The organism is Pseudomonas yamanorum, from assembly GCF_900105735.1.
In the GTDB taxonomy this organism is placed as follows: Bacteria; Pseudomonadota; Gammaproteobacteria; order Pseudomonadales; family Pseudomonadaceae; genus Aquipseudomonas; species Aquipseudomonas yamanorum.
Genome location: NZ_LT629793.1, coordinates 113,685 through 562,891, shown reverse-complemented (window position 1 = coordinate 562,891; position 449,207 = coordinate 113,685). Strand labels below are relative to the sequence as shown.

The 449,207-nt window shown below is 60.6% G+C and carries 438 protein-coding genes, 2 tRNA genes and 2 pseudogenes (1 of these 442 only partly in view); 208 read left to right on the top strand and 234 right to left on the bottom strand.

Going from position 1 to position 449,207, the window contains the following annotated elements; genetic code table 11:
* A protein-coding gene (locus BLU46_RS02715; protein ID WP_093198247.1) for a DUF262 domain-containing protein crosses the window boundary here: on the top strand, positions 1-458 show its end. It extends 622 nt beyond the left edge of the window; only the last 458 of its 1,080 coding nucleotides appear in the window; its start codon lies off the left edge, out of view; it ends in the stop codon at positions 456-458.
* A complete protein-coding gene (locus BLU46_RS02710; RefSeq protein WP_093198242.1) occupies positions 458-1,279 on the top strand; it encodes a HEPN domain-containing protein in 822 nt (273 codons plus the stop codon). Before BLU46_RS02715 ends, BLU46_RS02710 begins: the two co-directional genes overlap by 1 nt.
* A 367-nt stretch (positions 1,280-1,646) precedes the next feature.
* Here BLU46_RS02710 and BLU46_RS02705 read toward each other — a convergent pair whose 3' ends face one another.
* The 3 genes from BLU46_RS02705 to BLU46_RS02695 form a co-directional block, all read right to left on the bottom strand.
* Positions 1,647-2,807: a hypothetical protein gene (locus tag BLU46_RS02705; protein WP_197680872.1), complete on the bottom strand. Its 1,161-nt coding sequence runs from the start codon at positions 2,805-2,807 to the stop codon at positions 1,647-1,649.
* A gap of 507 nt (positions 2,808-3,314) precedes the next feature.
* Positions 3,315-3,644 (bottom strand): DUF6124 family protein, encoded by a 330-nt coding sequence (locus tag BLU46_RS02700; protein WP_093198232.1) that lies wholly within the window; start codon positions 3,642-3,644, stop codon positions 3,315-3,317.
* Between the two features lie 359 nt (positions 3,645-4,003).
* The gene (locus BLU46_RS02695; protein WP_003209751.1) at positions 4,004-5,230 is read right to left on the bottom strand and encodes an MFS transporter; all 1,227 of its coding nucleotides are present in this window, start codon (positions 5,228-5,230) and stop codon (positions 4,004-4,006) included.
* A 395-nt stretch (positions 5,231-5,625) separates the two neighbouring features.
* Here BLU46_RS02695 and BLU46_RS32750 point away from each other — a divergent pair, with 395 nt between their 5' ends.
* A complete protein-coding gene (locus BLU46_RS32750; protein WP_157721259.1) occupies positions 5,626-6,114 on the top strand; it encodes a hypothetical protein in 489 nt (162 codons plus the stop codon).
* Between the two features lie 78 nt (positions 6,115-6,192).
* Complete coding sequence (locus tag BLU46_RS02685; RefSeq protein ID WP_093198224.1) at positions 6,193-7,341, top strand: hypothetical protein; 1,149 nt, start codon at positions 6,193-6,195, stop codon at positions 7,339-7,341.
* Positions 7,342-7,440: 99 nt separating this feature from the next.
* On the opposite strand, the gene BLU46_RS02680 is transcribed toward BLU46_RS02685, so the two are convergent.
* From BLU46_RS02680 to BLU46_RS02670, 3 genes are all read right to left on the bottom strand, one after another.
* Entirely contained in the window at positions 7,441-8,250 is an 810-nt protein-coding gene (locus BLU46_RS02680) for a helix-turn-helix transcriptional regulator (protein ID WP_093198218.1), read from the bottom strand.
* 5 nt (positions 8,251-8,255) lie between these two features.
* Positions 8,256-8,795, bottom strand: a complete 540-nt coding sequence (locus BLU46_RS02675; RefSeq protein WP_093198214.1) for a kinase inhibitor — start codon at positions 8,793-8,795, stop codon at positions 8,256-8,258.
* A 101-nt stretch (positions 8,796-8,896) separates the two neighbouring features.
* Positions 8,897-9,760 (bottom strand): LysR family transcriptional regulator, encoded by an 864-nt coding sequence (locus BLU46_RS02670; protein WP_017475279.1) that lies wholly within the window; start codon positions 9,758-9,760, stop codon positions 8,897-8,899.
* 112 nt (positions 9,761-9,872) lie between these two features.
* Between BLU46_RS02670 and BLU46_RS02665 the strand changes: the two genes are divergently transcribed.
* Positions 9,873-10,481, top strand: coding sequence for a LysE family translocator (locus BLU46_RS02665; RefSeq protein ID WP_017475278.1), 609 nt, complete (start codon positions 9,873-9,875; stop codon positions 10,479-10,481).
* Positions 10,482-10,499: 18 nt separating this feature from the next.
* Here the strand turns inward: BLU46_RS02665 and BLU46_RS02660 are convergent, their stop codons facing one another.
* Positions 10,500-11,081 carry a helix-turn-helix domain-containing protein gene (locus tag BLU46_RS02660; RefSeq protein WP_093198209.1) on the bottom strand — a complete coding sequence of 194 codons (582 nt, stop codon included), beginning with the start codon at positions 11,079-11,081 and terminating at the stop codon, positions 10,500-10,502.
* A 298-nt stretch (positions 11,082-11,379) separates the two neighbouring features.
* Between BLU46_RS02660 and BLU46_RS02655 the strand changes: the two genes are divergently transcribed.
* A complete protein-coding gene (locus BLU46_RS02655) occupies positions 11,380-12,243 on the top strand; it encodes a sensor domain-containing diguanylate cyclase (protein WP_093198204.1) in 864 nt (287 codons plus the stop codon).
* A gap of 14 nt (positions 12,244-12,257) precedes the next feature.
* Here the strand turns inward: BLU46_RS02655 and BLU46_RS02650 are convergent, their stop codons facing one another.
* From BLU46_RS02650 to BLU46_RS02640, 3 genes are all read right to left on the bottom strand, one after another.
* Positions 12,258-13,754, bottom strand: a complete 1,497-nt coding sequence (locus BLU46_RS02650) for a methyl-accepting chemotaxis protein (protein WP_093198199.1) — start codon at positions 13,752-13,754, stop codon at positions 12,258-12,260.
* Positions 13,755-13,937: 183 nt separating this feature from the next.
* Entirely contained in the window at positions 13,938-14,558 is a 621-nt protein-coding gene (locus BLU46_RS02645) for an NADPH-dependent F420 reductase (RefSeq protein WP_093198194.1), read from the bottom strand.
* Complete coding sequence (locus tag BLU46_RS02640) at positions 14,555-15,505, bottom strand: SDR family oxidoreductase (RefSeq protein WP_093198190.1); 951 nt, start codon at positions 15,503-15,505, stop codon at positions 14,555-14,557. Before BLU46_RS02640 ends, BLU46_RS02645 begins: the two co-directional genes overlap by 4 nt.
* 141 nt (positions 15,506-15,646) lie before the next feature.
* Between BLU46_RS02640 and BLU46_RS02635 the strand changes: the two genes are divergently transcribed.
* The gene (locus tag BLU46_RS02635; RefSeq protein ID WP_093198185.1) at positions 15,647-16,099 is read left to right on the top strand and encodes a winged helix-turn-helix transcriptional regulator; all 453 of its coding nucleotides are present in this window, start codon (positions 15,647-15,649) and stop codon (positions 16,097-16,099) included.
* 49 nt (positions 16,100-16,148) lie between these two features.
* Here the strand turns inward: BLU46_RS02635 and BLU46_RS02630 are convergent, their stop codons facing one another.
* Positions 16,149-17,066: an AraC family transcriptional regulator gene (locus tag BLU46_RS02630; protein ID WP_093198180.1), complete on the bottom strand. Its 918-nt coding sequence runs from the start codon at positions 17,064-17,066 to the stop codon at positions 16,149-16,151.
* A gap of 240 nt (positions 17,067-17,306) precedes the next feature.
* Here BLU46_RS02630 and BLU46_RS02625 point away from each other — a divergent pair, with 240 nt between their 5' ends.
* On the top strand, positions 17,307-18,041 hold the full coding sequence (locus BLU46_RS02625; protein ID WP_093198176.1) for an SDR family oxidoreductase: 735 nt from the start codon (positions 17,307-17,309) through the stop codon (positions 18,039-18,041).
* Between the two features lie 150 nt (positions 18,042-18,191).
* Here BLU46_RS02625 and BLU46_RS02620 read toward each other — a convergent pair whose 3' ends face one another.
* From BLU46_RS02620 to BLU46_RS02610, 3 genes are all read right to left on the bottom strand, one after another.
* Positions 18,192-18,758, bottom strand: coding sequence for an ATP-binding protein (locus BLU46_RS02620; protein ID WP_093198172.1), 567 nt, complete (start codon positions 18,756-18,758; stop codon positions 18,192-18,194).
* Positions 18,759-18,773: 15 nt separating this feature from the next.
* Positions 18,774-19,400, bottom strand: a complete 627-nt coding sequence (locus BLU46_RS02615; RefSeq protein WP_093198167.1) for a LysE family translocator — start codon at positions 19,398-19,400, stop codon at positions 18,774-18,776.
* A gap of 95 nt (positions 19,401-19,495) precedes the next feature.
* Positions 19,496-20,122, bottom strand: coding sequence for a glutathione S-transferase family protein (locus tag BLU46_RS02610; protein WP_063031125.1), 627 nt, complete (start codon positions 20,120-20,122; stop codon positions 19,496-19,498).
* A 145-nt stretch (positions 20,123-20,267) separates the two neighbouring features.
* On the opposite strand from BLU46_RS02610, the gene BLU46_RS02605 reads away from it, so the two are divergent.
* Both BLU46_RS02605 and BLU46_RS02600 read left to right on the top strand, forming a co-directional pair.
* A complete protein-coding gene (locus BLU46_RS02605) occupies positions 20,268-20,429 on the top strand; it encodes a DUF2986 domain-containing protein (protein ID WP_081253170.1) in 162 nt (53 codons plus the stop codon).
* A 46-nt stretch (positions 20,430-20,475) separates the two neighbouring features.
* On the top strand, positions 20,476-21,009 hold the full coding sequence (locus tag BLU46_RS02600) for a hypothetical protein (RefSeq protein WP_063031123.1): 534 nt from the start codon (positions 20,476-20,478) through the stop codon (positions 21,007-21,009).
* On the opposite strand, the gene BLU46_RS02595 is transcribed toward BLU46_RS02600, so the two are convergent.
* On the bottom strand, positions 21,004-21,444 hold the full coding sequence (locus tag BLU46_RS02595; RefSeq protein ID WP_093198162.1) for a winged helix-turn-helix transcriptional regulator: 441 nt from the start codon (positions 21,442-21,444) through the stop codon (positions 21,004-21,006). The genes BLU46_RS02600 and BLU46_RS02595 overlap by 6 nt on opposite strands.
* A 109-nt stretch (positions 21,445-21,553) precedes the next feature.
* On the opposite strand from BLU46_RS02595, the gene BLU46_RS02590 reads away from it, so the two are divergent.
* Complete coding sequence (locus BLU46_RS02590) at positions 21,554-22,333, top strand: SDR family oxidoreductase (protein WP_093198157.1); 780 nt, start codon at positions 21,554-21,556, stop codon at positions 22,331-22,333.
* 9 nt (positions 22,334-22,342) lie between these two features.
* On the opposite strand, the gene BLU46_RS02585 is transcribed toward BLU46_RS02590, so the two are convergent.
* The 9 genes from BLU46_RS02585 to BLU46_RS02545 all read right to left on the bottom strand — a co-directional run bounded on the left by BLU46_RS02585 (position 22,343) and on the right by BLU46_RS02545 (position 31,842).
* Positions 22,343-23,908: a DHA2 family efflux MFS transporter permease subunit gene (locus BLU46_RS02585; protein ID WP_093198152.1), complete on the bottom strand. Its 1,566-nt coding sequence runs from the start codon at positions 23,906-23,908 to the stop codon at positions 22,343-22,345.
* Positions 23,905-25,014, bottom strand: coding sequence for an HlyD family secretion protein (locus BLU46_RS02580; RefSeq protein WP_093198147.1), 1,110 nt, complete (start codon positions 25,012-25,014; stop codon positions 23,905-23,907). Before BLU46_RS02580 ends, BLU46_RS02585 begins: the two co-directional genes overlap by 4 nt.
* Before the next feature lie 22 nt (positions 25,015-25,036).
* Complete coding sequence (locus BLU46_RS02575; protein ID WP_063031114.1) at positions 25,037-25,558, bottom strand: winged helix-turn-helix transcriptional regulator; 522 nt, start codon at positions 25,556-25,558, stop codon at positions 25,037-25,039.
* Positions 25,559-25,710: 152 nt separating this feature from the next.
* Entirely contained in the window at positions 25,711-27,141 is a 1,431-nt protein-coding gene (locus BLU46_RS02570; RefSeq protein WP_093198143.1) for an MFS transporter, read from the bottom strand.
* A 173-nt stretch (positions 27,142-27,314) separates the two neighbouring features.
* Positions 27,315-27,785: an Lrp/AsnC family transcriptional regulator gene (locus tag BLU46_RS02565; RefSeq protein WP_063031110.1), complete on the bottom strand. Its 471-nt coding sequence runs from the start codon at positions 27,783-27,785 to the stop codon at positions 27,315-27,317.
* A 26-nt stretch (positions 27,786-27,811) separates the two neighbouring features.
* The gene (locus BLU46_RS02560) at positions 27,812-29,119 is read right to left on the bottom strand and encodes an NAD(P)/FAD-dependent oxidoreductase (RefSeq protein ID WP_063031108.1); all 1,308 of its coding nucleotides are present in this window, start codon (positions 29,117-29,119) and stop codon (positions 27,812-27,814) included.
* 81 nt (positions 29,120-29,200) lie between these two features.
* On the bottom strand, positions 29,201-30,031 hold the full coding sequence (locus tag BLU46_RS02555; protein ID WP_093198139.1) for a transporter substrate-binding domain-containing protein: 831 nt from the start codon (positions 30,029-30,031) through the stop codon (positions 29,201-29,203).
* A gap of 65 nt (positions 30,032-30,096) precedes the next feature.
* Positions 30,097-30,861 (bottom strand): amino acid ABC transporter ATP-binding protein, encoded by a 765-nt coding sequence (locus tag BLU46_RS02550; RefSeq protein ID WP_093198136.1) that lies wholly within the window; start codon positions 30,859-30,861, stop codon positions 30,097-30,099.
* Between the two features lie 15 nt (positions 30,862-30,876).
* Entirely contained in the window at positions 30,877-31,842 is a 966-nt protein-coding gene (locus BLU46_RS02545) for an amino acid ABC transporter permease (protein WP_093198133.1), read from the bottom strand.
* Positions 31,843-32,077: 235 nt separating this feature from the next.
* Between BLU46_RS02545 and BLU46_RS32745 the strand changes: the two genes are divergently transcribed.
* The 7 genes from BLU46_RS32745 (at position 32,078) to BLU46_RS02515 (ending at position 38,576) form a co-directional block, all read left to right on the top strand.
* The gene (locus tag BLU46_RS32745; protein WP_157721258.1) at positions 32,078-32,254 is read left to right on the top strand and encodes a hypothetical protein; all 177 of its coding nucleotides are present in this window, start codon (positions 32,078-32,080) and stop codon (positions 32,252-32,254) included.
* Positions 32,255-32,513: 259 nt separating this feature from the next.
* Positions 32,514-34,571, top strand: coding sequence for a methyl-accepting chemotaxis protein (locus BLU46_RS02540; protein ID WP_093198130.1), 2,058 nt, complete (start codon positions 32,514-32,516; stop codon positions 34,569-34,571).
* Positions 34,572-34,631: 60 nt separating this feature from the next.
* Positions 34,632-35,465, top strand: coding sequence for a suppressor of fused domain protein (locus BLU46_RS02535; RefSeq protein WP_093198126.1), 834 nt, complete (start codon positions 34,632-34,634; stop codon positions 35,463-35,465).
* Between the two features lie 46 nt (positions 35,466-35,511).
* Positions 35,512-35,880: an SMI1/KNR4 family protein gene (locus BLU46_RS02530; protein ID WP_093198122.1), complete on the top strand. Its 369-nt coding sequence runs from the start codon at positions 35,512-35,514 to the stop codon at positions 35,878-35,880.
* 82 nt (positions 35,881-35,962) lie between these two features.
* Positions 35,963-36,868, top strand: a complete 906-nt coding sequence (gene gcvA / locus BLU46_RS02525; RefSeq protein WP_093198117.1) for a transcriptional regulator GcvA — start codon at positions 35,963-35,965, stop codon at positions 36,866-36,868.
* Between the two features lie 75 nt (positions 36,869-36,943).
* On the top strand, positions 36,944-37,771 hold the full coding sequence (locus BLU46_RS02520) for a DMT family transporter (protein WP_063031092.1): 828 nt from the start codon (positions 36,944-36,946) through the stop codon (positions 37,769-37,771).
* Positions 37,772-37,814: 43 nt separating this feature from the next.
* Entirely contained in the window at positions 37,815-38,576 is a 762-nt protein-coding gene (locus BLU46_RS02515; RefSeq protein ID WP_093198113.1) for an SDR family oxidoreductase, read from the top strand.
* 61 nt (positions 38,577-38,637) lie between these two features.
* On the opposite strand, the gene tkt is transcribed toward BLU46_RS02515, so the two are convergent.
* Positions 38,638-40,698: a transketolase gene (gene tkt / locus BLU46_RS02510; protein WP_093198110.1), complete on the bottom strand. Its 2,061-nt coding sequence runs from the start codon at positions 40,696-40,698 to the stop codon at positions 38,638-38,640.
* Positions 40,699-40,886: 188 nt separating this feature from the next.
* Here tkt and BLU46_RS02505 point away from each other — a divergent pair, with 188 nt between their 5' ends.
* The gene (locus BLU46_RS02505; protein WP_063031086.1) at positions 40,887-41,126 is read left to right on the top strand and encodes a DUF465 domain-containing protein; all 240 of its coding nucleotides are present in this window, start codon (positions 40,887-40,889) and stop codon (positions 41,124-41,126) included.
* 125 nt (positions 41,127-41,251) lie between these two features.
* Here the strand turns inward: BLU46_RS02505 and hglS are convergent, their stop codons facing one another.
* Positions 41,252-42,619, bottom strand: coding sequence for a 2-oxoadipate dioxygenase/decarboxylase HglS (hglS, locus tag BLU46_RS02500; protein ID WP_093198105.1), 1,368 nt, complete (start codon positions 42,617-42,619; stop codon positions 41,252-41,254).
* Between the two features lie 195 nt (positions 42,620-42,814).
* Between hglS and BLU46_RS02495 the strand changes: the two genes are divergently transcribed.
* On the top strand, positions 42,815-45,451 hold the full coding sequence (locus tag BLU46_RS02495) for an MGH1-like glycoside hydrolase domain-containing protein (protein WP_093198101.1): 2,637 nt from the start codon (positions 42,815-42,817) through the stop codon (positions 45,449-45,451).
* 130 nt (positions 45,452-45,581) lie between these two features.
* On the opposite strand, the gene BLU46_RS02490 is transcribed toward BLU46_RS02495, so the two are convergent.
* On the bottom strand, positions 45,582-45,896 hold the full coding sequence (locus tag BLU46_RS02490; protein WP_017479029.1) for an SCP2 sterol-binding domain-containing protein: 315 nt from the start codon (positions 45,894-45,896) through the stop codon (positions 45,582-45,584).
* Positions 45,897-45,952: 56 nt separating this feature from the next.
* A complete protein-coding gene (locus tag BLU46_RS02485; protein ID WP_093198097.1) occupies positions 45,953-46,663 on the bottom strand; it encodes a histidine phosphatase family protein in 711 nt (236 codons plus the stop codon).
* A gap of 193 nt (positions 46,664-46,856) precedes the next feature.
* Here BLU46_RS02485 and sohB point away from each other — a divergent pair, with 193 nt between their 5' ends.
* Positions 46,857-47,882 (top strand): protease SohB, encoded by a 1,026-nt coding sequence (sohB, locus tag BLU46_RS02480; RefSeq protein ID WP_093198093.1) that lies wholly within the window; start codon positions 46,857-46,859, stop codon positions 47,880-47,882.
* 150 nt (positions 47,883-48,032) lie between these two features.
* Here the strand turns inward: sohB and BLU46_RS02475 are convergent, their stop codons facing one another.
* On the bottom strand, positions 48,033-49,562 hold the full coding sequence (locus BLU46_RS02475; RefSeq protein ID WP_093198088.1) for an MFS transporter: 1,530 nt from the start codon (positions 49,560-49,562) through the stop codon (positions 48,033-48,035).
* Positions 49,559-50,044 carry a GlcG/HbpS family heme-binding protein gene (locus BLU46_RS02470; RefSeq protein WP_093198083.1) on the bottom strand — a complete coding sequence of 162 codons (486 nt, stop codon included), beginning with the start codon at positions 50,042-50,044 and terminating at the stop codon, positions 49,559-49,561. Before BLU46_RS02470 ends, BLU46_RS02475 begins: the two co-directional genes overlap by 4 nt.
* Positions 50,045-50,147: 103 nt before the next feature.
* Here BLU46_RS02470 and BLU46_RS02465 point away from each other — a divergent pair, with 103 nt between their 5' ends.
* Positions 50,148-51,038, top strand: coding sequence for a LysR family transcriptional regulator (locus BLU46_RS02465; RefSeq protein ID WP_093198079.1), 891 nt, complete (start codon positions 50,148-50,150; stop codon positions 51,036-51,038).
* A 111-nt stretch (positions 51,039-51,149) separates the two neighbouring features.
* Here the strand turns inward: BLU46_RS02465 and dhaL are convergent, their stop codons facing one another.
* The 7 genes from dhaL to BLU46_RS02430 all read right to left on the bottom strand — a co-directional run bounded on the left by dhaL (position 51,150) and on the right by BLU46_RS02430 (position 58,567).
* On the bottom strand, positions 51,150-51,794 hold the full coding sequence (gene dhaL / locus BLU46_RS02460) for a dihydroxyacetone kinase subunit DhaL (protein WP_093198076.1): 645 nt from the start codon (positions 51,792-51,794) through the stop codon (positions 51,150-51,152).
* Positions 51,795-51,797: 3 nt separating this feature from the next.
* Positions 51,798-52,799 carry a dihydroxyacetone kinase subunit DhaK gene (locus BLU46_RS02455; RefSeq protein WP_093198073.1) on the bottom strand — a complete coding sequence of 334 codons (1,002 nt, stop codon included), beginning with the start codon at positions 52,797-52,799 and terminating at the stop codon, positions 51,798-51,800.
* Positions 52,800-52,978: 179 nt separating this feature from the next.
* Complete coding sequence (locus BLU46_RS02450) at positions 52,979-54,094, bottom strand: MDR/zinc-dependent alcohol dehydrogenase-like family protein (protein ID WP_063031068.1); 1,116 nt, start codon at positions 54,092-54,094, stop codon at positions 52,979-52,981.
* Positions 54,095-54,122: 28 nt separating this feature from the next.
* Positions 54,123-54,878: an SDR family oxidoreductase gene (locus BLU46_RS02445; RefSeq protein ID WP_093198069.1), complete on the bottom strand. Its 756-nt coding sequence runs from the start codon at positions 54,876-54,878 to the stop codon at positions 54,123-54,125.
* A 151-nt stretch (positions 54,879-55,029) separates the two neighbouring features.
* Entirely contained in the window at positions 55,030-56,037 is a 1,008-nt protein-coding gene (locus BLU46_RS02440) for a substrate-binding domain-containing protein (RefSeq protein WP_017479039.1), read from the bottom strand.
* A gap of 56 nt (positions 56,038-56,093) precedes the next feature.
* Positions 56,094-57,083 carry an ABC transporter permease gene (locus tag BLU46_RS02435; protein ID WP_003215711.1) on the bottom strand — a complete coding sequence of 330 codons (990 nt, stop codon included), beginning with the start codon at positions 57,081-57,083 and terminating at the stop codon, positions 56,094-56,096.
* A complete protein-coding gene (locus BLU46_RS02430) occupies positions 57,080-58,567 on the bottom strand; it encodes a sugar ABC transporter ATP-binding protein (protein ID WP_093198065.1) in 1,488 nt (495 codons plus the stop codon). Before BLU46_RS02430 ends, BLU46_RS02435 begins: the two co-directional genes overlap by 4 nt.
* 284 nt (positions 58,568-58,851) lie before the next feature.
* Here BLU46_RS02430 and rpiB point away from each other — a divergent pair, with 284 nt between their 5' ends.
* Both rpiB and BLU46_RS02420 read left to right on the top strand, forming a co-directional pair.
* Positions 58,852-59,313 carry a ribose 5-phosphate isomerase B gene (gene rpiB / locus BLU46_RS02425; protein ID WP_003215716.1) on the top strand — a complete coding sequence of 154 codons (462 nt, stop codon included), beginning with the start codon at positions 58,852-58,854 and terminating at the stop codon, positions 59,311-59,313.
* A gap of 63 nt (positions 59,314-59,376) precedes the next feature.
* Complete coding sequence (locus tag BLU46_RS02420; RefSeq protein WP_003215718.1) at positions 59,377-60,357, top strand: sugar-binding transcriptional regulator; 981 nt, start codon at positions 59,377-59,379, stop codon at positions 60,355-60,357.
* A gap of 109 nt (positions 60,358-60,466) precedes the next feature.
* On the opposite strand, the gene BLU46_RS02415 is transcribed toward BLU46_RS02420, so the two are convergent.
* Positions 60,467-61,420: an aliphatic sulfonate ABC transporter substrate-binding protein gene (locus tag BLU46_RS02415; protein ID WP_093198061.1), complete on the bottom strand. Its 954-nt coding sequence runs from the start codon at positions 61,418-61,420 to the stop codon at positions 60,467-60,469.
* Positions 61,421-61,558: 138 nt separating this feature from the next.
* On the opposite strand from BLU46_RS02415, the gene BLU46_RS02410 reads away from it, so the two are divergent.
* Complete coding sequence (locus tag BLU46_RS02410) at positions 61,559-62,119, top strand: histidine phosphatase family protein (protein WP_093198058.1); 561 nt, start codon at positions 61,559-61,561, stop codon at positions 62,117-62,119.
* A 7-nt stretch (positions 62,120-62,126) separates the two neighbouring features.
* On the opposite strand, the gene BLU46_RS02405 is transcribed toward BLU46_RS02410, so the two are convergent.
* Positions 62,127-62,567, bottom strand: a complete 441-nt coding sequence (locus BLU46_RS02405; protein ID WP_093198055.1) for a GFA family protein — start codon at positions 62,565-62,567, stop codon at positions 62,127-62,129.
* A gap of 117 nt (positions 62,568-62,684) precedes the next feature.
* On the opposite strand from BLU46_RS02405, the gene BLU46_RS02400 reads away from it, so the two are divergent.
* On the top strand, positions 62,685-63,578 hold the full coding sequence (locus BLU46_RS02400) for a LysR family transcriptional regulator (protein WP_063031058.1): 894 nt from the start codon (positions 62,685-62,687) through the stop codon (positions 63,576-63,578).
* Here BLU46_RS02400 and BLU46_RS02395 read toward each other — a convergent pair.
* Positions 63,566-64,459: a LysR family transcriptional regulator gene (locus BLU46_RS02395; RefSeq protein WP_063031056.1), complete on the bottom strand. Its 894-nt coding sequence runs from the start codon at positions 64,457-64,459 to the stop codon at positions 63,566-63,568. The two genes, BLU46_RS02400 and BLU46_RS02395, sit on opposite strands and share 13 nt — an antisense overlap.
* A gap of 99 nt (positions 64,460-64,558) precedes the next feature.
* Between BLU46_RS02395 and BLU46_RS02390 the strand changes: the two genes are divergently transcribed.
* Positions 64,559-65,554: an aldo/keto reductase gene (locus BLU46_RS02390; RefSeq protein ID WP_093198052.1), complete on the top strand. Its 996-nt coding sequence runs from the start codon at positions 64,559-64,561 to the stop codon at positions 65,552-65,554.
* A gap of 38 nt (positions 65,555-65,592) precedes the next feature.
* Positions 65,593-66,027, top strand: coding sequence for a (R)-mandelonitrile lyase (locus tag BLU46_RS02385; protein ID WP_081253257.1), 435 nt, complete (start codon positions 65,593-65,595; stop codon positions 66,025-66,027).
* 6 nt (positions 66,028-66,033) lie between these two features.
* Here the strand turns inward: BLU46_RS02385 and BLU46_RS02380 are convergent, their stop codons facing one another.
* Entirely contained in the window at positions 66,034-66,897 is an 864-nt protein-coding gene (locus tag BLU46_RS02380) for a LysR family transcriptional regulator (RefSeq protein ID WP_093198049.1), read from the bottom strand.
* 102 nt (positions 66,898-66,999) lie between these two features.
* Between BLU46_RS02380 and BLU46_RS02375 the strand changes: the two genes are divergently transcribed.
* Positions 67,000-67,998, top strand: a complete 999-nt coding sequence (locus BLU46_RS02375) for a quinone oxidoreductase family protein (protein WP_093198043.1) — start codon at positions 67,000-67,002, stop codon at positions 67,996-67,998.
* A gap of 101 nt (positions 67,999-68,099) precedes the next feature.
* On the opposite strand, the gene BLU46_RS02370 is transcribed toward BLU46_RS02375, so the two are convergent.
* Both BLU46_RS02370 and BLU46_RS02365 read right to left on the bottom strand, forming a co-directional pair.
* The gene (locus BLU46_RS02370; protein ID WP_093198040.1) at positions 68,100-68,447 is read right to left on the bottom strand and encodes a hypothetical protein; all 348 of its coding nucleotides are present in this window, start codon (positions 68,445-68,447) and stop codon (positions 68,100-68,102) included.
* 136 nt (positions 68,448-68,583) lie between these two features.
* Positions 68,584-69,306 carry a pirin family protein gene (locus tag BLU46_RS02365; protein ID WP_093198035.1) on the bottom strand — a complete coding sequence of 241 codons (723 nt, stop codon included), beginning with the start codon at positions 69,304-69,306 and terminating at the stop codon, positions 68,584-68,586.
* Positions 69,307-69,487: 181 nt separating this feature from the next.
* On the opposite strand from BLU46_RS02365, the gene BLU46_RS02360 reads away from it, so the two are divergent.
* Together BLU46_RS02360 and BLU46_RS02355 are read left to right on the top strand one after the other, a co-directional pair.
* Complete coding sequence (locus BLU46_RS02360; protein WP_093198028.1) at positions 69,488-70,438, top strand: GlxA family transcriptional regulator; 951 nt, start codon at positions 69,488-69,490, stop codon at positions 70,436-70,438.
* Between the two features lie 88 nt (positions 70,439-70,526).
* Entirely contained in the window at positions 70,527-72,074 is a 1,548-nt protein-coding gene (locus BLU46_RS02355; protein WP_093198025.1) for an ATP-binding protein, read from the top strand.
* Here BLU46_RS02355 and BLU46_RS02350 read toward each other — a convergent pair.
* Entirely contained in the window at positions 72,021-74,813 is a 2,793-nt protein-coding gene (locus BLU46_RS02350; protein ID WP_093198020.1) for an ATP-binding protein, read from the bottom strand. The two genes, BLU46_RS02355 and BLU46_RS02350, sit on opposite strands and share 54 nt — an antisense overlap.
* A 65-nt stretch (positions 74,814-74,878) precedes the next feature.
* Complete coding sequence (locus BLU46_RS02345) at positions 74,879-75,277, bottom strand: helix-turn-helix domain-containing protein (RefSeq protein ID WP_063031039.1); 399 nt, start codon at positions 75,275-75,277, stop codon at positions 74,879-74,881.
* A 205-nt stretch (positions 75,278-75,482) separates the two neighbouring features.
* On the opposite strand from BLU46_RS02345, the gene BLU46_RS02340 reads away from it, so the two are divergent.
* From BLU46_RS02340 to BLU46_RS02320, 5 genes are all read left to right on the top strand, one after another.
* Positions 75,483-76,391 carry a LysR family transcriptional regulator gene (locus BLU46_RS02340; protein ID WP_017479054.1) on the top strand — a complete coding sequence of 303 codons (909 nt, stop codon included), beginning with the start codon at positions 75,483-75,485 and terminating at the stop codon, positions 76,389-76,391.
* Positions 76,392-76,471: 80 nt separating this feature from the next.
* Positions 76,472-77,065 carry an antibiotic biosynthesis monooxygenase gene (locus tag BLU46_RS02335; protein ID WP_063031035.1) on the top strand — a complete coding sequence of 198 codons (594 nt, stop codon included), beginning with the start codon at positions 76,472-76,474 and terminating at the stop codon, positions 77,063-77,065.
* Positions 77,062-78,900 carry an amidohydrolase gene (locus tag BLU46_RS02330; protein WP_093198015.1) on the top strand — a complete coding sequence of 613 codons (1,839 nt, stop codon included), beginning with the start codon at positions 77,062-77,064 and terminating at the stop codon, positions 78,898-78,900. Before BLU46_RS02335 ends, BLU46_RS02330 begins: the two co-directional genes overlap by 4 nt.
* 24 nt (positions 78,901-78,924) lie before the next feature.
* Positions 78,925-79,542 (top strand): isochorismate family cysteine hydrolase YcaC, encoded by a 618-nt coding sequence (gene ycaC / locus BLU46_RS02325; protein WP_093198011.1) that lies wholly within the window; start codon positions 78,925-78,927, stop codon positions 79,540-79,542.
* A gap of 182 nt (positions 79,543-79,724) precedes the next feature.
* Positions 79,725-80,612, top strand: coding sequence for a LysR family transcriptional regulator (locus BLU46_RS02320; RefSeq protein ID WP_093198006.1), 888 nt, complete (start codon positions 79,725-79,727; stop codon positions 80,610-80,612).
* Between the two features lies 1 nt (position 80,613).
* Here BLU46_RS02320 and BLU46_RS02315 read toward each other — a convergent pair whose 3' ends face one another.
* From BLU46_RS02315 to BLU46_RS02265, 11 genes are all read right to left on the bottom strand, one after another.
* Positions 80,614-83,073, bottom strand: coding sequence for a TonB-dependent receptor plug domain-containing protein (locus BLU46_RS02315; RefSeq protein WP_093198001.1), 2,460 nt, complete (start codon positions 83,071-83,073; stop codon positions 80,614-80,616).
* A gap of 37 nt (positions 83,074-83,110) precedes the next feature.
* On the bottom strand, positions 83,111-83,602 hold the full coding sequence (locus tag BLU46_RS02310; RefSeq protein WP_093197996.1) for a RidA family protein: 492 nt from the start codon (positions 83,600-83,602) through the stop codon (positions 83,111-83,113).
* Positions 83,603-83,626: 24 nt separating this feature from the next.
* The gene (locus BLU46_RS02305) at positions 83,627-85,201 is read right to left on the bottom strand and encodes a flavin monoamine oxidase family protein (protein WP_063031022.1); all 1,575 of its coding nucleotides are present in this window, start codon (positions 85,199-85,201) and stop codon (positions 83,627-83,629) included.
* A gap of 26 nt (positions 85,202-85,227) precedes the next feature.
* On the bottom strand, positions 85,228-87,348 hold the full coding sequence (locus BLU46_RS02300) for a TonB-dependent receptor (protein ID WP_093197993.1): 2,121 nt from the start codon (positions 87,346-87,348) through the stop codon (positions 85,228-85,230).
* 308 nt (positions 87,349-87,656) lie between these two features.
* On the bottom strand, positions 87,657-88,616 hold the full coding sequence (locus BLU46_RS02295) for a D-isomer specific 2-hydroxyacid dehydrogenase family protein (protein ID WP_063031019.1): 960 nt from the start codon (positions 88,614-88,616) through the stop codon (positions 87,657-87,659).
* Positions 88,613-89,791: an acyl-CoA dehydrogenase family protein gene (locus BLU46_RS02290; protein ID WP_093197990.1), complete on the bottom strand. Its 1,179-nt coding sequence runs from the start codon at positions 89,789-89,791 to the stop codon at positions 88,613-88,615. The genes BLU46_RS02295 and BLU46_RS02290 overlap by 4 nt, the downstream gene beginning before the upstream one ends.
* A gap of 143 nt (positions 89,792-89,934) precedes the next feature.
* A complete protein-coding gene (locus tag BLU46_RS02285; protein ID WP_093197985.1) occupies positions 89,935-90,939 on the bottom strand; it encodes an ABC transporter substrate-binding protein in 1,005 nt (334 codons plus the stop codon).
* A gap of 13 nt (positions 90,940-90,952) precedes the next feature.
* Positions 90,953-92,296, bottom strand: coding sequence for an LLM class flavin-dependent oxidoreductase (locus BLU46_RS02280; RefSeq protein WP_093197980.1), 1,344 nt, complete (start codon positions 92,294-92,296; stop codon positions 90,953-90,955).
* A gap of 13 nt (positions 92,297-92,309) precedes the next feature.
* On the bottom strand, positions 92,310-93,266 hold the full coding sequence (locus BLU46_RS02275; RefSeq protein WP_063031012.1) for an ABC transporter substrate-binding protein: 957 nt from the start codon (positions 93,264-93,266) through the stop codon (positions 92,310-92,312).
* 102 nt (positions 93,267-93,368) lie between these two features.
* Entirely contained in the window at positions 93,369-94,949 is a 1,581-nt protein-coding gene (locus BLU46_RS02270; RefSeq protein ID WP_093197975.1) for a rhodanese-related sulfurtransferase, read from the bottom strand.
* Positions 94,946-95,569 carry a cysteine dioxygenase family protein gene (locus tag BLU46_RS02265; RefSeq protein WP_063031008.1) on the bottom strand — a complete coding sequence of 208 codons (624 nt, stop codon included), beginning with the start codon at positions 95,567-95,569 and terminating at the stop codon, positions 94,946-94,948. The genes BLU46_RS02270 and BLU46_RS02265 overlap by 4 nt, the downstream gene beginning before the upstream one ends.
* A gap of 219 nt (positions 95,570-95,788) precedes the next feature.
* Between BLU46_RS02265 and BLU46_RS02260 the strand changes: the two genes are divergently transcribed.
* A complete protein-coding gene (locus BLU46_RS02260) occupies positions 95,789-96,694 on the top strand; it encodes a LysR family transcriptional regulator (RefSeq protein ID WP_063031006.1) in 906 nt (301 codons plus the stop codon).
* Positions 96,695-96,801: 107 nt separating this feature from the next.
* Complete coding sequence (locus BLU46_RS02255; RefSeq protein ID WP_093197970.1) at positions 96,802-97,596, top strand: class II aldolase/adducin family protein; 795 nt, start codon at positions 96,802-96,804, stop codon at positions 97,594-97,596.
* A 122-nt stretch (positions 97,597-97,718) separates the two neighbouring features.
* Here BLU46_RS02255 and BLU46_RS02250 read toward each other — a convergent pair whose 3' ends face one another.
* Together BLU46_RS02250 and BLU46_RS02240 are read right to left on the bottom strand one after the other, a co-directional pair.
* A complete protein-coding gene (locus tag BLU46_RS02250) occupies positions 97,719-99,026 on the bottom strand; it encodes an IS4 family transposase (protein WP_081253266.1) in 1,308 nt (435 codons plus the stop codon).
* A 907-nt stretch (positions 99,027-99,933) separates the two neighbouring features.
* The gene (locus tag BLU46_RS02240; protein WP_063031002.1) at positions 99,934-101,022 is read right to left on the bottom strand and encodes an LLM class flavin-dependent oxidoreductase; all 1,089 of its coding nucleotides are present in this window, start codon (positions 101,020-101,022) and stop codon (positions 99,934-99,936) included.
* Between the two features lie 250 nt (positions 101,023-101,272).
* On the opposite strand from BLU46_RS02240, the gene BLU46_RS02235 reads away from it, so the two are divergent.
* The 4 genes from BLU46_RS02235 to BLU46_RS02220 all read left to right on the top strand — a co-directional run bounded on the left by BLU46_RS02235 (position 101,273) and on the right by BLU46_RS02220 (position 104,580).
* Positions 101,273-102,136, top strand: a complete 864-nt coding sequence (locus tag BLU46_RS02235) for an ABC transporter permease (protein ID WP_063031000.1) — start codon at positions 101,273-101,275, stop codon at positions 102,134-102,136.
* A 1-nt stretch (position 102,137) separates the two neighbouring features.
* Entirely contained in the window at positions 102,138-102,905 is a 768-nt protein-coding gene (locus BLU46_RS02230) for an ABC transporter ATP-binding protein (RefSeq protein ID WP_093197965.1), read from the top strand.
* The gene (locus tag BLU46_RS02225; protein ID WP_093210082.1) at positions 102,898-103,887 is read left to right on the top strand and encodes an ABC transporter substrate-binding protein; all 990 of its coding nucleotides are present in this window, start codon (positions 102,898-102,900) and stop codon (positions 103,885-103,887) included. Before BLU46_RS02230 ends, BLU46_RS02225 begins: the two co-directional genes overlap by 8 nt.
* Positions 103,888-103,956: 69 nt before the next feature.
* On the top strand, positions 103,957-104,580 hold the full coding sequence (locus BLU46_RS02220; protein ID WP_017475049.1) for a hypothetical protein: 624 nt from the start codon (positions 103,957-103,959) through the stop codon (positions 104,578-104,580).
* Here BLU46_RS02220 and BLU46_RS02215 read toward each other — a convergent pair.
* The 3 genes from BLU46_RS02215 to rfaH form a co-directional block, all read right to left on the bottom strand.
* Positions 104,532-104,879: a hypothetical protein gene (locus tag BLU46_RS02215; RefSeq protein ID WP_063030996.1), complete on the bottom strand. Its 348-nt coding sequence runs from the start codon at positions 104,877-104,879 to the stop codon at positions 104,532-104,534. The genes BLU46_RS02220 and BLU46_RS02215 overlap by 49 nt on opposite strands.
* Positions 104,876-105,184, bottom strand: coding sequence for a phosphomannomutase (locus BLU46_RS02210; protein ID WP_226476182.1), 309 nt, complete (start codon positions 105,182-105,184; stop codon positions 104,876-104,878). The genes BLU46_RS02215 and BLU46_RS02210 overlap by 4 nt, the downstream gene beginning before the upstream one ends.
* 120 nt (positions 105,185-105,304) lie before the next feature.
* Positions 105,305-105,814 (bottom strand): transcription/translation regulatory transformer protein RfaH, encoded by a 510-nt coding sequence (gene rfaH, locus BLU46_RS02205; protein ID WP_063030994.1) that lies wholly within the window; start codon positions 105,812-105,814, stop codon positions 105,305-105,307.
* 232 nt (positions 105,815-106,046) lie between these two features.
* On the opposite strand from rfaH, the gene BLU46_RS02200 reads away from it, so the two are divergent.
* The 17 genes from BLU46_RS02200 to BLU46_RS02120 all read left to right on the top strand — a co-directional run bounded on the left by BLU46_RS02200 (position 106,047) and on the right by BLU46_RS02120 (position 124,160).
* Complete coding sequence (locus BLU46_RS02200; protein ID WP_172834574.1) at positions 106,047-106,487, top strand: low molecular weight protein-tyrosine-phosphatase; 441 nt, start codon at positions 106,047-106,049, stop codon at positions 106,485-106,487.
* 45 nt (positions 106,488-106,532) lie between these two features.
* On the top strand, positions 106,533-108,761 hold the full coding sequence (locus tag BLU46_RS02195) for a polysaccharide biosynthesis tyrosine autokinase (RefSeq protein ID WP_063030990.1): 2,229 nt from the start codon (positions 106,533-106,535) through the stop codon (positions 108,759-108,761).
* A gap of 105 nt (positions 108,762-108,866) precedes the next feature.
* Positions 108,867-110,138 carry a DUF6369 family protein gene (locus tag BLU46_RS02190; protein ID WP_093197956.1) on the top strand — a complete coding sequence of 424 codons (1,272 nt, stop codon included), beginning with the start codon at positions 108,867-108,869 and terminating at the stop codon, positions 110,136-110,138.
* Complete coding sequence (locus tag BLU46_RS02185; protein WP_093197952.1) at positions 110,135-111,595, top strand: oligosaccharide flippase family protein; 1,461 nt, start codon at positions 110,135-110,137, stop codon at positions 111,593-111,595. Before BLU46_RS02190 ends, BLU46_RS02185 begins: the two co-directional genes overlap by 4 nt.
* Positions 111,592-112,743, top strand: coding sequence for a polysaccharide pyruvyl transferase family protein (locus BLU46_RS02180; RefSeq protein WP_093197946.1), 1,152 nt, complete (start codon positions 111,592-111,594; stop codon positions 112,741-112,743). Before BLU46_RS02185 ends, BLU46_RS02180 begins: the two co-directional genes overlap by 4 nt.
* A gap of 18 nt (positions 112,744-112,761) precedes the next feature.
* The gene (locus tag BLU46_RS02175; RefSeq protein ID WP_231988861.1) at positions 112,762-113,607 is read left to right on the top strand and encodes a polysaccharide lyase; all 846 of its coding nucleotides are present in this window, start codon (positions 112,762-112,764) and stop codon (positions 113,605-113,607) included.
* The gene (locus BLU46_RS02170) at positions 113,608-114,150 is read left to right on the top strand and encodes an acyltransferase (protein WP_093197937.1); all 543 of its coding nucleotides are present in this window, start codon (positions 113,608-113,610) and stop codon (positions 114,148-114,150) included.
* 53 nt (positions 114,151-114,203) lie between these two features.
* The gene (locus BLU46_RS02165; protein WP_093197933.1) at positions 114,204-115,166 is read left to right on the top strand and encodes a glycosyltransferase family protein; all 963 of its coding nucleotides are present in this window, start codon (positions 114,204-114,206) and stop codon (positions 115,164-115,166) included.
* A gap of 92 nt (positions 115,167-115,258) precedes the next feature.
* The gene (locus tag BLU46_RS02160) at positions 115,259-115,657 is read left to right on the top strand and encodes a glycosyltransferase family protein (protein WP_017475061.1); all 399 of its coding nucleotides are present in this window, start codon (positions 115,259-115,261) and stop codon (positions 115,655-115,657) included.
* Positions 115,658-116,134: a glycosyltransferase gene (locus tag BLU46_RS02155; protein ID WP_093197929.1), complete on the top strand. Its 477-nt coding sequence runs from the start codon at positions 115,658-115,660 to the stop codon at positions 116,132-116,134.
* A 54-nt stretch (positions 116,135-116,188) separates the two neighbouring features.
* Positions 116,189-117,616, top strand: a complete 1,428-nt coding sequence (locus BLU46_RS02150) for a mannose-1-phosphate guanylyltransferase/mannose-6-phosphate isomerase (protein WP_093197926.1) — start codon at positions 116,189-116,191, stop codon at positions 117,614-117,616.
* Positions 117,617-117,628: 12 nt separating this feature from the next.
* A complete protein-coding gene (locus BLU46_RS02145) occupies positions 117,629-118,972 on the top strand; it encodes a UDP-glucose dehydrogenase family protein (RefSeq protein ID WP_093197923.1) in 1,344 nt (447 codons plus the stop codon).
* A gap of 179 nt (positions 118,973-119,151) precedes the next feature.
* Positions 119,152-119,436 (top strand): hypothetical protein, encoded by a 285-nt coding sequence (locus BLU46_RS02140; RefSeq protein ID WP_063030974.1) that lies wholly within the window; start codon positions 119,152-119,154, stop codon positions 119,434-119,436.
* A gap of 86 nt (positions 119,437-119,522) precedes the next feature.
* Positions 119,523-120,635 (top strand): polysaccharide export protein, encoded by a 1,113-nt coding sequence (locus BLU46_RS02135; RefSeq protein ID WP_157721257.1) that lies wholly within the window; start codon positions 119,523-119,525, stop codon positions 120,633-120,635.
* 14 nt (positions 120,636-120,649) lie between these two features.
* Entirely contained in the window at positions 120,650-121,309 is a 660-nt protein-coding gene (locus BLU46_RS02130) for a YjbF family lipoprotein (protein WP_063030969.1), read from the top strand.
* Complete coding sequence (locus BLU46_RS02125; RefSeq protein ID WP_093197915.1) at positions 121,306-122,073, top strand: capsule biosynthesis GfcC family protein; 768 nt, start codon at positions 121,306-121,308, stop codon at positions 122,071-122,073. The genes BLU46_RS02130 and BLU46_RS02125 overlap by 4 nt, the downstream gene beginning before the upstream one ends.
* Positions 122,070-124,160: a YjbH domain-containing protein gene (locus tag BLU46_RS02120; protein WP_093197912.1), complete on the top strand. Its 2,091-nt coding sequence runs from the start codon at positions 122,070-122,072 to the stop codon at positions 124,158-124,160. Before BLU46_RS02125 ends, BLU46_RS02120 begins: the two co-directional genes overlap by 4 nt.
* A gap of 282 nt (positions 124,161-124,442) precedes the next feature.
* On the opposite strand, the gene BLU46_RS02115 is transcribed toward BLU46_RS02120, so the two are convergent.
* The 5 genes from BLU46_RS02115 to BLU46_RS02095 form a co-directional block, all read right to left on the bottom strand.
* On the bottom strand, positions 124,443-125,837 hold the full coding sequence (locus BLU46_RS02115; RefSeq protein WP_063030963.1) for an undecaprenyl-phosphate glucose phosphotransferase: 1,395 nt from the start codon (positions 125,835-125,837) through the stop codon (positions 124,443-124,445).
* A gap of 220 nt (positions 125,838-126,057) precedes the next feature.
* The gene (locus BLU46_RS02110) at positions 126,058-126,747 is read right to left on the bottom strand and encodes a winged helix-turn-helix domain-containing protein (protein WP_093197908.1); all 690 of its coding nucleotides are present in this window, start codon (positions 126,745-126,747) and stop codon (positions 126,058-126,060) included.
* A 32-nt stretch (positions 126,748-126,779) separates the two neighbouring features.
* Positions 126,780-127,535 carry an EAL domain-containing protein gene (locus BLU46_RS02105; RefSeq protein ID WP_093197904.1) on the bottom strand — a complete coding sequence of 252 codons (756 nt, stop codon included), beginning with the start codon at positions 127,533-127,535 and terminating at the stop codon, positions 126,780-126,782.
* Positions 127,528-128,256 (bottom strand): winged helix-turn-helix domain-containing protein, encoded by a 729-nt coding sequence (locus tag BLU46_RS02100; RefSeq protein WP_017475074.1) that lies wholly within the window; start codon positions 128,254-128,256, stop codon positions 127,528-127,530. Before BLU46_RS02100 ends, BLU46_RS02105 begins: the two co-directional genes overlap by 8 nt.
* A gap of 291 nt (positions 128,257-128,547) precedes the next feature.
* Complete coding sequence (locus BLU46_RS02095) at positions 128,548-129,399, bottom strand: AraC family transcriptional regulator (protein ID WP_063033996.1); 852 nt, start codon at positions 129,397-129,399, stop codon at positions 128,548-128,550.
* 108 nt (positions 129,400-129,507) lie between these two features.
* Between BLU46_RS02095 and BLU46_RS02090 the strand changes: the two genes are divergently transcribed.
* The gene (locus BLU46_RS02090; RefSeq protein WP_063030957.1) at positions 129,508-129,918 is read left to right on the top strand and encodes a hypothetical protein; all 411 of its coding nucleotides are present in this window, start codon (positions 129,508-129,510) and stop codon (positions 129,916-129,918) included.
* 237 nt (positions 129,919-130,155) lie between these two features.
* Here BLU46_RS02090 and BLU46_RS02085 read toward each other — a convergent pair whose 3' ends face one another.
* On the bottom strand, positions 130,156-130,734 hold the full coding sequence (locus tag BLU46_RS02085; protein ID WP_408003260.1) for a signal peptidase II: 579 nt from the start codon (positions 130,732-130,734) through the stop codon (positions 130,156-130,158).
* A gap of 90 nt (positions 130,735-130,824) precedes the next feature.
* Here BLU46_RS02085 and glsB point away from each other — a divergent pair, with 90 nt between their 5' ends.
* Together glsB and BLU46_RS02075 are read left to right on the top strand one after the other, a co-directional pair.
* Positions 130,825-131,733: a glutaminase B gene (gene glsB / locus BLU46_RS02080; RefSeq protein WP_010171887.1), complete on the top strand. Its 909-nt coding sequence runs from the start codon at positions 130,825-130,827 to the stop codon at positions 131,731-131,733.
* Positions 131,734-131,926: 193 nt separating this feature from the next.
* Complete coding sequence (locus tag BLU46_RS02075; RefSeq protein WP_093197900.1) at positions 131,927-132,613, top strand: M24 family metallopeptidase; 687 nt, start codon at positions 131,927-131,929, stop codon at positions 132,611-132,613.
* A 62-nt stretch (positions 132,614-132,675) separates the two neighbouring features.
* Here BLU46_RS02075 and BLU46_RS02070 read toward each other — a convergent pair whose 3' ends face one another.
* The 4 genes from BLU46_RS02070 to BLU46_RS02055 are packed head-to-tail and all read right to left on the bottom strand — an operon-like array spanning position 132,676 to position 136,134.
* Positions 132,676-133,941 carry an NAD(P)/FAD-dependent oxidoreductase gene (locus BLU46_RS02070; protein ID WP_093197896.1) on the bottom strand — a complete coding sequence of 422 codons (1,266 nt, stop codon included), beginning with the start codon at positions 133,939-133,941 and terminating at the stop codon, positions 132,676-132,678.
* Entirely contained in the window at positions 133,938-134,690 is a 753-nt protein-coding gene (locus tag BLU46_RS02065) for an amino acid ABC transporter ATP-binding protein (protein WP_063030951.1), read from the bottom strand. The genes BLU46_RS02070 and BLU46_RS02065 overlap by 4 nt, the downstream gene beginning before the upstream one ends.
* Positions 134,687-135,355: an ectoine/hydroxyectoine ABC transporter permease subunit EhuD gene (gene ehuD, locus BLU46_RS02060; protein WP_017475082.1), complete on the bottom strand. Its 669-nt coding sequence runs from the start codon at positions 135,353-135,355 to the stop codon at positions 134,687-134,689. The genes BLU46_RS02065 and ehuD overlap by 4 nt, the downstream gene beginning before the upstream one ends.
* The gene (locus BLU46_RS02055; protein WP_093197892.1) at positions 135,352-136,134 is read right to left on the bottom strand and encodes an ABC transporter substrate-binding protein; all 783 of its coding nucleotides are present in this window, start codon (positions 136,132-136,134) and stop codon (positions 135,352-135,354) included. The genes ehuD and BLU46_RS02055 overlap by 4 nt, the downstream gene beginning before the upstream one ends.
* 215 nt (positions 136,135-136,349) lie before the next feature.
* On the opposite strand from BLU46_RS02055, the gene BLU46_RS02050 reads away from it, so the two are divergent.
* On the top strand, positions 136,350-137,129 hold the full coding sequence (locus BLU46_RS02050) for an IclR family transcriptional regulator (RefSeq protein WP_093197888.1): 780 nt from the start codon (positions 136,350-136,352) through the stop codon (positions 137,127-137,129).
* A gap of 208 nt (positions 137,130-137,337) precedes the next feature.
* Here the strand turns inward: BLU46_RS02050 and BLU46_RS02045 are convergent, their stop codons facing one another.
* Both BLU46_RS02045 and BLU46_RS02040 read right to left on the bottom strand, forming a co-directional pair.
* Entirely contained in the window at positions 137,338-138,582 is a 1,245-nt protein-coding gene (locus tag BLU46_RS02045) for a saccharopine dehydrogenase family protein (RefSeq protein ID WP_093197886.1), read from the bottom strand.
* Positions 138,583-138,611: 29 nt separating this feature from the next.
* Positions 138,612-139,709 carry a carboxynorspermidine decarboxylase gene (locus BLU46_RS02040; protein ID WP_003211413.1) on the bottom strand — a complete coding sequence of 366 codons (1,098 nt, stop codon included), beginning with the start codon at positions 139,707-139,709 and terminating at the stop codon, positions 138,612-138,614.
* A 184-nt stretch (positions 139,710-139,893) separates the two neighbouring features.
* Between BLU46_RS02040 and BLU46_RS02035 the strand changes: the two genes are divergently transcribed.
* From BLU46_RS02035 to BLU46_RS02000, 8 genes and pseudogenes are all read left to right on the top strand, one after another.
* On the top strand, positions 139,894-140,556 hold the full coding sequence (locus BLU46_RS02035; RefSeq protein ID WP_093197883.1) for a DUF2268 domain-containing putative Zn-dependent protease: 663 nt from the start codon (positions 139,894-139,896) through the stop codon (positions 140,554-140,556).
* A 372-nt stretch (positions 140,557-140,928) separates the two neighbouring features.
* Positions 140,929-141,949, top strand: a pseudogene (locus tag BLU46_RS02030) (LacI family DNA-binding transcriptional regulator).
* Positions 141,933-142,937, top strand: coding sequence for an ABC transporter substrate-binding protein (locus BLU46_RS02025; RefSeq protein ID WP_093197878.1), 1,005 nt, complete (start codon positions 141,933-141,935; stop codon positions 142,935-142,937). The pseudogene BLU46_RS02030 and the gene BLU46_RS02025 overlap by 17 nt, the downstream one beginning before the upstream one ends.
* Complete coding sequence (locus BLU46_RS02020) at positions 142,938-143,759, top strand: ABC transporter permease (RefSeq protein ID WP_093197874.1); 822 nt, start codon at positions 142,938-142,940, stop codon at positions 143,757-143,759.
* Positions 143,756-144,550, top strand: a complete 795-nt coding sequence (locus BLU46_RS02015) for an ABC transporter permease (protein WP_017475090.1) — start codon at positions 143,756-143,758, stop codon at positions 144,548-144,550. The genes BLU46_RS02020 and BLU46_RS02015 overlap by 4 nt, the downstream gene beginning before the upstream one ends.
* Positions 144,547-145,578 carry an ABC transporter ATP-binding protein gene (locus BLU46_RS02010; RefSeq protein WP_063030939.1) on the top strand — a complete coding sequence of 344 codons (1,032 nt, stop codon included), beginning with the start codon at positions 144,547-144,549 and terminating at the stop codon, positions 145,576-145,578. The genes BLU46_RS02015 and BLU46_RS02010 overlap by 4 nt, the downstream gene beginning before the upstream one ends.
* 16 nt (positions 145,579-145,594) lie before the next feature.
* Entirely contained in the window at positions 145,595-146,428 is an 834-nt protein-coding gene (locus BLU46_RS02005) for a phosphodiesterase (protein WP_093197871.1), read from the top strand.
* A 148-nt stretch (positions 146,429-146,576) separates the two neighbouring features.
* Positions 146,577-147,896, top strand: a complete 1,320-nt coding sequence (locus BLU46_RS02000; protein ID WP_093197866.1) for an OprD family porin — start codon at positions 146,577-146,579, stop codon at positions 147,894-147,896.
* A gap of 45 nt (positions 147,897-147,941) precedes the next feature.
* Here BLU46_RS02000 and BLU46_RS01995 read toward each other — a convergent pair whose 3' ends face one another.
* From BLU46_RS01995 to BLU46_RS01985, 3 genes are read right to left on the bottom strand one after another with little or no spacing between them, the layout of a single operon-like run.
* The gene (locus BLU46_RS01995) at positions 147,942-148,391 is read right to left on the bottom strand and encodes a GNAT family N-acetyltransferase (RefSeq protein ID WP_093197861.1); all 450 of its coding nucleotides are present in this window, start codon (positions 148,389-148,391) and stop codon (positions 147,942-147,944) included.
* Positions 148,392-148,443: 52 nt separating this feature from the next.
* On the bottom strand, positions 148,444-149,532 hold the full coding sequence (locus BLU46_RS01990; protein ID WP_093197855.1) for a polyamine ABC transporter substrate-binding protein: 1,089 nt from the start codon (positions 149,530-149,532) through the stop codon (positions 148,444-148,446).
* A gap of 29 nt (positions 149,533-149,561) precedes the next feature.
* Positions 149,562-150,863 carry an NAD(P)/FAD-dependent oxidoreductase gene (locus BLU46_RS01985; protein WP_093197850.1) on the bottom strand — a complete coding sequence of 434 codons (1,302 nt, stop codon included), beginning with the start codon at positions 150,861-150,863 and terminating at the stop codon, positions 149,562-149,564.
* A 117-nt stretch (positions 150,864-150,980) separates the two neighbouring features.
* On the opposite strand from BLU46_RS01985, the gene BLU46_RS01980 reads away from it, so the two are divergent.
* Both BLU46_RS01980 and BLU46_RS01975 read left to right on the top strand, forming a co-directional pair.
* On the top strand, positions 150,981-151,871 hold the full coding sequence (locus tag BLU46_RS01980) for a LysR substrate-binding domain-containing protein (protein WP_093197845.1): 891 nt from the start codon (positions 150,981-150,983) through the stop codon (positions 151,869-151,871).
* Between the two features lie 21 nt (positions 151,872-151,892).
* Positions 151,893-152,738 (top strand): LysR family transcriptional regulator, encoded by an 846-nt coding sequence (locus BLU46_RS01975; protein ID WP_231988859.1) that lies wholly within the window; start codon positions 151,893-151,895, stop codon positions 152,736-152,738.
* Between the two features lies 1 nt (position 152,739).
* On the opposite strand, the gene BLU46_RS33355 is transcribed toward BLU46_RS01975, so the two are convergent.
* Entirely contained in the window at positions 152,740-152,865 is a 126-nt protein-coding gene (locus BLU46_RS33355) for a hypothetical protein (RefSeq protein ID WP_017475098.1), read from the bottom strand.
* A 213-nt stretch (positions 152,866-153,078) separates the two neighbouring features.
* On the opposite strand from BLU46_RS33355, the gene metE reads away from it, so the two are divergent.
* The 4 genes from metE to BLU46_RS01955 all read left to right on the top strand — a co-directional run bounded on the left by metE (position 153,079) and on the right by BLU46_RS01955 (position 159,585).
* On the top strand, positions 153,079-155,367 hold the full coding sequence (gene metE / locus BLU46_RS01970) for a 5-methyltetrahydropteroyltriglutamate--homocysteine S-methyltransferase (RefSeq protein ID WP_093197838.1): 2,289 nt from the start codon (positions 153,079-153,081) through the stop codon (positions 155,365-155,367).
* 246 nt (positions 155,368-155,613) lie between these two features.
* The gene (locus BLU46_RS01965; protein WP_093210076.1) at positions 155,614-156,111 is read left to right on the top strand and encodes a sigma-70 family RNA polymerase sigma factor; all 498 of its coding nucleotides are present in this window, start codon (positions 155,614-155,616) and stop codon (positions 156,109-156,111) included.
* Complete coding sequence (locus BLU46_RS01960; RefSeq protein WP_093197833.1) at positions 156,108-157,055, top strand: FecR domain-containing protein; 948 nt, start codon at positions 156,108-156,110, stop codon at positions 157,053-157,055. Before BLU46_RS01965 ends, BLU46_RS01960 begins: the two co-directional genes overlap by 4 nt.
* Positions 157,056-157,143: 88 nt before the next feature.
* The gene (locus BLU46_RS01955; RefSeq protein ID WP_093197829.1) at positions 157,144-159,585 is read left to right on the top strand and encodes a TonB-dependent receptor; all 2,442 of its coding nucleotides are present in this window, start codon (positions 157,144-157,146) and stop codon (positions 159,583-159,585) included.
* Between the two features lie 84 nt (positions 159,586-159,669).
* Here BLU46_RS01955 and BLU46_RS01950 read toward each other — a convergent pair whose 3' ends face one another.
* Positions 159,670-160,728 (bottom strand): HoxN/HupN/NixA family nickel/cobalt transporter, encoded by a 1,059-nt coding sequence (locus BLU46_RS01950; RefSeq protein WP_093197825.1) that lies wholly within the window; start codon positions 160,726-160,728, stop codon positions 159,670-159,672.
* Positions 160,729-160,831: 103 nt separating this feature from the next.
* Between BLU46_RS01950 and BLU46_RS01945 the strand changes: the two genes are divergently transcribed.
* On the top strand, positions 160,832-161,380 hold the full coding sequence (locus BLU46_RS01945) for a DUF924 family protein (RefSeq protein ID WP_093197820.1): 549 nt from the start codon (positions 160,832-160,834) through the stop codon (positions 161,378-161,380).
* On the opposite strand, the gene BLU46_RS01940 is transcribed toward BLU46_RS01945, so the two are convergent.
* Complete coding sequence (locus tag BLU46_RS01940) at positions 161,377-162,807, bottom strand: alpha/beta hydrolase family protein (RefSeq protein ID WP_093197817.1); 1,431 nt, start codon at positions 162,805-162,807, stop codon at positions 161,377-161,379. The two genes, BLU46_RS01945 and BLU46_RS01940, sit on opposite strands and share 4 nt — an antisense overlap.
* 171 nt (positions 162,808-162,978) lie before the next feature.
* Here BLU46_RS01940 and yfcF point away from each other — a divergent pair, with 171 nt between their 5' ends.
* Together yfcF and BLU46_RS01930 are read left to right on the top strand one after the other, a co-directional pair.
* Positions 162,979-163,611 (top strand): glutathione transferase, encoded by a 633-nt coding sequence (gene yfcF / locus BLU46_RS01935; protein WP_093197812.1) that lies wholly within the window; start codon positions 162,979-162,981, stop codon positions 163,609-163,611.
* Positions 163,612-163,644: 33 nt separating this feature from the next.
* A complete protein-coding gene (locus BLU46_RS01930) occupies positions 163,645-164,376 on the top strand; it encodes a GntR family transcriptional regulator (protein WP_063030910.1) in 732 nt (243 codons plus the stop codon).
* A gap of 15 nt (positions 164,377-164,391) precedes the next feature.
* Here the strand turns inward: BLU46_RS01930 and BLU46_RS01925 are convergent, their stop codons facing one another.
* Positions 164,392-164,655: a hypothetical protein gene (locus tag BLU46_RS01925; RefSeq protein ID WP_063030908.1), complete on the bottom strand. Its 264-nt coding sequence runs from the start codon at positions 164,653-164,655 to the stop codon at positions 164,392-164,394.
* Between the two features lie 143 nt (positions 164,656-164,798).
* Between BLU46_RS01925 and BLU46_RS01920 the strand changes: the two genes are divergently transcribed.
* Positions 164,799-165,437, top strand: a complete 639-nt coding sequence (locus BLU46_RS01920) for a hypothetical protein (RefSeq protein ID WP_063030906.1) — start codon at positions 164,799-164,801, stop codon at positions 165,435-165,437.
* 29 nt (positions 165,438-165,466) lie between these two features.
* The gene (locus tag BLU46_RS01915) at positions 165,467-165,808 is read left to right on the top strand and encodes a hypothetical protein (RefSeq protein WP_063030904.1); all 342 of its coding nucleotides are present in this window, start codon (positions 165,467-165,469) and stop codon (positions 165,806-165,808) included.
* Positions 165,809-165,981: 173 nt separating this feature from the next.
* On the opposite strand, the gene BLU46_RS01910 is transcribed toward BLU46_RS01915, so the two are convergent.
* Both BLU46_RS01910 and BLU46_RS01905 read right to left on the bottom strand, forming a co-directional pair.
* On the bottom strand, positions 165,982-166,731 hold the full coding sequence (locus tag BLU46_RS01910; protein WP_008435386.1) for a creatininase family protein: 750 nt from the start codon (positions 166,729-166,731) through the stop codon (positions 165,982-165,984).
* 86 nt (positions 166,732-166,817) lie between these two features.
* The gene (locus tag BLU46_RS01905) at positions 166,818-167,531 is read right to left on the bottom strand and encodes a murein L,D-transpeptidase catalytic domain family protein (protein ID WP_023658766.1); all 714 of its coding nucleotides are present in this window, start codon (positions 167,529-167,531) and stop codon (positions 166,818-166,820) included.
* A 37-nt stretch (positions 167,532-167,568) separates the two neighbouring features.
* Here BLU46_RS01905 and BLU46_RS01900 point away from each other — a divergent pair, with 37 nt between their 5' ends.
* Positions 167,569-169,131, top strand: coding sequence for a L,D-transpeptidase family protein (locus BLU46_RS01900; RefSeq protein WP_093197809.1), 1,563 nt, complete (start codon positions 167,569-167,571; stop codon positions 169,129-169,131).
* On the opposite strand, the gene BLU46_RS01895 is transcribed toward BLU46_RS01900, so the two are convergent.
* Together BLU46_RS01895 and BLU46_RS01890 are read right to left on the bottom strand one after the other, a co-directional pair.
* Positions 169,128-169,628, bottom strand: a complete 501-nt coding sequence (locus BLU46_RS01895) for an AAA family ATPase (RefSeq protein WP_093197805.1) — start codon at positions 169,626-169,628, stop codon at positions 169,128-169,130. The two genes, BLU46_RS01900 and BLU46_RS01895, sit on opposite strands and share 4 nt — an antisense overlap.
* 45 nt (positions 169,629-169,673) lie before the next feature.
* A complete protein-coding gene (locus BLU46_RS01890) occupies positions 169,674-170,732 on the bottom strand; it encodes an alginate lyase family protein (RefSeq protein ID WP_093197801.1) in 1,059 nt (352 codons plus the stop codon).
* Positions 170,733-170,862: 130 nt separating this feature from the next.
* Between BLU46_RS01890 and dapF the strand changes: the two genes are divergently transcribed.
* Positions 170,863-171,696, top strand: a complete 834-nt coding sequence (dapF, locus tag BLU46_RS01885) for a diaminopimelate epimerase (RefSeq protein ID WP_093197796.1) — start codon at positions 170,863-170,865, stop codon at positions 171,694-171,696.
* Here dapF and BLU46_RS01880 read toward each other — a convergent pair.
* Positions 171,665-172,840 carry a PAS domain-containing sensor histidine kinase gene (locus BLU46_RS01880; RefSeq protein ID WP_093197793.1) on the bottom strand — a complete coding sequence of 392 codons (1,176 nt, stop codon included), beginning with the start codon at positions 172,838-172,840 and terminating at the stop codon, positions 171,665-171,667. The two genes, dapF and BLU46_RS01880, sit on opposite strands and share 32 nt — an antisense overlap.
* Complete coding sequence (locus BLU46_RS01875; protein ID WP_093197790.1) at positions 172,827-173,645, bottom strand: alpha/beta fold hydrolase; 819 nt, start codon at positions 173,643-173,645, stop codon at positions 172,827-172,829. The genes BLU46_RS01880 and BLU46_RS01875 overlap by 14 nt, the downstream gene beginning before the upstream one ends.
* Before the next feature lie 127 nt (positions 173,646-173,772).
* Here BLU46_RS01875 and BLU46_RS01870 point away from each other — a divergent pair, with 127 nt between their 5' ends.
* Positions 173,773-174,978 (top strand): TPM domain-containing protein, encoded by a 1,206-nt coding sequence (locus tag BLU46_RS01870; protein WP_093197785.1) that lies wholly within the window; start codon positions 173,773-173,775, stop codon positions 174,976-174,978.
* A 14-nt stretch (positions 174,979-174,992) separates the two neighbouring features.
* On the opposite strand, the gene BLU46_RS01865 is transcribed toward BLU46_RS01870, so the two are convergent.
* Positions 174,993-175,673, bottom strand: coding sequence for a class I SAM-dependent methyltransferase (locus tag BLU46_RS01865; protein ID WP_093197782.1), 681 nt, complete (start codon positions 175,671-175,673; stop codon positions 174,993-174,995).
* Positions 175,674-175,804: 131 nt separating this feature from the next.
* Here BLU46_RS01865 and BLU46_RS01860 point away from each other — a divergent pair, with 131 nt between their 5' ends.
* The 3 genes from BLU46_RS01860 to BLU46_RS01850 all read left to right on the top strand — a co-directional run bounded on the left by BLU46_RS01860 (position 175,805) and on the right by BLU46_RS01850 (position 177,146).
* The gene (locus tag BLU46_RS01860; RefSeq protein WP_231988858.1) at positions 175,805-176,320 is read left to right on the top strand and encodes a GNAT family N-acetyltransferase; all 516 of its coding nucleotides are present in this window, start codon (positions 175,805-175,807) and stop codon (positions 176,318-176,320) included.
* 75 nt (positions 176,321-176,395) lie between these two features.
* Positions 176,396-176,941 (top strand): hypothetical protein, encoded by a 546-nt coding sequence (locus BLU46_RS01855; protein WP_093197777.1) that lies wholly within the window; start codon positions 176,396-176,398, stop codon positions 176,939-176,941.
* Positions 176,934-177,146, top strand: a complete 213-nt coding sequence (locus tag BLU46_RS01850) for a hypothetical protein (RefSeq protein WP_063030888.1) — start codon at positions 176,934-176,936, stop codon at positions 177,144-177,146. Before BLU46_RS01855 ends, BLU46_RS01850 begins: the two co-directional genes overlap by 8 nt.
* Positions 177,147-177,156: 10 nt before the next feature.
* Here BLU46_RS01850 and BLU46_RS01845 read toward each other — a convergent pair whose 3' ends face one another.
* The 3 genes from BLU46_RS01845 to BLU46_RS01835 form a co-directional block, all read right to left on the bottom strand.
* Complete coding sequence (locus BLU46_RS01845) at positions 177,157-177,582, bottom strand: GNAT family N-acetyltransferase (protein WP_093197772.1); 426 nt, start codon at positions 177,580-177,582, stop codon at positions 177,157-177,159.
* Positions 177,579-178,070, bottom strand: coding sequence for a GNAT family N-acetyltransferase (locus tag BLU46_RS01840; protein WP_093197767.1), 492 nt, complete (start codon positions 178,068-178,070; stop codon positions 177,579-177,581). Before BLU46_RS01840 ends, BLU46_RS01845 begins: the two co-directional genes overlap by 4 nt.
* Positions 178,071-178,294: 224 nt before the next feature.
* Positions 178,295-179,710: a purine-cytosine permease family protein gene (locus tag BLU46_RS01835; RefSeq protein ID WP_003210161.1), complete on the bottom strand. Its 1,416-nt coding sequence runs from the start codon at positions 179,708-179,710 to the stop codon at positions 178,295-178,297.
* A 251-nt stretch (positions 179,711-179,961) separates the two neighbouring features.
* Here BLU46_RS01835 and BLU46_RS01830 point away from each other — a divergent pair, with 251 nt between their 5' ends.
* Complete coding sequence (locus BLU46_RS01830) at positions 179,962-180,873, top strand: LysR substrate-binding domain-containing protein (protein ID WP_063030880.1); 912 nt, start codon at positions 179,962-179,964, stop codon at positions 180,871-180,873.
* 132 nt (positions 180,874-181,005) lie between these two features.
* Here BLU46_RS01830 and argE read toward each other — a convergent pair whose 3' ends face one another.
* From argE to BLU46_RS01810, 4 genes are read right to left on the bottom strand one after another with little or no spacing between them, the layout of a single operon-like run.
* The gene (gene argE, locus BLU46_RS01825; protein ID WP_093197762.1) at positions 181,006-182,151 is read right to left on the bottom strand and encodes an acetylornithine deacetylase; all 1,146 of its coding nucleotides are present in this window, start codon (positions 182,149-182,151) and stop codon (positions 181,006-181,008) included.
* Positions 182,148-182,825: a DUF1028 domain-containing protein gene (locus BLU46_RS01820; RefSeq protein ID WP_093197759.1), complete on the bottom strand. Its 678-nt coding sequence runs from the start codon at positions 182,823-182,825 to the stop codon at positions 182,148-182,150. Before BLU46_RS01820 ends, argE begins: the two co-directional genes overlap by 4 nt.
* 16 nt (positions 182,826-182,841) lie before the next feature.
* Positions 182,842-183,252 (bottom strand): RidA family protein, encoded by a 411-nt coding sequence (locus BLU46_RS01815; RefSeq protein WP_026077677.1) that lies wholly within the window; start codon positions 183,250-183,252, stop codon positions 182,842-182,844.
* A 24-nt stretch (positions 183,253-183,276) separates the two neighbouring features.
* Positions 183,277-184,608 carry a flavin-containing monooxygenase gene (locus BLU46_RS01810; RefSeq protein WP_408003259.1) on the bottom strand — a complete coding sequence of 444 codons (1,332 nt, stop codon included), beginning with the start codon at positions 184,606-184,608 and terminating at the stop codon, positions 183,277-183,279.
* A gap of 195 nt (positions 184,609-184,803) precedes the next feature.
* Between BLU46_RS01810 and BLU46_RS01805 the strand changes: the two genes are divergently transcribed.
* The 6 genes from BLU46_RS01805 to BLU46_RS01780 all read left to right on the top strand — a co-directional run bounded on the left by BLU46_RS01805 (position 184,804) and on the right by BLU46_RS01780 (position 191,080).
* Positions 184,804-185,601 (top strand): helix-turn-helix transcriptional regulator, encoded by a 798-nt coding sequence (locus BLU46_RS01805; protein WP_093210070.1) that lies wholly within the window; start codon positions 184,804-184,806, stop codon positions 185,599-185,601.
* 46 nt (positions 185,602-185,647) lie between these two features.
* On the top strand, positions 185,648-187,030 hold the full coding sequence (locus BLU46_RS01800) for an aspartate aminotransferase family protein (protein WP_093197749.1): 1,383 nt from the start codon (positions 185,648-185,650) through the stop codon (positions 187,028-187,030).
* Between the two features lie 120 nt (positions 187,031-187,150).
* A complete protein-coding gene (locus BLU46_RS01795; protein ID WP_093197745.1) occupies positions 187,151-188,530 on the top strand; it encodes an APC family permease in 1,380 nt (459 codons plus the stop codon).
* 39 nt (positions 188,531-188,569) lie between these two features.
* The gene (locus tag BLU46_RS01790) at positions 188,570-190,060 is read left to right on the top strand and encodes an aldehyde dehydrogenase (RefSeq protein WP_093197740.1); all 1,491 of its coding nucleotides are present in this window, start codon (positions 188,570-188,572) and stop codon (positions 190,058-190,060) included.
* A 28-nt stretch (positions 190,061-190,088) separates the two neighbouring features.
* Positions 190,089-190,586, top strand: coding sequence for a GNAT family N-acetyltransferase (locus tag BLU46_RS01785; protein ID WP_157721256.1), 498 nt, complete (start codon positions 190,089-190,091; stop codon positions 190,584-190,586).
* Between the two features lie 17 nt (positions 190,587-190,603).
* On the top strand, positions 190,604-191,080 hold the full coding sequence (locus BLU46_RS01780) for a GNAT family N-acetyltransferase (protein ID WP_093197735.1): 477 nt from the start codon (positions 190,604-190,606) through the stop codon (positions 191,078-191,080).
* A gap of 82 nt (positions 191,081-191,162) precedes the next feature.
* On the opposite strand, the gene BLU46_RS01775 is transcribed toward BLU46_RS01780, so the two are convergent.
* Positions 191,163-191,651, bottom strand: coding sequence for an HIT family protein (locus tag BLU46_RS01775; protein ID WP_093197730.1), 489 nt, complete (start codon positions 191,649-191,651; stop codon positions 191,163-191,165).
* 140 nt (positions 191,652-191,791) lie between these two features.
* Here BLU46_RS01775 and BLU46_RS01770 point away from each other — a divergent pair, with 140 nt between their 5' ends.
* Entirely contained in the window at positions 191,792-192,121 is a 330-nt protein-coding gene (locus tag BLU46_RS01770; protein WP_093210067.1) for a DHCW motif cupin fold protein, read from the top strand.
* Between the two features lie 4 nt (positions 192,122-192,125).
* Here the strand turns inward: BLU46_RS01770 and BLU46_RS01765 are convergent, their stop codons facing one another.
* Positions 192,126-193,151 carry an NADP-dependent oxidoreductase gene (locus BLU46_RS01765; protein ID WP_093197725.1) on the bottom strand — a complete coding sequence of 342 codons (1,026 nt, stop codon included), beginning with the start codon at positions 193,149-193,151 and terminating at the stop codon, positions 192,126-192,128.
* Between the two features lie 93 nt (positions 193,152-193,244).
* Here BLU46_RS01765 and BLU46_RS01760 point away from each other — a divergent pair, with 93 nt between their 5' ends.
* Positions 193,245-194,120: a LysR family transcriptional regulator gene (locus BLU46_RS01760; RefSeq protein WP_063030856.1), complete on the top strand. Its 876-nt coding sequence runs from the start codon at positions 193,245-193,247 to the stop codon at positions 194,118-194,120.
* Here the strand turns inward: BLU46_RS01760 and BLU46_RS01755 are convergent.
* Positions 194,105-195,019, bottom strand: a complete 915-nt coding sequence (locus BLU46_RS01755; RefSeq protein WP_093197722.1) for a LysR family transcriptional regulator — start codon at positions 195,017-195,019, stop codon at positions 194,105-194,107. The two genes, BLU46_RS01760 and BLU46_RS01755, sit on opposite strands and share 16 nt — an antisense overlap.
* A 118-nt stretch (positions 195,020-195,137) precedes the next feature.
* On the opposite strand from BLU46_RS01755, the gene BLU46_RS01750 reads away from it, so the two are divergent.
* Positions 195,138-196,370 carry a cation:dicarboxylate symporter family transporter gene (locus tag BLU46_RS01750; RefSeq protein WP_093197717.1) on the top strand — a complete coding sequence of 411 codons (1,233 nt, stop codon included), beginning with the start codon at positions 195,138-195,140 and terminating at the stop codon, positions 196,368-196,370.
* Positions 196,371-196,508: 138 nt separating this feature from the next.
* Here the strand turns inward: BLU46_RS01750 and BLU46_RS01745 are convergent, their stop codons facing one another.
* From BLU46_RS01745 to BLU46_RS01730, 4 genes are all read right to left on the bottom strand, one after another.
* On the bottom strand, positions 196,509-198,119 hold the full coding sequence (locus BLU46_RS01745) for an argininosuccinate lyase (RefSeq protein WP_093197713.1): 1,611 nt from the start codon (positions 198,117-198,119) through the stop codon (positions 196,509-196,511).
* A 20-nt stretch (positions 198,120-198,139) separates the two neighbouring features.
* The gene (locus tag BLU46_RS01740) at positions 198,140-199,387 is read right to left on the bottom strand and encodes an OprD family porin (RefSeq protein ID WP_063030848.1); all 1,248 of its coding nucleotides are present in this window, start codon (positions 199,385-199,387) and stop codon (positions 198,140-198,142) included.
* 301 nt (positions 199,388-199,688) lie between these two features.
* A complete protein-coding gene (locus tag BLU46_RS01735) occupies positions 199,689-200,165 on the bottom strand; it encodes a copper chaperone PCu(A)C (RefSeq protein WP_063030846.1) in 477 nt (158 codons plus the stop codon).
* Complete coding sequence (locus BLU46_RS01730) at positions 200,165-200,770, bottom strand: SCO family protein (RefSeq protein ID WP_017475143.1); 606 nt, start codon at positions 200,768-200,770, stop codon at positions 200,165-200,167. The genes BLU46_RS01735 and BLU46_RS01730 overlap by 1 nt, the downstream gene beginning before the upstream one ends.
* A gap of 265 nt (positions 200,771-201,035) precedes the next feature.
* Here BLU46_RS01730 and BLU46_RS01725 point away from each other — a divergent pair, with 265 nt between their 5' ends.
* Positions 201,036-201,419, top strand: coding sequence for a DUF2946 domain-containing protein (locus BLU46_RS01725; protein ID WP_093197707.1), 384 nt, complete (start codon positions 201,036-201,038; stop codon positions 201,417-201,419).
* Positions 201,420-201,481: 62 nt separating this feature from the next.
* Positions 201,482-202,036 carry a putative natural product biosynthesis protein gene (locus BLU46_RS01720; protein ID WP_017475145.1) on the top strand — a complete coding sequence of 185 codons (555 nt, stop codon included), beginning with the start codon at positions 201,482-201,484 and terminating at the stop codon, positions 202,034-202,036.
* On the opposite strand, the gene BLU46_RS01715 is transcribed toward BLU46_RS01720, so the two are convergent.
* The gene (locus BLU46_RS01715; RefSeq protein ID WP_063030842.1) at positions 202,011-202,940 is read right to left on the bottom strand and encodes an aromatic alcohol reductase; all 930 of its coding nucleotides are present in this window, start codon (positions 202,938-202,940) and stop codon (positions 202,011-202,013) included. The two genes, BLU46_RS01720 and BLU46_RS01715, sit on opposite strands and share 26 nt — an antisense overlap.
* Positions 202,941-203,030: 90 nt before the next feature.
* Between BLU46_RS01715 and BLU46_RS01710 the strand changes: the two genes are divergently transcribed.
* Positions 203,031-203,435: a winged helix-turn-helix transcriptional regulator gene (locus BLU46_RS01710; RefSeq protein ID WP_093197702.1), complete on the top strand. Its 405-nt coding sequence runs from the start codon at positions 203,031-203,033 to the stop codon at positions 203,433-203,435.
* On the opposite strand, the gene BLU46_RS01705 is transcribed toward BLU46_RS01710, so the two are convergent.
* Positions 203,436-204,362: a LysR family transcriptional regulator gene (locus BLU46_RS01705; protein ID WP_093197696.1), complete on the bottom strand. Its 927-nt coding sequence runs from the start codon at positions 204,360-204,362 to the stop codon at positions 203,436-203,438. It lies immediately after the preceding gene.
* A gap of 149 nt (positions 204,363-204,511) precedes the next feature.
* Between BLU46_RS01705 and BLU46_RS01700 the strand changes: the two genes are divergently transcribed.
* The 3 genes from BLU46_RS01700 to BLU46_RS01690 all read left to right on the top strand — a co-directional run bounded on the left by BLU46_RS01700 (position 204,512) and on the right by BLU46_RS01690 (position 207,745).
* The gene (locus tag BLU46_RS01700; protein WP_093197691.1) at positions 204,512-205,534 is read left to right on the top strand and encodes a zinc-dependent alcohol dehydrogenase family protein; all 1,023 of its coding nucleotides are present in this window, start codon (positions 204,512-204,514) and stop codon (positions 205,532-205,534) included.
* Between the two features lie 195 nt (positions 205,535-205,729).
* Complete coding sequence (locus tag BLU46_RS01695; protein ID WP_093197686.1) at positions 205,730-206,635, top strand: LysR family transcriptional regulator; 906 nt, start codon at positions 205,730-205,732, stop codon at positions 206,633-206,635.
* A gap of 93 nt (positions 206,636-206,728) precedes the next feature.
* On the top strand, positions 206,729-207,745 hold the full coding sequence (locus tag BLU46_RS01690; protein ID WP_093197681.1) for a hypothetical protein: 1,017 nt from the start codon (positions 206,729-206,731) through the stop codon (positions 207,743-207,745).
* Positions 207,746-208,057: 312 nt separating this feature from the next.
* Here the strand turns inward: BLU46_RS01690 and BLU46_RS01685 are convergent, their stop codons facing one another.
* The gene (locus tag BLU46_RS01685; RefSeq protein WP_093197676.1) at positions 208,058-208,714 is read right to left on the bottom strand and encodes a helix-turn-helix transcriptional regulator; all 657 of its coding nucleotides are present in this window, start codon (positions 208,712-208,714) and stop codon (positions 208,058-208,060) included.
* A gap of 180 nt (positions 208,715-208,894) precedes the next feature.
* On the opposite strand from BLU46_RS01685, the gene BLU46_RS01680 reads away from it, so the two are divergent.
* Positions 208,895-209,953: a PDDEXK nuclease domain-containing protein gene (locus BLU46_RS01680; RefSeq protein WP_093197671.1), complete on the top strand. Its 1,059-nt coding sequence runs from the start codon at positions 208,895-208,897 to the stop codon at positions 209,951-209,953.
* Between the two features lie 78 nt (positions 209,954-210,031).
* Positions 210,032-211,231, top strand: a complete 1,200-nt coding sequence (locus BLU46_RS01675) for a lysozyme inhibitor LprI family protein (RefSeq protein ID WP_093197666.1) — start codon at positions 210,032-210,034, stop codon at positions 211,229-211,231.
* 4 nt (positions 211,232-211,235) lie between these two features.
* Here the strand turns inward: BLU46_RS01675 and BLU46_RS01670 are convergent, their stop codons facing one another.
* The 4 genes and pseudogenes from BLU46_RS01670 to BLU46_RS01655 form a co-directional block, all read right to left on the bottom strand.
* The gene (locus BLU46_RS01670; protein ID WP_093197662.1) at positions 211,236-211,556 is read right to left on the bottom strand and encodes a hypothetical protein; all 321 of its coding nucleotides are present in this window, start codon (positions 211,554-211,556) and stop codon (positions 211,236-211,238) included.
* Between the two features lie 66 nt (positions 211,557-211,622).
* A pseudogene (locus BLU46_RS33135) lies at positions 211,623-211,736 on the bottom strand (general stress protein); the annotation flags it as partial.
* A gap of 167 nt (positions 211,737-211,903) precedes the next feature.
* Positions 211,904-212,380 (bottom strand): hemerythrin domain-containing protein, encoded by a 477-nt coding sequence (locus BLU46_RS01660; protein WP_008435010.1) that lies wholly within the window; start codon positions 212,378-212,380, stop codon positions 211,904-211,906.
* A 190-nt stretch (positions 212,381-212,570) separates the two neighbouring features.
* Positions 212,571-213,128, bottom strand: coding sequence for an ATP-dependent Clp protease proteolytic subunit (locus BLU46_RS01655; RefSeq protein ID WP_063030826.1), 558 nt, complete (start codon positions 213,126-213,128; stop codon positions 212,571-212,573).
* A 156-nt stretch (positions 213,129-213,284) separates the two neighbouring features.
* Here BLU46_RS01655 and BLU46_RS01650 point away from each other — a divergent pair, with 156 nt between their 5' ends.
* Complete coding sequence (locus BLU46_RS01650) at positions 213,285-213,506, top strand: PLD nuclease N-terminal domain-containing protein (protein ID WP_063030824.1); 222 nt, start codon at positions 213,285-213,287, stop codon at positions 213,504-213,506.
* Positions 213,507-213,560: 54 nt separating this feature from the next.
* Here the strand turns inward: BLU46_RS01650 and BLU46_RS01645 are convergent, their stop codons facing one another.
* Both BLU46_RS01645 and BLU46_RS01640 read right to left on the bottom strand, forming a co-directional pair.
* Complete coding sequence (locus BLU46_RS01645; RefSeq protein ID WP_093197658.1) at positions 213,561-214,121, bottom strand: type 1 glutamine amidotransferase domain-containing protein; 561 nt, start codon at positions 214,119-214,121, stop codon at positions 213,561-213,563.
* Positions 214,122-214,150: 29 nt separating this feature from the next.
* Positions 214,151-214,654, bottom strand: coding sequence for a DUF4142 domain-containing protein (locus BLU46_RS01640; protein ID WP_063030822.1), 504 nt, complete (start codon positions 214,652-214,654; stop codon positions 214,151-214,153).
* Positions 214,655-214,851: 197 nt separating this feature from the next.
* Between BLU46_RS01640 and BLU46_RS01635 the strand changes: the two genes are divergently transcribed.
* From BLU46_RS01635 to BLU46_RS01625, 3 genes are read left to right on the top strand one after another with little or no spacing between them, the layout of a single operon-like run.
* Positions 214,852-215,076: a hypothetical protein gene (locus tag BLU46_RS01635; protein ID WP_063030820.1), complete on the top strand. Its 225-nt coding sequence runs from the start codon at positions 214,852-214,854 to the stop codon at positions 215,074-215,076.
* A gap of 15 nt (positions 215,077-215,091) precedes the next feature.
* A complete protein-coding gene (locus BLU46_RS01630) occupies positions 215,092-215,523 on the top strand; it encodes a hypothetical protein (protein WP_063030818.1) in 432 nt (143 codons plus the stop codon).
* Positions 215,523-216,260 (top strand): DUF72 domain-containing protein, encoded by a 738-nt coding sequence (locus tag BLU46_RS01625; protein WP_093197653.1) that lies wholly within the window; start codon positions 215,523-215,525, stop codon positions 216,258-216,260. The genes BLU46_RS01630 and BLU46_RS01625 overlap by 1 nt, the downstream gene beginning before the upstream one ends.
* Here the strand turns inward: BLU46_RS01625 and BLU46_RS01620 are convergent.
* The 4 genes from BLU46_RS01620 to BLU46_RS01605 form a co-directional block, all read right to left on the bottom strand.
* Positions 216,214-217,269, bottom strand: a complete 1,056-nt coding sequence (locus BLU46_RS01620) for an NAD(P)-dependent oxidoreductase (protein ID WP_063030814.1) — start codon at positions 217,267-217,269, stop codon at positions 216,214-216,216. The two genes, BLU46_RS01625 and BLU46_RS01620, sit on opposite strands and share 47 nt — an antisense overlap.
* Before the next feature lie 46 nt (positions 217,270-217,315).
* A complete protein-coding gene (locus BLU46_RS01615; protein ID WP_093197648.1) occupies positions 217,316-218,104 on the bottom strand; it encodes a DeoR/GlpR family DNA-binding transcription regulator in 789 nt (262 codons plus the stop codon).
* A 411-nt stretch (positions 218,105-218,515) separates the two neighbouring features.
* Positions 218,516-219,457: an alpha/beta hydrolase gene (locus BLU46_RS01610; RefSeq protein ID WP_017475159.1), complete on the bottom strand. Its 942-nt coding sequence runs from the start codon at positions 219,455-219,457 to the stop codon at positions 218,516-218,518.
* A 98-nt stretch (positions 219,458-219,555) separates the two neighbouring features.
* Positions 219,556-220,443 (bottom strand): LysR family transcriptional regulator, encoded by an 888-nt coding sequence (locus tag BLU46_RS01605; protein ID WP_093197643.1) that lies wholly within the window; start codon positions 220,441-220,443, stop codon positions 219,556-219,558.
* Positions 220,444-220,575: 132 nt separating this feature from the next.
* On the opposite strand from BLU46_RS01605, the gene BLU46_RS01600 reads away from it, so the two are divergent.
* Positions 220,576-221,421 (top strand): SDR family NAD(P)-dependent oxidoreductase, encoded by an 846-nt coding sequence (locus BLU46_RS01600; RefSeq protein ID WP_093197639.1) that lies wholly within the window; start codon positions 220,576-220,578, stop codon positions 221,419-221,421.
* A gap of 3 nt (positions 221,422-221,424) precedes the next feature.
* On the opposite strand, the gene BLU46_RS01595 is transcribed toward BLU46_RS01600, so the two are convergent.
* Complete coding sequence (locus BLU46_RS01595; RefSeq protein WP_093197635.1) at positions 221,425-222,180, bottom strand: DeoR/GlpR family DNA-binding transcription regulator; 756 nt, start codon at positions 222,178-222,180, stop codon at positions 221,425-221,427.
* An 82-nt stretch (positions 222,181-222,262) separates the two neighbouring features.
* Between BLU46_RS01595 and nudK the strand changes: the two genes are divergently transcribed.
* Entirely contained in the window at positions 222,263-222,850 is a 588-nt protein-coding gene (gene nudK / locus BLU46_RS01590; RefSeq protein WP_093197631.1) for a GDP-mannose pyrophosphatase NudK, read from the top strand.
* Positions 222,850-224,052, top strand: a complete 1,203-nt coding sequence (locus BLU46_RS01585) for an alpha/beta hydrolase (protein ID WP_172834508.1) — start codon at positions 222,850-222,852, stop codon at positions 224,050-224,052. The genes nudK and BLU46_RS01585 overlap by 1 nt, the downstream gene beginning before the upstream one ends.
* A gap of 843 nt (positions 224,053-224,895) precedes the next feature.
* Here the strand turns inward: BLU46_RS01585 and BLU46_RS01575 are convergent.
* Entirely contained in the window at positions 224,896-225,336 is a 441-nt protein-coding gene (locus BLU46_RS01575) for a hotdog fold domain-containing protein (RefSeq protein WP_063030800.1), read from the bottom strand.
* Between the two features lie 146 nt (positions 225,337-225,482).
* Between BLU46_RS01575 and BLU46_RS01570 the strand changes: the two genes are divergently transcribed.
* Positions 225,483-226,100 carry a TetR/AcrR family transcriptional regulator gene (locus tag BLU46_RS01570; protein WP_063033992.1) on the top strand — a complete coding sequence of 206 codons (618 nt, stop codon included), beginning with the start codon at positions 225,483-225,485 and terminating at the stop codon, positions 226,098-226,100.
* A 13-nt stretch (positions 226,101-226,113) separates the two neighbouring features.
* Here the strand turns inward: BLU46_RS01570 and BLU46_RS01565 are convergent, their stop codons facing one another.
* On the bottom strand, positions 226,114-226,563 hold the full coding sequence (locus BLU46_RS01565; protein WP_026077973.1) for an Rrf2 family transcriptional regulator: 450 nt from the start codon (positions 226,561-226,563) through the stop codon (positions 226,114-226,116).
* A gap of 144 nt (positions 226,564-226,707) precedes the next feature.
* On the opposite strand from BLU46_RS01565, the gene BLU46_RS01560 reads away from it, so the two are divergent.
* The gene (locus BLU46_RS01560) at positions 226,708-227,595 is read left to right on the top strand and encodes an NAD(P)/FAD-dependent oxidoreductase (RefSeq protein ID WP_093197627.1); all 888 of its coding nucleotides are present in this window, start codon (positions 226,708-226,710) and stop codon (positions 227,593-227,595) included.
* Between the two features lie 2 nt (positions 227,596-227,597).
* Here the strand turns inward: BLU46_RS01560 and gudD are convergent, their stop codons facing one another.
* Together gudD and BLU46_RS01550 are read right to left on the bottom strand one after the other, a co-directional pair.
* On the bottom strand, positions 227,598-228,947 hold the full coding sequence (gene gudD, locus BLU46_RS01555; RefSeq protein ID WP_093197623.1) for a glucarate dehydratase: 1,350 nt from the start codon (positions 228,945-228,947) through the stop codon (positions 227,598-227,600).
* Positions 228,948-228,957: 10 nt separating this feature from the next.
* A complete protein-coding gene (locus tag BLU46_RS01550; protein ID WP_093210061.1) occupies positions 228,958-230,307 on the bottom strand; it encodes an MFS transporter in 1,350 nt (449 codons plus the stop codon).
* 288 nt (positions 230,308-230,595) lie between these two features.
* On the opposite strand from BLU46_RS01550, the gene BLU46_RS01545 reads away from it, so the two are divergent.
* Together BLU46_RS01545 and BLU46_RS01540 are read left to right on the top strand one after the other, a co-directional pair.
* Entirely contained in the window at positions 230,596-231,306 is a 711-nt protein-coding gene (locus BLU46_RS01545; protein WP_017477549.1) for a FadR/GntR family transcriptional regulator, read from the top strand.
* An 85-nt stretch (positions 231,307-231,391) separates the two neighbouring features.
* Complete coding sequence (locus BLU46_RS01540) at positions 231,392-231,979, top strand: LysE family translocator (RefSeq protein WP_093197618.1); 588 nt, start codon at positions 231,392-231,394, stop codon at positions 231,977-231,979.
* A 1-nt stretch (position 231,980) separates the two neighbouring features.
* Here the strand turns inward: BLU46_RS01540 and BLU46_RS01535 are convergent, their stop codons facing one another.
* The 6 genes from BLU46_RS01535 to BLU46_RS01510 form a co-directional block, all read right to left on the bottom strand.
* A complete protein-coding gene (locus BLU46_RS01535; RefSeq protein WP_093197613.1) occupies positions 231,981-232,805 on the bottom strand; it encodes a helix-turn-helix domain-containing protein in 825 nt (274 codons plus the stop codon).
* Between the two features lie 63 nt (positions 232,806-232,868).
* Positions 232,869-236,342 carry a hypothetical protein gene (locus BLU46_RS01530; protein ID WP_231988857.1) on the bottom strand — a complete coding sequence of 1,158 codons (3,474 nt, stop codon included), beginning with the start codon at positions 236,340-236,342 and terminating at the stop codon, positions 232,869-232,871.
* Positions 236,343-236,468: 126 nt separating this feature from the next.
* Positions 236,469-238,937 carry a TonB-dependent siderophore receptor gene (locus BLU46_RS01525; RefSeq protein WP_172834507.1) on the bottom strand — a complete coding sequence of 823 codons (2,469 nt, stop codon included), beginning with the start codon at positions 238,935-238,937 and terminating at the stop codon, positions 236,469-236,471.
* A gap of 96 nt (positions 238,938-239,033) precedes the next feature.
* On the bottom strand, positions 239,034-239,993 hold the full coding sequence (locus BLU46_RS01520; protein ID WP_063030788.1) for a FecR domain-containing protein: 960 nt from the start codon (positions 239,991-239,993) through the stop codon (positions 239,034-239,036).
* Positions 239,990-240,520: a sigma-70 family RNA polymerase sigma factor gene (locus tag BLU46_RS01515; protein ID WP_063030786.1), complete on the bottom strand. Its 531-nt coding sequence runs from the start codon at positions 240,518-240,520 to the stop codon at positions 239,990-239,992. The genes BLU46_RS01520 and BLU46_RS01515 overlap by 4 nt, the downstream gene beginning before the upstream one ends.
* Positions 240,521-240,616: 96 nt before the next feature.
* Entirely contained in the window at positions 240,617-241,528 is a 912-nt protein-coding gene (locus tag BLU46_RS01510) for a LysR family transcriptional regulator (protein WP_063030784.1), read from the bottom strand.
* 110 nt (positions 241,529-241,638) lie between these two features.
* On the opposite strand from BLU46_RS01510, the gene BLU46_RS01505 reads away from it, so the two are divergent.
* A complete protein-coding gene (locus BLU46_RS01505; RefSeq protein ID WP_093197602.1) occupies positions 241,639-242,484 on the top strand; it encodes an oxidoreductase in 846 nt (281 codons plus the stop codon).
* A 136-nt stretch (positions 242,485-242,620) separates the two neighbouring features.
* On the opposite strand, the gene BLU46_RS01500 is transcribed toward BLU46_RS01505, so the two are convergent.
* The 7 genes from BLU46_RS01500 to gloB all read right to left on the bottom strand — a co-directional run bounded on the left by BLU46_RS01500 (position 242,621) and on the right by gloB (position 252,434).
* A complete protein-coding gene (locus BLU46_RS01500; protein WP_017477555.1) occupies positions 242,621-244,225 on the bottom strand; it encodes an ABC transporter ATP-binding protein in 1,605 nt (534 codons plus the stop codon).
* 1 nt (position 244,226) lies between these two features.
* A complete protein-coding gene (locus BLU46_RS01495) occupies positions 244,227-245,246 on the bottom strand; it encodes an ABC transporter permease (protein ID WP_093197598.1) in 1,020 nt (339 codons plus the stop codon).
* Between the two features lies 1 nt (position 245,247).
* The gene (locus tag BLU46_RS01490) at positions 245,248-246,321 is read right to left on the bottom strand and encodes a microcin C ABC transporter permease YejB (protein ID WP_017477557.1); all 1,074 of its coding nucleotides are present in this window, start codon (positions 246,319-246,321) and stop codon (positions 245,248-245,250) included.
* Position 246,322: 1 nt separating this feature from the next.
* The gene (locus tag BLU46_RS01485) at positions 246,323-248,161 is read right to left on the bottom strand and encodes an extracellular solute-binding protein (protein WP_093197592.1); all 1,839 of its coding nucleotides are present in this window, start codon (positions 248,159-248,161) and stop codon (positions 246,323-246,325) included.
* The gene (locus BLU46_RS01480; RefSeq protein WP_093197588.1) at positions 248,158-249,987 is read right to left on the bottom strand and encodes an extracellular solute-binding protein; all 1,830 of its coding nucleotides are present in this window, start codon (positions 249,985-249,987) and stop codon (positions 248,158-248,160) included. Before BLU46_RS01480 ends, BLU46_RS01485 begins: the two co-directional genes overlap by 4 nt.
* 168 nt (positions 249,988-250,155) lie before the next feature.
* Entirely contained in the window at positions 250,156-251,568 is a 1,413-nt protein-coding gene (locus tag BLU46_RS01475) for a lytic transglycosylase domain-containing protein (protein ID WP_063030777.1), read from the bottom strand.
* Positions 251,569-251,666: 98 nt separating this feature from the next.
* Positions 251,667-252,434 carry a hydroxyacylglutathione hydrolase gene (gloB, locus tag BLU46_RS01470; protein ID WP_063030775.1) on the bottom strand — a complete coding sequence of 256 codons (768 nt, stop codon included), beginning with the start codon at positions 252,432-252,434 and terminating at the stop codon, positions 251,667-251,669.
* Positions 252,435-252,499: 65 nt separating this feature from the next.
* Between gloB and BLU46_RS01465 the strand changes: the two genes are divergently transcribed.
* Positions 252,500-253,258: a class I SAM-dependent methyltransferase gene (locus tag BLU46_RS01465; RefSeq protein ID WP_093197584.1), complete on the top strand. Its 759-nt coding sequence runs from the start codon at positions 252,500-252,502 to the stop codon at positions 253,256-253,258.
* A gap of 101 nt (positions 253,259-253,359) precedes the next feature.
* Positions 253,360-253,812 (top strand): ribonuclease HI, encoded by a 453-nt coding sequence (gene rnhA / locus BLU46_RS01460; RefSeq protein ID WP_003207474.1) that lies wholly within the window; start codon positions 253,360-253,362, stop codon positions 253,810-253,812.
* Positions 253,813-253,815: 3 nt separating this feature from the next.
* Here the strand turns inward: rnhA and BLU46_RS01455 are convergent, their stop codons facing one another.
* Positions 253,816-254,763 (bottom strand): glycerophosphodiester phosphodiesterase family protein, encoded by a 948-nt coding sequence (locus BLU46_RS01455; protein WP_093197579.1) that lies wholly within the window; start codon positions 254,761-254,763, stop codon positions 253,816-253,818.
* Between the two features lie 39 nt (positions 254,764-254,802).
* Positions 254,803-255,117 carry a DUF2388 domain-containing protein gene (locus tag BLU46_RS01450; RefSeq protein ID WP_063030774.1) on the bottom strand — a complete coding sequence of 105 codons (315 nt, stop codon included), beginning with the start codon at positions 255,115-255,117 and terminating at the stop codon, positions 254,803-254,805.
* A 199-nt stretch (positions 255,118-255,316) separates the two neighbouring features.
* Between BLU46_RS01450 and dnaQ the strand changes: the two genes are divergently transcribed.
* Positions 255,317-256,057, top strand: a complete 741-nt coding sequence (gene dnaQ, locus BLU46_RS01445; protein WP_167410183.1) for a DNA polymerase III subunit epsilon — start codon at positions 255,317-255,319, stop codon at positions 256,055-256,057.
* 3 nt (positions 256,058-256,060) lie between these two features.
* Here dnaQ and BLU46_RS01440 read toward each other — a convergent pair whose 3' ends face one another.
* A complete protein-coding gene (locus BLU46_RS01440; protein WP_003207477.1) occupies positions 256,061-256,921 on the bottom strand; it encodes a LysR substrate-binding domain-containing protein in 861 nt (286 codons plus the stop codon).
* A 240-nt stretch (positions 256,922-257,161) separates the two neighbouring features.
* Here BLU46_RS01440 and BLU46_RS01435 point away from each other — a divergent pair, with 240 nt between their 5' ends.
* The 10 genes from BLU46_RS01435 (at position 257,162) to metC (ending at position 267,786) form a co-directional block, all read left to right on the top strand.
* Positions 257,162-257,998, top strand: coding sequence for a transporter substrate-binding domain-containing protein (locus BLU46_RS01435; protein WP_063030773.1), 837 nt, complete (start codon positions 257,162-257,164; stop codon positions 257,996-257,998).
* A 3-nt stretch (positions 257,999-258,001) separates the two neighbouring features.
* Positions 258,002-258,808: a transporter substrate-binding domain-containing protein gene (locus tag BLU46_RS01430; RefSeq protein ID WP_093197574.1), complete on the top strand. Its 807-nt coding sequence runs from the start codon at positions 258,002-258,004 to the stop codon at positions 258,806-258,808.
* Complete coding sequence (locus tag BLU46_RS01425; protein ID WP_093197570.1) at positions 258,801-260,222, top strand: FAD-binding oxidoreductase; 1,422 nt, start codon at positions 258,801-258,803, stop codon at positions 260,220-260,222. The genes BLU46_RS01430 and BLU46_RS01425 overlap by 8 nt, the downstream gene beginning before the upstream one ends.
* Entirely contained in the window at positions 260,219-261,430 is a 1,212-nt protein-coding gene (locus tag BLU46_RS01420) for an aminotransferase class I/II-fold pyridoxal phosphate-dependent enzyme (protein ID WP_063030769.1), read from the top strand. Before BLU46_RS01425 ends, BLU46_RS01420 begins: the two co-directional genes overlap by 4 nt.
* A complete protein-coding gene (locus BLU46_RS01415; RefSeq protein WP_093197565.1) occupies positions 261,427-262,161 on the top strand; it encodes an amino acid ABC transporter permease in 735 nt (244 codons plus the stop codon). The genes BLU46_RS01420 and BLU46_RS01415 overlap by 4 nt, the downstream gene beginning before the upstream one ends.
* Positions 262,151-262,843 carry an amino acid ABC transporter permease gene (locus BLU46_RS01410; protein WP_093197560.1) on the top strand — a complete coding sequence of 231 codons (693 nt, stop codon included), beginning with the start codon at positions 262,151-262,153 and terminating at the stop codon, positions 262,841-262,843. The genes BLU46_RS01415 and BLU46_RS01410 overlap by 11 nt, the downstream gene beginning before the upstream one ends.
* Positions 262,830-263,654 (top strand): amino acid ABC transporter ATP-binding protein, encoded by an 825-nt coding sequence (locus BLU46_RS01405; protein WP_093197556.1) that lies wholly within the window; start codon positions 262,830-262,832, stop codon positions 263,652-263,654. The genes BLU46_RS01410 and BLU46_RS01405 overlap by 14 nt, the downstream gene beginning before the upstream one ends.
* 16 nt (positions 263,655-263,670) lie before the next feature.
* Positions 263,671-264,267, top strand: a complete 597-nt coding sequence (locus BLU46_RS01400; RefSeq protein ID WP_093197552.1) for a cysteine dioxygenase family protein — start codon at positions 263,671-263,673, stop codon at positions 264,265-264,267.
* A 135-nt stretch (positions 264,268-264,402) separates the two neighbouring features.
* Positions 264,403-265,050, top strand: a complete 648-nt coding sequence (locus tag BLU46_RS01395) for a glutathione binding-like protein (protein ID WP_093197549.1) — start codon at positions 264,403-264,405, stop codon at positions 265,048-265,050.
* A gap of 24 nt (positions 265,051-265,074) precedes the next feature.
* Positions 265,075-267,786, top strand: a complete 2,712-nt coding sequence (gene metC, locus BLU46_RS01390) for a cystathionine beta-lyase (RefSeq protein ID WP_093197544.1) — start codon at positions 265,075-265,077, stop codon at positions 267,784-267,786.
* Between the two features lie 46 nt (positions 267,787-267,832).
* Here metC and BLU46_RS01385 read toward each other — a convergent pair whose 3' ends face one another.
* The gene (locus tag BLU46_RS01385) at positions 267,833-272,620 is read right to left on the bottom strand and encodes a hypothetical protein (RefSeq protein ID WP_157721255.1); all 4,788 of its coding nucleotides are present in this window, start codon (positions 272,618-272,620) and stop codon (positions 267,833-267,835) included.
* A 435-nt stretch (positions 272,621-273,055) separates the two neighbouring features.
* On the opposite strand from BLU46_RS01385, the gene tpx reads away from it, so the two are divergent.
* From tpx to BLU46_RS01345, 9 genes are all read left to right on the top strand, one after another.
* Positions 273,056-273,556 (top strand): thiol peroxidase, encoded by a 501-nt coding sequence (gene tpx / locus BLU46_RS01380; protein WP_003207496.1) that lies wholly within the window; start codon positions 273,056-273,058, stop codon positions 273,554-273,556.
* 230 nt (positions 273,557-273,786) lie between these two features.
* Positions 273,787-275,097: an MdtA/MuxA family multidrug efflux RND transporter periplasmic adaptor subunit gene (locus tag BLU46_RS01375; RefSeq protein WP_063030754.1), complete on the top strand. Its 1,311-nt coding sequence runs from the start codon at positions 273,787-273,789 to the stop codon at positions 275,095-275,097.
* A complete protein-coding gene (locus BLU46_RS01370; protein ID WP_093197537.1) occupies positions 275,094-278,195 on the top strand; it encodes an MdtB/MuxB family multidrug efflux RND transporter permease subunit in 3,102 nt (1,033 codons plus the stop codon). The genes BLU46_RS01375 and BLU46_RS01370 overlap by 4 nt, the downstream gene beginning before the upstream one ends.
* Positions 278,192-281,299, top strand: a complete 3,108-nt coding sequence (locus BLU46_RS01365) for an efflux RND transporter permease subunit (RefSeq protein WP_063030750.1) — start codon at positions 278,192-278,194, stop codon at positions 281,297-281,299. Before BLU46_RS01370 ends, BLU46_RS01365 begins: the two co-directional genes overlap by 4 nt.
* Positions 281,296-282,774, top strand: coding sequence for an efflux transporter outer membrane subunit (locus BLU46_RS01360; RefSeq protein ID WP_063030748.1), 1,479 nt, complete (start codon positions 281,296-281,298; stop codon positions 282,772-282,774). Before BLU46_RS01365 ends, BLU46_RS01360 begins: the two co-directional genes overlap by 4 nt.
* Before the next feature lie 273 nt (positions 282,775-283,047).
* A complete protein-coding gene (locus BLU46_RS01355; RefSeq protein ID WP_063030746.1) occupies positions 283,048-285,138 on the top strand; it encodes a putative bifunctional diguanylate cyclase/phosphodiesterase in 2,091 nt (696 codons plus the stop codon).
* A 92-nt stretch (positions 285,139-285,230) separates the two neighbouring features.
* Entirely contained in the window at positions 285,231-285,467 is a 237-nt protein-coding gene (locus BLU46_RS33005) for a hypothetical protein (protein ID WP_172834506.1), read from the top strand.
* Complete coding sequence (locus BLU46_RS01350; RefSeq protein WP_093197533.1) at positions 285,422-285,856, top strand: Kelch repeat-containing protein; 435 nt, start codon at positions 285,422-285,424, stop codon at positions 285,854-285,856. The genes BLU46_RS33005 and BLU46_RS01350 overlap by 46 nt, the downstream gene beginning before the upstream one ends.
* Before the next feature lie 237 nt (positions 285,857-286,093).
* Complete coding sequence (locus tag BLU46_RS01345; protein WP_063030742.1) at positions 286,094-286,840, top strand: SDR family oxidoreductase; 747 nt, start codon at positions 286,094-286,096, stop codon at positions 286,838-286,840.
* Positions 286,841-286,956: 116 nt separating this feature from the next.
* Here BLU46_RS01345 and mapR read toward each other — a convergent pair whose 3' ends face one another.
* The 3 genes from mapR to BLU46_RS01330 all read right to left on the bottom strand — a co-directional run bounded on the left by mapR (position 286,957) and on the right by BLU46_RS01330 (position 290,314).
* Positions 286,957-288,366: a GntR family transcriptional regulator MpaR gene (mapR, locus tag BLU46_RS01340; protein WP_093197530.1), complete on the bottom strand. Its 1,410-nt coding sequence runs from the start codon at positions 288,364-288,366 to the stop codon at positions 286,957-286,959.
* Between the two features lie 108 nt (positions 288,367-288,474).
* Positions 288,475-289,890, bottom strand: a complete 1,416-nt coding sequence (gene ccoG / locus BLU46_RS01335; RefSeq protein WP_093197526.1) for a cytochrome c oxidase accessory protein CcoG — start codon at positions 289,888-289,890, stop codon at positions 288,475-288,477.
* Positions 289,891-290,074: 184 nt separating this feature from the next.
* Complete coding sequence (locus BLU46_RS01330) at positions 290,075-290,314, bottom strand: DUF3203 family protein (RefSeq protein ID WP_063030736.1); 240 nt, start codon at positions 290,312-290,314, stop codon at positions 290,075-290,077.
* A gap of 120 nt (positions 290,315-290,434) precedes the next feature.
* On the opposite strand from BLU46_RS01330, the gene BLU46_RS01325 reads away from it, so the two are divergent.
* The 4 genes from BLU46_RS01325 to glgB all read left to right on the top strand — a co-directional run bounded on the left by BLU46_RS01325 (position 290,435) and on the right by glgB (position 299,033).
* Positions 290,435-290,929 (top strand): MgtC/SapB family protein, encoded by a 495-nt coding sequence (locus BLU46_RS01325; protein WP_063030734.1) that lies wholly within the window; start codon positions 290,435-290,437, stop codon positions 290,927-290,929.
* A gap of 360 nt (positions 290,930-291,289) precedes the next feature.
* Positions 291,290-293,287, top strand: coding sequence for an alpha-1,4-glucan--maltose-1-phosphate maltosyltransferase (locus BLU46_RS01320; protein ID WP_093197522.1), 1,998 nt, complete (start codon positions 291,290-291,292; stop codon positions 293,285-293,287).
* 167 nt (positions 293,288-293,454) lie between these two features.
* Positions 293,455-296,802 (top strand): maltose alpha-D-glucosyltransferase, encoded by a 3,348-nt coding sequence (gene treS, locus BLU46_RS01315; protein ID WP_093197519.1) that lies wholly within the window; start codon positions 293,455-293,457, stop codon positions 296,800-296,802.
* The gene (gene glgB, locus BLU46_RS01310) at positions 296,799-299,033 is read left to right on the top strand and encodes a 1,4-alpha-glucan branching protein GlgB (protein ID WP_093197516.1); all 2,235 of its coding nucleotides are present in this window, start codon (positions 296,799-296,801) and stop codon (positions 299,031-299,033) included. Before treS ends, glgB begins: the two co-directional genes overlap by 4 nt.
* A gap of 128 nt (positions 299,034-299,161) precedes the next feature.
* Here the strand turns inward: glgB and BLU46_RS01305 are convergent, their stop codons facing one another.
* From BLU46_RS01305 to BLU46_RS01215, 19 genes are all read right to left on the bottom strand, one after another.
* Complete coding sequence (locus BLU46_RS01305; RefSeq protein WP_093197512.1) at positions 299,162-301,669, bottom strand: autotransporter family protein; 2,508 nt, start codon at positions 301,667-301,669, stop codon at positions 299,162-299,164.
* Between the two features lie 110 nt (positions 301,670-301,779).
* On the bottom strand, positions 301,780-302,541 hold the full coding sequence (locus tag BLU46_RS01300) for a PIG-L deacetylase family protein (RefSeq protein WP_063033986.1): 762 nt from the start codon (positions 302,539-302,541) through the stop codon (positions 301,780-301,782).
* 186 nt (positions 302,542-302,727) lie between these two features.
* Entirely contained in the window at positions 302,728-303,387 is a 660-nt protein-coding gene (locus tag BLU46_RS01295; protein ID WP_093197509.1) for a glycosyltransferase, read from the bottom strand.
* Positions 303,384-303,983 (bottom strand): SAM-dependent methyltransferase, encoded by a 600-nt coding sequence (locus tag BLU46_RS01290; RefSeq protein WP_093197505.1) that lies wholly within the window; start codon positions 303,981-303,983, stop codon positions 303,384-303,386. Before BLU46_RS01290 ends, BLU46_RS01295 begins: the two co-directional genes overlap by 4 nt.
* Complete coding sequence (locus tag BLU46_RS01285) at positions 303,980-304,738, bottom strand: PIG-L deacetylase family protein (protein ID WP_093197500.1); 759 nt, start codon at positions 304,736-304,738, stop codon at positions 303,980-303,982. The genes BLU46_RS01290 and BLU46_RS01285 overlap by 4 nt, the downstream gene beginning before the upstream one ends.
* Complete coding sequence (locus BLU46_RS01280) at positions 304,735-305,733, bottom strand: acyl-CoA dehydrogenase family protein (protein ID WP_093197496.1); 999 nt, start codon at positions 305,731-305,733, stop codon at positions 304,735-304,737. Before BLU46_RS01280 ends, BLU46_RS01285 begins: the two co-directional genes overlap by 4 nt.
* 1 nt (position 305,734) lies before the next feature.
* On the bottom strand, positions 305,735-307,894 hold the full coding sequence (gene glgX / locus BLU46_RS01275) for a glycogen debranching protein GlgX (RefSeq protein ID WP_003207536.1): 2,160 nt from the start codon (positions 307,892-307,894) through the stop codon (positions 305,735-305,737).
* A gap of 123 nt (positions 307,895-308,017) precedes the next feature.
* Positions 308,018-308,278, bottom strand: coding sequence for a DUF2934 domain-containing protein (locus tag BLU46_RS01270; RefSeq protein ID WP_093197492.1), 261 nt, complete (start codon positions 308,276-308,278; stop codon positions 308,018-308,020).
* Between the two features lie 23 nt (positions 308,279-308,301).
* Positions 308,302-311,058, bottom strand: coding sequence for a malto-oligosyltrehalose synthase (locus BLU46_RS01265; RefSeq protein WP_093197487.1), 2,757 nt, complete (start codon positions 311,056-311,058; stop codon positions 308,302-308,304).
* On the bottom strand, positions 311,055-313,139 hold the full coding sequence (malQ, locus tag BLU46_RS01260; protein ID WP_093197482.1) for a 4-alpha-glucanotransferase: 2,085 nt from the start codon (positions 313,137-313,139) through the stop codon (positions 311,055-311,057). The genes BLU46_RS01265 and malQ overlap by 4 nt, the downstream gene beginning before the upstream one ends.
* Positions 313,136-314,887: a malto-oligosyltrehalose trehalohydrolase gene (treZ, locus tag BLU46_RS01255; protein WP_093197477.1), complete on the bottom strand. Its 1,752-nt coding sequence runs from the start codon at positions 314,885-314,887 to the stop codon at positions 313,136-313,138. Before treZ ends, malQ begins: the two co-directional genes overlap by 4 nt.
* A gap of 17 nt (positions 314,888-314,904) precedes the next feature.
* Positions 314,905-316,464 carry a glycogen synthase GlgA gene (gene glgA / locus BLU46_RS01250; RefSeq protein ID WP_063030711.1) on the bottom strand — a complete coding sequence of 520 codons (1,560 nt, stop codon included), beginning with the start codon at positions 316,462-316,464 and terminating at the stop codon, positions 314,905-314,907.
* Between the two features lie 458 nt (positions 316,465-316,922).
* Complete coding sequence (locus BLU46_RS01245; RefSeq protein ID WP_093197473.1) at positions 316,923-317,876, bottom strand: D-2-hydroxyacid dehydrogenase family protein; 954 nt, start codon at positions 317,874-317,876, stop codon at positions 316,923-316,925.
* 25 nt (positions 317,877-317,901) lie between these two features.
* On the bottom strand, positions 317,902-318,915 hold the full coding sequence (locus tag BLU46_RS01240; RefSeq protein WP_093197467.1) for an alpha/beta hydrolase: 1,014 nt from the start codon (positions 318,913-318,915) through the stop codon (positions 317,902-317,904).
* Positions 318,916-318,971: 56 nt separating this feature from the next.
* Positions 318,972-319,403 (bottom strand): YqaA family protein, encoded by a 432-nt coding sequence (locus BLU46_RS01235; protein WP_063030705.1) that lies wholly within the window; start codon positions 319,401-319,403, stop codon positions 318,972-318,974.
* Positions 319,404-319,406: 3 nt separating this feature from the next.
* Entirely contained in the window at positions 319,407-319,853 is a 447-nt protein-coding gene (locus tag BLU46_RS01230) for a DUF411 domain-containing protein (RefSeq protein ID WP_093210056.1), read from the bottom strand.
* A 154-nt stretch (positions 319,854-320,007) separates the two neighbouring features.
* On the bottom strand, positions 320,008-320,463 hold the full coding sequence (locus tag BLU46_RS01225) for an SRPBCC family protein (protein WP_063030703.1): 456 nt from the start codon (positions 320,461-320,463) through the stop codon (positions 320,008-320,010).
* Positions 320,464-320,544: 81 nt separating this feature from the next.
* Positions 320,545-322,539: a methyl-accepting chemotaxis protein gene (locus BLU46_RS01220; RefSeq protein WP_063030701.1), complete on the bottom strand. Its 1,995-nt coding sequence runs from the start codon at positions 322,537-322,539 to the stop codon at positions 320,545-320,547.
* Between the two features lie 165 nt (positions 322,540-322,704).
* Positions 322,705-323,700, bottom strand: a complete 996-nt coding sequence (locus BLU46_RS01215; RefSeq protein ID WP_093197462.1) for an aldo/keto reductase — start codon at positions 323,698-323,700, stop codon at positions 322,705-322,707.
* A gap of 118 nt (positions 323,701-323,818) precedes the next feature.
* On the opposite strand from BLU46_RS01215, the gene BLU46_RS01210 reads away from it, so the two are divergent.
* Positions 323,819-324,736 carry a LysR family transcriptional regulator gene (locus BLU46_RS01210; RefSeq protein ID WP_093197458.1) on the top strand — a complete coding sequence of 306 codons (918 nt, stop codon included), beginning with the start codon at positions 323,819-323,821 and terminating at the stop codon, positions 324,734-324,736.
* On the opposite strand, the gene BLU46_RS01205 is transcribed toward BLU46_RS01210, so the two are convergent.
* Positions 324,727-325,632: an AraC family transcriptional regulator gene (locus BLU46_RS01205; RefSeq protein ID WP_093197453.1), complete on the bottom strand. Its 906-nt coding sequence runs from the start codon at positions 325,630-325,632 to the stop codon at positions 324,727-324,729. The two genes, BLU46_RS01210 and BLU46_RS01205, sit on opposite strands and share 10 nt — an antisense overlap.
* A 102-nt stretch (positions 325,633-325,734) precedes the next feature.
* Here BLU46_RS01205 and BLU46_RS01200 point away from each other — a divergent pair, with 102 nt between their 5' ends.
* From BLU46_RS01200 to BLU46_RS01180, 5 genes are read left to right on the top strand one after another with little or no spacing between them, the layout of a single operon-like run.
* Entirely contained in the window at positions 325,735-326,295 is a 561-nt protein-coding gene (locus tag BLU46_RS01200) for a carboxymuconolactone decarboxylase family protein (protein WP_003207562.1), read from the top strand.
* Positions 326,296-326,346: 51 nt separating this feature from the next.
* Positions 326,347-327,408: an acyl-CoA dehydrogenase family protein gene (locus BLU46_RS01195; RefSeq protein WP_017477604.1), complete on the top strand. Its 1,062-nt coding sequence runs from the start codon at positions 326,347-326,349 to the stop codon at positions 327,406-327,408.
* Positions 327,405-328,208, top strand: coding sequence for an ABC transporter ATP-binding protein (locus BLU46_RS01190; protein ID WP_063030693.1), 804 nt, complete (start codon positions 327,405-327,407; stop codon positions 328,206-328,208). The genes BLU46_RS01195 and BLU46_RS01190 overlap by 4 nt, the downstream gene beginning before the upstream one ends.
* A complete protein-coding gene (locus BLU46_RS01185; RefSeq protein ID WP_093197448.1) occupies positions 328,195-329,394 on the top strand; it encodes an ABC transporter substrate-binding protein in 1,200 nt (399 codons plus the stop codon). The genes BLU46_RS01190 and BLU46_RS01185 overlap by 14 nt, the downstream gene beginning before the upstream one ends.
* A 14-nt stretch (positions 329,395-329,408) precedes the next feature.
* On the top strand, positions 329,409-330,161 hold the full coding sequence (locus BLU46_RS01180) for an ABC transporter permease (protein WP_172834573.1): 753 nt from the start codon (positions 329,409-329,411) through the stop codon (positions 330,159-330,161).
* Positions 330,162-330,208: 47 nt separating this feature from the next.
* On the opposite strand, the gene BLU46_RS01175 is transcribed toward BLU46_RS01180, so the two are convergent.
* Positions 330,209-333,733, bottom strand: coding sequence for a membrane-targeted effector domain-containing toxin (locus BLU46_RS01175; protein WP_231988856.1), 3,525 nt, complete (start codon positions 333,731-333,733; stop codon positions 330,209-330,211).
* 147 nt (positions 333,734-333,880) lie between these two features.
* Entirely contained in the window at positions 333,881-334,018 is a 138-nt protein-coding gene (locus tag BLU46_RS33000) for a hypothetical protein (RefSeq protein WP_010171564.1), read from the bottom strand.
* Positions 334,019-334,191: 173 nt separating this feature from the next.
* Between BLU46_RS33000 and BLU46_RS01170 the strand changes: the two genes are divergently transcribed.
* Entirely contained in the window at positions 334,192-334,386 is a 195-nt protein-coding gene (locus BLU46_RS01170; protein ID WP_010171562.1) for a hypothetical protein, read from the top strand.
* Position 334,387: 1 nt separating this feature from the next.
* On the opposite strand, the gene BLU46_RS01165 is transcribed toward BLU46_RS01170, so the two are convergent.
* Positions 334,388-334,765 (bottom strand): fe2+ zn2+ uptake regulation protein, encoded by a 378-nt coding sequence (locus tag BLU46_RS01165; protein WP_093197443.1) that lies wholly within the window; start codon positions 334,763-334,765, stop codon positions 334,388-334,390.
* A gap of 245 nt (positions 334,766-335,010) precedes the next feature.
* Between BLU46_RS01165 and pvdQ the strand changes: the two genes are divergently transcribed.
* Together pvdQ and BLU46_RS01155 are read left to right on the top strand one after the other, a co-directional pair.
* Positions 335,011-337,308, top strand: a complete 2,298-nt coding sequence (gene pvdQ, locus BLU46_RS01160; RefSeq protein ID WP_093197438.1) for a bifunctional acylase PvdQ — start codon at positions 335,011-335,013, stop codon at positions 337,306-337,308.
* Positions 337,309-337,522: 214 nt separating this feature from the next.
* Positions 337,523-337,596, top strand: a tRNA-Cys gene (locus tag BLU46_RS01155).
* Positions 337,597-338,583: 987 nt separating this feature from the next.
* On the opposite strand, the gene BLU46_RS32740 is transcribed toward BLU46_RS01155, so the two are convergent.
* The 5 genes from BLU46_RS32740 to BLU46_RS01130 all read right to left on the bottom strand — a co-directional run bounded on the left by BLU46_RS32740 (position 338,584) and on the right by BLU46_RS01130 (position 342,333).
* Entirely contained in the window at positions 338,584-339,060 is a 477-nt protein-coding gene (locus BLU46_RS32740) for a hypothetical protein (RefSeq protein ID WP_157721254.1), read from the bottom strand.
* 452 nt (positions 339,061-339,512) lie between these two features.
* Entirely contained in the window at positions 339,513-339,803 is a 291-nt protein-coding gene (locus BLU46_RS33420; RefSeq protein ID WP_331717200.1) for a site-specific integrase, read from the bottom strand.
* Positions 339,804-339,830: 27 nt separating this feature from the next.
* Positions 339,831-340,523, bottom strand: a complete 693-nt coding sequence (locus tag BLU46_RS01140; protein WP_093197435.1) for an SOS response-associated peptidase family protein — start codon at positions 340,521-340,523, stop codon at positions 339,831-339,833.
* A gap of 194 nt (positions 340,524-340,717) precedes the next feature.
* Complete coding sequence (locus BLU46_RS01135) at positions 340,718-341,023, bottom strand: DUF6124 family protein (RefSeq protein WP_172834505.1); 306 nt, start codon at positions 341,021-341,023, stop codon at positions 340,718-340,720.
* Positions 341,024-341,400: 377 nt separating this feature from the next.
* A complete protein-coding gene (locus BLU46_RS01130; RefSeq protein ID WP_231988855.1) occupies positions 341,401-342,333 on the bottom strand; it encodes an alpha/beta fold hydrolase in 933 nt (310 codons plus the stop codon).
* A gap of 185 nt (positions 342,334-342,518) precedes the next feature.
* On the opposite strand from BLU46_RS01130, the gene BLU46_RS01125 reads away from it, so the two are divergent.
* Positions 342,519-343,463, top strand: coding sequence for a GlxA family transcriptional regulator (locus BLU46_RS01125; protein WP_063030677.1), 945 nt, complete (start codon positions 342,519-342,521; stop codon positions 343,461-343,463).
* 54 nt (positions 343,464-343,517) lie between these two features.
* Here the strand turns inward: BLU46_RS01125 and BLU46_RS01120 are convergent, their stop codons facing one another.
* Positions 343,518-343,898: a DUF1090 family protein gene (locus BLU46_RS01120; protein WP_093197431.1), complete on the bottom strand. Its 381-nt coding sequence runs from the start codon at positions 343,896-343,898 to the stop codon at positions 343,518-343,520.
* Between BLU46_RS01120 and BLU46_RS32735 the strand changes: the two genes are divergently transcribed.
* Entirely contained in the window at positions 343,897-344,037 is a 141-nt protein-coding gene (locus BLU46_RS32735; protein ID WP_157721253.1) for a hypothetical protein, read from the top strand. The two genes, BLU46_RS01120 and BLU46_RS32735, sit on opposite strands and share 2 nt — an antisense overlap.
* A gap of 98 nt (positions 344,038-344,135) precedes the next feature.
* On the opposite strand, the gene BLU46_RS01115 is transcribed toward BLU46_RS32735, so the two are convergent.
* Together BLU46_RS01115 and BLU46_RS01110 are read right to left on the bottom strand one after the other, a co-directional pair.
* Complete coding sequence (locus BLU46_RS01115) at positions 344,136-344,363, bottom strand: hypothetical protein (RefSeq protein WP_093197426.1); 228 nt, start codon at positions 344,361-344,363, stop codon at positions 344,136-344,138.
* Between the two features lie 95 nt (positions 344,364-344,458).
* Positions 344,459-345,415, bottom strand: a complete 957-nt coding sequence (locus BLU46_RS01110) for a glycoside hydrolase family 6 protein (RefSeq protein ID WP_093197421.1) — start codon at positions 345,413-345,415, stop codon at positions 344,459-344,461.
* Positions 345,416-345,582: 167 nt separating this feature from the next.
* On the opposite strand from BLU46_RS01110, the gene BLU46_RS01105 reads away from it, so the two are divergent.
* The gene (locus tag BLU46_RS01105) at positions 345,583-345,906 is read left to right on the top strand and encodes a helix-turn-helix domain-containing protein (RefSeq protein WP_017477617.1); all 324 of its coding nucleotides are present in this window, start codon (positions 345,583-345,585) and stop codon (positions 345,904-345,906) included.
* Between the two features lie 34 nt (positions 345,907-345,940).
* On the opposite strand, the gene BLU46_RS01100 is transcribed toward BLU46_RS01105, so the two are convergent.
* The 3 genes from BLU46_RS01100 to BLU46_RS01090 are packed head-to-tail and all read right to left on the bottom strand — an operon-like array spanning position 345,941 to position 349,645.
* Positions 345,941-347,314, bottom strand: coding sequence for a coiled-coil domain-containing protein (locus tag BLU46_RS01100; RefSeq protein WP_093197416.1), 1,374 nt, complete (start codon positions 347,312-347,314; stop codon positions 345,941-345,943).
* Positions 347,315-347,318: 4 nt separating this feature from the next.
* The gene (locus tag BLU46_RS01095) at positions 347,319-348,506 is read right to left on the bottom strand and encodes a DUF6384 family protein (protein ID WP_063030672.1); all 1,188 of its coding nucleotides are present in this window, start codon (positions 348,504-348,506) and stop codon (positions 347,319-347,321) included.
* Positions 348,506-349,645, bottom strand: coding sequence for a hypothetical protein (locus BLU46_RS01090; RefSeq protein ID WP_063030671.1), 1,140 nt, complete (start codon positions 349,643-349,645; stop codon positions 348,506-348,508). Before BLU46_RS01090 ends, BLU46_RS01095 begins: the two co-directional genes overlap by 1 nt.
* Positions 349,646-349,855: 210 nt before the next feature.
* Between BLU46_RS01090 and BLU46_RS01085 the strand changes: the two genes are divergently transcribed.
* From BLU46_RS01085 to BLU46_RS01070, 4 genes are all read left to right on the top strand, one after another.
* A complete protein-coding gene (locus tag BLU46_RS01085; protein ID WP_093197411.1) occupies positions 349,856-350,464 on the top strand; it encodes a LysE family translocator in 609 nt (202 codons plus the stop codon).
* Between the two features lie 391 nt (positions 350,465-350,855).
* The gene (locus BLU46_RS01080; protein ID WP_093197406.1) at positions 350,856-351,143 is read left to right on the top strand and encodes a helix-turn-helix domain-containing protein; all 288 of its coding nucleotides are present in this window, start codon (positions 350,856-350,858) and stop codon (positions 351,141-351,143) included.
* 354 nt (positions 351,144-351,497) lie between these two features.
* Positions 351,498-351,584 (top strand) — tRNA-Leu (locus BLU46_RS01075).
* 175 nt (positions 351,585-351,759) lie between these two features.
* Complete coding sequence (locus BLU46_RS01070; protein WP_093197401.1) at positions 351,760-352,407, top strand: hypothetical protein; 648 nt, start codon at positions 351,760-351,762, stop codon at positions 352,405-352,407.
* A gap of 130 nt (positions 352,408-352,537) precedes the next feature.
* On the opposite strand, the gene BLU46_RS01065 is transcribed toward BLU46_RS01070, so the two are convergent.
* On the bottom strand, positions 352,538-352,969 hold the full coding sequence (locus tag BLU46_RS01065; protein ID WP_093197396.1) for a hypothetical protein: 432 nt from the start codon (positions 352,967-352,969) through the stop codon (positions 352,538-352,540).
* Positions 352,970-353,250: 281 nt separating this feature from the next.
* Between BLU46_RS01065 and BLU46_RS01060 the strand changes: the two genes are divergently transcribed.
* The 13 genes from BLU46_RS01060 to BLU46_RS01000 all read left to right on the top strand — a co-directional run bounded on the left by BLU46_RS01060 (position 353,251) and on the right by BLU46_RS01000 (position 361,087).
* Positions 353,251-354,273, top strand: a complete 1,023-nt coding sequence (locus BLU46_RS01060) for an alpha/beta hydrolase (RefSeq protein ID WP_093197391.1) — start codon at positions 353,251-353,253, stop codon at positions 354,271-354,273.
* Between the two features lie 139 nt (positions 354,274-354,412).
* A complete protein-coding gene (locus BLU46_RS32995) occupies positions 354,413-354,574 on the top strand; it encodes a hypothetical protein (RefSeq protein WP_167410158.1) in 162 nt (53 codons plus the stop codon).
* A 5-nt stretch (positions 354,575-354,579) separates the two neighbouring features.
* Complete coding sequence (locus BLU46_RS01050) at positions 354,580-354,897, top strand: hypothetical protein (protein WP_172834572.1); 318 nt, start codon at positions 354,580-354,582, stop codon at positions 354,895-354,897.
* A gap of 103 nt (positions 354,898-355,000) precedes the next feature.
* Positions 355,001-355,417 (top strand): NAD(+)--rifampin ADP-ribosyltransferase, encoded by a 417-nt coding sequence (gene arr / locus BLU46_RS01045; protein ID WP_093197382.1) that lies wholly within the window; start codon positions 355,001-355,003, stop codon positions 355,415-355,417.
* Positions 355,418-355,464: 47 nt separating this feature from the next.
* Entirely contained in the window at positions 355,465-355,653 is a 189-nt protein-coding gene (locus BLU46_RS01040) for a DUF1737 domain-containing protein (protein ID WP_081253153.1), read from the top strand.
* A gap of 70 nt (positions 355,654-355,723) precedes the next feature.
* On the top strand, positions 355,724-356,905 hold the full coding sequence (locus BLU46_RS01035) for an MFS transporter (protein ID WP_093210048.1): 1,182 nt from the start codon (positions 355,724-355,726) through the stop codon (positions 356,903-356,905).
* 88 nt (positions 356,906-356,993) lie between these two features.
* On the top strand, positions 356,994-357,362 hold the full coding sequence (locus tag BLU46_RS01030; protein WP_063030510.1) for a VOC family protein: 369 nt from the start codon (positions 356,994-356,996) through the stop codon (positions 357,360-357,362).
* 104 nt (positions 357,363-357,466) lie between these two features.
* Positions 357,467-357,889 carry a hypothetical protein gene (locus BLU46_RS01025; RefSeq protein ID WP_093197377.1) on the top strand — a complete coding sequence of 141 codons (423 nt, stop codon included), beginning with the start codon at positions 357,467-357,469 and terminating at the stop codon, positions 357,887-357,889.
* A gap of 32 nt (positions 357,890-357,921) precedes the next feature.
* Positions 357,922-358,620, top strand: coding sequence for an HAD family hydrolase (locus BLU46_RS01020; protein WP_017477634.1), 699 nt, complete (start codon positions 357,922-357,924; stop codon positions 358,618-358,620).
* A 61-nt stretch (positions 358,621-358,681) separates the two neighbouring features.
* A complete protein-coding gene (locus BLU46_RS01015) occupies positions 358,682-359,086 on the top strand; it encodes a TonB family protein (RefSeq protein ID WP_063030503.1) in 405 nt (134 codons plus the stop codon).
* A gap of 328 nt (positions 359,087-359,414) precedes the next feature.
* On the top strand, positions 359,415-359,900 hold the full coding sequence (locus tag BLU46_RS01010; RefSeq protein ID WP_231988854.1) for a hypothetical protein: 486 nt from the start codon (positions 359,415-359,417) through the stop codon (positions 359,898-359,900).
* Positions 359,901-360,050: 150 nt separating this feature from the next.
* Positions 360,051-360,242 (top strand): hypothetical protein, encoded by a 192-nt coding sequence (locus BLU46_RS01005; RefSeq protein WP_023658809.1) that lies wholly within the window; start codon positions 360,051-360,053, stop codon positions 360,240-360,242.
* Positions 360,243-360,451: 209 nt separating this feature from the next.
* A complete protein-coding gene (locus tag BLU46_RS01000) occupies positions 360,452-361,087 on the top strand; it encodes a LysE family translocator (RefSeq protein WP_093197372.1) in 636 nt (211 codons plus the stop codon).
* A gap of 1 nt (position 361,088) precedes the next feature.
* On the opposite strand, the gene BLU46_RS00995 is transcribed toward BLU46_RS01000, so the two are convergent.
* The gene (locus BLU46_RS00995; protein WP_093197368.1) at positions 361,089-361,373 is read right to left on the bottom strand and encodes a hypothetical protein; all 285 of its coding nucleotides are present in this window, start codon (positions 361,371-361,373) and stop codon (positions 361,089-361,091) included.
* A 210-nt stretch (positions 361,374-361,583) separates the two neighbouring features.
* Between BLU46_RS00995 and BLU46_RS00990 the strand changes: the two genes are divergently transcribed.
* The gene (locus BLU46_RS00990; protein WP_063030495.1) at positions 361,584-362,039 is read left to right on the top strand and encodes a GFA family protein; all 456 of its coding nucleotides are present in this window, start codon (positions 361,584-361,586) and stop codon (positions 362,037-362,039) included.
* A 1-nt stretch (position 362,040) separates the two neighbouring features.
* Here the strand turns inward: BLU46_RS00990 and BLU46_RS00985 are convergent, their stop codons facing one another.
* Positions 362,041-362,568 carry a DinB family protein gene (locus tag BLU46_RS00985; RefSeq protein WP_063030493.1) on the bottom strand — a complete coding sequence of 176 codons (528 nt, stop codon included), beginning with the start codon at positions 362,566-362,568 and terminating at the stop codon, positions 362,041-362,043.
* Positions 362,569-362,692: 124 nt separating this feature from the next.
* Between BLU46_RS00985 and BLU46_RS00980 the strand changes: the two genes are divergently transcribed.
* Positions 362,693-363,412 (top strand): tellurite resistance TerB family protein, encoded by a 720-nt coding sequence (locus BLU46_RS00980; RefSeq protein WP_093197364.1) that lies wholly within the window; start codon positions 362,693-362,695, stop codon positions 363,410-363,412.
* Between the two features lie 178 nt (positions 363,413-363,590).
* Here BLU46_RS00980 and BLU46_RS00975 read toward each other — a convergent pair whose 3' ends face one another.
* The 10 genes from BLU46_RS00975 to BLU46_RS00925 all read right to left on the bottom strand — a co-directional run bounded on the left by BLU46_RS00975 (position 363,591) and on the right by BLU46_RS00925 (position 373,335).
* On the bottom strand, positions 363,591-364,394 hold the full coding sequence (locus BLU46_RS00975; RefSeq protein WP_093197360.1) for a hypothetical protein: 804 nt from the start codon (positions 364,392-364,394) through the stop codon (positions 363,591-363,593).
* Positions 364,395-364,538: 144 nt separating this feature from the next.
* Positions 364,539-364,886 (bottom strand): DUF2493 domain-containing protein, encoded by a 348-nt coding sequence (locus tag BLU46_RS00970; protein WP_063030487.1) that lies wholly within the window; start codon positions 364,884-364,886, stop codon positions 364,539-364,541.
* Between the two features lie 31 nt (positions 364,887-364,917).
* A complete protein-coding gene (locus BLU46_RS00965) occupies positions 364,918-365,121 on the bottom strand; it encodes a hypothetical protein (RefSeq protein ID WP_218169152.1) in 204 nt (67 codons plus the stop codon).
* Between the two features lie 59 nt (positions 365,122-365,180).
* Positions 365,181-367,895, bottom strand: coding sequence for a magnesium-translocating P-type ATPase (gene mgtA / locus BLU46_RS00960; RefSeq protein WP_063030485.1), 2,715 nt, complete (start codon positions 367,893-367,895; stop codon positions 365,181-365,183).
* 246 nt (positions 367,896-368,141) lie between these two features.
* Positions 368,142-368,435 (bottom strand): hypothetical protein, encoded by a 294-nt coding sequence (locus BLU46_RS00955; protein WP_093197355.1) that lies wholly within the window; start codon positions 368,433-368,435, stop codon positions 368,142-368,144.
* A gap of 1,195 nt (positions 368,436-369,630) precedes the next feature.
* Entirely contained in the window at positions 369,631-370,242 is a 612-nt protein-coding gene (locus BLU46_RS00945; protein WP_093197351.1) for a LysE family transporter, read from the bottom strand.
* 78 nt (positions 370,243-370,320) lie between these two features.
* On the bottom strand, positions 370,321-371,112 hold the full coding sequence (locus BLU46_RS00940; RefSeq protein WP_172834504.1) for an AraC family transcriptional regulator: 792 nt from the start codon (positions 371,110-371,112) through the stop codon (positions 370,321-370,323).
* Between the two features lie 80 nt (positions 371,113-371,192).
* Positions 371,193-371,663, bottom strand: a complete 471-nt coding sequence (locus BLU46_RS00935) for an arsenate reductase ArsC (protein ID WP_093197343.1) — start codon at positions 371,661-371,663, stop codon at positions 371,193-371,195.
* Between the two features lie 13 nt (positions 371,664-371,676).
* Positions 371,677-372,960: an arsenic transporter gene (locus tag BLU46_RS00930; RefSeq protein ID WP_093197338.1), complete on the bottom strand. Its 1,284-nt coding sequence runs from the start codon at positions 372,958-372,960 to the stop codon at positions 371,677-371,679.
* 18 nt (positions 372,961-372,978) lie between these two features.
* Positions 372,979-373,335, bottom strand: a complete 357-nt coding sequence (locus tag BLU46_RS00925) for a metalloregulator ArsR/SmtB family transcription factor (protein WP_063030473.1) — start codon at positions 373,333-373,335, stop codon at positions 372,979-372,981.
* 177 nt (positions 373,336-373,512) lie between these two features.
* Between BLU46_RS00925 and BLU46_RS00920 the strand changes: the two genes are divergently transcribed.
* From BLU46_RS00920 to BLU46_RS00910, 3 genes are all read left to right on the top strand, one after another.
* Entirely contained in the window at positions 373,513-373,728 is a 216-nt protein-coding gene (locus BLU46_RS00920; protein WP_003212603.1) for a hypothetical protein, read from the top strand.
* A gap of 72 nt (positions 373,729-373,800) precedes the next feature.
* Positions 373,801-374,496 carry an AzlC family ABC transporter permease gene (locus BLU46_RS00915; protein ID WP_093197331.1) on the top strand — a complete coding sequence of 232 codons (696 nt, stop codon included), beginning with the start codon at positions 373,801-373,803 and terminating at the stop codon, positions 374,494-374,496.
* Positions 374,493-374,804: an AzlD domain-containing protein gene (locus tag BLU46_RS00910; protein ID WP_063030469.1), complete on the top strand. Its 312-nt coding sequence runs from the start codon at positions 374,493-374,495 to the stop codon at positions 374,802-374,804. The genes BLU46_RS00915 and BLU46_RS00910 overlap by 4 nt, the downstream gene beginning before the upstream one ends.
* A 262-nt stretch (positions 374,805-375,066) precedes the next feature.
* Here BLU46_RS00910 and BLU46_RS00905 read toward each other — a convergent pair whose 3' ends face one another.
* Positions 375,067-375,327, bottom strand: coding sequence for a hypothetical protein (locus tag BLU46_RS00905; protein WP_017480362.1), 261 nt, complete (start codon positions 375,325-375,327; stop codon positions 375,067-375,069).
* Positions 375,328-375,436: 109 nt separating this feature from the next.
* Here BLU46_RS00905 and BLU46_RS00900 point away from each other — a divergent pair, with 109 nt between their 5' ends.
* Positions 375,437-375,790 (top strand): hypothetical protein, encoded by a 354-nt coding sequence (locus BLU46_RS00900; RefSeq protein ID WP_003212599.1) that lies wholly within the window; start codon positions 375,437-375,439, stop codon positions 375,788-375,790.
* Between the two features lie 141 nt (positions 375,791-375,931).
* Here BLU46_RS00900 and BLU46_RS00895 read toward each other — a convergent pair whose 3' ends face one another.
* From BLU46_RS00895 to BLU46_RS00865, 7 genes are all read right to left on the bottom strand, one after another.
* Positions 375,932-376,636: a YoaK family protein gene (locus BLU46_RS00895; protein WP_093197326.1), complete on the bottom strand. Its 705-nt coding sequence runs from the start codon at positions 376,634-376,636 to the stop codon at positions 375,932-375,934.
* A 77-nt stretch (positions 376,637-376,713) separates the two neighbouring features.
* A complete protein-coding gene (locus tag BLU46_RS00890) occupies positions 376,714-377,742 on the bottom strand; it encodes a DNA topoisomerase IB (protein ID WP_063030463.1) in 1,029 nt (342 codons plus the stop codon).
* Between the two features lie 204 nt (positions 377,743-377,946).
* The gene (gene modC / locus BLU46_RS00885; protein ID WP_093197321.1) at positions 377,947-379,032 is read right to left on the bottom strand and encodes a molybdenum ABC transporter ATP-binding protein; all 1,086 of its coding nucleotides are present in this window, start codon (positions 379,030-379,032) and stop codon (positions 377,947-377,949) included.
* Complete coding sequence (modB, locus tag BLU46_RS00880; protein WP_063030461.1) at positions 379,032-379,712, bottom strand: molybdate ABC transporter permease subunit; 681 nt, start codon at positions 379,710-379,712, stop codon at positions 379,032-379,034. Before modB ends, modC begins: the two co-directional genes overlap by 1 nt.
* Positions 379,713-380,480, bottom strand: a complete 768-nt coding sequence (modA, locus tag BLU46_RS00875) for a molybdate ABC transporter substrate-binding protein (RefSeq protein ID WP_017480368.1) — start codon at positions 380,478-380,480, stop codon at positions 379,713-379,715.
* Between the two features lie 127 nt (positions 380,481-380,607).
* Complete coding sequence (locus BLU46_RS00870) at positions 380,608-381,672, bottom strand: NAD(P)H-dependent flavin oxidoreductase (protein WP_093197317.1); 1,065 nt, start codon at positions 381,670-381,672, stop codon at positions 380,608-380,610.
* Between the two features lie 110 nt (positions 381,673-381,782).
* On the bottom strand, positions 381,783-382,661 hold the full coding sequence (locus tag BLU46_RS00865) for an alpha/beta fold hydrolase (RefSeq protein WP_093197314.1): 879 nt from the start codon (positions 382,659-382,661) through the stop codon (positions 381,783-381,785).
* Positions 382,662-382,838: 177 nt separating this feature from the next.
* Between BLU46_RS00865 and BLU46_RS00860 the strand changes: the two genes are divergently transcribed.
* Positions 382,839-383,423 (top strand): CGNR zinc finger domain-containing protein, encoded by a 585-nt coding sequence (locus tag BLU46_RS00860; RefSeq protein WP_093197311.1) that lies wholly within the window; start codon positions 382,839-382,841, stop codon positions 383,421-383,423.
* A gap of 6 nt (positions 383,424-383,429) precedes the next feature.
* On the opposite strand, the gene ada is transcribed toward BLU46_RS00860, so the two are convergent.
* From ada to BLU46_RS00835, 5 genes are all read right to left on the bottom strand, one after another.
* Complete coding sequence (gene ada, locus BLU46_RS00855) at positions 383,430-384,494, bottom strand: bifunctional DNA-binding transcriptional regulator/O6-methylguanine-DNA methyltransferase Ada (protein WP_093197308.1); 1,065 nt, start codon at positions 384,492-384,494, stop codon at positions 383,430-383,432.
* Positions 384,495-384,570: 76 nt separating this feature from the next.
* Positions 384,571-385,251, bottom strand: coding sequence for a DNA oxidative demethylase AlkB (gene alkB, locus BLU46_RS00850; protein ID WP_093197305.1), 681 nt, complete (start codon positions 385,249-385,251; stop codon positions 384,571-384,573).
* The gene (locus tag BLU46_RS00845) at positions 385,241-385,957 is read right to left on the bottom strand and encodes a 2OG-Fe(II) oxygenase (protein ID WP_093197302.1); all 717 of its coding nucleotides are present in this window, start codon (positions 385,955-385,957) and stop codon (positions 385,241-385,243) included. The genes alkB and BLU46_RS00845 overlap by 11 nt, the downstream gene beginning before the upstream one ends.
* Positions 385,958-386,039: 82 nt before the next feature.
* Positions 386,040-386,204 (bottom strand): hypothetical protein, encoded by a 165-nt coding sequence (locus BLU46_RS32990; protein ID WP_167410147.1) that lies wholly within the window; start codon positions 386,202-386,204, stop codon positions 386,040-386,042.
* 11 nt (positions 386,205-386,215) lie between these two features.
* The gene (locus BLU46_RS00835) at positions 386,216-386,518 is read right to left on the bottom strand and encodes a DUF1883 domain-containing protein (protein WP_003212586.1); all 303 of its coding nucleotides are present in this window, start codon (positions 386,516-386,518) and stop codon (positions 386,216-386,218) included.
* 211 nt (positions 386,519-386,729) lie between these two features.
* Between BLU46_RS00835 and BLU46_RS00830 the strand changes: the two genes are divergently transcribed.
* The 4 genes from BLU46_RS00830 to BLU46_RS00815 all read left to right on the top strand — a co-directional run bounded on the left by BLU46_RS00830 (position 386,730) and on the right by BLU46_RS00815 (position 389,129).
* Complete coding sequence (locus tag BLU46_RS00830; protein WP_017480375.1) at positions 386,730-387,080, top strand: hypothetical protein; 351 nt, start codon at positions 386,730-386,732, stop codon at positions 387,078-387,080.
* Positions 387,081-387,276: 196 nt separating this feature from the next.
* Positions 387,277-387,927 (top strand): c-type cytochrome, encoded by a 651-nt coding sequence (locus tag BLU46_RS00825; protein ID WP_093197293.1) that lies wholly within the window; start codon positions 387,277-387,279, stop codon positions 387,925-387,927.
* Positions 387,924-388,835, top strand: a complete 912-nt coding sequence (locus tag BLU46_RS00820; protein ID WP_093197288.1) for a c-type cytochrome — start codon at positions 387,924-387,926, stop codon at positions 388,833-388,835. Before BLU46_RS00825 ends, BLU46_RS00820 begins: the two co-directional genes overlap by 4 nt.
* A gap of 63 nt (positions 388,836-388,898) precedes the next feature.
* A complete protein-coding gene (locus BLU46_RS00815) occupies positions 388,899-389,129 on the top strand; it encodes a hypothetical protein (RefSeq protein ID WP_003212582.1) in 231 nt (76 codons plus the stop codon).
* Here BLU46_RS00815 and BLU46_RS00810 read toward each other — a convergent pair whose 3' ends face one another.
* Positions 389,130-389,414, bottom strand: a complete 285-nt coding sequence (locus tag BLU46_RS00810) for a hypothetical protein (protein WP_003212581.1) — start codon at positions 389,412-389,414, stop codon at positions 389,130-389,132. It lies immediately after the preceding gene.
* Between the two features lie 145 nt (positions 389,415-389,559).
* Positions 389,560-389,745, bottom strand: a complete 186-nt coding sequence (locus BLU46_RS00805; protein ID WP_003212580.1) for a hypothetical protein — start codon at positions 389,743-389,745, stop codon at positions 389,560-389,562.
* Between the two features lie 307 nt (positions 389,746-390,052).
* Here BLU46_RS00805 and galU point away from each other — a divergent pair, with 307 nt between their 5' ends.
* A complete protein-coding gene (gene galU / locus BLU46_RS00800; protein ID WP_003212579.1) occupies positions 390,053-390,892 on the top strand; it encodes a UTP--glucose-1-phosphate uridylyltransferase GalU in 840 nt (279 codons plus the stop codon).
* Between the two features lie 103 nt (positions 390,893-390,995).
* Complete coding sequence (gene gorA, locus BLU46_RS00795) at positions 390,996-392,354, top strand: glutathione-disulfide reductase (protein ID WP_063030441.1); 1,359 nt, start codon at positions 390,996-390,998, stop codon at positions 392,352-392,354.
* Here the strand turns inward: gorA and BLU46_RS00790 are convergent, their stop codons facing one another.
* The gene (locus BLU46_RS00790) at positions 392,355-393,362 is read right to left on the bottom strand and encodes a DNA-binding protein (protein WP_093197284.1); all 1,008 of its coding nucleotides are present in this window, start codon (positions 393,360-393,362) and stop codon (positions 392,355-392,357) included.
* Between the two features lie 161 nt (positions 393,363-393,523).
* Here BLU46_RS00790 and BLU46_RS00785 point away from each other — a divergent pair, with 161 nt between their 5' ends.
* The 3 genes from BLU46_RS00785 (at position 393,524) to ahpF (ending at position 396,844) form a co-directional block, all read left to right on the top strand.
* Positions 393,524-394,450: a site-specific integrase gene (locus BLU46_RS00785; RefSeq protein ID WP_093197281.1), complete on the top strand. Its 927-nt coding sequence runs from the start codon at positions 393,524-393,526 to the stop codon at positions 394,448-394,450.
* A 149-nt stretch (positions 394,451-394,599) separates the two neighbouring features.
* On the top strand, positions 394,600-395,163 hold the full coding sequence (gene ahpC, locus BLU46_RS00780) for an alkyl hydroperoxide reductase subunit C (RefSeq protein WP_003173835.1): 564 nt from the start codon (positions 394,600-394,602) through the stop codon (positions 395,161-395,163).
* A 127-nt stretch (positions 395,164-395,290) separates the two neighbouring features.
* A complete protein-coding gene (gene ahpF / locus BLU46_RS00775) occupies positions 395,291-396,844 on the top strand; it encodes an alkyl hydroperoxide reductase subunit F (RefSeq protein WP_063030435.1) in 1,554 nt (517 codons plus the stop codon).
* Positions 396,845-396,895: 51 nt separating this feature from the next.
* Here ahpF and gloA read toward each other — a convergent pair whose 3' ends face one another.
* Positions 396,896-397,417 (bottom strand): lactoylglutathione lyase, encoded by a 522-nt coding sequence (gloA, locus tag BLU46_RS00770; RefSeq protein ID WP_093197278.1) that lies wholly within the window; start codon positions 397,415-397,417, stop codon positions 396,896-396,898.
* Positions 397,418-397,611: 194 nt separating this feature from the next.
* On the opposite strand from gloA, the gene BLU46_RS00765 reads away from it, so the two are divergent.
* Positions 397,612-398,148, top strand: coding sequence for a DUF4946 domain-containing protein (locus BLU46_RS00765; RefSeq protein ID WP_093197275.1), 537 nt, complete (start codon positions 397,612-397,614; stop codon positions 398,146-398,148).
* A 169-nt stretch (positions 398,149-398,317) separates the two neighbouring features.
* Here BLU46_RS00765 and BLU46_RS00760 read toward each other — a convergent pair whose 3' ends face one another.
* The 3 genes from BLU46_RS00760 to BLU46_RS00750 form a co-directional block, all read right to left on the bottom strand.
* On the bottom strand, positions 398,318-398,683 hold the full coding sequence (locus BLU46_RS00760; RefSeq protein ID WP_010171383.1) for a histone-like nucleoid-structuring protein, MvaT/MvaU family: 366 nt from the start codon (positions 398,681-398,683) through the stop codon (positions 398,318-398,320).
* A 196-nt stretch (positions 398,684-398,879) separates the two neighbouring features.
* On the bottom strand, positions 398,880-400,424 hold the full coding sequence (locus BLU46_RS00755) for an EAL domain-containing protein (protein ID WP_093197271.1): 1,545 nt from the start codon (positions 400,422-400,424) through the stop codon (positions 398,880-398,882).
* Positions 400,425-400,548: 124 nt separating this feature from the next.
* The gene (locus tag BLU46_RS00750) at positions 400,549-401,421 is read right to left on the bottom strand and encodes a LysR family transcriptional regulator (protein ID WP_093197266.1); all 873 of its coding nucleotides are present in this window, start codon (positions 401,419-401,421) and stop codon (positions 400,549-400,551) included.
* A 77-nt stretch (positions 401,422-401,498) separates the two neighbouring features.
* Here BLU46_RS00750 and BLU46_RS00745 point away from each other — a divergent pair, with 77 nt between their 5' ends.
* Together BLU46_RS00745 and hppD are read left to right on the top strand one after the other, a co-directional pair.
* Positions 401,499-402,422 (top strand): DMT family transporter, encoded by a 924-nt coding sequence (locus tag BLU46_RS00745; RefSeq protein ID WP_093197261.1) that lies wholly within the window; start codon positions 401,499-401,501, stop codon positions 402,420-402,422.
* Positions 402,423-402,667: 245 nt separating this feature from the next.
* Positions 402,668-403,744: a 4-hydroxyphenylpyruvate dioxygenase gene (gene hppD, locus BLU46_RS00740; RefSeq protein ID WP_063030425.1), complete on the top strand. Its 1,077-nt coding sequence runs from the start codon at positions 402,668-402,670 to the stop codon at positions 403,742-403,744.
* 60 nt (positions 403,745-403,804) lie between these two features.
* On the opposite strand, the gene rarD is transcribed toward hppD, so the two are convergent.
* From rarD to BLU46_RS00725, 3 genes are all read right to left on the bottom strand, one after another.
* The gene (gene rarD / locus BLU46_RS00735) at positions 403,805-404,686 is read right to left on the bottom strand and encodes an EamA family transporter RarD (protein WP_063030423.1); all 882 of its coding nucleotides are present in this window, start codon (positions 404,684-404,686) and stop codon (positions 403,805-403,807) included.
* 136 nt (positions 404,687-404,822) lie between these two features.
* Positions 404,823-405,833 (bottom strand): aldo/keto reductase, encoded by a 1,011-nt coding sequence (locus BLU46_RS00730; protein WP_093197256.1) that lies wholly within the window; start codon positions 405,831-405,833, stop codon positions 404,823-404,825.
* 75 nt (positions 405,834-405,908) lie between these two features.
* Positions 405,909-406,811, bottom strand: coding sequence for a LysR family transcriptional regulator (locus BLU46_RS00725; protein ID WP_093197250.1), 903 nt, complete (start codon positions 406,809-406,811; stop codon positions 405,909-405,911).
* A gap of 100 nt (positions 406,812-406,911) precedes the next feature.
* Here BLU46_RS00725 and BLU46_RS00720 point away from each other — a divergent pair, with 100 nt between their 5' ends.
* Positions 406,912-407,616 (top strand): SDR family oxidoreductase, encoded by a 705-nt coding sequence (locus BLU46_RS00720; protein ID WP_093197246.1) that lies wholly within the window; start codon positions 406,912-406,914, stop codon positions 407,614-407,616.
* 66 nt (positions 407,617-407,682) lie between these two features.
* On the opposite strand, the gene BLU46_RS00715 is transcribed toward BLU46_RS00720, so the two are convergent.
* Both BLU46_RS00715 and BLU46_RS00710 read right to left on the bottom strand, forming a co-directional pair.
* Positions 407,683-408,030: a hypothetical protein gene (locus BLU46_RS00715; protein ID WP_167410156.1), complete on the bottom strand. Its 348-nt coding sequence runs from the start codon at positions 408,028-408,030 to the stop codon at positions 407,683-407,685.
* A gap of 231 nt (positions 408,031-408,261) precedes the next feature.
* The gene (locus BLU46_RS00710) at positions 408,262-409,572 is read right to left on the bottom strand and encodes an MFS transporter (protein ID WP_093197243.1); all 1,311 of its coding nucleotides are present in this window, start codon (positions 409,570-409,572) and stop codon (positions 408,262-408,264) included.
* A gap of 160 nt (positions 409,573-409,732) precedes the next feature.
* Here BLU46_RS00710 and BLU46_RS00705 point away from each other — a divergent pair, with 160 nt between their 5' ends.
* From BLU46_RS00705 to BLU46_RS00695, 3 genes are all read left to right on the top strand, one after another.
* A complete protein-coding gene (locus BLU46_RS00705) occupies positions 409,733-410,839 on the top strand; it encodes a sugar diacid recognition domain-containing protein (RefSeq protein ID WP_063029937.1) in 1,107 nt (368 codons plus the stop codon).
* Between the two features lie 91 nt (positions 410,840-410,930).
* On the top strand, positions 410,931-412,076 hold the full coding sequence (locus BLU46_RS00700) for a glycerate kinase (RefSeq protein WP_063029939.1): 1,146 nt from the start codon (positions 410,931-410,933) through the stop codon (positions 412,074-412,076).
* 77 nt (positions 412,077-412,153) lie between these two features.
* A complete protein-coding gene (locus tag BLU46_RS00695; RefSeq protein ID WP_063029941.1) occupies positions 412,154-412,666 on the top strand; it encodes a GNAT family N-acetyltransferase in 513 nt (170 codons plus the stop codon).
* Here the strand turns inward: BLU46_RS00695 and BLU46_RS00690 are convergent.
* On the bottom strand, positions 412,663-413,358 hold the full coding sequence (locus BLU46_RS00690) for an aspartate/glutamate racemase family protein (protein WP_093197238.1): 696 nt from the start codon (positions 413,356-413,358) through the stop codon (positions 412,663-412,665). The two genes, BLU46_RS00695 and BLU46_RS00690, sit on opposite strands and share 4 nt — an antisense overlap.
* A 126-nt stretch (positions 413,359-413,484) precedes the next feature.
* On the opposite strand from BLU46_RS00690, the gene BLU46_RS00685 reads away from it, so the two are divergent.
* Positions 413,485-413,979, top strand: coding sequence for a hypothetical protein (locus BLU46_RS00685; RefSeq protein WP_093197233.1), 495 nt, complete (start codon positions 413,485-413,487; stop codon positions 413,977-413,979).
* Positions 413,980-414,084: 105 nt separating this feature from the next.
* Here the strand turns inward: BLU46_RS00685 and BLU46_RS00680 are convergent, their stop codons facing one another.
* Positions 414,085-414,306: a cbb3-type cytochrome c oxidase subunit 3 gene (locus tag BLU46_RS00680; RefSeq protein ID WP_093197229.1), complete on the bottom strand. Its 222-nt coding sequence runs from the start codon at positions 414,304-414,306 to the stop codon at positions 414,085-414,087.
* Entirely contained in the window at positions 414,306-415,733 is a 1,428-nt protein-coding gene (gene ccoN, locus BLU46_RS00675; protein WP_063029947.1) for a cytochrome-c oxidase, cbb3-type subunit I, read from the bottom strand. The genes BLU46_RS00680 and ccoN overlap by 1 nt, the downstream gene beginning before the upstream one ends.
* A 208-nt stretch (positions 415,734-415,941) precedes the next feature.
* Between ccoN and aldA (BLU46_RS00670) the strand changes: the two genes are divergently transcribed.
* The 4 genes from aldA (BLU46_RS00670) to BLU46_RS00655 all read left to right on the top strand — a co-directional run bounded on the left by aldA (BLU46_RS00670) (position 415,942) and on the right by BLU46_RS00655 (position 421,610).
* A complete protein-coding gene (gene aldA / locus BLU46_RS00670) occupies positions 415,942-417,366 on the top strand; it encodes an aldehyde dehydrogenase (protein WP_063029949.1) in 1,425 nt (474 codons plus the stop codon).
* Between the two features lie 76 nt (positions 417,367-417,442).
* Entirely contained in the window at positions 417,443-418,753 is a 1,311-nt protein-coding gene (locus tag BLU46_RS00665) for an MFS transporter (RefSeq protein ID WP_093197226.1), read from the top strand.
* A gap of 1 nt (position 418,754) precedes the next feature.
* Entirely contained in the window at positions 418,755-419,972 is a 1,218-nt protein-coding gene (locus tag BLU46_RS00660; protein WP_093197223.1) for a mandelate racemase/muconate lactonizing enzyme family protein, read from the top strand.
* Positions 419,973-419,999: 27 nt separating this feature from the next.
* On the top strand, positions 420,000-421,610 hold the full coding sequence (locus BLU46_RS00655; protein WP_093197219.1) for a GMC family oxidoreductase: 1,611 nt from the start codon (positions 420,000-420,002) through the stop codon (positions 421,608-421,610).
* Positions 421,611-421,724: 114 nt separating this feature from the next.
* Here BLU46_RS00655 and BLU46_RS00650 read toward each other — a convergent pair whose 3' ends face one another.
* Both BLU46_RS00650 and BLU46_RS00645 read right to left on the bottom strand, forming a co-directional pair.
* Positions 421,725-422,645, bottom strand: a complete 921-nt coding sequence (locus BLU46_RS00650) for a pyridoxal-phosphate dependent enzyme (RefSeq protein ID WP_063029956.1) — start codon at positions 422,643-422,645, stop codon at positions 421,725-421,727.
* A 37-nt stretch (positions 422,646-422,682) separates the two neighbouring features.
* Complete coding sequence (locus BLU46_RS00645) at positions 422,683-424,086, bottom strand: sodium:solute symporter family protein (RefSeq protein WP_093197216.1); 1,404 nt, start codon at positions 424,084-424,086, stop codon at positions 422,683-422,685.
* Between the two features lie 266 nt (positions 424,087-424,352).
* Here BLU46_RS00645 and BLU46_RS00640 point away from each other — a divergent pair, with 266 nt between their 5' ends.
* Together BLU46_RS00640 and BLU46_RS00635 are read left to right on the top strand one after the other, a co-directional pair.
* Positions 424,353-425,660, top strand: a complete 1,308-nt coding sequence (locus BLU46_RS00640; RefSeq protein ID WP_081253266.1) for an IS4 family transposase — start codon at positions 424,353-424,355, stop codon at positions 425,658-425,660.
* A 214-nt stretch (positions 425,661-425,874) separates the two neighbouring features.
* Positions 425,875-426,501 (top strand): helix-turn-helix transcriptional regulator, encoded by a 627-nt coding sequence (locus BLU46_RS00635; RefSeq protein WP_093197212.1) that lies wholly within the window; start codon positions 425,875-425,877, stop codon positions 426,499-426,501.
* 1 nt (position 426,502) lies between these two features.
* Here BLU46_RS00635 and BLU46_RS00630 read toward each other — a convergent pair whose 3' ends face one another.
* On the bottom strand, positions 426,503-426,880 hold the full coding sequence (locus tag BLU46_RS00630; protein WP_093197208.1) for a RidA family protein: 378 nt from the start codon (positions 426,878-426,880) through the stop codon (positions 426,503-426,505).
* The gene (locus BLU46_RS00625) at positions 426,877-427,842 is read right to left on the bottom strand and encodes a threo-3-hydroxy-L-aspartate ammonia-lyase (RefSeq protein ID WP_093197204.1); all 966 of its coding nucleotides are present in this window, start codon (positions 427,840-427,842) and stop codon (positions 426,877-426,879) included. Before BLU46_RS00625 ends, BLU46_RS00630 begins: the two co-directional genes overlap by 4 nt.
* A gap of 114 nt (positions 427,843-427,956) precedes the next feature.
* Between BLU46_RS00625 and BLU46_RS00620 the strand changes: the two genes are divergently transcribed.
* The gene (locus tag BLU46_RS00620) at positions 427,957-428,568 is read left to right on the top strand and encodes an LbetaH domain-containing protein (RefSeq protein WP_063029968.1); all 612 of its coding nucleotides are present in this window, start codon (positions 427,957-427,959) and stop codon (positions 428,566-428,568) included.
* 460 nt (positions 428,569-429,028) lie between these two features.
* Here the strand turns inward: BLU46_RS00620 and BLU46_RS00610 are convergent, their stop codons facing one another.
* The 8 genes from BLU46_RS00610 to BLU46_RS00575 form a co-directional block, all read right to left on the bottom strand.
* Entirely contained in the window at positions 429,029-429,799 is a 771-nt protein-coding gene (locus BLU46_RS00610) for an SDR family NAD(P)-dependent oxidoreductase (protein WP_063029970.1), read from the bottom strand.
* Positions 429,800-429,826: 27 nt separating this feature from the next.
* The gene (gene rhaT, locus BLU46_RS00605) at positions 429,827-430,885 is read right to left on the bottom strand and encodes an L-rhamnose/proton symporter RhaT (protein ID WP_063029971.1); all 1,059 of its coding nucleotides are present in this window, start codon (positions 430,883-430,885) and stop codon (positions 429,827-429,829) included.
* A 40-nt stretch (positions 430,886-430,925) separates the two neighbouring features.
* Positions 430,926-431,246 carry an L-rhamnose mutarotase gene (rhaM, locus tag BLU46_RS00600; RefSeq protein WP_093197200.1) on the bottom strand — a complete coding sequence of 107 codons (321 nt, stop codon included), beginning with the start codon at positions 431,244-431,246 and terminating at the stop codon, positions 430,926-430,928.
* On the bottom strand, positions 431,222-432,127 hold the full coding sequence (locus tag BLU46_RS00595; protein WP_093197197.1) for an amidohydrolase family protein: 906 nt from the start codon (positions 432,125-432,127) through the stop codon (positions 431,222-431,224). The genes rhaM and BLU46_RS00595 overlap by 25 nt, the downstream gene beginning before the upstream one ends.
* 70 nt (positions 432,128-432,197) lie before the next feature.
* A complete protein-coding gene (aldA, locus tag BLU46_RS00590; protein WP_093197192.1) occupies positions 432,198-433,631 on the bottom strand; it encodes an aldehyde dehydrogenase in 1,434 nt (477 codons plus the stop codon).
* A gap of 10 nt (positions 433,632-433,641) precedes the next feature.
* Complete coding sequence (locus BLU46_RS00585) at positions 433,642-434,442, bottom strand: aldolase/citrate lyase family protein (RefSeq protein ID WP_093197188.1); 801 nt, start codon at positions 434,440-434,442, stop codon at positions 433,642-433,644.
* Between the two features lie 11 nt (positions 434,443-434,453).
* On the bottom strand, positions 434,454-435,638 hold the full coding sequence (rhmD, locus tag BLU46_RS00580) for an L-rhamnonate dehydratase (RefSeq protein WP_063029975.1): 1,185 nt from the start codon (positions 435,636-435,638) through the stop codon (positions 434,454-434,456).
* 15 nt (positions 435,639-435,653) lie between these two features.
* Positions 435,654-436,949, bottom strand: coding sequence for an MFS transporter (locus tag BLU46_RS00575; protein ID WP_063029977.1), 1,296 nt, complete (start codon positions 436,947-436,949; stop codon positions 435,654-435,656).
* Positions 436,950-437,065: 116 nt separating this feature from the next.
* Between BLU46_RS00575 and BLU46_RS00570 the strand changes: the two genes are divergently transcribed.
* From BLU46_RS00570 to BLU46_RS00560, 3 genes are all read left to right on the top strand, one after another.
* Complete coding sequence (locus BLU46_RS00570) at positions 437,066-438,007, top strand: LysR family transcriptional regulator (RefSeq protein ID WP_093197183.1); 942 nt, start codon at positions 437,066-437,068, stop codon at positions 438,005-438,007.
* A gap of 92 nt (positions 438,008-438,099) precedes the next feature.
* Positions 438,100-438,618, top strand: coding sequence for a sigma-70 family RNA polymerase sigma factor (locus tag BLU46_RS00565; RefSeq protein ID WP_093197179.1), 519 nt, complete (start codon positions 438,100-438,102; stop codon positions 438,616-438,618).
* Entirely contained in the window at positions 438,615-439,550 is a 936-nt protein-coding gene (locus BLU46_RS00560) for a FecR domain-containing protein (protein ID WP_093197175.1), read from the top strand. Before BLU46_RS00565 ends, BLU46_RS00560 begins: the two co-directional genes overlap by 4 nt.
* A gap of 163 nt (positions 439,551-439,713) precedes the next feature.
* On the opposite strand, the gene BLU46_RS00555 is transcribed toward BLU46_RS00560, so the two are convergent.
* Genes BLU46_RS00555 through BLU46_RS00545 form a run of 3 tightly spaced genes read right to left on the bottom strand, consistent with a single transcriptional unit; the run spans position 439,714 to position 442,245 of the window.
* Positions 439,714-440,427, bottom strand: a complete 714-nt coding sequence (locus BLU46_RS00555; protein WP_093197171.1) for an ABC transporter ATP-binding protein — start codon at positions 440,425-440,427, stop codon at positions 439,714-439,716.
* Between the two features lie 2 nt (positions 440,428-440,429).
* Positions 440,430-441,263 (bottom strand): ABC transporter permease, encoded by an 834-nt coding sequence (locus tag BLU46_RS00550; protein WP_063029987.1) that lies wholly within the window; start codon positions 441,261-441,263, stop codon positions 440,430-440,432.
* Positions 441,264-441,273: 10 nt separating this feature from the next.
* Positions 441,274-442,245, bottom strand: coding sequence for an aliphatic sulfonate ABC transporter substrate-binding protein (locus BLU46_RS00545; protein ID WP_093197166.1), 972 nt, complete (start codon positions 442,243-442,245; stop codon positions 441,274-441,276).
* Positions 442,246-442,658: 413 nt separating this feature from the next.
* On the opposite strand from BLU46_RS00545, the gene BLU46_RS00540 reads away from it, so the two are divergent.
* Positions 442,659-442,874 carry a TOBE domain-containing protein gene (locus BLU46_RS00540; RefSeq protein WP_003217010.1) on the top strand — a complete coding sequence of 72 codons (216 nt, stop codon included), beginning with the start codon at positions 442,659-442,661 and terminating at the stop codon, positions 442,872-442,874.
* Positions 442,875-443,009: 135 nt separating this feature from the next.
* Here BLU46_RS00540 and BLU46_RS00535 read toward each other — a convergent pair whose 3' ends face one another.
* From BLU46_RS00535 to BLU46_RS00515, 5 genes are all read right to left on the bottom strand, one after another.
* On the bottom strand, positions 443,010-446,357 hold the full coding sequence (locus BLU46_RS00535; protein ID WP_093197161.1) for a hypothetical protein: 3,348 nt from the start codon (positions 446,355-446,357) through the stop codon (positions 443,010-443,012).
* A gap of 94 nt (positions 446,358-446,451) precedes the next feature.
* Complete coding sequence (locus tag BLU46_RS00530; RefSeq protein ID WP_093197157.1) at positions 446,452-447,600, bottom strand: MalY/PatB family protein; 1,149 nt, start codon at positions 447,598-447,600, stop codon at positions 446,452-446,454.
* A gap of 59 nt (positions 447,601-447,659) precedes the next feature.
* Positions 447,660-448,283: an FMN-dependent NADH-azoreductase gene (locus BLU46_RS00525; RefSeq protein ID WP_093197153.1), complete on the bottom strand. Its 624-nt coding sequence runs from the start codon at positions 448,281-448,283 to the stop codon at positions 447,660-447,662.
* Positions 448,280-448,720, bottom strand: coding sequence for a GNAT family N-acetyltransferase (locus tag BLU46_RS00520; protein ID WP_093197149.1), 441 nt, complete (start codon positions 448,718-448,720; stop codon positions 448,280-448,282). The genes BLU46_RS00525 and BLU46_RS00520 overlap by 4 nt, the downstream gene beginning before the upstream one ends.
* Positions 448,713-449,189: a carboxymuconolactone decarboxylase family protein gene (locus tag BLU46_RS00515; RefSeq protein WP_093197145.1), complete on the bottom strand. Its 477-nt coding sequence runs from the start codon at positions 449,187-449,189 to the stop codon at positions 448,713-448,715. The genes BLU46_RS00520 and BLU46_RS00515 overlap by 8 nt, the downstream gene beginning before the upstream one ends.
* Between the last annotated feature and the right edge of the window lie 18 nt (positions 449,190-449,207).

Genomic DNA, 449,207 nt, shown 5'->3' with positions numbered 1-449,207 from the left:
CTACTCGCATCAAAAAAATGGAAGATGAAGAACTGGTTCTCAGGTATTTTGCAGTAAGTCATAACAACGGTTATTTGGAGTACAAAGGGCAGTTTAAGAAGTTTCTAACTAATAAGATGGTGGAGTTTAATAAGCTCGACGCTATCACGCTGAAGGAGATGAAGGATAGTTTTATTAGGACGATGAAGTTGGTAAGGGAACACTTTGGTAGCAAGCCATTTGCTAAATATAAAAAGCCGGATGGACAGAATTTTTCTTTAATGTCTTCATTTAATGCGGCGGTTTTTGATGCGATAGCTTTTGCATTTTCAAAACCTGATTTGCAAAATATTCCAAGTTATGACGCTTTCATTGAGTTGTTCGCTGATCCTGTTTTTTTTGAGGCTGTTGAAGGTAGTGTTAATGATGTGTCAAAACTTAACAACAGAATACGCAAAGCTCAGGAAGTTATTTTATAATGTCTACTTTTTTACAGGAGTATATTTCTAGCTTGGAGGGGCGCTGGAGGGAAGTTGATGTTATCATAGACAAAGCAAAAGCCATTAAAGATGATGATTACACATTTTATAATGCAATTTGTCGCTCGGCAAGCATCCTCATAGTTGCCCACTTAGAAGGGTTTGTCAAAGATTTGGTGAAGTGTGTGGTGAATGACTTAAATAGGAGTGATTCATTTGTTAGTTTTCCAGTTGCTATCAAGAGGACGTATTGTAGTAAATACCTTGGGGCTGCCTCAGATAAGGACCCTAAGGCGTATTATAAGAAGTTGGATGCATTAATACTGAAACTTGATGAGTTTGATTGCAAAATAACACCTGAGCCTTTTTTGTTTCCTAAAAATAAAAACCCCTCAGCAAGTATGTTGGGCACTGTATTTGAAAATTTTGGAGTCTCAAACGTTTTTGGTTATCTACACGGCTCCAAGGTTGATGATGTTTTTGCCATGTCGATCTCAGAGATAAAAGAGAAGAATGTAGAACTAAAAACCGCTATTGCCCTAGCCGCGGAAAATTACCCCTACGTTGTAAGCTTTGAGGAATTGGCTTTTGACAAGCGTAGCCCTAAAGGGAAGACGCTCTGGGAGGAGTTTATCGAACAGATCAATCAACGGCGTCATTCGGTTGCACATGGAGCTGATTTCGATAACGCGGATGATGTGTCAGAGCTTGAGATGCGGAAAGCTAAGGTTGAACTTTTGCAGTACGCTCTTTCTATTTTGATGGCGGGTACTATTTGTAAGGCCGGGTCGCCGATTTCAGACGTTGTGGCTCATGCATAAATTTGGATTATAACTTTTATAATCTCAATGGCACTAGTTTCAACCGTGCTTGATATTTACGAGAGCGCCGCATCAACCATGGAAGCAGGCCGGCCAGGTGTTATGGAGTCTGTGGGAATGAAAGTAGTTGCAAAGATATTTTCCAGGAAGTTGCGAAATGCTCAGGATCTTGTTTTAAGAGAACGAGGGTTTCTCTGGTTAGGGTAGTCGACTAACGCCGGGTCCACATGAACGGTATGCTTTCAACTTGCTACATGGATATTTTCCTTTAACTATAAAAGGCTATGAATGGTATGAGGACGATGACTTAAGTTTGGAGATAATGTTAGATTATTTGCTCAGCGATGTAACACCTCTTTCAGTGTTGCTACAGAACTGAGCGTTTCATCATTAATTCGACTAACTCCGTCCTCTCTAACCACCGGCCATTAAGCATCACTCGCCCGAAGGTATCATCCACGATACGCTTGCGGCCGTCGTGTATATGAACATGTATCCCAAATTCTTGTGCTCTATGGGCAGTCCATAATATTGCAGGTGTTGACGCCCAAACGGTGTAGGTACAATGCGGATAACTATCCAAATTGAGCTCTCGATCAGGTACTTGATAGGCTAAAGTGTGTGCGTATTTATCATGTAATGGTTGTAAAGGAGTAGACACTATAGGGGTTTTGCTCCAAGTGCTATCGCGACCACAATTACCACAAAAATGCTTTCTATGCGGCGCCCTAGCAAAGTCTCCCAAATCTAAATGCGGATACCCGCAGGTCGAGCAGTTAACGCAATCCATCGCCATTTTGCGCTCTAAACAATAAACAAAATCAAAAGCTGCTGGCGGTGTGATATTTACATGAGTGATTTCTTGACTTGCAAACAGTCCAGAGTCCTGACTATAGAGCATGGTTACAGCATTAAAATCTCGATCTACTAGCTTCTTGCCTGTTAATGTCTGCCTGACATGTACATGAATTTTCGGCGGGCGACTTATAATGACTTCAGTCGAAATAGCCGCAGGCATGGAGCACCATACACCTACCTCTGCATTATCACTTACATTTACTGAGAAAGGATCAACAACATAATTCATATGTTGATCGTGGTTGGCACAATGCATTACTCCGGAAGCAGCATATGCTGCATGATCCGCTTTTATTCCCCAGTGAGTTTGATGAGTGCGACACCACCATCTATCGGCACCATGACGAAACTTACCCGCATTTACAATATCACAGGGTAGTTTAGCATCAGTGCCCTCTGCTGCTGGAAAGCTACCAATTAGGGACTCAGAAAATACTGCAATATTTCCAAGGGTTCGACCATATGACCAGCATATAACTTTTGATTCGCTATGATGATTAGCTTCTGGGTTTTCAAACGACTGCTCAACGCCAATTTTTTTTAGATAAACCTTGTGCGCAGGACTCGCGCCGTCGTTTTCCCACCGACACTCCCAGAGCTCAACAACGCTACTCGATGGATTAATCCGTCGTTCAATGAACATCCCTTTTCCCCGGTTGGCTGGTCTCATTCTCCCCGATCCTACTCTCTTTTTTCGAGCGAAGTCACGACCAAGTTAGCATGACTTAAGAAAACCCTCAAAGAGCCTCTGGCGACTGGTAATGACTAGCTTCTCGTCGATTACTCCTTCACGCTCCGATGATTGGTGTTATGAAGCTAATATCGAACCGGTCGAAGCGGAAGTCTTCAAACATCTTTCGAATTTTTGAATGGTCGTTGATGCTAACCCTGACCCAGCCAGTTCGTATGAGTAGGCTATCCAATCTAGTGAACAAAGGGGAAGTCGACCTCGTACCTTCGATGGCTCTAGGTAGTGAAAGTTTGAGCATCGCCTGAGTCGGCCCTGTTTTGTCGACAGCGATTAGCACCTTATGACCAAAGCCAAATGGCACTTAATGGCTGAAACCGTTAGCCGAAAGTAAAGGCTCGACAGTCAACGTCGCCGAGTCGTTGCACATTCGCGCAACTCACCGGCGACTGATCGATTCCGTGATCTGAATGGCGTAGACGACCGTCTCTAGCTACAAGGAATCTCCCGATCCATCAGTTTCCCCATCAACAGCACCCCCAACTCACTCAGTTGGTGAATCGCCAACGCCACATCACGGTCTTTCCCGCTCATATCTTCCGACAGATCAAGCAGCAACGCGCTGATCGAGGCGAACGTTTCATAGCTATTGGTAATCAGGCTCTCACTGCTGGCATCAGCTGCCACACTGAACAACGCACCCGACGGCGGGGCGGTTTTGGCGGAGGAGGGATTGAGATAGTGATCCAAGGCACGGTGCGCGGCTTGGTTGAGTTTCAAATCGGGAGTTCCCGGAGGATTCGGCGTTACCTTGAACATTGTTTGGATTCTCTATGTGGGCCGCCACCTTCTCGCTACTAAACGAATGGGGTGGCAGCTGTGCACAGGTTAGTAGACCGGGAATCCAAACAAAGACCGGCGCGCCCGAAGGCGCCCTGCGCACAGCCACCATCAAGCACAGACAGAGAAGTCTGATTGATGAAGCTCATGCACATTGCTCGGATAATCTAGGGCTACTAAACCCGATCACTGAGTTTTCAGCGACCGAGCAACCTTAGAGACGCCCACCCAGGTGCACAAGCCGGCGGATTCTGACGCAACTGTAGGCAATGGAGCAAGGCGCCGTGCTCACTGCCTCAAGCCACGGGACTGAAATCAATCAGTCCCGTTTTCCTTTCTCAGGCAGGCTGAGCCGCCAGGCTATTACTCACCTTGCGCCCCAACACCAGCACCGTCACAAACCCAGCGCCCACCAACGCAGTCGCCAAACTCAACAGCACCGACGTCCCCATCTTGTCGACGATCTGCCCGCCAAAGAACGAGCCCACGGCAATGATCACCTGGAACAACGCCACGAACAGCGGCATGCCACGTTCAACATCCTTGGGCGCCACCACGAACATCCAGATGCTTGCGCAGGCCGGGAAGGCGCCGAAGGCGAAGCCCCACAGTGCGATCAGCATCACGGCGCCGCTCATGCCGGTGGCGAAGTAGGGGAACAGGGCGGTGCTGGTGCCGATCATCAGGGCCACCAGCAACAAGGTGTGGCGCACGCTGCGGTTGGCGGCGAAGCCGGCGAAGACGTTGCCCATTACGCCGGCCACGCCGTAGAGCAGCAGCAGCGAGCCAATGGTCGGGCCGTCGAAGCCGGAGCTGTTTTTGAAGAACGGGGCGACGTAGGTGTACGCGGCAAAGTGCGCCAGGCCGATCAGCAGCACGGCGATCAAGCCGACCCGGGCTTGTGGGTTGATGAACAGGGCCGGCAGGTCGGCGATGCGGATGGCTTTTTCCGGTTCGAGGCGCGGCAGCAGGAACATCTGCGCCAGCAGTACCGGGATGCCCACCAGCGCGGTGACGAGGAAGGTCATGCGCCAGCCCATCAGGCCGCTCAGCCAGGTGCCGACGGGCACGCCGAGGACGGTGGCCAGGGTCACGCCCATCATGATGATCGAGGTGGCTTTCGCTACGCCCACGCCCTTGGGCGCCAGGCGGCCGCTGAGGGCGATGGCCGTGGCCCAGAAGCCGCCGATGCTGATGCCCAGCAATACGCGGCCGAACAGCAGCAGGCTGAAGTCGCTGGCGTAGGCCACCACCATGTTGGCGATGATCATGATCAGGGTCAGGCCGATCAGCAGGTAGCGACGGTCCATGGCGCCAATGCCCACCGACAGCAGCGGGGCGGCGAGGGCGGCCATGATGCCGGGCAGGGTGACCATCAGGCCGGCGTGGCCGGCGCTGATGCCGAGGTCGGCGGCGACGTCGTTGAGTACGCCTACTGGCAGGAATTCGCTGGTGACCAGGGCGAAGGCGCCCACGGCAACCGAGAGAATCGCCAGCCACTGCTGCAGGACGGTTTGTTGATTATGTTCGGGGAGGCCGCTAGGGGCCCGGCTTGCGCTTGGCATGGTGTCGGGTTCCGGGAGGATATTTCGCCTGAGGACAGACGGGAGGGGGAAAGTGGAGGCGATTATAGGAATGGGTTTTGGTAAGCCAATAGGCGACCGGTTCGATAGTAATCATCAGTCTCGTTGATAAGACTGCCTGCTTAGAGCGGTCGCACGCTCACACGAAATCTACGGGAAGTGAAGTGAGTGACGAGATGGTTGCCTTTTACGGGGTCGCCAGCGCTCTTCAGTAACCGGCTTGACCTCTGCTTGTTCGTGGACACGATGATGGCAAAATAGTAGCATTGTTGGGCCTGCTTTCACGGCAGCAGGGGAGCCGTCAGCTTTGTCATGCTCCTTCCTGATCGAAAACATCACGCAAGTAAGTACTGTCATCATCAAACGGAATTGGATGAGTGTTTTACTACCGCAAACAAGTCGCTCAATCCGTCCGCAATCTCTGCGATGCCCGCCTTTGTGCCTATGCTTCGCTCGCTTCGCTCATCAAGGCGCGTCAATGCTCGTCCTTTATCCCCATTTCAGGTTTCTCCAAGATGCAAAAATCCAAATTTTTACTCATGGCCCTATGCGTAACTTTGCCAGCCTGTTCGGGTATTCCATATGCCCCCAAAGGCTCGACAATGTATGAAGGCGGCTATAGTGATGTAAAGACAGGCCCTAATACTTACACCGTTACGTTCGAAGGCAATGGCTATAACAAGCAAGACCAAGTGGTAGGCTTTGTCAAAAAAAGGGCAGATGAATTGTGCCAGCCGCTTAAGGCCCAGGCAGAGGTTCGCCCTTATATCAAAGAAAAAACAAACCACATGGCCTTGAACGGGCAGCTTTATGTGACCGGGCATAAGTTCCCCAGCGCAGAGGCCTTTGTTGTGTGCGTCGAATAGATCCCGGTGATTAATCGCTGGTTGCGGATATGAATGGGTAGTCAGTAAATATTACTAACTTGCATAGGAGGCAAAGCAATGACAATGATAACTGGGTTTCGCTTAAGGCATGGGCTTTTTCTACAGTCCGATATCCTTTTGACCAGCCCGAAAGGTTCGGGGCATGATGATATTGAGCTTCCTACATATCACAACTACGAAAATGGGGGATTTCCTCTCCCCGAGGATCGAGTAAGTGGCCTGTCACAGAAGACATTAATCATTAACGATAGCTTCGCAATTGCATTCGCTGGTTGCGTAGATCGAATTCAAAGTGCCGTACACCTCATAAAAAAGCTTACGCTGGATAATCATGAGCTTACCAGCAGCCGATACTTGAGCGCACTGGAGTCAGATCCGGAACTCTCGGACGGGAATTTGTGTGCGATCCTTCTCGCTGCTGACAGTGACGGAATTAGCATCACTCATTACAATGCCGCCGAGGGCTTTTCTACTATCAATTTTGATATGGTGGCCGCTGGAAGTGGTTCGAAGCAGGCGATTGAACATTTTTCGCAATATCCCCTGGAAGCGTTTGAAGTCGCTGACGAAAATATCGCAGTGCAGGGGACTTGTATGGCGCTAGAGCAATTTGCCAATCACATAATTGATGAGATAGATAATCAGGAATTCGCCAGCACTATTGGCGAGCGCTTCGGTGGGGGCTACGAGATAGCCGCGTTTTATGATGGCAAGATAAATAAAGTTTCCGACATAGTTTATGCATTTGCGGAGGCTGAATTTGACGACGAGATGTTGTTGCAGATCGAACCGCCAAATTTCATTATGAAGTCAATGTACAAAGGTGATAATCTAATAATTCGTAGTGTCGTAAACGAGGTTGATCCTGCGGACGGTTATCACAAAAGGCAGCATGATAGGACGTTTACCATTCCGCCAATAACGCGGTTTCAAGAAGTTAATGTAGAAGCAGAGAGTCAGGAAGTTAATTTTCTAGGGGAATTTCTGTGTTTCATTATTAAAGTGAAGGTCTCGAAATATCATAATATTACTATTCCCTTTATCAGGAAATATAGCTCATTTGAAGACTTTGTTAATAAGGGGTTCTTCCCGCTTCCTATAGCGGAGCACATAGTTTTCGAATATAGTGATACTTTTAGGCGTGAAGTTCATGGGCGTGTCGTAGAGTATATGGCTATGTTAAAGGCGTTTGGAAAGTCGCAATAATAAAAAGCACGCGTTGCTGGTGCCTTTTGTCCTATATAAAGCAGACGGATTATCTTGTTAAAAGTGAGTTCGTCCTGTTTTGTCGTATACCCAATAACCTCACATCGCCGCCCGCAACGACCGCGGTGAAAGCCCATAATGTGACTTGAACCTCACCGCAAACCGCGACGCCGACGCATAGCCACACGCACTGGAAATCTCCCCAATGGAATCCTTGGAGGTTTGCAGCTGTTGCAACGCCGCCCCCAGCCGAACATTTTCCAGGATGGCCCTGAAGCTCGCGTCCTCATTGGCCAGCTGCCGACGCAACGTCGACTCCCCCAGATTCAACTGCTGCGCAACCGTGGCAACGGTCCAGTCCCTGGACAGGTTGCTGCCGATCAACCGCTGCACGCGCTCACTCAAGGGGTCGTTGCGATCCATCAGCAACGGTCCCGCCTGGCCGGCCAGGCACAGGCAGAGCAACACGGCCTCGCCATAGTGGGTGCACAACGCCGCCGGGGCGCCGGTGCTCAGTGCGGTCAGTAGTTGGTCCCAGGCTTGTCGGGTCTGTTTGTCCAGGCGTACGCACAGGTCTGCATGCATGCTGCCCTTGAACTGCGCGCCATACCGGGCAACGAAGTTACGCAACACCGGCACCGGAAACGACACCACGTCAGCGATGTAGTCACCCTGGGCACCGGGAAAATTGGTCACCCCAAGCTCGCGGCCCGCCGGCAGTAAAATCAGGTGCTGGGGGCCGGCGCGCATTTCGCGCTCATCCCACTGCATCAGTTTATGCCCCTGGCGCACGCGGCACAGGGCGGTCATGAAGATCGGCACGCGTTGCAGGGTGTGGTGTTGCCGGGCCCTGATCACGCAGCTTTCGATGATGCTTTCCCTGTGCCGCACACCTTCGTGAACATCCATCGTGACTAGCGTCCGTAAGGGGCCGTGATTGTGGCCTTGGCCAGGCTGTTGGCATTGAGCATGTAGCCGACCAGGGCGCCGCTGGATTGATTGTCGATCGGCAGCGTGTCGACTTTCAACGCCCACACCGTGAATTGATAGCGATGGGGTTTATCACCCACTGGCGGGCAGGCGCCGCCGAAGCCCGGTTGGCCGTAATCCGTGCGGCCTTGCACCGCCCCGGCTGGCAGGTGGGTGCCGACATTGCTCGGCAGGCTGGAGACGGCGGCGGGCAGGTTGACCACCGTCCAGTGCCACCAGCCGCTGCCGGTAGGGGCGTCGGGATCGTAGACGGTGATGGCAAAGCTTTTGGTGCCCGCCGGGGCGTTGGCCCAGGACAGGGCCGGGGAGGTGTTGCCGCCGTTGCAGCCGAAGCCGTTGAATTCTTGCAGGCGTGTCAGCGGGCGTTGGTCGGCAATGTCCGGGCTGCTGAGTGAGAAGCTGGCGGCGTGTCCGCTGGCGGCCATGATCAGGGTAATCGCTGGTGCAAGTGCTTTGAGTTTCATCGTGGTGGTGTCCAGGCGTGGATTTAGCGTTAAGCCTAAACATCACCGGGACGCAGGACTGCGCCGAAGCGCTCGATGATTGTGCCGAAATGCTCTCTCCACTAAGGCTGAACCCTTAGCGCCCGGATGATGAACGCATGCAGGCTGTTCACCGCTTTGGAGCTGCGAGAGGCCCGACTACGTAGAATCGATACGTCCATGGGTTCAATGGCTGCCAAGCCGTGCTCCTCACCCAAGACCTGTAGCGATGGCTGTACGGTGCATTGGGTGATCGCGGCAATCGCGAGCCCGCCCTCGACGGCGGCCACTTGGCCGGCAAGGCTGGAGCTGTTGTAGACCACCTTAAATTCGCGGCCCTGTTGGGTCAGTGAGTTCACCGCATACCGCCGCGCCAGGCTTGCGCTTTCATAGACGGCGATGGGGAGCGGGTCGCGTCGCCACAGTTCGAATTGGGGTGAGCCGACCCAGACCATGGGTTCCTTGAACAGAAAGGTGCCGCTTTGGGGCGAGTCCCTGGATACCAGCGCCAGGTCAAGGTCGCCGCTGCGCAACTGCGGGATCAGCGTGGTCGACTGTTCACAGGTCAGTTCGATTTCCACGCCTGCGTAGCGCGGCGAGTAACGCTTGAGCAGCGGTGTGAGGTACCTGGCCGCGTAGTCTTCCGCAACGCCAAGGCGGATGCGCCCGGTCAGCTCTTCACCGTGGAACGCCGCCTGGGTTTCAGCGTGCAGGGCGAGCATGCGGCGGGCGTAGCCCAGCAGTGTCTGGCCGTCGGCGGTCAGTTGCAGGTGCCGGGGGCCTCGACTCAACAATTGCCGTCCAAGGGCAGCCTCGAGTTTTTTCATCTGCATGCTGACGGCGGACTGCGAGCGGTTGACCTCATGGGCGGCGCCCGACAACGAGCCGGCATCCACCACGGCCACAAAGCATTTGAGCCAATCGAGTTGCAAGTCACTGGCCGGCATCGCGCTTACCTCTATTCGTTAATCGAATGGCTGTGACGTGAATTATGCGCTTTTCATGACTGTTTGTTCACCCGCAAGATTCTGGCCTGGCTCACACCTACTGGATCGGATCATGCCCTTTGATACCTGGCTGCTTTACCTGGCTACCTGCTTCGGCATCGCGGTGGTGCCGGGGCCCAATGCGTTGTTGGCGCTGACCCATGGCGCGCTTCACGGCAATCGGAAGACGCTGTTCACCATCACCGGTGGCGTGCTCGGTTTTGCCATCGTGCTGTCGCTTTGCGCATTGGGGTTGGGGGCGCTGATCCAGGCGTCGGCCAGTTGGTTTTTTGCGTTGAAGGTGGCCGGCGGGCTGTATCTGATCTGGCTGGGCTTCGGGCTGTGGCGGGCGGCACCGGTCAGCCTTGAGGCGACCGGTGCAACCAGCTCGCGGAGCTGGTCGCTGTTCCGTCAGGGGCTGGTATCAGCGATTTCAAACCCCAAGGCCTTGCTGCTGTTTACGGCGTTTATTCCACCTTTCCTGGATTCCCACCGCAGCATCATCGCGCAGACGATCACCATCGCGCTGACCTACGCCGTGGTGGAGTTCATCGTGGAATACCTGGTGGCGAGCGCTGCGCACCGGGTCCGGCCTTGGCTGGCTCGAACCGGGCGCCGGTTCAATAAAGTCTGTGGTGGGTTTTTTGTGCTGTTCGGGTTGGCCCTGCCTATCCATGCCTGAGGGTACATACCCATCCCGTCAAGGGTGCTCGATCACCATCACCGCCGTGGTATCCGCCTCAAGTGCCTCAAACACATGGGGCGCATTCGCCAGGTAGCTGATGTAGTCGCCGGCGTATAGCAGCACGGGCTCATTGGCCGGGCCGATATTCGCGCTGCCGCTGCACAGCACCACGTGCTCGACGGTGCCGGCCGGGTGCGGCTGTGACAGGCGCACTTCACCGGGCTGGACCTTGAGGCGGTAGATGTCGCGCCGCATGCCTGCCGGGCAATCCGCAAGCAGTGTTGCCGCGTAGTGGGCGGTTTCGGCATAGGTGGTCAGACCCTCGTTGGCACGAATCACCCGCAGGTGCTGCTGGGGTTGTTCGAAGAACCGGGTCACCTGTAACCCCATCGCCGTGGCCAGCGACCACAGGGTTTCAATGCTGGGGTTACCGATCCCGGACTCCAGTTGCGACAAGGTGGACTTCGCCACTCCGGCGCGTTTCGCCAATTCGGTCAATGAAAGCCCGGCTAACTGGCGCTCGCGTTTGATCGACAGGGCCAAGAGGTCGATTCGACTCGTGTTGTTGTTAAATGAATTGTTCGTTATGTCGGTCATTTGTTCTCTAAATCATCCTTAATCAGGTTGACGCCTAGGTATTCGTTGTTCAGCATAGCAATCATTCGTTCATTATAAAATCCGAGTCGCCGAATGATCTGGTTTGTATGCTATTGGCCGTGGCTGCTTTGGCAGGCGCTGTCCTACGACCTCAAAGGGTGGCGCAGCCTGCTGGTGGCGACGCATCTGGTTCAACAACATTGCCTGGGGCTATTTTGCGGGCCGCTATGATTCCTTTTTGCCATCCATGGTGATCGGGCTATGATCGGAGCCATATGAACCAGACGCTCCATCACCTATGGCCGTTGACCTGCAAGCCCTCTATCCCAAACTGATCCACCTCATGCTGGATACGGTGTTTGTGGTCGACAGTGACAATCTGATTGTCTTCGTAAGTGATGCCTGCGAAGCGCTGCTCGGTTACCGCGCCGACGAACTGACCGGCACGCTGATCACCGACTATATGCACCCCGAAGACCTGGCACGCACCCGCGCCTCCATTGTCCGGGTCATGAATGGCAAGCCCCACGTCGACTTCCGCAACCGTTACCTGCGCAAGGATGGCAGCGTGGTGCACATTTTGTGGGCGGCCTTCTGGTCTGAAGAAGTGGGCGCGCGGATTGGTGTCGCGCGGGACATCACGGCCCTGACACAAGCAGAGGAAGAGCTACGTTTCCTTGCCCATCATGACTCGCTGACGGCCCTCACCAATCGATCGCTGTTCAATGATCGACTGGACACAGCCCTGCAAGGGGCCCTGCGGCACAACAGCAAGCTGGCGCTGCTGTTTCTGGACGTCAATGACTTCAAGTGCATCAACGATGTGCATGGCCATGCCATCGGCGACCGCGTGCTCTGCGTGATTGCACGGCGGCTGGAAGGCTGTGTGCGTGGCAGCGACCTGGTGGCGCGAATGGGCGGCGATGAGTTTACGGTGCTGCTGACGGACATCCAGTCGGAAGACGCCGTTTCCGCAAAAGTCACGCAGATACTCGCCGTCATGGCCGAGCCGCTGAGCGCTGAGTTTGGCGCGGTGAAAATGCCGTCCTGCAGTATTGGCGTGGCGTTTTATCCCGCGGACGGGAAAGACGCCGACACGCTGCTCAGCCATGCGGACGGCGAGATGTACCGGGTAAAAAGAAATCGGTTTGCAGGTGAGTGACCTGAGTCAGGCCTCTACTGATGAAACCTGCGCCCCAGTGCATCCAGCCGCACCGCAATCGGCGGCAATCGCTCACTGCTCCTGGCCAGCGTCTCCACATCCTGCGCGGTGTTCTGGGCAATGCTCTGCACTGATTGCAGCCGTCCCACAATCTCCACATTTGCCGTGGATTGCTCACGGGTGGTCGACACAATCCGCCCATTGAGCTGATCAATCTGCGAAATATCATTGCCCACCGCCCGCAGCATCTCCACCGCGAGTTGGCTGTCTTCCACGCAGCGTTCCACCCCTTGGCGGCTATCGTGCATGGCTTCAACCGCTTGCCGGCTGCCGTGTTGCAAGCCTTCAATAATCGTCTTGATCTCCTGGGTCGACACCGCCGTGCGCTGCGCCAGGCTGCGTACCTCATCGGCGACCACGGCAAACCCGCGTCCTTGCTCACCGGCGCGGGCGGCTTCGATGGCGGCGTTGAGGGCCAGCAGGTTGGTCTGGTTGGCGATGCTGCTGATGACTTCCAGCACCGAGCCGATCTGCTCGGCTTGCACGGCCAGCCCTTCGACCGTCTGGTTAGTGTCGTGGAGGCGGGTGGCGAGCTGGGTGATTTCCTGCTGGGCGCGACCGACGCTTTCCTGGCCACGGATGATTTGCTGGCTGGCTTGACCCGCGTGGTCGACGGCCTGTTCGACGTGCACGGCGATGTGGCCCATGGCGTCTTCCATGCGCTGCATGGAATCGGTCATTTGCGCGATTTCCGCCAGTTGATGGCGCGCGCCTTTTTCCAGGGTGCCGCTGGCGTGGGCCAGTTCCTGGCCGAGTTGGCCGAGGCCATGGGAGTCGCGGGCGACGCCGTCTATCAGGCCGGTGATCTGGGTCAGAAAGTGGTCGAAGCGTGTAGCGAGTGAAACGTGGACTTTTTCCGGGCTGCCCTTGGCGGCCTCACCGCTGAACTGGGTGGTGACGGCGAGCATCTTTTCGAGCATTTCCTGGCTTTCTACCGCCTCTTTCTGGCTGTGAACCGCGAGGTAGAGCAGGGCGACCGTCTCCATCACCACGTAGAACGCGTGGACGAAAATCATGCTCCAGCCGCCGTGATGCTCCATCACAAACACCGGGAAACCCTGGTGTTGCAAGGCATGGAACACCACGTGGTGCACCGCGATGGTGGCGGCGGCCACCAGGATGGGCAGCCAGTCGCGGTAGAAGGTCAGCACCGCCAGCAGCGCGAAGATACCGAAGTGCGATTCGATGACACCCTCGGCCTGGTTGATGTGCAATGCCGCCATGATCATCAGGCCAACGCCCAGCGCGCAGCGCATCAGGCGAGTGCCGCCTATGACGCGATAGGCCAGGGTCAGCACCACGCTGGTGCCGCCCCCGATGATGAGCGCTTGCAGCAGCGTGTCGTGCCAGAACGCCAGGCCCAGGGAAAACAGGGCCATCAGCCAGATCAGGGCGAGCATGATGCGGTCGGCTTTGCGGTAGTGCTCGATGAAACGGGCTTGCGCGGGCATTCACTCGTACTCCATGTGGTCTGGCCAGGATCAGGCAAGCATGCGACGTGCCACACGCGCATGCGGGGGAGCGAATCAGCTGTAAGGGAACTCGGATTGATTGATGCCAGGAGGTTATCGGCATGGGTGGGAGGGGCTTTAGAGGGGATAACGGTCAAAAGCGGTACTTATCGGACAACAGATTCAGCCGATATCGACCTTCATGGATATGTCCCAGGTGCCGGCACCGTTTTTAGCCAGACCGATCATCATCAGGCCGAGCCACTCGAGCGACTGGGCCATCTGCAGGTCGCCGACATCCAGCGGACGCAGCCCGAGACTTTCGAGGAAGGTCGAGACGCGCGCCTTGGCGTCTGCATCGTCCGCCGCGATGAACGCATCGAGGCGTTTATCCTTGGCCAGTACGTGACCGAAAAGGGTATTGAACGCCTTGACGACCTGCGCGCTGGCCGGGGCGAGCTTGGCGATTTCCTGCGCGCCGGAACTGCCGTGGGGGGTAACGAGGCCAGTAAGATCGGAAGCGACCGGGTTGGTGATGTCGATGATTACCTTGCCGTCGAGCGCTTTCCCGAAGTCGGCCAGGACCGCCACCGCATGGGTGTAGGGAACGGCGAGAATGACGATGTCGCCCGCCGGAATGGCGCCGTAAGTCCCCGTGACCGCTTCGCAAGCGAGCTTGTCGGCAAGCGCCCGTGCCTTGGCGGGATCGCGGCTGACCACCTCGACGGTGTGTCCGGCCTTGGCGATACGGCCGGCGATCGCCGTGGCCATGCCTCCCGAACCGATGATGCTGATAGTGCTCATGTGCGGTCTCCGGCCGGGAAGTAATGGCCGCTATCCAGATCGGCGAAGAGGCCGGGTTGGGTCGGTTCCCAGCCAAGCACCTGACGCGTGATGGCGTTCGACGTCGGCGTGTCCAGCGTGACCAGATTCGCAAGGAACCCGAAGTAGCCAGGCAACATCAGCACGTCTGCGGGAATAGACACGGCCGGCAGGTTCAACCGGCTGGCAATGGCTTCGGCGATCTGACGGTACGGGATAGCCACCTCGGCGATTGCATGCCAGCTTCTGCCCGGCGCGCCTTTTTCCAGCGCCAGGCGAAACACAGTGGCGAGGTCACGTGCGTGCACGGCCCCCCAACGGTTGGCACCCTCTGCGGGGTAACCGACAACCCCCTTTTCCTTGGCCAGCCCGATCAACAACGGAAGGAAGCCCGCGTTATCGGTGGCGCTATGCATGATCTCAGGGATCCGCACGATCGAAGACCGTATGCCTTTTTCGGCCAGACCGATCACCGTGGTTTCCACGATGTTCCGAACCCGCAGGGTGTTTTTGTACGGATCGCCGCCGGGAAGGGGTGGATCCTCCTCGGTGGCCGGCCGGCCCAGGCCCGCCCACCCGGGTGAGCCGACGCTTCCAGACACGACCAACGGCTTTGCGCTTCCGGCCAGTGCTTCGCCATAGGCAAGCATGATCTCAAGCTCTGCGGCCGCAACGGCGTTGATCCCGCCGGTTGGAATCAGGTCCTGCCGATGCGCGAGGTGAATCACGCCGTCCGAGGCAGCGGCCGCCTCCTTGAGCCCGTCGAGGTCCTCGAGATTGCCGCGACGTACCTTGGCACCGAGCGCAGCAGCCTGCGCCGCGGCCTTGTCGGACCGCGCCAGGGCAGTGACCTCATGGCCGGCGGCGATAAGGTCGGAGATGACGTACGGACCGGAATGGCCGGTGCCGCCGGTAACAAAAACGTGCATATGCGTTCTCTCATGGGCAGCGCGTCGAACGATTCGGCGACTGCATCAGGTGTGGAAATCATGCTGGGCTTTTCACTTGTATAAAGCAAGTGAAAAGCTGAAATTTTACTTGTGATGTGCAAGTAATGCTAAAGTTCGGCAATGAAAACCACACGAAAAGAGACCTTTCGGTCTCACTGCGCAGTGAATTACGGCGTGGAGGTATTTGGCGATCGGTGGTCGCTGCTGATCATCCGCGACATCGTCTTTACTGGGAAAAAGACCTACGGCCAATTCCTTAAATCGGAAGAGGGAATCGCAACCAACGTCCTGGCTTCTCGCCTTGCCTTTCTTGAGGAGCAGGGCATTCTCTCGAAGGCGCCCAACCCCGATGACCGGCGCAAGGATTTTTATGGATTGACGGAGAAAGGCATAGACCTCATTCCGATCCTGCTGAACATCGTCTTGTGGAGCGCGAAGCACGATTCGCAATCGTACGTGCGCCCGGACTCAACGCTCTTTGAGCAGTTGAGCCAAAACCCCGCACAGGTGATCGAAGAGGTGAAAGCGCTATTGCGTGAGGGCGGATGCATCTTTCCAGCGGGTAACGAATGAGCCGGCTGAGAGCGGGTATCGTTGCAGCCGCAGGCAGCCCGTCAGACTTTCACGCAGGGCGGCAAACTCGGTTGGTGTCTCGGGAGGGCGGACACCCAAACTGGCGACTGTACTCGCGGCTGAATTGCGATGGGCTTTCGTAGCCCACTCGATAACAGGCACTCGCCACATCCAGTCCTTCGACGAGCATCAGACGGCGGGCTTCTTGCAGACGGAGTTGTTTCTGATACTGCAACGGACTCATGGCTGTCACCGCCTTAAAGCGATGATGCAATGTAGAGCTGCCCAAATTGGCTACCCGGGCGAGTTCTTCGATGCGTAAGGGTTGGGTGTAATGGTTATTCAACCAATCGATTGCCCGGGTTACCCGACGCGTTTGCGAATCACCGAGGGCAAGCTCATACAGGCGGCGTCCGTGCACGCCCCGCAGGAGGCGGTAATACAGCTCTCGCAGGGCGAGCGGAGCCAGCATGCCGATGTCCTTCGGCGTCTCCAGCAGCCGTACCAGGCGAAGTATTGTTTCCAGCAGCGGCACGTCGACTTTTTCGAGGAAAAGGCCAAGCTCCGGCTCGTCCGGCACGCCCGTAGGGGGAGCATCGGCGATGACCTGAGCGATTTCCGTGGCCTCGAAATCAAAACGGATACACAGGTAGGGCGCCTCCGGACTGGCCATCAGCACGCGACCGGAAACCGGAAGTGTCACCGATACCACGAGGTAATTGAGCGGGTCGTACAGATAACGGTCGTCACTCAGGCCGACTTCTTTTTGCCCCTGCACAATCAGGCAAAGTGCCGGCTTATGGACCGTATGGATAATTTCCGAGGGTGCGTCCAGGCGAATGACCTGCAGGGGCGCTATCGCGGTTTCATAGATCCCGGGCGCCGTAAACCGTTGCGTCAGCAGGCGAATCAGCTCATCACGGTAGATGGCTGTGTTTTGAAGGATGAAAGCATCGTGCTGTTCCATTTCAAGGCTCTCACACGTATTCATGAGCGTCTGCCCGGGGGTTCCAGGCACTCTTGTTTTTACCACGAGCCCGTCGTAACGCCCAGTCGCGTGCACAGACACGAATAGGCAAAAGTTGCGCAGGTTTTGGCACGCGTCGATCAGGCCCGTACCCTTAATCTTTTCGACGTACCCCGCAGCAACGCCCGCGCCATCGGCGGTCGATGCTGAACTTCAATGCATACAGCAGGAGCTACGGATATGTCGAACATTCAAAACAAAGTCGTCCTGATTACCGGTGCAAGCAGCGGTATTGGCGAAGCGGCCGCCAGGTTGATCGCCGCCAAAGGCGCTCAGGTGGTACTCGGTGCCCGCCGTACCGAGCGGCTGGACAAACTGGTGCGCGAGATCCAGGCCGAGGGCGGCTCGGCAAGTGCCAGCACACTGGACGTTACGAATCTGGAGTCCATGCAGGCGTTCGTGGCGTTCGCCAAGGCGCAGCATGGAAAGGTCGATGTGATCATCAACAACGCGGGCGTGATGCCTTTGTCTCCCTTGGCTTCGTTGAAGGTCAACGAGTGGAACCAGATGCTCGATGTGAACGTTCGCGGGGTGCTGCACGGTATTGCCGCCGTCTTGCCGGGCATGGAGGCGCAAGGGTTCGGCCAGGTCATCAATATTTCATCGATCGGCGGTCTTGCGGTCTCTCCGACAGCTGCGGTGTACTGCGCGACCAAATTCGCAGTCAGGGCAATCTCGGATGGCCTGCGACAGGAAACGGACAAGATCCGGGTCACCGTGGTGTGCCCGGGCGTCGTCGAGTCCGAACTGGCCGATATGATTTCCGATGAGGGGGCCCGCGAGGTAATGAAAGCCTACCGGCGCGTGGCTATCAACGCAGACGCCATTGCGCGAGCACTCGCCTATGCCATTGAACAGCCCGACGATGTGGATGTGAGTGAGATTGTGGTTCGTCCGACCGCCAGCCCTCACTGAGCCGTTCGGATGGATGGCATGCTTGAGTTCGCAGGCAGTCGTTCATGAACGGCTGCTCTCGTCCGATTGCGGCACGTCACGAATGGCAGCTAATGGCGAAAGTGGCATTTGGAACAGCCCAGCCCCGCGTTGGGCTATTTGCCTCGCAGCTCAGTCACCTTCCTGGTTTCGAGCTATTGCGATGCCTTGCGACAATGCATGCATGACATCCGCCGCCATTTCCTCAGTACTGTTCAACCCGTCCACTCTGACAATCGGTACTGTTTGCTGCGACATCCAGCGCTCGTGCCACGCCCTGTTGCGTCCGGCAAAGGTCGGGTCGTCGTACTGGGATGCCCATTTCCGGAAGGCCACATGTATTTCATACATGTCGCCGCCTGGCGCGATTCGATCTCCGAAGAGCGCCTTTTCACGTGCAGCCAAGCGTTCAAGACGAACCGAGGTAGGCGTTGCGACAAACACAATCAGGTCGGCGTCGTTGATCAGTGCATCTCCCCAACCCATACAAGAACCGGTGAGTATCCAACCGTCATCACCGAAGCATTGCTGAATCAGGGCCACGCGCTCATCGGGCGGGCGCTTGGTTGTAAAAGGAGGGTTGGTGGGCAGCCAATAGAAGTCATCGACATCAAGATGGCGAAGGCTGAGCAAAGAGGCGAGGGTACGGCCCAGCGTGGTCACGCCTGCACATGAGGCGCCTGTGATGTAGATCCGCATGAGTATCCGCCGGTCTTAGCGCTGCTGAAGCGCTATTTTCAGCCCCAGCCCCAAAAACAGAGTACCGATGATCTTTCCCTCCCAGCGGCGCAGCCTTGAAAGGCCCACCATCCATTTGCTCAACGGACGAATAGAGACCGAGATGAGCGTGGTGTACACCGCACTGAGCCCCGAAAAGATCAACCCCAGCACCGCGAACTGCGCCAGGGAAGAACCGGATTCCGGGTGGATGAATTGCGGCAGGAAGGCCAGGAAGAAAATCGCGGTTTTCGGGTTCAGCACTTCGGCAACCACCGCCTGGAAATACGCCTGGGTCGAAGTCACCGTGGGCAGGTCTTTGCGCGTGGTTGCGCCAGGCTTGGCCATAAACGCGCGTATGCCCAGGTAGATCAGGTAACAGGCGCCGACGATTTTGACCACGTTGAACGCCACGGCCGAGGTCATCAGGATGGCAGACAGGCCCAACGCCGCACACAGCGTATGGATAAGGTCGCCCGAGGCCACCCCCAGTCCGGTGGCAATGCCGACCTTGCGGCCACCCTGGAGGGTGCGGGTGATCACCAATAGCACGGCTGGGCCTGGGATCAGGAAAAGGCCGATGACCACGGCGACATACGTCAGGATGGGGGCGAGTTCGAACATGCTGTGTTATCTCAAAGCCGGATGCGTCCTACAGTAATCCTTATCCCGGGGATTAACGCAATACAGATGGGCACCCGCCGGAACCGCCTGGCCTTTTACTTCGCGAACGCGTATTCGCCACCCTGTTCCAGGGCCTTTTGATACGCGGGTCTTGCCTGAAAGCGTTGCACCCACGCCGCCACATTCGGGTACGCCTGCAACTTACCCTGGGCCCTGGCGATTTCGCCGATGAAGCTCATCTGTATATCCGCGCCAGTCAATTCGTCACCCACCAGGTACGGCGTCAGCCCCAATGCGTTGTCCAGATAACCCAGGTAGTTCGCGACCTCGGATTCGATACGTGGATGCAAGGGCGCACCCGCATCACCCAAGCGGCCAACGTAGAGGTTGAGCATCAGCGGCAGCATGGCCGACCCTTCGGCGAAGTGCAGCCACTGCACGTATTCGTCATAGGTGGCCGTGGCGGGATCGGGTTGCAGGCGGCCGTGGCCGTGGCGGCGAATCAGGTAGTCGATGATCGCGCCGGACTCGATCACTACGTGGGGGCCGTCTTGAATCACCGGTGATTTGCCCAGGGCATTGATGGCCTTGAGTTCCGGTGGCGCGAGGTTGGTTTTCGGGTCGCGCTGGTAGCGCTTGAGCTCGTAAGGCAGGCCGAGTTCTTCGAGCAGCCACAGGATGCGTTGCGAACGGGAGTTGTTGAGGTGGTGGACAATGATCATGGTGGCTCCGCTGGGCGAGAATAGGGGCGTATAGGGACAGACCGCTGTGGCGCTGTGGAGTGCCGTGAATTAAATGTGCTTCGATAAAGGCATGAAAGATGGATAATCACCGCGGCAAGCACTGATTACAAACCGGATAAACCACATGAATCGTCAAAAGAAACTACAGCAGCTGTTCAAGGCCAAGGCCAAAAAGGCCAGCGCCAAATTGGCACCCGCCCGCAAGGACAAGTACATCAGTAAAGCAGACCGATTGAAACTGGCTGCTGAATCCGCTGATGAGCCAGCTGTTTCTTCTGAGAGTTGATCCAGAAGGCCTAAGCATCATCCGATAGGGAATCGACGGAAAAACCATGAACACTGCTCAACTTGCGATTCAGCACTACATACTCGCCAAGGACGGCAACCGTCCGCATTTGCTCAGCCGGGCGTTTGTTCCGGAGGCGACCCTGGACATGGTAGTGCGCACCGGTTCCATCTCGTTCCCGCCCCACGTTGAAGGGGTTGCCGGCATCGGCGACGTGCTGGTACGGCGATTCGGGCAGACCTTTGAAAACGTCTATACGTTTTGCCTGGGGCAGCCGCCTGAAGAGGGGGCCGACACCTATCTGTGCAAATGGCTGGTGGGGATGTCCGATAAGAACTCCGGCGAAGTCCGTGTTGGGTGTGGGGTGTATGAATGGCAGTTCAATGCCGAAGCGGGGCTGGTCGAAAGGCTGACGATTACCATAGAGCATATGAAGACGCTGCCGGCGTCAGACCTGGGGAGCGTGATGAGCTGGGTGTCCCGCCTGAGTTACCCATGGTGCAGCCCGCAAGCCGCCGTGAGCGAGGCTCCTGATATTGACGGGATTGGAGAGGTGCTCCAGTACTTTGCGGCCTTATGACTCGGTGTTGCACCGTAGATCGAAATCCGCCCGTGCCTGTTCAATCTCCTCCAGATTGTTAGCCGCCCAGACCCACACGCCACAAAAGGCGGAACCCAGCGTAAAGCCGAGGGTTGTCAGGCTGTATTCGACCTTCGGCGGTACGACGGGGTAGACCTTGCGCACCACCAGGCCGTCCCTCTCCATTCCTCGCAAGGTCTGCGTCAGCATCTTCTGGCTGATGCCGCCGACTCGCTCACTCAAGCGCGTGAAGCGCAGAGGCGTCGTTTCGATCAAGGCTTCAAGAATCAGCATGGTCCATTTGTCCGCAACGCGACCTATCAGGTCGGTCACCAGGGGCGCGATCCGTGGGTCCAGGTCCTTCGGGGGCGTTTGCCGGGCATAAAACTGGGCGGCGGCAATCTGCTCGTCGGTAAAGCCAGGGTGTTTGTTCATTCGTTGGACACTCTCTTTCAGGTGCGTATAGATCTTTTGGGTGCCTACTTACTTAAGGCCAGTGTATCCCTCAAGCTTCTTGCGTGTGACCCACCAGTGGAGAGTTTCGATGAAGATGACCGGACGAACAGTGCTAGTGACGGGAGGTTCGAGTGGTATCGGGCTTGAGCTTGCCCGCCAGCTTGTGGCACGAGGCAATACCGTGATCGTGACGGGCCGCGATCAGCACAGGCTGGACGAGGCGCGGCAACTGCTGCCGAGTCTGCACACGTTTCAAAGCGACGTGCGCGACCCCGCCAGCATCCAAACGCTGTTTGCGGCAGTCACCGGTCAGTTCCCTGGGCTCGATACGCTGGTGAATAACGCGGGCGTGATGCGCAACATCAAGCTGGCCGGGGAGCGGGCGCTGGAGGACGTGACTGAAGAGATCGAGATCAACCTGAACGGGCCGGTCCGGATGATCCAGCAGTTTCTTCCCGCTCTACTCAAACAACCGCGCGGCTTGATTGTTAACGTCTCGTCCGGGCTGGCGTTTGTGCCGTTTCCGGCGGCGCCTGTCTACAGTGCGTCCAAGTCGGCATTGCACGCTTACACCCAATGCCTGCGGGCACAGCTTCAGCACAGCGCCGTCACCGTGGTGGAGCTTGCCCCACCCGGCACCGAAACACCGCTGCTCAGGGCCGAGTTCGCGGAAGAAATGAAGAATGAAAAAGGTATGGACCCAGTGCTGATGGTGCAGCAGTGCATTCGGCAAATTGAAGCCGGCCAACTGGAAATATGCCCGGGGCTGAGCAAGGTGCTGAAGGTGGCCAGCCGGGTTGCGCCTGGCCTGATATTCAAACAGATGACCAAGCTCAGCCGGTTGGCGCCGTTGCCGCCTTCAACATGATTGGACGATTCAATGCGCATCCGCAGACGGCTGCTTCGGCGGTTGCACCTTGCGCATCAACGGCACCAGCAACACCGCGACAACAAAGCACACCATGATCATCAGGAACGCATCCGCATAGGTCAGCGTCTGCGCCTCGCGCCAGGTCAGCGCCCACAGCTGATGCAGCGCAAACTGGCTCGCGTCCAGGCTGTTTTGCCCGAGCAACTGCGCATTTCCCGAAAGCTGGTCAAGCCACACATTCATCGACTCGTTCCGGATGTTCAGGTGCTCGGCCAGGCGCAGGAAGTGCAGGTTGGTACGGTCGTTGAGCACCGTGGCGCAGGCGGCGATGCCGATGGCGCCGCCGAGGTTGCGCATCAGGTTGAACAGCCCCGAGGCGAGTTTCAGTCGGTCGGGGGCCAGTGCGCCGAGGGTCAGGGTGACCACCGGCGGCACTGCCATTTGTTGGGCAAAACCCCGTATGGCCTGGGGCAGCAGCAGCTCCTTGGCGCCCCAGTCGTGGGTGATGGGGGAGAAGTCCCACATCGACAGGGCGAATAATGACAACCCGAACATCAAAATCCAGCGCAGGTCGAAGCGGTTGGCCAGCAACGCGTACACCGGGATCGCCAGCAGCTGGAACACCCCCGTGGAAAACACCGCCAGGCCGATATCCAGTGAGCCGTACCCGCGCACTCGCCCGAGAAACAGCGGCGTGAGGTAGATGGTGGCGAAAATGCCGATGCCAGTGATGAACGAAAACAGGCAGCCCAGGGCGAAGTTTCTATCCCGAAGCGCGCGCAGGTCGACGATCGGCTCCTTGATCTCCAGGCAGCGCCAGATAAACAGCCCGCCGCTGATGGCGGCGATCCAGGCGGTGGTGGAGATGGTGCTGTCGCTGAACCAGTTCCAGCGTGGGCCTTCTTCCAGGGTGTATTCCAGGCAGCCGAGAAACACCGCCATCAACGCCATGCCGGTATAGTCCGCGCCCTTGAGCAGCGACGGGTTGGGGCGGTCGACCTTGACCAGCATCGGCACCGCAAAGGTCACGAACAGGCCGGGCACCAGGTTGATGTAGAACAGCCAGTGCCAGGAAGAAATGTCGGTGATCCAGCCGCCCACTGCCGGGCCCAATGTGGGCGCAAGGGATGCAATGGCGCCGATGGTAGAGGCCGCGATCACCCGTTGCTTGCCGTTGAAGTACATGAACGCGGTGGTGAACACCAACGGGATCATCGAGCCCCCCAGGAACCCCTGCAAGGCGCGAAACGCGATCATGCTCTGGATGTTCCAGGCCATCGCGCACAACAGGCTGGTCAAGGTAAAACCGGCCGCTGAGGCCGCGAACAGCCAGCGTGTGCTCATCACCCGCGAGAGCCAGCCTGACATGGGGATCACGATGATTTCCGCGATCAGGTAGGCGGTCTGCACCCACGCCGTATCGTCCGCACCGGCAGATAGCCCGCCGCCGATGTCCTTGAGGGAGGCGGAGACGATCTGGATATCGATCAAGGCGATAAACATGCCCACGCACATGGTGGCGAAGGCCGCGACCTTTTGCGCGGTGCTGAGGGCGGGCAACGGGCTGTTCATAGCTGGGCCTTGAGGGCGCTGGCCTGGTCCTCGAACGCTTCATCGGTATTGACCTTCGCCATCACCGACAGGCCTGGGCGCAGGGCGCCGAAGTCGGCGTCGTTGCTGTCAAGCCGCACGCGCACCGGCACACGCTGCACGATCTTGGTGAAGTTGCCGGTGGCGTTTTCCGGCGGCAACACACTGAATTGCGCCCCGGTGGCGGGGGCCAGGCTCTCGATGTGGCCGTGGAATTCACGGCCCGGGAGGATGTCGGCGCGGATGCTCACGCTTTGCCCAATCTGCAGGCGGCCCAGTTGGTCTTCCTTGAAGTTGGCATCCACCCACAATCCCTTCGCCGGCACCACCGAGATCAGTTGGCTGCCCGCCGCGGCGTAGGCACCGACCCGGGCGCGGCGGTTGCCCACGTAGCCGTCCACCGGAGCCCGCAGTTCGGTATAGCTGATGTTCAACTGCGCCTGGTCGCGTTCGGCTTGGGCCTGTTGCAGCGCTGCGCGTGCCTGGCCGCGCTGGGTTTCAATCACGTCGATTTGCCGGTTGGCCGCCTGAAGCCCGGCCTGTGCCCGGGAATGATCGGCGCGAGCGGTTTTCCACACGGCGCTGACCCGTTGTGCGCTTTCCACCGACACGGCCTGGCTGCGCACCAGGTTCTGGTAACGGGTCTGATCGTCGCTGGCCCGTTGCGCTTCGGCATCGGTGGCGTCGATCTGCGCCTTGGCCTGGTTGATCACCGCCAGTTGCAGTTGTTCGGTGGCGTCCAGGTTGGCGAGCGTCGCCTGTTGCGCGGCCACGGCGCCGTCGGCTTTGGCCAGGGCGGTGCGGTAGTCGCGGACATCGATGCGGGCCAGTACGTCGCCGGCGCGTACGAACTGGTTGTCCTGCACGGCCACTTCGCTGATATAGCCCGGCACTTTAGCGCTGATTACCGTTACGTCTGCACCCACATAGGCGTCATCGGTGTCTTCGATAAACCGGCTGACCAGCCACCAGTGGTTGGCGTACCAGACGCCGCCCACCACGGCCAGGGTCAGCAGCCCAAGGCGCAGGGCCTGTTTGCGCCGGGAAGTTTTCGTGGGTTCGGGCACAGCGCTGACTTGAGCGTCCATGGCGAAATGACCTCGTTGAGTATTAGTGGGGGAAGGGGCTGACCAGTTGGTCTTTTTCCGCGTAGGCCCGGCCGGTTCGTGCGCGCCACAGGGTCAGCGGTTCGGCATCGGCGGTGACATGTACGCGGTGGCCCTCGCGGGTGATGGGTTTACCGGTGTTGGCGTCCATCAAGGCCAAGGTCACGGGCCGTCCGGTGGCTTCATCGGCGAGAAACACCTTGGTCGAGCCTTCCGCATGCCGCGCACCCCAGGCCATCAGGGTGAGGATGACCTGGCGTAAGTCCCGACCGGCTTCGGTAAGGTGGTACTCGTGGCGCGGCGGGTTGTCCTGATACGGTCGCCGTTCCAGCAAGCCACCGGCCACCAACGCGTTGAGGCGGCGGGTCAGGGTGTTCGAGGCAATCCCGAGGCTCTGGAGAAACTCGTCGAAACGGCGCAGCCCGTAGAACGCATCACGCAGGATCAACAGGCTCCAGCCATCGCCGATGTGCTCCAGGGCACGGGCGACCGGGCAGGGCATGGGCTGGAAGCTGGCTTTCTTCATGAGGGGCTCCGGGATCTGTTGCTAAATATTACGTTAGTAATATTGCACAGTGGATTTCATAATGAAAGTAACTCGGTGAAAAATTTTTACGCGCACAAAAAAGCCCTGACAGGCAGGGCTTTTTCAAAGGAGGCGTCAGCGGATTTTCAGTCTCAAAGCACCGTCAGTTCTTCCCCTACGCAGGCCTTCGTCCGTGTTGCCCGCAGCGCCATGACCAACGCCAACATCGGTGCCAGGGTAAACACGGCGAACAACCAGCGTGCCGCATTGGCGACGCCGGCATCACTCGCCACGTCATTGATGCCCGCCATGTTCGAGATCACCCCCGCCAATGCTGCGCCCATGGCCATGGCGAACAGTTGCAGGGTGGTGATCGACGATGCCGCCGTGTCCTTATCCTGCTCCGACGCCACTTGCAGAATGCGCGTCAGCAGATGCGGCCAGCCCAGGCCGATGCCGAAACCCACCAGGAACAGCCCGAGGCAAATAGGTGCCAACAGTGCCCAGTCCCCGTGACCGGCGATTGGTGTAGTGATTGCCAGCATCACCAGCCCGGCCACGATAAACAGCGGCCCCGCGATAATGGCGCGGTGTGGACCGCGGCCGGTCCAGCCAGAGCTGAGGATTTCCGAGACGGTCCAACCGGCCGCCATCAACGCCGCCATGTAACCGGCGACCAATGGTGACTGGCCATGCAGGTGCTGTAGAAAATACGGCATGAAAATCTCGCTGCTCATGCCGATCACCAACAAACACGTGGTCGCGTACAGCGCGCAGAGCGGGGTGCTGAATTTCAGCGCATCTCGGGGCAAAAGACGCACTGTGGCTTTGGATTCCTTGCGGATCAGCAGCCACACCAGCACCGCACAGGTCGCGATGCCCAGCAGGTTCCAACTTGGCAGCGACGAGACGCTGCCCGCACACACCGCCAACACCGCGCCGGCCAACAGCACCAACTGCGGCACCGGTAAACGAGCGGTGGCAGTCACGGTGGTGTCCCGTGGGGGCAGCGCACGGCTGGTGAGCACCATGTACGCCAGGCTCACCGGGACCATCGAGCCGAAGGCGAAACGCCAGGCGTCCATTTCCGCAAACACACCACCCACCGCTGGCCCGACGAGCGTCGCCACGCCCCACATGCCCGATACCAAGGCCATTGCCCGAGGCCACAGACGTTCTTCGAACACCAGCTGGATCATGGAGTAACACAGCGCCAACAGAACCCCGCCGCCCAAGCCCTGGATAAAGCGTCCCGCCAGCATCACCGGCATGCTCGGCGCCAATGCGCAGATCAGCACACCAGCCATGAACACCAGGGTGGCCACGGCATACGCCTGCCGTGGACCGGTACGCTGCAACAGCTTGGAGGTGAGGGCCGAACCCAGGATCGAGGCCACCACATACAAGGTGGTACTCCACGCATAGAGCTCCAGGCCACCGATTTCTGCGACCACCGACGGCAGGATGGTGGTGGCGATGTAGGTGTTGGTGGCATACAGCGCAATGCCGCCTGAAAGCGCGATGGAGCGGGTGGCGTTTTTGCCCCGGAGCAACTCGCCCCAACTGCTGTCTTGGGTTTGCATCAACGATTCCTTGAACTGCATTCGCGGTAGAGCCCGGCGGATGGCATGGGTGTCAGGCTTGGCGTTAATTAACCAAGTTTTAGCTTTGAATATTGAGGCGAGGCGAAATATTTTGCAAGAAGTGACGTGTCAGGCGTTGAAGCCGTTCGTGGAGACGAAGCGTTTCCCAAGGCTCACACCGTCAATTTCCGGCTGAACTTGGTTTCCATCACGATATGAGACGCGGTGTGCGCCACGCCTTTGATCATGTTGATCCGGGTGAGCTCGGCGTTGAGCTCGCTCAAGGTGGAGGTGGCGAGATGGATGATGAAGTCGGACTCGCCTGAGACCGCATACACGGCCTGCACGGCGTCCATCTTGCGCAGGGACGTCATGACATCGGTGTAACTCTTGTTGGTGCAGGAGGTCATGGTGAAGCAGGTAACCGTCTGCTGCAGCCGGTCCTGGTCGATGCGCACGCTGTACCCGGTGATGACACCCGCCTTTTCCAGGCGGGTAATCCGTTCCTGCACCGCAGAGCGCGAGACGCCGAGCTTGCGGGCCAATGACGCGGTGGGTTCGCGGGCGTTGGCTTGCAGGAGGCCCAGCAATTGCCGGTCCTTGTCGGTGAGGTTAAACAGTGGACCGGGATTGTGCGTATCCATGGACATGTCCTTGACCTCGCTGGGTTTTAGTTCTTATGAGTTGCCCTGTGTTGCGAACGCCTTTCCTGAAACATGTCCATCATCTTCAGGCCGGCGTAAACCGTTTGTGCGGCCGCCGGGCCCAGCGGGCCGCCGTTCCATTCCAGGCCATAAGCATCGAACAGGCGGTAGCGATCGGTTTCGCCGCAGATCGCTTCAGCGATGACGCGTCCACCAATCGGCGCGGTGTTCATACCATGGCCACCAAATGATGTACATGTCCACAATCCCTGCCCGAGCGGGCCAATGTGCGGCATTTTGTGCCGCGCATAGCCCATCAGCCCGGACCAGGCTTTGTCGATCTTGATGCCGCGCAATTGCGGATAAACGTCGAGGATGTCTTGGGTCAGCAACTGCCCCAGGCGTTTTTCATCCTGCAGGTTCCGGGTGGTGATACGCCCGCCCCAGAGCAGGCGGTCGCCCTCGACGACGCGGTAATAATCCGAGGCCCGGCGGTTATCACCCACGGCATCGGTGGTACGCACCGCCTCTACCAGGCGATCACCCAGATGCTCGGTCAGCACCGCATAGGTCGCGATCGGCAGGAAGGCGCGGCGTAACTTGCCGAACTCCGGCCCGCCATAGCCGCCGCAGCAGTACACCACATGGGCACAATCGACAGTGCCCTGGTCAGTGATGACCCGGTGTCGCCCGTTGCGGCTCTCCACGCTGATCATGGGCGACCGTTCATGAATTTTACCGCCGCTGCCTTCGATCAGCAGGGCCAGGCCAAGGCAATAGTTCAACGGGTGGAAGTGAAAGCCATGGCTGTCGCGCAGGGCCTGGAAATACCGCTCGGTCTTGAGCTTTTCACGCACCGCCTGGCGATCCAGGTACTCGAGGTGAAAGTCGAAATCCGCCGCCATTTTGTCGCGCATGCGCTGGAGGTTATCGCCGTCTTCGTAGCGAACCACGCTCAGTTTTCCAGGGGTTGGCGTACAGCCTGGGAATTGATGATGGGTGATCATGTCTCGAACAATATCGACACCTTCAAGCGACAGTTTGAACAGCGCGGCAGCGGTGGGTTTACCGCAGCGCCGCTCGATGGAGGACAACCCTTCCGACCAGCCCTGAAGCACAAAGCCCCCGTTACGTCCCGAGGCGCCCCAGGCCACACGCCCGGCATCCAGCAGCACCACGGACTGCCCGCGTGAGACCAGCTCCCACGCGGTGCTCAACCCCGCCAGCCCCGCGCCGATGATGCAGACATCGGCCTGGGCATTGCCACACAGCGCCCCACGTTCAGTCGTCTCGCGCATCGTGGCGGTGTAGTAATTGTTGTTATAGGTGTACATGAAGTCCGTCGTCCTTTTTTCGCGGCGCAGGCGTACAGCGCGCCACGTCGAGGACGGGCGCCTGGTAGGCCAATGCTTGTTTTATTGCACTTGGGTGAGGTCGGCGCCGTACCACTTTTCAGACAGCTGCTTCAGCGTGCCGTCGGCTTTCATGTCGGTGACGATCTTGGTCAGCGCACTGTTGAACGCCTCATCACCCTTGTCCACGGCGATGGCCAGGGGTTCGTAGTAGGCAGGCTTGCCTTCCACTTTGACGACGGGATAGCCATTCTTGATGGCCGCGACGATGGTGGGAAGCGCAGACAAGGTAGCGTCCAGGCGAACCCCGTTACCCATGCGCAGATCATCCAGCGGGCCCATGCTGTCGCCGTAGGTGCGAACCTCACCGGGTGTTACGTCATAGGTAAATGGCGGCACGTCGGCGGCGTCGATCTTGAGGCGACGATTGATATAGTCCTCCGACGTTGTACCGGCTTCGACGCCAATAATCTTGCCGTTCAGGTCGGCCAACTTCGTCCCCGCAGCGTCCTTGTGCACGGCGAATACATACGGCGTGTAGTAGTAGATCGCGGGAAAGTCGAGCACTCGGGTGCGCTCGGTGGTCGGCGTCATGGAGCCCACCGACAAGTCCCAGCGATTCGACCAGCGCCCGGCAGTGATGATCCCGTACTCGGGCGTCACGAAGTCGACTTTGCTGCCCAGGCGCTTGCCGATTTCGCTGGCGACATCGATATCAAAGCCTTGCAGCTGATTGTCCGGGCCCAGGAACGATTGCGGTGGCCAGTTGGCCGAGGTGGCTACCTTGAGCACCTTGGTTTCATGGATACGGTCGAGGGTTGAACCCGCCCAGGCGGTGCTTGTGAGAGCGGTGGCGACAGCGGCTGCTGCGACGAAGCGAGTGAGCGAGATCATGGGTAAGCCTCCAGATATCGTGAATGCGGATTTTTGTTGTTTTGGTCGATGTCCGACGATGCTTCTCAGTGGCTGAGAATCTGCGACAGAAACTTCCGGGCACGCTCGTGCTGCGGGTTGTCAAAAAACTCGGTGGGTTTGGCTTGCTCGATGATGCAACCCTGGTCCATGAAGATGATCCGGTCGGCAACTCGCCGGGCAAACCCCATCTCGTGGGTGACGCAGACCATGGTGATGCCGTCCTGGGCCAGTTCGCCCATCACGTCCAGCACCTCCTTGACCATCTCCGGGTCAAGGGCGGACGTGGGCTCGTCGAACAGCATGATGCGCGGGCGCATGCACAGGGCGCGGGCGATGGCGACGCGCTGCTGCTGGCCGCCCGAGAGTTGGCTGGGGTATTTGTCGGCCAGGTCCCCGATGCGCACCCGGTGCAGGTATTCATGGGCCAGTTCGCGCGCCTGGGGCTCGCTGAGCTTGCTCACCAGGCGCGGCCCCACCATCAGGTTTTCCAGCACCGTCATGTGCGGGAACAGGTTGAACTGTTGAAACACCATGCCGACCTGGCGGCGTATGCCAGCCACACAGGCGGCATCACGGGTCAGCTCGGTACCCTCAATGAACACGTGGCCTTTCTGAAAGTCTTCCAGCAGATTCAGGCAGCGAATCAACGTGGATTTGCCGGAACCCGACGGCCCGCACACCACCACGATTTCACCGCTGGCAATGTGCAGGTCGATGCCCTTTAGCACATAAAAATCGCCATACCATTTGTGCATGTCCTGGATCGATATCGCAGGGTATGGAGCAGGGACTACGGAGGGCTGATTCATCGTCATGCTCCTGATTCAGCGATGGGCGCGGTTGAAGTGCTTTTCCAGGCGGGCCTGAACGGTTTCCAGCACGATCGACAGCAGCCAATACAGCACGGCGGCGGTGATCAGCATTTCCAGGTGACGGAACTCGGCGCGTCCCTGGGTTCGCGCCAGGAACATCAGCTCCCAGACCCCGATCACCGACACCAGCGAACTGTCCTTGAGCATCGAGATGAACTGATTGCCCGTCGGCGGAATGATCAGGCGCATGGACTGCGGCAGAATCACCCGAGTCATGGTCTGGAACGGATTCAGGCCAATCGCCCGCGAAGCTTCCCACTGACCCCGCGAGATACTGCTGATCCCTGCACGGAAGATCTCCGTCATGTAGGCGCCATAACACAGCGAAAGCGCCAGGATCCCTGCCGGAACAGCCCCGACGACATAACCGAGTTGAGGGATGCCGAGGTAAATCAGGTAGATCTGGATCAGCAGCGGGACACCGCGAAAAAACGAGGTGTAGAAGCTGGCAATCGCAATCGCGAAGCCGTTGGAAGACAAGCGCGCGGTGGCGCCCAGCAAGGCCAGCACGAACGCAATCGCAATGGAAATTGCCGACACGTAGACGGTGGTGAACACCCCCTGGGTAATCATGAAGCCGATTTTGGTCGCGATGAAACTGTAGGAAAGGTTGAAGGTGTCGAAGAACAACAGGAACAGCACCAGCAACTCGCACCACACCGTAATGATCTGTGCGCGCAAGGGAAACCGGCCAAGGATGAACAGGTTGAGCACCACCGTGAGGGTAAACGTGCCGCCCACCGCAATGTCACGCGCCAGCGGGGCCGACAGGTCGAGAACGATGGGGCCCATCAAGTGGGCAAGGCGGCCTTCGCCCACGCCGCACGCCAGCGTGATGACGAAAATCACCACGGCGACCACGCCCATGAATACGGCGCTGTCCGTCATGCGGGTCTTGACGATATGGTCTTTGTACATGGCTTACGCGCCCCGGGGTGAGCCCCTTTATTGTTGTGGGTTCATTATGGGTTGGCGAAATGCCGGGCGGCACCCTGCGGATTGTTGGGATTTGCGGTTTTTATGGGCGTATGAGGGGAGGAGAGCCGTACATCTGCGAGAGTCTTCCTGCAGTTGTCGCTTGGAGGAGTTTTCACTACGAGCGCGCCATCAACCCGCAAAGCGCGCCGGGCTACGCGGTGCCGTTAGATGATCGATGAGCCGCAGTCGTGACCTGCTGGCGCAACTGGTCAGCATCGACACCACCAGCCGCGAATCGAACCTGGCGCCGGACCAAGGGCACAAGCCTGACGAGTTCATCAGCGTTGCGCAGCCTGAGCCCTGTGACCGGATGCTGGAGAGGGTGTTGGTGATTGCCAGTCGGCAATCCTGATTCAGCAAGCTCCCTCGCCACAGGTTGTCGTCTGCCCTCACGTCAGACGGTTACCGTTCTGCCACCGGCGCTGAGTGCTTTCGCCCCATTTTCGCGCACGGCACCGCGTTTTTTGAACGACGGCCCGCGTATCTGCGGGCTTACCACCAGCGGTCCGTTTCTTGCTTGAGCCAGCTTAATCAATGACATGGCATTTTGCCGTCAGTCATTTCAAAGCTTGATTCGCCGCACAGGCGAGTGGTTCTAGGAGTCGTCGGACATGCAAAGCCTTTTGTCGCCAGGAATCCGCCTGCTCGGACGTTTTGGATTCGCGCGCAAGTTCCAGATCCTGTTTTTTCTGTTCATGCTGCCCCTGGCGGGCAGCTTGTGGATGATCGCGCAGGAGTACCGCACCAAGCAGACGGTGATTTCCAATGAGCAATCCGGCGTGCGCGAACTGTTGGCCCTGGATGCCCTGGACGCCCAGCTGACCGCCCAGCGCAACCTGGCCGCACGCTGGAAAGCCGCCGACATCCTCCACGACCAGACACCCGCCGCCAAAGCCGCAATGACGGCCGTGGACACCAATTTTCCGCTGATCCTGCAAAGCGTGCAGGCCCTGGGCGAGGCCCTGAAAGCCCAGAACGCCAGCGCTGATACCCTCGCTCGCTTCGAAGCCCTAAAGGCTTCGGTCACCGGCATGGACTCCCAATCCCTGCGCACCGTGGGTTGGTGGCCGGACGGCTACGACCGCTTCACTTCCGCATTGAGCGCGATGCAAACCCTGCGCGAGCAGATCACCATGGACACCGGTTTGATCCTCGACCCGTGGCTTGAAACCTATTTGCTGATGCAGATTTCCACCCAGCAAACACCTGACCTGATCGAGCGTATCGGGCGCATGGCGAGCGTCGGGCAGTCGTCCATCGCATCGGGGCAGTTCACCCTGCAAAGCCGTTTGCAGATGCGTGACTTGCGCGGCCGCATCGGCGATGCAAGGGACCAGTTGGTCAAGGCCGCCGCATCTCTCAAGGCCAAGCAATACCCGGGGCTGCAAACCTGGATCGCGCAATACGACGACAGCTTGCAACTGCTGGACAACGAACTGAAGACCCTGGACGAAGGCGTGTTCGGCGGCACCATTAAGCTCGATACCACCGGCTTCGAACGCAGTGTGGATGGCATGCTCGGCACCCTCGGCGCGTTGCGTAAACAGTCGCTGACCTCGCTGGACGCGCGGCTGGGTTACTACCGCGACAGCTCGCTCAAGCAATTCATCCCAGTGGCGGTGACATTCAGCGTGCTGGCGCTGGCAGCGCTGTACCTGTTCGTGTGCTTGCAGGCATCGATCCGCCGCAGCGCCAGCGGCATCACCACCCTGGCCGAATCCCTGCGTGACGGCAATCTGTGCGTGGAAGTGGCGGTGGAAGGGCGTGATGAACTGGCGGCCATCAGCACCGCGCTCAACGTCGCCGTGGTGCAGTTGCGCACCAGCTTGCTGGGGGTCAATCACGAGACGCAGCAGTTGGGCTCTGCGGTGCTGACCCTCAATTCACAATCAGGCAGCACGCTGACCGAAGTGGAAGACCAGCAACAGCAGATCAGCCAGATTGCAGCGGCCGCCACACAGTTGGCCGCGACCTCCATGGGGGTCGCCAAGAGCTGCGAGCAGGCCTCCGGCAGTGCGCAGAAAACCCGGCAGATTGCCGAAGACAGCAGCCGCGACAGCCAACGCACCACCGCCAGTATCCAGCAACTCAACCAGCGCCTGACCGACACCTCCGATGCATTGGAACGCGTCAGCCAGCAGGGCCAGCAGATCCAGTCGGTGGTCGACACCATTCGCGGTATCGCCGAGCAGACCAACCTGCTGGCGCTGAACGCCGCCATCGAGGCGGCGCGGGCCGGTGAGCAGGGGCGGGGTTTTGCGGTGGTGGCCGATGAGGTGCGCAGCCTGTCCCAACGCACCCAGGCCTCCACGGCGCAGATCGCCGGGACGGTCGACAGCTTGCGCGCGACGGTGAGCCAGGCGGTCACCCTGATGGGCGCGGCCTGTGAGCAGGCGGTGACCGATGCCGAGTCCGTCACGGGCTTGGGCCATCGGTTGGGCGAGATCGCTAGCGCGGTGCAGAGCGTCACTGACACCCTGGCGCAGATCGCCACGGCGGTTGAAGAGCAGGCGGCGACGGCGGATGAAGTGAGCGGCAATATCCAGCAGGTTGACCAGGCCGCCGGGCGCTTGCTCGATGGCGCGCGGGCGGTGAATCAGGCGGCGGATATGTTGAGCAAGGGCAGTCGGGCATTGAGCGATAACACGGCGCGGTTCCAGCTGGGTTGAGGGTGTGTTGGCGGGGCAAACTGTGGTATTCAGCTCCCTACAGCCCAGCAAGGAACGCAGATGAATTTCTTCAAGAAGCTCTTCGGGGCACGGAACACGCCTGAGCCCCAGTCGCCCGAGCCCGTGGCATCACCCGAAACCGCCGCGCAAAAGCTCAATTACGACGACCTGACCGAAGCAGAGGCGGCGAACCACGCCGCTTGCATGGCCAGCGCGCAATGCCTGGATCGCCATTGGCAAACGGTAGGTACTGTTGAGCGGGACGTGCTCTCGTACATCATCAGCCCGAGTTTCAGCGGTGGGCCTGATTGGCCGTCGACCCGCCAGGCGTACCGGGTGGTTCGCCGGGACCATGCCATCGTGCTCGCCACGGACGGCCTGTCAGACCCTTTCGATGACGCCGAGGGGTTGGGCAATGGCTTCGAAATGGAGCTGTTCCTGGAGACGTCCGATATCCCCGAACATGCCCGGGGTGTGTTAGGGGAGATTGATCCTTTAAAGCAGAGCTGGGCGTTTGAGCTGATCGAGCACGTCGCAAAAACCGTGGCGAACGCCGGCGGCATTACCCATCAACTGGACCGCCACGGTGTGTTGTCCCTGGAGCTGCCCGGGTTCAGCCAGTCGCACCACATGAGCGATCAGCTGCCGCCTCTGTTCGTCACCGAGGACGATGCCACGGGCGTGCTGTTGGGCGGCCCTGATCCGGACTTCCCGACCCGCCTGGACGACATGCCGCTGTCCCCGGTCAGGCTGGTTCCCGTGGTATTGATCACCGCGTCCGAGCTGGAATACGTGCGCACCGGCGGGCGCGAAGCACGGGAAGATCTGGTCAGCCGCCTGAAGGCTGCTGGCATCGGGCACACCAGCAGCCTTCGTCGGGCCAGCGTGGTATGAGGCCGGTAGAAGCGCTCTCCCGTTCGACGAGCCAGAGACCTTTTCAATGACCTCCGATCCGTTCCGTATTCCAACCGATGCTGAAATCGAGAAGGCCGCGAGCAACCTGAACTTCCCGTTCCCTGCGGCGTATATCGAGTTCCTCAAGGGCGGCAGCGATGTGGCCAATGCGACGTTCGAGCCGGCCGTGATCCTGCCGGGCACGAGCCATCTGGACTTGTTCGAAATCGCTCAGGTTGCCTGGAACCAAATGGGGGTGCCAAAGGAGTGGCTGCCGTTCATTGAAGAAAACGGCGACTACTTCTGCGTGTCGCAGACAGGGCAGGTTCGGTATTGGTCGCACAATGGCCCGACGAATGAGCGCTGGCCGAATTTTTCGGCGTGGTTCCAGCAGGTGTGTGTGGCATGTGAATAAGCGGGCAGCTTTCGACGAGTGAATGGAATGCTCTATCATGAGTGTTAACTCATAAACGATTGCCCGCCCGGGAAGCAATGCCATGAGAGACCTGCCACCCACCTCGACATTGCGCGCCTTTGAGGTTGCGACTCGGCACACCACGTTCACCTCTGCTTCGCAAGAGCTGCACGTCACCCAAAGTGCCGTCAGCCATCAACTCAAGCACCTCGAAGAACTCTGGGGATTGCAGCTGTTCCAGCGGGGCAAGTCACTCAGCCTGACACCTGCCGGCGCAGCCCTTGCGCCCATCGTGCGCGAGTTCTTCATGAACCTTGAGGCCACACTCGCGGACCTGCGGGAGCAAAAGGGCAGGGTGCGGCTCAAGGTCAGCACCACCTATTCCTTCGCGCTGAAATGGCTGCTGCCACGTTTGCCGAGCCTGGCCCAGCGGCATCCGGAAATACTGGTCACGCTGGACTCCAGCGACAAGATCATCAACTTCTCCAGCGTGGAGGCTGATGTTGCGATCCGCTTGGGCAACGGGAATTACCCGGCGCTTTACTCGGAGTTCCTGTTCCGCGAGCAGATTTTCCCAGTGGCCAGTCCCGATCTGTTGAAGCGCTTTGGCCGGCCAAACACGCCAGCCGAATTGCTGCGCTATCCCTTGCTGATGCGCGACGGCGCCGACCTGGTGCCGAAGTGGGAAGTGTGGTTCCAGCACGTCGGGCTGGCGATTTCGCCACTCAATGAGAGTGTCAGGTTTCCGGATACCAACATGACGATCGAGGCCGCCTTGCTCGGCCAGGGCATCGCATTGGCGCGCAGTGGGCATGTGGAGTCAGAGCTGAGCGACGGCAGCCTGGTCAAGCTGTTCGATGTGCCGTTCCCATCCCCGGTCGCCTATTATTTTGTGTGCCCCAAAGGGCTCGAATCCCAGCCTCACATCGTCAGCTTTCGTGATTGGTTGATGCAGGAAGCGGTAAACGCCGGACTCGCCTACGAATAAAGCATGAGGATTTGCTCATTCTTCAATGAGGAGACTTCGTTTCAGTTAACGCGCCGGTTTGCTTAGGATTAGCGCATGCCTTATCACATCATTCTCTTGGTCCTGTTCGCCGCCTTACTGCACGCCAGTTGGAATGCGCTGCTGCGTGGCGGCGCCGACCGGCTCTGGTCGATGACGGTGATGTGCCTGGCGGTCGCTATTGCCAGTGGCGCCGCTGCCTTGTTCCTGGAAGTGCCGGCGCCAGCCAGTTGGTTCTATGTGGTGCTGTCAGCGGTACTGCATGTGGGCTACAACCTGTTCCTGGTGCGCAGCTACAAGGTGGGCGACCTGGGGCAAACCTATCCGATTTCACGGGGCTCCTCGCCGGTCCTGATCACCCTTGGCGCCGCAGTGTTTGCCGGGGAGAGCGTGTCGGCCAGCGCGCTGCTGGGCATTGCTCTGGTGTCTGGCGGGATTATTTCACTGGCGTTCAGGGGCCGTCGCCTGGCCGTGCCCAGCCTGCCATATGCCCTGGGCACCGGCTGTTTCATTGCCGCTTACAGCGTGACAGACGGCATCGGCGCACGCCTTTCCGGCGCTCCCGTGGCCTACACCGTATGGATGTGCGCCCTGTGGGGTGTGCTGATGCCGGCGGTGTACATCGGCCTGCGCGGGGCCAAGAGTTTGTTCAGCGTGCGGCCCGGATTCTTCACGGCGTTCGCCGGCGGGCTGGTGTCGCTCCTGGCCTACGGAATCATCATCTACGCCATGGCCGGTGCGCCCATGGGCGCGGTGTCGGCGTTGCGCGAGACCAGCGTGTTGTTTGCGGCGCTGATTGGCTATTTCTTTCTCGGCGAGACACTGACGGTGCGCAAGGTATTGGCGTGCGTGGTGATCGCCACCGGCACCCTCCTCATCGGCTGAGGACAGATAACGCATTTCCCACCACCACATGAAGGTTCGCTCAATGGATACCGTCCCGCAGGCACCGCTGATTCTGATCACGGGTGGAAGCCGTGGCGTTGGCGCCGCCACCGCGCGGCTGGCTGCCGCACAAGGTTATGACGTGGCGATCAGCTTCGTTTCCGACGAATCTGCTGCCCTCGCGGTAGTGGCGGATGTAGAAGCGGCGGGGCGCCGGGCCTTGGCCGTGCGTGCAGACAGCGCAAACCCGGAGCAGGTCGTTCAGTTATTTGCCGCGATAGATCGGGCGTTCGGGCGCATCGATGTACTGGTTAACAACGCCGGGATCAACGCGTTGCAATCCCGGGTCGAGGACCTGGCGTTCGAGCGCATGCAGCGGATTTTCGCGGTCAATGCGATCGGGCCGATGCTGTGCGCCCAGCAAGCGGTGAAGCGCATGTCGTTTCGTCACCAGGGGCGGGGCGGTTCTGTGATCAATATCTCGTCGGCCTCCGCCCGGCTGGGCAGCCCCAACGAATACGTCGACTACGCCGCATCGAAAGGCGCGCTTGAGACCTTCACCATCGGGTTTGCCAAGGAAGTTGCAAGGGAGGGAATACGCGTCAACTGCATCCGCCCCGGGCATATCTACACCGACATTCACGCCAGCGGCGGAGAGCCGGGGCGGGTTGATCGCGTTAAAGACTCGATCCCCATGGGCCGGGGCGGTCAGCCTGAAGAAGTGGCCAGGGCGATCCTGTGGCTGGCAGGCGCCGAGGCGTCCTTCATCACGGGTACGTTCCTGGATGTCACCGGCGGTAAATGAGCAGCAGGGCGTGGCACCGAGGCTCCCCCCGGTAGGCCACGCCAGGCATGCTTGCGCCGGGTCAGCTGTTGAGCTTGATCTGCTCTTTCGCCAGCTTCACCACATTCTCCAGGGTAAAGCCGAACTTGGCCTGCAACTTGACCAAGGGTGCCGAGGCGCCAAAGCTGTTCATCACCACCTTGGCCCCGGTCTGCCCTACGTAGCGATCCCAACCCAGCGGGCCCGCCTGTTCCACCACCAGCCGTGCCTTCACTGTTGGCGGCAGCACGCTGTCGCGGTAGGCCTGGTCCTGTTCTTCGAACAGTTCCCAGCTCGGCATCGACACCACTTGCGCCGCCACGCCTTCAGACTTCAGTTGCTCATAGGCCTCCACCGCCAGGCTGACTTCACTGCCGGTGGCCATCAGGATCACCTGGGGCTTATCGGCGGCGGCCAGCACATAAGCACCACGGGACGTGCCCGAGGCTGCGGCGTATTTCGTGCGATCCAGGGTCGGCAGATTCTGCCGCGACAGCACCACGCAGGTCGGCCGGTGGGTCTGGGCCAGGGCGATCTTCCAGGCTTCCAGGGTTTCATTTGCGTCGCCTGGGCGCAGGGTCAGCAAGCCCGGCGTGGCCCGTAGTTGGGTCAGGTGTTCGATGGGCTGGTGGGTGGGGCCGTCTTCGCCGACACCAATCGAGTCATGGGTAAACACGAACACCACCGGCAGCTCCATGATCGCCGCGAGGCGAATCGGCGGCTTCATGTAATCGCTGAACACGAGGAAGGTCGAGGTATACGGCCGCAGGTACGACAGCGCCATGCCGTTGGCAATCGCGCCCATGGCATGTTCACGAATACCGAAGTGCAGGTTGCGCCCGCCGTAGTTCTCGGCACTGAAGCGCCCGGCGTCGTCGAACGTCAGGTTGGTCTTGGTGGACGGCGACAAGTCTGCCGAGCCCCCCAGCAGCCACGGGATTTGCTTGGCAAACGCATTCAACACCTCGCCACCGGCGGCACGGCTGGCGACGCCCTTGGCATCCGCGGCAAAGCTCGGCAGTTGCTCCTGCCAATGCTCGGGCATCTCGCCCGCACGCATGCGGCGCAGCTCATCGGCCAGTTCCGGCTCGTACTGTTCGAGGTGGGACAGGGTTTCGGTCCATTGCTCATACAGCGGCTTGCTGCGCTTAAGCAGCGCATCCCGCAGGACCGTACGCGCTTCCTCCGGTACCAGGAAGCTTGAGTCTTCGGGCCAGCCGTAAGCCGCTTTGGTCAGGCGGATTTCCTCTTCACCCAAGGGCTCGCCATGGGCCGACGCGGTGTTGTGTTTGTGAGGCGAGCCATAGCCGATCACGCTGTCGACGACGATCAGCGTCGGAGCCCCGGTGTTTTTCTGGAAGGTGCTCAGGGCGTCGCTCAGGGCCAGCAGGTTGTTTGCATCGGTGACGTGCAACGTGTGCCAGCCATAGGCCTGGAAACGCTTGATCACGTCTTCGCTGAAGGCCAGTTCGGTGTGACCTTCGATGCTGATGGTGTTGTTGTCGTAGATCCAGCACAGGTTATCCAGCTTCAAGTGCCCGGCAATGGACGCAGCTTCGCTGCTGATGCCCTCCATCATGTCGCCGTCGCCACACAGGGTGTAGACGTTGTAGTCGAACAGCACCTGGCCGTCGCGGTTGAAACGCTTGGCCAGCCAACGCTCGGCCATCGCCATGCCGACGCTGTTGGCGCACCCCTGGCCGAGAGGCCCGGTGGTGGTTTCCACGCCAGTGGTCATGCGGTATTCGGGGTGGCCGGGGGTTTTCGAGCTCATCTGCCGGAACTGCTTGATGTCGTCCAGGCTGATGGCCGGCTGGCCGGAGCGCTTGCCGTGGGCGTCAATCTCCACCACGCCCGCCAGGTGCAACAGTGAATACAACAGCATCGAGGCATGGCCCACGGATAATACAAAACGGTCACGGTTGGGCCAGTCGGGATGCACGGGGTGATAGCGCAGGAAGCGGCTCCACAAGGTGTAACCGACGGGCGCCAGGCCCATGGGCGTGCCGGGGTGGCCGGAGTTGGCCTTCTGCACAGCGTCCATGGCGAGGGTACGAATAGTGTTGATGCACTGGGTGTCGACAGCGTTGGCAGCGTGATTCATGGAACCTGTTCTCCATCGGGTGACGATCTACAGTGGAGGGCAGCCTGCGCCAAAGGTTTTATGAAATCGTCTGCCCCGCGACGAACGGGGCGCAAACGCGACAGGTTCATCTCAAACATGACAAGAGCCCATCGGATGGGCTAGCTTCAAGGGGCATTCAGTCATTGATCAACTTGCGGAGGTACTCCATGCCAGTGAAACACGACCTGTATCAGGACCTGACTTTCACCAAGGAAGACATTCAACAGCGCAGGGCGGGCGACAACTACCTGGATTCGCTGCTCCACCAGTACGACAGCGCCGACAAGGAGGTTTTGGAGCTTGAGTCCTCCAGTGGCGGCGACGAGGAGCTGGAGAAGCTGAAGAAAAAACGCCTGTTGATCAAAGATAAGATCGTCGAGCAGTTGGAGAAAGCTACAGCCAAGTAAAATATTTGTTCAGAATTGCCTGAAAGACAGCGGCACCGCCGCTGCCTATCATGCCAATCGTTCGCCCGGCACTGGGGCTCTTAGACGGCGCATGGAATGCGCTGTGGCCGGGCGAACTCTCTCTTTCAAGCCAGCAGCGCGCGTTTGCATTCGTCAATCGAGCGCTGCTGGGTTTCCCCGTACAACTTCAGCTCATCAATCGTCTGACGGCCCAGGGCCTTTTCAAACTCGGCCTGGTTGGAGTTGGCCGCGTAGTGACTTTGCGCCGCATCCCCCAGGTTCGACTGGAAAATCCCCGCCGCACTCACGGGCAGAAAATCTTCGTACACCAATGGCTCCACATCCACGTGGCCGGCGGCGATCAGTTCGTCCAGGGTGGCGGCCTTGTCCTGCGCGGCCAAGCCTTTCTCGGTCACGAAGTAGCGGAAGTACGCCAGCTCCTGCTCGCGCATCTCGCGGTGATTATCGGGAAACCTCTGGAAGTGCTGCTCCATCAATTCGGTGTAGCGCCCGGCATTGGCCTCATTCGGAAACGCGCCCAATTCATCCCGTGCAGCATTCAGCAGTTGGTCATACAGCGCACGGCCCTTGGGGGTCAGCGCCACGCCGCGTTGTTCGATCTCACCGAAGCGCGCGCTGTGGCTGCCCTTGGCATCGGTAAAGGCGATTGCCTCGTCGAGGGCCTTGAAGCTGGTCTGGCGCAGCAGGATCGGGCACTGGCGGCGGGGAGGGCCTTCGATCACGGCCTTGGGGGTGATGCCTTTGCCGGGCATCGCGGCCTGTACCTGGTCGATGTCCAGGGTGCGCGGCGTCAGGTGGTTGATGTGCGGGCCCTTGAATGCCACCACGTCGGCGATCAGCCGGTGCTGGTCGCTCAGTTGCTGGTATTGCGCGGCGGTGACGGTGGCGGTGTGGTGCCAGCGGAAGGTTTCCAGGGCTTGCTGGATAAACTCTTCGGCGTGGGTGGCGTCGAGGCCGCCGTCGGCTTCCGCCTGTTGGATCAGCTCAAGGGCGCGCGGCGTGAAGATCGAGCGTTTGGCCAGGGCTGACTCGGCGAATGCGCGCAGCTCAGGATTTTCGATCAGTTCCAGGCGCAGCAGGGAAGTGAATACCCGGAACGGGCTGGTTTGCAGGGCGCTTTCATGCACGGCGCGAAAGGCCGTGGAGTGCACCGGTACCCCGGCTGGCGTGAGGTCGTAATAGCCCACCGGCTGCATGCCCATCACCGCAAACAGGCGGCTGATGGTCGCCAGTTCTTCGGCGGTGCCCAGGCGGATGGCGCCGTGGCGCTCCATGTCCAGGCGCTGGATCTCCCCGGTGCGCTGCAGTTGGTGAGCCAGCCCGGCGTCGGTGTTGAGCACGCGGGCGTTAGTCTCGGCCACCAGTTCCATCAGGGCGCCGTACAGCGGCACTTCATCGCGGTACATGTCGGACATGGCTTTGGAGAAGCCTTTGCGAATGTCGTCAGGGCTGACATGGCGGACGGTGGGCATAGAAAAATTCCTGGCGGCTGTCGAGGTGAACTACACGGTTGCCTGATTTTGTTGGGCCCGCCATGGCCTTGCAAACGAAGATTCCTCTGGACTTCATTCTGCAAATGAATGAGCTGGATGTTATTAGCTTCACGTGCATCTCACCACCGATGGGTTCTACACTGGCCGTCACCTCTGAACGCGACGGAAGACTCGATGACGGCACAGCCTGCGACGAACATTCTGAACACGATTGAAGGCCAGCGCCTGGCCAAGGATGACGCCGAGCGCTGGCGTGACTGGGGCCCTTACCTGAGCGAGCGGCAATGGGGCACGGTGCGCGAAGACTACAGTGCCGACGGCGATGCCTGGCGCTACTTCCCCCACGAACACGCCCGCAGCCGCGCCTACCGCTGGGGCGAGGATGGCCTGGCGGGCTTCAGCGACAAGGCCCAGCGCTGGTGCCTGGGCCTGGCGCTGTGGAACGAGCACGACGCGATCATCAAGGAGCGTCTGTTCGGCCTGAACAACGCCGAGGGCAACCACGGCGAAGACGTCAAGGAACTGTACTTTTTCGTCGATGGCGTGCCGAGCCATGCCTACATGCGCATGCTCTACAAGTACCCCCACGCGGCCTTTCCCTACGACGACCTGATCACCGAAAACGCCCGGCGTGGCCTGGGGGATGCCGAATACGAAATCCTCGATACCGGGGTTTTCGAAGACAACCGCTACTGCGACGTCACGGTGGAATACGCCAAGCATCAGCCCGATGACGTGTTCATGCGCATCACCGTCCACAACCGATCGGACCAGCCCACACGCTTGCAGGTGTTGCCTCACTTGTGGGCGCGCAATGACTGGAGCTGGACCCACGATGCCCCCAAGCCTGAATTGCGCCTGGAAGGCGAACAGGTGGTGGCGCGGCACCATGAATTGTTTGATCGCCACCTGAGTGCCTGGGGCCAGGACAGTGTGGAATGGTTGTTCTGCGAGAACGAAACCAACTTCCCCAAGCTCGACGGGCAACCTGGGCCGGGGCCGTTCAAGGATGGGATCAACGACTATGTGACCACGGGTTCGGAAGCAGCGATTCGCCGGGATTCGGGTACCAAGGTGGCCGCACGTTTCATCCTCGAACTGGCGGGCCAGGAAAGCAAAACCCTGTACTTGCGCTTCGCCCCGGCGGAGGCGCCGTGGATCAACGCGCGCAAGCTGTTCGAAGAGCGTCGTCAGGAGACTGATGATTTCTACGCGGCGCTGCAGCAGGGCATCGCCGATGAAGACGCACGCAACGTGCAGCGCCAGGCTCTGGCGGGGTTGTTGTGGTCCAAGCAGCTGTATTACTTCGACGTGAATCAATGGCTCGACGGCGACCCGGCCCAGCCGGCGCCGCCGCCCGAGCGTTTGCATATCCGCAATACCCATTGGCGGCACCTGTCGAATTTCGACATCCTCTCGATGCCCGACACCTGGGAGTACCCGTGGTACGCCTCGTGGGACCAGGGTTTCCAGGCGGTGGCGTTTGCGCTGGTCGACCCGGGTTACGCCAAGCAGCAACTGTTGCTGTTGGTGAAAGACCGCTTCATGCACCCCAACGGGCAGTTACCGGCGTACGAATGGCGTTTCGACGACGCCAACCCGCCGGTGCATGCCTGGGCCAGCTGGCGGGTGTACCAGCAGGACAAGGCGCTGAACGGCGTGGGCGACATGGATTTTCTCGAGCGGATCTTCCACAAGCTGCTGCTGAATTTTTCCTGGTGGGTTAACCGTAAGGACGCCGAGGGCCGCAACCTGTTCCAGGGCGGGTTTCTCGGGCTGGACAACATTGCGCTGTTCGATCGCTCGGCTGATTTGCCGCCGGGTTATCAGTTGGACCAGGCGGACGGCACGGCATGGGTGGCGGCGTATGCGCTGGACCTGATGCGTATCGGCCTGGAACTGGCCAAGCGCAACGTGGTGTATGTGGACATCGCGGTGAAGTTCTTTGAGCACTTCCTGTATATCGCCGGGGCGATCAACCGGGTAGACGACAGTGCCGAAGGCTTGTGGGATGAGCAGGATCAGTTTTTCTATGACGTGCTGCATCGTCCGGGCGGTGAAAGTGAGCCGGTGCGGTTGCGCTCCATCGTTGGCCTGATGCCGCTGTTTGCGGTGCTGGTGCTGGAGCAGCGGGAGCATGAAGGGCTGGAAGGTTTGCGCGAGCGGTTGCTGGGGTTTATGAAGCATCGGCCGGACCTGGCCAAGTTGGTGTCGCGCTGGAACGAGCCGGGGCAGGGGAATCGCCTGTTGCTGGCGCTGTTGCGGGGGGAGCGGACCAAGGATTTGCTGCGGCGCATGCTGGATGAGTCTGAGTTTCTCTCGACGTTTGGTGTGCGGTCGCTGTCGAAAGCGTTTGCCGAGGAGCCGCTGGCGCTGAAGATGAATGGCAATACGCTGTGTGCCCGTTATGAGCCGGCAGAGTCGGATTCGCGGTTGTACGGGGGTAACTCTAACTGGCGTGGGCCATTGTGGATGCCGGTCAATTACATGCTGATTGAGTCGTTGCGGGAGTTTCATCGGTACTACGCGGATAATTTTTCGGTGGAGTATCCGGCGGGGAGTGGGTATCTGGCTTCGCTGGAGGAGGTTGCGGATGGGCTCAGTCAGCGGTTGACGCGATTGTTTCTGAGGGATGAGAACGGTTCGAGGCCGTCGATGGTGGGGTATGCGCAGTTGGAGGCGGATCCGGGCAGTCGCGATTTGGTGTTGTTTCATGAGTACTTTCATGGCGAGACCGGGCGGGGGTTGGGGGCTTCGCATCAGACGGGGTGGAGTGCGTTGGTGGCGCTGTTATTGCAGCCCAAAACCTGAAAACAGCACAATCAAAATGTGGGAGCGGGCTTGCTCGCGAAAGCGGTGGGTCAGCCAACAAATCCTGCGCTGATACACCGCTTTCGCGAGCAAGCCCGCTCCCACACTGGTCTGGCCAGGGTTGCCCTGATCAGGCCGGGAACAGCTCGCTCAATTTCATGGCCAGCATCATGTCGCCTTCAGTGCGCAGTTTGCCGCCCATGAATGCCTGCATGCCGTCGGTGGAGCCGTCGACGATGCCTTTCATGGTTTCGCCGTCCATCACCAGAGTGACTTGGGCGTCTGGGTTTTCACCTTCCAGCAGTTCGCAGGTTTTGTTTTTCACGACCAGCGAGAAGTTCTGGGTGTCGTCGATACGGAAACCGAACACCAGGTCCAGGCCGTCGGCAGCGGCTGGGTTGAATTTGGCTTTCATTGCTTCTACGGCTTTAGCTACGTCAGTCATGGTTTCGATCCTTTTATGGTGAGTCCAGTGACCTTGGGGTCACGGTTGGCCGCAGCTCATCGGAAGGTGATGAGCTGCGGCGCCTTCAACAGTTGCAAGTGGGTATGGCTGTTGAAGGAAGCCAGTGCCACCTCGCGACCACGGAATTTCAGCTGGTTGAGCGAGGTGTTAACAATTTGCCAGTTCAGTTCGAAGGCCTGTGCAGCAGGCATCCGGGTAATCAGGTGGAGCAGGGCCGTGATGGTGCCGCCGGAGGTAAACACGGCGATTTTGTCACTGTTGTCGGCGGCTTCGAGGAGGCGTTGCAGGCCGCCCTGGACGCGCTCGACAAACCCCAGCCAGCTTTCCAGGCCGGGCGGGTCGTAGGTGCCGGCCAGCCAGCGTTCGACAATCAGGGAAAAGATGCGCTGGAACTCGCCGCGGTTTTGCGCGGCGTTGCGCAGGATGTGCAGGGCTTCGGGTTCGCTGTGCAGCAGGTCCGGGAGCAGGGCGCGGATGATCGCCTCGGCGTCGAACTCGTTGAACGCGCTGTCGATTTCCAGCGTGGGTACCGGCAAGCCGAGGGCGCTGTATTGTTCGAAGGCGGCGGTGGCGGTGTGCTGCTGCCGGCGCAGGTCGCCCGACACGCAACGGTCGAAGCTCAGGCCCAGTTCCGCCAGGTGGCGGCCCAGCACTTGCGCCTGTTGCACGCCGATGGGCGACAGCACGTCGTAGTCGTCTGCACCGAAGGAGGCCTGGCCATGTCGAATCAGGTAGATGCTGCCCACGTCCGTTTTCCCGGTACGTTGAAAGTCTGGCGAGGTTATGAGGATGCCGGGAAGCTGTCAATGAAAAAACATACGCTTGTTTTAAAAGGTCGTTAGAGGCCCGTTGCTGGCGGTTTGATCACTGGCCCCATGACGGTGGCGCCGGTATGCTTGGGCAATCCGCGCCTGGCGCACTGCACTTGTAAGGAGTCACATGGATTTTCTGGCCGAGTACGCTACTTTCCTGGCTAAAACCGTCACCCTGGTCGTCGCCATCCTGGTGGTGCTGATCAGTTTTGCCGCGCTGCGCAGCAAGGGCCGCCGTAAAGCCGCCGGCCAGTTGCAGGTCAGCAAGCTCAATGATTTCTACAAAGGCCTGCGTGAGCGCCTGGAGCAGACCCTGCTCGACAAGGATCAGCTCAAGGCCCTGCGCAAGTCCGAAAGCAAAACCGAAAAGAAAAAAGGCAAGAAGAAACCCGAAGCCAAGCCTCGGGTGTTCGTGCTGGATTTCGACGGCGACATCAAGGCCTCGGCCACTGAAAACCTGCGCCATGAAATCACCGCACTGCTGAGCCTGGCCACGCCCAAGGACGAAGTGGTACTGCGCCTCGAAAGCGGCGGCGGCATGGTTCACAGCTACGGCCTCGCTTCGTCGCAACTGGCGCGTATCCGCGAGGCGGGCGTGCCGTTGACCGTGTGCATCGACAAGGTCGCGGCCAGCGGCGGCTACATGATGGCGTGCATCGGCGAGAAGATCATCAGCGCACCGTTTGCCATCCTCGGTTCGATTGGCGTGGTGGCGCAGTTGCCTAACGTCAACCGCTTGCTGAAGAAGCACGATATCGACTTCGAAGTGCTGACCGCCGGTGAATACAAACGCACCCTGACGGTGTTTGGCGAAAACACCGAGAAGGGCCGCGAGAAGTTCCAGGAAGACCTGGACATCACCCATCAACTGTTCAAGAACTTCGTGTCGCGCTACCGCCCGCAGTTGGCCATTGATGACGTGGCCACCGGTGAAGTCTGGCTGGGTGTCGCGGCGCTGGACAAGCAACTGGTAGACCAGTTGCAAACCAGCGACGAATACCTGGCGACCAAGGCCAAGACTGCCGAGGTGTTCCACCTGCATTATGCCGAGCGTAAAAGCCTGCAAGAGCGGGTGGGCCTGGCGGCCAGCGGTTCGGTAGACCGGGTGCTGCTTACCTGGTGGAGCCGCCTGACCCAGCAGCGTTTCTGGTAACCCTTCACTGACGGTCGAAGATCGAAATGTGGGAGCGGCGGTGCGACGATTCGACTTGCTCGCGAAGGCGGTGGATCAGTCACAGATGTATTGATTGATCCACCGCATTCGCGAGCAAGCCCGCTCCCACATTGGGTCGTGGTGGTCGCATTATCGAGTCAGTAAAGAGACCTGCGGCACCGCCGGTATGGGGTGCCGCATCAACAACCCCACCACCAGCGCCCCCAGCAAACCCAACAACCCCGCCACCCACAACACCACGCTGAACCCGCCGACAAACGCCTGCCGCGCCAGTGGCTGCACCATCCCTCGTGCCGTTTCAGGCAGCAACGCCACGGCCGCCGGCATATCGCCTGCCACTACCCGTGAAGCAATCCCTGCCACTTGTTCCTGCCACTGGGAGCCGATGCTCGTGTGCAGCAACTGTTCGCTATGGCTGCTCAACAACGCCCCATACACCCCAATCGCCAACATGATCGCGCTGAAGCGCATGGTAGTGCTCATACCCGATGCCATTCCCGCGCGATCCCGTGGCACGCAGGCCATGATGTTTTTCTGGGTGTCCCCATTGAGCAACCCGGCGCCGGCCCCCGTGACCGCTATGGCCAGGGCGAACGGCAGATAACCGCCGACATTCACCGCCCAGGCACTCAGCAGGTTGCCGCACCCCACCAACGCCAGCCCCGTCGCCATCATCGTTGCCGGGGCAAAACGGCTGGCCAGGCGGGCGCCAATTCGCGGGCAGATCAACATGGTCAAGGCAAACGGCAACATGCCCAGCCCCGAGGCGATCGCGGAGAATCCCAGGCCGTTTTGCAGGTAGAACGGCAGCAACGTCATCATCACCTGGGCGCAGCCGGCGTAGGCGAACATCCCCAGCAGCGCACCGATAAAGCGCGGGTGCTTGAACAACTGCAGGTCCACCATGGGTCGCTGTTGCAAGCGTTCGGCGAGTACAAACACACCCAGCAACGCCGCACCGCCCAGCAGCCGCGCGTAGGTCAGCGGGTTGTCCCAGCCGATGCGGTTGGCTTCGATCAGGCCCCAGATCAAACACAGCAGGCTGGCGCTGAAGGTCAGGCTACCCCAGGGATCGAGCCTGGCGGACTGGGCGTCCCGAGACTCCGGAATCGCGCGCAACACCAAGCCCATCAACACCAGGCCAACCGGCAAATTGAGATAGAAAATCCAACGCCAGCCCAGGTACTGGGTGATCAAGCCGCCGAGGGTCGGCGCAGCGGTCATCGCCACACCCATGCACGCGCCCCAGAAGGCCCAGGCCTTGGCGCGCTCCACTTCGTCGTGAAACGTATGGCCGATGGAAGCCAGGGCCGAGGTCAGCAGCAGCGCCGCACCGACACCTTTGACGGCGCGGGCGATATCCAGGAACAACGCATTCGGCGCCGCGCCGCAGCCAATGGACGCGAGGATGAAAATACTCAGGCCCCAGATCAGGGTCTTCTTGCGCCCAAAGCGGTCGGCAATACTCCCGGCCGGCAATAACAGGGCGGCGAAGGCCAGCATGTAGGCGCTGACCACCCATTCGATATCGGCAAAATTCGCCCCGAGATCCCGGGCGATGCTCGGCAGGGTCACGGCGACGATATTGGTGTCGAGCACGATCAGTGAGCAGACCCCGGAGGCGGTCAGCAGCGTGAGGCGTGGGCTGACCTTGCTCATGGCTGCACCGAAGCCACCGCCGCCAGGGCGATCTCATCATCGTGGGCCGGGGTGTCTGCGCTGATGCCGATGGCGCCCACTACCTGGCCTTCGAGGATGATGGGCTGGGCGCCTTTCATCATCAGCAGGCCGGCGGTGACGGCTGCCTGGCGCCCGCCGTTGATGGCGTTTTCCAGATCGGCGGACGGCCGTTTGAACAGCGCCGACGTGCGAGCCTTGCCTTGGGCCAACTCAATCCCGGCGACCACCGGAGCGCCGTCCATGCGGGTGGTGAGGATCGGCCAGCCGCCATCGTCGACAATCGCCAGCGCGCAGGGCCAGCCTTTTTCAGCGGCGACTTTACGGGCCTGCGCGGCGATCTGCTGGGCAGTGGCCAGGGTCAGTATTGCCTTGTGAGCAATGGTGGCAGGTGGTTCGGCGGCCATGGCCGAGGGCAGGGCGGCCAGACCTGCGAGTGTCAGTATCAGAGATTTGACTAACATGGGAGTGCCTCTCTACTGTGAGCGTGCGCCCAGCTTAGTCCCGCCGAGTCTTGGCTTTATTAGGCGTGACAGTGAACTTCATTACCTTTGAGCTAATACTGCGATGGAAATACGTCATTTCCGCTACTTCCTGGCGGTTGCCCGGCAACGCAATTTCACTCGGGCCGCCGAGCAGCTAGGCATCGCCCCACCGACCCTGAGCCGGCAGATCCAGGACATGGAAAACACCCTCGGTACGCGCTTGTTTATCCGCCAGCAGCGCGAAGTCAGCCTCACCGAAGCGGGAGCGGCGCTGTTGATCGAGGCTGAGGTCACGGTGCGTCAGTTCGAATTCGCCCAGCGCAATGCCCAGCGCGCCGGGCGCGGTGAGATTGGTCACATAGAGTTGGGGTACGTTGCGTCGGCGGTCTATTCAGGCCTGTTGCAGCGTCAGGTGCAGTCGTTCTGTGGGGACTTCCCTGACGTGAGCATGAGCGTGCGCGAAAGCCCGATGGCGATGTTGCCGGGGCTGGTCGCGGATGGGCGCTTCGATATTGGCTATATCCGCTCTCCGATGACATTGCCCGAGGGCGTGGAGGCGGTGCGTTTGAACAGCGAAGGGTTTGTGCTGGCGTTGCCCCAGGATTCCTGGCTGCTGGGATTAAAGGCGATCAGTTGCGAGCACCTGCAAAACGAGACCTTTATCTTGCCTGAGCAAATCAGCGGCACGCTGCAGGTGGCCGCGCAGGGTGGTTATGCGCCTCGGCTGGGGCCGCAGCCGGGCGGGTTGGTGGCGGTGATTGCCCTCGTGTCACTGGGGCAGGGCGTGGCGGTGGTGCCAGAGTCGGTGTTGGGGCATGTGAGCTTGCCGAACGTGGTGTACCGCACGATTGACGGCAGTGAGGCGTCGTCGTGGTTGTCGCTGATTCACCGGCGCTTTGAAAAGTCGCCGGCGGTGGCGCGGTACATCGAGCAAGTCAAACTGAGTGCGGCTGGTTTTGGTGATAAAAGTTAAGCCGGGTCGCGGCCATCGCAGGCAAGCCAGCTCCCACAGCTGACCTTGTACGCCCGGGCAACTCGGTCAACTGTGGGAGCTGGCTTGCCTGCGATGAGGCCTGACCAGGCGCTACACCAACCGCGGTTGAACCGAATCCGCCAATCGCGTCAGTATCAAGCAGCATGACACCGCTCCAGCATCCAGCACACCCAGCGAGCGTTCGCCCAGACGGCTGGCGCGACCTATCTTTGCCACCAGATCCTTGGTGGAATCCCGCCCCCGCGACGCGGCACTTTTCATCGCGTCCAGCGCCTCACTGAACGACGCTCCCGACCCATTGGCCTGTTCAAACGCTTCCACCGCCGGAATCAAGGTGTCCATCAAACACTTGTCACCCACGCCGGCGTCGGTGATGTCCTGCAACGAGGTCAACCCGCCCCGCAGCAAATGGGCAAAGGTTGCCGCGTCAATCTCTTCGCTGCCGCGCACCTCATCCGCCATGCCGATAAACAGGCTGCCATACAGCGGCCCCATGGAGCCGCCGATGCCTTCCATCAGGCTCAGTGTCAACTCGTCCAGCGCTTCGGCCAGGGTCAACTGACGGCCTTCAATGGTGCGCCCGCAATGGGCAAACCCCTTGGCCATGTTGATGCCGTGGTCGCCATCGCCAATGGCGCCGTCGACTTCGCTCAGGTATTCGCGGTTGGCAACGATCACGCTCACCAGGTCGGCGACGATGGCGCTGCCGTCGTGGGTGGAGAAATGCTGGCTCATGGTTCAGTCCGCCTGGGTCATGCCGATGGAACGGCAGGGTTGGTCGATCAGGGTTTTCAGCTCGGCGTCCAGGCCCAGCAAGGTCAAAGTCACGCCCATCATTTCCAGGGAGGTGAAGTAGTTGCCCACGTAGCAGCGATGAATCTTCAAGCCCCTGGCCTGCAGTTGACGTTCAACCTCGGCGTAGAAAATGTAAAGTTCCATTACCGGCGTCGCGCCCAGGCCCGAGACCAGCACCACCACGCTGTCATCCTGGCTGAAGTCGCGGTCGGCGAGGATCGGCGCGAGCATGCGCGCGGCCATGGCTTCGGCGGATTCGATGGCGATCACTTCGATGCCCGGCTCGCCGTGGTGGCCGATGCCCAATTCCATCTGCCCGTCGGGAATCTGGAAGTTCGGCTTGCCCACCGCCGCGATGGTGCAGGGGGTGAGGCCGATGCCGATGGAGCGGCAGTTGTCGACGGCCTTCTGGGCGACACGAATCACCCCGTCCAGATCGTAATGCTGGGCAGCGGCCGCACCGCCGACCTTCCACATGAAGATCTCGCCTGCCACCCCGCGACGCTTGGCGATATCGGCCTTGGGCGCCGAGGCCACGTCGTCGTTGGCGACCACGGTGCGAATTTGCATGTCCTTGCTGGCGGCCATTTTCATTGCCAGCTTCACGTTCATGTTGTCGCCGGCGTAGTTGCCGTACAGGCACGCCACGCCGGCACCCTGGTCGGCGGCGCGGAAAGCATCGAAGAAGCTTTTGGCGGTGGGCGAGGAGAAGATTTCGCCGACGGCCACGGCGTCTAACAGGCCGGGGCCGACATAGCCGAGGAAGGCCGGCTCATGGCCGGAACCGCCGCCGGTCACGATGCCCACGCGGCCCTGTGGCGACGCCTTGGCCTTGCCGATCACCCGGGGATTGGTTTCGTATTGGCGCAGCTCGGGGTGCGCGACCAAAATGCCCCGCAGCATGTCCTCGACCACTTGGTCCGGATCGTTTATCACTCGATTCATAACGCGGTTTCCTGTGTTCTTATTCTTGGTGTGGGAGCCGGGCTTGTGTGGGAGCTGGCTTGCCTGCGATTGCATCGGCTCGGTGTCACTGATAGACCGAGGCGTCCGCATCGCAGGCAAGCCAGCTCCCACAAAAAGCCAAAGCCCGGCTCCCACAGGGTTCTGGGTTATTAAGCCAATCAGGGTTCCAATACGACTTTAAGCGACTTGTCCCCGCGCTCCATCACCGCAAATGCTTCCTTGAAGTCTGCCAAGGCAAATTTGTGGGTCACCACGTCGCGCATGTCGATCTTGCGGTTGCCGATAAAGTCGATGGCGCGCGGGTACATGTACGGACCCAGGTGGGAGCCCAGCACGTCCAGTTCCTTGCGGTCGCCGATGATCGACCAGTCCACCGTGGCCTCGTCGTTGAACACGCTGAACTCCACAAAACGTCCCAGTTTGCGCAGCATCGCCAGGCCCTGGTTCACCGCCTTATGGTGCCCGGTGGCCTCAATGTAAATGTCGCAACCGTAGCCGTCGGTGATCTCGCGAATCTTCGCCATGACGTCGACTTCAGCCGGGTTCCACACTTCGTCCGCACCCATGCGCAGGGCGAGGGCGGCGCGCTCGGGTTTCATGTCGAGCACGATGAGTTTTTTCGGGTTGCGCATGCGCACCGCGCCGATGATTCCCAGGCCCAACGTACCGGCGCCGGCTACCACCACGATGTCGTCGAAATCCACATTGGCCCGCTCCGCTGCGTGCAGGGAGCAGGCCAGGGGTTCAATCAGGATGGCTTCGTCCGGGGCAATCGAGTCCGGCACTTTGTGGATGATGCCTTCCTTGGTGAAGATCATGTACTGGGCCATGGCGCCCTGGACGTTGTTCTGGAAACCGTACAAGTCGTGTTTCTGGCACATCCAGTACTGGCCGTGGTTGCAGAAGCGGCAGCCCCAGCACGGCACGATCTGCTCGGAAATCACCCGGTCGCCGACCTTCACTCCACGCTTTTCTGCGCCTGGGCCGAGGGCGACCACGCGGCACACGAATTCGTGGCCGGGAATCATCGGCGGCTTCACGTAGCGCGGCTGCTCAGCATCGCCCCAGAACGATGGAGCACCGCGATAAGTCTTGATGTCGCCCATGCAGATGCCGCACAGCTCGACCTTGGTCAGGATCTCGTCGGGCCCGGGCGTCGGTACATCGACGGTCTCCAGGCGATAGTCTTCGGGGCCATGGCAGACCACGGCCTGCATGGTTTTCGGAATGACGGGTGACAGTTGCTCGGGCGTGCGTTCGGTAACGGTAGACATGACGATAAACCTCACGACAAAAGATCAATTACTGGATGCTGTAGCCGCCGTCGATCACCACGTTCTCGCCGGTGATCATCTGCGCGGCGTCGCTGAGCAGGTACAACGCCAGCCCGGCGATTTCTTCCGGCTGGGCAAAGCGGCCCGCCGGGATCTGCAATTTGGCCCGTTCCCCCAGCTCGCCGGCCCAGGCCTTTTTGCCCAGGGCGGTTTCGACGATGGTCGGGGAAATGGCGTTGACGTTGATGTGGGGCGCCCATTCCATGGCCAGCACCTTGGTCATGCCGACCACGGCGGCCTTGCTGGCGCAGTAGGCGACGTGACGGTCCAGGCCTATTAACGCCGCTTGGGAAGCGAGGTTGACGATGCGCCCGCTGCCCTGGGCAAGCATGTGTTTGGCGCAGGCCTGGGCGACGAAAAAGCTGGCCTTGAGGTTGATGTCGAGGGTGGTGTCCCAGGCGTTTTCGCTGACGTCCAGGGCCTTGTCCAGCAGGGCGACCCCGGCGCTGTTGACCAGGTAATCCAGGCGTTTGAAGTGATCGAATACGTAGTCGACGGTGCTGTGCACCTGGTCGAGTTGGCGCAGGTCCACGGCGATGCCGATATTCCCGGCGCCGAGGTTGGCGGCGACTTCGACCACGGCCGGGTCGCGGTCGAGCAGGGCCACTCGTGCGCCGCGTTCCACCAGCAGGCTGGCAGAAGCCAGACCGATCCCGGCGGCCCCGCCGGTGATCACGGCGCAGCGGCCGGTGAGGTCGAAGGCTTGATTCCAGAATCCAGACATGAACATGACTCCATTTTTCAGATCGGTGGAGATCCAATGTGGGAGCGGGCTTGCTCGCGAAAGCGGTGTATCAGGTGGCACATCTGTTGAATGATCCACCGCTTTCGCGAGCAAGCCCGCTCCCACACTTGACCGGGTTTCAAGTCAAAACTTACTTCGTGCCGCTCACCTGCTGGTACAGCGCATCCGCATTCGCATTGGTCACTGGCACCCACGGCAGGATGTAGTTCTTGGCGGTGCCGTCACCCCATTTCACATCCTTGCCATAGCGTTCCCAGATCACCGACTGCGGCTTGTAGTCCTTGCCGGCCAGCGCCCGCAGCGCCACATCCAGCGCGCCTTGAGACTGGGCCTGGGCGTCTTGCAGGAAGGTGGTCACTTCATCTTTCTTCGCCGCCTGGATCGCATCCGGCATGCCGTCGATGGACGTCACCGGCACATCCTTGGACGACAGCCCATGGGACTTCAATGCCTGCACCGCACCGAGGGCCATGTCATCGTTTTGCGCGATCACCCCGTTGATGCCTTTGGGGTGGGCGTTCAGCCAGTCTTCAGTCAGGGCCAGGGCCTGGGCGCGGTCCCAGTTGGCGGTTTTCTTCTCGATGATCTTGATGTCCGGGTGCTTGCCCAGCACTTCCATCTCACCCTTTTCCCGGTCGATCTGTGCCGATTGGCCAATCGGGCCCTGGATGATCACGACGTTGCCCTTGCCCTTGAGCTTGTCGACCATGGCCTGGGCCTGGAGCCGGCCGCCTTCCACGTCGTCGTTGCCGACATAAGGTACGTTGGCGTCCGCCACCTTGGTGTTGGAGGCGATCACCACCACGTCATTGCTCATGGCGGCCTTCACGGTGCCGACGCCGGCCTTGGTGTCGATCGGTACAAACAGGATCGCGTCGTAGTGCTGGGTCACCATGTTTTCAATCTGGTTGTTCTGGGTCAGGGCGTCGTAGTTGCCGTCGAACACGGTCAGTTGCACGGTGCCGTCCTTGACGGCCGGGTGTTCCTTCAACTCGCGCACCCAGTTCTGCATGAACTGGCCCTTGAGGCCGTACACTGCGGCGCCGATCTTGTAGGTCTTGCCATCGGCAGCCAGGGCAATGCTGCTGGCGAGCAGGGAGAGTGCCGCGACGGCGGCCAGGGAAATACCAACTTTCATGATGAGAACTCCGCTTATTGTTGTAGGTCGTTCAGTTCGGTTTCGAGGAAAAGCGACTAGCGTTTTTTCTTGCGCCACACATCAATCAATACTGCGAACACGATGATCAGGCCCTTGGCGACCTGCTGGTAATAGGAGGACACGCCGAGCAGGTTCAGGCCGTTGTTGATCACACCGATCAGCAGTGCACCAAACAGCGTGCCGACAATCGTGCCGGTACCGCCCGACAGGCTGGTGCCGCCGATCACCACCGCGGCAATCGCGTCCAGCTCATAAGAAGTGCCCGCCTGGGGCAGGGCGGAGGTGGTGCGCGCCGACAGCACCACACCGGCCAACCCGGCGAGCAACCCCGAGACCACGTACACCGAAAACATCACCTTGCGCACGCCGATCCCGGAGGTGCGCGCGCTCTTCTCGTTGCCGCCCACCGCGTACACATAGCGGCCGTAGGTGGTGTAGCGCAGCACCATCCAGAAGATCAGCGCGACCACGGCGAAGATCACGATGGGCACGCCAATCGGGCCGATCTTGCCGATGCCCAGCGCCAGGTACGCGTCGGGCAGGTCGGTGATCGGGCTGCCGTCGTTGAGGATGAAGGTCATGCCCCGGGCAATGCTCAACATGCCCAAGGTCGCGACAAAGGGTGGGATCGACAGGTTGGCGACCATAAAGCCGTTCACCACCCCGAGCATCGCCCCGGCGAACATCCCGGCGCTGACCGCCGCCAGCACGCCATACCCCTGGGTCGCCACCATGGCACTGCACAACCCGGCAAACGCCAGGATCGAGCCCACTGACAGGTCGATGCCCTTGGTCAGGATCACGTAGGTCATGCCCACGGCGAGAATTCCGTTGATCGAGGTCTGGCGCAGGATGTCCATCCAGTTGCGCCAGGTCATGAAGTATTCGCTGGCGAAGGCCATCACCAGGCACAGCAGGATAAACACCAGCGGCAGGCCGAAGCGGTCGAGGGACAAGCGCAGGCGGCTGCGGGGTGCGGTGGTGACGGGGGCGGCTGCAGGTGTAGAAAGTGATTTGGCATTCATGAGGCAAGACTCAGCAAGGCTTCCTGGGAAAGGGCGGTATCGCTGCTGATGGTCACCAGCCTTCCGCCTTTGAACACGGCAATACGGTCACTCAGGTGCAGCAATTCAGGGGCTTCGGACGACACCACAATTGCTGCACCACCGGCGCGCACGAACTGGTCCAGCAGGTGATAGATCTCCTGCTTGGCACCTTCGTCGATGCCCCGGGTCGGCTCGTCGCACAGCAGGCAGATCGGCTGGGTCGACAGGCATTTGGCGAGCACCACTTTTTGCTGGTTGCCGCCGCTCATGGATTCCACCGGCAGGTCCAGGGAGGCGGTCTTGATCTGCAGGCGCTTGACCATGTCCTGGGCCAGCTGGTTTTCCTTGCGCGCGTTGATCAGCGACCAGCTCGACAGCTGCTTGTAGGCCGACAACGCAATGTTCGAGAGGATGCTGCCGCTGAGCACCAGGCCGCTGTCTTTGCGGTCTTCGGTGACCAGTGACATGCCGGCCTGGATCGTTGCCTTGGGCAGGCCGATGGGCATCGGTTTGCCTTGCAGGGTCACGCTGCCGGAGTCCGGGGTGGTGAGGCCGTAGATGCAGTTGAGGAATTCGCTGCGGCCTGAGCCCATCAGCCCGTAGATACCCAGAATTTCACCTTGGCGCAGTTGCAGGCTGATGTCCTGGAACTCGCCGGCGCGGCTCAGGCTGTCGACGTCCAGGCAGCATTCGGCGGCGCATTCGCGGCCGACCTTGTGGTCGATGCGGGTGAGTTCCTGGCCGACGATGCCGCGCACCAGGTGGGCGCGGTCGATATCCGCCATGCGCCCGGTCTCAACGAAAGCGCCGTCACGAAAGATGCTGTAGTCGTCGGCAATCTGCGCCAGTTCACTGAGGCGGTGCGACACATAGATGATGCCGGCACCACGGGCGGTGAGGCGGCGGATCGCCTTGAACAGCGTTTCGGCCTCACGCTCGCCGATGGCCGAGGTGGGCTCGTCCATGATCATCACCTGGCAGTCGTGGCTGAATGCCTTGGCGATCTCCACCAACTGGATCTGCGCCACGCTCAGACGGTGCATGGGGCTGGTGGCGTCGACGTCGAACTCCAGGCCTTCCAGCAGCTCGCGAGTGCGCCGGTTGAGCTCCTTGCTGTCGACGATGCAGCCGGCGCGGCGCGGTTCGCGGCCCAGCCAGATGTTTTCGGCGACGGTCATGTAGGGGATGGGTTCCAGTTCCTGGGTGATCATCGCGATCCCCGCCGCCAATGCTTCGCTGGGGCGGTTGAACTGAACGGGTGAGCCATTGAGCAGGATGGTCCCGGTGTCACGTTGGGTGATGCCCATCAGGATGCTCAGGAAAGTCGACTTGCCTGCGCCATTGCCGCCGCACAGGGCGTGGACGCTGCCGGCACGCAGAGAGAGGCGCCCCTCACGCAGGGCAGGGATCCCGGCGTAAGCCTTGGCGACGTGTTCAGCCTGGAGCAGTAATGGCGTGGCCATCGGCGTGTCCTCGTGCTGTGAATTCTTATTAGGTCGCACAGTCATGTTTCGCTGTGATCATATGTGTATCAAATGAAATTCTGATCAGTCAATCTCTTTCACTGAAAAGTTGTAAATGGGCGAATTTGCGCAAAGTGTGCCGGTTTAGAGGGCTTTGACTGCAAGGTCAGCTAAATCTTGCTTGACAGGGCGCTTCGGATATCCGAGAAATGACTGAGCAAAAATTCATTGATTGATCATATGATCATTCGAAAGTACCCAAAACGGCAGCGGAGCCAAACGCCATGAACACACCTTTCCCGGTGGCTATCGGATGCGATGAAGCGGGTTATGAGCTTAAAGAACTGTTGAAGCGCCATATCGAGGCGCTGGGTTACCCGGTGACCGACTTTGGCACCCACTCCACGGCGCCGGTGCTGTACCCGGACATCGCCCTGGCGGTGGCCACGGCGATCAATGCCGGTGAACAGCGGCTGGGGGTGCTGGTGTGCGGCACCGGCATCGGCATGGCCATCTCGGCCAACAAAGTCCTGGGGATTCGTGCAGCCCAGGCCCACGACACCTATTCGGCGGAGCGGGCGCGCAAGAGCAACGATGCGCAGATCCTGTCCATCGGTGCACGGGTGATCGGCGCGGAACTGGCCAAGAGCATCGTCAAGTCGTTCCTGGAGTCGGAGTTCGAAGCTGCGCGTTCCGGGGCCAAGGTCGACCGCATCAACGCGATCGAGCGTGACGGGCATCAGTAGTGGACGGAACGGGGCAAGAGTCGGGAGAATGCGCCTTTGACACCGAAACGGAAGCCCGTGCCCATGAGTGACAGTACCCAGCGCATCGCCAGCGACATCGACCTGATGACCGAAGTGGCGATGCTCTATTACCTTGAGAACGTCACTCAGGAAGCCATCGCCAAGCGCTTCGACCTGTCCCGGGCAAAAGTCAGCCGCCTGCTCAAACGCGCACGGGATGAAGGGATTGTCGAGGTGCGGGTGTTGCAGCACCCGGCGATGAACAACGAGCTGGAACAGGCGCTGGTGGAGCGCTTCCAGCTGGACCGCGCCTTGATCGCAGTCGACCACAGCGACCCCGACACCCAGCGTTCGGCGGTTGCCAGCCTCGTGGCCAACTACCTGAACAAAACCCTGAGCGACGGCATGATCGTCGCGGTCGGCATGGGCCGTAACGTCGGTGCGGTGGCTGATAATGTGTTCCTGCCGGTGACCCGCAACTGCACGTTTGTGTGCGCCATTGGCGGTTCGCTCAAGGCGGGCGAATACATGAACCCTGACCACATCTGCCGGCGCCTGGCCCTGCGCTTTGGCGGCGAGAGTGAAAGCTTGTACGCCCCGGCCCTGGTGGCCAACCCGGAACTGCGGGGGGTGTTGATCAGCAACGATACGGTGCGTTCCACCCTTGACCGTGCCCGCCGTGCCGACATGGCGTTGATCGGCATCGGCGACATGAGTGAAAACAGCAACATGGTGCGCATGGGTTGGTTCTCACCCCAGGAAATCGCCCAGGCGCGGTTGTCCGGTACGGTGGGCGACATGATGGGCTATGACTTCATCGACATTCATGGCCAGCCGGCGGTCAATGCGATTCAAGGGCGGGTGATCGGGTTGACGGTGCAGGAGCTGTTCCGCATTCCGGACGTGGTGGCGATTGCCAGTGAAAACACCAAGGCGGCGGCGACGCTGGGGGCGTTGCGCTCGGGAGTGATCAATACCCTGGCGACCACGGTGACCAATGCTCATACCATCCTTGCGCTGGATGATGCGACGCGTAAAAGCTGACACCCCCCCGATAGTCCAGGCCCTGAACATCAACTGTGGGAGCTGTCGAGCCTTGGCGAGGCTGCGATGGCATCACCGCGGGCAAGCCCGGCTCCCACAGTTGACTGCCTCAGGGTTTCCACACCTGCACATCCTGCGCATCCACCGCCTTGGGTAACAACCCCGCCTTGAAGAACGCATCCGCAATCTTCTGCTGTTCACCCAACTGATCCAGCGTCACCGGCTGCACCTCATAACTACGATGAGCATTGGCCGCCTCGACAGTCTCCACATCCAGGTTGCCCCACAAAGGCCCCAGCACTTTCGCGGCATCCCGCGGGTGACTCTTCACCCACTCGCCAGCCTGGTGCAACTGCTCGTAAACCAGCTTCAGCACTTCGGGATGCGCCTTGGCATAGGGCGTGCCGGTCAGGTAATAGCGCTTGTAACTGGCCAGCCCGGTACCGTCCGCAAGGGTGCGGGTGGGCAGTTGGCGCTGCACGCTGGTGAGGAACGGTTCCCACGTGACCCAGGCATCAACCTTGTTGTTTTCAAACGCAGCGCGACCATCGGCGGGCGTCAGGTACGCCGGCTCGATATCGGAGAAGGCCAGCCCCGCCTTGTTCAAGGCAGCGATCAATAAATAGTGAGTGCCGGCGGCCTTGGTCACGGCGATTTTCTTGCCTTTCAAGTCCGCCAGTTGCTGGATCGGCGAGTCCTTGCGCACCACGATCGCCTGGGCTTGGGGCGAGGGCGCTTCCTGGGCGAAGTAGGTGAGCTTGGCCTGGGCGGCCTGGGCAAAGATCGGCACGGTGTCGGCCACGTCAGCGCTGATATCCACGTTACCGACGGTGAGCGCTTCCAGCAGCGGCAGGCCGCTGGGGAACTCGTGCCAGGTCACGTCGATGCCGTCGGTCTTGAGGGCTTTTTCCAGGGTGCCCTGGGTTTTCAGCAAGGTGATCAGGGTCGAGGATTTCTGGTAACCGATGCGCACGGTTTCCTGGGCGTGTGCACTCAGGGTGGTGCAGAGGCCCAGCGTGGCCAGGCCAGTGATGAAAAGGCGATGGAGCGAAAACAGGGGCATGGCGTGCTCGATTCTTAATGGATTAAGGTCAGCTTATTGTTCTAAAAATTATTCGATAAATAATTTTTCGGTCTTAGCTTAGGGCTTTATCGGATGCGCCGTTCGCGGCCTTTCAGCGTCAGGATGAAGGAGGGCGGTATGCAGTTGTATGTTGTTCGTCACGGCGAAACTCAAGCCAATGCCGAGGGGCGTTACCAGGGCTCGCTGGACATTGATCTCAACGAACGGGGCGTGCTGCAGGCGCGGGAGTTGCGGGAAAAATTGCCGGCGCAGATCGACGCTGTCATCGTCTCGCCGCTGCGTAGGGCCCAGCAAACGGCGGCCATTGTGTTTACGGATGATGGGCTGCAACTGCATACGCGGGATGCGTTTCGTGAGCGCGGCGTGGGGGTGTTTGAGGGACTGACCCAGGTGGAAGCCGCGCAGCGTTATCCCGACCTTTGGGCGCAGAATATTACCCGGCAATGGGAGCGGGCGCCCACGGACGGTGAGTCAATCTCGCAGTTCGTCGAGCGTATCCGGGGCGGATTGAATCAGTTGCTGGTGAACCATGGGCAACAGGTGGTGGTGCTGGTTGCCCATGGGGTTGTCGCCAAGGCGATTCGCGCATTGGTTCGCGATGATTTCTCAGACTTCTTCGAATGGCAGTTGCGCAATGGCGAAGTGCTGAGTCTCGACATCGCCACAGGGTTTGTGTGAGTCATGTCTACAGGGGAACGCTCAACGCCTGCGCAAACGCCTGGGGCGTAGGGCTTTCCGGCCAGGTCGGAACGCCCTCCGCCAGCGTTATCCACGGTTGCTTGTGCCGCAGCCAAATGTGCGCCACCGGCTGCACGGACGGGCTCTCATCCAGTGTCCCGACCCGCAGCACAACCAACCCCGGCGCGGCCGTCGTGGTGTTGCAGATCCGCGTATGGCACACCCCGCACAACCGATGCTCCGAACGCTGCCCATCGACGTCATAGGCATATTCCGTCAGCGAACCTTCAACCCGCAGCGCATCCGCCGGCAACAGCGCATGCAGGGCAAACGCGCTGCCGCTCCAGGTCTGGCAGTGGCGGCAATGGCAGGCATACACCGCCAGCGGCGCGTCGGTATCGAGGGTGTAGGTCACGCGGGCGCAGCGACATTGGCCGGTGAGTGTCATCAAAAACGATCCTGTGCAAAGTGAGGGCGAAAGCCCCATCGGTTATGCTCGCCAGCATGCCGCAGCCCCCGAACAAAGAACATCCACCAAAACTGCCCAGCGGCTCACAGGAAATGTATGAACGCCCCGCAACTCCAATGGGAAACCCAGCGCGCCTTCCTCGCCGTGCTGCGCACCGGCAGCCTGTCGGGCGCAGCCCGTTTGCTGGGGATCGCCCAGGCCACCGCGCGGCGACGGATCGAGGCGCTGGAGCAGAGCGTCGGGGTCAGCCTGTTTATCCGCTCACCCGCCGGGCTATTGCCCACCGACACGGCCAAGGACCTGATCAGCCATGTTGAAGCGATGGCCGTTGCGGCCAACGCCTTTAACCGCGCAGCCTCGGCCGACACGGCGCTCGCCGGCGGCACGGTGCGGCTCACCAGCGGCAAGCTGCTGGGCGTTGAAGTGCTGCCGCCAATGTTGCGCAGCCTGCGCCGTGATCATCCGCAATTGGCCATCGAGCTGAGCGTATCCAATCGACTGCAGGCGCTTGCCCGGCAAGAGGCCGACGTCGCCGTACGCATCCGTCGCCCGGTCGAATCCACCGTGGTCGCGCGCAAGGTCGGCGACCTGCAAGTCGGGTTGTACGCCGCGCCAGAATTGCTGGCAGAGCAGGGCACGCCGGACACCGTTGCGCAATTGCACTGCTACCCGCTGATCGGGCCGGACCGCAACTTGCTGGAGATCGAATTTCTGGGTGAGCGCGGTTTCGACTGTTCGGCGCCCAGTACGGTGATTCGCACCGACGATCACCTCGCGCAGTTGGCCGCGTTGCGTGCGGGGCTGGGGATCGGCGTGTGTTCAGCCCAGGTGGCACAACGTCACGGGCTGGTGCGGGTGTTGCCCGCGCAGGTGGATTTCAAGGTTGACGTGTGGATCGCCATGCACCAGGACATGCGCAAGGTCCCGCGCATCGCCGTGGTGTTCGATGGGTTGGGCTCGGCCCTGACGGATTTCCTTCAGCCGCGATAACGCAGTGCGTCCACCAACAGCGCAAACGCGGGCGAGGTCTGGCGGCGGCTGGGGTAGTACAGGTGAAAGCCGGCAAACGGCGCACACCAGTCATCCAGTACCTGCACCAGTCGCCCGTCCGCCAGATAAGGCGCCACCAAGTCGGCAGGCACGTAACTCAAGCCCAAGCCGTCGACCGCTGCCTTGAGCAATGGGTACACGCCATTGAAGGTCACCTGGCCAGACACCCGCACATTCAGGCTTTCGTCGCCTTTCTTGAATTCCCACACATACAGACCGCCATTGGTGGGTAGGCGCAAGTTGTTGCAGGCGTGATCGGTCAAGTCCCGGGGCGTGCGGGGGATCGGGCGCTGGGCGAAGTAGGCCGGTGAGCCCACCACCAGCATGCGCATGTCGGGGCTGATGCGCGTGGCAATCATGCCCTGGGCCACGTCTTCCCCAAGCCGTACACCGGCGTCGAAACCATGGGCGGCGATGTCGACAAAGCCATAGTCGCAACATACCTCCACGGCGATGTCCGGGTACTGCGCCAGGAACGGTTTCAACACCGGCCACAGGATGAATTCCAGCGCGTGGTCCATGGCGTTGATGCGAATGGTGCCGGACGGCCGGTCGCGCAAATTACTCAGGCCTTCAAGCCCCACCTGGATTTCATCGAAGTGCGGCCCGACCGTATCGATCAAGTGCTGCCCCGCTTCGGTGGGTGACACGCTGCGGGTGGTGCGGGTCAGCAGGCGCAGCCCCAGGCGCGCCTCCAGGGCGCGGATGGTATGGCTCAGCGCCGATTGGGAAACCCCGAGTTTGGCCGCCGCCTTGGTAAAGCTGCGCTCACGGGCTACCGCCAGAAAGGCGAGCAGGTCATTGGCGTTTTCCCTGAGCATTGGTGAGTCATCCTCATAAGTATTTTCAGATTCTAGCGGCTAATTATCACAATTCGTAACTGTTAGATTGGATTCAGTCCCCTTACCCGGAGAATGACCATGCGCAGACGCACACTCGGTAACAGCCAACTTGAGGTCTCGGCCCTGGGGCTCGGTTGCATGGGCATGAGCTTTGGCTACGGCCCTGCGGCCGACAAACAGCAGATGATTGCCTTGCTGCGCAATGCGGTTGAACAAGGCGTGACCTTCTTCGATACCGCCGAAGTCTATGGCCCGTTCATCAATGAAGAACTGCTGGGCGAAGCCCTGTCACCGCTGCGTGAGCAGGTGGTGATCGCCACCAAGTTCGGATTTGCCCCGGACCCGTCCGGCAATGGCAAATGGTCCGGTCTCGACAGCCGCCCCGAACATATCCGCCAGGTAGCTGAAGCCTCTCTGGAACGCCTGAAGACCGATGTTATCGACCTGTTTTATCAGCACCGGGTTGATCCGAATGTGCCGATCGAAGAGGTGGCCGGTGCCGTGAAGGATTTGATTCAGGAGGGCAAGGTCAAGCACTTCGGCTTGTCGGAAGCCGGCGCCTCGACCATCCGCCGCGCCCATGCCGTTCAGCCGGTGACCGCTCTGCAAAGTGAGTACTCCCTGTGGTGGCGCAAGCCGGAGGCCGAGGTGCTGCCGCTGCTGGAGGAGCTGGGCATTGGCCTGGTGCCCTATAGCCCGTTGGGCAAAGGCTTCCTGACCGGCAAGTTCGACAGTCAGAGCACCTTTGACAGCTCGGATTTTCGCAGCAGTTTGCCCAGGTTCACGCCTGACGCTTTGCAGGCCAACCAGGCCCTGGTGGAGTTGCTGCGCCAGGTTGCCCAGCGAAAAAACGCCACGCCCTCGCAGATTGCACTGGCCTGGTTGCTGGCCCAGAAGCCCTGGATCGTACCGATTCCAGGCACCACCAAAACCTCGCGCCTGACGGAAAACCTGGGGGCGGTCGAAGTACAGCTCAGCGCGACGGAGCTCAGTGAACTGGACGTCGCCGCTGCCAACATCGCCGTGCATGGCGATCGCTACCCCGAAGCCCTGGAAAGGATGACCGGCCTATGAACACCAGCCTCGCCGCCACCGCGCTTTCATTGTCATTAATGGCACTCGATTCACCCGCACAGGAGACGCCCATGCTGACCATCACGCCCAACGGTTCCCAGCCCTCTGCAAAAGGCCCGGCGGATTATTTCACCGGCACGGTACGCGTCGATTCACCCTTCAAGGGCACCGACGCGGCACGCGTCACCGGGGCCTTCGTCACCTTTGAACCGGGCGCGCGTACCGCGTGGCACACCCATCCGCTGGGCCAGACGTTGATCGTGACCGCAGGCCTGGGCCAGGTTCAGGAATGGGGCCAACCGGTACGGGCAATCCGCCCCGGCGACACGGTCTGGATTGCGCCCGGGGTCAAGCATTGGCATGGCGCCACGGCCAACACCGCCATGACCCATATTGCGATTAACGAAATGCTCGATGGCAAGGTGGTGGACTGGATGGAGCAGGTCAGCGACGAACAGTACGCGGCGCAGTAATCCGCTTCAGCGCCGCAACTGCGGCTCGCCTTCAATACAACTCACCAAAAACTCCATCACCACTTTCACCGAAGGCGAGCGGCGCATATCCGGGTAAACCGTCAGCCAGATATCGCGAACCGGGCCTTCGGTGTTTGTTGCCAACCGCACCAATGCCCCGTCGTGATCCCCCACCAGCGTGGGCAACACCACTGCACCCACCTGGGCGCGGGCGGCCATTTGCTGGGTGATCAGGTCGCTGGCGGCGAAGGCAATCGTGCGGTTGCCGCGCACCTGATGCATCCACGCCTGTTGGGGCAGGTGGTCGCGGGTGGCGTCATAGGCAATGAATGCCCACTGTTCAGCAGGCAGTTGTTTGAGCTCGGGCGTGGCATAGAGGCCGAAGCGCACGGCGCCGACCTTTCTGCGTACCAGCGCTTCCTCATCGGGACGCACCGTGCGCAGGGCAATGTCGGCTTCGCCTTTGTCGAGGGCGGCGAGTGTTGTCGAGGACATCAACACGATATTCAGCTTGGGATACTGCGTCCTGAATCGTGCGACATGGGGCGCGATGCAGTGGATGGCAATCGACGGCGGACAACTGACCCGCACGGTGCCGGCCACCTCGATGGAGGCCACGCGGGACAGGCGCATCACGTCGGTGGCCATCTCGCCCATGCCTGCTGCCATCTTCGCCAATGCCAGGCCTTCCTCGGTCAACGGTCGGCTGCGGGGCAGGCGATCCACCAACTTTACGCCGAGGGCTTTTTCCAGGGCATCGACGCGGCGGCCAACGGTGGCGTGTTCCACCTGCAGCTCGCGGGCGGCAGCCGACAGCGACTGGGTGCGCGCCAGTACGGTGAAGAAATACAGATCCTGCCAGTCGAACATCGGGTTATTTCCGCACGGAGGGTGGGAGTTGTTGGGGAATTCTCGTACAGAGTCGCGCCTTTTACCATGGCGCATTCCCACCGCAAACGGAGTTGTCCCGCGATGAAAGCCCTCACCCTTGAAACCTATGGCGGCCCGGAGGTCGTTCAGCTGCGCCTTGATGTGCCCAAACCCCCAGTGACACCCGGCCACGTATTGATCAAGGTGGCCTGCGCCGGGATCAATTTCATGGATGTGCACACTCGCCAGGGCAAGTACGCCACGTCGGTCACCTATCCGGTACGGCTGCCGTGCATCCTGGGTATGGAAGGGGCCGGTGTGGTGGTTGCGGTGGGCGAGGGTGTGAGCCACCTGGCGCCGGGTGATCGGGTGGCCTGGTGCATTGCCTGGGGCGCGTTCGCTGAATACGCCAGCGTACCTGCCGAGCGAGTGGCGCAGATTCCCAATGCGATCGGCTTCGATCAGGCGGCTGCAGCGATGTTCCAGGGCTGCACCGCCCACTACCTGATTGAAGAGGTCGCACGGTTGCAGGCGGGCAACCGCTGCTTGATCCACGCGGCTTCCGGCAGTATCGGCCAGTTGCTGGTGCAAATGGCCCATCGACTCGGTGCCACGGTGTTCACCACCGGCAGCAGCGTCGAAAAGTGTGCGATTGCCCTTGAGCGTGGTGCCGATCACGCCTGGCTATACGATGGGTTTGCCGAGCGGGTGTTGGAGGCCACGCAGGGGCAGGGGGTGGATGTGGTGTTCGATTCGGTGGGCAAGGCCACCTTGCGCGAGAGTTTCAAGGCGTGCCGCACGCGCGGTTTGATCGTCAATTACGGCAACGTTTCCGGTTCGATCACTGATCTGGACCCGATGGAGTTGGGGGAAGCCGGTTCACTGTTCCTGACGCGCCCACGACTCAACGACCACATGGCCGACGGCCCGACTGTGCAACGGCGTGCCAATGCGGTGTTCGCGGCGATGCTCGAAGGTTCGCTGACAGTGGATATCGAAGGGCATTACGCGCTGGAAGACGTGCAGCAGGTGCACGCGCGGATTGAGGCAAGGCAGCAGATTGGCAAGGCGGTGGTGTGGCTGGACCGTGAACTCCAGTAATGGCGAGAGAGCTTGTGTGGCGCTTGTGAGGATCAGTTAATAGCAGGCGAAAAAAAGCCGGCTGATCAGGCCGGCTGGGGGTGAACCGCGAACGACAGGGGTTACGCGCGGTTTTCCATCAGGCGGTCTGCACCACCTTCAGCGACGCGGTTTTCTTGAAGACGATCAGCACCACCTTCAGCGACGCGACGTTCCAGCAGGCGATCAGAGCCACCTTCAGCAACGCGACGTTCCAGCAGGCGATCAGAACCCCCTTCAGCAACGCGACGTTCCAGCAGGCGATCAGAACCCCCTTCAGCAACGCGACGTTCCAGCAAACGGTCAGAACCCCCCTCAGCCACACGGCTGTCCATCAGGCGATCTGCGCCGCCTTCAGCGAGGGCAGGTTGGGTAAAGGCGCTTACAGCAAGTACCGAGAAAGCGAGGCTAAACAAGAGTTGGCGTTTCATGAGAGTGTGCTCCGGGATGTCATTGGTTGGTATGGATGCGATGTTACGCGGTGGATTTTTTTAGAGAACTTCATTGGGCTGATGGTGACTATCGACGCCAGCGATGGCCCGTTTTCGCGGACCATCGCGCCGACTATCACGGCATTTCAGGCAGTTCCTGAGGGCGCAGGTCGAACACCAGCACCTCGGCATTCTCGCCATGGCTCAGGTGAATCTCCCGCTCTTCGCGCACTCGGGCACCGTCGCCTTCGTGCAAGCGTTGGCCGTTGACTTCAACGCTGCCCCGCGCCACATGGATGTAGGCATAGCGTTCCGGAGCCAGTGGCAGGCTGGCGGTTTCAAAGCCGTTGAACAGCCCGGCATACACCCGCGCATCCTGGCGCACGCCGAGGGAGCCGTCGGTGCCTTCCGGCGAGATGATCAACTGCAACCGGCCGCGTTTCTGCGCCTCGGTGAAGTGCTCCTGCTGATAGCGCGGTTCGGCGCCCGCCACCGCCGGCACGATCCAGATTTGCAGGAAGTGCACGCCCTGGGTATGGCTGTGGTTGAACTCGCTGTGGGCCACGCCGCTGCCGGCGCTCATCAGTTGCACATCGCCGGGGCGAATCACCGAACCGGTGCCCAGGGTGTCCTTGTGTTCCAGGGCGCCTTCGAGCACATAGGAAAAAATCTCCATGTCGCGGTGCGGGTGTTGGCCGAAGCCCTTGCCGGCGGCAACTCGGTCATCGTTGATCACCAGCAGGTCGGAAAAACCCTGTTCTTTGGGATTCCAGTAGTTGGCAAACGAGAAGGTGTGGAACGACTTCAACCAACCGTGATTGGCGGCGCCGCGTTCCGAGGCTTTGCGAAGGGTCAGCATGGGGTGTTCTCCTCAAGGGAAGCTTGGCTGCGAGATGCAGGGCTTCGGTGTAAGGAGAAGATTACTGGTTAGCAGCAGGTTGATTAAGAAGCTGAAATCGGAATGACTGTCCTGTATGAGTTGACAGTAAGTGACGTGCCATAATGCTCGGATTCACCTCCTGAACGGGCAATTCCTGACAATGAAAACCGTGGCCATGGCGCTGTTTCCTGATTTCCTTCTGCTCGATATGGCCGGGCCGCTGGAGGTGTTCTCCATTGCCAATCGCTACCTTGAACCGCCAGCCCATTATCAGATCCTGACCATCGGTACCGAGCCCGGGCCACTGCGAGCCTCCAATGGCGTGGTGGTACACCCCGACCTGCAGCTGGACGAGGCCCTTGAGGCGTATGACTTGCTGTTGGTCCCCGGTGGCCCTGGCGCCTACAAAGAATGCCATCCCGCCCTGTTGCCCTGGCTCAAGGCCGCTGCGCCCCGCGCCCGACGATTCGGCTCCATCTGCACCGGCGCCTTTGTGCTGGGGTATGCGGGCTTGCTGGACGGCCAGCACGTGACCACCCACTGGCATTACACCGAACGGCTGATCAGGGCCTTTCCCAAGGCCATCGTTGAGACCGACCGTATCTACCTGCAGGACGGCCGGCTAATCACCTCGGGCGGCGTGACGGCGGGCATCGACCTGGCGCTGTCCATCGTGGCCCAGGACCACGGCAAGCAGGTGGCTGTCGACGTGGCCAAAGTGTTGTTGGTGGTCATGAAACGCCAGGGTGGCCAGGCCCAGTTCAGCCCGATGACCGCAGCGGTGGCCCCTCAGGAAACCGCGATTACCCGGGTGCAGACCCAGGTGCTGGAGCGACTGGACCAGGCCTTTACCATCGAGTCCATGGCGCAATTGGCGGGTATGAGCACACGGCACTTTGCGCGGGTGTTCGCCAAGGAAGTGCAGATGACCCCGATGGCGTTCCTGCAAGGTGCGCGCATCGATCGTGCCCGGCACTTGCTGGAAAGCACCGACCTGCCGCTCAAGACCGTAGCGTTTCACGCGGGGTTTGGCAGCGTGCGGCATATGCGGTCTCTGTTCAGTGAAAAACTCGGCTTGAACCCGACCCAATACCGCCAGCAATTCAGCTGATGTCCGTCCGGCGCACCTGAATGTCCGTGTGGATCCCCGTGCCAGCATTGTCCTGTCACCGGTAGCTGGCAAGATAGCGGTCAGTCCCATGGAAAAGGATGCGCAGGCGCCCAAGAACGGGTGTTTCAGCGCTTTGACGAGCATGAACAGTCTTCATACGATTGAACCGGAATGCGCAGTGCGCTTCGGACCCTTCACGTTCTACCCCCAGCAGCGCCTGGTGTGCGCAGAGGGCCGGCCGCTGCCGCTGGGCGGGCGTGCGCTGGACATTCTCGCGGTGCTAGTGGAGCAGGCGGGGCAGTTTGTCAGCAAGGCGGTCCTGATCGCACGGGTGTGGCCCAGCAGCGTGGTGGAGGAGAACAACCTGCGGGTGCACATCGCGGCCCTGCGCCGTGCCTTGGCCGATGGCGAGGGCCGGCGGTGCTACATCATCAACGTGCCGCAGCGCGGTTATTGTTTTGTCGCGACGCCACCCATGCAGGCAGAAGCTGCACAGCCCTTACCTGAACATAACCTGCCAGCACGCCTGGTGCCGGTGCTCGGCCTGGAGCCGCTGGCGCGCGCCCTTGCCCGGCGATTGCCGGGGCAAACGCTGATGACGCTCACCGGGGGCGCCGGCATCGGCAAAACCACCCTGGCGCTGTACCTGGCCGCACAGGTTCTGCCGCGCTATCGCGACGGCGTGTGGTTGGTGCCGCTGGCCGGGATCAGCCAGTTATCCGGCGTGCTCCGTCAGTTGGGCAAGGCGCTCGGGATTGAGGTTGAAGCGGGTGCTACGTTGCAAGGCGTTTGCCGGCAACTGGCGTCGCGGCAATTATTGTTGGTGCTTGATGGGTGCGAACAGGCGGTGGCGGCGTGTCGCAACCTGGTGTCCGCCCTGCAGGAAATGGCGCCCCGGGTGACGCTGTTGTTGAGCAGCCGCGAAGCGTTGCATATGCCCGGCGAATGGGTTCAGCGCGTGCCTGCGATGGCGGTGCCGTCGCTGTCGGCATTGGCTTCTGTCGAGCAAGCGCTGGCTTATCCCGCGGTGCAGCTTTTTGTCAGCCGGGCCCAGGCCTGCCAGCAGGGCTTTGACTTGCGCAGGCAAGACCTGGCACCCCTGCGGGATATCTGCCGGCGCCTCGACGGCATCCCGCTGGCCCTGGAGCTGGCAGCGGCCCAGGTCGATGCCCTGGGCATCAAGGGCTTGCAGGTACAGTTGGCGAACGGCTTGCTGGTGCTGACTCGCGGGCGGCGAACAGCGGTAGGGCGGCATCAATCCATGAACGCGGCGCTGGACTGGACCTACGATCGCTTGAGCCTGCCGGAGCGCTGGCTGTTCCTCCAGTTAGGCTTGTTCAAGATGGCGGTGACTTTGCCGAGACTGAGCGCGCTGATTGCCGGTACTGAACTGGAACACGCCGACTTGCCCTATCTGCTGGCACGGTTGGTGGACACGTCGCTGCTAACCGTCGAACCCGGTCCCGGCCCCCGGCGTTATCGCCTGCTCAATAGCGTACGTGCCTATGCGCTGGCCCGCCTGGGTGACGGGGCACAGGTGAGGTTGTTGCAGCAAGGCTACGGGCATTATCTTGGGCCGTTTTCAGGCCGGCACTTTGTGGTGCAGTTCGTCGAGCAGGCGGCGCACGCTCACTAGGTCCGGCGTGGAAAACCCTTCGGTAAAGCGCCCGTGGACGGTTTGCAACAGGTCGCGCGCGGCGGCGTGCCGGCCCTCGCGTTGCCATAGGCGGGCCAGTGACAGCGCGCTTCGCAGTTCCCAGGCCAAGGCGCCCTGCTGATGAGCCAGCCCCAGCGCTTCCAGCAACAGGCTTTCAGCCACCTGCGTCGGGGGCGGGTCGGCCCGGTGCAGCAGGGATTCGGCGCGCACCCGCAGGATTTCTGCGGTGCACCACCCCGCATCGCCGCGCCGGGCCCGTTCGAAGCAGGCCTCATCCATGTCCCTTGTGTGCAGGGTCACAACGATGTCCTTGATCAGGCCCAGGCCTTCGACGTTCTCTTCGTGTACCACGCCGTCCAGCGCCAGGGTGTAATGCCTGGCCCAGGTGTCGAACAGCAGCACCGAGTGCTTCTGCGCCTGCTGTGACAGCAGCTCCAGCATCGATCTCGCCGCTCGGTCGTCACCGTTGTAGTGAGCGATGACGACACCCGCGAGGGCCAGGGTGTAGCAGATCGAGGTGCCGTGATTGATTTGCAGCGCCAGCTCCAGCGCCTGGCGGGCGGTGCGCCAGGCGCGCTCCGGGAAACCCTGGAGCCAGAGGATGCGCGCCAGCACCGTCAGCGACGCCACGCTCTGGTCGTATTGCACGCCAAACCCATGGGTAAACCGATTGCGGTGGCCGCTCTGCGCCATGCGCTGCATCACCTGTTCAGCGTTGTGCCGTGCCAGGGCCTGGTTGCCGGCAAAATGTTGCGCCAGTACCCGCAGGCGCTGTGCGCTCAAACCCAGCAGCGGTGGGGCGTTGGGGTCCAGGTGATCGAAGTGCAGGCTTTGACGCAGGGCCTGCTGGTAGTTGCCGCTGCACAGGTTGACCGCCAGGTGGCCGGACACGGCCCTGAGCTGGCCGGCGACATCCTGGCTGATTTCTGCCAGTTGCCTGGCGCGCTCAAAGGCATCGATGGTCTGTGGGGTTGCGCCCTGGGTGTGATAGGAAAAACTGCCCAGGGCCAACTGCAGTTGCAGGTGCAAGTGCGCGCAGGGCGAGGTTGATTGCTGGAGCAGGGCCAGGGCCTTGCCCACATACAAACCGTGCTCGGTGAGCAGCGACAGCTCCTGCCACAGCGGCATCGCGCTGACCGTCAAGCGGATGGCCAGCAGCGGCGAGCCTGCCTGGCTCAAGCCCCAGTCGAGGGCGGCACGCACGTCTTCGCGGTAGGCGGCATAACGGTCGAGCCACTGTTGGGTGGACACGTGTTCCCAGTCGGCTTGCGCTTGATTCATCAGCGTCAGGCACCGGGCGGCGTGGCGCTCACGACTGGCCTCCAGCTCACAGGCGGCGCTGAGTTTCTCCAGGGCATAGGTACGGGTGATGTCCAGCAGTCGATAGGTTACCGCTTCATCGCCTACCTCAACGTTGAGCAGGGACTTGGCTACCAACTGCGTGATCGAACCCAGCACCTCGGTGGGCGCAATGTGTTCACCGCCGATCACTGCCGCCGCCGATTCCAGGGTGAAAACACCCCGGAACACCGCCAGGCGACGCAGGCAGACCTGCTCGCTGGCGGTCAGCAGATCGAAGCTCCACTCCAGGGTGGCGCGCAGGGTCTGGTGCCGGGGCAGGGCGCTGCGCCGGCCGCGGGTCAACAGGCGAAAGTTATCCTCCATCTGCACCAGCAAGCCCGGCAGGCCAAAGCGTTTGATTTGCGCCGCCACCAGCTCGATTGCCAGGGGAATGCCGTCCAGGCGTCGGCAGATGTCGATGGCCAGGGGCAGCTCGGCGTCACTCAGTTCAAAGCCGTCCCAGCGCGACAACGCCCGTTCCACCAGCAATTGCAGCGCGGGGTACGCCATCGCTTCGGCGCGGTCGCCCGTGGCCGGTGGGCACGCCAGAGGCTCCAGGCGTTGCACGAACTCGCCTTCGGCGCGCAGCGCTTCGCGGCTGGTGGTCAGGATGTGCAGCTGGGGGGCATTGCGCAGCAGGGTTTCGCTGATCAGCGCAATATCGTCGAGCAGGTGCTCGCAGTTGTCGATCACCAACAACATCTGGCGCTCGCGCAGCAGGCTGGCGAGGCCGCACAAGGGCTCGTGGCTCGGTAGCGTGAGTTCCAACAGGGCCGCCAGGTTGGGCAGGATCATCGAGGGTTGGTTCAGGGGGGCCAAGTCCAGCAGGCGGATGCCGTCGCGGTAACGGCCGATCAGCAGTTCGGCCACCCGCAAGGCGACGGTGGTCTTGCCGATACCGCCGGCCCCCGTGAGGGTGATGAAGCGGTGTTGAGGCAACTGCTGCACCAGGCTTTCGATCAGGGCCTGGCGTCCCAGCATTCGGGTGCGTCGCAGCGGCAGGTTGTGCCCTGGATGGGGCCCTAAGCTGTCGCCTTCCAACGCCGTGGGCTCGATGCTCAGGGGCGCAACAAAACTGTAGCCACGCTGGGCCACGGTGACGATATAGCGCTGTCCGGCCTGGCCATCGCCCAAGGCCTTGCGCAGGGCCGCCATGTGCACCCGCAGGTTGCCATCCTCCACCACGGTCCTGGGCCAGACCCGGGCGATCAACTCCTGCTTGCTCACCACCTGGCCGGCGTGCTCGAGCAAAATCAGCAGGATATCCACCGCCCGGCGGCCCAGGCGCAACGGTCGGCCACCCTCCAGCACCGCGCGCTGGCGCGGGTGGATCCGGTAGGGGCCGAAATGCATGGCCTGGTCGCTGGGGTTGCTCATGCGCGGTCTCTGGAACGAGGTCTGTGGTGCATATTCCAGAGGTTTGCGCTGGGGTGCAATCACCACTAGGCGGCGATCACGCGAAGTTGGTGGTTACGCCAGGTCATCGGGTTTACGCCTTCGCTGCGGCTGAATATGTGGCAGAAGTGCGCCTGGTCGCAAAATCCGCATTCCTGGCTGATTTGGGTCAGGCTCAAGGCGGAGTGGATGATCAGCTCCTTGGCCCGCTGGATGCGTTGTTGGCGAATCCATTCCTGGGGAGAGAGGCCGGTACTGCATTTAAACGCGCGGGAAAAATGGCTGCGGGACAGGGCGCAGGCCCGTGCCAGTTCGGCGACTTCCAGACTGTCCCCGAGGTTGGCCAGGATCAACTGCTTGACCATGCGTTCGCGGCGGGGGCACAGGCCGCCGGTGGCAGGGGCTCGGGGGTGCGGTGCAGGTGCGATTTGCTCAAGTCGGGCCATGACAGATTCCGTGGTCGATGGGAGCGTTTCCTGTTGATGAAAATCCAGTGTAGACCGCCGTATTCTTGGTGCCGGACCGTCTGGCTGGCGAGTTAATCGTTGTTAATTTCGCCAGGTGCCTGCGCAAAAAAGACAGCACAGGGATGCAATTGCAGCGGCCTTGAGCGTGGTTAGCTGACGGGGTGCTCACCTCCCGGGAAACCCTATGAATCGCAACGACTTGCGCCGCGTCGACATGAACCTGCTGGTGATTTTCGAGGCCCTGATGTTCGAAAAGAACCTGACCCGGGTTGCCGAAAAACTCTTCATGGGCCAGCCAGCGGTCAGTGCGGCCCTGGGCCGGTTGCGCGACCTGTTCGATGACCCGCTGCTGTTGCGCAATGGTCGCGGTATGGAACCCACGCCACGGGCCGTGGCGATCCTCAAGGAGTTGCAACCGGCCATGGACATCATTTCCGGCGCCGTGAGCCGCGCCAAGGATTTCGACCCTTCCACCAGTTGCGCGGTGTTTCGCATCGGGCTGTCGGATGACGCCGAGTTTGGATTATTCCCGCCGTTGCTCAGCCAACTGCGGGAAGAGGCGCCCGGGATCATCGTGGTGGTGCGGCGTGCGAACTACTTGTTGATGTCGGCGTTGTTGGCCAGTGGCGAGATTTCCGTGGGGGTCAGCTACACCACCGAGCTGCCAGCGAATGCCAAGCGCAAGAAGCTGCGGGATATTCCGTGCAAGGTCCTGCGGGGGGATGACCGGCCGGAGCCGTTGACCCTCGACGACTACTGTTCACGGCCCCATGCCATGGTTTCGTTTTCCGGTGACTTGAGCGGCAACATTGACTTGGACCTGGCGCGGGTTGGCCGGGCGCGGCGGGTGGTGTTGGCGGTGCCGCAATTCAGTGGGTTGCGGGACCTGTTGGCCGGCAGCGAAATGATTGCGACGGTGCCCGATTATGCCGCCTGCGCGTTGACCCAAGGCAGCGGGTTGCGGGCCGAGGACCCACCGTTCGCCATCGATGCGGCAGAGCTGTCGATGGTGTGGAGCGGGGTGCACGACAACGATCCGGCGGAGCGCTGGTTGCGATCGCGGATTGGCGAACACATGTCCCGGACGCTTTAACAGAGCACGTACATCCAATTTTTACGCTGCGCGACGCCCCACACTGCGGCCATCGCTCACGTATTCAGGGGAGGGGCACGATGGACTCAGTCACGCAGCAAGGCGGCCCGGACGAGGTTGTCACCTTGGTGGTCAAACACCGCATCAAACCCGGCCACGAAGCCGACTACGAAGCCTGGCTGCGGCGCATCGTGCGCATTGCCGGCGAGCGCCCCGGCCACCTCGGCGTTGACGTGGTGCGCAGCAAGCAGGGCGGCCTGGCGCTGTTCACCTGCGTGCTGCGTTACCGCTCCACCGATGACCTGGAACGCTGGCTGGAGTCGCCGCAGCGCCTGGAGCTGATCAACGAAGCGGCACCGATGCTGGCCGACGGCGACCAGACTGAAGTCGGCGCGGTCAACGAGTTCTGGTTTTCGCCCCTGGCCGACGCGGCTGCCAAGCCGCCGCGCTGGAAGCAGGCGGTGGTCACGCTGCTGGTGATCCTGCCGCTGACCTTGCTGGTACCGATCATCTGGGGCCCGGTACTGAGGCTGCATCCGTTCCTGTCCAACTACATCGTCGCCACCTTCCTGGTCACCCTGACCATCGTTGTACTGGTGGTTTACCTGCTGATGCCGGCGGCCACCCGCCTGTTCGCGCCCTGGCTTGAAGCCTCTGTAAAGGAAACCCTATGAACGCCGATCTGATTCTGTTCAATGGCCAGTTCCACACCGTGGACCGTGAAAATCCCCGCGCTACGGCAGTCGCGATCCACCAGGGACGTTTTGTCGCGGTGGGCACCGACGGCGAAGCCATGGCCCTGCGCGGCAGTGGTACCCAGGTCATCGACCTCAAGGGTCGCACCGTCATCCCTGGCCTTAACGACTCGCACCTGCACCTGATCCGTGGCGGCTTGAACTACAACCTTGAACTGCGCTGGGAAGGCGTGCCGTCCCTGGCCGATGCCCTGCGCATGCTCAAAGACCAGGCCGACCGCACGCCCACGCCGCAGTGGGTGAGGGTGGTGGGGGGCTGGAACGAATTCCAGTTCGCTGAAAAGCGCATGCCCACCCTCGACGAACTCAACCAGGCCGCCCCCGACACGCCGGTGTTCGTGTTGCACCTGTATGACCGCGCCTTGCTCAACCGCGCGGCCCTCCGGGTGGCCGGCTACACCAAGGACACACCGAACCCGCCCGGCGGCGAGATCGTGCGCGACCACAACGGCAACCCCACCGGCATGCTGGTGGCACGGCCCAACGCGATGATTCTCTACGCGACCCTGGCCAAGGGCCCGAAACTGCCTCTGGAATACCAGGTGAATTCCACCCGTCAGTTCATGCGTGAACTCAACCGCCTGGGGCTGACAAGTGCCATCGACGCCGGCGGCGGTTTCCAGAACTACCCCGACGACTACGCAGTGATCGAGCAGTTGGCCAAGGACCAGCAACTGACCGTGCGCATCGCCTACAACCTGTTCACCCAGAAGCCCAAGGAAGAACTCAGCGACTTCAAGAACTGGACCGGCAGCGTGACCCTGCACCAGGGCGACGACTACCTGCGCCACAACGGCGCCGGCGAGATGCTGGTGTTCTCGGCTGCCGACTTCGAAGACTTCCTCGAACCCCGCCCGGACCTGCCGCTGACCATGGAGCAGGAGCTGGAACCGGTGGTGCGCCACCTCGTAGAACAGCGCTGGCCGTTCCGCCTGCACGCCACCTACAACGAGTCGATCTCGCGGATGCTCGACGTGTTCGAGAAGGTCAACCGCGACATCCCGTTCAACGGCCTGCCGTGGTTCTTCGACCACGCCGAAACCATCACCCCGCAGAACATCGAACGGGTGCGGGCGCTGGGCGGCGGTATCGCGATCCAGGACCGCATGGCGTTCCAGGGTGAGTACTTTGTGGAGCGCTACGGCGCCAAGGCTGCCGAGGCCACGCCGCCGATCAAGCGCATGCTCGCCGAGGGCGTGCCGGTGGGCGCTGGCACCGACGCCACCCGGGTGTCGAGCTACAACCCCTGGACCTCGCTGTACTGGATGGTCAGCGGCCGCACCGTGGGCGGGCTGGAACTGCACGCCGAGGGTTTGTCCCGGCTGACCGCCCTGGAACTGTTCACCCACGGCAGCGCCTGGTTCTCTTCCGAGCAGGGCAAGAAAGGCCAGATCAAGGTCGGCCAATTGGCGGACGTGGCGGCCCTGTCGGCGGACTTCTTCAGCGTCGACGAGGAAGCCATCAAGTGGATCGAATCGGTGCTCACCGTGGTCGGTGGCAAGGTGGTCTACGGCGCCGGCGACTTTGAAGATTTCGCGCCGCCTCGCGTGCCCGTGCTGCCGGACTGGTCGCCGGTGGTCAAGGTGCCGGGCCACTGGCGCCCGACTTCACCGCTACAGGCCCAGGTGCACCAGTGCAGCGGCCCCTGTGGTGTGCATTCCCATAGCCATGAACGGGCGCGTCTCTCGAACGTGCCGGTCAGCGACTTCCAGGGTTTCTGGGGCGCGTTTGGCTGCTCGTGTTTTGCCTTCTGAATCTAACCCCAAAGGAGTGTTTCCATGACTTACAAACGCCTGAACAAAGACGACGCCGTGGTCCTGCTGGTGGATCACCAGACCGGCCTGATCTCGCTGGTGCAGGACTTCTCGCCCAACGAGTTCAAGAACAACGTGCTGGCCCTGGCGGACCTGGCCAAGTTCTTCAAGCTGCCGACCATCCTCACCACCAGCTTCGAAAACGGCCCCAACGGCCCGATGGTGCCGGAGTTGAAAGAACTGTTCCCGGACGCGCCGTACATCCCGCGTCCTGGCCAGATCAACGCATGGGACAACGCGGACTTCGTTCAGGCGGTGAAAGCCACCGGGCGCAAGCAACTGATCATTGCCGGTGTGGTGACGGATGTCTGCGTCACCTTCCCGACGCTGTCCGCCCTGGCTGAAGGCTTTGAAGTGTTCGTGGTCACCGATGCGTCGGGCACCTTCAACGAAACCGTGCAACAGGCCGCCTGGGCGCGGATGACGGCTGCTGGTGCGCAGCTGGTGAACTGGTTCTCGGTGGCCTGCGAGCTGCAAGGGGACTGGCGCAACGACATGGAAGGCCTGGCCAACCTGCTGTCGCCGCGCATTCCCAACTATCGCAACCTGATGAACAGCTACTCGGCGCTGGCGGCCAAGTAACCCGCTCTCGGATGTGTAGGTAATCCAATGTGGGAGCGGGCTTGCTCGCGAATGCGGTGTGCCAGTCAATACATGTACCGACTGACCCACCGCATTCGCGAGCAAGCCCGCTCCCACATTTTGATTTGTGGTGTGGCGACTGACCGGCTATAAAACAGCCCAGCGTCCACCGAGAAGCGACAATGAACCCCTTCGAAGACATGCGCCTGTTTTGCCAGGTCATGGAATCCGGCAGCTTCACCGCCGCCGCCGAACACCTTGGCCTGTCCAAGCAATTTGTCAGCCGCCGCCTGATCCAGCTGGAAGAGCGCCTCGGCGTACGCCTGCTCAACCGCTCCACCCGCCGCCTGGACGTCACGCCCCTGGGCCAGAGTTACTACGAATCCGCCCTGCGCCTGCTCAGTGAAGTCGAGCAAGTGGAGCAGGGCATCACCGGGCAAAACACCGACCCCCGAGGCACCATCCGCCTGAGCGCACCGTTGTCGTTTGCCATGGCGCACCTGGGCAGCCTGTTGCCGTTGTTCCTGCAACGCCACCCCCACGTCACCGTGGAAGTCGACCTCAGCGACCGCCCGGTAGACCTGATCAGCGAAGGCTACGACCTGGTGCTGCGCATCGGCACCCTGGAAGACTCGACCCTGATCGCCCGGCGCATCGCCAGTGTGCAGCGCGTCTACTGCGCCAGCCCGGACTACCTGGCCCTCCACGGTACGCCCCAGACCCCCGATGATCTGGTCGACCACGAATGCCTGCCTTACGGCCATGGTCGCCAGGTGCAATGGCACTTCAAGGTCGATGGCAAACCCCACACCCGCAACGTCAGCGGACGCATGCGCGTCAACAACGGTGAGCTGCTGCGGGACGCGGCGATCGCCGGGTTGGGTATCACGTATCTGCCGAACTTTATCGTCGCCCAAGCCTTGCAGGACGGCCGGCTGGTGGCGCTGCTGGAAGACACTACGCCGGAGTCCCTGACCCTGTCAGCGGTGTACCCCCAGCACCGCCAGAGCTCGCGCCCGGTGCAGGCGTTGATCGAGTTTCTGCGTGAGCGCCTGGCCGGCGGTTGTTGAGTCAGAACGCGTACTGCACCCGGCTGTAGTAATACCCGCCGGTAAACCCGAACGGCGAATAGCTGCCCCAGTTATCGCCGAACGAAGAGTTCTTCACGCCGATATGATCCGGGTATTTGTCGAACAGGTTCTGCGCACCCACGGCCACTGTCAGCTGTTTGGTGATTGCATAGGCCACATCGAGGTCGGTGATCCATTTGGCCGAATACGTGCGGTCCAGGCTCGGGTCGCTGGAGCTGTTGACCTCGGTGTAGGTGCCGTAGCGGGTCAAGCGCAGGTTGACGTCGAAGTCGTGGATCGCCCAGTCGGCGGAGAAGATCATCTTGCTGCTGGGTGAGGTTTTGGTAATCAGCGCCCGGGACTGGCGGCCCATCAACTGGAAGTCGCCCAGGGCGGCGAGCTGCGCCGGGGTGTCGTTGACGCTGAGGATTTCCGTGTGGTTGTAGTTCAGCGCCGCGGTCCATTTCACCGAGCCGTAGCGGTCGAGGTTTTGCCGGTAGTTGCCCACCACGTCCACCCCGGAGGTGCGGGTGTTGGCGCCGTTGGTGAAGTACTGCGCGCCGGCGGTGGCCGGTACGCCGATGCCGTCCAGCAGCGCCGCAATGCCCGGGCCCTGGAAGCGCTCGCTGAGTACCAGGCGGTCCCGCAGGTTGATCACGTAGCCGTCCACCGTGAGGCTCAAGTCATCGCTTGGGGTAACGGCAAACCCGAGGCTGAAGTTGGTCGAGCGCTCCGGTTTCAATGACTTGGCACCCAAGGCCTGGGCGCCGGCGGAATCCACCGGCAGGATCACGTAGTTATACGATTGGTACACGCCATTGATGGTGTCGAACCCGGTGGAGCGCGCCGTGAAAATCTCGTTGGCCAGGGACGGCGCACGAAAACCGTTGCTCACGGTGCCGCGCAGGGCAAACACCGGGTTGAACGCATACCGCGTGCTGAGCTTGCCGCTGCGGGTGCCGCCGACGCCTTCGTTGTAATGCTCGTAGCGCCCGGCCACGCCGACGTACCACTGCTCGGTGGGGTAGAAGCCCAGGTCGACATAGCTGGCGACGCTGTTGCGGCTGACCTTCTGCGCGTCTTCGGGGCGGATGCCGTTGGTGACCTGGGCCCCCGGATCGGGACGCTGCCCGGCCCGTGGATGGCCAGCCGGGAACACGTAGCCGCCATCGATATAAGAGGCCTCGGAGCCGGCGCGGGTCTCGTAGCTTTCGCGCCGATGCTCCAGGCCGAACGCTACGTCCAGGGGCTTGGCCAGGCCGATCTCGTAGGTGTTTTTCAGGTCGAGGTTGGTGGTGAGCTGGTCGGCGATGTAGATCCCGGAGGTGAACCTGTTCGGCGTGCTTTCACCCAGGGACGGGTTCTGGTTGTCGTAGGTACGCTGCTTGGCATAGTTGCGCCCGTAGGTACTGCTCAAGTCCCAACCCCAACCGCCGCCGAGGTCGTTACCCTTGGCACCGAAGGCGGATTGAAAGTCGGTCTCGTTGACCAGCCAGTACGGGCTGTAGCCATTGGGGTAGCCATTGGGCCCGGTGGTGATGGTGTTGCGGCCATTGGGCAGGCGGAAGTTCTGGCCGTCGTTGTTCTCCCGGGTCGCCAGGGTGGAGAACGAGTACAGCGTCAGGTCGTCGTTCAGGGGCAAGTCGAGGTTGTAGGCGACGTCGGCCAGTTGGCTGCGGGACGAGCCGTAGCCTTTGTAGGTGTGGTGGCTGGAAGTGGCTTCACGCGGGTCGGGTGAACCATCCGCCAGCGGATAGTAATGGTTGCTGTAGCCATTGCTGCCGGCCTTGTTGTCGCGCTCCTGGTAGCGGGTATCGAGGGACACGTTGAGCACCCCGGCTTCGCCTACCTGGAAGCCATAGTTCAGGGCCTCCTGGCCGGTGCCGCGCTTGCCGTCGTAGTTCTGGCCCAGGGTGGTGTCGGAACTGCCGCCGGTGGTCTGCTTGAGGATGATATTGATCACCCCGGAAATCGCATCCGAACCGTACTGCGCCGCCGCACCGTCGCGCAGCACTTCCACATGGTCGATGGCGGCCACCGGGATCAGGTCGAGGTCGCTGGGAGCGGCGCCGCTGTTGATGCCGTTGATGTTCAGGGTGGCGCTGGTGTGGCGCCGTTTCCCGTTGACCAGCACCAGCACATGGGAGGCGGTCAAGCCGCGCAAGGTGGCCGAGCGCACCACGCCGCTGGCATCCCAGCCGGCGCGGTCGGGCAGGTTGAACGAGGGGATGAGCTTGCCCAGGGCTTCCAACAGGCTCGGCTTGCCCACGGCCCGCAGCTGTTCGCCGCTGATCACATCAATGGGCGTGGGGCTGGTGGTGACGGTACGTTGTTCGGCGCCACGGTTGCCGGTGACGACGACGGTGTCGAGGGTGGGAGAGCGGTCTTCGGCGGATTCGACGCCGAAGGACGCCAGGCCGCACGCCAGCGAGAGCGGCAGCAATAAGGGACGGCTATGCATGAGAGTGAAGCTCCTTGATCCCGGATCGATCCTTGGGTCAGCGTTTGCGCGCGGCAACCGCTTCGATTTCCACCAGCCCGCCGGGCAATGGCAGGGCGACGACTTGCACCGCGGTGCGTGCCGGTTTTTTCGGCTGCTCGGCACTGCCGAAGAACGGCGTGTAGCCTTCCTGCAAACCGGCAAAGTCGAGCTTGCCGCCCTTGGCGGGATCGCCCACCAGGAATATCCGCAACTGCACCACATCCCCCAGATCCAGGCCCTGGCTTTGCAGCACGCCCTTGAGCTTATTGAGGATCGACGTGGTCTGGATGGCCGTGTCGCCATAGGCTGCAAACGAGTCTTTCGGTGCCTTGGGGTCATGCAGGTCGGCCAGCAAGCCGCTGACAAACAGCAGTTCGGTCTGCGGTGGTACCGACACCGCCAGTGAGATCGGGAAGTTCGAGTTGGGCAGCGGCACGCGCTTGATCTCATCGGCGTGGGCGGCGAGGGTGGTGGCGGTCATCAGCAGTCCTGCAAAGAGAGTTTTCATCGATCATTCCTTGAGTGAGAAATTTCAGGCGGCGACGCCCGGTTGCTGGCGTTCGGCATGGCGGCCGATCAGCGAGACGATGCGCCGTGCCGAATCGGCGGCGCTGTTCTGCCAGATGCCGACACCGCCGTGGGCGAGGGCGTCGCTGGCCAGGTAAGTACGGCCCTGGGGCTCGTTGAGCAGGCGGTAGGCGCTTTCGCCGACTTCGTCGTTAACGATCCACGGGCCTTTGCTGTAGCTGACTTTCGACCAGTTGATCGCTACCGGCTTCTGCAGTTTTGCGCTGTGGCCGGGATGCAACAGTTCCACCGCCTGGCGCGAAGAGGCGAACTGTTCGGCCAGGGATTTCTGGCTGAAGGCCTGGGCCGATTCGCTGGTGTTGTAGGCCGCCACCAGAATCCCCTGGGCGCTGTTGAGGCGGTCGCTGGGGTACCACAAGCCTTTGACTTCATGGTCGAGGTACGACAGGCCGCCATAGATGTTGAAGTCGGTTTCCCAGAAGCGCGGCGTCTGCCAGGCCACCTTGTTGGCCTGGTCGCTTTGCGCGGTCTGGATCGCCTGCTTGAACGGCGGCGTGAAGTTGCTCGGCAGCTTCGCCAGCAGTGGCAAGGGCACGGTGACGATGGCGTAGTCGGCGCTCAGGACCTGGGTCTTGCCGCTGATACGGTCGCGGTAGCTGATGCGGCTGCCTTGTTCGGACGTCTGGATATCACTGACTTCAGCGTTAAAGCGCACCGCATCCTTGAGGTGTTCGTAGAAGGCATAGGGAATGCGGTCCATGCCGCCCACCGGCTGGAACATGGTGGATGAAAACTCCGGGATTTCATCGAACACCAGTGCGCCCCACAGCTTGGGGTTAAGCAGGGTTTGCAGCTCCAGTGGCGCGCGCGTCACCCCAGTCTGGTCGCCAGCGCCAGGCACGCGGGTGTAGCCGGAGCGTACCGAACCCTTGTATTGCAGGTCGCCGTTGAGGTCGCCGTACACTTTGAGGAAACTCAGCAACGCTTTGCGGTCATCCACGCTCAGGTCCTGGTCCAACGCCTTGCGGCTGACTGTGCGGGCCAGGAGTTCCGAGAGCTGACCACGGGTGTCATTGACCGCCTGGCGCAACTGGAACGCCGGCTGTTGCGTATCCGGCCGGGCCAAGGCGTTGCGGCTGCTGTTGACCAGTACTTGCAACTCCACGCCCAGCTCGCGGCAGTAGCCGAGAATCGTCTGGTGGTGGCTGGGAATACGCGCAGGGCCGGCGTTGAAAAACTGCCCGTCATCAAAGTCGACGGTCTGGCTGATGCCGTCGTCGAAGTCGACCCTGGTGCCTCGGCGCAGGGTCCAGTTGCGTCCACCCACCCGGTCGCGGGCTTCCAGGATCGTCACGTTGAACCCGGCCTTGCGCAGCTCATAGGCGCTGACCAGCCCGGAGATCCCGGCGCCGACCACCACCACGTTCTTGCCTTTGCCGGTGCTGCCCAATTGCAGCGGGGTAAAGCTCGATGCCACCGCCTGAGGCGTCAGCCCCAGCGCGCCCAATGCGCTGACAGCGGCGGAATAACCGCCCACGGCGGCAATACGGGAAATCAGTTCCCTGCGGGTAAAAGCCATGATTCGCTCCTTGAGATAGCGGTTTGTCAGAGGTCGTAGCGCACGGTCAGCAACAGGGTTCGCGGGTCGTTGACCGAGTAGTAGCGGGCGCCGCTGGAAGGCACGTAGCCCACCGACTGCGGGTAGGCGCGGTCCAGCAGGTTTTTCACCGCGAGGGTGGTGGTCCAGTGGCCGTCGCCGCTGATGTAGCGGGTGTTGGCGTTCCAGAAGGTCTGTTGCGGGATTTCCTGGATGTCGTCATTCAGCGCGTTGGCATAAGACTTGGTCTGGAACTGCGCATCGGTGCCTGCCAGCCAGGTGCCGGGCAGCCCGGCGGGGATGGTGTAGTTGAGGCCCAGGCTGGCGTTCCAGCGTGGCGAGAACACCAGCTGCTTGCCGTTGGCATCCACCCCCGCGCCGCTGGCGTTCTGGAAGTCGTCGTACTTGCTTTGCAGGTAGCCGACGTTGGCGGTCAGTTGCAGGTCGCGGCTCAGGGCCGTGAGGGTTTCCAGCTCCACGCCGTAGGTGTGGGCGCGGCCGACGTTGGTGCGCAGGCTGACCCCCAGCGCCGGGTCATAGGCGTTGGTTTGCAGGTCTTTGTAGTCGTTGTAGAACACCGCGACGTTGGCCCGCAGGCGTTGGTCGAAGAAGTCGCCTTTGACCCCGGTTTCCCAGGTGGTCACATCCTCCGGTGAGAACGCCTGTTCAGCGGCGGCCTGGGTCGGTGCGCGGTTGTCGTAGCCGCCGGCCTTGAAGCCTTTGGCGACATAGGCGTACTGGTTCAAGTGTGGGGTCCAGGCGTATTCGAAGCCGATTTTCGGGCTGGTGGACTGCCAGGATTTGCTCGACTCGGCGGTGAAGTTGGTGCCGGTGATCTGCCGGTCGGTGTTGATCGCGTAGTTGGTGAAGTCGAAATTCTTGTGTTCGCGGGTAAAGCGCAGGCCGGCGATCAGCGACAGTTGCGGCGTCAGCTTGTAGGTGCCCTGGCCGTACAGCGCGTAGCTTTCGGTGTTGGTGGTGCTGTATTGGCCCTGGCCGATCACCCGGTTGCGGGCGACGGAATAGGTGAGGTTGTCGCGGTCGGCGTCGAACTTCTCGCGGTACAGGTACACGCCGGTGCTGAAGCTGAAATCGTCGTAGTCACCGTTGAGTTGGAATTCCTGGGTGGCGTAGTTCTGCTTGTACAGGATCAGGTTGTTCTGGATCAGCGCGGCTTGCCCTGAGTTGTCGTAGTCCACCGGTTGGTGGAACGCCGAGTAGGCCGTCACTGATTTGAAGTTCAGGTTGTCATTGATCGCGTAAATCGCCCGCAGCACCGAGCTGCCCTGGTCCAGGCGGTTTTTCGGGTCGAGGCTGCTGTAGCTCTTGAACTTGTCGAAATGCCCGTTGGCGTCGAAGGGCGTATAGCTGGTGGTGTCGCCCCGGTCGAAGGTACCGGCCAGGGTCAATTGCACATCCCAGGGCGAATCCACCGGCTTGTAGCGCAGCTTGCCGCGATAGGACTGGATGTCGACGTTGTTCACGTCCTTGCCCCGGGTGGGATCGGACACGGTGCCGTCGCGGCTCAGGCGGATAGCGGAGAAACTGCCGAACAGCGCGTTGTCTACCAACGGGCCGCTGATCAGCAGGCGTGCGTTCTGGGCGTCGTAGTTGCCGGCGCCCAGCTCTACAAAACCGCGGGTTTCCTGGGTCGGGTCGCGGGTGATCACCCGGATCGCACCGGCGCTGCTGTTGCGCCCGTACAGCGTGCCCTGGGGGCCACGCAGCACCTCGACGCGCTCCACATCGTTGAAGTCGAGCATCGAGGAAATCGCACGGGGGATGTACAGGTCATCAGCGTAAACGGCGACGGCGGCTTCCTGAATCGGGTCGGTTTCACCGATGCCGCGGATGCCGTAGGTCTGGGCGCTGTAGGAGATCGACTGGCGGCTGAGTGTCAGGTTCGGTACCTGGCCCGCGAGGTCGCGCACGCTGTTGATCTGCTTGTCTTCCAGGGCCTTTTCATCGAACGCGGAAATCGCCAGCGGGGTTTTTTGCAGGTCTTCGCTGCGGTGCTCGGCGGTGACGTTGACCACCGGCAGGGCGGTGTCGTCGGCGTGGGCGGCGAGGCCGAACAGGGCGAGGGAAATGGCCAGTGTCAGGCGATTGGGTACGGCGGTAGGACTCATGATGGACCCCTGAGGTGGTTGACGGTTTAGGCAAAGTCGGGCCTCCACCTGGTCAGGGGTCGGTATTGGATGTAACAGTATTTGTATAAATGCTGGGCGTAAAAGTCCGATTAGTTATAAGTTAATTATAAAAAATGGGTATGTAGTGGTTTGTTTGTAATGCGTAAGGCTGATGATATTTTTCAGCTGATGAAAAACAAATGTGGGAGCGGGCTTGCCCGCGATAGCGGTAGGTCAGTCACATTGATATCGACTGATCCATTGCTATCGCAGGCAAGCCCGCTCCCACATTTTGATTTCTGTTCGGCTTAGTAACCGCGTTGGGTGTTGGCGAGGTTCTCCAGTGGCAGATCACTCAGATACCTTTCCAGGTTGCCCAGGAAACTGTCCGCAATATCATGCCGGCTATTGGTCGAAATCGCCGACGTATGCGGCGACACCCTGACCCTCGGATGCCCATACAGCGCATGCCCATCCGGCAATGGCTCCGGCTCAGTCACGTCCAGCGAAGCCAGCCCAAGACGGCCGCTGTCCAACGCCTCCAGCAGCGCCTCATGATCCACCAATCCTCCCCGGGCAATATTGATCAGGTGCAACCCTGGCTTGGCATTCTCCAGCGCCTCCCGATCCACTATATGTCGCGTGGCCTCGGTCAGTGGCGCGGCCAGCACCAGGTGGTCGGAGCGAGCAAACAGATCATGGATATCCAGCGCCGCCTCCACACCCTCCACGTCAAACGGCGTGTCACTTTGGCGTAATGCCACGATCTTGATCCCCAATCCATGAGCTTTTTGCGCCAGGCTACGGCCAATCGCACCAAACCCCAGAATCCCCAGGGTGGTGCCCTTGAGCGGGCGCAACGCAGTGAACTGCCACTGCGAATCCTGCACCCAGATGTCCGGCAAGTGCTTGGCTGCCGCGAAGATCGCTGCCAGGGCGAACTCCGCGATGTTCTCGGCGGCGCTGCCCCGCGAGGTGCTCACCGGCGGCCCGTTGAACAGCCACTTGGGGTAGAAATCGATACCCGACGACACCACCTGAATCCACTGCACACCATACGGCCAACCCGGTGGTGGTGTGTCCGGGGCGGTGTAGCCACGCACGTTGATCGGTCGGGCCAGCAGGATATTGGCCTGGGGCGGCAAGTCGCTGGGCACGCCGGCGGGTACACCGATGACCTCGGCGCCAGGGTGCGTCAGGGCCAGGCGCTGGCGGATCACTTCATTAAAATCTTCGTCCAGCTGGCTGGCGATAATCACCTGGCTCATGTGCGTTCCTTCTGACGTTGCGCGAAGACGGCTTTGCCGACGCCCTGCAGCACGACGTCGTTCTGCGGTGTATGCACGCGGCTGCACAGCACGTCGCGGTAATGCCGTTGCAGCGGGCTGTGGCGCGACAGGCCGGGATTGCCGGAAGCCTCGATGGCCAACTCGACGGCGCGTATCGCGTTGCCGGTCACCAGGTATTTGATCTGCGCGGCATTGGCCGCCGGGGTGTGCCCGTCGGCGGCGGCATCCAGCAGGCTGCGATTGGCAAACAGCAGGGTGTCGATATGCCCGACGGTCTCCTGAAAGCGCGGCAAGGTCGACAGCGCTGCGCCGAGGTTGGAGGGCTTGCGCTGTTCCAGCCAGTCCACCAGCCAGTCGCGCGCCGCCTGGGCCACGGCGTCGTACACGGATGAGAGCAGCACCGACATCCACAGGAAACCATCGCCGTCCAGTTCGGCCTGCGGCGCGCTCCAGGGGCTGACGCTGACCGCGTGGTCCAGCGGCACCAGCACGTTATCGAACACCACTTCGTGGCTGCAGGTGGCGCGCATGCCCAGGTGGTCCCACGTATCGATAATGCTGATGCCGGGGCTGTCCTTGGGCACCAGCCAGGCACCCACCAGCGGGTCTTCATCGCTGCTGCGGGCCCAGACGCTGAACCACGTCAGGCCGTGGCTGCCGGTAGAGTAGATTTTGCGCCCGCTGATGCGCCAACCGGCGGAGGTACGCCGGGCGATGGTCGCTGGCAGCCCGCCACGGGCCGGGGTGCCGAGGTCGGGTTCGACGCGCAGGGCATTGATCAGCGCCCCATTGCGCACTGCGTCTTCGGCGACCTGGGTGCGCAGCGCGGGCGGCCAGGTTTTGCTGTCTTGCAGGCGCGTGTGTTGCAGGTACTGCATCACCAGGATCAACGCGGTGGAAGGCTCGCCCTTGGCGATGGCACTGATGGCCTTGCGTGCCTGGGCGAGGTTGGCACCGCCACCGCCGAGGGCCTTGGGCACGGTCAGGGCGACGAGGCCGTGTTCGTGCAGCAGTTTGAAGTTGTCGTGGGGGAAGGTGCCGCTTTCATCAACGATGTGTGCAGTGGCGGCGAGCTGGGCGCTGAGGCGTTCCAGCAAGGCTTCGAAATTGGCCACTTCCACGGAGCGCAGTGACGGTTGAGAAGAAAAGCTCATGGTCGGTTCACTCTGGATGGGTGTACACCGATCAATGTGGGAGCTGGCTTGCCTGCGATAGCGGAGTGTCAGCCGCTGAAAATGCAATCTGATACACCGCTATCGCAGGCAAGCCAGCTCCCACACTGGATCGTGTTCGTCTTCTAAATGGGCAGCAACTTGAACTGCCGGTCCCACAACGGGCTGACATCCAGCCGCTCGCTCAACACCCCGGCATTGAAGAACAGGTCGGCGACTTCCTGCTGCGAAGCGATGGCCTGGTCGTTCACCTCGATCACGCTGTAAGGCTGACTGCGGTTGTTGTACACATCGAGGAACACCGCCTTGTCCACCCCCAGCAACTTCGCCGATTTCTCGGCCCACGGCTCGGGGTTGTTGTTCATCCATTCCAGGGTGCGGGCCTGACGCTGCAGGTAATCCTGGATCGCCTGTTTGCGCAGCGGGTCTTCCAGGGCTGCGGGGCGGGCGCCGATCAGGTAGTTGCCGGAGAGGTAGCCAAGGGCGGTTTTCAAGACCCGGGCACCGCTGCGGAATTTCGCCAGTTGGATAAACACCCCGTAGATCACCCAGGCGTCCAGCTGGCCGCTCTGGAACGCGCTGAAACCATCCTGCGGCGTCAGCGCCACGGGGGTGATGTCGTTGAAGGTCAGCCCTTGCTCCTTCAAGGCCTTGATCAGAAAGTAGTGGGAGGTGGTGGAGCGTACGTAGCCCACACGCTTGCCTTTAAGCTGAGCGATGGATTCAATTTTCGACTCCTTGGGAATCAGGATCACCTGGTTATTCACGTCGCCTTGCAGCACCGCGATCAACTTCGGCTCGCGGTGGCTCTGGATTGAAAAGATCGGCGGGATCTCACTCATGCCGCCAATGTCCAGGCTGCCCGAGGCCAGCGCTTCGACGATCAGATTGCCGCCGGCAAACTCGGCGTAGTCGACCTTGTAGGGTGTGTTGGAGGTGCCGGCGTCGTCGGTGAAGTACGAGTCCTGACCACGGTAGGTGGCGACAGCCAGGGTCAGGTCCGAGAGCTTCGCAGGTGCAGCGAAAGCCCGTGGCACCAGCGAGGCGAGGCCCAGCGCGCCAAGGGCAATCGAACTGGCGCCCAGGAAGCCGCGACGATTGAACTGTCCGTGTTTGATCGTGTTCGTCATGGTCGTGCCCTGGTCAGATGGCGATCTGTGTGGGTTGGATTTCAAGGGCGGCGCTGTAGCGGTTGGCCGGCACGTCCAGGCCAAGGTTTTCCCGCAGGGTGACACCGCTGTATTCACGGCGGAACAGACCGCGTTGTTGCAGCACCGGCACCACCTGTTCGGTGAAGTACTGCAGGCCGTCGGGCAGCAGTGAATTAATGATGAAACCATCGGCGGCACCCGCTTCGAACCAGGTCTGGATCGCGTCTGCGACCTGCTCCGGGGTGCCGACGAAATCGCGCTTGGGCCGGGAGAAACGCAGGGCCACTTCCCGCAGGGTCAGGCCTTCATCCCGAGCCAATTGCTTGATGCGGTCGGAGCCGCCTTTCTGGCTGTTGGAGCCCAGGTCGCCGAGTTCCGGGAAGAGTTCGTCCAGCGGGTACTTGCTGAAATCGTGGTCGTTGAACGGGCGGCCCAGGGCGACGATTGCGTCCTCGACGGTCACCAGCTCCACGGCTTGCTGATAGCGGCGTTCCACCTCAGCTTCGTCGCGGCCAACAATTGGCCGGATGCCCGGCAGGATCGACAGTTGATCGGCATCGCGACCGAAACTGCGGGCGCGCTTCTTCAAGTCCTGGGCGTAGGCTTTGGCTTCGTCGAAGGTCTCGGCGTGGACAAAAATTGCGTCGCTGTACTCGGCGGCAAAATTGCGCCCGTCCTCGGAAGTGCCCGCCTGGAAAATCACCGGCTGGCCCTGGCGTGACCGGGCGATATTCAGCGGGCCCTTGACCGAGAAAAACTCGCCCTTGTGCCCCAATGCATGCAGCTTGCCGGGGGTGAAGAACTCGCCGCTTTGCTTGTTGTAGGCGAAGGCATCGTCTTCCCAGGAATCCCATAGGCCCTTGACCACATTCACGTGTTCCTTGGCGATGCGGTAGCGCACGGCGTGGGGCGGGTGTTCGGCCTTGCCGAAGTTGTCGGCGGTGCCGCTGAGCCACGAGGTCACCACGTTCCAGCCGGCGCGGCCGCCGCTGATGTGGTCCAGGGAGGCGAACTGGCGTGCTACCTGGAACGGTTCGGTGTAGCTCACGGTGACGGTCGCCACCAGGCCGATATTCGAGGTCAAGGCGGCGAGGGCCGAAAGGATGGTCAGGGGCTCAAAACGGTTGAGGTAATGGGGGCTGGATTTCTCATGGATATGCAGGCTGTCAGCGATGAACACGAAGTCGAATTTCGCACCTTCGGCCAGTTGCGTTTGATGCTTGTAGAACCCGAAGTTGACGCTGGCATTGGGTTGCGCCTGCGGGTGGCGCCATTCGCCCCAGCCGTGACCGACGCCGTGCACCATGGCACCGAGTTTCAGTTGGCGTTTGCTCATGTTCTTTCTCCTTTTAGCGGGAAGCCTGGGTAAGCGGGGCACGCTTGGCGTTGAAGCTTTTGTCGAAGCCTTGGGAGACGTCGATGTGTTTGGTCAGCAGGCCTTCGTCCTGATAGATGTCGGCGGTGGTTTGCAGGCCGCTGATCACCGAGTCGTCAATCGCCACCGGTTGCATATGGGTGGCGTTGGCCACGGCTACATGCACCTCCAGCGGCAAGCCGGTGATTTTGGCCATGGCGGCGGCGAACGCCTGCGGGTGATCGTTGCTCCAGCGGTAGGCGCGGTCGACCCGCGCCACGAAGTCGTCCAGCTGCACGCGCTTGTCGGCAATCGCCTTACTGGTGGCGGCGAGGTACAGGTGGTTGCTCAGCAGGTTGTTGCCGCTGGCAAGGACCCTGGCCTGGCTCTGGCTGGTGACCACGGTGGTGTAGGGGTCCCAGGTCGACCAGGCATCGGCGGTGCCGTTATCCAGCACCAGGCGTGACTCGCTGGGCAGCAGGAAGATGAACTGCACGTCGTGGGTGGAAAGGCCGGCGCTACGCAGTGCCTTGATCGCCAGGAAATGCCCGATGGAGCCGCGTGTGGTGACGATGCGCTTGCCCTTGAGGTCGGCAAGATCGTGGATGGGCGAATCCTTGGGCACAATGAGCGCGGTGGTGTTGCGGCCTTCGGCGTGGATGATGCTCACCACTTTCAGGGGCGCGCCGGCACCAAGGGCGAACACGTAGGGCGCGTCCCCCAGGGCGCCGATGTCCACGGCGCCAGCGTTGAGGGCTTCGCCCAACGGCGCGGCGGCGGGGAACTCGGACCACTGGATTTCGTAGGGCACATCCCGGGTTTCGCCGGCGACTTCCAGCAGCGCCTTGATGGTGGATTTCTGGTTGGCCACCCGCAGGGGTTGCAGGTCGGCGGCCTGGCAGGTCGCGCCCAAGGTGAGGGCGGCCAGTAAAAGGGCAAGGGTCAAGCGCATCGGGCGGGCTCCAGGCTAGGTCTTGCGTTCAGTCGCCTCCGCCTGGAGAAGGGGTCGGCCTGTAGTGGAAAGAGGAGCGAGCGGGCTCGCTCCCGATGGTATTCAGATCACATAAAACCCATGGGTGCCGTCGCGGGCCAATTGGTCCACCAGGCCGAATTCCCAGTCCAGGTAGGCCTGCATGGCTTCCCTCGGGTTATCGGTGCCTTCGTACGGGCGGCGGTAGCGGTCGATGCGCGGTGAAGCGAGGCGGGTTTCGCCTTCTTCCAGGGGCAGTTGCGCGGCGATCCAGCTGGCGGTGCCTTCCTGCAGCAGGAACACGGGCTTGCCGGTCAGCGCTTCGACTTCGGCGACTGCAAGGCGCGCCAGTTGGCTGCTGCCGCAGGTCAACACGTAGCGTTCGGCCGCAGGCACTTTGCGCAAGGCCTCTGGCAGTTGCCCGCGTAACGCCCACCACGCACCGGGGATATGGCGCTTGACGTAGTTGGCGCTGGCGGTGAAATCCAGTACCGCGGTGTCGCCATGGGCCTGCCATTCGGCGAGGGTGTGCGGGCTGATCAGTTCGGCCTGTTGCGGTGGCGGGACGGGGGCGACCCAGGCGCCCGGTTCGCTGAAGTGCGCAGGTTGCAGGTCATCCAGCACATGCACTTCCCAACCCAGTTGCGCGAGCCAGGACGCAGACATATTGGCCCGCACGCCGTCGTCATCCACCAGTACCAGCCGGGCGCCGCGTACGCTGGCAACGTGATCGGTTTCCTGCACCAGTTGGCCGCCCGGTGTGGAGCGCGAGCCGGGCAGATGGCCGGTGGCGAATTCTTCCGGGGTGCGTACGTCGAACAGGTAAGTGGTGCGTGCCGCTTCCTGCTGCCAGCGTTGCAGGTCGGCGAGGGTGGCGCGGCCTACGTGGGCCCTGTCGGCGACTTGGCGGGCGTCCTTGGCGGCGATCTGGCGGTGTTCTTCCGAGGTGGGCGCAAAGCGTCGAGCCTGACCGTGTTGCAACTTCTGCCCGGCGAGGGTCCAGCCGATGGTGCCGTTGCGCAAGGCAGACACCGGGTTGGCGATGCCCGCATTGATCAGCGACTGGGTGCCGATGATGCTGCGGGTACGCCCGGCGCAATTGACGATGATGCGGGTGGCCGGGTCGGGCGCCAGCTCACGGGCGCGCAGCACCAGTTCGGCGCCGGGCACGCTGATGCCGGTGGGAATGCTCATGGTCTGGTATTCATCAAAGCGCCTGGCGTCGAGCACCACCACGTCGGCGTTGCTGTCGAGCAAGGCCTGCACTTCTTCAGCGGCCAGCGACGGCGTGTGGCGCTGGCTTTCCACCAGTTCGCCAAAGGCTTTACTCGGTACGTTGACGTCGATGAACAGCTCGCCACCGGCGTTGCGCCAACCGTCCAGGCCGCCTTCCAGCAGGCTGACCTGGGTATAGCCGAGGGCTTGCAAGCGCTGGGCGGCGATCTGTGCCAGACCTTCACCGTTGTCGTACACCGTCACCTGGGTATCCCGGCGTGGGATGCGTGAATACACCTCCAGTTCCAGCTTCGACAGCGGGATATTCGCGGCGAACAGCGGGTGGGATTCGGCGAAAGGCGCTTCCTCACGCACATCCACAAGGGCGACTTCTTCACGGTCCAGCAGGGCCTGGCGAATCTGGGCGAAGCTGCGGTTCGATGCAGTCATAGGGCAGGGCTCTCTTTGGACAGGGCGTCTTTGGACAAATCCCAGATGTTCGGGAGAAAGGCGTTGGAATAACCGGAGATAAACAGTTTCTCGCTGCCGTCCGGCTGGTACACGGCGCGGCGCACGGCACCGATATTGGCGCCGTAGACATGAATGCTGATGGACACCTGGTCGCTGAAGGCATTGCTGACCTGATGGATATCACCGATCTTCGGCGACACGGCTTCCACCTGGCCGGGTTCGAGCTGGATGCGCTTGCCGTCGGCGACCAGTACGCCCTCGGCGTTTCGCTCAAAGCCCTGGGAATACTCGGAGCCGCGCAGCATGCCGATCAGCCCCCACACGCGATGGTCATGGATTGGCGTGGTTTGCCCCGGCCCCCACACAAAGCTGACGATGCTGAAGCGCTGGCGCGAATCAGCGTGCAGCAAGAACTGTTGATAGCGCTCGGGGTTGGGTTGGGCAAATTCGTCCGGCAGCCAGTCATCGTGGCTCACCAGTTGCGCCAGCAGCTTGCCGCCGCGATGCAGCAGGTCGCCTTCGCGAGGGTTGCCGTCGATCAATTCCGCCAGGGCGCCAATGAATGCTCTGAGTCTCTCCGGGTGTCGGGCCTGGGTCATGACAATTCCATCGTGGGTGGTTCGTGGTGATGGGTTTATCTAAGCATAATGTTTATAGTTAATATGCTATTTTTTAATGATTAGGTTATAGCGGAAAGTAATTTAGAACCGGTTTGAATAGCGTTAGACGTTATCGATCGAGCGGCAGGCTATCCAGCCACCGTTTATGGAACTATGCTTTTCACACATCTTAATGACTGTTCTCTATGTGCGGCCCAAATGAAAATTGACGATATCGATGCCTTTGTCGAAGTGATTCGTTGCCAGTCCATCAGCCATGCCGCCGAGTCGTTGCAACTGACCCAGCCGGCCATCACCCGTCGCGTGCAGAACTTCGAGCAGGCGCTGGGGGTGGAGTTGTTTGACCGCAACACCAAGCCGCTCAAGCCTACTTTGATCGGTACGCGGGTGTATGAACAGTGCCGTTCGATCCTCCGGGAAATGGACGCCCTGCGCGAACTGGTGGCCACCGACGCACCGCCCACTGGCCTGCTGCGCCTGGGCGTGCCGCAAACCATCGGCGACGTGGTGCTGCTGGATGCCCTCAAGCACCTGCGCAGTGAATTCCCCGACCTGCGCGCCCAGGTAGCTACCGGCTGGGGCAGCCAACTGGTGGGCAAGATCGAGCGCGGCGAACTGGACGCGGCAGCGGCGCTGTTTCCGGCGGGCAAGATCTTCCCGGATAACATCGTCGGCGAGTCCATCGGCAAGATGGAACTGGTGGTGGTCTGCGCCAAGGCCCAACTGCCCAAGAAGCCCTGCAAGCTGGCGGACGTGTACCAGAACGGCTGGATCCTCAACCCGGATGGCTGTGGCTTCCGCGCCGGGCTGCAACGCACCTTGTCGGACCAGGGCCTGGCGCTACGGGTCAACCTGGAGACCTTTGGCACGGAGCTGCAACTGGGCCTGGTGGCTGACGGCCTGGGCCTTGGCCTGGTGCCACGCCCGCTGCTGGAACGCAGTGCCCATCGCGATCAACTGGCGGCCATGCCGCTGAAGGACTTCAAGCCGGTGATGGACCTGTGGCTGATCTACCCGCATTTCCTTGGCAATCTGCAAGGGCCGGTGGATGCGTTTGGCAAGCTGGTGGCGGCGTCGCTGCACAAGGTTCGCAATGCAGCGTGATATGAAAAAAAATAATAATTAGCTTAGATTAAAATGTGCTTTTTATTATTTTTGGTCATCCCCTAGGCTTGCCTGGAAGTCCTTAAGGCCATCCAGGAAGTTTTGCCATGAGCAGCGTCACCTCGATCTCCAGTGTCTCGAACAACGTCCGCCAGCGGGTCACCCCGGAAGAGTGGGAGGTGCGCGTCAAGCTGGCGGCGGCCTATCGGTTGGCCGCCTTGTACAAGTGGACCGACCACATCTACACCCACTTCTCCGCCCGTGTGCCGGGGCCTGAGGAGCATTTTCTGATCAATGCCTATGGGCTGTTGTTCGATGAGATCAGCGCTTCGAATCTGGTCAAGGTGGATATTGACGGTACGATCGTCGATGACCCTACCGGTCTGGGTATCAACTATGCGGGCTATGTGATTCACAGTGCTATCCATGGGGCTCGCCACGATTTGCAGGCGGTGCTGCACACGCATACACGCGATGGTATTGCGGTGTCGGCGCAGAAGGATGGGTTGTTGCCGATCTCCCAGCATTCCATCGGGTTTTCCGGGCGCGTGGCGTACCACGGGTATGAAGGTGTGGCCCTTGACCTGGATGAGCGTGAGCGGTTGGTGGCGGACCTGGGGGACAAGAGTGTGATGATCCTGCGTAATCATGGGTTGCTGACGGCGGGGGTGAGTGTGGAGCATGCGTTCCAGCAGCTGCAGGGGCTGGAGCGGGCGTGCAATATCCAGATTGCGGCGCAGGCGGGGGGGAATGCCGAGTTGATCTTTCCGCCGGCGGAGGTGGTGGCCAAGGTTGAGAAGCAGGCGGAGGTGTTCAAGAGCGGGGATGGGCCGGGGGTGGTGCGACATTGGAATGCGTTGATTCGGCAGTTGGAGCGTACGGATACTGATTACAAACTTTGAAGTTGGTCTGCAATCAGGGCAGGGGAGTACATATCCATTCCTTCGGTTACGGCTTCTATTGGTTCCGCTCTTACAGCCATCCCTTTCAAGGTCTGCGTTTAAAAGTCCGTTTAAGGCCATGTTTAAGTACGTTTATCCGACTTGGCCGCCTTAAGCACCCTAGCTGTTGAGACATGCGCCCGTGCTGCCTTACCTTCCAGCCACTCCTTGGGCTTGGCTACTTTGGGGCCACGAGGGCTTTTTGCTACGGACTTAGGTTTGATCATCCTTGCCAGGGCCAGCAATCGCTCTGCCAGCCCTTGCGGAGTCTTTTCAAGAGGGAAATTTTCCGCAGGCAATGCGATCTGCAAGCCTTGATAATCACTGCGAACATGCACCGCCAAATGGAAAATCGAAACCTGCCAACCCTCTGGCTGCGTTTCTCGGTGCGCCTGCTCAACGCTACGCTTGAGAACCGACAAAACGTTGTAAGCCAGGACCGCCGAGGCAAAGCCCAATAGCGCGGCTTTCGGGCTGCCAAGGCCTGTAATTTCACTGTCCAGTACCGACTCAAGGCGCTGAAACATTCCTTCGATACTCCAGCGATGACGGTATAAATCGGCTATCTGCCGGGCACCGATGGTGTCGGGCAAATTGCTCCAGAACCACATCACCAAATCACCTGAGTCATTCGCCGTTTGCAGGCTCAACTCAACACGTCGCCAGCGGCGGCCACCCTTCACTTCGATGATTTGTTCGCGAACGGTTCCGCTATCGACCGTCCCTGAGTCTTGCCACTCACTTTCCTGGACCAGGCGTGGATGCTTGCTGGGTTGGCGAACGATGAACGAAGCCCCCGTGTCCTCGCAGGCTTGCAGGATGGGCAGCGTGCAATAGAGCCGGTCAGCCATCCACAACTGGCCCGCGCATGCGCGGGCCAGCAGCGGTAAAACACTGACTCGCTCACTGGCGTAGGCATCTTCCCACGGCTGAAGATCAACGACTAAATCCAGATCCGGATCGTAGGCAACTACTGAAAATCCTGGGCGCGCTGCGCCGCGCTCATTGCGCAGAGCGCCTAGACGTTTTTCAGTGGCCGGCAAGTGGTTGCCATCCACAATACGCAACTGCCAGCCGGGCAGGATCGATGAATGGCCGAGCGTTTCGACGGTTGGTATCAAACGTTCGGCACTGCCCGAAATGAGGGCGCGAAGCAGCTCGGGTTCGGTTCGCTTGATCTTGTCATAGAGTGCCGAAACACTGACCGAAAGGCCCTCCATCTTGCGCGCCGCCGCGTGCAACGACGGCCTCAAGCCCAATGAAACAAGGGACATCAGCTCAACAACGGTTGAAAACAAAAGCTCACGTGAGTACTGCCGTTGGCGGTGATCATCGAACACCTTGTCAACCCAAGCGGCATCTACTGCCTGCTCTAATATCAACTTGGTCATGACGCTGGCCGGAGCCTGTTTTTCAAACCGTTCTAAAACCTTTTCCCACATAGTTTCGTCGTCCTGACTGGATTGGTTAGGGGATTTTAAACCAAGACCTTGAAAGGGATGGCTCTTACAGCGGCTCACTTTTGAAAAGCGCAAAAGTAAGCAAAACGCTCTTGCCCCACCACTCGGCACCTCGCTTAGGCTCGGTGTGCCCTCACTCCGGCTTTGGACCGTGGGCCGCCGCGATGGGCCATCCTTGGCCCAGCGCGGCTAACCCGGCGTCCTGCCGGGTTACCCACGCTCCAAAGCCTGCGTTCGGCCAGCGTGGTTTAATGGGGCGCCTAAGATCAAGATCAAAAGCAGATCAAGAGCACAGCGGCCTCCCGGCCGGCTTGAGTGTTGAAGAGCAAAATCAAAAGCCAAAGCGGGCACGGTTCAAATGTGGGAGCTGGCTTGCCTGCGATGGCATCACCTCGGTGTATCTGAAGAACCGAGTTGTCTGCATCGCAGGCAAGCCAGCTCCCACAGAAAAGCAGAGCTGCATCAGCTTCAGATTTGGCTTTCGCTCTGGCTTTTGATCTGGCTTTTAACACTCAAGCCGGCCGGTAGGCCGCTGTGCTCTTGCTTTTGATCTTGATCTGACTGCCCCAATAAGCCCGAGGCCGAACGCAGGTATTGCGGAGCGGGTAAACCGGCAGGACGCCGGTTTAGCCGCGCCGGGCCATGGATGGCCCGTCGCGGCGGCCCGCGGAGCAATGCCGGAGTGAGGGAACACCGAGCCTAAGCGAGGTGCCGACAGGCGGGGCAGAGCCCTTTGCTTACTTTGGGGCTTTTCCAAAGTGAGCCGCTGTAAGAGCGGAACCATAGGTGGCCGTTACCGAAGAAACGGATATGTCCCCGGTCCACCTCAAACCTACTGTCAGGCCACTTTTCCAGCCACCTGGCGCTCCCGCTCAGCCACCAACTGCCGAGTCAGCGGTATCAGCCGCTTCCCATAATCGATCGCATCATTCAGAGGATCAAACCCACGAATCAAAAAGGTCGTAATACCCAGGTCGTAATAGTCGAGCAACGCCTCGGCCACCTGATCAGCCGTACCCACCAGCGACGTAGAGTTACCCTGAGCCCCCAGCAGCCCGGCAATCCCGGTCCACAATCGCTTATCCAACCGCGAACCCTGAGCCGCCGCCGCCAACAACCGACGCGAGCCCTCATTCGGCGGTTCACGCCTCACAAACCCACTCTTCTCAGCCAACGCCGTCGCCTGCTCCAGGATGCGATCCGCACGCTCCCACGCCAGTGCTTCAGTCTCCGCCAGAATCGGCCGCAACGACAAACTGAAGCGAACCGTACGCCCATGCTTCGCCGCTTCCGCCCGCACCTGGGTGACCACTTCCTTCACCTGCTCGTAGGTCTCACCCCACAGCGCATACACATCCGCATGTTTGCCCGCCACCGCAATGGCCGCCGCCGAAGACCCGCCAAAATACAACGGTATGTGCGGCTGCTGCGGCGACTTCACCGTCGAAAACGCACCCTCGTACCGGTAGTAAGTGCCGTGATGGTCGAAGGGCTTTTCGCTGGTCCATTCCTGCCGCACCACGCTCAAATATTCGTCGGTGCGCGCATAACGTTCGTCCTTGTCGATATGGCTGCCATCGGCCCGCAGTTCACGGTCGTCACCGCCGGTGATGATGTGCACGGCGGTGCGCCCGCCGTTGAACACATCCAGCGTCGCGAACTGGCGGGCGGCGAGGGTGGGTTGGACAAAGCCGGGCCGGTGGGCAATCAGGAACTGCAGCTTTTTCGTCACGCTGGCCGCGTGGGCGGCGATCAATGTGCTGTCCGGGCTGTTGGAGTGGAACGCTACGAGGGCGCGGTCGAAGCCGGCTTCCTCATGGGCGCGGGCCACGGTTTCCACGTAGTCGGGCTGCAAGGTCGGGCCGCTGCGAGGGTGGATCTCGGAGGCGTGGTGGCCGCCGATATAGCCGATAAATTCGATGCTCATGGTCAGTCCTTGTTGAGGGCAGGAATAAAGCTGCTATCGAAAATAGGGGCCGCACCCGGGCCTGTAAAATGCCGATTGGTTCTATCCTAATTATAAAAATACAGAATCATAGTTTTAGATGGTTATCAGTAATGTGCATTTTAATCGCATTAGGTTATTCCCAAATAGAATTTCACTGAGGTTTTTTATGCGAATAGCATGAAACCGCAGCGGCGCTCCTGGCCGTGTTCTTGATGAGGAAGGAAGCCCGATGACTGAAAAGTCCCTTAACGCCAGTTCGTTTTCCGTCGACAAGGCCGAGGATCAGGCCGGGGTCGCATCCCGCTTGATTCCACGCTGGTTGCGCAACTGGCGCACTCCCGATGTGTTGCTGCGGCTGGTGAGCCCGATTGTGTTGTTGCTGCTGTGGGAACTGGCCTCTGAGCTGGGCTTTATTCCGGTCCGGATCATCGCCGCGCCGTCGCAGATTGGCGGCACCTTGTGGGCGATGATTGTTTCCGGTGAGTTGGGCAAGCACCTGCTGGTGTCGCTGCAACGGGCGCTGCTGGGCTTGAGCATCGGCGTCAGTATCGGCGTGGTGGCTGCGCTGATCACCGGCCTGTCCAAGCGTGGTGAGGTGATCCTCGACTCACCGATGCAAATGCTGCGCACCATTCCTTCCCTGGCGCTGGTGCCGTTGTTCATCCTCTGGTTCGGCATCGGCGAGTTCACCAAGATCGCGCTGATCGTCACCGGCACCACGTTTCCGGTGTACCTCAACCTGTTCGCCGGCATCCGCAACATCGACCCCAAATTGATCGAGGCTGCCAACACCCTCGGCCTTAACCGCCGCGAGCTGATCTGGCATGTGATCCTGCCGGGCTCGCTGCCTTCGTTTTTTGTCGGCCTGCGCTATTCCCTGGGCATCTCCTGGCTGGCCCTGGTGTTCGTCGAGCAAATCAACACCACCGCCGGTATCGGCTACCTGGCCAGTGATGCGCGGGACTTCATGCGCACCGACGTGATCGTGATCTGCCTGTTGATCTACAGCGTGTTGGGTCTGCTGATCGATGGCCTGATCCGCACTCTGGAACGTTTTGCCCTGGCCTGGCGCCCATCGTTTGTGAGGAACTGACATGTCGATTCTCGAAGCTTCAGTAGCACCGGTGCAGTTGCGCAATGTGGTGCGCCAGTTCGGCCAGCAGCGGGTCATCGACGGCCTGGACCTGGATATCGCCCCTGGGGAGTTTGTCGCGTTGCTGGGGGCCAGCGGTTCCGGCAAGACCACCTTGCTGCGCAGCCTTGCGGGCCTGGACAGTATCGACAGCGGCCAGTTGCGGGTGCCCAAGGCCCGCGCCGCAGTCTTCCAGGAGCCGCGCCTGATGCCGTGGAAACGTGCCTGGAAAAACGTGATCCTCGGCCTGCGCGTTCCCGACGCCAAGGCCCGCGCTGTGCAGGCGTTGACGGAAGTCGGGTTGGCCCATCGGCTGGAGGCTTACCCGGCGACCCTGTCCGGCGGCGAGGCTCAGCGCGTGGCATTGGCCCGCGGCCTGGTGCGCGAGCCCAAACTGCTGTTGCTTGACGAACCCTTTGCCGCGCTGGATGCGCTGACCCGCATCAAGATGCATCGCCTGATCATCGAACTCTGGCGCAAACACACGCCATCCGTGTTGCTGGTGACCCACGACGTCGACGAAGCGATCCTGCTGGCCGACCGCGTGATCGTGTTGGCAAATGGCAAGATTGCCGAACAGCTGACCATCCACCTGCCCCGTGCACGGGATACCGGCCAGGACGGTTTCCAGGCGATTCGCGCCCGCTTGCTCAGCCTGCTGGGGGTGGAAGTGGACGCCCCGGCCACGCAGGCTGCAAATGCCAATGTACGGCGGTTCGCCCATGGTTGAGCTGAGGACGGTAGGGCTGTTGGTGGTGGCGCTTTTGCTGGGCGGCTGCGACAAAGCCGCTGAAGCCCCGAAGTCCGCCTCGGACCTGTCCGGCGTGACCTTGATCCTGGGTGACCAGGCCAAAGGCTTGCGCACCGTGGTGGAAGCCGCCCACACCCTGGATGGCATCGACTACAAGGTCCAGTGGGCCAACTTCCAGGGTGCCGCGCCGTTGTTCGAAGCCTTGCGCGCCGGCGCTGTGGACCTGGGCCCGGCCGGGGATACGCCAGTGCTGGCGGCCGCCACCGGAGGCACACCGTTGCGTATCGTCGCCGTACGCCGCAGCCAGGCGCGAAGCATCGCGATCCTGGTGCCGCCCGATTCACCGATCCACAGTGTGGCCGACCTGAAAGGACGCAATGTGGTGGTGTCGTCCGCCCGTGGCAGCATTTCCCAATACCTGCTGATCCGCGCCCTGGCGAATGCCGGCGTGGATGAAAAGGACGTCAACGTCGGCTTCGTCCTGCCCACTGATGCGCTGCCTGCGTTCAACGCCGGCAAGATCGAAGCCTGGGCCACCTTTGGGGTGTACCAGGCGTTCGCCGAACAGCAGGGCGCACGGGTGCTGATCAGCGGAGAGGGCATCAATACCGGCCTGACCTTTATTACCGCCTCCGATGAGGTGCTCACCGACCCACTCAAGCGCCAGGCGCTGCGTGATGTTTTGCAGCGGTTCGCCAAGGCTTTTGAGTGGGCGCAACAGAACCCCGAGGAATACGCGCGGGTGTTTGCCAAGGTCAACGATATCCCGCTGCCGGTTTCACAATTGCTGCGCGCATGGGGCGATGAGTCGCTGCTGCCGGTAGAGGAGCGGGATGTGCAGGCGTTGCAGCAGGTGGATGATCTGTTTGTGCAGAAGAAGATTTTTCCCCATCGGGTAGAGGTGCTGAAATTGATGGACCCCGAGGTGTTTTCGCCGCAAGCGTTGGCCGCTTCGCCCTGAAGTCGTTGTGTTTTGCCCGGGTCTGAGGTCTCATTGGGTCCGGGAAAACTGGCGTGTAAGGAACAGCACTTGATACGGGAAGAACTGGCGCAATATGGCGGGATCACCGTCATGATTCCGGCCGCAGTGGTAATCGCCGTCTGGCTCTGGTACTCCCGGCCCCAGGCGGTCAAGTGGTGGCTGATGACAATTGCCTGCACCTATTCCATCGTCGCGTTCAGCAAGCTGTTGTTCAAGGGTTGGGGCGTGTCGCTCCAACACCTTGATATTGCCGTGCTCAGCGGTCACGCCATGAATACGTCGTTGATGGTCCCTGTGGCGATAAGCCTGGTGGCGCGCCGCATCAACCCCGATTGGCGCTGGCCGGCGGCGGTCTGTGGGCTGTTGATCACCGCCTGGTTCAGCGCTTTTTGCGTCGCCCCCTATATTCACCCGCTCAACGAGGCGCTGGCCGGTGGCTTCTTGGGTGGGATGGCGGCGATCGCTTTTCTATGGCGACTGGAAGTGGTTGAGGTACGGGTTTCCCCATCCTTGATCGGCGGGGGAATGGTGATTCTGTTGCTGAGTGCGATGGTGCCCAAGTACAACGCCGAGAAACTGCTCAACCATGTCGCCGTGGCGGTTTCAGGGGCCGATCAGGCCCATCAGGAGCCTTCCTGGCGGGCCTCTTCCATGCCGATGAACGCCGAGTAAGTGGCCAGGTCCAGGGCCAGGTTACTCTCCACCAGCAGCTCCAGCAGTACCGTCTGGCAATTGAAGCGCCGGGCATCGCCACGGCGCTGAGCGCGCTTCATTTGCTTGAACAGCGTATCGGTGATGTCCTGCGGCGAGTTGTCCCGCAAGCGATCCAGCCAGTGGGACAGCACCTGGGTGTTGCGCGCGTATTGCTCCGCCGGCAGCTGTTCGTTGGGCGCCAGGCCCACGAATCCTTCAAACGCGTTCGTCAGCCTTTTCAAGGCGTAGGCCCGTTTCAGATCCTCATAAATGCTCATGGCCGCTCCTCGGTGCAGGAGATATTGGCCAGTAACTCGGCGGTCTTTATTTGCATCAGGTGGCTGTCGCCGCGACTTTCCACGCACAGGCAAATGGACAGGGGATTGCTCACCTGCAACTTGAAGCGCCAGTCGGCAAAGACCATTGAAAGCCCGCTACAGGATTCATCGCTGTCCAGTGAGTTGCTGGCGTATAACACCTGCATGCGTTCTACAACAGTGGTTGAACTATTAACCTTGACGTGGATGTTCCCCGAAGAAGGAAACAGGCCGATACGCTCTACCAATAGCTTTGAACTTTTCATGGCCGTCCCTCGCTGTTTATTCACGTATTACTTTATTCTGAAGATGCGAAAAAGTAAGGGGATGTTATTTTTAGTCTGCTAATAAGCGGGATGTTATTTTTGGTCGGCTTAAGGCAATTATCAGCAAGTTGTCCGGACTCGGCTGATTTCTGCCAAAGGCACGTTGATGCGCTGTTCCCGTTGCAGGAAGTTCATCAGCAATATCACACGTTCTTCTCCGTCCATGGCCAGGAAGACGGCCTCAAGTTCGGCAAACGGCCCCTCATTGATGCGCACGCTTTCGCCCGGCTGCAACAGGGTTGCCACAACGCCCTGGTGGTCTCGCTCCTGTAGCTCATCCACCAGCGCGTCGCTGATGGGCAGCGGATGTGCGCCGAATGCCACGACCCGCGACACCCCGCGAGTCGAGCGCAGGGAGCTCCAGCTGTCCTGCAGGCTCATTTGAATAAACAGATAACCGGGAAACAGCGATTCCCGCGTGGTCCTGCGCTGGCCCTTCAACAGCCGTTCGCGTTTATAGGTAGACCGAAAACAGGTATAGCCCTGGCGCTGAAGATGTTCCTCGGCGCGCTCGTCCTGCCGGGATTTGCACTGGACCAGGTACCAGGCTTTATTGGCATTTGCGCTCATGAAACTTCCTCTGTCTATATATAGCGAAACTCGGTAGTTAGGTAATTTAAAGCCGGTGGAGGCTGCAAAGGCATGAATGTTATAAATCGTCGGGTTGGTGCGGGTGTTGTTATTTTTCGTCCGGAGATAGTTTTGGGTGAAGTGGGGGTTCCATGGTAATAAATACTGCCGTGAAGTTATGAAGTTGATGTTAGCGCTTCATGGGGTAATGGATGGCCCGGGGAATAGTGCTTTGTTTAAAAGAGTGTTGATTGTCTGTATTGGCAATATTTGCCGTAGTCCCACCGCAGAAAGCCTTTTGCGTGGCGCACTCAGTCGCTGCGATATCAAGGTCAGCTCTGCCGGTATTGCCGCACTGGTCGGCAAACCGATTGAAAGCACCGCGCGTGCGTTACTTGAGGCCCATGGTCATCCGGCCGTTGAGCGCCAGGCCATCCAGCTGGAGCCACAGGCGATCAGTGAAGCCGACCTGATCCTGGTGATGGAGCGACAGCACATCAGCGCCGTACTCAGCATGGCGCCCGAGGCACGGGGCAAGGTCTTGCTGCTGGGTAAATGGCAAAACGAGCGAGAGATCAGCGACCCCTACCGGCAAGGGAAAGCTGCTTTTGTGCACGCTTATGCGTTGATCGAAGAAGCCGTAAACGCATGGGCGCAACGTCTCGCACGCTGATCGCCATGACTTTTTGAATCGAAATAAAGGCTAAGAATCCGACTTATGCAGCAAGCGCCAGCAGTCACCGTACGGGAAGACGATAACGAGGAGATTGATCTCCTCGGTCTGTTTGGAACATTGATCGACCACAAATGGTTGATCGCCGCGGTTACCGGCGCCTTTATGCTCACAGGCGCCGCGTATGCGGTGTTGGCGACCCCGGTCTATCAGGCGAATGCCCTGTTGCAGGTCGAAGCGAAAAAGAACGACTTGCTGGGCTTTTCGGACATCGGCGGCATGCTCGGCAAAGAGTCGCCTTCGGCCACCGAGATCGAGTTGATCCAGTCGCGGTATGTGATTGGCAAAACCGTCGACAACCTGAAACTCGATATCGTCGTACAGCCGATGTACTTCCCGGTGGTCGGTGAGTTCCTCGCGCGCCGCTTCCAGAAGACTAACCCCGGTGCAATCGCCGAGCCCTTGCTGGGGCTGGACAGCTTCGCCTGGGGCGGCGAGTCGCTGAAGATCTTCAAGCTGGACCTGCCCGACGGGCAGCTGGGCAAGAAGCTGACCCTGACCGTGGGTGAAAACGCGCATTTCACCTTGGTGGATGAAGATGACCAAGTGCTGGCGGCCGGCGAAGCTGGGCAACTGATCGAGCAAAATGGCGTTGCCTTCCAGATTGAGGAACTGCGCGCCAAACCCGGCACGCGTTTCCGGGTGATCCGCAATGCGCGCCTGACCAGCATCCTCGACTACCAGGAAAACCTGGACGTGGTCGAGCGTGGGAAAGAGTCGGGCATGATCGGCCTGGCGCTGGAAAGCACCGACCCGGACCAGGCGATCAAAATCCTTAATCAGATCGCGGCCATTTACGTGCGGCAAAACGTGGAGCGCACCTCGGCTGAGGCGGCGCAAAGCCTGGCGTTCCTCAAGGAGCAACTGCCAGAGGTCAAGAAGGACCTGGAAAAAGCCGGGAAGGCCTTGAATGAATACCAGACCCGCAGCAAGTCGGTGGACATCACCCTGGAAACCAAGGCGATTCTCGACCAGATCGTGGGGCTCGACACCAGCATCTCCGAGCTCAAGTTGCAGCAGGCCGAGATGGACCGCAAGTTCACCCGCCAACATCCCGCGTATCGCGCATTGCTGACCCAGATCGGCGAGTTGACCAGCAAGCAGCAAAGCCTGGCGAGCCGGGTAGAAGGCCTGCCCTCGACCCAGCAGGAGCTGTTGAGCCTGACCCGGGATGTCGAGGTCGGCACGGCCATCTATACCCAACTGCTGAACAAGTCCCAGGAACTGGATGTGATGCGCGCAGGGACCGTGGGCAACGTGCGCCTGATCGACACCGCAGACGTCAATTACTTCAAGCCGATCAAACCGAAAAAGATCCTGATCGTGCTGATCGCGACGCTCTTGGGCGGCTTCCTGGCGGTGGCGCTGGTGCTGTTGCGCAAGGCGCTGAATCGCGGCCTGGAAAGCCCGGAAGCCATCGAGCAGCTCGGGTTGCCGGTGTATGCGTCGATTCCATACAGTCCGTTGCAAAAGGTTGAAGAAGACAAAATCACCCGCGGCCGTGGACGTACCGATGCCGGCTCTTCATTGCTGGCCATCAGTCACCCCACGGACCTGGCGGTGGAGGCCTTGCGCAGTTTGCGCACCAGCCTGCACTTCGCGATGCTCGAGGCACCCAATAACCGCATCATGATCTCCGGGCCCAGTCCCGAGGTGGGCAAGACCTTCGTTTCGGTCAACCTGGCGGCGGTCATTGCGCAAACCGGGCAGCGTGTCTTGTTGATTGATGTGGATATGCGCCGCGGCTACCTGCACAAGGTGCTGGGTGTGCCGGCCAAGGATGGGCTTTCCGACGTCCTCTCCAACCAATGCACCCTTGAAACCGCGATCCACAAAACCGGCATTGAAAACCTCGACATCATCAGCCGCGGGCAGATACCGCCCAATCCTTCCGAGCTGCTGATGCATCGCAACCTGACCGAATTGTTGTCGCAAGTCAGCGAACGCTATGACCTGGTGATTCTGGATACGCCGCCGTTATTGGCCGTGACCGACGCGGCGATTGTGGGAAGGCAGTCGGGGACCAACCTGATCGTCACGCGCTATGGCTTGAACCCGGCCAAAGAGATCGAACATACCATTCGCCGGTTTGCCCAGAACGGCATCGTGCTCAGGGGCGCGATCTTCAACGGGGTTGAAAAGAAAGCCTCGGCCAAATATGGCTACGGCAACTACGGGTATTACCAGTACGAGTACCAGGCTGATCGGAGCTGATTCACCACTGTAATTGCAGGATAGCGGTCACGTTCTCAGGAAATGAACGAAAAATCCTGGGGCGGTAGCGTGCCAAATTCAAATCAGCATAAAGAATACCCAGCCATGTTTTACCTGTTATCCCTTATCGCGCTGTCAGCGGGTTTGCTCGCGGCGAAAAATCCAAAATACTCAATTGTAGTGTTTGGGATAATGCTGGCTGTTATTCCCACGGGTAACTCCTACAGCGAAATAATCTCGCTCAAAGGCATCTACTTCTTTGACTTTTACATCGTCGGTGGGCTGGGTGCGCTGCTGGTCAGGCAGGTGGTTTCTCAGAAGAATCAACTGACAGTTCCAGGCGGCCTGCTGTTTGGCTGTGGACTGTATGTGGTGTTACTGGCGTGCGGTCTGCTGGAGTCTTCGAACAAGTATCTGTTGAAGGATGTCCGGCCTTTCATAATGATCCTGTCATTTATCGTGCTCTCGAACATCGCGACCCTTGCCGCGAAAACCCTGAAGCTGCAAACGGTGCTTATACTACTGATCGCGATGACGGCATTCAATGTGCTGGATATCGCGTGGTTGCGGTTGGGCTTGTACAAATTTCAAGACGTTTACTATGAAGAAAACGCCTACCGGTATCTGGATGGCGGTACGTACGCCGCCGTGGCCTATCTGATTTATTACTTCATCGACCCACGGCTGTTTGAACAGCGAAAGAAGCTCGCAAGAATTTGTCTGGCGACTTCATTCATCTGTCTGTTTATCGCCAATTCGCGCTTCATCTTCGTGTCGGTGTTTGCGGCGATCATCATTCACCAATATACAAAGCCGGCCCGCATGATCGGGGTCGCCCTGGCCGGGGCGGTTGTGCTGATGGCGTTTATCGGCGTCAGCAACATGATCGGCGCTGACCGAATCAATGACGGTTTGTCGTCCGAGGGCATGGCCGCTCAACTGGGCACTCGTTTCAGCCCCGCGCTGGAACTGATCCGGGGCATGAATCCGCTGCATTACTTTGTCGGATTGGGCGCGGGAACGCCGTTCGAAATTCCCTGGTTTGAATACCGTGGTCTCGATGACAAGAACTCGAATATCGACAGTGCCTACTTAACCTACTTCGTTAAGTACGGGCTGATCGGCTTGTACCTGTTGTACGTGTTCATTACCTCGATTACCCAGCACATGCATAGCCGGGTAGCGGTCTCGATTGCTGTGTTTTTGGGCGTGATGTTCGTTGTGTCGGCCACGCCTTATCAGCCGTACGCCATCGGTATCGCTTATGGCGCCATCGTTCTGCGCGTCTGTGCTGAGCACACGGCCAGGCAACGCAAGAAGCTGCTTAAGCCGGACCTGCCGCTGATAACCATGCCTTTACAGGTGAAAGCCGGATGAACAGCACAGTGTTGAAAAAATTCGTTTCCAGTACGGCCTGGAGCTTCATCTCCGCCGTCGCCACCAAAGTCTCGGTGGTGATCACCGGCATCCTGGTGGCCCGGGTATTGGGCGCTCAATCCTTTGGTGAATACGGCTTGATCCAAAGCGCGATTGTGATGCTTGCCAACGTCGCCGCCCAAGCCACCACCACGGCAACGGCCAAGCATATCGGGCAGTTCAAGGAGAGCAGCCCCGAGAAAACCGGCCGGGGTATCGCCCTGACGCTGACATTTTCGGTGTTTTTCAGTGCGATGATCATCGGGACAGCGCTGTTTTTCCCGCACTTCTTCTCCAGCGTTATTTTGGGCGCAGACAGCCTGAGTGCGGCGTCGCTGATTGTATTGAGCACCATCACGTTAATTATTCTGTCGGGGTGGACCCAAGGCTGCCTGACCGGGTGGGGGCAATACCGGTCGATTGCGACGATCAACGGAATCATCGCGCTGGTCGCGATCCCGGCGACGTACTTCCTCACGGTCAAGTTCAGACTCAACGGCGCGCTGCTGGGGTTGGCCGGTTCCCAATTGCTGATCGTGTTTTTCAGCGCACTGGCTTGCTGGAAAATACTCAAGGCTCGGAACACCACGCTGAGCTTCACAGGTGCAATGACTGAAAAGCATGCCGTGCTGTCGGTGGGCCTGCCGGTATTACTGACGGGGTTGATGGTCGCCCCGATGAACTGGTTCGCGAACAAGTTATTGGCGGAAACCACCAACGGCCTTGCCGCGTTGGGCATGTACGCCGCTGCCATGCAATGGAACGCGATCTTTTCACATGTTTCGGTGGTGTTGGGCTCCGTACTGGTGCCGATGCTGGCTGCAGCGCTGGGTGGTAAAAACCGCAAACTGGACGCCCTGAACTTTCTCTCGGGCTGGTTAGTAGTACTGGTGATCATACAGCCGGTGATCATGTTTCCTGAGTTGCTGGCCAAACTCTACGGGAGCAGTTTCCTCGGGCGGGATTTTGAAGTGACGTTGGTGCTGGTAATCCTCGGATCTTTGCTCAGTGCATTCAAGTCCGGCATCTCAAGAAAGATGATCGTGATGAACCTGGCCTGGTTCAGCGTCATGAGCAATATTCTATGGGGCCTGCTGTTTATCGCCGGCGCGTTATGGCTCAGGGAGGAGGGCGCAATCGGGATTGCCAAGGCCTTTATTGGTTCGCAGTTCATCCACTTTCTGTTAGGGCTGCCTTATTTTGTTTATAAGAAAATACTGCCTTTGGAACTGCTTATATCTCCCAGGATTTTGATCCTCTGGACATTGCCTTTTATCAGTTTCATATCCAGCGCCTACGTTGAAAGTGTGCTGTATCGATTGATGATTATGGCGACGATATTTATCTACATTCTCGCAACAACATTTGCTTTGAATGCCGTGTTTAATGACCCCGTGGAAAATGGAAGCCCAGCATGAATGTCAGTAAAGTTTATATCCGGGGTGCATACGGTCCCGGTAACTTGGGTGATGACGTATTAATGCTATGCGTGATCAATATTCTGAAAAAACGCTTTAAAGAGTCGGATATTGCGGTGGGTGTCGATCATCCGCAGATCGCCAGGAACTTTAATCCGCGCATCAAGTGGTTGCATATCAAGGAACCGGTCAAGGCTGACCTGGTGGTGTTGGGCGGTGGCGGCCAGTTCTTCTCGTTCATCCCGCCGGCCAAGGAAGTCACCGCTCCTACCGGTCGATTGGCGAAGGCCTATAAGAGCATCAAGGCTCAAACCGACCTGAAGTCCACGCTGTTACGCCTGTATGTCGGGCTGCGTGGCGGTGTCGACAAGATCTATTTCCACCGGCGTCTGGCGGCGTTCTGTATCGGGCTGGGCCCGTTTGATGGCGGCGGCAAGTTGCTGACCCGCGCCGTCAACGTGATCAATCGCTGTGACTACATTTCCGTGCGGGATGGCACCAGCCAGCAGCATTGCAATACCTTTGGAAAGAAAGACGTGGAGGTGTACACCGACCCCAGCCTGCTTTCCGATCTGTGGATCTCCAGCAAAGACCTGGAAATCGGCAGCCTCAAGAAGGGCAAATACCTGTCCTTTATCCTGCGCGACTGGCCCCACGATGCAAACGGGCAACAGTTCATCAAGGCGATGGTCCAGGCCGCTGATGAGTTGGCCAAACGTGGCGAGCAGGTGCGCCTGGTCTCGCTCTACAAAGAGCGTGACCAGCACCTGATCGACAAGTACGACACCTTCGAGTGGTTGTGCTGGGACGCCGCCGGCGATACCCCTGAAACCTTCATGGCGAAGCTGATTGTTGAGTCCGACGTGATCATCAGCGCACGGGCCCACGGCGTACTCCTGCCGGCTTCCCTGGGTTTCCCGACCATCGCCGTTGAAATCGAAAACAAGCTGAAAAAAGTCCATGAAATGCTGCCGCACGGCACGAAGCTGGTCAGCGTCCCGGACCCCGACGTGATCATCACGACCATCAGCGAATTCCGCCAATCGAAAGCGCAAATGGCCGAGCACCTCAAGCAAGAAATCGCCCAGCGATCTTCCCTTGCGCAAAGAGCCGTCGACGACTTTTTGAAATGGGTCGATGAAAAATAAAGTGGAGGGGCAACCGACGTGAAAAAGACAGCCTCGACGCTACTCACTTTGGCGTTTTCTCTGCAGGTGGCCGCGAGCGGCGCATCGGAGGTCAGCGACCGCTGCGAGCAACGCATCAAGAACATCTATCCGTCACTTCCGGATGTGTCGCAGGTGCTCGACGGTACTCAGGCGCAGAACAGCATCAAGGGCCGCGCCAATTTAACCAACAAAACCTACAGCCAGAGAATCAAGGACATCGCCGTGCATTTTCCTGCCGGCTCGTACGACCCGGGCTCGATGGTTCGGCTCGGATTGCCCTACGGCGGAATCGAATTCAAATCCCCGCTCCCGCAACCGGGCAGGGAGTGTCTGGTGCTGACGTACGAGTTGAAGTTCGACCAAAATTTCAATTTTGTAAAAGGCGGCAAGCTCCCCGGCCTCTACGGCGGCACCGGCAATACCGGCGGGAAAATACCCAACGGGCATGACGGCTTTTCCACGCGCTACATCTGGAAAGAGAAGGGCGCCGGTGCGATCTATGCCTATTTGCCCACCAGTAAAACCTGGGGCACGGCAGTCGGCCTGGGTTCCTGGATTTTTACGGTCGGGCAGTGGCACCGCTTGGAGCAACTGGTGAAGTTGAATACGCCGGGGCAGGCCGATGGCGTGATTTCCATCTGGTACGACAAAAAGCTGGTGCACTCCGAAACCGGACTGACGTTTAGAGACACCCCAGACATCACCATCGATGGCCTGCTGTTTTCTACGTTCTTTGGTGGGAATAACCCGTCGTTCGCCACGCCGGTCAGCACCAATATTCGCTTCAGGAATTTTGTGATGAGCTCCCAGCGCGTGACTGATGCACCAGGGCAGGGTGACTAAGTGAAAAACCTGAAACTGAATATCAAGAAAGCCTCAGTTGCGCTGTTTAATTCGCTGCTCAGCCTGGCGTTGTTTTTCAACCTGAGGCGTTCACTGCTCAGGCTGACCGGATGCCAGGTGGGCGCGAAAACCACGGTTCACCGCAAGGTGGTTTTTTTCACCTTCGGCAACTTCTCCATCGGGAAAAACTGCACGGTCAATTACGACTGCTACCTGGACAACCGGGCCGGTATCCAGATTGGGGACAACGTCAATATTTCCCACAACGCCCGGATTTATACCCTGGGTCACGATATTGATGACCCGATGAGTTGTCTGGTGGGCAAACCCGTAGTGATCGAAGACAACGCATGGATCTTTCCCAATGTGATGGTGATGCCAGGCGTCACCATCGGAAAAGGCGCCGTGGTTTATCCAGGCAGTGTGGTCACGCGCAACGTTGAAGCGTACTCAATTGTGGGCGGCAACCCGGCCAAACATCTTCGCTTCAGGAATAAAAATATTCTGTACAGCGCCGACTTTCCGATTTGGTTTGCCGTGTAAGCACCTCACTGGCTCCACTTTTATTTATGCAGGATTCTGACGTGAAATCATTAATGATCGCATGGATTGGCTATCAACGACGCGCCGATACCATGAAGCAATATTGGGCCTATGACATTCTGCACTTGCCCAACCAGTTCAAGAAGAAATCGGCGCGTCCACTGGACTACTTGATCAAGTCGTTTAAAACCATCAAGACGCTATTGGCCGGTTCGCCGGAAGTGCTGTGGGTGCAGTTGCCGCCGAGCCCGGTATTGCATATAGCACTGGCCTACAAGTTTATATTTAACCGGCGCTTGAAGATTATCGCTGATGCCCACAACAGCTTGTTGCGCAAACAGTGGATAGGTTTTCCGGGCACTGTATCCCTGTTGAATAGAATCGACGCAGTGGTCGTGCATAACTTTAAAGTCAAAGAGGAACTGGCAGGCCTTGGCGTCAAGGAAACCAATATCTTTATCCTGGAAGACTTGCCGTGTGACTTCCCGGCGGCGCCCGCCACCGAGCGCGAGAGGCCCTATGTGCTGTTTCCGTGCTCCTTTGATATCGATGAGCCCATCGAGGTCGTGATCAACGCCGCCCGGGAAATGCCGGATGTCGACTTCCTGATCACCGGAAAGCATCAGGGCAAGCTGTCTGAAGAACTCGTGGCGTCCCTTCCCGCGAACATCAAGCTGACCGGTTTCCTCAGCAAAGCGACGTTCGAACAGTTGCTGTGCAACGCGAATGTGGTGCTCGGCCTGACCACCCGCGACAACGTGCAGTTGAGCGTGGCCAACGAAGCGGTCAGCGCCGGCCGGCCGATGGCGCTCTCGAATACCACGGTACTGCGCTCGCTGTTTTCCGAAGCCGCAGTGTTCGTAGACACCCTGAATCCGCTGTCGATAAAGGCCGGCGTCGCGCAGCTCATCGCCAATCAAGAAATCTATAAAGAGAAATCAGCCTTGCTCAAAGCCAAGCGAATAGCCCGCTGGAAAGGCCAGGCACAACAGTTAAGAACTGCCGCCACTATTTAATGATGTCTATTACACCTGACAGGAAGGGAACCGTCATGAGTCAATCAAGTGATGTTTTATTGATTTGTTCTGGAGGTGGGCACTGGGTGCAAATGAGCAAGTTGCTGCCGGCCTTCGACGGTCAGAAAGTTACCATTGCCACCGTTGATATCAGCATTGGCTCGCAGTATCCCGCCCACGCCTTTGCGCAAGTCCCGGACTTTAATCGCAGTGAGCCGATGAAGATCATCAAGGGCTTTTGCCAGATCTTTGCGATCGTCTACCGCAGCAAGGCCAGGTACGTGATCTCCACCGGCGCCGCGCCGGGGTTGCTGGGATTGGTCGCGGGAAAACTCATGGGGAAAAAGACCCTGTGGATCGACAGTATCGCCAACCCCAAGAAACTTTCGTTGTCCGGCCGCATCGCTGTTTATTTTGTGGATGAGTTGCTGACCCAGTGGCCTACGCTTTCGCAAAACAGCCGGGCCCAATATAAAGGGAGGATTGTGTAAATGATATTTTGCAGCGTTGGCACTCAAGCACCCTTTGAACGGATGCTCGGCTACTTGCATGAGTGGAGTCATGCAAACCCTGAGGTCCCGATTGTCGCCCAAGTGGGCAATCAGGAAAATGACCTGGGCCGCATTACGGCGCACAAGACCATTGCCGAGCCGCTGTTTTCCAAGAACTTTAATGCGTCAAAAGTGATTGTTTCCCATGCGGGCATGGGCAATATCATTCGCTCCCTTGAACTGGGAAAGCCCATCGTTATCGTCCCGCGAGACAGCCGACGGGGTGAACACATCAATAATCACCAGTACGACACCGCCGAGAACTTTTCAGATATTCCGTCGGTGTTTATCGCCCACGATAAAGACGGCTTCTTTTCGGCGATTGATTCGGCACTTAACTACAGCAGCTCGGAAAGTTTATTGGACTTTACCGAAAGAGACCGTTTGATCAGTTATGTAAAGTCATTCACGTCTTAATTTTCGGTCGATTGTCGACACGCTTCCATTACGTTTAATCATCGAGTAATCGCTATGATCCCAGTGATATTGTCTGGCGGCTCAGGCACGCGCCTGTGGCCGCTTTCTAGAGCACTTAAGCCAAAGCAGTTTATAGCGCTGCACGGTGACTTGAGTTTGTTTCAAGCCACGTTGGACCGCATCAAGAACCTCTCGATAGAGGGCGAGAACGTCAGCCCACCGATCATTGTGTGCAACGAAGAACACCGTTTCATCGTGGCCGAGCAAAGTCGATCGCTGGACTTGATACCCCAGAAAATCCTTCTTGAACCCACGGCCCGGAATACCGCTCCGGCGATTGCCGCCGCGACGTTGTCAGCCCTGCAAGGCGGCGATGACCCGATCCTGCTGGTGTTGGCGGCAGACCATGTGATCGGCGATACCGGCGCCTTTAATGCGGCCTTGACGCTGGCCGCGGTGGAGGTCAACAAGGGCAAGATCGTTACCTTCGGCGTGGTGCCTACCAAGCCGGAGACTGGCTACGGCTATATCCGCACTCAAGCCGCTGCCCTCGATGGCGCGGCGCATGTCGAGGCCTTTGTCGAAAAGCCCGACCTTGAGACCGCACAAAGCTACCTGGTCCAAGGCAACTACTTCTGGAACAGCGGCATGTTCATGTTCCGCGCTTCCGTGATGAAGGCTGAGCTGGAGCGCTTGAGCCCGGAGATCATGGTGGCCGCGGAGCTGTCCCTCTCCAATGCGACGCACGACCAGGATTTCACCCGGCTCAACCAGGTGGATTTCGTGAACGCGCCCAACGTGTCGATTGACTACGCGGTGATGGAAAAAACCGACATCGCGTCGGTGGTCATCCTCAACTCCCCGTGGAGCGATCTGGGTGCCTGGGACTCGGTCTGGGAAGCGGGCCTCAAGGACCAGAACCAGAACTGCACCCAGGGCGACGTGCTGCTGCAAGACGTGACCAACAGTTATGTGCACGCCAGCCACCGCCTGGTCACCGTTGCCGGGATCAATGATGTGGTGGTGGTCGAGACCGCCGACGCGATCTTGGTGACCACCAAGGATCATGCGCAAGACGTCAAGAAAATCGTCGCGCAGCTCACTGAAAAGCACCGGATCGAGAGCGCCAGTCACCGCGAAGTCTACCGGCCGTGGGGCAAATATGACTCGGTGGACCAGGGTTATCGCTACCAGGTGAAGCGGATCACGGTTAAGCCGGGGCACAAGCTGTCGGTGCAGCTCCACCACCATCGGGCTGAGCACTGGATCGTGGTGTCCGGCACCGCGAATGTGCAGATCGCCGACAAGCAGGTGCTGCTCACCGAAAACCAATCCACCTACATTCCCATTGGCGTTGTGCACTCCCTGGAAAACCCGGGACGCATCCCGCTGGAGCTGATTGAAGTCCAGTCCGGCTCCTACTTGGGCGAAGACGACATCATCCGCTTTGAAGACCGCTATGGCCGCCTCGAGCTTGTTTAAAGGACTATTGAAATGAACGTAACTGTATTTGGAATCGGCTATGTGGGCCTGGTGCAAGCGGCGGTGCTGGCTGATGCGGGGCATGAAGTCTGCTGTGTCGACATTGACGCCAGCAAAGTCGAGAACCTCAAGAGCGGGATCATCCCGATCTATGAGCCCGGGCTGAGTGCGCTGGTGCAGAAGAACCATGATGCCGGGCGCTTGCAGTTCACCACTGACGCGGCGCAAGGCGTGCGGCATGGTGAGGTGCAATTCATCGCCGTGGGCACGCCGCCGGATGACGATGGCAGCGCTGACATCAAGTACGTGCTCTCCGTTGCCGCGACCATCGCGCTCAACATGACCGAGCCGAAGATTATCGTGAACAAGTCCACGGTACCGGTGGGGACCGCGGATAAAGTCCAGGCGAAGGTGTCCGAGGTGTTGGCGTCCCGGGGGCTTGAGGTGGCGTTTCAGGTGATCTCGAACCCCGAGTTCCTGAAGGAAGGTTCGGCAGTTGCTGACTGTACTCGCCCTGACCGAATCATCATCGGCAGTGACAGCAGCTACGCCGTGGAGCGCATGCGGGAACTGTATGAACCGTTCAACCGCAACCACGAAAAAATCATCACGATGGACATCCGCAGTGCCGAGCTGACCAAGTACGCGGCCAACTGCCTGCTGGCCACCAAGATTTCCTTCATGAATGAAATGGCCAACTTCGCCGAACGATTGGGCGCAGACATTGAAGCCGTTCGTAAAGGCATTGGCTCTGACCCACGGATTGGCTACGACTTTATCTATCCCGGCTGCGGTTATGGCGGCTCGTGTTTCCCGAAAGATGTACAGGCCCTGGAGCGCACCGCGTCGTCGATCGGCTATCAGGCAACGCTGCTGTCGGCCGTCGAGGAAGTCAACAAGCGCCAGAAGCAGCACCTGTTCGGGCATATCCACCATCACTTCGGCGGGCAACTGGAGGGCAAGACCTTTGCGATCTGGGGCCTGGCCTTCAAACCCAATACCGACGACATGCGCGAAGCCTCCAGCCGCGTATTGATCGAACAATTGCGCAGTGTGGGCGCCAGGGTTCAAGCCTTCGACCCGGAAGCAATGGCCGAAACCCAGCGCATTTACGGCATGAACGAAGACCTGCTGCTCATGGGGACCAAGGAAGCCGCGCTGCAAGGTGCCGATGCGTTGGTGATTGTGACGGAGTGGCGTGAGTTCAAAGCCCCGGACCTGGACTTGATTAAAGAAAAACTGAGCACGCCTGTGATCTTTGATGGCCGCAATATATTTGATCCGCAGCGGATGAAAGCCAATGGTTTTGACTATTACGGTATTGGTCGCGGGTTATCAGTACGGCCAGTCGTTTAAACCTGACGATTATTAACATGGGTGGTTTGAGCTATCCACAAGTGAGATGATTTCGAGGAGGCTAAGTACGTGATCCAGCAGGATCTTTGTACAGTTTGCATAGCCTGTTTATCTCCGTTCCATCACTACTCCCTTATTGCAAAGTTTGATAAGGGGTAAATATCGAGAAGGAGTCTGATATGAGGAAATTACTGTTGGCCGGCTTGCTGGCTTTCACAAGTACTGCGGCACTGGCGGCGGGTGAAGTCGCCGGCGCTGCGGTGAGCGAGGCCGCCGGCGCAGGTGAGTCCCTGTCGTTGAGCACCCCGCTCGTGGGCGGCGTGACGCTCGGTGAAGGGGTTGGGGTCGGCACGGCGGTTGTCGGCGCTGCAGCAGCCGCTTCCAACTCGGGTGGCAGTTCCAATGGCGGTACTGCCGGCACCGGCGGTACAACCGGTACAGGCGGCACTACCGGTACCAACTAATCCCTCGTAAACCCTGTTGTACAAGATCACTCAGAACTTTCTGGGTGATCTTTTTTAGACTCGTCCTCGACTAGCGTAGTGCCATTATGATTTCTAGGTTACCTGTTCTTTTGCTGGCAAGTATCAGCTTGCACGGCTGCATGTTTTCGCCTGGTCAACACATGGACACCAGTCAAATGTCCAGTGAGGGCTCTCCCGAAAGTACCCGGGTGGAGTTGATTCCGATCACGCCTAAATTAATCGCCATGGATGCCGCCACGCACGTTCGTGAATCGGTACCTGCTGAATTGCTGGCGTATGTTCCGGGTGGCTATCGGGTAGGCGCCAACGACCTGTTGTTTATCACGGTCTGGGATCACCCCGAGTTGACGGCACCGTCCGGGCCGCAACAGCAGATCGATGCCAACGGCCGCTTGGTGCGTCCGGACGGTACGCTGTTTTATCCGTATATCGGCAACGTTCCGGTGGCCGGTAAAACCATCGAAGAATTACGCGCCTTTATCGCCGGGCGACTGTCGCAGTTTATTGAAAGCCCTCAGGTCGACGTCAGCGTCCTGCGGTTTGCCAGCCAGACCGTGGTGGTGACCGGTGCGGTGATCAAAGCCGGCCAACAGCCAATCACTACCACGCCCTTGAGTGCCGTTGAAGCCATTGGCGCCGCCGGCATCGACCCGACAAATGCCGACCTGTCGGGCCTGACACTCACCCGCGACGGGCGTGAATACAGGCTTGACCTGGACAGCCTGAATCGCCAGGGCTCGCAACTGCAGGGCATTTACCTCAAGGGCGGCGACCGGCTGTATTTGCCCTATAACGACCAAAAACGTGTGTACCTCATGGGCGAAGTCAATCAGCCCCGGGCCCTGAGTTTCAAGGGCAAGTCGATCAACCTGACCGATGCCCTGGGCACGGTGGGTGGCTTGAACCAGACCACCTCCAATGGCAACGCCGTCTACGTGATTCGTGGCGCGGACAACCTTGAAGCAGAACCCGCCAAGGTGTTCCAGCTCGATGCCCAATCACCGTCCGCGCTGGTGTTGGCCACCCGATTCGACTTGCAGCCCCAAGACATCGTGTACGTCGGGCCAGCTGGCGTGACGCGCTGGAACCGCCTGATCAGCCAACTGCTGCCAACCGCCAGTGCCGTCGGGATCGGTGCCCGATCGTTTAATGACCTCAGCGAAGCCAACAGCAGATAAGGCTCAAGCCCTCCGTGAAAATTTTGCCTACCTGCGCCTGTCTGTCGATGGCGCTCTTGTTGAGCGGGTGTAACCCGTTGATGAGGGCGTCCTGGTACACCCTCGAAACCTCCGTCAGCGGCCCGGCCCCCATCAACGTGACCCGTGCCCAGGTCGACGCCGTGCCGTACCCGCAGATCCTGGTCACCACCGCTGTCAGTGAGGGGGTGATGGCCAGGGCACGGCGCCGGGGCGACCTGGAGTTCTGGGTCGCTTCCGGCAAGCAAGTGGTGATGATGCGTGACGGCCTGGTGGTACGCACCGTCGGCCTGGGCGTTTCCCTGGACGGCACTCGCTTCAGTGGCGAGTCACCGTTCAAGCGCGGCCTCCAGCATCTGCCCGATGGCTACACCAGCACACGCTGGATCGACCTCTACGACGGCAACCGAATCGGCGTCGCGGTCAACAGCCGTTTCAGCACCCGCGACGTCGAGACCCTCCGCATTCTGGACAAGGATCATGCCTTGCTGCGCATCGACGAGCAGGTGGATGTTCCCACCTTGGATTTCCGCGCCACCAACCATTATTGGGTCGACCCGCAGGATGGTTTCATCCTGCGCAGCGAGCAGCATCTGACGCCCCGGTTGTCCCTGAAAATCCTACAGCTACGCCCTGATCGGGAGGCTGCCCGGTGAAGTCTCTGAATCTTATATGGCTGGGCCTGTTGTTGATCGGCCCCGGTACGAGCCAGGCAGCCGTCACGGTCAGTGGCGATGCACGCAGCCCTGGCGCCTATGAGGTCAAACCGGGGGCGCGCTTGCTGGACGTGATTCGCGTGGCGCAACCGAATGCCGAAAGCTACTGGTTGGGTGCCGCGTGGCTGCACCAGTCGTTGATGGAGTCGCAGGCGCGTTTGAAGGCCGGGGTTTTGTTCGATTTGAAACTGCTGCAACGGGGAGCCTTGCTGGACGACCGGCCCACCCGAGCGCAGTTGAGTGCGCGTCTGTATCGGCAGGTCCAGCAGTTGCCGGTCACTGGCCGCCAGGTGGCGGTGCTGGACCCGATCGCCGTGGAGGCAGGGTTCGCGCGCAACGCGTTGCTCGATGACGGTGACCAACTTGTTTACCCCGAAAGGCCGTCCACCGTGGAAGTGCTCGGGGCCGTCGCGCAGCCCTGTGAGGTGCCGTACCGCGCCATGCAAGAGGTCGGGGATTATGTTCGCGACTGCACCGTCCTCGACGACGCCGAGCGCGATGACCTGTGGCTGATCCAGCCCGACGGCCAGGTGCGACGGGTGGGCGTGGCGGCGTGGAATCGGGAGGACGGCATCGTGGCTGCTCCCGGGAGCCGGATCCTGGTGCCGGTGCGCAGCGATGACCTTGAGACGCCGACCCCTGATCTCAACCAACAACTGGCCGAGTTTTTTGCCACTCAACCGTTGGCTGAGGTGAACCCTTGAATTTACGTTTTGCTGCTGTATTGCTTTTGCCCTGCGGACTGGTTCACGGAGAACCCCGTTACACCCAAAATGATTTCGGCGGCGTGGGTCTACTCCAGACCCCCACCGCACGCATGGCCCCGGCGGGCGAGTTGAGCGCCAACGCCAACCGCACCGATCCCTACTCGCGCTACAGCTTTTCCTTGCAGCCGTTCGACTGGCTGGAAGGCTCGTTTCGTTACACCGCCATCAGCAACCGCAGGTACGGCGCCGAGGCGTTGAGCGGAAGCCAGAGCTTCAAAGACAAGGCCATCGACTTCAAGGCGCGGCTTTGGGAAGAAAGCCACTGGGCACCCCAACTGGCCTTCGGCGCCCGGGACATCGGTGGTACCGGGTTGTTTTCCAGCGAATACTTCGTCGCCAACAAGCGTTATGGCAACCTGGACTTCAGCCTCGGCATCGCCTGGGGCTACCTGGGAAATCGAGGCGATTTCGGTAACCCGCTGTCGGTGCTCGGCAGCAAGTTCAACGACCGGCCGAAGAGTACTGCGGTCGTCGCCAGGGCAGGGGATGTGAACTCCAACGCCTACTTCAGGGGGCGTCCTTCGTTGTTTGGCGGAATCGCCTATCAAACGCCCTGGGAACCCCTGAGCGTGAAGCTCGAATACGAGGGCAACGACTACAAGCACGAGCCGTTGGACAACCCGATCAAACAGGATTCGCCGGTGAATATCGGCGTGGTCTACAAGCTGGCCGACAGCGTCGATCTGAGCGCGGCCTGGGAGCGCGGTAATACCGCGATGTTCGGTATCACCCTGCACACCAACTTTGTCAGCCGCAAGGCACCGGTGAAGACCTACGATCCTCCCGCCGAACCGTTGCCGGCGCGCATGCCGACGACCCCGGCCGACCAGGTTGACTGGGCCAACGTATCCGATCGTTTGCAGCAGAATGCCGGCTACAAAGTGGAGCGCATTACCCAGCGCGGTTCCGAGCTGATGGTGTATGGCGAGCAACAACGCTACTTCTATTCAGCCAAGGCCGTGGGGCGCGCCAGTCGGATTCTCGACAACAGCGTCAATCAGGATATCGATTGGTTCACCCTGGTGAACAAGCGGTACGACATGCCTATCGAAGAGACCAGCGTGCCCCGTGACACCTTCCGCGCTGTGGTCAACAACGACCAGCCGTTGAAGGACCTGCACCGTACCACCGAGGTCAACCCGGCGATTGCCCACCGGGAAACCACGCTCTACACCGGCACCCGCCAGCCGTTCAACTACGGGCTCGGCCTGGGGTACAAACAGAACATCGGCGGCCCCGACGGGTTGCTCTATCAGTTCACCGCCGACGCCGATGCGGAATACCGTTTCACCCGCAACACCTGGTGGAGCGGCTTGCTCAGCGCCAACTTGCTGAACAACTACGACAAGTTCACCTACGACGCGCCAAGCGGGTTGCCGCGGGTGCGCACCGATCTGCGCCAGTACATGACGACGTCCGATGTGACGATGCCGACGTTCCAGTTCAACCATGCGGCGCGGCTGGATCGTGACCTGTATGGCATGGTCTACGGCGGTTACCTGGAGTCGATGTACGCCGGGGTGGGCGGCGAGATGTTGTTCCGGCCGGCGGGCAAACACTGGTCGGTGGGTGCGGACCTGAACTTCGTGCGCCAGCGTGATTTCAACCAGGGGTTCGGCCTGCGGGATTACCAGACCATCACCGGGCATGTCACCAGCTACACGCAGCTGCCGTATGACACCTTGGCCGCCGTCAGTGTGGGGCGTTACCTGGCGCGGGACTGGGGCACCACGCTCGACATCTCGCGGCAGTTCAAGAACGGTGTGAAATTTGGTGGCTGGGTCACGCTGACCACGGCCTCGAAGGAAGAATACGGCGAGGGCAGCTTCGACAAGGGCATCTACATTTCCGTCCCGTTCGACGAGCTGATGAGCACTTCGACCATGCGTCGCGCCAACGTCGTATGGGCACCCCTGACCCGGGATGGCGGCGCACGCCTGAACCGCGGATACTCACTGCAAACCATGACCGATGGGCGTGACAGCGAGCTGTTCTACAACAACTTCGAGAAGATCACTGAGTAATGTAGCGGCGTCTGCCGACAAGGTGACTCACTGCCCGGTGCTCATGCGCCGGGCGGTGAGCAAACCGCAACAGTAAAGCGCCAGGTGCAATGCCGGCGCGCGACTTTTCCCTGATATTCCTCTCTGATTTCAATACGACTGGCTTGGGCCTGGATGCCCAGGCGTTGCTGTGGGCGGTAGCTTTGCGTGGGGCGGGGAAGATGAGGGGGAGGGGCCGATAGCGCCCCTAAGGGCGCCTGGTGCCCCGCGCCGCCGGTGGGGCGGCGCGGGGGAAGGGAGGGCTTAGTAAATGTCTTTGGAGAGCAGGGTAAATGGCGTCTTGAACAGGATTTTGATGTCCAGCCACAGCGACCAGTTGTTGATATAGCGCAGGTCGATATCGACCCGTTGCTGCATCTTCTCCAGGGTCTCGGTTTCGCCCCGGCAGCCGTTGACTTGCGCCAGGCCGGTGATGCCGGGCTTGATGCGATGCCGCGCCATGTAAGCGCGAATCTTGCCCGAGTAATAGTCATTGTGGGCCACGGCATGGGGGCGTGGTCCCACCAGTGCCATGTGCCCTTGCAGCACGTTGAACAGCTGCGGCAGCTCGTCGATGGAGGTACGGCGGATAAAACGCCCCACGGGGGTTATGCGTGAGTCGTTGCGGCTGGCCTGGCGCACTTCCTGGTCGTCATGCACGCGCATCGAGCGAAATTTCCAGACCTTGATCACCTCACCATTCCAGCCGTGACGGTCCTGCTTGAAAATCACCGGGCCGGGGGAGGTGAGCTTGATCAGCAGGGCGAACAGCAACAACAAAGGGCTGAGCAGCACAATCGCCAACAGCGCCAGGCTCTTGTCCAGCAGTGACTTGCTCAGTGCCGCCGTGGGGCGACTGGTCAGCGGGCTCTCATTAAGGAAGATTGCAGGTAGGCCGTCTACCTCGGCCACGCTGTGATTGAGCAGCAGCATGTTGTTGAGGTCGGGCACCCAAATCACGTCCACGCTGATCTCCAGCAGGTTGAGGTAGAGCGCCTCGATGTGCGTGGCTTCTTGAAGGGAGTGGGTGATGTACAGCCGGCGTATGCCGTGCGCTCGGATCAATGAGGGAAGGTCGGGCAAGTCGCCGAGAATCTGCGGTTGAGTGCTGCCCTGGGGGGACGCGGTGTTGGGGCCGACGAGGCCGACTAAGGGTGAGCGTTTTTGCCTGGCAAGCGTATTGGCCAAGTCCGTCGCTAGTTTGCCCGTGCCAATAATCAGTGATTTCTGGCGCTCGTGAAGTTGCCGATGGTAGTACCTGGACAGACTGTGAATCGGAATGTAGCAGAGTGCTAGTATTGGATAGCTCACTGCTGCCCAGAGTAGCAGGATCTCCAAGGGAAACAGCGAGCTGGCATTACAGGCAATGCCAACCGCCGATAATATGCCCAAGGTCAATAACCAGCCGGTGAATAACCGTCCCAGCCCAACAAAAAAGTCATCTTTTTTGCTATAGACGTCACATAACATGTACGCCGGTATAGAGGCCAGTATTGTAATGGCTGCCAATATCCGGTAGTGGGATTCCAATTGTCCGGTCTTGAACAGTACGAGTGAAAACAAAAGTACAACGACCACACTCAAGGCAATTGCCCACTGCCCCCAAAAGGTCAGACCCTTGGGTGTAAGGTTACGATGCATTCTTCTGTTGTTAAGCATACTTCTGCTCCCTGTGGTATCCACTCACGTACTGGCAGGTTAAAGCGAGGCGTGGTTTTAATGACTATCAAATGGCAGGCGCACGCGTAGGCGTGCGTATTGATAGTAATAAATGGCAGGGAGCAATGGCTGACGACTTATAACGCGGTCATGTTGTTATAAAATGGCAGATATAACGAGGTTTTAATAGGCAGGGTGAATTGTAATTTTTATGAAATAATTATTGTTCGGCGACGTTATTGCGGTTGCTCAACGGGCTTTTTATTTTCTGTGTGAGGCAATAACCGCGATTGCGTACCGCCCGGAACAGGCGCTCGCCATCGTTGACGCGTTTGAACTTGTCCTGCAGCCGGCTAAGGCACATTTCAAGCCCGCGATAGAGGTCGGGTTCGCGCCCGATATTGCGAATAAGTTCTTCCTTGCTCACCACACGTTCTTCATGGTGCAGCATCTTTTTAATCAGCGCCGACTCAATGGTGGTCAACGAAATTCGTAGCCCGCCTTTCACCAGTGCCCGGTCTTGCTGGGTAAGCAGCCAGACATCGGGAGTGCGCAATACGGGTGTTGCATTAACAGTTTCGGTCGGAGTGTTATTAAGGTGCGGGTGTGGAGCGTCTGATTTTAATGCGGTGATGTTCGGGTTTTTTGAGGCGTCGTAAAGTTTTCGGGTCAGGCGATTGCTGGCCTCGTAAAGTCTTTTCGCGGCCACATAGTTGCTGAGCCAGAGATTAAAGTTCTGCTCACTGGTAACGGCATAGGAACTGGTCGAAGCGTCCGATGTTTTTTCTGCCGTTTCGATCAGCGGACCGCTGTCGACGTCGTAATGTAAAAATGCCACATTTGGCGTGAAATCGTACAGTGCGATTGACGGGTACGTCGATGTAAATGTGTGTTTCTTGAGAGAACTCATGGCATTCACCGATTCCAGGAAAGTACGGGGGTTCATAAACTATCAGCAGGGGAGAAGTAGGGGCCCTGAAAATAGTCAAAAGGCAAGCGTCTGGCGAGAAGTGCGCTGTCGGCGTGCTCGACGTTTTCGGCGATGAACGAGACTCGGGAGGTGCTCATCACCCCCAGCATCTGGTCGTAAAGTCGGTCGAACAGGCCCGAACGCGTGTTCAGACTGAGCCTGAGGGCCGAGTCTGGAAAAGGCATTTTTATATAGTCATAAAGACTCAAGTCGATCAGCAGGTCAGCTTTTTTTGTATCGAGTGTGTAATTGTTATAGGCAAGTTTCAGGCTGCTTCGGTCTTTCAGGCTATAGAGTTGGCGGATCATGTTTCGACGCTCCACCGGGCCCGGTAGAGTATCCAGCGTATTTTCGACGCTGACGATGAGTTGTTGTTTGTGTTTTTCCAAGGTGTTGGAAGTGCTGACAATTTCCTTGAGCAGGTCCTCATTAATCAATAATGACTGCTCGATTCGGAGAAACTTATGGAGGCCCGCACTTTTGTCCACACGCAAACGTTTTCCTTGTTGAACGGCCGAACTCGGTCTGGTGTATCGCAGGGCTTCACTGTAGGCGATTTTAAGTTGCTCAGAATAAAAGGCGCACGTATCAGCGGGCAGGTTGTCAAGAACATGCTCGGCATGGACTCGGACCTCGCTGCCCCATAACGCACAACTTCGTTCAAGTATCGCTTGTCGTGAAAATGTAAAGTCGACAGAGTCCGCAAGCAATAGAGTTCCGCTATTCACGGTTCGGCCGCTCCCTGACGGGTTGAATATGATTAACCGAAGCGAGCCCTCTGCTTAGTTTGTAGCCGTAACCCCGGATGCTTTGAATAATATTACTTCCATAGTGCGACTTTATTTTGCCGCGCAAACGGCTAATTGATTTTTCGAGTGCCCTGGAATCATAAAATCGGGCGTTAAGCCCCATGACCACGGCAATTTCATCATGGCTGAGCAATCGATTATGAATGAGCGCTTCAAGTACTTTCATTTCAACGAAGGAGATTTCGAGCTTTTTGCCTCCCCCGTAGATGCACATGCGGTCCTGATCGAGTAGCAAATCAGTATTACTTAGCCAGTACGTCTCGCTGAGGAACGCGGCAAACAGGGCAAGTTTTTTCTCGGGCGAGCTCTCGACCACCTTTATGCAGTAGTCGGCGCCTGCGAGATAATATTTGGTTTTGCTTAGTGTGGTGGCGAAGGTGACAACCAGGAAAATCGTGCTTCCAGGATTTTCCGATCTGGTTTTTTTAATGATGTCCAGCGTTTGAGTGCTGGCGGAGGGGGTGTCGATCTCTATGATGATGGCACGGTAATGTCCATGGCTTTCACAGGGACCAATCAGTTGGCCGTAGGAGCGTGTATCGACTTTTAGATTTTTCGGTACAGTACGAACTATAAGCTCGCTGAAGTCCTCGGATTTCGATGGGGTCCGTGCAATAGCGAGGACGTTGGAAAAATGCATCACGTTGCTCCCTTTTCCGGCATGCGAGGCCGTCAATTCAATCGCTGCAGGCGTTTAGATGTTAATCGAATTGAATACGCCAAAACGTGACAAATTTTAACATTCGCCACGTTATTTGCAGGGGATAAGGCGGATTTCAGGCGGGTGTTGAACGTGGGTTTCTGGGCGGGAGTACTCATATGCTAGTGCAAATTTTTTAGTGTGCGATAAGTATTTTAGGCGGGTTGATATTTTTTGGCTGGAATGATTTAACCCTTCTAGTCCTTAAGCTCTAAAAATGCTTATACGTGACTATTTATAATAATCCAGCAACGCGATAGCGGGGGGTGTGTGCTGGGAGATGCTCGCGCGGTCGGCGAGGTAGCGCGCCGGGGGTTGGCCGATGGCCTTGCGGAACATGGTGATAAAGCCGCTGGCGTTTTCATAGCCGAGGTCCAGCGCTACCGTCTGCACGCTTTCGCCTTTGGCCAGGCGCTGCAGCGACAGGATCACATGCAGCTGCCGGCGCCAGCGGCCGAAACTCAGGCCAATCTCCTCCAGCAACAATCGCGTCATGCTGCGTTCGCTCATGCCGATGCGCACGGCCCATTCCCCCAGGGTGGCCTTGTCGCTGGGGTTGGCCAGCAAACTGTCGGCCAGGCGCCTGAGCCGAACGTCCCGTGGCATGGGCAAGTGCAGGGCCTCAACCGGTGCCAGCGCCAGTTCGTCCAGCAGCGTGGCCACCAACCGGCCCTGGGCGCCCTCGGTGTCGTAGAGCGGTGGGAAGCTGACGGCCTTGCTGATCAATTCGTGTAACAACGGTGATACCGCCAGCGTGCAGCATTGCTGTGGCAGGGCACCGGCGGCGTCTGGGTCGACCAGCAGGCAGTACACATCTGCAGCCCCGGAACCGCGTGCGGCATGGGAAAGACCGCCCGGAATCCACAAAGCGCACTGGGGAGGCACGATCCAGATACCTTCTTCGATGACGCAATGGATCACCCCGCGCAACGTGTACATCAACTGACCCTTGCGGTGCTGGTGCGGTGCGTGCTCCCAACTGGCAGAAGTGCTCGAGGCGCTCACCGCGACCACGGCACGGGGAATCGCATCGGCAAGGGCCGGGCGCAATGGGTCACGGGTTTCGAGGCGGTGGTTATACATGGGGGTGTGCGTCGTGGCTGGATTGCGAAACATTCTGGCCATTCTGTGCAATGGCGTCCAGTGATGGCATGGCTATTATGAGAAACATTCTCGTTAAAGGCGCTTCCCATGCAACTCGACAGTTCTACATTCCCTGTGGTGAAAATCGTATTTGACGCCCCCAGCGACACGCCACCGCAAGACACCTTTGTGGCCTTCGAGGCGTTGTTGCAACGCGAAGAGCCCTTCGTACTGCTGCATGAAAAAGCCGTGGACGAAAGCGCTCACGAGCACTCCCACGAAGAGCGCAAACAAGCTTCTATCTGGATGAAGAAGAACAAGGTGGCCCTGCGTGCTTTCGTCAAAGGCATGATCCAGGTAGAGCCCAGCGCGGCCAAACGCCTGGCGCTCAAGCCGTTTGCGGTGATGTTTGGCAAGGCGTGGGGCTACCCGTTATTGGTAGTCGAATCCACGGATCAGGCTTGGGCACTGGCGCGGGACGTGCTGGATACCCAGGTGTCGGATGTGGCGCACTTTTGAGTGGAGAGGGGGGTGTTGCTGAGCTTTTTTTGTTTTCGGTGGCGTTCAAGGGCGCGCATGGCGGGCTGGAAAGAACATCAAACGTAGGAGCTGTCGAGCTTCAGCGAGGCTGCGAAAGCGGTGGGTCAGCCGACCTCAATGTCGCAGAACTGACGCCATCGCAGCCTCGCTAAAGCTCGACAGCTCCCACAAGTGTTCAGGGTTTTCCGGCAGCCATTCGGGTTGACTGGACAAACCTCAGACGTTACCCGGCTTCTTGAACAGATCAACCATCAGCAACAACGCACCCAAAGTGATCGCGATATCCGCAAGATTGAATACGCCTGTATGCAGCGAGCCGACATTCACCACCATGTAATCGACGACATGGCCGTCACGAAAGACCCGGTCGATCAAATTCCCGGCGCCGCCCAGGGCAATCAAAAAAAGCGGCGCGGCTTTGGGCAGGGAATGGTTCCAATTCTTCCAGGCCCAATAACCGGCCCAACACACTACGGCGGCCACACCGACGATAAAGATCAGTTGCTTGACCCGGGTTGGCAAACCAGCGCCGAGGCTGAGGAATGCGCCCGGGTTCAGGCTCAGTTCCAACGCCATGTTCACCGGGCTTGAACCGAATCGTAACGTCGTGGCTTGCAGCGAAAATAGCGCCAGCAGTTTGATCAACTGGTCCAGGGCAATAAAGGCAATGCCCATCAGCACAGCAAAGCTTCGTCCTCTCAAAGCGTCCTGCATCTTCAACATTCCATTCCTTCGTGTGTTTTCGCCTGAATCGGCGGCGGCCAGAAGATATCGCACGGCCTGCGCAGCGTCCATCTTTGCACCAGCAGCCTGCCTGGCCCCGGCGTTTCAGGTATCCTCCGCGCCCCGCTCAACAACTATTCCCAAACCATGCCAGAACACAACATGCAGGCCCTCCTGGAGTCGATCCTCGACGAAGTTCGTCCACTGATCGGCCTCGGCAAGGTCGCCGATTACATTCCCGCATTGGCCGACGTACCGGCGCAGCAACTGGGCATTGCCGTGTATGGCAATGACGGCTCGTTCTATTGCGCGGGCGATGCTCACACCCTGTTCTCCGTGCAGAGCATCTCCAAGGTGTTCAGCCTGGTGCAGGCCATCGACCATGGCGGCGAAAGCATCTGGGAGCGCCTGGGTCACGAACCGTCGGGGCAACCGTTCAACTCCATGGTGCAGCTGGAGTTTGAGCGCGGGCGGCCACGCAATCCGTTTATCAATGCCGGTGCCCTGGTGATCTGCGACATTAACCAATCGCGCTTTGCCGTGCCGATCCTGTCCATGCGCGACTTCGTGCGGCGGCTGTCGGGCAATCCGCAGATTCTGGTCAACAGTGTCGTGGCTGAATCTGAAGCTCAGCACGGTGCGCGCAATGCGGCGATGGCGTATCTGATGAAGTCGTTCGGCAACTTCCACAATGACGTGGATGCAGTGCTGCACAGCTACTTCAACTACTGCGCGTTGCAGATGAGCTGCCTGGATTTGGCCAAGGCGTTTTGCTTTCTGGCGAATGAAGGCGTGTGCACCCACAGCGGCGAGCAGATTCTGACGGCGCGGCAGACCAAGCAAGTGAACTCGATCATGGCCACCAGCGGGCTGTATGACGAGGCGGGGAACTTTGCTTATCGCGTTGGCTTGCCGGGCAAGAGCGGGGTAGGCGGCGGAATTCTCGCGGTAGTGCCGGGGCAGTTTACGGTGTGCGTGTGGTCACCGGAGCTGAATGCGGCGGGCAATTCCCTGGCGGGGATGAAGGCGTTGGAGTTGTTGAGCGAGCGTATCGGATGGTCGGTTTTTTGAAGAGACTTGATCGCTCCCACGCTCTGCGTGGGAGCGCTGCCCTGGACGCTCTGCGTCTGCCTTTGTGACGCGGAGCGTCACAGTCTGCATTCCCACGCGGAGCGTGGGAACGAGCTTAAAATCCGAGCACGTCTCCCTGTCGAGGAGGGTGCTGATACTATCGACGCAATCCCCCATCCGTCAGAGACAATCCATGTTGCCTAATCGCGTGGTCCAGGCCGCCGCCAAGTCGGTGCTGCAGCAGCTCGTTACGCGAATCACGCCACAGTCCACCGAAGCCTCCATCGCCGAAATGGCGACGCAGATGCTTGCGGATTCCGGTTATCCGGAGACCTGGTATTACGACTGCCCGGCCTTCGTGTTGCTGGGTTCGCGCAGTGCGCTTTCGGTGTCGGGACGCGACTATCGGCCCAGTGATGAAGCCGTTGGTTTACACAATCTGATCACGGTGGATTTGAGCCCGAGAGCAGGCAATGTGTGGGGCGACTGTGCCCGCTCTTTCTATGTGGAGGAGGGCGTGTGCCGGGCGGTGCCGGTGGGGGGCGAGTTCAGCAGGGGCTACGAAATCGAGCACCAGCTACACGCGATGATGCGCACATTCGCCCGGCCTGAAACCACGTTCAACGATCTCCACGCGTTCGCCAATGACCTGATCGCATCCGAGGGTTTCGAGAACCTAGATTTCGCTGGCAACGTCGGTCACAGCATCTGCGAACAGCGTGACCGGCGGCTCTACATTGAGGCGGGAAATCACCGACGTCTTGAGGAAGTGGCGTGCTTTACCTTCGAACCGCATATTCGCGAGCGAGGCGGTCGCTGGGGGTATAAACACGAGAATATCTATTTCTTCGGCGACGAGGGTGAGGTCTGCGAGCTTTGACGAGGGCGCCGGTCTCCTTAGGAGACGCGGCGCCTTTGAGTTTTTCGCGAGCAAGCTCGCGCCTACAAGGAGAGGCGATCCAGCAGGCTGTACCACGCCACGCCCGCGCCGATGTAGAAGCGTTGCAAGCCATGCATCGGCAACCGTTGCAAAGGTGTCACCGGGTACGCGAACGCTGAACGGCTGTCACATAAACGTCCCGCCAGTTGCTGGCCCAGGCTGGTACACAACGCAATCCCGCGCCCGTTGCAACCCAGCGCCAGGGTCAAGCCCGGTGCGGGCTCGTGAACGTGAGGCATAAAGTCCCGGGTGATCGCGATCCGTCCTGCCCAGCGGTACTCGAAGTCCAGCTTGCCCAGTTGCGGAAACAACAACGCCAGCGAGCGTTCCAGGTGCGCAAAGTCCGCTGGCCCGGTGGGATCTTCGAACAACCCGCGCCCGCCCATCAGCAGGCGACCATGGGCATCCTTGCGGAAGTACAGCAGCAGGCGCTGCGCGGTTGAGACGGTTTCCTGGCCCGGCAAAATGCTCTCTGCCGCAGGCCCGCTCAAGGGCCGGGTGGCGACGATAAAACTGTTGGCCGCGAGCACACTCTGGGTCATGCCGGGCCACAAGTCGCCGCTGTAGCCGTTGGTGGCCAGCACCACTTGGCCGGCAGACACCTGCGCGCCGCTGGCGGTTTGCAACTTCCAGCCAGCACCCGCCTGTTGCATCGCGGTCACGGCGCTTTGCCCGTGAATGCGTACGCCCGCCGCCTGCGCTGCACGCACCAGGCCCCGAGCATAGGCCAAGGGTTGGATGGCACCGGCGCGACCGTCCAACCAGCCACCGGCAAACGCCTGGCTGCCCATGCGGGTGGACACCGCGCGGGCATCGAGGCGCTGCACCGGTACCCCGCGGCGCTCCCATTGTTCGGCCCGGGCATGCAGGCCCGCCACGCCTTTTTCGGAATAGGAAACCTGCATCCAGCCTTTGCGAGTGGGCGCACAGTCAATGCCATGGCGTTCGATCAGGTTGAACACCAGGTCTGCCGAGTTGGACACCGTGTTGATCAGCGGCTCGGCACGCTCGGCGCCGTACCTCTGCACCAGTTGATCCGGGTCGTATTTGAGCGTCGGGTTGACTTGCCCGCCATTGCGCCCGGACGCACCCCAGCCGGGTTCGTTGGCTTCCAGCACGCACACGCTCACGCCACGTTCCGCCAGGTGCAGGGCCGTGGACAAGCCGGTGTACCCGGCGCCGACGATGGCCACGTCCACCTTCAAGGACTCAGCCAGCGCGGGTGTCGGCGGTGCAGCGGGCGCGGTCGCCGCCCAGAGTGACTTCATGACAGGCTCCGGGTGTTGGCCGTGGGATGCAGCACGCGGCGCAGGAAGTCCTGGGTGCGCGGCTGTTGCGGGTTGCCCAGTACCTGCTCGGCCGGCCCGCTCTCCACGATGTAGCCGCCGTGCAGGAAGCACACGCGGTCGGCCACTTCCCGGGCAAAGCCCATTTCGTGGGTCACCACAATCATGGTCATGCCTTCATCGGCCAGGGTGCGCATCACCTCCAGCACATCGCCCACCAGTTCCGGGTCGAGGGCCGAGGTGGGTTCATCGAACAGCATGGCGTCGGGTTTCATCGCCAGTGCGCGGGCGATGGCCACCCGTTGTTGCTGGCCGCCGGAGAGTTGTTCCGGATAGGCATCGGCCTTGGCCGACAGGCCGACTTTATCCAGCAGCGCCAGGGCTTCTTCCCGGGCCTGTTTCAGCGGTTCGCCTTTGACGTACACCGGGCCTTCCATCACGTTTTCCAGCACGGTGCGATGGGGGAACAGGTTGAAGCGCTGGAACACCATGCCCATACGGCTGCGCAATGCGTGGACGGTCTTGCTGCTGCGCTGCACGGTCTCGCCGAATACGCGGATGGTGCCGCCGTCGTAGGCTTCCAGGGCGTTGATGCAGCGCAGCAGGGTGGATTTGCCCGAGCCGGACGGGCCGATCAGGCACACCACTTCGCCCTTGGCCACGTCCAGGTCGACGCCGTGCAGCACGCGATGGGTGCCGTAGTGTTTTTGCAGTTGGCGAATCTCGATCATGCTTTTTTCCTCCGGCCCAAGTGCTGTTCCATGCGGCGCAGGCCATACACCAGCGGCAGGCTCATCAGCAGGTAGAGCAGGGCGACCAGGGTGTAGACGGTCATGTTCTGGAAGGTGGATGAGGCGATCAGTTGGCCCTGGCGCGTCATCTCGGCCACGGTGATGGTGGACACCAGGGACGAGTCCTTGAGCATCATCACCAGGGTGTTGCCGTAGGGCGGCAAGGCGATGCGAAAGGCCTGGGGCAGGATCACCCGGCGCATCATCAGCACCGAGCGCATCCCCAGGGCTTCGGCGGCTTCACGCTGGCCCTGTTCGACGGCGATGATGCCGGTACGGAAGTTTTCTGCCTGGTACGCCGAGTAGGCGATGCCCATGCCGATCACGCCCGCCTGGAACGCGCTGAGGTGTACGCCCATGTCCGGCAACACGAAGTAGATGTAGAACAGTTGCACGATGATCGGCAGGCCGCGAATCACATTGATCACGGTGCTCGCCGCCCACGACAGCGCGCGGATCGGCGACAGCTTGAGCAACGCCAACACCAGGCCGATGGCGCTGCTGAGCAGGAACGACAACACGGTGATCTGAATCGTCACCCAGGCGCCCTGAAGCAGGATCGGCAGGAAGTCACGGGCGTTTTGCAGGAATTCAGCCGGGTTCATGGCTGCACCTGGGCATCAAGTCCCCACTTCTTGAGGATCGCTTCCAGGGTACCGTCAGCCTTGATGCTGGCGATGGCCTGGTTCAGGCGCGCGAGGGTTTCGCTGTCGCCCTTGCGCACCACCAGGCACACCTCGCCGACGTTCACCGGCTTGTAGTCGGCGGCGAGCTTCACGCCTTTGAACAGCTTCTGGCGGATCTGGTAAGCCACTACCGGCTGGTCACCCACCGCGGCCTTGATGCGGCCCAGGCTCAGGTCGCGGACCATTTCGCCAATGGAGTCGTAGGTGCGGATTTCCTTGAAAATCCCCAGTTTGTTGAGCATGTCGTAGAAGATCGTGCCGGTTTGTACGCCGACCACTTGGCCCTTCAAGGAACTCAGGTCGGTATAGGTTGCGTTGTCGTCCGCACTCACGATCAGGCCTTCGCCGTAGGCGTACACCGGTGCGCTGAAGTCCACCACCTGCGCGCGCTCCGGGGTCTTGAGCATGCCGGCGGCGATGAAGTCGAGCTTGCCGGAAGTCAGGGACGGAATCAGTGCGGCAAAGTTGGTCTGCTCGATTTCGCTGGTGAAACCACCGGCCTTGCCCACGGCATTGGCGACGTCGACCATCACGCCCTGGATGCTGTTGCTCTTGATGTCGAGGAAGGTGAACGGCGAACCGCTGGCCGTTGCACCGACTTTGTACGAGGCCGCACCGGCGGCGTGCACGGTTGCCACGCAAAAGGTGGCGCAGATACCGAAGGCGAGGCGGCGAAACAAGGGCGAAAGACTGTTCATCGGGTTACTCCAGAAGGAAAACGGATCGTCAGTACCGCAAGCGGTTGGAAAGCAAACCGCAAGCTCTATGCCATTTCGATTCAATAAAATCGTTTTTCGGTATAGAAAATAGATAAAATGAACCATTCGTATCGGTATTCGATTTTAAGTGGTCGAATTTGGCAGTTTGGTGTAGAAATATCGCCACGCCTGATCGACCTGACCGCGAGTTCGCCATGTCTGAAGAACGCAATAGCTTGCATAACCAATCCCTGGAAAAAGGCCTGTCGGTGCTCAAGGCATTCAGCGCACAGCGCCGCAGCATGAGCCTTGCAGAGGTGGCCGAGGCCGCCGGCATGACCAAAAGCTCGGCCCAGCGCATGGTGTTTACCCTGGAGAGCCTGGGTTACCTTCGGAAACACTCGCGCACGCGCCATTACCAACTCACACCGCGGGTGCTGGAGTTGGGTTTCAGTTATCTGGATGCGCATTCGTTGATTGAGGTGGCCAACCCGTTCCTCTCGGAATTGACCCGCCTGACCGGAGAAACCTCGTGCCTGACCGAGCCTGCGGGTTACGACATGACCTATATCGCGCGGTTTGTCAGCTCAGGCTTTGTGCCGGTACACATGCCGATTGGCTCGCGGGTGCCGATGTACTGCACGGCGTCGGGCCGGGCGTATTTGAGCGCGTTGCCGCAGGATGAGGCGTTGGCATTGATCGAGAACAGCCAGCGGGTAGCGCATACCAGCCAGACGTTGACTGAGGTCGACAGGATCATGGCGTCGTTGCAGCAGGTGCGCGAACAGGGCTATGCGGTGAATGGCCAGGAGCTGTTCCTGGGCGACATGACCATCGGCGCGCCGGTGCTGGGGGCGAATGGCCGGCCGGTAGCGGCGGTGCATGTGGTGGCGCCCACCAGTCGGTGGAGCAGGGCGGATGCGGAGAAGCAGTTGGCGCCGGCGTTGTTGCAGTGTTCAAGGGCGTTGAGCAATTCGGCGCGCAACCTTGAATAGGTAAGCTATCGAACAAACAACACGGTCAGTGTGGGAGCTGGCTTGCCTGCGATAGCGGTGGGTCAGTTAGCCCATACGGTTCTGACCCACCGCTATCGCAGGCAAGCCAGCTCCCACATTTGATTTTCATTGCTTTGAGGTTTGGGTTGGCCCCAACAAAAAATGCGCCCTTGAGGGCGCATTTTTTTGTTCGGTCAACGATCGCCTATCAGGCAATCGCATCCCAGGCACGGTCACTGTTCTCGTCTTTGATCCGAGTCGGCAAGCCCATCACGTCCAGCGCCTTCAGGAACGGCTCAGCCGGCAGTTCTTCGACGTTGGCCATGTGCTTCACATCCCACTCGCCACGGGCAACCAGCAGCGCTGCGGCTACAGGCGGTACGCCAGCGGTGTAGGAGATGCCCTGGCTGTCGGTCTCGGCAAAGGCTTCTTCGTGGCAGGCCACGTTGTAGATGAACAGCTCGCGTGGCTGGCCATCCTTGGTGCCCTTGACCAGGTCGCCGATGCAGGTCTTGCCGGTGTAGCCCGGTGCCAGCGACGACGGGTCGGGCAGCACGGCCTTGACCAGTTTCAGCGGCACGACTTCCAGGCCTTCGGCGGTGGTGACCGGTTTTTCGGAGAGCAGGCCGAGGTTTTTCAGCACGGTGAACACGTTGATGTAGTGTTCGCCGAAGCTCATCCAGAAACGCACATTGGGCACGTCGAGGTTTTTCGACAGCGAGTGCACTTCATCGTGGCCGGTCAGGTACAGGTTCTGCGAACCGACCACAGGCAGGTCGTCGGTACGTTTGACTTCGAACATGGTGTTGCTGGTCCACTGGCTGTTCTGCCAGCTCCACACCTGTCCGGTGAATTCGCGGAAGTTGATTTCCGGGTCGAAATTGGTGGCGAAATATTTGCCATGGGAGCCGGCATTGACGTCGAGAATGTCGATCGAATCAATGCGGTCGAAATGCTTTTGCTGCGCCAGCGCGGCATACGCGTTGACGACACCCGGGTCGAAGCCCACGCCGAGAATGGCCGTGATGTTCTTCTGTTTGCACTCTTCCAGGTGGTTCCACTCGTAGTTGCCGTACCACGGCGGGGTCTCGCAGACCTTGCCCGGCTCTTCGTGGATGGCGGTGTCGAGGTACGCCACGCCCGTGTCGATGCAGGCACGCAGTACCGACATGTTGAGGAACGCGGAACCGACGTTGATGACGATCTGCGATTCGGTTTCGCGGATCAGTGCCTTGGTCGCTTCCACGTCCAAAGCGTTCAGCGCAAAGGCTTGAATCTGGGCGGGTACCTTGAGGCTACCCTTGGCCTTGACGCTGTCGATGATGGCCTGGCATTTGGAGATGTTGCGCGACGCGATAGCAATACGACCGAGTTCGTCGTTGTGCTGCGCGCACTTGTGGGCCACCACCTTGGCGACACCTCCTGCACCAATGATAAGAACGTTCTTTTTCAATTGCTTTATCTCTCCTTTATCTGTCCGCTTTACGAAAGGCTGGACAGGTAGTCGTCGTAACCAAATTCACGAACCACTTCGACTGTACCGTCGAGTTGTTTCACTACGATGGACGGCATTTTCAGGCCGTTGAACCAGTTTTTCTTGACCATGGTGTAGCCTGCCGTGTCGATGAACGACAGTCGATCGCCGATGGCCAGCGGCTGATCAAATTGGTACTCACCGAAGATGTCCCCGGCCAGGCACGACTTGCCGCACACCATGTAGGTGTGTTCGCCATTGCTTGGCGCCAGCTTGGCGTTGAGGCGATAGATCAGCAGATCCAGCAGGTGGGCTTCGATGGAGCTGTCTACCACGGCGAGGTTCTTGCCGTTGTAGAGGGTGTCGAGCACGGTCACTTCCAGGGAGGCGCTGTTGGTGATCGCCGCTTCGCCGGGTTCCAGGTACACCTGCACGTCGTACTTCTGCGAGAACGCCTTGAGGCGCTGGCAGAAGGCGTCGATGGCATAGCCTTCACCGGTAAAGTGGATGCCGCCGCCGAGGCTGACCCAGTTGACCTTGTGCAGCAGTGCGCCGAAGCGTTCTTCGATGGTGTTGAGCATCTGGTCGAACAGGTTGAAGTCACCGTTCTCGCAGTTGTTGTGGAACATGAAGCCGGAGATCTGCTCGATCACACCTTCGATCTTCACCGGGTCCCACTCGCCGAGACGGCTGAACGGGCGCGCCGGGTCGGCCAGCAGGTAGTCGGAGCTGCTCACTTGCGGGTTGACGCGCAAGCCGCGGGTCTTGCCTTCGCTGCGTTCGGCAAAGCGCTGCAGCTGGCTGATGGAGTTGAAGATGATCTTGTCGCAGTTATCGAGCATCTCTTCGATTTCATCGTCGGCCCAGGCCACGCTGTAGGCGTGAGCTTCACCTTCGAACTTCTGGCGACCCAGCTTCAGCTCGTACAACGACGACGAGGTGGTGCCGTCCATGTATTCCTGCATCAGGTCGAACACCGACCAGGTGGCGAAACACTTGAGGGCCAGCAGAGCCTTGGCGCCGGACTGTTCGCGCACGTAGGCGATCTTCTGCATGTTGACCAGAAGCTTCTGTTTGTCGATGAGGTAGTACGGCGTTTTGATCATTTTCAGAGCCTGCGGCGGTGCCTGCCAAAAAAGGACACGCATTGTGCCCGCACTTGGGACAGATCGAAAGGTTAGTCAGCGGAATTTGCTGGCCCGGTTATAAGCTGGCCTGTGAATATGACAGCCCGTCGGTATGATGAGCCGCTTTGATAACGGACCACGGCTTCGGCGACGAGAGGTGAGAATGGACGCATGGACGCTGCATTGGCTGGAAGCTTCGGGGAGCCTGGCGCAGTTTCGCGCTGAGCTGATCCGTGAATGTGAAGTCGCTTACGGGGCCATTGCGCAGATGATGCCGCCGCCGCGCCTGGACATTCTGATCCAGCGATTGCCGGGGGAGACCCTGCCGGAACTCGGCCTGGTGGGCCGTGCTTATCGCAGCACCCTGTTCAGCATGACCCTTGACCCCGACAACCCGAATTTCCTCGCCAGCCTGCAAAGCGGAGCATTGCGCCGGCACGTGGTGCATGAGGTGCACCATTGCCTGCGCATGACGGGCCCGGGTTATGGCTGGACGCTGGGGGAGGCGATGGTCAGTGAAGGCCTGGCCGGGCAGTTTGTACGACGGGTCCTGGGCAGTGAGCCGGAGTTGTGGGAGCGGGCGCTTGCACCCCAGGAACTGCTGAGTGCACCGGTAGACCGCCAGCTTCTCGAAGCCACGTATTACGACCACAGCGAATGGTTCTTTGGTACCGGCGCACGGCCGAGGTGGCTGGGGTACACGCTGGGCTACCAGATGGTGGAAGCCTGGCTGGCAAAGCAGGGCGACGTGGACGCCGCCACCTGGGTCAACGTGCCCGCCCACGACATACTCGCCAACGCCGCCAAAGAGGGGCTGGTGGCCTGACGCTGAAAAAACACAAAACCACCAAGCAACCCCAATCCCCTGTGGGAGCCGTCGAACTTTAGCGAGGCCGCGAAGGCGGCGGCACAGCCGACAACCAGGTTGCCTGACACACCGCTATGGTGATCGTTCCCACGCTCTGCGTGGGAATGCCGCCTCGGACGCTCTGCGTCCATCGGGCGATGCAAGGTTCAAGTCTTGCGCAGTGGTGACGCGGAGCGTCACGGGACGCATTCCCACGCAGAGCGTGGGAACGATCAGCGTGGGAACAAAAACGCATCTACGCTGACATCAAACCGTCATCTCCCCATCGCCTGACTGCCACATTCCCCCGTTACTGTCCTCGCCAATGAGATCGATCTCAAGCGAGTGACAATGACTGATTTGAAAGACGTAGCGCGGCTGGCCGGCGTATCCCGCGCCACCGCCGCCCGCACCTTTGCCTCCCCGGAACAAGTGCGCCCGGCCACCCGTGAGCAGGTATTCGCCGCCGCCCGCGAGCTGGGTTTCAGGCCCAACCTGCTGGGCCGCCAATTGCGCCTGCAAACCACCAACCTGATCGGCGTGGTGGTGCCCAACCTGCTTAACCCGGTGTTCGCCGAGCAGTTTCAGGCCATGGAACGCGCCGCACGACTGCGCGGCTATAACCTGTTGCTGGCGACCACCGACTACAGCGCCGAGCGCGAAAGCAGTGTGGTGGAAGAGCTGCTGCGCCAGCGCGTCGATGGTTTGGTGCTGACCGTCACCGACGCCGAAAGCAACAGCGTGCTCCACAGCCTGGCCACGGAAGAAACGCCGTTCGTGCTGGCCTACCACCAACCTGACAACCCCAACTACAGCGCCGTCTCGGTGGACAACCGCGCCGGCATGGCCCTCGCGACCCGTTATCTGCTGGAGGCGGGCCATCGCCGGATCGCCATGGTCGCCGGACCCGCGTTGCAATCCGACCGGGCCCGCCTGCGTTATGCCGGGTATTGCGATGCCATGGGCGAGTACGGTCTCGATAGCCAACCGGTGATCGAAATGCCGGCCCACACCCAAGCCGAGTTCGCCGCCATCGAACCCTTCCTGCAAGGCCCGCAAGCCCCCACAGCACTGGTCTGCTCCAACGATTTTCTCGCCATCAGCCTGATCGCCGAACTGCGCCGCCACGCCTGGAACGTGCCCGAACAACTCTCGGTGATGGGGTTTGACGGTATTTCCCTGGGCACCCAGATGCACCCGACGCTGTGCAGCGTGGTGCAGCCCATCGCGCTGTTGGCCAGCACCGTGATCGACCAACTGCTGGCGCAAATCGCCGGCAACGCACCGACTTCCCACTGCCTGCCGTGCCATGTCCGGCCGGGCGAAAGTACCCAACCCCATAAAGGAGACGCTTGATGCGCATGCTCAGTAAAACCCTGGCGGCATTGCTGCTGTGCGGCACGGCCAGCCTGGCCCAGGCCGCGGACACCGCGATTTGCTACAACTGCCCGCCAGACTGGGCGGACTGGGGCACGCAACTCAAGGCCATCGCAGCGACCACCGGCGTGCAGGTGCCGCTGGATAACAAGAACTCCGGCCAGTCCCTGGCGCAGTTGGTGGCCGAGAAAGCCGCGCCGGTGGCCGATGTCGTCTACTACGGCGTGACGTTCGGCCTGCAAGCGCAGAAGGCCGAAGTGGTGGAGGGCTATAAACCCAAAGGCTGGGAGCAGATTCCCGCCGGCCTGAAAGACCCGGATGGCCAGTGGTTCGCAATTCACTCCGGCACCCTGGGCATCATGGTCAATGTCGATGCCCTGGGCGGGCTGCCGGTGCCGCAAAGCTGGGCCGACCTGCTCAAGCCTGAGTACAAAGGCATGGTCGGTTACCTCGATCCGTCCAGCGCTTTCGTCGGCTACGTCTCGGCGGTGGCGATCAACCGCGCCATGGGCGGCGACCTCGATAACTTCGCCCCGGCCATCGACTACTTCCAGAAGCTGGCGAAAAACGCCCCCATCGTGCCCAAGCAAACCGCCTATGCGCGGGTGCTCTCCGGCGAGTTGCCGATCCTGGTGGACTACGACTTCAACGCCTACCGCGCCCGCTACAAGGACAACGCCAACGTCGCCTTCGTGATTCCCAAGGAAGGCAGCATCAGCGTGCCGTACGTGATGAGCCTGGTGGCGAACGCACCGCATCGCGCCAACGGTGAAAAGGTCCTGGACTTCGTTCTGTCCGATGCGGGCCAGGCGCTCTGGGCCAAGGCCTACCTGCGCCCAGTCCGTCCCGTGAAGATGCCGGCGGACGTCGCCGCGCAGTTTCTGCCGGACAGCGACTACGCCCGGGCCGGCGTGGTGGATTACCAAAAAATGGCCGCCGTGCAGGAAGCCTTCGCCGCGCGTTACCTGAGTGAGGTCAAGTAAGTGAAGGCACTCTTGCGGCCAAATCCCGCCTGGGCGCTGGCCCCGGCGTTTGCGGTGCTGCTCGCGTTCTGGTTGTTGCCGCTGGCGCACCTGATGGTGCTGGGCGGTGAAAGCCGCGACAGCCACGGCAGCGGTTACTGGCAGGTCCTGAGCAGCGCGCAATACCTGGGCAGCCTGGCGCAAACCTGCGTGCTCGCGGTGCTGGTGACGTTGGCGGCGCTGCTGGTGGGCGGCATTGCGGGCGTGTTTCTCGCCCGCCAGCAATTCTTCGGACGTTCGGCGCTGGTGGCGTTGTTGACGTTTCCCCTGGCGTTCCCCGGTGTGGTGGTGGGCTTCCTGGTGATCCTGCTGGCAGGTCGACAAGGCTTGTTCGCGGCACTCGGGCTTCAGTTGGCCGGTGAGCGCTGGATCTTTGCCTATTCGCTGGCGGGGTTGTTTGTCGGCTACCTGTACTTCTCGATTCCTCGGGTGATTCTCACGGTGATGGCAGCCTGTGAAAGCCTCGACCGCAGCCTCGAGGAAGCCGCCCATTCACTGGGGGCCGGGCATTGGCGGGTGGTGTGCGACGTGATCGTGCCGGGCCTGGCGCCGGCGCTGGCCTCCTGCGGGGCGATCTGTTTTGCCACGTCCATGGGCGCCTTCGGCACGGCGTTCACCCTGGGCACGCGGCTGAACGTGACGCCCGTCGCTATCTATAACGTGTTCACCAACTACGCCAATTTTGCGGTAGCCGCGGCACTCTCCGTGGTGCTCGGCGTGGTGACCTGGGCCGTGTTGTTACTGACGCGGCGTCTGGTGAAAAACGCGGGGACCGTCCTGTGAAGCGCTCATCGCTGTTTGTCATCCAGTTGCTGTTTACCTTGCTGGTCTGCGCCTTCATGTTGGTGCCGGTGTTGATGTCATTGCTGGCGGGGCTGACGCGCAACTTCTTCGTCGGCCTGTCCAGCGGCCTGACGTTCGACTGGTTGATCCAGGTCTGGCAGGCCTACTCGCCGACGGTCTGGCTCTCACTGCAACTGGCCCTGGCCTGCGCGGTGTGTGTCTGTGTGATCGGTGTGCCGGCGGCATACGCCCTTGTGCGCATGAACAACCGCTTCAGCCGCGCCTTCGAGGAATTGATGGTGCTGCCGGTGGCCATGCCTGGCCTGGCAAGTGCCCTGGCGTTGTTGCTGACCTACGGCCAGTTCGGCGGGTTTCGCAGCAGCTGGTTGTTCATCCTGGTGGGGCACGTGTTGTTCACCTTGCCGTTCCTGGTGCGCCCGGTGATGGCGGTGATGCAACGCCAGCAGTTGCCGGTGCTGGAAGAGGCCGCTGCGAGTCTGGGGGCCGGTCCCCTGCGACGCTTCTTCAGTGTGGTGGTGCCCAACTGCCGGGCGGGGATTCTCGCCGGGGTGTTGATGGTCGTGACCCTGTCCCTGGGCGAGTTCAACCTGACTTGGATGCTCCACACGCCGATGACCAAGACCTTGCCCGTCGGCCTCGCCGACAGCTACGCCTCGGCCCGCCTGGAAATCGCCAGCGCCTACACCCTTATCTTTTTGCTGATGATCGTGCCGCTGCTGATTGCGTTGCAGGCCATCAGCGCTCGTCTGTCCCGTGGAGAGCGTCGATGACCGCTATCACCATTCGCCTGAAGGGTTGCCGCAAGGCATTCGCCGACGGCACCGTTGCCGTGCAGAACCTCGACCTGACCATCGAGGGCGGCGAAACCCTGGCCATTCTCGGCCCGTCCGGTTGCGGCAAAACCACCACCTTGCGTTTGATCGCCGGCCTTGAGCGTCCCGATGCAGGCCAGGTTTTTTTCGGTGACACCGACGTCACGCGCCTGCCCATCGAGCGGCGTGATGTGGGTATGGTGTTCCAGAATTACGCGTTGTTTCCCAACCTGGATGTGGCCGGCAATATCGTCTACGGCCTGAAAATTCGCGGCGTCGCGCCGACAGAGCGCAACAAGCGCTGTGACGAACTGCTGGAGCTGGTGGGCCTGCAGAACCATGGCAAGCGCAGCATCCATGAGCTGTCGGGCGGCCAGCGCCAGCGTGTGGCACTGGCCCGCGCCTTGGCGCCTCGGCCCAAAGTACTGTTGCTGGATGAACCGTTGGCCGCCCTCGATGCACAGTTGCGTGAGCGCCTGCGCAGTGAGCTGGATCAGCTGTTGCGCGGCCTCGGCATCACTTCGGTGTTCGTCACCCACGATCAGGGCGAAGCCATGGCCCTGGGAGATCGCATCCTGGTGATGGAGCAGGGGCGTATCGCGCAACTGGCCAGCCCGCGGGAGATCTACCAGCAGCCGGCCAACGCGTTTGTTGCAGGCTTTGTGGGCAACCTGAATGCCTTTTCGGTGGTGGATCGCACGGCCCATGGCTTGAAAGTGTGCGGCGGCGAACTGCCGTGGCACGAGCCTCATCTGCCGGCCACCGTGTACTGCCGCCCCGAGCACCTGCGGGTGATGGAGAGCGAAGGGCACCTGCACGGGCATTTGCTGGCGCAGTTTTTCCAGGGCGCGCAAAGCCGCCTGCTGGTGGATGTCGGCGGCCCGCAACCGTTGCTGGTGGACAGCAGCGACAACCAGCTTCACGCCGTCGGCGCGCCGATTGCCCTGGCCATCGCCCCACACAAGCTGTTCACCCTGCATGCCTGACTTCAGAGAGCCTATTTTGAACCGTCCGTTTCTTGTTGCGCAGATCAGCGATCTGCACCTTAAAGCCGGCCAGCGCCTGACTTACGGCGTGGTCGACACCCTCGGTGCATTGCGCCGTGCCGTCGACCACCTGAACGCCAGTTACCCACGGCCCGATATCGTGGTGATCAGCGGCGACCTGGTGGACTTCGGTCGCGCCGATGAATACGCCGTGCTGCACCCCGAACTGGCCCGTTTGCAGATGCCTTGCTACCTCGTGCCGGGCAATCACGACAACCGCCAGCATTTGCTCGACGCCTTTGGTGATCACCGCTATTTGCCGGCGAGCGCCGACGGGCCGCTGGACTGGGTGGTGGACGACTATCCGGTGCGGCTGATCGGCCTGGATTCGACGATTCCCGATGCCCATGGCGGCCAGCTGCTGGACAGCCAATTGCAGTGGCTTGATGAGCAACTGGCGCTGCAGCCGAACGTGCCGACCCTGCTGATTTTGCATCACCCGCCGTTTATCAGCGGCATCGGCCATATGGACCGCGAGCCATTCGTCAACGCCGCTGCGCTGGAAAAGATCATCGCCCGTCACCCTCAGGTGGAACGCCTGCTGTGTGGGCATTTGCACCGGCCGATGCAGCGCCGTTTCGGCGGCAGTGTGAGCTGCGTATGCCCGGGCACATCCCATCAAATCGTGCTGGATCTACAGGAGGCTGCTCCAGCGCATTTCAACCTGGAACCGGCGGGTTACCTCTTGCACCGCTGGGATGAACAGCAAGGGTTGGTCAGCCACAACGGCGTATTCGGGGACTATCCGGGGCCGTATCCGTTTTATGACGCTCATGGATTGATTGACTGAAGTTTCCCGGAGGTCCATCTCGCCCAAGTTAATACCCGAGCACTTCTGAACAGTTGTTAACGCACCGGCCAACCGAAGTTTGGCCGAGTGCTTCCTGCTGCCTTTTTTATGCGCCCGCAACAGTGATTGCGCGCCGGAGTTCGTCCTGATGAAAGCCACACTACATGTATTAAGCGTATTGACCGGCGGCCTGGGCATGGCCCTGAGTCCCTTGGCTTCTGCTGATTTCCTGGGGGACAGCAAAGCCAACTTGAGCATGCGTAACTTTTACTTCAACAACGACAACCGCGACGGCGCCGCTGCACCGTCGAAGACCGAAGAGTGGGGCCAGGCGTTCATCCTCAACTACCAGTCGGGTTTCACCGACGGCACCCTCGGCTTTGGCCTGGACGCCATCGGCATGCTCGGCGTGACCCTCGACAGCAGCGCGGCGAAGCATGTCGGCAGCTCGATGATTCCCACCGATGATGGCAAGGCTGCGGACGATTGGGCCCGTGGCGGCGTGACCGCGAAGGCGCGCTTTGCCAAGACCGAGCTGCGCTACGGCTACCTGCGCCCCAACCTGCCGATCCTGGTGAGCAACGACGGCCGGCTGTTGCCGCAGTCGTTTGAAGGCGGCCAAGTCACCAGCAACGACATCGACAACCTGACCCTGATTGGCGGCCAGCTTGAGCATACGACGGGTCGCGGTTCCAGCGACGCCAGCGGCCTGGCGGTGGCCGGTGCGACCCAGGAAAGCAACAAGTTCACCTACGGCGGCGCCGACTACAACCTGACCAAGAACCTCTTGGTGCAGTACTACTACGCCAACCTTGAAGACTATTACCAACAGCACTTCGCCGGCCTGGTGCACGTATTGCCGATGGGCGACTACGGCTCGCTGAAAACCGACTTGCGTTACTTCAAGACCACCTCCGACGGCAAGAACGCAAGTGCCGCCGGGCGTGCCGATGGCTATAAGTTTGGCGGCTATACCAAGGGTGGAACCGGGGAGATCGATAACGACACCTGGAGCGCCGCGTTCATCTATTCCCTGGGGCCCCATGCGATCACAGCGGGCTACCAACGCGTGTCCGACGACAGCAACTTCGCCCAACTCAACCAGGGCGGCCTGGTGGGCAAAGGCGAGGCGGGCCCGAGTCTGTACCTGTACACCGACCGAACCATCCAGACCTTCATCCAGGCTGGTGAGCGTACCGCTTTTGCCCAGTACGCCTACGACTTTGCGGCGCTGGGCGTACCCGGTTTGAAGGCCTCGGTGATGTACCTCAAGGGCGACCATATCCTCACCACCAACGGCAACGATGGCAGCGAGTGGGAGCGGGATATTTCGCTGGATTATGTGGTGCAGAGCGGCACGTTCAAGAACGTCGGGTTCGGCTGGCGCAACGGCATGTCCCGCAGCGAAGTGGCACGGGATCAGGACCAGAACCGGGTGTTTGTGAACTACTCGATTCCGTTGATGTAAATCCTGAAGTCCATGTACCAGCCCTTGCGGCGAGGGCTGGTGCGTTTATAGCGACTTCATGTGCGTTGCATGCTCATCCTGTATCGACTCAAACCCGCAGCGCAGATAAAAGGCGGCGCCTTCGTGGGTGTCGGTAGACAGGCGCACAACACGGAACTGCTGCGCAGCGCGTTCCAGCAGTTGGCCCACCAACGCCTTGCCTACATGCCGTTCCCTCGAAGCCCGTGCGACGTACACCCGGCGCAGCCTGCCAACCTCCGGACCGGCGTAAGGGTCATAGGACAGCCCGCCAACGGCGATCAACTGCTCGTTGCTGAATACGCCCAAAAGACATTCGCCTGGCTGGTCGAACCGGTTGGCGCCGCTGTGCCACTCTGCAACGAGTCGCGTGAGAAACCTGAACCCTTCGGCGACGGCTTCTGCTTCCAGTATCAGGATCTCTTCCGGCAACGCCGAGAGGGCGCGTATCGACAAACCGTCCGTTGATCTATCCACTGTATTGACTCAATTCCCTGTTCAATGCAGCGACTATAACGCTCTCCCGGTATCACGTATTGGTCTTCAACTTGGTCCACAACCGAGTGGCCAGCCGCGCAATCGCCGGCGGCAGGTCTTCGACGATGAACAGCTTGTCCATCACGCTTTTCGACGGGTAGATCGCCAGGTCTTGCTTTACCTCGGGAGTCACAAACTCATCCGCGGCGCTGTTGGGGTTGGCGTAGTGGATGCTGTTGCTGATGTTGGCAATCACCTTGGGCTCCAGCAGGTAATTCATATAGGCATAGCCGTTCTTCTCGTGCGGCGCGCCCTTGGGCATCACCACCATGTCCAGCCACAGCGTCGAGCCTTCATCCGGGATCGAGTAGGCGATGTTGATGCCGTTTTTCGCCTCCTTGGCGCTGGCGGCGGCTTGCACGACGTCGCCATTAAAGCCGATCACTGCGCAGATATTGCCGTTCGCCAGGTCGCTGATGTACTTGGAGGCGTGGAAGTACTGGATGTAGGGCCGGATCTTCAACAGCGCCTGTTCGGCCTTTTTGTAGTCGGCCGGTTCGTGGCTGTGGTGAGGCAAGCCCAGGTAGTTGAGGGTGATCGGCAGGATCTGCGTGGGGTTGTCGATAATCGCCACGCCGCAGGCGCTGAGTTTCTTGATGTTGTTTTCATCGAAGAACAGGCTCCAGGAATGGGTGACGTCGGTGGTGCCGAAGATCGCCTTGATCTTCTCGACGTTGTAGCCAATCCCCGCCGTACCCCACATATACGGGAAGCCGTACTGGTTGCCCGGGTCGTTGGTCTCCAGCTTCTTCATCAGCAGCGGGTCGAGGTTTTTCCAGTTGGGCAACTGGCTTCGGTCGAGCTTCTGGATCGCCCCGGCCTTGATCAGCCGCGACAGGAAGTGGTTGGACGGGCTGACCACGTCATAACCGGTATTGCCGGTCATCAGTTTGGATTCCAGCACTTCGTTGCTGTCGTGAATGTCGTAGGTCGCCTTGATCCCGGTCTCCTGGGTGAAGCGGGTCAAGGTGTCGTCGGCGATGTAGCCGTTCCAGTTGGAAATATTCACTTCTTCGGCGGCGTACACGGCCGCCGGGAGCGCGCTGAGGATGACCGCCAGGGACAGACTGTTGATGTGCATGTGAATCACCTTTGTTGAGGTTTTTTGTTCTAGATTTCTGTCCGAGCCCGGACCGTTTCCACGCGCATACGCAGCATGGCACCGATGTCGAACAACGGCCGGGGCGGCAGCCAGCCGGGCTCTGCCCTGAGCATTACGGAGTGCAGGAGCGACGAGGCTTGGCCCGACGCCCACTCGGCCAGCAGTCGGCCCCATAACGTGCCGCGGGCGACGCCCGATCCGTTGCAGCCGGCGACGGCGTACAGGTTGTTTTCGACTCGCGCGAAATACGATTGGCCGCTGCGGGAGGCACTCAAGTGGCCGGTCCAGGTGTAGTGGATGTCTTGTTCGGTGAGCCAGGGAAAGCGTCGCTGCAATCCCTTCACGTGGTGTTGGCGCCGGTGCAGCAGGTCGCCGTTGGACAAATCCCGAGTGCGGTATTCCGCCGTGTTGCGGATCATCACCCGGCGGTCCGGCGTCAGGCGCACCGTGGCGCCCAGTGGCCGGGTGGACAGTACGCCCCAGGGTTCCACCGCGCCGATACGGCGGTATTCCTCATCGCTGAAGGGGCGGGTGAGGCTGGCGCTGAGTTCCATCGGGAACGTCGCGCTGTCTTCAATACCCACCCGTGGAATAAAGGCGTTGAGGCACACCAGCACCTGGCCGGCTTCAATGCAGGCGTCCAGGCCGTTGGCGCGAATGCCGCCATTGGCCATGCGCTCAAGGCCGGTGATGTCGGTGTTCTCATAGAGCGTCACGTTGTCCGGCAGGGCTTCCAGCAAGCCCTTTACGTACTTCGCCGGTTGCAGCAAGGCGTTGCCATTGCCGCACCAGATGGCGGCCTGGTAATGCTCGGTGCCGAGTGTTTGTGCGAGCGCCTCACCCTGTAGAAAGCGCGCTGAAGCACCCACCGCACGCAAGGTCGCCAACTTGGCATCCACATGCTCGAGCTTGTCGGGATCGTGCACGGCGAAGAAGTAGCCGCTGTCCCTGAAATCGCAGTCGATGGCATGGCGGGCGATGCGCTTGCGCACTTCATCACTGGCGGCGCGTGAGATGGTGGTGTCCACCTCAAAATCGGCGAAGCCAGAGCGGCCCATCAATTCACTTTCAGCGGGATGCTCATGGGCCACCACAAAACCGGAATTGCGCGCCGAGGCACCTTGGGCGGCGCGCTGGCGGTCGACGATCACGATGCGGGCCTCGGGGTGCATCTCGGCCAGGGTGTGGGCCGCACACAAACCGGTAATCCCTGCGCCGATCACCAGCCAGTCGGCTCTTTGAACGCAGCTCAGTCGGCCCCGGGCGGGGAGGCTGTCAGTCTGGGCAATCCAGCCACATGTGTTTTCCATGAAGATCCTCGGCTGTATGCGTTGTTCGCATGACTAAGTTCGGGCTACAGCTGGAATCTATAGGGCCGGTGGTGATACAACCAACGTTATAAAATCATCCAGCTATTCGGAAAATGCATGGATAACATCCGTCACGTGCCTTCGTTGCAGGGCTTGCAGGCGTTGGTTGAAGTCAGCGATTGCGCCAGTTTCACCGTGGCGGCACAGAAGCTGTGCCTGACCCAAAGCGCGGTGAGCCGCAAAATCCAGCAGTTGGAAAGCCATTTCGGCGTGCCGATGTTCACCCGCACCAGCCGCAGCCTGCGCCTGACCGCTGAAGGTGAGCAGGTGCTGGCCAGCGCCCGGAGCATCCTGGCGCAACTGAAGGTGCTGGAGGATCGGCTCTCGCCTCACAAACGCCCGTTTCGCATCCGCCTGCATGTGTCGCTGGCGGTGCGCTGGCTGCTGCCCAAGCTCAGTGATTTCTATCGCAACCATCCCGATATTTCCCTGGCGATCGAGACCGTCGCCACCGAGGTGGTCGAGCCGGCGAGTGACAGCGATGCCTACATCCTTTACCTGCCCAAACCCGACAACGATCCTGCGCGCCTGACCTTGTTCCACGAGTCATTGGTGCCGGTCTGCGCACCGGGTTTGGGGCCACTGGCTTCGGTGGAGCAACTCGCACACTTTGCGCTGCTGCATCGTTCGGCCGACAAGCAAGACTGGATGACCTGGCTGGCGGCCAATGGTGCGCGGTCGCTGGACGACTACCGGCATATCCCGTTCAACCTCGACGAACTGGCACTGGATGCCGCCGCCCGCGGGCTTGGGGTGGCGATGACGGACCTGACCCTGGCGGCCGAGTCGATCGAACGGGGTGTGTTGGTGGTGCCGTTTGGTCAGCCGCTGGTGACCGGCGGGGTGTATGCATTGTGCTTGCAGCCATCGGCGGCGTCACACCCAGGCTGTGCGCTGATCATGCAGTGGTTTGGGCAGCAGGCGCGGCATGCTAACGTCACGCCTTAACTTACTATCGCCAGTTCATCCATGAAAATGCCCGATATCGACGCCATCCAGGCGTTCGTCCTGGTCGCTGAACTCAAGAGTTTCACCCGCGCCGCCGATGCCATCGGCGGCACTCAGGCGGCCATCAGCCTGAAGATAAAACGCCTCGAAGAAAGCCTTGGCCGCAAGCTGCTGGAGCGCACGCCGAGACGGGTCACGTTGTCGGCCCATGGGCTGATGTTTTTGACCAGCGCGCGCCGTTTGCTGGACAACTACCAGGAGGCGATGAACTGTTTTGGCCCGCAGAAACGCACCTTGCGCGTGGGCGTCAGCCACCACATTGTCGGCGCCGATCTCAGCCTGTGGCTGCGGCGTTTGGCGACCACCGACCCGGACGTGATCGTGGCGTTCAGCCTCGGCACTTCGCGGGACATGTTGATGAACTACGAGCAGGGCAAGCTGGATGTAGCGATGATCCTGCGGCACGACAACCGTCGCCAGGACGGCGAAGTGGTGGGCGTCGAACGCTTTGGCTGGATGGCTTCCCACGACTTCGAATTACGCCAGGGCGGGGCGTTGCCCCTGGCGATCCAGCCGGAGCCCTGCGGCATGCGCAGCATGGTGATGGCGGCGCTGGCCGAGCAGAACCGCGCCTGGGAAGAGGCATTCGTGGGCAGCGGCATCCTGGCGATTGGTGCTGCGGTGGTGGCGGGCATTGGCATCGGCGCGATGGTGGGGCGGATGGCGCCCGGTGGCTGCGTCGACGTAGAGCAGCGTTTCGACCTGCCGCCGCTGCCCAATCGTGAAGTGGTGCTGTATACGGCGCAGCGGGACACTCAGGCGCAGGCGCTGATCCGCACCTTGAGCGCCGATATTCCCGCCGATTGAACTAGAACATCAGGCGCCCGGCCCAGGCCATCAGCAGGGCCAGGCTACTGATGCCGAGGATGGCCACGCCCAACGCGGCGAGGTGAACGAGCAGGGCGGTTACAGGCTGACTTCGATGGGGTTCCATGTGAGGACTTCCTTGGGTGTTCGGGAAGCAAAAGTATGGGTAGCCATCGCGCACCAAAACAGGCGCTGCTAGCTATTTCAGTGATAAGCAAAACCGAAGGAACGCCCGAATATCATGAGTAGAACTTGTGATCATCTGGAATAAAATGAGTTTGTCTCACTATTCGCCGATCCCGACAATAGCTCCCATACACACACATTGGAGCTTTACGTCATGGCTGTTGCCCATTCCCTTGGATTCCCGCGCATTGGTCGCGATCGTGAACTGAAAAAAGCGCAGGAAGCGTTTTGGAAGGGTGAACTCGACGAAGCCGGCCTGCGCGCCGTAGGTCGTGAGTTGCGCAAGACGCACTGGGACCTGCAAAAGAAGGCCGGCATCGAGTTGCTGCCCGCCGGTGACTTCGCCTGGTACGACCAGGTACTGACTCACTCGCTGATGTTCGGTGTGATCCCTGAGCGTTTCCGCCCGGCCGATGGCAAAGCCACCTTGCACACCCTGTTCGGCATGGCCCGTGGCGTCAGCGACAGCTGCTGCGGCGGTGCCCACGCCCAGGAAATGACCAAGTGGTTCGACACCAACTATCACTACCTGGTACCTGAGTTCAGCGCCGACCAGCAGTTCCAACTGGGTTGGGAGCAACTGTTCGAAGAGGTCAAGGAAGCCCGTGACCTTGGCCACACCGTCAAGCCGGTGGTTATCGGTCCGCTGACTTACCTGTGGCTGGGCAAGGCCAAGGGTGGCGATTTCGACAAGCTCGACCTGCTGGACCGCCTGCTGCCGCTGTACGGCCAGATCTTCCAGCGCCTGGCGGACCTGGGCGTGGAGTGGGTGCAGATCGACGAGCCGATCCTGGTGCTGGACCTGCCGCAGGATTGGAAAAGTGCGTTTGAGCGTGCCTACAACCTGATCCAGCGTGACCCGCTGAAGAAGCTGGTGGCCACCTATTTTGGCGGCCTGGAAGAGAACCTCGGCCTGGCAGCCAACCTGCCGGTGGACGGCCTGCACATCGACCTGGTGCGTGCGCCGGATCAGTATCCGACCATCCTCGATCGTCTGCCTGCTTATAAGGTGCTGTCCCTGGGCGTGGTCAACGGCCGTAACGTGTGGCGCTGCGACCTGGAAAAAGCCCTGGCCACCTTGCAGCATGCTCATGAGCGCCTGGGGGATCGCCTGTGGGTGGCGCCGTCTTGCTCCTTGCTGCACAGCCCGGTGGACCTGGGCCGTGAAGACAAGCTGGATACCGAGCTGAAAAGCTGGCTGGCGTTTGCCGTACAGAAGTGCGAAGAAGTGGCGGTGCTGGCTCAGGCCGTGAATCAACCTGAAGCGCCAAACGTGATCGCCGCCCTGGCTGAAAGCCGCGCCGTGCAAACTGCCCGTGCCGCTTCGCCACGTATCCATAAGCCCGCGGTGCAGGCCCGCGTGGCGGCGATCACCACCAAGGACAGCCAGCGTCACTCGCTGTTTGCCCAGCGGATCGAGAAACAACGGGCCGGCCTCAACCTGCCGCTGTTCCCGACCACCACCATCGGTTCGTTCCCGCAAACCGCCTCGATCCGCCTGGCCCGCCAGTCGTACAAGGCCGGCAAGTTGAGCGAAGCCGAATACGTCGAAGCCATGCACAGCGAGATTCGTCACGCGGTGGAAGTGCAGGAAAACCTTGGCCTGGACGTACTGGTGCACGGTGAGGCCGAACGCAACGACATGGTCGAATACTTCGCCGAGCAGTTGGACGGTTATGTATTTACCCGCTTCGGCTGGGTACAGAGCTACGGTTCCCGTTGCGTGAAACCCGCAGTGATTTTTGGTGACCTGAGCCGCCCGAAAGCCATGACCGTGGAGTGGATCCGCTACGCCCAAGGCCTGACCAACAAGGTGATGAAGGGCATGCTGACCGGCCCGGTGACCATGCTGATGTGGTCGTTCCCCCGGGAAGATGTAAGCCGCGAAGAACAGGCGCGCCAACTGGCCCTGGCGATTCGTGACGAAGTGGTGGACCTGGAAGCCGCCGGGATCAAGATCGTACAGATCGACGAAGCCGCGTTCCGCGAAGGCTTGCCGTTGCGCCGGGCGCAGTGGAAGGAATACCTGGACTGGGCCACCGAAGTCTTCCGCCTGTGCGCCTCCGGTGTGCGCGACGAAACCCAGATCCACACCCACATGTGCTACAGCGAGTTCAACGATGTGATCGAGTCCATCGCGGCGATGGATGCCGACGTGATCACCATCGAAACCTCGCGCTCGGACATGGAACTGCTGGAGGCGTTCGAAGCCTTCGCCTACCCGAACGACATTGGTCCTGGGGTGTACGACATCCACTCGCCACGGGTGCCGGATGCCTCGGAAATGGCCAACCTGCTGCGCAAGGCAGCCAAACGCATCCCGGCCGAACGCCTGTGGGTCAACCCGGATTGCGGCCTGAAAACCCGTGGCTGGCCGGAGACTGAAGCGGCGCTGATTCACATGGTGACTGCAGCGCGTCAACTGCGGGCTGAATTGGCCTGATCCAACACCCGGAATCACACGCCGGGTGAAGATCAAAAATGTGGGAGCTGGCTTGCCTGCGATAGCGGTAGGCCAGTTTGCACCTTCGGCGACTGATACACCGCTCTCGAAGGCAAGCCAGCTCCCACAGGAATCTACAGCGCTCAAAAAACTGTGAAATTGCCAGTTACGACCCTTGCAGACTAGAATGCGATCAATTCTTAATTACGCTTGGGTCTCACCGCCCGGCGCGCCCCGGTGATCGGCATGTCGTCTCCCCTCAATCTGCATATCCAGGACCTGTACTGCGAACACCATGGATGGTTGCACCGTTGGCTGGACCGCAAGCTGGGCAATGCCAGCGACGCCGCCGACCTGGCCCATGACACGTTCATGCGCCTGCTCACCCGGCAAACCAGCACCCACTTGGGCGCCGAGCCACGGGCATTGCTGACCCATATCGCCAAGGGCTTGATGATCGACAGCTGGCGCCGCCAGGAGGTGGAGCGCGCCTACCTGGAAACCATCGCCCACCTGCCCGAGCAACATGTACCTTCGCCGGAAACCCGCTGGCTGATCCTCGAAGCGCTGTACCGCATTGAAGCGATGCTGCGGGATCTGCCGGAAAAAACCCGCCAGGCCTTCCTGATGTCGCAGATCGATGGCCTGACCTATCAACAGATCGCCGATGCCCTGGGTGTGTCGCTGATTTCAGTCAAACGCTACATGCGCGATGCCTTCCTGGCCTGCCTGAGCGTGGCATGAGCCAGTCGATTGATCCGCTGATCCTCGGTGAAGCCGCCGACTGGATGGTGCAGTTGCAATCCGGCAGCGCCACCGATGAAGACCGCCGCGCCATCGCCCTATGGCAGGGCCGCAGCGCCCAGCACGCCCAGGCCTGGCAACGGGCGCAGGCCGTTCTGGGGGACTTCAACAGCGTGCCGGCGGCGATTGCCGGCGATACCCTCAAGCGCATTGGGCGCAAAAAGTCTCTCGGTCGGCGCCAGGCGCTCGGGCTGTTGCTGGCGGCGGGCCCGGCGGCCTGGCTGGCGTATCGGCAGGTGCCGTGGCAGCAGTGGACCGCCGACCAACACACGGCCATCGGCGAACAAAAGAACCTGACTTTGCCCGACGGTACACGCCTGCTGCTCAACACCGGCAGCTCGCTGAATATCGCGTTCTCCGATCAGGTACGGCGCATCGAGTTGCTCAAGGGCGAAGTGTTGATCACCACCGCCAAGGACTCCGCTCATCGTCCGTTTATCGTCCAGACCCGCCACGGCACGGCCCGCGCCTTGGGCACGCGGTTCAGCGTGCGGGTGGGTGAGCAGGCGAGTCGAGTGGCCGTGACCGAAGGCGCGGTGGAGTTGCTGGCAGAGCATGCCGGCCAGGGTGTGATCGTCAGGGCGGGCGAGCAGGGCGCCTTCAGTGTTGACCGGGTAGCCGCCGTCGAGCCGCTGGACGTCAGCGCCCTGACCTGGGAAAACGGCATGCTGCTGGCCCAGCACATGCGCCTGGCGGACTTGCTGGATGAGCTGGGTCGTTATCGCGCCGGCGTGTTGCGCTGCCACGACTCGGTGGCCAACCTCACGGTGTCGGGCGCGTTTTCCCTACGGGATACCGACGCCAGCCTGCACCTGTTGCAGGAAACCCTGCCGGTCAAGGTCAGCAGCCTCACCGGGTATTGGGTGACGGTCGAACCGCGCTGATTTTTTTCAACATTCGCTGATACCTTTTTCGTTGTCGCCCGGTGTAGGGGAGAACCCTCAACATTGCTCCGCGTCGACAGGAATGCCCATGACCGCCAGACCGCTCCCATACTGCCCCCGTCCGTTGAAGGCACTGAGCCTGGCGGTCGCCCTTGCCGCCATCGCGCCGTTGCAGAACGCCCAGGCAGAAGAAGCTGCGCCAAGCAGTGCGGCGCGCAGCTATACCCTCGCGCCGGGGCCGCTGGGGAATGTGCTGGCGCAGTTCGCGGCGTTGTCCGGGGTGCCGTTGTCGTTCGATTCCACCTTGCTCAACGATCAACAAAGCCCGGGGTTGCAAGGCAGTTACAGCGCGCAATCGGGCTTTGCCCAGTTGCTGCAAGGCAGCGGCTATACCCTGCAAGGCACCAGCGCCAATGGCTACACCGTGGTGCCCCAGGCCAGCGGCGATGCGTTGGAACTGGGCGCCACCACCATCAGCGGCGAGGAGAGCGGGGCGCAGGCGGACACGTATGCGGGCGGCCAGGTGGCACGTTCTGCGCGCCTGGGCGTGCTGGGCAACCGGTCCATCAGTGACGTGCCGTTCAGCGTAGTCAGCTACACCTCGAAAACCATCGCTGACCAACAGGCACGGACCGTGGGCGATGTGTTGCTCAACGACGCATCGGTGCGCCAGTCGTCCGGGTTCGGCAATTTCTCCCAGGTGTTCACCATTCGCGGCCTGCCGCTGAGTACCGATGACATCGCGTTCAACGGCCTGTATGGCGTGCTGCCCCGGCAGATCATCACCACCGAAGCCCTGGAACGGGTGGAGCTGTTCAAGGGCCCCAACGCCTTCGTCAACGGCGTATCGCCTTCGGGCAGCGGGATTGGCGGCAGCGTCAACCTGGTGCCCAAGCGCGCCGAAGACACGCCGACCCGCAGCGTCACCCTCGATTACGCCAGCGACAGCCAGACCGGCGGCCACATCGACCTCGGCCAACGCTTTGGTGAAGACAATCGCTTCGGCGCCCGGGTCAACCTGGCCCGGCACGGCGGCGAAACCGCCGTGGACGACGAAAACAGAAGCTCGCAGTTGATCGCCGTCGCCCTGGATTATCGCGGCGATCGTTTGCGGGTCTCAACCGACTTTGGCTACCAGAAAGAGCGCATCAATAATGGCCGCTCGGTGGTTTACCTGACCGGCACCAAAGTGCCCAGCCCGCCGTCGGCCAAGGACAACTATGCCCAGGACTGGAGCTGGTCGGAGCTGGAAGACACCTATGGCATGGTCAATGCCGAATATGACTTGAACGATAACTGGACGGCCTACGCCGCGGGTGGCGCCAAGCACACCCGGGAGAACGGCCAGTATTCGTCGCTGTATGTCGGCAACGATGGCAGCGCCAAGGTGGGCTTCCTGTATTCGCCCCATGACGAAGACAACAAAAGCGCCATGGCCGGCTTGAACGGGCACTTCGCGACGGGGCCGGTGACCCATCAGATGAACTTCGGGTTGTCGGGGATCTGGGGCGAGCAGCGCTCGTCTTACGAGGCGATCCTGCAAGCCAACCGCCAACCGGGCAACCTGTACAATCCGACGCAGACACCGCGGCCGACCAACACCTATTTCGGCAGCGATATTCACGACCCGCGTGTTGTCGGCAAGAACCGCATCAAGAGTGCGGCGGTGTCCGACACCCTGGGCTTTCTGGATGATCGGGTGTTGCTGACCCTGGGTGTGCGGCGCCAGACGATCGAGGTGGACAGCTGGAACACCGCCACAGGGGCGCGCGGTACGCCGTACTCCGAGTCCATCACCACGCCGGTCTATGGCCTGGTGATCAAGCCTTGGGAGCATGTGTCGTTCTACGCCAACCGTATCGAGGGCCTGGCCCAGGGGCCGACGGCGCCACTCACTAACGTCACCAATCCCGGCGAAGTCTTCCCGCCCAAGCGCAGCAAACAGACGGAGGCCGGGGTCAAGCTGGACTGGGAAAACTATGGCGCCACGCTCGGCGTGTACCGCATCGAACAGCCGAACAACGCGACCACCCGATTCCCAGGCCAGAGGCTCGATACCTTCACCGTCGACGGTGAACAGATCAACAAAGGCGTAGAGCTCAACGTGTTCGGCGAGCCCATCGACGGCCTGCGCCTGCTGGCCGGTGCCACGTGGATGGACACCGAACAGAAGAGCACCTCCAACGGCGCCACCGACGGCAACCGCGCCGCGGGTGTGCCGCGCTTCCAGTACAACGTGGGGGCGGATTGGGATGTGCCGGGCATCCAGGGGGCGGCGGTCAGCGCACGGATGCTGCGCACCGGTGGCGAATACGTCAACGCCGCCAACAGCCTGAGCATCCCGGCCTGGACCCGCGTCGACCTGGGCGCGCGGTATGGCTTCAAGGCGGATGACAAATACATCACGCTGCGCGCCAACGTCGAGAACGTGGCGAACAAGGCGTATTGGTCGTCGGCGTCGACGGCGAATAACTACCTGACCCAGGGTGAGCCGCGGACGGTGAAATTGTCGGCGACGGTGGATTTCTGAGCCTGGGAAAACCTATCGGTTCAATGAACAACCTGTGGCGAGGGAGCAAGCTCCCTCGCCACAACAAGCCAAAATGTCCCACGGTCAACCCGGATTCACCTCTATCCGGTCAAAGCCCCTGAGGCGATACAGCATCACCGAGATCGCCCAACTGGCCACAAAGATCCCGATGATCAGGTAGCCCAGCATCCCGAAACTGTCGTTCAGCGAGCCGATAAAGCTCCAGAACGATCCCTTCAAGTCCAACTGGTCACCCATCAACCCCAGCGCTTCAATGCTGCCGATCACCACCGCAACCACCACCGACACCAGGGTGATGGTCATGTTGTAGTAGATCTTGCGGATCGGCTTCATGTACGCCCAGCCGTATGCCCCCAACATCAGGTGACCGTCGAGGGTGTCCACCAGGGACATGCCGGCGCTGAACAGCAGCGGGAACACCATGATTGCCCACGGCGACAGCCCCTGTGAGGCCTGGGTCGCAGAGATTCCCAGCAGGCCGATCTCGGTGGCCGTATCAAACCCCAGGCCAAACAGGAAACCCAATGGATACATGTGCCAACTGCGGCTGATCAGGCGAAACACCGGGCGGAAAATCCGCGCCATGAAACCCCGGTCCGCCAGCAATAGGTCGAAGTCATCCTCCACGTACGCGCCGCCCTGGCGTACATGGCGCCAGGCCTTGTAGATTGCGTGCAGGATCACCAGGTTCATCAAGGCGATGACCAACAGGAACGCCGCCGAGACCGACGTGCCGATCACCCCGCCAATGGCCTTGAACCCTTCAAACCGGTCCTGCATCGTCGACGCCGCAAACGCGACGCCAATGGATGCCAGCACCACCACCGAAGAGTGCCCCAGGGAGAAAAAGAAACCGACCGCCACCGGGCGTTTCTTTTCCTGCATCAGCTTGCGGGTTACGTTGTCGATGGCGGCGATATGGTCGGCATCCACCGCATGCCGCAGTCCGAAGCCGTAGGCCAGCAACGCAGTGCCCAGCAGCACCGGATGCTCATGGAAGGCTACCAGCGCCCAAATCCAGGCGGCCACGTTAATGCCGACCAACAGCCCGTAGATACCAAACAGCTTGGCGCGAACCTGGGTGTTGGAGTCACTGAAAACCTGGGCAAGGCGTAGGATCATCAAAGGTACCTTTGTACAGTGGAAACATTCAGACATATTCCGGAACTTTAAAGGTTTTGTTTAAGTTGATGATGAAACCTGTGGGCTTACTGAGGAGACGACGGTGACGACTATCGAGAGTGGAGCGCTGGCGGTTATTGAATTCTGGAAGGCGGCGGGGCCCAAGCTCTGGTTTGCCAAGGATGAAGCGTTTGACCGGCGCTTTCGCGAGGCTTTCTACGCCGCGCATTTGCAGGCGGCCCGGCGCGAACTGGAGAGTTGGATGCAAACCCCGGAAGGCGCGCTGGCGTTGCTGTTGCTGCTGGACCAGTTCCCGCGCAATACCTTCCGAGGCACGGCGCATATGTTCGCCACCGACCCGCTGGCGCGCCTGTATGCGCGGCAGATGGTCGAGGCGGGGATGGACACGTTGATCGAAACCCCGTTGCGGGCGTTTTGTTATTTGCCCTTCGAGCATTCTGAAGACCCCGAGGATCAACAGCGGTCGCTGGCCCTGAACAAGGACCTTGATGCCAATACCTATCGCTGGGCCAAGGAGCATGCCCGCATCATCGAGCGGTTCGGGCGCTTTCCCCATCGTAATGAGGTGTTGGCCAGAGTCACGACAGAAGAGGAGCGGGCGTTCCTGGAGGACGGTGGCTTTTCGGGCTAGGACTCTGGTTCAGCGACAAAGTCTCTGACGCCCGCCTGACGAAAACGTCGAACGCCCTTGAGGTCAATCGCCCAACGCAGCGCTTCAGTCGCTGACGGACGTTCGCCATGGGTGATCGCTGCCTCATCGGTGGTCAGTCTGCCAAGGTAGCCCTGCTTGCCGCCGCGTTCGCTCCAGTAGTGGGTGTGGCTGAGCCAGGACTTGGCGAGCCAGCCTTTCCATTTGTCCACGGTGACCGGCAGGTCCAGCACGCCGGGACCCATCACCGGGCTGACCGGGCCGCCGACGATGTCGCCAAACAGGCCCAGGGGCGCGGGGAAGTAGAGGTTGGTCCAGCGGGTCACGGCGAACGCCGCGGCATGGTGCAAGTACAGGGGTGAAAATGGGCGACTGCCCACGGTGAAAGGAAGCCGACCGCTGTAGGCGTAGCCCTTTTCGTCGAGCGTCGGCGGGCACGCGGGGGCTTCGCGGCGTTCGATGCGGCGCTTAAAGTCGCTCACGCTGCGGCCCAGCAGCAGGCTGGCGTGGGCCATCGGGCTGCCGAGGGTGACCAGGTCGGTGATGCGCCAAGGGGTGCCGAGGTTGCGTTGTTCGATAAAGGCTTCGGCCTGCTGCTCGCGAAACCTGAGGAGGCTTTGAAGGCGGCCGTCGAGGGCGTTCCCGGCCTTCGGCAACGTGTCCTGGACCACCGGTTGCAGTCGCTCGTGATTGGCGTAGCGGGCGGCGAGTTCCGGGTTGTTGGGGTGCAACTGGTCGTGATGTTCATGCCACAGGTAGCCGACGATGTCGTAGGCAATCACGCTGCCCAGGCTGTGGCCGACGACGATGATGCGGTCGTAATCACCCTTGTCGTGCAGGGCACGCAGCAAGTCGACGCCATCGGCGCGGATCTGTTCACGCACCACCACGTTCTGCGGGTTGGGGCTCAGGTAGCGGGCGGCGTCGCCAAGGTACGACAGTGCCGAGTACTTCAAGGCCAGGCCGATCACCGCCAGCAGCACCGGGATCAGGGCAAAGGGGTTGTCGCTATGGGGAAACCGGCCATACAGCGTCGCCAGGGTGCCGCTGACCAGCAGTACAAGCATGGCCAGCAAGGTCCAGCGGGTGGCGCGCCAGATCGGCACGATGGCCGTGGGAATATCCCGGCGCGGGCGCTTGAAAATGTCCCATAGCCAACTGAGCAGGTGGCCGACCTTGGTGCCCTGCATCTTGTGGGCCCAGTAGTACTCATAGAAGTCGGTGGAGTTGCGGCCCGCCGACTTCAACACGCGCAAGTCGAAGTTGCGCGAAAACCGGTCGGGTTTGCTCCAGTAGAAGGGCGTCGCCTCGGGGGTGTCCGCCGGGATCACCGCTTCCACGAAGCCGCGCAGGGTATCCATCGGGCGCTGTTCGCCGATTCCGTGGATGACGACTACCGCTTGTTTCATCTGTTGATCGTTCCTTGATCTGTTTTCGGGGGCGTTACGGGAGGGGTGCAAGGGGCCATAGTATTGCCATTATCGATGGTATTCCAGCCAGGAATGCCCCCATAAAAACCGCGCATTTTATTTGCACGGCGCGATCTCGTAGTGTGTTGCTCCCACCAAGGAGATGTCGCCGTGAATCATCGCCCGCTGACCCTGTACGTTGATGCCCATTTCACCAGTCCCTACGCGATGTCGGCGTTCGTGACCCTGCGGGAAAAAGGCCTTGAATTTGAACTGCTCACCCTGAACCTCGACACGGCCGAGAACCAGACCGAAGCGTTCGCTCACTTGTCACTGACCGGGCGCGTGCCGACTCTGGTACAGGGTGAGTTTGCGTTGTCGGAGTCGTCGGCGATTACCGAGTACCTGGAGGAAGTGTTCCCGCAGGTACCGGTGTACCCGGCCGAACCCCGCCAGCGGGCGAGGGCGCGGCAGGTGCAGGCGTGGTTGCGCAGTGACTTGATGCCGATTCGGCAGGAGCGTTCGACCCTGGTGGTGTTCTACGGGCTCAAGGGCGAACCGCTGTCGTCGGCAGCGCAAGCGGCGTCCCACAAGCTGATCAACGCGGCACAGGCGCTGTTGGCCGACGGCCGCGATTATCTGTTCGGCGAGTGGTCGATTGCCGACGTGGACCTGGCCGTGATGCTCAACCGGCTGATCCTCAACGGCGACAGGGTGCCCGCCAACCTGGTGGCGTATGCCCAGCACCAATGGCAACGGCCTTCGGTGCAGGAATGGGTCAAGCAGGCACGACCGTCGCTGTAGTCACCTCCTCAATTACTAAGTGAATCCTGATCCATGAATATACTGTCGAGTGACTCCCGCCTGCCGTTGTATCAGCGTTTTCGGGATCATCTGATTGAGCAGATTGCCAATAATCACTGGCGTGCCGGTGCGGCTATTCCTCCTGAAGCGGTGCTGTCCACCCAGTACCAGTTGTCTACCGGCACCGTGCGTAAAGCGATCGAGGCGTTGGTGGGGGAAGGCATTCTGGAGCGTCAACAAGGCCGGGGCACGTTTGTGCGTCGTCCGAAGTTTCAATCGTCGTTGTTCCGGTGTTTTCGCTTTCAGGGCCCGGGCGGCGAATGCCAGTTGCCCCAGAGCCGGATCCTGTCGGTCAAGCCGGTGAAGGCGCCGTTGTCGGTGAGCGAGGTGCTGGGGCTGGCGCCGGATGCGCCGGTGATTTGTATTGTGCGGGTGCACGTACTCGACACGGGGCCAGTGCTGGCGGAGGAAATCTGGCTGCCGCGCCCCCGGTTCCAGGCACTGCTGGACGTGGACCTGACCCGGCAGGGCTTGCTGTTGTACCCCACTTACGAAGAAGTCTGCGGGCAAGTCGTGGCATCTGCCGAGGAAGCCCTCACCGCCGAGTCCATCGATGACGTGTGGGCCCGCTGGTTGCAGGTGCCGGTGGGCAGCCCGGTGATGGTGATCGAGCGGCTGGCACGGGATTACGCTGGCCAACCCCTGGAGTTGCGACGCGGCCGTGGCCACGCCGAGCATTTCCGTTATCGCGTGGATATTCGCTGAACCGTTAGCGCGCTGCTATTCGGCTTTCAGTAGCACCAGCCAGGCTTGCACCACCCGGCGGTCAAGGTCTTCCCAGTCGGCCATGCCCAGCACCCGGGTGGTGTTCAAGCCGCGCAAGTAGCCGCGCAGTTGCTGGGCGATGGCGTAGACCACCTCGGGTTCCGCGGTGTTATCCAGCAGCACTTCCTCATAATCGACCAGGTAGTCGGCAACCCGGTCGCGAAATTCCGGCAGCACGGCTTCACGGATGCGATCGAAGGTTTTCTGGTGGGGCTTCATAGGCGTTCCTTATCATTTTGTGTGAGGCGGCCTGCACGACACTATTGCTCTAGATAATAGTCACCATCAAGTATTGCGAGTTCTGTTTTTCTGAAAAAGGAGGACAATTGCCATCATTGAACATGATGTGCAAGGACCCTGCGATGAGGACTTTTACCGGATTGGCCCTGGTGGCGCTGCTGATGAGCACAATGGTTGGCTCTGCGTCGGCCGGGGGGCTTCAAGCCAGCCACCTCGCGCCAATCGTCGCCAGCCCGGTGGGTTTGCAGCATTCGCAAACGGTCGGTGTGCTCTACAGCGACAACACCCTCGACAACCTGCAGTACCTGGCGCGCTACCACACCATGGCAGTCAATGGAGCCAAGGATCAGTTGGACGACCGGATTCGCCAGGCCTTCGTCGACAGCTCCGACCCGGACCTGGCGATTGACTGGCTGATGGCTTCGTTGCGGCACACCTTTGCCTCCGTCACCCGTTACGACAACCTTGATGCGCTGTTGCAGGCGCACCCGGACGTGGTGGTGATGCTCGACACCTACAACCAGTTGCTGACCCAGCGGAACGACCTGGTGGAGGCGCGGTTTGTCGCCAAATTCTATGACCTTGACTTGCAATACATCGACAAAGCCGAGGGTTCGGCGCAATTGCACTTGCCTTCTGTATGGGTACATGACAAAACGGCGCCCCAGATCGCTGCACAGATTGGGCAGCAGCGCGACGTTCAGTTGAATGCATTAAAGCAGTTCGATGCCTCGCTCAAGGCGTTGGTCGCTGCCGGTTAGCCCACTTCGTTTATTTTTCAGGAATTTCTATGCGCTTGTTGTTCGTGCCAGCGATGGCTTCTGCTTCTTTATTGATGACCGGTTGCGCGTCTGCCCCCAACGCACCGACCCTGACGCTGCAAACCAGCAAGTCTCCCGATGCGTATGTTGAGTGCGTGGTGCCCAAGTTCGAGAAGAACGGCATGACCTCCACGGTCACGCAGAACTCTCGGCATGCGCGGATCGTGGTGACCAGCAAGATCGCTGCGGACAACATCCTGGAAGTCTACAAATCCCAGGACGGCGGCAAGGTGTTCTTGTATGAGCGCAAACCATTGGCGTCGGCGTTCAAGCCATCGCGGTTCGAGCATGCGGCGCAGGATTGCCTGTAATCGACTGGCGCCGGTCTGTCGGCTGGCGGGGATCTAATGTGGGAGCTGTCGAGCCCCAGCGAGGCTGCGATGGCATCGCTGCGGTCTGACAGTGACACCGCGGTGATCCCATCGCAGCCTCGCTAAAGCTCGACAGCTCCCACAGTTGATCTTCATTGCATTGAGCGAACGATTCAGCTCGGCTTTGGCTCGCTGCTGAACGTCTCGACCGCTTTCACCAACCCCTTGGCCGCCAGCGCCACCAACTCACCGCCTTTTTGCGGGGTAGCCAGTGCCGGGTCCGAACCCATGCGGCCATCCGGGAAACGTGCGCGGAAGTCGCGGGCTTCGCGGATCGGGCCGGTGTTGGCGATTTGCGGCGAGTAGTCAGCCGACTTGATCGCGTCCGGGTAGGCCCATTGGGTCACGGCGATTTCCGACGGCGTGGCATGGCTGCCATGGCCCACCGGGAACTGCTGGTGCGCCAGCTCGTTCACGCCTTCCAGGTCCCACCAGTTGCATAGTTTCAGCGCATAGCCTGACGGGCGCCCGCTGAAGCTGGCTTCGGCGTACAGCTCGGAGAACGCCGCTTCGATCGAGGCGATGTTGCCGCCGTGGCCGTTGAGGAACAGGATTTTCTCGAAGCCATGACCTGCCAACGAACGTACCCAATCACCAATCGCCGCGATAAAGGTCGAAGGGCGCAGGGAGATGGTGCCGGGGAAACCCAGGTGGTGTTGCGCCATGCCGATATTGAAGGTCGGGCCGATCAGGATGTCGGCGTTTTTTTGCGCTTCATGGGCGATGATTTCCGGGCACATCCAGTCGGTGCCCAGCAGGCCGGTGGGGCCGTGTTGCTCGTTGGAGCCGATGGGAATCACGATGCTGCGGCTGCGTTCCAGAAACTGGCCAATCTCGATCCAGGTGGATTGATGTAAAAGCATCTCAGGTTCTCTCTCTCATCAAGCCCAGGAACACGGTGGAGTTCCTGGTGGCGTGTGCCGCATGTTGCACGGCAACGGCCAGCCCATCAACCGCCTTTGACGGTACCGGCACTCGCCATCTGGCGCGGCTTGCAGTTGAGATACGCCGATGACTTCAGCCAGCGCTGGTCGGGGTACCAGGAAAACATGAACTGGCCGTCCTTGAGTTTATCCACCACCTGGCGCGCTACCTGCGGGCGTACGGCGGGGCAGCCCTGGCTGCGGCCGATGCGGCCCTCGCGCTTGCTCCACAAGGGGCTTACGTAGTCGGCGGCATGAATCACGATGGCTCGGTCCCGTGCACGGTCATTGAAACCCGGTTCCAGACCGTCCATGCGCAACGAGTAGCCATGGGCGCCTTCGTAGCTCTCCTGGGTGCGGAACAAGCCGATGCTGGACTGGTAGCTGCCTTCGCGGTTGGAGAACTGGGTGGCGAAGTTTTCCCCGGATTTTTGTCCGTGGGCCACCAAATCCCGCAGCACTAATGTCTTCTTGCGCAGGTCGAAGATCCATAGACGACGAGCGGTCGAAGGCTGGGAGTAGTCGATAACGGCCAGCCGGTCGGACTGTTCGATGCCATTGCCCACCGCGCACTGCATGGCACTCAAGGCTCTTTTCAATACATCGGGGTTGAGTTCTGGAGCGGCGTGGGCGAGGCTGCTATACAGAGTAAGAGGTTTACCGGTGTCTGCGAGCGCAACGGTGCTCAGCGAGGCAAAGGTCGAGATGATCAGGCCGAGTCGGCAGCAAAAGGTCAGCATGTATAGAGCATCTCCGCCGTGGATGGGAGCTAAGCGATTGTTCAAAAAACACGCATGTTACTTGAGCATTTGCCTGCTCGTTGCACCGCTGGTCGCGACAGCCGAAGACCTGTTGGTGGTGTCACCGGCCCCGGTGCAACTGGCGCTCTCGCAATTGTCGACGGTTTGCCCAGGCCTGGCCGGGCAGGTCGATGCGCCTTCCCAGGCGCGTTTGCAGGCGTTTTATCAGCAGCAGGGCGACGTGGTGCTGTGGTCCGAAGGGGATCGCCGCGCCGAATTGCAAGCCCAACTGCAGTTGCTGGCCGACGATGGCCTGGACCCGGCTCACTATAGACTGCCTCCGACGGATGCCACGGGAAACGTGCTGTGCATCGACATCGGCACCAGCCAGCAGTACCTGCAAGCCCTGCAGGATCTGCATTTCGGCCGCTTGCAGCAATCGCGCTTCGAGCCCGTCTGGCATTCGCAACCGGCCCCGGACTCCGACACCCAAGTGCTGGCCATGGCCGAGGCCGGTATGCAGAACGTCGCCCAAGCTTTCGACCAGGCCCGTCCGAGCGCGCCGCTATACCTTGGCCTGCGCAGCGCCTATGCCGCCCTGCGCCAGCAACCGTTGCAGCATTGGGAGGCGGTGGCCAGCGGCCCGCTGTTGCGCCCCGGCATGGACGATTCGCGAGTGCCGCAACTGGCGCGGCGCATGGTCAATGGCGGCTACCTGAGCGGCACCTCCGCCGGCACGCAGTACCGTGGCGAGCTGGTCAACGCGGTCAAGACCTTCCAGCAAAGCCATTCCCTGCAAGCCGACGGCGTGATCGGCCCGGGCACGGTCACCGAGCTGAACATCAGCCCGGCCATTCGCCGCGAACAACTGCGCATCAACCTGGAGCGGTTTCGCTGGTTGTCCCGGGACCTGGAGCCCGACGGCGTGTTGGTGAACGTTGCGGCGGCGCAACTGAGTTTCTACCAAGGCGGTGTGCCCGTGTGGCAAACCCGCCTGCAAGTCGGCCGCGCCGACCGCCAGACACCGCTGCTGAAATCGCGCATCACCCGGCTGACCCTGAACCCCACCTGGACCATCCCGCCCACCATCATGCGCGAGGACAAGCTGCCGGCGATCCGACTGAACCCCGAATACCTGCGCCAGCAGAACCTGCAAGTGCTCGACAGTCAGGGCAACCCGCTGGTGCCGGAACAGGTCGACTGGTCGCACCCCGGCAACATTTTGCTGCGCCAGGGCGCCGGCCCGCGCAACCCGCTGGGCCGAATCGTGCTGCGCTTTCCCAACCCGTATTCGGTGTACTTGCACGACACGCCGAGCCAGCCGCTGTTTTCCAAGGGACCGCGGGCCTTCAGTTCGGGGTGTGTGAGGGTTGAGCAGCCGTTGCAATTGCGGGACTTGCTGGTAAGCCCGGCGGAGAAGATCCGCACCGAAGAGCTGCTGGCGACGGAAACCACCCACGAGTTCCGGCTCGCCACGCCGGTACCAGTGTTGTTGGGGTACTGGACGGTGCAGGTCGATGGCAAGGGCGCTTTGCTCTACGCGCCGGACATTTACGGGCGCGACCCGGTGTTGATGAAAGCGATGGAGAGTGCGCTCTAGGCGCTTAGCTGAGCGTTGATCATCGTCAGCGCCTCATGGGGAGACAAGCGCGCCGTATCGACGGTCAATGGCGACTCGGCCCATGGCTCATATTCATGGGCCAGGACGGACTGCCAGGTGGGCGGCGTGAGCCCCGGAATATCGCTGGTGCGTGATTCCACGCGACGTTGATGTTCGTGTGGGTCGGAGCACACCACCTGGATATTCACCAGCGGCGTATCGGCGCTTAGCGCGGTGTCGCTCCACGCCTGACGACTTTCAGCCACCGGGTTAACGCAATCGACGACAACCGTGCGGCCCAGCAACAGGTTGCTCAACGCCAGCGCATTGGCCACCTGGTAACCGCTGCTGCCCACACCTTGCTCCAGAACCCCTGCATCGCGGATGGCCTGCTCGATGGTGTCGATGCGCAGATACACGGCGCCGGATTGGCCGGCAAGGGCCTTGGCAATCGTGGTCTTCCCGGTGCCGGGCAGGCCGCTGAACACAATAAGCATCGTCGATCCTTCGAATGGGTGAGTCGGCTCAGTCTACCGGGCGACTCACTTCAAATAACAGGCGCTGATCCAGTCCGAAGGCTTGGGCGCCAGCTGTTCGGCCACAGGTAGATACCGCGCGTCCAACTGCGCGGCCAGCCAGTACAGGGTATTGCTGCTCTTGGGGTTCCACTCGCCGCTGTAGCCCGGTTCGCCGATGCGGGCGCGGTCCCTGTCGAACTGCACGTGGGTGTTCACGAATTCTTCATGGTTGCGCTGGCCTTTGGCATACGGCGCAAGCCAGTCCAGTGCTTCGCTCAGCGCGCCGCCGTGGGGCGCGGTGAAGTCCAGCCAGTTGCCGCCAATGCCGTAGGGTTTGGCCGCCAGCGCCGCCTGAACCAGCGGCTCCAGGTCGTAGACCACGTAGTGCAGGGCGTCACGGTCCTGGAAGTCGGTCACCGAACCGTCGGGCAGCACGTTGTCGGTGATCTGTTGCTGGAACAGCTTGAAGGCCTCTTCCAGCATCTCGCGGTCGCCCAATGCGGCGGCAGCTACCGTGACCAGCTTCACGCGGTGGCTTTGCCAGTTATTGGTGTTGGTGGCCTTCTTGGCGCCATGGAACTGCTTGATACGCTCGATATAGCCGTTGCCCAGGTTGGTCAGCAGCGCGCGGGTGGCGTCGCGGGTCTGGGGGCGAAGGTCGCTGGCGGTGAGGGCGTAGGCGCTCATCAGCATGTCGAGGTTGGTTTCGTCGATCGGATTGAAATCCGGCTGATAGGTGCTGGCCCACGCGCTCAGGTAGTCATCCACTTGCTTGAGATAGCGCGTGTCGCGGCTCAGGCGCCAGGCGAGGGCAGCCTGGCGCATCACCGGCCAATCCTTCTCGGCGGCGATGCTTTGCTCGCGAATGCCGTGGTTGGGCAGCGTGCCTTCGGTGTGCAGATGGGGCAGGGCGTCGGGTTGGTCACCGAGGTGGCGCTGGGCGGCGGCCAGAAGCGATTTGGAGGTCGGGTTCGAGGTGGCAGGCTGGCAGGCACTCAGGACCTGGGGCGCGGCAAAGGCGGCTTGGGCGAACGAGGCGAGCAGCGCGGCCAGGGCCACGGTTTTCAGAGAGCGTTGGAGCATGCAGTTTCTCAGGGTTGGATTGACCAGATCGGGGCACAGCCACGCTACCATGCCCGTGATGGGGATTTGATGAAATACCCGCCAGCCCTCTATCCTAGCCTGCCAAGCCCGGTCGAGAACAGGACGCCCCATGACCTTGCAGTTCGTGAAGATGCACGCCCACGGTGATGACTTCATCGTGATCGACCGGCGCGGCCGGGATGACCCGATCACCGCTGAAATCGCCCGCCGCCTGGGGGACCGTCATCGCGGCATCGGCTTCAATCAATTGGCCGTGGTGCTCGATTGCGCTGACGCCGCTGCCCGCATCACATTCTGGAACCCCAACGGCACTCCGCTCGATACCTGCGGCAGCGCCACCCGTGGGGTTGCGGACATGCTGATGCGCGAAGCCGGCACCGCCACCATCGTGCTGCGAACCAACCGAGGGCTGCTGACCTGCGTGCGCGAATCGGGACAGCGGGTGTCGGTGGACATGGGGCGGCCGTCATTGGGCTGGGAAGAGATTCCGCTGGCGCAAGCGATGCACACCGAACGCTTGCCGCTGGAGGGCGACCCGGCGGCGTGCAGCATGGGCAACCCGCATTGCACCTTCTTTGTCGACGACCTTGCGGCGGTCGATATCGCGACGCTTGGGCCGTCGTTGGAAACCCACCCGCTGTTCCCCAACAAGACCAACGTGCATTTCGTGCACGTGCTGGACCGCAGCCATATCCGCCTGCGCATCTGGGAACGGGGCGGCGGCATCCCGCAGGGCTCGGGCTCGTGCTGTTGTGGTGCGGTGGTCAACGGGATTCGTCGTGGGCTGCTGGATGACACCGTCGACGTGCAATGCGATGGCGGTACCGTGACGGTGCATTGGGACGGTCACGGCGGCGTGGTGTTGACGGGGGCTGTCCAAACCGTTGTTCACGGCACAGTGGCTGCCGCGCTCATGGGTGGCGCAATGGAAAGTGCACACTGAAAGTGGTGCCCTGGTCCGGGCTTGAGCTTACCGAAACACCTCCATCATGGGCCTTGGCGATTTCCCGCACGATAAACAGCCCCAGGCCAACGCTACGCACCTCACTGTCCTGCTCCGTGCCTCGGGTCATGGGTTCAAACAAGCCAGCCATCAACGCTTCGGGAATGGCCGGCCCTTGGTTATGTACCGAGAGCCGGCTCTCTTGCGCGTCCTGGTGCGAGGTGACGGTAATAGGCTGTTGCAGATCGCCGTACGCCACGCTGTTGGCCACCAGATTGCCGATGATTTGTTGGATGCGGTCGGCATCCAGGAACGTGCGGGCGCTGCCCGTGGCGTGATGTTCGAGGGTCGCCGTGGGGAACGCCACCCGCAACTCGTCGAGACTGTCACGGGTGACGGTGTGCAGGTCGAGTGCTACGGGGTTGATGCCGATGCCCTGGCCCACTCTGGCCTGAGTGAAGTCCAGCAAGTCGGCGATCATCCGCTGCGCCCGTTCGGTGGACAGGCCGATATGCCCCAGGAGTTGGCGCTCCTTGGGGCTGCGCTCGCCACGGGCGAGGAACTCCGAGGCCATCTTGATCGCGGTAAGCGGGTTCTTCAGGTCATGGCTGACAATCGCGACCATCTGCTCGGCAAACAGCGCCCGGCGCTGGGCGATTTCATAGGCGCTGCTCAGTTCGGCTTGGGCCTGCTGCAGCGCGACTTCAGTGGCGGTCTTTTCCTGCAACAAGGCTTCAGCCAGTTTGCGGGCATTGAGCAGTTCACGCTCGTACTTGTCGCGGTCGGTGGTGCCGAAGAGGGCCAGTTCGTTGTAGGCAATACCGGCATGTTCGTGCCTGACGCCGTTGAGCAATACCGTGACGGTGCGTCGGTCACGGTGCAGCAGGTCGAGTTTTACTTCGGCGATGGAGCCTTGCATTTTCATCAGCGGCGCAAGGTGCGTCTGATGGAAGATCCGCCCGCCCATCGTCAGCAGGTCCTGGAACCGTCGTTCTTTCAACTCATCGACGCTGAAGCCGGTCCAGTCGCTGAAGCACTGGTTAGCCTGCACGATGGTGCCGTCTTCCCGGGTAACCACCAAGGCGCAGGGCGCGCCGTCGAACAAACGTTGAGAATCCGGCAACGACAGGTTATCGACTGGCATCGGCACCTACCCATGGCAACAGGAAACTGTCCATGGCCGCTGAGCAGGCCCCGGGTGCACTCATGTGCGGGCAATGCCCCACGTTATCGACCAGGCAATACGTGCTGGCGGGCAACGCGGCATGCAGGTACTCACCGACGCACACCGGTGCGATCAAGTCGTCGGTGGATTGCAAAATCAGGGTGGGGGTCATCAGGCCCGCGATGTCCTGGCGGTTGTCCGACAGGAAGGTTACCCGTGCGAAGCGCTTGGCGATATCGGGCTCGGTGCGGCAGAAGCTGTTGGTCAGTTCTTCGCCGAGGGCCGGTTGCCCTGGCGCGCCCATGATCACCGGGGCCATGGTGCTGGACCAGCCGAGGTAATTGCTGTCGAGGGTATCGAGCAATGAATGGATATCCTCGAGGGTGAACCCGCCCGTATAGCCATCGGAATCGATATAGCAGGGCGAAGGGCCGATCATCACATGGGCGGCGATTGTTCCGGGCGCCTGGCGATCGGCCAGGGCGCCGATCATCGCGCTGACGGAGTGACCCACCAGCACCACCGGGCCCACGGCGTATTTATCAACAATCTCGCCCAAGTCATGGGCGTAGCCGGCGAGTGAGCTGTATTTTTCGGTGTCGTACGCGCCCAGATCAGACTGGCCAGCACCCACCAGGTCATACAGCACGACGCGGAAACGGCCGGTGAAATGAGGAAACAGGTAATTCCACATGGTTTGATCACACCCGAAACCATGGGAGAAAACCAGGGTCGAGGGGCCGCTGCCAAACACCCTGACGTTATTGCGCTGCTGAAGGTCCATGGCGTTCTCGTGTAGGGCGCGTGTGGGGGTGGCGTAAGTCTAGATAGTCGGTGGCTTCGGGTCACCTGTTTACAGCGTCGATAGGGTAAAGTCGGCCGATTCAGGATGAAACTTCAGGTAACAAAACATGATGGTGTTCCTACGGCAATGTGTCTTGGGCTTGCTACTGATCGTTTCCGGCTCGCAGGTGTGGGCCGATACCGTTCCCCCGGCGCCGGTCACGGTTGCGCTGGACCAGCGCGTGATCGACCTGACCCACACCCTCGACGCCGCCACTCAATCGCGCATGACCACGCAACTCGCCGGCCTGGAACAACGCAAAGGCGCACAGGTGGCTGTGATGCTGCTGCCGAGCACCCAGGGCGTGGGCATCGAAGACTTCGCCAACCAACTCTTCCGTGCCTGGAAACTGGGGCGCAAGGACGTCAACGACGGCATCCTGCTGCTGGTGGCGAAGGACGATCGCAAGGTGCGGATCGAAGTCGGTTACGGCCTGGAAGGCGTGGTCACCGACCTGCTGGCCCACCGCATCATCGAAGAGCACATCACCCCGGCCTTTCGCCAGGGCGATTACGCCGGCGGCGTGCAGCAGGCGGTGGACGACCTGACGCTGTTGGTGGACGGCGGCAATTTGCCCGAGGTGGCCAAGGCCGGTTTTCCGCCTGAGGCTTATGCGGTGCTCCTGGCGTTCATGTTTGGCGGGGTGGTCGGGGTATTGATGGGGGCTGAAAAACTCCCTTGGCGTCGGGCCCTGATGGCGGTGGTCGTTGTCACTGTGGCGCTGGTAACGGTTGCAGGCGGCAAAGACTGGCCGGTCTATTTGCTGTTGCTGCCCCTGTGCATGTTGATTGGCGGTGCCACGTTTGGCGCGTTGTGGCAGGCGAGGGTGGCGTTTTATGCCGTGCTGGGGCTGTTGATTTATATCGCCGGGGTGCTGCTGACCGATCACTTTGTTGGCGACCTGTCGCTGATCCACTGGCTGGCTTATCCCATGGCCGGGCTGCTGATCCTGGGCCTGTACTTCGGCCTGTTCCTGGTGATGAAAAGCATGTGGAAAGAGAGCCAGGGCGGCTTTATCGCGCGGCTGGTGGCGGTGCTGGTGGTGTACGGGGTCGCTGGGGCATTGATTGATAAGGGCGCCACGGGATGGCTGCTGGCGTTTCCATTCGCTTCGTTCGCGGCGCTGTTCATCTTTGCCCACGGTATCAGCGGCGGGTCGGGGTCGGGGTCTGGTGGGGGCTCCAGCTCCTCCGGTTCGAGCTCCAGTTCCAGCAGCAGCTCATCGGGGGGTGGCGGTTCCAGCGGTGGGGGTGGCGCGTCGGGGAGTTGGTAAGACTCCCCCGGAAGCTAGGCGGGCTTGTAGGCAATCCAGCCCTTGAAACTGAAGCCCGCGTAGAACAGTTCCACACCTTCAAAGCCTGCCTCCCGTAGCAGCGCTTCATCGTTGTTGGGTGACAGCACCGGCAAGTGGCTGCTGATGGCGGCAATCGCCCGCTGCGCATCTTCAGGCGGCACGCCGGAATCCACGGCATAGGCCGCATAACGCTTCAGCCAGCGCGCTTTTTCCTCTGGCGAGGATTGGGGGAAGCTGTGATGCGCCGCAATCAAAGGCGCGCCTGGCGACAAGCGCCGCCACAGTTCTTTTAGGGTTTGCAGACGCTCTTTGGCCGGGATGAAGTGCAAGGTCAGCAAGGACGTGGCGGCATCGAACGGCCCCTCGGGCGCGGTATCGATATAGCCTTCATGCAACTGCACACGGGCCATCAGCGGACCCAAGGTGGCCTCGGCCAGCTTCAGCATCTCGGCAGACGGGTCCACCCCCACAAACTGCCACTCGGGCTGGCTGTCAGCAAACTTCTTCAACTCCAGCCCGCCGCCTGCACCGAGTACCAATACCTTGCCGGTGGCCGGGACGGTTTCGCGTAGCAACAGGGTGGCCATGCGCTGCAGGGACTCGAAACCCGGCACCAGCCTCACCGGGCCTTCGGCGTAGCGAGCAACAGCGGCGGGGTCTGAAAACCAGGTCATGGTGGTTCCTGTTGGCGGGGGAAGCGATAACCCTACTGGGGCAAATCCGGGCTGGCAATTGAAGAGATGTGCAGTTGTGTTAAAACGTTGCCTTTGCTGATTTTGAGAGTACCCCTCGAATGCTCCCCGACATGCTTATCCGCGATGCACGGCCTGAAGACGCGTTATGCATTGGCGTGCTGGGCATGCAGGTTTTTCTCGATACCTACGCCACAGAAGGCATTCGCGACTCAATCGCTGCCGAGGCGCTGCAAGCGTTTTCGCCCCAGACGATTTCCGCGCTGATCGCCCAGCCGGGCACGGCGATTATCGTCGCTGAATCAAATGGGCATCTGGTGGGGTTTGCCCAGGTGGCGATGGACACCGGCCATGCGCTGATCTCAACCCCGAAAGCGGCGGAGTTGCAGCGACTCTACATCCAGGAACGGTTTACCGGCCTGGGCCTCGGCTACCGTTTGCTGCAAGCGGTTGAACAGCGTGCAGGGCAGGGTGGGGCGTCGTTGCTGTGGGCGACGGTGTGGGTCGGCAACGAGCGTGCGCTGGGGTTTTATCCGCGCCGTGGTTATGAGCTGCTGGGGGCGCCGACTTACACGTTTCAGAATGAGAGCCATGAAAATCGGCTGTTTGGTAAAAGACTTCAGTCTTAACGCGTGAGCAATTGCACTTAAGAAAATCGAAATGATGTCGATATGATGTCATCGCTCACAAGGACCGTTTATCCGATGAAAGTGTTAAAGCTCGCCGTTGCCTGTGTATTCCCGCTGCTCGGCGCCTGTTCCGACCACCACTACAAGAACTACCAAGGCGATTGGGCCCCGGAAAAAATGCAACCGGTCGACCTCTCCGACAACCACCCGAATGCAGCGCTGGTGTACTTCGAAACGTTCCGGGTACGTGAACTGGGCGTGCCGTTTCACCGCTTGGTGTTGGCCACGGAAGTAGACGGCGTTGCGCTCCCGGGCGCCGGTCGACGTTCAATCCTTGATGTGTCCGGTGAACAGGCGCTCAAGTTGGCTCCGGGCAAGCATTCATTGCGCTGGTGCAACGTGTCGATGAACGCCTTGGGCACCGGCGGCGCCTTCTGCAACAAAGGCGCCGATGATGTGGTGTTTGCCGGGGGCCAGCGGTATGTCGTGACCTTCCGCATGACCGCCAGCACCAAGGGCTACCCGGGTGCCTACAGCGTGGAGTACCGCACGTACTCGACGATCAAGAACCTGGACACTCAGGAAGTCATTTTCCCGTTGGAAGGACAGGGTGATGGCTGAGCGCCTCGCACTGGAGAAGCTGGCTTATCTGGAGTTCCTGCGCCTTCTTGAGGCGAGTCATTTTGAACCGCAGCGCACCGGCCAAGCGTTCTACAACCACTTCAACTTGCACCGGCTTTCGGATCAACAAGCGCTGGCTGGGTTGTATGCGGCGGATGGGCGTCAGGCGATAAAGCTGATTGAGCGTATGTTCGACATCGAGTGAAGTAAGTTCCTCAGAGCATTTTGCTCAGGAACACCCGGCTGCTGCCTTCCGGGTCGCAAGGGATTTCACCAAACCGCACCCAGCCATTCTTCTCGTAAAACTCCGGGGCCTGGAAACTGAGGGTGTACAGCATCGCCGAGCGGCAGCCACGGTGACGGGCTTCGTCTTCGAATGCTTTCAGCAGCGTTGTGCCCAGGCCTGAGCCACGCAGGGCCTCGGGCAGATGAAACAGGTCGAGAAAGGCCATGCCGAGGCTGGTTTTGCCGGTGATGCCGCCGAGGGTTTCACCGGTGTCGGGATGCTTGATCAGCACCGTCAACGGACGTCGGTCATTGGACCCGGTGACGTGCTCGTTGAAGGCGGCGAGGCCGCTGCCCAGGAGCTGCTCGGCTTTGGCGTCTGGCTGGTCGCCGACCTCAATCAGATGCGGCTTCATAGATCCATCACCATCTCATGCCACGCCATCCCGCCATGGTCCGACGCCGACGGCTGCACATAGCGATAGCCCATGCGCTTATACAGCTCCACGTGGCGTTCCTTGCACATCAGGTGAATGGTCTTCTTGCCCATCGCCTGCATGCGCTGGATAAACGTCTCCATCAACTGCGTCGAATAACCCTTGCCCTGATGAGCCGGGTCAACCACCACCGACATGATCACCACATTCGGCGCATCGGCTGAATGCCCGACCAACTCCTTGAAGGCCTCATCCGACATCACCACTTCATCGGCGCAACCGCAGTTGATGAAACCGACCACAACACCATCCGCCTCCAGGATCAGAAAGCCTTGCGGGTACAGCGCGATGCGCGTGGCGATCTTTTCCAGGGTGGCGGCTTCATCGCCTTCGTAGGCCGAGATTTCGATCTCGTAGCAACGGTTGGCGTCGGCGGGGTTGGCGTTACGGAAGGTGAGGGCGGGCATTGGGTTACCAGAGTGGAAATTGAACGACAGCCCCCATGATAAAGAAAGAACACCCCGACAGCACCGCCGAACACAAAACCCACTAACACCCCCGCCCCCCTGTTGGAGCCGTCGAGCTTTAGCGAGGCCGCGATGGCGGCCTTGCTGACACCACCAAGACTCGCCAAGCCCTATAACTAGAAAACCCGCTAATGCGGGTTTTCTCATAACTGAGCCGGGCTCTATTAAACCCCACCCACCAACTTCCCCCCCTCCAACCGGCGCTTATACGCACTGTCCCGACTCGCCAACCAGAAATACAACGGTGACGTCACCACCAACCCCACCAACCACGACAAATCCGCCCCGTTGATGTGTGCCGAAATCGGCCCGACATACAGCGGCGTATTCATAAACGGAATCTGCACCACAATCCCCACCGCATAGGCCACCAGCGCCTGAGGGTTGTACCGCCCGTAAATCCCGCCGTCGACCCGAAAGATCGAACCGATGTCGTACTTGCCCTTATGAATCGCATAGAAGTCGATCAGGTTGATCGCCGTCCACGGCACCAGTACCACCAGCAGCACCAGCACCATGTCCACGAAGTGCCCGATAAAATCCTTCGACGCAAACACCGCCGCAATCGAACACGCGGCCAACACCAGCACCGAGATCACGGCGCGCGCCTTGGCGGTGGGGATCCAGCGGTAGGCAAAGGTCTGTACCAGGGTGATCAACGACAGCACGGCGCCGTACAGGTTAAGGGCGTTATGACTGATCACGCTGAGCAGGAACAGCAACAGCATCAGCGGGCCAATGGAGCCGGTCGCCAGTTTGACCGCGTCCATGGTGTCCATTCCCACCGGCGTGGCGAGTACCGCAACCGCACCGAAGATGAACGACAGGCTGGAACCGAGCACGGTGCCCAGATAGGTGGTCCAGAAGGTCGACGCCACCGGCACATCCGCCGGCAGGTAGCGGGAGTAGTCAGACACATACGGTGCAAACGCGATCTGCCACAGCGCAGCCAGCGACACGGTGGCCAGCCAGCCGGAGATGTTGAAGTTGCCGCGCGTCAGGAAGTCGGCCGTCTGCACATGGGTGAAGATGTAGCCGAAACCCAGCACGATGCCCGCGCCCAGCACCCAGGTGCCGATGCGGTTGAGCACGTGGATGAAGCGGTAGCCGATGATGCCGATGATCCCCGAGCCGATGGCGCCGATGACGATGCCCACTGGCACCGGGATCGCGTCGACGACGCCGTGCAGGGATTTGCCCGCCAGTACGATGTTGGAGGCGAAGAAGCCGATGTACATCACGCCGGCGATCACCACCACCAGCAGTGCGCCGAGGGAGCCGAACTGGGCGCGGCTCTGGATCATTTGCGGGATGCCCATTTGTGGGCCTTGGGCCGAGTGCAATGCCATCAGCACGCCGCCGACGAGGTGGCCGACGAGGATGGCGATGATGCCCCACACCAGGTTCAAGCCGAACAGTTGCACGGCCAGCGCGCCGGTGACGATGGGCAACGGCGCGATGTTGCCGCCGAACCACAGGGTGAACAAGTCTCTTACCTTTCCGTGGCGATCTTCCGGGGGCACGTATCCAATCGTGTGTTTTTCGATAAGCGGGGCGGAGGATGTTGCAGTGGTAACCATGACGAGCTCCAAGGCAAGGTGAGTACGTTGACGTACTTCGCTGGGCGGCGCGTGTGCGTCGCTTTTGTTGTTGGAGTGATCATGTGCAATGGTCACGGGTAGGTAAATTAGTAAGTTTGTTGCTATAGACCTTAAAAATAATATCTCGCGGCGATTTTCGCTCCGGTATGTTGCATGGACTTGAATCGTCAAAAAAAGCGGCTTTTTCTTGCACTTGTTTGGGGCGAATTCCCACGTTTCTGGAGGTCCCGATGGCTGCCTATAACCTGCGCCAGCTCAAATATTTTGTAACCACCGCCGAGTGCGGCAGCGTGGCAGAGGCCTCGCGCAAGCTCTATATCGCGCAACCGTCGGTGTCGACGGCCATCAAGCAGCTGGAAGACAGCTTTGGCGTGCAGTTGTTTATCCGCCATCACGCCCAAGGGGTGTCGCTGACGCCCAGTGGTGCACGGTTCTATCGCAAGGCCCTGGAGCTGCTGCGGGTAGCCCATGAATTCGAGCAGAACGCGCTGGCAGACAACGACGTGGTGGCGGGGCAGATCGATATCGGCTGCTTCGAGACGGTGGCGCCGCTGTATTTGCCGCGTTTGATTGCAGGCTTCAAGCAGCGCTGGCCGGGGGTGGAAATCCGCCTGCGGGACGGCGAACAGCAGGAGCTGGTGCAGGCGCTGACCGCCGGCAGTATCGACGTGGCGATGCTGTTTGAGCATGACCTGGGCAGCGCCATCGAGACCACACCGCTGATGCCGCCGCAGCAACCCTATGCGTTGTTACCGGCGGATCACCGGTTTGCGCAGCAGGCCAAGGTGTCACTGGCGGATTTGGTGCTGGAGCCGATGATTCTGCTGGATGTGCTTCCGAGCCGGACGTACTTCGTGAGCATCTTTGAGGAGCGTGGGCTGACGCCGAATATTGTCTTCAGTTCGCCGTCGATCGAGATGGTGCGCGGGATGGTGGGGCGCGGGTTTGGCTTTTCGATTCTGGTGACCAAGCCGTTTTCGCCGTATTCCTATGACGGGCAGAAGCTGGTGTGTGTGCCGTTGGCGGAGACGGTGACGGGTTCGGGGTTGTCGGCAGTGTGGTTGCGGCGGGCGCCGTTGACCAAGCCGGTGCAGTTGTTTGTGGAGTATTGCCGGGAAGAGCTGGCGCGGTTACTTGGGTAAAACACAGAGCAAAAAAATGTGGGAGCCGGGCTTGCCCGCGATGGCGGTGTGTCAGCCAGCAAATAGGCCAACTGATCCACCGCCATCGCGGGCAAGCCCGGCTCCCACAGTTGATTTGTACTGCTTGGGGAATCAGGTACGGATCGAAAGCAACATTCGCTGCAGCATTTCATCGCAACCCTTCAGTTGCTCCACACTCACAAACTCATCCGGCTTATGCCCCTGGTCCATGCTCCCGGGCCCGCACACCACGGTGGGAATGCCCGCCGCATCAAACAACCCACCCTCAGTTCCGAACGCCACGGTGCCAAATTCCCGCGAGCCGCAAAACGCCGCAATCAGCTCCGCCGCCTGGCTACGCTGATCGGTGGCCAGCCCCGGGTACGCCGACAATTCACTGAAGCGAATCGCACTCTGCCGGCTCACCGCCTGCATGCGCGGCAACACCTGCTGCATCGCATAGGTTTGCAGCTCCTCGGCCACTTCACCCGGGTCCATCGACGGCAGGGCGCGCACTTCAAAGTCGAAGCGGCAATCCGCCGGGACGATATTCAGCGCCTTGCCCCCGGAAATCACCCCGGTTTGCACGGTGCTGAACGGCGGGTCAAAGCGCTCGTCCTGATGCACCTTGAGGCGCTGGCCAATTCGCCCCAGCTCACCAATCAACTCCGCCGCATACTCGATCGCATTCACGCCCTGAGGCGCATACGCCGAATGGCACGCCTCGCCATGCACTTCGCAGCGCATGGCGAGCTTGCCTTTATGGCCCAGCACCGGCTTCAACTCGGTAGGCTCGCCGATAATGCACAGCAGCGGTTTCACCGACCATTGCTCCAGTACCTTGAGCAGCGAACGCACCCCAAGGCAGCCGACTTCCTCGTCATAGGACAAGGCGATATGCACCGGCATCCGCAGGTCTGCGTTCACCAGCGACGGCACCAGCGCGAGCACGCAGGCGATGTAGCCCTTCATGTCCGCCGTGCCCCGGCCATACAACTTGCCGTCGCGCTCGGTCAGGGCAAACGCGGGCAGCGTCCAGGGTTGCCCGTCCACCGGCACCACGTCGGTGTGCCCCGACAGCACGATCCCGGGCACTTGCGCCGGGCCGATGGTGGCGAACAGATTGGCTTTGCTGCGTTCATCGTTGTAGATCAGTTCGCTGGCGACGCCGAACCCCGCCAGGTATTCGCGTACGTACTCGATCAATTGCAGGTTGGACTCGCGGCTGGTGGTATCAAACCCCACCAGCGTCTGCAGCAATTCGCGGCTGTTGCTCATCGGTCGTCTCCGGCCACGCCGTAGCCCGGTGAGCGGTCCGGGGCCAGGGCGCGGTCGATGTAGTCCTGCACCTGCGGGCGGTAGGCGTCCCACAACTTTTGCAGTTCGCCAATCGGGTTCTCATCGGCCCAATCCACCCGCAGGTTGATGATCGGCCAGGTCAGTTCACCCACCACTACCACGGCTGCCGAATGCACCGGGCCGGCTTCGCCACCGGCGGCGATGGCTGCGTGCATCGCGGCCAGCAGGCGATCGGTGAGTTGGCCTTCGCCCTGTTCAAATGCGGTGACCATGGCCTGGATCACCGAGCGGTCCGCGAGCATATTGCCGGCCGCGACGCACTGTTCACCCGACACCGCGTTATGGGTGCCGAGGGTTTCGCTGCCGCTGAAATGCACGGTGCGCCCCAGGTGATCAATCGCCGTCAGTTGCCGGTATTGGCTGTAGCCGTTGCGGGTGAGCGCCTTGTCCACCGCGTCGGCAGGGGCCAGGCCTTGCTCCAGCAGGTCGAGTACATCCGGGCCCAGGGCCGGCAGGGTGATATTTTGGGTCGAGACCGCACCCACACCGGGCCGCAGCCACGGGCAACGGGCGCCCACGGCGATGCTCGATGAGCTGATGGCAATGCCCATCTGGCCGGTTTCCGCGCAGCGGGCGACGATTGAAAAGGTCATGTCGTGCCTCCTTGGGTTACTCGGGGATGACGGCAATCACGTCGATTTCCATCAGCCACTGTGGCTGGCCCAGGGCCGAAACCACTAACCCGGTGGAGATCGGGAACACGCCCTTGAGCCACTTGCCGACTTCCTGGTACACCGGCTCGCGGTAGCGCGGGTCGATCAGGTAGGTGGTGGTCTTGACGATGTGGCTCAGGTCGCTGCCGGCTTCTTCCAGCAGTTGCTTGACGTTGCGCATGGCCTGTTCGGCCTGGGCGCGCGGGTCGCCGAGGCCCACCAGCTTGCCGTCGAAATCAGTGCCCACCTGGCCCCGTACATACACCGTGTTGCCGGCGCGTACGGCCTGGCACAGGTCGTTGTCCAGGCTCTGGTTGGGGTAGGTTTCCTTGGTGTTGAACATGCGGATGCGAGTGTGAGTAGGCATCAAAAAAACTCCAGAAAAAAGTGATCAGGCGCTGACAGGTGAGGTGTGAACAACCGGTGCGGGCTCGCGGTATTCAAGGTATTGGCGCTGGATGGCGATATGGTCAGCCACGTACTTGGCGTCATGCCACACGCCCCAGATAAACGACGAGCCCCGGCGCGACTGCCATGGCAAACCAAGGAAGTAGATGCCCGACTCGCTGGCCACGCCGCGCTGGTGCTGCGGCTTGCCGGCGGCGTCAAATGCATCGACCTTCAGCCAGCTGTAATCCACGGCAAAGCCGGTGGCCCAGATGATTGAGGTGATGCCGGCCTTCGCCAGGTCCAGTTCCAGAATTGGCTGCTTGATGCACTCGGCATCGGGAAACACGCGGCGCGCTTCGGGCTCTACCGGCAGGTCGAGGCCGTTGCGTTCGATGTAGGCATCCGCCGCATCCAGCAGGGCCAGGTAGTTCTCATCGCCGCGGGCCAGGTTTTCCACCAGATTAGGTTGGAAGCGAGCGACGCTGCCGTCGAAGGATTGGGTCAGGCCGACCAGGGTCATGCCTTGCTGGGCGAGCTCGCGGAAATCGATGGTCTTGCCGCCGTGGGCGCCGCTCACCGCGATGGTCACGTGTTCGCGGCCGGGTTTCATCGCGGCCTGGTCCCACTCGCCCAGCACTCCCAGCCACCAGCAGAAATCGCGGTTGCGATAGGCACGTGGTGGGCGGTCGTGGGCACCGACCGACAGGTACACCTGGCGCCCGGAGCGTTGCAGTTCGTCGGCGATCTGCACCCCGGAGGAACCGGCGCCCACAACCAGCACGGCGCCAGCCGGCAGTTGCGCGGGGTTGCGGTAGTCGGCGGAGTGGATCTGGTGCAGCGCGCTGTCTTGAGGCGCAATCGCCGGAATCACCGGCTTCTGGAACGGCCCGGTGGCCGCCACCACGCGGTTGGCTTCGATCACGCCTTCGCTGGTGTGGATGGTAAAGCCCGGACGACCGACATTGCGCATGACGGAGGTCACGTCCACGCCGGTGCGAATCGGCGCATTGAACTTGCGTGCATAGGCTTCGAAGTAGTCTGCCACGCGCTCTTTCGTCGCAAAGCCATCGGGGGCGACGTTATCGAAAGCCAGGCCCGGAAAACGGTCATGCCAGGCCGGGCCGTTGGCGACCAGCGAATCCCAGCGGCCGGTGCGCCAGCGCTCGGCGATACGGCTGCGCTCCAGCACCAGGTGCGGCACGCCTTGTTTGCTCAGGTGCTCGCTCATGGCGACGCCAGCCTGACCGGCTCCCACTACCAGCGTGTCTGTTTTTGTTATTGCTTGAGTCATGTGTCTGTCCTTGCGTAATGCAGTTGGATTCAGCTTGGGCATGGCTTCAAGGCTAGGGGGAGGGCGGTTTTAAATAAAATATTATTAAGCTGGGAAGTGAGCATAAATATCGGATGCAGGCTCACCCTATCGGGTGATTTCGAGGATGGGGCGGGTGTGTAACCATCCTGGCAGTTCTTTCAGCGAGTGTTTGAAGTGGAAAACGACCGGCTTTCTTCTGCGCAATGGTTCGAACAGATGGCCCGGGTGACCGACAGCATCGGGCAATCGGGGTTCGCCGCGACCTTATTCGAGGCCCTCGGTTATCTCCAGCCGATTCAGGCCACGACGCTGTATTTCTACCCGCGAGGTGGCATGCCCAGCGCGTTGTTCGAGCTGGAAGGGCCGTGGTTGCCACAAGGCAATGTGCGCCAGTACCTGTCGGGGTTCTATTTGCTCGACCCGTTTTACGGGGCCTGCGTGGAAGGCGTCAGCTCCGGGTGTTACGACCTGGCCGACGTCGCCCCCGATCACTTCGAACTCAGCGAATACTTCCAGTCGTTTTACCGGCACTCGCACCTGGAAGATGAGCTGAACTACATCCTGCAGTCGAGCAACGGCTCGAGCCTGGCGGTGTCACTGGCCTTTACGCAAAAGCTCGACGCCGCCATCACCCAGCAATTCAAGCGCATCGCCCCATGGGTGCTGGCCGTGCTGGGCAAGCATTTCGTAGGCCTGGATGCCCACGGTGCGCGTTTCGAGAACCTGCTGGAGCAGCGCATTCACTCGGCGTTGAACAACTTCGGCTCGTCGATATTGACCGAGCGTGAATGCCGGATCGCCCAACTGATCCTGCGTGGGCATTCCACCCGCTCGTTGGCCGAGCGCCTCGACGTCTCGGAAGACACCATCAAGTCCCACCGCAAACACATCTACACCAAGCTCGATATCGGCGCGCAATCAGAACTGTTTGCCTTGTTTATCGACTCGTTGGCCGAAGCCCAGGGCGTCCTGAGCAAAGACCCCCTCGAAAGCTACATGAGCAAGCACCGCTGAGCGGCGTTGCTCGCCCTTGCGTCACTACTAATAAGAGAGAAATACCATGAACGTACCCGCCCAACTGAACCGCCTGACCGAGGACTACCAGAAGTCGGATGCGGCCCACCACATCCATGCCTTTGTCGATCAAAAAGCGTTGAATGCCGAAGGCCCGCGGGTGATGGTGCGCGGTGAAGGCCTTTACCTGTGGGACAGCGAAGGCAAGCGTTACCTGGACGGCATGTCGGGCCTGTGGTGCACCCAGCTGGGCTATGGCCGCAGGGATTTGACCGCTGCCGCTGCCTCGCAGATGGACCAGTTGGCGTACTACAACATGTTCTTTCACACCACCCACCCGGCGGTGATCGAGCTGTCGGAGTTGCTCTTCAGCCTGTTGCCGGGCCACTACAGCCACGTGATCTACACCAACTCCGGCTCCGAGGCCAACGAAGTGTTGATCCGTACCGTGCGTCGTTACTGGCAAGTGGTCGGCCAGCCGCAGAAAAAAATCATGATCGGTCGCTGGAACGGCTATCACGGTTCCACCCTGGCCGCGTCTGCCCTGGGCGGCATGAAGTTCATGCACGAGATGGGCGGCCTGATTCCCGACGTGGCACACATTGACGAACCTTATTGGTACGCCCATGGCGGCGAGCTGACGCCTGCCGAGTTCGGCCGCCGCTGCGCCCTGCAGCTGGAAGAGAAAATCCTCGAGCTGGGCGCTGAAAACGTCGCCGGGTTTATCGCCGAGCCATTCCAGGGCGCGGGCGGCATGATTTTTCCGCCGGAAAGCTACTGGCCCGAGATCCAGCGTATTTGCCGTCAATACGATGTGCTGCTGTGCGCCGATGAGGTGATTGGTGGCTTTGGCCGTACCGGCGAGTGGTTCGCCCATCAACACTTCGGTTTTGAGCCGGACACCCTGTCCATCGCCAAAGGCCTGACCTCCGGTTACCTGCCAATGGGCGGCCTGGTGCTGAGCAAGCGCATGGCCGATGCACTGGTGGAACACGGCGGCGTGTTCGCCCACGGCCTGACCTATTCCGGGCACCCGGTGGCGGCGGCGGTGGCGCTGGCCAACCTCAAGGCGCTGCGGGATGAAGGCATCGTGCGCCAAGTGAAGGACGACACCGGGCCGTACCTGCAAAAAATCCTGCAGGAAGTGTTCGGCAATCATCCGATGATCGGCGAGATCCAGGGCACGGGCCTGCTTGCGGCCTTGCAGTTCGCCGAAGACAAGAGCACGCGCAAACGCTTCGACAATGAAAACGACCTGGCCTGGCAGTGCCGCACTTTTGGTTTCGAAGAGGGCGTAATCATTCGCTCGACGCTGGGCCGCATGATCATGGCGCCGGCACTGGTGGCCACGCGCACTGAGCTGGACGAGCTGGTTGAAAAGACCCGCATCGCCGTAGATCGCACCGCACGGATCGCGGGAAAACTCTGAAGTGACCAGCGCGCCACCCCAGGCGAGGGGTGGTGCGCAACCTCCATCAGGCAACGCTTGAACGGCATCGATGTGATCGCATGCCGCGACGGCCTGCATCCCCAATTCCAGGAGTCACCCATGAATACAATAACAAACGTGACCGATACACCCGCTCATCAACCCTCACCCAAAACCGCTTCGTCCCGTCGGTTTCGTCAGCCGCTGGGTCTTGTCGGGCTGGTGCTGTTCGGCCTGGCGTACATGGTGCCGCTGGCGGTGTTTACCACCTACGGCCTGGTGACCCAAATGACCAAGGGCCACTTGCCGACCGCCTACATGCTGACTCTCGCCGCCATGCTGCTGACGGCCTACAGCTATGGACGCATGGTCCAGGCGCATCCCTATTCGGGCTCGGTCTACTCCTACACCCGCAAGGCGTTTGGCGCCTACTTCGGCTTCATCGCCGGGTGGACCCTGTTGCTGGACTACATCTTCCTGCCATTGCTCAGCTATTTGCTGATCGGCATCTACATGTCCGAATACTTCCCCGCAGTGCCCACCGCCGTGTGGGTGCTCGGCTCGATTGCCCTGGTGACCACGCTTAACCTGGTGGGTATCGAGTCCATCACCCGGGTCAACTGGATACTCATCGTGGCCCAGTTGGTGTTCATTGTGGTGTTCGTGGCTTTATCAGTGCATACCCTCAGCGAGCAGTTCGCACCCGTGTCGCTGATGGCGCCATTCCACCATGAAGGCTTCAGCGCGCCGCTGATCATGGCGGGTGCCGCGGTGTTGTGCCTGTCCTTTCTCGGCTTTGATGCGGTGTCGACCATGGCCGAGGAAACCCCCGACCCGCGCCGCACCATCCCGTTGGCGATCATGGTGGTGTCGCTGTTCGGCGGTCTGCTGTTCCTGCTGGTTTCGTATTTCGCGCAAATGGTGTTCCCGGAATGGAACAGCTTCGTCGACCCGGATTCCGCGTCGGTGGATGTGATGCGCCGGGTAGGCGGCGAACTGTTGGTGACCGCCTTTACCGCGACCTATGTGGCCGGTTGCTTCGCCTCGGCGATGGTCTCCCAGGCCAGCGTGTCGCGGGTGTTGTTCGCCATGGGCCGTGACGGCGCGTTGCCCCGCGTGCTCGGCAAGCTGGTGACGAAAAAACGCGTGCCCGCCACGGCCATCGTGCTGGTCAGCCTGTTCTCGCTGATTGCCTTGTTCATCACGCTGGATACCGTCGCCAACATGATCAGCTTCGGTGCGCTGTTCGCCTTCTCGGCAGTGAATCTGGCGGTGATCAAGCATTACCTGGTCGACCAGAAGTTGCGCGGCACGAAGAACTACCTGCTGTACGCCGTTGTGCCGGCGCTGGGGTTCCTCAGCACGATCTGGCTGTGGAGCAGCCTATCCAGTCTGTCGTTCACCATCGGCCTGTGCTGGATGGGGCTTGGGCTCCTGTGTCTGCTGGGCATCACGCGGGGGCTGCGGGTGAAGATGCCGGAACTGCAGATCGTCGAGTGAACCCCTCGTTTATCCATCGCCATTTATTGGGAGTACAACGTGTTCGACCTTAACTATTGGCAACAGCGTGTTGCCCGCCAGACCTTCATCAACACCGCCCTGATCGGTGGTCGCTCAGTCAGCGCGGCATCGGGGGCGATCTTCGATGCGATCAACCCGGCCACCCAGCAGTTGCTGTCGCAGGTTGCAGCCTGCGGTGACGCAGAAGTCGACCTGGCCGTGCACAGCGCACGCCAGGCCTTCGACACTGGCCCTTGGCGGCGAATGCCGCCGGTGGAGCGCAAGAAGATCCTGATCAGGCTCTCCGAGTTACTGATGACCCACCGCGAAGAGCTGGCGCTGCTCGATTCGCTGAACATGGGCAAGCCGGTAATGGATGCCTACAACGTTGACGTACCCGGCGCCGCCAATGTGTTTGCCTGGTACGGCGAAGCCCTCGACAAACTTTACGATCAAGTCGCGCCCACTGCTCACAACGCGTTGGCAACCATCACCCGTGAAGCACTGGGGGTGATCGCGGCGGTAGTGCCGTGGAACTTCCCGCTTGATATGGCCGCCTGGAAACTCGCACCGGCATTGGCGGCCGGTAACAGCGTGGTCTTGAAGCCCGCTGAGCAGTCGCCGTTCTCTGCCCTGCGCCTGGCCCAGCTTGCCCTGGAAGCGGGTATCCCGGAGGGTGTGTTGAATGTGGTGCCCGGCCTCGGCGAAAGTGCCGGCAAGGCCCTGGGGCTCCACCCCGACGTGGATTGCCTGGTGTTCACCGGCTCCACTCAGGTCGGCAAGTATTTTATGCAGTATTCCGCCCAGTCCAACCTTAAGCAGGTGTGGCTGGAATGTGGTGGCAAAAGCCCGAACCTGGTGTTTGAGGACTGCCAGGACCTGGACCTTGCTGCGGAGAAGGCCGCCTTCGGCATCTTTTTCAACCAGGGCGAAGTGTGCTCGGCCAACTCCCGTCTCTACGTGCAACGCTCCATCCATGACGAATTCATCGAGCGCCTGATTGCCAAATCGCGCGCCTGGATGCCGGGTGATCCGCTGGACCCCAGCAGTGCAGCCGGTGCCATCGTCGACAGTCAGCAAACCGCACGCATCATGCACGCCATCAGCCAGGCCCGAGGGGAGGGCGCCAGGCTGTTGTGTGGTGGCAAACAGTTAAGCATCAATGGCTCCTCCAACTTTATCCAGCCGACCATTTTTGCCGGCGTGACCCGAGCCATGGCCCTGTCCCGTGATGAAGTGTTCGGCCCGGTGCTTGCGGTGAGCGCCTTCGACACGGAAGAGCAGGCGATACACCAGGCCAATGACAGTGTCTACGGCCTGGCGGCCTCGGTATGGAGTGATGACCTCAACCGTGCGCACCGTGTGGCCCGAGCCCTGAATGCCGGAACGGTTTCGGTCAACACCATCGACGCCCTGGATGTGTCGGTGCCTTTCGGTGGAGGCAAGCAATCCGGGTTCGGGCGTGATCTGTCGCTGCACGCTTTTGACAAGTACACGCAGCTGAAAACCACCTGGTTTCAGTTGCGTTAACTCAAGGCTGTCACCCGGTCGTGTATTTATGCGTGCGCGACCGGCACAAGTGCAGGCAAACTCAGCGCGAACTCAGAGGGTTTTGAATACCATGGTCACTCTTCGCGTAATGAGCGCCGCCGACTACGACGCCGTGCTTGAACTGATGCAGAACACGCCTGGCATCTCCCTGCGCGACGCCGACTCCCGCGAGGCCACCGCGCGTTACCTGGAGCGCAATCCCGGCATGAGTTTCGTGGCCGAGATCGACGGGGTGCTGGGTGGATGCGTGATGTGTGGGCACGATGGCCGGCGCGGTTATTTGCAGCATGTGCTGGTGCTGCCTGAGTATCGGCGCCAGGGCATTGCGAACGCGCTGGTAGAACGCTGCCTCACCAGCCTTGCGCAGTTGGGCATCCGCAAATGCCACCTGGATGTGTTCAAGACCAATGACAGCGCCGCCCGTTATTGGCAGGGCCAGGGCTGGCAGCTGAGGACCGATATTGACCGCTATTCGTTTACCCGACCGGGTGACGAGAACGCCTGACGTCCATGGAGGGACAAATGCTCGAGATACGACGCGCCACGCTGGAAGATGCACAGACAGCCTTCGACATTCGCCGGTTGGCCATACGCAGTCAATGCATCGGCGCCTATACGTCCGAGCAGATGATGGTGTGGACCCGGGGCGCCGCCGAAGACGGCTATGACGCGTTGATGGACAAGCCTTTTTACCTGGGCTGCGTGAACGGTGAACCTGTGGCCACAGGGATGCTGGATCTGGCGAACAACGAAATCGGTGCGCTGTTTGTGCTTCCAGGGTTTACCGGGCGTGGGATTGGCAAGCAGGTGCTGGTGTATCTGGAGGCGTTGGCGCGGGAGTTGGGGATTAAGGAAGTGATCCTGGACGCGACGTTGAATGCGGCGGATTTTTATCGGCGGTGTGGGTATGTGGGCGATGAACAGGCGATCTACCACTCGCCGTCGGGGTTGCGGCTGGCCTGTATTCCTATGCGCAAACACCTCCACAATGTTCGCTGACCCACCCAAAAACCTGTGACGAGAGAGCTTGCTGTAGTGAGGGAGCTTGCTGTGGCGAGGGAGCAAGCTCCCTCGCCACAGGTCATGTGTCGTCTTGGATATTGAACTCCGTACGCAAACACCTGATCACCTCGCTCACCGAAGCGCCTTGAACAGCCGGCGGCGTAGGGCTCTCACCAAACTCGCGCCAGATAAAAAGCGTCAGCTCCGCACCGTCGGTTGCCTTCTGCTGCGTCCCGAAATTCTGCAAAACCCGATAGCGCTCATCCTGCCAGAACAGCGCCTCAACCCATCCATAAACGGGTATGAAATGAAAGTGCAGCGGGAAGCCCGGCATATGCCCGAACCGGCTGATGTAAAGCCACTTGGGCTTCAACTGCGCTTCCATGACCCGCTGGGTTTTAGCCAGCAATCCGCCCAGCTCCGCGAGCGCTGCATCGGGTATGTCTGCAAGTGAGTGGACAGACGCCTTGGCACCTAGCATCAAATAGCCCGGCAGCGCGGACGACAGGTGATGATTGAGCAGCCAATGCTCGGTCTCATGCACAACAAAGGATGGATCGATCTTCATCGACATACGCCCATGGGAGGAGGGTGGCAGGATACCAAGAGTCACCGCCCTGTATCCCGCAAATGCTGCGGATCTGTCTCTATCGCTGTGCGCACCTGTTCGGTACGTTCTGTGCACCTGCATTCACCGCCGAGACAATCATGGACCTGACCGCAATCCCCTTTGGCACCACCGACTGGTCGACCCTCGAACCGGTGCTGCATCCCGGCGAAACCGGCAGTGCGTATTGGCGCACCTGCCAGTTCGGCTCAACCCGCGTGCGCATGGTCGAATACAGCGCCGGTTACCTGGCCGATCACTGGTGTTGGCGCGGGCATGTCCTGCTGTGCCTGGAAGGTGAGCTGCACACCGAACTGGAGGATGGCCGGCAGTTCACGCTGACTGCCGGGATGAGTTATCAGGTGGGCAATGACATGGAAGGGCATCGGTCATCGACTACCGTCGGGGCGAAGTTGTTCGTGGTGGATTGAGGCGTCAAGCCAGTCGCACAATCAACTTGCCGAAGTTGCGCCCCTCCAGCTGCCCGATAAACGCCTCAGGCGCATTCTCAAGGCCCTCGACAATGTCTTCGCGCCACTTCAGCTTGCCCTGATCAATCCACTGCGCGGCTTCCTGCAAAAAGTCGTCCTGCTGCTCGTCAACGAACTCGGTCTGGATAAAGCCGCGCACGGTGAGGCTCTTGGCGAGGATGTCGTGCATAGTCGCCGGCAGTCGGTCGACCTGTTGCCCAGGCACCGAGCTGTCGTTGTAATGGGCGATCAACCCACATACGGGTATCCGCGCAAAGTCATTGAGCAGCGGCCTCACGGCATCCCAAACCGCCCCCGAGACATTTTCGAAGTAAACGTCAATTCCATTGGGGCAGGCTTCGGCCAACTGCTGGGCAAAATCCGCTGCGCGATGGTCGATGACGGCATCAAACCCGAGTTCATTTTTCACGAACGCGCATTTCTCCGGCCCGCCCGCGATACCCACGGCGCGTGCGCCCTTGATGCGGGCGATCTGGCCGACCACCGAGCCCACTGCGCCACTCGCCGCCGCCACTACCACGGTGTCACCGGGCTTGGGTTGGCCGATAGTGAGCAACCCCGAGTAAGCGGTGAACCCCGGCATTCCAAGAACTCCCAGCGCTGTGCTGGGGTGGGCCATGCCCGGATCCAGAAGCCGCAGATCGAGACCGTCCGAGAGCGCAAAACGCTGCCAGCCGGCATAGGCAAGCACCATGTCGCCCTCTTGCCACAATGGGTTTCGTGAGTGTTTGATCCGCGCGACCGTGCCGCCCACCATCACCTCGCCGATGCCCACTGGCTCGGCATAGGATTTGGCTGCACTCATGCGCCAGCGCATGTAGGGGTCGAGGGACAGATAGAGGTTCTCAAGCAACACTTCGCCTTCGGCAGGCACGGGAATCGCGCTGTACTCCACGCGAAAATCGCTGGGTTGCGGGCGCCCGTCGGGGCGGGCTGCCAGTACGATGCGTTGGTTCTGGAGTTGGGTCATGAGGCTCTTCCTGGTTGATAACGTTCCAGCAGAGTAGTCATGCTCCAGCTATCGAGGTAGGGTGATAGCTGTTGATTCAGAGTTAATCCAAACATGATATCCGACGCGTTTGAACCCTATTTGCTACGAACCTTTATCTCGGTATGCCAGCACGGCAGCCTGAGTGGCGCAGCCCTGCAGGCGGGCAGGGCGCAATCGGCCCTCAGCGCACAAATCCGCCGGCTTGAAGAGTTGCTAGGCCAGCGGCTGTTGCGCAGAACAGGTCGGGGCGTGGTGCCCACTACCGAAGGGGAACTGCTGCTCACCTACGCGACGCGCATTCTGGCCTTGGGCGAGACGGTAGCAGCGCGCCTGAAAGAGCGCACGGTGATGGGCAATGTGCGCGTCGGGCTCTCGGAAGACGTGGCGGTATCGGCGTTGCCGGCAGCGCTCGGCCGGCTGCGGCGCGCCTGCCCGCATGTGCACCTGGAGGTCGTCGTTGACCACGGCGACGCGCTCGCCGAACGTTGGAATGACGGCGAGCTGGATGTGGCCATTGGCGTCAGCTCATCGTTCAACGCCGACCCTGTGCACGCCTGGAACGTCGAGCTGTACTGGGTGTGCGCGATTGATGAAGAAATCGATGCGGCGCTGCCGCTGGATGTCATCGTGTATGCCGAACCCTGTGCCTGGCGGCGCTTGATGTTTGATGCGTTGCTGAACGCCGGGCGGGATTTTCGGGTCACGGTGACCAGCCCGAACATTGGCGTAATCACCGCAGCGGTGGAGGGTGGACTGGGTGTGGCCTTGCTGCCGGCGGAGAACATTCGGCCGGAGACCATGCGCATCATTTCCTTGGCTGAAAGCGATGGGCCTATTTTGAGTGTCAACTACGGCCTGTACGCCGTTCCACGGCAAAGCGACAGCATCCGCGCGGCGGTGGAACTGCTCACCGAGAGTTTTCACGCGATGACTCAACCCTTGCGATAAACCCCCGCCAACTCCCGCGCCAGCCCAATGAAATTCTGCAACGGCGTCGACGGATTGAACGTGCGCCGCACCAAGGTGATCGGCGCCAATAATCGTGGCCGTGCATCGCTGATCCGGCAATACACCACGCTCTCGCGGTGCACATCGCGCATCGATGCGGGCACCACGGAGATGCCTTCACCCGCGGCCACCAGGCTGACGTTGGTCAGCATGCGCTCCACTTCAAAGGCGATCTTCGGCTCGAAGCCGGCGTTCTGGCAGGCCTTGATCAGGTTGGCGTACATCCCCGGCGCGCCGGGGCGGCGGACGAGGATGAAGCGTTCGTCCTTGAGGTCAGTCATGGTGATTTTTGGCTCGGGGCCCTTGAGCAGCGGGTGGCCAACGGGCAGGGTCAGCAGCATTTCTTCGTTGAGCAGGCGGTGGAAGGTCAGGCTTTGGTGGTCGCCGACCGGGGCGCGGAGGATGCCGATGTCGATGCGTTTTTCGATGGTGTCTTCGGTGACTTCCCGGGCGCTGCCTTCGTTGATCGAGAGTTCCACGCCCGGGTAGTGCTCGCGGTAGGCGCGAATGATCCGCGGGATCAGCGGATGGGCAGCCGCGGAGCTGGTGAAGGCGATGATCAGCGTGCCCTCGATGCCTTGAGCGGCGCGGGCGGCCTTGAGGGAGCCTTGTTCGACGCGGGCGAGGATGGCCCGAGCCTCTTCGAGAAACACCATCCCACCGGCGGTCAGGTCGACGCCCTTGGGGTGGCGCTTGAACAGGTCGAATCCCAGCTCTTGTTCGAGGGCACGAATCTGTTGGCTGAGGGGCGGCTGCTGCATGTTCAGGCGGGCGGCAGCGCGGGTGAAATGTCGCTCTTCGGCCACCATGATGAAATAACGTAAATGGCGAAGTTCCATGGTGGTATATCCCGTGACAAGACTTTATTATTTGTGGCCAGAATGCGCCTTGGCGACCAATATGCCGAAAGTGGCCTGATCCGACAATAACAATAAATAAAAAGACCCTGGAGCATTGATGTCATCCCGATTTTCCAATAACGCCACATTGCCTATTTTGATTGCCATTGCACTTGGTATGGTGTTGGGACTGTTTTATCCAGGCGTGGCGGTTGAAATGAAACTGCTCAGCGACGCTTTTATAAAAGTGGTCGGGTTACTGATGCCGTTTCTGTTGTTTGTGTTGGTGTCAACGGGTGTGGCGGGTATCAAGCGCGAGCCTCAGCATCGGCATGTAGTCGGGCGCATCGTGGTGTATTTCCAGCTGATGTCCCTTGCCGCATTGGTGTTGGGAATGTCGACGGGGTGGCTGTTCAGCCTGGATCACACGGCAGTGGCTAACCTGGATTTTGACCCCCTGACGCCGCCTGTTGCGCCGGAGGCGCTCCTGCATGAGCTGTCCATGACGTCGATTTCATCCAGTCTTTACAGGGTTTTTACCCAGAGTCTGGTACTTCAGGTGATGCTGGTGGCGGTGCTGTGCGGGCTGGTGCTGGGGCGTGGCGGCAAGGTTGGCAACCGCTGCCTCGGCTGGTTGGAAGCAGCAGTCGCCGGGCTGTTCTTGCTATTGCGCTTTATCTTGAAATTTGCACCGCTGGCGGCTTTTGGGGCGATGGCGTTTGTGGTGGGGAAGTACGGTTTAAGTTCTGTTTTACCGCTGTTGAAGTTTATTGTGGTGATTTACCTGGCGTGCGCGGTTTTCGTGATTTTAGTGTTTGCGACGATTGCGCGCCTGGTCGGCGTTAAATTGACTCGGTTAATTATTTATTTAAAAGAAGAGTTGTTGTTGGTGACGTTTACCGGCTCATCAGTGGCAGCACTTCCCGGTTGTGTCAGCAAACTTGAAGCGCTGGGCTGTGATCGCCAGTTAGTACGGTTGGTGCTGACCACCGGCTATACGTTCAACTTGGCCGGCACCAATATTTACCTGACCACCGCCATCATGTTTCTGGCGCATCTGGCCGGGGTGGAAATTGCCGTTCCCGAATTGCTGGCGGTGCTGGTCATCTGCCTGTTCACTTCGCTGGGGTCTACCAGTGTGGCGGGCTCGGCGCTGTTTACCCTGATTGCCACCTTGAACATCCTGCAACTGGTGCCGCTGGAAGGGGTGGGGTTGTTGTTGGGAGTGGAGCGGCTGATGAAGTGTCGGTCGTTGACCAATGTGTTGGGCAATTGTGTGGCGTGCCTGGCGATATGCGGGTGGCAGAAGTCGATTGATCGCGAGGTGTTGAAGCGGGAATTGAGTCACTGAGCCGAGCACACTTTCCAAGCCAAAACTCGGTCAAATGTGGGAGCGGGCTTGCTCGCGAATGCGGTGGGTCAGCCAATAAATCTGCTAACCGATACACCGCCTTCGCGAGCAAGCCCGCTCCCACATTCAGATTGCATTTCAGCCCTTGGCGTTGAGCAACTTGTCGAAGGCCTTGTCCAGATTGCCCTCAGCACCTTTCAGCTTCTCACGACGCTCCTTCAACCAACTCTGGTCCGCGTCGAGATTCTTCCGCGCTTCTACCAACATCCGCTTGACCTCTTCCGGCTGCGGCCCACCCGTGCCTTTACGGGTCTTGACCATCGTCGTCGGCGACAGCGCCGCGCGGAAACCCGCCTCATCCAGCGGCAAGGTGTTCGGCGTCCATTTGTATTTGTCCGCCGCCTGGGTGTACAGCTTCTGCGCGTCTGCATACGGGAAGGTCTTTGGCGTGGTGCCGTTGCTGCGCGCCTCGGTGACGATCAGCGACGCGAAGCTGTGACCAATGCGGAACGGCACCTTGAACTGACGCTCCAGGGTGTCGGCCAACTCCATCGAAGTGGTCCACTCCGACTCCAGCTCATCCAGCGCACGCTGCGGGTTGATCTGCAGCGCATCCAGCACGGCATCCATGCTTTTGAACATGTCATCGGTGGACTGGAACAGCCCCAGTGAATCAAACGCGAACTTGTAGTCGGTCATGCCGGTGGTGACGTTGTGCGCGCGCAACGTCACGGTCTGCGCCAGGCCGACCACATCCGAGGCCGATTCCCGGGTGCGCATCAACAACCCCGGGTTGCGCTTTTGTGGCATCGCGCTGCTGGTGTAGGTGGACTCTTCGTCCAGCAGCAGCCAAGGGCGGATCTGATGGTACTGGGTATGGATATCGCCAATCATCGCACCGATACGGATCGCCGAAGACGCCGCCAGGTTGGCCGCCTCGATCGGAATGTCGTAGGTCGACACCTGGCTCGAATCCAGGGAGTTTTCCCGCACGCCGTCGAACCCCAGCAACTCGGCCAGGCGTTCGCGGTTCAGCGGGTAAGCGGAGTTCGCCAGTACCGCGGTGCCCATCGGGCTCAGGTTGAGGCGGGTATAGAGTTCACGAATGCGCTGGCCGTCGCGATCAAATGCGGCTTCGAACGCCAGCAGGTAGTGCGCATAGCTGATGGGCATGGCCTGCACGCCGTTGGTGTAGGCGGGTACCAGGGTGTCGATGTTCTTGTCGGCGATATTCAGGATACGTTGGCGGGTGGCGTTCAGTGCGTCGCTGTAGGCCAGCACCTGGGAGCGCAGTTTGGCCAGGCGGTAGGTGGCGAGCATGTCCTGGCGGCTGCGGCCGGAGTGGATCAGGGAGGCTTCCGGACCGATCTTGTCGGTCATGATTTTTTCCAGTTGCAGCACGTCTTCCGGGCGCTTGCCATCGGGCTGGTCGGCCTGGTCGATGGCAAAGCGCACGCCGCCGGCGATCTTGTGGCCCATGTCCGGCTTGACGATGCCTTCTTCGGTGAGCATCACGATCGAGGCTTTGTTGATGCGGTTCAGCCAGGCGAACTGGGTTTGGGTCGGGTCGCCCTTGGCCTTGTGGGCGCTTTGCGAGGAGCCCGGCGTGGCCCCGACTTTGGCCGCCTGGGCCGCGCATTCTTCGGTGGTTTTGCAGGGCAACGCGCCGGTGTCGGCGGCGTAGGCGCCGTAACTGCTCAACAGGGCAAAGGCGACGGCCAGGTGGATCAGGCTTTTTTTGTTATTCATGTGCAACGCTCCGGGAAAAATCACAGCAAGGGCAGGGTGTAGCTGACGATAAAGCGGTTCTGGTCGATATCGCTGCCGCTGCCATTGCTGCGATACGTGCCATTGCGCCATTTCACTTCAAGGTTCTTCAGGGCGCCGCTCTGAAACACGTAGCCGATATCGGTGTTGCGCTCCCACTCGGTACCTTCCAGGGTTCGGGTACGCACGAAGTTGTCACCCTTGAGGTAGCGGGTCATGAAGGTCAGGCCGGGGATGCCGAGGGCGGCGAAGTCATAGTCGTAGCGGGCCTGCCAGGACTTTTCCTCGGGGTTGGCGAAGTCCGGCGAGATCATCACGTAGTTGACGAGGTAGGAGTCGGTACCGTCCAGGTGGGGGAAGCCGGTGGTGCCTTTCATGCGCTGGTAGGCGGCGCCGAACGAGTGGCCCTGGATGCTATAGGTGAACTTGGCGCCGAAGGCCTGGTTGTCGATGTTGCTGTTGCCTTCCTTGCTGGAGTCGGCGTAACGCAGGTCGGTCTTGAACGACTGGGCGTCACCCAATGGCAGGGTGTGGACCAGGTTGAAGATGTGTTGCTTGTAGTTGTTCTCGAGGTTGGCGTAGTGGTAGCCGGTGACGAGGGTTTTGGTCCAGCTGTAGCTGGCACTGGCGAAGTCGAATTTATCGCTGGGCACGGCGCCCTTGATGCCTTTGCCATCGACTTCAATGTCTGCATGGCCGCTGTCGTTACGCAGGGTGTTGCTGGTCAGGCGCCCGGCGTCGAAGGTCAGGCCGGCGATGTCCTGGCTGGTCAGTTGGGTGCCGCGAAAGGTCTGGGGCAGCAGCCGACCGTCGTTGGGTAGTACGGTGGGCAGCTTGGGGATCAGCGTGCCGAATTTAAGTACGCTTTTGGAGATGCGTGCCTTGGCGGTGGCGCCCATTCGGCTGTAGCTGTCCGGAGCCCCATCCTCGCCGACGGGAAGCAGGCCGGTGTTTTGGCGGTCTGGGCTTGAGTCGAGTTTCAGGCCTTGCAAGCCGATGGCATCGATCCCGAATCCCACCAAACCTTCGGTATAGCCCGACTGGTAATTGAGGATCAGCCCTTGGGCCCACTCATCGCGTTTGGACTGGCTCGCGTTGGGCTGGCGGTAATCGCTGTTGAAGTAGAAGTTGCGAAATTCGAGGTCGGCCTTGCTGTCTTCAAAAAAGTCAGCTTCGGCAAAGGTTGGGAAGGCGAGGGTCAAACCGAGGGTGGCCGAAGTCAAACCCAGGGTAATAGGGGATTTTTTCATTGTTATTCCCGTTGTCTGCTGCTTATTTTTAGAATTATCTGGCCGGACGGCGACAGGGAGACGCGTCCGGCTTGCGCAGGCTAACGAGTTGTTTTGCAGATTGAAAATATATAGAAAGTGTTGAGACGAGACGAAAAAAGTATGAAGCGGACGCCCGATTTTTCAGACACTGAAGGGCCAATGTGGGAGCGGGCTTGCTCGCGAAAGCGGTGGATCAGTCAATACATCCGGTGACTGTCACACCGCATTCGCGAGCAAGCCCGCTCCCACACAAGCCCGCTCCCACATTTTGATCTGCGCTTTAGTGCATCTTGCTGTGGTCCATGGTTTCCGTTGCATTCAACGCGCGGGCCTCAGCCTTCACTTCGATCGACTGCTTTTCGCCCTTGGCATTTTCCACGGTGACGGTCAGCGGCACCTGGTCGCCTTCCTTGATCTGGGCGGTGAGGTCGATCAGCATCACGTGATAGCCATCCGGGTCGAGCTTGACGGCCTTGCCGGCAGGCAACGGCACCGAGTCCACCGGGCCCATGCGCATCACGTCGTCCTTCATGGTCATCTCATGGATCTGCACGGTTTTGGCGACCGGCGACGCCACGCTGAGCAGTTTGCTGTCGCTGTCGGCGGTGACGGTCATGAACGCACCGCTGGACGGCTGGCCCGGTACCGAGGCGCGTACCCAGGCGTCGCTGACCACCGCCTGTGCACTGGCGTGTGCGGCGAGGCCCAGCAGGGAAAGACCGAGGGCGAAGCGTTTGAGGTGTTGAACGGCAGTCATTAGCAGACCTCCATGACGGTGAGCAGGTCTTCTGCGCACTCTTTGGCGTTAAGCGAGGCAGACAGGCCCAGGCGCAAGGTGCCTCGGGTGTCGAACACAAAGCTGGTGGCGGTGTGGGAGAGGGTGTAGCTGTCGCCGGCGGGGATCTTTTCATAAAAGATCCCGAATTCCTTGGCGGCCACGGCGATTTCTTCCGGGGTGCCGTACAGCGCTTCAAAACTCGGGTCGAAGGCCTTGACGTAGGCGTCGAGTATCTTGGGCGTGTCGCGTTCGGGATCGAGGGTGATAAATACCACCTGCATGATCTTGCCGTCGCGGCCCATCAGTTTTTTCGCCTGGGCCATGCGCGCCAGGGTGGTCGGGCATACGGCGGGGCACTGGGTGAAGCCGAAGAACACCACCGGCATCAAGCCGCGGAAGGAACTCAAGGTGACGGTTTCGCCATCTGTGTTCTTGAGCTTGAAGGTACGGCCCATGATCTTGTCGCTCAGATCCTTGCCGTACTTGAAGTTCAGTTTCGGGCTGTTGTCACAGCCGGCCAGCAGGCCCAGGCCCAGCAATCCCATGCCGGAGAGGACTTTGCGGCGGGTGAATAACGTACTCATCAACTGTGCATCCTGTGAAGCGCCTGGGTACCACGAAGCGTTAAATCAGGCGAGGAGAGCGTGGCATTCTAACAACCTGGGCCTCTGGGCGTAATCTGCGACGTTCTGTCACAGGCCCTGCCGCGCAAGACCAGATGTGGGAGCTGTCGAGCTTGAGCGAGGCTGCGATGCAGGCGCCACGGTCTTGCAGGGGCACCGAGGCGATCCATTCGCAGCCTCGCTAAAGCTCGACAGCTCCTACAGGGGGAATGGTAAAGTCGCCGCCATGAAACTCTCCCGCCCGGACCGTTCACTCATTGCCTGGACCCTGTATTTTTGCGTCCTGTTCAATGTGTTCGTCTGCGGTTTGGGCCATGGTCAGATGATGGGCCTGGAGCTCAATGGCCTGGGCGGGCAGTTCTGTTCAAGCCTGGGCACCAAGGCCCCGTCCTCGGATGCCGGCCTGGGCAGTCCGACGGCCAGCAGCTGGTCGAATTTCTTCGCCTGCCCGGTGTGCTCCGCCGTGACCCTGGGCATCGTCTTCCTGTTTTGCCTGGCCTGGTTGTTGGGCCTGGGGCAAAAGCCGCGCCCGGCCCATGAGCAGCGTAACAAGGCGCCTCCGCGGTATTCCTGGCCCTCGGCCAACCCTCGCGCTTCCCCTGCATTCTGACGTGTGCCTTGGGCTTCCTGTTACCAGGAGGCGTTCTATCGTCACGAGTGTGAGTGCGTTCCATGAGCTCTATCCTGCCTTCCGGCGCTGCCCGCCTGGTCAGCAAGGCGTCGCGCCGTCCGTCCCGCGGCGACGTGTTGTTGCCGTCTGTCGAATACCCGAGTAACGCCCGCTGTTTCGTCCACCTGGATGCACGGTTGCTGCCGTATTGGCACACCTTGTTCGACATCTGCCCCGGTTTGCTCAAGCTCGACCCGCCGGAGGGTTTGAACCTGTTTCGCAGTTTCATGACCTGGGCCTACCGCAACCGTCCCTCCCTGAACTGGACCTACCACGTGAGTGTGTGTCGTTGGTTGCTCGGTTCGGTGTATCGCACGCAGATCGATGAAGAACCCATCGAAGCGTTCATGACAGCGGCGGCAGCCCGTTGGGTCAGCGATGACACCAGCCAGGCCCGGGGCTTGGTCCTGGCCTGGCAAGGTTCACCCCTGCAAGTGGTGGATTGGAAGCAGGGCAGCGGCGTACCGCTGCAGAAACTGCCGCCGCTGCCCGGGGATTTCGCCTGGTGCGCGCTGGATAGCCAGGGACGGTTCAGCGGGTGGTTGCCGGTGCCTTGAGGTTCTGCTCGATCCATTGGGCAACGCTGGTGACGGCGATCTGCTGTTGGGCATTGAAGGTGACGGCGGGGTCCCAGGCCACGCCGTGGCCTTGGGCGAAGGCCACCCGGTATTTCAGCAGATTGTCCTCGGGTGCAGCGGCCAGTTCCGCTTCCAGGTACGTCACCGACCAGCGTTCGCGTTTGAGGGTGAGCCCCAGTTGCGCATCCACGGTCTCTGCCAGCTCGCCGTAGGTCAGGGTGTCGCCTGCGGTGTACACCACTCGGTTGACGATCGGCGGTTCGCTGAACAGGATGCGCGCCGTCAGCAGGCCGATGTCCTCAGGCGTGGTGACGGTGACGGCAGTGTCCCAATCCCCCAGTGCGCGCACGGTGTTTTGTGCCAGGTCGACAACGCCGAAGGACGGCTCGAACAGAAAACTGGTGAACATCCCGGTGGAGACGATCACCCATTGCGTGCCCTGTTGGTCACGCAGCAAGTCGCGCACATCAAGCTGTTCGTCCCACAGGTCCTGGGCCGAGCCACGGCCGATCACGTCGTAATCCACACCGAACTGCCACGGTACATAACGCTTCACGCCACCTGCGATGACCGCGTGGGTCAGCTTGCGCTGGGTGCCCGGGCCTGCGGCAAAGCCGATGCAACTGATCACGGTGTGATAGTTGGCGAACACCGTTGCCAGTTCGGCCTCGGAGCCGTTGGCCAGGTCACCGGCCAGCAGCTCAATGCCCAGGGCGCGCAGTTCGGTGATTTCCTGCTGTTTGGCGGGGTCGAGGGAGTTCAGTGTGGCGGGGCGCAGCAACACCGTCACAGGCACATTTTGCGGTGCAGCCAGGCGTGCCAGTTGGCGCAGTACCGCCAGGCCCAGTTCGCCGGCGCCCAGTACAAGGATCGAAGCAGTCATAGGGTTCTCGGTTCGATTGAAAGTCATGCCATGCTTGCAGAATTGCCGACGGGGCATAAGAAGGCACACCAGTGATACCGGGAGTAGAAGGTGGACAACGACGAGATCATCAGGCGCTCACAAGCCGCCTGCGAAGCCCTTAGCGCCGATGAAGACGGGCTCAAGCGCCAGGTGCTGACCCATGCGGGTAACCGCTGGTCGTTGGGCATCGTGCACCTGTTGGGCGTTAACGGGCGACTGCGCCATGCCGAGATCGGCCGGCGCATGGAGGGCGTCACCCAGCGCATGCTCACGCGGACCTTGCGCCAGCTGGAGCGCGATGGCCTGGTGTTGCGCCACGACTTTCAGGAGGTGCCGCCCAAGGTCGAATACCAGCTGTCGGAGCTGGGCAAACAGCTGCTGGTGCACATGATTCCGTTGTGGACGTGGGTGGTGGAAAACGCCGACGGATTCAGGCGTGCCCGGGAGCAGTTCGATGCTGATCAGGCGCTGTGATCAAGACGTGGGCCGGCAGTCTGCACGTTTGCTCGCAGGCCCATTCTCGGGAAACAAGTGCGCATGCAGGTAGTCGATAAACACCCGCAGCTTGGGTGTTGGATGCCGGCCCGAAGGCCACATGATCCGGAAGTTCTCTGCTTCCGAACACGCCTCCAGCACCGGCACCAATTGTCCGCTGTCGAGCCATTCACGAATGGCGAAATCCGCCAGGTAGGCGATGCCGATACCTTGCACGGCAAAGCAGATGCGCGCTTCCAGGTTGTTGCAGACCATCGCGGCCGGCAGTGGGAAATCAGCTTCCACTCCGTCCTGGCGCAGGGGCCAGCGCTGCATTTTGCCTGTGTTGGGGTAGCGGAACTTGATGCATGCATGCTGGGCCAGGTCTTCCGGCCGTTGCGGCGTGCCGCGCTCGGCGAGGTAAGCCGGTGACGCCACCAGCAGCATCCGATAGCCGCCGATCAGGCGCGATGTGAGGCGCGAGTCGGGCGCTTCACCGCTGCGCAGCACGGCGTCGTAACCTTCTTCCACCACGTCCACGCGGCGGTCGGTAAAGCTCAGGTCCAGTTCCACCTCGGGGTAGGCTTTCTTGAATTGCGCGAGCACCTGCAAGAACGGATGGCCCACCAGCGGAAGGCTGACCTTGAGCCGGCCACGAGGCGCCGACACGGTTTGCGAAAGCTCGGCTTCGGCCTCGTCGATCTCCATCAGGATGCGCCGGCTGCGCTCCAGGAACAGCTCGCCCTCGGCAGTCAGCGTGACGCTGCGGGTGCTGCGGTTAAACAGGCGCACACCCAGGCGCTCCTCCAGGCGCACCACGCTCTTGCCGACCGCCGAGGCCGTTACGCCCAGCACGCGCCCGGCGGCGACAAAACTGCGGGTTTCGGCGACCTGCACAAAAACATTCAGGGTGTTGAGGCTGTCCATCGAGGCTCCGGTTTGGCTGAAGGGGCGCCTGGACACCTTATCCGGATTACGGAACAAAAGCTCCGCAGACAATGGAGGTGGCGCCCCCTTAATCCCGTTAAGCAAGGCTCATATCCTTGTGGCATAGCCCATTCACGAGGAATACCACGATGACCGACACCATGAAGCGCTGGGAAATACCCGCACTGGGACTGCACACACTGCGCCTTGCCGACGTGCCGCGCCCCACCGCGAAGGCGGTGGAGGTACTGGTGCGCGTCGAGGCCGTCTCGCTCAATTACCGCGACGGCGAAGTGGTCGACAACGGCATGGGCGCCGACCTCACATTCCCATTCACGCCGGCCTCCGACATGGCGGGCACGGTGGTCGCGGTGGGCGAGGGCGTCACGCGCTTCAAGGTTGGCGACAAGGTGCTGTCGGCGTTTTTTGCTGGCTGGATCGACGGTGCCCCTTTCTCCTGGAGCCAGGCACCGTCTCAGGGTGGCCCCATCCCCGGGATGCTCGCCGAGTACGTGGCAACGCCTGCCGAATGGTGTGTGCAGGCGCCGCTCAGCCTTACGGCGGGGCAGGCCAGCACCTTGCCGGTGGCCGCCCTGACCGCCTGGATGGCACTGTTCGAACTGGGCCACCTGCACGCCGGCCACACTGTGGTGGTGCAGGGCACCGGGGGCGTCTCGTTGTTTGCCGTGCAATTGGCGGCGGCCAATGGCGCCCACGTGATCATCACCAGCATCAGCGATGAAAAGATCGCGCGCGCCATCGAGCTGGGTGCCACCCATGGCATCAACCGCAGCCGGGTGCCGGAGTGGCACACCGCAGTGCAAGAACTGACGGGTGGGCGAGGCGCCGAACATATCCTTGAAATGGCCGGTGGAGACAACCTCACGCGGTCCCTGCAAGCGGTGGCCAATGGCGGGCGTATCTCGGTGATCGGCTTGCTGGAGAGTGATCAACTGAGCGCGACGGTCATGGCGCTGCTCGCCAAGCGGGCGTCCATCACCGGCGTCGCAGTCGGGCCGCGCCGGGCCCTGGAAGACCTGATTGCGATGATCGACCGCCATGGCATCGAGCCGATGATTGATCACACCTACGGCTTTGAGCAAGTCCCCGAAGCCTTTGCTCATCTTCGGCGCGGTGCCTTCGGCAAGATCGTGATCGAGGTCGCGCGGTGATCTACATCATTCTTGGTCTGTGCACCCTGGCGTTCGGGGGCGCCCAGGTATTGCCTGCAGATCTCTGCTCTGCGCATTAATCGGGTCTGCGGGCGTGGACTAGTGGTAAACCGCTTGATTGGCTACGGCATTTAGCTTTCCGATTGGGTACTGTCGAGGCTTTTGAAGTGCATGTCTTCGTTAAGGAACCCACCGATGTCCATCGGAAAAAACTTCGCCGGCGTCATCGCCTTCATGAAAGTCGCGGCCAGCGAAAGCTTCAGCGAGGCGGCCCGCGATCTGGGCATTTCAGTGCCTTCGGTGAGTCGCAGCATTACCCGCCTGGAAACCCAACTGGCGATCAAGCTGCTGGAGCGCACGACCCACAGCGTGGCGGTCACGCAGGAAGGGCGACGGTTTTTTCAAGAGTGCCTGCCCAGTGTCGAGCATCTGTTGCGCGCTACCGAGGCACTCAAGCAATCCACCCAGTCGCCTTCTGGTGTGGTTCGTGTGAGTTCCACGGTGGGCTTTGGGCGCAAGTGCATTGCGCCGCTGTTGCCTGGGTTCTGTAAGGCTCACCCGGACATCACCCTCGAATTTGATCTGAATGATCGCCATGTGGATTTCGCCGAAGGTCGCGTGGATGTCGCGATTCGCAACGGGCGGCTGGAGGACGCCGATGTGATTGCCAGGCAACTGGCGCCGATGAGTTTTGTCACCTGCGCCGCGCCTGAGTACCTGCACGTAGCCGGCTACCCGCAGACCCTGGAAGACCTGGCGGCGCACAAGACTATCGCCTTTCGCCTGGCGCAGTCGGGCAAGCCGCATGTGTGGGAGTTTGAAGTCGACGGGCAGTTCGTGCGGCTGCCATTGCCATACAGCCAGTTGTTCAATGACCCTGAACTGGTGGCGCTGGCGGCTGTGGCCGGTGGTGGGGTGGCGCAGCTCGCCGGTTATCAGGCGCAGCACTGGATCGCACAACAGCGCCTGGTTGTCTTGCTACCAGGCTATATGGCGCAGGCGCGGGGCAGGGGGCATTACATCTGTTATCGCCAGCGAGACAAAACGCCGCTGAGGGTGAAATTGTTTGTGAACTACATGGTGCAGGCCTTTAAGGCATGACCATTGGGTAAAGGCTTTTGCCAGGGTGCCTAATTGTCGCGGGTGGCGACGGCTGGGCACTATCCGGGTGATATTTATCACCGGAAAATCAATATGTTAAGCAAAGCTATCAAAACCTGGCTGGAATGGCTGTGGCTGCTGCCGTTCGCCGCGGCGCTGTACTATCCGTGGGCGCTGGCGTGGAGTAACCAGGCGCATGTGGCAGGCGCCGGCACCCCGGTCGCCCTGGCGCTGATCCTGAGTGCCTATGCCGTGCCGCTGTTGGCGTTTGCCTGTGTGTATGTCACCGGTGTTCAACCGGTCATGAGCGCACGCCTGGTCCTCGCGCGCCGCTTGTCGTGCCTGGCGGTGGCTGCGCCTCCTGCGTACACGCTGATGGGCGTCTTGCTGTACCTGATGAAAATCGAGGGCCACGACATCGCGGTATGGAGCGGGCTGTGGCTGGCGCTGGCGGGCTTTTTTGCCATGGTCTCTTCAACGGGGCCGAGCATCAGCCTGGTGACCTCGGACAAGACCTATATCAAGCTGCGTGTCGCCCACGGCATCGCCTCGGTGGCGATCCTGTTGGTGTTTCTCGCGCCGCACCTGTTCAACCATCTGCTGGGTGTACTGGGTACCGATGTGCATAAGTCGGTGATGGACGTGCTGCGACGGGTGTATCGCAATGGCTGGCTGGAGCCGGTGATCATTGTCACGTTTTTCTTCCAGATTCTCAGCGGGCTGGTGTTGATTCGCCCGAAGACCGTCACGCGTGCCGACCTGCTGGACGCGTTACAGACCGCCTCCGGCGCCTATCTCTCGCTGTTTATCGCGTCCCATATCAACTCGGTATTTACCCTGGCGCGTTACTTCGGCACCGACACCGATTACGCCTGGGCCGTGGCCGAGCCCGTAGGGTTATTAGCGGATCCATGGAGCATTCGGCTGCTGCCGCATTACTCGCTGGCGGTGTTCCTGTTGATTGGGCATCTGGGTTGTGGTTTGCGAGGTGTATTGCGTAATCACAATGTCAGCGAGTCACGCAGTTCGCTGTTGACCTGGCTGGTGATTGGCATGGGCGCCATAGTCACGATCATCATTACCAGCGGCATGCTGGGGGTCAGGGTTTAGGCTGTTTACGGCACCGTAAAAAGTAATGGCTTGTGTAATTCAAAGCGCTCAACGTATTATCCAAGATCTTACTTGGTTATATGGTTGATGGGCATTGCGCCACTGCACCAGAATCTGTCCATCGACACGCCTTTGTTGAAGCATGCCGTGCGTTCCCGCGACTGCTTCGTTCAACCTGCAATGGGCTTGAGTACGGCGTGAGGCAGAGGCTGCGATGGACTGCGCAGCGGTCGTGAATCCTGAAGCGCTGGTGTATCCGGGACACTGCGGTAAGGGCTTGCGATGGTTGCGCAGCCCATCACAGCCTCTTTCTTACAGGCGGCGGGGCTGGATACTGTAGGCGCAGCGCCGGTCCCCGGAAATCAAATGCTCGCGCCGCTCCACCACATTCTCATCGCCCAGGGCTGCCTGGAAGATCTGCAGTTCCGAACGGCAGAACCCCTGGCATTTGCGGGCGGCCACGCAGATCGGGCAGTGGTTTTCCACCAGTAGCCAGCCATCGTTCAGCGGCTCCATCTGCGCCATGTACCCGGCGCGCTCGCGAATCTGCACCAGGATCTCGACTTTCTCCCGCAAGCTGGGTGCGACGGAGCAAGCCTGGATGTATTCATGCTTGGCGGTCGCCTCCATGCTGGCGATGACTTTTTCCACGCCTTCGCTGCCAAAAATCCCTTCGATGGACTCGATCAGGTGCAACGTCAGCACGCTGTGGGAATCGGGGAATTTGCTTTGGGCGGTTTCGGTCAGGGTCCACTTCAACGATGGCCGGCCGGCACCCGAGATGGGGGCTGATACGCCGACGATCAACTCCGCGACCTGCAACTTCTGGATTTGCTGGCGGGCGGCTTCGGAGGTGATGTCCAGCAGCGCAGCCAGGTCCGTGGTTTTCAGTGGGCCACGGGTCTTGAGCAGGAACAGGATGCGGTCCCCGGTGGATGCCTGGCTGTCGTCGGTGGGTGTGGCGTTCATAGATCGGGAATAACCATGGAAGTGACCGGCTCATTTGACCACAGCACGCATGTTGAGGCACCCCTTGATGCGCCTGAAGGTACGGTTCCAGTTGATTTGTATCGAAAGCATTCTGCTGGCCCATCACGCATTTTTCCCTCGCTACTATCGGCCGCCTGCCCAACCCACGAGGGAAAAGGAATGAGTGAGACCCCCGATAGCCTGATCACACCACCCGAGGGATACAGCGATTGGCTGTCCGATCTCAAGAGTCGAATCCACTCCGCCCAGCAGCGCGCCACCCTGGCGGTAAACCGCGAGCTGGTGTTGCTGTATTGGCAAATCGGCCAGGATATTTTGACCCGGCAGGCACGGCAGGGCTGGGGGGCCAAGGTGATTGAGCGGCTGGCGCAGGATTTGCGTTCAGCGTTTCCGGAGATGAAGGGTTTTTCGCCGCGCAACCTGAAGTACATGCGTGCATTTGCCGAGGCGTGGCCGGATTCCGAATTTGTGCAACAGGCTGCTGCACAATTGCCTTGGGGCCATAACCTAGTGTTGCTGGACAGGCTGCCCGGCCCCGAAACCCGTCGCTGGTACATTGCACAGGCCATCGAACACAATTGGTCGCGCAACGTCCTGGTGATGCAAATCGAAGGTCGCCTGCTGGAACGCAGCGGCAATGCGGTCAGCAACTTCGAGGGACTGCTGCCCAAAGCCCAATCCGACCTGGCTCGCGAATCACTTAAAGATCCTTACCGTTTCGACTTCCTCGGCCTGTCCCTTGACGCGCAGGAACGTGAAATCGAAAACGCCTTGGTCAAACATGTCACCGATTTTTTGCTGGAGCTTGGCGCCGGTTTTGCCTTCGTGGGACGGCAAGTATTGCTGGACGTAGGGGACGAGGAGTTTTTCGTCGACCTGCTGTTTTATCACCTCAAGCTGAGGTGCTACGTGGTGATCGAACTCAAGGCCGGTAAATTCAAACCCGACCATCTGGGGCAGTTGGGCTTTTACCTCGCGGCGGTAGACGCCCAGCTCAAGCACCCGCAGGACAGCCTCACCATCGGCTTGCTGCTGTGCAAGAGCAAGAACGAAGTAGTGGCCGAATACGCCCTGCGTGACACCTCGCGCCCCATTGGTGTTGCCGAGTATCAACTGGTGGAATCCCTGCCTGCAGAGCTGCAAACCAGCTTGCCGAGCATCGAACAGATTGAGCGAGAGCTGGCAACTGATCGCCCTTCCATGGCAAGTGCTTCGTAGGACAGTGCCGACAGACTGGACATTGGCAATCGCGTCGGCACAATAAGCGCCTTGAAAGGAACTCACCCTAGGAAAGCCATGGCCCGCCGTATTCATTCTGCCTATCCAATGTTGTTGCTCACTGGCGTGCTGATGGGCGCGGGGATGCCTGCCAGTGGCGCGTCCTTCGATTGTAAAAAGGCCTCCACCACGGTGGAAAAGGCTATTTGCGCCAGCCCTGAATTAAGCGAACTCGACACTACGCTGGGCGTGTACTACCGCCAGGCGATGGCCAAACTGGCACCCGACCAGCGCGACGAATTGCGCCGTGGCCAGCGCATCTGGCTGCAGGCTCGCAACGCGTGTGCCGGTGCCCCGGAACAACTGCCCGGCTGCCTGCAATCCCAACTGAGTCAGCGAGTGGTCGAGGTGGGAACCATCACCCACAAAGACACCGCAGCCCTTGACGCAATCATTGCCAGTATCCCGTACCATCCGGCCCAGGCAGCAGAAGGGCTCCGGCGCTACCCGATGAACGATCTGGCAGCCGCCTGGCTGGTTTACCTGCAGCGTTTTGAACCCGACAGTGGCGTGACGGAGAATGAGGCCGAGGAGAATCGCAAGCAGGTTCTCGTAGCACTCAAGGAAGACAGTTTTCCCTGGTCGATCTGGCAGGACCTGCAAAACGATCCCGTCGTCAGCCGTGACCGGGTGACGTTGACCTTGCTGCGCATGATGATTGAGCGCCAACAGTATGAGATGTACGCCGACCAACGCCCGTATGTGCACTGCTTTGTCTTCAGCCGGCAGGGCGAGGTCGCGTATGAGTCGTTCGGATCGTTGTACGGCTCCACCCGCGACAGTTTTGCGCCGATCTGTGCCCCCCAAGGTGATCTGTTTGCACAGCCGGCGTGGAAGCGGTTGGACGACAGTTTGACCGAGCCTTTGTCCACGGCCTCGCAAAACGAGGGCACGATCCGCTTTGCCAGCTATGCCGACTGGAACACTCTTTCCCTCAAGGCCACTGCGTCGCCTCGGCTGTTTCTCCAGCCAGGCGCCGCAGGCAAGACCCAGGATCCTGAATTAACGCTGCGCAACTGGGGCACTGATAAACACTGGCCCGCCAAGCAACGCCAGCAGGCGCTGGCGGCCATTGAACCGGCGCGCCAAGTCACGAGCGAATGGTTGCAGCGCGAGCGGGGCTTCTCTGCTGTTGATGCCCGGCAAGCATCCCGGGAAATCGTTCGGCAGTGGTTGAACTTGCGCCTGGACTTTATCGGTGGCCCAAGCGAGCTCTAGTTTCTCAACTTCCCGATGCAGGCGCGGGTTTCTTGTCGCTCTTGCTGGACGGGGGCTGGGTCGAGAAGCCTTTGTGGCGCGTGCTCTTCACGCTTTTTGACGGCGCGGGCGCATTGGTCTCAGTGTCCTTGCTGCCACTGCTGTCGGCCCCGGATGGGCTGCTGGGATAGGTGCCTGGCGGCAGTGCCGAGCCTGGCACGCTGTTGCCGCTCAAGGCAGGCGTCTCGGGTGCGGTGTTGTCGCCGAAGGCTGCGTAGACGGGGGCATACAGTACGAGCGTCAAGCTGGCGGCGAGTACGATCCTTTGGGAAATGCTGGTCTTCATGACTCAATCCCTCTTGGCGATGGGGACCGAAGCCCGGAATACATCCAGGCTTCGGCGACGCCTCAATCAAGACTTCTTGGAGCCTGGCGCGTGGCTGTGAGCCCCGCCTTTTTTGCCCGCTTCAGAAGCCTTCTCGCGGTCATTGGCGAAATTGCCGCCTGAACCCTGGCCGCCGCTTTTACGGTTTGTGTCTTTCTGGTCTTTGTGACCAGCACCTGGGGTGGTTTTTCCACTATTAGCCATTTTGAAAACCCTCAATGATGAGCGAATCAATGGTGTTGCCTAATTGGGAATCCTCCAGCCAAATCAAAGTTTGAAATAGTTTCCAGGCATGCGACGAATGGACATCAAGCGGCCATTGGTTTCGCGCCGGGTGCTTTCTTGTGCGCGGCTTTCATCGCTTCCATCTCCGCGCCCAGCTCTTCCAGCAAGGCCTTGCCCAACAGCTTCCTGGCCTGTGGGAACATCTCGCTTTCCTCTTCCTCGATATGGTGCTCCAACAGTTCCTTGACGACTTTCACCCGGCCGGAAAACTCGGTGGTGGAGGGCGAAGTCTGCTTCAGGTCTGGCAGGACGAGGGAGTCGACGGTGCGATGTTCTTCCTTGGCCTCGTGGTACATGATTTCCTGATCCTTGCCCCCGGCCTTGCGAAAAGCCGGATAGAGAATTTCCTCCTCAAGGCGGGTGTGCAGGCTGATTTCCATTTCCAGTTTCGCCAGTAGCTCGGTGCGCTTTTTGACGCCGCGTTCAGTAGACTCACTCAGCTGGTTCAGGATGGCTTTGACGCGTTCGTGGTCGGCCTTGAGAAGATCAATGGCATTCATGGGTGACACCTCACGGGTAGCGAAAGGGCAGGTCGAATTGCCCGCCTGTCCAGACCTCTACAGCATGAGTTGTACCAAGTTGAGCGGAATATTTATTAGCTTATAAATCAATAATTTATATCGAATAAATATCGGCGCTGGTCGTGCAGGTTGCACGGTCCAGTGGCGGCTGGCATGCATTAAACCATGCCTAGCCGCCGCTGACTTTCCAGTGCTTGATATCGTCGGCAAACACGATCTGTTCCACCTTATGGGCAATCCCGTAGGCCAGTGACTCGTGGGCGGCGATGACTTTTTCCTCGGCCGACAGGCACTTGAAAATATCCAGGTGCGTGTCGGCGTTGGCGGTTTCCAGTTCGTAGATTTTCACGTAGCGCGCCAGGTCGTTGTCCAGGCTTGAAAGGTATTCCCGCAGACGCTGATGATCGACGGAGCTCTGGTTGAAGTACCAGTTCATCGGGTGGATCAAAAAGCGTGAGTGGGGCGTGGTGATCCGGCGACCGGCCGCCAGGAACATGATGATGCCCATGGATTCGATGTTGCCTGCATTAATCGCACACAGCGGCACCGGTAGGGACTTGAGGAAGGTGTAGAGGGTAAAGCCGAAATTGGTGCTGCCACCGGTGGTCGACAGGTTCAACAACAACGAGCTGGCGCCTTGCTCGATCGCGTCCAGGCAGCAATCCCGAAAGCGCTCGGTAGTGCCCTGATCGATCTGGCAGTGAAAGTGGATGATGTGCTCGGTCATCCTGGGCCTCCGTAGGGTAAGAGGTGACGTACAGTTGAGTCTAGAAGGTTGCGGCGCATGTGCCGCAACCGTTGGGCGAGAGCCATCAGCTGCAATTTTAATGAACCCTCGGGTGTGTTGCTTGACCTAACGCATACGACCTCAGGAGGATGAATCATGCAAATCGAATATGTCTGGATTGGCTTGGCGGTGATTCTGGTGCTGCTGGAACTGTGGGCGATCAACAGCGTGCTGCGCAGTGGCAGTGGCTGGGAAACCAAGGGTTTATGGTTGGTGGTACTGATCTTCATGCCGCTGTTGGGGCTGATTCTCTGGGCGCTGTTTGGGCCAAAGGGTGTGAACCGCGCGACACACGCCGCTGAGCACGGCAAAAGCTAAGACAGAATCGAAAAAGAACAGGCGCCCAAGGGCGCCTGTTTGCGTTGGGTGGCGTCAAGCCGCCAGGGTTTTGGCAATCGCCTCGTTGAACGCAGGCAAATCATCAGGCGTGCGCGAGGTGATCAACGTCCAGCCATTGGCCGGGCATTCTTTCACCTGCGCATCCACCCAGTTGGCTGCGCCGGCATTGACCAGGTCGGTACGCACGCTTTTGTAGGAGGTGAGGGTCTTGCCTTCGATCACGCCGGCATCGATCAGGGCCCAAGGGCCGTGGCAGATGGCGGCTACGATTTTACCTGCCTTGACGAAATCATTGATCAGCCGCAAGGCATCGGCATCCTGACGCAGGGTGTCAGCGTTGACGGTGCCGCCGGGGATGACCAGTGCATCAAAATCACTGCCGTGCAGATCCGAAAGCTTGGCATCGGACTCCACTGTCCTGTCTTTCTCGGTGTCCTGGAGAAAGGTCTGGGTGCTGCCACCTTTGCTCGAGCCGTGGGTTACCGTGGCGCCAAAACCACGCAGGGCTTCCAGCGGCTTGAGCAATTCGTCGCGCTCGATGCCAGTGTTGGAGGTGATGATCAGAATCTTCTTGCCGTGCAGTTGCGAACTCATGGTCGAGTGTCTCCTGAGTGGGTAGATAATTAATTGGCGTGCTGGGATTGCAGCTCCTTGGCCATCTTCAAGTGGGTTTCGAGCGTCGGCAGCGTCTTCTCGGCAAACGCCTTCAGTTCGGCGTTGTCCGAAGAAGCGGCTTCTTTTTTGAACAGCGCCACGGTGTCTTCATGGGCCTTCACCTGGTTGTCGGCGTAAGCCTTGTCGAAAGATTCTTCACGAATCTCCAGGATCATTTTTTTTGCCTTGTCGGTCAGGCTGGCATCATCCGGTACCTTGATATCAAGCTTGGTCGCCAGGGCAGTCAGCTCCTGGTTGGCCTTGGTATGGTCGGTGATCATGTGCTGGGCAAACGCCTTGATATCGGCGGCACCGCTTTTTTCCAACGCCAGTTTTCCGGCCTCGACTTCGGTAATTCCGCCTTGCGCGGCGGCGTCGACGAAGTCATTGGAGGTGGCCGCCATGGCCATGCCAATCGAGCCCGCGGCCAGTGCGAAGGTCAGTCCCATTTGTTTCATCAGCAAGTGCTTCATGATGCTTCTCCTGAAGAGTGGCGCGATGCCGTTACCTGACTGTTGAGCGGGTGCCTGAGCAAAAGGTTTAAATTAATTTGCGCTTATTTCTCCGGGCCGCAGCCCACGCAATTTCCTTGAACTATCAAAAAACCATGGGCTCTGCTGCATAACGGCTCCGCGCTGGAGCCTGATCATTTAACAGCAGGAGAATCACCATGGGCACTGAAAAAACCGCCGACAAAACCCCCGATGCAATCAGCTCCGAACAGGCGCAGAAAGGTCGCCAGCTTGACGAGAAGGACAGTTCCTTGCAGCGCCCCAACCCCAAGACTGAAACCGTTGATAAGGTGATTACGCCGACGTCTATCAAGGACACACAGCGGCAAACCGACTTGATCAATGAACAGGCGGCCAAGGCCGAGCGCAAGCTGGGCCAGTGAAGAACGGAGGTCGTCATGGGGCGATCCATCAGTGCCGGTGAGCTGGGTATCGAGCTCAAAGCCGGTGATGACACCGCACTGTTCAAGTGGTTTATCGCCAGCTTCTTGATGGGCAAGCGCATTCAGGCGCAGATCGCGGCGCAGGCCTATCAGGTGATTGTGGTGAAGCATGGCCGGGACACGCCGCGCAAACTGCAACACTGCACCTCCCGTGAGTTGGTGGCCATGCTCGGCGAGGCGCATTACGTGCGTTACGACGAAAGCACCGCGCAACGCCTGCTGGACCTCAGTAGCAAGTTGAACGCGGAGTACGCGGGCAAGATCAGCCAGATACACGATGCCAGTGCCGACCGCGCGGAGTTTGAAAAACGCTTGAACGCGTTCGAAGGCGTCGGGCCGAAGACGGTGGAGATCTTCATGAGGGATGCAGCGTCGGTGCTGTTCTGATGCCGATTTTTCTGGGGTGTGCCGGTTGGAGCCTGCCTCGTGAGCAATGGCCTCGCTTTCCCCGCCAGGGCACCCATCTGCAACGTTATGCCGCATGCTTGAATGCGGTTGAAATCAACAGCTCCTTTTATCGTCCCCATCGTCCGCAAACCTATGAGCGATGGGCGCAATCGGTGCCGCCGGGCTTTGGTTTTTCGGTCAAGGTGCCTCGGCTGATAACCCATGAGTTGCGTCTGCATGACTGCGATAAGGCGCTGGATGAATTCCTCTCACAGTGCCTGCAGTTGGGTGATCGCCTGGGCTGCCTGCTGGTGCAATTACCGCCTTCATTGAACTATGAGGCAGCCATCGCTGCCGGTTTCTTCACGGCCTTGCGCCAACGCTTCGCCGGTAATGTGGTGCTGGAGCCCCGGCATGCCAGTTGGGTGCGGGCCGAAGGCATATTGCAGGAGTATCAAATAGGCCGGGTGGCCGCCGACCCTCCGGTGATCGCTGAAGGTGACGTACCGAGAGGCTGGCAAGGCGTGCGTTATTGGCGCCTGCACGGTTCGCCGCGTATCTATCACAGCGCTTACGAAATGGATCGATTACACGCCCTGTGCGAGGCGATGCAAAGATCGTCAACCGAGGGCGTTCCCACCTGGTGCATTTTTGACAACACCGCCAGTGGCCATGCGGTTGCGGATGCCCTCAGCCTTCAAGCCTTGCTTGGTGGAAGGCATGAATGTGGTCAATGATTTGCGCTGACGCCTCGGTGATTGCGGTACGGGTGTTGCCCGCGATGTGTGGCGTCAGTATCGCGTTGGCAATACCCGTCAAAGGCGATTCGAACTGATGTTTTTCCCTGGCAAAGGTATCGATGGCGACCCCCTTGATATGGCCGGGAACGCGCGTCATGAACGTCGCCAACTGGCCCTCGTCGACAATGCCGCCACGGGCTGTATTGATCAGGATCGACCCCGGCTTCATCCGAGTGAATGCAGTGCTGTCGAACAAGCCCCTGGTCTGCGGGGTGAGTGGGGTATGGATGGACACGACATCGGCCTCATCCAGCAATTCGCCGAGTGTGGCGCGCCATTGCAGGCCCAGGTTCGCGGCGGCCTGCCGGGTGAATCGCTCCGAGCCGGTGGCGATCACTTGCATGCCCAGGGCCCGGGCCTTATGGGCGAGCACCTGGGCGATCCTGCCGGTGCCTACCAGCCCCAGCGTCAACTCGGCGATTTGCAACGCGGGCGCGAGCAGGCCTTTCGACCACTGGCCTTGATGGGTTTGGGTGTTGTAGAGGTTAAGGTCCCGAGACAGGAACAGGGTTTGCGCCAGCACATATTCCGCCACGGCCGTTGCGTTGGAGCCCGGGGTATTGAGCACGGCCACGCCATGCTCGGCGGCGGCCTGCAAGTCGATATGGTTAAGCCCGACGCCGGCCTGGGCGATCGCCTGCAACGGGCTGCTTAGATCCGGCGAGGCCACGGCGTTGATCAGTGCAGCGCCCAGGGGAATGTTCAAGCGGGTCTTGAGTACGCTGTAGCCACCGGCTTTTACCACCGCGCTGATCAGTGAAGGTGTGTCGTGGCAGTTGATATCCACGAACTGAATGCGCCCGTCGTAATGGGTTTTGATGCTGTCCTGATCGGTGAAGTAGTGCAGGTTGAGGGTGATTTCCAGGCCGTATGCCAGGCACCGTTCGATCTCATCATGGAGCAGGGGAGGGTTGGGGGCATCCAGGATCAGGACGGGAAACGCCATCGGAATACTCCTCTGCAAAGGCTATCGGGCTGTTATGGGGGGCATGTCAGGCATCCACTTGCATCACCTCCAGCCCCAGGCATTCATAAGCCTCGACGCTGCCCGGCGGCACATGCCACTCGGTAATCAGGGTATGGATGCGACTGCACGGTGCCACCACAAATGGCTCCACGGCGCCCAGTTTGTCGGCCAGGGTGACGGCCACCACGTGGGAGGCGCTGTCGAGCATAGCTTGTTTTACCGCCACCTCCTCAAAGTGCAGCGAGCTGATGCCGACCTGTGGATGCAGGGCGCATACACCCGTGAACAACAGGTCGGCCTTGATGCCCTGGATCAGCCGCAACGCCTCGTGTCCGCTGGCCGCCATGGTCACCGGGTTGAGTTGGCCTCCAGCGAGGATCACCGTCACATTGGGGTGCTCGGACAACGCGATAGCAATCATCGGTGAGTGGGTGACGGCGGTCAGCTTGATGGAGTGCGGCAAGGACTGGGCGATTTGCAGGGTGGTGGTACCGGAGTCGAACAGCACGATTTGGCCGTCTTCCACGCGATCAGCGGCGAGTTGCGCCAGGTGGCGTTTGGTCGCGGTGGTTTCGCCGAACCGGGTGAAGAAGTCCTTGCCGGTGTCCTTCGGTCGCGGCAGGGCGCCGCCATGCACGCGTTGCAGTAAACCTGCGGAGGCAAGTTCGCCGAGGTCGCGGCGAATGGTGTCCTGGGAAACAGCGAAATGTTCCACCAGTTCCGAGGCGGTGACCTTGCCGTCGCGCTCCAGCAGCAACAGGATTTTTTGTTTGCGCAGGGAGGGCAGGTCGACGGCGGCATGGGTGTTATGCATGTTTGTGCTCGTTAATGCGTGTTTGTGCGAGATTAATCAGCATTCGGCGGAAACGCAATGGGTGGCTGTGTCCCTCCGACGCCCTGTCGAATGTGCTGAAAATCATGACCAAACCACACAGGATCATGAACGTGCTCGGTACCCAGTGCCGTGTTTCGGTCAGCGGGCTGATGCAGGAGTTTTAGCTGCCGTGAAGCTTTCCAGCAGGGCATCACTGAGCAAAAAAATCGTAAAAAAGTAAAAAGAGTTGTCCACGAAAACCGTGGGTATCTCTGTGGATAACTTCCCTTGAGCCCGGCGGGTATGGCGATTTAACCGGCGGTTAATATTTGATCAGTCGCTGTTTGTGGCCAGTATGGGCAGGCTTTGCGCCTTGACAGGCACCGGCGAAACCGGTGCCGAAATGCAGATTTAAGAGTCGTTCGGGCGCCCGGTAGAGGGACCGGCCACTTGGGTTGGGCGCTTCGATTGCATCAGGCTATCCAGGGCCTGGCGATAGTTGCGCCCAGCCAGCCGCATGCTGTCGTTATGAGTAGCGCCGGGCACCAGCAACAGGTGCTTGGGCTCTTGCGCGGCATCAAACAATTGCTGACTGAAGCGCGGTGGCACAAAGGCATCGGCGAGTCCGTGGACCACCAGCAGCGGCATGTGGATATCGGCGATCTTGTCGATGGAATCGAACTTCTGTGACAGCAGCCAGCGCACCGGCAATGAAGTATTGGCCACCGCCGTGGCTACATCTGCCAGGGAGGTGAAGGTGGATTCGATTACCAGCCCGCGCACCGGGGGCGGCACATGGTTATCCGCGGCCTGCTTGCCCAGCTCTGCCGCCAGGTCGATGGCCACAGCGCCACCCAGGGAGTGCCCGTATATGAGGCGTTTGGCGGGGTCGGGTTGCAGCACCTGGAAGCGTTCCCAGGCAATGCGCGCGTCTTCGTACACGCTGGTTTCCGAAGGCAGGTCACCCCGGCTCTGGCCGAAGCCGCGATAGTCGATGGCCAGTACCGAGAAGCCCAGGGCCCGCAGTTGTTCGATGCGAAACAGCTGGCCGGTGAGGTTCCAGCGTACGCCGTGCAAATAGAGAATCGCCGGGGCGTCCTTCTGCGCCGCCGGCCACCACCAGCCGTGAATATTTTGCCCGGACTTGAAACTTGCGGGTTTCAGGTCGAACTCCTGCACATCACGCGGCAACCCGCTGTACCAACTGGCTGTGCCCGGCTCGACGCGAAACAGCAGTTCGCGCTCCTTGTGTTGCAGCACCGCGCACCCCACGGGCAGGCCGATGATCAAGGCCGCCATGCACAGCAGGGGAAACCAGCGCAAGCCGAGGCGGGACAGGAAACGTGAAGACATGAAGGTTCCAGGACAGAGGCAAAGCACGGGTTTTAACAGATGCCTTGGCTGTGCAGGAAATATTTAGACAGCCGTCATCGGGCATTGCTTGCAAAGTATTACAGGGTTGCTTCCAGTACCGAGAAGAAGTGTCCGGGTAATGGCGAGGGATTGTCGGTGCTCCAATTGAGGTAGAGCCCGATGGTGGAAGGCGACACGGAGAGGGGAACAAACACAACTTTGTCACCGGTGATCGAACGGGCAATCGACTCTGGTACCAGTGCCACCCCAAACCCGCACGCCACCAGGCCAATCAGGGTGTGCAATTGATCGGCTTCCTGGACCACGCGCGGATAGAAGCCTGCGGCCTCGCACAAGACGATCAACTGGTGGTGATAGCCGCTGCCCAATACCTGTGGGGTGAACACAAAGTCGGCATCGGCGAAATCCTTCAGCTCGATAGCGGCGTTGCCGGCATCGGGATGGTCCACGGGCAGCGCCATCAGAATCGGTTCATCCAGTAATAGCCGGGACTCGATGTGATCCGCCAGACCCGGCAGACGGCGCAAAAAGGCGATATCGGCCTCACCCGTTATCAGAGCTTTCGCCTGGCTGGCGGAGGGCATTTCCTTGATCACCAGCTGCACCTTGGGAAACGCCTGGCGAAACTGCTTGAGGGCATCCAGCAGCCAGGGATAACCGGCAATCGACACCGAGGTGATGGTGAGGGTGCCGGCGACTCCCTGAGACACCTGCCGGGCGTGTTCGACGCCTTGCTGCAATTGCCCGAGGACGGTGTAGGCCGTCTGAAGAAACGCTGCCCCGGCCGGCAGCCGCCGCACACCGCGTCGGTCACGCTCCAGCAGTGCAAACCCCAACTTCTGTTCCAGGCGATTGATCGCCTGGCTCAACGCGGGCTGCGCCATATGCAGGCGCAGCGCAGCCTTGTGAAAGTGCAGCTCCTCGGCAACGGCAACGAACTGGCGCAGCAGGCGGGTTTCGATCATCAGGGCTGATCCTTCAGGTAGATGGAGCCTGTGGGGCTTGATACGTCCGGGGTATCAACATCGCTGTTTTTCAGTATTAAACAGGGTGGCCTCGGGTTGTTAGGGTGGAGTGCCTATCAGGAGAACGCAACGATGGACTTTACAGGTAAAACCGCAATCGTGACCGGTGCCGCCCGAGGCTTGGGCTTCAGCTATGCGCGTGAGTTGGCGCGCCTCGGCGCGCAGGTGGTGATCAGTGATATCGGCGCGGACACCCTCGGTGATGGTGTGGACCCACAGGTGGTCCAGGCGGCTGCGCTGGCGCTTCAACGTGAAGGTCTGCAGGTGGTTAGTCACGTGGGTGACCTGTCCGGTGAAGCTGGCTGCCAAGACCTGATCGAGTGCGCCATCACCCATTTCGGGCAGCTCGATATCCTGATCCACAATGCCGGCTGGGTCGGCTATCAACCGATCGAGGCCGCCGACGCGGCGTTTATCCGACGGGCAATGGACATCAATGTCTACGCACCGATCTGGCTGTGCAAACACGCCTGGCGGCATCTCCAGCAATCCATCGCACCGCGCATCGTGCTGACCACCTCTGACCGTGCGATGTACACACACTATGCCCAGCCGGGACTCGTGGCCTACAGCGCCGGCAAGATGGCGCAATTGGGGATCATGAATGCATTGAGTGGGGAAGGGGCCGAGGATGGAATCCTGGTCAATGCCATCTCGCCGGTAGCCAAGACCCGCATGTGGGGCGTGAGCGGCGAGCCGCACAACCTCAAGCCGGAGTGGGTAACCCCCGGGGTGATCTTCCTGGCTTCTGCGTTGTGCCTGGACAGCGGTTATATCCTGCGGGCCAGTAACGGCCAGTTCACCGCCACGCGTTTCGCTGAGAATCCGCATGTCGAGTATCCGGTTGACCTGGCGCGGGTCCAAGCCTCGGACGCTACGCAAGTCGCCGCATCATGGGAGGCCATCAAGGAGAGTTGAAGGTCACGCAAGATAAAGCGTCAGCCCTTGGGCCTCATAGGGTTGCAGCAGTGCCTGCGGCGTACTGGCCAATGCGACGATCGCGCTGGCATGGGCCAGCTCCACCACTTGGTAGGGCGATGCGGTGTTGAGCTTTTCCGAGGTGGCCAGCACGATGGTTTCAGCTGCGGCGTGGCACAGCGCGCGCTTCACCACCGCCTCTTCATAATCGCCGGTAGACAGGCCGGCACTCGGGTGCACACTGCACACCCCCATGAAATACAGGTCGGCGTTTACTCGGCCGATGGCCTCCAGCGTGGCCGCGCCAACCCCCACCAGTGAATGGCGAAACAGCCGGCCGCCGAGCATGATCACTTCAATCTGCGGATGATCCACCAAGGCCATGGCAATCGACGGGCTGTGGGTGACCACGGTGGCGCTGAGGTCCGCCGGCAAGTGATGGACCAGTTGCAGGCACGTGGTACCGCCATCGATAAACACCACCTGGCCGGGCTGCACAAGTTGTGCTGCCGCGCGGCCAATGGCGATTTTTTCCTCGGGCACCAGGTGTTCCCGTACCGAAAAATCCGCCATCGCGGGCGAAGCCGGCAAGGCGCCGCCATGCACCCGCAGCAGCAAACCTTCCTTGGCCATTTCCCGCAGGTCGCGGCGAATCGTGTCTTCGGACACCTCCAATGCCTGGCTCAACTCCTTGGCAATCAGCCGGCCATCGCGGTGCAGCGTGTCCAGCAGGTGTTGTTTGCGTTGTTGGGTCAGCATCAGTAGCTTCCTGCACGTTTTTTCTTGACTGTGCACGATTTTGCACGACATGCTGAATAACACAAGACAAAAAGGCCCCGCCATGGAAAACAGCCCCGTTCGTATCCACGCCGAAGAGTTGCTCTCGGATAACTGGTATGTGCTGAAAAAATACACCTTCGACCTGCGCCGCCGCGATGGCAGCTGGCAGTCCCAGACCCGCGAAATCTATGACAGGGGCAATGGCGCGACCATCCTGCTGTACAACCGCGAACGGCGCACGGTGTTGCTGATTCGCCAGTTCCGCATGCCGACCTTCGTTAATGGCTACCACGGCTACCTTATCGAATCCGCCGCTGGCCTGCTCGACAACGCCAGCCCCGAGGAACGTATTCGCCTGGAAGCGGAAGAAGAGACGGGCTACCGTGTGGGGCATGTAGAAAAGATCTATTCGGCCTTCATGAGCCCGGGTTCGGTGACCGAGCGCATTCACTTTTTCATCGGCGAATATCAGCCCGGTGATCGGGTCAGTGATGGCGGCGGGCTGGAAGATGAGGGCGAGGATATCGAAGTGCTGGAGTTGGGATTTGAGGCGGCTCTGGCCATGGTAGAAAGTGCCGAGATCGTCGATGGCAAGACCATCATGCTGTTGCAGTACCTGGAATTGCGGATGTTGAAAGAGGGCTGGTGATGTCGCGACGGTTATCGCTTGCGCTGGCGATGTTGCTTGCCGGATGCAGTGGTGTGAGTGCTGAGCAAACGTTTGTCGGTGATGGTGCTGTTCCCGCGTTTTATACCTGGACCGACAAGCTGCCTGCCTCACCCGGGCAGATGCTGCGCAGCGAGCCGTTGACCGGCCAGCAAAGCCTGGCCGATGCAGGGCAGAACATCCGTATTTTGTACACCTCCACCGACGGTCTCGATGCCCGCAAGCGGATTGTCGTTTCCGGTGCGCTGTTCCTGCCCAAGGGCACACCGCCGGTGGGTGGTTGGCCGTTGATGGCGTGGGCCCACGGCACGGTGGGCAGCGCCGATATCTGCGCGCCATCGTTCGCCGGGCGCAGCCCGCGAGATACGCGGTATCTCAATTATTGGCTGGCCCAGGGCTACGCCATCGTCGCCACTGATTACCAAGGGCTTGGGACACCTGGCCTGCATCCGTATGGGCTGACCAGTCCGCTCGCTTATGGTGTGCTCGACAGCATTCGTGCGGTGATGGCGGGTGATTTCGAACTCTCCAAGCGGGTGGTGGTGTTCGGGCAGTCTCAGGGCGGCCGTGCTGCGTTTGCCACGGCGGTCTATGCGAAAGACTATGCGCCCGAGTTGGATATTGTGGGGGTGGTGGCGACCGGTACACCTTACGCGGCTGCCCATAAAACGGGTGACAGTGCCGAGGTGGAAAAGGCACGCAGTTCGGTGGTGCCGACCTTTGCCTACAACCTGCTGCGGCTGAGTACAGCCACTTTGTTTGATCCTTCGTTCGTGGCTGCCGACTACTTGAGCGAGCGTGGGATGCCGGCGTTTGAGATCAGTCAGCGTGATTGCTTGCATGTCATAGAGCAGCGGGTAATGGCTGATGGGCTCAGCTTCAATGACAGCTTCAAGCGTTCGCCGAAAGCGGCACTCGACAGGGTTTATCGTGAGTCGGCGTATCCGACGTTGAAGACGGATATTCCGGTGTTCATCGGTACGGGGGGGCAGGATCGGGATGTGTTTGTGCCGGGGCAAAAGGCGCTTGTCAGGGGTGCGTGCAAGGCGGGGGATCGGATCGAATGGCATTTTTATCCTGAGCTTGATCATTCTGCGACGGTCAATGGTTCGCTCGTGGACTCGACGCCGTTTGTGCGTAGGGCGTTTGCGGGGGAGGTGATTGGTGGGAATTGTGGGGGGTAGTTTTTTTGGGTGTATATCCGTTATTTAGGTAACGGCCGCTTATGGTTCCGCTCTTACAGCGGCTCACTTTGGAAAAGCCCCAAAGTAAGCAAAGGGCTCTGCCCCGCCTGTCGGCACCTCGCCTAGGCTCGGTGTTCCCTCACTCCGGCATTGCTCCGCGGGCCGCCGCGACGGGCCATCCATGGCCCGGCGCGGCTAAACCGGCGTCCTGCCGGTTTACCCGCTCCGCAATACCTGCGTTCGGCCTCGGGCTTATTGGGGCAGTCAGATCAAAATCAAAAGCAGATCAAGAGCACAGCGGCCTACCGGCCGGCTTGAGTGTTAAAAGCAAAGGCAAAGACCAGAGCGAAAGCCAAATCTGAAGCTGATGCAGCTCTGCTTTTCTGTGGGAGCTGGCTTGCCTGCGAGGCAGACACCTCGGTCTTCCAGATGCACCGAGGCGATCCAATCGCAGGCAAGCCAGCTCCCACATTTGACTGTGCCCGCTTTTGATTTGGCTTGTGCCTTTGCTTCACTACACTCAAGCCGGCCGGTAGGCCGCTGTGCTCTGCTTTTGATCTTGATCTTAGGCGCCCCATTAAACCACGCTGGCCGAACGCAGGCTTTGGAGCGTGGGTAACCCGGCAGGACGCCGGGTTAGCCGTCCTGGGCCAAGGATGGCCCATGACGGCGGCCCACGGTCCAAAGCCGGAGTGAGGGCACACCGAGCCTAGGCGAGGTGCCGAGTGGTGGGGCAAGAGCGTTTTGCTTACTTTTGCGCTCTTCAAAAGTGAGCCGCTGTAAGAGCGGAACCATAGGCGGCCGTTACCTAAATAACGGATATACCCCCAATCCCCAACACACTCACCCCAATTTCACATTCATGGTAATCCGCGCGGTAAACACCAATTTCCCCTCCGCATCCAGCATCTCCACCGGCACCACCTTGTCACCCGCCGTTTGCCAATCAATCCCCTCACCATTGGCCGTCGCCGTCACGCTGCTCTTGGCCTTGGCCAGATACTCCACCGTCATCCCCTTGGGAATCCACCGCGCACCCGCCGGCACAGAAACGTCCGTCATGGTGCCCGCCGCCAACTCCGCAGCGTTGCACATGGCAATGGCGTGCACCGTGCCCAGGTGGTTGGTAATAGCCTTGCTGAACGGCACTTCCACCGAGGCAAACCCCGGCCGCAACTGGGTCATCAACGGATTGATCGTGCTGAAGTAGGGCGCCATCTGGCACGCCAGTTTGCTGAACGCTTCGGGACCGACACTGTTGAACATGCTCAAAGCCTGACTCATGGTGCTGCCTCGCTGAGGTGTGAGATTTACGGAATATTATTCCGATACAGAATTATGTTCTGTAACGGAACAGTATTCTGCCCATGGGAAATCTGTCAAGCTGCCCGGGCTTATCCTTTCTTCAAACGATTGAGCTCATGTTCAGCATGCAAACCCCGGATCTGCTCCAGCGTTGCTTCCCTGGCCGAAGGGCCGAATTGAAGCGCGACATCTTCAAGGCCGCCCTCGACCTGTTCAACGAGCAGGGCCTTGAAGCCACCACCATCGAGATGATCCGCGCACGTTGCGACACCAGCGTCGGCGCGATCTATCACCACTTCAGCAACAAGGAAGGCCTGGTCGCCGCGCTGTTTTTTACCGCGCTGGAAGACCAAGCCGAATTGCGTGGGCGTTATCTTGAATCGGCCGAAACGGCGAAGGAGGGTGTGTACGCGCTGGTTCACAGCTATGTCGATTGGGTCGACAGCGAACCGCAATGGGCGCGTTTTCAGTACCACGCGCATTTCGCCGTGACCAAGGGGCCATTCGCCGCCGAGCTGGAAAGCCGCAACCAGGCGCGCAATGCAGTGCTGAAGGATTGGATGGGGCTACCTGGGCGTGCTGATCAGCTTAATCAGGTACCGGCCGAACTGCTGCCGGCACTGATCATCGGCCAGGCCGATACCTACTGCCGCGCCTGGCTGGCCGGGCGGGCGACCAGCAGCCCGCGACTCTATCGCGAGACCCTGGCCGAGGCCGCGTGGCGTTCGGTGGGCGGCGCCTAGGGCGCCGAAGGCATCACGCGCACGGCACCGGCGTCATCGCGACCTGGTAGCGCTCATCAAAATCATCCGCCAACTGGGCCAGCGTCACCTCGCCCAAACGCTGCAGGAGCAAAGCCTGGGCGTCATCAAAGGCCTGGTTCAGCGCCGCATTGACGGCCTGTTCCACCAGGCATTGCGGATGATCAGTGGACAAGCCGACGGCAAAGATCGACGACGTGCCGAGGGCGTTGTGGATGTCCAGCAACGTGATTTCACTCAAGGGTTTGCCCAGGCTCCAGCCGCCTTGATGGCCTTTTTCCGAACGCACATAACCTTTCTCCTTGAGCAGGCCCAGGGTGCGGCGTACCACCACCGCGTTGGTACCAAGCATCTGCGCGATGGTCTCCGAGGTGGCGCGTTCCTCGTGGCGGCCCATGTGGATCAGCACATGGAGCATGCGCGAAAGCCGGGTGTCGTTTCTCATCTGCAAGCCTCTGGATTTCCTGCCCGAAAGTATCGTTCGTAACGATTAGAGTTGCGAGATGCTTGACGAGGTATTTTTACGTAACTTATGGTGTGTCGTGAATGCCCGGCAACCGATGCAAGGGCCACCAGAGAGGTCATCTTCATGGTTTACGACGTGATTATCGTGGGCGGCAGCTACGCCGGAATGTCCGCCGGCCTGCAATTGGCGCGGGCCCGGCGCAAGGTGCTGGTGATTGATGCCGGGCAGCGGCGCAATCGGTTTGCGGCCACCTCCCATGGTTTCCTCAGCCAGGATGGCCAGCCGCCGGAGCTGATCGCCGCCGAAGGGCGAGGGCAGTTGATGGAGTATCCGACGGTGACCTGGGTGCAGGACACCGCCGTTGACGCTACCCAACGCCAGGACGGTTTCGTGGTGCAAACCCGCTGCAGCGGTGGGTTCAACGCTAAGCGCCTGATCCTCGCCACCGGCGTGGTGGATGAGTTGCCCGAGGTGGAAGGGCTGAAGGAGCGTTGGGGCAAGCATGTGTTCCATTGCCCGTATTGCCACGGCTACGAGTTGGATCAAGGCCGCATCGGCGTGCTGGCGACTTCGCCGCTGGCGATGCATCACGCCATGCTGCTGCCGGATTGGGGCACTACCACGCTGTTTACCAACGGCGTATTTGTGCCGGATGCCGAACAGCAGGCGCAACTGGATCGGCGCGGGGTCAGCGTCGAAAGTCAGACGGTGCGGCGGATTATCGGTGAGCGGGCGGATATGGAATTGGCAGACGGTCGAGTGATCGCCCTGGACGGTATCTTCACCCTGTCCCGTACGCGTATGGCCAGCCCGTTGGCCGAGCAGTTGGGGTGTGAGTTTGTCGAAGGGCCGACCGGACCTTATCTACTGACCAACGAAACGCGCCAGACCACGGTGCCCGGCGTGTTTGCCTGTGGTGATGCCAACCTGGCCGGCGGCTCGGTAGCGCTGGCAGTAGGTGAGGGCGTGCGCGCCGGGGTGGGCGCGCACTTTTCGATGATCTTCAGCTGAGGTCAGCGCACCAGGCACGGCCGCTTGTTATCGAACGTCCAGCCCGGAATCATGAACTGCATCGCCACGCTGTCATTACGTGCCCCCAGGCCCATGCCTTTGTACAGTTCGTGGGCGTGGGCCACGGCGTCCATGTCGATGTCCACGCCCAGGCCCGGTTTGGCCGGCACCTTGATATGCCCGTCGACGATCTTCAATGGAGCCTTGGTCAACCGCTGGCCGTCCTGCCAGATCCAGTGCGTGTCGATGGCGGTGATTTCCCCCGGTGCCGCGGCAGCCACCTGGGTGAACATCGCCAGGGAAATATCGAAGTGATTGTTGGAATGCGAGCCCCAGGTCAGGCCCCACTCGTGGCACATCTGCGCCACGCGCACCGAGCCTTGCATGGTCCAGAAGTGTGGATCGGCCAGTGGGATGTCCACGGACTGCAACTGGATCGCGTGACCCATTTCCCGCCAGTCGGTGGCGATCATATTGGTGGCGGTCGGCAGCCCGGTGGCACGGCGGAATTCGGCCATGACTTCACGCCCGGAGTAACCGTTTTCCGCACCGCAAGGGTCTTCGGCGTAGGCGAGTACGTGATGCTGGTCGCGGCACAGGGCGATGGCTTCTTTGAGCGACCAGGCGCCGTTGGGGTCCAGGGTGATGCGCGCATCGGGGAAGCGTTCGGCCAGCGCCGTGACCGCTTCGATTTCTTCGGTGCCGCGCAGTACGCCGCCCTTGAGTTTGAAGTCATTGAAACCGTATTGCGCCTTGGCCGCCTCTGCCAGACGCACGATGGCTTCGGGGGTCATGGCTTGTTCGTGACGCAGGCGGAACCAGTCTTCGGCATGGTCTTCACTGCGATAGGCCAGGTCGGTTTGCTGGCGATCACCGATGTAGAACAGGTAGCCGAGCATCTTCACCGCGTCACGTTGCTGGCCTTCTCCGAGAAGGGCCGCCACCGGGACTTCAAGGAATTGGCCGAGCAAATCCAGGAGCGCGGCTTCCATCGCCGTGACGGCATGGATGGTGACGCGCAGGTCGAACGTCTGCAAACCCCGGCCCGCCGAATCCCGCGCGGTGAAGGTCTGGCGCATGGCATTGAGGATGCTCTGGTACTGGCCGATGGGCTTGCCGATCACCAGGCTGCGGGCGTCTTCCAGGGTTTCGCGAATGCGTTCGCCACCCGGTACTTCACCCACACCGGTACGACCGGCGCTGTCGGTAAGGATCACGATATTGCGCGTGAAAAACGGCCCGTGGGCGCCGCTGAGGTTGAGCAGCATGCTGTCGTGGCCGGCCACCGGGATGACTTGCAGTCCGGTAACGACGGGGGCGCCGTTGGCGTGGTGCTGATGTTCTGTGTTCATCGTGGAGTCCTTATTTGCTCAAGACGGGGGCGGGTTGCAGCACGCTGCGGGTGGTCGGACCGGGCAGTGTCCTGGCGAAAAACACCAGGATCGCCGCAAGGATCGAAGTGCCCGCCAGGCCATACAAGCCGCCCTGGATCGAGCCGGTGGTCTGCTCCAGAAATCCAAAGGTGGTGGGTGCGACAAACCCGCCGAGGTTGCCGATGGAGTTGATCAGTGCAATCACTGCCGCCGCGATCCGCGCATCCAGGTAACCCTGGGGAATCGGCCAGAACAGCGAGGACGCAGACTTGAAGCCGATCGCCGCAAAGCAGATCGCGATAAAGGCAAAGATCGGCCCGCCGGTGGTGGACAGGAACATCCCGACGGCAGCGATCAGCAGTGCCGCCGCGACCCAGGCTTGCTGGAACTTGAACTTGCCCGCCAAGGCAGCGAAGGCGTACATCGCGATGATGGAAATCAACCACGGGATCGAGTTGTAGAACCCCACCTGAATGTCGCTGAGGTCGCCCATCTTTTTGATGATGCTCGGCAGCCAGAAAGTGGCGGCGTAGATGGTGAGCTGGATGCAGAAGTACAAGGCGCAGAACAGCATGATCTGGCGGTCCTTGAGCAGCTTGCCCAAGGTCGGCTTGACCGTGGTGGCGGCATCACGCTCACGTTGCTCGCGGTCGATCTCGCCCACCAGCGCATCCTTTTCTTCAAGGCTGAGCCACTTGGCGTCGTGGGGCTTGGAGTCCAGCCAGAACCACACGAAAAAGCACAGCAGCACCGAGGCCATGCCTTCGATGATGTACATCCACTGCCAGCCGTGCAGGCCAAGGCCGGTGATTTGCAACAGCACGCCGGACAAGGGGCCGGAGATCAGCGAGGCGAGGGCCGAGCCGCTGAGGAAAATCGCAATCGCCTTGCCGCGTTCGACACCGGGCAACCAGCGGGTGAAATAGTAAATCACCCCAGGGAAGAAGCCGGCTTCGGCCACGCCCAGCAGGAAGCGCAGGATGTAGAAGTGGGTTTCGTTCTGGATGAAGGCCATCAACGTAGCGGTGATGCCCCAGGTGAACATGATGCGGGTCAGCCAGATGCGCGCGCCGACTTTTTGCAGAAGCATATTGGACGGCACTTCGAACAGCGCGTAGCCGATGAAAAACAACCCGGCGCCGAAGCCGTAGGCGGCCGCACCAATGCCCAGGTCGTGCTCCATATGGGTACGCACAAAGCCGATGTTGACGCGGTCGATGTAGTTGACGATGAACATGATCACGAAGAGCGGGAGCACGTGGCTCTTCACTTTCTTGATCGCGCGGGCCAGGACCGGGTCGGTGGCAGGCGCAGCTGTCGCAGGGCTGGAAGGGGTCACGAGGTCAAACTCCCACTGATTATTGTTGTGCGGGGAAGTGCTTGGGTTACCAGAGATGTCTGACAACTTGATAGACATCATACAACTGCGATTTCAGAGATGGCAACCCTTTGTAGGAGCGAGTTTGCCCGCGAGAAGCCTCAATGATTACGCGGTAATATTGATTTTTTGCGGTGTGGCGGGCTTTTTCGCGAGCAACCTCGCTCCTACAGGTATTTGTTTGTTGTCATACAAGTTGGCTCATCTAAGAATGCTAGTATTGCCAGGCGCCCCTGAACGGAATTCCTGATGCAAAACCCCAGCTCGGCACCTCATCGCAAGCGCTCCCCGGGACTTGCCCACGACATCGTCACCGCGTTGACCCAGCAGATTCTCCTGGGGCAAATGGCGCCGGGTGAAAAATTGCCGTCCGAATCGGCCATCGTGGGTGAGTACGGCGTCAGTCGCACGGTGGTGCGCGAAGCGCTCTCCAAATTGCAGGCCGCAGGGCTTGTAGAAACCCGCCACGGTGTCGGCACCTTTGTGCTGGCGCGCGACGAACGTCAGGGCCTGCACCTGACCCATGACACCGCTGCCAGCGTGCGCGGCATTCTTGAGCTGCGCATGGGCCTGGAGACCCAAGCGGCCGCACTGGCGGCCCTGCGCCGCACCGACGAACAATTGCAGCAGATGCGCCAGGCGCTGGATGACTACCAGGACTCACTGGCCAACAACGACAGCGCCGTTGAACCCGATGTGCGCTTCCATCGCTTGATCGCCCAGGCCACCGGCAATACCTATTTCACCGACGTGATTTATCACCTGGGCAATTCGGTAATCCCGCGCACCCGAATCAACGCCGAAGAGCGCGGTGACGCGGATCTGATGGAACTGGGTCGGCTGGCGAACCTTGAGCACGAGGCGATCCTGAAAGCCATTCGCCGGCAGGACCCGGACGCGGCCAGAGCCGCCATGCTGTTGCACTTGAGCAACAGCCTGGAGCGGATGACGGGGGAGTAGTCTCGCCAGGGTCATTTTTTTCAATACCGCGATCCGTCTTCCCCTTAAGGTTCAGCTCATACCTGCACAACAACAAGGAACTGCAATGAGCTTGATCATTTCCATGGCCGCCTTCGCCCTGGCCACCTCCATCACGCCGGGACCGGTGAATGTCGTGGCCATCAGTTCAGGGGCGCGCTTTGGGTTTGCCGCCAGCCAGAAGCACGTGGCCGGGGCCGCGCTGGGGTTCACCTTGCTGCTGGTGCTGATTGGCCTGGGGCTGCATGAAGTATTGGTGCGCTGGCCGCTGCTGACCCAACTGATTCAATGGGGCGGGGTGGCGTTCCTGTTGTACATGGCCTGGAAGCTGGCGGTGGACGATGGGCGACTGGACGCTGAAGGCACGGCCACGGCGCCCTCGATGCTCTACGGCGCGATCATGCAGTGGCTCAACCCCAAGGCCTGGCTGGCGTGTGTGGCAGGCATGGGGCTGTTTGTCGCCGATGGTGATGCCCGGCAAGTCTGGCTGTTTGCGGCGATCTACCTGGTGATTTGCTACCTGTCGGTGGCGTGCTGGGCGTACGCCGGGACGTTCCTGCGCCGTTACCTGAGCAACCGCCAGGGCATGCGCCTGTTCAATCGCTCCATGGCCGCGTTGCTGGTGGCCAGCGTGGGGTATCTGCTGCTGGCCTGAGTCAGCCGCGATATTGCCCGGGCGTCGCCGCCAGGTGCTGTTTGAACGTGCGCTGGAAATGCGCCTGGTCAGAAAAGCCGGCTGCCAGTGCGACGTCGGCGATCAACTGGCCGCTGCGTAACTGGGTGCGGGCAAACTGGATGCGCCGGTTGACCAGGAATGCATGGGGCGTCATGCCGTAATACTGTTTGAACGCACGGATCAGGTAGGACGGCGACAGCTCGGCCGCCTGGCAAATGTCTTCGAGCTTCAGGGCCTCGGTGCAATGCTCGCGAATATAGTCGGCGGCGCGCTCCAGTTTGTGATTGACCTCACGCACCGGGGTTGTCGAAGGATTGAGACGCTGCTGCACGTCGGTGAAAAAACTCACCACCGCACTCTGCTTGTGCAGGTGTTCGGCGTGGTTGTCCACCAGCACCTCATACAGCTCGTTCAGCCCGATGTACAACGCGATATCCGTGGTGTGCGTGGCGGAGAACGGTCGAAAGTCCTGGTCCTTGCTGAAACCCAGCTGGTGCTGCAGGTCGGTCAGCCAGGCCGTATCGATATACAGCATGTGATAGGACCAGGGCAGATCATCAATGGGGTTGCAGGCGTGGACATCCCCGGGGTTCATCAAGACCACGGTGCCGGTGCTGATCTTGAGGGTCGATGCCCCATGGATGTACAGGCTCTGCCCGGACGTGATCGCACCGATGGAAAAGTGCTCGTGGGCGTGGCGGGTGTAGCAGACCTTTCGCCCGTCGGCGATGGTCCGCGCCTCAATGAACGGCAGGCGTTCGTCGCGCCAGAAGGAAGGGGCAGTCGGTTCGAGGGGCGATCGCATCACTACAAGTCTCACCGGGAAACAATGCAGTGAATAATTACACAGAAACCGGCCTGCAACGTTTCATTTCATGGTTTCGGGTTCCATTCTGCGCAGGAAACCGACCCGCGGATCTACGCCGTTGATGGCGTCTGCCAGGGAAAGGGGTTGCCTCGCCGCCGCTCGCGCCTCATCGGCGCCTGCCAGCAAATGTTGGTCAATCACGATAGTGGCAATGGCCAGGCTGCGTGGCGAGGTGAAGGTGTTGGGCACCGCAGGGCCCGGCCCATAGACGGCAGGCAGCTCGGCAAAACGTTGGGCGATGACCGTCGCTTGTTGCTGCCCGTTGGGAAGGGTGCCGCGCGCGTACGCTGACCAATCGATCGGCAGCGGGCTGCCTTGGGTATTGCCGGTGCGCAGGGCCTGCTCGAACGTTTGCAGGGTCAGGTCCGGTAGTGGGGCAACCTTCAGTTGCTTTGGGAAAAACTCGTAGAAGCGTTTGTCGCGGGCGTACTGACACAGCACCAGCACCCCGAATCGCCCGATGCCCGGTGGTTGCCCGCCCGCGCTGGTGCGCGGGGTTTGCAGGCGATGGAATTCCAGCTTGCCATACTCCATAGCTTCACGACTCAGCAGGGTCAGTTGTGACATCCAATACATGATCGACTGTATCAGCGCTGCGCGCACCGCCGTGTAGCGTTTCTCGAACTCGGTGGCAAAGGCGGAATGGATCGACCCCAACTCATCGAACCGTGGCGCCATGCTGGCGAAATCCACGTCCTTGACGGTCGAGCGCCATTGCGTAGTGCCCTTGGTCAGCTGGCCTGCCATGTGCAACTGAACCAGCGAAACGGCGGTGTTGGCGGCGATGCCCGGCGGCGGGTGCGTACCTGGCCTGGCCTGCCATTGTATGACCCATCGCTCCAGGTAGGGGTTGCCGGCAAACACCCGCTGAAGATCCTGCAAGGCCATCTCATACAGGCTGATATGCCCGTTCTTCAGCAACTCGGAACTGACCTGCAGCAGGGTGATCTGCTCGTTCAACGCGGCAATGGCGCGATTCTTTTCGGCGGTATCGCGCGGCTCGATGCTTTTGACCAGCACCCCGTTGGCCACGGCCCAATCGGTAATCGGCAGGCTGCCCCGGCGGACCCTGCGGGAAGGAATGATGAAGTAGATCATCGCCATGAAGTCAGTGAAGCGCATGGCCCTTGACGCGCCTGGTGTTTCAGCTTCGATCAGGTCTACGTATTGCTTGAAATGCACCCAGGTATGGGAACTCATGTACGACACCTCATCAGGAATGTCCCGTACCAGGAATTCCGGAGCGGTGCCCGCCAGCAGCAGGTGCGTGGCCATGGGCACGGCGTTGGTGCGCAAGACCTTGAACTGGACCATGGCTTCTACGACGCCAAGTACTTCATCGAAGGTCAGGCCCCAGTTGTGGGAATCAGTCAGGTCGTAACCAGCGACAGTGGCCCGCCGCGTACCGGCGTTCGCGTCCAGGCTGAGAATCAGTGCGGCAAACAACAGTGCGTTGCGGCTGGCACGGGTGTTCGCAGCGCTGGCATGTTCTCCGTACCAGCCCACGGTTTCGGACAGCCGCGCGGCCAGTGCCTGGGCCCGGGGCGACGCCAATAGTTGGTGCAGCAGCAGATCAGCCTCGGCGCGCACTTGGTCGCGGTTTTTTTCGCCTACGACCACTTCGCTCAGGTAGTCGAACAGTTTTACGTCCGGGTTGGGCAGGAAGGCGGCGACGGTCTGCAGCACCTGTTTGCGTTGCGCTGCCAGCAGTGGCATCACCTGCAACGCCCGCCAGTAGTTGCCGTGACGGGGCGGCTTGAGTATCGCGATGCCCAGCAGGCGTGCGGTGATGTGCGCCTCTTCACGGGTGGTGGGGAGCGCCATCTGGTACAGGTTAAGTAACTGTCGCAAGCTGACCTGGCCATCGCTGCTGATGCGCCCGCCGGATTGGCGGGCCAGCTCCAGTAAGGGCTCGGCCATCGAGGTCAGGCTTGAGAGCGGCGTGTCGGTACGGGTGAGTACCTTGGGGGTATCGTCCAGCGCGTAGCCACTGAGGTCGCCGTCCGCGTTCAGTACGTATACCCGGGCAAGGTCGAACTGGCGGCTGGCGCTCACGCGTTGAAAGGCCGCTTCCTGGCGCAGGCCGGCGAGCAATTGCGCGCCTTTGTCGATCAACCCGAAAAAGGGTGAGCCCAGGGCCAGGTTGAAGGTCATGTCCAGGGTGCTGTTGAGCTGTGTATCGAGGGTGATCGACTTGAGTGCTGCCCGCATGGTGTAGCGGTCGTTGAGCACCGCGATATGCCGCGTGTGTTTGCTGACGGCCATCAATGAGTGCGCCGCCGAGCTGACGTAGGGAAACGTGGCAGCCGTGGTGGCGCGTAGCTGTTCGATCAGAGCCAGGGCTTCCTCTGCGCTGGCGGGCCGGGGCAGCCGATATACCGTCATCAGCGCGGCCAGGGTGAGGCTGGCGTCCGGCAATACGTCGGTATGGGCGAGATTGGCCAGGCGCTCGAGTTCGTCCCATTGCTGGTTCAGCGGCGAGTTATTGGAGCGATCCAGGGGCGAGCTGTTCACCTCTCGGTCGTCGATCACGGCAATCACTGCTTTTTGGTCGACGGAGTAGCGGTAGGTGGTTACTGCGCCTTCACTCGACAGGTTGAGGCTCGCGAATTCTTCCCCTTGCGTCACGGCGTCAAGCAGCTGTGCCGCGTATTTTAACGTGCTCGACAGCATCGAGTCCGAGTCCAGGCTGCATCGTTGCAGGTAGAGCTGGAGCCAATCGAAAGGCGGGCTGCCGTTTGTGCTTTGCCCCAGGAGCGTCTGCAGCGCGTCGGCCAGTTGCTGGTAATCCCGCTGCTCCTCGGTCAGGCGCTTGCGCAGGGTTGATTTGAGGCGCCCGCTTTCATCGACACCGGGCAGCGTGTCAAGGGTGTGGATCTCTTCGAGAATCACCTGGGCCTGCAAATGATTGGTCGGTACCGGGTAGCCGTAGAACGGCAATACCAGGTTCAGCGGCAATTTTCGCGAATGAGGCTCGACGGGGTTGTCCATGAACGGCAAGCCGGCGTTGACCGTGTCGATAATCTGCACCACCTCCAGGATCGGATTCGCGACACGCCACCAGTCCGAGTCTTTGTTCAGGGTGAAGGTGTACGGTGTTTTGACCGTGCCTTCCAGGATATTGGCCTGCAAATCGCCGCCCCGAAACACCAGGCTTGCCAGTTCCAGGTCATGGCGTGAGGCCCACTCACGAAAGGCTGGGCGGCCGATGGCATCGCAGAAGAGACGCGCCCACTGACCGAGCATGGTGTGTTCGGGCACGCTGACCAGAATGGGTTCGGTGGCCGGTGCGGTGCCCTGGGCAACCAGGCTGATCAACCCGGCGATCAGCTCGGCGATCAACGCTTGGTCATCCTTGAGGCGCAATGCCTGGCGCTTGATCAGTTCCAGGGCGGAGGGCGAGATGTTCTTCAACAGGTGGGACAGAAAGGGTAAATCATCCATGGCGTTCAGGCTCTGTGCAAGGTCGCCCATGTGCTATGGGCGACCGGAGCCTGCATCGTCGGATGGGCCGGGCAAGAACAAAAGACGTACCTTCCTGATGGGGTGTAGCCCGAGTCGACTGCCGGTGCAGGCGCTACGGCAGTCTGGCGTTTGGGCTCAAAAATCCCAGCGGGTCGCCAATTGCAGGCTGCGCGGCTCGCCGTAGAAACCGGTGCCGAAGTTGCCCAGGCCGGTGTAGTACTTTTTGTCGAACAGGTTCTTCACGTTCAACGTGGTGCTCAGGTGCTCGTTGAAGCGGTAGCGCGCCATCACGTCCACCAGGAAGTAGCTGTCCTGAGTGATGCGTGAGTTGTGGCCGAAATTCACCGAGTCATTGGGATCGGGCTGGAACACATTGCCGAAGAACTCGCTCTGCCAATTCACGCCGCCACCCACGGTCAGGTTTTCCAGAGCGCCGGGCAGCCGATAGGTGTTGAACAGCCGCACCACTTGCTGCGGCGTGGTGGTTTGCAGCACGGAGCCATAGACGTAATCGCCGTTGGCGTCACGGCTGTGCTGGTAGGTGTAGCCCGCCGAGACGTTCCAGCCGTCCAGCACTTCACCGGCCAGTTCGACTTCAAAGCCCTTGGTGGTGGCGCCGGCAATCGGGCGATACACCGAGTCGGTCTCAAACCCGGAAACGTACTGTGCGACGTTGTCCTGTTCGATGCGGAATGCGGCAAAACTGGCGTTCAGGCGGCCGTCGAAAAACGCTGCCTTGAGCCCGGCTTCGTAGGTGTCACCTTCAATCGGATCGAGCAACTTGCGGTCGGCGTCCTTGCTGTTCTGCGGCTTGTAGATCTTGGTGTAGCTGGTGTACACCGACCAGATGTCATTCAGGTCGTAGACGATGCCGGCATAGGGCGTGACGACGCCCGTCTGGCGGTAGGTGAGACGGTTGTCGGCCTTGGTCGGGTCGTAGAAGTCGGTGTTGTCGGTGCCGCTGAAGTTGCTGACGCGGGTACCCAGGATCACCGACAAGTCATCGGTGGGTTTCAAGCGCGTGGCCAGGTACGCGCCGGTCTGGCGTTGCACGATGTCGTTCTGGCCGCTGCGGGGAATGTCAGGCTTCGGGTATTCGCCGCGCCAGTCGTAAATGCTGCCACCCACGGGTGGGTAGATCGAGCCGTACACCGGCACGTCCTGTTTGGAGCGGGTGGCCATGAAGCCCATGATCAATTCATGCTCGCGCCCGAACAGGCTGAAGGGGCCATTGAGGTTGATGTCCAGGGTGTTTTGCACCTGGTCACCCTTGTACTTGCCCATGAACATGTACATCCCGTCGCCCGTGACCGGGTCCGGGTTGCCGCCGCTGGCGGAGGCGAGCAGGGTGTCGTGCTGGCTGCGCTTGCGGTCGAGGCTGACTTTCAGCGACCAGTCGTTCGCCAGCTTTTGTTCCACCGAGGCAAACAGGGTCTGGTTCTGGAAGTCGCGGCGGCTCCAGTCGGCAGCCGGGTTAAACGAGCGCGAGAAATCGGTGCGCGAACCGTTGCTGAAGTACATCGGGAAACCGGTCCAGCTGGCGCCGCGGGAACGGGTGTCCTGCTGGTCGATGCCGAAGGTCAGCAGGGTGTTGGGCGTCAAGTCGGCCTCGAGAATGCCGTAGGCGATGTCCTTGGTGTTTTGGTAGTGGTCCAGGTACGACTGGCGGTCCTGATACACACCGACAAAACGCCCGCGCACATTGCCGGAGTCGGTCAGTGGCCCGGAAATATCGCCTTCGGTGCGGTAGTTGTCCCACGAGCCGAACGTCTGGGTGACCGAGGCCTTGAAATCCCGGGTGGGCTTTTTGCGAATCAGGTTGACCGTGGCCGAGGGATCGCCGGATCCGGACATCAGGCCCGCCGAACCCTTGATGATTTCCAGGCGGTCATACACTGCCATGTCGGTGCTGGTGGTGCCGTAGTCATACACGCCGTCGTAGGTGGAGTTGACCCCGTCGTACTGGAAGTTGGTGATCGGCAGGCCGCGGCTGGAAAACTCCCAGCGCTCGCTGTCGTAGTTCTGCACGCTCACGCCGGGCGCACGACGCAGGGTGTCGGCGATGCTGGTGGAACCCTGGTCATCCATTTGCTGGCGGGTGATGACCGTCACCGATTGCGGTGTCTCACGCATCGACAGCGCCAGGCCGGTGGCCGAGGCCATGGCGCCGGTGGTGTAGGAGTGAGTGTCTTCGGTAGTGGCGCCCAGGCCTTCGCCGGAGATGGTGGTGGCGCCCAGCTCCAGGGCGCCGGTGTTGGCTGGAATCAACTCCAGCACGTAGCCGTTGTTGCCCTGGGGCACGGCCTGCAGGCCGCTGCCTTGCAACAGCCGTTGCAAACCGCTGGCCGGGGTGTAGCTGCCGTTGAGGCCCGGGCTGGTTTTGCCGCTGGCCAGGCTGTTGTGGCCGGCGAAAAAGATCCCTGATTGCTCGGCGAAGCTGTTCAGCACGTTGACCAGAGAACCCGCGGCGATGGTGTAGTGGCGGGCGGTTTCCTGAGTCGACGGCGACTCGGCGGCTTGCGCGTCGAGCGCGCCCAGGCACAACAAGGTAGCAGTAACGGCCAGCGCCAGCGGGCGCAAAGTGAAGCGAGCGGGTTGCGACATGAACATTCCCTTTGGATCAAATCGATCGGCGAATTGAAAGCATCTGCTGGGTTAACCGAACGAGTTTTGGAAAAGGGAACTGACGGCTGAAAGTTTTTATGCGCTTGGGTGTTTGGGCCTGACCGTGACCCACCACGGCATGAGTGTGTCGACCTGAATCGGCAGCGCGGCCTGTAGCAGGCGCAGTGCGTGGTCGCTGTCTTTGAGGGGGAACGAGCCCATCACCGGCAGTTGCGCCACGGCTGGATCACAACCCAGGTGGCCGGAGCGAAAACGGTTGAGTTCGGCGATCAGTTCGCCAAGCGGCAGGTTGTCGGCCAGCAACACGCCACGGCTCCAGGCCTCACGGGTGGCGGATGCGGGTGAATTAAGGTTGAGCCCGTCGCGGGTGAAGGCCACTTGTTTCCCGGCCTCGATGATCTGTACCTGATGGCTCGCGGCAGTGCGCACTTCAACCCGGCCTTCAAACACATTGAGCAAGGTGCTATCGCCGTCCTGCACCACGCTGAAGCGGGTGCCGAGTGCCCGCAGGCGACCCTGTTGAGTCTCCACCAGGAACGGGCGGGTCGGGTCCTTGGCGGTCTCAATCAGCACTTCGCCGAAACGCAGGTGCAGCAAGCGCTGGACCCGGTCAAAACGTACATCCAGGGCGCTCAACGCGTTCAGCCACAGGCGACTGCCATCGTCCAGCAGCGCTTCGCGGGTTTCACCTCCAGCGGTGGCGTAGTCGGCATTCCAGCCGCCCACCAGCCGGGGCAGGGCGGTGTTGCGCCAGGTGCCCCAGGCCAGCGTTGAGCCGGCACACAACACCAGCAGGGTCTTGAGCGTCTGGCGCCGAGAGCTGCGCAACGCACGGCTGGCGCTGTGGGATTGCTCGGCCAACGGGGCAAAGCGTTGGCTGACCCGCTCTACATAACCCCAGGCGGCCTGGTGTTCCGGACTTTGTCGCAGCCATGCCTGCCAGTGCTGGGCAGCCTCGGGCTGATCCTGCAGGCGTACATACCACTGGGCCGCCTGTTCCAGGCTGACATGGCTGAGTTTTCCGGGGCTGGTCACTCCACGAGCATCCCGTCCAGTTCCGCTTCGAGCACCGCGCAATGCAGCAGCGCCTGGGCCAGGTATTTTTTCACCATCCGTTCGCCCACCCCGAGTTGCTCACCGATCTGCTTGTAGGGCATGCCGTGCAACTGTGCCAGTAAAAACGCTTCGCGCACCTTGTGGGGCAGTCGGGCGAGCATGGCGTCCACTTCGTAGAGGGTTTCGACGATGATCGCCCGTTGCTCCGGCGAAGGTTGCAGGGCTTGCGGCCGATCCGCGAGGCTTTGCAGCCACGCCTGTTCCAGTTGGCGCCGGCGCCAGTGATCGATGCACAGCCCCCGGGCGATGGTGGCCAAGTAGGAGCGCTCCCGCGTCTCATCGGTGTCGGCAGGCGGACGCTTGAGCACCCGGATAAACGTGTCGTGGGCCAGGTCCGCCGCATCCCAGCGATTGCTCAGGCGCCTGCGCAGCAGCCCCAGCAGCCAGGAATGGTGATTGCCGTAGAGGTCGCTGAATGAGGTGGGCGAGGTCGACACAGTATCCATGTGGCGTAGAAGCCTTGGCGTAAATAAGAATTGGTCGCGATTAAACCAAAGGGCCGGGCGCTGCGCAAATGATATTGGTTTGCTTTTGCGGCGCTGTCAGAGCCCACGCTTCTCGGCAATCCACGCGGTGGCCAGGTCGATAAAGGCCCGCAGTTTCGGTTGGCTCTGGGTTCGGGCGGGGAAATACAGGTACAGCCCGCTGCTTGGCGGTACGAAAGATTGCAGCACGGGTTCCAGTGCGCCTGAAGCCAGGTCCTCCATGACCTCGAAATCACTCACGTACGCCAGGCCCTGGCCGGCGCGCGCGGCGGCGATCATCAGGTTGCGGTCATTGACGATCAGCCCGCCTTGAACGCCGACCGTGAATTCCCGGCCCGCCCGCTCGAATTCCCAGCGGTGGGCCATGCCCGACGTCAGGAAGCGATAGCCGATAGTTTCATGGGCGGTGAGCTCTTCCGGCGTTGTCGGCTTGCCGGCCTTGGCGAAGTAGTCGGGAGAGCCCACCACTGACCACTTCAAGTCCGGTGTCAAGCGTACGGCGACCATATCCTTGTCGATGGATTCCCCCAGGCGAATACCGGCGTCGAAGCCCTGAGTTACCAGATCCACGGCGGCATCGTCCAGGGAAATATCGAGTACCACATCCGGAAACGCCTCACGAAAGCGTGGAATCAACGGCTCGATCAGCAGCTTGCCCGACAACCTCGGCACCGTCAGGCGCAAGGTGCCCATGGGGCGGTCGCGGTAGCCACTGAGGGCCGCCAGCGCGTCGTCGATTTCTCCGGCGGCGGGGCGCAGGCGGCTGTAAAGCGTCATTCCAGCCTCAGTCAGCGCCACCCGGCGCGTGGTGCGTTGGAACAGCACTACACCCGTGCGCTTCTCCAGAGTTTTTACCGCATGGCTGACCGCCGTCGGCGTAACCCCCAGGCGCGCGGCGGCTTGAGTGAAGTTTTTAAGCTCAGCCACTGCGAGGAACTCGGTCAAGCCATTGAAGGGATCAAGGTTCATTCACGGACCATTATGAAAGAGAGTTTCATAGTGCTTGTAGCACGAGACGATTTTTCCGGCTAATGCCACGGCGTACCTTTACTTCACTTTCACTCCATCAGGTACGGATCATGACAACGGCACATTCCTTCAAGCGTGTTTGGTTGGTAACCGGGGCTTCCCGAGGCATCGGCGCGAAAATCGTCGCAGCGGCACTGGCCCACGGCGATGCAGTGGTGGCAACGGCCCGTAATGCCCAGACAGTCATCGAGCGTTTCGGCGCCCAACCTGGCCTGCTGGCCGTGCAGTTGGATGTGACCGACGAAACCCAGGCAGCCGACGTTGCCCGCGCCGCCGTCGAGCACTTCGGGCGCATCGATGTGTTGGTCAACAATGCCGGTTTTGGCTTACTGGGTGCGGTGGAGGAGGCGTCTGCCGATGAGGTTCGCCGCTTGTACGAAACCAATGTCTTCGGCCTGCTCAATGTCACACGGGGTGTATTGCCGTTCATGCGCCAGGCGCGCAGTGGGCATGTGATCAATATTTCGTCGGTAGGCGGCTTCCGTTCGGGGGCGGGATTCGGCACGTATTGCTCGACCAAGTTTGCCGTTGAAGGTTTGAGCGAGGCGCTGCACGCAGAACTCGCCTCCTTGGGCGTCAAGGTGACGGTGGTGGAGCCGGGTTATTTCCGTACCGATTTCCTGGACGGCAACTCCCTGGTGGAGTCGCCCTTGATCATCGACGATTATGCCGCCACCTCCGGCGAGGTGCGCAAGCTGGCCAAGGTCTACAACCAGCAGCAACCGGGTAATCCGGAGCTGCTGGCTGTGGCCATGATCAAATTGGTGGAAGCGCCGCATCCACCGATGCGCCTGGCCTTGGGCACCGACACGTTGCAGGCGATCGAGGCCAAGCTGGCCTACGTCAAGGAAGAGACCGCCGCCTGGCGTGAGTTGTCGGCCTCTACCGATTTCTGACACCCAATGGCGTAGCAGCTGTCGAGCCCCAGCGAGGCTGCGTTAGTCGCACCGCTGTTATCGAGCCTGGCATTGCACCGAGGCGCGCCTGACGCAGCCTCGCTGGGGCTCGACAGCTGCTACGGTGGTTCTACTGCTAGGGGCCGGGCACCAGGAACGCTGCCTCGAGCAGTTGCCGGGTGTAGGCATGCTGGGGGTTGGCGAAGATCGCAGGTGCATCCCCTTGCTCCACCGCCTGCCCGTGCTTGACCACCATCAACTGGTGACTCAAGGCCTTGACCACGGCGAGGTCGTGGCTGATGAACAGGTAGGTCAGGTTGTACTTGGCCTGCAGGTTGCGCAGCAGTTCCACCACCTGGCGTTGCACGGTCCGGTCGAGGGCCGAGGTCGGTTCATCCAGCAAAATCAGACGTGGCTTGAGCACCAACGCGCGGGCAATAGCGATGCGCTGGCGTTGGCCGCCGGAAAACTCGTGGGGGTAGCGATTGCGGGTTTCCGGGTCCAGGCCTACTTCCTTGAGCGCGGCGATAATCGCCGCTTCCTGCTCGGCGGCAGTCCCCATCTTGTGGATGCGCAGGCCTTCGCCGACGATTTCGCTCACGCACATGCGCGGGCTCAGGCTGCCAAACGGGTCCTGGAACACCACCTGCATTTCCCGGCGCAGCGGGCGCACCTGCTGCTGGCTGAGTTTGTCCATCTGATGACCTTCGAAGCGAATGCCACCCTTGCTCGCAATCAGCCGCAAAATCGCCAGGCCTAAAGTGGACTTGCCCGAACCACTTTCACCGACGATGCCAAGGGTCTGGCCCTGGGGCAGGCTGAAGTTGATGCCGTCCACTGCCTTGACGTAATCGACGGTATTGCGCAGGAAGCCTTTTTTGATCGGGAACCAGACCTTCAGGTCGTCGACTTCGAGCAGCGGAGGGCCAATTTCATTGGTGGCAGGGCCGCCGCTGGGCTCGGCTGCCAGCAGCTCCTGGGTGTACGGATGCTGCGGCGACTGGAACAGGGTTTCGCATTCGGCCTGTTCGACGATGCAGCCTTTTTGCATCACACATACCCGGTGGGCAATGCGCCTGACCAGGTTCAGGTCATGACTGATCAACAGCAAGGCCATGCCCAGGCGCGCCTGCAACTCTTTGAGCAGCTCCAGGATCTTCAACTGTACGGTGACGTCGAGCGCCGTGGTCGGTTCGTCGGCAATCAGCAGCTCCGGCTCATTGGCCAGGGCCATGGCGATCATCACCCGCTGGCGCTGGCCGCCGGACAGCTCGTGGGGCAGGGCCTTGAGACGCTTGTGGGGCTCGGGGATGCCTACGAGTTCCAGCAGCTCCAGGGTGCGTTTGGTGGCGACCTTGCCGGTCAAGCCCTTATGCAGGCCGAGCACTTCGTTGATCTGCTTCTCGATGGAGTGCAGCGGGTTCAGCGAGGTCATCGGCTCCTGGAAGATCATCGCAATCCGGTTGCCGCGGATATGCCGGATGGTCTTTTCTTTCAGGGTCAGCAAATCGTGGTTGGCGTACTGGATCGTCCCCGACGGGTGTCGTGCCAGCGGGTAGGGCAGCAGGCGCAGGATCGAGTGCGCCGTGACCGACTTGCCCGAGCCGCTTTCGCCCACCAGCGCCAGGGTTTCGCCGCGCTTGATATCGAAGCTGACGTTGTTCACCACACGCTGGTGGGTGTTGCCTACGACGAACTCGACGGAGAGGTCGCGGACTTCGATCAGATTGTCCTGATTCATCTCATTTCCTCGGGTCGAAGGCATCGCGAGCGGACTCGCCGATAAACACCAGCAAACTCAACATGATCGCCAGCACGGCAAACGCACTCATGCCCAGCCACGGCGCCTGCAGGTTGGATTTGCCCTGGGCCACCAGCTCACCCAGGGACGGCGAGCCGGCCGGCAGGCCAAAGCCCAGGAAGTCCAGGGCGGTGAGGGTGCCGATGGCGCCGGTCAGGATGAACGGCATGAAGGTCATGGTGGAGACCATGGCGTTGGGCAGGATATGGCGGAACATGATCGCGCCGTTCTGCATCCCCAGCGCCCGCGCCGCCCGCACGTATTCCAGATTACGCCCGCGCAGGAATTCGGCGCGCACCACGTCCACCAGGCTCATCCAGGAAAACAGCAGCATGATCCCCAGCAGCCACCAGAAATTGGGCTGCACGAAACTGGCGAGGATGATCAGCAAATACAGCACCGGCAAGCCCGACCAGATCTCCAGGAAGCGCTGCCCGGCCAGGTCGACCCAGCCACCGTAGAAACCCTGCAAGGCCCCGGCGATCACGCCGATGATCGAACTGAGTACGGTCAACGTCAGGGCAAACAGCACGGAAATCCTGAACCCGTAGATCACCCGTGCCAGTACATCGCGGCCCTGGTCATCGGTGCCCAGCAGGTTGTCCCGTGACGGCGGCGCGGGCGCCGGGACTTTCAGGTCGTAGTTGATGCTCTGGTAGCTGAACGGGATCGGCGCCCACAACGTCCAGGCATCCTTGGCTTTGAGCAGCTCCTGGATATACGGGCTCTTGTAGTTGGCTTCCAGCGGGAATTCGCCGCCGAAGGTGGTCTCGGGATAGCGCTTGAGCGCCGGGAAATACCAGTCGCCGTCGTAATGCACCGCCAGCGGCTTGTCGTTGGCGATCAGCTCGGCACCCAGGCTCAGGCCGAACAGGATCAGGAACAGCCATAGCGACCACCAGCCACGCTTGTTGGCCTTGAAACGCTCGAACCGACGAAGATTGAGGGGGGATAGATTCATCTCAATGCTCCCGGCTGGCGAAGTCGATACGCGGATCGACCAGGGTGTAGGTGAGGTCACCGATCAGTTTCACCACCAGCCCCAGCAGGGTGAAGATAAACAGCGTGCCAAACACCACCGGATAGTCGCGGTTGATCGCTGCCTCAAAGCTCATCAGGCCCAGGCCGTCGAGGGAGAAGATCACCTCCACCAGCAACGAGCCGGTAAAGAAGATGCCGATAAAGGCCGACGGGAAGCCAGCGATCACCAGCAGCATCGCGTTGCGAAACACGTGGCCGTAGAGCACGCGGTGATTGGTCAGGCCCTTGGCCTTGGCGGTGACCACGTACTGTTTGTTGATCTCGTCCAGAAAGCTGTTTTTGGTGAGCAGGGTCATGGTCGCGAAGTTGCCGATCACCAAAGCCGTCACGGGCAGGGCGAGGTGCCAGAAGTAATCGAGGATCTTGCCGCCCCAGCTCAATTCATCAAAGTTGTTGGACGTGAGCCCGCGTAACGGAAACCAGTCGAAGTAACTGCCGCCGGCGAACACCACGATCAGCAGGATCGCAAACAGGAACGCCGGGATCGCATAGCCGACGATGATCGCCGAGCTGGTCCACACGTCAAAGTGGCTGCCGTGCCGCGTAGCCTTGGCGATCCCCAGGGGTATCGACACCAGGTACATGATCAGGGTGCTCCACAACCCGAGTGAGATGGACACCGGCATCTTTTCCTTGATCAGGTCGATGACCTTGGCGTCGCGGAAGAAGCTGTCGCCAAAATCCAGCCGGGCGTAGTTCTTGACCATGATCCACAAGCGTTCCGGCGCCGACTTGTCGAAGCCGTACATCTTCTCGATTTCCTTCACCAGCGCCGGGTCCAGGCCCTGGGCGCCGCGATAGCTGGAGCCGGCCACCGAGACTTCGGCACCGCCACCGGCAATCCGGCTGGTGGCGCCTTCAAAGCCTTCGAGCTTGGCGATCATCTGCTCCACCGGGCCACCGGGCGCAGCCTGGATGATCACAAAGTTGATCAGCAAAATGCCGAACAGCGTCGGGATGATCAGCAGCAGTCGACGAACAATATAGGCCAGCATCTCAGTCGCCCCCGCTCGCCGGATCGGCGCTCTGGTTGGTGTCCACGGTTATCGCAGGTTTCGCGTCGGGTTTGCTCCACCAGGTGGCGGTGCCGACGTCATACCGTGGTGAGACCTTCGGATGGCCGAGGTGGTCCCAATACGCCACGCGGAAGGTCTTGATGTGCCAGTTGGGGATCACGTAGTAGCCGAACTGCAGCACGCGGTCGAGTGCCTTGGCGTGGGCCACCAGGCTCTTGCGCGAGTCGGAGTCGATGAGTTCTTCCACCAGTTGGTCGATGGCCGGGTCTTTCAGGCCGATGTAGTTGCGGCTGCCGGGCTTGTCGGCGCTGGATGACTTCCAGTACTCACGCTGCTCGTTACCTGGCGAAGAGGACTGCGGGAAACTGCCCACCACCATGTCGAAATCCCGGGAGCGGATGCGGTTGATGTACTGCGAGATGTCGACCCGGCGGATCACCAGGTCGATCCCCAGGTCTGCCAGGTTGCGCTTGAACGGCAACAGGATGCGTTCGAACTCGGTCTGGGCCAGCAGGAACTCGATGGTCACCGGTTTGCCGGTGCTGTCGACCATCTTGTCGTCGACGATCTTCCAACCGGCCTCTTGCAGCAACTGATAGGCCTCGCGCTGCTGGGTGCGGATCATACCGCTGGCGTCGGTCTTCGACGGCTCGAAGGCTTCGGTGAATACCTGGGGCGGGATCTTGTCCCGCAGCGGTTCAAGAATCGCCAGTTCATCCGGGCCGGGCAGGCCGGTGGCGGCCATCTCGGAGTTTTCGAAATAGCTGCGGCTACGGGTGTAGGCGCCATTGAACAGCTGTTTGTTGCTCCATTCAAAGTCCAGCAACAGGCTGATGGCCTTGCGCACCCGCACGTCCTGGAACATCGGCTTGCGGGTGTTGAACACGAAGCCCTGCATCCCGGTAGGGTTGCCGTTGGGAATTTCTTCCTTGATCAGGCGGCCCTGGGCAACGGCGGGGGTGTTGTAGGCGTTGGCCCAGTTTTTCGCACTGATTTCCAGCCAGTAATCGAATTGCCCTGCCTTGAGGGCTTCGAGGGCCACGGTGTTGTCGCGGTAGTAGTCGGTGACGCGGTAATCGAAGTTGTAGAAGCCCTTGTTGATCGGCAGGTCTTTGGCCCAGTAGTCCTTGACCCGCTCGTAGCGGACCGAACGCCCGGCCTTGACCTCCGCCACCTTATACGGGCCGCTGCCCAACGGAATCTCCAGGTTGCCCTTGGAGAAGTCGCGGCCCTCCCAGTAATGCTTGGGCAACACGGTCAGTTGCCCAAGGATCAGCGGCAGTTCGCGGTTGTTGGTGCGCTTGAACTTGAACAGCACCCGCAGCGGGTCCTCGGCGACCACTTCGTCGACGTCGGCGTAGTAGGTCTTGTAGATCGGCGAGCCGTCCTTCATCAGCGTCTGGAAGCTGAACACCACGTCTTCGGCACGGATCGGGTGGCCGTCGTGAAAGCGCGCTTCGGGGCGAATGTAGAAGCGTACCCAGCTGTTGTCCGGGGCCTTTTCGATCTTGCCGGCCACCAGGCCGTATTCGGTGATGGGTTCGTCCAGGCTTTGCTGGGCAAGGGTGTCGTAGATCAGCCCGATATTGTCTGCCGGCACGCCCTTGCTGATGAACGGGTTGAGGCTGTCGAAGCCGCCCATGCTGGATTCGCGAAAGGTACCGCCCTTGGGTGCGTCGGGATTTACATAGTCGACATGCTTGAAGTCGGCGGGGTACTTGGGTGGTTCGTTATAGAGGGTCAGGGCATGTTGTGGGGCCGCATTGGCCGCGCCGCACAACAACAGGCTGCCAAGGATCGCAGTACGCAAAGGCATCATTGGGCTTTCTCCGAAGCTTTCAGCCACCATGCGCTCAGGCCCAGGCTGTAGGGCGGCGTGGTGACGAAGGCGAACCGGTTGCGGTACGCCAGGCGATGATAGTTGAGGTACCAGTTGGGAATACTGTAGTGCTGCCACAGCAGGACGCGGTCGAGCGCTCGCCCGGCTGCCAATTGTTCTTCGCGGGTTTGCGCCGCCAGCAGTTGTTCCAGCAGATGGTCGACCACTGGGTTGGCGATGCCTGCGTAATTCTTGCTGCCCTTGATCCCCACCTGGCTGGAGTGGAAGTACTGCCACTGCTCAAGGCCGGGGCTGAGGGTCTGGTTGAGGGTCATCAGAATCATGTCGAAGTCGAACTGATCGAGGCGTTGTTTGTACTGTGCGCGGTCTACCGTGCGCAAGCGGGCATCGACGCCGATGCTTGTCAGGTTTTCGACATAGGGTTGCAGGATGCGCTCCAGGTTCGGATTCACCAGCAGGATTTCCAGGCGCAGGGGCTGCCCGTCACTGTTAAGCAACCGTTGCCCTGACAGCTTCCAGCCCGCTTCGGCAAGCAAGGCGAGGGCGCGGCGCATGGTGTCTCGGGGGATGCCGCGCCCGTCGGTCTGGGGCAGGCTGAAGGCCTGGGTAAACAGGTTGGCGGGCAGTTGGTCGCGATAGGGTGAGAGCATCAGCCACTCATGGCCGGTGGGCACGCCGGTGGCAGAGAATTCGCTGTTGGGGTAATAGCTGAGGGTGCGTTTATAGGCGCCGCTGAACAGGGTGCGGTTGGTCCACTCGAAATCGAACATCAAGCCCAGGGCTTCACGCACCTTGGCCTGGCTGAAGGCCGGGCGCCGGCTGTTCATGAACAGGCCCTGGCTCTGGGTCGGGATCTGGTGGGCGATCTGCGCCTTGATCACATCACCCCGGTTGACCGCCGGGAAGTTGTAGCCGTTGGCCCAGTTCTTCGCCTGGTGCTCGATATAGATATCGAACTCGCCGGCCTTGAAGGCTTCGAAGGCCACGTCGCTGTCGCGGTAGAACTCCACCTCGACCTTGTCGTAGTTATAGAAACCACGGTTGACCGGCAGGTCCTTGCCCCAGTAATCCTTGACCCGTTCGAACACCAGTTGCCGTCCCGGCGAGACCTTTGTGATGCGGTAAGGTCCGCTGCCCAGTGGGGGCTCGAAGGTGGTGGCCTTGAAGTCACGGTTTTTCCAGTAGTGCTGGGGCAATACTGGCAGCTCGCCCAGACGCAGGATCAGTAACGGGTTGCCGGCGCGCTTGAACACGAAGCGAATGCGGTGCCGGTTAAGAATGTCGACCCGGGCCACTTCCTGCAGGTTGGTGCGGTATTGCGGGTGGCCTTCGGTCAGCAGCGTGCGATAGGAAAACGCCACGTCGTAGGCCGTGATCGGCTTGCCATCGTGGAAGCGCGCTTCGGGGCGCAGGTTGAACACCACCCAGCTGCGGTCCTCGCTGTACTCCACCGATTGGGCAATCAGGCCGTAGCTGGAAGTCGGTTCATCGCCGGAAGGGGCGTACTGGCCCGTACCGACCATCAACGGCTCATTCAGCTCGTTGACCCCGTATTGCAGGAAGTTGGCGGTAGAGACCGGGCTGGAACCCTTGAGGGTGTAAGGGTTGAGGGTGTCGAACGTGCCAAAGGCCATGACCCGCAAAGTGCCGCCCTTGGGCGCTGCGGGGTTTACCCAGTCGAAGTGGGTGAATTTGGCCGGGTACTTGAGCGTGCCGAACTGCGCATAACCGTGGCTCTCGGTGATGGTCGCGTTCGCGGAAAAGCTCAAGGCCAGACTTATTAGTAGAAGGAGGGGACGCTTCAAGTCAGAGATCCGATCCAGGCGGCTTGGGCTTTATGAGCCGTACAGTAACAGCTTGTTCCGATTGGAAAAAGGCTGGCGCCGCAGGAGGGAGACTACAGGCTTGGGTGTGGGTTGGCGGGGTGAAGAACAAAGGGGGAACTGTTGCCAGTTCCCCCTTGTGTTTGCTGCTTACCTCGGTCCGGAAACCACCAACATCTGGCCCGGCTTCAACGCCTGGCCAGTGCGCGGGTTCCAGCGCTTGAGATGTTGCATCTCGACGTTGAAGCGCTTTGCAACGATGTACAGCGAGTCGCCTTTCTTGACCTTGTATTGCACCGGCTTCTTGCTGTCTGCCTTGGCCACCAGCTTGCGGGTGTCCTGCATCACCAGGGTCTGGCCAACCTTGAGCGCCTGGCCATTGAGCTTGTTCCAGCGCTGCAGGTCATGCACATCGACTTTGTTGGCCTTGGCAATCAACGTCAGGTTGTCGCCACTGCGCACCTTGTAGTTGCGGGTGCGACCGGCAATGGCCTTGTGCTCAACGTCGTCGAACACCGGCTTTTTCGGACGCATGCTCAGCAATTCTTCGGGCTTCATCGCCGAAAGGCTGCTGGCCAGCAACTGCGCCTTGGAAGTCGGCACCAGCAAATGCTGCGGGCCGTCCAGGGTGGTGCGCTGCTTCAAGGCCGGGTTGAGCTGGAACAGTTCGTCTTCGTCGATCTCGGCCAGCGCGGCGACCCGTGACAGGTCCATGCTGGTTTTGATTTCTACCACTTCAAAGTAGGGCGTGTTGGCAATCGGGTTCAGGTTGACACCGTACGCCTCGGGGGCCAGCACCACCTGGGACAGCGCCAGGAACTTGGGCACGTAGTCCTTGGTTTCCTGGGGCAGTGGCAGGTTCCAGTAGTCCGTCGGCAAGCCGAGCTTCTCGTTACGCTCGATGGCTCGGCTGACCGTGCCTTCGCCCGCATTATAGGCCGCAAGCGCCAGCAGCCAGTCACCGTTGAACATGTCATGCAGACGTGTCAGGTAGTCCAGGGCGGCGGTGGTGGAGGCGGTGATGTCGCGGCGGCCGTCGTAGGCGCGGGTCTGGCGCAGGTTGAAGTAGCGCCCGGTGGCGGGAACGAACTGCCACAGGCCCACCGCATCGCTGCGGGAATAGGCCATTGGGTTGTAGGCACTTTCAATCACTGGCAGCAGCGCCAGCTCCAGGGGCATGTTGCGCTCTTCAAGGCGTTCGACGATGTAATGAATGTAGAGGCTGCCGCGTTCGCCGGCGTTCTCAAGGAAGGATGGGTTGCTGGCAAACCACAATCGTTGCTGTTCAATGCGCGGGTTGACGCCTAACCCGTCCTGCAATTGAAAGCCCCGGCGCATGCGTTCCCAGACATCCTGGGGCACTTCCGGGCTTGGCTTCTCTGATAGCCAAATGGGTTTTTGCTTGATCTTGGCGGTAAGGTTTGGCTTGGGTTGCACGGTGGATTGTGCGGCAAAATTGGTCGATTGGCAGCCCGCCAGAGTAGCGGACACAGCCACCGCCACGGCTTGAGCCAGGCGGGTCAATGCGTCTGAATGGTTGGTTTTACGAATAGATGACGACATTGGCTGGAAGTAAGTTCCGGGCAAAAATGTCGGGCGATTCTAGAAAGCGCTTTGGTTCCGGTCAACCATTCAGAAATTACGTATCAGAATCCTTCCACTTAGAACGTATCTTTCCACGACCTCAAGCTAGCAAATACCTCACTCCCGGCCTGGTTATCCCGGCCATTCCGTTCGTCCGCTTTTTCTTTAACGGATGTTTCAGAGGTCCGCAGAAAGGGGTTAGTGAGTTTTTCCAGGGCCAGGGTTGAAGGCAATGTGATTTCGCCGTTCGCCCGCAGTTGCCGCACGTTCTCCACCCGTTCGGCGATATCCGCGTTTTGCGGTTCCACGGCCTGGGCGAACTTCAGGTTACTTTGTGTGTATTCATGGGTGCAGTACACCAGCGTGTTGGCCGGCAGTGCCGCCAGGCGTTCCAGGGAGGTGTGCATTTGCTGCGGGGTGCCTTCGAACAGCCGGCCACAACCGGCGGCGAAGAGGGTGTCACCACAGAACAGCACGCCCTCGTGATAAAAGGCGATATGGCCGAGGGTGTGCCCGGGCACGGCAAACACCTCGAAGTCCCAGCCCAGCACGTTGATGCGGTCGTTGTCCTGGAGTGCGACGTCCCGCGCCGGGATTTTTTCGTTCGCCGGGCCGTAGACCGTGGCGCCTGAAACACTTTTCAGTTGCTCGACGCCGCCGACATGATCGTGGTGATGGTGAGTCACCAGGATATCGCTGAGGGTCCAGTCCGGATGCTGCTGGAGCCAGGCCAGCACGGGCGCGGCATCACCGGGATCGACCACCGCGCAGCGCTTGTTCGGCTGATCCTGTAACAACCAGATGTAGTTATCGGTGAAGGCGGGCAGGGCACTGATCTGTATCATTCTTTGATTCGCCAAGCTGAACACATTGGTGCATCTTAGAGCTTCTTGGCGCGTTGGAGAATGCAATGACTGATAAAGCGTTCGCCCAGGCCGATCCCGAGTGGCTGGCACTGATCAGTGCCGCCCGTGAATGGCTGTCCGGGCCTGTCGGGCAATTTTTACTGGAAGAAGAACGGCGCATGCTCGAAGACGAGCTGGGTCGGTTCTTTGGTGGCTACCTGGTGCATTACGGCCCGTCGGCACAAACCCCGCCGGCGGCGCCCCAGGTACAACGCAATGTGCGCCTGGGCGCGCCGTTGCCGGGTGTCGAGATTGTGTGCGAGGAACAGGCCTGGCCGTTGAGCGAGCATGCGGCCGACGTGGTGGTGTTGCAGCATGGCCTGGATTTCTGCCTGTCGCCCCATGGTTTGCTGCGCGAAGCCGCCAGCAGTGTGCGCCCAGGTGGCCATTTGCTGATCATCGGCATCAACCCCTGGAGCAGTTGGGGTTTGCGCCATGTGTTCGCCCACGACGGGTTGCGCCAGGCGCGCTGCATCTCGCCGTCGCGCGTCGGCGATTGGTTGAACCTGCTGGGCTTTGCGCTGGAGAAACGCCGCTTCGGGTGCTATCGTCCGCCGCTTGCGTCTGCCAAGTGGCAAGGCCGGCTGGCCGGCTGGGAACGCAGGGCCGGTGCCTGGCAATTGTCTGGCGGTGGTTTCTACTTGTTGGTGGCGCGCAAGATCGTCGTTGGCCTGCGCCCGGTGCGCCAGGTACGCCGCGAACCAATGGGCAAGCTCGTGCCGATGCCCATGGCCAAGGTCAATCGCAAGCAGAGCGAACAGTAAAAAACCTTTTTTGATTTCAGGTCGAGTCTCTCGACCTCGGGCCCTTGTCGGTCGATTATCGGCAACCCGCTTTGATGGATCCCGCTTTAATGGACAGTGAAATGACCGATACCGTAGAACTCTTCACCGATGGCGCCTGCAAGGGCAATCCCGGCCCCGGCGGATGGGGCGCCTTGCTGGTGTGCAAGGGCGTGGAGAAGGAGCTGTGGGGCGGCGAAGCCAACACCACCAACAATCGCATGGAGCTGATGGGAGCGATCCGCGGCCTGGAAGAGCTCAAGCGTCGTTGCGACGTGTTGCTGGTGACCGACTCCCAATACGTGATGAAGGGCATCAACGAGTGGATGGTCAATTGGAAGAAGCGCGGCTGGAAAACCGCCGCCAAGGAGCCGGTAAAAAATGCCGACCTGTGGCAATTGCTCGATGAACAATGCAACCGCCACAACATCACCTGGAAATGGGTGCGCGGGCACATCGGCCATCCCGGCAACGAGCGGGCCGACCAACTGGCCAATCGCGGCGTGGATGAAGTGCGCGGCTACAAGCAAAGCTGACCATCAGTTGCACTGCAGCGGCCATTCGAGCCGCTGCTTCACATCCCGCATTGCCCGCGGTGAGTCCACCAGCACGGCGTCGATCTTCAGGCACGCTGCTGCCCGGTAATCATCGTCGCTGTTGATTCCAATCGCCAGAATGTTGACCTTGCCCTTGGACTGGAAGCAGTTGATCGCCGGTGGCGTCCATAGCTTGGCATTCACGGGTGAGCGTGCTTCGCCCAAGGTGAACGTCTCCACCAGTTCGACTTTTCGCTGATACTCAAACGCCACCCAACTGCCAGCGTGTGGTACCGGACGGCAGCTCTGTGCCAGGGCGACGGCTGCCAGGCGGTTTCGTGTGTCGTCCCGGGATTCAAATAGCCGAGCTTGAGGGAAGCGCGCGAAAGCGGTTTGGTAACTGGCATCGGTGGAGTAGATCAGCACCCGGTCCCACGCATGATTGTGTTTCAGCACACTGGCAACGGCGTTGGCCTGCGCTTCAGCAGGCAAGGCTTTCATATCGAGAATGACGGGGATTGAAGCGGGAATCCTGTCCAGTGCTTGCTGCAATGAAGGCACCGGAGCGGCGTGCGTGCGGTAGGGATAGGTCACCTGCCCGCGGGTATCGGTGAGTTTGAAGTTCCACCCCGCATTCAACTGCTGCAATTGTTCCAGGCTTTGTTTGGCGACGGATCCACTGCCTTGCGTATTCGCGCTCAGGTCGGCAGGGCGATAGAGAACGGGGACGCCGTCACTGCTCAGTTGAACCGTCAGCCAGATCATGTCGACGCCATTTTTCAAGGCGTTGTCGATGGCCGGCAAGGTGTTTTCCGGATAATCCGCGGTGCCCGAACGGTGTGCAACGATCAGCGGAAGCGATTTATCGGGCGTGCCAGTGGGGGCAGATGTGCAGCCCGCGATCATTAATACGGTAATGATCAAGGCGATGGCGCGGCGGTTGGGGGTCACCTGTTGTTACTCTCGCTGAAGGTCGGGGCGGCTGTGACCTTACATGACGAGGATTGCCCTGGCCAACTGCTCGTCCGAGTAGTGTTCGTCCTTGAGCGCCAGGCGAATATGTTCCAGCGCCGATTCCAGCTGAACACCCCTGATCACTCCGTCGCTGGCGACAAAGGCGGCAGCGTCGGTCTTGGCGGCCAGTACCACTTTGTCATCCTTGAAGGACGAACTGGTGCCTTTGGTAGCGCTCATGCTCAGGCTGACCAAGGCGTCGGTGGTCATCACGAAGCTGGTGGCCTGGGTGTTGGTGCTCAGGGCGCCGGTCAGCAAAACGAAGGGCAGCAACGATTTACGCGAGGTCATGGGTTAGCGTCTGCAGCAAGTCGGGGGTGCGCAGGCTATCAACGGCACCTCGTGCAGACTTTATAAGGTTTGCTAATTCTTGTTAAAAACTGTCGCACATGGGCTTCATTTGGCCAGCCCTGGGTCGTTCAGGACATGTCGTGCTAATATCCCGCCCCTTGAAATGTACCAAACCGTTGAGAGCTGAACCCTGATGGCCATCCGATCTGTTGTACTCGATACCGAAACCACCGGCATGCCGGTGACCGACGGCCACCGGATCATTGAAATCGGCTGTGTCGAACTGATGGGCCGTCGCCTCACCGGCCGGCATTTCCACGTCTACCTGCAACCGGATCGGGAAAGTGATGAGGGCGCCATTGGCGTCCACGGCATCACTAACGAATTCCTGGTGGGCAAGCCACGGTTTGCCGAAGTGGCCGATGAGTTCTTCGAGTTCATCAACGGCGCGCAGCTGATCATCCATAACGCGGCGTTCGACGTTGGCTTCATCAACAACGAATTCGCGCTGATGGGCGCGACCGACCGGGCTGATATCACCCGGCACTGCTCGATCCTCGACACCTTGATGATGGCCCGTGAGCGTCACCCGGGCCAGCGCAACAGCCTCGATGCCTTGTGCAAGCGCTATGGGGTCGACAACTCCGGCCGTGAACTCCACGGCGCCTTGCTCGACTCCGAGATTCTCGCCGACGTCTACCTGACCATGACCGGCGGCCAGACCAGCCTGTCCCTGGCCGGTAACGCTTCGGACGGCAATGGTTCGGCAGAAGGCTCGGGCAACCGTCCTTCGGAAATCCGCCGCCTGCCAGCGGATCGTCAGCCCACCACGATTATTCGCGCCAGCGAGCAAGACATGGCCGAACACGCGGCGCGTCTTGAGGCGATCGCCAAGTCCGCCGGCGCACCCGCGTTGTGGACCCAATTGACCCAGCAATAACCGTCATCCCAGCGCCAGCCCCTGGCTGGCCCTGATCAGGTCATAAGCCTTGCGTGCAATCGGGTTCGCCGTGTTCGGGCGGATCCACAGGTAATATGTCACCTCCGGCATCCTCGGTAGCCCGTCGTTCTCTCCCAATACCCGCATGTCCGGCCCGAGCATTTCCATGCTCCGTGGGGTCACGCCGAGCCCTGCGCGGGTGGCCGCCTTGATCCCGATCAGGTTCGATGCCAGGTACGCCTGCCTCCACGGAATGTTCGCCCGCTCCAGCGCCTCCAGGGCATAGCGCCGATAGATGCTCGGCTCATCCACCAGAATCAACGGCAGCGGTTCGCTCGGCGAGTGAATGTATTGCGCCGAACAAATCCACCACACCGGCGAGGTGCGCAGCGCAAAGCCTTCCAGGTTGGCATCGGCGCGGGTGGAGATCACCATGTCGACCTTGCCCCGGTGCAAGTCGTCCATCAGGAAGGGGCTGCGGCCCACGTCGATTTCCAGGCGCAGGCGCGGTGCCGAGCGGGCGATGTGGCTGAGGATCGGCGGCAGGATGGTGTCGGCGATGTCGTGGGGCGAGCCGATGCGCAGTACACCGCTGAGGCTGCTTTCCCGCAGGGAGTTGAGTGCATCGTCATTCAACGACAGCATCTGCCGCGCATGCCGCAACAACTGCATCCCAGGTTCTGTCAGCTGCTTTTGCCGACCACGTTTTTCAAACAGGCTGACGCCTACTTGCTGTTCGAGGCGCTGCATATGCTGGGTGACGGAAGATTGCGTGCGGGCGAGATGGGTGCCGGCTTCAGCGAAGCTGTGGTGGTCGACCACGGCGATAAAGGTGCGGAGCAGTTCGAGATCGAGGGTCGACATGGCCATTCCAGGGCATTTTTTATATCAGGGGCGTGAAGATAAACATTACATATATTTATGTGTTGTCACGTCGAGTTTTTACAGAAGCCAATGATTGCGAGTATATGGCCAAAAGTGAGGTCGTCCATATACGGGAAGTTATAACGATATTAGATATTTGAATTTCCGTTGCCCCGGCACTCTCCCTAGCATGCCCCCACATCAGGTCGGGGTACGCCGATCGCTAATGAGGGGAGTTCCATGGGTTTTGTGCGCGCGGCGGTAAAACGAAGGTTGCCTGTGGTCCTGGGCGCATTGATCGCCCTGGGCGGCAGCGCGGTGGTTCAGGCCGACGCGACCCTGGACAAGATCCAACAGCGCCATGTGCTGGTGGTCGGCGTGCTGCTGTCCGGCGGGCCGTTTGGCGGCATCGATCCCACCACCCAAAAGCCCAAGGGCTTGAACGTCGACCTGGCCAACGAGCTGGGTCGTCAATTGGGTGCCGAAGTGCAACTGGTGCCGGTATTGCCCGCCAACCGCGTGCAGTTCCTGCAACAGGGCAAGGTCGACCTGCTGATTGCCAATATGGAATGGACCGCCGAGCGCGGCGAAATTCTCGGCTTCGTACCGACGCCGTTCTACAGGATCGGCGGCACCGCAGCGGTACTCAAGGACAGCAAAATTACCCATTGGGAAGACCTCAAGGGCCAGCCAGTGTGCACCTCCCAGGGTAGCAGCTACGTCAAGCCGCTGACCGAGCTGGGCGCACAGATCAAAGGCTTCAAGAGCTCCTCCGAATCCCTGCTGGCCCTGCGCGGCAACAACTGCGTCGCGGCGGTGCATGACTCCACCCTGATCAACCCGCTGATCAACGACAGCGCCGAATGGAAGGACTACCGCGCCATCAGCCCCGAGCTGAACCCGGCACCGTCGGTGATCTGGACTCGCCGCGGCGAGAACGACACCCAGGCCAAACTCGACCCGATCATCAAGGAACTGCATCGCAGCGGCTGGCTGATCGACGCCCAGACCCGCAACCACATCACCCCGGCGTCCCCGGCGCTGGTGGAGTTGCAGAAACAGTTCAAGGGCGCCTGACACATGACATTGAGAACCCTGACTGCCTTGGGCCTGGCACTGTGCGCAAGCCTGGCCCACGCCGACGCGACCCTCGACAAGATCCAGCAACGCCATGCCATCAGTGTCGGCGTGATTCTCAGCGGTCCGCCGTTTGGCACCCTCGACCCCAAGACCGGCGAACACCTGGGCTACAACGTCGAGCTGGCCAAGGGCCTCGGCCAGGCGCTGGGCGTAGAGACCAAGACCGTCTCTGTACTGGCGCCCAACCGCGTGCAGTTCCTGCAACAAGGCAAGGTCGACGTGCTGATCGCCAACATGCAGTACACCGACGAGCGCGCCGAAATTCTCGACTACGTGCCCACGCCCTATGAAGAAGTCGGCGGCGCAGCGTTGATCCGCAAAGGCGCCGGCATCACCCAGTGGGCCGACCTCAAGGACAAGCCGGTGTGCGTGTCCCAGGGCAGCAACTTCATCAAGCCGTTGCAGGAAACCTATGGCGCGCAGATCAAGGCGTTCCGCAGCCAGTCCGAATCCCTGCTGTCGTTGCGCGGCAATGGCTGCGTGGCGGCGGTGCACGTCAGCCCGACCATGCACGCGCTGCTGGACGACGCTGAATGGTCCGGCTACGAAATCCCGTTGTCGGGGGATTTGATCCCGTCCAAATCCGTGATCTGGATCCGCAAGGGCGAGCACGACACCCAGGCCAGGCTCGACGCTATCGTGCGTGACTGGCATCGCAGCGGCTGGTTGATCGCCCTCGGCGAACGCACCGGCATGGCCCCGTCCCAAGCCCTGCGGGATTTGCACGAGCAGTACAGCCATGAGTGAAGCGCTATTCGCCACCTTGCAGCAATTGCTCGGCGCCGCCCATGTGCAGCGCAGTGAAGATGCCCCCCAGTACCTCACCGACAAACAGGGCCGCTACACCGGCCAGGTGATCGCCGTGGTACACCCGGCCAACACCGAGGAAGTCGCCGCCGTGGTACGTGCGTGTGTGGCCCTGGAAGCGCCCATCGTGGTCCAGGGCGGCAACACCGGCCTGATGGCGGGCGCGACGCCGGACGCCAGCGGCCGCGCGGTATTGCTGTTGCTCGATCGCATGAACCGGGTGCGCGTGATCGATACCGACAACGACACCCTGACCGTCGAAGCCGGCTGCATCCTGCAAAACATCCAGGACGTGGCCCGTGAAGCCGGTCGCCTGTTTCCGCTTAGCCTCGGCGCCGAAGGCAGCTGCACCATTGGCGGCAACCTCGGCACTAATGCCGGCGGCACGGCGGTGCTGCGTTATGGCAACACTCGCGAGCTGACCCTGGGCCTGGAAGTAGTCACCGCCGAAGGCGAAATCTGGAATGGCCTGCGCGGTCTGCGCAAGGACAACACCGGCTACGACCTGCGGGATTTATACATCGGCAGCGAAGGCACCCTGGGCATTATCACTGCCGCCACCCTGAAGCTGTTCCCGCTGCCCAAGGCCCAGGCCACCGCGCTGCTGGCCTTTGATGAACTGGCCCAGGCGGTAGCGTTCCTGTCCCATGCACGCGCCGGTTTTGGTGCAAACCTCACTGCATTCGAATTGCTCAGCGCCGATTGCCTGGCGTTGTTGCGCGAGCAGTTTCCCGAAGGCCCGCAACCGTTCATCAAGGCCAGCCAACCCTGGTTTGCCTTGCTGGAGCTGTCGGACAACCACGGCGAAACCCACGCCCGCGAAGCCTTCGAAGCGGTCCTCGGTGAAGCCTTCGAACAGTCACTGCTGGCCGACGCACTGATCGCCGAGAGCCTGGCGCAGAGCGAAGCGCTGTGGCTGCTGCGGGAAAACATGAGCGAAGCGCAGAAGCGTGCCGGGCGCAATATGAAGCACGATATCTCGGTGCCGATCTCGCAAATCGTCGCTTTCGTTACCCATACCGACGCGCTGTTGCAGGTGCATTTCCCCGGCGTTCGCAACTTCACGTTCGGGCACCTGGGGGACGGCAACCTGCATTACAACGTCGCCCATCCGCTGGGTTCCACGGTGGACGAGCACATGCGCAACTACGCGGCATTGAGCTTGCTGGTACACGACAGCGCCCATGCCCACGGCGGCTCCATCAGCGCCGAACACGGGATTGGCCAACGCAAGGTTGGCATGCTGGGTCGTTACAAAAGCCCGGTGGAACTGGACCTGATGCGCCGCATCAAACGCGCCCTCGACCCGAAAAACCTGCTCAACCCCGGCAAAGTCCTGGAGGTGCAGCCATGACGGTTCGCCTGTCCAAGCGGGTGCAGCGGGTGTCGCTGTCGGCCAACGCCGCGGCCAAATCCCGCGCCACGGAACTGCGTGATGCGGGCCGCGACATCCTGGACCTGACCACCGGTGAGCCAGACTTCGACACCCCGGAGCACATCAAACAAGCCGCCTATGCCGCCATCGCTGCGGGCGCTACCAAATACACGCCAACACCCGGTGTGAAAGCCTTGCGCGTCGCGGTGCAGCGCAAGCTGGCCGAAGAAAACCACCTGGACTATTCACTGCCCAACATCGTGATCGCCAACGGCGCGAAACAGATCATCTTCAACGCCTTCGCCGCCACCCTCGACGACGGCGATCAAGTGCTGGTGCCGACGCCGTACTGGCCGTCTTTCCCTGACAGCGTGCGGTTCAACGGTGGCGAACCGGTGTTTATCGAGTGCGGGCTGGAGCAGGGCTGCAAGCTGCTGCCGGCTCAACTGGAGCAGCACATCAATCAGCGCACCCGCTGGCTGATCCTTAACGGCCCGGGCAACCCGAGCGGCGCCGTGTACAGCGAGGTTGAACTGCAAGCGCTGGCTGAGGTGCTGCGTCGCCATCCCCAGGTGCTGGTGCTGCTGGATGAACTCTACGAACACATTCGTTTCGACGGCCGCCCGGCCCAGAGCCTGCTGAACGTCGCACCGGATTTGCAGGACCGTTGCCTGCTGGTAGGCGGCGTGTCCAAGACCTACGCCATGACCGGCTGGCGCATCGGTTTCGGCGCGGGGCCACAGACCTTGACCAATGCAATGGCGGTTGTTCAGTCGCAATCCACCTCCGGCGCATCTTCTGTCGGGCAAGCCGCCGCGTTGGCCGCATTCACCGGCGGGCTGGGTTTCCTCGCCGAGCAGGTAGCGGCCTATCAACTGCGCCGGGACCTGCTGATGATGGCCCTCGGCACCGTCGACGGCCTGGAAGTGCTCGAACCCCAGGGCGGCTTTTTCGTGTTTGTGCGTTGCGCCGGTTTGCTTGGCCGCTATCGCCCGGACGGTCAGCGGCTGAACGATGATGGTGATGTCGTCGCGTACCTGTTGGAGGAGGGCGTCGCCGGTGTAGCGGGGAGTGCCTATGGCCTGTCGCCGTGGTTTCGGCTGTCCATCGCCACCGCGACCGACAGCGTGGCCGAGGCCGGTCGCCGTATTGCTGTCGCCTGCGGCAAATTGCGGGGCGTCGAATGAGTCATTGGCTGGAGATTTTTGTGCACTGGGCCGCCGGTATCGGCCTCAACTACAGCTTCCTGCTGGATGCCTATCAGCGTGGCACCCTGGAGCAGGGCGCGCTGACCACCGTGCTGTTGTGCCTGTTCACCATCGTCGGCAGCCTGCTGGCGGGGATCAGCCTGGCGACACTGCTGACTTCAGGCAACCCGTGGCTGGCCAAGCCGGCGCGGGTGTTTATCGAAGTGACCCGCAACACGCCTACGCTGGTTCAGCTGTACTGCGCGTTCCTGGTGTTGAACATGCTGCTGACCCAGGCCGTCGGCGCGGCCAACCCGCTGACGCCGTTTGCCTGGGTGGTGATCGTGATCTCGCTGCACAAGGGCGCGTTCCACGCCGAAGCCCTGCGCGCCGGCATCGAGGCGGTACCTTCCGTGACCCTGGAAGCTGCCAGTTCCCTGGCCTTCAGCAGCCGGCAGTTGCTGTGGAATGTGCAGTTGCCGTTGGCCCTGCGCTTCGCCTTGCCGTCGCTGATCAACAACCTGATCGACCTGGTGAAAATGACCGCCGTGGCCTCGGCCATCGCCGTGGGCGATATCACCTACGCCTCGATCATGATCTGGACCCAGAGCGACAACGTGCTGGAACTGATGATTCTGATCCTGAGCTTTTTCGGCTTGCTGAGTTTTACCGTCAATTGTGTGGGGCGCTGGCTGGAAGCGCGCCTGAGGATGCCCGGTTATGGCCATTGATTCATTCCCGGTGCTGTCGGCGTTGCTGCAATGGTCGCCAGCGCTGGTGACTGGTTTCGGCCAGAACATCCTGATCAGCCTGGTGGCGATTGGTCTCGGTTCGCTGCTGGGGCTGATGGTGGGCGCGTTGGCCCTGTCGCCGTTGCGCCTGCTGCGGTTGCTGGCGCGGATCTGGGTGCAGATTTTCCGCAACGCGCCGTGGCTGGTGCTGATCTATTTCACCACCTACGTGTTCCCGTTCGAGATCCATATCGGCAGCTCTTACGTATCGTTCCCGGACTGGGTCAAGGTGACCATCGGCCTGGCCTTGCCGGCCAGCGCGAACGTGGCGGAGATCTTTCGCGGCGCCATCGGCTCGATCCCCAGCACCCAATGGGAAGCCGCGCGGTCGCTGGCATTCACCCGTGGCCAGATTTTCCGTTCGATCATCCTGCCCCAATGCTTCAAGCGCATGTTGCCGCCGTGGATGAACCTCTACGCGGTGGTCACCATGGGCACCGCCCTGGCTTCGCTGGTGGGCGTGCACGATGTGATCGACACCGCACAGATCGCCAGCAACACCGTGAACATGACCGGCTTCACCGTGGTGATCTACCTGAGCCTGCTGGTGCTGTTCTTCGCCTACTGCTACCCGATTTCCCGTTTTACCCAACGCCTGGAGCGCCGTTATGCCTTCTATTGAACCCCTGGTCAGCCTGCGGGACTTGCAGCTGTCGTTCGGTGACAACCGGGTGCTCAAGGGCATCGACCTCAACGTGCATCGCGGCCAGGCAGTGTCGATCATAGGCCCGTCGGGCTCGGGCAAGTCGACCATCCTGCGTTGCATCACCGGGCTGTTGCAGCCCCAGCGCGGCACCATCCGCGTCGGCGAGACCCGGGTCGACACGCTGACCCAGGAAGCCCAGCGCATCGAGTTGCGCAAGCGCGTCGGGTTTGTGTTCCAGCAATACAACCTGTTCCCGCATCTGTCCGTGCTGGAAAACCTGGTGATCGCCCCGCGCAAGGTGCTTGGCCGTAACCGCGCCGAGGCAGAGAAGGACGCCCGGGCGCTGTTGGCCAAAGTGCGCATGGAGCACAAGGCCGATGCCTATCCCGGCCAGTTGTCCGGCGGCCAGCAGCAGCGGGTGGCGATTGCCCGGGCGTTGGCCATGCGCCCGGAACTGATTCTGTTCGATGAAGTGACCTCGGCCCTGGACCCGGAAACCGTCGGCGAAGTGCTGACGGTGATTCGCGAGCTGACCGAAGAGGGCATGACCTGCGTGCTGGTGACCCATGAAATGCGCTTCGCCGAAGAGATCAGCGACATCGTCTACTTCACCGAAAACGGCGTGATCGTCGAGCACGGCAGCGCCGAGCAGATCTTCCAGCGCCCCACCAGCGAACGCACCCAGGAATTCCTGCGCCATGCCTTGGGCGATCCCGGCCGCCGGCCACCGATCGCCAACGATCCGTACCTGTTGACCAACCTGAGCCGCTACACCCTGTCTGTCTAATAAGAGGAACCTCGTCATGAGTACCGAAAACCGTGCCGCCGTTATCGAAGACTTCCTGCAGCAGATCCGCGTCATCAACCAGCGTGGCGTAGACCGCGCGGCCCTGGTGGAAATTGTAGGGCTGCTGGAAACCCTGGCCGAGCGCCGGGACCTGTTCAACTTCAACGAATTCCCCGCGCCAGTGCCGGGGCAGGGCAGCACTGCGTTCCGCTATCGCCTGAATGACGACGGCGACACGCCTACCCTGTACCTGAACTCGCTGCTGCCGGGCAAAAGCACCATTGCGCACAACCACGAAACCTGGGCGATCATCAGTGCCGTGGAAGGCCAGGAAATCAATTACGTGTATAGCCGCAGCGATGAAGGGCGGGATGCAGGTTTCACCACCCTGACCCTTGAGAAAGAAGTCATCGTGCAGCCGGGCACCTCTATCTCGTTCCTCGGTGAAGACCTGCATGGGATTCGTGTTGAAGGTGAGCAGGCGACCTTGCACTTTCACCTGTACGGCTTGCCGCTGGAATCCCTCAACGGCCGTTATGGCGTTGAAGCAGACGGCCGGATTCTCAACTACAACGCCTCGCAGATGGCGCCTTCAATCCGGGCCTATTCCTGAGCACTACACACATCAAATATGGGAGCGGGCTCGCTCGCGAATGGGGTGTGTCAGCGAATGAATGCGTTTCTGACCCACCGCATTCGCGAGCAAGCCCGCTCCCACAATTAGATTCGCGTTCATCCAGGGTTTTTTATGATTGATCTGTATTACTGGCCTACGGGCAATGGCCTGAAAGTCGGCATCCTGCTGGAAGAGCTGGAGGCGGAGTACCGCCTGATTCCGGTCAACATCCGCGAAGGCGCGCAGAAGCAGGAAAGCTTCCAGCGCATCAGTGCAAATGGACGGATTCCGGCGATTGTCGACCACAGCCTTGAAGCACCCCTGAGCCTGTTCGAGTCCGGGGCGATCCTGAATTATCTGGCGGACAAAGCGGGGCGGTTCCTGCCGCCCGGCGGCACCGCCGAGCGCCAGAAAGTCCAGGAGTGGCTGTTCTGGCAGGTGGGACATATCACCCCGTACCTGAGCCAGTTGCAGCTGTTCAAGGAGAAGGCGCCGGAGCCGATTCCCTTCGCCCTCGACCTGCTGAACGCCGAAGCCACGCGCCTGTATCGGGTGCTGGAGAAGCGCTTGGCCGAGGTGCCGTATGTGGCGGGGGAGTACTCGGTGGCCGACATGGCGATCTTCCCGTGGATCCAGCCCCTGCGCCAGGGCCAGGACTTGACGGACTACCCGAACATCCAGGCCTGGCGTCTGCGGATCAAGGCGCGCCCGGCGGTCCAGCGGGCCTATGCCAAGGGACGTGAAGTCGCCGCCGGCGAGCGTTCGTTGGCCTTGCAGTAACTCACCTTTTTTTGCGGGACTTCCATGAGCCAGACCATCACACCCGGGCAATTGCAACAATGGCTGTTCGACGGCCAGGAAATCGCCCTGTTCGACGTACGCGAGCACGGCCAATACGGCGAGGCGCACCTGTTCCACGGGGTAAACCTGCCCTATAGCCGCCTGGAACTGGAGGTGCAGCGCCTGGCGCCCAACCCTCAGGTGCGCCTGGTGATTTACGACCAGGACGGCGGCGACGTGGCTGCGCGCACGGCGCTGCGCTTGCAGACGCTGGGCTACGGCCAGGTGCATGTGCTGGAAGGCGGCGCGGACGGTTGGCAGGCAGTTGGCCTGCAACTGTTTGCCGGGGTGCATGTGCCGTCAAAAGCCTTTGGCGAGTTGGTGGAAGAAGCCAGCCACACGCCCCACGTCACCGCGCAGCAACTGGCGGAGTGGCAAGCCAAGGGCGAGCCGCTGGTGGTGCTGGACGGCCGACCGTTCGATGAATACCGCAAGATGACCATTCCAGGCTCCATCTGCTGCCCCAACGGTGAACTGGGCTACCGCGTGCATGACCTGGTGCCGGATGAGACCACGCCGATCGTGGTCAACTGCGCCGGTCGTACCCGCAGCATTATCGGCGCGCAGACGTTGATCAACCTCGGTGTGAAGAATCCGGTTTATGCGTTGGAAAACGGTACCCAGGGTTGGTACCTGGCGGATTTCAAACTGGAGCATGGCAGTGCCCGGCGTTATGCCGATCAGGTCTCGACGGATCTGGGCCAACAGCGCGAGTCTGCCCGGCAACTGGCGGAGCGGGCAGGGGTGGTCAGTGTCAAGGCGGAGCAGGTTCGCCAATGGGCAGCGGACCCGACTCGCAGCCTGTTCCTGTGTGATGTGCGCACCGCCGAAGAATTTGCCGCCGGCAGTTTGCCAGGGGCGCAACATACGCCGGGCGGGCAGTTGGTCCAGTCCACCGACCTGTACATCGGCGTGCGTCAGGCGCGGGTGGTGCTGTTGGACAGTGATGGTGTGCGTGCACCGATTGTTGCCAGTTGGCTGCGTCAGTTGGGGCATGAGGCCTATGTGCTGGAGGATGGCATCCACAGTGGATTGGCGCTGGAGGTCAAAGAGGCCGTGCCCTTTGACGCGCTGCCGCTGATCTCGGTGCAGGCGCTGGCCGATGCGCTGAAGGACGACGCCGTGGACCTGGTGGACCTGCGCCCGAGCATGACCCATCGCAAGGGCCGGATTGCCGGTTCGCGCTGGTCGATCCGTTCCCAGTTGACCGCCGGTGCGCGCCCGTTGGTACTGCTGGCGGATGATCCGGCGTTGGCTGCTTTTGCTGCGCTGGAGTTGGGCGACGATGTGCGTTTGCTCGACGGCGGCTATGCCGCATGGGTGGCGGCAGGTTTGCCGGTGATCGAGGACGCGCAGACGCCTACCGACAATCAGTGCATCGACTTTTTGTTCTTTACCCATGACCGCCACAGCGGCAACAAGGACGCCGCCCGCCAATACCTGGCTTGGGAAATCGGCCTGTTGGCACAGATGAGCGAAGCGGAAATCGCCAGTCTCAAGCCGTTGTTGCCCGCTTCACGCGTGCGTACCCGCTTGATTCACGCGGCGCGTACCGAAGGTGGCAATGGTGGTCGGGCGGTGAATATACCGATCACCCGCCTGAGCACCGTGCTGTTCGACAACCTGGCCCAGATGCGTGACGCCCGCTCCCGGCGCGACAGTGAACGGGTCCTGAGCTACGGCGCTCGCGGGAATCCCACTGCGTTTGCACTGGAAGATCTGGTCACCGAACTGGAAGGCGGCTACCGCACCCGGTTGTATGGCACGGGGCTCGCCGCAGCGGCGCAGACGTTCCTGGCCTACCTGCGGCCCGGCGACCATGTGTTGATCACCGATGCCGTCTATTCGCCGGTGCGCAAACTGGCCCGGGAGTTCCTGCAGCCATTCGGCATCGAAGTCAGCTACTTCACCCCGGATGGCAGCGGCCTGGAAGCGTACCTGCAGGCCAACACTAAAATGGTCTACGCCGAAGTACCCGGTTCGCTGCTGTATGAGTTGTGCGACCTGCCCGCGCTAGCCGCACTGTGCAAGCCGCGGGGCATTCTGCTGGCGGTGGATAACACCTGGGGCTCGGCGTACCTGTATCGCCCGCTGGCGCTGGGTGCCGACATCTCGATCATGGCGTTGACCAAGTACCTTGGCGGCCACAGCGACGTGATGATGGGCAGCGTCTGCACCACCGAAGCGGCATGGCCGGCCCTGGCGAAAATGAGCGATACCTTTGGCAATGCGGTGAGTGCCGACGATGCCTACCTGATCCTGCGTGGCGCGCGCACCCTGGCTTCCCGGCTGGACGTGCACGAGCGCCAGGCGCTGAAGATTGCCCAGTGGTTGCAGGGGCAACCGCAGGTCAAGCGGGTATTTCATCCGGCCTTGCCCGAGCATCCAGGGCATGCGCTGTGGAAGCGTGATTTCAGTGGTAGCAATGGTTTGCTGTCGTTTGAACTCAGCAGTGCGGATGCCGGTTACGTCGAGCGCTTTATCGACGGTTTGCAGCTGTTTGGCCTGGGCGCATCCTGGGGCGGTTATGAAAGCCTGGCCACCCTGGCCGACACACAGGATCGCCAGAGCGCCGTCGACCGTGGATTGAACCCGGTGATACGCCTGCATGTGGGGCTGGAGGATGTGGAGGCGTTGATCGAAGATTTGCGGCGCGGGTTTACACTGGCCACATGACGTTGCCCGCGAGGGCTGGCACAGCCAGCTCTTGCGGGAGCGCCGCTTATGCGGCGAAGTCAAGCACCTGTTTGGAAAGTGTGCTGTCGAACAGACCCGGTCCGGCTTTTGCCAGCGTGAAGGTTCCGTTCGGTTTAACCTCAACACCGCTGGAACCCGCGAATACAGTCTCCACGCCGGGCTTTTGAAGAATATCCAGAAGCGGTTTTTTTCCGTTGTATTCCTGGCCCACGACCATCCCCATGCCAAATCGGGACGAGGAGTTCACACCGCCGACAAATATCACCTTGCCGCCACTGGCCAGAGACTGATCCAGGTCGTCCATCAGTTGGGCGGTATCTTCATTGGGCAAGCCGAACTCCAGGCTGCTGCCGGTTAAATGCATCAACGTCCGTTTTTGATAGACCCCGTCTTTCAAGTCAGTCAACACCACCAGGGCGGAGCAGTCGGTCAAGCTTTCGGTTGAGAGCACCGAGTTATTGTCTTCGATAGTACGGGAGTTGCCCATCAGCACTTCGACTTTTGGGGGGACCACGCTCGGACGGACCGGTTCGCTTCCCTTCGGTGGCCCCACACGGACAGGCCGATAGTTGATGGGCATATCAACCCAGACAGGTTTTGCTGCCGTTCCATAATTGACTCGGATCGGATCGCCGTGCTCTTTAATCACCACAGGAAAGATATCTTGCGTGGCGTAGTATTCATACAGATCGTTGTTGGCAAGCTGTTTAATAGCATTTATCGGTAGATTTTTTTGATCCGCGGCTTTATAGCTGGCGTAAAAGTCTTCGTATATTTCATCCGGGAATTTATTGTCCGAGTAGCTGGCAATTACCGTTCCCTCAAAACCTTTAACCGGTTTGCCCGTAATGGTGTGCAGGTCGCTGGCGAACGACCGGGTACCACCGTCTGCCGAATAGCAGAAAAGGGTGCGAATGTTCCGGTATTTTTTCAGGTCGATCCCACGGGCCAGTAGCTTGTCGTAGATCTCCTGGGCTGAATAGAGTGCACCATTCTCGCCGACGATTTTTGTGGGTTGGCCAGGTTTTGGCTCTTCGCCATGTCCGAAGATATTGATACGCTCGGCGCCGTCGTAGGTGTCCACGAACGTTTGAATTTCCCCTTCGATGGCATCGACCTTGGTGACCGGCCCTCCCAGCTGTATTGGATACGTTGGTTGCGTAGGTGATGACGTTTCTGGTGGCAGGAGCCTGCCACTTGTCACCTCCTGGGAGGCGTTTGTTTCCGAGGCATTGCCAGGCGATGGTGCACGAAAGTGCAGAAACAGTGTCGCCAGGTTAAGCAACAGATCGGCGAGTGCCGCCTCTTTGTTCTTTCCGTCTTTGCTGGCCAGGGCATTTATATCTTGGCCAATGCCCAGTGCCTGCATCGCTATGCCGATATAGGCGAGGGGGCCGCGCAGAACAGGCAGCACGCTGTTGAGCACCAGCAGTCCGCCCCTTTTGGCAGATGCCCAGCGATTTTCAGCATTCGAGACCGACTGCTGATCGGCCAGGCTGGCCAGGCCATTCGCGTTATCTTCGTACAACCGATTAATCAATTGCCCAGAGTTCAGCGCCTGCTGCAACTGGGTCGCAGCATGACCTTCTGTGGCGAGGACGGGCGGTGCGGGCGTCGACAGCGGCGCAAAGTCGTCGCCCATGGTAAAGCGCCGGATGTGAGGCTCTTTAAATCCGCCGTTGTTGTAGATCTTCCGGGTCGCGTCGTCCGGTAGCCAGGCGAGGATATCTTTTTGCAACTGGTTCGGCTTCTGAATGGCCTCCATCAAGGCCTGGCGGGTTGGAAACTGCAGCAACTGCGCAGTGGTGTTCAACGGGCGATACAGAATATGCGGTCCGGTGGTGCTGTCCTTGGGTTCAATCAGGTACATGTTGCTGACAACATCAGGTGTTGTACCCGGCTCGCGCGTAAAGGCCAGGGGCCGGATAACGATCTCCTTGCCGTCGACGGTTTTTGTGCCCGGCGTTGGATCAAGTATTTGCTCAACGTACCGGAACCCCGTGGTGTCGAAGCCGAATGCGCCTGTTGTTGCCAGTTTCAGGGCCTGGAGCTTCAGCTCGATAGGTACCTGCTGGGCAAACAACGAGAGACGCTGAGCTTTTTTTGTGGGGTCGTCGAGCAACTCTTGCTTGAGAAACTCCGGGTATTTCTTGCCGATGTCAGCGTCTTGAACCTTCTTCTTGAGGACGCCTTCACCCTCAAGTGCGGTTATTCGCACAGTGCCTGGCTTGCCATCGGATTTGTAATAGACGTCGATCTGCCCGTCCGGCAACCCCGACAGATTGCGCAGGAGCATGTCGGTCATGCTCATTCTGACTCGTTCGACGGTACCGACGCCCGCCGAGATACCGCCTCCCCAACCGGCAAACAGCGAGCCGTCTGTCGGCTTGAATTCAATTTCAATCTGCGAGGTGTTGTACGACCTGGGGCTGGGCAGTTGTGCGTCGAATTGCTTTTGGGCAAATGTGCGCAGGTCGTCTATTGCGTAGTCGTACGACTGCCCTTTGTTGCGCTGCACGAAGCCCGTCAGCTCCAGCATCAGGTGGTGCAAGGCAACGCGTTGCGAGTCGTTGGCCTGATTTACCCAGGCCGGCGGCTGAGCGGCTGCTTGAGTCTGGCTCGGCGCATCCGCTGCAGATGGGTTGACGGACAGCGTGTCGCCCAATTCACCGTCGATAATAATGCTGGCTTGGGTATCGAACGGATTGCCGGTCAGCTCCGACTTGACGTGGCCGGCTTGGTCGAAGGCGTCCCAGGAGTCATAAGGTGTAATTTTGCCGCTGGGTTCCACCAGCAAGAGAATCTCGCGATTGGGTCCTGCCAGGGCGCGATGAATCAGTAGGTTGGGCGTGTCCTCGTTCTCGGGCCCGTTTGTAAGGCGATAGACAGTGGCTGGAGAACTGCTTGGGTCCTGGGGGGCAGCACGAGTCGATCCTTCAGGATGCTTTACGACCATGTCTACGGTTTTGCGTTGTTCGGCATCCAGCCCAGGCTGCTTGAGGCCAGCTCGCTGCAGATTGTCTTGCAGGAGGCGGCTGACCAATGACTGACGGCTGCCGCTATAGACCGCAGGCGCAGTGAAGGCGGGCTGCCTCCAGTAACCGTGGGTGGCCGTTTTGTAAATCGTCTCCAGTTGCGTCGGTAAACGGAGCAACTCATTCTTCAATGCGTTCATATCGATAGGGACGGGGACGTATCCTGGCGTCCCGGTACGTGCCAGAAGGTCAGGGCGGGTGTCGAACAATTTGGCGCCTGCGGGGATGCTCAGTGATTTACTGTTGCTCAACGCGTCCATGGCGTACTGCATAAGCGGGATGTCTTTGCGTTCTCCGGGATTCTCCGGGTTGAGTATGCCAATGCTCAGGTGGTTGATGTCCAGGTCCCCTGCACCATGGGCGGTGCGTTGGACGTAGAAGCCCAGCCATGAAGCGACCGCCGAATACACGCTGGGTGCCGCGGAAAACAGGCTGTTGGCGATACTGGTTGCGGGGTCGATGGTGTTGACGGGCGTTTTATCGAGCACCGACGTGACGGGTTGAACGGTACTTGCGTTCTCGAGCTGCTGGATAGCGGCGAGCTGTGCTTGTTGTACCGCGCGCGTGCTCTCGTCGGCAGGAGGGGTATCCCGGTTCAAGGCGGGGAAGCCTTTATGATAGAGCGCAGTGCTGCGTGTAAGAGCGTCTTTCAGGGTGTCGGCGGGGAGATGCTCACCATAAAAACTCAGCGCTTTGATGACGGAGATGGAGCCATCCGGGTTATAGGACACGAGCTCCTTCGTGCCCTTGCCCAGTTGATTGGCCAGCGCCCTTATCTCGGACGATACCTGGGCCCATCCGGATTGATCGTTGACCGTGGCGATCGTGCGAAAAACGCGGTTTGTCAGGTCAAGGACCATCAGGTCGCCCGCTGGCTGGCTAATGTTCACGGTTGAAATATCGACGTTTTTTTTTCGCGCAAAATCCAGGAATTCCTCAGCCTGAAGTGCTGTGTTAAAGGCTTTGATCGTTTGTCCGATAGTGGAGCGCTCAGGGGGGGTAATTACGTAGCCTGACGTTAGGCTTGCGTCGGCAGGTCGTATTTCGTTTCTTCGCAGCAGCAGCGCGGTTGCGCTCATTTGCGCCACTTCTTTATCCGCCTCAATAACCTGTGTTGCTACCGTTTGAGCAGGCAGCATAGGTGGCAAAATTTTCCCGCTGAGCTCAGCTCCGATGGTTTCTGTTGCTTGCTGTTGGCGTTCGATAACGTTTTGGTGTTGCCGATTTTTTGAATCTGAATGAGCCGGAAATGATCGGGTCGTCAGTATTTCGCCGATCAAGGGTAATTTCCTTGGCCCCCGGGGCCCCTGATCGTGACCGTAAAAGTTACCGAGCAGCTCCAGAGGCACTTTGTTCTCGCCGTAAAACGGAAATGTATCGCCGTCTGGTGAGAGCCATTTTGCTGTGGTTATAAGGTTGGCGGCGGCTTCTTCCCAACCAGGAAGGGTGTCTGCAAAGGTTGTTTTCCCATCAACCAAGCAGCGCATCGATGCGGGTGGATACCAGTCGAACATCGAAGTATCAATTTTGTTGTTTTTGGCAAAGGTTGCAAACGGTTCTGCTGTCAGTGCGAGATTGAAGGCCGACCATGCCGTGCCAAACGAGGAAGCATGCGGGATGTTGGAGAGGCTCGTCGAGATTTGGTTTATCTGTCCGGAAGTGTCTCCTGCTATCTCTTTATCCACCAGGGCCAAGGCATACTGGATTGCTATATCGCTATCGCCTTGTTTTACCATCGCCTTGGCGTTTTTCGAGTCTTCCAGGCTGACAATATTCACGTCGCTCTGCGGAGGAACCGGGGACGAGCCCGCTCGATGCGTGATTTTTCAGAGCAGCCGACTGCGGCTGGACGGAGAGTGCGTGGTGTATGGATATGTTGGCAGCGGGGCGCAAATCAGCAATTCTCATGAGGCATCCTTCAGGCGGCGTTAGGAAGACTACGGCCGTTGATGGATGTCCTTGCAACGGCATTCGATGTGTCGTTCACGAGTACGCTACGGTTCCGAGGACTGCCTGGCAGGATTTATTGCGAAACGATGCGTGAAGCGCGGGTGCGACGCTTGAGAAATGTCACCAGGGCCTGTGGAGTGCCTGCGCTTATTGCGTGGGCGCTCCATAACAATTTGCGTCCGCCCATAGGTGCCCATCGAACTTTGTGTTTAACTTCGGCACCTGAAATTCGTTTCACTACCACCACTAGAAGGATTCCGTTCATGGCTCAAGTTACCCTCCGAGGCAACCCTGTCCAGGTCGAAGGCGATTTGCCGAAAGTCGGCGCCAAGGCGCCAGACTTCACCCTGACTGCCGGCGACCTGTCTGACGCGACCCTGGCGACTTTCGCCGGCAAGCGCAAAGTGCTGAACATTTTTCCAAGCGTTGATACCCCGACCTGCGCCACTTCGGTTCGCAAGTTCAACGCCCAGGTCAACGACGTGAACAACACCGTAGTGTTGTGCATCTCCACCGACCTGCCATTTGCCCAAGCGCGTTTCTGCGGTGCGGAAGGCCTGGAAAACGTGAAGAACCTGTCGGACTTCCGTGAGGCAGCCTTTGCTGTCGACTACGGTGTTGCGATTGCTGATGGCCCGCTCAAAGGCCTGACCGCCCGTGCCGTCGTGGTACTGGACGAGAACGACAACGTGCTGCACAGCGAACTGGTCAGCGAAATCGGCCAAGAGCCGAACTACGAAGCGGCCCTGGCTGTTTTGAAGTAACTGTTACTACGCATTACTGTCGTTTTGCAGTAACACGCGTGATGCAGTATTACGGCCTGGCCTAGTCCAGGCCGTTTTTATTTGTGCTTCAGATGCTTAGCCGGATAGCAAATGGACTAAGCACAGAAGTTAAAAGTTGTAATCCAAGGTAAATAGCCGGTAAAGGCGCTTTTCTTAACGCGCTCCAGTGCTTATCTTTCAGCCTCCCAAAGAAGAAGCTCTCGCGCCCAATGGTTGATCACTCCATGCAATCCACCCCTCGTCACTCCCGCCGCTGGCTGTTCGGCCTGCTCGTGCTGCTGGTCATTGCCGGCTTGTGCTGGAAGTTCTGGCCCGGCAGCAGCCACAAAGACAGTGCCGAGAAGAAGCCCGCCGGGCATGCCGGCAAGTCGGGCATGATGCGCCCGGGGTTTGGTGGTTCTACCGGCCCGGTGCCGGTGCGTGTGGCGCCTGCGGTGCTGGGTGAGTTCCCGGTGTACTACAAGGCGCTGGGCACGGTCACCGCACTGAACACCATTAATGTGCGCAGCCGGGTAGGGGGAGAGCTGGTCAAGATCGCCTTTGAAGAAGGGCAGATGGTCAAGGCAGGTGACTTGCTGGCGGAAATCGACCCGCGCAGTTACCAGAATGCCTTGCTCCAGGCCCAGGGCACGTTGCTGCAGAACCAGGCCCAGCTGAAAAACGCCCAGGTCGACGTGCAGCGTTATCGCGACCTGTATGCCCAAGACAGTATCGCCAAGCAGACCCTGGACACCGCCGAAGCGCTGGTGTTGCAGTACCAGGGCACGGTCAAGACCAACCAGGGCGCGGTGGATGACGCCAAGCTCAACCTCGAATTTACCAAGATCCGCGCCCCGATTACCGGGCGTGTCGGCCTGCGCCAGGTGGACGTGGGCAACCTCGTCGCCGCCAACGACACCACCTTCCTGGCGGTGATCACCCAGACCCAACCCATCAGCGTGGTCTTCACGCTGCCGGAAAACACCCTGGAAACCGTGCTGGCGCGTTATCACGCCGGCAACAAGCTGCCGGTAGAAGCCTGGGACCGCGGCGACGTGGCCCTTAAAGCCAACGGCGTGCTGCAGAGCCTGGACAACCAGATCGACGTCACCACCGGCACCCTGAAATTCAAGGCGCGCTTCGATAACAAGGACCAGGCGCTGTTCCCCAACCAGTTCGTGAATGTGCACTTGCTGGCCGACACCCTGCATAACGTGGTGCTGGCGCCATCGGCGGCGATTCAGTTCGGCAACAATGGCACCTTCGTCTACGTGCTCGATGGCGACAAGAAGGTCAAGGTACGTCCGCTGGTGATCGGTGACTCCGACGGCGACAACACCGTGATCAAGCAAGGCTTGGCAGCCGGCGACCGGGTGGTGCTGGAAGGCACTGACCGCCTGAAGGACGGCAGCGACATCGAAGTGGTCAACGACAGCACTGAGGTGCCGACCACGCCGACCGAACACCTCCAGGGCCAGCCGGCAGCCAAGACGCAGCAAGGCCCGGCTGATGCCGGCAAGGCGCAAAAGGGCGGCGCATGAACCTCTCGCGGCTGTTCATCCTTCGCCCGGTAGCCACTACCCTGAGCATGCTGGCCATTGTTCTGGCCGGGGCGATCGCTTATCGCCTGTTGCCGGTTTCGGCCTTGCCCCAGGTGGACTACCCGACCATCCGGGTGATGACCCTGTACCCCGGCGCCAGCCCGGACGTGATGACCAGCGCGGTGACCGCGCCTCTGGAGCGTCAGTTCGGGCAAATGCCCGGCCTGACCCAGATGGCGTCCACCAGCTCCGGCGGCGCCTCGGTGCTGACCCTGCGTTTCAACCTCGACATCAACATGGATGTCGCCGAGCAACAGGTGCAGGCCGCGATCAACGCCGCCACCAACCTGCTGCCCAAGGACTTGCCGGCACCGCCGGTGTACAACAAGGTCAACCCGGCGGACACCCCGGTACTGACCCTGGCCATCACCTCCAAGACCATGTTGCTGCCCAAGCTCAACGACCTGGTCGACACGCGCATGGCGCAGAAAATCGCGCAGATCAGCGGCGTCGGCATGGTCAGCATCGCCGGTGGCCAGCGCCAGGCGGTGCGGATCAAGGTCAACCCCGAGGCCCTGGCGGCCAACGGCCTGAACCTGTCGGACGTGCGCACCCTGATCGCCGCCTCCAACGTCAACCAGCCCAAGGGTAACTTTGACGGCCCCACGCGGGTGTCGATGCTCGACGCCAACGACCAGTTGGTCTCGCCCAAGGAATACGCCGAGCTGATCCTCGCCTACAACAACGGCGCGCCGCTGCGGCTCAAGGACGTGGCGCAGATCGTCGACGGCGCCGAGAACGAACGCCTCGCGGCCTGGGCCAATGAAAACCAGGCGGTCTTGCTGAACATTCAGCGCCAGCCCGGGGCCAACGTCATCGAAGTGGTGGACCGGATCAAGGCATTGTTGCCGAGCATCACCGACAACCTGCCGGCCGGCCTGGACGTGACGGTGCTCACTGACCGGACCCAGACCATCCGGGCCTCGGTCAAGGACGTACAACACGAATTGCTGATCGCCATTGCCCTGGTGGTGATGGTGACGTTCCTGTTCCTGCGCCGCTTCAGCGCGACCATCATCCCGTCCATTGCCGTGCCACTGTCCCTGGTGGGCACCTTTGGCGTGATGTACCTGGCCGGTTTCTCCATCAACAACCTGACGCTGATGGCCCTGACCATCGCCACCGGTTTTGTGGTGGACGACGCCATCGTGATGCTGGAGAACATTTCCCGCTATATCGAGGAAGGCGAGACGCCCATGGCGGCCGCGCTCAAGGGCGCCAAGCAGATCGGGTTCACCCTGATTTCCCTGACCCTGTCGCTGATTGCGGTATTGATCCCGCTGCTGTTCATGGCCGACGTGGTGGGGCGCTTGTTCCGTGAATTTGCCATCACCCTGGCGGTGGCGATCCTGATTTCCCTGGTGGTGTCCCTGACCCTGACGCCAATGATGTGCGCGCGTTTGCTCAAGCGCGAACCCAAGGAAGAAGAGCAGGGCCGTTTCTACAAGGCCAGCGGCGCCTGGATCGACTGGTTGATCGAAGCCTACGGGCGCAAGTTGCAGTGGGTGCTCAAGCACCAGCCGCTGACCTTGCTGGTGGCCATCGCCACCCTGGGCCTGACCGTGGTGTTGTACATGGTCGTGCCCAAGGGCTTCTTCCCGGTGCAGGACACCGGCGTGATCCAGGGCATTTCCGAAGCGCCGCAGTCGATTTCCTTTGCGGCCATGAGCCAGCGCCAGCAGGAACTGGCGAAGATCATCCTCGAAGACCCGGCGGTGGAGAGCCTGTCGTCCTACATCGGGGTGGACGGTGATAACGCCACCCTCAACAGCGGCCGCCTGCTGATCAACCTCAAGCCCCACGGCGAACGGGACCTCAGCGCGGCACAGATCATCACGCGCCTGCAACCAGAGCTGGACAAACTGGTGGGTATCCGCCTGTTCATGCAGCCGGTGCAGGACCTGACCATTGAAGACCGCGTCAGCCGCACCCAGTACCAGTTCAGCATGTCCTCGCCGGACGCCGAGCTGCTGGCGCTGTGGAGTGACAAGCTGGTGCACGCCCTCAGTCAACTGCCGGAACTCTCCGACGTCGCCAGTGACCTGCAGGACAAAGGCCTGCAGGTGTACCTGGTGATCGACCGCGACGCGGCTTCGCGCCTTGGCGTGTCGGTCTCGACCATCACTGATGCGCTGTACGACGCGTTCGGCCAGCGGCAGATTTCCACCATCTATACCCAGGCCAGCCAGTACCGCGTGGTGCTGCAGGCCCAATCGGGGGAAACCCTCGGCCCGGCCGCCCTGAACCAGATCCATGTGAAAACCACCGACGGCGGCCAGGTACGGCTGTCCAGCCTGGCCCACGTGGAACAGCGCCAGGCCCAGTTGGCAATTGCGCATATCGGCCAGTTCCCGGCGGTGATGATGTCGTTCAACCTGGCCCCCGGCGTGGCGCTGGGCAAGGGTGTGGAACTGATCAACCAGGCCCAGAAGGACATCGGCATGCCCGTCGGCGTGCAGACTCAGTTCCAGGGTGCAGCCCAGGCGTTCGAGGCTTCGCTGTCGAGTACCTTGCTGCTGATCCTGGCGGCGGTGGTGACCATGTACATCGTGCTGGGTGTGCTCTATGAGAGCTACATCCACCCGATCACCATTCTCTCGACCTTGCCCTCGGCAGCGGTGGGTGCCTTGCTGGCCTTGCTGCTCAGTGGCAACGACCTGGGGATGATCGCGATTATCGGCATCATCCTGTTGATCGGTATCGTGAAGAAGAACGCGATCATGATGATCGACTTTGCCCTCGATGCTGAGCGCAACCAGGGCCTGGACCCGCAAACCGCGATCTACCAGGCGGCGCTGTTGCGCTTCCGGCCGATCCTGATGACTACCCTGGCGGCGCTGTTCGGTGCGGTGCCGTTGATGCTCGCCACCGGTTCCGGTGCGGAGCTGCGTCAGCCCCTGGGTCTGGTGATGGTTGGCGGGCTGCTGGTGAGCCAGGTGTTGACCCTGTTTACCACTCCGGTGATCTACCTGTATTTCGACCGCCTTGGCCGGCGCTGGCGCAAAGAGCCCGCGCGCCTGGAGCCGGTTGAGTCATGAACCTGTCCGGACCTTTCATTCGCCGGCCGGTAGCGACCATGCTGCTGAGCCTGGCGATCATGCTGCTGGGCGGCGTCAGCTTCAACCTGCTGCCAGTCTCGCCTTTGCCGCAGATCGACTTCCCGGTGATCGTGGTGTCGGCCAGCTTGCCCGGCGCCAGCCCCGAGGTGATGGCGTCTACGGTGGCCACGCCGTTGGAGCGCTCTTTCGGCGCAATTGCCGGCATTACCACCATGAGCAGTTCGTCGAGCCAGGGTTCGACCCGGGTGATCCTGGCGTTCGACTCCAATCGCGACATCAACGGCGCGGCGCGGGAAGTGCAGGCGGCGATCAACGCCTCCCGTAACCTGCTGCCCAGTGGCATGCGCAGCATGCCCACCTACAAGAAGATCAACCCGTCCCAGGCGCCCATCATGGTGCTGTCCCTGACGTCGGACGTGTTGCCCAAGGGCCAGTTGTACGACTTGGCCTCCACTATCCTGTCCCAGAGCCTGTCCCAGGTGCCGGGGGTGGGTGAAGTGCAGATCGGCGGCAGCTCCTTGCCCGCCGTGCGGATCGAACTTGAACCCAAGGCCCTCGACCAGTACGGCGTGGCCCTGGACGATGTGCGTAACACCATCGCCAATGCCAACGTGCGCCGGCCCAAGGGCTCGCTGGAAGACAGTGAGCGCAACTGGCAGATCCAGGCCAACGACCAGCTGGAAAAGGCCAAGGACTACGAACCACTGCTGATCCGCTACCAGAATGGCGCGGCCCTGCGCCTGGGGGATGTGGCGAAGATCAGCGATGGCGTCGAGGACCGCTACAACAGCGGCTTCTTCAACAACGACTCGGCGGTGCTGCTGGTGATCAACCGCCAGTCCGGTGCCAACATCATCGAGACGGTGAAGCAGATCAAGGCGCAACTGCCGGCCTTGCAGGCGGTGTTGCCGTCCAGCGTCAAGCTGAACCTGGCCATGGACCGTTCGCCGGTGATCACCGCCACCTTGCACGAAGCCGAGATGACGTTGCTGATTGCCGTGGCCCTGGTGATCCTGGTGGTGTACCTGTTCCTCGGTAACTTCCGTGCCTCGCTGATTCCCACCCTGGCGGTGCCAGTATCGCTGGTGGGCACCTTTGCGGTGATGTACCTGTTCGGCTTTTCCCTGAATAACCTGTCGCTGATGGCACTGATCCTCGCCACCGGTCTGGTGGTGGACGATGCCATCGTGGTGCTGGAGAACATTTCCCGGCACATCGACGAAGGCGTGCCGCCGATGAAGGCGGCGTACCTGGGGGCGCAGGAAGTCGGCTTCACGCTGCTGTCGATGAATGTCTCGCTGGTGGCGGTGTTCCTCTCGATCCTGTTCATGGGCGGGATCGTTACCAGCCTGTTCCGCGAGTTTTCCATCACCTTGGCGGCGGCGATCATCGTCTCGCTGGTGGTGTCCCTGACCCTGACCCCGATGCTCTGCGCCCGCTGGCTCAAGCCCCATGTCAAAGGCCAGGAGACAGGCTTGCAGCGCTGGAGCCAGAAAATCAACGACCGCATGGTGGCCGGCTATGCCCGCAGCCTGGACTGGGTGCTGCGTCACAAGCGCCTGACGCTGCTCAGCCTGTTGGTGACCATCGGGGTCAACGTCGCCCTGTATGTGGTGGTGCCGAAAACCTTCATGCCCCAGCAGGACACCGGGCAACTGATCGGTTTTGTGCGTGGCGACGATGGGCTGTCATTCAGTGTCATGCAGCCGAAGATGGAAATCTTCCGCAAGGCAGTCCTGCAGGATCCCGCCGTGTTGAGCGTGGCAGGCTTTATTGGCGGCAACAGCGGCACCAATAACGCGGTGATGCTGGTGCGGCTCAAGCCCATCAGCGAACGCAAGATTTCTGCCCAGGCGGTGATCGAGCGCATGCGCAAGAATGTGCCTCTGGTACCGGGCGGGCGCCTGATGTTGATGGCTGACCAGGACCTGCAATTTGGTGGCGGCCGCGACCAGACCACCTCGCAGTATTCCTACATCCTGCAAAGCGGCGACCTGGCGGCCTTGCGCCTGTGGTACCCGAAAGTGGTCGCCGCGTTGCGCGAACTGCCGGAACTCACCGCCATCGATGCCCGTGAAGGGCGTGGTGCGGCCCAGGTCACGCTGATTGTCGACCGCGACCAGGCCAAGCGCCTGGGCATTGATATGAACATGGTCACCGCCGTGCTCAACAACGCCTACAGCCAGCGCCAGATTTCCACCATCTACGACAGCCTCAACCAGTACCAGGTGGTGATGGAGGTCAATCCGAAGTACGCCCAGGATCCGATCACCCTTAATCAGATGCAGGTGATCACGTCCACCGGTGCACGCGTCCCGCTGTCGGCCATCGCCCACTATGAAAACAGCCTGGCGGATGATCGGGTCAGTCATGAAGGCCAGTTCGCCTCGGAAAACATTGCGTTTGATATGTCACCCGGGGTCACGGTGGAGCAGGGCACGGCCGCTATCGAGCGAGCGATTGCCAAGGTCGGCTTGCCCGAAGATGTGATCGCGAAGATGGCCGGTACGGCCGACGCCTTCGCCGCCACTCAGAAAGGCCAGCCGTTCATGATCCTCGGTGCGCTGGTGGCGGTGTATCTGGTATTGGGGGTTCTGTACGAGAGCTACATTCACCCGCTGACCATTCTGTCGACCTTGCCGTCGGCGGGGGTGGGCGCGTTGCTCTCGATCTATCTGCTGGGGGGCGAATTCAGCCTGATCTCGCTGTTGGGGCTGTTCCTGCTGATCGGGGTGGTGAAGAAAAACGCGATCCTGATGATCGACCTTGCACTGCAACTGGAGCGCAAGGACGGCATGAGCCCACTGGAATCGATTCGCGCCGCCTGCCTCGTGCGGCTGCGCCCAATCCTGATGACCACCCTGGCGGCGATTCTGGGCGCCGTGCCGCTGCTGCTCAGTACCGCCGAAGGCGCGGAAATGCGCCAGCCCCTGGGCCTGACGATTATCGGCGGGCTGGTGTTCAGCCAGATCCTGACCCTCTACACCACGCCTGTGGTTTACCTTTATCTCGACCGCCTGCGCCACCGTTTCAACGGTTGGCGCGGAGTGCGTACCGATGCTGCCCTGGACACTGCGCTATGACCGACTCAACGTTTCCCACCGTGCAACGTCTGGCGATGACTCGCGGCTCCAAGCTGCTGAGCCTGGCCCTGTGCGGCGTGATGCTCAGCGCCTGCGCCGTCGGCCCGGACTACAAACGCCCCGAATTGACCGAGCCTGCCCAGTACAAAGAGGCCCAGGGCTGGCGCCAGGCCGCGCCCAGCGACTCGTTGGCCCGGGGCGCCTGGTGGGAGTTGTACGGCGACAGACAACTCAATGAGCTGGTAGAAAAACTCAACAGCTCCAACCAGACCGTGGCCCAGGCCGAGGCGCGTTATCGCCAGGCCGCCTCGCAGGTGCGCAGTGCCCGTGGGGCGTTCTTCCCCACGGTTGACCTGAGTGCCTCGAAAAGCCGGGCCAGCCAGGGTACCGGCAGCAGTAACGCCAGCCTCAGCAGCTCCAGCAGCGGTATCCGCGACACCCTGAACACCCAGCTGGGCGTGAGCTGGGAAGCCGATATCTGGGGCAAACTGCGCCGGGGCCTGGAAGCCAATGAAGCCAGCGCCGAAGCCAGCGCAGCGGACCTCGCGGCGATGCGCCTGAGCCAGCAATCGGAGCTGGTGCAGGATTACCTGCAACTGCGGGTCATGGACGAACAGACCCGTTTGCTGCAAGCCACGGTGGATACCTACCAACGCTCCCTGCAAATGACTCAGAACCAATACCGCGCCGGTGTCTCGGGCAAGGATGCCATTGCCCAGGCCCAGACCCAATTGAAAAGCACCCAGGCCAGCATGATCGACCTGATCTGGCAGCGGGCGCAGCTGGAAAACGCAATTGCCGTGCTGATCGGTGTGCCGCCGGCCAACTTCAACCTGGCGGTGAGCAAGGATATTCCGGCGCTGCCGCAGATTCCGGTGAGCCTGCCGTCGCAACTGCTGGAGCGCCGCCCGGATATCGCCCAGGCTGAGCGCTCGGTGATTGCGGCCAACGCCAATATCGGCGTCGCCAAGACCGCCTACTACCCGGACCTGACCCTGAGCCTGGCCGGCGGCTATTCCAGCAGCACCTACGCCGACTGGATCAGCCTGCCGAACCGCTTCTGGTCGGTGGGACCGAAACTCGCCATGACCCTGTTTGACGGCGGCCAGCGTTCGGCGGAAGTCGACCGCGCCGAAGCGTCCTACGACGAAACCGTAGCTAAGTATCGCCAGACCGTACTGGATGGTTTCCGCGAAGTGGAAAACTACATGGTGCAGCTCAAGGTCCTGGAAGACGAAGCGGTTGTCAGCAACGAAGCCCTCGACGCCGCCCGTGAATCCCTGCGCCTGACCCAGAACCAGTACAAGGCCGGCCTGATCGCTTATCTCGATGTGGTCACCGTGCAAGCGACGGCCCTGAGCAACGAACGCACGGTGCTGACCCTGCTGCAAACCCGGTTGGTGGCCAGCGTGCAACTGATCGCGGCGCTGGGCGGTGGTTGGGATGGGCAAATGCAGCTGAGCGACAAGAAGTAAACAACGATCCGCAGCTGTACTGGCTTGTGTGGGAGTGGGCTTGCTCGCGAAAGCGGTGGGTCAGTCAACTGTGTATGAACTGACCCGCCGTTTTCGCGAGCAAGCCCGCTCCCACAAGGGTTTTGCGGTGCTTTTGAGCCAGTAGTTTGGCGTCAAATTCTGAATGATGGCTATACGATAATATTTCAGGTGTACAAGAATTAATCTCGCTACAATCCCCGACTTTTCACCCCGGCACGGAAGCCGTTTGGCCCATTGGTCACGAGAAGTCCCATGCTCACCGGTAGTTATTCCCCCGCCCTGGTCCTGATTTCCCTGTTCGTCGCGATCCTCGCGTCCTATACCGCGTTGGACCTGACAGGCCGTATTGCCACGGCCAAAGGCCGCGCCGTTTACCTGTGGATGGGCGGCGGTGCGCTGGCAATGGGTGTGGGCATCTGGTCGATGCACTTTATCGGCATGCTTGCCTTTCGCTTGCCCATCAGTCTGGGCTATGACATCGACATCACGGCGCTGTCATTGCTGATCGCAGTCCTTTCCAGTGGTTTTGCCTTGTGGCTGGTCAGCCAGCCGCGCTTGCCCGCCTGGCAGCTGGCGTTTGGCGCCTTGATCATGGGCGCCGGCATCAGCGCCATGCATTACACCGGCATGGCCGCGATGCGCATGACGCCCGGCATCGACTACGACCCCACGCTGTTCACCGCCTCCCTGTTGATTGCAGTGGGCGCTTCGGCGGCGGCCTTGTGGATCGCCTTCAATCTGCGGCGCAACACGCCTTACGTGCGCTTGGCCCGGGGCGGAGCGGCGATGGTGATGGGCGTGGCAATCGTCGGCATGCACTACACCGGCATGGCCGCTGCGCGTTTCGCCGATGGCAGTTTTTGCGGCGCAGCCCTGACAGGCCTCAGCGGCAAGGGCCTGGATAATCTGGTGCTGGTGACCACCCTCGCGGTGCTGATCATTGCGCTGCTGACCTCGCTGGCCGATGCCCGCCTGGAAGCCCGTACCGCGGTGTTAGCCAACTCCTTGACCCAGGCCAACCAGGAACTCACTCACTTGGCCCTGCACGACATGCTCACCGGCTTGCCCAACCGCACCTTGCTCGCTGACCGGATTCAACAAGCGATACAGCGGGTGAACGAGGAGGGCGGTTGCTTCGCGCTGATGTTTATCGACCTGGATGGCTTCAAACCGGTTAACGACGCCTTCGGCCACCACATGGGCGACCAGTTGTTGCAGGAGGTCGGCCTGCGCCTGCGGGAAGACTTGCGCAGCCAGGACACCCTGGCCCGCATCGGCGGTGATGAGTTTGTCTTGCTGGTGCAGTTGACCCAGCCCGACGACGCGCTGCGCCTGGCCGAGCGCCAGGTGGGCCTGATCAACCAGTCGTTCCGCGTTGCCGAACACGAGCTGAAGATCTCCGCCAGCATCGGTATTGCGCTGTTCCCCGGCAACGGCGCCACGCCCCAGGAACTGCTGATGAACGCCGACGCGGCGATGTATCACGCCAAGGGCATGGGCAAGAACGGCTACAGCTTTTTCGATGTGTCGATGAACACCAATGCGCGCAAACAACTGCAACTGCTGCAGGACTTGCGCAGCGCCGTGGAGCATGAACAGTTCCGGCTGTATTACCAGCCCAAGTTCGACGCCGTCAGCGGTCGCCCGGTCGGTGCCGAAGCCCTGCTGCGCTGGGAGCATCCGCAACAGGGCTTGTTATTGCCGGACAAGTTTATCGAGCTGGCGGAAAAGACCGGGCTGATCATCCCCATCGGCGACTGGGTGCTCAATGAAGCCTGCCGCCAGATGCAGGTGTGGTACGCCCAGGGCTATCACGACTGGCGCATCGCGGTGAATCTGTCGGCGTTGCAGTTCTGCCATGCCGGGCTGGTCAAGAGTGTCGCCAACGCGCTGGAGCGCCACCGGTTACCGGCCAACAGCCTGACCCTGGAAATCACCGAGACCACCGCCATGAGCGATGCCGATGCGAGCATGACGGTGTTGCAGAAGCTCTCGGACATGGGCGTCGATCTGTCCATCGACGACTTTGGCACCGGCTATTCGAGCCTGATGTACCTCAAGCGCCTGCCGGCCAATGAACTGAAAATCGACCGTGGGTTTGTCCGCGATCTGGAGCACGACAGTGACGATGCCGCCATCGTCTCGGCCATCGTGGCCCTCGGCCAAGCCCTGGGCCTGCGTATTGTGGCCGAAGGGGTCGAGACCGATTCACAGCAGAGCTTCCTCACACGGCTGGGCTGCGACTCATTGCAAGGTTATCTGCTGGGGCATCCGTTGCCGGCGGACCAATTTATGACGGACATTAAAAAGGCCACCGCCGGAGTGGCCGATACCCGCGGCTGAGTGCGGGTCATACCTGTTAGTTCTGACAGTAGCGACCGTGATACAGCGCGTATAGAGTCGATTCCAGGAAGCTGACTTGGGAGCCGACCGACATGGCATCGCTCATGACCGGTGTATTCACGCCCACAGGTTCGATGCTCGAACCCCGTTCTTTCCACAACGCCGTGGGCATCGGCGACCTGGGCGTACTGGTCATCCCGGGGAAGGCCCCGGCGAAGCTTCAGGCCCGCGTTTCGACCAATTGGCGCCTGGCGCACCCGGTTGCGCATCGATCCCCCGCATCATGGCCAGCGTGGAGTTCTACCACCAAGCGTCAGGTCAGTGGTTGACGGTCGCGCCGCTTCCGTTTCCCCGCAGTGCCAGTGCGGCTGTGGTTTTGCAGTCGGGTATTGTGCTGTTGACGGCTGGGAGCGAGTCCGGCCAGTCGATCAGTGACGTGCAGTTGTATAACGTTTCAACCAACCGCTGGACACCAGCGAGACCCTTGCACACGCCGCGCTTCGGCCATACCAGCACACTGTTGGCGTCAGGAAACGTCTTGGTGGTCGGCGGCAATAATCTGCAATCCGGTGGCGGGCAAGTGCAAGACCGCGTTGAATGCTACGACCCGCTCACCGGCCATTGGCAGCGTAAAGCCTGGCTCCCCGTGGATGCCATGAATCACACCGCAACCTTGCCGGCGAGCATTATGATCCGAGGTCCGCTCAATGGACGCTGACCGCGGCCCTCGACCCCGGGTGTTTCGGCCACAGCGCGTGCTGCCTTTCTGCGGGGCAAGTGCTGATTGCGGGGGGCTCGAGGGCCACCCCTCATCCGGCGCCGCTGTCCAATGCCGAGCTTTTTACCCTGGCGTGATCAACACGCTCTTCTCGGGTTGACCTGAGCCCATGCAAAACCTGCCGGTCGCAGGTAGTATTGGATCCATCAGCTCACGTTGAATCAGGAGACCTTACACATGGACAAAGTCGTCATCATCACCGGTGGCAGCCGTGGGATCGGCGCCGCCACGGCGTTGCTGGCCGCTGCCCAGGGCTATCGTATCTGCATCAACTACCAGGCTGATGAAGACGCTGCCCACCGGGTGCTTGAGCAAGTGCGCGCCCTCGGCGCCCAGGCCATTGCGGTGCGGGCCGATGTCAGCATCGAAGACGAAGTGATCGGCCTGTTCCACCGGGTCGATAACGAATTGGGCCGGGTGACGGCGCTGGTCAACAATGCCGGTACCGTCGGGCACAAGTCTCGAGTCGATGAGATGTCCGAATTCCGCATCCTGAAGACGCTCAAGACCAATGTGTTGGGGCCGATCCTGTGTGCCAAGCACGCGCTGCTGCGCATGTCGCCCAAACATGGCGGGCAGGGCGGCAGCATCGTCAACGTGTCGTCGGCCGCCGCGCGTCTCGGGGCCCCGGGTGAGTACGTGGATTACGCTGCGTCCAAGGGCGCGCTGGACACGTTCACCCTGGGGCTTTCCAAGGAAGTGGCGGGCGAGGGGATCCGGGTCAATGGCGTGCGTCCAGGTTTCATCTTCACTGAGTTCCACGCGCTGAGCGGCGACCCTGACCGGGTCAGCAAGCTGGAACCGGGGATTCCCATGGCCCGTGGCGGGCGTGCCGAAGAAGTGGCGGAAGGGATTATCTGGTTGCTGTCGGACAAGGCGTCCTATGCCACCGGGACCTTCATTGACCTGGCGGGCGGTCGATAAAGTTATAGCGCCTGTTCGGGCGTCATCGCGGGCAAGCCCGGCTCCCACAATTGATCGCGTATCTCTGTGGGAGCCGGGCTTGCCCGCGATGGCGTCGGTTGTCTTCACACAGCCTGTCAAAACGAACGCACAATTTTCCCCAGGGTCTCCATCGCCTTCTCACACGACTCATCCCACGGGCTGCCGTAATTCAAGCGAATGCAATTCCTGAAGCGCTGTGTCGGTGAAAAGATCGGCCCCGGCGCGATGCTGATGCCCTGGGCCAGGGCCATCTGGAACAATTTCAACGAGTCGGTCTGCTCCGGCAATTCCAGCCAAAGAAAGTAACCGCCGGCCGGCTGGCTGACACGGGTCTGCGCCGGGAAGTAACGGGCGATGGCCGCGAGCATGGCGCTTTGCTGCTCCTCCAGCGCATACCGCAATTTGCGCAGGTGCCGATCGTAGCCGCCGTGTTGCAGGTAATCGGCAATCGCCGCCTGGGCCGGCATCGACGCACACAGTGACGTCATCAACTTCAACCGCTCGATCTTCTGCGCATAACGCCCGGCAGCCACCCAGCCAATACGGTAACCCGGGGCCAGGCTTTTGGCGAACGAGCCGCAGTGCATCACCAGGCCTTCGGTGTCGAACGCCTTGGCCGGTTTCGGCGCCTGTTGCCCGTAGTACAACTCGGCGTACACGTCATCTTCAATCAGCGGCACCTGATGGCTGCGCAACAATTCCACCAGTTCCTGTTTCTTGGCCTCGGGCATGGTCGCGCCCATCGGGTTCTGGAAACTGGTCATGCACCAGCAAGCCTTGATCGGATAGCGCTCCAGGCTTTGCGCCAGCACCTTGAGGTCAATGCCATCGCGCGGGTGCACGGGGATTTCCACCGCCTTGAGCTTCAGGCGTTCGAGGATCTGCAGGCTGGCATAAAACGCCGGGGCTTCGATGGCTACGAGGTCACCCGGTTCGGTCACGGCTTGCAGGCACAGGTTAAGCGCCTCGAGCGCACCGTTGGTGATCAACAGTTCTTCCATCGGCAGCATCAGCCCGCCAACCATGTAGCGCAGGGCGATCTGCCTGCGCAGTTGCGGGTTGCCCGGCGACATGTCGGTGACCACCATGCGCGGGTCCATTTCCCGGCTGGCACTGGCCAGGGAGCGGGCCAGGCGTTGCAGCGGGAACAGCGTCGGGCTGGGGAAGGCCGAGCCGAAGGGCACGGTTTGCGGGTCCTTGATGGAGTCGAGTACCGAGAACACCAATTCGCTGACGTCCACCTCGGTGGATTCGTGCACATGGGCACTCACCACCGGCTCGGAAAACGGGCTCGGCGCATGGGTGTTGACGAAGTACCCGGAGCGCGGTCGGGCGCGGATCAGCCCGCGACGCTCCAGCAGGTAGTAGGCCTGGAACACCGTGGACGGGCTGACCCCGTAGGTCTGGCTGGCATAGCGCACCGAAGGCACGCGTTGGCCGGGGCCGAGGACGCCGGAGCGAATCAATTCTGCAATGTCGTCGGCGAATTTTTCGTAGCGTTTCATTGAGTCTCAGTGCTTTGAACAGATTTTGCTGGTTGAACACAGATCAAACTGTGGGAGCAGGCAAGCCAGCTCCCACATTTGATCTCCAGTGTTGCTGAAAGCTCGGGTTCAGCGATTCAATGGCGCCACAAACCGGCTATCCGCTGCGCTGTAGATCCACGGCTCATCCACGTCCGTGACCTTGAAGCGGATGGTCTGGGAGCTGCTGGCCGGCTTGTCTGCCGTCATCGCCACCGACACCGGCACATCGGTAATCTCTCCCGGCGCCAGGCTGATGTCGGTCTTGCCCTGCAACTGGAAGCCATCGCCATCTACCAGCTCCAGGCGATAATCCTGGCGTTGCTGGGTCTTGTTGATGACCTTGAGGCTGTAGATGTTCTCGATCAAGCCTTCGCTGTTCTCGCGAAACATCCCACGGTCCTTGGTCACGTCCAGCGACACCATCGGGCGCGCCACCAGGGCCACCACCAGTGCGCCGATCATCACCAGCAGCACGGCACTGTAGCCGATCAGCCGTGGCCTGAGCAGATGGGTCTTGCCACCTTGCAACTGATGCTCCGAGGTATAGCTGACCAGTCCACGGGCATAGCCCATCTTGTCCATGATCGAATCACAGGCGTCGATACACGCGGCGCAGCCGATGCATTCCATTTGCAGGCCGTCACGGATGTCGATACCGGTGGGGCACACCTGCACGCACAGCTGGCAGTCGATGCAGTCACCCAGGCCAACGTCCGCCGGTTGCACGTCACGTTTGCGCGGGCCGCGATTTTCGCCACGGGCCACGTCGTAGGAAATGGTCAGGGTGTCTTTGTCGAACATCACACTCTGGAACCGCGCATACGGGCACATGTGCATGCACACCGCTTCCCGCAGCCAGCCGGCATTGATGTAGGTAGCGCCGGTAAAAAACAGCACCCAGAACAGGCTGACGCCGCCCATTTGCCAGGTCAGCAGTTCTTCGGCCAGCGGCCGGATCGGTGTGAAGTAGCCGACAAACGTCAGCCCGGTCAGCACGCTGACACCCAGCCACAGTGTGTGCTTGGCCGACCGTCGGGCCAGCTTGTTCAAGCCCCAGGGCGCGGCCTGCAGCTTGATGCGCTGGTTTCGCTCACCTTCAGTGACCTTTTCGCACCACATGAACAGCCAGGTAAACGAGCTTTGCGGGCAGGTATAGCCGCACCACACCCGGCCTGCGAACACGGTGATCGCGAACAGGCCGAATGCGCAGATGATCAACAGCGCCGACAGCAGGATGAAATCCTGGGGCCAGAACGTGGCGCCGAAGATGTGGAATTTGCTTTCAGCCAGGTCCCACAGCACCGCTTGCCGGCCGCCCCAGTTCAGCCACACGGTGCCGAAAAACGCCAGGAACAGAAAGCCTGCGCCCGCTACACGCAAGGTGCGGAACAGGCCGGTAAAACTGCGGGTATGAATCAGGTTGTCGCTGGATTTGGCCTTCATCTTCTTTGGATGTGCTGGCTCAAACACGTCTACGGTTCGGACGGGGATTCTATCGCTCATGGTCTTTCGCTCATCAGCCTCCATCAGGCAGATGAACTATGACCGGCGCTCTGTTTGCATAACAGACTCAGGTAGGGCGATAAAAAGCGGATCAGATGGGCCGCCAACGCGTGCCTGCGACAATGTGCTGCACCCGGTGGTGCGCGGGGTGCAGCGCTTTTCAGGCAGTGATGATCCAGATCAATCAAATCACCGAATCACCGTCGGTGGCCTTCAAATGCTTACGGCCATCCTTGGCGCCAGCGACGGTCAATGCGTCGGCTTCAGCTTCGGTGATGTAGGTGCAGTCACCGTTCAACTTCACAAACGACATGGATTTCTCGCTGTCTGTTTCGACAGTGACATGGGTGGCTTCAAGTTGTTTCTCCTGGCCGTCGGCATCGACGGTGAAGAAACATTGCTGACCTTCGATACGTACGGGCATATCGATCTCCTTTTTGTGGGCTATTGCTGGTTAGGGTGGGATGCGAAGGCAATGGTTCTGCGCAACTGACTGACGGTCGGTGCTGTCCATGTTCTATCGAACCCTAACAAGGACACGTCCATGGACGCCTGGTGGCATGAAGTCTGGGAAACCCTGCAAGCGGAATTTGCCGATATCGGCGATGCCCGGCAACTCACGCAAATCACCGTGCGGCTGATGATTGCCGCGATATTGGGCGGGATCCTGGGTTATGAGCGCGAACAGAAAGGCAAGGCCGCCGGGGTACGCACCCACATGCTCGTGGCCATGGGCGCCGCGTTGTTCGTGTTGGTGCCGAGTATGTCGGGCTCCCAGGCAGACGCCATGAGCCGTGTGCTGCAGGGCGTGATCGCTGGCATCGGCTTTCTTGGCGCCGGCACCATCCTTAAGGGCAAGGAAGATGAAGAGGGCCAGCACGTCAAAGGCCTGACCACCGCCGCCGGCTTGTGGATGACCGCCGCCATTGGTGTGGCGGCGGGGATGGGGCGGGAGTCGACGGCGGTGCTCAGTACGTTATTGGCATTGGCGGTGTTCAGCGTCATGCCAAGGATAGTGCGGCTGCTGGAGAAGGATTAGACGATGACCGGCGGCATGGTCGTCGGTGGTTCCTCCACGGGTGGTGGCTGAGTGCCAGGTGGCTCCTGCTCGGGAACCGGGTCGGGCTCGGTCGGCGGCAATGTCGGCTTATCTATATTGGGATCAGGCGTTTCAGCTGGAATAGGGATATTCATCGGTGTGGCCTCCTTTGTGCTTTGCTCTACCGGTGGACAATCGCCCGGTGGATTTGATTCCCCGCCCGATGGCGTCATATCCACCTGAACTTTTCAATCGCCAGCATGCTCGGAACCTATACGGCCCTGCTCAGGGAGAGCGTTGCCGTTTCAGAATTTGGATCAAGCGCAAGAGCGTCCACTGGGCGTTAAGGGGAGATGCTCGATGACTGCTGAAACACTGACCCAAGACGATTCAACCTCCACATTACCGCTGTCCCAGGCACTGTTGCTGCCAAGGATTGCGATTGAAAGCACCACTCCGGTGATCGATGGCGGCGAGTTTGCCGTCAAGGCTGTGGTTGGCCAGCGCGTGCAGGTTGCCAGCAAAGTGTTCGCTGATGGTCACGACAAGCTTGCAGTGATGATCCGCTGGCGCCCGCGCAATGAAGAGAGCTGGCACAGCGTGGTGATGACCGATGTCGGCAACAACGGCTGGGAGGGCGCATTCACCGTGACCGCCCAGGGGCCGCATGAGTATTGCATCGAAGCCTGGATCGACACGTTCGCCAGCTTCCGCTACGAATTGAGCAAGAAACACGAGGCCGGGGTACCGGTCAGCCTGGAGTTGCAGGAAGGCCGCAGCCAGGTCCTGCAAGCCGCCGAGCGCAGCGACAACGAGCTGCGTGACCGCCTGATGCTGCTGCACCACGAACTCTCCGGCCTGCTGGAAACCGAGCAAGTCGCACTGTTTCTGCACGAAGACAGTGCACACCTGATGACCCAGGCCGATCACCGCGCCTATTTGAGCATCAGCCCGGTGTTCCCGATTGACGTGGAGCGTGAGGCTGCGCAGTTCGCCAGCTGGTACGAGCTGTTTCCCCGCTCGATCACCGACGATCCTGCGCGCCACGGCACCTTTAACGACGTGCACTCGCGCCTGTCGATGATCCATGACATGGGCTTTGACGTGCTGTACTTCCCGCCGATCCATCCCATCGGCCGCAGCCATCGCAAAGGCAAGAACAACTCCCTGACCGCCGGGCCCGATGACCCGGGCAGCCCGTATGCCATCGGCAGCGAAGAGGGCGGCCACGAGGCGATCCACTCGCAGCTGGGCACCCGGGAAGACTTCCGCAACCTGGTCAAGGCCGCCGCCGATCATGGCCTGGAGATCGCCCTGGATTTCGCGATCCAGTGCTCCCAGGACCATCCGTGGCTCAAGCAGCATCCGGGCTGGTTCAACTGGCGGCCCGACGGCACGATCAAATACGCCGAGAACCCGCCGAAGAAATACCAGGACATCGTCAACGTCGACTTCTACGCGGCGGATGCGATTCCCAGCCTGTGGACCGAGTTGCGTGACATCGTGGTCGGTTGGGTGGAAGAGGGCGTGAAGACCTTTCGCGTGGACAACCCCCACACCAAGCCGCTGCCGTTCTGGCAATGGCTGATCAGCGATGTGCGCGGCAAATACCCGGAAGTGATCTTCCTCGCCGAAGCCTTCACCACCCCGGCGATGATGGCGCGCCTGGGCAAGGTCGGTTACTCCCAGAGCTACACCTACTTCACCTGGCGCAACACCAAGGCCGAGTTGAGCGAGTATCTGAGCGAGCTGAACGAGTCGCCATGGCGCGAGTGCTTTCGGCCGAACTTTTTCGTCAATACGCCGGACATCAACCCGGGTTTCCTGCATGAATCCGGCCGCGCGGGCTTCTTGATTCGCGCCGCGCTGGCCACCATGGGCTCAGGCCTGTGGGGCATGTATTCCGGCTTTGAACTGTGCGAAGCGGCCCCGGTACCGGGCAAGGAAGAGTACCTGGACTCGGAGAAGTACGAGATCCGCCCGCGAGACTTCACGGCGCCGGGCAACATCATTGCCGAGATCGCCCAGCTCAATCGCATTCGCCGGCAAAACCCGGCCTTGCAGACGCATCTCGGGCTGAAGCTCTACAACGCGTGGAACGACAACATCCTGTACTTCGGCAAACGCAGCGAGGACGGCAGCAACTTTATCCTGGTGGCCGTGAGTCTCGACCCGTTCAACGCCCAGGAGGCCAATTTCGAGTTGCCGTTGTGGGAGATGGGCCTGCCGGACGATGCTCAGACCCAGGGCGAGGACTTGATGACCGGCCACCGCTGGACCTGGTACGGCAAGACCCAGTGGATGCGGATCGAGCCGTGGCATCAGCCGTTTGGTATCTGGCGCATTACCGTTTCCTGAAGCTGATCTCCAATCCAAAGGAGATCTAATGTGGGAGCTGGCTTGCCTGCGATAGCGGTGTGTCAGTGCAGATGAGACTGGCTGATCCACCGCTATCGCAGGCAAGCCAGCTCCCACATTGACCGAGTTCCTTCAGGCAGAATTTTTCGAATTCCCAGGAGTTTCCAATGGCGAAGAAACCCAAGGCTGCCACCTTTATCAAAGACCCGCTCTGGTACAAGGACGCGGTGATTTATCAGGTTCACGTCAAATCCTATTTCGACTCCAACAACGACGGCATCGGTGACTTTCCCGGGCTGATCGCCAAGCTCGACTACATCGCCGACCTTGGGGTGAACACCATCTGGCTGCTGCCGTTCTACCCCTCGCCACGCCGTGACGATGGCTATGACATCGCCGAATACCGTGGTGTGCACAGCGACTACGGGACCATGGCCGACGCCAAGCGCTTTATCGCCGAAGCCCACAAACGCGGACTGAGGGTGATCACCGAACTGGTGATCAACCACACCTCCGACCAGCACCCGTGGTTCCAGCGGGCACGCAAGGCCAAGCCGGGTTCGGCCGCGCGGGACTTCTACGTGTGGTCCGATGACGACCAGAAATACGACGGCACCCGCATCATTTTCCTCGACACCGAAAAGTCTAACTGGACCTGGGACCCGGTCGCCGGCCAATACTTCTGGCACCGTTTTTACTCCCACCAGCCGGACCTCAACTTCGACAACCCGCAGGTCATGAAAGCCGTCCTGTCGGTGATGCGCTACTGGCTCGACATGGGCATCGACGGCCTGCGCCTGGACGCCATTCCGTACCTGATCGAGCGCGATGGCACCAACAACGAAAACCTCCCCGAAACCCACGACGTGCTCAAGCAGATCCGCGCCGAGATCGACGCCAACTACCCCGACCGCATGCTCCTGGCCGAAGCCAACCAATGGCCGGAAGACACCCAGCTGTATTTCGGTGACAAGAAGGGCGACGACGGTGACGAATGCCACATGGCGTTCCACTTCCCGCTGATGCCGCGCATGTACATGGCGCTGGCCCAGGAAGACCGTTTCCCGATCACCGACATCCTGCGCCAGACCCCGGAGACCCCGGCCAATTGCCAATGGGCCATCTTCCTGCGCAACCACGATGAACTGACCCTGGAAATGGTCACCGATAGAGAGCGCGACTACCTCTGGAACTACTATGCCGCCGACCGCCGGGCGCGGATCAATCTGGGGATTCGCCGGCGCTTGGCACCGCTGATGGAACGTGATCGCCGGCGCATCGAGCTGCTCAACAGCCTGCTGCTGTCGATGCCTGGCACGCCGACCCTGTACTACGGCGATGAAATCGGCATGGGCGACAACATCTACCTCGGTGACCGCGACGGCGTGCGCACGCCGATGCAATGGTCCATCGACCGCAACGGAGGCTTTTCCCGCGCCGACCCGGCCAGCCTGGTACTGCCGCCGATCATGGACCCGCAATACGGCTACCAATCGGTCAACGTCGAAACCCAGACCCAGGACCCGCACTCGTTGCTGAATTGGACCCGACGCATGCTGGCCGTGCGTAAACAGTCCAAGGCCTTCGGTCGCGGCAGCCTGAAAATGCTCTCGCCCAGCAACCGCCGCATCCTGGCGTATACCCGCGAATACGTGGGCGCCGATGGCAAGAATGAAATCATCCTCTGTGTGGCGAACGTGTCCCGCAGTGCCCAGGCGGCAGAACTGGACCTCTCGGCGTTTGCCGGCATGGTTCCGGTGGAGATGCTTGGCGGGAATGCCTTCCCGCCCATTGGCCAGCTGAATTTTCTGCTGACCCTGGCGCCGTATGGTTTCTACTGGTTCGTGCTCGCGGCGGAAAACCAGATGCCAAGCTGGCACGTGGAACCGGCGCAAAGCATCCCGGACTTCACCACCCTGGTGCTGAAGAAACGCATGGAAGAGCTGCTCGAAGCGCCGTGCCGCACAACCCTGGAACAGAATGCGTTGCCGGCGTGGCTGCCCAAGCGCCGCTGGTTTGCCAGCAAGGACACGGCGATCGACGGAGTGCACATCGCCTACGGCGTGCGCTTTGGCGACCCGCAGCACCCGGTGTTGCTCAGTGAAATCGAAGTCACCAGCGCCGGGCAGGTCAGCCGCTATCAGCTGCCATTCGGCTTCCTTGGTGAAGACCAGTTCACCAGCGCCTTGCCGCAACAACTGGCGCTTGCCCGTGTGCGGCGAGTGCGTCAGGTGGGTTTGGTGACCGATGCCTTCAGCCTCGACACCTATATCCGCGGCGTGATCCAGGGTCTCCAGGCCAAAACCGTCCTCGACTCCACCGACGGCGAGATTCGCTTCGAGCCCACGGCGCAGTTGGCCAAGCTGGAATTGAACGACGAATCGGAAGTGCGCTACCTCGCAGCGGAACAGTCCAACAGTTCCGTGGTGGTGGGCGGCAGCCTGGTGCTCAAGCTGATCCGTAAAGTCAGCGCCGGGGTTCACCCGGAACTGGAGATGGGCGCCTACCTGACCGAAGCCGGCTACGAACATATCTCACCGCTGCTGGGCTCGGTGATTCGCCACGACGCCGACGGCCAGGACAACCTGCTGATGATCGCCCAGGGTTACCTGAGCAACCAGGGCGACGCATGGGGCTGGACCCAGAACAACCTGGAGCGAGCGATTCGCGACGAACTGGCCGAAGCCATGTCCGAGCAGGAACAGCACTACAACGCCCTCGGCGAACTGGCGGATTTCGCCGGCTTGCTCGGACAGCGCCTCGGTGAAATGCACCAGGTGCTGGCAGCACCTACCACCAACAAGGCCTTCAAACCTGAGGTTACGTCCCTCAAGGACACCCAGGGCTGGGCCAAGCATGTGGGCGCACAAATCGACCGCGCGTTGCAGTTGCTTAAGCAGCATCAAACCAAGTTGAACCCTGCCGATCAGGCGCTGGTCAGTGCTTTACTGGATCAGAAAAAGGCCATCGCCAGTTACGTTCAGGACCTGGCGAAAGCCACGGTGGGCGGGTTGCGCATTCGCGTGCACGGCGATCTGCACCTGGGCCAGGTACTGGTGGTGAAGGGTGATGCCTACCTGATTGACTTCGAGGGCGAGCCGGCGCGGCCGCTGCCTGAACGTCGCGGTAAACATAGCCCGTACAAGGATGTGAGCGGGGTGCTACGGTCGTTTGATTACGCGGCGGCCATGGCGGTGAATGTGCAAGGCGTCGACCAGTCACCTGAAGCCAATGCATCCCGGCAGCGGGTGGCGGATCGCTACTTGCATGAGGCCAAACAGGCATTTATCCAGGCCTATCACGCCGCCACGACTACACTGGCCCATGACTGGCAGGATGCCAAAGGCCAGGACGCAGCGCTGGCGTTGTTCAGCCTGGAGAAGGCCGCGTACGAAGTGGCCTACGAAGCAGAGAATCGTCCCAGCTGGTTGCCGGTGCCGTTGCAAGGTTTGCACGGGCTGCTCAGCGGGCTGAAACCATTATCGAAAACTGCACGCGGTGGGGAGTCGTCATGAGTTTTACAAGCAAAGAACCGCTGCAGGAAAAGTTGAGTGTGATGCCCAAGCCTGCTGATATCGAAGCCCTGGTACGGGCCGAACACCATGACCCATTCTCGATCCTGGGCCCCCATGATGACGAGCAGGGCGGCCAGTTCATTCGCGCCTTCCTGCCGGAAGCCCTGAGTGTTCAGGTACTGGCCCGCGACAGCGGCGAGCACATCGGCAGCCTCGATGCGACCCAGGTGCCGGGCTTGTTTGTCGGGCACTTCGGCAGCCGCCAGGCGTACCTGCTGAAGATCCAGTGGGCCGGTGGCGAACAGGTCACCGAAGACCCTTACAGCTTCCAGCAACTGCTGCTGGGCGAGATGGACCTGTACCTGTTCGCCGAAGGCAATCACCGCGACCTGAGCAGTTGCCTCGGGGCACAAGTGACCAGCGTCGACGGCGTCCAGGGCGTGCGCTTTGCCGTATGGGCACCGAATGCCCGTCGGGTATCGGTGGTGGGCGACTTCAATATCTGGGACGGGCGCCGCCATCCGATGCGCCTGCGTCATCCGTCCGGGGTCTGGGAAATCTTTATCCCGCGCCTGCAACCGGGCGCCGCCTACAAGTACGAAATCCTCGGCGCCCACGGGATCCTGCCGCTCAAGGCCGACCCCATGGCCCTGGCCACGCAAATGCCGCCGGATACCGCCTCCAAAGTCGCTCCGCCGCTGCAAGTCGACTGGCAGGACCATGACTGGATGCAATCGCGCGGCGAGCGGCAAAAGCCCAGCGCGCCGTTGTCGATCTATGAGTTGCATGCCGGTTCCTGGCAGTGCGAACTGGACGAAGTCGGCGAGGTGTCCCGCCAGTACAGCTGGCGCGAGCTGACCGAGCGCTTGATTCCGTATGTGCAGCAGTTGGGCTTCACCCATATCGAGCTGATGCCGATCATGGAGCACCCGTTTGGCGGTTCCTGGGGCTACCAGGCGCTGTCGCAATTTGCGCCCACGGCGCGCTTCGGCTCGCCGGAGGATTTCGCGTACTTCGTCAATGCCTGCCATCAGGCAGACATTGGCGTAATCCTCGACTGGGTACCGGCGCATTTCCCTACCGACACCCACGGCCTGGCGCAATTCGACGGCACCGCGCTGTACGAATACGCCAACCCGCTGGAAGGCTTCCACCAGGATTGGGACACCCTGATCTACAACCTCGGTCGCACCGAAGTCCATGGCTTCATGCTGGCGTCGGCGTTGCACTGGCTCAAGCACTTCCATATCGACGGTCTGCGGGTGGATGCCGTGGCGTCGATGCTGTATCGCGACTATTCGCGCAAGGCCGGTGAATGGGTGCCGAACCGCCACGGCGGTCGTGAAAACCTTGAAGCCATCGACTTCCTGCGTCACCTCAACGACGTGGTGGCCCTGGAGGCCCCCGGCGCACTGGTGATCGCCGAGGAATCCACCGCCTGGCCGGGCGTAAGCCAGCCAACCCAACAGGGCGGCCTGGGTTTCAACTACAAATGGAACATGGGCTGGATGCACGATTCGCTGCACTACATCCAGCAAGACCCGGTGTACCGCGCCCATCATCACAACGAGCTGAGTTTCGGCCTGGTGTATGCCTGGTCCGAGCGTTTTATCCTGCCGATTTCCCATGATGAAGTGGTGCACGGCAAACACTCGCTGATCGACAAGATGCCCGGCGACCGCTGGCAGAAATTTGCCAACCTGCGGGCTTACCTGAGCTTCATGTGGATGCACCCGGGCAAGAAGCTGCTGTTCATGGGCTGCGAGTTCGGCCAGTGGCGCGAGTGGAACCACGATCAGCAGCTGGACTGGTACCTGCTGCAATACCCCGAACACCGGGGCGTGCAGAAACTGGTGGGCGACCTCAACCGCCTGTACCGCGAAGAACCGGCGCTGCACGACCAGGACGACGCGCCACAGGGCTTCCAGTGGCTGATCGGCGACGACGCGATCAACAGCGTCTACGCCTGGCTGCGCTGGAGCAAGGACGGCAGGCCGGTGCTGGTGGTGGCCAACTTCACGCCGGTGCCGAGGGAGTCTTACAAGGTCGGCGTACCCTTTGCCGGGCGTTGGAGCGAGGTGATCAACAGCGATGCCGACACCTATGCCGGTTCCAACTTTGGCAACGGTGGCGGGGCGTTTACGGAGGAAGAGCCCAAGCATGGGCAGCCGTTGTCACTGTCGTTGAACCTGCCGCCGTTGGGTGTGCTGATCCTGCGACCGGACGCCTGACTTCCAGACGATGAAGATCAAATGTGGGGGCTGGCTTGCCTGCGATAGACTCACTTCGGTCTAGCTGAAAGACCGAGGTGCCTGCATCGTGGGCAAGCCCGGCCCCCACATTTGGATTGTGTTGTGGCCTAGAAATCAACCTTCACGCCAATCGTGCCTTCCCGCCCGTTAAGCTGGTTGCTGTCCAGATTCCGGCTGTACCCCACCTCGCCATACACCTTCACTGTGTTCGAAACCTGCAGCGTCGCTCCGGCGCTCAGGTCCATCGTGGTGGATTGCTGGTCGGTATTGATATCCGTCGATTCATTGAAGGTGACGGTGTTGGTCCCGGCGCCCGCATGACACACATTGGCCCGCACATAAGGCTGCACCGGCATCCCGCTGGCCTTGTAGTCGCCCCGCAAGCGAACCCCGAGGCGAGTGGTCACGGCGGTGTCGGCCTTGAACGCAATATCCGAAATCCCGTCGTTCTGACTGTCCAGCCAGGTGCGATCAATGATCACCTGGGCCTGGGGTTCCACCTCCCAATGCTCGGAAATCGCGAAAGGCATACCGACCTCTGCCGAGACCGCCACGTTGTGCCCCTTGGTCTGCAGTTTCACGCCCCGGCTGGAGTCGTCATGGCCGTCGAACCGGGTGCCCATCAACACCAGGTCAAGGTACGCGCGGTTGGCGCCGATCAGGGTCCAGTAGGTGCCCAGGCTGTCGGCGCGCAAGGTGATGTCGCCGGTGTCGGTGTGCTGGAAACCACCGGAAAACCCCGCGACATTCCCGGTCAGGCGGCTATGGCCGACAAAGAATCCCACGCGTTGCGTCAGGCCATTGTCCGAGGTCCAGGCGTAGAGATCAGTGCCCACCTGGAAGCCCGACAGCGAACTGTCCAGGGACGGGCTCACGGTGTCGGAAAAAGACTGGCGCGTGCGGCTGCCAAACACCCGGGCCCAGCCCGCAGGTATCGCGCCGCTCTGTTGTGGGGCGCCTTGGTCACCCATGCGCTCGTGATACGTACTCAACATGCCCTGGACCATTTGCTGCACGGCGGGGAACAAGACCGAGTAGTCCGCCACTTCCGGGCGGTAGATCGGAATAGGTTCTTCGCCCGGAAAGATGCCCGGCAGCTCAGGAGTGCCGTCGGCGGGTACCGGTGGAAGGATTCCCACGGGCGGGTTATCGGGATCAGGGGGTGGCGGCGGGAAAATGCCGGAGGGCGGGCCTTCGGGGTTGGGCAATGGCGGTGCTTCAACGGACGAGCGCAAGTACCAGTTTTGCGCGGTGCCCGGCGTGAAGCCGCCTTTGTACAGGTAGTACTCGAAGGCCCCGGCCGAAACCGAGCCGCTTGGCAGGGAAAAGGCCAGGTCGCTGCCGGTAGCGCCATTGATGGCCTGTACCACCTGGATGCCGTTCTGCACCGTCTGGCCGCCGGCGCCGCCGAGGTTGGTGATGGTGATGGCCGTGCTGCCCTGGATCGTGCCCTGACTGACAATCAACCGGTCGCTGGGTGATCCGTCGCCGGCCAGCACGCTTTGCAAGGCCATGCGCCCATTGTTGCCGGTGTAGTTGCCGTTGATGGTGAGGTGGTCGGTGGCGCTGCCGTTAATCATGTCGATCAGGCCAGCGTTGTTCACGGTGACGAGCTGGCCGGTGGTAGACGGGCTGATGCTGCCTTGGGTGACCAGTAGCGTACCGACGTTGATGTTCATTGTCCCGGTGTGGGTACCGGCGTCGCCCAGGGTTAACGTGCCGCTGCCCAGGGTGAATACCGAGCCATTGTTGAAGGTGACGGTTTCCCAGTTGACGTAGCGCTGCGGCGTGGCGGATCGGGTGTTGTCGAACGTCAGGGCGTCGTTGCCCAGCCCGCCATCCAGCAGGGGCGTGGACGACAAGGTGGTTTCAGTCAGGTTGTCGAGGAACGCCCGGTCGGTTCCGCTGCCGGTCACAATGGGGCCGCGGATCAGCCCGGCGGTGTTCCAGGTGAATACGTTATTGCCATTACCGGCAAAGATGCCCTGGGCGATATCGCCGCCCTTGATGAGCATCTGGTTGTCGCCGTTGCCGACGCTGATTTTGCCGCCGATGCTTCCATTGGAAACGGTGACCGTGTTGTTGCCATCCCCGGCGGTCATGTCGCCGATGATACGGCCGGTGCTCAGGTTCGCTTCGTTGTCGCCATCGCCCTGGGTCACCGAGGCGATGATGCCGCCGCTCATGGAAAAGTTATTGTTGCCCAATCCCTGGAGCACCGCCCCGGCACTGCCCTGGCTGATCTGGATGATGCCGTTTCCCGTGCCCTGGATGATGCTGCCGGTCACAGTGCCACCAAACAGTTGGAAGATATTGGCGCCGTCTCCCATATTCACCGTGCCCTCCACGGTGCCCGAATTCATGGTCACGAGATCACGACCTGGCCCGAACGTCACGTCGCCATTGATCACGCCAGTGCCAGGGGAGGGAAACAGCAGTGTGTTGTTGCCCGCAGTGTCGACGACGCCCGGGCTGCTGCCGCTGCTGCAGGTGAAGGTGTCGTCACCGGCGGTGGGGACCAGGACGCAATCGGCGACAGACACCAGCGGCCACCCCGCCAGCAGGGCCGAAGAGACGACACTCAAGTGCATCAGGGTTGCAAACCGTAGGGACATGATCCGCCCTCGCTGGACGCCCGTGCGACACGCGCACGTTCTCACGTTAGCGCCGCGTTGAAAGCGCCGCTACTGTGAGAAATAACAGGTACAGACGAGTGGGCAGAGCGCTACAAAAACACAATCTCATAGGGCTCGCGCATGCGTTCCAGCAGCACCTGCGCCAGGATCGGCGCCAGGCCGATTTCCGGGTCGCCCGCCAATTGGCTGGCATAGGCGTGGGCGGCATGCAGCTTGCGGGCGACGCTCCAGGTGTCGAGCCGTACTTTGCGTGCGCGCTGCCAGGGGATCGCGGCGGTCTCGCGAACGGGCCAATGCCACGCCCAGATCGGCAGTTCGTGCAGGCGCACGCCTTTGAGTCCGCAGGCCTTGGCCGTGGCGCGGCCTACAGCGTCATGGTCGTCGTTGCCGTCGTTGCGCCAAGTGGTGAACACCACGTCGCCGGGTTGCAGATAGCGCGCGATGAACTGGCTCATCTGCTGCTCCCGCGCGGCCAGGGCGTTGTCGGCAAAGCCGCCACGGATCCATTTCAGGCTGTGCAGGGGCACACCCAGGCGGCGCAGGGCTTCGACACTTTCCTGGGGCCGCACCACACTCAGGCGTTTGACCGGCCACACCGTGGAACCGGGATGGCTGGCGCTGCCGTCGGTGATAGAGATCAGTTGCAGAGGGTATTCAAGGGTACTGAGCAATTGCAGCAGACCGCCACAGGCGATCACTTCGTCACCGGGATGCGGGGCGATGACCACCACGCGGGCGCCGGCTGGCACCAGGGTTGCGGGATTGATGGCAGGGATTTGCGCGAGTTGCGGGGCGCTGTTCCAGATTTGCGCGGGGCCCCGGCGGTTGTCACTTAACAGTGCAGGCTTCATGAGTGTCACGTCCTTGTTCATCGGTGATGCAGGCCGTACCCCGTTGACGGGACGGCTCTTGTGGTACGCGAGAGCATGCAAGGCGCACTCGCGGCGCGACGGCGTTCCAACCCTGGATTGCCGTGCAAGGAATACTGATGATAGTTATGAATCGCCGCTTTAACACCGCCGGGTGTCGCAATTTTTTCAGGAGGCTTGCATCAGACTCTTCAGGTAGTCACCGAAGCCGCCCTGGGCGCGGCAATCCAGGCGGGCGCTGGTTATGACCTGGGGCGAGTGGCTCCAGGCAATGGAAGCCCCGCAGCGCTCAAGCTGGCGCACCAGCTCCACGTCTTCATGGCACGGCAAGGGCTCAAAACCGCCGGCCCGCACGTAGGCGCCCGCGCTGACTCCGAGGTTGGCACCGTGGATATGCCGATGCCCGTCCCGGGCCTCATAGGCCTGGTGATAGCGGATTTGCGCCGCCGGGTCGAAGCCTTCGCTCCAGGCATCCACCGTCACCGTGCCGCACACGGCATCTACACCCAAGGAGAGCTGGGCCACGAGCCAGTCGGGAGCAACTCGGCTATCGGCGTCGGTGCAGGAGATCCAGCGCGCGCCGTTGTTGAGCAGATGCCGCGCACCCACGCCACGCACATGGCCCACGTTTCGCGCCTGCACTTCCAGGCTGTGCACCTGATATTCGCGGGCGATCATGGCGCTGCGGTCGCTGCAGCTGTCGAGCACTGCCAGAATCTGCACCTCTTCACCCAGCAGGCCCGGATGACTGGCGGCGACCATCGCGGCTTTCAGGCATTCGGGCAGCAGTTTTTCTTCGTTATGCACGGGTATCAGGATGCCGATCATCGCAGTCCCTCCAAGGTCGCAACCGTGGTGCCGTCGCGGCTCCACAAATCCAGTAGAAAATCGCTTTCGTGATGCTGCGCCAGATGTGGCATGCCCAATCGCTGGCCGAGGCGTGCATGCACCTGTTCGGCGGTCTGCGGGCAGCCTTCGATGACCGGGCGCCAGTGGCAGGCGAGGATTTGTCCGTCAGGCGTCAGGGAGGCGAGGGCGCGATCGATCAGCTCATCGAAATCCTTCGGGTCCAGGTAGTAGCAGAGCTCGCTGAGCACGATCAGCTCGAAGGTTTCACTGGGCCACTGCTCCGGCAAGCGGCTCTGCTGCACCGTGGCATGGCTGAAACCCTGCAGCCGCGCCTGTGCCAGGCTGACGGCCGCTTGCGCCGTGTCGCAGCACAGCAGGCGGTCACAGCGCGGGGCCAGCTCGAAGCTCAGCTCACCGTTGGCACAGCCGGGCTCGAAAATCGAGGGGTAGCGGGGCCGGGTCAGCATCGCCAGGGTCAGAGCCCGCTTGCGCTGTTCGTACCAGCGTTGGCGAAAGGCCCAGGGGTCGTCGTTGCCGGCGAACAGCTCATCGAAGTAGGGCGTGGCGACACTCATACAAACACCACTTCGAAGGGTTGCAGCAGGCGCTCCAGTACATAAGGCGCGAGCACCGGCGGCAGGCCGATCTGCGGGTCGCCCTCCAACTGGCTGGCGAACGCGTGGATAGCGTGCCGTTTACGGGCTACTTCCTCAGGCGTCAGGAGGATCTTGCGTGCGCGGTGCCAAGGCACCTGGCCATCTTCGGGAGTTGCCCAGTGCCAGGTCCACACAGGCAGTTCCAGTAAAGTCGCGCCCACGGCCCGCGCGGCCTTGGCACTGGCCCGGCCTACGGCTTCATGGTCGCAGTGACCGTCTTCGCGCCAAGTGGTGAACACCACGTCGCCGGGCTTGAGGTAGCGTTCGATAAATTGACTCAAATCCTCTTCGCCCTCGGCGACCTGGCTGTCACGAAAGCCGGCCCGCAGCCATTTCAAGCTGTGCAACGGCAAGCCCAGTCGGTGCAGGGCCTGCGCCGACTCTTGCGGCCTCACCACGCTCAGGCGTTCCACCGGCCAGCGGTGTGAGCCGGGATGACTGGCGCTGCCGTCGGTGACGGAGATCAGCAGGATAGGGCGATCCAGCGCGGCGAGGCCTTGCAACAGGCCGCCGCAACCGAGGACTTCATCGTCCGGATGCGGCGCGATGATCACGGCACGGCGGCCTTCAGGCACCAGTTCGGCAATGGTCACGCAAGGCAGTTCGGCCAGCCGCGACGAGCTTTGCCACAGGTGCAATGGGGTGCCCTGGCCAACGATTGGATTGGTTTTCATAGTTGCCACCTCCCTGTGGGCTCGCCGGCGACCTGTTCACCGAGGGCCGCCAGGTCGCGTTCGGCGTGGCTCTGGCGCAGGTACACCGGCAAGTCGGCCATCAACTGCGCAAAATGCGGGTCCTTGCAATACGGGCCGGCGCCCAGAGCACGACCGACGTGATGGATTACCTGGTCGACCGTCTCCTCGATACAAGCCCGTGCCTGTTGTGCCAATAGCCGGGCATCGGCCTTGGGTTGGCGGTCGATATGCGTGGCGCAGTCACGCAGCACACAGGCCGCGCTGTGCAAGGCGCTGTCGACGCTGCCAAGGTGCGCCAGGGCGTGGGGCTCCGTGCGCTTGCTGCATTGCTCGCGCAAAGCCTCGGCCAGGCGTTGTGCCGCGCCGTACCAGCAAGCGGCGATGCCGATGCCGCCTTGCCAGAAGCCCGGGCGTGCCAGGTAGTCCCCAGGCTTGCCGATAGCCAGGCCAACGGCGTCATGGAAAAGCACTTCAACACTGCCGGTAGCGGCCATGCCCACGGCGGCCCAGCCCACGTCGGTGACGGTTACGCCGGGCTGGTGCATTTCCACTGCAACCAGTTGCTGGCGATCCTCTTCATCCCACGCTGTGAGCAACCCGTGGCTGACCACCGCCGCGCCCGAGCACCAGGCTTTGCGGCCCTCCAGCCGCACGCGCTGGCCATCGCGCCGGATTCGCACCTTGGCGGTGGGCGGCTCGGCCGCCCACATGCCCCACGTGCTGCCAACCGGGGGCAACGGGCTGTCGAGTTCCGCGATGATCGCCAGGGCGTCAGTGTGGCCTTCAAACAACTTGCACAAGCGCAGGTCATGGCCGGCGACTTGCGCCAGTCGGCTGAAACGTTCCAGGGTTTGCCCGCTGCCCGGCAAGGGCAACTGGTCCAGGCCTTCCTCCACCAAAGCCCTCAGCGCAGCGCCAAGGGCCTGGGTGTCCGGGTAATCCCGGTAGCCGCGAAGAAACTCATGCAAGGCCATGTCACACCTCGTCCTCATGCTGCAATTCAAACAGCAGCAGCGAACGCCCGGTGACGGCGTATTCGTGATCGAAATCGAAGCGCTCCTGGCCCCGCACCGCTGGCTGGTTGGTGTCGAGCATGCACGTCCAGAAGCCGCCATCCGGCACCGGTGGCAGGCGGAAATTAACCATGTCGTGGTGCGCGTTGACCACCAGCAACAACGTGGCATCGGCGCCTGGGCGGCGAATCCCGGTTTCTTGGGCGCGGCCATCCATCAACATGCCGAGGCAGCGGCCGTGGCTGTCCTGCCATTGTTCGATGGTCATTTCATCACCGCTCGGCGCGAGCCAGGTGACGTCCTTGACGCCGATGTCTTCGTTGTAGTCGCCCACCAGGAAGCGTCCGCGACGCAGGATCGGGTACGCCAGGCGCAGCTTGATCAGGCGCTTGACGAACTTGAGCAGGGCCTTGCCGTCTTCATCCAGTTCCCAGTTGATCCAGCCGATCTCGCTGTCCTGGCAATAGGCGTTGTTATTGCCGTGCTGGGTGCGGGCGAACTCGTCACCGGCCACCAGCATCGGGGTGCCCTGGGCCAACAGCAACGTGGCGAAGAAGTTACGCATCTGGCGCAGGCGCAGCGCGTTGATTTCCGGGTCGTCGGTGGGGCCTTCGACACCGTGGTTCCACGACAGGTTGTTGTTGCTGCCGTCCTGGTTGTTCTCGTCGTTGGCCTCGTTGTGCTTGTCGTTGTAGGACACTAAGTCGTGCAGGGTGAAACCGTCGTGGGCGGTGATGAAGTTCACCGAGCTGTATGGCCGGCGACCCCGCTGGTTGAACATCTCGCCCGAGGCTGTCATGCGCCCGGCGAAGTCCGCCAGTTGGCCGTCGTCGCCTTTCCAGAACGAACGGACGGTGTCGCGGAAACGGTCGTTCCATTCCACCCAGCCCGGCGGGAAGCCGCCGACCTGATAGCCGCCGGGGCCACAGTCCCACGGCTCGGCAATCATTTTCACCTGGCGCAGCACCGGGTCCTGGCGGCAGGCCACGAGGAAACTGTGGCGCTCGTCGAAACCGTCGCGGTAGCGGCCGAGAATGGTTGCCAAGTCGAAGCGGAAACCGTCGACGTGCATTTCGGTGGCCCAGTAACGCAACGAGTCCGTGACCATCTGCAGCACACACGGGTGGCTCAGGTCGAGGGTGTTGCCGGTGCCGGAATCGTTGATGTAGAAGCGCTTGTCATCGGGCATCAGGCGGTAGTACGAGGCGTTGTCGATGCCGCGCATGGACAGGGTCGGACCTTGCTCGTTGCCTTCGGCGGTGTGGTTGTAGACCACGTCCAGAATCACTTCCAGCTTGGCTTCATGCAGGTGCGCAACCATCTCCTTGAACTCGGCGATCTTGCCGCTGGCCAGGTAGCGCGGGTCCGGGGCAAAGAACGCAATGCTGTTGTAGCCCCAGTAGTTGGTCATGCCTTTTTGCAGCAGGTGCTGGTCGTTGACGAAGGCGTGCACCGGCAGCAGTTCCACCGACGACACACCCAACTGGCGAATGTGCTTGAGCACATCGTCAACCATCAGCCCGGCGCAGGTACCGCGCACTTCTTCAGGCACCGAAGGGTGGCGCATGGTGATGCCGCGCAAGTGGGTTTCATAAATGATCGTGCGGTCCCACGGCGTGCGCACCGGCTGGTCGTTGCCCCAGGTGTGGGCCGGGTCGATGACTTTGCACTTGGGCACGAAGGGCGCGCTGTCGCGTTCGTCGAAACTGAGGTCGGCGTCCGGATGGCCGATGGTGTAGCCAAACAGGGCTTCGGACCATTTGAGTTCGCCCACCAGCTGTTTAGCGTAGGGGTCGATCAGCAATTTGTTGTGGTTGAAGCGATGACCATTGGCCGGGTCATAAGGACCGTACACGCGGTAGCCGTAGATCAGTCCCGGGTGGGCGTCGGGCAGGTAGCCGTGGAAGGTCTCGTCGGTGTACTCCGGCAGTTCGATGCGCTCCAGCTCGACTTCGCCGCTGTCGTCGAAGATGCACAGTTCGACTTTGGTGGCGTTGGCCGAGAACAGCGCAAAGTTGACCCCCAGACCGTCCCAGGTCGCGCCGAGGGGGAAGGGCAAACCTTCACGAATCCGCGACGGCTCGTTTTCCGGCGTCGAGTTGGGCTTGTTGGGTTTGCTCATTGAGATGCTCCTGCAAAAGGGTTTTTCCGGGCCGAACGAGGCCTTGCCGGCGTGAAGCCGGAGAGAAATCGGTGGTTGGATGGCCTCCTGCGGTGCGGGCGCACGCGCAGGAGGATCTTCGGGTCAGGGTGCCTTTGGCTTCTTCGCCGCAGGTTTCTTCGCTGCTGGCGCAGCGCTTGGCTTGGCGGCCGGCTTGGGCGCTGGCGGCTTGGGTTTAGGCTTGGCCTTGGCGGCGGCCTTTGGCGCTTTGGATGGCGTCAACGCTTCGGCTTCCGCCAGTTTGCGCGCCATTTCCCAGTGTCGCGCGTCCTCGCCGTGGGGTTTACCTTCCGACTCCCAGATCTGATGCGCCAGTTCGCGTATGCGTTTGTCTTCAGTACTCATCGCAATGCTCCTCACAGAAAATTTCAGCTTTCTTGATCATCAGGATTGATAAAGACATTGACCGGGAAGTCCCCCAGGGCAGCGCTGATCATGAGCTCCTTGTTTGGTGTGACTGCGCCTGTTCGGAAAAGTCCCTTCCAATTTTGGGTTGATGCGGCGAACGGTAATCGGACCCGGGTATCGCCCCAAATCTGCGCGTTGACCAGGGGATACACACCGTTTTCAAGCAGCTGGTGAGGCCAGCGTGGCACCACCACCAGCAGCTGTTTGCCCTGGTATTCCCGGTAGAAAGCGACCACCCGTTCGGCATGTTCGCCCACCACTTCCAGAGGCTCGTAGGTGCCCTGGCGAAACAGTTGCGGATGCACCTTGCGCAACCCCAGGACCTGGCTGATCAACGCCTGTTTTATACGCCCGTCATGCCAGTTGAACATCAGCTCGCCGATGTCCGGCGGCGTGTGCAGCCCCTGTTGGCGCGCGTGATAGTCCACCGGCCGGCGGTTATCAGGGTCTACCAGAGTGAAGTCCCAGAACTCATCGCCCTGATACAGATCCGGCACGCCCGGCACGGTGAGGCGAAGCAAGGATTGCGCCAGCCCGTTGAGGGCGCCTGCGGGGGCGATGGCCCGGGCGGCTTCGCCGATGGCGTCGCGCAAGGCCTTGCCGGAATCTTCCAGCAGCAGCCGCGAAAGGAACGCTTCGACCCCTTGTTCATACAGCTCGTTGGGCGCACTCCAGCTGCTCTGCAGCTTGGCTTCGCGCAGGGCCTTTTGTTGCCACTGCCAGAGGCGCTGGTGATAGTCCGCCAGGCCCTCGGTATCGTCACGATGCAGGTCCAGGGGCCAACTGCCCAGCAGTACCTGATAGAGGATCAACTCGTCACCGGCTGAGGGGGTGCTGGCATCGCTGCGCAGGCGGGTGGCGAGGGGGCGCCATTGCTCCACTTGCTCGACATACCAGTCGGCGGCCTCGCTGAGTACGGCCAGGCGCGCGCGGGTATCTTCGCCGCGCTTATGGTCGTGGGTGGCGGTGGCCAGCAGGTTGTCGGGGAAGGTGCGCAGGCGCTGTTGATTCACTGCGTGGAAGTCTTCCAGCGGTGCGCTGAACTGTTCGGTGCTGAAGCCCACGTCGTTGCGCGACAGCAATACGCCGGAGCGATAGAACGCGGTGTCTTCCACCGCCTTGGCCGCTGCCGGCGAGGTCAGTTGCTGGAAGCGTACGCAGGCGTGCTTGAGCATCTTGCGTTCGCGGCCCAAGGGGCGGTCGCGCCAGGGTTGGCCGCCGAGCCATTTTTCCAGGTAATCAAGCACCGGCCAGTCACCTTCGCTCAAGGTGCTGCGGGCGCCGGCCAGGGCTTGCAGGAAAAACACGTCATCCAATTCACTGCGGCCCCGGGCGCTGATGTAGGTGCGGTACACCGGGAAGTGCACGATCAATTCCTGCAACGCGCGGCGGATCGCACCCAGGGTCAGGTCGCGGCTCATCACATCGTCCCGGGCCACTTGCAGCAGGGCCTGGGCCACGCTTTCAAAATCCCCGGCCAGGGAGCCGTTGAGGATCTGCTGACGGGCCAGCCAGGCTTCTTCGATAAACGACGACGGGCGTTCGGTGTGGCGGGTCCATAACTCGGCCAGGGGTTCGAAGCCTGTGGGGTCGTGTTGCAGCAATGACAGCTGGTTCATGAATTCATAGCCGGTGGTGCCGTCCACCTGCCAGTCTTCGCGCAAGGTTTCACCTTCGCCGAGGATCTTCTCGACGAAGATCGGCAAGTGTCGCCCACCGGCCAGGGAGTCCACGCGGCGGCGCAGTTTGCGGCAGTAACCGCGCGGGTCGGCGAGGCCGTCGATATGGTCGATACGCAGACCATCGATCAGGCCTTCGCTGATCAACTGGAAGATCTTGCCGTGGGTCGCCTCGAACACCGCGCTGCGCTCAACCCGCAGGCCGCCCAGCTCGTTGACGTCGAAGAACCGCCGCCAATTGATATCGTCCGCCGCCGTGCGCCAGCTGGCGAGGCGGTAGCTTTGTTGTTCCAGCAGGTGGTGCAGGCGGGCAAACCCTTCGGGCTGGCGCGCGTCGTAGAGGTTGAGATTGTCTTCGATGGCCTCGAGGGTTTTCGGATCGCGGGCAGCCTCGACCAGCTCCTGTTTCAGCGCGGCGGCCTGGAGGTAGGCGTCTGGCTGGTAGGCCAGGCCGCTGAAACGGTCAGCCAACGTCTTGATCGGCAGCAATTCGCCAAAATCTCTTGGGCAGATCGGGAAGCGATGTTCGTAATGCTCGACATAGAAGCTGCCGTGTCGCGGGTCGAAACGCAGGGGCAGGGCACCGGTTTGCAGGGCTTCGCCGTAGTCGCTGCCGAGGAACGGCATCAGCAATTGGCCCTTGAGCAGCGGGTCTGGCGAGTGCCATTGAATGTCGAAGAACTCGCTGTAGGGACTCAGGCGGCCCCATTCCAGCAGGTCCAGCCACCACCGGTTATCGGAGCCGCCGACGGCCATATGGTTGGAGACGATATCGAGGATCAGCCCCATGTCATGCTCGCGCAGCGCTGCTACCAGCCGGCGCAGCGCCGGTTCGCCGCCCAGTTCGGGATTGACGGTGGTGGGATCGACCACGTCATAGCCGTGCATGGAGCCGGCACGGGCGCTCAGCAGCGGTGACGCATAGAGATGGCTGATGCCCAGCTCGGCGAAGTACGGCACCAGGGGCACGGCGTCGTTGAGGGTGAAGCCCTTATGAAATTGCAGGCGCTGGGTGGCCCGTAGCGTCAATGGCTTCATCGGTCACGCTCGTGGGCCTGGATGCGCGCCACGGCCAGCAGTTCAAGGCGGCGGGCGGCGTTTTCATCATCGAGCAGGGTGGCTGCATCGCCCGCCAGGCGACGGCGCCAATTCGGATGGGTGTCGGTGGTGCCGGGCAGGTTGGATTGCTCTTCATCCCCCAGCGCGTCCTCCAGCGGCAGCAACACCAAGGGCGCACGGGTGTGGCCCAGGTAGCGCACGCTGGCGTCGATGACGTGGTCGGTTTCGTTGCGCACTTCGTCGGTGAAGTTCTGCGGGTCCTGGCTCAAGGCTTGGCGCAACGCCTGGCGTTCCCGCAGGCGGTGCTCGCTCCATTGTTCGACGGTGGGGGCATCGATCAGGCCCAGCTGGATATTCCAGTCGATGTCGCGGCTGTGCCACCAGCCGTTGAGGGTTGGCAGGTCGTGGGTGCTGGTGGTGGCCAGTGCGTTGTCCGGCCAATCCAGAATCGGCTTGAACTGGCCGTCGTGGTCTTGCTCGAACAGCAGCACGCGCATGCCAAGGATCGAGCGGGCGATGAGTTTTTCCCGCAGGCCGTCGGGCACGGTGCCGAGGTCTTCACCGAGAACGATTGCCTGGTGTCGGCTCGATTCCAGCGCCAATAAGCGCAGCAGGTCGTCCACCGGGTAATACAGGTAGGCACCTTCGCGCGGTGAGGCATCCATCGGGATCACCCACAGGCGTTGCAGGCCCATCACATGGTCGATGCGCAAGCCGCCGGCATGGGCGAAGTTGGCACGCAGCATTTCGATGAATGCGCGAAAGCCATTGCGTTTCAGGCCTTCGGGAGAGAACGCGGAAATGCCCCAGCCCTGGCCGGCGCGGTTGAGGATGTCCGGTGGCGCGCCCACGGTGAGTTCCGCCAACAGTTCATCCTGGCGGCTCCAGGCCTGGCTGCCGCCGCCGTCTGCGCCCACCGCCAGGTCGGCGATCAAGCCGACGCCCATGCCACTGCCGCGGGCCGCTTGTTGCGCGCGTTCTAAGCAACGGGCGATCAGCCATTGGCTGAAGGCGTAGAAGCCGATTTCATTCCGATTGGCTTCGGCAAATTGCACCAGCGCCGGGCTTTGCGGGCTCTGCCAATCCTCGGGCCAGTGGCGCCAGTCGAGGCTCTCGCCGTTGGCCACACGTTCGGCCTGCACCGCTTCAAAGCGGCAGTGGTTTTCCAGGGCTTCGCCGCCGGCCTGGCGGAAGCTCAGGAAGTCGGCGTGTTGCGGGTGGTCGCCCTGACGGAAGTCTTCATACAGGGTGCGCAACAAACGCTGCTTGGTTTTGGCGGCAGATGGCCAGTCGATCAGGCTTTGTTGTTCCAGGTCATTCAGCTCGTCGGCCAGGCCGCTGGCTTCGATGGCGATTTGCACCGCGCGCTCACCGAGGATGCAGCCGGGGGAGGCGTACAGGCTGTTGAGGAACAGGCGGCTGGACGGGGAGTACGGGCTGAAGCGCTCGGTGTCGGCGCTGAACATGGCGTGCATCGGGCTGATGGCCAGGGCATCGGCACCGCGTTCGGCGGCAGAGCGGGCCAGTTGCTCCAGGGCCTGAGTGTCGCCAAAGCCGCCGTCGCCGCTGCGTCGCAGGGAATACAGTTGGGCGCTCAGGCCCCAGGCGCGGGCGGTCTCGGTGTCGACCGCTTCAGCAACGGTGTAGCAATGAGTCGGTGCCACGGCCAGGGTGAAATGCTGGTCGTCGATATGCACTTGTTGGTAGCCCACCGGAATCGATCCGGGCAACACCGCATTATCGTCCAGGCGCAGGTCCAGCACGCTGTCGTCTTCGAGGTGAATCTGGCACGGCGTGCCGGGGGCGAAGTAGCGCGCCAGGTCCAGACCCGCGCCGCTGTCGACGGTCATCAGCGGCGGCAGGTGCTTGTCTTGTTGCACGCGCTCCAGGTCTTGCAGGCTGGCTTCGATCTCGGCATCGGTGTCGGCCGGGTGGCCCAGGCCTTTGAGCACGGCGCGCAGGGCGTCGGCTTTGACATGTTGCGGGCGGCCATTCGCGTCGATCCAATCGACGGCCAGGCCCGCTCGGCTGGCGAGTATTTCCAATTGCGCGTCGCTCAAGGGTGCTCTCCAACAGGGGAATGGGTGAGGCTGACGCGGGCACTGAAGGGGGCCAATTGTTCGGTCCCGCTGGCCTGCGTCACAAATAGGAGGTGCTCGGCGGTCGGGTAGTTCAGAGAATCGGCGCTCAGGTTGAGGTCGATCTGCAACAGGCCGCCATTGCCCAGTCGCCAACGCGCCGTGACTGCGCCCGCCGCCAGCACTTGCGCACCCAAGGCGATGCTGCCGGGCAGGTGCGGCACGATATGTTGGTGGCGCAGGCTCAGTAGCTGACGGTAGAGCTGCGAGTCGCCGCAATCGGCGAGGGCGGGCGCCGAGCGGCGGAAGGTTTGCAGGGCGTTGGGGTCGGGAATTCGTTTGCGACGCTCGGGGTCGCTGAACGAGGCAAAGTCGGCAAACTCATTGCGCCGGCCTTCGCGTACCGCCTCGGCCAGTTCGCCGTGGTGATCGGTGAAGAACAGGAACGGCTCCTCGGCGTTGACTTCATCGCCCATGAACACCAACGGGATCATCGGCGACATCAGCAACAAGGTCGTCGCGGCACTCAAGGCCTGGGGAGAACAGAGTTGATGCAGGCGTTCGCCCAGGGCGCGGTTGCCGATCTGGTCGTGGTTCTGCAGGAACAGCACAAAGGCGCTGGGCGGCAGGTGGCCGCTGGGCTCGCCGCGTGCGTGGCCATGGCGCGTGGTGTGGCCCTGGTAGATAAAGCCTTCACTCAGGCAACGGGCCAGTTTGCCGGTAGGGTCTTCGGCGAAGTCGGTGTAGTAGGCATCGGTTTCGCCGGTGAGCAGCACGTGCAGGGCGTTGTGGCCGTCATCGTTCCACTGCGCGTCGAAACCGCGCTCCAGCAGGCTGGCCTGGTTGAATTCGTTTTCCAGCACCAGCCACACATGGCGGCCGGTGTCGACTTGCTGGCGTACTTTTTGCGCCAGCTCCTCAAGAAATTCGGGATCGTTGATGGCGTGCACGGCGTCCAGGCGCAGGCCGTCGAAGCGGTATTCCAGCAGCCACATCAGGGCGTTGTCGATGAAGAAATCCCGGACTTCCCGGCGGTCAAAGTCGATGCCGGCGCCCCAGGGCGTGTGCACGTCTTCGCGAAAGAAGCCTTTGGCGTAGGTGCCGAGGTAGTTGCCGTCGGGGCCGAAGTGGTTGTAGACCACATCAAGGATCACCGCGAGGCCATAGTGGTGCGCGCTGTCGATCAACTGTTTCAGTTGCTCGGGCGAACCGTAGGAGGATTGAGGGGCGTAGGGCAGGACACCGTCGTAGCCCCAGTTACGTTCGCCGGGGAACTGCGCGATGGGCATCAGCTCGATGGCGGTGAAGCCCAGTTCCGCGAGGCGCGGCAGTTGTTTCTCGACCTCGGCGTAGCCCCCCAGTACGCCCACGTGCAACTCGTAGATCACCGCTTCGTGCCAGGGCCGGCCTTGCCAGTGGCTTTGGCGCCACTGATAGGCCAAGGGGTCGACGACCACGCTGAAGCCGTGAACGTCCGTGGCCTGTGCCCGGGAAGCCGGGTCGGGAACGTCCTGTTCGCCGTCGATGTTGTAGCGGTAGCGTGTCCCCGGTGGACATTGCAGCTGCACCACAAACCAGCCATCGGCCTGGGGCAGCATCGCGACCGATTTACCTTCTTCAAATTCAACGCTGACATAAAACGCGTCTGGCGCCCACAAGGCGAAACGGGTGTGTTCCGCATCCAGCATGATCGCGCCGTGGGGCCAGGTTTCCAGAGTCCTTGACGGCATCTATGAAGACCTCTTTTTTACTGTTTCCCCGATCTTCCCAGCGCTTTCGCTACCAGTTGCTCATAAAGTTCGGCATAGGGTTCCACTGCCTGGCACCAGTTGAACGGTGCGGCCATGGCCCGGCAACGCATGGCGTTGAGCAAGCCTGGGAAGGCGAAAACCTTGAACGCGCGGCTCAGGGCCGCTTTGTAGCTTTCGACAGTGGATTCGTTGAACAGGAAGCCGGTGACGCCATTCTCGATGGTGTCGGCCAGGCCGCCGGTGTTGCGGGCGACCGGCAACGAGCCGAAACGCTGGGCGTACATCTGGCTCAGGCCGCAGGGTTCGTAGCGGGACGGCATCAACAGGAAGTCGCTGCCGGCGAACATGCGTCGGGCATCGGTTTCGTTGAAGCCAATGCGCACGCCGATCTGGCCGGGAAAGCGCAAGGCCAGGGCACGCATGGCTTGCTCTTCTTCCGGCTCGCCACGTCCAATGATCGCGATCTGGCCGCCGTTTTCGACAATAAAACTGGAGACTGCTTCGGTCAGGTCCAGACCTTTCTGATAGACCAGGCGCGACACCACGGCGAACAGCGGGCCGGTGGAGTCATCCAGGCCGAACAGGTTGCGTACATGGGCGGCGTTCTGTGCCTTGCCTTCCCAGTCACCGATGTTGAAAGGGTGAGTCAGGTGCGGGTCGGTGGACGATTCCCAGCTTTCATCAATGCCGTTGGGAATACCGCTGAGCAAGCCTTGCTGGGTCTTGCTGGCGAGGAAGCCATCCAGACCGCAGCCGAATTCGGGGGTGGTGATTTCCTGGGCGTACGTGGCGCTGACCGTGGTGATGTGGCTGGAATACGCCATGCCGGCCTTCAGGAAAGACAACTTGCCGTAGAACTCCATGCCTTCCTGTTGCAAGGCGTGTTCGGGAATCCCCAATTCCGGGCACGAGGCCAGGCTGACCACACCTTGGTAGGCCAGGTTATGAATGGTGAACAACGTCGGGGTGCGTGACCCGCGCCAGTGCATATAGGCCGGGGCCAGGCCGGCGGGCCAGTCATGGGCGTGCACCAGGTCCGGACACCAGTGGATTTGCGCCAGGTTGGCGGCAATATCGGCGGCGGCCAGGCCCAGGCGGGCGAAGCGGATATGGTTGTCGGGCCAGTCTCGGCCGTTGTTGGCGCCGTAGGGCGTGCCTTCGCGCTCGTAAAGCTCGGGGCAGATCAGCACGTAGATGACCAGGCCATCCTTGAGGTCCATGCGCCCGATCTTGCACGGCGGCAATGCAGCGTGGCCGCCCAGCTCACCGATGATATGGATGGGGTTGTCGCTGTCCAGCACCTGCGGGTAGCCGGGGATCAGCACGCGCACATCGTGCAGGTGCGCCATGGCGCGGGGCAGGGCAGCGGACACGTCGCCCAGGCCACCGGTTTTCACCAGATCGGCAATTTCGGACGTGACAAACAGCACTTTTTTGCGATTGGGATTGACACGTGGTACTGGCCGCACCGCGTTGGGAAGGTCAACCAAAGAGGTCGGCCCGCCAACCGGCTGACTAAAACGCTCTCCCTGAGTATCTACAGCGGCACTGATCATGGTTCTCTCCCGTGTTTTGGTCGGCTGATGGCATATGGCAATCAGCGAAGGTTGACCGCATCCTGCGGCCAGGCGCACAAGCGCTACACAGACTGGCAAGGCTTATGCCAGTTGTGCTGGAGTCTTAAATAGAGTGGATGGGCGGGCGTTCGGTGTGAACCGTCAGCGCTCGCCTTACCTTAAACCTGACCTGTGGCAGAGTTGGAAAGTTTCGATTTTTTGCGGGGTTTTTGTTTTGGATCGGACCCATCGGTCATGAGTCTAGGACAGATCCTAGAGCCTGTGGGGTCTGTGGGGTATTTTTGTAGGACAAATTTTTTTCATGAACGTCGTAGCAGCTGTCGAGCCCCAGCGAGGCTGCGTCGGGCGCGCTCCGGTTCAAGATCGGCAGTGCGCCCGACGCAGCCTCGCTGGGGCTCGACAGCTGCTACGGGGGAGTGGGAAGTGAAATGTGTGCACTAGCTTAGTGCGCGAAGGGGCACTCCTTTGGCCCACGCTTGGATGTCTTCGATCATCTGCTGGTAGAACTGGCGGTAGTTCTGCTCGCTGACGTACCCCACATGAGGCGTGGCCAAGACGTTGGGCAAACGGCGGAACGGGTGTTCGGCCGGCAGCGGCTCCTGGGCGTACACGTCCAGTGCCGCGCCTGCCAGGCGGCCACTGGCCAGCGCATCGATCAAAGCCGCTTCATCGACAATCGGCCCGCGGGCGGTGTTCACCAGATGCGCTGTAGGTTTCATCCAGCCCAACGCCTCGGCGTCTACCAGCCCGCGGCTGCGGTCGCTGAGTACCAGGTGAATCGACAACACATCCGCTTGCTCGAACAGTTCGCGCTTGCTGACCCAGGTCACGTCGGATTCGGCGGCGCGTTCCGGCGTGAGGTTCTCGCTCCAGGCAATCACACGCATGCCGAAGGCCTGGCCAAATTTGGCGACCTTCTGGCCAATGCTGCCCAGTCCGAGAATCCCCAGGGTCTTGCCGTGCAGGTCGCCGCCCAGGCCCACCTGCCAACCCCCGGCGCGCAGGGAGTTGGCTTCGGCCAGCAGGTTGCGGGTGGAGGCCATGATCAGCGCCCAGGTCAGTTCCGGGGCGGCATGCTTGTAACTGTCGGTGCCGCAGACTTGAATGCCCAAGGCCTTGGCTGCGGGGATGTCGATGGCGGCGTTGCGCATGCCGCCGGTCACCAGCAACTTCAGCTTGGGCAAACCTTGCAGGAGGGCCTGATCGAAAGTGGTGCGCTCGCGCATCACGCAAATCACCTCGAAGCCCTGCAAGCGTTCGATCAGCGTGGCAGTGTCCGCCGGGTAGTCGTGGAGGAAGTGCACCTGGCCGACCGACGCCAGGACTGACCAGTCCACTACGCCACTGGCCACATTCTGCCAATCATCAATCACTGCGATCTGTACCGACATGCACGCGTGCCTCGAAAAGGTTGGATTAAAGGGCGTTCAGCCCTTGCAACAGCGCCTTGTGAAACTGTGCCGGTTCTTCCATTTGCGGTGCGTGGCCCAGGCCCGGGAATTCCACCAGGGTGGCGTGGGGAATCAGCTTGGCCACTTGTTTGCCCAACACCGCATAGTTGCCGATCTTCGCCTTGACCGCCGGTGGCGCCAGGTCTTTGCCAATGGCGGTATTGTCGGAAGTGCCGATCAGCAACAGGGTGGGCATCTGCAGGTCCTTGAACTCGTAGTACACCGGCTGGGTGAAGATCATGTCGTAAATCAGCGCCGAGTTCCATGCTACCTGGGTGTGGCCGGGCCCTTTATTCATGCCGGCGAGCATATCGACCCAGCGGTCGTATTCAGGCTTCCAGCGGCCAACATAGTAGGTGTCGAGTTCGTACTGGCGGATGCCGTCGGCGGTCAGTTTCAACTCGCGCTCGTACCATTGGTCAACACTGCGATAGGGCACGCCAATGGCTTTCCAGTCTTCCAGGCCGATAGGGTTCACCAGTGCCAGCTGTTCGGTTTGCTGCGGATAGAGCAGGGCGTAGCGCGTCGCAAGCATGCCGCCGGTGGAATGGCCGAGGAGGGTGGCCTTCTGAATGCCGAGTTTTTCCAGGAGTTGGTGGGTATTGATCGCCAGTTGCTGGAAGCTGTACTGGTAATTGTCCGGCTTGCTGGAGGTGCAGAAACCGATCTGGTCGGGAGCGATCACCCGGTAGCCGGCGTCGCTCAGCGTCTTGATCGACTCTTCCCAGGTGGCGCCACAGAAGTTCTTGCCGTGCATCAGCACGATGCTGCGCCCGTTGGCCTTGCCTTTGGCCGGCACATCCATGTAGCCCATCTGCAGGGATTTACCCTGGGACTGGAAGGTGAAGTGTTCCACCGGGTAAGGGTATTTGAAACCTTGCAGTTCGGGTCCGTAGGTCGGGCCCTCGGTGGCGGCAAAAGCGGGAAGTGCGCTGCCGAGCAGCAGGCTGGCGACGCAGAGTGAGCGGATTTTGGACATGGGTACAGGCTCCGGGAACAGTGCCCGGATGCTGTGGCGAGGGGATTAACGGGAGATTAAATCCAGTGCAGGGTGAGCATGGCCAATACCCCGTAGCGCGCCCCTTTGGCGAGGGTCACCAGCAGCAGGAAACGCCAGAACGGCTCGCGCATGACCCCGGCCACCAGGGTCAGGGGGTCACCAATGATGGGCACCCAACTGAGCAGCAATGACCAATGGCCCCAGCGTTGATAGTGGGTACGGGCCTTTTCCAGATGCTTCGGACTCACCGGAAACCAGCGCCGCTCCTTGAACCGCTCCACCGAGCGGCCCAGCAGCCAATTCACCACTGAGCCCAATACGTTGCCAACCGTTGCAACGCCGAGCAGCAGCCACAGGCTGTAGTGCCCGCTGATCAACAGCCCCACCAGCACCGCCTCTGACTGCATCGGCAACAGCGTGGCGGCGCCGAAGGCGGCGAAAAACAGTCCCAGGTAACCGGCAAGCATCAATCAGCGTGCCGGATAGTCAGCCACTACCACGTCTTTGCCATCGCGAGTCAGGCCGATGACCTGGTAGGCATCGCTGCTGCCGTCCATTTCCATGCCCGGCGAGCCCAACGGCATGCCCGGTGCAGCAATGCCCAGCAAGTCGTCGCGCTTGCGCAGGGCCAGTACCTGATCGGCAGGCACATGGCCTTCGACGAATTTGCCGTCGATCACGCCGGTATGGCACGACGCAAGGCGCGGTGCCACGCCCAGGCGTTGCTTGACCTCGCTCATGTTAGCTTCCACATGGTCATTGACCTTGAACCCGTTGCTTTCCAGGTGGGCAATCCACTTCTTGCAGCAACCGCAATTGGCATCGCGGTGCACATCAATCGGGATCAGCTCGGCGGCTTGGGCCAGGGTACTCATGAGCAGGGCCGACAGCGCGGCCAGTCGCAAGGTGGTTTTCATCGTCATCTCGTCAGATAAAGGGCAACAGCCGGGCATTCTCCCTGCTTTTTACAAAAGGTTTCTTGCGGAGTGTTACGAAGTTTTACGAAGCACCGACAGCACCAGAATAACCGCCTGGTGCTGTCGGAAAGCTGAGAGGGAGATGACGGATTTGTCAGGTAGACGGGGATTCCAGGCGCTGCTTGAGTTGGTCAAGGGCCTGGTTGGAAAGCGCAATCATGCGCGCATGCAGGGTGGTCAGTTGCAGTTCGGTTTCATAGGTGAGGATCCGGGTAAACAAGGTGCCACTGCCTTGGGCCTGCAAGAAATAATGGATGCATCCGTCGACCGCCAGCGAAGTAAAGGCAGTCTTGAATTCCCGCGGTCGCAGCGCAATCTGCACGCGATAGCTCATGGGTACCTGCACACCCAGCAGGTCGATGGTCTCGGTAAAACGGTGGCCAGTGGGCAATGAGCCCGTGGTGCCGGTGTCGGCGCCCAGGGATGTCGGATGCCATTCATGCCAGCGATCCGGTTGGGTGACATAGTCGTAAACGGTTTCGATAGGGGCCTGGATATAGCGTTCCTGACTGATCCGCTCCAGACGGATCGGGTGCTCAACTGCGTGCATGACACACCTCCTGTGTGGCGGAGCGAACTGTCAGAATAGTCGGGCTCCCGCGCATTGCACGGGAGCTTTCAGGCTATTTTTTTAACGCACCTTGAAGCGTCCCATCAATGCAATAACCCGGCCATTGGCATCCAGCAGGCTCTGGGTGTTGTGTTCCGTGGCGTGGCCGCTTTGCACCAGTTCCTCGACCATATGGCGGATGTGCACCATGCTGCGGTTGATTTCCTCGGTCACCGCGCTTTGCTGTTCAGCCGCAGTAGCGATCTGGGTACTGAGGTTGTTGATATGGCTGACGGAGCCGGCCATCTCGTCCAGCCCCGTGTTCACCCGGGCCGTGGCGTCGGCCGCAGACTGGCAGCTGGCCTGGGTGGCTTCCATGGCGGTCACCGAAGAACTCACCCCGGTAGTCAGGCGAGCGAGCATTTCGTTGATCTGCGAGGTACTGGCCTGGGTACGGGCGGCGAGGGCGCGGACTTCGTCGGCTACCACCGCAAACCCCCGGCCCTGTTCGCCAGCCCGGGCGGCTTCGATGGCCGCATTGAGTGCCAGCAGGTTGGTCTGGCCGGCGATGGCGCCGATCACGCCGAGGGTTTCGGTGATGCGCGCGGCATCTTGGCGCATATTTTCCACGGTGTGGGTGGCGCTGGAGACTTCGCCGATCAACGCGCTGACACTGCGGGACGCTTCCCCGACCACCACCCGCGAACGGTCGGCATGTTCGTTGGCGCGCTGGGTGAACGCCGCAGTTTCGGCGGCGTTCTCGGCCACGGTATCGGCGGTGGAGCTCATTTCGGTGATGGCGGTGACGGTCTGGTCGGTTTCCGAGGCATGGCGCACCAGGATCTGGTTGGTCTGGGCCGAGGTCTGCTGCAACTGCGCCAGGCTCGACGACATGGCGCCGGTGGCCAGGGTCACTTCGCCGATCATGTTTTGCAGGTAGACGATAAAGCGATTCACCGAATGGCCAATCGCGCCCAGTTCGTCCTCGGCGCGGATGGTGATGCGCCGGGTCAGGTCGGCGTCGCCGTTGGACAGCGCGTCGATATTGGTTTTCAGCGCAGTCATCCGGTGTACCAGCTGGCGGATGGCGTACACCTGCAACAGCACCAGCAGCAGAATCATCGGGATTTGCAGCATCGCCAGGGTGCCCAGCACATCATCACGTTGGGCGGTGATCAGCGAAGTCGGCAGCGCAGTCGCCAGGAACCACGGGGTGCCCTCGATCGGGCGCATGAAGAAGGTGCTGGCCACGCCCTGGTTGTCGAACTCACTGCGCTGCAGGGATTGGTCGCGATGGGCCAGGCCGGCGCTGACCTGGGCGGCAAACGCCGAGGTGCCGGCCAGTTCGCTGATATTTTTCAACACCACCGGGCCGCTGATGCGCGTGCTGTTGCTGATGATCTTGCCGTCGCCTTCGACGATCAGCATTTGCGCGCCAAGGTCTTTTTCCTTGCTGGCCACCAGGTCGTTGAAGAAGCCCAGGGTCACGTCGATGGTGGCGACGCCGTAAGCCGCGCCGTCGCGCTGGATGGCCATGGCACAGTTGGTGCGCGGTTCCTGACTGGCGTCATCCTTGTAGGCCGCGGCCCAGGCACATTGGCCGCGCGGCGACGCGAGGCCGCCTTTGTACCAGCTCTGGTCGTAGTAGTTGGGGGCCGCGTCGCTGTTCCAGAACGTATTGACCGCCAGCTTGCCCGAGGCATCGCGGTGCCAGAAGGTACTGTGCTTGTTGCGTCCCGGGGTGCGTTGGTTGGGCAGGGGCCAGATGCCGCCGCCAAATACTTTCAATTCGCCGTACTGGTCCACCAGGCCGGGCAGCACCTTGTCGATGGCGTCGCTGTCCAGCAGCGGGATGGTTTGGGTGATGCTGCGTTGCTGGGCCTGGACCTTGTTCAGTTCGCCCTGGATCTGCTCGGCCACTTCGGCAATGCGATTGAGGGCCACCTGTTCTTCGGTGTGGCGCAGCTTGGGGGCCACCAACTGTCCGATGCCCACGACCGTCAATACGAATAACAACAGGACGAACAGCACCAGAAACAGGGTGTAGCGAGTTTGGATAGAGCGCAATGAGGGCATGGGGTCGTCCTTACGAAGCGTTTATTGTGCGACGCGGCTTTGTTAGAGCTTCGAAGGGCTATCGGCTTGGGAAGGGCGAGCTTTAGGTACTATCGTGCAAGAAAACCCAGGGCAGGGATTTAAGGCGCGGAGCTGGCGAGCCAGCCCCGGTCCAGAGTGGCAGGATTATTTGTCCAGCATCTGCATAACCGCTTCCGGGTAACGCAGCCCTGCCGTTGCATTGGCCGGGAAGATCGCCTCCAGCGCCGCCAACTCGGCCGGGCTCAGCTTGACCTCCAATGCCGCGACGTTCTCTTCCAGATACTTGCGTTGCTTGGTCCCCGGGATCGGGATCAGGTAATCCCCTTGCGCCAGCACCCAGGCCAACGCCAGTTGCCCGGCCGTCACGCCCTTGTCGGCAGCCAGGGCTTGTACCTGGTCCACCAGCAGAAGGTTCTTCGCAAAGTTCTCGCCCTGGAAACGCGGGCTGAAGCGGCGGTAATCATCCGCCGCAAAATCATCCGGGCTTTTCAGCGCGCCGGTCAGGAAGCCACGACCCAGTGGGCTGTAAGGCACAAATGTGATCCCCAGGCGTTGGCAGGCCGCGAGGCAACCGTTGTCTTCCTGGTCGCGGCTCCACAGCGAATATTCGCTTTGCAGGGCGCTGATGGGATGTACTTTGTGAGCGCGTTGGAGGGTGGCCGCCGACGCTTCACTCAGGCCCAGGTAACGCACCTTGCCTTGCTTGACCAGTTCGGCCATGGCGCCGACGGTTTCTTCAATCGCCACGTCAGGGTCGATGCGGTGCTGGTAGTAGAGGTCCAGGGTTTCCACGCCGAGGCGTTTCAGGGTGCCGTCGATGGCGTTGCGAATGTACTCCGGACGGCCATTTACTCCACGCAACGCCGGGTTCGCCGGGTCACGCACGATGCCGAACTTGCTGGCGAGAAAGACCTGGTCGCGCTTGCCGGCGATGGCTTTGCCAATCAGTTCTTCGTTGGTATGAGGGCCGTACATGTCGGCGGTGTCCAGCAGGTTGATCCCCAGTTCCAGGGCGCGGTGCAGAGTGGCGATGGCTTCGGCGGTGTCGGTGCCGGTGGTATAGAAATCGGTCATGCCCATGCAGCCGAGGCCGATGGCGGACACCTGGGGACCGTTTTTACCGAGTTGACGTGTGTGCATGGGTCCAGCTCCTGTGTGGGAAGGGCTCCATTGTTGCCCTCGACAAAAGCGGGATAAACCGGCTAAAACCACTATCACTATTATGAAATTCTAAATAATCCCTGAAGGATGTCGGCCCGTGGACCGTTTTAATGCGATGCGAGTGTTCGTGCGGATTGTCGAACTGGGCGGGTTTGCCAGGGCGGCCGACAGCCTGCAACTGCCGCGCGCTTCGGTGACCATCCTGATCAAGCAACTGGAGACGCACCTTGGGGTGCAACTGTTGCAGCGCACCACGCGCCAGGTCAGCCCGACCCTGGACGGTGCCGCCTACTACCAGCGTTGCGTGAGCCTGTTGGCGGACCTTGAGGAAACCGAGGCGGTGTTCTCCACCAGCCGCCGCAACCCGCGCGGCACGTTGCGTATTGATATGCCCTCCGGGATCGGGCGGTTCCTGGTGATTCCGGCAATGCCCGAGTTCACCACGCGTTACCCGCAGATTGATCTGGAAATCGGCCTCAACGACCGCCCGGTGGACCTGATCCGTGAAGGCGTGGACTGCGTGTTGCGCGGCGGCCTGGCGCTGGACGAGTCACTGGTGGCCCGGCCGCTGGCATTGATGGATCAGGTGACCTGCGCCAGTCCCGGGTACTTGCAGCAGTTCGGCGTGCCATCGACGCTGGATGAGTTGGGCGGCCATCAAGTGGTGGAGTATTTCTCCAGCACCAGCGGCAAACGTTATGGCCTGGAGTTTCAGATCGGCGACGACATCCGTCTGGTCGACCTGCCCAAGCAAGTCGCGGTCAACAGTGCCGATGGCTACCTGGCGGCTTGTGAAGCGGGTTACGGCCTGGTGCAGACGCCTTACTACCACGCCGTTCGCCAGTTGGACGCGGGCACGTTGGTGGAGGTGCTGGCGCATCAGCCGCCGCCGAAGTTGCCGCTCACCGCGTTGTACCCGCCCCATCGCCAGCTGTCGCAACGGGTGCGGGTATTTGTCGATTGGCTGGTGGAGCTTTGCGCCCGGCCGGGCAACGGGTTGCAGCGTCAGCCTTGAGCCTTGCGGTAGGCGCCGGGCTGGATGCCGGTGACTTTATGGAAGGCGCGGGTAAAGGCGGCGACCGATTGATAACCCACGGCGAGGGACACGTCTGCCACCGTCTGGTCTTGCTTGAACAGCTGGCAGGCGTGGCGCACGCGCATCATCAACAGCACTTGCCCCGGCGACTGCCCGCACAGTTCATTGAAGCGCTTGAAGAACGCCGAGCGGGACAAACCGGTGCAGGCTGCCATGCTTTCCAGGGTCCAGGGATCGGCGGGGCGTGCAATCAACTGTTCCAGCAGGTTGGCAAACGCCGGTTGCCGGGCCAGCGCTGCAAGGCCGCCGAGGTCGGTGTTGTCCAGCACCTGTTGGCGTAGCACGTACAAGAACAACAGGTGGCAGAGGCGCTCCAGCAGGGAGGGCGAGGGCGCCGGCGTGCGCTCGCATTCCTGCAGGATCAGTTCGAACAGGTTGCGCGCGGCGGTCAGCGAAGGGTCACCGGCCCGCAAAATGATCCAGGCGGGCAGGGTGTCGACAATCATCGCCGACAGTCCGGACTGGAAATGAAAGAACCCGCACACCAAACCCACGCCGTCATTCGCCTGGCTGTCCAGTGGCACCATTGGCTTGCGCGGGCACTCCTGGGCACCGGCGGCGGTGCCATCGCTGGACAAGCGGTACGCGAGATCCCGCAACAGGAACACCGCATCGCCGTTGTTCAGTGGGTAAGGGGTCGGGTCGCCATCGATGTGCATCCAGCACTGCCCTTGCACCACCAGATGAAAACTCGCGCTCGCCAGGCCGTGGGTGCTGGCGTGCCAGTCGCCGCAGTAACGGCCGACGTGAAACAGACTGGTGTTGAGTTCGAGGCTATCTAATAACCAATCGACGAGCGAACTGGACGAATTCATCTAACGGAAAGACTCTAGAGCAAGTAATCGCTACTTTAGACTATTGAGCGGATTTTTTATAACCAACAGACTTGGTACACGATTCCATGAGGAGACCACTCCATGTCCCGCGTACCGATGCTAACCCTGGAAACCGCCCCTGAAGCGGCCAAGCCCTTTCTGGAAAACGCCCTGAAGGGTTCCGGGTTCATCCCCAATCTGTTGGCGGTGCTGGCCAATGCCCCGGCGGCACTGGAAACCTACATCACTGTCTCCGGCCTGAATGCCAAATCCGACCTGAGCCTGGCCGACCGCGAAGTGGTGCAACTGATTGCCGCCACGAACCACGGTTGCGATTTCTGCGTCGCCGGGCACACTGCCGTAGCGCGCAACAAGGCCAAGCTGCCGGAAGACGTGATCGACGCCCTGCGCCAACGCGGCGAACTGCCCAACGAGCGTTATGAGACACTGGCCGCGTTCACCCGTGAAGTGATCGCCACCCGTGGGGATGTCAGCGACGCCGGCTACACCGCGTTCCGTGAGGCGGGCTACACCGATGGTCATGCGCTTGAGGTTATTCTGGGCGTCAGCCTGGCCACCCTGTGCAATTTCGCCAACGTGTTTGCGCGGACTCCGCTCAACCCGGAGCTGGCGCAGTACCGTTGGGAAAAACCGGCAAGCTGAAGGCGCGCAAGCGTTCGCGATGTAAACATGCTGTAACAAGGAGAAACATGAATGCTTGACCCAATCTTGAGCCGTTGGCTCGATGTTCAAGCGCAGGCCCTGGATGTGGGCAGTTGCGATCCGCAGGAAGTGCTGCCACGGCTGGCAGAGGCCAATGTATTACGTATCGGTGTGCCCAAGGACCTCGGCGGTCTGGGCGGCGATGTCACGGGCGCGATAGAGGCCATCGCCGATGTGGCCAGTCATTCCCTGGCGTCGGCGTTTGTGTGCTGGGGCCAACGCTCGTTTATTGAATACCTGCTGCAAAGCCCGAATCAGCGCCTGCGTGAGCAACTGCTGCCGGACCTGCTGAGCGGCAAGCTGGCCGGGGCCACCGGGCTGTCCAACGCGATGAAATTTTTGTCCGGCATCGAGTCGCTGCAAATCAGCGCCGAGCCGACGGATGACGGCTGGAACCTCAATGGCCGCCTGCACTGGGTGACCAATCTGCGCAAGAACGGGTTTGTGGTGGCCGCCGCTATCGAGCATGCCCAGGGTGGCGCGCCGTTTATCCTGGCGATCCCTGACTCAGTGTCCGGCCTGCAACGTTCCCGTGACCTGGAACTGTTGGGCCTGCAATCGAGCAATACCGCAGCCCTCGGCTTTGAGGCCGTGGAGCTGAGCCGCGACTGGTTGTTGCATGAGGATGCACGCAAGTTCCTGCCGGCCGTGCGCCCGGCGTTTCTCGGCTTGCAATGCGGCATGTCCATCGGCCTGGCGCGACGCTCGCTGGCGGAGGTGGCCAATCACCTGGGCTCCAGCCGCACCGTATTGCGTGAAGAGCTGGAAGTGCTGCGCACCTCGCTGGAACAGGCGGTCAACGACCTCAAGAAAGGTTTGCTGAGCGGCCGCTTCGGGACCGAGCCGGTACCGTTGTTCCGCCTGCGCATTGCTCTCGCGGAAATTGCCGCCAGCGCCGTCCAACTGGAGCTGCAAGCCAGCGGTGGCAAGGCCTACCTGACTGCCCACGGCAGCGGTTTCGCCCGGCGTTGGCGCGAGTCGGCGTTTGTGCCGATCGTGACCCCGAGCCTGGTGCAGTTGCGCACCGAGTTGAACCGTCAGGCCAATCTATGAGCCAGGCGGTACTGCATGCCCAGGGAATTTGCCTGGGCTATGGGGGCAACTCGGTGCTGGAAGGGTTCGACCTGCAATTGCAGCCCGGCGAAGTGGTGTCGATCCTCGGCCCCAGCGGCGTTGGCAAGTCCAGCCTGCTGCGGGTGCTTGCCGGTTTGCAGGCGCCCCAGGGCGGCAGCATTCACCTGCTGGGCGAGCCGTTGAATGGCCCGCATCCGCGGGTGGCGGTGGCGTTCCAGGACCCCAGCCTGTTGCCGTGGTTGAGCCTGGAAAAGAACGTCGCCTTCGGCCTGGACTTTGCCCGCCAACCGCACCTCAGTCCTGAAGAACGACGCAACCGGGTCGACCACGCGATCCATGCAGTGGGCCTGGAACATGCCCGGCAGCAGTTCCCGGCGGCGCTGTCCGGCGGTATGGCCCAGCGTACGGCGCTGGCCCGCTGCCTGGCCCGCCAGCCGCAGGTATTGCTGCTGGACGAACCCTTCGGTGCCCTGGATGAAGTGACCCGTGCCGACATGCAGCACCTGCTGCTCAAGGTCAATCGCGAGCAAGGTTCGGCCGCAGTGCTGATCACCCACGATATTGACGAAGCGCTGCTGTTGTCCGACCGGATTCTGCTACTGGGTAACCGCCCGGCGCGGACCCTCGGCGAATGGCGCATCGACCTGCCGCAACCGCGAGAAGAACAGGTGGAAGCCATCGGCACCCTGCGCATCGACATTCTCAAAACCCTACGGCGGGCGAGCCGCACCGAACCCCAACCCCCTGAACTGCTGGAGCCTTGCCATGTGTCTGGATGACCTCACTCACTCGCGCCGTGACTTTCTCAAACTCTCGGCCGTGCTCAGTGCCGCCGGTGCCTTGCCACTGCTCAGCAGTTTGCAGGCTCGCGCGGCCAGTGAGCCGGACGCACCGGTACGCATCGGCTACTTGCCGATCACCGACGCCACGCCGCTGCTGGTGGCCCACAACAACGGGCTGTTCGAAGCCGAAGGCATCAAGGCCGAGCGCCCGGTGTTGCTGCGCAGTTGGGCCCAGGTGATCGAGGCGTTTATTTCCGGCCAGGTCAACGTGATTCACCTGTTGTCGCCGATGACGGTTTGGGCGCGTTACGGCAGCAAGGTCCCGGCCAAGGTCGTGGCCTGGAACCACGTGGGCGGCTCGGGTTTGACCGTGTCCCCGGGCATTACCGATGTGAAGCAACTGGGCGGCAAGTCGGTGGCGATTCCGTTCTGGTACTCGATCCACAACGTCGTGGTGCAGCAGCTGTTCCGTGACAACGGCCTGATCCCGGTGGCCCGTGCGGCGGGTAGCGCGATTGCCGCCAACGAGGTCAACCTGATCGTGTTGCCGCCCTCGGACATGCCGCCGGCCCTGGCCAGCAAACGCATCGACGGCTACATCGTCGCCGAGCCGTTCAACGCCCTGGCGGAAAACCTCAACGTGGGTCGGGTGCAGCGCTTTACCGGCGACGTGTGGCGCAACCACGCGTGCTGCGTAGTGTTCATGCACGAGCACGACCTGACCAACCGCCCGGAATGGTCGCAGAAGGTGGTGAATGCGATCGTCAAGGCCCAGGTCTGGACCCGCGACAACCGTGAAGAGGCGGTGAAACTGCTGTCCAAGGACGGCGAAAATCGCTACACCCCGCATGCTGAACCGGTGCTGCGTAAAGTCCTGGCACCGGCTGCCAGCGACCGTGCGGCGTACCTGGCCGACGGCGCGATCCAGCACGCCAACTGGGACGAGCACCGTATCGACTTCCAGCCGTATCCATTCCCCAGCTACACCGAGGAACTGGTGCGTCGCCTGAAAGACACGCTGATCGAGGGCGACAAGAAATTCCTCGCCGACCTGGACCCGGCGTTTGTCGCCAAGGACCTGGTGGACGACCGCTTCGTGCGCAACGCCATCGCAGCGGTGGGCGGCATGAAGACCTTCGGCTTGCCGGAAGGCTTCGAGCGGCACGAGGAGATTGGCGTTTGAATAATGGCAAAACCTTGGGCTTGCCGGGCTGGTTGCTTGGCTTGAGTGGGCTGGCGGGATTGCTGTTGCTCTGGTGGCTGGGGGTGAAGGTCTTCGGCAGCGCGGACGGTTTGTCTGCGCGGTTTTCGCTGTCGGCGACCCTCGCCAGCCTGTGGGAATTGCTGGGGCGCAGCGAGCTGTACCTGAACATTGCCGTGAGCCTTAAGCGGATCTTCGTCGGGCTGTTCCTGGCATTGCTGATTGGCGTGCCGTTGGGCTTGCTGGTGGGCAGTTCGCGCAAGCTGGAGGCGGCGACCACGCCGGCGTTCCAGTTTCTGCGGATGATCTCGCCGCTGTCGTGGATGCCCATCGTTGTGATGTTGATGGGGGTGGGCGACCAGCCGATCTACTTCCTGCTGGCGTTCGCGGCGGTGTGGCCGATTCTGCTGAATACCGCGGCGGGTGTGCGTCAGCTTGATCCACGCTGGTTGCAACTGAGCAAGAGCTTGAGCGCGACACGCTGGGAAACCTTGCGCCGGGTAATTATTCCCGGCGTGATGGGGCACGTGCTGACCGGTGTGCGGCTGGCCATCGGGATCCTGTGGATCGTGCTGGTGCCGTGCGAGATGCTCGGGGTCAGTGCCGGGCTGGGTTATTACATCCTCGACACTCGCGACCGACTGGCTTACTCGGAGCTGATGGCGATGGTGCTGCTGATCGGCCTGTTGGGGTTTGCCCTGGATGCGTTTGCGCGGTGGTTGCATCAGCGTTGGGTGCATGGAGGGTGAACACCTTATGCAAAGGCTCGGAGGCTTTCCGGGCCCTTGCGATGTGCTCAGGGTTTCACGTAGATGCGCAGGTCGCCTGGAATATCGTTGGGCTGTAATGGCCGGTTCGGGTCTGGCACAGGGTTTTTTGCTTTAAGCCCGATGTTGCTGTAGGTCATGTTCTTGTTGTCAAAGACCCCGATGCCAATGCCTTCCGTGAGTTCCGCCAAGCCGGGAACACCTTCGGAGGTGTTCATGTGCGCGCTCCCCACTAACGCGACCCACTTTTCGGTGCCCGAGTTTGCCAGGATGGTTTCTGCAGCGTAGTAGTTGAACTCCTTGAGCCGTTGTTCAGAGTTGACGCCCGACTGTGTCGTGCTGCGCGACTTGTCATGTTTATGTCGCGTTAAATAATAATGATCAATCGGTAAAAGCTCTATGCCGTTAACCTCAAGTTTTTGCTTGAGTTGCGCCAGTGATGGGTTCGTGCGAGGAACTCCGGATTTTCCGAGCATACCGATACCATCGTCCTTCGCGCCCCCAGGCATGTCGATATACCCTTCGAAATAGACCTTCTTTACCCCTTGGCTCTTCAGCGTGCCCACGTTGTCGTAGAGCAGCTTGAAGCTGGCCATCTGCGAGTGAGACTCTCCAAACACCACGCCGTTTGATGCTTTCAATGCTTCTGTGAGGAGAGCGGCTGCGGGGATCGGTACGGGAACATTGGGGATTACCGGGCGTGGCGGAAGGCCTCCCTCTTTGATCGCATCATAATATTCCTCCATTTCCACCCGAAACTTATCCAGCGTTGCCTGACGGGTGTCGGGCTTGAAATGGTCTACTTCGAGCCTTCCTTTCAAACTTTCCACGTATTGACCGTCGGGTAACGGTGTCCTGATTCGAGGTGGGCGGTTAACGGTATTTATCGGGTTAAACCGATGAGTGTTCCGGCTCGAAGAGGCATAGGCGTTCGGGGAAGGCTCCAGCGTATCAGCGCTACTGAACGCTTGCAGGGGGCTGCCGTACGGCTGGTGCTTTTGTGCGTCGAAAGCGTACCACTTGCCCTTGATCTGCACCGCGCTGCCTTCGACCGTCTGCTCGCCCATCTGGAATGAGCCGGTGGCGGCTGCCTCATATCGATTACCAGCGGCGACGAGCTCCCGACTGTTCGCAGTGCCTTTGAGTGTCTTCAAGCCCTGGGTGCCAGCGTTTGCGCCGCTGATGGCGAGTTTTCCCGCGCCGACTGCCAAGTCGCCAAGACCGCTCAGCGGATTGAGTTCCGAGAGTGCGGTAACCCCGAAAATCTTGCTCAGCTTGAAGGCTTTGCTGGCCGCGCTGCTGGCAGTGCTCAGCGTTTTCCCGACCTTGGCGGCGACGCCCGCACCTGCCGTGAGAAAGCCAAACGCATCAAATGCCAGGTCAGAGAACCCGTCCTTATAGTTTCCGTTGCTCAAGTTGACGATGGCTGACCTGAGAGGGATAAGGTCGAGGAAAAAGTTACCGATGGTGTCGGCGACGGCTCTTCTATGCTCATCCGGAGTGGTCCCGGCGGCTTGATGCCTGATGGCATCCAGATCGAGCCCCTCGACGATTGAATCCGCGAGGTAGTCTGCCCGGAAGTTTTTGAACAGGTTGGGGTTCAAGCCCTCCCGCGGGTTCTCTTGCTTTATGTAGTCGCGCTTGGAATCGAAGGTGGAGAATTCTTCTATTCGGGTTACTTCGTTGGCGATCTTCTGGTCCTGGCGCGTGATGAGAGTGTTGCTGACTTTTCTGATGCTGCCTTTTTCGGTATCGAACTCATAGGTGGACGGTTTGTTCTGGTGTTTTGTGGTTACCAGTATTTTTTTGCTTGTATGGAAGAGAGTTTTGCCTGCGAATGGCGTCCAGCTGACTCTGTAGGATTTTTCTTGGTAGAAGTTCAGCTTGCCTAGCCGCAGGTTTTCTTTGTCCTCCGGTGGAAGGTTGGCGAGGGCATTCAAGATGGAATATTTCTTGACGGTTTTATAGTCGCTTATGGTCTGGCTTATGGCGTTGTCAAAGGTGACGGGGACGTTGAAGCCGGGGTCCTGGGTAAGGGCGGCGAAGGCGTCAAGGTTGACACCGTGCGTGCCAGGTTTGAGTGTCCAGTCTGATGCCGTTATTTTCTCGCCCTGCATGGTCAGGTCCAGCATGGAATAAGGACCGCGAGGAGGGATCATTTTATTGGCGGTTTTGTTGGGTTTGAGCAACACCTTCTCTTCAAAGGGCACGTCTTCGCCGAATTTTTCCTTGAGCGCGTCCAGCGCCATCTGCTTGCGACTGGGTACCGGGGCGTCAAGCAGGCCGGAAGCGTGTTTCAGCTTGCCCAATTGATAGTTGAACGCGTCCATGGCGGTATCAATGTCTGCCTTTTCGTAAAGCCTGTCGTCTTTCGCCTCAAGCACCCCGTTGACCAAGGCCCAATCCAACAGCGCCGCCGTTTGCGCTGACTCGGGAGCGGGCCCACTTGAATCAGCGGCGATCATCACCTTGGCAAAGCTCATATTCGCGACGCTTCCAGGAGACTTGGCTTCGACGGCGGCCGCCGCGATGCACAAGTTGGCCCAGGCCTGGCTGCCGTAGACCACGCTGTCGGGAATATCCTTGATCAGCAACTGCGGCGCCGCCCGCATCAACAGCAGGTGGGCACCCAGCGAGGCGTTGGCAGGTGAGGTTTTACCGGTATCAATCAAGTGTTGGTGCAGGCCGGCGACAATCGCCGAGGTGGGTTTGCCCCAATATTGGTTATGTGACAGGTCGAATCCGGCCACCTTGTTGCGGCGGGGTTGGGTGATGGACGCCTGATCCAGGTCGAGGTTGATGGCTGCCAGGACGTGATCATTCACACTGCTATCAGTCGAAATGCTCTCCAGCTTGTTCTGCAAGGCCTCTCCCAACGCTTGGCCGCGGGGGGAGCCGATGAGGGCTTCCAGTGCTTTGACCGGATCGCTTGAGGTGTCGGCGGAGAGCAGCAGGTTGCTGTTCAGAAACTCCAGGAGTCCCCGTTGCTGGCTAGCTTGCTGAAAACTACCGACATGCTCTCTGGCGGCTGTCAGCAATTCGCTTTGCTGGTGTGTGCTCAAGGGCAGGGGCCAAGACAAGGCACCGCCCAGATTTCCCCATGGATGGGGGTGTGAGCGTGCAAGCGATGCCCGCGCCAGGGTCAGCAGCTCGTCATGGGTGGTTGGCTCGGGCAGGCCATTAGCCTTGAGAAAGTTCGCAAGACTGACGGCGTTAGCACTATGGGGGGGATACGAAGAGCTGGGGGCGAGGTCCATCAGCCGGCTTCTCAGCGCAGACTGCACCGCCAAAAAAGGCGGGTTTGGCCCTACCACCGTGGCGACATCAGTGAGCTGCTGCGCCAGTGTCTGCCAGTTTTTTCGGTCGGCCAGCGCGGCCTTCAGGGCTTTCGGGGCATCGGGGGGCGGTGCGTCAGCCGCGGGATCCTCAACCTCCGTTACGCTTTGCAATGTTTCATCGGGATAAGGCGGAATATCGGGGAGTGGTATCGGAGGTGGGGGAGGTGGCGGATAAGTAGTGGAGGAAAGAACAGAGTTGCTGACTATTGAGGTCATCGTGAACACCTTGAGGCACGCTCATTCAGGAATGCGCCTTTCAGGAAAACCTCCCTGCTTCCTGGACGCTCTTCCTGAGTGTCGGAAACAGGGGGGCGGCTCCGCCTGGACAGTGTTCAAGTTGTCAGAAAATGTACGGATGACCGATCAGCGATGGTAATACCCCGGTCCGCCGTCGTAGTAGCGATGGTCATGCCAACCGCCGCCGCCGTGGGGGAAAATAATGCAGCCGCTCATGCTCAACATGATCAGCAAGGGAATCAGCAGTGTGATTCGACGAAGCATTTCAAAATCCTCTAGGGTACTCACAGGTTCAATCAGGCGTTGGGCAAGCCAAAGTTTTTCATCGCCTGTAACATGAGACCCCGCCGACCCCAATCCATCCCCGCCAATGGGTATGTGCTTGGTGTGGCAGTCGATACAAAGTGGATACAATTTTTTAGCTTCAGGAACCCGTCATGACCCAAAAGCAACGTTTGAAATACTCGATTCTGATCTCCCTGGTGGTGCTGGGGACGATGTTTGGCCTGTCCTACCTGCAGAACAATGGGGTCATCAGCGAAAAGACGTTCCAGTACATCGCGATTGCCGTAGCGGTCACCGTGGTGGTGATCAACGGTGTGATGCGCCGCAAGGTCAAGCCTAACCTCTGACTCAGGCCCGGCCTTCCAGGACTTTGGCAGCCTGCTCGTGCAGGCTGTAGCTCTTGTCGGCGTTCAGGGTAATCACGCCTTCGGTGCACAGGCGCTTGAGCACCTCCCGCACGCTGAGAAACGACAACGGAATGCCCAGCTCCAGCAAATGACTGTGCACGCCCCGCACACCGAGGGTGCGCTGGTTGTCGGCGGCCGTCAGCAGGGCGTCGATGACCTTCAGCCGGATCAGGCTGGTGCGCAGGCCGAAACACTTGAGCAAATGACGAATGCGCTGGTTGCCATGTTCCGGCGCTTTGCCGAACGCTTGGTTACCGGTGCCAAAGCCTCCGTCATGCATGGATGAGTGTCCTTCCGTGGGCAGTTGCGGGTTGTACATGCAAAAAACTCCTTATCAGAGCCTGATCAGGAAAATGATGGCGCTCTTAGTTAATAAGACGTACGAGCAGCCGAAATCATGAAGCGCGGGATGTAGAAATTTTGTCGGTAACATCCTGGAGACATACCGGCATGTCCGAATAACCATCTGCGGCTGCTAAATTATTTCCGGTATTTACGTCTTAACTGAGGTGTTGGCGAAGCTGTCCCTCGTCACGGTGTTTTTAATTTGGCTGTGGAGTCTGCGTGATTATTTCCAACGGGTTGTTCAGGGTGTGCGTGGCTGGGGCGTTGCTGGGGCTGAGTGTTTCGGCCACGGCGCGGGTGCAGGAGCAACAGACCACCGCCGAGATTCGGCGTACCAGCTTTGGTGTCCCGCATATCCGGGCCAACGATGAGCGCAGCCTGGGGTTTGGCATCGGTTACGCCTACGCCCAGGACAACCTGTGCCTGCTGGCCAATGAAGTGGTGACCGTCAACGGCGAGCGCGCCAAGTACTTTGGCCCCGAGCAGGCGACCCAGGAAGGGCGCAATAACCTGACCAACGACGTGTTCTTCACCTGGCTGAACACACCCGAGGCCGTTGCGGCATTCTGGAAGGCGCAACCCCCGGCAATGCAGCAGCGCATTGAAGGGTATGTCGCCGGCTACAACCGTTACCTCAAGGAGCGTACCGCCCAAGGCTTGCCGGCGCAGTGCCAGGCGGCCTGGGTACGGCCGATCACGGCTGAAGACCTGGTCAAGGTGACTCGCCGGCTGCTGGTGGAAGGTGGCGTCGGGCAGTTTGCCGAAGCGCTGGTGGGCGCCACGCCGCCCAATGCCGTCGCCCAGGTGGATGCCAAGGCATTTGAGGTCGCAGCAGCCAATCAACAGCGTTTCGCCCTGGATCGCGGCAGCAACGCAGTGGCGGTCGGGCGTGACCGTTCGTTCAATGGTCGCGGCATGCTGCTGGCCAACCCGCATTTTCCATGGATTGGCGGCATGCGCTTCTACGAGATGCACCTGACCATCCCCGGCCAGCTGGATGTAATGGGCGCCGCCTTGCCGGGCCTGCCGGTGATCAATATCGGCTTCAACCAGCACGTGGCCTGGACGCATACCGTTGATACCTCCAAGCACTTCACGCTGTACCGCCTGACCCTGGATCCCAAGGACCCGACCCGCTACCTGCTGGACGGCAAATCCTTGCCCATGGATAAAACCAGCATCAAGGTGACAGTCAAAGCCGCCGACGGCAGCACCCAGGAAGAGTCCCGGACGGTCTACAGCTCGCAGTTCGGCCCGGTGGTGCAATGGCCTGGCAAGCTCGACTGGGACAACAAATATGCCTTCAGCCTGCGGGACGCCAACCTGGGCAACGACCGCGTTCTGCAACAGTGGTACGCGATGAACCGCGCCGCCAACCTCAAGGAGCTGCAAGACTCGGTGCACACCCTGCAAGGTATCCCGTGGGTCAACACCCTGGCGGCGGACGACCAGGGCCAGAGCCTGTACATGAACCTGTCGGTGGTACCGAACGTCAGCGCGAAAAAACTCGCGCAGTGCAGCGATCCCCGGGTTGGCCTGCAATTCATCATGCTCGACGGCTCCCGCAGCGCCTGCGCCTGGGACATAGACCCGCGTGCCGCCCAAGCCGGGATCTTCCCGGCCGATCAACTGCCACAACTGCAGCGCACCGACTACGTACAGCACTCCAATGACTCGGCGTGGATGGCCAACCCAAAGGCGCCGCTGACCGGATTCTCGCCGGTGATCAGCCAGGAGAAAATCGGCCTGGGCCCACGTGCCCGTTTCGCCTTGCAGCGCTTGCAGGAACTGGACAAGCAACCGATCAAGGCCGCCGACTTGCAGAACATGGTCATGGACAACCAGGTGTATCTCGCGAGCCAAGTCATGCCGGACCTGCTCAAATACTGCGCGGGTGCCGACGCCGCCGTGAAATCCGTGTGCGACAGCCTGAAAAGCTGGGACCAACGCGCCAACCTCGACAGCGGCCTGGGCTTGGTGCACTTCATCAATCTCGCGGAGCAACTGGCGCAAGCGCCCGACGCATGGAAGGTGGGTTTCGACCCGGCACAACCACTGACCACGCCTCGTGGATTGGCAATTGAACGCGCAGGCGTGGCCAATGCCCTGCATGAAGCGATGCTTGCCTCAGCCGCCGACGTTGCGAAACGCGGGCTGACCGCCGACAGCCGCTGGGGTGACATACAGGTCTCGGGCCAGACCCCGATCCACGGCGGGCCGCAAGAGCTGGGCGTGTATAACGCCATGCAAAGCGTGCCAAGGGCTGGCGGCAAGCGCGAAGTCGTCAGCGGCAGCAGCTACTTGCAGATCGTGACCTTCGACGAGAAGGGCCCCAATGCCGAAGGCGTACTGGCGTTCTCCCTGTCCAGCGACCCGGCGTCGAAATACTACAAGGACCAGACCCAGGCGTTTTCCGAGAAAAAACTCAGCCCACTGCCGTTTACCGAACAGCAGATCAAGGCGGACCCGCAGTACCAATTGCAGGTTATCCGTGACAAGGAAGAAGCCGGGCGGTAGGGTAGCCCACCGGGAAACGAAGCCCCTTGAGAGAATATTTTTTGAAATCAAGGGGTTGCAAGCCCTGGCAAATGAGTACATAATTGCGCCCATCGAACGCACTGAAGCATTAAAAACTTCAATGTTTTCAATGAGATAGAGTAGAGGCAAGCTTCACATAGCCCACTCAAGTTTGTATGCGGTTAATGTCGGTTGTAAGGCATTGATCGTTTGAGGCCGAGTAGCAAAATGGTTATGCAGCGGATTGCAAATCCGCCTACGCCGGTTCGATTCCGACCTCGGCCTCCACTCTTAAAAACCCCGTAGATTAACGTCTACGGGGTTTTTTATTGCCTGCGATTTGGTCATTGCTTCCGCAATTTTTCGGATCGCTTCCGCAACCTTGCCTTTTTTCGGGAAATTCAAGACACCGTTATTGCTGTGCTTCTCCTCGATTGGACGTGGGATTATGCTCGAGACTAAGGAGCATCAGCGTCCACCAACAGCCAAAAGCAGTCATTCAATGCTCTACAAAATTAGAGCCGATTCGCCCCATCTCAACTACCGCGCTAATTCCGGGGAGAGTGGGCATGGAAAACATGCGCTCACCCATCCGACAAAGACCGGTACGCAAAGCATGAGCCTCCAATCTGTCCGGCCCCTCAAAGATGGCTGGCAAGCCAAGAAGAGTGTTTACTGCCAGTCCAGAATCAAAACAGGCATTAATTCAGCTTCCTTACTGCTCTCAACAGCACTGCTACTGCTGTATATCACTGATCACAATCTGCGAACTCCCCTCGATCCTTCTGACTTCTACAGTCATGCACCCATGCTCGCCTTTGACCAAGTAAAGGTACTGATGAAAACCTGGTTCAGTGTCACTTTTATAATATGTGAACCGCTTCAGCAATGTTAAGGAAGCGACATTGCCTATCTGAGTAGCGATCTGTTGGTTTGAGCGTAAATACTCTTGAAGCGCAATATTAGCCTCATCCTTTGCCTCGTAGTACCTCAGCACAAATCCTGCGATCACGACGATCAACACTATCGCAATTAGAGGCCTGATTTTTTTGAATCTCGGGCTTTTTAAACTACGCATACCCACCCCCTAAGAATTGTTATAACCACCAAATTCTACGTTTATATTAGTACCCCAACGTCCGCCCCAATTCACTGCGTTAGGATCAATAGAAAATACGACCGATGGACTGCCAAAGCGACCACCTACTTTGTTCGTGATGGCGTTGCCTGTCGCCCCCTTGTAGGAAATGCCTGCCGTTAGAGGGCCGACGTCTATCACCACCAAGAGGGGGCATTTGGTGAGGCTTTGAAATCAAAAGATTTTAGGTTAACAAGTAGTGAGTGATCCCTAACCAAGATAACTCCTTCGTGAAATATCACACTCGCTTGCCAGTTGAAATTTTCAAGATAGTAGACGCATAGACTGTCGCAACTTTTCATAAAAGCACATTCATTGAGGGCAATTCTTTTAATTAGATCGTCAGTTATTGGGAGTCGTTGAGTGCATCTGCCGATAACTCCGTCGGAGTAAGTTGTAACGGATATTGCATTGACTGCAGTGGGCGAATGAACGTCAAAACCCATTATGCTGTTGGCACTTGAGTCCGGATAAAGCCAAACAACCAACTCAAGTGGTGTTTGACTCGCAAATTCGGAAAGCAATTGGATTTGCCTATCAAAGCTGCTTTCTGAAATGTAAAGCACATCATCTATTTTACTTGTCATTGTCAGTATGTCGTCATCGGTCTCCATGAGTCGAGCATAGACGGTAATGCAATATATGTTTTACGGGGCACATCTTTACTACTGGAATCGGTCGCCGGGGGCGAGCGGCCCCTCTTGGCCGTTTTCTGCCTGTCGTACGGGTAGCAATGGGTCATTTCGTAGGCTTCACAATTTCACCGACTCGCCGATATACCTTCTTGGTCATTTCCTCTGTGGAGTGAACTAGTAGGGGGCTCGCTTGCGTCAGCTCGATCTCACTAGCAGCTTTTGGCCGGATATCCTAGAACTCGAACTGACTAATGCTCGTTGCCAGCGCAGGATCACCATCATCTGATGCTTTGATTGCTGCCTTCTCTCGTGCGTAGTCCCGCCGATTACGCAACATCTGCTGGCTCATCCGAAGTCCAGACGCGTTTGTTATCAACGTTGACGTGCGGATTCCATTGACGGCTCTGCGTTCTTGCAGGTCGTCGATAAAGCTACTCAGGCCGGATTGAATTCCGGCATCCTCCAAACGAAGATGGAGACGTTTTTCGGTCTTGCCCTGACCAATCAGCAAAAAACCATTGTTCCAAGTCGGTGGCTGCAATCTTGAGCACATCGGCGGGACGTTGACCGGTCAGGTAGGCCAGATCCATCGCGTCCTTGAGCTCCTGTACCGCCTCCGCATATACCGCGTTCCATACGGTTTCACCGGCATAATAGTCCCGTGGCTTTTCCTTGTTGCGGCGAACGCCAAAGCAAGAGTTTGCTTTTTCAGTCAGTCCCATTCGCGTGCAATGGTAAATGCATGTACGTCAGGGCCATTGCGCGCTGATAGGTTGGATCAGCGCCGTCCCGTTGTTCCGCACATTGCCCACGGCAGTATCTACCCTGAACCATTCGAAGGCCTCGGCTGGTTCGCCTTGGTGGAGCACCATCTGCTCGGCGCGCTCCTTGGGTGTGGCCGGGTCCAACCATTCCCGGGCGAGGTCAGGCGTCAGCACCACGGGGCGTCGGTCGTGGATGTCTACCATGCCGCCAGCGCTGTCGGCGGTGATAATCACGAAGCCATCCTGATCGCCAGGTCCTTGATCACTGTCGGGCAATTGGCCAACGGCTGCGCACAGCACGGGCGCTCCATCTCGCCGGCGTATCAGGTAGGGCTGCTTCTTCGTCCCGCCTTCGTCCACCCACTCAAACCAGTTATCGATGGGCGTGATTGCCCGGTGCGGCCAGATCGCGCGGAAGAACGGGCCGTGGGCCACCTTTTCGACGCGGGCATTGATCGGCGCGGCGCGATCCTTGGCCCAGTGTGGACGCCATCCCCAGCGCACCCTGTCGGCGTGAAGCAGTTCGCTCTGCAGGTGGAGTAGGGCGACTTTGGTTGAAGGCGCCACGTTGTAGCGCTCCAGCGGCAGCTCACCCACGGAACTCACAAGCGCATTGGGCATGCTCAGCGCTGCAACGAAGTCGTGAATCCCGCTGTACTGGGAAAGTCTTCCGCACATGGTCAAAACCTCTGAGGTTCAACTCAAGGTTAGTTGTTGATCGTGGTTTGGCTCAGCCGAGCTGGATTGGCATGAGGTCTTTTCGGTAGAAACGCTACCGAATGACCGGATTTATGACCTCGTAATTCCGCTGAAGGCGTCTGGGCGCAGCCCCTGGGATAGACGGGACTGATTTGATCAGCCCCCATACTGCGTTAGTGCGGTTTTAAACAATCCAACGCCTGATCTGCCAAAGTTCTGGCCATGTCGATCAGGTGCACGGTGGAACGTGCCATATCGCGGTTTTCTCCAGATGATCCCTGCACAGAACTCTCAGCCGTTGCGGCTGCACAGCGCAGCAATTCAGAGATTTGGGCGATTGCGTCTTCAAAGCTGACGTCTTGGTGAACGGTAAATATTGGGTGGGAGACGGGATCGGGTCGGAGGTAGTGACTCAAGGCGCGATCAAAGGCTTCGCGGTCCCGGGTGGTACGAGGTGGGTCTGGAACGATCTTGTCCATGCATAAGCTCCTACTGAGGGGGGAGCCATCCTGGTGTCGGTCTCACTCGACAAAAGGTGGCAGCTATGTGCAGGGTGAGAATACCGGACAGTAGGACTCCGGCCAGACCGAAGTCTGCCCGCACACAGCCGCCATAGAGCATGCTACAGACGGTAGTGGCGCTTGGCGCCTACTGGTTCCGGATTCTCACACCCGATCGCTGATATGCAGCGACGAAGCGAAGACTAGCCAGTGATTCCAGCGGGCACAAGGCCGAAGGATTCTCTAGGAAACGTCCCGCAAGTTAAAGCGATTTGCCTTGCTGGCCCTTAAAAAACCGAGAAGTTTTTAAACAGTGGAAGCGATTTTTATTGGGCCTGGAAAAGTGCCGGCACTGACTATTTACCGCCGGTAATGCGCGCCATAAACAGCCGCGTCAGGCTGGCAATCTGTTCAGTTTTCTCATCCAGTGCGAAATGCCCCGCATCCAGAACATGAACCTCTGCACCCGGCACATCATCCTTGTAACGCATGGCCCCCGGCACAATGAACGACGGGTCGTATTTCCCCCACATGACCAACATGGGCGGTTGATTGTCTTTCAACCATTGCTGCCATTTTGGGTAAGAGGCGACGTTGTTTTGGTAGTCCAGTAACAACGCCGACTGTATCGCCCGCTGGCCCGGGCGGGACAATGCGGCAAACTCGTCTTCCCAGGCATCAGGGTTGTAACGCTCGGGATGAGGGCTGGTGCCCAAGTGGCGCTGCTTCGTGCCTTCGTATCCGATGAACGCATCGACTTGCTCGGCGTGTTCGGTAGGGGCCTTCCAATACTTGGCGATGTTCGCCCACTTGGCTCCCAGGCCTTCGTTATAGGCGTTGGCATTCTGGATGATGATGCCGTGCAGTTTTTGCGGCGCATTGAGGATCATCCGGAAGCCTATCGGGCCGCCGTAGTCCTGCATGAACAGGGTGTACTCATCGATGCGCAATTGCGTGAGCAGCTTGCTCATGGTGTCGGCCAGATGGTCAAACGTGTAGGCGTAGGTCGCCACAGAGGGTGCATCGCTTCTGCCGAACCCAGGGTAGTCGGGTGCGATCACGTGATACCGATCAGCAAGCAGCGGTATCAACGAGTCCCACATGCGCGACGAAGAAGGGTAGCCATGGAGCAGCACAAGGGTCGGCGCGCCTTTGGGGCCGGCCTCACGATAGAAAACCTTTACGCCTTCCACGCTGGTCCAGTGATAGCCAGTGGACTCGGTGGTGTAGGGGATGGAGGGCACCGGTTCGGCAGCGTATGTCGGTTCGGTCATCGAGAGCGTCGTCATAAGTACTCCTAGGGTGCAAAAGGTCGCGATGTTCATTGAGGCCTGGGCTCTGATTTGCGCATTTCCCGGCGAAATGCAGCTGGGATCAGAGTGGACGTATCCGAGCATTGGTACCATTGGCCCAATGACCATTTTTCATTAGAATCGGGCCAATCTTGATCAGGCCAGCCTCCGTGAAAAAAAGTGTGAGCGTTGCAGTCATCGCGTTTAACCGCATCAGCCCCTTTCACCTGTCCGTGCCCTGCCTGGTGTTTGGTAAAGATCGCAGAGTGGGGGATTCGCCTTGGTTCGATCTGGTGGTCTGTGCGGGCGAGGAGGGCGTGCTGGTTACCAACGCCGGTTTCGCCATCCACTGCGACCATGGTCTGGATCAGGTGGCCGGGGCCGATATCGTGATTGTTCCAAGCTGGCGGGATGTCACCGAAACGCCGCCGACAGCACTCCTCGAAACGCTTCAGGCTGCTTATGCAAGAGGCGCGCTGGTCGTCGGCCTGTGTCTGGGGGCGTTCGTGCTTGCTCATGCGGGGCTGCTGAGCGACAAGCGGGCAACCACGCACTGGGCTTGGGCGGCGCATCTGGCGCGAGATTTCCCACGCATCGAAGTAGACCCCAAAGTGCTCTATGTCGAGGTGGAGCAAATCCTGACCTCGGCGGGCGTGGCCGCGGGGCTCGATTGCTGTATCCACATCGTCAGGCGCATTTATGGGCGGGGGGTTGCCAACGCGTTGGCGCGTCAACTGCTTGTTTCCCCACATCGGGACGGCGGCCAGGCTCAGTTCATCAGTCAGCCTGTTCCTCAAGGCGCAAGCGACCAGCGCCTCGGCCAGTTGCTGGATTGGCTTCGGGCAAACCTGGGCCAACCTTTGTCAATCGATCAAGTCGCGACGAGGCTGGCGATGAGTCGGCGTAGTTTCACTCGACACTTCAAGCAACTCACCGGCTCGACGTTTGGGAAGTGGCTTACGAACGAGCGAATCAAGGCAGCCCAACTGCAGCTAGAAACAACCGACCATAGCATTGAGACGATCGCCGGTTCCTGCGGGTTTGGTACAAGCCTGTCGTTACGTCAGCACTTTTTCTCGATCGTGGGCGTGAGCCCAACAACATACCGAAAAGCTTATCAACGATAGGCTTGGCAGAAAAATGGCCCGCAATCACGGGCCTTTCTCACAGGGCATTCCAACTTACTTGAACAGCCCGCCAATGGCGTTGATCGCATCCGCAGCCTTGTTCACGTTTTGCTGGCGTTGGGGATTGGTATCCACCTGCGCCTGAGCGTTGTAAGCGCTGTTGCTGCAGCTTTTGTTGGTTTGAGTCAGCGCTGCCTGGAACGCGGTCGCGCGCAGGGTATCGCCCTTGGCGTTGGCCGCATTGATATTCGTCTGCAGGTCGCGGATCTGTTGTTGGCAGTTGGCGTTATTGGCGTTGACGGTGTTGTTGCTGTTGCTGGCGCCACCCAGGGCAGATGACAGGGCGCCCGTGAGGGCTGACAGGTCGGCGGCTTGGGCGGTGAGGGTGAACAGGCTGAACAGGGCGGCGGCGGGTGCGAGTCTGGAAAGGCGCATGGCAAACCTCAATGTTTTATTGCCTGCGCAGATCCGGGGGCCCGAGCAAGCGCAGAACAATATCCGTATAGAAGTGAGCGCTCGGGTGCAGCGAAATATATTTGGTCAATTTTTGACCTTCAACAGCGAAACACCATAAATGTGAGTTGTTTCACGTTGTTTCTCGCACATTGATGGGTTTTTAAGACGAGCATCTACTCGAGACGAAGTACCAGGATGGCGACGCGCCGTGCTACGTCACTTGGCGCAGTACACGCCCGATAGCCGCACCAGCAGCGTCAATGCAACGATGGCCCAGCCAACGTTGAGTGCGACAAACATCCATTCTGGTGGGTTTGCCCCCAGGAAAATCATTGAAGTAATCGTTAAAAAAACCACCAATAAACCAAGGGGAAGCCAGTACCAGAGATTCGCCTGGCGCTGATACTCCTCTGTCTTCAACGGGTTATCTTCAGGGAGCGTCATGTTCGTTCGGCCTCGGTAACGTGATGCTTCCTTGCCGGTGTTGAGCTCAAGAGGGCCATCCTGGGCAATGGGGCAGCGCGATGCAAGGGGCGCTCTCAGTTCCCATCAATCAGGCGCAACGCCAGTTCGGGGCTGAACGTGCCTGCCGCCGGGCCACCGTGACAATCGGCTTTTGTCGAAGACGCCCCGTCCGAGTTGCCCGGAAGCTTGATCCATAGGGCAACCAACTGTGGCGAAAGCACTTGCGGTGTCATACCGATCCTGCGACCCGTGGGGTTGCACCAGTCACCAGGCATTGCGCCGTTGCCGTTGCGGCTGGTGTCTACCGCGATGGCTTTTGTATAGGTGTATTCGCTTAACAGCCTGGCATTGATCGCGTCACCGTAATTGCGCACCTGGGCGAGGGTGTAGAAGTTGGCGATATTCAGGGCAAACCCGCGGGCTTGTTTTACACCGGCTGCATTCAACGTCTCGGCCATGGCGCCTGGGAATTTCCAGCCTGGATTGCCGGCGTCCAGATAAACATCCGCATGGTGTGCGCGCTGCTTGAGCCCCGACACGGCGTAATTGAACAGCTCCAGCCGCTCGGAGCGCTTGTCCTTGTCCAGGCACTGCATATCGGCCAGTGCATCCGGTTCCAGAATAACCACCGCAGGCTTGTCTCCAATACCGTTGATCAGTTGGTCTATCCAGGCCCGGTACGCTGTCGCATTCGGTGCGCCCCCTGCAGACGCGCCACCGCTGCAGTCGCGATGGGGCAAGTTGTAGGCCACCAGGATCGGCGTTCTATCCGCGCCGGCAGCGGCCGATACGTAACGATTGACTCGAGCCGGGAGTGTGCCCGCAGCCTGGCTGGTGCCGGTCAGCCACAGGGCACTGGGCACCTCGGCAATGGTTGAGCGGATCCTTGCAGTGGCAGGCGTATCGGGGTGCTGCTGGACCCACTGTGCGGCGGTGGACTGCGGGTTGACGTAGAACCCATCACTCGCCTGGGCAGCAGGCAGCATCGACAGGCAGACAAAGCCGGCGGCAAGGGTGGCGATCTTTAGCACGCTCTACACCAGTAAGAGGGGGGGGCGGCCAAGGTAAGTCGGCTCGCCGCTGACGTCACGTGAACCCTGATGAATATTGTCTGCCGGTAACCCTTCCGAATGAATGGACCCCGCTCCGGCACATAAGCGTATGGTGGGTGTTAAACACGTTTATTGAGGTACCCACCATGGACGATAAACTCGGCATCCGCCTGAAGGAAGAACGCAAGATCCTGGGGCTCTCCCAACAGGAGTTTGGTGCGATTGGCGGTGTGGGTGCGAATGCTCAGGTGCACTACGAAAGTGGCGCGCGGGCGCCCAAGACCGATTACCTGATAGCCCTCCGGCATAAAGGCGTGGACGTGCTTTACGTGTTGACGGGGGAGAGGGCGGTTATCAACCAGGCCACCCTGAGTGACAAGGAGACGTTGATCATCAACCACTACCGCACGCTGGACGGGCTGGATCAGGATGCGATTGCGCAGATCACTTCCTCGTTGTCTGACAGCTAGCAACGAGGAAGTCCCGGATTTGCTTCGCGCCAGGCTAGAAGCTGTCGGTCGTCCTGAAGCTGCCGCCGCCTGTACTGCCTGACGTCGAAAAGCTGGCCGTGTTGTTATTGCTGCTTTCGACGGTGGCGACGCCTAGGACGACAGGGCTGATCGATGCGCTGACATAGCCTCGCGTCGCCCCTGCCGCTACCTGGCTGCGGCGCACGATTTTAAGGCCCCGGCTTAGCACATCCACAACCTGGCCAAGGGTTGCGCCCTGGGTCATGTAGCTCTCTACCAGACGCTCGAAGTCAGTCGACAGGTCAAAGTAAACATCGCGGCCGGTAAAGGCATCGTTGCGAACTTTGCGCTCCAGGTCTTTGGCACGCTGGTAGCTGCTCTGGTGCACCACGGCTTCTTCCTGGGTCTCCGCCAACTGCTGTACCACCGCCTTCAAGCGCAGGTTCAGGGTTTGCAGCTGCTCGACGATCAGGTCGTCGGCGTCGCCCGGGGTGTGGCTGGCCAGGTCGATCAATTCGCCAATGCTCTGGGTTTTCAACTGGTCAGTGAGCAACTGCCGAGCGCGCTGGTACTGCGGGTCTTCGTTGCGTGAGTAGCTGCCGAGTTTTTCCTGGATGGCATTGGCCTGGCGCTTGGCGTTGTCGACCACGCGTTGAAGGGTATCAAGCTCGGGTTGTATTGAGGCCTGTCCGTGCTGGTCACGTGCCTGAGCGAGTTGCGCATCGACACTTGCGCTCAAGGTGCTGATCAGGGCGATGCGCTCGGCCTGCAAGGCCTCGTTTCGCTCACCAAGGGCGATCAGGCTCAGCTCGTTCTTACGGTTGGCGAGGTAGTTCACCTTGGTCGCCAGCCAGTTGTCCATCCAGCGGTTCAGACGGTTGCGCCGGTATTGGTCGGTGCCGAAGGCGTGTCCGCGCAGGTAGACGTAGACCAGGTTGGTATCAAAGGTCGGACGCTTCAGTGCGCACTCCTGGCGCAGGTCTTCATAACCGCTGACGTGTTCTCGGTGGGCAGCCTGGGCCAGGTCCAGTTGCTCGACCTGGCGGGCGTAGTCAGGGTTTTGCTCCAGGGATTGCCGGGCTTGCTGGTCGAGGGTGTCGGCTCGCGCTTGCAATTTTTCCTTGCCCGCCAGCGCCTGCGCCACGGCCTGCTCAGCGTCGCGCAGTTGCTGGTGGAGCAGGTCCTGGGACTGTTGGCGCAGGTTCAGGGCGGCGGCGACTTGCTCGTTCTGCGTGTTGCCCTGGTCCAGGTGCAGGGCCGCGATTTTACCCAGGCGCTGGGTAATGTCCTGCTCCAGCGCCAGTTGCTCGCCGAGCAGTTCAGACAGGTGTTGCTCGGCCGTGCGCATCATCAATTCGGCGTTGCGGGAGTTACGTTCGGTGATGCCGATCAGGGTGTCAGGCGTCATGTCTTCACCACTCCAATATCGTTTCGAGCGGGTCGGTGGTCCGTTGGCTCAAATAGGTGACTTCCATCCTGCCGGCTGGCTTGCGGCCGACTACTCGGTTGGTCAGGTGGCCGTCGTCGAGTTTGTCGGCCTTGACCTTCAGGTATTCGGCCTGCGGTACCCGCACAGCGAACTGGCTGGCCCAGGCGCCGGTGCCGGTCTCACTGCTGACGGTGGGCAGCAGCACCGGCCTGTCCGACAGGTCGACGGCTTCAACAACCAAATACCAGCTCTTGCCCTGGGTCGAACCAGGATTGGAATTACACAGCGCCTTGTCGTAGCAGCGCTCGACACCGGACGGCGTGCCGGGTCGGTCGACAACCCGAATGGTCACCTCCTTGGGGATCAGTTCGGTGTTGGCACGCAGGGCCCTGAGTTGGCCGCCGGCTTTTTCGATCTCGAATTTCCCGATGAGGTCTTTGATCATGACCAATTCGGCCTGCATGCCCCGCGTCGCTTTACTGTCGGCGGCGGGCAGGTGAATGTCGGCGACCTTGCGGGTCAACTCGTTGAGCTGGTCGGTCATCGGCTGGACTGCCTTGACCTTGGCTAAAAACGCCTCCAGCACGCCGATCTGCTCACTGGCGTAATCGACCCCGGAGGTATCGACCATGGCCAGGGCATGTTCGGCCTTGGTATTCAGGCGGGGCAGGGCACTGAACAGGTCGCCGCCCTCAATATAGGCCGGGTCCTGTTGCACGGCGCTCAGGCGAGCCTTCAGGTGGGCGATGTCTGATTGTTTTTGTGCCGCGCTCGTCTCGACGGCGATGGCCGCTCTTTGAGCTTCTTGGATTTCGTGTCTGGCGACCATCACCCGGCTGCATTGCACCACCAGCAAGGTGACCGCGATGAGTTGGATGACGAGTATGCCGCGATGCCGCCTGAGCAGTACGTTGCTCCAGAAACGGTCAAGCGCACTCAGTTCCGGGGCCTCGAACACCAGGCGTTTGGAAAAGAATTCGCGCACGCCCTGGTCGATCTGCGCTTCGGTAAATTGAATGCCGTTGTTCTGGTAATACTCGCGGATGCGCGCCGCCACTTCGGCACGGCGTTGGGGCAGGCTCAAGTCCTTTTCAACCGCCATCTGCTGGTGGCGCAGTTGATCCACCAGCGCCATCGCGCCGAGTTGCTCGGAGAGAAGAATGTCGCTCATCAAGCGGCCTTTGTCAGCAATGCGGCGAACTTGCGTTTGGCCTCTTCGACGGCTTCGGCGATGTCACGGGACGCGTTGCTGGATTCAGCGCGGTAGGTTTCCGTCAGGCCGTGCATGTCAGTCTGGAAGCTCAGGGTGGCTTCGGCCAGGGCGCGCACCGAGTCGACCTTGATGGTGGAGCCATAGCTGGCCTTGACCGCCGCTTCCAATTGGGTGTTGCCGGTGCTGCCCAGGGCTTCAAGGCCCTTGCTGATGCCGTCGGTGGTGGCATTCAGCGTGTTGGTGGCTTCGGCCAGGCCACTGTTACTGGTGAACGATACCGCGAGGCCGGTCAACACCACTTCGTTGGTGGAGAAGAACGAGACCATGCGCTGGTATTGGCGCTCCTTGATCACATGCACCTGGTTGATCCGGGCGAAGACCATTTCGGCCGTGTTGTAGCCGACCTTGAGGTCATCGGCGATGTCCTTGACGATCTGGTAGCGCTTGTCTTCGTCCTGCAGCGCGCGTACGGCTTCATCGCGACGCAACTCCAGGGCCGCGCGTTCGGCCGGCGCCAGGGTTTCGGCAGCCGTAACTTGGGCGTTGGCTTCGTTCAAGGCCTGGGTACGCTGCTCCAGGACCTGGCCGGCCAGGGCAAGCACTTGTTGGGCATCGACCTCGGCCGCCTTCATGGCCATGCGGAAGTCCAAGTAGGCTTCCAGAATCACCGTTTCCCGGGAGATCTGGTCATTGGCCGACTTGCACACCTGCAGGTAGTTTTCACGGATCTCGCTGAAGCGGCTGGGGATCGAGCCACGACGCAGGTTCATCCAGCTCAGCTTGAGCTTCTCCAGCGTATCCAGGCGCCCGTCATCCATCCAGCCGGCCATGGCGGCGGCGTCTTCGCGAATCGAGGTGAAGCTCTGGGTGATGTCCATGAAGCGTGTGGAGATATCCATGCCGGCAATCTGTTCGCGAACCACGCTGTTGAAGGTGGTCGACTGTTGCAGCACGGCAGCGATCGCAGTGACTTTGGCGGTGTCGTACTGGGCCACGCGGTCCAGCAATACCAGTACCGGTGCGTCTGGAACCGGCTGCAGAAGATTGATGCCCAGGGTCCGCAGGCCCGTCAGCGCGCGGTCGAGGTAGTTGCTCATCGAGTGTCCTTTCAGGATGTGTTCAGCACAGGGTGCAGAGGAGGGCGCAAGTATACCGATCAATGAAGGCAAACCAATGGCAGTTTGGTTCGAAGGCGCTTGTTGGGGGGCTGACGAAGTGTATGCCTCTATCTACCCGTAGCTGTACGGGGCGCAGGCTGGCGCAACGTTCTACTGTCACGGCCACAGTACTCGTTCGGATGTCGCGCCATGCTTATGTCTTCAAGCCTGTTGTCAGCCTTTGCGCTGTTCGCCTTTGTGTCCTCAATCACCCCAGGTCCCAATAACACCATGTTGCTGGCGTCCGGGGTGAACTTCGGTTTTATTCGCTCGATTCCCCATGCACTGGGGATCAGCATTGGCTTCATGTTGTTGGTGATCGCCGTGGGCTTGGGGCTGGGTGAGGTATTCAAGGCGTTGCCGTGGGCCTACACCGTATTGCGCTATGTGGGGGCGGCGTATTTGCTGTACCTGGCGTGGAAGATTGCAACCTCCAGCGCGATGTCCGATGACACCGATGACAAGCGCAAACCCATGACTTTTCTCGGCGCGGCGGCATTCCAGTGGGTCAACCCCAAGGCCTGGGTCATGGCATTGGGCGCGATCACCACCTATACGCCTGCCGACGGTTATGTCACCAATGTGCTGTTGATTGCTGCGGTGTTTGCCTTGGTGAACCTGCCCAGCGTTTGTGTATGGGCCGGCTGTGGCAGCGGCTTGCGCAATGTGTTGCGTGAGCCGCGCTGGTTGCGGGTGTTCAACTGGTCGATGGCGGGGTTGTTGGTGGTGTCGTTGTATCCGATGTTTTTTGCCGGCTGAAACTACCGCTGAACTTAGGCGGCGGGGTGTGGATGCTAGACCGGTGAGATGGTGGCAAGCAGACCAATCGCGATGGTCAGCGCAAGAAAACCGAACAGGAAAAATGCCATCTTAGCCATAAGGCCTCCGAAATGAACGGGCCGGCAGGACGGTTCCTGTCGGGCTCCACGGGCGTGTCGGGAGTGGGTGTATTGTCAGGCCAGGACGGGTTTCGTTACAGGGTCAGATGCAGAAGAAAAAAGCGTATCAGATGCCCTCAGGCGCCGCAGGTGCCGGATAACAAGGGGTGATGGTTTTCTAGGATCAGGCAATAAATAGCGGCTCAGTTCGGTCAAGGAACTAACCTTTTGTGCGCAGTATCGTATCCACGATCCCACAAAGGAGGTTGTTTATGAGCATTGGGGCGAGGTTAAAGGCAGAGCGTGTCAGGCTTGGCTATTCTCAAGCGGCGCTGGGCAAGGTCGGAGGCGTTGAGACCAATGCCCAGGGGCGTTATGAAAACGGTGTGCGTTTTCCACGGGCAGATTACCTGGCGGCGATTGCCAAGGTCGGTGTCGATGTGTTGTTTGTCATCACCGGCAATCGCGCTGAAAACGGCAATTCTGCCTCAGCCAAAGCGGCCGAAGCACTGGACAGCGCCACAGAGTGCCTGGAGAAGGCAAAAGAGTTGATTCACTGAAGCGGTTTTCGTCGGGGCGAGTAGGCAAATGGGCAAAACATTGGCTGCGCTGTCGTTTTTGATGACCCTGGTTTGGGTTTCAGTGGTCATTGCCGTCATGACTTATTTTTCCTGATGCGCCTGGTGGCGAGTGCCGCAGGTGCCGAAGCGGTGGGTGCTGCTATTGCTCAGCACTGCGGCTGAAATCTGTAGATCACTGATCTGGCGAGCTTTTTTGTTTGCAGAGGAGCCGCTGGTTTGTTTGAAAAAGCCCGCGCCCGACCTTGCATCGAGGGGGCTGGATCTATATATTCCCTAGCCTGCTGCAACGCTCAAGGGCTTTTGAAGCTGCTTGGCTCGCTGTATAGCGCTACCGCCCGAATGGCGAAACTGGTAGACGCATGGGACTTAAAATCCCCCGCTCGTAAGGGCGTGCCGGTTCGATTCCGGCTTCGGGCACCACAATATTCAAGGACTTGCGTGATTTATCAGGCAGGTCCTTTTTTGTTTCCGCTTCGCAATTTCAAATGTTGCTTCTCAACTCACTTAGTTGGCGGACGCCAGTCAGGCTTTTTGCTGAGGTTTTTTAGTCTGGTTCGCACACGATGGATCTTAGGTAAACTCAAGGATGTAGTAGATGCGTAATACCTGGTTGCTCCTGCTTGTTTCGTCTATCACCCTTGCTGGTTGTGGCGGGATCCCCTCTGTTCCCTATGTCGATCCACCTCAGGACGACAATACGGCCCGAGTTCGTGTGATCACCAATTCTAATGTGTTTGGCGACAGCGTAACTGGCAGCTGTGCACCGGATACTCGCCACAAAATGGCTGAAGCGGGTCGCTTCTCAGAGGACGGGCAGCCGAGCATTAACTACCCTCAGTACCCACTTAAGCCGGCCAATCTTGGAATGCCGGGAAGGGTTTCACCCAAGCTTCAACAGTACATCGGAGCCGTTCGGATGGCCGAAGGCTTGTACACCGAGATTGTGGCTGAGTACCGCGTTAAAACAGATGCACCCTTTCAGGTTGCGACATTAGGTGCGTCGGCCGGCAGTTACGGCAGCACTTACGCTATGTGCCCAGGCCAGGCGAAAGTATTCAAGCTGGAGCCCGGGAAAGACTACGAGATTCTGGTCGGACTCAGCAGCGTACCCAGCGCGGATGGAAAAGCGGTGATTATGTGCATGTTTGGCGTCGTCGAGCTTATCTCTGTTCCTAACCTGCCGATTGCATGGCCGAAAAAACTCGGGGGCACGGAGTCGCCACAGAAGCTTTGCAAGGGTTAAGTAGCAAGGCTCATATTGGTTACCCGGTTTCCATATCTAAGCCCAGCGCGATTGCTGGGCTTTTTCGTTTTTGGCGCCAGAAATAAGAAGCCCGGCGCTGGGCCGGGCTTCGATGTAATAGCGTCAGAAACTAACGATGCTTGTTCTTGTGTTTATGCTTGTTCTTGCCATTGTGCTTCTTGCCATCAGATCGATGATTGCTCTCATCGTCCGCCAGGTTGTTTCCTAGCGCGCCACCCGCGGCGCCGCCGAGACCTGCACCGATCGTCGAGCCCGTGGAGCCGCCGAGGCGATTACCAATAAGTGACCCGCCAGCTGATCCGATACCGCCACCTAACGCGGCTTCCGCTCTGTTGCCTCTTTGAGCGCCGACAGCACTGCCGGCAGCACCCCCTACGCCTGCGCCTACCGCCGCGCCCGTTGAGCCGCCGAGCTGTTGACCTACGATATTGCCAAGTGCACCACCAACGCCGCCTCCAAGAGCGGCGGTGCCATCTCCGGCTGCCATTGCGCCTTGCGAAATGAGGACACCCAGAACCAGGGCGGGTAGTGTCATTTTCATTTTTTGAACCTCTATGGGTTGTCAGCAGGCGCTCACGGTTTAAAGCACGCCTGGCATTAGGACTGGAGTGAAAGTTTGAAGTTCTCTAAGGGCAGGGCCTGCGGGCGAATGGTTGTAACAAGATATGCCGTGATGGGTCTGGCTGCAGTTGGCAGGTACAGGGCTGACAATATGACGGGAAGCTGGCAAGCATCATAGAGATCGTTACTCTAGGGTGCAGATCCAACGGTGATTCTGCCGATATGGCGCTTATGTCGGCCGGCCTAGCATGAGGAGATCCTATGTCCACTTCCACGCTCACTCCGCGCGTCTTCAGTACGCCCCGTCATACGACGCATTATGTAGAGCAGGGGACTGCCGATGGGCCATTGATGATGTTCCTGCACGGTTGGCCTGAGCTCAGTTTGATCTGGCGTGCGCAGATGGAAGCGTTCGCTGCCCAGGGCTGGCACTGCGTCGCACCCGACATGCGCGGTTATGGTGGTTCCTCTGCGCCAGCCGCCATCGATGCGTACACGATTGAAAACATCGTGGCAGACATGGCAGAACTTCATGACCATCTCGGCGGAATGCCCGCAATCTGGGTAGGCCACGATTGGGGCAGCGTTGTGGCGGGTGAATTGGTCGCGCATGAACCTCAGCGCAGCCGCGGCGTGGTGCTGATTTCGGTCCCGTACTTCCCCTCCACGAACGCGTTGCCGACGCTGGTGCCGCTGGTTGACCGAGGGATTTATCCGGCGGACCAGTATCCAGACGGTCAATGGGACTATTACCGCTACTACAACACGCACTTTGCTTCCGCCGTCGCCGATCTTGATGCGGACAAAGCAGCCTCGCTGGCGTCGATCTATCGACAAGGAAACCCTGCGAGCATCGGCAAGGTTGCATCCAATGCAGAAGTGACCAGGAAAGGCGGGCGGTTTGGCGAAGCGCACCGAGCCCCACCCACCCAACCAGACCCCGCGCTTTGGCCCGAGGCGGACTTCGCTGTGCTGGTGCGGACGTTCGAAGAGCATGGTTTTGGCGCGCCCTGCGCTTGGTATCTGAACGACGATGCCAACATCGATTACGCCCACCGAGCGCCCAACGGCGGACGCCTGTCATTGCCCGTACTGTTTGTGAACGGCGATTACGACCAGATGAATACCATCACGGGCAATCGGTTGGGCGATCCAATGCGCGCGGCCTGCGCAGATCTCAGCGTGACGAGCGTGCCTGGCGGACATTGGCTTCCAGTGGAGTGCAAGGCAGAGCTCGTTGAGGCCATAAGTACCTGGCTACAAAGTAGAGAGCTGCGTAATTGATCTTCCTTTGGTGTCTTTGAGATCCCTATACCCCTGCTTATGGTGCCCGGGTTGTTCGCAGTGTCTAACGGAACGTATGATCGCCACGAGTGCCCTCATCCGGGCGCTGAGAGACTCACACCCTTTGAAGGACATGAGCATGGAAAAGCACTTCGGTAATTCAGGCCTGTTCAAGGCTGCTTCGTATCACTGCAACACGCTCCTGGACAGCGGCATCGCTCGCTGGGAGCTGAAAAATATTGCGTTGAATACGAAGGAGTTTTTGATATGTCCAAAGAACTACTCGGAGTTTCTGCTCTAGGGTTGATGGTGCTCGGTGAGTTTTGTGCAATCTACAGTGAGGTGGTGACCGCCAAGCTTGCTCAGACAGGGAGTAGCTCCTGGGAAGGGTTTGTCATTCCCGTTGTGCTTATGTGTTTTGCCGGGCTCTGTCTGCTGGGTGCGTATTGGCTGGGGTATGTGGCTGTCGGTGATATCTGGATCGTCACCGTGGTCTCAGTCACCTCTTTGCTGCTGCTTGAACCCGTGGTGGTCTGGTCGCTGTTCCATGAGGCACCAGGGCGTGGTGCACTCATCGGGTTCGTCCTGGGAGCCTTGGGTATGCTTTCCACTGTACTGCTTTAACTCAGCCCTCTGGCCTGGCGATCAAGCGCCGGGCCAGTTCACCGCCACTGGGTTCCGTGCAACCCTTAGTGATTTTGTAATTCATCCTCGGAGCAGCGAGCCCATGTCAAACACCGCTGGCATGTTTACCCGTCAGTTCTTTCACGGCACCCGGGCCGATCTGGAACCGGGCGATATGATCCGCGTCGGCTACCCCTCCAATTTCACGCAGGGTAAACCACTGTCGTGGGTCTACTTCGCGGGCACCCTGGATGCCGCCATCTGGGGCGCTGAGCTGGCGCTTGGCAGTGAGCGGGAACGGATTTATGTGGTGGAGCCAACGGGGCCAATCATGGATGATCCCAACGTGACGGATAAGAAGTTTCCCGGCAACCCCACGCTGTCCTATCGCTCCGGCGATCCGTTGCGGGTGGTGGCTGAGGTGACGAAGTGGCAAGGACATCCGCCTGAGCGGTTGCAGCAGATGAAGAACAACCTCGCCCGTTTAAAGGCCGAGGGTCGCGATGTGATCATCGACTGATATAGATTGCCCAGTGGTTTTCTTCAATTGTTCCAGCAGGTGCCCCCATGCAGCATTCTCCTCCTGAAGGCTTACCCACCTATCGGATTCTGACAGGCAAGGACGATGCCTCCTTCTGTCACCGCGTCTCTGAGGCCCTTGCTCTGGGCTACCAGCTTTATGGTTCGCCAGCGGCAACTTTTAACGGCGAATACGTTGTCGTGGCACAGGCCGTCGTTTGGAATCCCGATAACTAGCCGGTCTCAGTGAGCGACGCGCGAGGTGGAGTCACGACGACTCAGCCATGAACAGGGACGGACATTGCCGGTGATCAATTCAGCCTTGCGGGTATGGTGTGCAGTCAGTGTGCTGTGCATCGCCTCCTTTACCATGGTGACTTCCGAGTTCGCCCCCATTGGTTTGCTGTCGCAAATATCCGCCGACCTGGATCAAGCCCCGTCTACCGTCGGGCTGACCGTAACGCTATACGCTTGGATCGGGGCGGCCAGCGGCTTGCTATCCAACTGGTTGAACCGCCGGGTTCCCCGCAAGGCGCTGCTGATTGCGTTGATGTTGATACTGGCCTTATCAAACGGCCTGGCAGCGTTATCCCCTGAATTTTCCTCTCTGCTCGGTGCCCGCGCCGTCGGCGCATTGGCCCATGGCGTGTTCTGGGCCATCGTGGCAGCCACCGCCGCGCATATCGTGCCGTCGCACCGCGTGGGACTGGCCACCTCGATTGTGCTGGGCGGCATCACGATCGCCACGGTCATGGGCGTACCGCTGATTAATCTGGTGGGCCAATACGATGGTTGGCGCACGGCTTTTGTGTGCCTCGCCGTGATGTGTGTCGCCAGCGCCGGTGCGATCGCCCTGGTGCTGCCTTCCCTGCATATTCCCTCGCTGGCCAAAGGTCTGGGCTTTGCGGTGGTGCTGCGGCGCAAGGACCTCTTGATCACCTACGTCATCACGGGCCTGACGGCGGCCGCGCATTTTGGTGCCTACACCTTTGTCGAACCGTTTATTGGCCAGGTGCCTGGAATTACCTCGTACATGATTGCGGTGTTGCTGTTTGCCTTCGGGGCCTCGGGTTTTCTGGGCAACCTCTTGAGTGCGCTGTTGATTGATCGCTACTTGAAAGCGTTCATTTTGCTGGCGTTGGTTGCGATGGCATTGGCGTTGGTGACCTTGGGTATTTATGGTCCGCCACTCGGGCTCGTGTCCGTGGTTATCCTGCTGGTGGTCTGGGGCGTGGCCATTTCCGCTTTGTTTACCGGTCTGCAGACGTGGGTCTTGAGGATCGCCGGTGATCACATGGTGCCTGCGACCGCCATCCACACAGCTGTGCTCAACAGCGCGATCGGGCTGGGTGTGATTATCGGTGGCAGTGCGCTGGATGTGGCGGGGTTCAAGGGGGCGATGCTGTCGGCCAGCGTAGTGATCGTCCCGGCCATTATCCTGATGATCGCCGCAGGACTTCGCGCCCGGGCAGAGCCGGTTTTTTCGTAAAGCGGGAGCGCTCTGGCGAAACACTCCTGTCAGGAACTGACGCAGGCTTGAACTAAGGTGAGCTCTCTCTCTTCCGCCAGGTCAAATAATGAAATTCTCGTCTGTTCGTCTCGTTACCAACCACTTTGAACGGCTCGTTCAGTTCTATCAAAACCTCACGACTGTCGAGCCAAGGCATCTGGCTGAGGGGTTCGCTGAAATTCACCTCGACGGCGTGGTCCTGGCCATAGCCGATGAACGCCTGATCCGCCTTCATAACGATGGATTGGCAGTCGCCGCCAGCAACCGTTCGGCGATCCTGGAGTTTCAAGTGGATGATGTCGAGGCCGTCCTGCTGCGTATCGGTCGCGCAGACGTGGTGATGCCGGTGACGGTCATGCCATGGGGCAACACTTCGGTATTGCTGCGTGATCCTGATGGAAGCCTGGTTAACGTCTTTTCGAGGCCTTGGCGCTGAATCGGTTCGTCGTTGTAGCCAAGTTCAGTAAGGTCGATAACGCGTTAAAGGAATCGGCTAAAGCGCCGATCAATTAAGATCTATACCGGAATTGGATATTTGACATGATCGCTAACGTCAGCAGTCTTGCTTCTGTGCCCACCAGTCCAAGCTCCGCCAGTGTCAGTGATGGCTCCAAGACACAAGCTTCCGGCACCTCGGGCCCCGGCCCGACCACCGATGCCAAAAGTGCTTCCGGCGCAGGGGCCGGCCAGGCCGCATCGACGTCGCAGGAGTCCGACACCGTCAAGGAGCTGAAAAAGCAAATTGCGGAGTTGCAAAAGCAACTTCAAGAGCAGCAGCAAAACATGCAAAAGGCACAGGCCAGCAATCAAAGCGCAGACGCCAAGGCGGCCGCCGTGGCAGCAGCCCAGACGCAGATTGCCGCAACGGCAGCAGCGTTGCAGTCTGCTTCCTCGGCTTTGTTGCAGGCGCTCACTTCTGAAGGTGGAAGCGGTACCGGTTCACTCGTCAGTGCCACCGCCTGACAGGCAGATTTGGTTTTCCACGAGGAACATTCGTGTACCCGCGCGCCATTCTGTTCGACCTGGATAACACACTGACGCATCGCGCCTTGAGTATCCGACGCTACGCCGAACGGTTCCTGGCTGAGTTCGGCGAGCACATCAGGCCCGCGACGCTGGACGACATCACGCACCTGATTTTGCGGGAAGACAGCGGCGGCTATCTTTCCCCGCAGTCCGCATTCTCTTCGATCCGCGAAGCTGTAGGCCACACCCTTGCCAACCAACTGCCGTGGCGAGTGCCGCAGCCGGCTGAGGTCCTGGTCGAGCACTGGGTCAGCCATTTTCCGGCCGCAGCCGTGCCAATGCCGGGCGCTGCAGCGTTGATTCAGGCGCTGGAGCACAGACACATCAAGGTCGGGATTGTTTCCAATGGCGCCGAGCACTCGCGAAGGAAAACCATCGCTGCATTGCCCTTCGCTCAGTCGGTTGGTACCGTTGTCAGTTCGCAAGCGTTCGGGACAGCCAAACCTGCACGGGAAATCTTCCATGAGGCGGCTGCACGGTTAGGCGTTCTTCCCGAGCACTGCTGGTTTGTCGGTGATCACCCTCTAAACGACTACCAAGGGGCAAAAGCCGCCGGGATGTACGCTGTATGGTTTCAGGGGTTTCATCAATGGCCCGCAGGCCTTGCTCCCGCGCAAGACACTATAAAATCGCTCGACGAGCTACCCGCTCTGATCGCAAAGCGATAGCCAGCATAACGCCGGATAATTAGCCTCACTTCGCAAACCAAACGTCAACGGAACTGCGTTTATGAAATACAGCTGGATCGCACTTGTCTTACTGCTTTGTGCCTGCACGAGCGGCCCCAACCACCAGGAGCAACTGGTAGAGAAGCGCTTATGGGAATATCAGTTGCTCACTCACCTCAACCACTTCAAGTCCTATCCCGAAGAAGCTCGCCTGCAAAGGCTGACCGGCATGGTCAGAGTGGCCTTTGTCGTCGACGCCAAAGGCAACCTGATACGCCACAAAATCGTCAGCCACACAGGCTCGGATCTTTTCGTCGGGGCAGTGGAGGCATTTATTCCGGCGGCCTCGCCAGTGCCTGCGCCCCCGCCCTCAATGCTGCGTAAAGGCGAAGTTGAAGTGGTGGCGCCCTTTGTATTCTGCATGGAGCAGGGCGCTTGCACCGGCTCACCGCCGCAGCGAATCTAGCGGCAACCTGTGGCCAAATGACAGGCAAAGAAAAGCCCACGACGGGGGTCGCGGGCTTAAAGGTTTTCACCAGGAGCTGAGATGACCATAGGTGCCCGACTGTGAAAGGTGTGTGAAAGGACAGCACATCGCACCGGCTGTTGGATATTTCGAGCCCCGGCATTTGCCGGGGCTTTTTCGTATGCGGGGCTGCAACTCTTTACGGGAACAAGTGTTCAGAAATGCAGTCATAGCGATGTGCCATCTCGGCCAGTCAGAAAGGAATCAACTGATGTCCATTGTGGGTAAAGCATCGCTCGCTGTTGTCGCTTCGTTGTTGATAGGTGCAATGGCACCGTCAGTTCAGGCGGCGAGTCCCGCTCGGTGGGGGGATTTCGGTGCGTCGGCCGGTAACAGACTCACCGCGAGCAGTTCGGGCGCAGGTGGCGAATATTTCCTGCATCCGTCGGATATTTCGGTAGGTGACATTCAGGCCATGCGCGACGCGCTCAAGCGCAATGACAGCGAAATGCAAAGTCTGGAAAGCAAGCTGGAAGGCCAGGCACGCGCCCTTGAAGACCTGAAGAAAAACACCGGCTCAAGTTCCAGCTCCAGTGACGGCCAGCTGTCCGAGCTCAAGCGCACCGTATCCGATCAGAAAAACACCATCGATAAGCTCAAGAGCGAGGTTGAAGACCTCAAGCGCAATTCAAGTTCCAGCTCAAACTCCAGCTCCAGCGAACTGTCCAGCCTCAAAAGCACCGTCAGTGATCAGAAGCGCAGCCTTGAAGACCTCAAGCGCAGTGTCGACAACCTCAGCAGCAAGGTGAAGTAACAGAAGGGTGGCCGTGGCCTTTGCCGGGCAGGAGCAGATTTTGCAGCTTGAAGCGCACGCCTGTGCGACGCCCGGTAGGTTACACCGCTTTACCCGGGTGTATGGTAGACCGGGCAAACACCTGGATTATCTCTGGAGAGAGAGGTGACTATGAGCACTCCCATGCTGAACAAGCTGCATCTCAACGGCTATGACATCGTGCAGGTCAACAGCGGCCCGTGGCGGGTCTGTACCAAGGCCGACCGCCTGGCATCCTTTGGCTCCCGTGAGCAGGCACTGGCGTACGCCGCAGCGCTGCCGGGGTACAAGGCGCGGTCGAGGCCGGTGGCCAATGATGCTTGAACCCTCAATAGCCTCGGTCAGTCCGGGGCTTTTTATTGGGTCTCGCTTGAGCAATACATAAACGGTGGCGAGGGAGCTTGCTCCCGCTGGAGTGCGAAGCGCTCCCAGGATTTTGGGGCCTCTGCGCAGCCCAACGGGGAGCAAGCTCCCTCGCCACACAGCAGATATTTTGGGATGATTCGCAGCTGATTAGCCCGTAGGAACCTGTCATGTCCCTGGCAACCTTATTTCTGTTCGTCATGATGAGCGCCGCGATTATCGCGATTCCCGGCCCGACGGTTCTGTTGGCCCTGCAGAATGGATCGCGCCATGGATTGCAGGCGGCGTTCTGGGGCATGGCCGGGGCGGTGGTGGCCGACGCCTTGCTGGTGACGGCGGTGGCGTGTGGCCTGGGTTTGCTGCTCGCGGCCAGTGAAGGGCTGTTTCAGGCACTGAAATGGATCGGTTCGGCGTACCTCATCTGGATCGGCTGGCAGATGTTGCGATCACCCCAGGCGGCGTTGCCGTCGGTGGGCGAAGGTGAGGACGGCGGCACCCGCTCGGCGAGTATTTTCACCCGCAGTTTCCTGGTGGCGATTTCCAATCCCAAGGCATTGTTGTTCATGTCGGCATTCCTGCCGCAATTTGTCGACAGCACCCAAGCACAACTGCCGCAGTACGCGTGCCTGTTGTTCGCACTCTGCGTGCTGAACGTCAGCATCATGATGTTCTATGCGGTATGCGGGGCACGCTTGCTTAGTCGCCTGCGGCCCGCACACTTGCAGCACTTCAACCGTGGGGCGGGTGGGTTGTTGATGGCGATGGGCGTGCTGTTGGCCGCTTACCGTCGTGCCCCGGCTGCATAACCTAAACGAATGGCTGGCCGTGGAACCCGCGTGGCAGGCGCTGGCGGCCTGGCAGTTCGGTCAGGCGCTGGGTCCAGGCACTGCGCCAGTCACCGGCGGCATGGGCGGTTTTGGACTTGCGCGCGGCACGCCGAGCGGCGTTGCGTTGGGTGCGACGGGCTTCTTTGAATACTTCGGTGTTACGGCAGGTACGGCACTTGACCCGTTTCAGCTCGGTGCTGGAGGGGAGGTTGTTGCCGTGATGACCGCAGGCAAGATGCCCGGCGACCTTGAAGTGAATGACCATGTAAGCGTCTCCTTCTTGGGGGATGCGTCGCATCGGTAATCTGCTGATGCGCGCGGGCAGGGCGGGGCAGCCATTGGCTGGTTTTCACCGCTCTGTCTTTTATGACAGTTTGCTGTCACATGCGTTCGTTTGTGCGGGTTGGCAACGCTGTTCGTGACGCGCCTGCTCGTTTACTCTCCAAGTACACACACAATGTGAATGGAGTGGAAGATGAGTCATCAAGAGTCCCAGGAAGGCGGCTGCCGTTGTGATCGGGTACGTTTTACCGTGACCGAAAAACCGCTGATCACCATGGCGTGCCATTGCACCGGGTGCCAGAAGATGTCATCCAGCGCGTTCTCGCTGAGCGCGCTGATCCCCAGCCACGGATTCACCATCACCCAGGGCAACCCGGTGATCGGCGGACTGCATGGCGTCGACCGCCACTACTGCTGCCCCCACTGCATGAGTTGGATGTTTTCCCGCCCCAATGGCGTGGAAGATCTGATCAACCTGCGCCCCACCATGCTGGATGATGCCAGCGGTTATGTGCCATTCATTGAAACCTGGACCAGTGAAAAGCTGCCGTGGGCGACTACCCCGGCGCAGCACAGCTTTGCGCAGCTCCCGGAGAGGGAGAATTTCCCCGCGCTGATACAGGCGTACGCCGAGTACAGCGGCGGTTGAACTAGTCCATCAGCGCCAGCAGGTCGGTGTCGCCCACGTCGCGCCCGGCCTGCGTCAGCAGGGTTGTCACCTGTCCCCGGTGGTGGGTCTGGTGATTGAAGAAGTGCACGAGCAGTGCATGAAAATTCTTGTTCATCGGTGTGCCCGCCATGTTGTGGTACTGCAGGGGCTGATCCAGCTCCGGCTCGCTGATGGATTGCACCCAGTCGATGATGATCTGGTCGAGCCAGGCACGATGGGCCGACAGTTCACGGATATCGGCGAAGGCCAGTTGATTCAGGCGTGGCGGCAACGCCAAAGCGCTTAGCGGTGCCAGCGCGGCAAAGCCTGCCGGATGCTCGGCGAAACGCTTGAGCCAGACGCGGTCACCCAGGGCGAGGTGGTTCAGCGTGCCAAGGATCGAACCGAAGAACGCACCACGGTCGGCAATCAGGTCCTCGTCGCTCAGGCCGTTGGCAGCGTCGTACACCTTGCGGTTCATCCACTGGTTGTAGGTCGCCATCAGGGCGATATGCTCGGTACGGGTCATGTCGAGGCTTCCTCCGGGTGCGATGGCGCCATGATAAAGCGTGCCTGCCGGGCGGTCATGGTGTTCTGGCGCAGCGGGTCTATTGTTGTTGATCTGGAACTCTGCGCCCTGGGAGGGTGACACCATGAATACCGGCGATCTACTGGAACAATTGCTGCGAGCGGGCCAAGCCTCAACGAGCCAGCAGGGCGGCTCCGCAACGGCGGCTCAAGGCGGGCTGGGTGGTTTGGGCGGGCTGCTGGGCGGTTTGCTGGGCAGCGGCGGTGCTTCGGCTTCAGGCGGTGGCGGCCTCGGTGGTTTGCTCGGCGGACTGGGCGGCATGCTCGGCGGAACCCGTGCGGCGCCGCAAGGGCGCACCGGCGGCACCAACTACGCGGCGCTGGCTTCCCTGGGCATGATGGCGTTCCAGGCCTATCAGGCCTGGCAGCGTCAACAGGCATCGGCGCCGCAGCAGGCGTTGCAAACGGTTGACCAGCTGTCCGGCGCGCAGGTCGAAGAACACAGCCATGCCGTGCTGCGCGCGTTGATCGCGGCAGCCAAGGCAGATGGTGAGATTGATGAGCGTGAGCAGCAGATGATCTCGGCCGAGATCGGCAAGCACACCGATGACCCGCAATTGCAGGCGTGGCTGGATACCGAGGTGGCCAAGCCGCTGAATGCGGCGGATTTTGCCGAGTTTGCCGGGGACCCGGCGGTGGCATCCGAGGTGTACCTGGTCAGTGTGCTGCTGGTGGATGACCAGCAGGACGCGGAGCGCAACTACCTGGATGAACTGGCGGCGCAGCTGAAGATTGATCCTGCGTTGCAAGTGCATCTGGAGCAGCAGGCCAAGGGCCAGGTTTAAATCACTATTGACTGTCATACCAAACCTGTGGCGAGGGAGCTGCTCCCGTTGGGCTGCGCAGCAGACCCAAAACAATCGACCGTGTGCTTTCAGATAGAAATCGGTCGCAGGTTTCAGGGCCGCTTCGCGCCCCAGCGGGAGCAAGCTCCCTCGCCACAGATTGATGATCGTCTGCGGATTAGAACCGCAACGTGGCCCCCGTCGTGAGCCATTGATGCTGACCCCCGATCAAACTGCGCCCTACCACCAGGTCAGCATCCACATTCTTGCCGATATGCACCCTCGGCCCTGCCTGCCACGCCTGGTCGCCACCTTGCTGGCCGTAACGTTCGGCGATCAGTGTCAGCGAGTCCATCACGCTGTATTCAAACCCGGTACCCCAGGTCGGTCGATGGGTTTGGTCGCCGTCGTTATAGGCGTGGCTCCAGCCTGCGTTGAAGTTCAGCCGCAGGGCTTCCATGGGCTGCCAGGTGAATGGCACATTCAAATCTGCGCCATCAAACGAATGTTGACGGTTCAATGCGTAGTGCACACCGGCAGACGCGGCCAGTTCCAGGCCCAGGTCTTCCCGGGTCCATAACTGGGCCTTGAGTTGCGGATTCACCTGGGTTTCCCCATCGCCATCATGATTGGCCCGGGACACGGCGGCGGTCCATTGCAGCCAGGGAATGGCGGCGGTGGTGCAAGCGGGCGAAAGGGTTTCGCTGTGGGTAGAGCCGTCGTGCCGATTGGCGGTGAACCAGGCGTCGACATTGCATTCGCCCGGGGCGTTGATTGCGCCGTCGTCGACCACATAGGAACCGCCGGCCGCATAGGCATTCGACATCAGGCTGAGCACCAGCACGACGCCAAGCGTCGCGCCGACAAAAATCAGGTTGCGCCGCACCGCCCGACGCTTGGAAGCGGGCAGGGGATGGAAGGTTACGTGGGTGCTGCGGTTGCGGTATTTGGTGAAACCGTCAGGGGTTTGCTTCTTGTACATGGTGAACCTCGATCAACAGCCGGTGGCGTGTCCCGACCGGACTTGGCAGGGACGCGCCGTGATTCAAATAAAAAAAGGTGTGCAACTGGGTACCGCTACAACGGGGTTCTTCGTTCATGTCTGGATGCTCCAATAAAGGTTGATTCAGCTGTCTACGGTCAGCACATGAATGCCACTGGCCTTGGCCTGGCTCACCAGCTCCAAGGTGTCGTCGCCGCCGGGCAATGCGATGATCACGTCGGGGCGGCTGTCCGTGAGCATGAACTGGTTGCGGTGACGCTCGGCTTGCTTGCCATGGCGTTGCCAGTTGGGTGGGTAACGCACCACATCCACCCCCGTTTCCCGGGCCCAGTCCTCCACGTCGCTGCCCAGGAACTGACTGCCGCCGTGGATCAACACCTGCACCGGGCGCAGGCGGTGGTAGGCGTCCAACACCTGGCGGGACATTTTTGTATCGGCGTAATGACGACCTGCACAGATCAAGACGCGCATGGTGATGTTTCCTTGTATTGCGTATTGCCATTTATCGACGTGGGCGCAGCAAGCGGATGCACGTGCTGCTCAAGCTGCTGGAGAAACCCAGCATGAAGCGCATTTCCACGGCGCTGAGCACGTTGCGCGCGTAGAGCCGCACGCCCAGCACCATCACCGTCTTGGCGGCTTGGGCGAGGGCGAATACCAATACGGCGCGTGCGGCGTTGTCGAGGTAGCTGATGAGTCGGGTCATTGTCTGTCTCCGCGGACGCTGGCTATCCACCGATAGCCAGCGTTTTCAGGGGCGGTTGATCAGTACCACTGCTTGAAGCGGCGGATGTAGAGGGTTTTCATCAGTTGAGCCACGCAGCAGTAGGCGACCAGAGTGCCCACCAGCCATGGGAAGTACGCCAGTGGCAGCGGCTCCAGGCCCACCATCGCGCCCAGCGGCGAGAACGGTACGTAGATGCCCAGCCCGATCACGATGCAGGTCATCATCATCACCGGCCATGCGGCGTTGCTCTGGAAGAACGGGATCTTGCGGGTGCGCAGCATGTGTACCACCAACGTCTGCGAGAGCAGCCCCTCGATGAACCAGCCGGACTGGAACAGGGTCTGCATTTCCACGCTGTTGGCCGAGAACACGTACCACATCAGGGCAAAGGTGGTCATGTCGAAGATCGACGAGGTCGGCCCGATCCAGATCATGAAGCGGCCAATGTTTTTCGCGTCCCACTTGCGTGGCTTGGCCAAGTATTCCTTGTCCATCTTGTCCCACGGCAAAGCCAGCTGGGAGATGTCGTACATCAGGTTCTGCAGCAGCAGGTGGATCGACAGCATCGGCAGGAACGGGATGAACGCACTGGCCACCAGCACCGAGAACACGTTGCCGAAGTTGGAGCTGGCGGTCATGTTCAGGTACTTCATGATATTGCCGAAGGTCTCGCGGCCTTTCAGCACGCCTTCTTCCAGCACCATCAGGCTCTTTTCCAGCAGGATGATGTCGGCAGACTCCTTGGCGATGTCCGTCGCGCTGTCCACCGAGATACCCACGTCGGCATCCCGCAGGGCCGGTGCATCGTTGATGCCGTCGCCGAGGAAGCCCACGGTGTGGCCGTTGGACTGCAAGGTCTTGAGCACCCGCGACTTCTGCAGCGGCGTCAGCTTGGCGAAGACTGTGCGTTCCTCAACCCGTAGTTTGAGGGTGGCGTCGTCCATCGCTTCGATTTCCACACCCAGCAACGGTACGCCAGGCTCCAGGCCGACCTGACGGCAGATCTTGCTGGTGACGATGGCGTTGTCGCCGGTCAGCACTTTGACCGCTACGCCGATCTCGCGCAGGGCAGCAATCGCCGGGCCTGCGGTTTCCTTTGGTGGATCAAGGAAGGTCAGGAAACCACGGATCACCAAGTTGCGCTCATCGGCCGTGGTGTACTGCTTGCGTGCGAGGGCCTTGGGAATGTTGCGGGTGGCCAGCACCAGTACCCGGAAGCCGTCTTCGTTGTAGTCCTGGGCAATCGCCAGCAACTCGTTGCGACGACGATCATCCAGCTCGACGGCAACGTCACCTTCCATCACGTGGGTGGAAATGCTCAGCATCTCCTCGACCGCGCCCTTGCACACCAGCAGGTGATCGTTTTGCGCGTCCTTGACCACTATCGACAGGCGACGGCGGATAAAGTCGAACGGCAGTTCATCCACCTTGCTGTAGGCGAACGGTATCTGGAACTTCGGGTTCTGCTCCGAGAACTGGACGACCGCCTGATCCATCAGGTTCTTCATGCCGCTTTGGTGATGGCTGTTCAGCCAGGCCAGGGTCAGCACCGAATCATCACGGTTGCCGAAGGCGTTGACGTGGTGCTCGAGGATGATCTTGTCCTGGGTCAGGGTGCCGGTCTTGTCGGTGCACAACACGTCCATCGAACCGAAGTTCTGGATCGCGTTGAGGCGCTTGACCACCACCTTGCGCTTGGCCATGGCGGTTGCACCCTTGGCCAGGTTGGCGCTGACGATCATCGGCAGCATTTCCGGGGTCAGGCCCACCGCCACCGCCAGGGCGAACAGCAAGGCATCGCTCCAGTCGCCCTTGGAGAAGCCGTTGAGGAAAAACACGATCGGCGTCATCACCAGCATGAAGCGGATCAGCAGCCAGCTGACGCTGTTCACCCCGCGGTCAAACGCGGTTTGCACCCGGGAGCCGACAATCGCTTTGGCCAGGGAGCCAAAGTAGGTGCGCGGGCCGGTGGCAACCACCACGGCTTGCGCCCGGCCACTGACGACGTTGGTGCCCATGAAGCAAATGTTCGGCAGGTCCAGCAGGTTGCCTTGGTCGGCGGCTGTGGAAGTAGCGGATTTTTGCGTGACGTCCCCGAGGGTGTCGTACTTCTCCACCGGCAAGGCTTCGCCGGTGAGCACGGCCTGGCTGATGAACAGGTCACGGGACTCGATCAGGCGGATGTCGGCCGGGATCATGTCGCCGGCAGACAGTTGCACGATATCGCCAGCCACCAGGTCGCGCATCGGCACTTCCCGCAGGGTTGGCTTGGAGCCCACTTGCTCACGGCGCAGCACTGTGGCGGTGGTGCGCACCATGGCCTTCAAGGCTTCGGCGGACTTGGCCGAACGGTGTTCCTGCCAGAACCGCAGCAGGCTGCTGAGCATGACCATGGTCATGATAATGATGACCTTGGTCAGATCGGCTTCTTCACCGGCCTGCAGTGGCAGCCAGTAGTCAGTGACGAAGCTGATGGCGCCCAGGGTCAGCAGCACATAGATGAACGGGTTGTTCAGGGCCTGGAGGAATTGCACGATGGCGTGAGGCGGCTTGTCGTGAGCCACCTCGTTGTAGCCTTCACGTTGCAGGCGAGCAGAGGCATCCAGTTCGGTCAGGCCATCCTTGGTTGCCCGGACATTGGCGAGGGTTGCCGAGAGGCCGTTCTGGGCTTCGCGGGCGGCACGCATCGACAGTTTGGTGTCGGTGTCCGTGCCGTTTTTCTTGTGCAGTTTCGGGTTTTTTACTGCGCTCATTGTGTGTACTCCTGTCGCCAATTTTTCGACAAAACATACCCGGTACTTACCTGATGACAGGCGAGCGAAAGCATGCCGAGTCGCTGACTTCGCGATCGGTTTAAATAAAGTGTTGGGTAACTTTCTACAGGCCCGCTAACAGCGCGTTAGTTAACTAGCGCGCAGCGGGCTACTACTGGCTTCGTCCATAGAGAACTCCAGCTAAATAATTAACGGATAATCAGAAAGTTGCTGTTTCCAGCCGGCTTACGCCGTGCGAGCGTCCACGTAGAGGCTCAGCATCAGGCTCGCTTGCGCGACCAAGCTGGAAACGTTCCGTCTCTGTGGGTCTTGAGGGTCGGCGTGATCCCATTGCTGGACCAGATGGCCGGTGGTGGGGCAGATACGCCAGTGGGCCCGGGGAGTCGGGCACACGCGGGGGGATGAGGTCACAAAGGTGCTGCGGGTAGGGGAAAAGCCTACGGGCTCGCGGCACAATTTGGCACGCAGGGCGGCAGCCAGCGTACGCAGATCAGGCAAAACAATCAGTTGAAAGGTCATAACACACCTCGGGACCGGACTGGCATCCGGTGAGGCAGTTACGTTGGAGCGTCAGGCTCTAGCGCAGCTTACTCGGCCGGAAAGGCGAGTCCCGTCATTTTTTCTGGGTTTGGTGCCCGATTTGCCGTATTCACGGTGATCGGACAGCGACTAGATACTGTGTCCATTGGCTTCTTTTGTGAGGTTGAAAAATGGCCCTGAGTTGCAGGCACGGGGAATTTACTCAGGCAGTTGCCGGATGTCAACGGTTAATGACTTAATTTGTTACTGGTTCAGAGTTTGTTCAGATAGATGGTGGAGGGGGAAGTTGCTGTGGTTAGTGTGCTAATTGATAAATGATCTGTGCCTGTTGGATGGGTGGGGTACATATCCGTTATTTGTGTTATGGCTGATATTGGTTCCGCTCTTACAGCGGCTCACTTTTGAAAAGCGCAAAAGTAAGCAAAACGCTCTTGCCCCACCACTCGGCACCTCGCTCAGGCTCGGTGTGCCCTCACTCCGGCTTTGGACCGTGGGCCGCCGCGATGGGCCATCCTTGGCCCAGCGCGGCTAACCCGGCGTCCTGCCGGGTTACCCACGCTCCAAAGCCTGCGTTCGGCCAGCGTGGTTTAACGGGGCGCCTAAGATCAAAATCAAGATCAACAGCACAGCGGCCTACCGGCCGGCTTGAGTGTTTAGAAGCAACAGCAACAGCAAAATCAAAAGCTAAAGCGGGCACGGTCAACTGTGGGAGCTGGCTTGCCTGCGATGGCATCGCCTCGGTGCATCTGGAAGACCGAGGTGTCTGCATCGCAGGCAAGCCCACAGAAAAGCAGAGCTGCATCAGCTTCAGATTTGGCTTTCGCTCTGGATCTTGCCTTTGCTTTTAACACTCAAGCCGGCCGGGAGGCCGCTGTGCTCTTGATCTGCTTTTGATCTTGATCTGACTGCCCCAATAAGCCCGAGGCCGAACGCAGGCAGTGCGGAGCGGGTAAACCGGCAGGACGCCGGTTTAGCCGCGCCGGGCCATGGATGGCCCGTCGCGGCGGCCCGCGGAGCAATGCCGGAGTGAGGGAACACCGAGCCCTAGCGAGGTGCCGACAGGCGGGGCAGAGCCCTTTGCTTACTTTGGGGCTTTTCCAAAGTGAGCCGCTGTAAGAGCGGAACCATAGGCGGCCGTTACCTAAATAACGGATATGTACTCAATCACCCACCCTCAAATCGCCCGCAAAGCCAGAACCGCCAGATACAGCAGCACCACACCGCAAGCGCCATAGCTAACCCTCTGCCACATGGGCGACGCATTCTGGCGCAACAGGTTGACCAACGCCGCAATCAAAAAGCACGAAAGCACCGACGCCACCATGAACCCCGCAAAAAACATCAGCGTCTGCCCATGGCTCGGCGTCGCCCCAACTATCCCCGACAGCGCGCTGCCCAAGGCCCCCCAATAAACAATGTTCTTCGGATTGGCCAGGGAAATCGCTGCCCCCACCATCAGCGCATTCTGCCCGGACCTGGCCGGCGCACTGTCGGATTCCGGCAGCCGCCAGGCATCCATCAAGCTGCGTATCCCGAGCCACGCGAGATACAAACCGCACACCGCCGTCAGCGGCACCCGTACCGACTCATGCTGGATCAACAACGCTATGCCGGTCAGCCCAATCACCGCCCACACGGCATCGCCCACCAGCGAGCCAATCTGCACCAACAACGCAGGCGTAAACCCGTGCAATAGCCCACGGCGCAGGGTTTCCGCCAGCACCGCCCCCGGAGACAGGCAAAACACAAAACCGAACACCAGCGCCGAAAAAAAGATCGTCAACATGCCTGCCTGCCTTCCTTCAATGGATGGCCGGTAGTTTGGGGGAGGGTGGAGAGTTCGTCTTGAACCAGATTGCGCTTTTCAGCCCTTGAGCACGCTTTGATAGCGCCCCGGCGTAATGCCGTAGGCCGCACGAAAATGCCGGTTCAGATGGCTTTGATCGGCGAATCCGAGGGCGTGGGCCACTTGCGACGCCGCCACGCCTGAGCGCAACAGCCCTTTGGCGCGACGAGTGCGCAGTTGCATCGCCCACTGGCGAGGACTCAGTCCGGTTTCTTTCTGGAAAGCTCGCAGCAGATGGAATTTCGACAGGCCCAGCTCGTCGCCGAGAGTCTCGAGGGCAACCGCCTGGTGCAGGTTTTCCGCCAGCAACTCCTGAGCCTTGATCACCAGCCCGCGACCCACCGCCGTGCTGCCAGGCAGGCGCACGCCACTGCAACTGACCACCTCGCCGAGCAGCACCACCAAGGCTTCCTCACTCAGCTCCCGGGCGATCGGATCGGCACTCAGCGAACCTTCAATCGCACCGGCCAGTTTCATCGCCAGCTCCGGTTGGAAACACAGCGAACGGTCGAACTCCAGGTGTGCCAGACCCAGGTCAGCCGCCAATTGATCGGCAGTCGCATACAGGCTGACAAACCGCCACGGCTGCCCCTCGGCCGCGCCGCCGCCCTGAATCTGCCCTGGGTTGTACAAGGTGATGCTGCCGGGGCCGGCTTCGAACGTCCGGCGGTCCAGCCACACCTGTTCCTCGCCGAGCAGGTTGACGCCGATCACGCATTCATCATGGCTGTGGCGGGCAAACGTCAGGCCGGTGCACGATGTGCTGCTGACTTCGTAGTTGCCCAGCCAGGCGTGCTGCATGGAACTCATTGAGGGGGCTCGCAGTGACGGTTGCCCGCGAGCATACGCCGGAAGAGGGCTTCAGATCGACTACTCGCCAGGCTCTTCGGTTACAACGCGGCGATGCGATCAAGCTCGGCCTTGAGTTCGATGGGGTTCAGCCTGGCGAACGGAATCTCGAAAAAAGCCCGGCAGCGCCGTTCAATGATTTCGAGCGTGGCGCGGAACGCGGCGTCGACCTGGGCTTCATCGCCTTGAACATCCGACGGGTCCTCCAACCCCCAATGCGCCTTGATGGCCGGGCCGAAATACACCGGGCAGGCCTCCCCGGCGGCCTTGTCGCACACGGTGATGACGAAGTCCGGCGGGCTGCCTTCAAAGGCGTCGTTGCCCTTGCTGTACAAACCTTCGGTGCTGATGCCGGCGGCCTTCAGGGTGGTCAGGGTGCGGGGCAGCACCTGGCCCCTGGGGAAACTCCCGGAGCTGATGGCATGGAAACCGTCCGGCGCCAGATGGTTGAGCAAGGCTTCGGAGAGAATGCTGCGGCAGCTGTTGGCGGTGCACATGAACAGGACTTTCATCAAGCGGACTCCGTCAGAAACTCAGGCGCAGGGCGAGGGCGGCGAGGGTGATCAACAGCACCGGGAGGGTCAGCACAATGCCGACCTTGAAGTAGTAACCCCAGGTGATGCTGATGCCTTTGCGCGCCAGGATGTGCAGCCAGAGCAAGGTGGCCAGGCTACCGATGGGGGTGATTTTCGGGCCGAGGTCGCTGCCGATCACGTTGGCGTAGATCATCGCGTCCTTGACCACGCCTACCGCGTGGCTGGCTTCGATGGAAAGCGCACCGATCAGCACGGTCGGCAGGTTGTTCATCGCCGAAGACAACAGGGCGGTCAGCACGCCAGTGCCCAATGCCGCGCCCCACACGCCGTAACCGGCGAAGGTGTCGAGCCAGGTCGCAAGGTAGTTGGTCAGCCCGGCGTTACGCAGGCCGTAGACCACCAGGTACATGCCCAGGGAGAAGATCACGATCTGCCAGGGCGCTTCCTTCAGCACCTTGCGAGTGGAAATCTTGTGGCCCTTGGCGGCGATTACCAGCAGCAAGGTGGCGCAGGCGGCGGAAATCGCGCTGATGGGAATGCCCAGCGGTTCCAGGGCGAAGCAGCCCACCAGCAGGATGCCCAGCACCCACCAGCCGGCGCGGAAGGTGGCGCGGTCGTGGATCGCGCTGGCAGGGTCGTCGAGGTCGGCCGGGTCGTAGGTTTGCGGAATATCGCGGCGGAAAAACCACATCAATACCGCGAGGGTCGCGGCGACGCTCACCAGGTTCACCGGCACCATCACGGCGGCGTATTCGTTAAAGCCGATCTTGAAGTAGTCGGCCGATACGATGTTCACCAGATTGGAGACCACCAGTGGCAGGCTCGCGGTGTCGGCGATAAACCCGGCGCCCATGACGAACGCCAGGGTCGCCGCCGGAGAAAAGCGCAACGCCAACAGCATCGACATCACGATGGGCGTGAGGATCAGCGCCGCGCCGTCGTTGGCGAACAACGCCGACACCAGCGCGCCCAGCAGCACCATATACGCGAACAACCGCCGACCGCGTCCACGGCCCCAACGCGCCACATGCAAGGCGGCCCAGGCAAAAAAGCCCGCCTCATCCAGCAGCAGGCTGATGACGATCAACGCGACGAACGTCCCGGTGGCGTTCCAGATGATGTGCCACACCACCGGAATATCCGCCAGGCTGATAACGCCACACGCCAGGGCCAGGATCGCGCCCATGGTGGCGCTCCAGCCGACGCCCAGGCCCTTGGGCTGCCAGATGACCAGGATGATGGTGAACAGAAAAATAGCAACGGCTACAAGCATGAAAAGCTCTCCGCAGGATCAGCAGCAGGCGCTGGCCCGTTGTGGTCGGTCGCCCATGGTGTCCAAACGCTGGGCGTCTGTGTTTAACCAGGCTTGGTTGGCTTGCAGGGTGGTGTCGAGCACCGCCGTCACCCATGCTGGCAAGGCCGGGTTGAGGCGGTAATAAATCCACTGGCCCTGGCGACGGTCCAGCAATAACCCGCAACTGCGCAGTTGCGCCAGGTGGCGGGAGATTTTCGGCTGGCTGTCGTCCAGAGCATGGATCAACTCGCACACACAAAGTTCGCCTTCACGCAGGATCAACAACGTCAGCCGTGCGCGGGTGGCGTCGGCCAGGCATTTGAAGACGTTGGGTGGGGAGAAGAGATCTGACATGGTCAGCGACCTCATATATATGGAAATTCGAATATACGTATTTCCATATGTTTCGGTCAAATCCTGTTTCGATTGACCTGCGTCAACGGCCGGGCAATCGACGACAAGTGGTTGAAATTAAACTGAAACACAAATGTCCTAAAGTGCCTGCCCAATGGTGATGAAGGAAGAAAACGTGTGACCCGTGCCACTCGCAACCTGCGTAAGACCCTCGATTCCGTCGCGGACAATAACGAAACCGCGGCCTTTGACCTGATGCGCGCGGTTGAAAAGCTCAGCGATGAAGTGCTGCGCCAGCGTCTGCTCAATACCATCCACCGGCTCAACCAGGACGCCCACGAACTGCGCGAAGCCCGGGACGCCGTGGAGCGGGTGTCGGTCAAACTGGCCTGAGCACGATCGTTCAAGACAATCCCTGATACCGCTGGCATGCTTGTCGACTGACTGTCGATGAGCCTGTTGTGTATGCCTAACGCCCTGCCTCTGAACGCCTTTTCCCGTGGCGCGATTGCGATCATTCCATTGTCCCTGGCCTGTGCGCCCTGGGGATTGCTGGCCGGTTCCACCGCAATTGATGCCCAATTCACTCCGCTGGAAGCCCAAGGGCTGTCGACCATTGTGTTTGCCGGTGCCGCCCAACTGGTGGCCATCGGTATGGTCAAGAGCGGCGCCAGCCTGATTTCGATCCTGCTGACCACCTTGCTGCTGACCTCACAGCATTTGCTCTATGGCATGCACATGCGCCCTACGCTGTCGCCGCTCAAACCCAGGTGGCGCATGAGCCTGGGCTTTTTGCTGACCGATGAATTCTTCGCCCTGGTCAGCCAATATGACCGCCAGACCTTCAACCGCTGGTACGCCCTGGGCGTCGGCCTGACGTTCTATATCATCTGGAACGTCTTCACCTTCGCCGGCATCGTGCTCGGTAAAAGCATTCCCGGGCTGGATCAGCTGGGTCTGGAATTCTCGATTGCCGCGACGTTTATCGCCCTGATCACCCCCGTTGTACGCGACGTGCCAACCATCGTCTGCGTCGCCGTGTCGTTGTTGTGTTCGGTATGGCTGAGCTACCTGCATTGGGAGTCGGCGGTGGTGGTGTCCGGAGTGTTGGGGATGAGCGCGGGGTTTGCGTGCAAGCGGCTGGGAGTAGGGCAGCGATGATCTTCGTGATGATTTTTGGCATGGGTTTGATCGTGTTTCTCAACCGCTACCTGTTCATCGAGCCGCGCCTGCCGGTGCGCCTCAATCGCGGGGCGCGGGAGTTTCTCGGGTTTGCCGTACCGGGGATGCTCACCGCCATCTGTGGGCCGATCATTTTTCTGGCCGACCACAAACTCAACCTGAGCGTGAGCAACCCTTACCTGCTGGCGGGGGTGTGCGCCGTGGCGTTGATGTTCTGGACCCGCAGCGTGCTGATCACCGTGTTGCTGAGCATGGCGCTGTTCTATCTGTTCCGCTGGCTGCTCTGAACAGCAAACGCCTGCCGTAGCAGCTGTCGAGCCCAAGCGAGGCTGCGTCAGGCGCGCCTCGGTTTAGCGTCTGGCTGGTTAATGGGGGTGCTGCCAACGCAGCCTCGCTGGGGCTCGACAGCTGCTACGGGGGGAGCAAAACCAGGGCAAAAAAAAGCCTGCGGGAGGGCAGGCTGGAAGGGAGACTTCTTAAAAATGAGCCTGTCGACTATAGGCGGCAAGGTCTCCCTTCACAGTGAAACAAAGTTCATGAATCTGTCAGCTATTCAGCAACCGGGCTGGCGGGCTTTTTGTTGGCTTTGGCTTCGGCCGCCAGGCATTCCAGGGCAAACTGCTCGGTGTAGGTCATCTGGATCGGGGTGCTTTCGCCCTTGACGGTGCGCTCGCCATCCAGGATGTAGCGAATGCGCTTGTCGGTCACGCCGATGCGTTTGGCGATCCACGAAGGCGTTTGGCCGATGCGGCTGATCAGCTTGTCGGCGTAGTCGGTGGAGGGGTTGTAGCGCTCGGCGTTGGGTGTCATGGGGGTTCCGGGTAAAAGCGGGTTCGTAAGTAGGCGGCAGGGTGACGCAATTATCATTCGGTGTCGCCTGCTAATGGTACAGTCGCGTTTTTTCCAAGGAAGCTTCGGTATGCGGATGGTGGTAATTGGCGCTTTGGTACTGGCATCGCTGGCCGGTTGTGCGGGCTCGAAGATGAAAGAGGCGCGTACCGGTACGCCCTATAAAACCCTGGCCTCGGACAAGGCCCCGCTGGTGGTTGCCCAATGCATCCAGTTCGGTTGGCAGGACGAAGCGGTGTTCGGCGTGGATGCCGGTGGCTTCATGGAGCCTGCGCAGGCCGGTGGCTTCACCATCTACACCACGGCAGGCGATTACTTTGTCGACGTGCGCAGCGCCGGCGCGGGTGCCAGCGTCAACTATTATGCTGCCCAGGATGACTACCCGGCCAAGCGTCGCCTCGCCGCACTGGCGACTTGTCTGTAATCCGTTGCGTTAGAAAAGTTCAGAAATGCCCTGCGGACAGCTTCGCGGGCATTGTTTTAGTATTTTCCTGCTCGCCCGGTGTGACGGCTCTTTACCGGTACATGGACGTCGAGGCCGGAGCGCCGGGCGGGCAACTCTTTTCTAGCGTGGCATATACCCCAAGTGCCAGCGCCGGGGAATCTTCAGCGACACCAACCCCAACAGCGCCGACAGCACCCCGCTGACCAGCAGCGCACGAATCCCCATCTGATGCTCCAGTAATGCACCGATCACCGCACCGGCAAACATCCCGGCCCAGGGGATCAGTTGCACGCGCCAGCCGTTGCGGCGTTCACCGAGCATCCAGCGGCCCAGCCCGCGACCAAATCGCGAAAGCGCCCCGGTGACATACGTAAGCCCCACCGGTAATCCGTTCACCTCTTCGACGGCAGCATTCAACATGCCCATGGCGATGATCGCCGCCAGCAACGCCGGCAGTTGATCGTCGAACGGCCAGGCGGCGGCCCCGCACAGCAGGGTCGCGATACAGAGCAACAAAGGCAGGGCATGGCGCCGGCTGACGCGGCTGACCATCACGCCCAACGCATTCCCGGCGATAAACGTCGCTACCAGCAGCGTCAGGCGCCCGGTAAGGCCCAGGTCGCCTTCGCTGATCGCCACGGCGAGGCGCGTGGTGTTGCCGCTCATGAAAGAGACAAAATCCCCGCTGGCCATGAAACCAATGGCGTCGGTCATGCCCGCCAGCACGGAAAGGCTGGCCACCAGCATCAGTCCGACACGCCCGCGCCATTTGTGGCGATGCAATAAGGCGGCGTTGGTGTAGGGCTTCAAGGATGAAGGCAGCATGGGGCCGGGTTCCTCGGCGAGATTATCCGGCCACTACCGTAGGGCGCTTTGCCCCCAGCTGCAATGACTTGGCGCACTCACAGGCGTTCTGCCAGTTGCTCCAGAAACATCGCCAACCCCACTTCCTCGGCTTTCAGGCCTTTGCGCACCCGTGGCTTGGGCAGCTTTGCCAGCTCGCCCAGGCTGAAATGCTCCAGCACGGCCGGGTGGATGTAGCACTTGCGGCATACCGCCGGGGTGTTGCCCAGTTGCTTGGCGACATTCTTGACCATCTCCACCACATGCTTCTTGGCGTCGGACTCCGGCTGCCATTCAAGCTCGCGCAATACCGCCAGCGCCAGGGCACTGCCGGCCCAGGTGCGGTAATCCTTGGCGGTAAAATCCGCACCCGTCAGGGTATGCAGGTAGGCATTCACGTCAGTGGAGCTGACCGTATGGCGCTCGCCGTTCTCGTCCAGGTACTGGAACAGGTTCTGCCCCGGCAATTCCAGGCAACGCTTGATCACCGTGGCCAGGCGCCGATCCTTGACGGTGATCTGGTGCTCGATGCCGCTCTTGCCGCGAAACTGGAACAGGATCTCGCTGCCCTTGATGTCCACATGGCGGGTGCGCAGGGTGGTCAGGCCGTAGGAGCGATTGTCCCGAGCGTACTGAGTGTTGCCGACGCGGATCAGCGTGGCGTCGAGCAGCATCACCACCGTGGCCAGGACCTTCTCCCGATTGAACCCGGGCGCCGCGATCTGCGCTTCCAACTGCTTGCGCAGCTTGGGCAACGCGCTGCCGAACTGTTGCAGCCGGGAATACTTGTCGGTGTCACGCACCTCACGCCAGCGTTGGTGATAACGGTACTGCTTGCGCCCCCGGGCATCACGGCCGGTCGCTTGCAGGTGGCCGCGCGGGTCGGCGCAGATCCACACATCGGTATAGGCCGGCGGCACCGCGAGGGCGTTGATGCGTTTGATTTCGTCGGCATCGGTTATGCGTGTGCCGTCGGCCTTGAAGTACTGGAATTTGCCCCGCAGCTTTTTCCGGGAGATCCCGGGCTGGGTATCGTCGACGTAATGCAGGTCGCGGGGCAGGTCGGCAAGCAACGCAGGATCGGGCATGGCGCAAATTCCTTGGCAGGTATTTCTGATTGACCGCAGGGTGTTGCGGTCGTGCCAACAAGTTTGCTCCCCCGTAGCAGCTGTCGAGCCCCAGCGAGGCTGCGTTAGCAGTACCTCCATTAACCAGCCAGGCGCTGAACCGAGGCGCGCCTGACGCAGCCTCGCTGGGGCTCGACAGCTGCTACGGGACGGGGTGTCGGGCAGTCAGGCCAGTACCGCCACCGCCTTGATTTGCGCCCACAACGCCTGGCCGGGATGCAGTTGCAACTGGTCCCGTGAGTAACGGGTGATGCGTGCCAGCAGTGGCGTGCCGGCTGCATCGAGGCTCACCAGCACATGGGCTGCGTTGTCCGCCGGGATTGCCTGGGTCACCGTCACCGGCAGGCGATTGAGGATGCTGCTGTGTTCCTCGGCCTGCAGGCTGAGGCTGACGTCCCGCGCCTGGATCTTGAAGCGCAACGGTTTGCCCAACGCCAGCGGTGCATGCGCCACGCGCATTTGCAGTTGGCTGGCGGGCAGTTGCAGAGTCAGCAACTGGTAGTGCTCGTCGTAGGCGCAGACCGTACCGTTGATCACCACGCCGGCATCGTCGCCCAAGGCCATGGGCAGGTCGAGCCGAGCCAGGGTTTCGCCAATGGGGCCGCTGGCCAGGGCCTTGCCTTCGCTGAGCAACACGATGTGATCAGCCAGGCGCGCCACTTCGTCCTGGGCATGGCTGACGTACAGCACAGGGATCTCCAGCTCGTCGTGCAAACGTTCAAGGTACGGCAGGATTTCGCTTTTGCGTTTGCTGTCCAGCGCCGCCAACGGTTCATCCATCAGCAACAGGCTCGGGCTGGTGAGCAGGGCGCGGGCGATGCCGACGCGCTGGCGTTCACCGCCGGAAAGGTGCTGCGGATGGCGATCCAGCAGGTGGCCGATGCCCAACAGCTCGGTGGCATGGGCCATCTCCACCCGCCGCTGCTGACGCGGGATGCGCTTGAGGCCGAATTCCAGGTTGGCCAGCACCGACAAATGCGGGAACAGGCTGGCTTCTTGAAACACGTAGCCCAGGGCGCGCTTGTGGGGTGGCACAAACAGCCCTTTGCGGCTGTCTTGCCAGACTTCGTCGTTGATTTGCACGAAGCCCTCTTCAGCCCGTTCCAGCCCGGCGATGCAGCGCAGGCACGTGGTCTTGCCGGAGCCGGAATGACCGTACAGCGCCGTCACTCCGCGACCGGGCAGTTGCAGGTCGACGTCCAGGGCAAACCCGGAGTACTTCAGTTGCAGGCGCACCTCGATCATCGACATCAGCTCCAGCCCGCTTTGGTTTTACGGCTGGAGTAGAGCGCCAGCAACACCAGGAAAGAAAACACCACCATCGAGCCGGCCAGCCAGTGGGCCTGGGCATATTCCATAGCTTCGACGTGGTCGTAGATCTGCACGGAGACTACCCGGGTCTTGTCTGGAATATTGCCGCCGATCATCAGCACTACGCCGAACTCACCGACGGTGTGGGCAAAGCCGAGAATCGACGCGGTGATAAAACCCGGGCGCGCCAGGGGCAGGATCACGCTGAAAAAAGTGTCCCAGGGATTGGCCCGCAAGGTGGCGGCCACTTCCAACGGTCGAGTGCCGATGGCGGAGAAGGCGTTTTGCAACGGCTGCACCACAAACGGCATGGAATAGATCACCGAGCCAATCACCAGCCCGGCGAAGCTGAAGGTCAGAGTGCCCAGGCCCAGCCATTGGGTGAACTGGCCGAAGTAGCCGTTGGGCCCCATGGTCAGCAGCAGGTAGAAACCGATCACGGTGGGCGGCAACACCAGCGGCAAGGCCACCACCGCGCCGATGGGGCCGCGCCACCAAGAACGGGTGCGCGACAGCCACAGAGCGATCGGAGTGCCGATGATCAGCAGGATGACCGTGGTCAGTGACGCCAGCTTCAGGGTCAACCAGATCGCGGAAAAATCAGCACTCGACAGCGGCATTTACAGCTCGTAACCGTAGGACTTGATGACCGCGGCGGCTTTCGGACCTTTCAGGTATTCAACCAGGGCCTTGGCAGCGGCGCTGTCCTTGCCCTTGTTGAGGATTACCGCATCCTGCTTGATCGGGTCGTGCATCGACGACGGCACGATCCAGGCGGAACCGCTGGTGACCTTGCCGTCCTTGTAGATCTGCGACAGCGCTACAAAACCCAGCTCGGCATTGCCGGTGGACACGAACTGATAGGCCTGGGTGATGTTCTGGCCTTCGACAATCTTGTCCTTGACCTTCTCGGTCAGGCCTTCCTTCGCCAGTACCTGGGTGGCGGCCAGGCCGTAAGGCGCGGCTTTCGGGTTAGCGATGGACAGGTGCTGGAATTGGTTTTTCTTCAGCACTTCGCCCTTGGCATCCACATAACCTTCCTTGGCCGACCACAGCGCCAGGGTGCCTACTGCGTAGGTAAAGCGCGAGCCTTTGACGGTGTCGCCTTCGGCTTCGAGTTTCTGTGGGGTGGTGTCGTCGGCGCTGAGGAACACTTCAAACGGCGCGCCGTTCTTGATCTGGGTGTAGAACTGGCCGGTGGCACCGTAGGCGGCGACCAGCTTGTGGCCGGTGTCTTTTTCAAAGTCGGCGGCAATTGCCTGAATCGGTGCGGTGAAGTTGGCGGCCACGGCCACCTGGACTTCATCGGCATTCGCCGAGGAAAAGGCAAACGCGGCGATCAGGGTGGCGAGGGCGGTGGGGGCCAGGCGTGAGGCGCGAATCATCATCAAGAAGCTCCTTGGGGGTTACCGACTTTGCGGCTTGTTATAGACAGAAGGGCGTACCGCTATGTATGGGAATATATAGCGGTTGGCCACTGCCGGTACAGTGCAAAGTTGTCCCGGGAGTTCAGGTTCAGCGTCGGCCGAGTTTTTCCAGGGTCTGCGCGGCCAGCTCCAGCGTCAGGTCATAAGTGGAGATGTCTTTGCCAAGGCGCAACGCCTGGCCCGACCACAAGTTACTGAATCCGGCTTCATCCTTGGCTTTGAGTGGCATCAACGCACCGCCAGACAAGGGAAACGCAGGCGCTGTCGGGTTGATCGCGCCCAGTTCACGCATCACCCGATTAATGATGCCCCGCGCAGGGCGGCCGGTGAACAGGTTGGTCAGCGCGGTTTCGCTGGCCTGAGCGTTGCGCAACGCGTGGTGGTGGGACTTCGAGACGGTGGCCTCGGGGGTAAACAGGTAAGCGGTACCGATCTGTACCGCCGACGCGCCGAGGGCGAAGGCCGCGACGATGCCCCGCGCATCCCCGATGCCGCCGGCTGCGATCACCGGCACCTTCACGGCGTCGACGATCTGTGGCACCAACGCCAGGGTGCCAATCTGGCTATTCAGGTCGTCGCTGAGGAACATCCCGCGATGGCCACCGGCTTCGAAACCCATGGCGATGATTGCGTCGCAGCCGTGCTGTTCCAGCCAGATGGCTTCTTCCACCGTGGTGGCCGATGACAGGATTTTCGCCCCGGTGGCCTTGACCCGGTCCAGCAGGGATTTTTCCGGCAAGCCAAAGTGGAAACTCACGACTTCCGGGCGGAACTCTTCCACCACTTTGCAGGCAGCGTCGTTGAAGGGGGCACGGTTGGAGACGGGCGTCGGGGCGTCAAAGTCGGCGCCCAGTTCGCGGTAGTAGGTTTCCAGCAGTTTCTTCCACTGAAGATCGCGATCAGCGTCCGGCGCCGGCGGCCGATGGCAGAAGAAATTCACGTTCAGCGGCCGTGAACTGGCTTGGCGAATGGTGGTGAGTGCTTCGCGCAGTTGCTCGATGCTGAGCGTTGCTGCCGGCATCGAACCGAGGGCGCCAGCCTGGTTGGCGGCAATCACCATGGCCGTGCTCGTGGCATTCGCCATGGGCGCCTGGATGATCGGCAACTCAATGCCCAGCAGGTCAAGAATTCGGGTGTCTGGCCAGGTGCTCATGGGACGCTTCTCCAACGGTGGAATGCTGTTCCATCGTTTTAGCAGGGCCATGCAGCACCAGGCCAGTCTGTATTATTCACTGGACGAATCCAGGGTTTCGTGGGCGGCTATCAGTTGATAGCTTCGCCCAGTACCTCATGAATCCGCTGGGCAATATGCGCCGCGTGGGTTTCCAGGGCGAAGTGGCCGGTATCGAGCAATTCCACCACGGCGTTGGCGTTATCGACTTTGTAAGCATGGGCACCCGGCGGGATGAAGAAGGGATCGTTCTGGCCCCAGATCACCAGCGCCGGCACTTGCGTGGCCTTGAAAAACCCCTGGAACGCCGGGTACAGCGTCAGGTTGTTGCGGTAGTCGAGAAACAGGTCCAACTGGATTTCGTCGTTGCCGGGACGCTGCATCAGAAGCACATCGAGCATGTAGGACTCAGGCGCAACCAACTCCGGTTGCGGTACCCCGTGCAGGTACTGATAGCGCGTACCTTCCAGGCTGATGACGGCGTTGCGAATGACCTCACGATTGGCTGGGCTCGGCTCGGCCCAATAGGCCCGGATCGGATCCCAGGCGTCACCCAGACCTTCCAGGTAGGCATTGCCGTTCTGCGATATCAGCGCACTGACCCGTTCCGGATGTGCCACCGCCAGGCGCAGGCCTACCGGCGCGCCATAGTCGAACACATAAAGGGCGTAACGGCTGAGCTGCAGGGCGTTGACGAAATGGCCGACGGTAATCGCCAGGTTGTCGAAGCTGAAGCGGTAATTGCGTTCGGCTGGGACTTCGGTGAAGCCGAAACCCGGCAGATCGGGGGCGATGACCCGGTAGCGGGTGGCGAGCAGCGGGATCAGGTCACGGTACATATGGGACGAGCTGGGAAAACCGTGCAGCAGTAACAGCACGGGCGCAGACGGGTCGCCGGCTTCGCGGTAGAACACGCGCACGCCATCGGCATCAACATGCTGGTAGCGCACAACGGGGGCTGAAATCGACATGATCGGAATCCTCTGTGTAACTGGATAAGTTGATTTGTGGGGTTACTGGTCTCGCAGGCTGCGCTCGAAAAAGTAACCTGTCAAATTAATTTAATAGGTTACTTTTCGGAGTGTTTAGTAACTATCCAAAAGCATTATCAGCGGTTACCATGTCGCGGACTTGAAGAGGACTCGCCAATGACCGTCATCACACCATCCACGATGGATCCCTACGTTCTAGCCGACCATCCGGTGTTGGACATGCTCAACACCCGGGCGAATGTCGACGGTGTGCCCTTTGAGTTCTGGCAAGGCGATGCCGAGGTGCAGCGCTGGCTGGTGCGACTGGGCTGGTGCGAAGAAGGCGCGGTGCCGGTATTCGAGGAGGGCGCTTTACTGGGCGCGGCGAGGGGATTGCGGGAAGTGATCCGGCTGTTGTTGGAGCAACGCAAGGCCGGCCAGCAGGGTGATCCTGCTGCGTTGAATGCATTTTTGCGCAAGGCCGTCAGCCATCCGCAGCTGGCTTGGCCGGCGCCGGGCGAGTTGCGCCTGGAGCGCCAGCGCAAACAGCAAACCGCTGAGCAGTTCCTGGCACCGATCGCCGAAGCCGCGGCGACGTTGCTGGTGGAAGGGGATTTCGGTTTGATCCGCACCTGCGAACACCCCGAGTGCGTGCTGTGGTTCTACGACCGGACCAAGGGCCACAAGCGCCGCTGGTGCAGCATGGCGCTGTGTGGCAACCGGCATAAGGTGGCCGAGTTTCGCAAGCGCAAACTCTTGTAGCGGTCGTCAGGCACCGGCCGGGCTTTCGCGCTCCAGCAACTGCCGCTTGCGCTCAACGCCCCAGCGGTAGCCCGATAGATTACCGTCGGCGCGCACCACCCGATGGCAGGGAATCGCCACGGCCAGGCTGTTGGCACCGCACGCCTGGGCCACGGCGCGATAGGCGGTCGGGGCGCCGATGCGCTGGGCAATCTCTGCATAGCTGGCGGTGCAACCCACCGGGATTTCTCGCAAGGCCTGCCAGACCCGTTCCTGAAACGCAGTACCACGCAGATCCAGGGGCAGGTTCAGGCCCAGGGCCGGCGCCTCGATAAAGCCCACCACCTGGGCGATCAAATGTTCGAAGTCGTGATCGGCGCCCAACAGATTGGCGCGGGGAAACTGGTCCTGCAGGTCGCGCACCAGTTTGTCCGGGTCGTCCCCCAGCAGGATTGCGCACACACCGCGATTGCTCTGCGCCACCAGAATTGCGCCCAACGAGCATTGGCCGACGGCAAACCGAATGTCCGTGTTAGTGCCGCCCGCCTTGTAGTCGCCAGGCTTCATGCCAAGCAACTGGTCGGCGGCCTCATAAAAACGGCTGTTGGAATTGAAGCCGGCGTCGTACAGCGCATCGGTCACCGAATGCTGGTCCTTGAGCCCGTCGCGTACTTTGCGCGAGCGATGGGCACTGGCGTAGCGCTTGGGTGTGAGGCCTGTCACCGCCTTGAACACCCGATGGAAATGAAACGGGCTCAGGCCGGCGAGGGTGGCCAGGTCTTCAAGGGCTGGCAGGGTTTCGGCCTGTTCGATGTGCCGACAGGCGGCTGCCACCAGTTGCGCGTGGCGTGCGGCCACTTGGGTCTGGTCGCCCGACGAACGTTTGTTGGGTCGGTAGCCCGCGGCTTCGGCCTGTTGCGGAGTATCGAAGAACTCGACGTTCTCCGGGCGCGGCCGCCGTGCGGAACTGCTGGGGCGGCAGTACACACCGGTGGTTTTCACGCCATAGACGAAGGTCAAGTCGGCTTTGGCGTCGCGGGCGACGATGGCCGCCCAGCGTGGGTCTTGTTCGGTGGCGTGGCGCGCGGTCATGGTGGTGGCTCCTGGTTGAAGAATGCCAGGTTAGTCCCCGGTGGCATTCCCATCACTCCGATGCTTGCGGTCAAATTCATCCGGCTGTGCGAAACGTCAGGTTGATGCGCTGCGGCCCCATGACCGGATGAGTGCCGGGCTTGATCGGCATCACGCCGTGAAAGCGCAGGCGATCCACACCGCCCCATACCACGACATCGCCATGGAACAGCGAGACTTTTTGCGCTGTGTCGCTCCGCTCATGGCCGCCGAACAGAAAGATCGCCGGCAAACCCAGTGACACGGAGATCACTGGAGCGGCGTAGCGGCGCTCGTTCTTGTCCTGATGCAGGGACATTTTCGCGCCTGGCACATAGCGGTTGATCAGGCAGGCATCCGGTTCGAAATCCTCGAAACCCGCGTCCGCCGCCGCCATGAGCGCCAATTGGCGTAGCGCCTCGGGCATGGCTGGCCAGGGTTGCTGGTTGTTGGGGTCAATCGCAGAGTAGCGATAGCCGGTGGGATCGGTCGTCCAACCCAGTTCACCGCAGCTGCTCAAAGCGGCGGACATGGTAAAGCCGCCCGGCGTGACCATTTGCCGGAACGGCGATTGAGCCAGTACGCGCCGCAGTTCCGGAAGCAAGCGCTCGACCCAGGGCAGGGCGTAGCCTCTGAGAACGTAGGATTGCTCACCGATTTGTTCGCGTCCCGGGGGCTGTTGCAAGGCCTCGTCGGCGAACAAATCGGCGGTTGCTCCAGGATCGGTCTTACTGCGCATCGTGAAAAATCACTCCCAAGGTATGCCGCGTACCACTGTGCAGAACACTGACCCCATGGCGCAAGGTCACCCGATGAAACCCTCTCACGCTGGGCATGGGCCGCTGATTAACCGCGAAGATCACGGCGTCGCCCCTGTTCAGCGGTACGACCTGGGCCCGGGATTGCATGCGTGGCCGCTGTTCGGTCAGCACCAGTTCGCCGCCACGGAAGTCTTCTCCCGGCTGCGACAACAGGATGGCCACTTGTAAGGGAAACACATGTTCGCCGTACAGATCCTGGTGCAGGCAGTTGTAGTCGCCGGGGCCGTATTGCAGCAATAACGGGGTAGGGCGCTGTTGGCCCGCAGCGTGGCAACGGGTAATGAAGTCAGCATGGCGTGCCGGGTAAGTGATCGGCAGGTTCATCTGTTCGTTCCAGCGATTGGCCTGGGGGGCCAGGTAGTGATACAGCTGTTCACGCAACTCGCTGACCCGGGAGGGCAGCGGATAGCGGAAATACTTGTACTCGCCCCGACCAAAGCCGTGCCTGGCCATCAGCACGTGGGAGCGAAACCGTTCGTGCTGCGGGTAGTGGCCGCAGAGCTCCGCACATTCTTGCTGATCCAGCAGCGCTGGAATAATTGCGTTGCCCTGTTGGTCAAGGTCTTGCTCGATCGCGCGCCAGTCCAGCTTGGCCAGGCGCTCTTTAAGTGAGGTAGAAGGCATCGACGAGTTCCTGTGGCAGCGGATAAGGGCTGCCAGTCTAGGAAGTCGCCAGCGTTACGACACTCCGATGCTTGCGCTCGAATTACAGGGCCTTGCTCACATTGATATCGGTGATTTCATCGCTGGCATCGTGCATTTTTGCCAGTGCTTCCTTGGCTTCCTCAATGCTGCCCGCTTGCAGCTGGGCGAATTCGAAGCGGCGCTCACCGTTGAGTTTGTACTTGATCACATATTTGGTGGTAGTCACGGGCATTCCTGTCAGCTGAGTTTCGAATTGGTGCGGCGCACGATGCGGATCTTGTGGGACAAGGTCGGCTTTTTGGTCACACTGATGGCGCGGCGGGTAACCACGTCCAGGGTAATGTTCCAGAAGCCGGTGCTCGGCGCGGTGATTTTTGCCGGGAATTTGTCGAACGCGCCGCCGTGGTAAGTGTGGCGGCCACCGTTCTTGAAGCTGCGAAAGTTCGCGTCGCTCATCAGGCGGATGTTGCACGTTTGCGAACATTCAATGACGACAATGTCTCCTTCATTGAGGTGTTCGCGCTGGTGGATGAATTTCATGAGGTGTCTCCAGAAGGGCTTTTTCTGAAAAATCAGAACGATACGTAGGATAAGATGGAGTTTATCAGCCCCAGCACGTTTATTATCGGACCGTCGTCGACGAGTTCGACAATTTAAAACAGTTATTTACCGAGTTATCAGGGATAAATCCTACATTGGCGGGAGAAAAATACCTTTCTTGCTGTCGTAGGGTCTTTATCGGAGGTTTTTTATGAAGTGGAGTGTGTTGGTTCTGGCCTTGGCGTTGGGTGGATGTGCTTCGGTGGCGGATATCAAGCAGACCCCACCGACACTGGCAGTGATCTCCGGGAAAAAGCCGCAGGAATACGCGGCGTGTATCGTCCAGAAACTGTCGAAAACCCGTAGGCCATCGCAGATCGAGCCCCACAAGGATGGCGTTCAGGTGATCGTTCCGCAGAAGTTTTCTGCTGATCCGTCGGCCATTTTCGAAATTGAAGAGCGCTCCAGCGGTAGCAGCATCAAACTCTACGAGAGCATGTCCAATGTGCCTATTCGTCCGGGTGACGTGAAGGCGGCAGGGGAGGCTTGCATTTCCGGCTGAGTCTATAGCCGCCCACTTTCGAATCCGATCAAGAAAACCCGACCTGCCAGTGCAGTGTCGGGTTTTTTGTGTGGGATTTTCATTAAGTAGCCCTTTTCCGTCAGTGCTGGGTGTTGTGGCGATCTAATCATTACCCTACCATTTGTAGGCTTATGCCTAATTCGCCTAAGCATATAACTATAAAAATGGAGTCGTGATGATGTCTCTGGAACGAGTTCTGATGGGTAGTGTGCTGCTGCTGATGCTGGGCAATGCCCACGCGCTAGAGGGGAAAAACGTATTTACGCAGGGTGGTTCGCAGCCGGGAGCTGCGCCGTGCGTAGCCTGTCACGGGGCTGATGGGCTGGGGCTGGCAGCGGCCGGCTTTCCGCGCTTGGCCGGTTTGCCAGCGGGGTATTTGCGCAAGCAACTGCAGGATTTTAAAAGCGGCGCCCGTAACAGCCCGGTGATGCAGCCGCTGGCCAACGCCCTGACGGAAGAGGAAATCAATGCTGTGACCCGGGAGCTGGCGGCAATGCCTGCGCCGGTGGCCGTTTCGGTGCACCGTAGCGAAATGCCAACCGAAGCTGCGCAAAAGATTGCCCTGCAAGGCGCGTGGGAGCGCCAGATTCCGGCGTGTGTCAGTTGTCATGGGCCAGCTGGCGTGGGTGTTGGCGACGCATTTCCGCCCCTGGCCGGGCAATCCGCGGCCTACCTGGTGGCGCAGTTGAATGCCTGGCGCAGTGGCACCCGCCATAACGATCCGAACGATTTGATGGGCCATATCGCCAAATCCCTCAGCGCTGAAGAAGCACAGGCCGTGGCCACCTATTTTGCGTCGTTGAGCGGCCAGGAGGCCAAGCCATGAAGCTTTTCTTATTGGCAACCCTTGCCAGTGTGCCTGTCCATGCCGCCACCATCGCCATGGAAGACCAGTCACAGTTGCAGCCAGTCGCCCGTTCGACGGCTGCCGCGCAGTTCCAGCCGCCGCAAGAGAGCGAGCTGCCGGACAACGCCTACGGCAAGCTGGTGAAGCAGGGCTACGCCCTGTTTGTCGACACCAAGCGCCTGGCGCCGCAATTTGTCGGCAATGGTCTCAATTGCAGTAATTGCCATCTGGACCAGGGCCGCCTGGCCAATTCCGCGCCGCTGTGGGGTGCCTATCCGATGTATCCGGCGTATCGAAAAAAGAACGACAAGGTCAACACCTTCGCCGAGCGCTTGCAGGGCTGTTTCCAGTTCAGCATGAATGGCGGCACGCCACCGGCCGCAGACAGCCCGGAAATTACTGCGCTGTCGGTGTATGCCTATTGGCTGTCGAGCAAGGCGCCGTTGGGCGTCGAGTTGCCGGGGCGTGGTTATCCGGACGTGCCGACACCTGCCAAGGGTTACGACCTGGCCCAGGGCGCGGAGGTCTATAAGGGCCAATGCGCGGTGTGCCATGGCGCCGAAGGCCAGGGCCAGAAAGTCGGTGACAGCTACGTGATGCCGCCGCTTTGGGGTAAAGATTCCTACAACTGGGGCGCCGGGATGCACCGGATCAACACCGCCGCGTCCTTCATCAAGCACAACATGCCCCTGGGCAAGGGCGGCAGCCTGAGCGACCAGCAAGCCTGGGACGTCGCAGCTTACGTCAACCGCCATGAGCGACCCCAGGACCCGCGCCTGGTGGAGGGCTCCGTGGAGAAAACCCGGCTGAAGTTCCACGCCAATGACGGCATCAATCTTTACGGGCAGACGGTCGACGGCGTACTGATCGGCCAAGGCATCCGTTAAACTGTCGGTCACCCACAAAAAATGCCGCTGAATCAGCGGCATTGTCTTTTCGGAAGTTCAGTCATGAAGCGTGAGCAAGTCAGAGAACAGCATGCAGGGGGGCATATATCTGCGACCCATGTGATTCAAAATCCCGCGGATACGGGCGAGTGGATCGTGTTCTTCAAGAAGAGCGGCGGCCGCAGCTATTTCCTGGTGGATGACCAGGACGAAGTCGAATCCTTTTCTCGCCTGGACGACTTAATCGAGACCATTCGCGGCCTGGGCATCAAATTCGCCGAAATTCACATGTAATTATTTGCAGACCACGGTCACGCTGCGGGTCTTGTAGTTGCCGACATCCTTGCCCAGGGTCTTATCGCTTTCTTTCAGGGCCGGTGTGCCTTCGGTGCCGACAATCCGGTAACCGGTCCCTGCGCAGGACGCATCAGCCTTTTCATAGCAGCTGGCCCAGGAGTTGGCTTCGCCGGAACAATCGATGGCCAGCCCTTGTTCGCCGTTTTTCAGCACGGTGTCGGAAGTGGTGGTGCAGCCACCGGTAAGCGCCAGTACCGCAATCAGTGCCAGGATCTTGTTCATGTAGGAGTCGTCATTAGGGTGTTGGAGGGAAGCGCTGACACTGTCGTGGGGCGTTTCAGGCGAGATTATAGCGAACCGCCATCAAGGTACAGACAAACACAAAAAAGCCCCGATAAACGAGGCTTGATTGGCGTTTCTGCGGGTGTTACTTGGTTTTGGGGCGCTTGCTCGACGCATGGCCCGCTTCATCCACAAACACTTCGGCCACGGCACAGGCTTGAGCTTCGGTCGCGAATGCCCCGGCAACGCTGTCGCCGTGGAAGTTGATCAAGTGCCAGCCATCTGCTCGCTTGGTGATCAGGTAGCCGTTCACGCCTTTTGGTTCTGACATCTATCAATCTCGTTGTCTGGTTCAAGGCGGTAATGATAGCGCCAAACGGCGCGGGGCGGCGCAAGATGTTGCAGGTCAGTGCCGATCGCCATAAAGCGTGCTAAAAAGGTTTAAGCCCTTTGAATGACGGGCGCAAGTCGACGATTTCTAACAGCGGCGAAGGTACTGGATTGAATGCCGGCGGAACTTACGCCGACATTTTTCCTCTATGTTGACATCGCAACGCCAGCAGGACCCATTGTAAGGTGACTGCGGCCTGATTAGACTGCGCCGAATTTCGTACGCACAGCCCTTTGTAAGGACTCATATGATCAAGAAATGCTTGTTCCCAGCAGCCGGTTACGGCACTCGCTTCCTGCCAGCGACCAAGGCCATGCCCAAAGAAATGCTGCCGGTGGTGAACAAGCCACTGATCCAGTACGGCGTGGAAGAAGCACTGGATGCCGGCCTGAACGAAATTTCGATCGTGACCGGCCGTGGCAAACGCGCCCTGGAAGACCACTTCGACATCAGCTACGAGCTGGAAAACCAGATCAAGGGCACCGACAAGGAAAAATACCTGGTCGGCATCCGTAAACTGCTCGACGAGTGCTCGTTCTCCTACACCCGTCAGACCCAAATGAAAGGCCTGGGTCACGCGATCCTGACCGGTCGCCCGCTGATCGGTGACGAACCTTTCGCGGTGGTACTGGCGGATGACCTGTGTGTAAACCTGGAAGGCGACGGCGTCCTGACCCAGATGGTCAAGCTGTACCAGAAGTACCGTTGCACCATCGTCGCGGTTCAAGAGGTCGACCCTCAGGAAACCAACAAGTACGGCGTGATTGCCGGCGACGATATCGGTGATGGCCTGATCCGCGTACGCGACATGGTTGAAAAGCCAGCGCCGGAAGATGCTCCGTCGAATCTGGCGATCATCGGTCGCTATATCCTGACTCCGGACATCTTCAAGCTGATCGAAGAAACCGAGCCGGGCAAGGGTGGCGAGATCCAGATCACCGACGCCCTGCTGAAGCAGGCAAAAGACGGTTGCGTGATTGCCTACAAGTTCAAGGGTCGTCGTTTTGACTGCGGTGGCGCTGAAGGCTACATCGAAGCAACCAACTTCTGCTACGAGCACTTCTACAAGACTGGCAAGGCTTACTGATTCACGGTTGCCTGCTTGATCTGGGAAAGCCACCTTCGGGTGGCTTTTTCGTTTTTCGGCCCCATGTAAGCAGGTATGCTGTTGTCCTGCCGAGGAGAGTGAAATGGCCTACGATTTTGACCTTTATGTAATTGGTGCCGGTTCCGGCGGTGTGCGCGCTGCACGATTCGCCGCAGGTTTTGGCGCCAAGGTGGCAGTGGCTGAAAGCCGCTACCTGGGCGGTACCTGCGTGAACGTGGGCTGCGTGCCGAAGAAGCTGTTGGTGTACGGCGCGCATTTCGCCGAAGACTTCGAGCAGGCCAGCGGTTTCGGCTGGTCCCTGGGCGAAGCAAACTTCGATTGGGCGACCCTGATCGCCAATAAGGATCGCGAGATCAACCGCCTCAATGGCATCTACCGCAACCTGCTGGTCAACAGCGGCGTGACCCTGCATGAAGGGCATGCGCGGTTGGTGGACCCGCATCAGGTGGAAATCAACGGTGAGCGCTTCACCGCCAAGCACATTCTGGTGGCTACCGGTGGCTGGCCGCAGATCCCGGAGATCCCGGGGCGCGAGCACGCCATTGGCTCCAATGAGGCGTTCTTCCTCAAAGAGTTGCCCAAGCGTGTGCTGGTGGTTGGCGGCGGTTACATCGCTGTCGAGTTTGCCGGGATTTTCCATGGCTTGGGTGCGCAGACCTCGCTGTTGTATCGCGGCGACTTGTTCTTGCGCGGTTTTGACGGTTCGGTGCGCACGCACTTGAAGGAAGAGCTGACCAAGCGTGGTCTGGATCTGCAATTCAATGCCGACATCGAACGTATCGAGAAGCAGGCCGACGGCAGCCTCAAGGCCACCTTGAAAGACGGCCGGGTGCTGGAAACCGATTGCGTGTTCTACGCCACCGGCCGGCGCCCGATGCTCGATAACCTGGGGTTGGAAAACACCGGCGTCAAGTTGGACAAGCGTGGCTTTGTCGAGGTGGATGACCTGTACCAGACTGCGGAATCGTCGATTCTGGCGATTGGTGATGTGATTGGTCGCGTGCAACTGACACCGGTGGCGCTGGCTGAAGGCATGGCCGTGGCACGTCGCCTGTTCAAGCCTGAGCAATATCGCCCGGTGGACTACGCGATGATCCCGACGGCGGTGTTCAGCCTGCCAAACATCGGCACCGTGGGCCTCAGCGAAGAGCAGGCACGTGAAGACGGGCACAAGGTGCAGGTGTTCGAAAGCCGCTTCCGGCCGATGAAGCTGACCCTGACCGAGTGCCAAGAAAAGACCCTGATGAAGCTGGTGGTCGACGCCGAGACCGACAAGGTCCTGGGTTGCCACATGGTTGGCCCTGACGCCGGGGAGATCGTGCAGGGCCTGGCGATCGCACTCAAGGCGGGTGCGACCAAGCAGCATTTCGACGAAACCATCGGCGTGCATCCGACGGCGGCGGAAGAGTTCGTCACCATGCGCACGCCGGTGGCGCGGTAATCAGCCCTCGGTAGTTGCCTCTGGCGCCGTCGCAACGACGGCCGCCAGGCGCAGCGCCTCGATGCTGGCCTGGGCTTTGACCAGGTCCAGCTCCAGGGTTTTGTTGGTCTGCTGATGCTCGGCCAGCGCTTCCTGGCGCGTCTGACTCTCCAGCAGTGCAACCCGCAAGCGTTCCTGCAGCAAGGTGCGTTCGCTGTCGATCACATTCACCTGTTCGCTAAGCTGGCGTTGCTGGTCGCGGTCCTGGCGGGCCTGTTCCTGCAGTGCGCTCAATTCCTTCACCGTCACTCGATGTTCAATCAGCAGGCGCTCGTTATCGCGATGCAACTGGGTGATCTCGTCCTGGCGCACCATCGCGCTCTGCTGAGCCTGACGTAGTTCTGCCTGTACCTGCTGCAACTGACCCTCATGGCGACGCTGTTCCTGCTCACGCTGATCCTTGATTGCGTTGCGGTAATGCTCAAGAGCATCCCGGGCGTGCAGGTGCTTCTCTTCCAATGAGCGAATCTGCTCGTCCTTGTCGTTGATCCGCAACTCGTAATCGCTGCACGCCTGGCTCAGTCCGGCGTTGCGGGTTTGCTCGGTTTGCAGGCTGGAGCGGGTGCTTTGCAGCGCCGCGCTTTCGTCAGCCAGGGCGGCTGCCTGGATATCGAACTGTTGCTTGAGCTGGCTGTGGGTGGCTTCCAGTTCTTCAACCTGGGCGAGCAGGGCGGCTTTCTGTTGCTGGAACTGCGCCAGGGCCAGGTCGATAGGTTCCTGTGCCTTTTCCTTAAGGCGCTGGGCCAGCCGTGCCACCAGTTCGCCCAGCTCGTCATCGATGGGCGCTTCGGTGATGGTCTGGCGGGTTTCGCTTTCGTCCAGCTCCTTCAGATAGCGGTGAATCGTGGTTTTCGAGCCGGTATTGCCCATCTCGATGCGTACTGCATCGATGCTTGGGTTCTCGCCGCGGGCGAGGATCGCCAGGCGCGCCGTTTGAACTACTGCTTTATTGATGCCGCCGCGAGCCATGGAGTCTCCGTCGATTTAGTACTGTGGTACGTAGTATGTATATACGTACTATATCACGATTATATTTACCCTGAAATTGATGATTTAACAGATGGGATATTGGCGTATTATCCCGTGTGATCAAGGCTTTGAAGTGGACAGCGCCCAATGGCAGTACAGGTATGAGTGAACTGGACCGTTATCTGAATGCGGCCACCCGCGATAACACCCGCCGCAGTTATCGAGCGGCAATCGAGCATTTCGAGGTGAATTGGGGTGGATTCCTGCCGGCCACCAGCGACAGCGTGGCGCGCTACCTGGTGGCCCATGCGGGCGTGTTGTCGGTCAACACGTTGAAGTTGCGCTTGTCGGCCTTGGCCCAGTGGCATACCAGCCAGGGTTTTCCCGATCCGACCAAGGCGCCGGTGGTGCGTAAAGTGCTGAAAGGGATTCGCGCCGTGCACCCGGCTCAGGAAAAGCAGGCGGAGCCGTTGCAACTCCAACACTTGGAACAGGTGATCCAGTTTCTCGATCAGGAAGGTCGCGACGCTCGAAGCGCAGAAGACCATCCCCGCTGGCTGCGTGCCAAACGTGACGCCGCATTGATCCTGCTGGGTTTCTGGCGCGGCTTTCGCAGTGACGAGCTGTGCCGGTTGAATATCGAGCACGTGCAGGCAGTGCCCGGCTCGGGCATCACCCTGTATTTGCCACGCAGCAAAGGCGATCGGGAGAACCTGGGTCGCACTTACCAGACGCCAGCGTTGCTGCGCCTGTGCCCGGTCCAGGCCTACAGCGAGTGGCTCAGTGCTTCAGCGCTGGTACGTGGCCCGGTATTTCGCGGCATAGACCGCTGGGGCAACCTGGGAGAGGAGGGCTTGCACCCCAACAGCGTGATCCCGCTGTTGCGCCAGGCCCTGGAGCGCGCCGGCATTGCAGCGGATCAATACACCAGCCACTCCCTGCGCCGGGGCTTTGCCACCTGGGCCCATCGTAGCGGCTGGGACTTGAAGTCATTGATGACTTACGTCGGCTGGAAAGACATGAAATCGGCCATGCGCTATGTTGAAGCGACACCCTTTCTCGGCATGGCCCGAGCATCCCTCGAGTGATTTAAGGTTTCTTCTATTAATACAGTCCCTTGATAGTGAAAACCAATCGTCAGCATCAGGTTTGCCAATGAGCCATCGGCCGGGAGAGTGGGTAGGATTCACCTCATCAACTTTCTAAGCCCTTCTACAAACCTGACGGAGAGTCAACGATGCCTATCATCAACAGCCAAGTAAAACCGTTCAAAGCTACCGCCTACAAAAACGGCAACTTCGTAGACGTGACTGATGCTGACCTGAAAGGCAAATGGTCTGTCGTCTTCTTCTACCCAGCCGACTTCACCTTCGTCTGCCCAACCGAACTGGAAGACCTGGCTGACAACTACGCCGAATTCCAGAAACTGGGCGTCGAAATCTACAGCGTTTCCACCGACACCCACTTTGCCCACGCAGCCTGGCACAACACTTCGCCAGCCATCGGCAAAATCCAGTACACCATGATCGGTGACCCGACCCTGACCATCTCCCGCAACTTCGACGTACTGATCGAAGAAGCTGGCCTGGCAGACCGTGGCACCTTCGTGATCAACCCGGAAGGCCAGATCAAAATCGTTGAACTGAACGATGGCGGCGTTGGCCGTGACGCTTCCGAGCTGCTGCGCAAAATCAAGGCGGCCCAGTACGTTGCTGCTCACCCGGGCGAAGTCTGCCCAGCCAAGTGGAAAGAAGGCGAAGCCACCCTGGCTCCGTCTCTTGACCTGGTCGGCAAGATCTAAGTCTGTGAAGTACCAAGGGCGGATGACCGCACCTAAGTAAGCTGCATCCGCCCTCAAAACGCCCGGGCGAGATTCGCTCGGGCGTTTTTTTGTCTGCAATAAACCGAATTAATAGGAAATCGCCCGTATGTTGGACGCCAATCTTAAAGCTCAGTTGAAGTCATACCTGGAACGGGTCACCCAGCCGATCGAGATCGTTGCCTCCCTCGACGACGGTGCGAAATCCCAGGAAATGCTTGCCCTCTTGCAGGATGTAGCCAGCCTCTCAACGCTGATTACCCTGAAAAGCGATGGCGATGATGCGCGCAAGCCATCGTTCTCCATCAACCGCCCGGGTGCCGATATCAGCCTGCGTTTCGCCGGCATCCCAATGGGCCATGAATTCACTTCGCTGGTGCTGGCACTGCTGCAAGTCGGCGGCCACCCCTCGAAGGCCAGTGTCGAAGTGATTGAACAGATTCGTGCCCTTAAAGGCGAGTTCAGCTTCGAAACTTACTTCTCGCTGTCGTGCCAGAACTGCCCGGACGTGGTCCAGGCGCTGAACCTGATGGCAGTACTGAACCCGAACATCCGCCACGTCGCCATCGACGGTGCGCTGTTCCAGGCCGAAGTCGATGATCGTCAGATCATGGCTGTGCCGAGCGTTTACCTGAACGGTGTTAGCTTCGGCCAGGGCCGCATGGGCCTGGAAGAGATCCTCGCCAAGCTCGACACCAGCGGCATTGAAAAACAAGCCGAGAAAATCAGCGCCAAAGAGGCCTTTGACGTACTGGTCGTTGGCGGTGGCCCAGCCGGTGCCGCTGCGGCGATCTACGCGGCCCGTAAAGGCATTCGTACCGGTGTGGCCGCTGAGCGTTTTGGTGGCCAGGTGCTGGATACCATGGCGATCGAGAACTTTATCTCGGTGCAGGAAACCGAAGGGCCGAAACTGGCCAGTGCCCTTGAAGAACACGTCAAACAGTACGACGTGGACATCATGAACCTGCAACGCGCCAACGCGCTGATTCCGGCCAAGAACGCGGGTGAACTGCACGAAATCCGTTTCGAAAGCGGTGCGACCCTCAAGTCCAAGACCGTGATCCTGGCCACCGGCGCCCGCTGGCGTGAAATGGGCGTGCCGGGCGAGCAGGAATACAAGGCCAAGGGCGTGTGCTTTTGCCCGCATTGCGATGGTCCACTGTTCAAAGGCAAGCGTGTGGCGGTGATCGGCGGCGGTAACTCCGGCGTTGAGGCGGCCATCGACCTGGCCGGTATTGTCAGCCACGTGACCTTGCTGGAATTCGACAGCAAACTGCGCGCCGATGCGGTATTGCAACGTAAGTTGTACAGCCTGCCCAACGTTGACGTGATCACCAGTGCGCTCACCAGCGAAGTCAAAGGCGATGGCCAGAAGGTCACCGGCCTGGCGTACAAGGACCGTGACAGCGGCGAGTTCAAGACCGTCGACCTGGAAGGGATCTTTGTCCAGATCGGTTTGCTGCCCAACACCGACTGGCTCAAGGGTACCGTCGAGCTGTCGCCCCGTGGCGAGATCATTGTCGATGCCCGGGGTGAGACCTCATTGCCAGGCGTCTTTGCTGCCGGCGACGTCACCACCGTGCCGTATAAGCAGATCGTGATCGCCGTGGGCGAGGGCGCCAAGGCTTCCCTGAGTGCTTTCGATCACCTGATCCGCAGCTAAGCTGCCGGCCCTGAAACGAAAAACCCCATGAGTGATCATGGGGTTTTTTTGTTACAGCGGCGTTGGCTGAATGATTTCAACCCAGTACGCATCCGGGTCTTTCACGAAGGCCAGGCTCTTCATGCGGCCATCACTCAAGCGCTTCTGGAAGTCGCAGCCCAACTCCTCAAAGCGCGCGCAGGCCGCAACAATGTCCGGTACCGAAATGCAGATATGGCCAAAGCCACGTGGGTCGGTGTTGCCGTTGTGATAGGCAAAGTCCGCGTCGTTTTCGGTACCGTGGTTGTGGGTCAGTTCCAGGATGCCCGGAATCGACTTCATCCACTGGGTGCGTGCGGCGGCGTCGGGCGGGATCTGGGCCTTGTCCACCAAGGCCAGGAAGTACAGGCTGAATTCGGCTTCCGGGAAGTCACGTTTTTCAACCAGGGAAAAACCCAATACGCGGGTGTAGAAGTCCAGCGACTTGGTGATGTCTTTGACCCGCAGCATGGTGTGGTTGAAAACGAAGTTCGCGGTGGCGGTGTCAGGTTGGGCGGTGACGCCCGGGAAGGTGTTCAGTTCGTGCAGGCTCATGGGCCCTCCAGAGAAGAATGGGGCAAACGTGGCTCTAGTTCGAGCGATCCCTTGGCTTGCGGCTGGCATCCGTGCAGCCGGTCCATGATACGCAGCCCTGCCGGTTGCGCCAAATGAAAAAGGTCACGCAGCCCTTGCGAGCAGCGGGTGTAGAGGCCCAAACTTTGTAGCTTGAACCTTGAGTGTTTTTCGCAATGATCGGATTTCGCGCACTGCTGTTAAGTACCCTGGGCCTGTTGTTGGGCAGCACTGCTGCATGGGCGGCTGACCCGGAAGTTCACTGGCCCAGCGGCTGGCAGGTGGAGGAGGTGGTGCCCGACGATCAGGCTCCGGCGCAGCCTTCGGCAGTGTCCCGCCAGCGTGCGATCAAGAATGATGAAAATGGCACGACCTTGATGGTCATGGAGTTGACAGGCACTCCGATCGAAGCGGGGCATACGGTCAATCTTCAAGGTGTGCTGCTGGAAATGCGCAAGTCCATCCAGAAGGACTTTGCCCAAGGCGGTTATCAAAGTGTGTGCACCAAGATGCACCCCACAACATTGAGCCGCCTTGAGGCGTTGGAAACTACTTGTGTAATCACCGAGAACGGTCGGCATGTGCTGTCGCAAACCCTGGTGGGAGCGGTCGACACCGATAAAGCCTATGTATTTTCATACGCAGGCCAGGCCCAGGCTTACGAATCAAGCAAGGATGAAGTCAGTTCGGTGCGTGACAGCCTGAAACTTTGAGCGCTGTAGGCAAAGCAGCGAATTAGTCGATCTGAACAAAGTGAAATGTTTTTTAAAGTTCGTTTTTGAAAGTGTCCGGGTCCTGTTTTGTTTCAATATCGATGCCTGTAAACAAAAAGCCCTGCATGTGCAGGGCTTTTCTTAGTGCGTTTGTACTAGCTGCAAAGCATTAGCCGCGAAGCCAGGAATCTACAGTGGCCGCGCCGTATTGTTCTTTCCATGCCTTCAGGCCGCGGTGGTTGCCGCCTTTGGTTTCGATCAGTTCGCCAGTGTGCGGGTTGTGGTAAACCTTGACCACACGTGCACGGCGCTGTTTTGGTGCAGCTGCGACGGAAGCGCCGGACTTGCTCGGGTTAGGGTCCAGGATGGAGATGATGTCGCGCAGGCTTTTGCCGTAGGTTTTCATCAGCCCTTGCAGCTTTTCTTCGAATTCGATTTCTTTCTTCAGGCCTGCGTCGTTCTTCAGGGATTCCAGCTGGGCAAGCTGCTCTTGAAGGGCTTTTTCTGCTGCGCGAAATTCGGCGAGTCTGGACAAAATCTATACTCCAATAGTGTATTTGGCTGATATCTACTGCAAACAAAGCGATAAGCCAAGAGCCTTAAGGCGACTCAACAAAAGTGGCCTTCCTGCCAATTCAGCACAGGCAGGAAAAATTGTAGTAGTTAATCAGCCATGAGTAAATCATGTCTTTTGTATAAATAACAATATTTCCGTTGAAGTGGTTGGCTATTCAATGGCTGTTCAGGAATCTAATGAACTCATCGCAAGGTACAGGCTTGCCAAACAGGTAGCCCTGCAAGAAATCAACACCTTGAGCGGCAAGATATTCGCATTGTTCTGGTGTTTCGACACCTTCGGCAACGATGCCCAAGTCGAGCTTGGCAGACAGTTCAATGATGCTGTCGAGTATATGCCGCGAGAGTGCATCAACCCCGATCATCGCCACAAAGCTTTGATCTATCTTCAAGTAATCGACATTGAAGTTGCGTAAATAACCCAGGCTTGAGTGACCGGTACCGAAGTCGTCGATCGCAATCATTACCCCCATTTCGTGCAGCGCCTGGAACAGTTGGCGGGTGACACCCGTGGGTTCGATCAACTCGCGCTCGGTCAATTCCAGCACCAGAATCACCTTGCCCGGCGGGAAGGCGGCGAGGAATTCCCGGCAGTCCTCCACCAGTTCCAGGTCGTGACAATGGCGGGCGGTGATGTTGATCCCGACATGAAAGCCATCCGCGAACTGCTCGGCGTGGGGCGCCAGTTGCAAGGCGGTCTGGCGCATCAGGGCGCGGGTCATTGGCACGATCAGGCCGGAATGCTCGGCCAGGGGAATGAACAGGTCGGGGCGCACCAGGCCTTCCTTGGGGTGATTCCAGCGCATCAACACTTCACAACCGGCCCACTGGCGAATGTCCTGGCCACGTACCACCGGCTGGTAATAGGGCACGAATTCATTGGCGCCCAAGGCGCGTTGCAGCTCGAGGGTCGGTGCCGATGAGCGCTTTTGCAGCCAGTGGGCGAGGATGCCCGCCAACACGCCGAAAAACACCACCAGGATGAACAGCGCAGGATACCGCGCTTGCATGTAGCGCCAGGTTTCGCCCTCCGGCATCCCGGCTTCCACGCTGTAGGTATACCGCGTGGAGTCGAGATGATGGTGCGCGACGGAAAATGTCGGCAGCGCTGTGCTGTGCACCTTGCCATCCGACGCCAGCCAGTTAGGCCCCACCTGCAACACCAGGTCGGTATATCGACTGATCAGGCGCAAGGCGTTGGTCAAGTGGTAGCCATCAATGGAGGCAAAGGCCCCACGGTCGCCCTCGGTGAGGCGATACACCAGCAATGCGGTGTCAGGTGTCACCGGGTTGCCTTTCATCAGCCAAAGGCGGCCATCGACGTAGTCTTCAGGGTTGACCGGCGACTGGTAGTTGCCACCAAACAACGAGCTGCAATAGATGTTTCTCTGCCAGGACAAGGTCGTGGCGCGCACAAAAGGCCGACGGGTGACTTGTTCCCGTAGCGCCAGTTGTGTCGGGTTATCACATTCATGGCCGGCCAGCGGCAGCAAGTCCTTGGCGGCGAGGGCGGTATTGTCGAGCATCAGGTCGAACTGGCGCACGGCCTCCCGGGCGGTTTGCGCGGTGCTGTGCTCCAGGGTGCGCCCCGCTTGCCAGTACAGGATCAGCACCCCCAGCAAAATCGGCAGTGCGCCGCTGAGCAGAGTGATCAGGAGGCGGGTGCTGGCTTTTCGTGGGCCTTTGACGGTCAGTGGCATCTGTGCAGCCTGTAGCGGGAGGGGGCGATAAGACGCTCAAATGCGGTCGGGACAACCACGGCAGCCGTCCAACAAAGCGTATTGGTATTGGCCATGATAGATGGCGGCAGGGGACTGTGCATGTTCAATAAAGCGTCAAGCGTGTGGCCAGTTCAATAAATGCCAGGGTCGCCGGCGAGGACTGTCGTCGATCCAGAACCGCCAGCCCGACCTGGCGTTTGACGGCAGGCTTGAGCGGCTTGATCAGGTAATCCGGCGCTGCGGATTCAGGCAATGACAGCTCGGCAACAATGGTCACGCCGTCGCCCCGGCGCACGGTGTCCAGGGTGCTGAGCAACTGTGAACAGCGGTAACGCACATCCGGCTGCAGCCCGGCACCGACGAACAGCCTTGAGACCAGTTCGGACGAGCCGGCCTGGGTCAGGATAAAGGGTTCGCCGCAGAGCGCCTTGAGGCTGACACTCGGCTGCGCGCCCAGGTGATGCACCGATGGCAACAGTGCGACCAACTGATCCTCGATCAACGGGAAGGTATCGAAGCGCTCTTCAGGCAGCACCACAAACCCAACGTCGACGCGCCGCTCTTCCAGCCACTGCATCACCTGCCGATCAGGGCCTTCGTCGACGTGCACCTCGACGCCCGGATGCAGCTCGCGAAAGCGTTGCAAAATCTTCGGCAACAGACGAATCGATGAAGTTGGCCCGAACGAACCGATGCGCAGCGTGCCGCGCTTCATCCCGCGGGCATCGGCGGCTTCCTGTTGCAGTGTATTGGCCAGCCCGAGCATGGCCCGTGCGCGCAGCAGCAGTTGTTGGCCGATATCGCTGAGTTCGACTTGAGACTGATGGCGGTGGATCAACTCCACACCCAGTTCCTGTTCCAGGGATTTGATCGCATGGGACACCGCCGACTGGCTGATGCCCAGGCGATTGGCGGCGCTGGTGAAGCCTTGCAATTCGGCCACCAGGGAGAAGATTTCCAGCTGGGTAAGGGTCATGAGTATTTACTCATTTTACGATGACAAAAGATTAGCTAAACAATAAGCCAATCCCACGTTTCTTGAGTAGAAATCTGATGACCCCGACTTCTGACCGTCTCACGTATTTGAAATTGGCGGCGGTGACCATGATCTGGGGCGGCACCTTCGTGGCCGGCCGCTATCTGGCCGCAGGCCTGGACCCGCTGCTGGCGGCGACCGTGCGCTTTGTGCTGGCCAGCCTCGCGTTGCTGGTCTTCCTGGGTGTAGCGCGTATTCGCCTGGTGCGCCCGACCAACGCACAGCTTGCGCAACTGACCGTACTCGGTTTTTTCGGGATCTTTTTCTACAACCTGTGCTTTTTCTACGGCCTGCATTACATCAATGCGTCCCGGGCATCGTTGATCGTCGCACTGAACCCTGCGGTGATTGGCCTGGCGTCGTGGCTGCTGTTCAAGGAGCGGCTGGGGCAGGTGAAACTGTTGGGTATCGCGCTGTGCCTGGGCGGAGCGGGGTTGGTGATCGTCAGCCGCAACCCGCAGCTGTTGCAGGGCGGCGCGCATGCCTGGATCGGTGATCTGTTGATCTTTGGCTGCGTGGTGGGGTGGGGCGTGTATTCGCTGTTCTCTCGCAGCCTCAACCAAAGCCTGGGGCCGTTGCAAACCGTGACCTGGTCGATCCTGTTGGGCACGCTGATGCTGACGATCACCACGCTGGTGACGGGGCGGTTGAGCGTGGCGGCGTTGGGCGCGATTGATCTGCCCCAACTGACGAGCTTGTTGTACCTCGGCGTGCTGGGCTCGGCGCTGGCCTACATCGGTTACTACGACGGCTTGCGTCGCATCGGCGCCACCCGGGCGGGTGTGTTCATCGCTCTCAATCCGCTGACGGCGGTGATCTGCGGTGCATTGCTGCTCGGCGAGCAACTCACCGCGCCGATGCTACTGGGCGGGGCAGTGATCCTGCTGGGCATCTACCTGTGCAACAAACCCCTTGCGCGGGTGAGGGCAATGGGGATTTGATAAGAGTACGGACAAATCTGTTTACGCTGTGTAGAATCGATTTACGCATACAAGAATAAGGACTTGCGCTAACGCAAGCCTCGCCCGTAAGAGACTGATGTAACCATGAAGCTACTCGGGTCCCCCCTCATCTTTGGTGACTTCCTCGCCCGCAGCGTGCGGGGTATCTCCTGTGCGCCACCCGCTGACCTCATCCTTGCTCGCAAATAAACATGTGTAACTACAAGAATGATGAGGCACCGAAAATGACAGACCTATACGAAAACCCAATGGGCCTGATGGGCTTTGAATTCATCGAATTCGCTTCGCCAACCCCGGGCACCCTGGAGCCGATCTTCGAGATCATGGGCTTCACCAAAGTCGCGACGCACCGTTCCAAGAACGTGCACCTGTTCCGTCAGGGCGAGATCAACCTGATCCTCAACAATGAACCCAACAGCATCGCCTCCTACTTTGCGGCCGAGCACGGCCCGTCGGTGTGCGGCATGGCGTTTCGCGTGAAAGACTCGCAACAGGCCTACAACCGGGCCCTGGAACTGGGCGCCCAGCCCATCCATATCGAAACCGGCCCGATGGAATTGAACCTGCCAGCGATCAAGGGCATTGGCGGCGCACCGCTGTACCTGATCGATCGCTTCGGCGAAGGCAGCTCGATCTATGACATCGACTTCGTGTACCTCGAAGGCGTTGAACGCAACCCGGTGGGCGCCGGCCTGAAAGTCATCGATCACCTGACCCACAACGTGTACCGCGGGCGCATGGTCTATTGGGCGAACTTCTACGAGAAACTGTTCAACTTCCGTGAGGCGCGTTACTTCGATATCAAGGGCGAGTACACCGGCCTGACCTCCAAGGCCATGAGCGCCCCGGACGGCATGATCCGCATCCCGCTGAACGAAGAGTCGTCCAAAGGCGCCGGGCAGATCGAAGAGTTCCTGATGCAGTTCAACGGCGAGGGCATCCAGCACGTGGCGTTCCTCACCGATGACCTGGTCAAGACCTGGGACGCGCTGAAGAAAATCGGCATGCGCTTCATGACTGCGCCGCCAGACACCTACTACGAGATGCTCGAAGGCCGCCTGCCAAACCACGGCGAGCCGGTGGACCAGTTGCAAGCGCGGGGCATCCTGCTGGACGGTTCGTCGGTGGCGGGGGACAAGCGCCTGCTGCTGCAGATCTTCTCGGAAACCCTGATGGGCCCGGTGTTCTTCGAGTTCATCCAGCGCAAGGGTGATGACGGTTTCGGCGAAGGTAACTTCAAGGCGCTGTTCGAATCCATCGAGCGCGACCAGGTACGCCGTGGTGTGCTCACCGCTGACTGATCGTTGATGTAAAAAAGCCCGGTCGTGGGGATCCGCGACCGGGCTTTTTTTCGCCTGGAATCAGGCTTTACGTTGGCGAACCAGGTGCTTGAAACCTTCGTATACCAGCACCATCACGGCCAGCCAGATCGGCAGATAGGTCAGCCATTCTCCCGCCTTGATGCTTTCTCCCAGCAACAAGGCGACCCCGAGCAACAGCACCGGCTCCACATAGCTGAGCAGCCCGAACAGGCTGAACGCCAACAAGCGGCTGGCAACGATGTAGCACACCAGCGCCGAGGCACTGATCAAGCCCAGCATCGGGATCAAGGCATACAAGCCCTTGTGGGCATCGAGCACGGAAAACCCCTGTTCGCCGCTTTGCACGAACCATAACGCCACCGGCAACATCAGCGCCATGTCGAGCCACAGCCCGCCCAGGTGGTCAGTCTTCAGGCGTTTGCGCACGATGAAGTAGATCGGGTAACCGATGATCACCACTAACGTGGCCCAAGAGAAACCACCGACCTGATACAACTCGTTAAGTACGCCGAGGCCGGCAAAAAACACCGCGACCTTTTGCAGGCGTGACAATTGTTCGCCATACACCAGGCGCCCGGTCAGCACCATGGTCAACGGCAGCAGGAAATACCCCAGGGAGACATCCAGGCTACGCCCGTTGAGCGGTGCCCACATGAACAGCCACAACTGCACCCCCAGCAAGGCCGAAGACAACAGCAACCCGCCGATCAACCCGGGTTTGGCCGCCACCAGCCGAACCAACTCCCACACCCGCCGCCACTCGCCGCTGACGATCATGAACACCGTCATGCAGGGGACCGTCAGCAGCATCCGCCAGCCGAAGATCTCCAGACCGCTCAAGGGTGTGAGCAGCGAGGTGAAGTAATACATCACGGCAAACAACACCGAGGCCAAGACCGATAACACAACACCTTTAGACACACTGTCCTCGCGAAAACCGATTCATACAAAAGAGGGGAGATTTCAGGGAGGGAATATAGTGCTTTTAAGGTGAGATGTTTGCTCTGTTTTGGGGCAGTTTATGGGAGGAACGCTCGGCTCCTCCCGTAAAGTGTGCTTATGGCCGGGCAATTCGGCCCGAGACAAAGTGGCCCACGTCATTGAACCCTGGCGTCGAGGCATGGCCCGGGGTGACCAGCGAATCGATGAAGGCTTCATCTTCTGCCGTGATCTTGACCTCCAGCGCACCGGTGTAGGCATCCCACTGGGCCTCGGTGCGCGGCCCGACAATCGCCGAGCTGACCGCCGAGTTGTTCAGCACCCAGGCAATCGCAAACTCAACAATTCCCACGCCACGGCCCTGGGTGTATTGCTGGATCTGCTGGGCGATGCGCAGGGATTCAACGCGCCATTCGGTTTCCAGGATGCGCTTGTCCTGGCGCCCGGCACGGCTGCCGGCCTCAGGCGTTACGTCCGGCGCATACTTGCCGCTGAGCACGCCACGGGCCAGTGGGCTGTAAGGCACCACGCCCAGGCCATAGGCGGCGGCAGCGGTGATCTGCTCCACCTCGGCCTGGCGGTTGACGATGTTGTACAGCGGCTGGCTGATGATTGGCTTGTCCACCCCCAGGCGCTCGGCCACGCGGATCACTTCGGCGATCCGCCAGCCGCGGTAGTTGGACAAGCCCCAATGGCGGATCTTGCCCTCGCGGATCAAGTCGCCAATCGCTGAAATCGTGACTTCCAGCGGGGTGTTGTGGTCTTCACGGTGCAGGTAATAGATGTCCAGGTAATCGGTGTCGAGGCGCGTCAGGCTGGCTTCCAACGCGTTGAAAATCCGCTTGCGACTCAGGCCGCTGCGATTGGGCAGTCCGTCCACCGGGCCGATGCCGACTTTCGAGGCCAGCACCCAATCCTGGCGCTGGCGGGCGATGGCTTCGCCGACGATCTCCTCGGAGCGCCCGCCGGTGTAGACGTCGGCGGTGTCGATAAAATTGATGCCTTGATCCCAGGCCTTGTCGATGATGCGCAGCGAATCCTCGGTGTTGGTCTGCTCGCCAAACATCATGCTGCCCAGGGTCAGTGCGCTGACCTTCAACCCGGACTGGCCCAGTGTGCGGTAAATCATCGTGAACACCTCAAAAGGGGGAGACAGACCTATCCAATACCAGACAGCAAGGCTCTGGAACAAGCCCTGGGACGGTTATTGCGGTAATAGTTCGGCGCAGCGCAGTTGCAGGAAGCGGTGCAGTACCTTGACCCGTTCCGACACTTGCAGCCGATGCGGGCACATCAGGTTGAACGGCGTCGGCTCGCCTTGCCAATCGGTGAGCAAGGGCACCAGGCGTCCGGCCTTGATGTCGCGGGCTATATCCAGTCGCGCTTTATAAGCAATGCCATGGCCGGCCAATGCCCAACGCCGCACGATCTCGCCGTCATCACTCAAGTAGTCGCCGCTGACCTCGACTTCCTGCAGCAGCTCACCCTGGCGAAAGTACCAGGTGTTGTTCGCGCGCCCCTGGCGCATATAGCGCAGCGTGCTGTGCTGTGCCAGGTCCTGAGGGATGCGTGGCGTGCCGTGGCGCGCGAGGTAGTCGGGGCTGGCACACGCTACCCGTGTGTGATCGGGCACCACCGGCAGCGCGACCAGGCTGGAGTCCCGTGGTACGCCGAAACGCAGGGCGATGTCGACGGTTTCGCGAAACAGGTCGGCATTGCTGTCGTTGAGCAGCAATTGCAGGCGAACGTTCGGGTGCTCGAGCTTGAACTCATCCAGCCAGCCCAGCAGCACATTGCGCCCGAAATCCGAGGGCGCGGCCAATTGCAGCAAACCACTGAGGCTTTGGCCTTGTTGCTTGATCGCCTGTTCGCCTTCGGACAACGCCTCCAGGGCCACCCGCACGCTGTCCAGGTAGCGCCGGCCTTCTTCAGTCAGGCGCATGCTGCGGGTGGAGCGCGCCAGCAGCCGAATGCCCAGGCGGGTTTCCAGGCGCTTGAGGGCAATGCTGGCGGCCGCCGGGGTCAGGCTGAGGCTACGGGCGGCGGCGGACAGGCTGCCGGTGTCGGCGGTGCGCACGAAGACTTCAAGGTCGAGGATTGAACTCATCTGTAAAAATCCTTTAAAGATCTTGTCGTTTTACCGGGATTTTTCAACGATTGCCAAGCTGGGAAGATGAAAGCTCATTTTCTCAACCAGGTAGTTCTTCATGAATTCTCCCCTCAGCGGCAAAACCATCATCGTCATCGGCGGTAGCAGCGGCATTGGTGCCGCCGTGGCCAAGCAGGCCGTGGCACGCGGCGCCCAGGTGGTGCTGGCCGGGCGACGCTTGTCTTCAACCGTGGAGAACGGCATGCGCAGCGAGCAGGTAGACGTGACCGACGCGGCCTCGTTGCAGCGGTTGTTCGAAACGGTGGGGCCGTTTGATCATCTGGTCTATACCGCAGGCCCTGCGGTACAGGCGAAGGCATTGATCGAGACGGACCTGAACCTGGCGCAAGACAACTTCAACGTAAAACTCTGGGGTTCGCTGCGGGCGATCCAGTCGGCGCTGCCCTTTCTCGCCGAGCACGGCAGCATCACCCTGACGTCGGGACAGTTGGGGCGCAAAACGGTTGCAGGGCAATTCATCAAGACCGGGATCAATGCGGCCACTGAAGCGCTGGGCAAGCAACTGGCCAAGGAACTGGCGCCACGCAGGGTCAATGTGGTGAGTCCTGGGGTGATCGATACCGAGGCGTATTCGGGCTTATCCGAGGAGCAGCGACTGGCAATGTTTGCCAAGGCGGGCGGGGCATTGCCGGTGGGGCGAGTGGGGCAGGCCGAAGAAGTGGCTGCCGGGTACGTACTGGCGATGGAGAACGGGTTTATCACTGGCAGCGTGATTGATGTCGACGGCGGTGGATTGCTCTAAAGGCAGCGGAATAAAAAAGGTCCCGCTTTCAGGCGGGACCTGCATTATCAGTAATCGGGCCGCGCGTTAATAACGCGGTGCCGGAATCGGTTGCGGCGGGTAGTAATAGCCCGGAGGAGGCGGCGCCTGGTAGTAGACCGGCGGCGGTTGCTGGATGTACACCGGCTGCGGTTGCACGTAAACCGGTTGTTGCTGCACGTAGACCGGAGGCTGGGAGTTCGCAACCACCGAGCCCACTACCAATCCACCCACCACTGCGCCCAGCAGGGCGGGGCCACCCCAGCCCCAACCACCATGGTAACCACCGTGACCCCATCCATAGCCGTACCCACCACGGGCTTCTGCTTGCCCTGCGATGGCGAGGGTGGCAATAAGCACGATGGCTACTTTCATTTTTGAGAGTCGACTGATCATGACAAGTCCTCTACCTATGCATCGAACCGGTTTTAATAATATTCCCGGGCATACGTTTCAGACAGCACTTTTTGAGGGGATGACGCGGCGCCAGAGTAAAGGTTAGGTAAGGTTTGTAGCCTGTTTGTTACTTGGCTTTGGCGTTCAGGTTAAGACGGGTTTCCGGCGGTACTTTAGCTATAAAAACACCGGCGCCGTCATGGAGATCGACGGTACCGGTCTACCCTGATGTCAGCCCTTGAGTGTGCGCGTCATGCGCAACGCCAACACACTGCCCGCGACGATCACTGCCGCCAGCAGGTACAGCGCAATGTCCGTAGACCCGGTGGCGTCCTTCACAAACCCGACGATATACGGGCTGAGGAAACCCGCCATCTGGCCCATGGAGTTGATCAACGCCAAACCACCCGCTGCCGCACCTGCGCTGAGCATGGCGGTGGGCACCGGCCAGAACATCGGCAGGCCGGTAAGGGCGCCCATGGTGGCGATGGTCAGGCCAAGGATCGCAATGGCCGGGGTGGTTGCAAAGTTCACCGCAATCACCAGCCCGATCGCGCCCATCAACATCGGCACCACCAAGTGCCAGCGACGCTCCTTGCGCAGGTCGGCAGAGCGGCCCACCAGCAACATGAACACCGCCGCCAGCAGGTACGGGATCGCACTCAGCCAGCCAATTACCAGGTTATCGCTGAAGCCCATGTTCTTGATGATCGATGGCAGCCAGAAGTTGATGGCGTACACACCGCTCTGGATGCAGAAGTAGATCAGGCCGAATGCCCAGATGGCCGGGTTCTTGAACACTTCCAGCAGCGAGTCGCTGGTGGTCTTCGGTTTGTTGGCCAGGTCGGTGGCCTGGTCGGCTTCCAGCACCGCGCGCTCATGGGGCGTGAGCCACTTGGCGTTGGCAAAGCTGTCGCTGAGCAGGAAGTAGGCGAGGGCACCGAGGATCACCGTCGGCACGCCTTGCAGCAGGAACATCCACTGCCAGCCCGCAAGCCCGCCTTGGCCGGCGGCGAAGTGGTTGAGGATCCAGCCGGAGAACGGGCTGCCCAGCAGGCCGGACACCGGAATCGCCGACATGAACAGCGCCATGATCCGCCCACGGCGGAAGGTCGGGAACCACTGCGAGAGGTACAGCACCACGCCCGGGAAGAACCCGGCTTCGGCGGCACCGGTCAGCAGGCGCAAACCATAGAAGTGCGTTGGCGTGCTGACGAACAGCAGGCAGGTGGACAGGGTGCCCCAAACGATCATCATCAGCGCAATCCAGCGCCGTGGACCAAATTTGGTCAACGCCAGGTTGCTCGGCACGCCGCACAGCACGTAGCCGATAAAGAAGATCCCGGCACCGAGGCCGTACACGGTCTCGCTGAATTTCAGGTCGTCGAGCATCTGCAACTTGGCAAAGCCGACGTTGACGCGGTCGAGGTAGTTGAACAGGTAGCAGATGAAAATGAAGGGGATCAGGCGCAGGGTGATGCGCTTGTATACGGCGTTTTTATCGTCATCGGTGGCCTGGGTAACAGCGGCGCTCTGTGACATGGCAGTCTCTCTTTATTATGATTTTTCGCGATGCGAGGGTAACGTTGATCGCCCAATGAGTCTCGACCACCTCAAGGGGTGATGTCTTTGTGCTCGCGCACAGTCAAGCATCGTTTGCGCTGTGCCTATGAACAACCGGTTTTTTCAGGAATTTAGCCCCATGTTCGAGCTGGATCATGACTTGGCGCAGGATATCGTCAATCGCACCATGGCGATCCTGCCCTATAACGTCAACGTCATGGACAGCCAGGGCCTGATCCTCGGCAGCGGCGAACCCGAGCGGATCAACACCCGCCACGAAGGCGCGCAGTTGGTGCTGGCGAATGTGCGCGTGGTGGAGATCGACAGCCAGACCGCCAAGCACCTCAAGGGCGTGCAACCCGGGATCAATCTGCCGCTGCTGCACGACCAGCGCCTGATCGGCGTGCTGGGCATTACCGGTGAGCCGGAATTGCTGCGTACCTATGCGCAACTCGTACGCATGACCGCCGAAATGCTGGTGAGCCAGCGTCACCAGCAGGCCGAGCAGCAATGGCGGCGCCAGCGTTGCGATGACCTGCTGGCGCTCCTTCTGGCCGAGACCGGCGACTCGCCGCGGCTGGTGGATGAAGCGCAGCAGCTGGGCCTCAAACCGCAGATGGCACGTACGCCGTACCTGTTTGAACTGGGCAGCGGCCAGTCGGCGGAAGCCTTGAGCACCTGGCTGACCTCGCGCTACCCGGACAGCTGGTGCGTCAGCTCCGCACAGTTTTCCCTGCTGTGGTGCCGACCGGCGTCGGTGCAAGTCGACAACCCGCGCCTGCTGGAAAAACTCGACGGCCTGGGCTGGAACATCCTGCGGGTCGCCGTCGGCGGGCAAGCAGACGGCCTGCCCGGGCTACGCCGTTGCTACCGGCGGGTCGGCGATCTGCTTGCCTATGGCCGTGATGTGCTGCCCGAATCGCGGTTGCTGACCCTCAATCGCTACCGCCTGCCGGTAATGCTCTGGCGCCACCGCAACGACGACGCCCTCGACGAACTGCTCAACCCGCTGCGCAAGGTACTGGTCAAGGACAGCAACGGCCAGTTGCTGGCGACCCTGCGCAGTTGGTGCGATCACGACGGCCAAAGCCAGGCCTGCGCCGATGCCCTGGGCATTCACCGCAACAGCCTGCGCTATCGCATGGAGCGCATCGCCGAGTTGAGCGGCGTCGACCCGTTGACCCTCGATGGCATGCTTGCGTTGTACCTGGGCGTACAGCTATTGCCGCAGGCTTTGTCGAAATGAACAACAAACCCCAGCCACTCTTGTGCAATGGACCGGCGTTATTGCCGGTGCCAACTGGCAGCATGGGCGTTATAAAAACCGGAGAAAGCCCATGAAAATCATCATCGCCCCCGATTCGTTCAAGGACAGCCTGAGTGCTGAAGGCGTGGCGAATGCCATTGCCGAGGGGTTGGCCAGCGTGTGGCCCGACGCCGAGCTGATCAAGTGCCCGATGGCGGACGGTGGTGAGGGCACGGTGGAGTCGGTACTCGCCGCCTGCCAGGGCGAGTTGCGCACCAACCGTGTGCAAGGGCCATTGGGTGGCAGTGTCGACGCGCATTGGGGCTGGCTGGCCGAGAGCCACACCGCAATCATCGAAATGGCCGAGGCCAGCGGTCTGCAACTCGTGCCACCGGGTCAGCGAGATGCGTGTTCCAGCAGCACCTTCGGCACTGGCGAGCTGATCCGCGCCGCCCTGGATGCCGGCGCCCAACGCATCATCCTGGCCATTGGCGGCAGCGCCACCAACGATGGAGGGGCGGGGGCGATGCTGGCTCTCGGTGTGCAATTGCTTGATGCCGAAGAGGCTGCATTGCCCCTGGGCGGCCTGGCGCTGGCCAAGCTGTCGCGCATCAGCCTTGAGCAACTGGACCCACGCCTGGCCCAGGTGCGCTTCGAAATTGCCGCCGACGTGAACAATCCACTGTGCGGCCCCCACGGTGCCTCGGCGATTTTCGGCCCGCAAAAAGGCGCCAATCCCCAGCAAGTCGAACAACTGGATGCCGCCCTCGGCCATTTCGCCGATCACTGCGCCAAGGTCTTGCCCAAAGATGTACGCGACGAACCCGGCAGCGGCGCCGCCGGCGGCCTGGGCTTTGCCGCCAAGGCGTTCCTTGGCGCACAGTTTCGTGCAGGGGTTGAAGTGGTCGCCGAGCTGGTGGGGCTCGAAAAGGCCGTGCGTGGCGCTGACCTGGTCATCACCGGCGAAGGCCGCTTCGACGCCCAGACCCTGCGGGGCAAAACCCCGTTTGGCGTCGCGCGGATCGCCAAACAGTACAACGTGCCAGTGATTGTGATCGCCGGCACCTTGGGTGATGGCTACGAGCAGATGTACGCCCACGGTGTGGATGCCGCGTTCGCCTTGCCGTCCGGCCCGACTACCCTGGAACAGGCCTGCAGCGAGGCGCCGCGCCTGTTGCGCGAGCGCGCCTCGGACATCGCCCGGGTCTGGAAACTGGTTGCTGCGCGGCCCCGATAATTGCGGTGCTGGGCTCGCCATCCTGAGGCTTTGCCGCCTACACTGGCCCGCCATGTGTTTTCAAAGGATGAAACACCATGCACACACCTGAACCCAAAATCGTGATCACGCGCTTCACCGAGGCCCACCTTGACGGCGTCGCTGCGCTCTACAACGACCCGGCTGTCTGCCGTCAGGTGCTGCAAATGCCTTTCCAGTCGATCGAGGCCTGGCGCGCACGCCTGGCACCCGGGGATGAACGGCGGCTACAACTGGTGGCCGTGCATGCGGGTGAAGTGATTGGCAACCTGGGGCTTGAGCAATATTCCCGTGTGCGCCGCAGCCATGTCGGTTCATTCGGCATGGGCGTGGCCACCGCCTGGCAGGGCAAGGGCGTGGGCTCCCGGCTGCTGAGTGCGGCGCTGGAGGTGGCGGATAACTGGATGAACCTGCACCGGGTGGAACTGACGGTGTACGCCGACAACGAAGCCGCCCACCGCCTGTACCACAAGTTCGGCTTCGAGACCGAAGGCCTGCTGCGCGATTACGCCGTGCGTGACGGCGCATTCGTCGACACCCTGACCATGGCGCGCATCCGCAAGCCTGCCTAGTCGTCCTGCAAGGCAAACGCCACCGCAGCCTGCGCATGCAGCTCGGTGGTGTCCAGCAGTGGCAGGTCGCTGTGCTGCGGCTTGATCAACAGACTGATTTCCGTGCAGCCAAGGATGATGGCCTGGGCGCCACGCGCCGCCAGGGACTCGATCACCCGTTGGTACACCTCACGCGATGCGTCGCTGATCACCCCGACACACAATTCCTCATAGATGATCCGGTGCACGGCCTGGCGCTCTTCCGCGTCCGGCACCAGCACGGTCAGCCCTTGGGCGGCCAAACGCGACTTGAGAAACTCCTGCTCCATGGTAAATGCGGTGCCCAGCAGGCCCACCGTCAGAGTGCCGGCATCCACGGCCGCTGCGCCGGCGGCGTCTGCAATATGCAGAAACGGTATCGACACTGCCGCTTCAATGCGCGGCGCCACCAGGTGCATGGTGTTGGTACACAGCACGATGCATTCGGCGCCACCGGCTTGCAGGCGGCGGGCTGCGTCTTCGAGGATCAGTGCGGCGTCATCCCAGCGCCCGGCGTGCTGGGCCTGCTCCACCGGGCCGAAGTCGACGCTGTACATCAACAGTTGTGCCGAACGCAGGGGGCCGAGCTGGTCGCGCGCACTTTGGTTGATGATGCGGTAATACTCGGCGCTGGACTCCCAGCTCATGCCGCCGATAAGGCCGATGGTGCGCATGCGATGCTCCTGAATTGGACGGGCGAGGGCACCACATTACCCAAGCGACGCGCTTTAGTCATACGCCAGCGTGCGGCATCTGCCATGATCAAGGTTCGCAACATGGGTCACCCAAGGAACACGGCAATGGACGATGTACAACAACTGGGCGAGATGCTGCGTCATTACGCCGACAGCGAAGCCCACAAGAAGCAGCAGTTCGAAGTGCAGTCGGCCCATTGGGCGCAGAAGATCGTCGACTTGTTCGACCAGATCGAGCAGTGGCTGGAACCGGTGAAGACCGTCGGCTTGCTGGAAGTGCAGCGCGAGGCGTACGTGGCTTCCGGCCCTAGCGTGCCGGTGGAGACCTCCACCTTCAAGACCGAGAAACTGACCATCCATATCGCCGGCAAACCGGTGGAGTTCGTGCCGGATGTGATGGGCGCCGGTGGGTTGATTTCGTTGTCGGTGATGGGCTTGACCGCCGCCCGCTACGGCAGTATTTCCCTGGTGCTGCTGCCGGGGAAAAACGATTGGTTGTGGAAGAAAACCAACGGCCTGAAAGATCCGGACACCTTCGGTTTCGATGCCAACTTCCTGGCCTTGCAGTTGCAGAGCCTGATTCCCCGCGAACGCGGATGATTGTAGGAGCTGGCTTGCCGGCGATGCAGGCAACTCGGTGCTTCAGAAACACCACGGTGATGCCATCGCAGGCAAGCCAGCTCACACACTGACCGCATTCCTTTATCAGATATCTACATTGCCCCAGCCGGGTTTTGCTGCTTCCGGCGCCACCGCGTTGACCCGCTTGCCCGTGGCCAACTCCACCCGCCGCGCCACCTCCGGGTCATCGGCAAACGGCATCAGGCTGGCCTCATCCAGGCTCTCCTTCGACTGGCCCCGCAAGCAATACTCCACCGCGCCATACAGGCCAATCACCGCCGCCAGGTTCAGCGCTATCTCCCACATCAGGCGATCTGCGCTTCAAGCTGCGCCACCTTCAGATCCGCCACGCGCACCGTGCGCCAAGTGTTGTACGCCATCAGCAACATGCCGCTGAGGAAGAACACCCCGCCGACAAAGCGCACCACAAACCCCGGATGGCTGGCCTGCAAGGCTTCCACAAAGGAGTAGGTGAGGGTGCCGTCATCGTTCACCGCCCGCCACATCAAGCCCTGGGTGATGCCGTTGACCCACATCGATGCGATGTACAGCACCGTGCCAATGGTCGCCAGCCAGAAGTGCATATTGATCAGCCCCACACTGTGCATCTGCACGCGCCCGAATATTTTCGGGATCATGTGGTACAGCGAGCCAAACGTGATCATCGCCACCCAGCCCAAGGCCCCGGCGTGGACGTGGCCAATGGTCCAGTCGGTGTAGTGGGACAGGGCGTTGACGGTCTTGATCGCCATCATCGGCCCTTCAAACGTCGACATCCCGTAGAACGCCAGCGACAGCACCAGGAAACGCAGGATCGGGTCGGTGCGCAATTTATGCCAGGCCCCGGAAAGCGTCATCATGCCGTTGATCATCCCGCCCCAGCTGGGCGCCAGCAGGATCAGCGACATCGCCATGCCCAGGGACTGCGCCCAGTCCGGCAGCGCGGTGTAGTGCAAGTGGTGCGGGCCGGCCCAGATGTACAGGGTGATCAACGCCCAGAAGTGCACGATGGACAAACGATAGGAATACACCGGCCGCCCGACTTGCTTGGGCACGAAGTAATACATCATCCCCAGGAAACCGGTGGTCAGGAAGAAACCCACCGCGTTGTGCCCGTACCACCACTGCACCATGGCATCAGTGGCGCCGGAGTACACCGGGTAGGACTTGAACCAGTCCACCGGGATCGACAGGTGATTGACCACGTGCAGCATCGCGATCACCACGATAAACGCACCAAAGAACCAGTTGCCGACATAGATATGCTGGGTCTTGCGTTGCACCACCGTGGTGAAAAACACGATGGCATAAGCCACCCACACCACGGTCATCCACACGGCGCCGGTGAACTCGATCTCGGCGTATTCCTTGGTGGTGGTGTAGCCCAGGGGCAGGCTGACCAACATGATCACGATCACCGACTGCCAGCCCCAAAAGGTAAAGGCGGCGAGCTTGTCCGAGTACAGCCGCACCTGGCAGGTGCGCTGTACTGCGTAGTAGCTGGCGGCGAATTGCGCGCTGCCGGCAAAGCCGAAAATCACCAGGCTGGTGTGCAGCGGGCGCAGGCGGCCGAAGGTGGTCCACGGCAGGTCGAGGTTCATTTCCGGCCAGACCAGTTGCGAGGCGATCCACACGCCCATGGCCATGCCGACCACGCCCCAAACGATGGTTGCAATGACGAATTGACGCACGACCTTGTAGTTGTAGGCCTGTGCGGTTGATGGTGGTTGCATGCTTAGTCCTCCCACGGTTCCAAGTGGGCGGCACTGTAGGAAGTATGGGCAGAACAATACAGACTCAGACCCGGGTCATTAATACGGATCAGCCACTAACCTGCGTTTTTTGCACGTTACCCCCGTCAATAAATCATTTGTCCAACCCCCGCCCAATGACAAAACTGCAAGTCACTCGCAAAACAACAACGATTGGGCAAAAAACCACATGCAAATCGAGCGCAACTTTTTCAACGGCCACTTCGCCGAACCTGCCAGCACCGCCCAGATCGCGGTCTACAACCCCGCGACCGAGGCTCAGGTCGGCCTGGTCTCCGCCGCCACACCTGATGAGGCCACTGCTGCTGTCGAGGCCGCCGCTACCGCGCAAAAGACCTGGGGCAAACTCACCAGCATCCAGCGCGCCGAACACCTGCGGGCGTTCGCCGACGCCCTCGAAACCTGCGCTGAAAGCATAGGCAAGGCGCTTGCCAGCGAATCCGGCAAAAGCCTCGACGACGCCAGCAACGAAGCCCGCTACGCCGCCCAGATCACCCGCTACCACGCTGAATGGGCGCGCCGCATTGAAGGCGAAATCATCCCCAGCGACACCCCGGACGAAAACCTGTTCCTGCAGCGCGAGCCCATTGGCGTGGTGGCTTGCCTGATTCCGTTCAACTACCCGGTCTACACCCTGCTGCGCAAAATCGCCCCGGCGCTGATTGCCGGCAACACCGTGGTGGTGCGCCCAAGCAACAACACGCCGTTGTCCGCCTTTGAAATCGCCCGTGCGGTCGAGCAGTCGGGCATGCCGGCCGGTGTGATCAATATCCTGACCATGGACCACGCCACCGCCGCCGCCCTGTGCACCCACAAGGCCGTGGGCCTGATTACCCTGACCGGCAGCGTCAACGCCGGGCGCATCGTCCTCGACTACTGCAAGGCCAACATCGCCAAGCCGTCCCTGGAGCTGGGCGGCAAGACCCCGGCGATCATCGAAGCCGACGCCGACCTTGAACAGGCCGCCAGCGCAATCATCGCGTCCAAGACCACCCACTGCGGCCAGTTGTGCACGGCGGTCGAGCGGGTGTACGTGCAGGAAAGCGTCTACGACCAATTCCTGGCTCTGCTCAAGACCAAGATCAGTGCCGTCAAATTCGGTGACCGTGCCACGGACGCAGGCCTGATGGGCCCGCTGGTCAACGCCAGTTCGCAGCAGAATATTCATGCCATGGTCCAGCGCGCCATCGCCGACGGTGCTGTACTGGAAGCAGGCGGCGTACTCCCCGAAGGCCCGGGCCATTTCTACCCGCCGACGCTGCTCAGCGGCTGCCGCCAGGACATGGAAATCATCCAGGAAGAAATCTTCGGCCCGGTGCTGCCGGTGCTCAAGTACCGCGACATCGACGAAGCGCTGGCCATGGCCAACGACCACCAGTTCGGCCTGTCGTCGGTGCTCTACACCGAGAACTACCGCACGGCCATGAAAGTCGCCAACGCCATTGAGGCCGGCGAGTTGTACGTCAATCGCACCCCGGCCGACCCTTACCAGGGCTTCCACGCCGGTTGGAAACGCTCAGGGCTGGGCGGTGATGACGGCAAGCACGGGATGCTTGAGTTCACCCAGACCCGTTTGGTGGTCATGAAGTACTGATTCACCGACCACCGGCTTTACCTCAATAAAAACAATTATCGGGGCACCTGCACAGTGGGTGCCCGAGGTCTACAAGATGTCCAAGCCTGCACCCGTTGCCCAGGGTTTCGATGCCGTGTCCGCGGCCAAAAGCGACAAAGCCAGTCGCTACTTCCAATTGATGTTGCTGGTACTGGCCGCCGGGGCGATCTACCCGATCCTCTACCTGCGCCAGGTCTACCAGACCACCATGCTCGAGGTGTTCCAGATCAACCACAGCCAGCTGGGTTATCTGTATTCGATGCTCGGTACGATCTTCCTGCTCAGTTACCTGCCCAGCGGCTGGTTGGCCGATCGCCTGCCGCCACGCTTCCTGATCTTCTTTTCGCTGGTGGCCACCGGGGCCCTGGGCATCTGGTACTCCACCGTACCGTCGATGACTGGGTTGATGATCATCTTCGGCTGCTGGGGCCTGACCACCGGCCTGACCTTTTGGGCTTCGGTGCTCAAGCGGGTGAAGATGATCGCCCATCACAGTGAGCAGGGCCGTTTCTTCGGCATCCTCGACGGTGGCCGTGGTTTGGTGGAAGCCTTGCTGGCAACCGTGGCCCTGGGGCTGTTTGCCTATGCCACCGAGACCCGCAGCCAGACGGCCGCCGAAGGCTTCAAGCATGTGGTGTACCTGTATTCGTTCGTGTGCATCGCCATCGGTTGTGTGCTGGTGCTGCTCAAGGACCCTAAATCCATGGCCGAAACCGCCGCGGTGGAGAAGGGTAAGTTCAACCTGGTCGCCGACCTCACCACCCTGGTGAAAATCCCCGAGCTGTGGCTGGTGACCGCCATCGTGTTCTGCGGTTATCACATGTTCTGGGCCACCTACAGTTTCTCCGACTACCTGCAAGGCAGCGGCCTGACCGCCGTGATGGCCGGCACCATCACCACCATCAAACTGTGGATGCGACCTATCGGCGGGATCGGCGGCGGCTGGCTGGGGGACAAGTTTTCGAACATCTCGGTGCTGATCGTCGCGCTGGTGCTGGTGACCCTGGCGATGGTCGGCCTGATCGTGTTCCCGGCCATTGGCAGCCTCGGCTTGCTGATCGGCACGGTGATCTTTATCGGGCTGATGACCTACGCGATTCGCGGCCTGTACTGGGCGATCCTCGACAGTTGCAACATCCCGCTGCGCATCACCGGGTTGGCCATCGGTATCGTCTCGGTGGTGGGTTACCTGCCGGACACCTTTATTCCGCTGATCAATGGCTACCTCACCGACACCTACCCGGGGCAGGTCGGCTACAACCTGTACTTCGGCTACATCGCCTTCATCGGCGTGCTCGGGACCCTCGCGGCCCTGACCCTGCGCGCTCGAATCAATCGTAAAAAATTCAACCAGACAGGTGCCTGAGATGAAAATCGTCGCCCTTGAAACCCATATTGTTGCCGTACCGCCACCGCACATCGGTGGGATGTACTGGCTGTTCGTCAAACTGAAAACCGACTGCGGCATTGAAGGCGCGGGCGAGATCTACGCCGCCACTTTCGGGCCCAAGGCGATGCTGCCGATCATTGAGGATGTGTTTGAGCGCTACCTGCTCAACCACGACCCGCACCACATCGAGCGTTTTTTCCGCCAGGCGTATTCCAGCGGGTTCACCCAGCGCCCCGACCTGACCATGATGGGCGTGGTCAGCGGCCTGGAAATGGCCTGCTGGGACATCATCGGCAAGGCCGCTAACAAGCCGGTCTACGAGTTGCTGGGGGGCAAGGTCAACGAGCGCCTGCGTTCCTACACCTACCTGTACCCGGTCAACAGCCAGGGCGAGTACGACTACGACGACCCGGACCTGGCTGCCGAGTGCGCCGTCGAGAACATGAACAAAGGCTTTACCGCCGTGAAGTTCGACCCGGCCGGGCCTTACACCGCGTACTCCGGCCACCAGATTTCCCTGGAAGTGCTGGAGCGCTGCGAAACCTTCTGCCGCAAGATCCGCGAAGCGGTGGGGGACAAGTGCGACTTGCTGTTTGGCACCCACGGGCAGATGGTGCCGTCGTCGGCGATCCGCCTGGCCAAGCGTCTGGAGAAATACGACCCGCTGTGGTTCGAAGAGCCGGTGCCACCGGGCCAGGAAGAGGCCATGGCCCAGGTCGCGGCCAAGACCAGCATCCCCATCGCCACCGGAGAGCGGCTGACCACCAAGTACGAGTTCTTCAAGCTCCTGCAGGCGGGCGGTGCGTCGATCCTGCAAATGAACGTGGCCCGTTGTGGCGGCCTGCTGGAAGCCAAGAAAATCGCAAGCATGGCCGAGGCCTACTACGCGCAGATCGCCCCGCATCTGTACAACGGCCCGATTGGCGCGGCGGCGAGTTTCCAGTTGGCCACGTGCACGCCGAACTTTCTGATCCAGGAAAGCATCATGACCTGGGGCGGCTTCCATGCCGAAGTGCTGACCAAGCCGTTGCAATGGGAGGACGGCTACATCATCCCGTCCACCGAGCCAGGCCTTGGGGTGGAGCTGAACATGGACGTGGTGCGCAAGCACACGCCATACACCGGCGAACGCCTGCACCTGCAAATGGCGCCCACGCCTGCTGATGTGAAAGACACTTCGCCCGCCAAGGGCTAAAAAAAACGACTTATGCGGTAACCGTGAATGACATACGACTACATCATCGCCGGCGCCGGCGCCGCAGGTTGCGTCCTGGCCAACCGACTCTCCGCCTCGGGCGAGCATTCGGTGTTGCTGCTGGAGGCCGGCGGCAAGGACAGTTCCTGGTGGTTCAAGATTCCGGTCGGTTTCGCCAAGATGTACTACAACCCGACCTTCAACTGGATGTACTACAGCCAGCCGCAAAAACAGCTGGCCGACCGCGCCATCTATGCCCCACGGGGCAAAGTGCAAGGCGGTTCCGGCTCGATCAACGCCATGATCTACGTGCGCGGCCAGGCCCATGACTTCAATGACTGGGCAGCCAATGGCAACGACGGTTGGGGCTTCAAGGACGTGCTGCCGTACTTCCGCAAGCTCGAAAACCACCCTCTGGGCGACACTGAATACCACGGCAGCAGCGGCCCCATCAGCATCACCCCGATGAAGGGCCAGACCCACGCCATCTGCGACGTGTTCCTCAAGGGCTGCGAGCAATTGGGCTATGGCCTGAGCGATGACTTCAACGGGCCGAACTTCGAAGGCGCGGGCCTCTACGACGTCAACACCCGCAACGGCGAGCGCTGCTCCAGCAGCTTTGCGCACCTGCATCCGGCGTTGGGTAGGCCGAACCTGACCGTCGAATTGCATGCACTGGTAGACCGTGTGCTGTTCGACGACCAGCAGCGCGCCACCGGCATCAGCGTGACCCAGCACGGCGTGGTGCGGACCTTTACCGCGCGCAAGGAAGTGATCCTGTGTGCCGGTGCGGTGGATACGCCGAAGATCCTGCAACTCTCGGGAGTGGCGGACAAGCAACTGCTTGCCGAACACAACATCCCGCTGGTTAAGCACCTGCCGGCGGTGGGGCAGAACCTGCAGGACCATCTGTGCGCCAGCTATTACTACAAGGCCAATATCCCGACCTTGAACGACCAGCTCAGCTCGCTGTTCGGCCAGTTCAAACTGGGCCTCAAATACCTGCTGACCCGCAAGGGCGCGCTGGCCATGAGCGTCAACCAGGCTGGCGGGTTCTTTCGCGGTAATGCTGAACAGGCGCATCCGAACCTGCAGCTGTACTTCAACCCGCTGTCGTACCAGATCCCGAAAAACAACAAGGCCAGCCTCAAGCCCGAGCCGTATTCAGGCTTCCTGCTGTGCTTCAACCCGTGCCGGCCCACCAGCCGCGGGACGATTCGCATCGCCTCGAAAAACCCACGGGATGCGGCCTTGATCGACCCCAACTACCTGAGTACCCAGAAGGACATCGACGAGGTGATCCAGGGTAGCCGGCTGATGCGCAAGATCATGCAGGCACCGGCGCTCAAGGGCGTGACGGTGGCTGAAGTGTTGCCAGGTGTGGCGGTGGAAACCAACGAGCAAATGTTGCAGTACTTCCGCGAGAACAGCGGCTCGATCTATCACCTGTGCGGCTCGTGCGCCATGGGTTCGGACCCGCAGGTGTCGGTGGTGGACAAGCGCCTGAAGGTGCACGGCATGCAAGGACTGCGGATTGTCGATGCATCGATTTTCCCCAACGTGACCTCAGGCAATACCCATGCGGCGGTGTTGATGGTGGCGGAGAAGGGCGCGGATCTGATCCTGCAGGATGCCTGAATTGATCGTTCCCACGCTCTGCGTGGGAATGCATCCTGTGACGCTCCGCGTCACGACTTCAAGAGCAGACGCGGAGCGTCCAGGGCGGCGTTCCCACGCGGAGCGTGGGAACGATCATAGAGAGACCGTGTTCTGCCACTGAGCAACCGTTTCCGCACTGATGCTCACCCCACCACACACAATCACCACCACATCCTCAACCCCGGCAATCGCGGCATGCTCCAAATAAGCCACGGCCAACGAAACCCCACACGCGGGTTCCACCAACTGCCTGAGATCATCGGCATACCGCGCCACGCCCATCATCGCGTCGGCATCGCTCAACACCACGCACTGATGGGCAAACCGGCCGATATGCTCAACCGGCCACGCCGCCACCTGGGTTGCCGCCAACGATTTGGCCACGGTATCGATCTTCGCCAGCCGCACCGGTTTTCCAGCTTCCACTGCGGCCGCAAACGAAGCCGCGCCCGCCGTTTCGCACGCAATCACTTTGCAGTCGAATCGCCCATGGCGTTCCAGCCCGGTCAATACACCCGCGAGCAATCCACCGCCACCCACCGACGTCACGATGGCGCCCACCTGCGGGCAGTCTTCGAGAATCTCGTCGATCATGCTGCTGTGACCTTCCCACAACAACGGGTGATCAAAGGCCGGCACATACAACGCGTCCGGTGCTTCGGCGAGTTGCAGGGCCAGTTCGTTGGATTGATCCCACAGATCACCGTGCACCACCACCTCGGCCCCAGCCTGGCGGATGCGCGCACGGGTGGCTTCGGGGGTGGTGGAGGGCACCACGATTCGCGCCTGCAACCCCAAGCTCCGCGCCGCAAAGGCCGTCGCCAACCCGGCATTACCGCCGGAGGGGCACACCACGGTGGTCTTGCCCTGGCTGGCCGCGTAGGCACACAACGTGGTCATCCCGCGCAACTTGAACGAGCCACAGGGTTGCAGGTTCTCGAGCTTCAGCCAGACCCGCCGGGTAGCGGTGGACAAGCCGGGGTGCAGGATCAACGGGGTGCGGATCGGCAGCATTTCACAACTTCCTTATTGGTTGGGCTGCCATCCTACCTCAGCTTGTGGCTGCCACCAGCGGTTCGGCCGGTGTCTTGCGGCGTGTCACATGGCTGATGCCCATGATGATCAGCGGCGTGAACAGGGCGATGTAAGCGTTGTCGATGCCCCATGGATTACCGGCGAGGAACCAGCCCACGGTGGCCAGCAACGAGGCAATGATGCTCAGGAATGCCCCGGCCGCCGTGCCGAATTTCGGCGCGTAGAACACCATCAACACCAGCACCGCCAGGGAGGCGCGCAACGCCTTGCCGAGGAAGGCGATCATCAGCACCTTGTCCGAGGTCAGCGCCAGAGCGATCGGCAACAGGCCGACGGCGATGGTCGCCAGGCGCACGAAGCGCAGGGACTTGGCGTCGCTTTTTTCCGGGTTGAACCACGGCTCGTAGAAGTCCCGCAACAGCAACGTCGCCGAGCCCATGCTCACCGCTGAAATGGTGCCGAACAGCGAGCCTGCAAGGCCTGCCACCACCAGGCCGGCCGTCAGTTGGTCCATGCTGGCGATCAGGGTGGGGAAGGCTTGCAGGGAATCGACATTGGGGAACAGCACTGCGCTGCACATCCCGATCAATGCCGCGCCGATGCCGAACGGCACCATCAGCACCGCCACGTAGAAACACGCACGCTGGGCCTTGCCTGCATGGCTGACGGTGTTCACCGCCTGAATCACGTATTGGGTGGAGAAGATTGAACCGATACCGGCGATCATCCAGGCGATGATCTGGCCCCAGCCCACGGTGGTCCAGTCAAACATGCTGGCGGGCAATTGCGCTTGCAACTGGCCGATGCCGCCCACCTGCTTCAAGCCAAACCACAGTGCCAGGCCGACGCCCAGGTATTTCAGGGCGGCGTGGACGAAGTTGGTGTAGATCACCGAGCGCATGCCGCCGATGCTCACGTACGCCACCGAGACCACGCCGACGATCACGATCGCCAGGGTCCGGTCCACTTGCATTACGCTGGCTAATACGGCGCCGCCACTGGCGTAGATCGAGACGGCGACGATTTCCAGGGCAAAGATGGTGATGATCGAGGTGGCGAAGCGGGTGCGTTGGCCGTAGTTGCGCGCGAGTACGCCGGAGATGGTGTTGTCGCCCAGGTCCTTGTATTTGCGGGCCAGTAGCCAGGCGAAGAGTACGAAGCCGAGGGCCAGGGCGAACAGGTTCCATGCGGCGGAGATGCCCACCTTGAAACCGGTTTGAGCGGTGCCGATGCTGACCGCGGTGCCGATGAATTCCGAGAGCATCAGGAAGCCGATCAGGAACGCCGGGAAGTGGCCGCCGCCGGTGGTGTAGTTGGTGGCGCTGCGGGAGTGGCGGCGAACGCCGTAGCTGATCAGTGCCAGGCTGAGCATGTACAGGCCGGTGATGGACAGTACGATCCAGGAGGAGTGGGTGGGCATTTTTTATACTCTTTAGGTATTTTTGTAATTGTGGGTAGTTTCCTCTGCTGGTTTTGCTTTCGTCTAATATCGGGTTGGTATGGTTTGATACTCTCTTGGTATGGGTGTATATCCGTTATTTAGGTAACGGCCACCTATGGTTTCGCTCTTACAGCCATCCCTTTCAAGGTCTTGGTTTAAAATCCCCTAACCAATCCAGTCAGGACGACGAAACTATGTGGGAAAAGGTTTTAGAACGGTTTGAAAAACAGGCTCCGGCCAGCGTCATGACCAAGTTGATATTAGAGCAGGCAGTAGATGCCGCTTGGGTTGACAAGGTGTTCGATGATCACCGCCAACGGCAGTACTCACGTGAGCTTTTGTTTTCAACCGTTGTTGAGCTGATGTCCCTTGTTTCATTGGGCTTGAGGCCGTCGTTGCACGCGGCGGCGCGCAAGATGGAGGGCCTTTCGGTCAGTGTTTCGGCACTCTATGACAAGATCAAGCGAACCGAACCCGAGCTGCTTCGCGCCCTCATTTCGGGCAGTGCCGAGCGTTTGATACCAACCGTCGAAACGCTCGGCCATTCATCGATCCTGCCCGGCTGGCAGTTGCGTATTGTGGATGGCAACCACTTGCCGGCCACTGAAAAACGTCTAGGCGCTCTGCGCAATGAGCGCGGCGCAGCGCGCCCAGGATTTTCAGTAGTTGCCTACGATCCGGATCTGGATTTAGTCGTTGATCTTCAGCCGTGGGAAGATGCCTACGCCAGTGAGCGAGTCAGTGTTTTACCGCTGCTGGCCCGCGCATGCGCGGGCCAGTTGTGGATGGCTGACCGGCTCTATTGCACGCTGCCCATCCTGCAAGCCTGCGAGGACACGGGGGCTTCGTTCATCGTTCGCCAACCCAGTAAGCATCCACGCCTGGTCCAGGAAAGTGAGTGGCAAGACTCAGGGACGGTCGATAGCGGAACCGTTCGCGAACAAATCATCGAAGTGAAGGGTGGCCGCCGCTGGCGACGTGTTGAGTTGAGCCTGCAAACGGCGAATGACTCAGGTGATTTGGTGATGTGGTTCTGGAGCAATTTGCCCGACACCATCGGTGCCCGGCAGATAGCCGATTTATACCGTCATCGCTGGAGTATCGAGGGAATGTTTCAGCGCCTTGAGTCGGTACTGGACAGTGAAATTACAGGCCTTGGCAGCCCGAAAGCCGCGCTATTGGGCTTTGCCTCGGCGGTCCTGGCTTACAACGTTTTGTCGGTTCTCAAGCGTAGCGTTGAGCAGGCGCACCGCGAAACGCAGCCAGAGGGTTGGCAGGTTTCGATTTTCCATTTGGCGGTGCATGTTCGCAGTGATTATCAAGGCTTGCAGATCGCATTGCCTGCGGAAAATTTCCCTCTTGAAAAGACTCCGCAAGGGCTGGCAGAGCGATTGCTGGCCCTGGCAAGGATGATCAAACCTAAGTCCGTAGCAAAAAGCCCTCGTGGCCCCAAAGTAGCCAAGCCCAAGGAGTGGCTGGAAGGTAAGGCAGCACGGGCGCATGTCTCAACAGCTAGGGTGCTTAAGGCGGCCAAGTCGGATAAACGTACTTAAACATGGCCTTAAACGGACTTTTAAACGCAGACCTTGAAAGGGATGGCTGTAAGAGCGGAACCATAAGCTGCCGTTACCTAAATAACGGATATGACCCCGATCAAGCTAACGCCCAAGATATCAGCCCACACCCAGTAAGGCCTTCAGGCTATCCACCATGCACACCGCAAAAAGCCAAATTGACGGCCTATCCACTACTGGATATGTTGTCTGAATGAAAAAACACACTCCCGAACAAGCCGCCTTGATCAGCCAACTCGAACAGATTGCCGAAGGCCTGAGCAAAACCTTCAGCCCGTTTTGCGAGGTCGTGCTGCACGACCTGCGCGACCCGCAGCACGCAATCATGGCCATCCACAACAACCTCTCCGGGCGTCAACCGGGTGACCCGGCCACCGAGCTGGGCCTGGCGCGGATCGCCGATCCCGAGTACCCGCAGGTGATCGCCAACTACCAGAACCAGTTCGCCGACGGCCGCCAGGTCAAGAGCACCTCCATCGGCATCAAGGACTCCACCGGCAAGTACGTGGCGGCCTTGTGCATGAACGTCGACCTCTCGCTGTTCCGAGGCCTGCAGGGCATGCTGGAACAGTTCGGCTCGGTCAGCGGCGACCGGCTCGCCGAGTCTCTCGACCCGTCCGGCGCGGATGCCATTCGCGCGCGTATCGACCAGTTCGCCGCACGCCTGGCGACCACCCCACGTGCCCTCAAGGCCGCCGACCGGCGCTTGCTGATGCAAGAGCTGAAAGAGGCGGGTGTGATGGACATTCGACGTGCCATGGAAACGGTCGCCTCGCACCTTGGCGTCTCGCGGGCGGCGGTCTACACCTACGCCAAATGACCTATGCCGAGCGCGCCACGGCTTCGATTTCAATCAGGTAGCCGTGGTGCAATTCCGGCACCGGCACCACCGCGCGGGCAGGGCGGTGCTCCCCCAGCGCGGCGGCATACAAACCGTCAAATTCAGGCCAGTGCTTCACGCCCACCACATACACGGTGACTTTCACCAGGTCTGCGGGTGAGCCGCCTGCCGACTTCAAGATCGCCAGCAGATTGTCCAGGGCCACTTGAGCCTGTTCGGCAAACGAAGCCTCGAAGTTATGACGCCCGTCAGGGCTCACTGGCAATTGCCCGGAGATGTACAGCGTGCCCTGATGACTCACGGCCTGGGCGTAGTGACCGGCAGGCGCCGAGGCTGCGCGAGTGTGGATGATGTTCATTGCGGAGTGCTCAGCAGCGCCGCATACGTTTGGAGATCGACGTTACCGCCAGTCACGATGATGCCCACGCGCTGGCCCCGGTATTGGTCCTTCAGGTTGCGCAAGGCAGCGAGGCCCAAGCAACCGGTGGGCTCCACAACCATTTTCATGCGCTGCATGAAGAACTTCATCGAGGCCACCAATTCGGCATCCGAGACGGTGAGGATGTCGGTGACCTGCTCACGGATGATCGGGAAGGTGTGATGGCCCAGATGCTGGGTCTGGGCGCCATCGGCGATGGTAGCTGGCGTGTCGATGTGCACGATGCTGCCAGTCTGGAAGGAGCGCTGCCCGTCATTCCCGGCTTCGGGCTCGACCCCGTACAACAGGCAATCGGGTGCCAGCGCACGGGTCGCTAACGCCGTGCCGGAGAGCATGCCGCCCCCGCCCAGGCCGACAAACAGCGCATCCAGCGGGCCGGTGAACTCCAGCAACTCCTTCGCGGCAGTGCCCTGGCCGGCCAGCACGTCCGGGTGGTCGTAGGAGGGGATCAGGGTCATGCCGTGTTGCTCGGCCAGAGTGCGACCGATCTGCTCCCGGTCTTCGGTGATGCGGTCGTAAAACACCACGGTCGCGCCGTACTCACGGGTGGCGGCGACCTTGGCGGCCGGGGCGTCTGTTGGCATGACGATGGTTGCCGGCATCTGCAACAACCGTGCGGCCAGCGCGATGCCTTGGGCATGATTGCCCGAGGAAAACGCAACTACGCCAGCCTTGCGCTGCTGCTCATCAAACCGCGATAGCGCATTGAACGCCCCACGAAACTTGAACGAGCCGGTGCGCTGCAGGTTCTCGCACTTGATAAACACCTGGGCGCCGGTCCCGGCATCGAGGGTACGCGAGGTGAACACCGGCGTGCGGTTGGCAAAGCCCTCCAGGCGTTCGGCGGCGTTGATCACGTCTTGGTACGAAGACAGTTGCATGGAAGGGATCTCTCGAATGTCTTGTTGTGGATAAAATATCCATATCTATACAAACTGTAAAGATGCATTTCATGCTAGCGTTTCGGGCTTCTCTGATCTGTAGAGGGCTCGACATTGATTCGACTCACCGATTACATCGCTGACTTTTCCCGTTCGCCGCTGTCACCCTGGGCTGATCTTGCGCCCTGGGAACTGGTCACCCAAGCGCCTGGCATCGTGCGTCAGTTGTTGGCGGGGCTTTCTGATGATGACTATGAGATTCATGATGAGATTGCGGTGCACCGTACTGCTGTTGTGGAGGCGGGCGCTGTTTTAAAAGCCCCGCTGATCATCGGTGCCCACTGTTTTATCGCCGCCGGTGCTTACCTTCGCGGCGGCTGCTGGGTGGATGAATATTGCATCTTCGGGCCTGGTGCAGAGCTCAAGACGTCCTTCGTGTTCAGCGGCAGCAAGCTGGCGCACTTCAACTTTGTCGGCGATTCGGTGCTGGGGCGCGGGGTTAACCTGGAGGCCGGCAGCATCGTCGCCAATTACCGGAACGAGCGTGACGACAAGGAGGTGCAGGTGCGCGTTGACGGGCAGTTGCAGGGTACTGGTTGTGACAAGTTTGGCGCGTTGCTGGGGGATCAGTGTCGGGTGGGTGCCAATGGGGTGTTGGCACCGGGGGCGTTGCTTGCGGCGGGTAGTGTGGTCAGGCGGGGGGAGGTTTTTGATTGTGAGGAGTAAGGGGGGTACATATCCGTTGCTGCGGTAATGGGGCCCGTAGATCAAGATCAAAAGCACGCAGCCTCGCTGGCAGCTCGACAGCTGCTACGGGCGGGGTGGCTCTGCTTTTCTGTGGGAGCTGGCTTGCCTGCGATGCAGACAACTCGGTTTTTCAGATACACCGAGGTGATGCCATCGCAGGCAAGCCAGCTCCCACATTTGACCGTGCCCGCTTTAGCTTTTGATGTAGCTCTTCAACACTCAAGCCGGCCGGTAGGCCGCTGTGCTCTTGCTGTTGATCTTGATCTTAGGCGCCCCGTTAAACCACGCAGGCCGGAGTGAGGGCACACCGAGCATTAGCGAGGTGCCGAGTGGTGGGGCAAGAGCGTTTTGCTTACTTTTGCGCTGTTCAAAAGTGAGCCGCTGTAAGAGCGGAACCAATCTCAGCCATCACCCAAAAAACGGATATGCCCCCCGAAAGCTACTGCAAGTTGACAAACAACCCCCCATCCACCAGTAACGAAGCCCCGGTCACATACCGCGCCATATCCGAAGCAAGAAAAACAATGGGCCCCGCAACATCGTCGGGTTCACCCAGGCGCCCCAGCGGGGTACGCGAAGTCATGTACGCCAGCTTCTCCTCATCCGCCAAATCCTCCTTGTTGATGTCGGTAGCAATCGTCCCCGGCAACACCGAATTACAGCGAATCCCATAAGGCCCCAGCGCAATCGCACAGGACTGCATCAACGAATGCAGCCCGGCCTTGGTCGGCGTGTAGTGCGTCTGCATCCCGCCGCCCACCAACGCACTGATGGAACTGACCGCGATGATCGCGCCACCCTTGCCCTGGTTTTTCATCTGGTTCGCCGCCGCCTGCACGGCGAAGTAGGCGCCGTTGAGGTTGGTGTTGATCGTCTTCAGATACACCTCCCGCGGCATGTCGAGGAACGAGTGGAACGGACAGATCCCGGCGTTGTTGACGAACACATCCACACTCCCGAACGCCTTGAGCGCGCCGGCCACCAGTTTGTCGCCGGTGTCCGGATCAGCCGCATCGCCGCCCACTTCCACCGCCTGGCCACCGAACGCCTTGATCTCCTCAATCAACGAAAGCGCCGCCTCAGTACCCTGGCCGCTACCACTGTGGCCGATGACCACACGGGCACCCTGGCGTGCACATTCCCGGGCGGCGGCGCGGCCGATACCACGGGAGGCGCCAGTAATAATCACGGTTTTGTCTGCAAGTAACATAAGTGGACTCCTGGAAAAAAAGCGGCCTCAGCCGAGATAGTTGCCGTAACCAACCATGGCGATAGCACCGAGAATTACCGCGATACCCGCGACCAATACGCCTTTGTTAGTGGCGCTGGTGCCCTGCCATTCGCGGAAATACAGGCCCCAGCAGTTGGATACGATGATGATGAAAGACATGTGCAACACCCACGAACTGGCGTCGTTCTGCAGGCGGCTTTCGCCCATGCCGTAAAAGAAAAACTGCAGAAACCACAGGGTGCCGGCACACGCCACCAGCAGGTAGTTACCGAGCAGTGGCGTACTGCGGTCGGTGTAGTTGTGGAACGTACGGTTGCGCCAGTTCAGCCACAGGCACCAGAGGCCGTTGGTGGTCAGGCCACCCCACATGATCACCATGAAGGTCACGTTGTTCTGGAACAGGCTGTTGGCGCCGTGCTCCACGGCCGCTGCGGCCAAGGGGCGACCGGCGGAAATGCCGTAGCTGAAGCACGCGCTGAGTACGCCGGAGATCACCGCCACCAGCATGCCCTTGGCCACCGAGAACTCGCTGATGCTGGCAAACTTCACCGCCTCCGGCACTTCACGCTCCTTGATCAACCCGGCCTTGCCACACACCGCGATGCCCACCAGTGAAACCGCTACACCCCACAGCACCCAATGCCCGCCTTGAGACGCGAGCATCGAGGTCAAGGTGCCTTCGGTGGCGTCGGTGAACAGGTCGCGGTACAGCGCCGGCATCAAGGCGCCAAGGGCCGAGGTCAGGCCCAGTACCAGCGACATGCCCAGGGACAGCCCGAGGTAGCGCATGGTCAGGCCGAAGGTCAGCCCGCCGATGCCCCAGAGCACGCCGAACAGGTAGGTCCAGAGCAAGGTGCTGCTGTCGGCCTGGCGCAGGATGTCGGCCCAGCCGGGCACGGTCAGCTGCGCGGCAATCAGCGGCACGATCAGCCATGACACCAGGCCACCGGTGATCCAATAGCTTTCCCACGCCCAGCCACGGACCTTCTTGTAAGGGATGTAGAAACTGCCGGAGGCGAAGCCGCCGATGAAGTGCAGGATCACACCGAAGAGAATGATTTCCACGTAGTCGAATCCTTTTTTATTGTTGTGGTAGCACGCTGTTTCAGCCTGGGGTGAGGCTGAACATCGGGATTAAATCCACGCTGACGGGCGAGGCGTCCGGATGGCTGGGCATGATGTATTGCATGTACTGCCACCACCGTTGCATCAGCGCGGTGCTCGGCAACGCGTCGAGGCCGTGCTGGTCTTCGTGGGTCATCACGGCGAACAAGGCGTTGTTGGCCTCGTCGAGGAAGATCCGGTAGTCCAGCATCCCGGCATCACGCAGGGCCTGGGCCAGTTCGGGCCAGATCTCGTCATGACGTCGACGGTACTCGGCGTGCTGGCCGGGGTTGAGGTTCATGCGAAAGGCTCGGGTCTGCATGACTGGCCTCCGTGGGGTGGCGTGGGGCTGTAGATGCGCACCGCGTTGTGCAGGAAGAACTTGCCCTGTACGTCCTCGGGTTTGCCCGCCATGCAGGCTTTCACCAGGTCCAAGGTGGTGGCGAAACTGGCCAGATGATCGCTGTTGGGCCAGTCGCTGCCGTAGAAGCAACGGTCTTCGCCAAAGGCTTCCCACAGCACGGCCAGGCGGTCGTTGTAGAACGCCGGGTCAAGGATTAGACCCTGCGGGCCGACCTGGGGGATTTCCGCCAGTTTGGCAAACACATTCGGCCGCTCTGCCAGGCGCATCAGGTCGGCGTGATACGCGGATTCTTCGCCGGCGGGCACGCTGGCATTGGGCAGGTGATCGACGATGATGCGCAGCTCGGGCAAGGCGTCGCTCAGGTGCAGCAGCCCTTTGATCAGGCGCGGATTGGGGTTGGCGCTGTCCAGGCCACGCCCGCATTTGGCAAGCCGGCGCAGGCCATCGATGAAGCCGGGGCGCGTCTGGTCTTCGAGCAAGTCGCGGTCCCACAGGTTGCCGTAACGCAAGCCGAGGAACAGGGGTTCCTGGGCCAAGGCCTCAAGGTCTGCCGCAAAGTCACCATGCAGCGGGTCAAGGTTGCCGACGAAACCGAGCATGCGTGGGTCGCTGCGAAGGGTCTCCAGCAACCAGCGGTTGTCGTCGCGCCATGGGCTGGCTTCCACGGCAATGGCGCCGATCACGTTATGTTCGCCTGCCAGCCCCCAATAGTCCGCCGGCAAATGCGCGGCATACAGCGCGTTGCCCGGCTCGGGCCAGGGAATGCCCTGGGGGCGGCGCGGGTCGAACAGGTGCAAATGGCTGTCGATGATCGGCCCGCTGTAAGGGGTAAGAGGCATAGCGCAATCCTTCGGAACAATGGATAGGGAAGGGCCCGCACGCTACCGCGCCAGGGCCCGTTGCACCACCTCAGCCCTGCAGGTACACCGCATGGGTATGGGTGTACTCATACAGGCCGTGCTTGCCGTCGGCGCCGCCGATTCCGGATTTGCGCACGCCGGCATGGAAGCCTTGCATCGCCTCGAAGTTCTCGCGGTTGATGTAGGTTTCGCCAAACGACAATTCGCGCACCGCCTTCATCGCCTTGCCCAGGTCGCGGGTGTAGATCGAGGAGGTCAGGCCGTAGTCGCAGTCGTTGGCCATGGCGATCGCCTCATCCAGGTCGTCGACAATCTGGATCGGCAGCACCGGGCCAAAAATTTCTTCGCGCATGATTTCCATGGCGGCGTGGCAACCGGCCAATACCGTCGGCTGGAAGTGAAAGCCCTGGCCCAGATCGGCGATCTGCCCACCGGTGACCAGCGATGCACCCTGGCTCAAGGCGGTGCGTACCTTGCGATTGACGCTGTCCAGTCCTTGGCGGTTGATCAGTGGGCCCATCTCCACATCGGCCTGGGCGATGGGGTCGCCGTAGCGGGTGGCGGCCATCGCGGCGCTGATGCGCTCGATAAACTGGTCGGCGACTTTGCGCTCCACGTACACCCGTTCGGCGCAGTTGCACACCTGGCCGCTGTTGATGATCCGCGAGGCGCGAATGGCGTTTACCGCGAGGTCCAGGTCGGCATCGGCGAGGACAATGGCCGGTGCCTTGCCGCCCAGTTCCAGGTTGAGCTTGGTGATATTCGGTGCCGCAGCAGCCATGATCCGCGAGCCGGTGGCGACGCTGCCGGTGAAGCTGATCATGTCCACGCCCTTATGGGCGGTGAGGGCGCCACCGACGCGGCCATCGCCGCACACCACATTGAATACCCCGGCCGGCAGGTCCGTCTCGGCCACCAATTTGGCGAACTCGAAGCAGTTGTTCGGCGTTTCTTCGCTGGGTTTGATCACGATGGTGTTGCCGGTCAGCAACGCCGGGGCCATCTTGCGGGCGATCAAAAAGAACGGGAAATTCCACGGCAGGATACCGGCCACCACCCCCAGGGGTTTGCGGAACAGGAAGATGTTTTCGTTGTGGCGGTCACTGGTGATGATCTCGCCTTCAATGCGGCGCGCCCACTCGGCCATGTAGTCGAGGTAGTCGGCGGTGAAGTTGACTTCCACTTCCGCCAGGCCGCTGACCTTGCCTTGCTCCAGGGTAATGGTGCGCGCCAGGTGACCGACGTTTTCCCGCAGCTTGGCGGCGATGCGGCGCAAGTGCCCGGCGCGTTCGATCGCCGGCTTGCGCGCCCAGTCTTTCTGCGCATGGCGGGCAGCGGCCAGGGCCTGGTCGACGTCTTCGGCGGTGGCCGCCGGGACCTTCGACAGCAGGACGCCGGTGGCCGGGTTCAACACATCCAGGTGGGCATCGCTCGGGGTAAAGCGGCCATTGATGAAGTTCTGGTAGACCGGTACGGATGACATGCTTGGCTCCTCAGTAAGTACGTGACGGCGCCTTGGCGTCGGCGGCGGGGCGGTAGCGGGCCAGGGTCGCCATGGCACCCTGGCGCAGCAGGCTGATGTCGATGGCCACCGCAATGAACTGGCAGCCCCAGGCTTGATAACGGCGAGCATCGTCTTCGTTGGGCGCAAGAATGCCGCAGGCCTTGCCGGCCGCCAGCGTGGCGTTGACCGCGTGCTGGATGCGTTCCTGCACCTCGGGGTGCCCGGGATTGCCGGCGTGACCGAGGCCGATGGACAGGTCGGCGGGGCCGATAAATACAGCGTCCACGCCTTCCACCGCCGCAATCGCCGCGACGTTTTCAACGCCCAGGCGCGACTCCACCTGCACGATCAGGCACAGCTGTTCATGGGCAGTATTGAGGTAGTCGGCCACGCCGTCCCAGCGGGTGGCGCGGGTCAGGCCGCCGCCAACGCCACGAATACCGTGAGGCGGGTAACGCATCGCACGCACCAGGGCCTGGGCTTGCTCGGCGGTTTCGACCATCGGGATCATCAGCGTTTGCGCGCCGACGTCCAGCAGTTGCTTGATCAGGTTGGCGTCGCTGCTCACCGCACGCACCACCGGCGCAGTGGCGTAGGGCGCCACGGCCTGGAGCTGGTTGAGCACGCTGGGCACGGTGTTGGGGGCGTGTTCGCCGTCAATCAGCATCCAGTCGTAACCGGTGCTGGCGACGATTTCGGCGGCGTAAGCGGTGGCGAAGCCGGCCCAGATCCCGTATTGCGCAGCGTCTTTACGCAGCGCAGCCTTGAAAGCGTTGTGGGGCATGTTCATGGCAGGAGTCCTCAGCGGTTATACGGACGATGCAGTTGGCAATCGGGGTTGAGGTCCACGCCAAACCCGGGTTTGTCGAGCACCGACAGGCGCATGCGGCCATTCACCGGCACGGGTTCACCGAGCAGTTGCGGGTGGAACATCGGCACCACCTCATCGGCCTTGGGCGCCATCATCAGGAATTCGGCGAACGGGCTGTTATGGCGGGTCGCAACAAAGTGGTAGCTGTAGACCGACGAGCCGTGAGGCACCACCAGCGCGTTATGGGCATCGGCCAGTGCCGAGATTTTCACCAGCTCGGTGAGGCCGCCGCACCAGCCCACATCCGGCTGGATAATGTCGCAGCACCCCATCTCCAGCAGCATGCGAAAGCCCCAGCGGGTGGCTTCGTGTTCGCCGGTGGTGACCAACATACCTTTGGGCACGTTGTTGCGCAGCGCGGCATAGCCCCAGTAGTCGTCGGGCGACAGCGCTTCTTCGATCCATTTCAGGCCGTATTCATGGGCGCCGATCGCCAGTTTGGTGGCGTAGTTCAGGTCCAGGCTCATCCAGCAATCGAGCATCAGCCAGAAGTCCGGGCCGACCCGTTCGCGCATGGTCGCCAGTTCCTCGAGGTTTTTGCGCAAGCCTTCTTCGCCTTCCGACGGGCTGTAGTGCAAGGGCATCTTGCCGCCGATAAAGCCCATCTTCTGTGCGAGGTCGGGGCGGGCGCCGGTGGCGTAGAACTGCAATTCGTCACGCACCGCGCCGCCGAGCAACTGGTGCACCGGCTCCTGGCGGATCTTGCCGAGCAGGTCCCACAGCGCCAGGTCGACACCGGAGATCGTGTTGATCACCAGGCCCTTGCGGCCGTAGTACAGGGTGGACTGGTACATCTGGTCCCAGATTTTCTCGATATCGGTGACGCGGGCGCCTTCCAGGAAGCGCGCCAGGTGCTTCTCGACGATATACGCGGCGGGCTCGCCACCGGTGGTCACGGCGAACCCGACGGTGCCGTCGCTGGCTTCGATTTCCACCACGAGTGTGCCGAGTACGTTGATCCCGAAACTGCGGCGGCTCTGGCGGTACTCGGGGTATTTGCTCATGGGGGTACTGATGTGATCGTCGATCCAGTGGCCGTCTGCCTGGTCGTGGTAGTCCGCGCCGCCGCCGCGCAGCACAAAGGCGCGGACGTGCTTGATAGTGAGGTTGCCCATGGTGTGACTCCTTGATTAAACAGTGGCCGGCGTGTTCGTCGCTTTTTGGCCTGGGGAATGGATACCGAGTACCAGCAACGCTGCGAGTACGGTGGTGGCGGACAGCAGGTAAAGGCCGGCCGCAGGGGAGTGAAAGGCGGTTTCTGCCCAGTTCTTCAGCACCGGGGCAATAAACCCGCCGAGGGCGCCGAAGGAGTTGATCAGGGCGATGCTGGCCGCCGCTGCGCTGCCGGCCAGGTAGCTGGACGGGAAGGTCCAGAACACCGGTTGTACAGCGATAAAACCCGAGGCGGCAAAACACAGGGCGAGCATGCCCAGCAGCGGGTTGGCGAAGGTCACTGAGCAGGCGATCCCGGCGGCGGCCATCAACAGGGTCAGGGATGCGGTTTTGCGGCGCTCGCCGGTGCGGTCGGAGTAGCCGGGAATCCACCACGCGGCGAACAGTGCGCAGACCCAGGGAATCGCCGAGACCAGGCCCACCATCAAGCCGACCTTGGTCCCCAGCAGCCCGCCGACTTGGGTTGGCAAGTAGAACACCACGCCGTAGACGCTGGCCTGGATCAGCAGGTATACCAGGCACAGGTACAGCACGCTGGGCTGACACAGCACTGTGAGCAGGCTGCGGCCGTGGGAGGTTTTGTGTTGATCTTCGTGGTCCAGCAAATCCTGGATCTGGCGGCGCTCTGCAACGCTCAGCCATTTGGCATCGGCGGGGCGGTTGTCCAGGTACCAGTAGGCCCAAATGCCAACCGCGGTGGCCATCAGGCCTTCCACCGCAAACAGCCATTGCCAGCCATGCAGCCCGGAGAACCCGTCCAGCTCCAGCAACAGGCCGGACAGCGGGCTGCCGAAGATGAAGGCCAAGGGCGCGCCAAAGTAGAAGAAGCCCATGGCCTTGCCGCGCACGGCGGAGGGGAACCAGTAGGTGAGGTAGAGAATCACCCCGGGGAAAAACCCGGCCTCGGCCACGCCCAGCAGAAAGCGCAACACGTAGAAGCTGGTTTCGTTGTGGGCAAACATCATGGCGGCGGACACCAGGCCCCAACTGACCATGATCCGGCACATCCACAGGCGGGCACCGACGCGATGCATGATCAGGTTGCTCGGCACTTCCAGCAGCGCATAGCCGACAAAAAACACCCCGGCGCCAAAGGCGAAGGCGGCGTCACTGAGGCCGGTGTCGGCCTGGAAGGCTTGTTTGGCGAATCCGACGTTGGCGCGGTCGAGGAAGGCCATGATGTACATCAACAGCAGGAAGGGCAGCAGCCGCCAGGAAATTTTGGCGAGCAGAGGTGCGGGCAGGGTCTTCATTGTTCAGTCCGGTGTTTTGTTCTTATGGGAAGGACTGTACGGCGCTCAATCCATGCGCTACAAATCGAATCTCGCTTACAACTGATAACCTCAGGGTATCGATAACAAGGATAAAAATGAGTAGTCCGTTGATCTCCCGCAGCCTGTTCAACCGCCTGCGCTACAAGCATCTGCACATGCTGGTGGCCTTGAGTTCCAGCCAGAACCTGCACCGTGCGTCCCAAAGCCTGAACATGTCGCAGCCGGCGGCGACGCGCATGTTGCGCGAGATCGAGGACATGTTTGCCTGTGACCTGTTCGAGCGCCTGCCCCGGGGCATGCGCCCGACTGCGCTGGGCAAGGAACTGATCCGCTTTGCCGAGTCGGCGCTGAGTGGTCTCGACCGTTGCGCCGAAGACCTGATGGCACGTCAACAGGGCGGCTATGGCTACTTGTCGATTGGCACCATCATGGGCGCGGCCCCGGACCTGGTGATGGACTCCATCGCCCAGATCAAGACACTCAATCCCCAACTGCGCATTCGCATCATGGGCGACACCAGCGACCAGGTGATCCAGTTGCTGGAACAAGGCCGCATCGACTTGGCCATCGCGCGGCGCAATGCCGCCACCGACAGCGAGCATTACACCTTCGAACCCTTGGGCAACGAGCGTTTGTTGGTGGTGGTGCACGCCGGCCATCCCCTGGCCCAGCGTGATGACCTGGCGTTGACGGAGCTGGTCAGCGACTGGCCGTGGATCCTGCAACCGGAAACCAGCCCGGCGCGCATCGGCTTCGACGAAGCGCTGCAACGCCTTGCGTTACCGCAGCCGGCAGACATCATCGAATGCAGCTCGGTGTATTCCATGCAGCAACTGATTCAACTGACCGACGCAATTATGGTGCTCTCGGAAAGCGCCCTGCGGGATTACCTGAAAATGGGCCTGGTGGTCGCACTGCCGGTGGCGCTGGAGGTGCAGCTCGCGCCGTTCGGCATGCTGCTGCGCCGGGGTGACCCGGTGAGTCGCGAGCTAGGGATGTTTATCGAAATGCTCAGGCAAAAGGCGGCGATGCTTTAAACATCCTGTGCAAAAGAACGTGGTATGCCGGCGGGATATTAAATAGAATGAATCTCATTTGAGACTGACTCGCGCCGCGCAGGTTACTTGCCATGAATGAAGCTGTATTGCCGACGCACCTCGCTGAACCGACGCTTCACAGCTTGTACCGTGACCATCGCAGTTGGCTGGAAAGCTGGTTGCGACGCCGCCTGGGCAACGCCTGGGATGCCGCAGACCTGAGCCAGGACACGTTCCTGCGGGTGCTGGCCAGCGCCCAGCCGATTGCGCAATTGCAGGAACCCCGGGCCTATCTGGTGACCGTGGGCAAGCGCTTGCTGGTGAATTTTCACCAGCGGCGCAGCTTGGAGCAGGCGTATCTCGATGCGTTGATGCAGTTGCCGGAGGCTTGCGTGCCGTCGCCGGAGCAGCGCTGGCTGCTGTTGGAAACCCTGCAAGCCCTGGATGAGCTGCTCGACGGTTTGCCACCGGTGGTGCGTCGCGCGTTTCTCTGGAGCCAGCTGGAAGGGCTGGGCTACCGCGAGATCGCCGAGCGGCTCAAGGTGTCCGAGCGTACGGTCAAGCGCTACATGGCCCAGGCCTATGAGCATTGCCTGCTGGTGGAACTGTGAGCCGTACTGCGCCGGATCTGGCTCGTGCGGCGGCGCACTGGCTGGCGTTGCTGGAATCCGGTACCGCCACCGAGCGTGATCATGCCGGCCTGCAGCAGTGGCGTGACAGCCATCCTCAACACGAACAGATCTGGCAAAAAGCCCAGTTACTGCGCCAGCGTTTTACCGACTTGCCTCCAGCATTGGCCATGGCCAGCCTCGATCGCCCGCAACCGGGGCGGCGTGCGGTGCTCAAGCGTGCGTTGGGCGTGGCGGCGTTGGTGCCGGCTGCGTGGTTGCTTAGCCGGCAATTGCCGATCGATGCATGGCGCGCCGACTTGCACACCGCCACCGGCGAACGTAAGCGGGTGACGCTGGCGGATGGCAGCAGCCTGCAACTCAATACCGCGAGTGCGGTGGATGTGGATGCGGCCCGGCGCCGTGTGACGCTGGTGGAAGGGGAGATGGCGTTGACGGTGCCGGGGGGTGGTGCGCTGACGGTGCAGACGCGTTATGGCCAGGTGATCGTCAGCCAGGCTGAAGTGTGTGTGCGGCAGCTGTCATCCGGGTGTTTGGTCTCGGTGCTCAAGGGCGTAGTGCAGGTGCAGGACCTGCGTGGGCAGATGGCGACATTGCAAGGTGGGCAGCAGGCTCGGTTGCAGGCGTCGGGGATGGGCGCTGCGGTGGGGTTTAATGCGTTGCAATTGGGTTGGCGCGACGGTGTGCTGACTGCGCAGAACCAGCTGTTGGGTGATTTTTTGCGGGAGTTGGAGCGGTATCGGCCAGGGGTGATGCGTTGGGACTCGAGCCTGGAGACGTTGCGGGTGACTGGGAGCTTTCAGTTGGCGGATACGGATCGCATTCTTGCGTTGCTGGCGTCGACGATGGCGCTGGAGGTGCAGTTTCGTACGCGGTATTGGGTGACGTTGACGCCGCGTAAATCGGCTGCTTGATGCGATCCTTGTGGGAGCGGGCTTGCTCGCGAAGAACCTGAGAGCGCCGCGTTGAATCAGGATGCCCGCGTCATCGTTAACGACCTTCGCGAGCAAGCCCGCTCCCACATTTGAACCGTGCCCGCTTTAGCTTTTGATTTTGGGCGGCCTCAACACGTGCCTTTCAGATCACATGCGCCCGCTGCAGCTCAGTCAGCGCCAGTGCCTTGAGCCGCGCCAACAGCGGATCCCGCCGATCCCGCGGATGCACCAGCTCCACCGCCAGCTCCTGGCGAATGCTGCTGGGCCGGTTATCCATCACCAACACCCGGTCACTCAGGTACAGCGCTTCGTCCACATCGTGAGTCACCAGCAGCAAGGCGATCCCATGGTGCTCAGCCAACTGCAGCAACAGGTCCTGCAGCTTCATGCGGGTAAACGCATCCACCGCGCTGAACGGCTCGTCCAGCAGCAATACCTGCGGTCTCGAATACAGCCCGCGAGCGATCGCCACCCGTTGCGCCATCCCGCCCGACAACGCCTTGGGCAACGCCCCGCCAAACCCCGTCAGCCCCACCTCATCAATCAACTGCGCGACCCAGGCCTTGTCATAGCCATCGTCATCGCTGAAGCCGATGTTTTGCTCCACCGTCAGCCACGGCATCAGACGCGGCTCCTGGAAGACAAATGCAACCTCACCACCGCCTTGCAGCAGTTCCCCCTGATAGTCCTTTTCCAGCCCGGCGACGATCCGCAGCAACGTGCTTTTGCCACAGCCGCTGGGCCCCAGCAAGCTCACCGCTTCCCGGGGTTGCAGGGCCAAGTGGACGTTGGTCAGTACCGTGGTGGCGCCGAAGCTCTTACGCTCGACGCGAATATCCAGTAGCGCTTCACTCATGCTCAATGCTCCGGGCCTTGGCCGTTGAAGGTATCGCGCCAGGCCAGGCAGCGTTTTTCCAGGGCGGCCAACAGGCCGTCGCTGATCTTGCCCAGCAGCGCCAACACGATGATCGCCGCCAGCACAATGTCGGGCCGTGAGGTTTCCCGGCCATCGCTGAGCAGGTAACCCAGGCCCTTGGTGGCGGCGATCAACTCGGCCGCCACCAGGAACATCCACGCCAGGCTCAGGCCGCTGCGCAAGCCGGTGAACAAACCGGGCAGGGCGGCGGGCAACAGGATGCGACGCACCAGGCGCGTACGGCTGAAGCCATACATCTGCCCGACTTCCACCAGCTTGCGGTCGATGTCGCGTATCGCTGCAACGCCATTGAGGTACACCGGGAAGAACGCGCCGATGGCAATCAACACGATCTTCGAGGTCTCATCAATGCCCAGCCATAGCAGCAACAGCGGCACCCAGGCCAGGCTCGGGATCGAGCGCAGGCCGGCGAAGGTCGGCTCCAGATACGCCTCGGCCTCGCGGCTCAAGCCGACCCAGGCGGCAAACACCAGCGCCAGGCTGGCACCAATGGCGAACCCCAGCAGCACTCGTAACAGGCTGGCGCTGATGTGTTTCCACAGCGCGCCTTCGGCGAGGTCGGTGAGGGTCACGGCGATCTCGCTGGGGGCCGGCATCTGGTAGGACGGCAGCCAGCCGATGCGCACCACCACCTCGAGGATCACCAGGATCAGCACCGGCAACGCCAGGCCCTTGAGTCGCCGTGGCCAGGCGCTGCGCTGAGCGGTAACGGTGGGCGCAAGCGCGACGGGCAGGGTTTCGCTTTTGCTGCTCATGACGCTCCCCTTATGGACGAGGCAAGGCCTGGCCGAAGCTTGGGTCGATCAACTGGTCGATCACCTGATCCACATTCACCCCACGGCGCACCAGTTCTTCCGACACCAGGATCGGCGCGGCGGCCTTGGATGACACTACGTCCTGTGCGGTCAGCAACGGGCTGCTCAAGTCGGTGCGCGACAGTTGCAGCTTGGCCACGTCGAGGGGCAGGCCGGACTCGTCGGCCAGCAGCTTGGCGAATTCGTCAGGGTGCTTGACCGCCCAGTTGCGAGCTTTTTCATAGGCGCCGAGCACCTTGGCGATGGTCTGTGGGTGCTCCTTGGCGTACTTGTCGGTCACGCTGACCACGCCGTAGCTGTTGAAGTCCTTGTTGCGGTACAGCAGGCGCGAGCCCGCCTGGATTTCGCTGGCGGCCATGTGCGGGTCGAGGCCGGCCCAGGCGTCGACATCACCTTTTTCCAGGGCGGTACGGCCGTCCGGGTGTTGCAGGTGCACCAGCTCCACGTCGTCCTTGCTCAGGCCAGCTTTCTGCAGGCTACGCAGGGTGAACAGGTACGGGTCAGTGCCTTTGGTGGCGGCGATTTTCTTGCCCTTGAGGTCGGTGACGCTCTTGAAGGTGGAATCCTTGCGTACTACCAGTGCGGTCCACTCGGCGCGGCTGTAGACGTACACCGACTTGATCGGGCTGCCATTGGCCCGGCTCAATACTGCTGACAGGCTGGCGGACGAAGCGAAGTCGACGCCGCCGCTGTTGAGGTATTCCAGCGAGCGATTGCTGCCTTGACTCAACACCCAGCCGACCTTGGTTTGCGGCAGCGCTTCTTCAAGCCAGCCGAAGTGTTTGAGCACCAGGCTCACCGGGGAGTAATAGGCGTAATCCAGGTTGACTTGCGCAGGGTCGGTTTCCGCTGCATGGGCCAGGTGTTGCAGGCTGAGGGCCAGGGCGCAGGCGCCCAACAGGGTGTTGACGAAGGGTTTCATGGAACAGCTCCGGGCAAGGCGGGAAAGAGAAGGCTTTTCTTATATTCAGAAAATTCATATGGCATGTTCCATCATGCGTTATAGGAATATGCAGTCTCTGTGCCAGCGTCTTTCGTGCTGCCGGGCAATACCCCACGTAGCAGCTGTCGAGCCTAAGCGAGGCTGCGTTCGCGGTGTATCAGACAGACCGCTGACGCAGCCTCGCTTAGGCTCGACAGCTGCTACGTGGGGGAGCGGTTGGGAGTGGGGAGGTGGGCACTTTGTTGAATCACTGTTGGCTACGCAACAGCTTGCATATGTTTTTATGGAATAAATAAAGAGTTATATATTCCTTTTGTTGGTTTCACGAATAGGGCACTTTGAGTGCCTGCGCATTCGTGCGGATTGACCCAACAGACCAAAGGAAAGCCGACATGACCATTAAAGCGATCAACGTGCGCAACCAGTTCAAAGGCGTGATCAAGGAAATTCTGATCGGCGAAGTGGTGTCCGAGATCGACGTGCAAACCGCGTCGGGGATCGTGACGTCGGTGATTACCACCCGCTCGGTGCGTGACCTGGAATTGAAGGTGGGCAGTGAAGTGATTGCCTTTGTGAAGTCGACTGAAGTGTCGATCGCCAAGCTGTAAACCCGAGTCCAGTTGTGAACCCAATCCAAATGTGGGAGCTGGCTTGCCTGCGATGACTGAGTGTCAGTCGACCTATTTGTCGGCTGATACACCGCTATCGCAGGCAAGCCAGCTCCCACACTGATTTGTGTAGATTTAGTTGAGCCGAGGCCCGCCTCCTGATGGCCGTGACCCCGGCTTCTCATCCGAAGCATCCGGCAGTGCCTTGGGCGTTTCGCTTGGGTCCTTGTAGTCCTTGTGCAAATCCCCATCCAGCCGGTTGCTCGACGAGCCGCCACTTTGGGGTGTCGAGTCGAAATGCTCCCACTCCGATTGCTGGAAGCGGAACAGGCTGTCATCGGTCGGCGTGTCGCGGCCGTGGTAGTGGTGAATTTCGTAGTGGGCGTATTCGACCTTGTCCGCCCAGTTGTCCTGCAACAAGCCGTCGCCGGCCAGGTCGCGGTACCAGTCGTTTTCCTTCTCGGTGGCCTTCTGTTTTTTGTTGTGGTCGACGAAGTAGCCGATGATCCCGCCCACCACCGCCAACACCACGCCCACCAGGAACAGCGGCCCGGTCAGCGCCGCCGCCGTGCCCGCGCCGAACAACGCCGCCGCACCCAATACCCCGGCCGACGCGCCGAACGCACCGCCCGCCACTTGCAAGCCACCTGCGGCCTGAGCCAAAGGATCTTTGCTGTCCACGCCGCTTTTGATCGCCAGGGCGCCGAGCACAATGTCGGCAAAACCACCGGCAATGTCTGTTGCCGGGCCCAGCACCTTGATCACGGACCCGGCGATCTTCGCCGATTGGGAGGCGCCAAGCTTGGCCGCACCGGCGGCCTTGAGGCCATCATCCAGGTGAGTGGCGAGGCCTTCGGTGGCTTCGGTCACGGCTTTGTCACCTTCGCCAAACAGCTTGGCGACGCCGTCGTACTGGCTGTCGGGAACCGCGTCCAGGGCGGCGGCGATTTCCTTGCTGACCTTTGAGTCGATCTCGGTGGGCTTGCTGAAGTCGATGACTTTGCCGGCCGCACCTTCCTTGCCCCAGATTTCCGGCAGGGTCTTGTCCAGGCCGAGGAAGTCCACCAAGCCGCCCTTGCCCAGGGCTTCGCCGATCTTGTCACCGAGCTTGACGAAGTGGCTCGCGCCGCCGGCAAAACTCAGGAAGTCCTTGGCGATGGTCATGCGTTGGGCCGGGGTTTCGCCGAGCTTGCCGCCTTTGCCCACCAGTTGGTAAATCCCCGAGAACAGGCTGACGCCGGCGCCCATCGAACCGAGGATGCCTTTGCTGTTGAGGGTGTTGAACACCTCGCCGAGCATGCCGCGATCCGCCACCGGGATATAGGGTTTGCTCAGGGCGGTTTTCACGTCGGCTTCGCTGATGGTGCCGCTGTTCTTATAGACGTCGCCGAGTTCTTCCAGGGCCTTGGTCACGGCCGAGGATTTCTCCTTGCCCTCCAGGCCCTCGTTGAGGAATTTCTCCAGCACTTCCTGGCTGCGACGCGGCAGGTCCAGCAGGTTGCCCTTGAGCACACCCTTGAGCAGGCCGAACAGGTCCTTGGTGGCCAGTTCCTTGTTCTCGTCGGAGATCTTGCTCGGGTCGGACAGTATCTCGTTAAGGTCGGTGGTGAGACCGTCGGCCTGGATGTTCTGCGCAGCCTTGGTAGCGGCTTCCGGGTCGAACAGCGACAGCGAGGTCAGGGTGTTGCTCAGGTCTTGCTGGGCTTCGTGGCTCTTGCCCTGTTTTTGCAGGTCCTTGAGGTACAGCACGTAGTCCGGGTTGCTGGTCAGGTCGAGGAGCTTCTGCTTGATCTCGTCCTTGTTGGGCAGGTGACTGATGGCGTCGTCCATTTTGGTCTTGTAGTCGGCCTGCACGGTCGGGTCTTTGAACAGTTCGCCAATCTGCTCCTGCACCGCCTTGCCGTCGATGATGTCGTGCATGTCGGCGGAGGTGAGTTCGGTCTGCTTGTCATCGAACTCGCGCCAGGTGGTGTTGAACGGGCGCTTGGATTCTTCGTAGCCGGTGATGCCATGGCCGTTCTGGTAGGCGGCCTGGGCTTCCAGGGCGCGGACCAGTTTGGCTCGCGGGTCGTCCTTGGGAATCGAGCCGTCCTTGACGCCGGCGCGGTAGGTGTCGATCAGTTCAGTGGTGGCCAGTTCGCTGACGCTTTGGGTCGGCGATTTGTCGTCGTCCTTGTCGGCATGCACGCCGGTGTCGAGGTTGAGCACGTCCAGCTCATCGTTGCTCGGCAGGTTGTACTTGGCGCGGGTTTCGTCGACGGTGCCGGCGCTCCAGGCTTCCCATTTCGCCACCACTTCGTCGTAGAGCTGCGGGCTGAGCTCCTTGGAGACGATGACCTTGCCTTCGCTGGTTTCATAGCGGATCAGGCCGTCGCCCAGCTCGTCGGGGGAGCCGAAGGTGATGTCGGTGTTTTTCAGGAAATCATTCGGCCCGGCCAGCTTGTAGCCGGCGTCTTCACTGCTGTGGATCTTGCTCCAGGTGTCCTGGGCGGTGGCCACGCTCTTGAACAGTTCCGGGCTGACATCGGCCGACACCACCACCTTGGTGCCGTCGTGGGTTTCATAGGTCAGCACGTTGCCTTGCTGGCCTTCGATCCAGCCGAAGCCCTTGTAGTCATTCAGTTCCGGCACCTTGGTATTGGCATCTGCCAGGGTCGAGCCGTCGTTGAGGGCGGACTCTACGGCGGCCTTTTTGTCGGGGTTGGTGTAGACCTCGTGCAGGCCTGCCAGGTAGTCGAACAACTTGGGGTTGTCGTCGCGAGCCACGACCATTTTCTGGCCATTGCTTTCAAAGCGGATCAGGCCGGGGCCGACTTCATCCTTGGGACCCACTGTAGTGCCGGCGTAGGGCGGCCACACTTCGTTGTCGCTGGCGCGTTTGTAGCCGGCGTCTTCGCTGCTGCCCAGGCCGGTGAAGCTTTCATAGGCTTCCTTGGCTTTCTGGAAGGCCTCGGGGTTGTCTCGCTGGCTGATGACAAACTTCTTGCCGTCCTGGGTTTCATAGCGAATCACACCGGGGCCGGTTTCGTCGGGCGGCCCGAGGGATTTGTAGTCACCGAGTTTTTCCGGGGCCGTGGCATCGCTGCCCAGACGCTCGTAGCCGGCGGCTTCGCTGGCGTTGACGCCGGACAGGGCCTTGAAGTCGGCGCTGACTTGCTTGAACAGGTCGGGGCTGTTTTTTTCGCTGACAATGACCTTCTTGCCATCCTGGGTTTCATAACGGATCAGGCCGGGGCCGACTTCATCAGCCGGACCGATGGCCTTGTAGTCACCCAGGCTCGCCGGCGGTGCGGCGTCCTTGGCGGCCAGTTCATAGCCTTGTTCCTTGCTGGCTGCGAGCCCTTGCGCGGTTTTGTCGCCGGCCTCGACCTTCTTGTTGTTGGCGCTGTTCTTGAGCAGCACGTGGAACGCCGCGCCGGACTTGGGCGGTGTGAGAGGAAGGGCTTTGGGGTCGGTCGAGCGGTTGAGCGGCTGGGTCGTCATGCCATGGAACTCCTGCTGTTACCGGTGGGACGAATCGGCAAAAACAGTAACAGCAGGGGTTCGGCGGTCGTTGCGAAAAGTTGTGAATTGCGCCTTAACGGTGACGCAGGCTGCGTTCCAGGCGGGCAATGCCTTCTTCCAGCATGGCCCTCGGGCAGCCGAAGTTCAGGCGCACGAACTGCTGGCTGTCATCGCCGAATTCGATCCCCGCGCTCAAGCCGACCTTGGCCTGCTCAAGGAAGAATCGTTGCGGGTCGTCCAGGCCCAGGGCGCTGCAATCCAGCCACGCCAGATAAGTGCCTTGGGGCGCATGCATCACCACGCCAGGCAGGCGGGTTTGCACGGCGTTCAGCAGGTAATCACGGTTGGCTTGCAGGTAGGCCACCAGCGCTTGCAGCCAGTCGCCGCAGTCGCTGTAGGCCGCACGGGTGGCTTCCAGGCCCAGGGGGCTGACGCTGTCGACCATGCCGCAACGGGCGTGATTGAAGCGTTCGCGAATCTCGGGGTTCTGGATCACCGCAAAGCAGGTCTTCAACCCGGCGACGTTGTACGCCTTGCTCGCCGACATCAGGGTGATGGTGCGCTGGGCGATTTCCGGGCTGAGGCTGGCAGTGGGGATATGGCGGCGGCCGTCAAAACACAGTTCGGCGTGGATTTCATCGGAGACGATCAGCGCGCCCTGGTCCAGGCAGGCAGTGGCCACGGCCAGCAGTTCTTCACGGGGGAAGACCTTGCCCATCGGGTTGTGCGGGTTGCTCAACAGCAACGCACCGGCGCCTTTGAGTACCTCACGCATCGCTGGCAACGGCGTGAGGTACTCGCCTTCGGCGCTCAACTCAAACGGCACTTCGATCTTCGGCAGGTTCCAGTGGCCAGGTGCCAGGCGAATCGGACGATAGTTGGGGGTTTGCAACACCACCGCTTGCCCAGGCTGCACAAACGCGTGCAACGCCATGTTGAAACCAGGCTCGACACCCGGCAAAAACAGCAGCTCATCCGGTTGTACGCGCCAGGCGTACTTGGCCCATAAATCGGCGACGATCGCTTCACGCACGCCATCGCAGGCCACGCTGTAGCCGAGGATCTGCTGACCCAGGCGCTCGTGCAACGCTTGAAGCACGGCCGGTGGCGCGGCGATGTCCATGTCGGCAATCCACATCGGCAGAACGTCTTGCGGGTAACGACTCCACTTGGTGCTGCCGGTGCCGAGGCGGGAGTGGATCGTGTCGAAGTCAAAGCTCATGGGTGGCTCGTGTCAGGGAGGCTGGCGTGGAAATGGCGCTGATTCTAGCGCCATTAATTTTACGCGCCAGAGCTGATTGCCGCTTGGGCTCCCGCTTGCCGGTAAAAAGCCCCGGACAACTGCTGTTGGGCCTGTTCCACGCTACGTTGCACGGCGGCTTCGCCACGGACCATGGCGCCCAGATAGGCGAACTCTACCGTGCGTATGCCCACGGTGCCGAGGATTGCCTGCAGGTAGGGCGTAAGGAAGTCGGGTTCACGGTTCTTTCGCGAACTTCCGGAACTGACCAGCACAAAGGTTGGCCGGTCCTGGAGCAAGGCGACTTTTTCAAACTGTGGGTTGACGGTGAAACTGCGGTGGATACGTACCACATGATCGATCCAGCACTTAAGCGCTGCCGGCACCGTGAAATTGTGCACCGGGGTGCAGATAATCAGCAGGTCACAAGCCTCGAGCTCGACGATCAGTTGCTCGGACAGCGCCGTTGCCGCGCCACTGAGCCCGCCGGGCGTGGTCAGTGCGTTGGCGTATTCCCGGGTCAGCGGTGGCAGGGCCTGGCCGCCGTAGTCGCGCTCGACCACCTCGGCCTCGGGCGCCTGTTCACAGAGCAGGGCGCGGGCCAGGCGGAAGGTCTGGGCCGCCTTGCCGTGGGGGCTGAAACTCAGCAGCAGGGCGCGGGTCATTGGCTCAGATCCTGGGAAAAGTGCATCCCCAGCGGCAGCAGGCCCTGGCGGAAATAGAAGCGCTGGGCCAGGGCCATGTGCATGCCGGTGTCCAGTACCAGATAGCGATAACCCAGGCGGCGGGTGTGCTGGCGTACCTGATCCAGCAGTCGTTCGCCCAGGCGCCGGCGTTGCAGGGACGCGTCCACTACCAGGTCATCGACGTAGATAAAGCGGCCATACAGCAGGTTTTCCGTCAGGCGGTAACCGGCCAGGCCCAGCACCTGGCCGTTTTCCCGGGCGGCCAGCAGGCGATAACCGTTTTCCCGCTGGCGCTGGATCTGCTCGGCAAAGGCGTGCGGGTCTTCCAGTTTTGGCCGCAGTTGCTGCATGACGGCAAAACAGGCCAGGCAGTCGGCGTCGCTTTCGATGTGCACAAACTCAACAGCGTCATTCATGGTTGCCGTGCTCCATGTGCGCTTTTACGGCGGCAGGGACTTTGCGAAAGCTGATGGCGACGCGGTTCAGGGCGTTCATCAGGGCGATAGCCAGGGTCAGGTCGGCAATTTCCTTGTCGTCGAAGAGGGCCTTGGCCTCGGCATAGTGTTCGTCCGGCACCTCGGTGTGTGCGACCTGGGTCACCGACTCGGCCCACGCTAACGCAGCACATTCACGCGGAGTGAACAACGGCAAGGCTTCGCGCCATGCGGCCAGCAGCATCAGCTTTTCCAGGCTCACGCCCTGTTTGAGCAGGTCGCGGGAATGAGAGTCCAGGCAGTAGGCGCAACCGTTGAGTTGGGAAACACGCAGGTACACCAGGTCAATCAATTCCTTCTCCAGGCCGCAGCCATGGATGTAGCTGTGCACCGAGCCAAGGGCCTTGTAGCCGGCGGGCGCTGCCTGGGCGTAGTCGAGACGGTGTTGCATGCTGTGTTCCTTGCTGTG

Excerpts from the sequence above, each read along its gene's own strand:
- BLU46_RS01190 (WP_063030693.1), top strand. The coding sequence starts at position 327,405 with ATGAGCCAGGCGGTACTGCATGCCCAGGGAATTTGCCTGGGCTATGGG.
- BLU46_RS00685 (WP_093197233.1), top strand. The coding sequence starts at position 413,485 with ATGGACGATGTACAACAACTGGGCGAGATGCTGCGTCATTACGCCGAC.
- BLU46_RS01755 (WP_093197722.1), bottom strand. The coding sequence starts at position 195,019 with ATGGAACTTCGCCATTTACGTTATTTCATCATGGTGGCCGAAGAGCGA.
- BLU46_RS00695 (WP_063029941.1), top strand. The coding sequence starts at position 412,154 with ATGCACACACCTGAACCCAAAATCGTGATCACGCGCTTCACCGAGGCC.
- BLU46_RS00915 (WP_093197331.1), top strand. The coding sequence starts at position 373,801 with ATGCCTAACGCCCTGCCTCTGAACGCCTTTTCCCGTGGCGCGATTGCG.
- BLU46_RS00730 (WP_093197256.1), bottom strand. The coding sequence starts at position 405,833 with ATGATTTACCGCACACTGGGCCAGTCCGGGTTGAAGGTCAGCGCACTG.
- BLU46_RS02535 (WP_093198126.1), top strand. The coding sequence starts at position 34,632 with ATGAATTTCTTCAAGAAGCTCTTCGGGGCACGGAACACGCCTGAGCCC.
- BLU46_RS00830 (WP_017480375.1), top strand. The coding sequence starts at position 386,730 with ATGAAGTGGAGTGTGTTGGTTCTGGCCTTGGCGTTGGGTGGATGTGCT.
- BLU46_RS02025 (WP_093197878.1), top strand. The coding sequence starts at position 141,933 with ATGCGCATGCTCAGTAAAACCCTGGCGGCATTGCTGCTGTGCGGCACG.
- ehuD (WP_017475082.1), bottom strand. The coding sequence starts at position 135,355 with ATGAACCCGGCTGAATTCCTGCAAAACGCCCGTGACTTCCTGCCGATC.
- BLU46_RS00575 (WP_063029977.1), bottom strand. The coding sequence starts at position 436,949 with ATGAAGACCCTGCCCGCACCTCTGCTCGCCAAAATTTCCTGGCGGCTG.
- BLU46_RS01925 (WP_063030908.1), bottom strand. The coding sequence starts at position 164,655 with ATGAAGCCCCACCAGAAAACCTTCGATCGCATCCGTGAAGCCGTGCTG.
- BLU46_RS01370 (WP_093197537.1), top strand. The coding sequence starts at position 275,094 with ATGAACCTCTCGCGGCTGTTCATCCTTCGCCCGGTAGCCACTACCCTG.
- BLU46_RS32735 (WP_157721253.1), top strand. The coding sequence starts at position 343,897 with ATGGCAAACCTCAATGTTTTATTGCCTGCGCAGATCCGGGGGCCCGAG.
- BLU46_RS01440 (WP_003207477.1), bottom strand. The coding sequence starts at position 256,921 with ATGTCGACCCTCGATCTCGAACTGCTCCGCACCTTTATCGCCGTGGTC.
- BLU46_RS02550 (WP_093198136.1), bottom strand. The coding sequence starts at position 30,861 with ATGAATCAGCCCTCCGTAGTCCCTGCTCCATACCCTGCGATATCGATC.
- BLU46_RS02595 (WP_093198162.1), bottom strand. The coding sequence starts at position 21,444 with ATGAACAAACACCCTGGCTTTACCGACGAGCAGATTGCCGCCGCCCAG.
- BLU46_RS00900 (WP_003212599.1), top strand. The coding sequence starts at position 375,437 with ATGCGGATGGTGGTAATTGGCGCTTTGGTACTGGCATCGCTGGCCGGT.
- BLU46_RS01950 (WP_093197825.1), bottom strand. The coding sequence starts at position 160,728 with ATGATCCTACGCCTTGCCCAGGTTTTCAGTGACTCCAACACCCAGGTT.
- BLU46_RS00595 (WP_093197197.1), bottom strand. The coding sequence starts at position 432,127 with ATGCCTCTTACCCCTTACAGCGGGCCGATCATCGACAGCCATTTGCAC.
- BLU46_RS01505 (WP_093197602.1), top strand. The coding sequence starts at position 241,639 with ATGACAACGGCACATTCCTTCAAGCGTGTTTGGTTGGTAACCGGGGCT.
- BLU46_RS01090 (WP_063030671.1), bottom strand. The coding sequence starts at position 349,645 with ATGAGCAACTACCTCGACCGCGCGCTGACGGGCCTGCGGACCCTGGGC.
- BLU46_RS02055 (WP_093197892.1), bottom strand. The coding sequence starts at position 136,134 with ATGAACAGTCTTTCGCCCTTGTTTCGCCGCCTCGCCTTCGGTATCTGC.
- BLU46_RS01745 (WP_093197713.1), bottom strand. The coding sequence starts at position 198,119 with ATGAATAACAAAAAAAGCCTGATCCACCTGGCCGTCGCCTTTGCCCTG.
- BLU46_RS02515 (WP_093198113.1), top strand. The coding sequence starts at position 37,815 with ATGGATACCGTCCCGCAGGCACCGCTGATTCTGATCACGGGTGGAAGC.
- BLU46_RS01025 (WP_093197377.1), top strand. The coding sequence starts at position 357,467 with ATGATCGCTAACGTCAGCAGTCTTGCTTCTGTGCCCACCAGTCCAAGC.
- BLU46_RS00520 (WP_093197149.1), bottom strand. The coding sequence starts at position 448,720 with ATGAATGACGCTGTTGAGTTTGTGCACATCGAAAGCGACGCCGACTGC.
- BLU46_RS02330 (WP_093198015.1), top strand. The coding sequence starts at position 77,062 with ATGAACGCCGATCTGATTCTGTTCAATGGCCAGTTCCACACCGTGGAC.
- BLU46_RS00640 (WP_081253266.1), top strand. The coding sequence starts at position 424,353 with ATGACCAAGTTGATATTAGAGCAGGCAGTAGATGCCGCTTGGGTTGAC.
- BLU46_RS00765 (WP_093197275.1), top strand. The coding sequence starts at position 397,612 with ATGATCGGATTTCGCGCACTGCTGTTAAGTACCCTGGGCCTGTTGTTG.
- BLU46_RS02295 (WP_063031019.1), bottom strand. The coding sequence starts at position 88,616 with ATGAGCCAGGTGATTATCGCCAGCCAGCTGGACGAAGATTTTAATGAA.
- BLU46_RS01140 (WP_093197435.1), bottom strand. The coding sequence starts at position 340,523 with ATGTGCGGAAGACTTTCCCAGTACAGCGGGATTCACGACTTCGTTGCA.
- BLU46_RS01725 (WP_093197707.1), top strand. The coding sequence starts at position 201,036 with ATGAAACTCTCCCGCCCGGACCGTTCACTCATTGCCTGGACCCTGTAT.
- BLU46_RS02615 (WP_093198167.1), bottom strand. The coding sequence starts at position 19,400 with ATGTTCGAACTCGCCCCCATCCTGACGTATGTCGCCGTGGTCATCGGC.
- BLU46_RS01475 (WP_063030777.1), bottom strand. The coding sequence starts at position 251,568 with ATGTCGTCATCTATTCGTAAAACCAACCATTCAGACGCATTGACCCGC.
- BLU46_RS00990 (WP_063030495.1), top strand. The coding sequence starts at position 361,584 with ATGAGTCATCAAGAGTCCCAGGAAGGCGGCTGCCGTTGTGATCGGGTA.
- BLU46_RS00820 (WP_093197288.1), top strand. The coding sequence starts at position 387,924 with ATGAAGCTTTTCTTATTGGCAACCCTTGCCAGTGTGCCTGTCCATGCC.
- BLU46_RS02370 (WP_093198040.1), bottom strand. The coding sequence starts at position 68,447 with ATGAAACGCCAACTCTTGTTTAGCCTCGCTTTCTCGGTACTTGCTGTA.
- BLU46_RS32995 (WP_167410158.1), top strand. The coding sequence starts at position 354,413 with ATGGAAAAGCACTTCGGTAATTCAGGCCTGTTCAAGGCTGCTTCGTAT.
- BLU46_RS00955 (WP_093197355.1), bottom strand. The coding sequence starts at position 368,435 with ATGACCTTTCAACTGATTGTTTTGCCTGATCTGCGTACGCTGGCTGCC.
- BLU46_RS02660 (WP_093198209.1), bottom strand. The coding sequence starts at position 11,081 with ATGACCGACATAACGAACAATTCATTTAACAACAACACGAGTCGAATC.
- BLU46_RS01990 (WP_093197855.1), bottom strand. The coding sequence starts at position 149,532 with ATGCACATCAACAGTCTGTCCCTGGCGGTCATCCTCAGCGCGCTCCCG.
- BLU46_RS00540 (WP_003217010.1), top strand. The coding sequence starts at position 442,659 with ATGACCATTAAAGCGATCAACGTGCGCAACCAGTTCAAAGGCGTGATC.
- BLU46_RS01005 (WP_023658809.1), top strand. The coding sequence starts at position 360,051 with ATGAGCACTCCCATGCTGAACAAGCTGCATCTCAACGGCTATGACATC.
- BLU46_RS01920 (WP_063030906.1), top strand. The coding sequence starts at position 164,799 with ATGAGGACTTTTACCGGATTGGCCCTGGTGGCGCTGCTGATGAGCACA.
- BLU46_RS02640 (WP_093198190.1), bottom strand. The coding sequence starts at position 15,505 with ATGCACGTTTTTGTTACCGGCGGCACCGGCCATTCCGGTCCGTACGTC.
- BLU46_RS01895 (WP_093197805.1), bottom strand. The coding sequence starts at position 169,628 with ATGCTTATTGTGTTCAGCGGCCTGCCCGGCACCGGGAAGACCACGATT.
- BLU46_RS02165 (WP_093197933.1), top strand. The coding sequence starts at position 114,204 with ATGATCGCATGGATTGGCTATCAACGACGCGCCGATACCATGAAGCAA.
- BLU46_RS02310 (WP_093197996.1), bottom strand. The coding sequence starts at position 83,602 with ATGAAAACTCTCTTTGCAGGACTGCTGATGACCGCCACCACCCTCGCC.
- BLU46_RS32745 (WP_157721258.1), top strand. The coding sequence starts at position 32,078 with ATGAGCCGCAGTCGTGACCTGCTGGCGCAACTGGTCAGCATCGACACC.
- BLU46_RS00895 (WP_093197326.1), bottom strand. The coding sequence starts at position 376,636 with ATGCTGCCTTCATCCTTGAAGCCCTACACCAACGCCGCCTTATTGCAT.
- BLU46_RS02420 (WP_003215718.1), top strand. The coding sequence starts at position 59,377 with ATGAGTGACAGTACCCAGCGCATCGCCAGCGACATCGACCTGATGACC.
- BLU46_RS02285 (WP_093197985.1), bottom strand. The coding sequence starts at position 90,939 with ATGACGAACACGATCAAACACGGACAGTTCAATCGTCGCGGCTTCCTG.
- nudK (WP_093197631.1), top strand. The coding sequence starts at position 222,263 with ATGGAAAACAGCCCCGTTCGTATCCACGCCGAAGAGTTGCTCTCGGAT.
- BLU46_RS00630 (WP_093197208.1), bottom strand. The coding sequence starts at position 426,880 with ATGAACATCATCCACACTCGCGCAGCCTCGGCGCCTGCCGGTCACTAC.
- BLU46_RS01080 (WP_093197406.1), top strand. The coding sequence starts at position 350,856 with ATGAGCATTGGGGCGAGGTTAAAGGCAGAGCGTGTCAGGCTTGGCTAT.
- BLU46_RS02355 (WP_093198025.1), top strand. The coding sequence starts at position 70,527 with ATGGAAAAGGATGCGCAGGCGCCCAAGAACGGGTGTTTCAGCGCTTTG.
- BLU46_RS02185 (WP_093197952.1), top strand. The coding sequence starts at position 110,135 with ATGAACAGCACAGTGTTGAAAAAATTCGTTTCCAGTACGGCCTGGAGC.
- BLU46_RS01675 (WP_093197666.1), top strand. The coding sequence starts at position 210,032 with ATGGCCCGCCGTATTCATTCTGCCTATCCAATGTTGTTGCTCACTGGC.
- BLU46_RS00860 (WP_093197311.1), top strand. The coding sequence starts at position 382,839 with ATGACCGTCATCACACCATCCACGATGGATCCCTACGTTCTAGCCGAC.
- BLU46_RS01905 (WP_023658766.1), bottom strand. The coding sequence starts at position 167,531 with ATGCTGACCTTTTGCTGCCGACTCGGCCTGATCATCTCGACCTTTGCC.
- BLU46_RS00720 (WP_093197246.1), top strand. The coding sequence starts at position 406,912 with ATGAATTCTCCCCTCAGCGGCAAAACCATCATCGTCATCGGCGGTAGC.
- BLU46_RS01195 (WP_017477604.1), top strand. The coding sequence starts at position 326,347 with ATGCTTGACCCAATCTTGAGCCGTTGGCTCGATGTTCAAGCGCAGGCC.
- gloB (WP_063030775.1), bottom strand. The coding sequence starts at position 252,434 with ATGATACAGATCAGTGCCCTGCCCGCCTTCACCGATAACTACATCTGG.
- BLU46_RS02320 (WP_093198006.1), top strand. The coding sequence starts at position 79,725 with ATGAACCCCTTCGAAGACATGCGCCTGTTTTGCCAGGTCATGGAATCC.
- BLU46_RS02065 (WP_063030951.1), bottom strand. The coding sequence starts at position 134,690 with ATGATCGAGATTCGCCAACTGCAAAAACACTACGGCACCCATCGCGTG.
- BLU46_RS00550 (WP_063029987.1), bottom strand. The coding sequence starts at position 441,263 with ATGAGCAGCAAAAGCGAAACCCTGCCCGTCGCGCTTGCGCCCACCGTT.
- BLU46_RS02095 (WP_063033996.1), bottom strand. The coding sequence starts at position 129,399 with ATGTATAACCACCGCCTCGAAACCCGTGACCCATTGCGCCCGGCCCTT.
- BLU46_RS00940 (WP_172834504.1), bottom strand. The coding sequence starts at position 371,112 with ATGAGTTCCATGCAGCACGCCTGGCTGGGCAACTACGAAGTCAGCAGC.
- BLU46_RS02350 (WP_093198020.1), bottom strand. The coding sequence starts at position 74,813 with ATGAGCAACCCCAGCGACCAGGCCATGCATTTCGGCCCCTACCGGATC.
- BLU46_RS01175 (WP_231988856.1), bottom strand. The coding sequence starts at position 333,733 with ATGACCTCAATAGTCAGCAACTCTGTTCTTTCCTCCACTACTTATCCG.
- BLU46_RS02645 (WP_093198194.1), bottom strand. The coding sequence starts at position 14,558 with ATGAGCACTATCAGCATCATCGGTTCGGGAGGCATGGCCACGGCGATC.
- BLU46_RS02250 (WP_081253266.1), bottom strand. The coding sequence starts at position 99,026 with ATGACCAAGTTGATATTAGAGCAGGCAGTAGATGCCGCTTGGGTTGAC.
- BLU46_RS00535 (WP_093197161.1), bottom strand. The coding sequence starts at position 446,357 with ATGACGACCCAGCCGCTCAACCGCTCGACCGACCCCAAAGCCCTTCCT.
- BLU46_RS02390 (WP_093198052.1), top strand. The coding sequence starts at position 64,559 with ATGCGCAGACGCACACTCGGTAACAGCCAACTTGAGGTCTCGGCCCTG.
- BLU46_RS02075 (WP_093197900.1), top strand. The coding sequence starts at position 131,927 with ATGTTGCCTAATCGCGTGGTCCAGGCCGCCGCCAAGTCGGTGCTGCAG.
- BLU46_RS02395 (WP_063031056.1), bottom strand. The coding sequence starts at position 64,459 with ATGCTCAGGGAAAACGCCAATGACCTGCTCGCCTTTCTGGCGGTAGCC.
- BLU46_RS01485 (WP_093197592.1), bottom strand. The coding sequence starts at position 248,161 with ATGATGCCTTTGCGTACTGCGATCCTTGGCAGCCTGTTGTTGTGCGGC.
- BLU46_RS02255 (WP_093197970.1), top strand. The coding sequence starts at position 96,802 with ATGAGCAGCGTCACCTCGATCTCCAGTGTCTCGAACAACGTCCGCCAG.
- BLU46_RS01695 (WP_093197686.1), top strand. The coding sequence starts at position 205,730 with ATGTCCATCGGAAAAAACTTCGCCGGCGTCATCGCCTTCATGAAAGTC.
- BLU46_RS02385 (WP_081253257.1), top strand. The coding sequence starts at position 65,593 with ATGGCACTCGATTCACCCGCACAGGAGACGCCCATGCTGACCATCACG.
- BLU46_RS01230 (WP_093210056.1), bottom strand. The coding sequence starts at position 319,853 with ATGAAAACCACCTTGCGACTGGCCGCGCTGTCGGCCCTGCTCATGAGT.
- BLU46_RS01775 (WP_093197730.1), bottom strand. The coding sequence starts at position 191,651 with ATGAAGATCGATCCATCCTTTGTTGTGCATGAGACCGAGCATTGGCTG.
- BLU46_RS01115 (WP_093197426.1), bottom strand. The coding sequence starts at position 344,363 with ATGACGCTCCCTGAAGATAACCCGTTGAAGACAGAGGAGTATCAGCGC.
- BLU46_RS01295 (WP_093197509.1), bottom strand. The coding sequence starts at position 303,387 with ATGATCGGCATCCTGATACCCGTGCATAACGAAGAAAAACTGCTGCCC.
- BLU46_RS33420 (WP_331717200.1), bottom strand. The coding sequence starts at position 339,803 with ATGGGACTGACTGAAAAAGCAAACTCTTGCTTTGGCGTTCGCCGCAAC.
- BLU46_RS02570 (WP_093198143.1), bottom strand. The coding sequence starts at position 27,141 with ATGCAAACCCAAGACAGCAGTTGGGGCGAGTTGCTCCGGGGCAAAAAC.
- BLU46_RS00890 (WP_063030463.1), bottom strand. The coding sequence starts at position 377,742 with ATGCCCGATCCTGCGTTGCTTGCCGACCTGCCCCGCGACCTGCATTAC.
- BLU46_RS01760 (WP_063030856.1), top strand. The coding sequence starts at position 193,245 with ATGATATCCGACGCGTTTGAACCCTATTTGCTACGAACCTTTATCTCG.
- BLU46_RS01270 (WP_093197492.1), bottom strand. The coding sequence starts at position 308,278 with ATGAGTACTGAAGACAAACGCATACGCGAACTGGCGCATCAGATCTGG.
- BLU46_RS00515 (WP_093197145.1), bottom strand. The coding sequence starts at position 449,189 with ATGCAACACCGTCTCGACTACGCCCAGGCAGCGCCCGCCGGCTACAAG.
- BLU46_RS01850 (WP_063030888.1), top strand. The coding sequence starts at position 176,934 with ATGGCTGAGCGCCTCGCACTGGAGAAGCTGGCTTATCTGGAGTTCCTG.
- BLU46_RS02360 (WP_093198028.1), top strand. The coding sequence starts at position 69,488 with ATGAAAACCGTGGCCATGGCGCTGTTTCCTGATTTCCTTCTGCTCGAT.
- BLU46_RS01805 (WP_093210070.1), top strand. The coding sequence starts at position 184,804 with ATGGCCCGGGTGACCGACAGCATCGGGCAATCGGGGTTCGCCGCGACC.
- BLU46_RS00810 (WP_003212581.1), bottom strand. The coding sequence starts at position 389,414 with ATGAACAAGATCCTGGCACTGATTGCGGTACTGGCGCTTACCGGTGGC.
- rhaM (WP_093197200.1), bottom strand. The coding sequence starts at position 431,246 with ATGCAGACCCGAGCCTTTCGCATGAACCTCAACCCCGGCCAGCACGCC.
- BLU46_RS01700 (WP_093197691.1), top strand. The coding sequence starts at position 204,512 with ATGACCGACACCATGAAGCGCTGGGAAATACCCGCACTGGGACTGCAC.
- metC (WP_093197544.1), top strand. The coding sequence starts at position 265,075 with ATGAGCCAGACCATCACACCCGGGCAATTGCAACAATGGCTGTTCGAC.
- BLU46_RS01855 (WP_093197777.1), top strand. The coding sequence starts at position 176,396 with ATGAAAGTGTTAAAGCTCGCCGTTGCCTGTGTATTCCCGCTGCTCGGC.
- BLU46_RS02530 (WP_093198122.1), top strand. The coding sequence starts at position 35,512 with ATGACCTCCGATCCGTTCCGTATTCCAACCGATGCTGAAATCGAGAAG.
- BLU46_RS00650 (WP_063029956.1), bottom strand. The coding sequence starts at position 422,645 with ATGCTGCCGATCCGCACCCCGTTGATCCTGCACCCCGGCTTGTCCACC.
- BLU46_RS01570 (WP_063033992.1), top strand. The coding sequence starts at position 225,483 with ATGCAAACCCCGGATCTGCTCCAGCGTTGCTTCCCTGGCCGAAGGGCC.
- gorA (WP_063030441.1), top strand. The coding sequence starts at position 390,996 with ATGGCCTACGATTTTGACCTTTATGTAATTGGTGCCGGTTCCGGCGGT.
- BLU46_RS01635 (WP_063030820.1), top strand. The coding sequence starts at position 214,852 with ATGGGCACTGAAAAAACCGCCGACAAAACCCCCGATGCAATCAGCTCC.
- BLU46_RS02555 (WP_093198139.1), bottom strand. The coding sequence starts at position 30,031 with ATGATCTCGCTCACTCGCTTCGTCGCAGCAGCCGCTGTCGCCACCGCT.
- BLU46_RS00905 (WP_017480362.1), bottom strand. The coding sequence starts at position 375,327 with ATGACACCCAACGCCGAGCGCTACAACCCCTCCACCGACTACGCCGAC.
- mgtA (WP_063030485.1), bottom strand. The coding sequence starts at position 367,895 with ATGAGCGCAGTAAAAAACCCGAAACTGCACAAGAAAAACGGCACGGAC.
- BLU46_RS01050 (WP_172834572.1), top strand. The coding sequence starts at position 354,580 with ATGGTGCTCGGTGAGTTTTGTGCAATCTACAGTGAGGTGGTGACCGCC.
- tpx (WP_003207496.1), top strand. The coding sequence starts at position 273,056 with ATGGCTCAAGTTACCCTCCGAGGCAACCCTGTCCAGGTCGAAGGCGAT.
- BLU46_RS32740 (WP_157721254.1), bottom strand. The coding sequence starts at position 339,060 with ATGGAGACCGATGACGACATACTGACAATGACAAGTAAAATAGATGAT.
- BLU46_RS01000 (WP_093197372.1), top strand. The coding sequence starts at position 360,452 with ATGTCCCTGGCAACCTTATTTCTGTTCGTCATGATGAGCGCCGCGATT.
- BLU46_RS02190 (WP_093197956.1), top strand. The coding sequence starts at position 108,867 with ATGTTTTACCTGTTATCCCTTATCGCGCTGTCAGCGGGTTTGCTCGCG.
- BLU46_RS02625 (WP_093198176.1), top strand. The coding sequence starts at position 17,307 with ATGTCGAACATTCAAAACAAAGTCGTCCTGATTACCGGTGCAAGCAGC.
- aldA (WP_063029949.1), top strand. The coding sequence starts at position 415,942 with ATGCAAATCGAGCGCAACTTTTTCAACGGCCACTTCGCCGAACCTGCC.
- BLU46_RS00570 (WP_093197183.1), top strand. The coding sequence starts at position 437,066 with ATGAGTAGTCCGTTGATCTCCCGCAGCCTGTTCAACCGCCTGCGCTAC.
- BLU46_RS02035 (WP_093197883.1), top strand. The coding sequence starts at position 139,894 with ATGGACGCATGGACGCTGCATTGGCTGGAAGCTTCGGGGAGCCTGGCG.
- BLU46_RS00715 (WP_167410156.1), bottom strand. The coding sequence starts at position 408,030 with ATGATCAGTCGACTCTCAAAAATGAAAGTAGCCATCGTGCTTATTGCC.
- rpiB (WP_003215716.1), top strand. The coding sequence starts at position 58,852 with ATGAACACACCTTTCCCGGTGGCTATCGGATGCGATGAAGCGGGTTAT.
- BLU46_RS02560 (WP_063031108.1), bottom strand. The coding sequence starts at position 29,119 with ATGTACACCTATAACAACAATTACTACACCGCCACGATGCGCGAGACG.
- BLU46_RS00995 (WP_093197368.1), bottom strand. The coding sequence starts at position 361,373 with ATGGTCATTCACTTCAAGGTCGCCGGGCATCTTGCCTGCGGTCATCAC.
- BLU46_RS01365 (WP_063030750.1), top strand. The coding sequence starts at position 278,192 with ATGAACCTGTCCGGACCTTTCATTCGCCGGCCGGTAGCGACCATGCTG.
- mapR (WP_093197530.1), bottom strand. The coding sequence starts at position 288,366 with ATGAAACGCTACGAAAAATTCGCCGACGACATTGCAGAATTGATTCGC.
- BLU46_RS00925 (WP_063030473.1), bottom strand. The coding sequence starts at position 373,335 with ATGTCAGATCTCTTCTCCCCACCCAACGTCTTCAAATGCCTGGCCGAC.
- BLU46_RS01515 (WP_063030786.1), bottom strand. The coding sequence starts at position 240,520 with ATGGATACTGTGTCGACCTCGCCCACCTCATTCAGCGACCTCTACGGC.
- BLU46_RS01610 (WP_017475159.1), bottom strand. The coding sequence starts at position 219,457 with ATGTCTTCACGTTTCCTGTCCCGCCTCGGCTTGCGCTGGTTTCCCCTG.
- glgX (WP_003207536.1), bottom strand. The coding sequence starts at position 307,894 with ATGAGCAAACCCAACAAGCCCAACTCGACGCCGGAAAACGAGCCGTCG.
- BLU46_RS01955 (WP_093197829.1), top strand. The coding sequence starts at position 157,144 with ATGACCGCCAGACCGCTCCCATACTGCCCCCGTCCGTTGAAGGCACTG.
- treS (WP_093197519.1), top strand. The coding sequence starts at position 293,455 with ATGGCGAAGAAACCCAAGGCTGCCACCTTTATCAAAGACCCGCTCTGG.
- BLU46_RS01800 (WP_093197749.1), top strand. The coding sequence starts at position 185,648 with ATGAACGTACCCGCCCAACTGAACCGCCTGACCGAGGACTACCAGAAG.
- BLU46_RS01435 (WP_063030773.1), top strand. The coding sequence starts at position 257,162 with ATGGGTTTTGTGCGCGCGGCGGTAAAACGAAGGTTGCCTGTGGTCCTG.
- BLU46_RS02050 (WP_093197888.1), top strand. The coding sequence starts at position 136,350 with ATGTCTGAAGAACGCAATAGCTTGCATAACCAATCCCTGGAAAAAGGC.
- sohB (WP_093198093.1), top strand. The coding sequence starts at position 46,857 with ATGGATTTTCTGGCCGAGTACGCTACTTTCCTGGCTAAAACCGTCACC.
- BLU46_RS01495 (WP_093197598.1), bottom strand. The coding sequence starts at position 245,246 with ATGAATCTATCCCCCCTCAATCTTCGTCGGTTCGAGCGTTTCAAGGCC.
- BLU46_RS00755 (WP_093197271.1), bottom strand. The coding sequence starts at position 400,424 with ATGCCACTGACCGTCAAAGGCCCACGAAAAGCCAGCACCCGCCTCCTG.
- BLU46_RS02010 (WP_063030939.1), top strand. The coding sequence starts at position 144,547 with ATGACCGCTATCACCATTCGCCTGAAGGGTTGCCGCAAGGCATTCGCC.
- BLU46_RS01290 (WP_093197505.1), bottom strand. The coding sequence starts at position 303,983 with ATGAGTGTCGCCACGCCCTACTTCGATGAGCTGTTCGCCGGCAACGAC.
- BLU46_RS00645 (WP_093197216.1), bottom strand. The coding sequence starts at position 424,086 with ATGCCCACCCACTCCTCCTGGATCGTACTGTCCATCACCGGCCTGTAC.
- BLU46_RS01305 (WP_093197512.1), bottom strand. The coding sequence starts at position 301,669 with ATGTCCCTACGGTTTGCAACCCTGATGCACTTGAGTGTCGTCTCTTCG.
- BLU46_RS00745 (WP_093197261.1), top strand. The coding sequence starts at position 401,499 with ATGACCCCGACTTCTGACCGTCTCACGTATTTGAAATTGGCGGCGGTG.
- BLU46_RS01750 (WP_093197717.1), top strand. The coding sequence starts at position 195,138 with ATGTCATCCCGATTTTCCAATAACGCCACATTGCCTATTTTGATTGCC.
- BLU46_RS01770 (WP_093210067.1), top strand. The coding sequence starts at position 191,792 with ATGGACCTGACCGCAATCCCCTTTGGCACCACCGACTGGTCGACCCTC.
- BLU46_RS02630 (WP_093198180.1), bottom strand. The coding sequence starts at position 17,066 with ATGGAACAGCACGATGCTTTCATCCTTCAAAACACAGCCATCTACCGT.
- BLU46_RS01715 (WP_063030842.1), bottom strand. The coding sequence starts at position 202,940 with ATGACTGCTTCGATCCTTGTACTGGGCGCCGGCGAACTGGGCCTGGCG.
- BLU46_RS02145 (WP_093197923.1), top strand. The coding sequence starts at position 117,629 with ATGAACGTAACTGTATTTGGAATCGGCTATGTGGGCCTGGTGCAAGCG.
- BLU46_RS01165 (WP_093197443.1), bottom strand. The coding sequence starts at position 334,765 with ATGTACAACCCGCAACTGCCCACGGAAGGACACTCATCCATGCATGAC.
- BLU46_RS02180 (WP_093197946.1), top strand. The coding sequence starts at position 111,592 with ATGAATGTCAGTAAAGTTTATATCCGGGGTGCATACGGTCCCGGTAAC.
- BLU46_RS01625 (WP_093197653.1), top strand. The coding sequence starts at position 215,523 with ATGCCGATTTTTCTGGGGTGTGCCGGTTGGAGCCTGCCTCGTGAGCAA.
- BLU46_RS00665 (WP_093197226.1), top strand. The coding sequence starts at position 417,443 with ATGTCCAAGCCTGCACCCGTTGCCCAGGGTTTCGATGCCGTGTCCGCG.
- BLU46_RS02580 (WP_093198147.1), bottom strand. The coding sequence starts at position 25,014 with ATGGACGCTCAAGTCAGCGCTGTGCCCGAACCCACGAAAACTTCCCGG.
- BLU46_RS01320 (WP_093197522.1), top strand. The coding sequence starts at position 291,290 with ATGACTGCTGAAACACTGACCCAAGACGATTCAACCTCCACATTACCG.
- BLU46_RS02440 (WP_017479039.1), bottom strand. The coding sequence starts at position 56,037 with ATGAAAGTTGGTATTTCCCTGGCCGCCGTCGCGGCACTCTCCCTGCTC.
- BLU46_RS00975 (WP_093197360.1), bottom strand. The coding sequence starts at position 364,394 with ATGTACAAGAAGCAAACCCCTGACGGTTTCACCAAATACCGCAACCGC.
- BLU46_RS02380 (WP_093198049.1), bottom strand. The coding sequence starts at position 66,897 with ATGTTCGACTGGCAGGATCTGTATTTCTTCACCGTACTGGCGCGCACC.
- BLU46_RS01930 (WP_063030910.1), top strand. The coding sequence starts at position 163,645 with ATGAATATACTGTCGAGTGACTCCCGCCTGCCGTTGTATCAGCGTTTT.
- ada (WP_093197308.1), bottom strand. The coding sequence starts at position 384,494 with ATGACCGCGCGCCACGCCACCGAACAAGACCCACGCTGGGCGGCCATC.
- BLU46_RS01375 (WP_063030754.1), top strand. The coding sequence starts at position 273,787 with ATGGTTGATCACTCCATGCAATCCACCCCTCGTCACTCCCGCCGCTGG.
- metE (WP_093197838.1), top strand. The coding sequence starts at position 153,079 with ATGGCTGTTGCCCATTCCCTTGGATTCCCGCGCATTGGTCGCGATCGT.
- BLU46_RS01220 (WP_063030701.1), bottom strand. The coding sequence starts at position 322,539 with ATGCCCTCATTGCGCTCTATCCAAACTCGCTACACCCTGTTTCTGGTG.
- BLU46_RS02275 (WP_063031012.1), bottom strand. The coding sequence starts at position 93,266 with ATGCGCTTGACCCTTGCCCTTTTACTGGCCGCCCTCACCTTGGGCGCG.
- BLU46_RS02335 (WP_063031035.1), top strand. The coding sequence starts at position 76,472 with ATGGACTCAGTCACGCAGCAAGGCGGCCCGGACGAGGTTGTCACCTTG.
- modC (WP_093197321.1), bottom strand. The coding sequence starts at position 379,032 with ATGTCGATGATCGAGGTGCGCCTGCAACTGAAGTACTCCGGGTTTGCC.
- BLU46_RS01615 (WP_093197648.1), bottom strand. The coding sequence starts at position 218,104 with ATGCATAACACCCATGCCGCCGTCGACCTGCCCTCCCTGCGCAAACAA.
- gloA (WP_093197278.1), bottom strand. The coding sequence starts at position 397,417 with ATGAGCCTGCACGAACTGAACACCTTCCCGGGCGTCACCGCCCAACCT.
- BLU46_RS01810 (WP_408003259.1), bottom strand. The coding sequence starts at position 184,608 with ATGCCCAAGCTGAATCCAACTGCATTACGCAAGGACAGACACATGACT.
- modB (WP_063030461.1), bottom strand. The coding sequence starts at position 379,712 with ATGCCGCTGTCGAGTGCTGATTTTTCCGCGATCTGGTTGACCCTGAAG.
- BLU46_RS01015 (WP_063030503.1), top strand. The coding sequence starts at position 358,682 with ATGAAATACAGCTGGATCGCACTTGTCTTACTGCTTTGTGCCTGCACG.
- BLU46_RS00945 (WP_093197351.1), bottom strand. The coding sequence starts at position 370,242 with ATGTTGACGATCTTTTTTTCGGCGCTGGTGTTCGGTTTTGTGTTTTGC.
- BLU46_RS01565 (WP_026077973.1), bottom strand. The coding sequence starts at position 226,563 with ATGAGAAACGACACCCGGCTTTCGCGCATGCTCCATGTGCTGATCCAC.
- BLU46_RS00815 (WP_003212582.1), top strand. The coding sequence starts at position 388,899 with ATGAAGCGTGAGCAAGTCAGAGAACAGCATGCAGGGGGGCATATATCT.
- BLU46_RS00970 (WP_063030487.1), bottom strand. The coding sequence starts at position 364,886 with ATGCGCGTCTTGATCTGTGCAGGTCGTCATTACGCCGATACAAAAATG.
- hppD (WP_063030425.1), top strand. The coding sequence starts at position 402,668 with ATGACAGACCTATACGAAAACCCAATGGGCCTGATGGGCTTTGAATTC.
- BLU46_RS02605 (WP_081253170.1), top strand. The coding sequence starts at position 20,268 with ATGAATCGTCAAAAGAAACTACAGCAGCTGTTCAAGGCCAAGGCCAAA.
- BLU46_RS01740 (WP_063030848.1), bottom strand. The coding sequence starts at position 199,387 with ATGAAAAAATCCCCTATTACCCTGGGTTTGACTTCGGCCACCCTCGGT.
- BLU46_RS02600 (WP_063031123.1), top strand. The coding sequence starts at position 20,476 with ATGAACACTGCTCAACTTGCGATTCAGCACTACATACTCGCCAAGGAC.
- BLU46_RS01415 (WP_093197565.1), top strand. The coding sequence starts at position 261,427 with ATGAGTCATTGGCTGGAGATTTTTGTGCACTGGGCCGCCGGTATCGGC.
- BLU46_RS33005 (WP_172834506.1), top strand. The coding sequence starts at position 285,231 with ATGGCATCGCTCATGACCGGTGTATTCACGCCCACAGGTTCGATGCTC.
- BLU46_RS01030 (WP_063030510.1), top strand. The coding sequence starts at position 356,994 with ATGAAATTCTCGTCTGTTCGTCTCGTTACCAACCACTTTGAACGGCTC.
- BLU46_RS01655 (WP_063030826.1), bottom strand. The coding sequence starts at position 213,128 with ATGACCGAGCACATCATCCACTTTCACTGCCAGATCGATCAGGGCACT.
- BLU46_RS01600 (WP_093197639.1), top strand. The coding sequence starts at position 220,576 with ATGGACTTTACAGGTAAAACCGCAATCGTGACCGGTGCCGCCCGAGGC.
- BLU46_RS02710 (WP_093198242.1), top strand. The coding sequence starts at position 458 with ATGTCTACTTTTTTACAGGAGTATATTTCTAGCTTGGAGGGGCGCTGG.
- BLU46_RS01200 (WP_003207562.1), top strand. The coding sequence starts at position 325,735 with ATGTCCCGCGTACCGATGCTAACCCTGGAAACCGCCCCTGAAGCGGCC.
- BLU46_RS01630 (WP_063030818.1), top strand. The coding sequence starts at position 215,092 with ATGGGGCGATCCATCAGTGCCGGTGAGCTGGGTATCGAGCTCAAAGCC.
- BLU46_RS02505 (WP_063031086.1), top strand. The coding sequence starts at position 40,887 with ATGCCAGTGAAACACGACCTGTATCAGGACCTGACTTTCACCAAGGAA.
- BLU46_RS02700 (WP_093198232.1), bottom strand. The coding sequence starts at position 3,644 with ATGTTCAAGGTAACGCCGAATCCTCCGGGAACTCCCGATTTGAAACTC.
- BLU46_RS01040 (WP_081253153.1), top strand. The coding sequence starts at position 355,465 with ATGCAGCATTCTCCTCCTGAAGGCTTACCCACCTATCGGATTCTGACA.
- BLU46_RS02290 (WP_093197990.1), bottom strand. The coding sequence starts at position 89,791 with ATGAGCTTTTCTTCTCAACCGTCACTGCGCTCCGTGGAAGTGGCCAAT.
- BLU46_RS01875 (WP_093197790.1), bottom strand. The coding sequence starts at position 173,645 with ATGGACCTTCAGCAGCGCAATAACGTCAGGGTGTTTGGCAGCGGCCCC.
- BLU46_RS02490 (WP_017479029.1), bottom strand. The coding sequence starts at position 45,896 with ATGACTGACGTAGCTAAAGCCGTAGAAGCAATGAAAGCCAAATTCAAC.
- BLU46_RS01735 (WP_063030846.1), bottom strand. The coding sequence starts at position 200,165 with ATGACTGCCGTTCAACACCTCAAACGCTTCGCCCTCGGTCTTTCCCTG.
- BLU46_RS01225 (WP_063030703.1), bottom strand. The coding sequence starts at position 320,463 with ATGCACGCAGTTGAGCACCCGATCCGTCTGGAGCGGATCAGTCAGGAA.
- BLU46_RS01965 (WP_093210076.1), top strand. The coding sequence starts at position 155,614 with ATGTCGTCTCCCCTCAATCTGCATATCCAGGACCTGTACTGCGAACAC.
- BLU46_RS02135 (WP_157721257.1), top strand. The coding sequence starts at position 119,523 with ATGATTTCTAGGTTACCTGTTCTTTTGCTGGCAAGTATCAGCTTGCAC.
- BLU46_RS02620 (WP_093198172.1), bottom strand. The coding sequence starts at position 18,758 with ATGCGGATCTACATCACAGGCGCCTCATGTGCAGGCGTGACCACGCTG.
- BLU46_RS02265 (WP_063031008.1), bottom strand. The coding sequence starts at position 95,569 with ATGACCCAGGCCCGACACCCGGAGAGACTCAGAGCATTCATTGGCGCC.
- BLU46_RS01830 (WP_063030880.1), top strand. The coding sequence starts at position 179,962 with ATGGCTGCCTATAACCTGCGCCAGCTCAAATATTTTGTAACCACCGCC.
- BLU46_RS02195 (WP_063030990.1), top strand. The coding sequence starts at position 106,533 with ATGCAGCAAGCGCCAGCAGTCACCGTACGGGAAGACGATAACGAGGAG.
- BLU46_RS02655 (WP_093198204.1), top strand. The coding sequence starts at position 11,380 with ATGGCCGTTGACCTGCAAGCCCTCTATCCCAAACTGATCCACCTCATG.
- BLU46_RS01465 (WP_093197584.1), top strand. The coding sequence starts at position 252,500 with ATGACTGATAAAGCGTTCGCCCAGGCCGATCCCGAGTGGCTGGCACTG.
- BLU46_RS00705 (WP_063029937.1), top strand. The coding sequence starts at position 409,733 with ATGTTCGAGCTGGATCATGACTTGGCGCAGGATATCGTCAATCGCACC.
- BLU46_RS01890 (WP_093197801.1), bottom strand. The coding sequence starts at position 170,732 with ATGCTCCAACGCTCTCTGAAAACCGTGGCCCTGGCCGCGCTGCTCGCC.
- BLU46_RS00610 (WP_063029970.1), bottom strand. The coding sequence starts at position 429,799 with ATGTTACTTGCAGACAAAACCGTGATTATTACTGGCGCCTCCCGTGGT.
- hglS (WP_093198105.1), bottom strand. The coding sequence starts at position 42,619 with ATGCCCACCGTCCGCCATGTCAGCCCTGACGACATTCGCAAAGGCTTC.
- BLU46_RS02150 (WP_093197926.1), top strand. The coding sequence starts at position 116,189 with ATGATCCCAGTGATATTGTCTGGCGGCTCAGGCACGCGCCTGTGGCCG.
- BLU46_RS02465 (WP_093198079.1), top strand. The coding sequence starts at position 50,148 with ATGGAAATACGTCATTTCCGCTACTTCCTGGCGGTTGCCCGGCAACGC.
- BLU46_RS01300 (WP_063033986.1), bottom strand. The coding sequence starts at position 302,541 with ATGAAGCCTGCACTGTTAAGTGACAACCGCCGGGGCCCCGCGCAAATC.
- BLU46_RS02585 (WP_093198152.1), bottom strand. The coding sequence starts at position 23,908 with ATGAACAGCCCGTTGCCCGCCCTCAGCACCGCGCAAAAGGTCGCGGCC.
- BLU46_RS02070 (WP_093197896.1), bottom strand. The coding sequence starts at position 133,941 with ATGAAGTCACTCTGGGCGGCGACCGCGCCCGCTGCACCGCCGACACCC.
- gcvA (WP_093198117.1), top strand. The coding sequence starts at position 35,963 with ATGAGAGACCTGCCACCCACCTCGACATTGCGCGCCTTTGAGGTTGCG.
- BLU46_RS02305 (WP_063031022.1), bottom strand. The coding sequence starts at position 85,201 with ATGGCTTTTACCCGCAGGGAACTGATTTCCCGTATTGCCGCCGTGGGC.
- BLU46_RS02230 (WP_093197965.1), top strand. The coding sequence starts at position 102,138 with ATGTCGATTCTCGAAGCTTCAGTAGCACCGGTGCAGTTGCGCAATGTG.
- BLU46_RS02540 (WP_093198130.1), top strand. The coding sequence starts at position 32,514 with ATGCAAAGCCTTTTGTCGCCAGGAATCCGCCTGCTCGGACGTTTTGGA.
- BLU46_RS02280 (WP_093197980.1), bottom strand. The coding sequence starts at position 92,296 with ATGAGCAAACGCCAACTGAAACTCGGTGCCATGGTGCACGGCGTCGGT.
- BLU46_RS01690 (WP_093197681.1), top strand. The coding sequence starts at position 206,729 with ATGTTAAGCAAAGCTATCAAAACCTGGCTGGAATGGCTGTGGCTGCTG.
- modA (WP_017480368.1), bottom strand. The coding sequence starts at position 380,480 with ATGATGATTCGCGCCTCACGCCTGGCCCCCACCGCCCTCGCCACCCTG.
- BLU46_RS02670 (WP_017475279.1), bottom strand. The coding sequence starts at position 9,760 with ATGCCGGCCAGTGACTTGCAACTCGATTGGCTCAAATGCTTTGTGGCC.
- BLU46_RS01105 (WP_017477617.1), top strand. The coding sequence starts at position 345,583 with ATGGACGATAAACTCGGCATCCGCCTGAAGGAAGAACGCAAGATCCTG.
- BLU46_RS02590 (WP_093198157.1), top strand. The coding sequence starts at position 21,554 with ATGAAGATGACCGGACGAACAGTGCTAGTGACGGGAGGTTCGAGTGGT.
- BLU46_RS01880 (WP_093197793.1), bottom strand. The coding sequence starts at position 172,840 with ATGCCAGTCGATAACCTGTCGTTGCCGGATTCTCAACGTTTGTTCGAC.
- BLU46_RS01500 (WP_017477555.1), bottom strand. The coding sequence starts at position 244,225 with ATGAATCAGGACAATCTGATCGAAGTCCGCGACCTCTCCGTCGAGTTC.
- BLU46_RS00585 (WP_093197188.1), bottom strand. The coding sequence starts at position 434,442 with ATGAACATGCCCCACAACGCTTTCAAGGCTGCGCTGCGTAAAGACGCT.
- BLU46_RS01095 (WP_063030672.1), bottom strand. The coding sequence starts at position 348,506 with ATGAGCGACATTCTTCTCTCCGAGCAACTCGGCGCGATGGCGCTGGTG.
- BLU46_RS00910 (WP_063030469.1), top strand. The coding sequence starts at position 374,493 with ATGATCTTCGTGATGATTTTTGGCATGGGTTTGATCGTGTTTCTCAAC.
- ahpC (WP_003173835.1), top strand. The coding sequence starts at position 394,600 with ATGCCTATCATCAACAGCCAAGTAAAACCGTTCAAAGCTACCGCCTAC.
- BLU46_RS01100 (WP_093197416.1), bottom strand. The coding sequence starts at position 347,314 with ATGACGCCTGACACCCTGATCGGCATCACCGAACGTAACTCCCGCAAC.
- BLU46_RS01490 (WP_017477557.1), bottom strand. The coding sequence starts at position 246,321 with ATGCTGGCCTATATTGTTCGTCGACTGCTGCTGATCATCCCGACGCTG.
- BLU46_RS01245 (WP_093197473.1), bottom strand. The coding sequence starts at position 317,876 with ATGTCGGTACAGATCGCAGTGATTGATGATTGGCAGAATGTGGCCAGT.
- BLU46_RS00865 (WP_093197314.1), bottom strand. The coding sequence starts at position 382,661 with ATGTCGATTTCAGCCCCCGTTGTGCGCTACCAGCATGTTGATGCCGAT.
- rfaH (WP_063030994.1), bottom strand. The coding sequence starts at position 105,814 with ATGAGCGCAAATGCCAATAAAGCCTGGTACCTGGTCCAGTGCAAATCC.
- BLU46_RS01645 (WP_093197658.1), bottom strand. The coding sequence starts at position 214,121 with ATGAGTTCGCAACTGCACGGCAAGAAGATTCTGATCATCACCTCCAAC.
- BLU46_RS02410 (WP_093198058.1), top strand. The coding sequence starts at position 61,559 with ATGCAGTTGTATGTTGTTCGTCACGGCGAAACTCAAGCCAATGCCGAG.
- BLU46_RS02340 (WP_017479054.1), top strand. The coding sequence starts at position 75,483 with ATGAATCGCAACGACTTGCGCCGCGTCGACATGAACCTGCTGGTGATT.
- BLU46_RS01780 (WP_093197735.1), top strand. The coding sequence starts at position 190,604 with ATGCTCGAGATACGACGCGCCACGCTGGAAGATGCACAGACAGCCTTC.
- ahpF (WP_063030435.1), top strand. The coding sequence starts at position 395,291 with ATGTTGGACGCCAATCTTAAAGCTCAGTTGAAGTCATACCTGGAACGG.
- BLU46_RS02215 (WP_063030996.1), bottom strand. The coding sequence starts at position 104,879 with ATGAGCATTTATGAGGATCTGAAACGGGCCTACGCCTTGAAAAGGCTG.
- rhmD (WP_063029975.1), bottom strand. The coding sequence starts at position 435,638 with ATGGGCAACCTCACTATCAAGCACGTCCGCGCCTTTGTGCTGCGCGGC.
- BLU46_RS01545 (WP_017477549.1), top strand. The coding sequence starts at position 230,596 with ATGCAAAACCCCAGCTCGGCACCTCATCGCAAGCGCTCCCCGGGACTT.
- aldA (WP_093197192.1), bottom strand. The coding sequence starts at position 433,631 with ATGTCATCCGTACCGGTCTACCAGAACTTCATCAATGGCCGCTTTACC.
- BLU46_RS02260 (WP_063031006.1), top strand. The coding sequence starts at position 95,789 with ATGAAAATTGACGATATCGATGCCTTTGTCGAAGTGATTCGTTGCCAG.
- BLU46_RS01910 (WP_008435386.1), bottom strand. The coding sequence starts at position 166,731 with ATGCTTTTACATCAATCCACCTGGATCGAGATTGGCCAGTTTCTGGAA.
- BLU46_RS00835 (WP_003212586.1), bottom strand. The coding sequence starts at position 386,518 with ATGAAATTCATCCACCAGCGCGAACACCTCAATGAAGGAGACATTGTC.
- BLU46_RS02300 (WP_093197993.1), bottom strand. The coding sequence starts at position 87,348 with ATGAGTCCTACCGCCGTACCCAATCGCCTGACACTGGCCATTTCCCTC.
- BLU46_RS02090 (WP_063030957.1), top strand. The coding sequence starts at position 129,508 with ATGCAACTCGACAGTTCTACATTCCCTGTGGTGAAAATCGTATTTGAC.
- BLU46_RS02000 (WP_093197866.1), top strand. The coding sequence starts at position 146,577 with ATGAAAGCCACACTACATGTATTAAGCGTATTGACCGGCGGCCTGGGC.
- BLU46_RS00625 (WP_093197204.1), bottom strand. The coding sequence starts at position 427,842 with ATGCAACTGTCTTCGTACCAAGACGTGATCAACGCCGCCGAACGCCTG.
- BLU46_RS01680 (WP_093197671.1), top strand. The coding sequence starts at position 208,895 with ATGAGTGAGACCCCCGATAGCCTGATCACACCACCCGAGGGATACAGC.
- treZ (WP_093197477.1), bottom strand. The coding sequence starts at position 314,887 with ATGCCGTCAAGGACTCTGGAAACCTGGCCCCACGGCGCGATCATGCTG.
- BLU46_RS01325 (WP_063030734.1), top strand. The coding sequence starts at position 290,435 with ATGGACGCCTGGTGGCATGAAGTCTGGGAAACCCTGCAAGCGGAATTT.
- BLU46_RS01595 (WP_093197635.1), bottom strand. The coding sequence starts at position 222,180 with ATGCTGACCCAACAACGCAAACAACACCTGCTGGACACGCTGCACCGC.
- BLU46_RS01975 (WP_231988859.1), top strand. The coding sequence starts at position 151,893 with ATGAAAATGCCCGATATCGACGCCATCCAGGCGTTCGTCCTGGTCGCT.
- BLU46_RS01530 (WP_231988857.1), bottom strand. The coding sequence starts at position 236,342 with ATGGGCGACCTTGCACAGAGCCTGAACGCCATGGATGATTTACCCTTT.
- BLU46_RS01605 (WP_093197643.1), bottom strand. The coding sequence starts at position 220,443 with ATGATCGAAACCCGCCTGCTGCGCCAGTTCGTTGCCGTTGCCGAGGAG.
- dhaL (WP_093198076.1), bottom strand. The coding sequence starts at position 51,794 with ATGAGCCAGCATTTCTCCACCCACGACGGCAGCGCCATCGTCGCCGAC.
- BLU46_RS02400 (WP_063031058.1), top strand. The coding sequence starts at position 62,685 with ATGAACGCCCCGCAACTCCAATGGGAAACCCAGCGCGCCTTCCTCGCC.
- BLU46_RS01120 (WP_093197431.1), bottom strand. The coding sequence starts at position 343,898 with ATGCGCCTTTCCAGACTCGCACCCGCCGCCGCCCTGTTCAGCCTGTTC.
- BLU46_RS02240 (WP_063031002.1), bottom strand. The coding sequence starts at position 101,022 with ATGAGCATCGAATTTATCGGCTATATCGGCGGCCACCACGCCTCCGAG.
- BLU46_RS02635 (WP_093198185.1), top strand. The coding sequence starts at position 15,647 with ATGAAAACCACACGAAAAGAGACCTTTCGGTCTCACTGCGCAGTGAAT.
- BLU46_RS00935 (WP_093197343.1), bottom strand. The coding sequence starts at position 371,663 with ATGAAAGTCCTGTTCATGTGCACCGCCAACAGCTGCCGCAGCATTCTC.
- BLU46_RS01820 (WP_093197759.1), bottom strand. The coding sequence starts at position 182,825 with ATGACCTTTTCAATCGTCGCCCGCTGCGCGGAAACCGGCCAGATGGGC.
- BLU46_RS00870 (WP_093197317.1), bottom strand. The coding sequence starts at position 381,672 with ATGAGCACCTGGCCAGACACCCGAATTCTTGACCTGCTGGGCATTGAG.
- tkt (WP_093198110.1), bottom strand. The coding sequence starts at position 40,698 with ATGAATCACGCTGCCAACGCTGTCGACACCCAGTGCATCAACACTATT.
- BLU46_RS01795 (WP_093197745.1), top strand. The coding sequence starts at position 187,151 with ATGAATACAATAACAAACGTGACCGATACACCCGCTCATCAACCCTCA.
- BLU46_RS01650 (WP_063030824.1), top strand. The coding sequence starts at position 213,285 with ATGCAAATCGAATATGTCTGGATTGGCTTGGCGGTGATTCTGGTGCTG.
- BLU46_RS00805 (WP_003212580.1), bottom strand. The coding sequence starts at position 389,745 with ATGTCAGAACCAAAAGGCGTGAACGGCTACCTGATCACCAAGCGAGCA.
- BLU46_RS02375 (WP_093198043.1), top strand. The coding sequence starts at position 67,000 with ATGAAAGCCCTCACCCTTGAAACCTATGGCGGCCCGGAGGTCGTTCAG.
- alkB (WP_093197305.1), bottom strand. The coding sequence starts at position 385,251 with ATGCGCAGTAAGACCGATCCTGGAGCAACCGCCGATTTGTTCGCCGAC.
- BLU46_RS02575 (WP_063031114.1), bottom strand. The coding sequence starts at position 25,558 with ATGAAGAAAGCCAGCTTCCAGCCCATGCCCTGCCCGGTCGCCCGTGCC.
- BLU46_RS02115 (WP_063030963.1), bottom strand. The coding sequence starts at position 125,837 with ATGCTTAACAACAGAAGAATGCATCGTAACCTTACACCCAAGGGTCTG.
- BLU46_RS02405 (WP_093198055.1), bottom strand. The coding sequence starts at position 62,567 with ATGACACTCACCGGCCAATGTCGCTGCGCCCGCGTGACCTACACCCTC.
- gudD (WP_093197623.1), bottom strand. The coding sequence starts at position 228,947 with ATGAACACAGAACATCAGCACCACGCCAACGGCGCCCCCGTCGTTACC.
- BLU46_RS02040 (WP_003211413.1), bottom strand. The coding sequence starts at position 139,709 with ATGATCAAAACGCCGTACTACCTCATCGACAAACAGAAGCTTCTGGTC.
- BLU46_RS02520 (WP_063031092.1), top strand. The coding sequence starts at position 36,944 with ATGCCTTATCACATCATTCTCTTGGTCCTGTTCGCCGCCTTACTGCAC.
- BLU46_RS01640 (WP_063030822.1), bottom strand. The coding sequence starts at position 214,654 with ATGAAGCACTTGCTGATGAAACAAATGGGACTGACCTTCGCACTGGCC.
- BLU46_RS01575 (WP_063030800.1), bottom strand. The coding sequence starts at position 225,336 with ATGAGTCAGGCTTTGAGCATGTTCAACAGTGTCGGTCCCGAAGCGTTC.
- BLU46_RS02415 (WP_093198061.1), bottom strand. The coding sequence starts at position 61,420 with ATGCCCCTGTTTTCGCTCCATCGCCTTTTCATCACTGGCCTGGCCACG.
- BLU46_RS01845 (WP_093197772.1), bottom strand. The coding sequence starts at position 177,582 with ATGAAGCCGCATCTGATTGAGGTCGGCGACCAGCCAGACGCCAAAGCC.
- BLU46_RS02315 (WP_093198001.1), bottom strand. The coding sequence starts at position 83,073 with ATGCATAGCCGTCCCTTATTGCTGCCGCTCTCGCTGGCGTGCGGCCTG.
- BLU46_RS01405 (WP_093197556.1), top strand. The coding sequence starts at position 262,830 with ATGCCTTCTATTGAACCCCTGGTCAGCCTGCGGGACTTGCAGCTGTCG.
- BLU46_RS01585 (WP_172834508.1), top strand. The coding sequence starts at position 222,850 with ATGTCGCGACGGTTATCGCTTGCGCTGGCGATGTTGCTTGCCGGATGC.
- BLU46_RS01065 (WP_093197396.1), bottom strand. The coding sequence starts at position 352,969 with ATGAAAATGACACTACCCGCCCTGGTTCTGGGTGTCCTCATTTCGCAA.
- BLU46_RS01835 (WP_003210161.1), bottom strand. The coding sequence starts at position 179,710 with ATGGTTACCACTGCAACATCCTCCGCCCCGCTTATCGAAAAACACACG.
- BLU46_RS01070 (WP_093197401.1), top strand. The coding sequence starts at position 351,760 with ATGCGTAATACCTGGTTGCTCCTGCTTGTTTCGTCTATCACCCTTGCT.
- BLU46_RS00710 (WP_093197243.1), bottom strand. The coding sequence starts at position 409,572 with ATGTCACAGAGCGCCGCTGTTACCCAGGCCACCGATGACGATAAAAAC.
- BLU46_RS01865 (WP_093197782.1), bottom strand. The coding sequence starts at position 175,673 with ATGACCTGGTTTTCAGACCCCGCCGCTGTTGCTCGCTACGCCGAAGGC.
- BLU46_RS01815 (WP_026077677.1), bottom strand. The coding sequence starts at position 183,252 with ATGCCTACTCACACTCGCATCCGCATGTTCAACACCAAGGAAACCTAC.
- BLU46_RS01085 (WP_093197411.1), top strand. The coding sequence starts at position 349,856 with ATGCTTATGTCTTCAAGCCTGTTGTCAGCCTTTGCGCTGTTCGCCTTT.
- BLU46_RS02695 (WP_003209751.1), bottom strand. The coding sequence starts at position 5,230 with ATGCCAAGCGCAAGCCGGGCCCCTAGCGGCCTCCCCGAACATAATCAA.
- BLU46_RS02110 (WP_093197908.1), bottom strand. The coding sequence starts at position 126,747 with ATGAGTTCTCTCAAGAAACACACATTTACATCGACGTACCCGTCAATC.
- rnhA (WP_003207474.1), top strand. The coding sequence starts at position 253,360 with ATGACCGATACCGTAGAACTCTTCACCGATGGCGCCTGCAAGGGCAAT.
- BLU46_RS01330 (WP_063030736.1), bottom strand. The coding sequence starts at position 290,314 with ATGCCCGTACGTATCGAAGGTCAGCAATGTTTCTTCACCGTCGATGCC.
- BLU46_RS01360 (WP_063030748.1), top strand. The coding sequence starts at position 281,296 with ATGACCGACTCAACGTTTCCCACCGTGCAACGTCTGGCGATGACTCGC.
- BLU46_RS00965 (WP_218169152.1), bottom strand. The coding sequence starts at position 365,121 with ATGACCCGACTCATCAGCTACCTCGACAACGCCGCACGCGCCGTATTG.
- BLU46_RS01420 (WP_063030769.1), top strand. The coding sequence starts at position 260,219 with ATGACGGTTCGCCTGTCCAAGCGGGTGCAGCGGGTGTCGCTGTCGGCC.
- BLU46_RS02495 (WP_093198101.1), top strand. The coding sequence starts at position 42,815 with ATGACGGCACAGCCTGCGACGAACATTCTGAACACGATTGAAGGCCAG.
- BLU46_RS01130 (WP_231988855.1), bottom strand. The coding sequence starts at position 342,333 with ATGACGACGCTCTCGATGACCGAACCGACATACGCTGCCGAACCGGTG.
- BLU46_RS02225 (WP_093210082.1), top strand. The coding sequence starts at position 102,898 with ATGGTTGAGCTGAGGACGGTAGGGCTGTTGGTGGTGGCGCTTTTGCTG.
- BLU46_RS02545 (WP_093198133.1), bottom strand. The coding sequence starts at position 31,842 with ATGTACAAAGACCATATCGTCAAGACCCGCATGACGGACAGCGCCGTA.
- BLU46_RS01685 (WP_093197676.1), bottom strand. The coding sequence starts at position 208,714 with ATGAACGCCACACCCACCGACGACAGCCAGGCATCCACCGGGGACCGC.
- BLU46_RS02705 (WP_197680872.1), bottom strand. The coding sequence starts at position 2,807 with ATGAGACCAGCCAACCGGGGAAAAGGGATGTTCATTGAACGACGGATT.
- BLU46_RS00930 (WP_093197338.1), bottom strand. The coding sequence starts at position 372,960 with ATGCTTGTAGCCGTTGCTATTTTTCTGTTCACCATCATCCTGGTCATC.
- BLU46_RS02365 (WP_093198035.1), bottom strand. The coding sequence starts at position 69,306 with ATGCTGACCCTTCGCAAAGCCTCGGAACGCGGCGCCGCCAATCACGGT.
- BLU46_RS01535 (WP_093197613.1), bottom strand. The coding sequence starts at position 232,805 with ATGCGATCGCCCCTCGAACCGACTGCCCCTTCCTTCTGGCGCGACGAA.
- BLU46_RS01355 (WP_063030746.1), top strand. The coding sequence starts at position 283,048 with ATGCTCACCGGTAGTTATTCCCCCGCCCTGGTCCTGATTTCCCTGTTC.
- BLU46_RS00690 (WP_093197238.1), bottom strand. The coding sequence starts at position 413,358 with ATGCGCACCATCGGCCTTATCGGCGGCATGAGCTGGGAGTCCAGCGCC.
- BLU46_RS01430 (WP_093197574.1), top strand. The coding sequence starts at position 258,002 with ATGACATTGAGAACCCTGACTGCCTTGGGCCTGGCACTGTGCGCAAGC.
- BLU46_RS01410 (WP_093197560.1), top strand. The coding sequence starts at position 262,151 with ATGGCCATTGATTCATTCCCGGTGCTGTCGGCGTTGCTGCAATGGTCG.
- BLU46_RS01560 (WP_093197627.1), top strand. The coding sequence starts at position 226,708 with ATGGTTTACGACGTGATTATCGTGGGCGGCAGCTACGCCGGAATGTCC.
- arr (WP_093197382.1), top strand. The coding sequence starts at position 355,001 with ATGTCAAACACCGCTGGCATGTTTACCCGTCAGTTCTTTCACGGCACC.
- BLU46_RS01670 (WP_093197662.1), bottom strand. The coding sequence starts at position 211,556 with ATGAAGACCAGCATTTCCCAAAGGATCGTACTCGCCGCCAGCTTGACG.
- BLU46_RS01915 (WP_063030904.1), top strand. The coding sequence starts at position 165,467 with ATGCGCTTGTTGTTCGTGCCAGCGATGGCTTCTGCTTCTTTATTGATG.
- BLU46_RS00750 (WP_093197266.1), bottom strand. The coding sequence starts at position 401,421 with ATGACCCTTACCCAGCTGGAAATCTTCTCCCTGGTGGCCGAATTGCAA.
- BLU46_RS02235 (WP_063031000.1), top strand. The coding sequence starts at position 101,273 with ATGACTGAAAAGTCCCTTAACGCCAGTTCGTTTTCCGTCGACAAGGCC.
- BLU46_RS01350 (WP_093197533.1), top strand. The coding sequence starts at position 285,422 with ATGGCCAGCGTGGAGTTCTACCACCAAGCGTCAGGTCAGTGGTTGACG.
- BLU46_RS00725 (WP_093197250.1), bottom strand. The coding sequence starts at position 406,811 with ATGAGTTCAATCCTCGACCTTGAAGTCTTCGTGCGCACCGCCGACACC.
- BLU46_RS01395 (WP_093197549.1), top strand. The coding sequence starts at position 264,403 with ATGATTGATCTGTATTACTGGCCTACGGGCAATGGCCTGAAAGTCGGC.
- BLU46_RS33000 (WP_010171564.1), bottom strand. The coding sequence starts at position 334,018 with ATGCTTCGTCGAATCACACTGCTGATTCCCTTGCTGATCATGTTGAGC.
- BLU46_RS01705 (WP_093197696.1), bottom strand. The coding sequence starts at position 204,362 with ATGGACAGCCTCAACACCCTGAATGTTTTTGTGCAGGTCGCCGAAACC.
- BLU46_RS01510 (WP_063030784.1), bottom strand. The coding sequence starts at position 241,528 with ATGAACCTTGATCCCTTCAATGGCTTGACCGAGTTCCTCGCAGTGGCT.
- BLU46_RS01135 (WP_172834505.1), bottom strand. The coding sequence starts at position 341,023 with ATGGACAAGATCGTTCCAGACCCACCTCGTACCACCCGGGACCGCGAA.
- BLU46_RS02675 (WP_093198214.1), bottom strand. The coding sequence starts at position 8,795 with ATGAAACTCAAAGCACTTGCACCAGCGATTACCCTGATCATGGCCGCC.
- BLU46_RS00980 (WP_093197364.1), top strand. The coding sequence starts at position 362,693 with ATGAATACCGGCGATCTACTGGAACAATTGCTGCGAGCGGGCCAAGCC.
- galU (WP_003212579.1), top strand. The coding sequence starts at position 390,053 with ATGATCAAGAAATGCTTGTTCCCAGCAGCCGGTTACGGCACTCGCTTC.
- BLU46_RS01660 (WP_008435010.1), bottom strand. The coding sequence starts at position 212,380 with ATGAATGCCATTGATCTTCTCAAGGCCGACCACGAACGCGTCAAAGCC.
- BLU46_RS01345 (WP_063030742.1), top strand. The coding sequence starts at position 286,094 with ATGGACAAAGTCGTCATCATCACCGGTGGCAGCCGTGGGATCGGCGCC.
- BLU46_RS01450 (WP_063030774.1), bottom strand. The coding sequence starts at position 255,117 with ATGACCTCGCGTAAATCGTTGCTGCCCTTCGTTTTGCTGACCGGCGCC.
- BLU46_RS01860 (WP_231988858.1), top strand. The coding sequence starts at position 175,805 with ATGCTTATCCGCGATGCACGGCCTGAAGACGCGTTATGCATTGGCGTG.
- BLU46_RS01235 (WP_063030705.1), bottom strand. The coding sequence starts at position 319,403 with ATGCTTGCCGGTTACCTGGGACTGTTTTTCGCCGCCTTCGGCGCCGCC.
- BLU46_RS02475 (WP_093198088.1), bottom strand. The coding sequence starts at position 49,562 with ATGAGCAAGGTCAGCCCACGCCTCACGCTGCTGACCGCCTCCGGGGTC.
- BLU46_RS01010 (WP_231988854.1), top strand. The coding sequence starts at position 359,415 with ATGGCACCGTCAGTTCAGGCGGCGAGTCCCGCTCGGTGGGGGGATTTC.
- BLU46_RS01400 (WP_093197552.1), top strand. The coding sequence starts at position 263,671 with ATGAGTACCGAAAACCGTGCCGCCGTTATCGAAGACTTCCTGCAGCAG.
- glgB (WP_093197516.1), top strand. The coding sequence starts at position 296,799 with ATGAGTTTTACAAGCAAAGAACCGCTGCAGGAAAAGTTGAGTGTGATG.
- BLU46_RS02155 (WP_093197929.1), top strand. The coding sequence starts at position 115,658 with ATGATATTTTGCAGCGTTGGCACTCAAGCACCCTTTGAACGGATGCTC.
- BLU46_RS01540 (WP_093197618.1), top strand. The coding sequence starts at position 231,392 with ATGAGCTTGATCATTTCCATGGCCGCCTTCGCCCTGGCCACCTCCATC.
- BLU46_RS02650 (WP_093198199.1), bottom strand. The coding sequence starts at position 13,754 with ATGCCCGCGCAAGCCCGTTTCATCGAGCACTACCGCAAAGCCGACCGC.
- BLU46_RS02085 (WP_408003260.1), bottom strand. The coding sequence starts at position 130,734 with ATGGACGCTGCGCAGGCCGTGCGATATCTTCTGGCCGCCGCCGATTCA.
- BLU46_RS01205 (WP_093197453.1), bottom strand. The coding sequence starts at position 325,632 with ATGAATTCGTCCAGTTCGCTCGTCGATTGGTTATTAGATAGCCTCGAA.
- BLU46_RS01215 (WP_093197462.1), bottom strand. The coding sequence starts at position 323,700 with ATGCACACACGTCAACTCGGTAAAAACGGTCCCCAGGTGTCCGCCATC.
- BLU46_RS01840 (WP_093197767.1), bottom strand. The coding sequence starts at position 178,070 with ATGCCCGCCCTCACCTTCCGTAACGCCAACCCCGCCGACGCCAACCGT.
- BLU46_RS00985 (WP_063030493.1), bottom strand. The coding sequence starts at position 362,568 with ATGACCCGTACCGAGCATATCGCCCTGATGGCGACCTACAACCAGTGG.
- BLU46_RS33355 (WP_017475098.1), bottom strand. The coding sequence starts at position 152,865 with ATGGAACCCCATCGAAGTCAGCCTGTAACCGCCCTGCTCGTTCACCTC.
- BLU46_RS02455 (WP_093198073.1), bottom strand. The coding sequence starts at position 52,799 with ATGAATCGAGTGATAAACGATCCGGACCAAGTGGTCGAGGACATGCTG.
- BLU46_RS02610 (WP_063031125.1), bottom strand. The coding sequence starts at position 20,122 with ATGATCATTGTCCACCACCTCAACAACTCCCGTTCGCAACGCATCCTG.
- BLU46_RS00635 (WP_093197212.1), top strand. The coding sequence starts at position 425,875 with ATGAAAAAACACACTCCCGAACAAGCCGCCTTGATCAGCCAACTCGAA.
- BLU46_RS00530 (WP_093197157.1), bottom strand. The coding sequence starts at position 447,600 with ATGAGCTTTGACTTCGACACGATCCACTCCCGCCTCGGCACCGGCAGC.
- BLU46_RS02470 (WP_093198083.1), bottom strand. The coding sequence starts at position 50,044 with ATGTTAGTCAAATCTCTGATACTGACACTCGCAGGTCTGGCCGCCCTG.
- BLU46_RS02565 (WP_063031110.1), bottom strand. The coding sequence starts at position 27,785 with ATGGATACGCACAATCCCGGTCCACTGTTTAACCTCACCGACAAGGAC.
- BLU46_RS01730 (WP_017475143.1), bottom strand. The coding sequence starts at position 200,770 with ATGAGTACGTTATTCACCCGCCGCAAAGTCCTCTCCGGCATGGGATTG.
- BLU46_RS01060 (WP_093197391.1), top strand. The coding sequence starts at position 353,251 with ATGTCCACTTCCACGCTCACTCCGCGCGTCTTCAGTACGCCCCGTCAT.
- BLU46_RS02450 (WP_063031068.1), bottom strand. The coding sequence starts at position 54,094 with ATGTCTACCGTTACCGAACGCACGCCCGAGCAACTGTCACCCGTCATT.
- BLU46_RS00825 (WP_093197293.1), top strand. The coding sequence starts at position 387,277 with ATGATGTCTCTGGAACGAGTTCTGATGGGTAGTGTGCTGCTGCTGATG.
- BLU46_RS00525 (WP_093197153.1), bottom strand. The coding sequence starts at position 448,283 with ATGACCCGCGCCCTGCTGCTGAGTTTCAGCCCCCACGGCAAGGCGGCC.
- BLU46_RS02435 (WP_003215711.1), bottom strand. The coding sequence starts at position 57,083 with ATGAATGCCAAATCACTTTCTACACCTGCAGCCGCCCCCGTCACCACC.
- BLU46_RS01785 (WP_157721256.1), top strand. The coding sequence starts at position 190,089 with ATGCGTGCGCGACCGGCACAAGTGCAGGCAAACTCAGCGCGAACTCAG.
- ycaC (WP_093198011.1), top strand. The coding sequence starts at position 78,925 with ATGACTTACAAACGCCTGAACAAAGACGACGCCGTGGTCCTGCTGGTG.
- BLU46_RS00660 (WP_093197223.1), top strand. The coding sequence starts at position 418,755 with ATGAAAATCGTCGCCCTTGAAACCCATATTGTTGCCGTACCGCCACCG.
- BLU46_RS00545 (WP_093197166.1), bottom strand. The coding sequence starts at position 442,245 with ATGAAACCCTTCGTCAACACCCTGTTGGGCGCCTGCGCCCTGGCCCTC.
- BLU46_RS01940 (WP_093197817.1), bottom strand. The coding sequence starts at position 162,807 with ATGAAACAAGCGGTAGTCGTCATCCACGGAATCGGCGAACAGCGCCCG.
- BLU46_RS02665 (WP_017475278.1), top strand. The coding sequence starts at position 9,873 with ATGCCCTTTGATACCTGGCTGCTTTACCTGGCTACCTGCTTCGGCATC.
- BLU46_RS01170 (WP_010171562.1), top strand. The coding sequence starts at position 334,192 with ATGACCCAAAAGCAACGTTTGAAATACTCGATTCTGATCTCCCTGGTG.
- ccoN (WP_063029947.1), bottom strand. The coding sequence starts at position 415,733 with ATGCAACCACCATCAACCGCACAGGCCTACAACTACAAGGTCGTGCGT.
- argE (WP_093197762.1), bottom strand. The coding sequence starts at position 182,151 with ATGAGCAACAGCCGCGAATTGCTGCAGACGCTGGTGGGGTTTGATACC.
- BLU46_RS02140 (WP_063030974.1), top strand. The coding sequence starts at position 119,152 with ATGAGGAAATTACTGTTGGCCGGCTTGCTGGCTTTCACAAGTACTGCG.
- BLU46_RS01285 (WP_093197500.1), bottom strand. The coding sequence starts at position 304,738 with ATGAAAACCAATCCAATCGTTGGCCAGGGCACCCCATTGCACCTGTGG.
- BLU46_RS02160 (WP_017475061.1), top strand. The coding sequence starts at position 115,259 with ATGAGCAAGTTGCTGCCGGCCTTCGACGGTCAGAAAGTTACCATTGCC.
- BLU46_RS01870 (WP_093197785.1), top strand. The coding sequence starts at position 173,773 with ATGATGGTGTTCCTACGGCAATGTGTCTTGGGCTTGCTACTGATCGTT.
- glgA (WP_063030711.1), bottom strand. The coding sequence starts at position 316,464 with ATGATCAGTGCCGCTGTAGATACTCAGGGAGAGCGTTTTAGTCAGCCG.
- BLU46_RS02685 (WP_093198224.1), top strand. The coding sequence starts at position 6,193 with ATGACAATGATAACTGGGTTTCGCTTAAGGCATGGGCTTTTTCTACAG.
- BLU46_RS00785 (WP_093197281.1), top strand. The coding sequence starts at position 393,524 with ATGAGTGAACTGGACCGTTATCTGAATGCGGCCACCCGCGATAACACC.
- BLU46_RS01960 (WP_093197833.1), top strand. The coding sequence starts at position 156,108 with ATGAGCCAGTCGATTGATCCGCTGATCCTCGGTGAAGCCGCCGACTGG.
- BLU46_RS01620 (WP_063030814.1), bottom strand. The coding sequence starts at position 217,269 with ATGGCGTTTCCCGTCCTGATCCTGGATGCCCCCAACCCTCCCCTGCTC.
- BLU46_RS01985 (WP_093197850.1), bottom strand. The coding sequence starts at position 150,863 with ATGGAAAACACATGTGGCTGGATTGCCCAGACTGACAGCCTCCCCGCC.
- BLU46_RS00655 (WP_093197219.1), top strand. The coding sequence starts at position 420,000 with ATGACATACGACTACATCATCGCCGGCGCCGGCGCCGCAGGTTGCGTC.
- BLU46_RS01425 (WP_093197570.1), top strand. The coding sequence starts at position 258,801 with ATGAGTGAAGCGCTATTCGCCACCTTGCAGCAATTGCTCGGCGCCGCC.
- BLU46_RS01525 (WP_172834507.1), bottom strand. The coding sequence starts at position 238,937 with ATGTCGCAACCCGCTCGCTTCACTTTGCGCCCGCTGGCGCTGGCCGTT.
- BLU46_RS01765 (WP_093197725.1), bottom strand. The coding sequence starts at position 193,151 with ATGACCCAACTCCAGAACCAACGCATCGTACTGGCAGCCCGCCCCGAC.
- BLU46_RS01240 (WP_093197467.1), bottom strand. The coding sequence starts at position 318,915 with ATGTCCAAAATCCGCTCACTCTGCGTCGCCAGCCTGCTGCTCGGCAGC.
- BLU46_RS02680 (WP_093198218.1), bottom strand. The coding sequence starts at position 8,250 with ATGGATGTTCACGAAGGTGTGCGGCACAGGGAAAGCATCATCGAAAGC.
- BLU46_RS02270 (WP_093197975.1), bottom strand. The coding sequence starts at position 94,949 with ATGACTGCATCGAACCGCAGCTTCGCCCAGATTCGCCAGGCCCTGCTG.
- BLU46_RS00555 (WP_093197171.1), bottom strand. The coding sequence starts at position 440,427 with ATGAGTGAAGCGCTACTGGATATTCGCGTCGAGCGTAAGAGCTTCGGC.
- BLU46_RS02345 (WP_063031039.1), bottom strand. The coding sequence starts at position 75,277 with ATGGCCCGACTTGAGCAAATCGCACCTGCACCGCACCCCCGAGCCCCT.
- BLU46_RS01265 (WP_093197487.1), bottom strand. The coding sequence starts at position 311,058 with ATGAAGCCATTGACGCTACGGGCCACCCAGCGCCTGCAATTTCATAAG.
- BLU46_RS00845 (WP_093197302.1), bottom strand. The coding sequence starts at position 385,957 with ATGCCTTCTACCTCACTTAAAGAGCGCCTGGCCAAGCTGGACTGGCGC.
- BLU46_RS02210 (WP_226476182.1), bottom strand. The coding sequence starts at position 105,184 with ATGAAAAGTTCAAAGCTATTGGTAGAGCGTATCGGCCTGTTTCCTTCT.
- BLU46_RS01280 (WP_093197496.1), bottom strand. The coding sequence starts at position 305,733 with ATGGCCTTGCATGAGTTTCTTCGCGGCTACCGGGATTACCCGGACACC.
- BLU46_RS02100 (WP_017475074.1), bottom strand. The coding sequence starts at position 128,256 with ATGCATTTTTCCAACGTCCTCGCTATTGCACGGACCCCATCGAAATCC.
- BLU46_RS00565 (WP_093197179.1), top strand. The coding sequence starts at position 438,100 with ATGAATGAAGCTGTATTGCCGACGCACCTCGCTGAACCGACGCTTCAC.
- BLU46_RS00790 (WP_093197284.1), bottom strand. The coding sequence starts at position 393,362 with ATGGCTCGCGGCGGCATCAATAAAGCAGTAGTTCAAACGGCGCGCCTG.
- BLU46_RS01980 (WP_093197845.1), top strand. The coding sequence starts at position 150,981 with ATGGATAACATCCGTCACGTGCCTTCGTTGCAGGGCTTGCAGGCGTTG.
- dapF (WP_093197796.1), top strand. The coding sequence starts at position 170,863 with ATGACCTTGCAGTTCGTGAAGATGCACGCCCACGGTGATGACTTCATC.
- ccoG (WP_093197526.1), bottom strand. The coding sequence starts at position 289,890 with ATGAGCGATAGAATCCCCGTCCGAACCGTAGACGTGTTTGAGCCAGCA.
- glsB (WP_010171887.1), top strand. The coding sequence starts at position 130,825 with ATGCAGGCCCTCCTGGAGTCGATCCTCGACGAAGTTCGTCCACTGATC.
- BLU46_RS00700 (WP_063029939.1), top strand. The coding sequence starts at position 410,931 with ATGAAAATCATCATCGCCCCCGATTCGTTCAAGGACAGCCTGAGTGCT.
- BLU46_RS01185 (WP_093197448.1), top strand. The coding sequence starts at position 328,195 with ATGTGTCTGGATGACCTCACTCACTCGCGCCGTGACTTTCTCAAACTC.
- BLU46_RS02445 (WP_093198069.1), bottom strand. The coding sequence starts at position 54,878 with ATGTCTGGATTCTGGAATCAAGCCTTCGACCTCACCGGCCGCTGCGCC.
- BLU46_RS01720 (WP_017475145.1), top strand. The coding sequence starts at position 201,482 with ATGAGCTCTATCCTGCCTTCCGGCGCTGCCCGCCTGGTCAGCAAGGCG.
- BLU46_RS02430 (WP_093198065.1), bottom strand. The coding sequence starts at position 58,567 with ATGGCCACGCCATTACTGCTCCAGGCTGAACACGTCGCCAAGGCTTAC.
- BLU46_RS00680 (WP_093197229.1), bottom strand. The coding sequence starts at position 414,306 with ATGTGGGAGATAGCGCTGAACCTGGCGGCGGTGATTGGCCTGTATGGC.